The 461,373-nt window shown below is 45.5% G+C and carries 443 protein-coding genes, 6 tRNA genes, 9 pseudogenes, 5 riboswitches and 1 other annotated feature (2 of these 464 cut by a window edge); of the genes and pseudogenes, 92 read left to right on the plus strand and 366 right to left on the minus strand.

Annotated elements, in window-relative coordinates; genetic code table 11:
* The 8 genes and pseudogenes from DEHRE_RS10260 to DEHRE_RS10295 all read right to left on the minus strand — a co-directional run.
* Positions 1-907 carry the 5' portion of an ATP-binding protein gene (locus tag DEHRE_RS10260; RefSeq protein ID WP_025206005.1) on the minus strand. It extends 161 nt beyond the left edge of the window, so only the first 907 of its 1,068 coding nucleotides appear in the window; its start codon is at positions 905-907; its stop codon lies off the left edge, out of view.
* Positions 908-1,166: 259 nt separating this feature from the next.
* Positions 1,167-1,415 (minus strand): annotated as a pseudogene (locus DEHRE_RS10265) (hypothetical protein); the annotation flags it as partial.
* Between the two features lie 212 nt (positions 1,416-1,627).
* Positions 1,628-2,875, minus strand: coding sequence for a recombinase family protein (locus DEHRE_RS10270; RefSeq protein WP_025206007.1), 1,248 nt, complete (start codon positions 2,873-2,875; stop codon positions 1,628-1,630).
* Positions 2,876-3,247: 372 nt separating this feature from the next.
* Positions 3,248-3,643, minus strand: coding sequence for a hypothetical protein (locus DEHRE_RS10275; protein WP_025206008.1), 396 nt, complete (start codon positions 3,641-3,643; stop codon positions 3,248-3,250).
* A 301-nt stretch (positions 3,644-3,944) separates the two neighbouring features.
* Entirely contained in the window at positions 3,945-4,829 is an 885-nt protein-coding gene (locus tag DEHRE_RS14155; RefSeq protein WP_025206009.1) for a hypothetical protein, read from the minus strand.
* A gap of 235 nt (positions 4,830-5,064) precedes the next feature.
* Positions 5,065-5,526, minus strand: a complete 462-nt coding sequence (locus DEHRE_RS10285; protein WP_025206010.1) for a hypothetical protein — start codon at positions 5,524-5,526, stop codon at positions 5,065-5,067.
* Positions 5,527-5,542: 16 nt separating this feature from the next.
* On the minus strand, positions 5,543-5,980 hold the full coding sequence (locus DEHRE_RS10290; RefSeq protein ID WP_025206011.1) for a restriction endonuclease: 438 nt from the start codon (positions 5,978-5,980) through the stop codon (positions 5,543-5,545).
* A gap of 35 nt (positions 5,981-6,015) precedes the next feature.
* Positions 6,016-6,768: a DUF6710 family protein gene (locus DEHRE_RS10295; protein ID WP_158407250.1), complete on the minus strand. Its 753-nt coding sequence runs from the start codon at positions 6,766-6,768 to the stop codon at positions 6,016-6,018.
* Between the two features lie 111 nt (positions 6,769-6,879).
* Here DEHRE_RS10295 and istA point away from each other — a divergent pair, with 111 nt between their 5' ends.
* Positions 6,880-8,394, plus strand: coding sequence for an IS21 family transposase (istA, locus tag DEHRE_RS10300; protein WP_025206013.1), 1,515 nt, complete (start codon positions 6,880-6,882; stop codon positions 8,392-8,394).
* Positions 8,387-9,127: an IS21-like element helper ATPase IstB gene (gene istB, locus DEHRE_RS10305; protein WP_025206014.1), complete on the plus strand. Its 741-nt coding sequence runs from the start codon at positions 8,387-8,389 to the stop codon at positions 9,125-9,127. The genes istA and istB (DEHRE_RS10305) overlap by 8 nt, the downstream gene beginning before the upstream one ends.
* Positions 9,128-9,445: 318 nt before the next feature.
* Here istB (DEHRE_RS10305) and DEHRE_RS10310 read toward each other — a convergent pair whose 3' ends face one another.
* Positions 9,446-10,525 carry a radical SAM/SPASM domain-containing protein gene (locus DEHRE_RS10310; RefSeq protein ID WP_025206015.1) on the minus strand — a complete coding sequence of 360 codons (1,080 nt, stop codon included), beginning with the start codon at positions 10,523-10,525 and terminating at the stop codon, positions 9,446-9,448.
* 114 nt (positions 10,526-10,639) lie between these two features.
* On the opposite strand from DEHRE_RS10310, the gene DEHRE_RS10315 reads away from it, so the two are divergent.
* Positions 10,640-11,629: an IS5 family transposase gene (locus DEHRE_RS10315; RefSeq protein ID WP_019226936.1), complete on the plus strand. Its 990-nt coding sequence runs from the start codon at positions 10,640-10,642 to the stop codon at positions 11,627-11,629.
* Between the two features lie 127 nt (positions 11,630-11,756).
* On the opposite strand, the gene DEHRE_RS10320 is transcribed toward DEHRE_RS10315, so the two are convergent.
* The 11 genes from DEHRE_RS10320 to gatC all read right to left on the minus strand — a co-directional run bounded on the left by DEHRE_RS10320 (position 11,757) and on the right by gatC (position 26,709).
* Positions 11,757-12,122, minus strand: coding sequence for a PqqD family peptide modification chaperone (locus DEHRE_RS10320; protein WP_025206016.1), 366 nt, complete (start codon positions 12,120-12,122; stop codon positions 11,757-11,759).
* A 575-nt stretch (positions 12,123-12,697) separates the two neighbouring features.
* On the minus strand, positions 12,698-13,987 hold the full coding sequence (locus DEHRE_RS10325; protein ID WP_019226668.1) for an IS110 family RNA-guided transposase: 1,290 nt from the start codon (positions 13,985-13,987) through the stop codon (positions 12,698-12,700).
* Between the two features lie 282 nt (positions 13,988-14,269).
* Positions 14,270-15,283 (minus strand): virulence RhuM family protein, encoded by a 1,014-nt coding sequence (locus tag DEHRE_RS10330; RefSeq protein WP_019226667.1) that lies wholly within the window; start codon positions 15,281-15,283, stop codon positions 14,270-14,272.
* A 126-nt stretch (positions 15,284-15,409) separates the two neighbouring features.
* Positions 15,410-18,316 carry a TOTE conflict system archaeo-eukaryotic primase domain-containing protein gene (locus DEHRE_RS10335; RefSeq protein WP_019226666.1) on the minus strand — a complete coding sequence of 969 codons (2,907 nt, stop codon included), beginning with the start codon at positions 18,314-18,316 and terminating at the stop codon, positions 15,410-15,412.
* A 95-nt stretch (positions 18,317-18,411) separates the two neighbouring features.
* Positions 18,412-19,659 (minus strand): recombinase family protein, encoded by a 1,248-nt coding sequence (locus tag DEHRE_RS10340; protein WP_019226665.1) that lies wholly within the window; start codon positions 19,657-19,659, stop codon positions 18,412-18,414.
* Between the two features lie 124 nt (positions 19,660-19,783).
* The gene (gene rlmD / locus DEHRE_RS10345; RefSeq protein WP_019226664.1) at positions 19,784-21,133 is read right to left on the minus strand and encodes a 23S rRNA (uracil(1939)-C(5))-methyltransferase RlmD; all 1,350 of its coding nucleotides are present in this window, start codon (positions 21,131-21,133) and stop codon (positions 19,784-19,786) included.
* A gap of 175 nt (positions 21,134-21,308) precedes the next feature.
* Complete coding sequence (locus tag DEHRE_RS10350) at positions 21,309-21,995, minus strand: CPBP family intramembrane glutamic endopeptidase (RefSeq protein WP_019226663.1); 687 nt, start codon at positions 21,993-21,995, stop codon at positions 21,309-21,311.
* A gap of 82 nt (positions 21,996-22,077) precedes the next feature.
* Positions 22,078-23,217 (minus strand): homocitrate synthase, encoded by a 1,140-nt coding sequence (gene nifV, locus DEHRE_RS10355; protein WP_025206017.1) that lies wholly within the window; start codon positions 23,215-23,217, stop codon positions 22,078-22,080.
* A 141-nt stretch (positions 23,218-23,358) separates the two neighbouring features.
* On the minus strand, positions 23,359-24,810 hold the full coding sequence (gene gatB, locus DEHRE_RS10360; RefSeq protein ID WP_019226662.1) for an Asp-tRNA(Asn)/Glu-tRNA(Gln) amidotransferase subunit GatB: 1,452 nt from the start codon (positions 24,808-24,810) through the stop codon (positions 23,359-23,361).
* Positions 24,811-26,274 (minus strand): Asp-tRNA(Asn)/Glu-tRNA(Gln) amidotransferase subunit GatA, encoded by a 1,464-nt coding sequence (gatA, locus tag DEHRE_RS10365; RefSeq protein WP_019226661.1) that lies wholly within the window; start codon positions 26,272-26,274, stop codon positions 24,811-24,813.
* Between the two features lie 150 nt (positions 26,275-26,424).
* Positions 26,425-26,709, minus strand: coding sequence for an Asp-tRNA(Asn)/Glu-tRNA(Gln) amidotransferase subunit GatC (gatC, locus tag DEHRE_RS10370; protein ID WP_019226660.1), 285 nt, complete (start codon positions 26,707-26,709; stop codon positions 26,425-26,427).
* A gap of 417 nt (positions 26,710-27,126) precedes the next feature.
* Between gatC and DEHRE_RS10375 the strand changes: the two genes are divergently transcribed.
* A complete protein-coding gene (locus tag DEHRE_RS10375; RefSeq protein WP_019226659.1) occupies positions 27,127-27,852 on the plus strand; it encodes a hypothetical protein in 726 nt (241 codons plus the stop codon).
* Positions 27,853-27,955: 103 nt separating this feature from the next.
* Here the strand turns inward: DEHRE_RS10375 and ligA are convergent.
* From ligA to DEHRE_RS10435, 12 genes and pseudogenes are all read right to left on the minus strand, one after another.
* Positions 27,956-29,955: pseudogene (ligA, locus tag DEHRE_RS10380) on the minus strand (NAD-dependent DNA ligase LigA).
* 111 nt (positions 29,956-30,066) lie between these two features.
* On the minus strand, positions 30,067-32,340 hold the full coding sequence (pcrA, locus tag DEHRE_RS10385) for a DNA helicase PcrA (protein WP_025206018.1): 2,274 nt from the start codon (positions 32,338-32,340) through the stop codon (positions 30,067-30,069).
* Positions 32,341-32,490: 150 nt separating this feature from the next.
* Entirely contained in the window at positions 32,491-32,808 is a 318-nt protein-coding gene (locus DEHRE_RS10390; RefSeq protein ID WP_019226656.1) for a MazG-like family protein, read from the minus strand.
* A gap of 52 nt (positions 32,809-32,860) precedes the next feature.
* On the minus strand, positions 32,861-33,541 hold the full coding sequence (gene hisIE, locus DEHRE_RS10395) for a bifunctional phosphoribosyl-AMP cyclohydrolase/phosphoribosyl-ATP diphosphatase HisIE (protein ID WP_019226655.1): 681 nt from the start codon (positions 33,539-33,541) through the stop codon (positions 32,861-32,863).
* Positions 33,542-33,654: 113 nt separating this feature from the next.
* Complete coding sequence (gene hisF / locus DEHRE_RS10400; RefSeq protein ID WP_019226654.1) at positions 33,655-34,413, minus strand: imidazole glycerol phosphate synthase subunit HisF; 759 nt, start codon at positions 34,411-34,413, stop codon at positions 33,655-33,657.
* A 95-nt stretch (positions 34,414-34,508) separates the two neighbouring features.
* On the minus strand, positions 34,509-35,237 hold the full coding sequence (gene hisA, locus DEHRE_RS10405; RefSeq protein ID WP_019226653.1) for a 1-(5-phosphoribosyl)-5-[(5-phosphoribosylamino)methylideneamino]imidazole-4-carboxamide isomerase: 729 nt from the start codon (positions 35,235-35,237) through the stop codon (positions 34,509-34,511).
* The gene (gene hisH / locus DEHRE_RS10410) at positions 35,234-35,845 is read right to left on the minus strand and encodes an imidazole glycerol phosphate synthase subunit HisH (protein ID WP_025206019.1); all 612 of its coding nucleotides are present in this window, start codon (positions 35,843-35,845) and stop codon (positions 35,234-35,236) included. Before hisH ends, hisA begins: the two co-directional genes overlap by 4 nt.
* Before the next feature lie 70 nt (positions 35,846-35,915).
* On the minus strand, positions 35,916-36,500 hold the full coding sequence (gene hisB / locus DEHRE_RS10415; protein ID WP_019226651.1) for an imidazoleglycerol-phosphate dehydratase HisB: 585 nt from the start codon (positions 36,498-36,500) through the stop codon (positions 35,916-35,918).
* Positions 36,501-36,570: 70 nt separating this feature from the next.
* Positions 36,571-37,857: a histidinol dehydrogenase gene (hisD, locus tag DEHRE_RS10420; RefSeq protein WP_019226650.1), complete on the minus strand. Its 1,287-nt coding sequence runs from the start codon at positions 37,855-37,857 to the stop codon at positions 36,571-36,573.
* A gap of 33 nt (positions 37,858-37,890) precedes the next feature.
* Entirely contained in the window at positions 37,891-38,553 is a 663-nt protein-coding gene (hisG, locus tag DEHRE_RS10425; protein WP_026071891.1) for an ATP phosphoribosyltransferase, read from the minus strand.
* 122 nt (positions 38,554-38,675) lie between these two features.
* Positions 38,676-39,836 (minus strand): ATP phosphoribosyltransferase regulatory subunit, encoded by a 1,161-nt coding sequence (gene hisZ, locus DEHRE_RS10430; RefSeq protein WP_019226649.1) that lies wholly within the window; start codon positions 39,834-39,836, stop codon positions 38,676-38,678.
* Positions 39,837-39,865: 29 nt separating this feature from the next.
* Positions 39,866-40,171, minus strand: coding sequence for a YerC/YecD family TrpR-related protein (locus DEHRE_RS10435; RefSeq protein ID WP_019226648.1), 306 nt, complete (start codon positions 40,169-40,171; stop codon positions 39,866-39,868).
* A gap of 232 nt (positions 40,172-40,403) precedes the next feature.
* Between DEHRE_RS10435 and hisC the strand changes: the two genes are divergently transcribed.
* Positions 40,404-41,462: a histidinol-phosphate transaminase gene (gene hisC / locus DEHRE_RS10440; protein ID WP_025206020.1), complete on the plus strand. Its 1,059-nt coding sequence runs from the start codon at positions 40,404-40,406 to the stop codon at positions 41,460-41,462.
* Positions 41,463-41,481: 19 nt separating this feature from the next.
* On the opposite strand, the gene DEHRE_RS10445 is transcribed toward hisC, so the two are convergent.
* The 5 genes from DEHRE_RS10445 to DEHRE_RS10460 form a co-directional block, all read right to left on the minus strand.
* On the minus strand, positions 41,482-41,820 hold the full coding sequence (locus DEHRE_RS10445; RefSeq protein ID WP_019226646.1) for an arsenate reductase family protein: 339 nt from the start codon (positions 41,818-41,820) through the stop codon (positions 41,482-41,484).
* A 205-nt stretch (positions 41,821-42,025) separates the two neighbouring features.
* Complete coding sequence (locus tag DEHRE_RS15495) at positions 42,026-42,151, minus strand: hypothetical protein (protein ID WP_019226644.1); 126 nt, start codon at positions 42,149-42,151, stop codon at positions 42,026-42,028.
* A 355-nt stretch (positions 42,152-42,506) separates the two neighbouring features.
* Positions 42,507-43,133 (minus strand): hypothetical protein, encoded by a 627-nt coding sequence (locus DEHRE_RS10450; protein ID WP_019226642.1) that lies wholly within the window; start codon positions 43,131-43,133, stop codon positions 42,507-42,509.
* 10 nt (positions 43,134-43,143) lie between these two features.
* A complete protein-coding gene (gene floA, locus DEHRE_RS10455) occupies positions 43,144-44,145 on the minus strand; it encodes a flotillin-like protein FloA (protein WP_015043488.1) in 1,002 nt (333 codons plus the stop codon).
* Positions 44,146-44,159: 14 nt separating this feature from the next.
* Complete coding sequence (locus DEHRE_RS10460; protein WP_242836946.1) at positions 44,160-44,675, minus strand: NfeD family protein; 516 nt, start codon at positions 44,673-44,675, stop codon at positions 44,160-44,162.
* A gap of 246 nt (positions 44,676-44,921) precedes the next feature.
* Here DEHRE_RS10460 and DEHRE_RS10465 point away from each other — a divergent pair, with 246 nt between their 5' ends.
* Positions 44,922-45,203 carry a hypothetical protein gene (locus DEHRE_RS10465; RefSeq protein WP_019226640.1) on the plus strand — a complete coding sequence of 94 codons (282 nt, stop codon included), beginning with the start codon at positions 44,922-44,924 and terminating at the stop codon, positions 45,201-45,203.
* Positions 45,204-45,246: 43 nt separating this feature from the next.
* On the opposite strand, the gene DEHRE_RS10470 is transcribed toward DEHRE_RS10465, so the two are convergent.
* From DEHRE_RS10470 to DEHRE_RS10495, 6 genes are all read right to left on the minus strand, one after another.
* Positions 45,247-45,729: a DsrE/DsrF/DrsH-like family protein gene (locus DEHRE_RS10470; protein ID WP_019226639.1), complete on the minus strand. Its 483-nt coding sequence runs from the start codon at positions 45,727-45,729 to the stop codon at positions 45,247-45,249.
* Positions 45,730-45,805: 76 nt separating this feature from the next.
* Complete coding sequence (locus tag DEHRE_RS10475) at positions 45,806-47,140, minus strand: aminotransferase class V-fold PLP-dependent enzyme (RefSeq protein ID WP_019226638.1); 1,335 nt, start codon at positions 47,138-47,140, stop codon at positions 45,806-45,808.
* A 59-nt stretch (positions 47,141-47,199) separates the two neighbouring features.
* A complete protein-coding gene (locus tag DEHRE_RS10480; protein WP_019226637.1) occupies positions 47,200-47,754 on the minus strand; it encodes a manganese catalase family protein in 555 nt (184 codons plus the stop codon).
* A gap of 43 nt (positions 47,755-47,797) precedes the next feature.
* On the minus strand, positions 47,798-48,433 hold the full coding sequence (locus DEHRE_RS10485) for a DUF3793 family protein (protein ID WP_019226636.1): 636 nt from the start codon (positions 48,431-48,433) through the stop codon (positions 47,798-47,800).
* Between the two features lie 164 nt (positions 48,434-48,597).
* Entirely contained in the window at positions 48,598-48,993 is a 396-nt protein-coding gene (locus tag DEHRE_RS10490; RefSeq protein ID WP_019226635.1) for an ACT domain-containing protein, read from the minus strand.
* A 37-nt stretch (positions 48,994-49,030) separates the two neighbouring features.
* The gene (locus DEHRE_RS10495) at positions 49,031-50,296 is read right to left on the minus strand and encodes a phenylacetate--CoA ligase family protein (protein WP_019226634.1); all 1,266 of its coding nucleotides are present in this window, start codon (positions 50,294-50,296) and stop codon (positions 49,031-49,033) included.
* Positions 50,297-50,627: 331 nt separating this feature from the next.
* On the opposite strand from DEHRE_RS10495, the gene DEHRE_RS10500 reads away from it, so the two are divergent.
* Positions 50,628-51,923, plus strand: a complete 1,296-nt coding sequence (locus tag DEHRE_RS10500) for a helix-turn-helix domain-containing protein (protein ID WP_025205019.1) — start codon at positions 50,628-50,630, stop codon at positions 51,921-51,923.
* 409 nt (positions 51,924-52,332) lie between these two features.
* On the opposite strand, the gene metK is transcribed toward DEHRE_RS10500, so the two are convergent.
* The 9 genes from metK to DEHRE_RS10545 all read right to left on the minus strand — a co-directional run bounded on the left by metK (position 52,333) and on the right by DEHRE_RS10545 (position 62,193).
* Complete coding sequence (metK, locus tag DEHRE_RS10505; RefSeq protein ID WP_015043497.1) at positions 52,333-53,514, minus strand: methionine adenosyltransferase; 1,182 nt, start codon at positions 53,512-53,514, stop codon at positions 52,333-52,335.
* 6 nt (positions 53,515-53,520) lie between these two features.
* The gene (gene coaBC, locus DEHRE_RS10510) at positions 53,521-54,729 is read right to left on the minus strand and encodes a bifunctional phosphopantothenoylcysteine decarboxylase/phosphopantothenate--cysteine ligase CoaBC (RefSeq protein ID WP_019226777.1); all 1,209 of its coding nucleotides are present in this window, start codon (positions 54,727-54,729) and stop codon (positions 53,521-53,523) included.
* A complete protein-coding gene (gene rpoZ / locus DEHRE_RS10515) occupies positions 54,716-54,931 on the minus strand; it encodes a DNA-directed RNA polymerase subunit omega (protein ID WP_015043499.1) in 216 nt (71 codons plus the stop codon). The genes coaBC and rpoZ overlap by 14 nt, the downstream gene beginning before the upstream one ends.
* Positions 54,932-54,969: 38 nt before the next feature.
* Positions 54,970-55,551, minus strand: coding sequence for a guanylate kinase (gmk, locus tag DEHRE_RS10520; protein WP_025206021.1), 582 nt, complete (start codon positions 55,549-55,551; stop codon positions 54,970-54,972).
* A 1-nt stretch (position 55,552) separates the two neighbouring features.
* The gene (remA, locus tag DEHRE_RS10525) at positions 55,553-55,822 is read right to left on the minus strand and encodes an extracellular matrix/biofilm regulator RemA (protein ID WP_019226779.1); all 270 of its coding nucleotides are present in this window, start codon (positions 55,820-55,822) and stop codon (positions 55,553-55,555) included.
* A 59-nt stretch (positions 55,823-55,881) separates the two neighbouring features.
* Complete coding sequence (locus tag DEHRE_RS10530; protein ID WP_019226780.1) at positions 55,882-56,760, minus strand: YicC/YloC family endoribonuclease; 879 nt, start codon at positions 56,758-56,760, stop codon at positions 55,882-55,884.
* 186 nt (positions 56,761-56,946) lie between these two features.
* On the minus strand, positions 56,947-58,182 hold the full coding sequence (locus tag DEHRE_RS10535) for an LL-diaminopimelate aminotransferase (protein ID WP_019226781.1): 1,236 nt from the start codon (positions 58,180-58,182) through the stop codon (positions 56,947-56,949).
* A gap of 82 nt (positions 58,183-58,264) precedes the next feature.
* Positions 58,265-59,101, minus strand: a complete 837-nt coding sequence (gene dapF, locus DEHRE_RS10540; protein WP_019226782.1) for a diaminopimelate epimerase — start codon at positions 59,099-59,101, stop codon at positions 58,265-58,267.
* 335 nt (positions 59,102-59,436) lie between these two features.
* Positions 59,437-62,193, minus strand: a complete 2,757-nt coding sequence (locus DEHRE_RS10545; RefSeq protein WP_019226783.1) for a calcium-transporting P-type ATPase, PMR1-type — start codon at positions 62,191-62,193, stop codon at positions 59,437-59,439.
* 207 nt (positions 62,194-62,400) lie between these two features.
* Here DEHRE_RS10545 and DEHRE_RS10550 point away from each other — a divergent pair, with 207 nt between their 5' ends.
* Complete coding sequence (locus tag DEHRE_RS10550; RefSeq protein WP_025206022.1) at positions 62,401-64,221, plus strand: Rqc2 family fibronectin-binding protein; 1,821 nt, start codon at positions 62,401-62,403, stop codon at positions 64,219-64,221.
* Positions 64,222-64,455: 234 nt separating this feature from the next.
* On the opposite strand, the gene pyrE is transcribed toward DEHRE_RS10550, so the two are convergent.
* Positions 64,456-65,061 (minus strand): orotate phosphoribosyltransferase, encoded by a 606-nt coding sequence (pyrE, locus tag DEHRE_RS10555; RefSeq protein ID WP_167539428.1) that lies wholly within the window; start codon positions 65,059-65,061, stop codon positions 64,456-64,458.
* Positions 65,062-65,179: 118 nt separating this feature from the next.
* Positions 65,180-65,305 (minus strand): hypothetical protein, encoded by a 126-nt coding sequence (locus DEHRE_RS15500; RefSeq protein ID WP_282432027.1) that lies wholly within the window; start codon positions 65,303-65,305, stop codon positions 65,180-65,182.
* A gap of 202 nt (positions 65,306-65,507) precedes the next feature.
* Here DEHRE_RS15500 and DEHRE_RS10560 point away from each other — a divergent pair, with 202 nt between their 5' ends.
* Positions 65,508-67,001: a sensor domain-containing diguanylate cyclase gene (locus DEHRE_RS10560; RefSeq protein WP_019226786.1), complete on the plus strand. Its 1,494-nt coding sequence runs from the start codon at positions 65,508-65,510 to the stop codon at positions 66,999-67,001.
* Here DEHRE_RS10560 and DEHRE_RS10565 read toward each other — a convergent pair.
* From DEHRE_RS10565 to DEHRE_RS10785, 44 genes and pseudogenes are all read right to left on the minus strand, one after another.
* A complete protein-coding gene (locus tag DEHRE_RS10565; RefSeq protein ID WP_019226787.1) occupies positions 66,991-68,145 on the minus strand; it encodes a GGDEF domain-containing protein in 1,155 nt (384 codons plus the stop codon). The genes DEHRE_RS10560 and DEHRE_RS10565 overlap by 11 nt on opposite strands.
* Before the next feature lie 161 nt (positions 68,146-68,306).
* Positions 68,307-68,999 carry an orotidine-5'-phosphate decarboxylase gene (pyrF, locus tag DEHRE_RS10570; RefSeq protein ID WP_019226788.1) on the minus strand — a complete coding sequence of 231 codons (693 nt, stop codon included), beginning with the start codon at positions 68,997-68,999 and terminating at the stop codon, positions 68,307-68,309.
* A gap of 5 nt (positions 69,000-69,004) precedes the next feature.
* Positions 69,005-69,931: a dihydroorotate dehydrogenase gene (locus tag DEHRE_RS10575; RefSeq protein WP_019226789.1), complete on the minus strand. Its 927-nt coding sequence runs from the start codon at positions 69,929-69,931 to the stop codon at positions 69,005-69,007.
* Positions 69,918-70,745 (minus strand): dihydroorotate dehydrogenase electron transfer subunit, encoded by an 828-nt coding sequence (locus tag DEHRE_RS10580; RefSeq protein ID WP_019226790.1) that lies wholly within the window; start codon positions 70,743-70,745, stop codon positions 69,918-69,920. The genes DEHRE_RS10575 and DEHRE_RS10580 overlap by 14 nt, the downstream gene beginning before the upstream one ends.
* Before the next feature lie 314 nt (positions 70,746-71,059).
* Entirely contained in the window at positions 71,060-74,236 is a 3,177-nt protein-coding gene (gene carB / locus DEHRE_RS10585) for a carbamoyl-phosphate synthase large subunit (RefSeq protein WP_019226890.1), read from the minus strand.
* Complete coding sequence (locus DEHRE_RS14700; protein WP_019226891.1) at positions 74,237-75,331, minus strand: carbamoyl phosphate synthase small subunit; 1,095 nt, start codon at positions 75,329-75,331, stop codon at positions 74,237-74,239.
* Positions 75,331-76,668, minus strand: a complete 1,338-nt coding sequence (locus DEHRE_RS10595) for a dihydroorotase (RefSeq protein WP_019226892.1) — start codon at positions 76,666-76,668, stop codon at positions 75,331-75,333. The genes DEHRE_RS14700 and DEHRE_RS10595 overlap by 1 nt, the downstream gene beginning before the upstream one ends.
* Positions 76,655-77,590 (minus strand): aspartate carbamoyltransferase catalytic subunit, encoded by a 936-nt coding sequence (locus DEHRE_RS10600; protein ID WP_019226893.1) that lies wholly within the window; start codon positions 77,588-77,590, stop codon positions 76,655-76,657. Before DEHRE_RS10600 ends, DEHRE_RS10595 begins: the two co-directional genes overlap by 14 nt.
* 130 nt (positions 77,591-77,720) lie before the next feature.
* Positions 77,721-78,266: a bifunctional pyr operon transcriptional regulator/uracil phosphoribosyltransferase PyrR gene (gene pyrR, locus DEHRE_RS10605; RefSeq protein ID WP_019226894.1), complete on the minus strand. Its 546-nt coding sequence runs from the start codon at positions 78,264-78,266 to the stop codon at positions 77,721-77,723.
* A gap of 161 nt (positions 78,267-78,427) precedes the next feature.
* Positions 78,428-79,393 carry an RluA family pseudouridine synthase gene (locus tag DEHRE_RS10610; RefSeq protein ID WP_019226895.1) on the minus strand — a complete coding sequence of 322 codons (966 nt, stop codon included), beginning with the start codon at positions 79,391-79,393 and terminating at the stop codon, positions 78,428-78,430.
* Positions 79,374-79,844 carry a signal peptidase II gene (lspA, locus tag DEHRE_RS10615; protein WP_019226896.1) on the minus strand — a complete coding sequence of 157 codons (471 nt, stop codon included), beginning with the start codon at positions 79,842-79,844 and terminating at the stop codon, positions 79,374-79,376. Before lspA ends, DEHRE_RS10610 begins: the two co-directional genes overlap by 20 nt.
* Positions 79,845-79,870: 26 nt before the next feature.
* A complete protein-coding gene (gene pduL / locus DEHRE_RS10620) occupies positions 79,871-80,452 on the minus strand; it encodes a phosphate propanoyltransferase (RefSeq protein ID WP_019226897.1) in 582 nt (193 codons plus the stop codon).
* 358 nt (positions 80,453-80,810) lie between these two features.
* On the minus strand, positions 80,811-81,800 hold the full coding sequence (locus DEHRE_RS10625) for an IS5 family transposase (protein ID WP_019226936.1): 990 nt from the start codon (positions 81,798-81,800) through the stop codon (positions 80,811-80,813).
* A 374-nt stretch (positions 81,801-82,174) separates the two neighbouring features.
* Positions 82,175-82,312: pseudogene (locus DEHRE_RS15360) on the minus strand (YggT family protein); the annotation flags it as partial.
* Between the two features lie 97 nt (positions 82,313-82,409).
* Positions 82,410-82,937: a cell division protein SepF gene (locus DEHRE_RS10635; protein ID WP_019226197.1), complete on the minus strand. Its 528-nt coding sequence runs from the start codon at positions 82,935-82,937 to the stop codon at positions 82,410-82,412.
* 49 nt (positions 82,938-82,986) lie between these two features.
* Positions 82,987-83,676 carry a YggS family pyridoxal phosphate-dependent enzyme gene (locus DEHRE_RS10640; RefSeq protein WP_019226196.1) on the minus strand — a complete coding sequence of 230 codons (690 nt, stop codon included), beginning with the start codon at positions 83,674-83,676 and terminating at the stop codon, positions 82,987-82,989.
* Between the two features lie 120 nt (positions 83,677-83,796).
* Positions 83,797-84,717, minus strand: a complete 921-nt coding sequence (locus DEHRE_RS10645) for a biotin/lipoyl attachment domain-containing protein (protein ID WP_242836948.1) — start codon at positions 84,715-84,717, stop codon at positions 83,797-83,799.
* A gap of 75 nt (positions 84,718-84,792) precedes the next feature.
* Complete coding sequence (gene pgeF, locus DEHRE_RS10650; protein ID WP_019226194.1) at positions 84,793-85,593, minus strand: peptidoglycan editing factor PgeF; 801 nt, start codon at positions 85,591-85,593, stop codon at positions 84,793-84,795.
* An 87-nt stretch (positions 85,594-85,680) separates the two neighbouring features.
* Positions 85,681-85,938 (minus strand): YlmC/YmxH family sporulation protein, encoded by a 258-nt coding sequence (locus DEHRE_RS10655; protein ID WP_019226193.1) that lies wholly within the window; start codon positions 85,936-85,938, stop codon positions 85,681-85,683.
* 69 nt (positions 85,939-86,007) lie between these two features.
* Positions 86,008-86,781, minus strand: a complete 774-nt coding sequence (gene sigG, locus DEHRE_RS10660) for an RNA polymerase sporulation sigma factor SigG (protein WP_019226192.1) — start codon at positions 86,779-86,781, stop codon at positions 86,008-86,010.
* A gap of 80 nt (positions 86,782-86,861) precedes the next feature.
* Positions 86,862-87,566, minus strand: coding sequence for an RNA polymerase sporulation sigma factor SigE (gene sigE, locus DEHRE_RS10665; RefSeq protein WP_051008283.1), 705 nt, complete (start codon positions 87,564-87,566; stop codon positions 86,862-86,864).
* 32 nt (positions 87,567-87,598) lie between these two features.
* Positions 87,599-88,492: a sigma-E processing peptidase SpoIIGA gene (locus DEHRE_RS10670; RefSeq protein WP_019226190.1), complete on the minus strand. Its 894-nt coding sequence runs from the start codon at positions 88,490-88,492 to the stop codon at positions 87,599-87,601.
* A gap of 312 nt (positions 88,493-88,804) precedes the next feature.
* Positions 88,805-89,257 (minus strand): peptidoglycan-binding domain-containing protein, encoded by a 453-nt coding sequence (locus DEHRE_RS10675; protein ID WP_019226189.1) that lies wholly within the window; start codon positions 89,255-89,257, stop codon positions 88,805-88,807.
* A 340-nt stretch (positions 89,258-89,597) separates the two neighbouring features.
* Positions 89,598-90,662: a cell division protein FtsZ gene (ftsZ, locus tag DEHRE_RS10680; protein WP_019226188.1), complete on the minus strand. Its 1,065-nt coding sequence runs from the start codon at positions 90,660-90,662 to the stop codon at positions 89,598-89,600.
* 152 nt (positions 90,663-90,814) lie between these two features.
* Positions 90,815-91,159, minus strand: a complete 345-nt coding sequence (locus DEHRE_RS10685; RefSeq protein ID WP_019226187.1) for a small basic family protein — start codon at positions 91,157-91,159, stop codon at positions 90,815-90,817.
* Between the two features lie 13 nt (positions 91,160-91,172).
* Entirely contained in the window at positions 91,173-91,898 is a 726-nt protein-coding gene (locus DEHRE_RS10690; protein WP_019226186.1) for a cell division protein FtsQ/DivIB, read from the minus strand.
* Between the two features lie 61 nt (positions 91,899-91,959).
* A complete protein-coding gene (gene murA / locus DEHRE_RS10695) occupies positions 91,960-93,222 on the minus strand; it encodes a UDP-N-acetylglucosamine 1-carboxyvinyltransferase (RefSeq protein ID WP_019226185.1) in 1,263 nt (420 codons plus the stop codon).
* Positions 93,223-93,243: 21 nt separating this feature from the next.
* Positions 93,244-94,119 (minus strand): UDP-N-acetylmuramate dehydrogenase, encoded by an 876-nt coding sequence (murB, locus tag DEHRE_RS10700; RefSeq protein ID WP_025206026.1) that lies wholly within the window; start codon positions 94,117-94,119, stop codon positions 93,244-93,246.
* A 65-nt stretch (positions 94,120-94,184) separates the two neighbouring features.
* On the minus strand, positions 94,185-95,294 hold the full coding sequence (gene murG / locus DEHRE_RS10705; protein WP_019226183.1) for an undecaprenyldiphospho-muramoylpentapeptide beta-N-acetylglucosaminyltransferase: 1,110 nt from the start codon (positions 95,292-95,294) through the stop codon (positions 94,185-94,187).
* Positions 95,295-96,410, minus strand: a complete 1,116-nt coding sequence (ftsW, locus tag DEHRE_RS10710) for a putative lipid II flippase FtsW (RefSeq protein ID WP_019226182.1) — start codon at positions 96,408-96,410, stop codon at positions 95,295-95,297.
* Positions 96,411-96,429: 19 nt separating this feature from the next.
* Positions 96,430-97,797, minus strand: a complete 1,368-nt coding sequence (murD, locus tag DEHRE_RS10715) for a UDP-N-acetylmuramoyl-L-alanine--D-glutamate ligase (protein WP_019226181.1) — start codon at positions 97,795-97,797, stop codon at positions 96,430-96,432.
* Between the two features lie 18 nt (positions 97,798-97,815).
* Positions 97,816-98,823: a phospho-N-acetylmuramoyl-pentapeptide-transferase gene (gene mraY, locus DEHRE_RS10720; RefSeq protein ID WP_019226180.1), complete on the minus strand. Its 1,008-nt coding sequence runs from the start codon at positions 98,821-98,823 to the stop codon at positions 97,816-97,818.
* A gap of 125 nt (positions 98,824-98,948) precedes the next feature.
* The gene (locus tag DEHRE_RS10725) at positions 98,949-100,358 is read right to left on the minus strand and encodes a UDP-N-acetylmuramoyl-tripeptide--D-alanyl-D-alanine ligase (protein ID WP_019226179.1); all 1,410 of its coding nucleotides are present in this window, start codon (positions 100,356-100,358) and stop codon (positions 98,949-98,951) included.
* The gene (locus DEHRE_RS10730) at positions 100,348-101,826 is read right to left on the minus strand and encodes a UDP-N-acetylmuramoyl-L-alanyl-D-glutamate--2,6-diaminopimelate ligase (RefSeq protein ID WP_019226178.1); all 1,479 of its coding nucleotides are present in this window, start codon (positions 101,824-101,826) and stop codon (positions 100,348-100,350) included. The genes DEHRE_RS10725 and DEHRE_RS10730 overlap by 11 nt, the downstream gene beginning before the upstream one ends.
* Before the next feature lie 78 nt (positions 101,827-101,904).
* The gene (locus DEHRE_RS10735) at positions 101,905-103,962 is read right to left on the minus strand and encodes a penicillin-binding transpeptidase domain-containing protein (RefSeq protein WP_019226177.1); all 2,058 of its coding nucleotides are present in this window, start codon (positions 103,960-103,962) and stop codon (positions 101,905-101,907) included.
* A 47-nt stretch (positions 103,963-104,009) separates the two neighbouring features.
* Positions 104,010-104,534 (minus strand): septum formation initiator family protein, encoded by a 525-nt coding sequence (locus DEHRE_RS10740; RefSeq protein WP_019226176.1) that lies wholly within the window; start codon positions 104,532-104,534, stop codon positions 104,010-104,012.
* Between the two features lie 21 nt (positions 104,535-104,555).
* A complete protein-coding gene (rsmH, locus tag DEHRE_RS10745; RefSeq protein WP_019226175.1) occupies positions 104,556-105,494 on the minus strand; it encodes a 16S rRNA (cytosine(1402)-N(4))-methyltransferase RsmH in 939 nt (312 codons plus the stop codon).
* A 77-nt stretch (positions 105,495-105,571) separates the two neighbouring features.
* On the minus strand, positions 105,572-106,009 hold the full coding sequence (mraZ, locus tag DEHRE_RS10750) for a division/cell wall cluster transcriptional repressor MraZ (protein WP_019226174.1): 438 nt from the start codon (positions 106,007-106,009) through the stop codon (positions 105,572-105,574).
* Between the two features lie 175 nt (positions 106,010-106,184).
* On the minus strand, positions 106,185-107,444 hold the full coding sequence (locus DEHRE_RS10760) for a patatin-like phospholipase family protein (RefSeq protein WP_019226173.1): 1,260 nt from the start codon (positions 107,442-107,444) through the stop codon (positions 106,185-106,187).
* A 169-nt stretch (positions 107,445-107,613) separates the two neighbouring features.
* Complete coding sequence (locus DEHRE_RS10765; protein ID WP_015043552.1) at positions 107,614-107,808, minus strand: DUF1858 domain-containing protein; 195 nt, start codon at positions 107,806-107,808, stop codon at positions 107,614-107,616.
* 97 nt (positions 107,809-107,905) lie between these two features.
* Complete coding sequence (locus tag DEHRE_RS10770; protein WP_019226172.1) at positions 107,906-110,074, minus strand: glycoside hydrolase family 2 protein; 2,169 nt, start codon at positions 110,072-110,074, stop codon at positions 107,906-107,908.
* A 253-nt stretch (positions 110,075-110,327) separates the two neighbouring features.
* On the minus strand, positions 110,328-110,750 hold the full coding sequence (locus tag DEHRE_RS10775) for a Fur family transcriptional regulator (RefSeq protein ID WP_019226171.1): 423 nt from the start codon (positions 110,748-110,750) through the stop codon (positions 110,328-110,330).
* A gap of 167 nt (positions 110,751-110,917) precedes the next feature.
* Entirely contained in the window at positions 110,918-111,088 is a 171-nt protein-coding gene (locus tag DEHRE_RS10780) for a DUF362 domain-containing protein (protein WP_019226170.1), read from the minus strand.
* 352 nt (positions 111,089-111,440) lie between these two features.
* Positions 111,441-112,220 carry a histidinol-phosphatase HisJ family protein gene (locus tag DEHRE_RS10785; RefSeq protein ID WP_019226169.1) on the minus strand — a complete coding sequence of 260 codons (780 nt, stop codon included), beginning with the start codon at positions 112,218-112,220 and terminating at the stop codon, positions 111,441-111,443.
* 414 nt (positions 112,221-112,634) lie between these two features.
* Here DEHRE_RS10785 and DEHRE_RS10790 point away from each other — a divergent pair, with 414 nt between their 5' ends.
* Positions 112,635-113,552 (plus strand): Na/Pi cotransporter family protein, encoded by a 918-nt coding sequence (locus tag DEHRE_RS10790; protein WP_019226168.1) that lies wholly within the window; start codon positions 112,635-112,637, stop codon positions 113,550-113,552.
* Here the strand turns inward: DEHRE_RS10790 and DEHRE_RS10795 are convergent.
* The 4 genes from DEHRE_RS10795 to selA form a co-directional block, all read right to left on the minus strand.
* Positions 113,549-115,498, minus strand: coding sequence for a FapA family protein (locus DEHRE_RS10795; RefSeq protein WP_019226167.1), 1,950 nt, complete (start codon positions 115,496-115,498; stop codon positions 113,549-113,551). The genes DEHRE_RS10790 and DEHRE_RS10795 overlap by 4 nt on opposite strands.
* 246 nt (positions 115,499-115,744) lie before the next feature.
* A complete protein-coding gene (locus DEHRE_RS10800) occupies positions 115,745-117,001 on the minus strand; it encodes an LCP family protein (RefSeq protein ID WP_025206028.1) in 1,257 nt (418 codons plus the stop codon).
* Complete coding sequence (selD, locus tag DEHRE_RS10805) at positions 116,982-118,076, minus strand: selenide, water dikinase SelD (RefSeq protein WP_083221881.1); 1,095 nt, start codon at positions 118,074-118,076, stop codon at positions 116,982-116,984. Before selD ends, DEHRE_RS10800 begins: the two co-directional genes overlap by 20 nt.
* Before the next feature lie 151 nt (positions 118,077-118,227).
* On the minus strand, positions 118,228-119,673 hold the full coding sequence (gene selA / locus DEHRE_RS10810; protein WP_019226165.1) for an L-seryl-tRNA(Sec) selenium transferase: 1,446 nt from the start codon (positions 119,671-119,673) through the stop codon (positions 118,228-118,230).
* Positions 119,674-119,816: 143 nt separating this feature from the next.
* Between selA and DEHRE_RS15085 the strand changes: the two genes are divergently transcribed.
* On the plus strand, positions 119,817-119,999 hold the full coding sequence (locus DEHRE_RS15085; protein ID WP_019226164.1) for a hypothetical protein: 183 nt from the start codon (positions 119,817-119,819) through the stop codon (positions 119,997-119,999).
* 21 nt (positions 120,000-120,020) lie between these two features.
* On the opposite strand, the gene DEHRE_RS10820 is transcribed toward DEHRE_RS15085, so the two are convergent.
* From DEHRE_RS10820 to flhA, 18 genes are all read right to left on the minus strand, one after another.
* Positions 120,021-120,644, minus strand: a complete 624-nt coding sequence (locus tag DEHRE_RS10820; RefSeq protein ID WP_019226163.1) for an adaptor protein MecA — start codon at positions 120,642-120,644, stop codon at positions 120,021-120,023.
* Positions 120,645-120,759: 115 nt separating this feature from the next.
* Complete coding sequence (locus DEHRE_RS10825; RefSeq protein WP_242836949.1) at positions 120,760-121,098, minus strand: hypothetical protein; 339 nt, start codon at positions 121,096-121,098, stop codon at positions 120,760-120,762.
* Positions 121,099-121,214: 116 nt separating this feature from the next.
* Entirely contained in the window at positions 121,215-121,325 is a 111-nt protein-coding gene (locus tag DEHRE_RS15580) for an RCKP-type rubredoxin-like domain-containing protein (RefSeq protein WP_019226161.1), read from the minus strand.
* A 126-nt stretch (positions 121,326-121,451) separates the two neighbouring features.
* Positions 121,452-121,880 carry a chemotaxis protein CheW gene (locus tag DEHRE_RS10835; protein WP_019226160.1) on the minus strand — a complete coding sequence of 143 codons (429 nt, stop codon included), beginning with the start codon at positions 121,878-121,880 and terminating at the stop codon, positions 121,452-121,454.
* 40 nt (positions 121,881-121,920) lie between these two features.
* Positions 121,921-122,700, minus strand: a complete 780-nt coding sequence (locus tag DEHRE_RS10840; protein ID WP_019226159.1) for a flagellar hook-basal body protein — start codon at positions 122,698-122,700, stop codon at positions 121,921-121,923.
* Between the two features lie 31 nt (positions 122,701-122,731).
* On the minus strand, positions 122,732-123,139 hold the full coding sequence (gene flgB / locus DEHRE_RS10845) for a flagellar basal body rod protein FlgB (RefSeq protein ID WP_019226158.1): 408 nt from the start codon (positions 123,137-123,139) through the stop codon (positions 122,732-122,734).
* Positions 123,140-123,141: 2 nt separating this feature from the next.
* Entirely contained in the window at positions 123,142-123,975 is an 834-nt protein-coding gene (locus DEHRE_RS10850; RefSeq protein WP_019226157.1) for a flagellar hook-basal body protein, read from the minus strand.
* A 143-nt stretch (positions 123,976-124,118) separates the two neighbouring features.
* Positions 124,119-125,042, minus strand: coding sequence for a flagellar hook-basal body complex protein (locus DEHRE_RS10855; RefSeq protein ID WP_019226156.1), 924 nt, complete (start codon positions 125,040-125,042; stop codon positions 124,119-124,121).
* Positions 125,043-125,068: 26 nt separating this feature from the next.
* Positions 125,069-125,545, minus strand: coding sequence for a flagellar hook assembly protein FlgD (locus DEHRE_RS10860; RefSeq protein ID WP_019226155.1), 477 nt, complete (start codon positions 125,543-125,545; stop codon positions 125,069-125,071).
* Between the two features lie 15 nt (positions 125,546-125,560).
* Entirely contained in the window at positions 125,561-126,838 is a 1,278-nt protein-coding gene (locus DEHRE_RS10865) for a flagellar hook-length control protein FliK (protein WP_019226154.1), read from the minus strand.
* 99 nt (positions 126,839-126,937) lie between these two features.
* Positions 126,938-127,690 (minus strand): FliA/WhiG family RNA polymerase sigma factor, encoded by a 753-nt coding sequence (locus tag DEHRE_RS10870; protein WP_019226153.1) that lies wholly within the window; start codon positions 127,688-127,690, stop codon positions 126,938-126,940.
* 15 nt (positions 127,691-127,705) lie between these two features.
* Positions 127,706-128,122: a hypothetical protein gene (locus DEHRE_RS10875; RefSeq protein ID WP_019226152.1), complete on the minus strand. Its 417-nt coding sequence runs from the start codon at positions 128,120-128,122 to the stop codon at positions 127,706-127,708.
* Positions 128,122-128,604: a chemotaxis protein CheD gene (locus DEHRE_RS10880; RefSeq protein WP_019226151.1), complete on the minus strand. Its 483-nt coding sequence runs from the start codon at positions 128,602-128,604 to the stop codon at positions 128,122-128,124. The genes DEHRE_RS10875 and DEHRE_RS10880 overlap by 1 nt, the downstream gene beginning before the upstream one ends.
* A complete protein-coding gene (locus tag DEHRE_RS10885) occupies positions 128,601-129,197 on the minus strand; it encodes a chemotaxis protein CheC (protein ID WP_019226150.1) in 597 nt (198 codons plus the stop codon). Before DEHRE_RS10885 ends, DEHRE_RS10880 begins: the two co-directional genes overlap by 4 nt.
* 2 nt (positions 129,198-129,199) lie before the next feature.
* Entirely contained in the window at positions 129,200-129,850 is a 651-nt protein-coding gene (locus tag DEHRE_RS10890) for a flagellar brake protein (RefSeq protein ID WP_242837088.1), read from the minus strand.
* A 54-nt stretch (positions 129,851-129,904) separates the two neighbouring features.
* Entirely contained in the window at positions 129,905-130,771 is an 867-nt protein-coding gene (locus DEHRE_RS10895; RefSeq protein ID WP_019226148.1) for a MinD/ParA family protein, read from the minus strand.
* The gene (gene flhF / locus DEHRE_RS10900) at positions 130,764-131,954 is read right to left on the minus strand and encodes a flagellar biosynthesis GTPase FlhF (RefSeq protein ID WP_019226147.1); all 1,191 of its coding nucleotides are present in this window, start codon (positions 131,952-131,954) and stop codon (positions 130,764-130,766) included. The genes DEHRE_RS10895 and flhF overlap by 8 nt, the downstream gene beginning before the upstream one ends.
* Entirely contained in the window at positions 131,955-134,018 is a 2,064-nt protein-coding gene (flhA, locus tag DEHRE_RS10905; RefSeq protein WP_019226146.1) for a flagellar biosynthesis protein FlhA, read from the minus strand.
* 353 nt (positions 134,019-134,371) lie between these two features.
* On the opposite strand from flhA, the gene DEHRE_RS14850 reads away from it, so the two are divergent.
* Positions 134,372-134,548: a hypothetical protein gene (locus DEHRE_RS14850; protein WP_158407251.1), complete on the plus strand. Its 177-nt coding sequence runs from the start codon at positions 134,372-134,374 to the stop codon at positions 134,546-134,548.
* A gap of 15 nt (positions 134,549-134,563) precedes the next feature.
* On the opposite strand, the gene flhB is transcribed toward DEHRE_RS14850, so the two are convergent.
* The 28 genes from flhB to DEHRE_RS11040 form a co-directional block, all read right to left on the minus strand.
* Positions 134,564-135,631 (minus strand): flagellar biosynthesis protein FlhB, encoded by a 1,068-nt coding sequence (flhB, locus tag DEHRE_RS10910; protein ID WP_019226145.1) that lies wholly within the window; start codon positions 135,629-135,631, stop codon positions 134,564-134,566.
* Positions 135,619-136,398: a flagellar biosynthetic protein FliR gene (gene fliR / locus DEHRE_RS10915; protein ID WP_019226144.1), complete on the minus strand. Its 780-nt coding sequence runs from the start codon at positions 136,396-136,398 to the stop codon at positions 135,619-135,621. Before fliR ends, flhB begins: the two co-directional genes overlap by 13 nt.
* A gap of 23 nt (positions 136,399-136,421) precedes the next feature.
* Positions 136,422-136,670, minus strand: a complete 249-nt coding sequence (gene fliQ / locus DEHRE_RS10920; protein ID WP_423779586.1) for a flagellar biosynthesis protein FliQ — start codon at positions 136,668-136,670, stop codon at positions 136,422-136,424.
* A gap of 58 nt (positions 136,671-136,728) precedes the next feature.
* Positions 136,729-137,379, minus strand: a complete 651-nt coding sequence (gene fliP / locus DEHRE_RS10925) for a flagellar type III secretion system pore protein FliP (RefSeq protein WP_019226142.1) — start codon at positions 137,377-137,379, stop codon at positions 136,729-136,731.
* Complete coding sequence (locus DEHRE_RS10930) at positions 137,363-137,851, minus strand: FliO/MopB family protein (protein WP_019226141.1); 489 nt, start codon at positions 137,849-137,851, stop codon at positions 137,363-137,365. The genes fliP and DEHRE_RS10930 overlap by 17 nt, the downstream gene beginning before the upstream one ends.
* 2 nt (positions 137,852-137,853) lie before the next feature.
* Positions 137,854-138,216: a response regulator gene (locus DEHRE_RS10935; RefSeq protein ID WP_019226140.1), complete on the minus strand. Its 363-nt coding sequence runs from the start codon at positions 138,214-138,216 to the stop codon at positions 137,854-137,856.
* Between the two features lie 17 nt (positions 138,217-138,233).
* On the minus strand, positions 138,234-139,421 hold the full coding sequence (gene fliY, locus DEHRE_RS10940) for a flagellar motor switch phosphatase FliY (protein ID WP_019226139.1): 1,188 nt from the start codon (positions 139,419-139,421) through the stop codon (positions 138,234-138,236).
* The gene (gene fliM, locus DEHRE_RS10945) at positions 139,414-140,406 is read right to left on the minus strand and encodes a flagellar motor switch protein FliM (RefSeq protein WP_019226138.1); all 993 of its coding nucleotides are present in this window, start codon (positions 140,404-140,406) and stop codon (positions 139,414-139,416) included. The genes fliY and fliM overlap by 8 nt, the downstream gene beginning before the upstream one ends.
* Positions 140,407-140,433: 27 nt before the next feature.
* Positions 140,434-140,871 carry a flagellar basal body-associated FliL family protein gene (locus tag DEHRE_RS10950; protein WP_019226137.1) on the minus strand — a complete coding sequence of 146 codons (438 nt, stop codon included), beginning with the start codon at positions 140,869-140,871 and terminating at the stop codon, positions 140,434-140,436.
* The gene (locus DEHRE_RS10955) at positions 140,861-141,076 is read right to left on the minus strand and encodes a flagellar FlbD family protein (RefSeq protein ID WP_019226136.1); all 216 of its coding nucleotides are present in this window, start codon (positions 141,074-141,076) and stop codon (positions 140,861-140,863) included. Before DEHRE_RS10955 ends, DEHRE_RS10950 begins: the two co-directional genes overlap by 11 nt.
* A gap of 1 nt (position 141,077) precedes the next feature.
* Positions 141,078-141,521 (minus strand): flagellar export protein FliJ, encoded by a 444-nt coding sequence (locus DEHRE_RS10960; RefSeq protein WP_019226135.1) that lies wholly within the window; start codon positions 141,519-141,521, stop codon positions 141,078-141,080.
* Positions 141,521-142,834, minus strand: coding sequence for a flagellar protein export ATPase FliI (gene fliI / locus DEHRE_RS10965; RefSeq protein WP_019226134.1), 1,314 nt, complete (start codon positions 142,832-142,834; stop codon positions 141,521-141,523). Before fliI ends, DEHRE_RS10960 begins: the two co-directional genes overlap by 1 nt.
* Positions 142,800-143,666 carry a FliH/SctL family protein gene (locus DEHRE_RS10970; protein WP_019226133.1) on the minus strand — a complete coding sequence of 289 codons (867 nt, stop codon included), beginning with the start codon at positions 143,664-143,666 and terminating at the stop codon, positions 142,800-142,802. Before DEHRE_RS10970 ends, fliI begins: the two co-directional genes overlap by 35 nt.
* Positions 143,650-144,657 (minus strand): flagellar motor switch protein FliG, encoded by a 1,008-nt coding sequence (fliG, locus tag DEHRE_RS10975; RefSeq protein ID WP_019226132.1) that lies wholly within the window; start codon positions 144,655-144,657, stop codon positions 143,650-143,652. The genes DEHRE_RS10970 and fliG overlap by 17 nt, the downstream gene beginning before the upstream one ends.
* Before the next feature lie 2 nt (positions 144,658-144,659).
* Positions 144,660-146,255: a flagellar basal-body MS-ring/collar protein FliF gene (gene fliF / locus DEHRE_RS10980; protein ID WP_019226131.1), complete on the minus strand. Its 1,596-nt coding sequence runs from the start codon at positions 146,253-146,255 to the stop codon at positions 144,660-144,662.
* Between the two features lie 18 nt (positions 146,256-146,273).
* On the minus strand, positions 146,274-146,594 hold the full coding sequence (fliE, locus tag DEHRE_RS10985; protein WP_019226130.1) for a flagellar hook-basal body complex protein FliE: 321 nt from the start codon (positions 146,592-146,594) through the stop codon (positions 146,274-146,276).
* 3 nt (positions 146,595-146,597) lie between these two features.
* Positions 146,598-147,080, minus strand: coding sequence for a flagellar basal body rod protein FlgC (gene flgC, locus DEHRE_RS10990; protein WP_019226129.1), 483 nt, complete (start codon positions 147,078-147,080; stop codon positions 146,598-146,600).
* 6 nt (positions 147,081-147,086) lie between these two features.
* The gene (locus DEHRE_RS10995) at positions 147,087-148,202 is read right to left on the minus strand and encodes a protein-glutamate methylesterase/protein-glutamine glutaminase (RefSeq protein ID WP_019226128.1); all 1,116 of its coding nucleotides are present in this window, start codon (positions 148,200-148,202) and stop codon (positions 147,087-147,089) included.
* On the minus strand, positions 148,186-148,632 hold the full coding sequence (locus DEHRE_RS11000; protein ID WP_019226127.1) for a chemotaxis protein CheW: 447 nt from the start codon (positions 148,630-148,632) through the stop codon (positions 148,186-148,188). Before DEHRE_RS11000 ends, DEHRE_RS10995 begins: the two co-directional genes overlap by 17 nt.
* A gap of 19 nt (positions 148,633-148,651) precedes the next feature.
* Entirely contained in the window at positions 148,652-150,757 is a 2,106-nt protein-coding gene (locus tag DEHRE_RS11005; RefSeq protein WP_019226126.1) for a chemotaxis protein CheA, read from the minus strand.
* A gap of 226 nt (positions 150,758-150,983) precedes the next feature.
* Complete coding sequence (locus DEHRE_RS11010) at positions 150,984-151,493, minus strand: hypothetical protein (protein ID WP_019226125.1); 510 nt, start codon at positions 151,491-151,493, stop codon at positions 150,984-150,986.
* Positions 151,494-151,495: 2 nt separating this feature from the next.
* The gene (gene fliS / locus DEHRE_RS11015) at positions 151,496-151,900 is read right to left on the minus strand and encodes a flagellar export chaperone FliS (RefSeq protein ID WP_019226124.1); all 405 of its coding nucleotides are present in this window, start codon (positions 151,898-151,900) and stop codon (positions 151,496-151,498) included.
* A gap of 72 nt (positions 151,901-151,972) precedes the next feature.
* On the minus strand, positions 151,973-153,412 hold the full coding sequence (fliD, locus tag DEHRE_RS11020; RefSeq protein ID WP_019226123.1) for a flagellar filament capping protein FliD: 1,440 nt from the start codon (positions 153,410-153,412) through the stop codon (positions 151,973-151,975).
* Between the two features lie 48 nt (positions 153,413-153,460).
* Entirely contained in the window at positions 153,461-153,835 is a 375-nt protein-coding gene (locus DEHRE_RS11025) for a flagellar protein FlaG (RefSeq protein ID WP_019226122.1), read from the minus strand.
* A 174-nt stretch (positions 153,836-154,009) separates the two neighbouring features.
* Complete coding sequence (locus tag DEHRE_RS11030) at positions 154,010-155,467, minus strand: flagellin N-terminal helical domain-containing protein (protein WP_025206033.1); 1,458 nt, start codon at positions 155,465-155,467, stop codon at positions 154,010-154,012.
* Positions 155,468-155,832: 365 nt separating this feature from the next.
* Positions 155,833-156,075: a hypothetical protein gene (locus tag DEHRE_RS14455; RefSeq protein WP_034362554.1), complete on the minus strand. Its 243-nt coding sequence runs from the start codon at positions 156,073-156,075 to the stop codon at positions 155,833-155,835.
* A gap of 150 nt (positions 156,076-156,225) precedes the next feature.
* Positions 156,226-157,214 (minus strand): IS5 family transposase gene (locus DEHRE_RS11035; protein WP_427846243.1). Its coding sequence is split into 2 segments (ribosomal slippage): positions 156,226-156,875 and positions 156,875-157,214, totalling 990 coding nucleotides; the frame shifts between segments, so codons are not numbered across the junction.
* A gap of 60 nt (positions 157,215-157,274) precedes the next feature.
* Positions 157,275-158,411 carry an IS4 family transposase gene (locus DEHRE_RS11040; protein ID WP_025205356.1) on the minus strand — a complete coding sequence of 379 codons (1,137 nt, stop codon included), beginning with the start codon at positions 158,409-158,411 and terminating at the stop codon, positions 157,275-157,277.
* Between the two features lie 235 nt (positions 158,412-158,646).
* Between DEHRE_RS11040 and DEHRE_RS14160 the strand changes: the two genes are divergently transcribed.
* Positions 158,647-159,783 carry an SPRY domain-containing protein gene (locus tag DEHRE_RS14160; RefSeq protein ID WP_019226907.1) on the plus strand — a complete coding sequence of 379 codons (1,137 nt, stop codon included), beginning with the start codon at positions 158,647-158,649 and terminating at the stop codon, positions 159,781-159,783.
* Positions 159,784-160,166: 383 nt separating this feature from the next.
* Positions 160,167-160,505: a type II toxin-antitoxin system HicB family antitoxin gene (locus DEHRE_RS11050; RefSeq protein ID WP_019226908.1), complete on the plus strand. Its 339-nt coding sequence runs from the start codon at positions 160,167-160,169 to the stop codon at positions 160,503-160,505.
* Between the two features lie 748 nt (positions 160,506-161,253).
* On the opposite strand, the gene DEHRE_RS11055 is transcribed toward DEHRE_RS11050, so the two are convergent.
* The 12 genes from DEHRE_RS11055 to flgM form a co-directional block, all read right to left on the minus strand.
* Positions 161,254-162,141, minus strand: coding sequence for a DUF3102 domain-containing protein (locus tag DEHRE_RS11055; protein ID WP_025206034.1), 888 nt, complete (start codon positions 162,139-162,141; stop codon positions 161,254-161,256).
* Between the two features lie 157 nt (positions 162,142-162,298).
* Positions 162,299-163,531, minus strand: coding sequence for a flagellin lysine-N-methylase (gene fliB / locus DEHRE_RS11060; RefSeq protein ID WP_144284054.1), 1,233 nt, complete (start codon positions 163,529-163,531; stop codon positions 162,299-162,301).
* A gap of 98 nt (positions 163,532-163,629) precedes the next feature.
* Positions 163,630-164,175 carry a transposase gene (locus DEHRE_RS11065; protein WP_051408115.1) on the minus strand — a complete coding sequence of 182 codons (546 nt, stop codon included), beginning with the start codon at positions 164,173-164,175 and terminating at the stop codon, positions 163,630-163,632.
* Positions 164,129-164,449, minus strand: coding sequence for a hypothetical protein (locus DEHRE_RS14705; protein WP_158407252.1), 321 nt, complete (start codon positions 164,447-164,449; stop codon positions 164,129-164,131). Before DEHRE_RS14705 ends, DEHRE_RS11065 begins: the two co-directional genes overlap by 47 nt.
* The gene (locus tag DEHRE_RS11070; RefSeq protein ID WP_144284055.1) at positions 164,442-165,008 is read right to left on the minus strand and encodes a transposase; all 567 of its coding nucleotides are present in this window, start codon (positions 165,006-165,008) and stop codon (positions 164,442-164,444) included. Before DEHRE_RS11070 ends, DEHRE_RS14705 begins: the two co-directional genes overlap by 8 nt.
* Positions 165,009-165,155: 147 nt before the next feature.
* Positions 165,156-165,419, minus strand: coding sequence for a carbon storage regulator CsrA (gene csrA / locus DEHRE_RS11075; RefSeq protein ID WP_019225332.1), 264 nt, complete (start codon positions 165,417-165,419; stop codon positions 165,156-165,158).
* A complete protein-coding gene (locus DEHRE_RS11080) occupies positions 165,420-165,857 on the minus strand; it encodes a flagellar assembly protein FliW (RefSeq protein WP_019225331.1) in 438 nt (145 codons plus the stop codon).
* Positions 165,858-165,898: 41 nt separating this feature from the next.
* Entirely contained in the window at positions 165,899-166,462 is a 564-nt protein-coding gene (locus DEHRE_RS11085) for a DUF6470 family protein (protein ID WP_019225330.1), read from the minus strand.
* 21 nt (positions 166,463-166,483) lie between these two features.
* A complete protein-coding gene (gene flgL, locus DEHRE_RS11090; protein WP_019225329.1) occupies positions 166,484-167,404 on the minus strand; it encodes a flagellar hook-associated protein FlgL in 921 nt (306 codons plus the stop codon).
* 21 nt (positions 167,405-167,425) lie between these two features.
* The gene (gene flgK, locus DEHRE_RS14170) at positions 167,426-169,543 is read right to left on the minus strand and encodes a flagellar hook-associated protein FlgK (protein WP_019225328.1); all 2,118 of its coding nucleotides are present in this window, start codon (positions 169,541-169,543) and stop codon (positions 167,426-167,428) included.
* 116 nt (positions 169,544-169,659) lie between these two features.
* Positions 169,660-170,145, minus strand: a complete 486-nt coding sequence (locus DEHRE_RS11105; protein ID WP_019225327.1) for a flagellar protein FlgN — start codon at positions 170,143-170,145, stop codon at positions 169,660-169,662.
* Positions 170,146-170,430, minus strand: a complete 285-nt coding sequence (gene flgM / locus DEHRE_RS11110; protein WP_019225326.1) for a flagellar biosynthesis anti-sigma factor FlgM — start codon at positions 170,428-170,430, stop codon at positions 170,146-170,148.
* A 352-nt stretch (positions 170,431-170,782) separates the two neighbouring features.
* Between flgM and DEHRE_RS11115 the strand changes: the two genes are divergently transcribed.
* Both DEHRE_RS11115 and DEHRE_RS11120 read left to right on the plus strand, forming a co-directional pair.
* Complete coding sequence (locus DEHRE_RS11115; protein ID WP_015045321.1) at positions 170,783-171,583, plus strand: flagellar motor protein; 801 nt, start codon at positions 170,783-170,785, stop codon at positions 171,581-171,583.
* Positions 171,584-171,621: 38 nt separating this feature from the next.
* A complete protein-coding gene (locus DEHRE_RS11120) occupies positions 171,622-172,497 on the plus strand; it encodes a flagellar motor protein MotB (protein ID WP_019225325.1) in 876 nt (291 codons plus the stop codon).
* Positions 172,498-172,540: 43 nt separating this feature from the next.
* Here the strand turns inward: DEHRE_RS11120 and DEHRE_RS11125 are convergent, their stop codons facing one another.
* The gene (locus DEHRE_RS11125) at positions 172,541-173,584 is read right to left on the minus strand and encodes a M28 family metallopeptidase (protein WP_019225324.1); all 1,044 of its coding nucleotides are present in this window, start codon (positions 173,582-173,584) and stop codon (positions 172,541-172,543) included.
* Between the two features lie 30 nt (positions 173,585-173,614).
* Between DEHRE_RS11125 and DEHRE_RS11130 the strand changes: the two genes are divergently transcribed.
* Together DEHRE_RS11130 and DEHRE_RS11135 are read left to right on the plus strand one after the other, a co-directional pair.
* Complete coding sequence (locus tag DEHRE_RS11130; RefSeq protein ID WP_019225323.1) at positions 173,615-174,055, plus strand: YaaR family protein; 441 nt, start codon at positions 173,615-173,617, stop codon at positions 174,053-174,055.
* Between the two features lie 78 nt (positions 174,056-174,133).
* Positions 174,134-174,928, plus strand: a complete 795-nt coding sequence (locus DEHRE_RS11135; protein WP_015043640.1) for a CheR family methyltransferase — start codon at positions 174,134-174,136, stop codon at positions 174,926-174,928.
* 103 nt (positions 174,929-175,031) lie between these two features.
* On the opposite strand, the gene rfbB is transcribed toward DEHRE_RS11135, so the two are convergent.
* Both rfbB and DEHRE_RS11145 read right to left on the minus strand, forming a co-directional pair.
* Positions 175,032-176,039, minus strand: coding sequence for a dTDP-glucose 4,6-dehydratase (gene rfbB, locus DEHRE_RS11140; RefSeq protein WP_019225322.1), 1,008 nt, complete (start codon positions 176,037-176,039; stop codon positions 175,032-175,034).
* Positions 176,040-176,085: 46 nt separating this feature from the next.
* Entirely contained in the window at positions 176,086-177,111 is a 1,026-nt protein-coding gene (locus tag DEHRE_RS11145; protein ID WP_019225321.1) for a glucose-1-phosphate thymidylyltransferase, read from the minus strand.
* A 190-nt stretch (positions 177,112-177,301) separates the two neighbouring features.
* Here DEHRE_RS11145 and DEHRE_RS11150 point away from each other — a divergent pair, with 190 nt between their 5' ends.
* From DEHRE_RS11150 to DEHRE_RS11170, 5 genes and pseudogenes are all read left to right on the plus strand, one after another.
* A complete protein-coding gene (locus tag DEHRE_RS11150; protein ID WP_019225320.1) occupies positions 177,302-178,213 on the plus strand; it encodes a glycosyltransferase family A protein in 912 nt (303 codons plus the stop codon).
* A gap of 22 nt (positions 178,214-178,235) precedes the next feature.
* The gene (locus DEHRE_RS11155; RefSeq protein ID WP_019225319.1) at positions 178,236-179,402 is read left to right on the plus strand and encodes a DegT/DnrJ/EryC1/StrS family aminotransferase; all 1,167 of its coding nucleotides are present in this window, start codon (positions 178,236-178,238) and stop codon (positions 179,400-179,402) included.
* 16 nt (positions 179,403-179,418) lie between these two features.
* On the plus strand, positions 179,419-180,111 hold the full coding sequence (locus tag DEHRE_RS11160; RefSeq protein WP_019225318.1) for an acetyltransferase: 693 nt from the start codon (positions 179,419-179,421) through the stop codon (positions 180,109-180,111).
* Positions 180,108-181,283 (plus strand): glycosyltransferase family 2 protein, encoded by a 1,176-nt coding sequence (locus tag DEHRE_RS11165; RefSeq protein ID WP_019225317.1) that lies wholly within the window; start codon positions 180,108-180,110, stop codon positions 181,281-181,283. Before DEHRE_RS11160 ends, DEHRE_RS11165 begins: the two co-directional genes overlap by 4 nt.
* Positions 181,284-181,383: 100 nt before the next feature.
* A riboswitch (cyclic di-GMP riboswitch) is annotated at positions 181,384-181,469 on the plus strand.
* Between the two features lie 186 nt (positions 181,470-181,655).
* Positions 181,656-182,930: pseudogene (locus tag DEHRE_RS11170) on the plus strand (ArsB/NhaD family transporter).
* Here DEHRE_RS11170 and DEHRE_RS11175 read toward each other — a convergent pair.
* The 7 genes from DEHRE_RS11175 to DEHRE_RS11205 all read right to left on the minus strand — a co-directional run bounded on the left by DEHRE_RS11175 (position 182,927) and on the right by DEHRE_RS11205 (position 188,903).
* Entirely contained in the window at positions 182,927-184,711 is a 1,785-nt protein-coding gene (locus DEHRE_RS11175; protein ID WP_019225315.1) for an NADH-dependent [FeFe] hydrogenase, group A6, read from the minus strand. The pseudogene DEHRE_RS11170 and the gene DEHRE_RS11175 overlap by 4 nt on opposite strands.
* Positions 184,712-184,722: 11 nt before the next feature.
* Entirely contained in the window at positions 184,723-186,057 is a 1,335-nt protein-coding gene (locus DEHRE_RS11180; protein ID WP_282432028.1) for a complex I 51 kDa subunit family protein, read from the minus strand.
* Between the two features lie 43 nt (positions 186,058-186,100).
* Positions 186,101-186,493 carry a (2Fe-2S) ferredoxin domain-containing protein gene (locus DEHRE_RS11185; RefSeq protein ID WP_019225313.1) on the minus strand — a complete coding sequence of 131 codons (393 nt, stop codon included), beginning with the start codon at positions 186,491-186,493 and terminating at the stop codon, positions 186,101-186,103.
* Positions 186,490-187,017: an NADH-quinone oxidoreductase subunit NuoE family protein gene (locus DEHRE_RS11190; protein WP_025206039.1), complete on the minus strand. Its 528-nt coding sequence runs from the start codon at positions 187,015-187,017 to the stop codon at positions 186,490-186,492. Before DEHRE_RS11190 ends, DEHRE_RS11185 begins: the two co-directional genes overlap by 4 nt.
* Before the next feature lie 242 nt (positions 187,018-187,259).
* Positions 187,260-188,021, minus strand: coding sequence for a prepilin peptidase (locus tag DEHRE_RS11195; RefSeq protein WP_019225311.1), 762 nt, complete (start codon positions 188,019-188,021; stop codon positions 187,260-187,262).
* A 39-nt stretch (positions 188,022-188,060) separates the two neighbouring features.
* Entirely contained in the window at positions 188,061-188,327 is a 267-nt protein-coding gene (locus tag DEHRE_RS11200) for a hypothetical protein (RefSeq protein ID WP_019225310.1), read from the minus strand.
* Between the two features lie 255 nt (positions 188,328-188,582).
* Positions 188,583-188,903 (minus strand): hypothetical protein, encoded by a 321-nt coding sequence (locus DEHRE_RS11205; RefSeq protein WP_019225309.1) that lies wholly within the window; start codon positions 188,901-188,903, stop codon positions 188,583-188,585.
* Positions 188,904-189,205: 302 nt separating this feature from the next.
* Here DEHRE_RS11205 and DEHRE_RS15650 point away from each other — a divergent pair, with 302 nt between their 5' ends.
* On the plus strand, positions 189,206-189,295 hold the full coding sequence (locus DEHRE_RS15650) for a hypothetical protein (protein ID WP_353853190.1): 90 nt from the start codon (positions 189,206-189,208) through the stop codon (positions 189,293-189,295).
* Positions 189,296-189,458: 163 nt separating this feature from the next.
* Here the strand turns inward: DEHRE_RS15650 and DEHRE_RS11210 are convergent, their stop codons facing one another.
* From DEHRE_RS11210 to DEHRE_RS11225, 4 genes are all read right to left on the minus strand, one after another.
* Positions 189,459-189,848, minus strand: a complete 390-nt coding sequence (locus DEHRE_RS11210) for a hypothetical protein (protein WP_019225308.1) — start codon at positions 189,846-189,848, stop codon at positions 189,459-189,461.
* 103 nt (positions 189,849-189,951) lie between these two features.
* Positions 189,952-191,142: an MFS transporter gene (locus tag DEHRE_RS11215; protein ID WP_019225307.1), complete on the minus strand. Its 1,191-nt coding sequence runs from the start codon at positions 191,140-191,142 to the stop codon at positions 189,952-189,954.
* Between the two features lie 63 nt (positions 191,143-191,205).
* The gene (locus DEHRE_RS11220; protein WP_019225306.1) at positions 191,206-192,183 is read right to left on the minus strand and encodes a uroporphyrinogen decarboxylase family protein; all 978 of its coding nucleotides are present in this window, start codon (positions 192,181-192,183) and stop codon (positions 191,206-191,208) included.
* Positions 192,184-192,405: 222 nt separating this feature from the next.
* A complete protein-coding gene (locus DEHRE_RS11225) occupies positions 192,406-192,735 on the minus strand; it encodes a GTP-binding protein (protein WP_019225305.1) in 330 nt (109 codons plus the stop codon).
* Between the two features lie 140 nt (positions 192,736-192,875).
* Between DEHRE_RS11225 and DEHRE_RS11230 the strand changes: the two genes are divergently transcribed.
* Entirely contained in the window at positions 192,876-194,327 is a 1,452-nt protein-coding gene (locus DEHRE_RS11230; protein ID WP_019225304.1) for a helix-turn-helix domain-containing protein, read from the plus strand.
* A gap of 451 nt (positions 194,328-194,778) precedes the next feature.
* Here DEHRE_RS11230 and guaA read toward each other — a convergent pair whose 3' ends face one another.
* The 12 genes from guaA to DEHRE_RS11295 form a co-directional block, all read right to left on the minus strand.
* On the minus strand, positions 194,779-196,311 hold the full coding sequence (guaA, locus tag DEHRE_RS11240) for a glutamine-hydrolyzing GMP synthase (protein ID WP_019225302.1): 1,533 nt from the start codon (positions 196,309-196,311) through the stop codon (positions 194,779-194,781).
* A 95-nt stretch (positions 196,312-196,406) separates the two neighbouring features.
* On the minus strand, positions 196,407-196,946 hold the full coding sequence (hpt, locus tag DEHRE_RS11245; RefSeq protein WP_015043658.1) for a hypoxanthine phosphoribosyltransferase: 540 nt from the start codon (positions 196,944-196,946) through the stop codon (positions 196,407-196,409).
* Positions 196,947-197,073: 127 nt separating this feature from the next.
* A complete protein-coding gene (locus DEHRE_RS11250; protein WP_019225301.1) occupies positions 197,074-197,739 on the minus strand; it encodes a hypothetical protein in 666 nt (221 codons plus the stop codon).
* A gap of 128 nt (positions 197,740-197,867) precedes the next feature.
* On the minus strand, positions 197,868-198,182 hold the full coding sequence (locus tag DEHRE_RS11255) for a YmaF family protein (protein ID WP_019225300.1): 315 nt from the start codon (positions 198,180-198,182) through the stop codon (positions 197,868-197,870).
* Between the two features lie 829 nt (positions 198,183-199,011).
* On the minus strand, positions 199,012-200,646 hold the full coding sequence (gene groL, locus DEHRE_RS11260) for a chaperonin GroEL (RefSeq protein ID WP_019225298.1): 1,635 nt from the start codon (positions 200,644-200,646) through the stop codon (positions 199,012-199,014).
* 73 nt (positions 200,647-200,719) lie between these two features.
* Positions 200,720-201,004, minus strand: a complete 285-nt coding sequence (gene groES, locus DEHRE_RS11265) for a co-chaperone GroES (RefSeq protein ID WP_015043663.1) — start codon at positions 201,002-201,004, stop codon at positions 200,720-200,722.
* A gap of 262 nt (positions 201,005-201,266) precedes the next feature.
* Complete coding sequence (locus DEHRE_RS11270; protein WP_019225297.1) at positions 201,267-201,602, minus strand: P-II family nitrogen regulator; 336 nt, start codon at positions 201,600-201,602, stop codon at positions 201,267-201,269.
* An 18-nt stretch (positions 201,603-201,620) separates the two neighbouring features.
* The gene (gene mobA, locus DEHRE_RS11275; protein ID WP_019225296.1) at positions 201,621-202,238 is read right to left on the minus strand and encodes a molybdenum cofactor guanylyltransferase; all 618 of its coding nucleotides are present in this window, start codon (positions 202,236-202,238) and stop codon (positions 201,621-201,623) included.
* 201 nt (positions 202,239-202,439) lie between these two features.
* On the minus strand, positions 202,440-204,899 hold the full coding sequence (locus DEHRE_RS11280; protein ID WP_019225295.1) for a CoA-disulfide reductase: 2,460 nt from the start codon (positions 204,897-204,899) through the stop codon (positions 202,440-202,442).
* Between the two features lie 88 nt (positions 204,900-204,987).
* A complete protein-coding gene (locus DEHRE_RS11285) occupies positions 204,988-205,278 on the minus strand; it encodes an ArsR/SmtB family transcription factor (RefSeq protein ID WP_019225294.1) in 291 nt (96 codons plus the stop codon).
* A 181-nt stretch (positions 205,279-205,459) separates the two neighbouring features.
* Positions 205,460-206,299 carry a DegV family protein gene (locus tag DEHRE_RS11290; protein ID WP_019225293.1) on the minus strand — a complete coding sequence of 280 codons (840 nt, stop codon included), beginning with the start codon at positions 206,297-206,299 and terminating at the stop codon, positions 205,460-205,462.
* A 36-nt stretch (positions 206,300-206,335) separates the two neighbouring features.
* Entirely contained in the window at positions 206,336-206,794 is a 459-nt protein-coding gene (locus DEHRE_RS11295) for a MarR family winged helix-turn-helix transcriptional regulator (protein ID WP_025206042.1), read from the minus strand.
* Positions 206,795-207,014: 220 nt separating this feature from the next.
* On the opposite strand from DEHRE_RS11295, the gene DEHRE_RS11300 reads away from it, so the two are divergent.
* Positions 207,015-207,212, plus strand: a complete 198-nt coding sequence (locus DEHRE_RS11300; protein WP_015043670.1) for a hypothetical protein — start codon at positions 207,015-207,017, stop codon at positions 207,210-207,212.
* Between the two features lie 155 nt (positions 207,213-207,367).
* Here the strand turns inward: DEHRE_RS11300 and DEHRE_RS11305 are convergent, their stop codons facing one another.
* The 17 genes from DEHRE_RS11305 to DEHRE_RS11390 form a co-directional block, all read right to left on the minus strand.
* Positions 207,368-207,589, minus strand: a complete 222-nt coding sequence (locus DEHRE_RS11305) for a hypothetical protein (RefSeq protein ID WP_025206043.1) — start codon at positions 207,587-207,589, stop codon at positions 207,368-207,370.
* A 236-nt stretch (positions 207,590-207,825) separates the two neighbouring features.
* Positions 207,826-208,911, minus strand: coding sequence for a chymotrypsin family serine protease (locus tag DEHRE_RS11310; RefSeq protein WP_019225290.1), 1,086 nt, complete (start codon positions 208,909-208,911; stop codon positions 207,826-207,828).
* 62 nt (positions 208,912-208,973) lie between these two features.
* A complete protein-coding gene (locus DEHRE_RS11315; RefSeq protein ID WP_019225289.1) occupies positions 208,974-209,810 on the minus strand; it encodes an NYN domain-containing protein in 837 nt (278 codons plus the stop codon).
* Positions 209,811-210,054: 244 nt separating this feature from the next.
* Positions 210,055-212,730, minus strand: a complete 2,676-nt coding sequence (fdhF, locus tag DEHRE_RS14470; RefSeq protein ID WP_083221838.1) for a formate dehydrogenase subunit alpha — start codon at positions 212,728-212,730, stop codon at positions 210,055-210,057.
* A 115-nt stretch (positions 212,731-212,845) separates the two neighbouring features.
* The gene (gene nuoF, locus DEHRE_RS11330) at positions 212,846-214,792 is read right to left on the minus strand and encodes an NADH-quinone oxidoreductase subunit NuoF (protein WP_019225288.1); all 1,947 of its coding nucleotides are present in this window, start codon (positions 214,790-214,792) and stop codon (positions 212,846-212,848) included.
* 13 nt (positions 214,793-214,805) lie between these two features.
* Entirely contained in the window at positions 214,806-215,303 is a 498-nt protein-coding gene (gene nuoE / locus DEHRE_RS11335; protein WP_019225287.1) for an NADH-quinone oxidoreductase subunit NuoE, read from the minus strand.
* A gap of 40 nt (positions 215,304-215,343) precedes the next feature.
* On the minus strand, positions 215,344-215,919 hold the full coding sequence (locus tag DEHRE_RS11340; RefSeq protein ID WP_019225286.1) for a 5-formyltetrahydrofolate cyclo-ligase: 576 nt from the start codon (positions 215,917-215,919) through the stop codon (positions 215,344-215,346).
* Between the two features lie 345 nt (positions 215,920-216,264).
* On the minus strand, positions 216,265-217,284 hold the full coding sequence (tsaD, locus tag DEHRE_RS11345; RefSeq protein ID WP_019225285.1) for a tRNA (adenosine(37)-N6)-threonylcarbamoyltransferase complex transferase subunit TsaD: 1,020 nt from the start codon (positions 217,282-217,284) through the stop codon (positions 216,265-216,267).
* 213 nt (positions 217,285-217,497) lie between these two features.
* Entirely contained in the window at positions 217,498-217,983 is a 486-nt protein-coding gene (gene rimI, locus DEHRE_RS11350; RefSeq protein ID WP_019225284.1) for a ribosomal protein S18-alanine N-acetyltransferase, read from the minus strand.
* Positions 217,984-218,056: 73 nt separating this feature from the next.
* A complete protein-coding gene (gene tsaB / locus DEHRE_RS11355) occupies positions 218,057-218,767 on the minus strand; it encodes a tRNA (adenosine(37)-N6)-threonylcarbamoyltransferase complex dimerization subunit type 1 TsaB (protein ID WP_019225283.1) in 711 nt (236 codons plus the stop codon).
* Positions 218,768-218,839: 72 nt separating this feature from the next.
* Positions 218,840-219,265, minus strand: a complete 426-nt coding sequence (gene tsaE, locus DEHRE_RS11360) for a tRNA (adenosine(37)-N6)-threonylcarbamoyltransferase complex ATPase subunit type 1 TsaE (protein ID WP_025206046.1) — start codon at positions 219,263-219,265, stop codon at positions 218,840-218,842.
* A gap of 17 nt (positions 219,266-219,282) precedes the next feature.
* A complete protein-coding gene (locus DEHRE_RS11365; RefSeq protein WP_025206047.1) occupies positions 219,283-220,506 on the minus strand; it encodes an amidohydrolase in 1,224 nt (407 codons plus the stop codon).
* Positions 220,507-220,703: 197 nt separating this feature from the next.
* Positions 220,704-222,842, minus strand: coding sequence for a Tex family protein (locus DEHRE_RS11370; RefSeq protein ID WP_019225280.1), 2,139 nt, complete (start codon positions 222,840-222,842; stop codon positions 220,704-220,706).
* Between the two features lie 171 nt (positions 222,843-223,013).
* Positions 223,014-223,364, minus strand: coding sequence for a type II toxin-antitoxin system PemK/MazF family toxin (locus DEHRE_RS11375; RefSeq protein ID WP_015043684.1), 351 nt, complete (start codon positions 223,362-223,364; stop codon positions 223,014-223,016).
* The gene (locus tag DEHRE_RS11380; RefSeq protein ID WP_019225279.1) at positions 223,354-223,641 is read right to left on the minus strand and encodes a CopG family ribbon-helix-helix protein; all 288 of its coding nucleotides are present in this window, start codon (positions 223,639-223,641) and stop codon (positions 223,354-223,356) included. The genes DEHRE_RS11375 and DEHRE_RS11380 overlap by 11 nt, the downstream gene beginning before the upstream one ends.
* Before the next feature lie 159 nt (positions 223,642-223,800).
* Positions 223,801-224,601 carry a type 1 glutamine amidotransferase gene (locus tag DEHRE_RS11385; RefSeq protein WP_019225278.1) on the minus strand — a complete coding sequence of 267 codons (801 nt, stop codon included), beginning with the start codon at positions 224,599-224,601 and terminating at the stop codon, positions 223,801-223,803.
* The gene (locus tag DEHRE_RS11390) at positions 224,598-226,025 is read right to left on the minus strand and encodes a Mur ligase family protein (protein WP_025206048.1); all 1,428 of its coding nucleotides are present in this window, start codon (positions 226,023-226,025) and stop codon (positions 224,598-224,600) included. Before DEHRE_RS11390 ends, DEHRE_RS11385 begins: the two co-directional genes overlap by 4 nt.
* A gap of 244 nt (positions 226,026-226,269) precedes the next feature.
* Between DEHRE_RS11390 and DEHRE_RS11395 the strand changes: the two are divergent.
* A pseudogene (locus tag DEHRE_RS11395) lies at positions 226,270-226,819 on the plus strand (gamma carbonic anhydrase family protein).
* Between the two features lie 67 nt (positions 226,820-226,886).
* On the opposite strand, the gene DEHRE_RS11400 reads toward DEHRE_RS11395, so the two are convergent.
* From DEHRE_RS11400 to DEHRE_RS11435, 8 genes are all read right to left on the minus strand, one after another.
* Positions 226,887-227,327, minus strand: coding sequence for an MOSC domain-containing protein (locus DEHRE_RS11400; RefSeq protein ID WP_025206049.1), 441 nt, complete (start codon positions 227,325-227,327; stop codon positions 226,887-226,889).
* 16 nt (positions 227,328-227,343) lie between these two features.
* Positions 227,344-227,841 (minus strand): molybdopterin-guanine dinucleotide biosynthesis protein B, encoded by a 498-nt coding sequence (gene mobB / locus DEHRE_RS11405; protein WP_025206050.1) that lies wholly within the window; start codon positions 227,839-227,841, stop codon positions 227,344-227,346.
* Between the two features lie 42 nt (positions 227,842-227,883).
* Entirely contained in the window at positions 227,884-228,312 is a 429-nt protein-coding gene (locus DEHRE_RS11410) for an MOSC domain-containing protein (RefSeq protein ID WP_025206051.1), read from the minus strand.
* 29 nt (positions 228,313-228,341) lie between these two features.
* A complete protein-coding gene (locus DEHRE_RS11415; RefSeq protein ID WP_025206052.1) occupies positions 228,342-228,839 on the minus strand; it encodes a MogA/MoaB family molybdenum cofactor biosynthesis protein in 498 nt (165 codons plus the stop codon).
* Positions 228,840-228,951: 112 nt separating this feature from the next.
* Positions 228,952-229,440, minus strand: coding sequence for a cyclic pyranopterin monophosphate synthase MoaC (gene moaC / locus DEHRE_RS11420; RefSeq protein ID WP_025206053.1), 489 nt, complete (start codon positions 229,438-229,440; stop codon positions 228,952-228,954).
* A gap of 8 nt (positions 229,441-229,448) precedes the next feature.
* Complete coding sequence (gene moaA / locus DEHRE_RS11425; protein WP_025206054.1) at positions 229,449-230,411, minus strand: GTP 3',8-cyclase MoaA; 963 nt, start codon at positions 230,409-230,411, stop codon at positions 229,449-229,451.
* 51 nt (positions 230,412-230,462) lie between these two features.
* Positions 230,463-231,482 carry a molybdopterin-binding protein gene (locus tag DEHRE_RS11430; protein ID WP_025206055.1) on the minus strand — a complete coding sequence of 340 codons (1,020 nt, stop codon included), beginning with the start codon at positions 231,480-231,482 and terminating at the stop codon, positions 230,463-230,465.
* An 89-nt stretch (positions 231,483-231,571) separates the two neighbouring features.
* On the minus strand, positions 231,572-232,789 hold the full coding sequence (locus DEHRE_RS11435; protein WP_025206056.1) for a molybdopterin molybdotransferase MoeA: 1,218 nt from the start codon (positions 232,787-232,789) through the stop codon (positions 231,572-231,574).
* A gap of 73 nt (positions 232,790-232,862) precedes the next feature.
* A riboswitch (molybdenum cofactor riboswitch) is annotated at positions 232,863-232,997 on the minus strand.
* 491 nt (positions 232,998-233,488) lie between these two features.
* On the opposite strand from DEHRE_RS11435, the gene DEHRE_RS11440 reads away from it, so the two are divergent.
* The 4 genes from DEHRE_RS11440 to DEHRE_RS11455 all read left to right on the plus strand — a co-directional run bounded on the left by DEHRE_RS11440 (position 233,489) and on the right by DEHRE_RS11455 (position 237,953).
* Entirely contained in the window at positions 233,489-234,148 is a 660-nt protein-coding gene (locus tag DEHRE_RS11440; RefSeq protein WP_025206057.1) for a redox-sensing transcriptional repressor Rex, read from the plus strand.
* A gap of 337 nt (positions 234,149-234,485) precedes the next feature.
* Positions 234,486-234,965 (plus strand): NADH-quinone oxidoreductase subunit NuoE family protein, encoded by a 480-nt coding sequence (locus tag DEHRE_RS11445; protein WP_025206058.1) that lies wholly within the window; start codon positions 234,486-234,488, stop codon positions 234,963-234,965.
* Positions 234,949-236,235 (plus strand): complex I 51 kDa subunit family protein, encoded by a 1,287-nt coding sequence (locus DEHRE_RS11450; RefSeq protein WP_242836951.1) that lies wholly within the window; start codon positions 234,949-234,951, stop codon positions 236,233-236,235. The genes DEHRE_RS11445 and DEHRE_RS11450 overlap by 17 nt, the downstream gene beginning before the upstream one ends.
* The gene (locus DEHRE_RS11455; RefSeq protein WP_025206060.1) at positions 236,235-237,953 is read left to right on the plus strand and encodes an NADH-dependent [FeFe] hydrogenase, group A6; all 1,719 of its coding nucleotides are present in this window, start codon (positions 236,235-236,237) and stop codon (positions 237,951-237,953) included. The genes DEHRE_RS11450 and DEHRE_RS11455 overlap by 1 nt, the downstream gene beginning before the upstream one ends.
* 290 nt (positions 237,954-238,243) lie before the next feature.
* Here DEHRE_RS11455 and rpoN read toward each other — a convergent pair whose 3' ends face one another.
* From rpoN to DEHRE_RS11470, 3 genes are all read right to left on the minus strand, one after another.
* Positions 238,244-239,629 carry an RNA polymerase factor sigma-54 gene (rpoN, locus tag DEHRE_RS11460; protein WP_025206061.1) on the minus strand — a complete coding sequence of 462 codons (1,386 nt, stop codon included), beginning with the start codon at positions 239,627-239,629 and terminating at the stop codon, positions 238,244-238,246.
* Positions 239,630-239,909: 280 nt separating this feature from the next.
* The gene (locus DEHRE_RS11465) at positions 239,910-240,578 is read right to left on the minus strand and encodes an HD domain-containing protein (RefSeq protein ID WP_025206062.1); all 669 of its coding nucleotides are present in this window, start codon (positions 240,576-240,578) and stop codon (positions 239,910-239,912) included.
* Positions 240,579-240,678: 100 nt separating this feature from the next.
* The gene (locus DEHRE_RS11470) at positions 240,679-241,122 is read right to left on the minus strand and encodes a PPC domain-containing DNA-binding protein (RefSeq protein ID WP_025206063.1); all 444 of its coding nucleotides are present in this window, start codon (positions 241,120-241,122) and stop codon (positions 240,679-240,681) included.
* A 231-nt stretch (positions 241,123-241,353) separates the two neighbouring features.
* Here DEHRE_RS11470 and DEHRE_RS11475 point away from each other — a divergent pair, with 231 nt between their 5' ends.
* Positions 241,354-241,722: an ArsR/SmtB family transcription factor gene (locus tag DEHRE_RS11475; RefSeq protein ID WP_025206064.1), complete on the plus strand. Its 369-nt coding sequence runs from the start codon at positions 241,354-241,356 to the stop codon at positions 241,720-241,722.
* 21 nt (positions 241,723-241,743) lie between these two features.
* Positions 241,744-242,109, plus strand: coding sequence for a NifB/NifX family molybdenum-iron cluster-binding protein (locus tag DEHRE_RS11480; RefSeq protein ID WP_019225259.1), 366 nt, complete (start codon positions 241,744-241,746; stop codon positions 242,107-242,109).
* Positions 242,110-242,188: 79 nt separating this feature from the next.
* On the opposite strand, the gene DEHRE_RS11485 is transcribed toward DEHRE_RS11480, so the two are convergent.
* The 3 genes from DEHRE_RS11485 to gltB all read right to left on the minus strand — a co-directional run bounded on the left by DEHRE_RS11485 (position 242,189) and on the right by gltB (position 251,082).
* Complete coding sequence (locus DEHRE_RS11485; protein WP_025206065.1) at positions 242,189-244,795, minus strand: PEP/pyruvate-binding domain-containing protein; 2,607 nt, start codon at positions 244,793-244,795, stop codon at positions 242,189-242,191.
* A gap of 243 nt (positions 244,796-245,038) precedes the next feature.
* The gene (locus tag DEHRE_RS11490; RefSeq protein ID WP_019225257.1) at positions 245,039-246,523 is read right to left on the minus strand and encodes a glutamate synthase subunit beta; all 1,485 of its coding nucleotides are present in this window, start codon (positions 246,521-246,523) and stop codon (positions 245,039-245,041) included.
* A gap of 2 nt (positions 246,524-246,525) precedes the next feature.
* Positions 246,526-251,082 carry a glutamate synthase large subunit gene (gene gltB, locus DEHRE_RS11495; protein WP_025206066.1) on the minus strand — a complete coding sequence of 1,519 codons (4,557 nt, stop codon included), beginning with the start codon at positions 251,080-251,082 and terminating at the stop codon, positions 246,526-246,528.
* 314 nt (positions 251,083-251,396) lie between these two features.
* Between gltB and gdhA the strand changes: the two genes are divergently transcribed.
* Positions 251,397-252,731: an NADP-specific glutamate dehydrogenase gene (gene gdhA, locus DEHRE_RS11500; RefSeq protein ID WP_025206067.1), complete on the plus strand. Its 1,335-nt coding sequence runs from the start codon at positions 251,397-251,399 to the stop codon at positions 252,729-252,731.
* A gap of 222 nt (positions 252,732-252,953) precedes the next feature.
* Here the strand turns inward: gdhA and alr are convergent, their stop codons facing one another.
* The 5 genes from alr to DEHRE_RS11525 all read right to left on the minus strand — a co-directional run bounded on the left by alr (position 252,954) and on the right by DEHRE_RS11525 (position 258,148).
* A complete protein-coding gene (gene alr, locus DEHRE_RS11505; protein ID WP_025206068.1) occupies positions 252,954-254,072 on the minus strand; it encodes an alanine racemase in 1,119 nt (372 codons plus the stop codon).
* Between the two features lies 1 nt (position 254,073).
* Positions 254,074-255,651: a bifunctional ADP-dependent NAD(P)H-hydrate dehydratase/NAD(P)H-hydrate epimerase gene (locus tag DEHRE_RS11510; protein ID WP_025206069.1), complete on the minus strand. Its 1,578-nt coding sequence runs from the start codon at positions 255,649-255,651 to the stop codon at positions 254,074-254,076.
* A gap of 138 nt (positions 255,652-255,789) precedes the next feature.
* The gene (locus DEHRE_RS11515; RefSeq protein ID WP_019225252.1) at positions 255,790-256,146 is read right to left on the minus strand and encodes a holo-ACP synthase; all 357 of its coding nucleotides are present in this window, start codon (positions 256,144-256,146) and stop codon (positions 255,790-255,792) included.
* Positions 256,147-256,172: 26 nt separating this feature from the next.
* Entirely contained in the window at positions 256,173-257,525 is a 1,353-nt protein-coding gene (locus DEHRE_RS11520; protein ID WP_019225251.1) for a sensor histidine kinase, read from the minus strand.
* Positions 257,526-257,545: 20 nt separating this feature from the next.
* A complete protein-coding gene (locus DEHRE_RS11525) occupies positions 257,546-258,148 on the minus strand; it encodes a GntR family transcriptional regulator (RefSeq protein ID WP_015043712.1) in 603 nt (200 codons plus the stop codon).
* A gap of 342 nt (positions 258,149-258,490) precedes the next feature.
* Here DEHRE_RS11525 and eam point away from each other — a divergent pair, with 342 nt between their 5' ends.
* Positions 258,491-259,753: a glutamate 2,3-aminomutase gene (gene eam / locus DEHRE_RS11530; protein ID WP_019225250.1), complete on the plus strand. Its 1,263-nt coding sequence runs from the start codon at positions 258,491-258,493 to the stop codon at positions 259,751-259,753.
* A gap of 72 nt (positions 259,754-259,825) precedes the next feature.
* Here eam and mnmL read toward each other — a convergent pair whose 3' ends face one another.
* The 9 genes from mnmL to DEHRE_RS11575 all read right to left on the minus strand — a co-directional run bounded on the left by mnmL (position 259,826) and on the right by DEHRE_RS11575 (position 270,142).
* Positions 259,826-260,758: a tRNA modification radical SAM protein MnmL/YtqA gene (gene mnmL, locus DEHRE_RS11535; protein ID WP_015043714.1), complete on the minus strand. Its 933-nt coding sequence runs from the start codon at positions 260,756-260,758 to the stop codon at positions 259,826-259,828.
* Between the two features lie 320 nt (positions 260,759-261,078).
* Positions 261,079-262,341: an ammonium transporter gene (locus tag DEHRE_RS11540; RefSeq protein ID WP_015043715.1), complete on the minus strand. Its 1,263-nt coding sequence runs from the start codon at positions 262,339-262,341 to the stop codon at positions 261,079-261,081.
* 282 nt (positions 262,342-262,623) lie between these two features.
* Positions 262,624-263,568 (minus strand): AmmeMemoRadiSam system radical SAM enzyme, encoded by a 945-nt coding sequence (amrS, locus tag DEHRE_RS11545; protein WP_019225249.1) that lies wholly within the window; start codon positions 263,566-263,568, stop codon positions 262,624-262,626.
* A 21-nt stretch (positions 263,569-263,589) separates the two neighbouring features.
* Positions 263,590-264,852, minus strand: a complete 1,263-nt coding sequence (gene amrA, locus DEHRE_RS11550) for an AmmeMemoRadiSam system protein A (protein ID WP_025206071.1) — start codon at positions 264,850-264,852, stop codon at positions 263,590-263,592.
* 188 nt (positions 264,853-265,040) lie between these two features.
* Entirely contained in the window at positions 265,041-265,310 is a 270-nt protein-coding gene (locus DEHRE_RS14475) for a transposase (RefSeq protein ID WP_141690620.1), read from the minus strand.
* A gap of 324 nt (positions 265,311-265,634) precedes the next feature.
* A complete protein-coding gene (locus DEHRE_RS11560) occupies positions 265,635-266,585 on the minus strand; it encodes a trigger factor (protein ID WP_025206072.1) in 951 nt (316 codons plus the stop codon).
* A 127-nt stretch (positions 266,586-266,712) separates the two neighbouring features.
* Positions 266,713-267,999, minus strand: coding sequence for a 4Fe-4S binding protein (locus DEHRE_RS11565; RefSeq protein WP_015043728.1), 1,287 nt, complete (start codon positions 267,997-267,999; stop codon positions 266,713-266,715).
* 107 nt (positions 268,000-268,106) lie between these two features.
* Positions 268,107-268,424 (minus strand): hypothetical protein, encoded by a 318-nt coding sequence (locus DEHRE_RS11570; protein ID WP_025206073.1) that lies wholly within the window; start codon positions 268,422-268,424, stop codon positions 268,107-268,109.
* Between the two features lie 62 nt (positions 268,425-268,486).
* Positions 268,487-270,142 (minus strand): reductive dehalogenase, encoded by a 1,656-nt coding sequence (locus DEHRE_RS11575; RefSeq protein ID WP_025206074.1) that lies wholly within the window; start codon positions 270,140-270,142, stop codon positions 268,487-268,489.
* A gap of 358 nt (positions 270,143-270,500) precedes the next feature.
* Here DEHRE_RS11575 and DEHRE_RS15655 point away from each other — a divergent pair, with 358 nt between their 5' ends.
* A complete protein-coding gene (locus tag DEHRE_RS15655; RefSeq protein WP_427846249.1) occupies positions 270,501-270,926 on the plus strand; it encodes a DDE-type integrase/transposase/recombinase in 426 nt (141 codons plus the stop codon).
* Between the two features lie 782 nt (positions 270,927-271,708).
* Positions 271,709-271,914 (plus strand): annotated as a pseudogene (locus DEHRE_RS14490) (IS4 family transposase); the annotation flags it as partial.
* Between the two features lie 29 nt (positions 271,915-271,943).
* On the opposite strand, the gene DEHRE_RS11590 reads toward DEHRE_RS14490, so the two are convergent.
* Positions 271,944-272,648, minus strand: coding sequence for a Crp/Fnr family transcriptional regulator (locus DEHRE_RS11590; protein ID WP_242836952.1), 705 nt, complete (start codon positions 272,646-272,648; stop codon positions 271,944-271,946).
* A gap of 377 nt (positions 272,649-273,025) precedes the next feature.
* A pseudogene (locus tag DEHRE_RS14495) lies at positions 273,026-273,742 on the minus strand (transposase).
* A gap of 289 nt (positions 273,743-274,031) precedes the next feature.
* Here DEHRE_RS14495 and DEHRE_RS11600 point away from each other — a divergent pair.
* Positions 274,032-276,128: a glutamine synthetase III family protein gene (locus tag DEHRE_RS11600; protein WP_025206077.1), complete on the plus strand. Its 2,097-nt coding sequence runs from the start codon at positions 274,032-274,034 to the stop codon at positions 276,126-276,128.
* Positions 276,129-276,255: 127 nt separating this feature from the next.
* On the opposite strand, the gene DEHRE_RS11605 is transcribed toward DEHRE_RS11600, so the two are convergent.
* On the minus strand, positions 276,256-276,774 hold the full coding sequence (locus DEHRE_RS11605; protein ID WP_025206078.1) for a DUF2179 domain-containing protein: 519 nt from the start codon (positions 276,772-276,774) through the stop codon (positions 276,256-276,258).
* A 266-nt stretch (positions 276,775-277,040) separates the two neighbouring features.
* Here DEHRE_RS11605 and DEHRE_RS11610 point away from each other — a divergent pair, with 266 nt between their 5' ends.
* The 4 genes from DEHRE_RS11610 to splB all read left to right on the plus strand — a co-directional run bounded on the left by DEHRE_RS11610 (position 277,041) and on the right by splB (position 281,761).
* On the plus strand, positions 277,041-278,180 hold the full coding sequence (locus DEHRE_RS11610) for a hydrogenase small subunit (RefSeq protein WP_025206079.1): 1,140 nt from the start codon (positions 277,041-277,043) through the stop codon (positions 278,178-278,180).
* Between the two features lie 22 nt (positions 278,181-278,202).
* The gene (locus tag DEHRE_RS11615; protein ID WP_025206080.1) at positions 278,203-279,909 is read left to right on the plus strand and encodes a nickel-dependent hydrogenase large subunit; all 1,707 of its coding nucleotides are present in this window, start codon (positions 278,203-278,205) and stop codon (positions 279,907-279,909) included.
* 66 nt (positions 279,910-279,975) lie between these two features.
* The gene (cybH, locus tag DEHRE_RS11620) at positions 279,976-280,722 is read left to right on the plus strand and encodes a Ni/Fe-hydrogenase, b-type cytochrome subunit (RefSeq protein ID WP_015043739.1); all 747 of its coding nucleotides are present in this window, start codon (positions 279,976-279,978) and stop codon (positions 280,720-280,722) included.
* Complete coding sequence (gene splB / locus DEHRE_RS11625; RefSeq protein WP_207637303.1) at positions 280,697-281,761, plus strand: spore photoproduct lyase; 1,065 nt, start codon at positions 280,697-280,699, stop codon at positions 281,759-281,761. Before cybH ends, splB begins: the two co-directional genes overlap by 26 nt.
* Positions 281,762-281,769: 8 nt before the next feature.
* Here splB and DEHRE_RS11630 read toward each other — a convergent pair whose 3' ends face one another.
* The 8 genes from DEHRE_RS11630 to tnpA (DEHRE_RS14180) all read right to left on the minus strand — a co-directional run bounded on the left by DEHRE_RS11630 (position 281,770) and on the right by tnpA (DEHRE_RS14180) (position 288,399).
* Positions 281,770-282,909 carry a glycoside hydrolase family 113 gene (locus DEHRE_RS11630; protein WP_025206082.1) on the minus strand — a complete coding sequence of 380 codons (1,140 nt, stop codon included), beginning with the start codon at positions 282,907-282,909 and terminating at the stop codon, positions 281,770-281,772.
* Between the two features lie 89 nt (positions 282,910-282,998).
* Entirely contained in the window at positions 282,999-283,751 is a 753-nt protein-coding gene (locus DEHRE_RS11635) for an SGNH/GDSL hydrolase family protein (RefSeq protein ID WP_025206083.1), read from the minus strand.
* Between the two features lie 57 nt (positions 283,752-283,808).
* On the minus strand, positions 283,809-284,327 hold the full coding sequence (locus DEHRE_RS11640) for a DNA-deoxyinosine glycosylase (protein ID WP_025206084.1): 519 nt from the start codon (positions 284,325-284,327) through the stop codon (positions 283,809-283,811).
* A gap of 1 nt (position 284,328) precedes the next feature.
* Positions 284,329-285,198, minus strand: coding sequence for a pentapeptide repeat-containing protein (locus DEHRE_RS11645; protein ID WP_025206085.1), 870 nt, complete (start codon positions 285,196-285,198; stop codon positions 284,329-284,331).
* Between the two features lie 63 nt (positions 285,199-285,261).
* On the minus strand, positions 285,262-285,840 hold the full coding sequence (locus DEHRE_RS11650) for a DUF3795 domain-containing protein (protein WP_025206086.1): 579 nt from the start codon (positions 285,838-285,840) through the stop codon (positions 285,262-285,264).
* A 190-nt stretch (positions 285,841-286,030) separates the two neighbouring features.
* A complete protein-coding gene (tnpC, locus tag DEHRE_RS11655; protein WP_242836908.1) occupies positions 286,031-287,632 on the minus strand; it encodes an IS66 family transposase in 1,602 nt (533 codons plus the stop codon).
* An 84-nt stretch (positions 287,633-287,716) separates the two neighbouring features.
* Positions 287,717-288,073, minus strand: coding sequence for an IS66 family insertion sequence element accessory protein TnpB (gene tnpB, locus DEHRE_RS11660; RefSeq protein WP_019226927.1), 357 nt, complete (start codon positions 288,071-288,073; stop codon positions 287,717-287,719).
* On the minus strand, positions 288,067-288,399 hold the full coding sequence (gene tnpA, locus DEHRE_RS14180; RefSeq protein ID WP_019226926.1) for an IS66 family insertion sequence element accessory protein TnpA: 333 nt from the start codon (positions 288,397-288,399) through the stop codon (positions 288,067-288,069). Before tnpA (DEHRE_RS14180) ends, tnpB (DEHRE_RS11660) begins: the two co-directional genes overlap by 7 nt.
* A gap of 331 nt (positions 288,400-288,730) precedes the next feature.
* A riboswitch (cyclic di-GMP riboswitch) is annotated at positions 288,731-288,816 on the plus strand.
* A gap of 95 nt (positions 288,817-288,911) precedes the next feature.
* On the opposite strand from tnpA (DEHRE_RS14180), the gene DEHRE_RS11670 reads away from it, so the two are divergent.
* Complete coding sequence (locus tag DEHRE_RS11670; protein WP_019226046.1) at positions 288,912-289,973, plus strand: HD-GYP domain-containing protein; 1,062 nt, start codon at positions 288,912-288,914, stop codon at positions 289,971-289,973.
* Positions 289,974-290,033: 60 nt separating this feature from the next.
* On the opposite strand, the gene DEHRE_RS11675 is transcribed toward DEHRE_RS11670, so the two are convergent.
* The 4 genes from DEHRE_RS11675 to DEHRE_RS11690 form a co-directional block, all read right to left on the minus strand.
* A complete protein-coding gene (locus DEHRE_RS11675; protein ID WP_083221840.1) occupies positions 290,034-290,474 on the minus strand; it encodes a CoA-binding protein in 441 nt (146 codons plus the stop codon).
* 171 nt (positions 290,475-290,645) lie between these two features.
* Positions 290,646-291,437 (minus strand): lipid II flippase Amj family protein, encoded by a 792-nt coding sequence (locus DEHRE_RS11680; RefSeq protein WP_025206087.1) that lies wholly within the window; start codon positions 291,435-291,437, stop codon positions 290,646-290,648.
* Entirely contained in the window at positions 291,438-291,722 is a 285-nt protein-coding gene (locus DEHRE_RS11685; protein WP_019226043.1) for a hypothetical protein, read from the minus strand.
* 164 nt (positions 291,723-291,886) lie between these two features.
* Positions 291,887-292,930 carry a saccharopine dehydrogenase family protein gene (locus DEHRE_RS11690; RefSeq protein WP_242836953.1) on the minus strand — a complete coding sequence of 348 codons (1,044 nt, stop codon included), beginning with the start codon at positions 292,928-292,930 and terminating at the stop codon, positions 291,887-291,889.
* 396 nt (positions 292,931-293,326) lie between these two features.
* Here DEHRE_RS11690 and DEHRE_RS11695 point away from each other — a divergent pair, with 396 nt between their 5' ends.
* Together DEHRE_RS11695 and DEHRE_RS11700 are read left to right on the plus strand one after the other, a co-directional pair.
* Positions 293,327-294,214: an FRG domain-containing protein gene (locus DEHRE_RS11695; RefSeq protein ID WP_025206089.1), complete on the plus strand. Its 888-nt coding sequence runs from the start codon at positions 293,327-293,329 to the stop codon at positions 294,212-294,214.
* Positions 294,215-294,414: 200 nt separating this feature from the next.
* The gene (locus tag DEHRE_RS11700) at positions 294,415-294,888 is read left to right on the plus strand and encodes a hypothetical protein (RefSeq protein ID WP_025206090.1); all 474 of its coding nucleotides are present in this window, start codon (positions 294,415-294,417) and stop codon (positions 294,886-294,888) included.
* Positions 294,889-295,087: 199 nt separating this feature from the next.
* Here the strand turns inward: DEHRE_RS11700 and DEHRE_RS11705 are convergent, their stop codons facing one another.
* Positions 295,088-295,876 carry a DUF3102 domain-containing protein gene (locus DEHRE_RS11705; protein WP_019226037.1) on the minus strand — a complete coding sequence of 263 codons (789 nt, stop codon included), beginning with the start codon at positions 295,874-295,876 and terminating at the stop codon, positions 295,088-295,090.
* Positions 295,877-296,099: 223 nt separating this feature from the next.
* On the opposite strand from DEHRE_RS11705, the gene DEHRE_RS11710 reads away from it, so the two are divergent.
* Together DEHRE_RS11710 and DEHRE_RS11715 are read left to right on the plus strand one after the other, a co-directional pair.
* Positions 296,100-296,366 (plus strand): type II toxin-antitoxin system Phd/YefM family antitoxin, encoded by a 267-nt coding sequence (locus DEHRE_RS11710; RefSeq protein ID WP_019226036.1) that lies wholly within the window; start codon positions 296,100-296,102, stop codon positions 296,364-296,366.
* Positions 296,359-296,664, plus strand: a complete 306-nt coding sequence (locus DEHRE_RS11715; protein ID WP_019226035.1) for a type II toxin-antitoxin system RelE/ParE family toxin — start codon at positions 296,359-296,361, stop codon at positions 296,662-296,664. Before DEHRE_RS11710 ends, DEHRE_RS11715 begins: the two co-directional genes overlap by 8 nt.
* Positions 296,665-296,837: 173 nt before the next feature.
* Here the strand turns inward: DEHRE_RS11715 and DEHRE_RS11720 are convergent, their stop codons facing one another.
* Together DEHRE_RS11720 and DEHRE_RS11725 are read right to left on the minus strand one after the other, a co-directional pair.
* Complete coding sequence (locus tag DEHRE_RS11720) at positions 296,838-297,251, minus strand: pentapeptide repeat-containing protein (RefSeq protein ID WP_019226034.1); 414 nt, start codon at positions 297,249-297,251, stop codon at positions 296,838-296,840.
* 23 nt (positions 297,252-297,274) lie between these two features.
* Positions 297,275-297,955 carry a hypothetical protein gene (locus DEHRE_RS11725; RefSeq protein WP_019226033.1) on the minus strand — a complete coding sequence of 227 codons (681 nt, stop codon included), beginning with the start codon at positions 297,953-297,955 and terminating at the stop codon, positions 297,275-297,277.
* Between the two features lie 742 nt (positions 297,956-298,697).
* On the opposite strand from DEHRE_RS11725, the gene DEHRE_RS14855 reads away from it, so the two are divergent.
* The gene (locus tag DEHRE_RS14855; RefSeq protein WP_019226032.1) at positions 298,698-298,847 is read left to right on the plus strand and encodes a hypothetical protein; all 150 of its coding nucleotides are present in this window, start codon (positions 298,698-298,700) and stop codon (positions 298,845-298,847) included.
* Entirely contained in the window at positions 298,847-299,419 is a 573-nt protein-coding gene (locus DEHRE_RS11730) for a hypothetical protein (RefSeq protein ID WP_025206091.1), read from the plus strand. Before DEHRE_RS14855 ends, DEHRE_RS11730 begins: the two co-directional genes overlap by 1 nt.
* A 194-nt stretch (positions 299,420-299,613) precedes the next feature.
* On the opposite strand, the gene DEHRE_RS15370 is transcribed toward DEHRE_RS11730, so the two are convergent.
* The 5 genes from DEHRE_RS15370 to nrdR all read right to left on the minus strand — a co-directional run bounded on the left by DEHRE_RS15370 (position 299,614) and on the right by nrdR (position 304,377).
* Entirely contained in the window at positions 299,614-300,132 is a 519-nt protein-coding gene (locus tag DEHRE_RS15370) for a tyrosine-type recombinase/integrase (RefSeq protein ID WP_084544194.1), read from the minus strand.
* Between the two features lie 26 nt (positions 300,133-300,158).
* Positions 300,159-300,368 carry a phage integrase N-terminal SAM-like domain-containing protein gene (locus tag DEHRE_RS15375; RefSeq protein ID WP_084544195.1) on the minus strand — a complete coding sequence of 70 codons (210 nt, stop codon included), beginning with the start codon at positions 300,366-300,368 and terminating at the stop codon, positions 300,159-300,161.
* A gap of 608 nt (positions 300,369-300,976) precedes the next feature.
* Complete coding sequence (locus DEHRE_RS11740; RefSeq protein ID WP_019226028.1) at positions 300,977-301,651, minus strand: anaerobic ribonucleoside-triphosphate reductase activating protein; 675 nt, start codon at positions 301,649-301,651, stop codon at positions 300,977-300,979.
* 61 nt (positions 301,652-301,712) lie between these two features.
* Positions 301,713-303,836 carry a ribonucleoside triphosphate reductase gene (locus DEHRE_RS11745; protein WP_019226027.1) on the minus strand — a complete coding sequence of 708 codons (2,124 nt, stop codon included), beginning with the start codon at positions 303,834-303,836 and terminating at the stop codon, positions 301,713-301,715.
* A gap of 82 nt (positions 303,837-303,918) precedes the next feature.
* A complete protein-coding gene (nrdR, locus tag DEHRE_RS11750; protein WP_025206092.1) occupies positions 303,919-304,377 on the minus strand; it encodes a transcriptional regulator NrdR in 459 nt (152 codons plus the stop codon).
* A gap of 277 nt (positions 304,378-304,654) precedes the next feature.
* Here nrdR and DEHRE_RS11755 point away from each other — a divergent pair, with 277 nt between their 5' ends.
* A complete protein-coding gene (locus tag DEHRE_RS11755) occupies positions 304,655-305,398 on the plus strand; it encodes a hypothetical protein (protein WP_019226024.1) in 744 nt (247 codons plus the stop codon).
* Between the two features lie 110 nt (positions 305,399-305,508).
* On the opposite strand, the gene metH is transcribed toward DEHRE_RS11755, so the two are convergent.
* Complete coding sequence (gene metH, locus DEHRE_RS11760; protein ID WP_025206093.1) at positions 305,509-308,979, minus strand: methionine synthase; 3,471 nt, start codon at positions 308,977-308,979, stop codon at positions 305,509-305,511.
* 288 nt (positions 308,980-309,267) lie between these two features.
* Between metH and DEHRE_RS11765 the strand changes: the two genes are divergently transcribed.
* Together DEHRE_RS11765 and DEHRE_RS11770 are read left to right on the plus strand one after the other, a co-directional pair.
* Positions 309,268-309,951, plus strand: coding sequence for a response regulator transcription factor (locus DEHRE_RS11765; RefSeq protein ID WP_019226022.1), 684 nt, complete (start codon positions 309,268-309,270; stop codon positions 309,949-309,951).
* Positions 309,952-310,069: 118 nt separating this feature from the next.
* Positions 310,070-311,659, plus strand: coding sequence for a sensor histidine kinase (locus DEHRE_RS11770; protein ID WP_025206094.1), 1,590 nt, complete (start codon positions 310,070-310,072; stop codon positions 311,657-311,659).
* A gap of 14 nt (positions 311,660-311,673) precedes the next feature.
* Here the strand turns inward: DEHRE_RS11770 and DEHRE_RS11775 are convergent, their stop codons facing one another.
* Complete coding sequence (locus tag DEHRE_RS11775; protein ID WP_015043774.1) at positions 311,674-312,390, minus strand: ZIP family metal transporter; 717 nt, start codon at positions 312,388-312,390, stop codon at positions 311,674-311,676.
* 7 nt (positions 312,391-312,397) lie between these two features.
* On the minus strand, positions 312,398-314,275 hold the full coding sequence (gene htpG / locus DEHRE_RS11780) for a molecular chaperone HtpG (protein WP_019226020.1): 1,878 nt from the start codon (positions 314,273-314,275) through the stop codon (positions 312,398-312,400).
* A 379-nt stretch (positions 314,276-314,654) separates the two neighbouring features.
* On the opposite strand from htpG, the gene DEHRE_RS11785 reads away from it, so the two are divergent.
* Entirely contained in the window at positions 314,655-315,380 is a 726-nt protein-coding gene (locus tag DEHRE_RS11785; protein ID WP_019226019.1) for a LolA family protein, read from the plus strand.
* Positions 315,381-315,476: 96 nt separating this feature from the next.
* Here the strand turns inward: DEHRE_RS11785 and DEHRE_RS11790 are convergent, their stop codons facing one another.
* From DEHRE_RS11790 to DEHRE_RS11800, 3 genes are all read right to left on the minus strand, one after another.
* Positions 315,477-315,764: a FeoC-like transcriptional regulator gene (locus DEHRE_RS11790; RefSeq protein ID WP_025206096.1), complete on the minus strand. Its 288-nt coding sequence runs from the start codon at positions 315,762-315,764 to the stop codon at positions 315,477-315,479.
* Positions 315,765-315,786: 22 nt separating this feature from the next.
* A complete protein-coding gene (gene feoB / locus DEHRE_RS11795; protein ID WP_025206097.1) occupies positions 315,787-317,808 on the minus strand; it encodes a ferrous iron transport protein B in 2,022 nt (673 codons plus the stop codon).
* Positions 317,809-318,004: 196 nt separating this feature from the next.
* Positions 318,005-318,244 (minus strand): FeoA family protein, encoded by a 240-nt coding sequence (locus DEHRE_RS11800; protein ID WP_015043780.1) that lies wholly within the window; start codon positions 318,242-318,244, stop codon positions 318,005-318,007.
* A 233-nt stretch (positions 318,245-318,477) separates the two neighbouring features.
* Here DEHRE_RS11800 and crcB point away from each other — a divergent pair, with 233 nt between their 5' ends.
* On the plus strand, positions 318,478-318,885 hold the full coding sequence (gene crcB / locus DEHRE_RS11805) for a fluoride efflux transporter CrcB (RefSeq protein WP_019226016.1): 408 nt from the start codon (positions 318,478-318,480) through the stop codon (positions 318,883-318,885).
* 14 nt (positions 318,886-318,899) lie between these two features.
* Positions 318,900-319,238 carry a DUF190 domain-containing protein gene (locus tag DEHRE_RS11810; RefSeq protein WP_015043783.1) on the plus strand — a complete coding sequence of 113 codons (339 nt, stop codon included), beginning with the start codon at positions 318,900-318,902 and terminating at the stop codon, positions 319,236-319,238.
* 16 nt (positions 319,239-319,254) lie between these two features.
* Here the strand turns inward: DEHRE_RS11810 and murI are convergent, their stop codons facing one another.
* Positions 319,255-320,022, minus strand: a complete 768-nt coding sequence (murI, locus tag DEHRE_RS11815) for a glutamate racemase (protein WP_025206099.1) — start codon at positions 320,020-320,022, stop codon at positions 319,255-319,257.
* 293 nt (positions 320,023-320,315) lie between these two features.
* On the opposite strand from murI, the gene speD reads away from it, so the two are divergent.
* Complete coding sequence (speD, locus tag DEHRE_RS11820; protein ID WP_427846244.1) at positions 320,316-321,068, plus strand: adenosylmethionine decarboxylase; 753 nt, start codon at positions 320,316-320,318, stop codon at positions 321,066-321,068.
* A 79-nt stretch (positions 321,069-321,147) separates the two neighbouring features.
* Here the strand turns inward: speD and DEHRE_RS11825 are convergent, their stop codons facing one another.
* The 3 genes from DEHRE_RS11825 to DEHRE_RS11835 form a co-directional block, all read right to left on the minus strand.
* Complete coding sequence (locus DEHRE_RS11825) at positions 321,148-322,641, minus strand: 2-isopropylmalate synthase (protein ID WP_025206100.1); 1,494 nt, start codon at positions 322,639-322,641, stop codon at positions 321,148-321,150.
* Between the two features lie 94 nt (positions 322,642-322,735).
* Positions 322,736-322,997 (minus strand) — a binding site (T-box leader).
* A gap of 102 nt (positions 322,998-323,099) precedes the next feature.
* On the minus strand, positions 323,100-323,741 hold the full coding sequence (uppS, locus tag DEHRE_RS11830; protein WP_025206101.1) for a polyprenyl diphosphate synthase: 642 nt from the start codon (positions 323,739-323,741) through the stop codon (positions 323,100-323,102).
* A 296-nt stretch (positions 323,742-324,037) separates the two neighbouring features.
* Positions 324,038-324,742: a CHAP domain-containing protein gene (locus DEHRE_RS11835; RefSeq protein ID WP_025206102.1), complete on the minus strand. Its 705-nt coding sequence runs from the start codon at positions 324,740-324,742 to the stop codon at positions 324,038-324,040.
* 353 nt (positions 324,743-325,095) lie between these two features.
* Here DEHRE_RS11835 and typA point away from each other — a divergent pair, with 353 nt between their 5' ends.
* Both typA and DEHRE_RS11845 read left to right on the plus strand, forming a co-directional pair.
* A complete protein-coding gene (gene typA, locus DEHRE_RS11840; protein ID WP_019226011.1) occupies positions 325,096-326,925 on the plus strand; it encodes a translational GTPase TypA in 1,830 nt (609 codons plus the stop codon).
* A 200-nt stretch (positions 326,926-327,125) separates the two neighbouring features.
* Positions 327,126-327,440 (plus strand): hypothetical protein, encoded by a 315-nt coding sequence (locus tag DEHRE_RS11845; protein WP_019226010.1) that lies wholly within the window; start codon positions 327,126-327,128, stop codon positions 327,438-327,440.
* A gap of 95 nt (positions 327,441-327,535) precedes the next feature.
* Here DEHRE_RS11845 and DEHRE_RS14505 read toward each other — a convergent pair whose 3' ends face one another.
* The 18 genes from DEHRE_RS14505 to DEHRE_RS11930 form a co-directional block, all read right to left on the minus strand.
* Entirely contained in the window at positions 327,536-327,703 is a 168-nt protein-coding gene (locus tag DEHRE_RS14505) for a DUF1540 domain-containing protein (RefSeq protein ID WP_019226009.1), read from the minus strand.
* A gap of 121 nt (positions 327,704-327,824) precedes the next feature.
* Complete coding sequence (locus tag DEHRE_RS11850; protein ID WP_025206103.1) at positions 327,825-328,085, minus strand: GIY-YIG nuclease family protein; 261 nt, start codon at positions 328,083-328,085, stop codon at positions 327,825-327,827.
* A 115-nt stretch (positions 328,086-328,200) separates the two neighbouring features.
* Positions 328,201-329,133, minus strand: coding sequence for a homoserine O-acetyltransferase MetA (gene metA / locus DEHRE_RS11855; protein ID WP_019226007.1), 933 nt, complete (start codon positions 329,131-329,133; stop codon positions 328,201-328,203).
* A 135-nt stretch (positions 329,134-329,268) separates the two neighbouring features.
* Entirely contained in the window at positions 329,269-330,462 is a 1,194-nt protein-coding gene (nspC, locus tag DEHRE_RS11860) for a carboxynorspermidine decarboxylase (RefSeq protein ID WP_025206104.1), read from the minus strand.
* Positions 330,463-330,476: 14 nt separating this feature from the next.
* Positions 330,477-331,676 carry a saccharopine dehydrogenase family protein gene (locus DEHRE_RS11865; RefSeq protein ID WP_025206105.1) on the minus strand — a complete coding sequence of 400 codons (1,200 nt, stop codon included), beginning with the start codon at positions 331,674-331,676 and terminating at the stop codon, positions 330,477-330,479.
* Between the two features lie 608 nt (positions 331,677-332,284).
* A complete protein-coding gene (gene mnmA / locus DEHRE_RS11870) occupies positions 332,285-333,406 on the minus strand; it encodes a tRNA 2-thiouridine(34) synthase MnmA (protein ID WP_025206106.1) in 1,122 nt (373 codons plus the stop codon).
* A gap of 55 nt (positions 333,407-333,461) precedes the next feature.
* A complete protein-coding gene (locus DEHRE_RS11875; protein ID WP_025206107.1) occupies positions 333,462-334,745 on the minus strand; it encodes a homocysteine synthase in 1,284 nt (427 codons plus the stop codon).
* Positions 334,746-334,806: 61 nt separating this feature from the next.
* On the minus strand, positions 334,807-335,697 hold the full coding sequence (pdxS, locus tag DEHRE_RS11880) for a pyridoxal 5'-phosphate synthase lyase subunit PdxS (protein WP_019226003.1): 891 nt from the start codon (positions 335,695-335,697) through the stop codon (positions 334,807-334,809).
* Between the two features lie 43 nt (positions 335,698-335,740).
* A complete protein-coding gene (gene cysK / locus DEHRE_RS11885) occupies positions 335,741-336,670 on the minus strand; it encodes a cysteine synthase A (RefSeq protein WP_025206108.1) in 930 nt (309 codons plus the stop codon).
* A 233-nt stretch (positions 336,671-336,903) separates the two neighbouring features.
* Positions 336,904-337,353 carry an RrF2 family transcriptional regulator gene (locus DEHRE_RS11890; protein WP_019226001.1) on the minus strand — a complete coding sequence of 150 codons (450 nt, stop codon included), beginning with the start codon at positions 337,351-337,353 and terminating at the stop codon, positions 336,904-336,906.
* 129 nt (positions 337,354-337,482) lie between these two features.
* Positions 337,483-338,412: a serine O-acetyltransferase EpsC gene (gene epsC / locus DEHRE_RS11895; protein ID WP_083221842.1), complete on the minus strand. Its 930-nt coding sequence runs from the start codon at positions 338,410-338,412 to the stop codon at positions 337,483-337,485.
* A 66-nt stretch (positions 338,413-338,478) separates the two neighbouring features.
* Positions 338,479-339,294: an ATP-dependent sacrificial sulfur transferase LarE gene (gene larE / locus DEHRE_RS11900; protein WP_019225999.1), complete on the minus strand. Its 816-nt coding sequence runs from the start codon at positions 339,292-339,294 to the stop codon at positions 338,479-338,481.
* Positions 339,295-339,577: 283 nt separating this feature from the next.
* Positions 339,578-340,039, minus strand: coding sequence for a MarR family winged helix-turn-helix transcriptional regulator (locus DEHRE_RS11905; protein WP_019225998.1), 462 nt, complete (start codon positions 340,037-340,039; stop codon positions 339,578-339,580).
* A 119-nt stretch (positions 340,040-340,158) separates the two neighbouring features.
* Entirely contained in the window at positions 340,159-340,926 is a 768-nt protein-coding gene (locus tag DEHRE_RS11910; protein ID WP_019225997.1) for a tRNA threonylcarbamoyladenosine dehydratase, read from the minus strand.
* On the minus strand, positions 340,926-341,141 hold the full coding sequence (locus DEHRE_RS11915) for a heavy-metal-associated domain-containing protein (protein ID WP_019225996.1): 216 nt from the start codon (positions 341,139-341,141) through the stop codon (positions 340,926-340,928). The genes DEHRE_RS11910 and DEHRE_RS11915 overlap by 1 nt, the downstream gene beginning before the upstream one ends.
* Positions 341,142-341,169: 28 nt before the next feature.
* Positions 341,170-343,419 carry a heavy metal translocating P-type ATPase gene (locus DEHRE_RS11920; RefSeq protein WP_025206109.1) on the minus strand — a complete coding sequence of 750 codons (2,250 nt, stop codon included), beginning with the start codon at positions 343,417-343,419 and terminating at the stop codon, positions 341,170-341,172.
* 253 nt (positions 343,420-343,672) lie between these two features.
* A complete protein-coding gene (locus DEHRE_RS11925; protein ID WP_019225994.1) occupies positions 343,673-344,815 on the minus strand; it encodes a double-cubane-cluster-containing anaerobic reductase in 1,143 nt (380 codons plus the stop codon).
* 19 nt (positions 344,816-344,834) lie between these two features.
* On the minus strand, positions 344,835-345,599 hold the full coding sequence (locus tag DEHRE_RS11930) for an acyl-CoA dehydratase activase (RefSeq protein WP_019225993.1): 765 nt from the start codon (positions 345,597-345,599) through the stop codon (positions 344,835-344,837).
* Positions 345,600-345,829: 230 nt separating this feature from the next.
* Here DEHRE_RS11930 and DEHRE_RS11935 point away from each other — a divergent pair, with 230 nt between their 5' ends.
* Entirely contained in the window at positions 345,830-346,750 is a 921-nt protein-coding gene (locus tag DEHRE_RS11935; protein ID WP_019225992.1) for a selenium metabolism-associated LysR family transcriptional regulator, read from the plus strand.
* 197 nt (positions 346,751-346,947) lie between these two features.
* On the opposite strand, the gene DEHRE_RS11940 is transcribed toward DEHRE_RS11935, so the two are convergent.
* From DEHRE_RS11940 to DEHRE_RS11960, 5 genes are all read right to left on the minus strand, one after another.
* Positions 346,948-348,231 (minus strand): homocysteine synthase, encoded by a 1,284-nt coding sequence (locus DEHRE_RS11940; protein WP_019225991.1) that lies wholly within the window; start codon positions 348,229-348,231, stop codon positions 346,948-346,950.
* 67 nt (positions 348,232-348,298) lie between these two features.
* Positions 348,299-349,228 carry a cysteine synthase A gene (cysK, locus tag DEHRE_RS11945; RefSeq protein WP_019225990.1) on the minus strand — a complete coding sequence of 310 codons (930 nt, stop codon included), beginning with the start codon at positions 349,226-349,228 and terminating at the stop codon, positions 348,299-348,301.
* Between the two features lie 66 nt (positions 349,229-349,294).
* A complete protein-coding gene (locus DEHRE_RS11950) occupies positions 349,295-350,059 on the minus strand; it encodes a TPM domain-containing protein (RefSeq protein ID WP_019225989.1) in 765 nt (254 codons plus the stop codon).
* Between the two features lie 10 nt (positions 350,060-350,069).
* A complete protein-coding gene (locus DEHRE_RS11955) occupies positions 350,070-350,639 on the minus strand; it encodes a LemA family protein (protein ID WP_019225988.1) in 570 nt (189 codons plus the stop codon).
* A gap of 307 nt (positions 350,640-350,946) precedes the next feature.
* Positions 350,947-351,840: an RluA family pseudouridine synthase gene (locus tag DEHRE_RS11960; protein ID WP_025206110.1), complete on the minus strand. Its 894-nt coding sequence runs from the start codon at positions 351,838-351,840 to the stop codon at positions 350,947-350,949.
* Between the two features lie 282 nt (positions 351,841-352,122).
* Between DEHRE_RS11960 and DEHRE_RS11965 the strand changes: the two genes are divergently transcribed.
* From DEHRE_RS11965 to yedF, 3 genes are all read left to right on the plus strand, one after another.
* A complete protein-coding gene (locus DEHRE_RS11965; protein ID WP_242836954.1) occupies positions 352,123-353,217 on the plus strand; it encodes an aminotransferase class V-fold PLP-dependent enzyme in 1,095 nt (364 codons plus the stop codon).
* A 43-nt stretch (positions 353,218-353,260) separates the two neighbouring features.
* A complete protein-coding gene (locus DEHRE_RS11970) occupies positions 353,261-353,491 on the plus strand; it encodes a putative Se/S carrier protein (protein ID WP_019226806.1) in 231 nt (76 codons plus the stop codon).
* Between the two features lie 104 nt (positions 353,492-353,595).
* A complete protein-coding gene (gene yedF, locus DEHRE_RS11975; RefSeq protein ID WP_019226805.1) occupies positions 353,596-353,934 on the plus strand; it encodes a sulfurtransferase-like selenium metabolism protein YedF in 339 nt (112 codons plus the stop codon).
* 258 nt (positions 353,935-354,192) lie between these two features.
* Here the strand turns inward: yedF and DEHRE_RS11980 are convergent, their stop codons facing one another.
* On the minus strand, positions 354,193-354,546 hold the full coding sequence (locus DEHRE_RS11980) for a hypothetical protein (RefSeq protein WP_019226804.1): 354 nt from the start codon (positions 354,544-354,546) through the stop codon (positions 354,193-354,195).
* A 187-nt stretch (positions 354,547-354,733) separates the two neighbouring features.
* On the opposite strand from DEHRE_RS11980, the gene DEHRE_RS11985 reads away from it, so the two are divergent.
* The gene (locus tag DEHRE_RS11985) at positions 354,734-355,723 is read left to right on the plus strand and encodes a sigma-54 interaction domain-containing protein (protein ID WP_019226803.1); all 990 of its coding nucleotides are present in this window, start codon (positions 354,734-354,736) and stop codon (positions 355,721-355,723) included.
* A gap of 168 nt (positions 355,724-355,891) precedes the next feature.
* On the opposite strand, the gene glmS is transcribed toward DEHRE_RS11985, so the two are convergent.
* The 5 genes from glmS to cdaA all read right to left on the minus strand — a co-directional run bounded on the left by glmS (position 355,892) and on the right by cdaA (position 363,556).
* On the minus strand, positions 355,892-357,721 hold the full coding sequence (gene glmS, locus DEHRE_RS11990) for a glutamine--fructose-6-phosphate transaminase (isomerizing) (protein WP_019226802.1): 1,830 nt from the start codon (positions 357,719-357,721) through the stop codon (positions 355,892-355,894).
* A 720-nt stretch (positions 357,722-358,441) separates the two neighbouring features.
* A complete protein-coding gene (glmM, locus tag DEHRE_RS11995) occupies positions 358,442-359,788 on the minus strand; it encodes a phosphoglucosamine mutase (protein ID WP_019226801.1) in 1,347 nt (448 codons plus the stop codon).
* A gap of 87 nt (positions 359,789-359,875) precedes the next feature.
* Positions 359,876-361,483 carry an NAD(P)/FAD-dependent oxidoreductase gene (locus DEHRE_RS12000; RefSeq protein ID WP_019226800.1) on the minus strand — a complete coding sequence of 536 codons (1,608 nt, stop codon included), beginning with the start codon at positions 361,481-361,483 and terminating at the stop codon, positions 359,876-359,878.
* Positions 361,484-361,494: 11 nt separating this feature from the next.
* Positions 361,495-362,742 (minus strand): CdaR family protein, encoded by a 1,248-nt coding sequence (locus DEHRE_RS12005; protein WP_019226799.1) that lies wholly within the window; start codon positions 362,740-362,742, stop codon positions 361,495-361,497.
* Positions 362,729-363,556: a diadenylate cyclase CdaA gene (gene cdaA / locus DEHRE_RS12010; RefSeq protein WP_015043824.1), complete on the minus strand. Its 828-nt coding sequence runs from the start codon at positions 363,554-363,556 to the stop codon at positions 362,729-362,731. The genes DEHRE_RS12005 and cdaA overlap by 14 nt, the downstream gene beginning before the upstream one ends.
* 125 nt (positions 363,557-363,681) lie before the next feature.
* On the opposite strand from cdaA, the gene DEHRE_RS12015 reads away from it, so the two are divergent.
* From DEHRE_RS12015 to DEHRE_RS15050, 3 genes are all read left to right on the plus strand, one after another.
* Positions 363,682-364,005 (plus strand): nucleotide pyrophosphohydrolase, encoded by a 324-nt coding sequence (locus DEHRE_RS12015; protein ID WP_019226798.1) that lies wholly within the window; start codon positions 363,682-363,684, stop codon positions 364,003-364,005.
* A 312-nt stretch (positions 364,006-364,317) separates the two neighbouring features.
* Positions 364,318-364,512: a hypothetical protein gene (locus tag DEHRE_RS12020; protein WP_019226797.1), complete on the plus strand. Its 195-nt coding sequence runs from the start codon at positions 364,318-364,320 to the stop codon at positions 364,510-364,512.
* A gap of 19 nt (positions 364,513-364,531) precedes the next feature.
* On the plus strand, positions 364,532-364,675 hold the full coding sequence (locus DEHRE_RS15050) for a hypothetical protein (protein WP_019226796.1): 144 nt from the start codon (positions 364,532-364,534) through the stop codon (positions 364,673-364,675).
* 129 nt (positions 364,676-364,804) lie between these two features.
* Here the strand turns inward: DEHRE_RS15050 and DEHRE_RS12025 are convergent, their stop codons facing one another.
* A complete protein-coding gene (locus DEHRE_RS12025; RefSeq protein ID WP_019226795.1) occupies positions 364,805-365,323 on the minus strand; it encodes an HD-GYP domain-containing protein in 519 nt (172 codons plus the stop codon).
* A gap of 148 nt (positions 365,324-365,471) precedes the next feature.
* On the opposite strand from DEHRE_RS12025, the gene DEHRE_RS12030 reads away from it, so the two are divergent.
* The 3 genes from DEHRE_RS12030 to DEHRE_RS12040 all read left to right on the plus strand — a co-directional run bounded on the left by DEHRE_RS12030 (position 365,472) and on the right by DEHRE_RS12040 (position 368,457).
* Positions 365,472-366,398 carry an alpha/beta hydrolase gene (locus DEHRE_RS12030; RefSeq protein WP_019226794.1) on the plus strand — a complete coding sequence of 309 codons (927 nt, stop codon included), beginning with the start codon at positions 365,472-365,474 and terminating at the stop codon, positions 366,396-366,398.
* 80 nt (positions 366,399-366,478) lie between these two features.
* Positions 366,479-367,762: a hypothetical protein gene (locus DEHRE_RS12035; protein ID WP_019226793.1), complete on the plus strand. Its 1,284-nt coding sequence runs from the start codon at positions 366,479-366,481 to the stop codon at positions 367,760-367,762.
* A gap of 26 nt (positions 367,763-367,788) precedes the next feature.
* Positions 367,789-368,457, plus strand: a complete 669-nt coding sequence (locus tag DEHRE_RS12040; protein ID WP_019226792.1) for a DUF6320 domain-containing protein — start codon at positions 367,789-367,791, stop codon at positions 368,455-368,457.
* Positions 368,458-369,106: 649 nt separating this feature from the next.
* Here DEHRE_RS12040 and DEHRE_RS12050 read toward each other — a convergent pair.
* Positions 369,107-369,181: transfer RNA gene (locus DEHRE_RS12050), tRNA-Thr, on the minus strand.
* Between the two features lie 301 nt (positions 369,182-369,482).
* Between DEHRE_RS12050 and DEHRE_RS12055 the strand changes: the two genes are divergently transcribed.
* Positions 369,483-370,778 (plus strand): helix-turn-helix domain-containing protein, encoded by a 1,296-nt coding sequence (locus tag DEHRE_RS12055; RefSeq protein WP_025205019.1) that lies wholly within the window; start codon positions 369,483-369,485, stop codon positions 370,776-370,778.
* A 234-nt stretch (positions 370,779-371,012) separates the two neighbouring features.
* Here DEHRE_RS12055 and DEHRE_RS12060 read toward each other — a convergent pair whose 3' ends face one another.
* Both DEHRE_RS12060 and DEHRE_RS12065 read right to left on the minus strand, forming a co-directional pair.
* On the minus strand, positions 371,013-372,317 hold the full coding sequence (locus tag DEHRE_RS12060) for an Rne/Rng family ribonuclease (protein WP_025206111.1): 1,305 nt from the start codon (positions 372,315-372,317) through the stop codon (positions 371,013-371,015).
* Positions 372,318-372,368: 51 nt separating this feature from the next.
* Positions 372,369-373,166 (minus strand): TIGR03936 family radical SAM-associated protein, encoded by a 798-nt coding sequence (locus DEHRE_RS12065; RefSeq protein ID WP_242836955.1) that lies wholly within the window; start codon positions 373,164-373,166, stop codon positions 372,369-372,371.
* Between the two features lie 135 nt (positions 373,167-373,301).
* Here DEHRE_RS12065 and DEHRE_RS12070 point away from each other — a divergent pair, with 135 nt between their 5' ends.
* Positions 373,302-373,724, plus strand: coding sequence for a DUF2935 domain-containing protein (locus tag DEHRE_RS12070; protein ID WP_019224799.1), 423 nt, complete (start codon positions 373,302-373,304; stop codon positions 373,722-373,724).
* A gap of 13 nt (positions 373,725-373,737) precedes the next feature.
* Here the strand turns inward: DEHRE_RS12070 and DEHRE_RS12075 are convergent, their stop codons facing one another.
* The gene (locus DEHRE_RS12075; protein WP_019224798.1) at positions 373,738-375,612 is read right to left on the minus strand and encodes a TIGR03960 family B12-binding radical SAM protein; all 1,875 of its coding nucleotides are present in this window, start codon (positions 375,610-375,612) and stop codon (positions 373,738-373,740) included.
* Between the two features lie 188 nt (positions 375,613-375,800).
* Entirely contained in the window at positions 375,801-376,430 is a 630-nt protein-coding gene (locus DEHRE_RS12080; protein WP_019224797.1) for a methylated-DNA--[protein]-cysteine S-methyltransferase, read from the minus strand.
* A gap of 161 nt (positions 376,431-376,591) precedes the next feature.
* On the opposite strand from DEHRE_RS12080, the gene DEHRE_RS12085 reads away from it, so the two are divergent.
* Positions 376,592-377,140, plus strand: a complete 549-nt coding sequence (locus tag DEHRE_RS12085) for a manganese catalase family protein (protein ID WP_019224796.1) — start codon at positions 376,592-376,594, stop codon at positions 377,138-377,140.
* An 82-nt stretch (positions 377,141-377,222) separates the two neighbouring features.
* On the opposite strand, the gene DEHRE_RS12090 is transcribed toward DEHRE_RS12085, so the two are convergent.
* The 14 genes from DEHRE_RS12090 to DEHRE_RS12160 form a co-directional block, all read right to left on the minus strand.
* On the minus strand, positions 377,223-378,083 hold the full coding sequence (locus DEHRE_RS12090) for a M50 family metallopeptidase (protein WP_019224795.1): 861 nt from the start codon (positions 378,081-378,083) through the stop codon (positions 377,223-377,225).
* 78 nt (positions 378,084-378,161) lie between these two features.
* A complete protein-coding gene (locus tag DEHRE_RS12095; RefSeq protein ID WP_019224794.1) occupies positions 378,162-378,911 on the minus strand; it encodes a murein hydrolase activator EnvC family protein in 750 nt (249 codons plus the stop codon).
* A gap of 158 nt (positions 378,912-379,069) precedes the next feature.
* Positions 379,070-380,242, minus strand: a complete 1,173-nt coding sequence (rodA, locus tag DEHRE_RS12100) for a rod shape-determining protein RodA (protein WP_025206113.1) — start codon at positions 380,240-380,242, stop codon at positions 379,070-379,072.
* A gap of 308 nt (positions 380,243-380,550) precedes the next feature.
* Positions 380,551-380,844, minus strand: coding sequence for a cell division topological specificity factor MinE (gene minE, locus DEHRE_RS12110; RefSeq protein WP_019224791.1), 294 nt, complete (start codon positions 380,842-380,844; stop codon positions 380,551-380,553).
* 23 nt (positions 380,845-380,867) lie between these two features.
* Positions 380,868-381,662 (minus strand): septum site-determining protein MinD, encoded by a 795-nt coding sequence (minD, locus tag DEHRE_RS12115; RefSeq protein ID WP_019224790.1) that lies wholly within the window; start codon positions 381,660-381,662, stop codon positions 380,868-380,870.
* A gap of 235 nt (positions 381,663-381,897) precedes the next feature.
* Positions 381,898-383,976, minus strand: coding sequence for a penicillin-binding protein 2 (mrdA, locus tag DEHRE_RS12120; protein ID WP_025206116.1), 2,079 nt, complete (start codon positions 383,974-383,976; stop codon positions 381,898-381,900).
* Between the two features lie 38 nt (positions 383,977-384,014).
* Positions 384,015-384,530, minus strand: a complete 516-nt coding sequence (gene mreD, locus DEHRE_RS12125; RefSeq protein ID WP_025206117.1) for a rod shape-determining protein MreD — start codon at positions 384,528-384,530, stop codon at positions 384,015-384,017.
* Complete coding sequence (mreC, locus tag DEHRE_RS12130; RefSeq protein ID WP_025206118.1) at positions 384,527-385,393, minus strand: rod shape-determining protein MreC; 867 nt, start codon at positions 385,391-385,393, stop codon at positions 384,527-384,529. Before mreC ends, mreD begins: the two co-directional genes overlap by 4 nt.
* 18 nt (positions 385,394-385,411) lie before the next feature.
* On the minus strand, positions 385,412-386,428 hold the full coding sequence (locus tag DEHRE_RS12135) for a rod shape-determining protein (RefSeq protein ID WP_015044646.1): 1,017 nt from the start codon (positions 386,426-386,428) through the stop codon (positions 385,412-385,414).
* A gap of 231 nt (positions 386,429-386,659) precedes the next feature.
* Positions 386,660-387,343, minus strand: a complete 684-nt coding sequence (radC, locus tag DEHRE_RS12140; protein ID WP_025206119.1) for a RadC family protein — start codon at positions 387,341-387,343, stop codon at positions 386,660-386,662.
* 29 nt (positions 387,344-387,372) lie between these two features.
* On the minus strand, positions 387,373-387,978 hold the full coding sequence (locus tag DEHRE_RS12145) for a Maf family protein (RefSeq protein WP_051408119.1): 606 nt from the start codon (positions 387,976-387,978) through the stop codon (positions 387,373-387,375).
* Positions 387,979-388,147: 169 nt separating this feature from the next.
* On the minus strand, positions 388,148-389,749 hold the full coding sequence (gene cimA / locus DEHRE_RS12150; RefSeq protein ID WP_025206121.1) for a citramalate synthase: 1,602 nt from the start codon (positions 389,747-389,749) through the stop codon (positions 388,148-388,150).
* Between the two features lie 180 nt (positions 389,750-389,929).
* The gene (locus DEHRE_RS12155) at positions 389,930-390,562 is read right to left on the minus strand and encodes a redox-sensing transcriptional repressor Rex (protein WP_025206122.1); all 633 of its coding nucleotides are present in this window, start codon (positions 390,560-390,562) and stop codon (positions 389,930-389,932) included.
* Positions 390,563-390,692: 130 nt separating this feature from the next.
* Complete coding sequence (locus DEHRE_RS12160) at positions 390,693-391,400, minus strand: SPOR domain-containing protein (protein WP_025206123.1); 708 nt, start codon at positions 391,398-391,400, stop codon at positions 390,693-390,695.
* 175 nt (positions 391,401-391,575) lie between these two features.
* On the opposite strand from DEHRE_RS12160, the gene DEHRE_RS12165 reads away from it, so the two are divergent.
* Complete coding sequence (locus DEHRE_RS12165; protein WP_019224782.1) at positions 391,576-392,475, plus strand: diguanylate cyclase; 900 nt, start codon at positions 391,576-391,578, stop codon at positions 392,473-392,475.
* Here DEHRE_RS12165 and DEHRE_RS12170 read toward each other — a convergent pair.
* Positions 392,466-393,791 (minus strand): bifunctional folylpolyglutamate synthase/dihydrofolate synthase, encoded by a 1,326-nt coding sequence (locus DEHRE_RS12170; protein WP_025206124.1) that lies wholly within the window; start codon positions 393,789-393,791, stop codon positions 392,466-392,468. The genes DEHRE_RS12165 and DEHRE_RS12170 overlap by 10 nt on opposite strands.
* A gap of 21 nt (positions 393,792-393,812) precedes the next feature.
* Positions 393,813-396,488 carry a valine--tRNA ligase gene (locus DEHRE_RS12175; RefSeq protein WP_025206125.1) on the minus strand — a complete coding sequence of 892 codons (2,676 nt, stop codon included), beginning with the start codon at positions 396,486-396,488 and terminating at the stop codon, positions 393,813-393,815.
* Between the two features lie 227 nt (positions 396,489-396,715).
* Between DEHRE_RS12175 and DEHRE_RS14860 the strand changes: the two genes are divergently transcribed.
* A complete protein-coding gene (locus DEHRE_RS14860) occupies positions 396,716-396,862 on the plus strand; it encodes a hypothetical protein (protein WP_158407253.1) in 147 nt (48 codons plus the stop codon).
* A gap of 238 nt (positions 396,863-397,100) precedes the next feature.
* On the plus strand, positions 397,101-398,900 hold the full coding sequence (locus DEHRE_RS12180) for a ribonuclease J (RefSeq protein ID WP_025206126.1): 1,800 nt from the start codon (positions 397,101-397,103) through the stop codon (positions 398,898-398,900).
* A 128-nt stretch (positions 398,901-399,028) separates the two neighbouring features.
* Here DEHRE_RS12180 and DEHRE_RS12185 read toward each other — a convergent pair whose 3' ends face one another.
* The 8 genes from DEHRE_RS12185 to lonB all read right to left on the minus strand — a co-directional run bounded on the left by DEHRE_RS12185 (position 399,029) and on the right by lonB (position 408,865).
* Positions 399,029-399,376 (minus strand): EamA family transporter, encoded by a 348-nt coding sequence (locus tag DEHRE_RS12185; RefSeq protein WP_019224778.1) that lies wholly within the window; start codon positions 399,374-399,376, stop codon positions 399,029-399,031.
* A 4-nt stretch (positions 399,377-399,380) separates the two neighbouring features.
* Complete coding sequence (locus DEHRE_RS12190; RefSeq protein ID WP_019224777.1) at positions 399,381-400,112, minus strand: glycosyltransferase family 2 protein; 732 nt, start codon at positions 400,110-400,112, stop codon at positions 399,381-399,383.
* A gap of 67 nt (positions 400,113-400,179) precedes the next feature.
* Positions 400,180-401,721 (minus strand): ArnT family glycosyltransferase, encoded by a 1,542-nt coding sequence (locus DEHRE_RS12195; protein ID WP_025206127.1) that lies wholly within the window; start codon positions 401,719-401,721, stop codon positions 400,180-400,182.
* A gap of 219 nt (positions 401,722-401,940) precedes the next feature.
* A complete protein-coding gene (locus DEHRE_RS12200) occupies positions 401,941-402,537 on the minus strand; it encodes a hypothetical protein (RefSeq protein ID WP_025206128.1) in 597 nt (198 codons plus the stop codon).
* Between the two features lie 117 nt (positions 402,538-402,654).
* Positions 402,655-403,644, minus strand: a complete 990-nt coding sequence (locus tag DEHRE_RS12205; RefSeq protein WP_019224774.1) for a sodium:calcium antiporter — start codon at positions 403,642-403,644, stop codon at positions 402,655-402,657.
* A gap of 160 nt (positions 403,645-403,804) precedes the next feature.
* Positions 403,805-404,416 (minus strand): ribosome biogenesis GTP-binding protein YihA/YsxC, encoded by a 612-nt coding sequence (yihA, locus tag DEHRE_RS12210; protein WP_025206129.1) that lies wholly within the window; start codon positions 404,414-404,416, stop codon positions 403,805-403,807.
* Positions 404,417-404,696: 280 nt separating this feature from the next.
* Positions 404,697-407,081, minus strand: a complete 2,385-nt coding sequence (lon, locus tag DEHRE_RS12215; protein WP_038603376.1) for an endopeptidase La — start codon at positions 407,079-407,081, stop codon at positions 404,697-404,699.
* Between the two features lie 38 nt (positions 407,082-407,119).
* On the minus strand, positions 407,120-408,865 hold the full coding sequence (gene lonB, locus DEHRE_RS12220; protein ID WP_025206131.1) for an ATP-dependent protease LonB: 1,746 nt from the start codon (positions 408,863-408,865) through the stop codon (positions 407,120-407,122).
* 200 nt (positions 408,866-409,065) lie between these two features.
* Here lonB and DEHRE_RS12225 point away from each other — a divergent pair, with 200 nt between their 5' ends.
* The 6 genes from DEHRE_RS12225 (at position 409,066) to DEHRE_RS12250 (ending at position 414,907) form a co-directional block, all read left to right on the plus strand.
* Positions 409,066-409,929, plus strand: coding sequence for an SPFH domain-containing protein (locus tag DEHRE_RS12225; protein WP_019224770.1), 864 nt, complete (start codon positions 409,066-409,068; stop codon positions 409,927-409,929).
* Positions 409,930-409,952: 23 nt separating this feature from the next.
* Positions 409,953-410,117 (plus strand): type II toxin-antitoxin system antitoxin, encoded by a 165-nt coding sequence (locus DEHRE_RS14510; RefSeq protein WP_019224769.1) that lies wholly within the window; start codon positions 409,953-409,955, stop codon positions 410,115-410,117.
* Positions 410,118-410,162: 45 nt separating this feature from the next.
* A riboswitch (cobalamin riboswitch) is annotated at positions 410,163-410,338 on the plus strand.
* A gap of 120 nt (positions 410,339-410,458) precedes the next feature.
* Positions 410,459-411,376: an ABC transporter substrate-binding protein gene (locus tag DEHRE_RS12235; RefSeq protein ID WP_025206132.1), complete on the plus strand. Its 918-nt coding sequence runs from the start codon at positions 410,459-410,461 to the stop codon at positions 411,374-411,376.
* Positions 411,377-411,390: 14 nt separating this feature from the next.
* Complete coding sequence (locus DEHRE_RS12240) at positions 411,391-412,440, plus strand: FecCD family ABC transporter permease (RefSeq protein ID WP_019224767.1); 1,050 nt, start codon at positions 411,391-411,393, stop codon at positions 412,438-412,440.
* Positions 412,441-413,712, plus strand: a complete 1,272-nt coding sequence (locus tag DEHRE_RS12245; RefSeq protein WP_025206133.1) for a heme ABC transporter ATP-binding protein — start codon at positions 412,441-412,443, stop codon at positions 413,710-413,712.
* 1 nt (position 413,713) lies between these two features.
* Positions 413,714-414,907, plus strand: coding sequence for an adenosylcobinamide amidohydrolase (locus DEHRE_RS12250; RefSeq protein WP_025206134.1), 1,194 nt, complete (start codon positions 413,714-413,716; stop codon positions 414,905-414,907).
* Positions 414,908-415,128: 221 nt separating this feature from the next.
* On the opposite strand, the gene clpX is transcribed toward DEHRE_RS12250, so the two are convergent.
* The 11 genes from clpX to yedE all read right to left on the minus strand — a co-directional run bounded on the left by clpX (position 415,129) and on the right by yedE (position 424,131).
* Positions 415,129-416,382 (minus strand): ATP-dependent Clp protease ATP-binding subunit ClpX, encoded by a 1,254-nt coding sequence (clpX, locus tag DEHRE_RS12255; protein ID WP_019224764.1) that lies wholly within the window; start codon positions 416,380-416,382, stop codon positions 415,129-415,131.
* Between the two features lie 50 nt (positions 416,383-416,432).
* Positions 416,433-417,782: a trigger factor gene (tig, locus tag DEHRE_RS12260; protein ID WP_019224763.1), complete on the minus strand. Its 1,350-nt coding sequence runs from the start codon at positions 417,780-417,782 to the stop codon at positions 416,433-416,435.
* Positions 417,783-418,093: 311 nt separating this feature from the next.
* On the minus strand, positions 418,094-419,251 hold the full coding sequence (locus tag DEHRE_RS12265) for an MGDG synthase family glycosyltransferase (protein WP_025206135.1): 1,158 nt from the start codon (positions 419,249-419,251) through the stop codon (positions 418,094-418,096).
* A 337-nt stretch (positions 419,252-419,588) separates the two neighbouring features.
* Positions 419,589-419,673, minus strand: a tRNA-Leu gene (locus tag DEHRE_RS12270).
* Positions 419,674-419,683: 10 nt separating this feature from the next.
* Positions 419,684-419,757 (minus strand) — tRNA-Gln (locus DEHRE_RS12275).
* Between the two features lie 111 nt (positions 419,758-419,868).
* Positions 419,869-420,486, minus strand: coding sequence for a hypothetical protein (locus tag DEHRE_RS12280; protein ID WP_019224760.1), 618 nt, complete (start codon positions 420,484-420,486; stop codon positions 419,869-419,871).
* Positions 420,487-420,769: 283 nt separating this feature from the next.
* Positions 420,770-421,537 carry an IclR family transcriptional regulator gene (locus tag DEHRE_RS12285; RefSeq protein ID WP_025206136.1) on the minus strand — a complete coding sequence of 256 codons (768 nt, stop codon included), beginning with the start codon at positions 421,535-421,537 and terminating at the stop codon, positions 420,770-420,772.
* A gap of 485 nt (positions 421,538-422,022) precedes the next feature.
* On the minus strand, positions 422,023-422,154 hold the full coding sequence (locus DEHRE_RS15505; RefSeq protein WP_282432031.1) for a hypothetical protein: 132 nt from the start codon (positions 422,152-422,154) through the stop codon (positions 422,023-422,025).
* Positions 422,155-422,507: 353 nt separating this feature from the next.
* On the minus strand, positions 422,508-422,756 hold the full coding sequence (locus DEHRE_RS12295; RefSeq protein ID WP_019224758.1) for a putative Se/S carrier protein: 249 nt from the start codon (positions 422,754-422,756) through the stop codon (positions 422,508-422,510).
* Positions 422,757-422,790: 34 nt separating this feature from the next.
* Positions 422,791-422,994, minus strand: a complete 204-nt coding sequence (locus DEHRE_RS12300; protein ID WP_019224757.1) for a sulfurtransferase TusA family protein — start codon at positions 422,992-422,994, stop codon at positions 422,791-422,793.
* A gap of 60 nt (positions 422,995-423,054) precedes the next feature.
* The gene (yedE, locus tag DEHRE_RS12305; RefSeq protein ID WP_025206138.1) at positions 423,055-424,131 is read right to left on the minus strand and encodes a YedE family putative selenium transporter; all 1,077 of its coding nucleotides are present in this window, start codon (positions 424,129-424,131) and stop codon (positions 423,055-423,057) included.
* A 202-nt stretch (positions 424,132-424,333) separates the two neighbouring features.
* On the opposite strand from yedE, the gene DEHRE_RS12310 reads away from it, so the two are divergent.
* Positions 424,334-425,491 carry an aminotransferase class V-fold PLP-dependent enzyme gene (locus DEHRE_RS12310; RefSeq protein ID WP_019224755.1) on the plus strand — a complete coding sequence of 386 codons (1,158 nt, stop codon included), beginning with the start codon at positions 424,334-424,336 and terminating at the stop codon, positions 425,489-425,491.
* Between the two features lie 138 nt (positions 425,492-425,629).
* On the opposite strand, the gene DEHRE_RS12315 is transcribed toward DEHRE_RS12310, so the two are convergent.
* From DEHRE_RS12315 to DEHRE_RS12365, 11 genes are all read right to left on the minus strand, one after another.
* Positions 425,630-425,705 (minus strand) — tRNA-His (locus tag DEHRE_RS12315).
* A gap of 46 nt (positions 425,706-425,751) precedes the next feature.
* A tRNA-Arg gene (locus DEHRE_RS12320) sits at positions 425,752-425,828 on the minus strand.
* A 27-nt stretch (positions 425,829-425,855) separates the two neighbouring features.
* Positions 425,856-425,932 (minus strand) — tRNA-Pro (locus DEHRE_RS12325).
* A 141-nt stretch (positions 425,933-426,073) separates the two neighbouring features.
* Entirely contained in the window at positions 426,074-426,673 is a 600-nt protein-coding gene (locus DEHRE_RS12330; RefSeq protein ID WP_025206139.1) for an XTP/dITP diphosphatase, read from the minus strand.
* 20 nt (positions 426,674-426,693) lie between these two features.
* Positions 426,694-427,428: a ribonuclease PH gene (gene rph, locus DEHRE_RS12335; RefSeq protein ID WP_025206140.1), complete on the minus strand. Its 735-nt coding sequence runs from the start codon at positions 427,426-427,428 to the stop codon at positions 426,694-426,696.
* A 79-nt stretch (positions 427,429-427,507) separates the two neighbouring features.
* Positions 427,508-428,206 (minus strand): TIGR01906 family membrane protein, encoded by a 699-nt coding sequence (locus DEHRE_RS12340; protein WP_242836957.1) that lies wholly within the window; start codon positions 428,204-428,206, stop codon positions 427,508-427,510.
* Between the two features lie 102 nt (positions 428,207-428,308).
* On the minus strand, positions 428,309-428,953 hold the full coding sequence (locus DEHRE_RS12345; RefSeq protein ID WP_025206142.1) for an O-methyltransferase: 645 nt from the start codon (positions 428,951-428,953) through the stop codon (positions 428,309-428,311).
* A 4-nt stretch (positions 428,954-428,957) separates the two neighbouring features.
* The gene (locus tag DEHRE_RS12350) at positions 428,958-429,533 is read right to left on the minus strand and encodes a Fe-S-containing hydro-lyase (RefSeq protein ID WP_025206143.1); all 576 of its coding nucleotides are present in this window, start codon (positions 429,531-429,533) and stop codon (positions 428,958-428,960) included.
* Entirely contained in the window at positions 429,526-430,392 is an 867-nt protein-coding gene (locus DEHRE_RS12355) for a fumarate hydratase (RefSeq protein WP_025206144.1), read from the minus strand. The genes DEHRE_RS12350 and DEHRE_RS12355 overlap by 8 nt, the downstream gene beginning before the upstream one ends.
* Positions 430,393-430,554: 162 nt before the next feature.
* Positions 430,555-431,004, minus strand: coding sequence for a MarR family winged helix-turn-helix transcriptional regulator (locus DEHRE_RS12360; RefSeq protein ID WP_019224748.1), 450 nt, complete (start codon positions 431,002-431,004; stop codon positions 430,555-430,557).
* 213 nt (positions 431,005-431,217) lie between these two features.
* Positions 431,218-431,874: a GerMN domain-containing protein gene (locus tag DEHRE_RS12365; RefSeq protein ID WP_025206145.1), complete on the minus strand. Its 657-nt coding sequence runs from the start codon at positions 431,872-431,874 to the stop codon at positions 431,218-431,220.
* A 108-nt stretch (positions 431,875-431,982) separates the two neighbouring features.
* Here DEHRE_RS12365 and DEHRE_RS12370 point away from each other — a divergent pair, with 108 nt between their 5' ends.
* Together DEHRE_RS12370 and DEHRE_RS12375 are read left to right on the plus strand one after the other, a co-directional pair.
* Positions 431,983-432,741, plus strand: a complete 759-nt coding sequence (locus tag DEHRE_RS12370; RefSeq protein ID WP_025206146.1) for a LytR/AlgR family response regulator transcription factor — start codon at positions 431,983-431,985, stop codon at positions 432,739-432,741.
* Positions 432,742-432,910: 169 nt separating this feature from the next.
* The gene (locus DEHRE_RS12375; RefSeq protein ID WP_019226936.1) at positions 432,911-433,900 is read left to right on the plus strand and encodes an IS5 family transposase; all 990 of its coding nucleotides are present in this window, start codon (positions 432,911-432,913) and stop codon (positions 433,898-433,900) included.
* A gap of 138 nt (positions 433,901-434,038) precedes the next feature.
* On the opposite strand, the gene spoIIR is transcribed toward DEHRE_RS12375, so the two are convergent.
* The gene (spoIIR, locus tag DEHRE_RS12380) at positions 434,039-434,662 is read right to left on the minus strand and encodes a stage II sporulation protein R (protein WP_025206147.1); all 624 of its coding nucleotides are present in this window, start codon (positions 434,660-434,662) and stop codon (positions 434,039-434,041) included.
* Between the two features lie 212 nt (positions 434,663-434,874).
* Between spoIIR and DEHRE_RS12385 the strand changes: the two genes are divergently transcribed.
* A complete protein-coding gene (locus DEHRE_RS12385; protein WP_025206148.1) occupies positions 434,875-435,627 on the plus strand; it encodes a ZIP family metal transporter in 753 nt (250 codons plus the stop codon).
* 187 nt (positions 435,628-435,814) lie between these two features.
* Here the strand turns inward: DEHRE_RS12385 and DEHRE_RS12390 are convergent, their stop codons facing one another.
* Positions 435,815-436,570 (minus strand): GDSL-type esterase/lipase family protein, encoded by a 756-nt coding sequence (locus DEHRE_RS12390; protein WP_025206149.1) that lies wholly within the window; start codon positions 436,568-436,570, stop codon positions 435,815-435,817.
* Between the two features lie 169 nt (positions 436,571-436,739).
* On the opposite strand from DEHRE_RS12390, the gene DEHRE_RS12395 reads away from it, so the two are divergent.
* The 3 genes from DEHRE_RS12395 to DEHRE_RS12405 are packed head-to-tail and all read left to right on the plus strand — an operon-like array spanning position 436,740 to position 438,519.
* Positions 436,740-437,246, plus strand: a complete 507-nt coding sequence (locus DEHRE_RS12395; protein ID WP_019224742.1) for a YlbF/YmcA family competence regulator — start codon at positions 436,740-436,742, stop codon at positions 437,244-437,246.
* A gap of 58 nt (positions 437,247-437,304) precedes the next feature.
* On the plus strand, positions 437,305-437,919 hold the full coding sequence (locus tag DEHRE_RS12400; RefSeq protein ID WP_025206150.1) for a hypothetical protein: 615 nt from the start codon (positions 437,305-437,307) through the stop codon (positions 437,917-437,919).
* Between the two features lie 24 nt (positions 437,920-437,943).
* Positions 437,944-438,519, plus strand: a complete 576-nt coding sequence (locus tag DEHRE_RS12405; RefSeq protein WP_019224740.1) for a hypothetical protein — start codon at positions 437,944-437,946, stop codon at positions 438,517-438,519.
* A gap of 95 nt (positions 438,520-438,614) precedes the next feature.
* Here the strand turns inward: DEHRE_RS12405 and DEHRE_RS12410 are convergent, their stop codons facing one another.
* The 3 genes from DEHRE_RS12410 to DEHRE_RS12420 form a co-directional block, all read right to left on the minus strand.
* Positions 438,615-439,619: a hypothetical protein gene (locus DEHRE_RS12410; RefSeq protein ID WP_025206151.1), complete on the minus strand. Its 1,005-nt coding sequence runs from the start codon at positions 439,617-439,619 to the stop codon at positions 438,615-438,617.
* A gap of 268 nt (positions 439,620-439,887) precedes the next feature.
* Positions 439,888-440,688, minus strand: coding sequence for a cell wall hydrolase (locus DEHRE_RS12415; RefSeq protein WP_025206152.1), 801 nt, complete (start codon positions 440,686-440,688; stop codon positions 439,888-439,890).
* A gap of 92 nt (positions 440,689-440,780) precedes the next feature.
* Positions 440,781-442,406 (minus strand): S41 family peptidase, encoded by a 1,626-nt coding sequence (locus DEHRE_RS12420; RefSeq protein WP_025206153.1) that lies wholly within the window; start codon positions 442,404-442,406, stop codon positions 440,781-440,783.
* 265 nt (positions 442,407-442,671) lie between these two features.
* On the opposite strand from DEHRE_RS12420, the gene ytvI reads away from it, so the two are divergent.
* Positions 442,672-443,736, plus strand: coding sequence for a sporulation integral membrane protein YtvI (gene ytvI / locus DEHRE_RS12425; RefSeq protein ID WP_025206154.1), 1,065 nt, complete (start codon positions 442,672-442,674; stop codon positions 443,734-443,736).
* Positions 443,737-443,858: 122 nt separating this feature from the next.
* Here the strand turns inward: ytvI and DEHRE_RS12430 are convergent, their stop codons facing one another.
* From DEHRE_RS12430 to DEHRE_RS12440, 3 genes are all read right to left on the minus strand, one after another.
* A complete protein-coding gene (locus tag DEHRE_RS12430) occupies positions 443,859-444,443 on the minus strand; it encodes a TetR/AcrR family transcriptional regulator (protein WP_144284056.1) in 585 nt (194 codons plus the stop codon).
* 111 nt (positions 444,444-444,554) lie between these two features.
* Positions 444,555-447,842, minus strand: a complete 3,288-nt coding sequence (locus tag DEHRE_RS12435; protein ID WP_025206155.1) for an efflux RND transporter permease subunit — start codon at positions 447,840-447,842, stop codon at positions 444,555-444,557.
* The gene (locus DEHRE_RS12440; RefSeq protein WP_019224733.1) at positions 447,839-449,104 is read right to left on the minus strand and encodes an efflux RND transporter periplasmic adaptor subunit; all 1,266 of its coding nucleotides are present in this window, start codon (positions 449,102-449,104) and stop codon (positions 447,839-447,841) included. The genes DEHRE_RS12435 and DEHRE_RS12440 overlap by 4 nt, the downstream gene beginning before the upstream one ends.
* Before the next feature lie 288 nt (positions 449,105-449,392).
* Here DEHRE_RS12440 and DEHRE_RS12445 point away from each other — a divergent pair, with 288 nt between their 5' ends.
* The 3 genes and pseudogenes from DEHRE_RS12445 to DEHRE_RS12455 all read left to right on the plus strand — a co-directional run.
* Positions 449,393-449,704 carry a hypothetical protein gene (locus tag DEHRE_RS12445; protein ID WP_019224732.1) on the plus strand — a complete coding sequence of 104 codons (312 nt, stop codon included), beginning with the start codon at positions 449,393-449,395 and terminating at the stop codon, positions 449,702-449,704.
* A gap of 165 nt (positions 449,705-449,869) precedes the next feature.
* Positions 449,870-450,751, plus strand: a complete 882-nt coding sequence (locus tag DEHRE_RS12450; protein ID WP_025206156.1) for a DUF3102 domain-containing protein — start codon at positions 449,870-449,872, stop codon at positions 450,749-450,751.
* Positions 450,735-450,884, plus strand: a pseudogene (locus DEHRE_RS12455) (DUF2922 domain-containing protein); the annotation flags it as partial. The gene DEHRE_RS12450 and the pseudogene DEHRE_RS12455, both read left to right, overlap by 17 nt.
* Positions 450,885-451,029: 145 nt before the next feature.
* On the opposite strand, the gene DEHRE_RS12460 reads toward DEHRE_RS12455, so the two are convergent.
* The 13 genes and pseudogenes from DEHRE_RS12460 to DEHRE_RS12510 all read right to left on the minus strand — a co-directional run.
* Positions 451,030-452,364 carry a DUF5667 domain-containing protein gene (locus DEHRE_RS12460; RefSeq protein WP_025206157.1) on the minus strand — a complete coding sequence of 445 codons (1,335 nt, stop codon included), beginning with the start codon at positions 452,362-452,364 and terminating at the stop codon, positions 451,030-451,032.
* Positions 452,365-452,377: 13 nt separating this feature from the next.
* Positions 452,378-452,462: riboswitch (cyclic di-GMP riboswitch) on the minus strand.
* A 236-nt stretch (positions 452,463-452,698) separates the two neighbouring features.
* A complete protein-coding gene (locus tag DEHRE_RS12465; RefSeq protein ID WP_025206158.1) occupies positions 452,699-454,033 on the minus strand; it encodes an ABC transporter permease in 1,335 nt (444 codons plus the stop codon).
* Positions 454,030-454,743 carry an ABC transporter ATP-binding protein gene (locus DEHRE_RS12470; RefSeq protein WP_038603384.1) on the minus strand — a complete coding sequence of 238 codons (714 nt, stop codon included), beginning with the start codon at positions 454,741-454,743 and terminating at the stop codon, positions 454,030-454,032. Before DEHRE_RS12470 ends, DEHRE_RS12465 begins: the two co-directional genes overlap by 4 nt.
* Before the next feature lie 36 nt (positions 454,744-454,779).
* On the minus strand, positions 454,780-455,679 hold the full coding sequence (locus DEHRE_RS12475) for an efflux RND transporter periplasmic adaptor subunit (RefSeq protein ID WP_084544196.1): 900 nt from the start codon (positions 455,677-455,679) through the stop codon (positions 454,780-454,782).
* 163 nt (positions 455,680-455,842) lie between these two features.
* Positions 455,843-456,592 carry an IS21-like element helper ATPase IstB gene (gene istB / locus DEHRE_RS12480; RefSeq protein ID WP_025206161.1) on the minus strand — a complete coding sequence of 250 codons (750 nt, stop codon included), beginning with the start codon at positions 456,590-456,592 and terminating at the stop codon, positions 455,843-455,845.
* The gene (locus DEHRE_RS12485; protein ID WP_025206162.1) at positions 456,589-457,650 is read right to left on the minus strand and encodes a Mu transposase domain-containing protein; all 1,062 of its coding nucleotides are present in this window, start codon (positions 457,648-457,650) and stop codon (positions 456,589-456,591) included. Before DEHRE_RS12485 ends, istB (DEHRE_RS12480) begins: the two co-directional genes overlap by 4 nt.
* Positions 457,651-457,879: 229 nt before the next feature.
* A complete protein-coding gene (locus DEHRE_RS12490; protein WP_025206163.1) occupies positions 457,880-458,164 on the minus strand; it encodes a hypothetical protein in 285 nt (94 codons plus the stop codon).
* Complete coding sequence (locus DEHRE_RS15680; protein ID WP_486599221.1) at positions 458,164-458,499, minus strand: IS66 family transposase; 336 nt, start codon at positions 458,497-458,499, stop codon at positions 458,164-458,166. Before DEHRE_RS15680 ends, DEHRE_RS12490 begins: the two co-directional genes overlap by 1 nt.
* The gene (gene tnpC, locus DEHRE_RS12495) at positions 458,436-459,764 is read right to left on the minus strand and encodes an IS66 family transposase (protein ID WP_486599220.1); all 1,329 of its coding nucleotides are present in this window, start codon (positions 459,762-459,764) and stop codon (positions 458,436-458,438) included. The genes DEHRE_RS15680 and tnpC (DEHRE_RS12495) overlap by 64 nt, the downstream gene beginning before the upstream one ends.
* 75 nt (positions 459,765-459,839) lie before the next feature.
* Positions 459,840-460,190, minus strand: a complete 351-nt coding sequence (gene tnpB, locus DEHRE_RS12500) for an IS66 family insertion sequence element accessory protein TnpB (RefSeq protein ID WP_025206164.1) — start codon at positions 460,188-460,190, stop codon at positions 459,840-459,842.
* Positions 460,190-460,378: a hypothetical protein gene (locus tag DEHRE_RS15380; protein ID WP_242836958.1), complete on the minus strand. Its 189-nt coding sequence runs from the start codon at positions 460,376-460,378 to the stop codon at positions 460,190-460,192. The genes tnpB (DEHRE_RS12500) and DEHRE_RS15380 overlap by 1 nt, the downstream gene beginning before the upstream one ends.
* Before the next feature lie 18 nt (positions 460,379-460,396).
* Positions 460,397-460,543: pseudogene (gene tnpA, locus DEHRE_RS15665) on the minus strand (IS66 family insertion sequence element accessory protein TnpA); the annotation flags it as partial.
* Between the two features lie 259 nt (positions 460,544-460,802).
* Positions 460,803-461,373, minus strand: partial view of a TolC family protein gene (locus DEHRE_RS12510; RefSeq protein ID WP_025206166.1) — the 3' end only. The gene runs 713 nt beyond the window's last position; the window shows 571 of its 1,284 coding nt (coding positions 714-1,284); its start codon lies beyond the right edge, outside the window; it ends in the stop codon at positions 460,803-460,805.

Here is a 461,373-nt window from a genome sequence, read left to right on the forward strand (position 1 = left end):
AGTAGTCATGCTCAAAATTCACATCACTAAATGCTAAAGATGTTTTTATAATATTTTTTAGTTCTCCAGGATACGGTAGGTTATCTGTTGCTTTCAATATTTTTTTAAATAACCTTGTATCTTTTGAAATACCTTTAAAATTTTTAATAAAAGATGAGAAGTAATACTCAGCAACTTCAATCAAATCTTCCTTACTATATCGATTAAAATTAATGACTGCATCGAAACGCCTTGTTAATGCTTTGTCAAAATTTGAATATAAATTTGTTGTTGCAATAATTACTATTTCTTTATTTAAATCAGTCAACCTATCGAGTTCTCTCAAAATAGTTGAAGTAACTCTGCCCATTTCACGTACATCATTAGAATTAATCCTATCCAATGCAATTACATCTATTTCATCGAATAAAATAACAACTTTATTTGAATGTGGAATCATATTTATTTCATTAAATACGCTTGTAATATTTTTATTAGTTTGACCTAATTTACTGTCAATTAAGTTATCAAAATCAACATAAAACAATGTTCTATCCAGTAACCGAGCTACATGCTTAGCAGCCTCTGTTTTCCCACTACCAGGCAACCCTTCAAACAAAAACTTGTTAATTCCTACATTATGATTTACAGCATTAATAATACCTTTTATATCACCAGATATCTCCATAGGTAAATTAAGTGGTTCCATCCCTCTAGTATCTAATTGCTTTAAAAACTCACTTACAAAATCACTACTTTGAGGCGTATACAAATTTGATTCTGAAATTAAACTCATAATATATTCAGCTAACTGATAGTCACCAATACTATCAAAGTATCTTGCTATATTAATGGATTCATTTCTAAAAGCATTCTCGTTTCTTTCAACATGATATTTTATTAAATTTAAAACGTTTTGCTTTTTCATAATATCGGCCCTCCAATTTCTTTTCTTATTATATCATGTAGCGGGACAAATTGTACATATGTGGGACAAAAATTGTTTAAGTCATTATATTTTGCTTTGCAAATTATGATACTTATATTTTCTTCTAAGATTTTTCATAATAATCTTTTTTCCAAATATAAGAATATAAAGAAAGCCGTGAACTGATTTCAACTCACGGCTTTTGCTAATTTCTATTCTATTTCACCACGTTGCAACAGGCATACAACCTCACTGTGACTTGTCTCGTTGTTTTACCCACCCATGCCTGCGTTATCTCATCAGTTAAAATTGCAAAATCACGTTTATCTGTTATGTAGCGTTTTTCCCATTCATCGATCCGTTTCTTTCGAACTTCAATTGTATTCAAACGCTGGTTGATCCAATTACGAGAATATCCCTTTTTGAGATAAGTTTCCAAAGCTCGGTCAATAGCAAGCTCCGGATCTGCTGTTTTGTCAATCCGCTCGCTACCCACTCGAGCCCACCACAAATTTAAACGGTTATCCGCTAAATAGCCCACCGCTGTCTTTTTTTGTTCATATTCATTTCAAACGATACTAAACAAAAAGACCTTGCAAAGCATAAAACAAGCCTCTCAGCTTGTCTCTTCTGCGTTGGACTTTACCCCAATCAATTTTTGTCGAGGCTTTACCCTCCATTCTTATTAATAATTATTAGTATATCACAGATTCAGTCATTCTAGAATGAGCTTTCCTCCTGTGACCCATTCTTGCAGATAACCAGGATAGATGCATCAAAAACCTGGATTTTATCAACTTCATTCCTGATTATGCCTTCATCATAAACTCCGTTCGGGCAAACAGCCGTACTCAGAGTATCCTGTACCCGTCCTTCATCAAGAGTAGGGGAATGGGGACATGCCTCCTTGCCTTTCTCAATCCGGGTCGCGCAGCGCCAAACAACTTTGCCTCTTTCCGTTCTTCTTCGATAAGATGCGCCGCAATCGCCGCATACAAGCAAATTCCCCAGAAGGTATTTGCCGTTATATTTACTGCCGCTGATTTCCACGGTGCCATCCTCATTACTGATAACCCTTGAACGCTTGGCCATTTCCTCCTGAACCTTGTCGAATACTTCAGCAGAGACAATAGCTGGATGACTGTCTTTCACATAATACTTGTTTCGCTGCCCATCATTTCTTCTTTTCTTACCGGTCATAAAATCCTCGGTAAAGGTCTTTTGAAGCATGGTATCGCCTTTATATTTCTCGTTCTTTAGCATGTCACGAATCGTTTTCACATTCCAATCATCTTTGCCTGTTGCTGTTTTAATCCCCTGAGATTCCAGATAAGCCTTTATTTGTCCCAGTGACAGGCCATGCAAATATAAATCAAATATCTTTCTGACTACTTCTGCCTGGTCCGGAACTATGACAATCTCACCGTCAACGCAAGTGTATCCCATGAAATTCTTGTACTTCGTGTAGATCTCGCCCTTTTCAAACTTGCGCTGAATTCCCCATTGAATATTCTCGCTGATATTCCGGCTTTCGTCCTGTGCCAGCATGCCCCTCAGCGTAATCTCAAATTCTTTATCTGCCTCGATTGAGTCCAGTTTCTCATTTTCAAAATGCATATTGATCCCTCGCTCTCGTAAAAATCTTACAATCTTCAAAACCTCCAGCGTATCCCTCGATACCCTGCTGATTGACTTTGTGATAATGTAATCGATTTTACCTTTTTCTGCTCTCCTGAGCAGTTTATCCAAACTTTTTCTGCCGCTTCGTCGAAGTCCACTTTCGATATCATAGAACACACCGGCAAATAGCCAGTTGGGATGGCTTTTTATCATTTTCTTATATGCGCTTATCTGAATCTCAAGGCTGCGCATCTGCTCTGGCCCGGATGTGCTGACTCGGCAGTAGGCGGCAACCCTGAGCTTTTTATTTTCTTTGGGTTTAGGCGGTATGATTCGAACATTCTTCATCTCAACCTTTTATTTGTGTAAACATAAACTGGATAAGACACCCATACAATTACATTTTACAAAACAAAAGACGTGAAAGATAGCCTTCACGTCAAAAACACATTTCTGTGTTCGTCCTCCTAAACCCTTTATACATCAGCGTTTCAGCCTCTGCAACAGGATTATTACCTCCACATGCCTTGAGGATACAAAAAAGATGCCGTATTCCTCTGGTACCCCCTTGGCGGGGAGGCATCTTTCAGAAGCAGACGCCTGGTTAGGGCATTTTTTTGCAAATTTAGCGTCTGAATTTGCGTTACAGTTCAAATGAATTGTAAGCAATAAAACCTTCAAAAGCGTGTTCATCTCTTGAAGGTTTTATTGCTTACAATTTTAGTTCCAACCATTTATAATTTCCACTAAAGCATCAAGCGACTTTTCATCCATTGGCAAGTCGATATCTGTGATTATCCAATGTTCGTTGGAACACACTCCTATACGATCCATTAGAACATGATGGTTCCCACTACTCGGGTCTTTATCTGGAGGTTGCAAAGATACTAAAAATTCTATACCGTCTTTTGTTATTTCAATCCATTTCCAGTTAGATAGATCGAAGGGCTTATTTAAACGACCGCCGGATTTATATTCCTTCAGACCTTTTCCGGCGGAGCCACGCTTTTTAACCTTAAACCCTTGTTTTTCAAGGTAGTTAGCAATCTTTAGTCTTTCGGCTTCCCGACATTCTGTATATACCTGTTTGATTAGTTCAAAAAGTTTTTCATTCATATACCTATTGACTCCGTGATTTTATTTGCGAGTTTTTTTACGAAGTATTGATTGCTTGTACGTCCATTTTGCAAAATATGTTGTCCTATATCGGTCTTGATATATTTCATTTTTGAAACCTACCGCAATATTAATGCCTTCGTATTACTATCCGCATTTACCATTAAATAACATAACCGTACCAGAGCGGCGGCTGCATAGCTTTTAGCGTGAAGAAGTTCTATAAGTGCGACAATAGCATAATACAAGGTATCTGAATGTTTATCCTCGCCAACCGACAATATAAAGTTTATCGGTTCAACTAATCCTTGTCCAGTTCCCGGTCGCTAATCCAATCCTGAAATATTGGATAATTTTTAACTTGTCCTGCCTTCGCCTTCAGATTCTCGATGATTTTCTCCTTCTGCTTGTCGCTCATGGAATCGGAAGCTTCCTGCGCCGTTTTCAGTATGTTTGTAAATTCGTTTCCGACCACGCTTGTGATATGCTGATCTTTTGCCTCAATACGCCCGTTGCCATTTACAATCTGCGTTCGATCCCAATTTTCCCTGCTTCCTTTACTGTAAAGCGTGATTAGCATTATGCCCATCATATTTGTGATGGTTCCATATGTCCGATCGTCTTCATAGCAAAAGGTGTAGCTTTGGATTCCTCTGTGGAAAGTGGCATGTGGTCTCACCCAGGTCACTTCTGTGTTACCGGATATTTCTTTTATCTTTTCAAAAAAGAAAATATGATGCTCGATTGTTCCGATGTCGCTTCGCTTATTTAGGAGGTATTCCCGCATGTTCCATTCACAGGAAATCAGATGTTCAAAGGCATCAAGGCCGACTACATGGTTCCCCGTAAAATCCAGCAGATCCAAATAGAGGCTTCTCCAGCTTAAGGATGTCAGAAAGTAATGTAATCTGGAATCGTAATCAAACTGAATGCGTTCTTTCTTTTGGTACGGATGGAACAGGGTGTTTGCAAAGTAGGTCTCTTTTTCACTGAATAAGTCCTCGCAGCTGGCACATAGCATATGGTGCTTTTCGCTATCTTGTGCAGGGACATTCGGATTATCCATGTTCCTGATATTACCGACCGCAGTTTTCTTCAAAGCGCGCATCACCATCTTCGGAACGATGTGACTCAGCTCAAGCTCTGTTTCAGTGCCGCAAAGCGCACACTTTTTTAATTGATACATTCCATCACCCCCCCAAATATCGATTCTAATTATACTAGAAGAGAGAATATCTTCTCACATCTCTGGTATCCCCTTGACGGCTACGTGTATTTCAGAAACAGCCAGTTGCAGGTTGAATTTTGCCATATCAATGACTGCATTTTGCTTTACAACCTATGTAAAATTGCAAGCAATAAAACATTCAAAAGCGTGTTGTCCTCTTGAATGCTTTATTTGATACAATTACCTGAGATATCTATTTTTCTTTGAAAATTACTTGACCATCTTTATTAAAGGTCCACTTTTCAAGCTGTTGATCGAAAATAACTGTATCTATAGTTCCATCGAGCATTTTATAAAGAAGAGTCGCTACTTTGGCTCCCTCGTCGATTACTGTCGTACATACTGATTCGTGACTGTTAAATTCATAGTCGAAGCCGCGAACCGGAACTGTAACTCCACACAGATTAATATATCTTATCTCCTCAAACTCATATTTACCCTTTGTTGTTTGGCCCGTAACCCTTTTAAATGAATTAAATATTGGAGACAAAACTTGCTGGAATGTTTCAGTCTCATCACCATTCTCGTTATAAAAATATGTTTCAGTCGTATCCGTTTTTTGCTCGTTTCCAAAATTGCTTCCTAATGCTGCAGTTATCTCATCCCGCTGAGAAGGATCAGCTATAAGCCAAGCTGTAATGCGAGGTGTATCCATAAAGATCATCCTCATATTAATAAAACAGTCGCCTTAATCTTCCCTCCCAATCCTCTTCATTAAACTCTTTGAGAATAGCCAACTTTATATTTTCATCTTTGGCAAACTTTACTGCTCCCTTAGTAAACCCTTTTGTTGTAACGACTATTGCATCATCAGGTTTTATTTGAGCGACAGCTCCATAAAAATCGCGAATGATGCCAATTCCAACAATGTCGTTATAATCCTTACATTCAACTAAAATTCTTTTTTTATTACCTTGCTTTTCGATTGTAACGTCAATCTGATGCTCGGCGGTTTTTCCTTTGCCTCTTAAACGTAAGTCGTGGATTACTACATCATCTTCTTCAAAAATCTTATAAACCACAGCAGCCAGTCTTTCATATTTTGTGCCGACTTTCAATTTCTCGTTAGTGATATGCCTATCATAAATATTATCCAGGTAATCTGACATTTTCCCCTATCTCCTTGAAGCCTATTGGTAATTGCTTAACCCAAAAATGAGATATCATTTTTGATTAACAATCTACCAATTTCATATATAGCACCTAATTCAAAGTTCCTGACCTCTTGGATAACTTGGTTACTTTCATTATCCCTGTAGTGGATTCCATCAAATCTAGCCTTTTCGTATAACGGAGCTAAGTCAACCACCTCTGTTGGATGAATAATGCCTTCTCTTTTTATAATACCGCTTAAGATTGAATGATTACCATTATAAACAATAGTAATGCCAATAGGTAAAAATAATATTGACCTATGATTCAATTTATCAAATTCAAATGGATCCTCGCAATCAGCACCTATTCTTGTTATAGCACTTTCAAATCTATCGATATTCCAAGCGACTGGAATTACTAAGTTATCTTTTAAGCTTATTGACATTTCTCCATTATTTTCGATAGAAACGCTTTTGTATATATATTCATTATTGTTGTCTTTTACATCACGACCCAAATCAATAAACAATACTTCTACATCGTCAACTTCTTGTCCTGTAAAAAGTTGCATTAGAAGTCTCTGCAAAACCGATAAACCAATTCCATTAATATATCTGTAAATTGGGTGTAGAAAATTATCGGATGTTTCCGATTTATCAATAATTCTTTGAGCTATACCAAGAATACTTTTTAATTGTTTTTTTCTGTCTTCATTCTTTTTATTTATAAAAAACATCTTTTTATATCCCCATTGTGAATGGTAAACTAAACCATACCATTTTACGCCAATGAAAGCATACAAGTTTCTGCCACAAAGCATACAACATTTCGCCAACGACCATACAACTTAAATCAAAGACGGCTCTCGTACTTTGTTAGAATAGAACTAACAAAGAAGTCAGGAGCTGTTAGAATGAAAGGATTTAAGATGTATAAACAGATACAGCAACTTAAGGAGATAGGATTCACTCGGTCTCGAGCAGCCAAGCAGCTGAACATAAATCGGGAAACCGTAACACGGTATTGGAATCTGACGGCGGATGAATTTGCCATACAGTTGTATAGCATTAACCGGGAGCTGTTACTTTCAAAATATGAGGAAATTATCATCAGCTGGCTGAGACAATATCCAACAATGACAGCTGCGCAAGTATGCGATTGGCTCAAAGAGCATTATGGAGAAGAATATATCAAAGAACGTACTGTCAGCCGTTATGTCAAAGGATTACGAGATAAATACAATCTTAAAAAGTCCAACCATCCCAGGGATTATGAGGCTGTAGAAGAGCTCCCAATGGGTCAGCAGCTACAAGTGGACTTCGGTGAAAAGTGGATGCAATCCATTGATGGAGGACGTGTAAAGGTTCGCTTCGCAGCCTTCGTACTCGCTCATGCCCGTTACAAATGGGCCTTCTTTCAAACTCGCGCATTCACAACAAGCGATCTGGTTCGCAGCTGCCATGAGTGCTTCAGATACATGGGAGGAATGCCGCTGGAGCTGGTATTTGATCAGGATAGCATTGTCAGTGTTTCAGAAAACTATGGAGATATTATTCATACCTTTGAGTTTGAGAAGTTTCGGCAGGAATGCAATTTAAAAGTATACCTTTGCCGCGCAGCTGATCCGGAAAGCAAGGGTAAGATCGAAAATGTCGTTAAGTACATCAAATATAATTTCTTGGAAAACAGACTCTTTGCTGACGAAGACATTCTCAACAATTCGTTCCTGAATTGGCTGGATAGAACCGGCAACGCCAAGACTCACGGTACTACTAAAAAGATACCGGCTAAAGTGTTTGAGGATGAACGAGAACACCTTAGCCCCCTGCTGGACATACGATCAAACAGTGATGTAACCATCTACAGGAACGTTCGAAAAGATAACACCATCGTTTACGACAGTAACCGATACTCTTTACCTCTTGGTACATACAACAAGCAAAAAGAGGTCAGCATTGAGGCGAAGAGTGAAAGATTGATCATTATGACCGTTTTCGGTGAGTTTATCTGTGAACATCCAATCGCAACCGGCAGAGGTCAATTAATAAAAAGCACCAGTCACTCCAGAGATGTTACCGACTCGATGGATAAAGCTCAAAATACGGTTGATGCGTTGTTATTATTCAAGGCAACAGATTTTCTGCAGACAATCCGAACAGAAAAAGCGCGCTATGCCCGTGATCAGTTTCGTCTGCTGCAAACATTATGCGATAAATATGGGATTGATGACGTGCTAAATGCCATCAAATATTGTGAGGTGAGCAAACTCTACGGAATAACTTATGTAAAGGATTTTTTAGAGCACAGTGCCAAGCCAAAACAAGTAATCGTCCTCAATGCTATTCCGGTTAGCAACAGCAAGTACCATGTAACCACTGAGAAACGCTCTCTGGACGTTTATGCAAAGGCAGGTGGCAGCCATGAATGAACGGATTGAACGTGTCAATGCATTGGTGTCTGGACTGCATTTGGCCCCTGTCGATTTAGAAAACCTTTATGCTAAAAAGAACAATCTCACACCTCTGGAAAGCATTGAGGTTTTCCTTTCAGAGCAACAACGTCTTCGGACGGAAAAACAAAATCTAATTCGTAGAAGAAGAGCAAATCTACCCGCCGAAAAAACTTTGGAAACCTTTGACTTCGGATTCCAACGCAGCGTATCCAGAGAGCAGATGCTAAGGCTGTCCGACATGACTTGGGTCGAGCAAGCGTTCAACATTTGTTTCTTGGGGCCACCCGGTATCGGAAAAACACATTTGGCCTTATCTTTAGCGGTACAGGCTTTAAACTTGGGTTATGCCGTAGCTTTTACGACCTTGGATGAACTCATGATTACACTGAAAACCTCACAAATCTCAACAGCCAGTAAGAGACGCATTAAAATACTCAACTCGGCAGCCCTGGTTATTATTGATGAGGTTGGTTTTATGCCGTTATCTACTACAGAAGCAAATTTGTTCTTCGGCTTTGTGTCCTCCATGTCCGAGAAAACATCACTGATTATTACCTCAAACAAGGGTTTTGATGAATGGGCTGACTTCTTAGGTGATGCGACGATAACAACTGCAATTTTAGATCGGCTTATCCACCACTGCGAGATTTTAAACATGACAGGCAACAGCTACAGACTTCAACACAGGAAGACAATTACTCAATGCTAAAATGTTGTATGGTTTGTGGCGAAAAGTTGCTGGTTTTACTTGACTGCTTACACCCATATTATATTGATGGTTTATTGTTCTGCTCAGACCAGCGAAATTACTTTTGCTGGCACCAAGGCTAATCACACGTACAAGCTGATAAAACTGATAGATTTCTGATTATCGTTTTTTTGTTTAGCACAAGGCAGAGGTTTGTACCTCGATACAGATATCATCTGGTGTTCGCAAATCGCTGCTTTCCCAAGAGGAGCTTATTCCCTCCGCAGTATCAATAATTAAACGGCATACCCTCTCTAATTAATCTGTCTCGTCTTTCTTTTAATTGCCCATTTCTTTCCATTCAAGCATCATTTTTCTATTAAGTTTTGCGATATCACAAAAATACTCATTAACTGCTAAAGGATCCCCCAGAGGGTCTTCATTTGCGTTTCTAACCATACACATGGTACAAAAATCTTTATCAGGACATTGAATACATTTAGGAAAATCTTTTCTTCGCAAGCCTCTTAGATATTGTATTCTTTCAGAATTATTCCAAATATCTTCGAGAGAAGTTTCTTTTACATTACCAATATTATAATCCTGCCAGCCAGCACATGGATATACATTCCCGTTGTCAGCTATGAAAATGGATGAATGACAAACGCTACAAACAAAATCGTTTGATGTAATATTCTTTTTCTTCTCCGCTTCCCTTTCCATTTGCTCCATATAACTTGTATCAATCACAACAATATCGTTAATCACTTCTCTGATTTCATTAATGGACAGACGGTTACTAAGATTTTGTGTTGTATGATTATATCTTGCTATGATGACATAATCATCTCCGACATGAATCTTATGTTTTTTCGCCCAATTTTTAACATCATCATAACAGTTTTTGTTTTGCTTCATTATTGGACAGCTTATTTGTAAAGGTATATCGTTTTCAATAAGTTTCAAAATTGCATTTTTTGTTTTTTTAAAACTTCCTTTCATTTGGGTTATTTCATCGTGAATATTGGAATCCATTGAGTATAATGAGACTTGAACGCCTAAAAGAGGGTTTGTTCTCATTTCTTTGATAATTTCATCATTAAGTAAAGTTAAATTGCTAAGGACATTTACTGAAAAATCGTATTCTTTGCATTTTCTTAAAAAATCGCAAAAGCTTTTGTGCAACATTGGTTCCCCACCACTTAATGTTAAATGCAATAACCTCATATTTTTACATTGTTCTAAAACATCATAAAACAAATCAGCTTCGATATCGCTTACTTTATTCTCATGTGGAATATAGCAATGTACGCATCTTTCGTTGCACTTGCTTGTAATTTCTATGTGTAAATTTGTAAGTTGAGGTTTGTCTTTAAAGTATTCTTCTAAAAATTCCTGTGAGGATTTTTCAGGATGCATAATAGTCGGAGAATAATCTTTTTTTATTATCTCAGGTTCTAGGGAAACACTGATTAAATCGCCCCCCGGACAAAAAAATGGTAAAATTAAAGAAAACAGTAACAGGTGGTAAAAATGGGGCAACAAACCTTTTCGGATATAGAATACTCAAACCGACGGAAGAAAACGAAACGAGAAGAATTTCTTGAAATAATGAACGAGATCATCCCCTGGGACGAATGGGTGGCGCTTATACAGCCGCACTATTTTGACGGTAAGCGCGGTCGTCCACCGCTCGGGATTGAAAAAATGCTGAGAATGTATCTGCTGCAGATATGGTTTAGCCTTTCTGACGAAGGTGTAGAGGATGCCATTTACGACAGTTACGCCATGCGAAAATTTATGGGAATAGACTTCATACATGAGCAGGCGCCGGATGCGACCACCCTGCTCAAATTCCGTCATTTGATTGAGGAAAGCGGCTTAGGGAAGGCATTCTTTGAGGCGATCAACCGTTGTTTGGAACAGTGCGGACATATCATGAAAGGTGGAACCATTGTTGACGCCACACTGATCAGCGCGCCATCCTCAACGAAGAACGCAAGCGGTAGCCGCGATCCGGAGATGCACCAAACAAAGAAGGGTAATCAGTGGTATTTCGGCATGAAATGCCATATCGGTGTGGACGCAGGGACCGGTTATATTCATGGTATAGCGGCAACAGGCGCAAATGTGCATGACATAGCCGAAGCGTCAAAGCTAATGAGGCCGGAAGACGAGGTTTTCTACGGTGACGCCGGATATTTGGGACTAAATAAACGACCGGAAATCACAGAGGACCCTCACAAATCACAAATTGATTACCGTATCGCTGAGCGTCCCGGAAAGAAACGCAGCATGGACAATGGCCCTGCACGGGATTTTTATTGCCATATAGAGTTTCGGAAAGCGTCTGTCCGAGCCAAAGTGGAGCACGCCTTTCATATCATTAAGAACATATTTGGCTTCAAAAAGGTTTGTTATAGAGGAATTGCCAAGAATCTGAATAGACTGTATATGCTGGCCGCCAGCGCAAACCTGCTGATGTGCGCCCGAAGCGGCGGCTGGCGAAGCCAATGCGCGTAATCCGGGGATAAGTACGCCTTTTTTCGAGAATTACTCGGAAAAGGCAGCTGAAATCGGCGGCGATAGGGCCGCTAACTTGGGATTATCCCACTTTATTATTTATTGGGATGATAAAAAACGTTATTAATCAGTGGTTCCCTAGTATTTTGTACGAAAACTTTGTGTCTCTTTTTTCGCATTCCTGAATTGTTTCGCCAGATACAATAAATCCATCCTGTTCAAGCATAAAATAAAAGTCTCTGGCATCATTCTTAATTATTTCAATGTCAACATCTGTAAATTGCTTATTTATTTTTTTGGCGAGATCATCAAGGGTTTGAGGTTTTCTACCTAAAGCAGAAAAAAATACAGCCCCACTTTCCGATAGAATTTTATCTCCGATGTTGTTTTTGTTATCATCAGTTCGTTTATATCCGAAATTCCTATTGTCCGTTACATACCCGAAGGACTCATAGTTTCTGAATATAATATTAGATTTTTGTTTGAAAAACATTACAATTTCTCCTTAGTAATCAAGCGACGAGTTTTCATTTATAACATCGTCGCCTGATTAAACTGTCCATTATCGTCCACCTGGCTTTGGTGGATTACAAGGTCTTCCACTCGGTTTACTATTGGGTGTGCATTGTGCCATCTGTACAGTACTTTGTGCCAATATCACAGGCTTTGCGTAAACCATATTTTTCACCTCCTATCTCAATTTTTGAAATATATCAACAGATTGCTCCGCCAATCGCATTATCTCTTAAAATGCAATATTTTACATGACTTTCGCCGGTGTTATCCAAAACTCACCCTATCATAACTCGCTGGGTCTATGCCCTTACATTCCTTCGTTCTGTTTTATGGATAAAAACGGAGATAGCGTTTAAGCTTTGGTGCTGGGTCATGCCCTAATGGAGGTGATCTCCTTATCTCCGCTTTATCGGCGTGTTTCATGTTTCTTGCTTTGCTGCGCCATAGGCACTGCCTTATCGGATGTCAAGGGCGGCGCAGCCGTTTATTTACCCTTGACATCCAGTACGTAACCAAAACCCTTGTAATGGGTTGCTTAAGCCGCTTTTAGGCTTAAGCAGCTTGATTGCTGATTTGGTTCTTTCTGCATTCCCCAAGCACTAATTCTGCCTTGTATTCTGTTTGCTTTTTTACCAGATTGTATATTACTGTTATTATTTTTTCGGAAATAACAACAAGTGCTTGCTTTTTCTTAAGCGGATTGGTTTCGCGCGTTTTCAGGTAAAGGTACAGTTCTTTCATTTCTTTGTTTACTGCAACCATGGTCATGGCCATCCGGTATAAAATACTTCTCAAGTTTTTCCTTCCGCGCTTGGAGATTGCTGTTCCACTTTTACTCTTGCCGGAGCTGTCTTCAACAAGGTTGTATCCGGCCATTTTGCTTATCTGACGCGGATGGTCAAATCTCAGCGGATCGCCTATCTCGCCTAAAAAACTTGCTGCGGTGACCACTCCTATACCGGGGATGCCGAGAATGATTTCCCCGATTCCTGTCTCTGCCAGAGCCAGTTCCATTTTGCTTTCCACTTGTTCGAGCTGCTTTGTTAGTAATTCCAATTCCTCGATCATTAACTCTAATTTCAATTTTGACGACGCTGTTCCATAACTCACGCCTATGGAGTTTTGGGCTGTTTCTACAAGCTGCTGAGCTTTTTTCCTGCCTACTGTCTTTTTGACGGCTTTCTTTATCTCGGCAAGTACTCCCTCAACTCCCAATTCAAGTATCAGTGAAGGGAATGGGCAGGTCTTTAATATCTGCATGGACGCTTTCCCGTTTAATGCATTTTTGAATACGAGTTTCATTTCAGGAAAGTATTCATCCATTACTGCTGTGATGGTGTTTTTTAAAGCGTTATGCCGCTTCATGAGGCTGATCCTGGCGTTTGACAGCACTCTTAGTTCCGCGAATATATCTTGGGGCATATATACTTCGTAATACCTGCCGTCACGCACAAGTTTCGCTATGGTTAGAGCATCTTTCTTATCGCTCTTGGTCTGGCTGTTGTCATCCAGCTCTTTGGCTTTTTTGGTGTGGTAGGGATTAACCATGACTACTTTTACTTCTTGCATCAACAGATAGTTGTCCAGCGGTTTCCAGTAGTGCCCTGTGGGTTCCATTCCTACGATTACGTCGTCAAGTCTTTTGTTCTTGCAAATTGTTTCGATGCTTGCTAAGATAGTTTCGAAGCCGGTTTTATCGTTCTGGAATTTCAGGGCTTTCCCCAATTCTATGCCACGATAATCCACGAACCGGGCCCACTGCGTTTCTTTGGCGATGTCTACTCCCACTATTAGTGTTTTAGGTGTTATTGCTTCTAATTTAATATTGTTACGGTTCTTCATCTGCTTACATCCCCCTGATTTTCTGTGATTTTTGTGCGTTTGTCAGGCACACTTAAATCATAGCAGGGGGTTGTTTATTTCTCAAAGATCATTTTCATTCATTACAGGAATGCTTTTCGACAAGAATTAGCTTTTCATAGAGAAATTATACTACAAAAATGGAATTAAGAGGAAAAAATTCAGTTTCAAGACAAAGTAATGATCTGCACAATGCTATCAGGTCTACTTGTAGATTCATCAATTTGCATCACCATTACCTCGTATGGTTAATATTCGGGAATATTATTGTTTCGTATTTCCCTTTAAATACTTCTCCATAGTTTTATCAAATTCTGAAATATATCTTTCATCTTGCCTTACACGAAATTTTTCATATTCTTTTTTTGCCTTATCCATGGCATCCTCATGGCTTATCTTTCCCGAATCCTTTAAAACCTCGCGACGATTAAACTTTAAAAACTCGTCAGTGATATGTAGCCAGTCTTTCATTGTCATAATATTTTGATTTAACGCCTGAAACTCAGCATAATCAATGTACATTGTCACAATTCTATTCAGTCTATCCAACTCATTTTGGTTAAGATAATTCTTTGCTACCTTCACATCACTCTTTAAAATTTTGCCGTGAGGTGACGCTTTCCATGTAGTCAATCCCATGGTTGGATGTTCACTGTCCGCCCGTCCATGGATAATTTCGGCGGCAGTTTTTCCTGTTATGGCAAAGTGCATTTTATTTTGCACAAAGGCATAAAATATTTTCGTTTCCTCGGAATTGGAGTTGTAATCGCTACTGCACTGTTCAAAAACATCAGCAATCTTCTGATAAGCTCTGCGTTCAGAAGCTCTGATTTCCCTGATGCGTTCTAAAAGTTCATCAAAATAATCCTTACCGAATGGCCTGCCGTTTTTGAGCATATCATCATTTAATACAAATCCTTTGACGATATATTCTTTCAAAGTCTGAGTAGCCCAAATTCTGAATTGCGTAGCTTTTTTGGAGTTGACCCGATAGCCAACAGCGATAATAGCATCGAGATTATAATAGTTGGTATTATATGTTTTTCCGTCTTCGGCAGTATGTGCAAATTTTGCACATACTGCTTCTTCTTTCAATTCATTTTCGGTAAATATATTCTTCAAATGTTTGGTGATTACCGTTCTATCCACGTCAAAAAGCTCACCCAGGGCTTTTTGGGTCAGCCAAAAACTTTCCTCTGCATAATAGACATTGACTCTTATCTTTCCTTCGTCAGTCTGGTAAAGAATGATCTTACTTTGTTTTGATATGTCGCCCACGTGACATATCCCTCCTTTTTATACCAACCATAACTTTTCATAGACAATTATACCAAACATATGTTCTGTATGCAATGTAAAAATGCAGGCATATTTTTTCCATTTTGTAATCACACCCGTTAATATCTATAGCATTTCTTCAATCGTACCCACCAGTTCATTCGCTATATTAACGCTGTCCAGCCTCATTATGCTTTCCTCCGAACTGCCGAAGCTCAAAAGGTTAATACTTCCGTACCATACAATCTTCTGATCGATTACCGCAAACTTCTGATGTATATTTGATTTAAAAATAAGGTTTGCTCCTGTTAATCGTACGGCATTAATCATATCTGAAAATGCCAACCTGTCCTTTTCCTTATAATCGCCCTCCGGTCTGGTGATTATGGTCAGCTTGGCCCCATTGTTAATTCCGGAAGACAGGATATTCAACATCTGATTCAGACGTTTTTTTGTCATATAAGGGCTGACAATAACAATGTCTGATTTTGCAGAAGAAATATCATTACTGAATACCGTCATAAAACTATGGTTATCAAAAATAGCATTCGTAGCTTCAAACGGCTTACTGTCGCTTTTGGCCGAATATCCTATGGAAGAGTATCCTTTAAGTCTCTTATGGTACATCCTTTCAAGCACACCGACATGAACGTCCACATAATCATAAACTTGGACTTCACTCTTGTTTTGATATAAGCGGTGAAGCCGTCCGGCATACTGCTGCACTGTTCCTTTCCAAGCAACCGGCATTGCCAGAAAAAGTGTATCCAACCTTGGTTCATCAAAGCCTTCGCCGACAAACCGACCGGTGGCCACAATAACAATACTCTCATCCGTCGGAATGCTTGAAAGCTTTTCATGCTTGATTCTTCTTTCTTTAGCAGTCATTCCTCCGGTTAATTCAATAACGTTTGGCATTACTCTTGACAATTCCCTGGCGATTGCCTCGACATGAGCCGTTCTTTCTGTCAAGACAATAGGATTTCGCCCTTCTTTCACACATTGAGTGACATCATCAACAATTAACTGATTCCGTATTTGGCTGGTACTGATTTGAGAATAGATTTCGCCAATAGACCACTCTTTCTCGTCCTGGCTTACCGGTTTTCTGAATGGCGTAAAACGCGGAATAATATAATGCTCAAATGGTCTTTTTTCAGCTTGTTCTTTAGCATCAACCTTATGCCGCACCGGGCCGCAATGCATAAATATGATGGGATGATGACCGTCCTGCCTCACCGGGGTTGCTGTCAATCCATAGACATACTTAGCCGGAACGTTTTTAAGAATCTGCTCAAAGCTGAATGCCGGTACATGGTGGCACTCATCAATAATAACCATGCCATAATCCTGGACAACATCTTTTACGTCGTCGCTTTTCACCAATGACTGCATAATCGCAATATCAATAATCCCACTTAAATTTTTCTTGCCGCCGCCAAGCTGTCCAATAATACTACGGCTCTTTTTCCTGCCTCGTCTTTTAATGGGATCGATAGGCAGCTCTTCATTAATCGTCAAAAATTGGTTCAATCGCTCTTGCCACTGCTCCAATAACTGCTGTGTATGAACAAGTACAAGCGTGTTGACTTTTCTTTCAGCTATTAGTTTTGCCCCTATTACTGTCTTCCCAAATGCGGTGGTTGCGGCTAAAACCCCATTATCGTGCTGCAGCATTGAGTAAACGGCATCCCCCTGTTCATCACGAAGATGTCCCTTGAATTGAACCTTGATAAATTTACCGGAAACGGTTTCGTCCGTCCACTTAATTTCAGAATTCATCGGTTCAAACAGATTTATTAAATCAATCGCACATCCTCTTGGAAGGCAAAGATAATCCGGCGTTTCATCAGACAAAGAAATTATTCTGGGCTTATTAAATGTCGGCAATCTCATAGCCTGCGCCTTATAAAAGTCAGGGTTACGGAAGGCCGCCAGGCGTTTCATCATATTTAGGGCTTTATTAGAGAATCCATCTTTGCGAACATATAGCATGTCGGCTTTTGTAATGTTAATAGTATCCGGAATATCGTTTTTACATAACCGTTTGTCTATCCGCGTCTTTTCCCATGGCTTCGTTTCTTCGTCTTCAATTTGCCTTAAATCTCCCAATTCATTACCGGTGCCAAGCTGGGAAATGTACCCGTTTATTTCCTCTTCGCTTAACTTCCGAACAGAGCTTAAGAAATGCCACTGATCACTATAGGGTTGAAACTTCTCATCAATAAATACGCTGTTATCACTTTTTCGTGCGTTGACTTGCAGAGGCAATACGATCAGATTCCCAAATCCGCCTTTGGGGAGTGTGTCCTGATTGGGAAACAACCGGTCATATGAACTAAATTTAATCTCATGCCTTTTTGACATGGCATGGGTTAGAAGCAGTGTGCCAAATTTTCTGGCCGTTGCCGCACTGATTTGATCCTTGAAAAAGAACCACGCATGGCCACCGTTCCCGGATTGCGACCGTTCAACGACAAAGGGAATACTTTTTTCGGTACAAGTATTTCTTAATGCATTTATATCTTTCTGCCAACCATCGTCATCAAAATCCATCGCAAGGAAGCTGCAGGTCTCATCCGGCCGCATAGGATAAACACCGTATACTGCCTTACCTCTTAAATGATTATCAATTGCAGAGGAATCAAGAATCGCATATTTTTTATTCTCACAGTCGGAACACTTGATTTTCGGCTTGCCGCAAATCCCTTTAGCCCATTCATTCAGACAAACTGGAGAATATCCCGATTTACCTTCTTTATTCTGCCATCTTTTAGCATATACATCATCCCTGCCTCTGAACAACGACATGAATAGATTAATCTTTTCCTGTGGAGAACTATTATTGGTTACTCGTTCAGAGCTATTAAATTGGTCTGAAAGGTCTTTTTCCTCTTCCATTGCATGAACTTCATTGTCGAATAAGGGCAATACCAACCCAAGCTGAATCTTGAAATCTTCATTTTCAACCTTCAGCCTTTTATTTTCTTCCAACAGCTTTTGGTATTTTCTATAAAGTTCTTCATAATCCATTGTTTTACGGTATCCTATCGTTAGTATCCTTATATAAATTGGTAAAATATACAAATATTATTTTATTAGTTTGGATGTAACAATGCAAGGATATATCAAAAACAGATTTTAGTCTGCTCCCCATTTTTATAGCTAATCATAGTATACAAATTATAAATCTGAATTCTAGCAACTTTATTCCTGATTATACCTTCATCATAACCCCCATTCTCACAAACAGCTTCTGCCAGAACATCCTGTATCCATCCTTCATCCATGGTGGGGGAATGAGGGCAAGCATCTTTGCCTTTTTCAATCCTTGTCGCACAGCGCCAGACTACCTTGCCCCGCTCAGTTCTCCGACGATAAGATGCTCCGCAATCTCCGCACACGAGCAAATTTCCCAGAAAGTATTTGCCATTATATTTACTTCCGCTGATTTCTACTGTGCCATCCTCGCTGGTAACAAGCCGCGCACGTTTCGCCATTTCTTCCTGAACCTTGTCATAAATTTCGGCAGAAACTATGGCGGCATGGCTATCCTTTACATAATACTTGTTCCGCTGTCCGATATTTTTGCTTTTCTTTCCGGTCATAAAATCCTCAGTAAAGGTCTTTTGAAACATTGTATCGCCCTTATATTTCTCGTTGGTTAACATCCTCTGGATCGTTTTTGTATCCCAAATTTCCTTGCCCGTTACAGTCTTAATTCCTTGGGCCTCCAGATAATCCTTAATTTGTCCTAACGTCAGGCCTTGTAAATATAAGTCAAATATCTTTCTTACCACCTCTGCCTGTTCCGGCACAATGACTATCTCACCGTCAACGCAAGTGTAGCCCATGAAATTCTTATACTTCGTCAATATCTCGCCCTTTTCAAACTTGCGCTGAATTCCCCATTTGATGTTCTCGCTGATATTTCGGCTTTCGTCCTGTGCCAGCATACCCCTAAGCGTAATTTCGAATTCTTTATCCGCTTCAATTGAATCCAGCTTCTCATTTTCAAAATGCATATTGATCCCTCGCTCTCTTAAAAATCTTGTAATCTTCAATATCTCCAGCGTATCTCTTGATACCCTGCTGATTGACTTTGTGATGATGTAATCAATTTTGCCTTTAGCCGCTTTTTTGAGCAGCTTGTCCAGACTTTTTCTGCCGCTTCGGCGAAGCCCGCTTTCAATATCATAATAAACACCGACAAAAATCCAGTTGGGATGGCTTTTTATCATCTTCGTGTATGCACTTATTTGAATCTCGAGACTGCGCAGTTGCTCCGACCCGGAGGTACTGACCCTGCAGTAAGCGGCAACCTTGAGCTTTTTATTCTCTTTGGGTTTAGCAGGTATAATCCTTACATTTTTCATTGTCCTTCACATCTATATAAAATGAGACACCCATTAATATTCTACCAAAAAGAAAAGACGCAGCGAGGAAATTCACTCACGTCAAAGCATATCTCTTACGACAATCCCGCTAAGCCTTGCAGCGTCAGCGTTCCACACGTTGCAACAGGATTACGGCTTCCGTATGTTGTGTCCACGGGAACATATCCACTGGTTGTACACGCTTGATTCGATAAGTATTCCGGCAAAGCACCTTTAAATCCCTGGCCAGGGTGGCAGGATTGCAGGACACATAGATGATTCTTTCCGGCCCGATATCAAGCAGGCCTTCAAGAACTTCCGGCTCCATTCCGGCCCGGGGCGGGTCGCATACTATGAGGTCCGGGGTTTCGGAAAGTGCGGCCAGTTTCTCCTCGACTTTTCCTTCCACAAAACGGACATTGATGATGTTATTGTCCTCGGCATTTTCTTGTGCGTCGGCGATCGCATACGGATTTTCCTCGATGCCCAATACCCTTTTGGCTCTCTGGGCCAGCATCAGGGTCATCGTACCGATACCGCAGTAGAGGTCCCAAACCTCATCTTCTCCCGTGAGTCCGGCCCAATCCAGTACCAGTCCATACAGCACCGCCGTTTGTGCCGGATTGACCTGAAGGAAAGAACGTGGGGAGACTTTGAAGCGCAGATCGTTTAAATGTTCATTTAGATACTGGGCCCCGCTCCCCTCAAACACGTTATTCCCCCGGGGAATCGTAATCGAACAGCTTTGAGGAGAAAACTCAGCTTGTTCTTTCAATTTACTGATCAATTGATCCAGTTCTTTCGTGTTTTCCGTATTGCCGTCAAAGACCAGCAATCCCTTGCCGCGGTTGCTTTCCCGGAACGTAGCCGTCTTGATTCCCTCGCAGCATTCTCCGATCACCTGCTGCATTTTTTTTATTCTGTGATTGGTTTCCTGCCTCAGCAGCAGACAATCGTCAAAAACTGTTACATCCTTAGACTTTTCACGATAATAGCCAAACCGGCCTTTCAGGTCACGGTGCAAAACTGCTTTGTTACGGTAGCGCCAGGGATCGTCCATGCCTAGAACTGGTTCGACCCGAATATCGGTGAATCCGCCGATTCTCCGCAGGGCATCTTCAACCCACCTTTGCTTCCAAGCGAGCGTAGTCTGATACTCAACATGCTGAAGATTACAGCCGCCGCAGACCGGATAAACTGTACAGGGCGGCTCTACTCTTTCTTCAGACATTTGTTCAATTTCAACAATCTGTGCTCTCCGGTAAGATTTCTTCTGTTCCGTCAGCTGTATTTTGCCTTTTTCTCCCGGAAGCATCCTCGGGACGAAGGTGGTGATTCCGTCGGTATAGCCGACACCGGATCCATCGGAAGCCAAACGGACGATTTCTATATCCAGGTTTTTCGCGCCGATGCGCTCTTCTCTGGCGACGGTATGATCATAAGTACCTTCATGTCGATCATTTTTATTAACCATGGGTCCTTCTTCCCTCTGTTCGCAGTCTCGTCTGAACATGCTCTTATTTCAAACTCTGACTGATTTTAGCCTCATTCAGATTGTCTTGCCGCTATCTTGTCTTTATCCCGCTTGCAGAAATATGTTCTATCCGTGTCCTGTAGCACCGGGTCTTTGCTCTGAAGTAGGATACGCTCTATCCTCGCTGCCACCACATCAGGATGACCATTAATATATTCCAGACCCCGTGCGCAATGACTGAAGTCCAGAGGTTCTTGCTTCTTTCGTATAGAAAAGTCAGCACCAGGCCCCCGATCACCAGTGGCACGAACCTTATTAGATCGAAATGCATCAGTCCGAAAAACAGTCCTGCAAAAAGAATGCCCTTCGCTTTGCCGTACCCCTGGCGCAGCGGAGGATAGATCAGTCCCCTGAAAATCATTTCCTCTTTAAGCGGTACGATAAAACCGCCTAGCAGAACCAGCGGCATCAGCTGCCAGATAGAATCAACGCCCTCAACGACCAGCGCAAAACTCTGAGGTTCAGGCTGCCCGAAATATTCCACGAGGACATTTCCCAGAAGACCGACAGCAAAGAACAGCACAATACCGCCGCCCAGTCCGGCCAGAAGGCATTTCCAGTTAAAATTGGTCAGCCCCAAATCAGCGAACGATCCGTGCAAGATCTTGAAGAATAAAAAAAGGGCAACAAAAAAGAGTAGACCCTCGCCAAAACCGATGACAAGATAACTGATATACCCTTTCAGATAGCCAAGGTTCTCAAGAGGCTTTAGCCAGCCTAAAACAAATTCCAGAACATAGACAATAAGAATCAGGTAAAGAGCCTGCCAGAAGTTCCATCTGGGGTTTTCCAAAGCGTTCATTTATACCTATCTCCAGTTATTGTTATTTTTAACCATGGGTGTTCAGTCTCGGCATATTTCCATCTGAAAGTAATTCTGCCTCTTATTCATCTCCATAAAGGTCTTTGTAAATATAAATCAGTTCCTTATCGAAAAGTGAGCGTTTCATATCGACTGCAAGGGATCTTACATGCTTCAGGACCTTATCGGCTTGCTCAGAGGTAAGCTCTCTGCCATATTCCCTGAATTTCGCTTTAATCGAGGCTGTACCTGAATGCTTGCCGATCACAATCTGCCTTTCCAGCCCGACTTCTTCAGGACGGAATACCTCATAGGTTTTCGGATTCTTCAATGCGCCGTCGGCATGAATACCGGATTCATGCGCAAACATATTGCTGCCTACAATGGCTTTCCAGGGCGGGAGAACACGTCCTGAAGCCCTGGAGACGTATTCGGATAATTCCACAAATCGCTCCGTAACAAAGCCAAGGTCTGTTTCTTCCAGGTATTTCAGAGCCATGATGACTTCTTCCAGCGCTGCATTGCCGGCTCTTTCTCCAAGACCGTTCACGGTTACGCCGATAAATCTGGCTCCGGCCTTCACTCCGGCTAAAGCGTTGGCCGTCGCCATCCCAAAATCATTATGCGTATGCATTTCTATATCAATATTGGCGCGTTCTCTTAAGGTTTTGATTCTGTCAAAGATCAGAAAAGGATCGAGGATGCCAATCGTATCACAGTAGCGGAGGCGGTTTGCACCGGCCTTTTTGGCCTCCGTCGCAAATTCCACGAGATAGTTCATATCTGATCTCGAAGCGTCCTCAGCATTGACGGAGATATAATCGACATGCTTTTTCGCAAACTCCGTTGCTTTGATCATCATATCAAGAACTGCCCCGGGCGTGGTCTTTAATTTATGTTTGATGTGAATGTCCGAGGTCGATACGGAAATGGCCACGGCATCACAGCCGCAGGACAGTGATGCTTCAATATCCTTGATCACAGCGCGGTTCCAGCCTATGATGCTGGCTTTCAGTCCGAGGCCGCAGATACCTTTGATGGCATCAAGTTCTTTGCCGCCCATAATCGGTATTCCCGCTTCTATCTGGTTAACCCCGATCTCGTCAAGCATCCGGGCAATCCTTAATTTCTCTTGATTGGAAAAGACAACCCCGGCGGTCTGTTCCCCGTCGCGCAGGGTTGTATCCACAATCACCAATCCGGTATCCGGTACTTTTCCCATTTTATCCACCTCTAAACATGTTCATTTCTTGTATTCATTAAGTATGTCTTATTATTCTGGCACTATATCTTGATCTATTATGCTTTTTTGTGCTTTTTATTGTACTTTCAGTATGCTTTATTATGAGCTTAATATTGCGTTTTACTGTGCCAGTTTTTCTTTCAGCAGTTTGTTGACCAGACCGGGATTAGCCTGCCCTCTGGTCGCTTTCATAACCTGACCGACTAAAAATCCAAGTGCGCTCTCTTTGCCGGCTTGGTAATCAGTGACGGATTTTTCGTTAGCAGCAAGAATGCCGTCCACAATTATTCCAAGTTCACTTTCATCGCTGATCTGGACAAGTCCTTTCTCTTTTATGATCGTTTCCGGATCTTTACCTGTGTTATAGATTTCTTCGAGCACATTCTTGCCGATCTTGCCGCTGATATCACCTTTCTTGATCAGCGTCAGCATCCCTGCCAGCTGTTCCGGAGAGACGGGCGAATCTTCGAAGGAGCGTCCGTTGGTTTTCAGCAGGCCGCTTAAATCTCCCATGACCCAGTTGGCAAGAAGTTTCGCGTCATTGATCCTGGCGAGTGCCTGGTCAAAGAATGCTGCCATCGCTCTGGATGCGGTAATGACCCCTGCGTCGTATTCCGACAGGCCGTGGGACTGCAGTCTTGCTTTTTTGGCGGCAGGCAGCTCCGGCAAGGAAGCTCTGATTCTCTCGACCCAGTCTCGGTCGATCACGAGCGGCATCAGATCCGGCTCCGGAAAATAGCGGTAGTCGTGGGCCTCTTCCTTGGATCGGAGAGACAGCGTCATCCCTCTACCTTCGTCCCAGGTCCTCGTTTCCTGAATGATTTCTTGGCCGTCGTCGAGTGCTTCAGCCTGACGCTCGGTTTCGTATTCCAGACAGCGGCGGACTGAGCTGAAGGAGTTCAAATTCTTGGTTTCGGTCCGCGTGCCGAATTGTTCGGTTCCTTTGAGGCGAAGCGAGACATTGATATCAAAACGGACGGAACCCTGTTCGAGTTTGCAGTCGGAAATTCCGGCATAATCCATGATCTGGACCAGTTGTTCCAGGTAAGCCAGAACTTCATCTATAGAGCGCATATCCGGTTCCGAGACAATTTCCAGAAGCGGTACACCCGTCCGGTTATAATCAACCCCGGAACTGCTGGACGTCATAATAGTCTCCCCGCTGTGCACCAGTTTCCCGGCATCTTCTTCCATATGCGCTCTCGTGATGCCGATACGTTTATTCGTTCCGTTCACCGTAACATCGAGCCAGCCATTTTTGCAGATCGGCAGGTCATACTGAGACGTCTGGTAATTCTTCGTTAGGTCCGGATAGAAATAGTTCTTACGGTCAAATTTGGAGAATTGGGCGATCTCGCAGTTCAAAGCAAGACCCGCCTTGATCGCGAGATTGACGACTTCTTTATTCAGTACCGGCAGGACGCCCGGCAGCCCTAGACACACAGGACAAACGTGTGTGTTCTGCTCTCCGCCAAACTCCGTTGTACAGCCGCAGAAGATCTTCGTTTTCGTTGCCATCTCGACGTGGGTTTCTACGCCGCAAACCATTTCATATTTATCGTTAAAAGACATCTAGCGCACCTCCTTGAGCAGCGCAGGCACCTGATGATAATACTCGGTATTTTGTTCAAACGCATAAGCGGCTTTGTACAGCATGCCTTCTTCAAAGTGCTTGCTGATCAGCTGCATCCCGACCGGCATGCCATCGACAAATCCCGCCGGCACTGAGATGGCCGGCAGACCAGCCAGATTAACCGGGATCGTATAGACATCTCCCATATACATCGCCAAAGGATCTGATTTTTCGCCGATCTTATACGCGGTGGTCGGCGCTGTCGGCGACAGCAGCACATCATATTTGGCAAAAGCACGGTCAAAATCCTGCTTGATTAACGTCCGCACTTTCTGGGCCTTCAGGTAATAAGCATCATAATAGCCCGAGCTCAAAGCATACGTTCCGAGCATGATCCGGCGCTTGACTTCCTGACCAAAGCCCTTTTCCCTGGTCTTTTTAAACATCTCAATCATATCGTCGGCTTCCGCGCGGTAACCATAGCGCACTCCGTCGTAGCGGGCCAGGTTGGAACTGCATTCAGCCGGAGCAATGATATAGTAAGCCGGCATTGCAAACTCCGTATGCGGTAGTGAACAGCGCTCGATCTCCGCCCCCAGGCTTTCAAAAGTCCGGATCGCCTTTTGTATAACTTCAGCAACATCCGAGTTCAGACCGGAAGCAAAATATTCATCGGGAATCCCAATTTTTAGGCCTTTTACATCATTTTCTAAAAATCGGGTATAATCTGGCTTAACAAACGGTACTGAAGTCGAATCTTTCGGATCATGACCGGCAATCGCATTAAGAACTAGGGCATTATCCCTGACGTTCGTCGTAAGCGGTCCGATCTGGTCAAGCGAAGAAGCAAAGGCCACAAGTCCGTAACGTGACACAGCGCCGTAGGTAGGTTTTAGACCAACGACTCCGCAGAAGGCTGCCGGCTGGCGAATGGAACCACCGGTATCCGAACCGAGCGCAAACGGTACTTCCCTTGCTGCAACGCAGGCCGCCGACCCCCCGGAAGAACCGCCCGGAACGCTCTCCAGATCCCACGGATTCGCTGTCGGATGGTAACCGGAATTTTCGGTAGACGATCCCATCGCAAATTCATCCATATTTAGTTTGCCGAGCAGTACGGCTCCAGAAGCTTTCAACCGTTCGGTCACCGTGGCGTCATAAGGCGGATTAAAATTCTCTAGAATCCGCGAACCACAGGTCGTTGGGATTCCTTCTGTACACATATTATCTTTCATGGCCATTGGCAGCCCTTCGAGCGATCCGAGGCTTTCGCCGCCGGCAATCTTCTTATCGACTTTTGCTGCCTTCATCAGCGCCGAATCTGCGGTAACCGTCAGAAACGCTTTAACCCTGGAATCCGCACTGTCAATATAATCAAGATACGATCTGGTTAATTCCACGCAGCTAATTTCTTTGTTTACGAGCATATGATGTAATTCTTCTAATGACTTGAATATTGGCATGAACCTGGTACTCCTTTCCGAATCCGAGACACTCAGAGAGACGTTCAATTATCGTTTGTCAGAAGGCAACCTGCTTGTTGATCAGTTATTGATCGCGTATGTAAATTCTGTTAAAACAAAGCTTTTAATTGGATCAGTCTCTGTTTTATACTAGACGATTCTGGGAACCCGGAAGAACCCGTCCTCTTCGTCAGGTGCATTCATTAAGATTTTATCCTGGCTCATCGAAGGTTTTACTTCATCTTCCCGCAAAACATTAAAAAGCTGCACCGCATGCGCGGTCGGAGAAACCTGATCCGTGTTGAGCTTTTGGAGCATTTCAGCATATCCGAGGATCGAATTCAGCTGCTCCGTATATAATTCCACTTCCTCTTCTGAAAGCTGCAGCCTGGCCAGAAGAGCAACGTGTTCCACTTCTTCTCTGGATAGTTTCATAACTCAATAACGCCGCCTTTCTCAAATGGACATATAAATAAATATAACAAAAATGAGCCTGTGGGGCAAGGAAAAGCAAAAAAAGCCAGCAAATCCAAGTTATCTATAAGAATTTATGACTAATCGGTATAAACCACAATGAGTAAAAATCATAAAAAAAACAACAAACTGATAACGAGAAGATAGCGAGTAGATTAAATAAGATGATCAGAAAAAAGACAAAGAAAAAGTTTTGGCCGCCTGAAAAAAATTAAAAGGTGATCAGATACTTGACGTAGAACTATGTAATTCATTACATTGGCCAAAACGCCGAAACACTCTCATCTTTCTTTAAGTAAAAGTATCGATAATGATACTTAAGGAGAAAATAATCACTATTTTTAAATATACAACTGAATCAGAAAGGAAGTAATGCCAATGGAGCAGAACGTCAGACCCTTTGAAAAGTTTTTTCCGGGAAGCCACCTTATTCTCGGAGAAGCGGGTTCCGGAAAGACCCGCCTCATTTGGTCCATACTCCAGGGAAAAGACTTTGTTGAGGATCATTCCATCAACATCGTCCTGACAGATTCAGAAAAACGTATTTGGTACAATCCTCCCAATAATCCTGTCCGTACGATCAATCCTTATGAAACCGATATTTCTTGGGTCACTGAACCTACGAAGCCAGGTATATACTACTGTGCCTGCGACTACGCACCCCGAATCATCACTTTTCTGGAATGCCTTGCTACCTGGTCAATCCACGAAAAAAACATAACAAACCGAGTCCGGATTTTCATCGATCTTCCGTCCAAGTACTGGAATATTCCTGAGTTTGCAGAGCAGCTTGGCCGACTCGATTATATTACAGCCAACCGCAAGGAAGAAGACGGCTCACTCATTGAAATATGGGCTGCCATCGGATCTCTAAACAAAACATCCTCGGAAATCAAATCCCTGTTCCAGCACGTAAATCTGATTATGCTTAATCCCCTGCCCCACGGCTGGTCCAATAAGCTCCTGAACCTTTTAGATATCAAGTGCGATAATCTGTCGGAGCTTGTAGCCAGAATCAATAGTGACATCAAAGATGGCTTTTACTACATCCCAATTACGGAAGAGTACCTCGCTTTAGATCCTAAACCAATAGTGAAGCCGTAATAATTGCCAGCTTGACAGCTGCTGACTATGTGTTAGCAGCTATTTTGTTTTCTATGTTTATATTTGCATGTTTACGGAACGTAAGCAAACCGCTCTTCGGCACTTATGCTTCGGTATTAATCAGCGCCTTAAATTCATCTTCGGTATAGACCGGGATTCCGAGTTCCCTGGCTTTATTATACTTTGAACCGGGGTTCTCACCGACGAGAACCAGGGATGTTTTTTGCTTACACTTGACGAGGCCTTACCGCCGAGCTGTTCAATCAGGTCCTCGATTTCGCGCCTTTCCCACGATCGAAGTGCACCAGTCACCACAATGCTCTTCCCTGTAAGGACCTGGGAAACAGACGTATTCGCTGCGGTCATGGTGACACCGGCCACCTTCAGCCTGTTCAGAAATTCGCGGTTCGCAGGGGCACTGAAGAAACTCACAATACTTTTGGCCATGATGCCGCCAATATCGCCGATTTCCCGGAGTTCTTCCTCGGTCGCATTTTCCAGAGCTTCCATGCTTCGGTACCTTGCGGCCAGGATCTTGCCGACTTTGACCCCGACATGCCGGATGCCCATCGCAAAAATCAGTGAAGCCAGGCCGCGCTCTGTGCTTTTTCCGATCGAAGCAAGCAGGTTGCGGGCTGATTTATCAGCCATCCGGTCTAATTGAACAAGGTCTTCGTACTGAAGATAATATAAATCGGAGGCGTCTTTGACAAGCCCGGCATCCAGCAGCTGGCTGACCACAGCGGGCCCGAGACCTTCAATATTCATCGCATCCCTGGACACAAAATGGATCAGGGCTTCTCTCTGGCGTGACGGGCAGGAGATATTCTGGCAACGATGGGCGGCCTCTCCTTCCAGCCTGTAAACTGGACTGCCGCAGGACGGGCAATTGGCAGGCATTTCAAACACAATTTCCTGACCGGTGCGTTTCCCAGGTAGCGATTTGATGATTTCAGGAATCACATCTCCAGCCTTATGAATTAATACATAATCGCCGATCCGGATGTCCTTGTCCCGGATATTGTCCAGATTATGCAGCGTGGCCCTTCCTACGGTAGAACCGGCTACAAATACATCCTTAAGAACCGCAGTCGGGGTAAGCACTCCCGTCCGGCCCACATTGATCTCAACATCCTTCACCTGGGTCTCAACCTGTTCGGCCGGGAATTTATAAGCAGTCGCCCAGCGCGGGCTTTTGGCCGTATAGCCGAGCTCAAGCTGCTGAGAAAAGCTGTTCACCTTGATGACCAGGCCATCGATCTCATAAGGAAAACCGTGCCGTTCGTCCGTCATCCGACTGCAGTACGCAATCACTTGCTCCATGGTTGAAAACAGCTGATAGTTTGGATTGACATTAAATCCAAACCTGCTCAAGGCTTCCAGCACTCCGATCTGGGTACTGATCCCCATCTGTTCGGCCTGAATCAGCTGATACGCAAAATATCCTAGTTTCCGCTGCGCCGTAATCCTGGAATCCTGCTGACGCAGGGAACCGGCTGCCGCATTTCTCGGGTTCGCAAACAGGGAAAGTCCCTCTTCTTCCCGCTCCGTATTCAGCTGGAGGAAGGACTCCTTCGGCATATATCCTTCGCCACGGACATCCACAGAACTTTTGAATTTCCCGCCATCTGCGTTGTACAGCCGAAGTGGCACGGCTCTAATGGTCCGGACATTTGCTGTGATCTCTTCCCCGACTTCACCGTCACCGCGGGTTGCCCCCCGCTGCAAAATACCTTCCTGGTAAGTTAAGGCTACTGTCAGCCCGTCGATCTTCAATTCTACGACATATTCCGCATCGGGTGCCACACTGCGCACCCGACGGTCAAAGTCCATCAATTCCTCAGCATTGAAAGCATTATCGAGACTCAGCATCGGTTCCGGGTGCCGGACCTTTGGAAATTGGGATGCGATAAAACCCCCGACCCGTTGGGAAGGAGAATCAAGTGTGACCCAGTCCGGGTGTTGATATTCGATCTCGATGAGCTCCCTTAAGTAAAGGTCATATTCGGCATCTGTAAGAATGGGGTCATCCAAGCCGTAATAATGATAATTGGCCTTTTCGATCATATTCTTGAGTTCGACCAAACGGTTATTTTGATCCATACCGGAACCCCTTACCTTATCTCATATTTTTGCTGCGAAGGCTTGTTTGCCGTTTCGCCAAAAGATTAACTAAAATTACCCAAATTATCGATTTAGCATTAGAATAACCTGTTAGATCTTTGAAAGTCGGGCATACTCGGCAATCAGTTTCTTAACTTCACCGCTGAAAACAACCGTGATCTCGGCACTGTTCCCTTCACCTTTTACGGACATTACAATGCCGTGGCCGAATTTGGGATGCCCGACTTTGTCACCGACCAGAAAGCTCCCGGGATCGGAGCTGACAACAGACGCTCCACTGTCCTTCCAGCTTTTACGTCCGGCAAAGGAATTGCCTGAAGTGGAAGCAGCAGCATCACCGGCATATTTCCTGGCTTGGGAAGAAAGCCCGAATCCCCTGCCAAGAATTTCCCGACGGGAGGTCTCCTCTGTCAGAAGCTCCTCGGGTATTTCTTTTAGGAATAGCGAAGGCACACTACTCTGGATATGGCCAAAGACCATCCTTTGTTCCGTCGTGCTCAGGAAAAGCTTTTCTCTGGCCCGGGTGATCGTAACGTAGCATAGCCGGCGTTCTTCCTCGAGCAGAACCTGTTCCAAAAGGCTCCTGCCACTCGGGAAGATCCCGTCTTCCATTCCAACTGCAAACACAACTGGGAATTCCAATCCTTTGGCGCTGTGCATGGTCATTAGCTTTACGGCGTCTTCCGCTTCATCAAAACTGTCAATTTCTGCGACCAGAGAAACCTGTTCGAGGAATCCTCCCAGAATAAGCATATTCTGGTCAGTCTCCAGATCAGGATCCTCAAGGTAGTCCTGAATGTTGTTGTCGTACTCGGCTGTTACGGAAAGGAATTCATTAAGGTTTTCTATCCGGGATTCAGCCTCCACCGTATTTTCCGCTCGGAGAGATGCCATGTATCCCGTATCCCTTATGATCTTCTCCGTCAACTCGGTCAGCGGCACACCCTTTTGAGCTTCTTGACGGAATCCAAGCATCAGTTCATGGAAATTCGTCAGTGTGCCAACGCCTTTAGTCTGGAGACCTGGAATATATGCCACTTCAGCCAGCGCATCCAGAATCGGCATACCCTGTTCCTCAGCGTACTCCAGTATTTTATCCAGGCTGACTTTTCCAATACCTCTTTTGGGCACATTAATGACCCTGGCGAAGCTGACGCGATCGGCCGGATTGTTCAGCAGCCGCAAATAGGCCAGAATATCCTTGATTTCGAGGCGTTCGTAGAACTTAACCCCGGAATATATTTTGTAGGGTATGCTTTCTTTCATGAAGTGTTCTTCCAGCACCCGGGACTGGGCATTTGTGCGGTACAGGATCGCAAAATCGTTATACCGTCTGCCTTCTGTATCAGCCAGATCACGAATTTTCCCAGTCACAAAGCGGGCTTCGTCATGCTCATCTGTCGCTTTAAAGAGAACTATTTCCTCTCCTTCCGTATTTTCTGTCCAGAGAGATTTCCCTTTGCGATTATAATTATTGCTGACGACTTCGTTGGCCGCCCGCAGAATCTTTTGCGTCGAACGATAATTCTGCTCCAGCTTCAACACTTTGGCTTCCGGATAGTCTCTTTCAAAATCCAGGATATTCTGGATATCAGCACCTCTCCAGCCGTAAACGGACTGGTCGTCGTCCCCGACGACGCAAAGGTTGCAATAGCGTGCAGCAAGCTGCTTGATCAGGATATACTGAGCATGATTGGTATCCTGATACTCATCGACGAGGATGTAACGGAATTTTTCCTGATAGTAGCTTAAGACATCCGGGTTTTCCCTGAATATTTTCACTGTCAGCATGATGATATCATCGAAATCTAAGGCATTATTGCCGGAGAGCTTTCTCTGGTACAAACGGTAGGCCGCAGCCGCTTTTTCGGTAAAGAAATCTCTGGCCTCTGCAGCAAAAGCATCCGGCCCTAAAAGCTTATTCTTGGCATCGCTGATCGTTGCTAAAACAGCCCGCGGCGCAAATTTTTTATCATCGAGATTCAGTTCCTTCAGACACTCTTTAAGCACAGTCAGCTGATCCCCGGCATCATAGATCACAAAGCTCCGGGAATATCCCGGCAGGGCATTGATTTCCCGCCTTAAGATCCGCACGCAGGTAGAATGAAAGGTCGCTACCCAGAGCCCCTCACCCTCACTGCCTACCAGCGCAAGAACGCGGTCTCTCATCTCTTTGGCAGCCTTATTCGTAAACGTAATCGCCAGGATGTTCCAGGGATTAACGCCTTTAGCCACCAGATGCGCGATCCTATAAGTCAATACTCTTGTCTTGCCTGAACCGGCTCCGGCTAAAATAAGAAGAGGACCGTCTCCACTTTCAACTGCTTCCCGTTGGACAGGGTTCAGGTCCTTAAGATAATACATTGATAAGATCACCTTTCTTGTCATTTCCAAATTAAAATCTCCGAATATACTCGTTTATGACCGATACAAAACATTATCCTCATTTTACCACATAAAAAGCAAAAAGGGAACAGGTGTTCGAGAAGAAATAATTAGATCAATAGCAAGAGGTTAATCGCAATATCCTTTATCTTTCAGTTTGCTGAGATGTGATGTCAGAACCTCATTGAGATCAATACCGTAATGCTCTTCCAGAACGAACATCATGGTTACCGCAGTCTGGGCAACATCCATCAGCTCCTTGGCGACCATCTGCATCGCCTCTGCCTCTTCCACCCGCAGCGCTTCTCCGTTTAAGCCCCGGAATTTGCCGATCGCCTGGGCCAGCTCCCCAGATTCTTCCATGATTTTTAACGCGGTGCTTTCGAGGGAAGGATTCAATCTGTTCAACCGCGGCAATGTGATGGTCTTCGTTACTTTTTCGTTCATGCTCTTTCTCCCTTTACAGGCATTACGACATCTTCACTTTGAACAAATATATTTATTTTCTTCTTGCATTGAGTTCTTCGGCAATCTCCGTTAAAGGAACGTTCCTGTCTTCCAGCAGGACCAGCAGGTGATACAGCAGATCGGAAGCTTCATAGCGGATCTCACTCAGCGAATCGTTTTTGGCGGCAATAATGACTTCCGCACATTCCTCACCGACTTTTTTTAGGATCTTGTCGATCCCTTTGGTAAAGAGATAGGTCGTATAGGCACCTTCCGGCCTCTCGATATTTCTCTGCTTGATAACTTCGGCGAGCATTTCCAAAGTCCTGCCCAGAGAGACAGGAGGTTTGGTATCCGGTTCGCCGCTGCACGTTTCAGAGCCCGGCAGGTAGTGAAAACAGGAGTAATAGTTTTCATGGCAGGCCATTCCACTTTGTTTCACCTTCAGAAGAATCGTATCCCGGTCACAGTCAAACCGGATATCGACGACTTCCTGGTAATGACCTGATGTTTCTCCCTTGACCCACAGCTGGCTTCTGCTGCGGCTGAAATAACACGCCTTGCCTTCAGTCAGAGTTTTTTTCAATGCTTCCTGATTCATGTAGGCGAGCATCAGCACTTCTCCGCTTTCGGCATCCTGGGCAATGGCCGGAACAAGACCTTTTTCATCCCACTTCACAGCCTGTACGGCTTTAGAGATATCGATGCTCCCTGACTCAAATCTACTGTTCATCTCGGTTGACTCCTAACTTTTCTCAATCATTATTTTCCGGGGATCTAATTACTAAGATGTTTCTTCAATATCCAAATTTGCTTATCTTTTCTGTGATTATCAATTTCTGAAGATTATCTTCGAATCGGTATGCCTTTTCCGGCCAGATAATCTTTCGTCTCTTTGATGCTGTATTCCCTGTAATGGAAAATGGACGCAGCGAGTACTGCATCTGCTTCCCCCTCCGTCAGACCTTCAGCCATATGTTCGAGTGTTCCGACCCCGCCGCTCGCGATTAAAGGAATAGATACCGCTCTGCCCACGGTCCGGTTCAGTTCGTTGTCATAGCCCTCTTTGGTTCCGTCACGGTCCATCGAAGTCAGCAGAATTTCACCCGCCCCAAGTTCTTCAACTTTACCGGCCCATTCCAGAACATCGATCCCGGTCGGTTTACGGCCTCCGTGCGTATACACTTCCCAACGTCCCTCTCCAACTTTGCGGGCATCGATTGCGACAACAATGCACTGGCTGCCGAAGGCGAGGGCTCCTTGTTCGATTAACTCCGGATTTTGAACTGCAGCCGTATTTAAGGAGACTTTATCTGCTCCGGCCCGCAGCATTCTCCGGATATCCTCAATGGTTCTTAAGCCCCCACCAATGGTAAACGGAATAAACACTTCCTCAGCAGTTCTTCGGACGACATCGACCATCGTTTCCCGTCCTTCGGCAGAAGCCGAAATATCCAGGAAGACAAGCTCATCGGCACCTTCACGGTCATACAGTGAGGCAAGTTCCACAGGGTCGCCCGCATCCCGCAGATGAATAAAATTAGTCCCTTTAACTACCCGGCCATCGTGAACATCGAGGCAGGGTATGATTCGTTTGGCAAGCATTAAATTTGCTCCTTTTGCTTGGGTTAGTCACCGTAATGGATGGCCTGGTGACTTAATCAGCAGGTGTATAAGTAATGTAAATTAGGAATTATATTCTAACAGATAACCTGCAGGGCCTCTTCCAGGGTGAATGCGCCGGAATAGATCGCTTTGCCGACAATTGCGCCTTCAATCGCTATTCCATGGTCAGCCTCCGCTTTCAGTTTTTTCAGGTCATCCAGCGCGGAAATGCCGCCGGAAGCAATCACTTTCAGGCCAGTTGTCTCAGCCATACTGACGGTGCTGGCAATATTCGGGCCACCAAGCATCCCGTCCCGGGAGATGTCGGTAAAGACAATCCGGGACACGCCGACTTGCTTCATCGCTTTGCCGAGATCCTCCGCTTTGAGATCGGTGCTTTCCGCCCATCCCTGAACCGCCACCATGCCGTCTTTGGCATCGATGCCGACAATAATCTGATCGCCATACCTACGGACAGCCTCCATCACAAGCTCCGGGTCCCTTACCGCGGCCGTCCCGAGTATGATCCGAGCTACGCCTAATTCCAGCAGTTCTTCGACTCTGGCCAGCGTCCGGATACCGCCGCCCACCTGAATTTTTAACGAAACATTCTTGACAATATCCCGAATAGCTTCATCGTTCACGGGTTTTCCGGAAAACGCCCCGTTCAGGTCGACGATATGCAGAACCTTTGATCCTCTGTCCTTAAAATCAGCCGCCACCTCGGCAGGATTGTCGGAATATACGGTTGCATCCTCCATTCTTCCCTGCAGGAGACGGACAACTTTGCCGTCTTTTAAATCGATTGCCGGATATATGATCATTGATTTTTCACCCATTTCCCAAAATTATCGAGCATGACCAGACCCCAGGGGCTGGACTTCTCTGGGTGGAATTGCGCACCCCAGACATTGTCTTTACCGACCAGCGCAGGGAACTCCAGCCCATAATCGCTGGTCCCGGCAATACAATCCCGATCAGCTGGCTGAGCGAAATAAGAGTGGACAAAATAAAAATAAGAATGGTTCGGAATATTATCACAGATCCTGTTCGGTCTGACAACATTCAGCGTATTCCAGCCCATATGCGGTATCTTCAAACCCGGCGGGAATTTGACCACCCGGCCTTTGAGAAAACCAAGACCGGCATGTTCTCCATGTTCCTCGCCAATCTCAAAAAGCAGCTGCATACCGAGGCAGATGCCCAGAAAAGGTTTGCCGCTTTGTACATACTGTTTTAAAGGGTCAAGCCAGCCGCCTTTCGCCAGCGCATCCATAGCATCCGCGAAAGCGCCGACTCCAGGCAGAATAACTCCGGCCGTATCGGTTAGCTTTTCCGGAGACTCCATGATCTTCGCTGAAAACCCAAGTTTTTCAAACGCCTTTTCCACACTTCGCAGATTTCCGCGTCCATAGTCTACTATGCCTATCATTCTAATGATGTCCTCCAGTAATTACATGCTGTTTTGCCAGCTAGTACCTTGTCAACCTAAAAGCTCTATCCTATAAGCTCCCCTTGGTGGAGGGTACGCCGTCAACATGACTGTTTTTCCTCACAGCAAGTCCGAAGGCCCTGCCCGTGGCTTTAAATAAGGCTTCCAGAATGTGATGCCTGTTTTTCCCATCCAGCATGCAAATATGCAGCGTGATGCCGGCATTCGTCGCCAATGCCCGGAAAAATTCTTCCGCCATCTCTACCGGAAAATCACCGACCATCCCTTCCGGGCAATCAACTTTCCAGACCAAAAATCCCCGGTTGGAGATATCTGCGGCAACCTGAACCAGGGCTTCATCCATCGGAAACAGGCAATCCCCGACTCTCTCAATTCCGGACTTGTCCCCCAGCGCTTCTTTCAACGCCTGTCCAAGGACGATCCCACAGTCTTCCACCAAATGATGCTGGTCAACTTTCAGGTCTCCTCCGGCTTTAATTTCCAGATCAAAATGGGCAAACCGGCAAAAGGCATCAAGCATGTGGTCAAAAAAACCGATTCCGGTATCTACGTTTACTCTCCCGCTGCCGTCAATCGCCAGCGTCAGTGAAATCTCCGTCTCCAGGGTTGTTCTGTTTAGATTGGCACTCCTCACACTATAGGCCCCCTTACTAACCTTATCCTTCTATTATACATGAAGATACTGTTCTTCCGCCATCACGATTTCAACGCCACTTCTGTCTGACCTCTATGGCTCTGGCATGCGCCTCCAAGCCTTCTTTGCGGGCAAGATACGCAATCTGGGCGGCATCCCTTTGCAGTGCTTCTTCGGAATAATTAATCACACTGATCCTTTTGACAAAGGTGTCGACGCTAAGGACAGAATAAAAGCGTGCGGTCCCTCCTGTCGGCAAGATATGGTTCGGTCCCGCAAAATAGTCGCCGACCGGTTCCGGCGTATATCTTCCCAGGAATACCGCTCCGGCATTTTTTACCTTGCCCAGCCAAGCAAACGGATCCTGCACAACAAGCTCAAAGTGTTCAGGGGCAATGCGGTTCACAAGGTTGATCCCTTCTTCAAGATCTTCAACCAGGATTGCAGCCCCGTAAGTATCCCAGGAAGCCCTGGCAATTTCAGCCCGTGGAAGCGCTTCAAGCTGGCGTTCCACCTCAATCACGGTCTTTTCCAACAAATCGGAGTACGGCGAAATCAGAATTGCTGAGGCAAGCCTGTCGTGTTCCGCCTGCGAAAGCAGGTCTGCCGCCAGTTCCTCCGGGGCAGCGCTTTCATCCGCAAGAATAAGGATCTCGCTCGGTCCGGCCAACATATCAATGTCCACGGTTCCATAGACCATTTTCTTAGCAAGGGTCACAAAGATATTGCCCGGCCCTGTAATCTTATCCACCGGTGCAATCGTCGCTGTGCCAAAAGCAAGAGCAGCGACCGCCTGCGCACCTCCGACCTTATAGATCTCTTTGACACCGCACTCTGCGGCAGCGACCAGCACCTCCGGCAAAAGACTTCCGTCTTTCAGGGGCGGAGAAACCATGACGATCTCCTCGACTCCGGCTACAGCTGCCGGAAGCGCATTCATCAGAACAGAAGATGGATAAGCCGCTGTTCCTCCCGGAACATAGATCCCAACCCGCTGCAGAGGACGAATGATCTGACCGAGGATACTGCCGTCTTCAGCAATATCAAACCAGGAAACCCTTTTTTGCTTTTCGTGGTAGGTTCTGACGTTGTTCATCGCCTGGCTAATTGCTTCCAGATACACATCATCTACTTTTTTATAAGCTTCCCAGATCTCCTGATCGGTGACCCGCAATCCCGAGCCCTTCAGGTCAACCCCGTCAAACGCGGCAGTCAGGTCATATAGGGCTTCATCCCCCTGCTCACGAATCTTTTGCAGAATTCCTGCAACTTTTTCTTCGAGGTTGTGGTTATCGCCGTAGGATTTATTAATAAGCTTCTTCAGGTCAATATCCTGAATTTTTTGCACAGTCTTCATCGTCTTAAGCCTCCTTTGGCAATGTCAGTCGTACTACTGGACAAGGACTCTGATTTTTTCTGCAAGTCCCTGAATGCGTTCATATTTTACACGGTAGGACACACGGTTGGCAATCATTCTGCTCGTAGCTTCGAGGATCTGGGCAACCTCCGCCAGTTTATTCTCCCTTAAGGTCTTGCCGGTTGAGACAATATCCACAATCATTTCAGCCAGACCCACGCGGGGAGCAAGTTCAATATTGCCATGCAGCTTGATTGGTGTGACCTGCATGCCGTGCTCATTGAAAAACAGCTGGGCGACTCTCGGGAACTTGGTTGCCGCTCTCTTATGATTCAGCACGCTCAGGTCATATAGGCCATCCGGCAGCTTCTGCGGCAGGTTCTCCTCCGGCATCGCCACGACAAAGCGGCAGTACCCGAATTTTAAGTCGACCAGTTCGGCGACATCTTTGTTTTGTTCAATTACAGTATCCTTGCCAACAAAACCGATATCCGCAGCTCCCTGCTCCACATAGGTCGGGATATCCGTCGGGCGGCAAATGATGATTCTCGCCTCTGATCCCGGAAGATCAAACAACAGTTTACGGGAATCATTTTCTACTGATCTGCAGTCCAGCCCCGCTTCCGTCAGAAGCGCCACTGAATCCGTCAGTAATTTTCCTTTTGGCAGCGCTATGGTTAAATAATTCTTCGGCACAATGCAAAGCCCCTTCCAAAGATTCATGATTAGACCAATGGCCTGTAAATTAATTGCTAACGATGTTAAATGAAAATCGTGTAAGTTAGAAACTATTTGACCTGCCCCATTAGGCAGGACACTTATTTATTGCTTTCAATCTTCTCCAGCAGCGCAATTCCGCGGCTGGAAGCCATGTTTCTGGCATCGGTGTCCTCCAGGAATCCGAGGGCCATCTCAACTTTTTTGCCGCTCTTTCTGAGCTCCCGGCAGCGTTTGATCACAGCTCCGGGGGATTGTCCGTAAACCAGAACATCGGCCATATCCAATTCAAAATCTGCAGCCTTCTCAAGTATAAAGCCAAGATTAACCGCAAAGCCTGTTGCGCCGTGGTTCATTCCAAAATCTGCATAGAGACCATCGTAACGTCCTCCTTCAATCAGCGGAACGCCGATCCCCGGAAGATAGCCTTCAAAAATTGCGCCGGTATAATACGAGAACCCTCTTAAAATCCCAAGGTCCAGGGATACGTAGTCCTGAACTCCGAATTCCTTTAAATACAAATAGATGGTCCGTAAAGATTCAACAGCTTTTCTTATCGGTTTGATATGCGTCCAGTTCTGGAGCTTATCCAGGACTTCTTCTTTGCCGGTCAGATAAGGCAGGGAAAGAAGAAGTTCCTTTGCCGACTCAGGCAAATCGTTGGAAGAAATGATTTTTTCAAGTTTGACCATGTCCTTGCGGGCTATACCGTCTTCCAACTCCTCCCTGACTTTGGTTTCAAACTTCATTTCTTCGGCAAGCCCCGAGAAAATCCCGTTATGCCCGAGGTTCAGCTGAAAATTTTTGATTTCAAGCGTCTTCATGATTTCTATGGCCAGCGCAATGACTTCAGCGTCTGCAATGTCATTATCCGAGCCGATCAGTTCAACACCCACCTGTCTGAACTCCCGGTAACGGGCGGAATCATTCCTGTAAACATCACCGCTGTAACAGAACCGCAAAGGAAATTGTCCGCCTTTCTGCCTTGTGGCAACCATCCTGGCAATCGGAGTCGTAAATTCCGGTCTTAACGCGAGAATATGACCGTTCTTGTCAAAGAATTTATATAGATGGTCATCCTTGTCTGCGTCAGGCTCCACACAAGCCCGGTATTCGAGCCCGGGAGTCGCAACTTTTTGATAGGACCAATTTTTACACACACTGATTGCTTTTCCTTCCAGTTCCTCCAGCTGTGCTAATTCAGCCGGCAGAAGATCGATCATCCCCTCCGGAATTTTAAGCCCCAATGATGAACGTTCCATAATTATTGCACCTCTTTTTCTGAAAGTTCTTATTCTTTGTGGTCTTTCTCCATCCGCTCGAGAACCATCTTGTACCCGTCGGCACCATAGTTTAAACAACGTTTGACCCTGCTGATGGTGGCAGAGCTTGCTCCGGTCATTTCAGCAATCCTGGAATAGGTCACATCTTCCTCCAGCATGCGGGCGACTTCCAGCCGCTGCGCGAGGGCCTTGATCTCCGCTACCGTAGCCAGATCCTCAAAGAAGCTGTAACATTCCTCTTTCGTTTTGAGCTTAAGGATCGCTTCAAAAAGAGAATCGGTCAGGGTATCCCTGATCCTTTCGTCACTTAACATGATTACTTACCTCCGGGGTTATCTCTTTTACACTTTAGTTTATTAAAGTATTTGCCCGGTGTCAAGTACAATATGAATAAATATCTTTAAATCGTGATTCCGTTTAAAAAGATTAATTAGAATTGGCTTGCAGGCCCGATATACTCAGGATATAATCTACTCAACGTCTTATTTTTTACCCAGAAACGAAAAAAATCGGTGGTTTATTTTACTGAAAAGAGTGAGTGAGCAAATGAGCAAATACTGGAGCAAAATTGCGGCTGGTCAGAGACCGTACGTACCGGGAGAACAGCCGAAAGACAGAAAATATATCAAGCTGAATACGAACGAATGCCCCTATCCGCCTTCGCCCTTAGTCCTCGAAGCAATCAAAGAAGCTGCGAATGAAAAACTGAAGTTATACCCCGATCCGAGCGGAGAGGACTTGCGCCAGACCGTAGCCGAATATTACGGCCTGAAGAAGGAGTGGGTATTTGTCGGAAACGGCTCCGATGAAATCCTGGCCTTTGCGTTTATGGCTTTTTTTGACCCGGGCAGCACGATCCTTTTCCCGGATGTTACCTATAGTTTCTACCCGGTCTATGCCAACCTGTTTCAACTGGACTACCGGCTGGTTCCGCTGCGGGAAGAATTTTCTTTATACCCGCCTGATTTCTACGATTCCGAGGGCGGCGTCATTTTTCCAAACCCCAATGCCCCTACCGGCAACTATGTAACGATGGAAATGATAGAAAAAATCCTTATCCGCAATCCAGATAAGGTGGTCATCGTTGATGAAGCTTATATCGATTTTGGCGGTGAAACTGCCATTCCGCTTATTGCGAAGTATCCGAATCTGCTGGTGATCCAGACCCTGTCCAAGTCCCGGTCTCTGGCAGGCTTAAGGGTAGGCTTTGCTTTAGGTCAGGATGGGCTGATGGAAGGCTTGAACCGGATCAAAAATTCCTTTAATTCTTATACGTTGGACCGCCTATCCATGGCCGGAGCAATCGCAGCCATAAGAGATGAGTCCTACTTTCAGGCCACGAGACAGAAAGTGATGCAAACCAGGGAAAGAATTGTTCCGATACTCAGGCAAATGGGCTGGCAAGTGATTCCTTCACAGGCGAATTTCATTTTCATATCCCACCCCGTGTTCAAAGCCGAAGGGGTCTTTACCGAACTCCGACAGCAGGGCATTCTGGTTAGGTACTTCCGCCAGCCCAAGATTGACAATTACCTGCGTGTCAGTATCGGCAGTGACGAGGAGATGGACAGCCTGCTCCAAGCACTTACTGAGATTAACCCATAACATTTGTTATGGCTCGGTACTAATCCCATGATTCCCAAACTTCAGAAGCATACCCTACTGTGGCCTGTCTGCCATTGCGTACGATCGGCGTCCGGTAGAGACTTGGATTGTTCAGCAGCAGCTCTTCCCTGACATTGGAACTGCTGATTTTGTTGAGGTTTAACCGGGAATAGTCTTTGCTTCCGGTATTAAACAGGTTGTTCAGACCAATCGCTGCTTTGATGCTCTGCAGTTCCCCTTTGCTTAATCCCTTTTGCTCCAGATCAATCAGCTGATATTGAATGCGGCGTTCTTTAAACCAGCGCTCCGCTTTTTTTGTATCAAAACACTTTTTAATCCCAAATATCTGTATGTTCATGAACTCTCCTTAACCTCCAGATCAGGCTTCAACCCGGTCTCTTCCGTTCTTTTTGGCTAAATAAAGCTTGTTGTCCATTTTTTGTATCAAAAATAAAGAATAACACGTAAAAACGAAGATGTCCAAATTTCTTGGACATCCCCGACTAAGCAAGCAATTTGCATCTATTTTTGGTTTTACCATCCAGCAGATTCAGCCGTAAGAATTAGAATATTACGCCAAGGGCAATTAAAATCAAAATTGCAATCGCAATAATTGCTACCCCATAATTGGGTACAGCCACTGGTCTGGCAACCGGCATGCTGCAGCAACAACCACCTTGTCTATACATTCTTTGGGCCTCCTTTCCGGGACACTTGTATTATTTCGTTATCCTAGAATACGATTCCCATTGCAATCAACAATAAAATGATTACAACAACAATAGCGATCCCACAAAGACATCCGCCGCCCATGCCTCCGCCATAAGCGCCTACAGCACCTTCAACTGCCATTTTTTTGCACCTCCTGCTATTCTATATTCGCTCTATTCTATTCATATTCCCATAATATGGTACTCTATTTTGCTCAAGAGGCAAAAATAAACCCTCCCGAGCAGTTTACTGCCAATAGGAGGGTATATTTTTAATTTCTTCATTACATTATAAAAATTTAAATTGTTATTTATTTTAAAATTTTTATCTTGTTTATCTTCGCGGAAATGCTCTCCTGGCCCTCGGTTCCTTTAGAACCTCAGCCCAGATCACGCCACGCATCACTTCCGAGGATGACAAACCGAAACCGAAGGCTTGTCTTTTTTGAGAAATTTGATCTCTCGGTATGATCTGCCTGTTGGTATAATCACTGCCTTCGGCTCCCCATGTTCCTTCCTGGTCTGCGGTTCCTTCATCGCCGCCGAGGCCTTCAATGCCCTGGGTGCCCTCGTTGGAAATATACCGATCATAGTCCGATCGTCCTTCTTCTCTCCATTTGTTTTCTGTTTTTTGGACGGTTTCAGCTTTCCGCGGAACTGAAGAAGCAGAAGTCGGAGGGGCAGCAGCCTTTTTCTTGACGGTTGATCCGTACGGTCCAGCCTGCAGCTCTCTCTCAGCCTTTTCCACAGATTCCCTAAGCTGTCTTTCCAGATCTTCGAAGAAATTTCCTTTTTTCTTTCTTTCCATCCGGGAAATGTCCCTGTCCATCTCGGTTGTCAGAGGTTCGGACAACGGCCTGTTGTCCTCCGGCCTAACAGGCCTGCGTTGCGGAGGCTTGTCTTTATTGGCAAAGAAGCTGTAAATTACAACCGCAATAATGATAAATGTTATGATATCCACTGAACATCACCTACTTCTTGGGTATCGTCGTTTCCGGTTCATCTCCTTTGGCTGTGACAGCGATATTATCCCGCATGCGGGTATCTGCAATCACGTTTTGCAGATTGTAATAATCCATAACGCCAAGGCGTCCCTCTTTTAAAGCTGATGCCAGTGCCAGTGGCACCTCCGCTTCCGCATCCACGACTTTTGCTCTCATTTCCTGAACGGACGCTTTCATTTCCTGTTCCCTGGCTACCGCCATCGCTCTGCGTTCCTCCGCTTTGGCTTGGGCAATCCTCTTGTCCGCTTCAGCCTGATCTGTTTGCAGCTGCGCTCCAATGTTTTTGCCGACATCGACATCGGCAATATCAATGGAGAGGATTTCAAAAGCTGTTCCGGAGTCCAACCCTTTATTCAAAACAGCCTGGGATATCATGTCCGGATTTTCGAGAACATTGGCATGGGAAGAGGAACTGCCGATACTTGTTACTATGCCCTCTCCGACGCGTGCAATAATCGTTTCTTCACCAGCTCCGCCAACCAGACGGTCAATGTTTGCCCGAACTGTGACTCTTGCTATGACTCTTAATTCAATCCCATTTTGTGCAACAGCAGAGACAGTGGGTGTTTGGATAACTTTCGGATTAACGGACATTTGCACCGCTTGCATAATATCACGTCCTGCCAAATCAATGGCTGCGGCTCTTTCAAATTTAAGCGGTATGGCCGCTCTTTCCGCAGCAATTAATGCGTTAACAACCTTGTCAACATTTCCTCCGGCAAGGTAATGGGCCTCAAGCTGTGCCGGGGTAAGTCCCAGACCAGCTTTATGTGCTTTAATCAATGGGTTCACAATCCTGATCGGTGCAACTCGCCTAAGTCTCATTCCGATCAGTGTGAATATGCCGATATTAACACCAGCTGCCAAAGCCGAAATCCAGAGACCGACCGGAATAAACGTAAACAGAACCATTAGAATAATCAGAACCAGCATAATCAGTATCACCGTTGTAACAAGTGCCGTTGTCATATGTTTATAACCTCCTATTCATTTTCTTCCCTACTCACAATGATTCTTGTGCCCTCAACCGCGATGACCTTTATCGCAGAATCTTTTGGGATGAAACTTCCATCTGTGACGACATCGACCCGTTCTCCTTCAATCTGCGCTGTGCCTGCCGGACGGAGCAGGGTCAGGGCTTTTCCTGTTTTCCCGAGATAGTGTTTATAATCTGTTTTGGGTGCTACGAAGCCTTCTTCGGTTCTCTGCTTTTCCCCCAAAGTTACCTTACGCCAGAGTTTTTTCAGCCGACCCGTTTTATACCCAATATAGATCAGCAGCCCTGCCATAATAAGTATGATCAGAAGATACACGACGCCCTCGGCGAACGAATCAGCCACTAAAAATACTCCACCGATCATCATCAAAAGCCCGATGATCCCTGAGACGCCAAAGCCTGGAATAATGAATATTTCCAGAATAACCAGAATGATTCCTACAATAATCAGGGAAAGAGAAATCCCGACAAAAACATCCAAATTCACATCCCCTTTCTTCACTTATTTTAGCATAATTTTACTTTTTGGGCTATTCCTTCTTCGTACTGTCACGTTAGATTCATGACTTCATTTGTAAAGACAATCGTTCTTCTAAACCTTACAATATCCGGCAATGATTAAATTCACCTTAGAGCTTATCCGATAACCTAAGATTCATTCTGCATATTAATGATCTGCATTAATCATTTGTCTGCATTAATCATATCTTAAGCTTACTGCTTATAATAATAGTCAGAGGTGATATAAATGCCTGATTTATTAAAATATCTTCTATATTCCATTTTTGCTTTAGGAATGATTTTCCTGGCAGTAATAGTTTCTTGGGTCTTTTTGCTTCTCCTGGGCATCGGGATTTCCACCCGCGTCATCTATCAGAAATTTTTCAGCAAGAAGAAAAAGACCATACTCGGGGCGAATGCCTTTCGCCAAGGGACGCGGAATAAAACTGCCAATGGCAGTCAGCGGGAATATATGACTGTGATTGATGCGGATAATACAGAGAACGAATATCGGATACCGAAGATATAACAACTTTAAGGAAACAGTGTAAAGGAAGAAGCCGATTAGCAGTTTAGATAAAAAGCTCTATGTCCGCTTCCAGGGCATCCTGCAGATAATCTTTCGCTGTCATGATTTTGACATCCGGAATCATTTCTTCAAGTGTAAAACCCATGATCTCAAGGGAAAGCTTGCATATGTAAAAGCTTACCCCCTTTTTTTGCGCTCCTTTCAGAAAAGCGGAAAGATTTGGTGCGTCCTGGTCTTCCATCATTTGTTTCAGCATGGCTTTTCCAATGCCAGCCATATTCATCCGAGAAAGCGGCAGGTCTTCCGGACCTTTCGGTGCCGTCATTCCTAACATTTTTTCATAAACTGTTTTGTCTTCCAAAGACATCTTCTCCGGATCGCGTATCAGGCACAGACCCCAAAAAGCGAAAAAGATACTGACTTTCATGTTGAGCTCGCGGGCCGAATTAGCCAGAATCAAGGCAGCCATCGCCTTGTCATAATCCCCGCTGAACAAAATCAGGCTGAGTTTCTTCTCTTTTTCCATGATAAGCACCACCATTTCTTAGATGTATGTTTTTATTGTCGGTAATGGTTCTTATCTTTATGCAGGCTTGACTGTCTTAGCTGTACATTTTCAAATATCGTCTTCTGTCTTTGGCAATTTCCTGCAATGCTTCCAGCAGCCTGCCAACTTCGTGAGGTTCATTGTATAAACCAAAACTGACTCTGACCATCCCGGGTCTATTTTCCGGAAGATGATCTGCAACTGCGCTTAAGATGGCTGGTTCGACTTTCATCAGCTTTTGGACGTAAGGATGTGCGCAGAAACACCCGCTCCTGACAGAAATTCCGGCTTCTCCGGCTAGTATATCCGCCAGTTTCTCATGATAAATGCCCTTCATATTAAAGGGGACAATCCCGACCCGTTCCTGACTTTGATCTTCTGCACAATATATGTCGATACAGTCTATTTTCTTTAATCCCTGAATCAGTTGAGATGTCAGGGTTTTTTCATGCTTGTACACATTTCGCATCCCGATTGCGCTCAGGGTTTTTATACTTGCGGCCAAGGCCAGCACGCCCATTAAGTTGGGCGTTCCGGCCTCATCTTTGGAAGGAGGATCATTCCAGATTACAAAATCACGGGTTACAGCTTTGACTGTTCCTCCGCCCTGATAATCGGGGCTTCCCTTCAGGAAAAAGTCTTTGGGGCCAATCAGAACGCCGGTCCCAAAAGGCGCATACATCTTATGTGCGGAGAAAACAAGAAAATCGATATGTTTGCTGGAAGCGGAGGGCTTCGTATCAAACGGCTGATGAGGAAGCAGCTGTGATCCGTCAACCATGACCTTTGCACCATATTTATGAGCCCATTCAGCAATTCGATGTACGGGATTGACATAACCTGTTACATTTGAAGCTCCGGCTACAGTTACCAGCTTGACCCGGCCTTTATATTTTTCCAGCTTTTCAATAAAATCGTTAAAGATTAGCCTTCCACATTCATCCACCTCAATATAATCGACCTCATACTTTTCCCGCCAGGGCAGGTCATTGGAATGATGCTCCATGGAAGTTGAAAGGATAACACTTTTTATGTATGGATCCACGTCCTGTGACAGCCTGAAGGCCACTTTATTGATAGCCTCTGTGGCATTCTTAACAAAGATCACCACATCCCTTTTGTGGTCTGCACCCACAAAATCCATCACTGTTTTCCTGGCACTTTCATATTTTTCCGAAGACAATTTGGACTTGTAGCCGGACCCCCTGTGAATTGACGAATAATACGGTGCAAAACTGCTGATTTCCTGGAGCACTGAAACAAAAGGCGGCGTCGTTGCTGCATTATCAAAATTGATTCCCCTGCAGTTTTTACCGTTTTTGAGCTCAACCTCCGCATCAATTCCGACAACCAGTTTACCATAATTCATTTTGGTAATAGCAATACTCATTTTCCTCTCCCCTATAACATAATAATCCCCTCATAGTTTATTGACCAAGGGAAAATTTGTTACTTCATTACGCGCAAACTCATTTTATATTCATGAATCAGCGTCGAGAACTGCTCATTATTGGCTTCCTGAGCCACTAGAACACCGCTTTTTCTTAGTAATCTTTGATGAACTTCTTCCCGGTTGACTAAGAATTGGAGCACTTTCTTTAGCGAAGTGTCCTCAGTCAGTGTGAGATGCCGCAGGTACAGTCTCTTCGCCCTGATTTCCGCTTCTTCATCGATTTTGAGCATCTCATTAATATCCGTACTTTTCTCAACATATTCCATATTCCAGGACTCCTGCCCGGAATTGGCAAGCGGCAAATCAGCAAGGCCAAGCTTTCTGACTACAGCTGCAATGATCTCCATATGCGCAAGCTCTTCCGAAGCAATCATACCCAAAAGATCACGAATATATGGATTGATCACATGCAGGCGCTGATACATATGACGTGTAAAAGCAGTAAATTCCCCGTCTTTCCCGCCGATATGTTCCAATAAGGTCCAGGCCAGCTTCTCATTTTTCTGCTCAACATAAACCGGATATAGTAAACGTTTCTGGTAACTAAACATCCCAATTCCTCCTGACGGCCATGGCAAATCATTCTTTAGCTTATTATATTGAAGATCCTTTCAACCGGTTCCGACCCATGCATTTTAAAAAGCCCTCACTTTTGTTCCCGTCGAGCATGTATCGGATGTATGCATATCTGGCCTCGTTGTATTCCTGAAATATTCTCCTGGCTTTCTCAGGAGCATGGTAGACCTTCCAGTAACCGGTCAGCAGAGGTTTTTTATCGGGGAAATAGATAAAATCTGCCACATCGTCCAGTGGGAAGCCCAGAAATAGTCCGATTTCGTGAGGGAAAGGCCCAATGATCCATTTTTGTTTTAAAGTCCGGATTGCCGTATCCTGATCCGTCTCCCCACAATAATCCAGTGATCTTAAGAAATGCTGGTTCTCAGGGATTTGAAGTATTGAAGATAATCTGTCTGCTGCATAAAATAATACGCTGACAGAAGCTTTATTCCTGACAATTTCCTGAACCATCACATAGGGGTAAAGCCTATCTTTGATTTGATCCCAGGCCTCCAGCGCATCTTTTTTGATGGCAGTGGTAAATGTAAGCAGCTCAGCCGGCTTGGATGCGATAAGCAGCGGTGCAAGATGATAGGTGATATTATCGAGCAGATATTGCCGAGTCTCCTGTTTTTTTCTTTGGCTGGTGTAAGTCGCAATGAAGTCCTGCATATCATCCTCCAAAAACAAATTTTCAATGGTACTAAATTTATTTTCCTAAATGCCAGAACGGATTATACAAAAAACCTGTTTCCTTATTTTTGTAAGGAAACAGGTTTTTTTCATATTGTTATTATATTTTCATACTGTGTTTGATCGCTTACTTTCTTCTTTCTTCATTTGAGCGCGAGTTTGTCCATCGCGGCCTGCATGATTTCAGCATCTCTGACTCTTAGAACGACCTGGGCCTGCTCGTTTTCCTTTTCCACAAAACCATACATATATTCAACGTTCACACCCTCGGCAACAAGCTTGTTCAGTTGTCCAGCCAGACCTCCCGGACTGTCGGGAACTTTTAGCACCCAGACCCGGGTGATCTTGACGACACAATTGCGCTCCCGGAGTTTCTCCGCAACTTCTTCCGGGTTCTCCACGATAATCCTGAGTACACCGTAATCTTTGGTGTCAGCAAGGGACAGCGCGCGGATATTGACTTGAAGGTCAGCTAAAGTATTCAGTGCGTCTGCCAGACGGCCCTGGGCATTTTCCAGAAAAATTGACAGTTGTAACATATGTTTTTCCCCCTTTATTTTTTTCATTTAGGAGAATTTAGCTTAATTGTTTTTCCTTGCGTTTATCAATTACACGCTTCGCTTTTCCTTCGCTGCGCGGGATACTCTTCGGCTCGACAAGACGCACCCTGGCCGCAATATTAAGGATCTCATGTATTTTAGTTTGAAGCCTTTGCTGGAGCTCTTCGAGTTCCCGGATCTCATCGTTGAAGCTTGCCGCATTCACCTCAATCTGCACTTCGAGGGTATCGAGATTACCCTCACGGTCCACAACAATCAGATAATGCGGTTCGATTCCGCCTACCGACAGGATCGCTTCTTCAATCTGGCTTGGGAAGACGTTGACACCGCGAATAATCAGCATATCATCGACTCTGGCCGACACTCTCTTCATCGTCCAGCCGGTGTGGCCGCAGGTACAGCTTCCATAGGTGATGCTGGTAATATCTTTCGTTCTATAGCGAAGTCCGGGGAAACCCATTTTGTTAAAGCTGGTAAGAACAAGTTCTCCTGTTTCTCCTTCTGGCAGAACATTTCCGTCTTTATCGAGAATTTCAGGGTAGAAGTTCTCATCGATATGCAGCCCTTCGCCCTTCAGGCACTCCAAAGAAACGCCGGGTCCCATCGTTTCACTCAATCCATAGATATCGAGCGCCCGAATACCAAGTCTGGCTTCAATCTCTGTCCTCATCTGTTCTGTCCAGGGCTCAGCGCCAAATATCCCGACCCTCAGCTTCAGGTCTTCTTTGGTCATACCCTCTTCCCCCAGACTGTCTGCCAGATAAAGTGCGTACGACGGAGTACAGCAAAGAACCGTACTTCCAAAGTCACGCATCAGCATCAGCTGACGCTGGGTGTTGCCGCCGGAGATCGGAATGACTAAAGCCCCAAGTTCTTCACATCCGTAATGCAGTCCCATACCGCCGGTAAACAAGCCATAGCCATAAGCGACCTGTACAACGTCGTTGGACGTAATGCCAGCCCTTCTGAGACCGTTGGCCACAATTTTGGCCCATAACTGAATATCTTCACGGGTATACCCTACAACGGTCGGTTTTCCCGTTGTCCCTGAGGAAGCATGGATTCTGACCATCTTTTCCAATGGCTCGGCAAATAATCCGAAAGGATAATTCTGGCGTAACGCTTCTTTATCCGTCAATGGTATCTTCCGAAAATCCTCCAGGGATTTGACATCACCGGGATAATAGATACCCACCTCAGCCAGTTTTTTCTTGTAGTAGGGAGCTTTTAAGACCTGTTCAACGGTCTTTCTTAAATGAAGTAACAACTCATTCTGAGTCATCCTACCATCCTCCTGCCTCAAACTTATTTTGAACGCTAACTGTTAACAATAGGTATATTATATATCAAGATAATCCATATTTGAATCTGTATTTTGAAATAGCGCTTTAATAAAAAATTGTACCTCAATTGACTTTGTAAATGCAACCTATACATTACTGGGTGATTGCATTTAAATCTTCAAACAGGATAGTGGCATTAAGTCTTACAATCGAAAGTCTCCTTTTTCTTCACTCCCCCATGGGGGAGTGATTGCATTTAGTCTGGCAATATTCCGACAAGAACTTTAGGATGTGTTCTGCGGGAATCTTTGAGTCAAAGGAGAATTTACCATGGCAAAAAACAAGCATCTCACTGATTCGGAGCGTCTACAAATTGAGCAGCTACTGCGAGAGGGCGTATCTCTTAAGCGGATTGCCGTCACCCTTGAAAAAAGCGCATCCACCATTTCCCGTGAAATTCGCGCCCGCGCCATTGAAAGCAATAAATATGCGCCATACCGTATCCATAACCGCTGCGCCAATCTCAATGTCTGCCAAAAAATGCAGATCTGCTCCGACAAGCCTAATTGCACAAGAAAGTGTTCCCGCTGTAATTACTGCAATGCCGTATGCGAGGAATTCGAGGAGCGACGCTGCCACAGGCTTTATGATCCACCGTATGTCTGCAACGGTTGTCTTGAAGCTTACCAGTGTGTCCTACGGAAAAAGTATTACCTCCACAGAAATGCTCATGAGGCATACCGAGAGATGCTGGTGGAATCCCGCTCCGGTGCAAATATTACCGAGGATGAACTGCTCTACCTTGACGAATGGATCAGTCCCCTCATCCAGCGTGGGCAATCTGTTCATCACATCGCAGTCCACAATGCCGACAGGCTTATCGTCAGTGAGAAATCCATCTACCGCTATGTTTCCGGCGGACTCTTTAAGGCGAGAAACATTGACATGCCCCGGGTCTGCCGCCTTAAGCCCAGAAAAACCAAAACGGTGGAGCATAAAATCGACAGCACCTGCAGGCTTGGCCGCACCTACGCCGACTTCCTGGCCTTTACGGAAGCATCAGACGCTCCGGTCGTTGAGATAGATTCAGTTATCGGGCGTGTCGGTGGAAAGGTCCTGCTCACGATGATGTTCAAGTCCTGTGACTTGATGCTGGCCTTCATCAGGGAACGCAATACCTCCCAGTCCGTTATCGACGTCTTCAACTGCCTAGACGAAACTCTTAGCAGAGAGGTGTTCAGCCGCCTTCTTTCCGTTTGCCTCACTGACAACGGTTCAGAGTTTTCAAACCCGAAAGCTTTGGAGTATGATGCACAGGGCCGCCGCAGGACGCGGCTGTACTACTGCGACCCATTCGCATCATACCAGAAGCCCAACGTGGAGTTGAACCACGAGTTCATTAGGAAAATATTGCCCAAAGGCACATCGTTTGACGCCCTGTGCCAAGGGGATATTGACCTTATGATGTCGCATATCAACTCCTATTCCAGGGAGAAACTGGGCGACAAATCGCCGTTGGATGTGTTTAGTTTCATCTACGGGTACGATGATGTCCTTAAAAACCTGGGAATCAGCAGGATTCCTGCTAATAAAATCCTGCTGAAGCCGTCGCTTTTGAAAAAATAATTTCAGTATCATTTAACCCGCAGAACACATCCATACCGATCCTGATCAAGGGGACGCGGTTACTCTGTCCGAAAAACGATTTCCGGGTACCCCTTTTATTAGTATACTCTTTTTTAGAACTCGGCTGGCAGATTTTCACTCCATATAATCTGAATCGGCTATTTTTAACAGGTACTATACCTGTTATTCCCAGTATTTTGACAGACTCAATGAAACCCCACTATATTTACTCTGTCAAAGGTTGCATTTACTTTGACCGCTCACCATAAAAAATTGTAATTTTTCCTGTTATCAACATAAAAAGGATGCCCTGGATTCCCACGACACCCTCTGCAGTCTGTTATTCTTCTACTAATATCGATAATTTTTCTCTGCTATAGCTTATTTCTATTGGAAGCTTAACAACGTTTCAGCGTCCGGCCAGTTTCCTTAATTGTTCGACTTTATCAAGCTTCTCCCACGGGAGGTCAAGGTCATTGCGGCCAAAATGCCCGTAGGCCGCGGTCTGTCTGTAGATTGGTCTGCGGAGATCCAGAGTGTTGATGATTGCAGCCGGACGAAGATCAAACGTTTCATTAATCAGCGTGATGATCTTATCATCACTGACCTTACCCGTCCCAAATGTTTCAACTGAAATGGAGACAGGACGCGCAACCCCAATCGCATAGGCGATCTGAATCTCACAGCGGTCAGCTAGGCCCGCTCCGACAACATTTTTGGCCACATAGCGCGCGGCATAAGCCCCGGACCGGTCAACCTTCGTAGGATCTTTTCCGGAAAACGCCCCGCCACCATGTCTAGCCATACCGCCATAGGTGTCAACGATAATTTTTCTGCCGGTAAGTCCTGCATCACCCTGAGGCCCGCCAATCACAAATCTGCCCGTCGGGTTGATATAATAACGGGTATTCTCATCCAACATTTCAGATGGAACCACTGGTCTTACGACATGTTCCAGAAGGTCATTTTTGATCTGCTCCTGGGAAACCTCAGGATGATGCTGGGTCGAAATTACAATCGTATCGATCCTTTTGGGTTTTCCGTCCTCGTATTCAACGGTAACCTGCGTTTTACCGTCAGGTCTTAAATAGTTCAGCACTTCCGCCTTACGGATTTCAGCTAGCCTGCGGGCCAGCTTATGCGCAAGATCAATCGGCACCGGCATGAATGTTTCGGTTTCGTTTGTCGCATAGCCAAACATCATCCCCTGGTCTCCTGCACCGATCTCACTGATATCTTCTTCGGATATTTTTGCCTCCAGTGCTTTGTTAACGCCTAAGGCAATATCACTGGACTGCTCTCCAATCGAGGTCAGCACCGCACATGTATCTGCGTCAAAGCCATACTTGGCTCTCGTATATCCAATCTGTCTGATGGTTTCCCTTACGACTCTTGGAATATCCACATAACAATGGGTGGTAATCTCGCCGCTTACCAGAACCAGCCCGGTTGTCACAGATGTTTCACAGGCAACTCTTGCTTCTCTGTCCTGACACAGGACGGCATCAAGAATTGCATCCGAAATTTGATCGCATATTTTGTCGGGATGTCCTTCGGTAACAGATTCTGAGGTAAATAATTTGTAACCCATCCAAAATCACTCCTTTGATCCAATACCTTTGTTCAAGGCAATCTCTTGCACCAACCTTCTGGCGACATCCAGCTTGCTCATTTTGGGCAGATCTATTTTTCTGCCATCGGGATAAAGAAAACTAACAATATTGGTATCTGTGCCAAAACCTGCGCCAGGTGCTGTGACATCATTGACTACAAGCATATCGGCCTTTTTGCGTTTCAACTTTTCCAGACCGTTTTCAATTACATTTTGGGTCTCGGCAGCAAAGCCAACCAAGTACTGGTGTTTCTTCCGAGCTCCCAAAGCTGACAGAATATCTGGATTCGGAACTAATTCTAAGATAACAGACTCTCCGTCTTTTTTGATCTTTTGCTCATTGCGGACTGCAGGTCGAAAATCAGCAACAGCAGCTGCTTTGACGACGATATCCTGTTCCGCATATCGTGTCATAACTTCCAGATACATCTCTTCCGCTGAAATAATCCGGACCGTTTCCACGCCGAACGGGGGCAGGATATCCGAGGGGCCGCTGACCAGGGTCACCTGTGCGCCTGCCTCAGCAAACGCCTCAGCAATTGCATAGCCCATGCGGCCTGAGCTGTAATTTCCAAGATATCTGACCGGATCAAGTTCCTCGCGGGTGCCGCCGGCCGTAACTAGCACTTTCCGGCCTTTCATGATTTCCCGGTTTAACATAAAATTCTGAAGGAAATCAATGATCTCCGCAGGCTCACTCATCCTGCCGTCGCCTTCTGTCCCGCAGGCTTGGTATCCTTTGGCTGGCCCGATCATATGAATACCCCGTTGCTGAAGAATCCCCAGATTCTGCTGCGTTGCAGGGTGATGATACATGGCATGATTCATCGCCGGAGCTACAAAGATTGGATTATTGACAGCCAGCAAGACGGTAGAAAGAAAATCATCAGCAAGACCGACAGCCATCTTCGCAATGATATTGGCTGTCGCCGGAGCGATTAAGGTGATGTCTGCCTTCTGGGCCAGAGAAATATGTTCAATGTTCCACATTTTAGGTTCCGTGAACATTTCCGTATAAACCGGCTGTCCTGATATGCTTCTAAATGTCAAAGGCGCAACGAGCTCTGTCGCTGATTTTGTCATCACGACAAAGACCTCTGCACCGCTTTTCACCAGTCTGCTGGCAATGTCGACCGCTTTGTAGGCAGCAATACTGCCTGTTACGCCCAGAAGCACACGTTTACCGCAAAGCATCTGACGTTACCTTATCAAAAAAGTCAGGATAGACTTTTCCGTCTGCAATCTCAAGCAAAGCCCTGCTAACAGGTTTTGTATCTTTAAATTCACTTGCATCCAAATTGTTCATGAGTACCCTGGCCCTTTTGGCAGCTGCCACCACTAGGGTATATTTACTGTCTGCCTGGGACATCAGAACATCCAAAGAAGGCTGCTTCATCGTTATTCCTCCTTCAAATTAGAGCGACTTTAAAATTATTACGGCTTTGAACTCACCCGGCATTTTTCTGCAATCATAATACTCTTAAGCTTTTCTACCGCAGTGCCAATTTCGTCGTTCTCAACAGCATAATCATAATCCTTCATATTTTTCATTTCCAGAACGGCTTGTGCTAGTCTGCGCTGCATGACCTCAGGTGTTTCCGTTCCTCTTCCATAAAGCCTTTCAGCGAGCTCTTCCAGGGAAGGCGGAACAATGAAAATAAACACACCATCCGGAAAAGCCTTTTTGACAATTTTTGCTCCCTGCATATCGATTTCCAGTAAGATGGTCTTGTTTCTCTTCAGGACACTTTCCACATGAAATCTTGGGGTTCCATACAGGTTTCCGCAAAACTCTGCCCATTCCAGAAACTCATTATTCTCAACCATTTTAAGAAATTGATCCCTGGAACGAAAATAGTATTCTTTTCCCTCTGTTTCTCCCGGTCTTGGTGCCCTGGTCGTTACAGAAATAGAATATTCCAGATCACCGCACTCGGCAAAAAGCCGCTTACACAGCGTTCCTTTTCCAACTCCTGCAGGACCTGAGACCACAATCAGCAGCCCTTTGTCTTCCATATTAATCAACCGGATCCTCACTACTGGATTCTTTGGCGGTCAGACGATGGGCAACCGTTTCAGGCTGAACAGCCGACAAAATTACGTGGTGGCTGTCACACATAATGACGGCACGCGTCCTTCGCCCATAGGTGGCATCGATGAGCATTCCTGTATCGCGCGCTTCCTGAATAATTCGCTTAATGGGTGCTGATTCCGGACTTACAATCGAGATAATTCTGTTAGCCGATACAATATTGCCAAATCCTATATTAATCAATTTGATATCCAATTCCTATACCTCCCATATTCAATACGCTGCATACCGCGTTATTGCTCTTTTTCATCGTGTTACTCAATATTCTGAACCTGTTCCCGGATTTTCTCCAGTTCACTTTTCCCTTGGACAACAATATGTGAAATTTCCAGATCATTCGCCTTAGATCCAATGGTATTAATCTCTCTATTCATTTCCTGAACCAGAAAATCAAGTTTCCGTCCAATCGGCTCATTGGTTGAAAAGGCTTTGGTAAATTGTTCAAAATGACTCCCGAGCCTGACCAGCTCTTCCTCAATAGAAGACCTGTCGGCAAAAATGGCAATTTCGGTAATCAGTCTAGCTTCATCCAGCGAAGTGTCCGCCAGAAGCGCCGCAAGCCTTTCCCTTAATTTTTCCTGATATTCCGCCACAACCTGCGGCGCTCTTACAGTTACTTGATCAACCATTCCGGAAAGGTCATCTAATTTTTTCAGCAAATCCTTGGCCAGTCTCTCCCCTTCAGTCCTACGCATTTGAATTAACTGGTTCAGCGCCTCCTGTAAAGCCATATTGAGATATGGCCACAAGGCTTCTGCATCCGTCTCTTCGTTTTCAACACTGAGTACTTCAGGGAACGAAACCAGACTAAAAAGATCGCTCTTATACGTGGTATTGAGCAAATTTGCCAATTCCTTCAGAGAATTATCATACGACAGCACTAAATCTTTGTCAACCTTAACTAATCTCTTTTTTTCTTCCGTTTCCTTGATATTCACGTAAATATCAACGCGGCCCCGCTGGACTTTTTCCTGCACGGCTTTACGAAAACGTTCCTCAATGATATTCAAGTTTCTTGGTAGTTTCACTAGGACTTCCAGGAAGCGATTGTTCACTGACTTCATTTCTACTGAAATCTGGACTCCGAGTCCCTGAGCTTCCCCTCTGCCAAAACCAGTCATACTATTTGCCAATTCCCTCAACTCCTTAACGACAATCATACCATTCTTTTACTCTGAAGGGCAAGAATACTATGCTTTGCTCCTTTTACATGCGTTTTAGAGTTATACAAGGTACCAGAAAAAAAATTGAGGAGACAAACAGCCCCTCAATTAAATCACGTTCTCAAACAATGGATTGTTTCATCCTGCTTAATAGCTCTATACTATTCTGGTCCTTATCCTTTCAATGGCCCTCTCCGTATTCTCCCTAGTATTGAAAGCCGTCAGCCGGAAGAATCCTTCCCCACTCGCACCGAAGCCGGCTCCGGGTGTTCCGATAACATTGGCTTCTTTCATCAGCTTGTCAAAGAATTCCCAGGACCCCATCTGTCCCGGTGTTTTTAGCCAGATATACGGTGCATTCACACCGCCGAAGACGGTATATCCCGCTTTTTCGAGACCAGCCCGGATAATTGCGGCATTATCCATATAATAATCAATGGTTTCTTTGACCTGTTGTTTCCCTGCCTCAGAAAATACGGCAGCAGTGGCAGCCTGGATCGGATAAGATACTCCATTGAATTTTGTGGTCTGCCTTCTAAGCCATAATTTATTCAGACTGTGCGCTTCTCCTTTGGAATCATAGACCATGACTTCCTTTGGAACGATGGTATATGCGCAGCGAGTCCCGGTAAAACCAGCCGTCTTGGAAAAACTCCTGAATTCCACGGCCACTTCGCGCGCACCTTCGATTTCAAAAATACTATGGGGAACACCGTCTTCCCGTATGAAAGCTTCGTACGCAGCATCAAATAAGATGATGGCCTTATGATCGCGTGCATAATCGACCCATTTCTTCAGTTCTTCAGCCGAAAGTGTCGTTCCAGTCGGATTATTCGGATAGCACAGGTAGATCATATCTGCTTTCGTGCTGGGAAGCGCCGGTTTCAGTCCATTTTCCTGATTACAGGGAAGATAAACGATTCCTTCAAACTGCCCTTTGTCGTTGTTATAAATACCGGTACGTCCAGCCATGACATTGCTGTCCACATAAACCGGATAAACCGGGTCTGTAACAGCCAGGATATTGCCCATGCCAAATATCTCCTGGAAATTGGCGGTGTCCGTCTTGGCCCCGTCACTGATAAACACTTCGTTAACTGCCAGGTCCACACCGCGGGGCTTGAAATCGTGCTCAATGATTTTTTCAATCAGGAACTCATATCCCTGTTCTGGGCCATATCCTCTAAAGGTTTTCTGCTGGCCCATTTCCTCGACAGCCTGATGCATTGCTTCGATGACGGCTGGCGGAAGCGGGCGGGTCACATCACCAATACCCATTTTTATTAAGTCACAGTCCGGGTTTTCCTGTCTGAATTGCTTTTCCCGGCGGGCTATTTCCGAAAAGAGATAGCTTCCAGGCAGTTTAAGATAATTTTCATTGACAAAAGCCATTCTATTCACTCTCCTGTAAATATGTAGTTATAATTCCCTGATGTAGTCTTTACTATAGTAGTCATTCAAGTATGATGATGTCTTATGATTCAAGCGTACTTCCGCGAAAAACACAGACTGCTGGACCCGTCATATGGACTTGCTGACCTTCCTGCCATTCAATCTTCAGGTCCCCCCCGGGCAAATGAACAATCACAGTTCTACCGGTTCTACCAGCCAGTACTGCTGCAACCACAGATGCGCAGGCTCCCGTTCCGCAGGCCAGCGTTGGGCCGACTCCGCGTTCCCACACCTTAACGGTTATTTCACCTGAATTGTCTACCTTGACAAACTCCACATTTGTTTTTCTCGGAAACAGCGGGTGTTTCTCGATCGCAGGACCCAGCGTTTCAAATGGAAGCAATTCCAAATCCTCGGTAAAAATAATACAATGCGGATTTCCCATCGATACCGCCGAAAAAATAACTTCTTGCCCGGCAACCTCAAGTTTTTGGTTAAGTGCAGTGTCCGTTCCGGCCAAAACAGGTATCTTAATGGGATCAAGACACGGCTCGCCCATGTTAACCGTAACATGGTGTACAGCTCCCCGGCAGATCTCCAGTTTGACATTCAGAACTCCAGCCAACGTTTCTATCTTAAGCGAATCTCTCTGAACGTAACCGGCTTCATAAACATATTTGGCAAAACAGCGTATGCCATTGCCGCACATCTCCGGTTCAGAACCGTCTGAATTAAATATCCTCATCCTTGCATCGGCTACATCGGAAGACAGAATCACAATAAGACCGTCACCGCCGACGCCGAATTGTCTGTGGCAAAGCTGGACAGCGGTTTCGGCATAATCCATACCCGTCGGAAAAAGAAAATGATCCAGGCAGATAAAATCGTTTCCCAGACCATGCATTTTCACAAAATCCATAAAGGGTTCTCCTCTCGCTGCCTTTTACAGAGTCTGTTCGAAAAATGACCAAATCGCAAAAACCCGTGGGCCGCGCCAGCCAAGTTTCTTTAAGAATACTATGAGAACAGCAAAGGGTCAATATTTTTGTCTGAAGTATACATAATGTATGTTTTCATTATGGTAGATTAATTCGTAGGTCCCGTAAGCTGCAATAATACGCAGCTATGTTCGGGTCAGTCTCCATAATGGATGGCCGCTTTCGGTCATTGTGTCATCCCTGACACAAAATCCCGCACTGCGCAATCCATGCTCCGCTTAGCGCTGTCCATCCATTACGGAGACATATTTTAGAGTTAGTGAACGCTTTTCTTAAAGCTAAAATTTGGGCTGGATTTAGCTGGCTGATACCTGTTCCGAATAAGTCGTGTCAGGCCAATGATTAAGCTGGGTCCGCCGGCAGCCACCAGAATGACAAGCCATTGCCAGCCGACCAGCGCTGTGGTCTTGAAAATTACCTGCAAAGCCGGAAGATAGATTACCGATAGCTGCATGGTAACAGAGATTGCTACTGCCACGACCAGCAATGGATTGGAAAATATACCAACCTCAAAGATTCCGCGGCGTTCCGACTTGCAATCAAAGACATGAAAAAGCTGAGAAAAAACAAGCGTGGTAAACGCCATGGTCCGTGCCGCTAAAAGACCGACGCCGTACCATAAACCGATGACAAATACAAAGAGTGTCGCTAAACCAATAATCGTTCCCCTGATTAGAATCTTTTGCCCTAATCCCCGCGCAAATACACTTTCCTCCGGCTGACGCGGAACCCTCTTCATGATATCCGGCTCTGTTCCGTCCACCCCCAAAGCCATCGCCGGCAAACCGTCCGTAACCAGATTGACCCACAGAATCTGTATCGGCAGCAAAGGCAGCGGTAGCCCTGTAAGTGTTCCCAGAAACATGGTCAGCACTTCTCCGAGATTGCAGGAAAGAAGATACCGGATAAACTTTCGGATATTGTCATAAATTCCTCTTCCTTCTTCGACCGCTGCGACAATCGCCGCAAAATTGTCATCAGAGATTACCATGGCCGACGCCTCTTTGGTGACATCGGTTCCGGTCTGCCCCATGGCGACTCCAATATCCGCTTCTTTCACAGCGGGGGCATCATTGACGCCGTCTCCGGTCATCGCCACAATTTGGCCGTTCTTTTTTAAAGCCCTGACGATTCTAAGTTTATCCCTTGGTGCGACCCGGGCAAACACCGAAATATTCATGACCATGTGGCTTAGATCTTCATCTGTCATTTGATCAAGTTCTATTCCGGTAACGACCCGTTCATTAAATCCGCGAATGATTCCGAGTTCTTTCGCGACAGCCTGCGCCGTCAGCTTATGGTCCCCGGTAATCATGACTGGCTTTATCCCGGCAGCCTGGCATACTTTTATCGCTTTCACCGCACTCGTACGTGGTGGATCAATCATCCCGGTCAAACCCAGGAATATTAGATCATTTTCCACATCACCGTTTGGTTCGCCGCGCCGGACATCTTTCAGCCCAAGCGCCAGAACCCTGAGTGCATGCGATGCCATCTCGTCATTGTAAAACAGAATTTGCTTTCTTCTTTCGGAGGTCAGTTCCACCACGCCATCCTTCGTCATCTCCCGCGAGCATAGTCCCAGAACAACATCCGGCGCTCCTTTGACGTAGGCTTTATATTCCTCCTTATTCTTATAAATAACCGTCATCCTTTTCCGTTCCGATTCAAAAGGGATTTCCGCAACCCTTTGTTCCTTCCGTTCCAAAGCCTCCCGCCAGACTCCCGCTTTGGCGGCTGCAACCAGAAGGGCGCCTTCCGTCGGATCACCTTCGATTCCCCAGATGCTGTCCTGACCTTTGCCTCTGAAAAGTCCTGCCACCTGAATTCCTTTCTTGGTTAATACAGCATTATTGCACAGGGCTGCACACCTTAGCAGTTCTTTCAGAGGGCCTTTATCCTTATACGGGTCAGCGCCATGATAATCGCCTTTGGGGTCATACCCCTGACCCGTCAGCGTAATGACTTGGTTATCACAAAAAATCCGCCGAACCGTCATTTCATTTTGGGTCAGCGTTCCGGTCTTATCTGAGCAGATTACAGTCGCGCAGCCCAGGGTTTCCACAGCCGGAAGCTTTCGGATCACTGCATTGCGTTTGACCATCCGCTGCACACCGATTGCCAGCGCAACCGTAACAATTGCCGGGAGACCTTCAGGAATCGCGGCGACTGCCAGAGATACTCCGGCAAAAAACATTTTTTCGAAGCTTTCTCCTTGTAAAACTCCTGTCACCACGACAACAACACAGACGGCAAGACTGATCGTGACCAGCCATTTCCCAAGCTGAGCCAGCCTTTTTTGCAGAGGCGTCTCTTCCTCCTTCACCTCCTGAATCATTCCGGCAATCATACCCATCTCGGTATTCATGCCTGTGGCTATAACGATCCCAAGTCCCCTCCCGTTCACAACCACGGTTCCCATATATCCCATGTTTTTCCGGTCGGCAACCGAACTGTATTCGTCAGTCAAAGGCTGGTTCATTTTAGCGACCGGTTGGGATTCTCCGGTCAGCGCTGATTCTTCCACACGGATGTTTGAAGTGTTCAGCCATCGGATATCGGCAGGTATCCGGTCACCTGCTTCCAGCATGAGAATGTCCCCCGGAGCCAAGCCGGATGCATGTACCTTTTCCGTCCTACTATTACGCAGAACCATCGCCTCCGGTGCCGTCAGGGAACGCAGCGATTCCATGGACCTTTCCGCCTTGTATTCCTGAATAAAGCCGAGTACTGCATTCAGAAAAACAATAGCCAGAATGGTTACTGCGTCCGCAATTTCCCCCAGCAGACCTGAAATGAGCGTAGCAACCATCAGCACCAGAACCATGAAATCCTTAAACTGACCCAAAAATAAGAAAACCGGGTTAACCCCTTTTTTTACAACCAGAGAATTCGGACCAAATTCCGCCAGCCGCCGGCTGACTTCCCTATCACTAAGACCCTTTTCAGGATCTACTCTAAATCCTTTGCATATTTCTCCGCCGGTTAATATATGCCATACTTGCCGCTGCATTTCCTGCTCCTCCTTTTCATTTCCATTAGTACATGCTATTCGGCCTGTCCAGAAAAAATTCCCGGATTTGTGTTATACTGATATTGAATTTTTCTGCCTCTTCATTGTTCATTCTAGGATAAGGATCCATAATATATAGCCGCTTTCGACGTCTATGGGTTGACTAGCCCTGCCGAGAAAACATTTAAGTTTGAAGGAGTTAACGATATGGCCCTTGACAGTATTACACTCTATCATCTATTGAAAGAGCTTGAGCCGGTTCTGGTTGGAACGCGTATTGATAAAATTCAGCAGCCTGAAAAAGAGGAGGTCCATCTTTTACTGCGGAGTCCCGGAAAAAATTTGCGTCTGCTGTTAAATGCCGGCAGCACTTCCGCCAGACTGCATCTGACTGAGCAAAATAAAAAAAATCCTGTCTCACCTCCGATGTTCTGCATGATTCTACGCAAACATCTCGAAGGCGGCAAGATTATCGGGATCAGCCAGTCCGGACTGGAACGCATCATTACCCTGACCGTACAGAATTACAATGAAAGAGGCGATCTTCAAGATTATCAGCTTATCCTGGAAGTCATGGGCAAGCACAGCAATTTGATTTTAGTCGATCCTCAGACCAACATTGTTCTGGACGGAATCAGACGGTATTCCCATCTCCTGAGCAGACACCGGGAAGTGCTTCCCGGAAGATTGTATATCTCACCGCCTTCCCAGCATAAAGCCGAAGCTGTCAGCGATGAACAAAAATGGATGTCAGTCATCCTTGGGTACCCGCTTGACCGGAAAGTCTGTGATGTCCTGGTGAATCTGTTTGACGGTATCAGCCCTGAACTGGCCAAAGAGCTTGTTCTGAGGGCTTGTCTTGAGCTAGATGTGCTTCTTGACAACTGCGGACAAATTGACCTGAGCCGTCTTTTCCAAGCTTATTCCTTTTTCCTGCTGGCCAAACAGGATACAGCCGTTGATCCGTGCGTATATTATCAGTCCGGACGGGACAAGAACATGCCGGCTGCTTTTACCTTTATTCCGTATGTGCAGTACGAAGGTCTCAAACTTCAGAAAACGTCGTTCCTAAATGACGCGGTAGATTTGTATTACACCCAAAGAATGACCAGTCAGAAGAATGAGGCCAAAAAAGGCTCGCTCCGTAAGATTGTCCAGGATCATTTTGCGCACGTCAGCAAGAAAGACGGCATCTATCGCGAGACAATCTCCAAGGCTCAAAAAGGGCTGAAAGCTCAAAAACTAGGAGAACTTTTGACGGCCAATCTCTATCAGCTTTCACCGGGTATGGAGGAAGTTACCGTAGAAGACTATACCGATCCCGATTACAAACCTGTTACCATTGGGCTTGACCCAAACCTGACCGGCATTGATAATGCGCAGCGCTACTACAAGACCTACAATAAGGCCAAAGCAACAATCAGGAAAACTGAACCATTGCAAGAAACTGCCCAGGAAGAAATGAATTATCTTCAGACGCTCACTTTAAGCATTGATCAAGCTGAAAACGATATCGAACTTAATGAAATCTATCAGGAACTGATTGATCAAGGGTATATCTCCAAAAAACAGGATAAGCATGTGACGAAAAAGAAACCGTCTGCTGGAAAAGAACAGAATTCTTTCTCTCAGCCACATGTCTATCTGTCTAAGAGCGGCAAAACCATTTTGGTCGGACGCAACAATAAGCAAAATGACCGGATGACCTGGCGGGAAGCGAAGCCGGGCGATCTATGGCTCCACGTCAAGAATATTCCGGGTTCCCATGTCATTGTTCCTCTGTCTGAAGAGGAGGAGTTCCCGGACGATAATACCTTGCTCGATGCTGCGGCACTGGCCATTTATTTCAGCCAGGCCAGGGGGTCTTCCCATGTCCCTGTCGACTATACTCACGTCCGGCAAATCAAAAAACCCCGGGGGGCCAAACCCGGGATGGTTGTTTATGAGCAAAACTGGTCTCTTCTATTGACACCGGAGCAGGATGCTATCGAGCGGCTCCTAGCTACCGAACAACAGATAACTCGATAATCAGCGTTCAATAGCTAGAGAAAACTTCGCAAATACCATAAAATAGACTCCGTAATACATAGCCAGCGTCTGCGAAGTACGATGCAGAGCGCGGCTTTTTGACGGCCACGGATGGCCTAATGTCGCGATGCCAAGGATGGCAAGGAGCGACGTGCCAAGGAGAGCACAAGAAGCCGAAAGCGACTATGTATTACGGAGTCCTACCTAAATATCAAATTCTTTACTTGTTTAGGTTTATTTTATTCCCCGGCTCCCAGGTTTCTCCCACGGGATACCCTGCTTGCAAAGCGGGCAATCATCCGGCTCATAAGCTTCAATATTCATCTGGATCAAGCTGTGCAGCAAAAGTCCGTCAAAATCAGCTTTGCCACCACTACGGTCCACAAGCACGCCTACACCGACCGGAACTGCACCGGCTTCCTTGACGATATTGATGACTTCTTTAACCGATCCGCCGGTCGTGATAACATCTTCGACCACGAGGACTTTTTCGCCAGGTTCAAGCTTGAATCCTCTCCTGAGCGCCATTTCCCCATTCTGCCTTTCGGTAAAGATCGCTTTTACCCCTAAGTTCCGGCCAACCTCATGGGCGACGACAATCCCGCCCATCGCAGGACCAATAACGGTTTCGATCTCCATTCCTCCAAACTTTCCGGCCAGATCCTTTCCGAGTACTGCAGCTTTCCTCGGATACTGAAGTACCTGAGCGCACTGCATGTAACGCGCGCTGTGTTTCCCTGAAGTAAGAAGAAAATGACCTTGAAGCAGCGCTCCGGTCTCCTTGAAAATATCGAGAATGTCATTTTCATTTAATCTTTCAGTCGTTGAATGATCAGACACGTTTATTCCACCTTCCAAAATGTGATTTCTGAATTTATCCGTGAAATACCAGTACAATGAATTTTACATGTATTATGGCACTTAAAATATTCTACCACATTGATTCAGAAAAAAGGAACTATTTTGGTGTGGAATCTATCTCAAATTTTGTTCTGTTCATTTGCGAAAGGAGCATTTCCGTACTGCCTACCAAGCTGCTCTTGAAGAATAGGATATCTTCGATGGCTACAAACAATGTTTTCATACTTAAAACGTTTGCCGCATTATTTACAAAAATAGTTATTATATTTATTATTTTTTGTTATATAATAGATTACAGAAATATTTCTTACTTGATTTTACATTTCTTTTATTTACTAGTAATCACTATTTGATAATATCTAAAAACTAAAATAATCTATTATTTATGATTAGAAAATAATAGATCATTTACCAAGGTGGTTTAAATGCTATTTCAGGATTTTGATGTCTATTTCAAAAGTGAGCAGGATAAAGAAGAAAAACTTCTATATGCCTTCATGAGCCTTGAAAAAATACCCGATAGCGTGTTCTGGGCCGATGACGAAGGAAACCTCTCTTTCGTCAATGAAGCCGCCTGCCGGACATTGGGCTACACCAGAGAAGAGCTGCTCACCTTCAATATTAGGGACTTTGCCCCTATTGTTGCGGGCGGAATTGACCAAAACATTATTGAATATGTTGATTACGGAGGACTTTCTCTTTTCCGGACATTTCACAAACATAAGGACGGTCATCTCATCCCGGTCGAAGTACTAAGCACAGTCAGACAATTGGTCGGTAATAAATATCTCGCTACATCCATTGTCCGCGACATCACGGACCGGGTCCAGGTAGAGGAAGAATTAAAAGAGACGTACAACCGTCTTGAGGTCTTATATAATATTTATCAGGCGACGACAAGTGAAAAGAACATTAACAGACTCATCCGACAAGCTGCCGGTATTATGAAAAGCACGTTTGAATTTGATGCTTTTGTGTTTTACTTTTATGATGACTACCTGCAAAGCTCGGCGTTATATTATACGCTTGGACTGCCCAAAGAGATTATCCGCAAAATAGAAATTCTGCCGCAGTATGTCGGTTTTATCGGTCAAAGTCTTACATCAGACTTTGTGGCATACGCCAAGTATACGGAAAAAACTAAAATTGATGAAAGCATTAAACAGTTATTTTTTGATTATGGCTTTACTGATGAAATGGCTTTTCCGATCATATTTGAACAAAAAACGATCGGCGGCATTGGATTGATTAATAAGCATAATAAGCCTTTCAAAGCCAAAGATAAGGAATTGCTGCAGGCTGTTTGCGGGCAGCTCAGCACGGTTATCCAAAATCTCAAGCTGATCCACTCTCTGAGCAAAGAACTGAAAGAGCACAAACGCACAGCTGAAGCTTTAAAAAAAGTGAATGCTGAATTGGAGAAATCAGCATTCACCGACCAGCTCACAAATATTTGGAACCGAAGATGCTTTCTGAAGAATTCGGTAATTGAAATTGAACGTTCCAGACGTAACAAGTATCCGCTTTCCCTGCTGCTTCTGGATATTGACCACTTCAAATTGATCAACGACAATTACGGACATCAGGCTGGGGATCAGGCCTTAATTGAGTTTGTGAACCTTCTGCGGGATAATATCCGAAGCTTTGACTCTTTAGCACGTTGGGGAGGGGAGGAATTCCTGATCCTGGCGCCTCACCTTCGGGCCGGAAACGCCGTGCAGTACGCCGACAGGCTCAGGGAGCTGATTGCGGAACACCTGTTCCAGGAAGTCGGAGAAATCACGACAAGCATCGGGGTCGCCGAACTAGCCAATACCGATAACATAGATTCCTGGATCAAGAAGGTGGATAACGCTCTCTACCGAGCCAAGGAACAAGGACGCAACAGGGTAGAGTTCAATGGCGTTATCATCCTCTGAAATTAGCCCACAAGCTTCCCTGGACATCGTCTACCAGAGATCCTGCTTCAAACCGGTTCCTACCGTTGGCTTTCGCTTTATACAGCTGGAGGTCAGCTTTTTTGATCAGTTCCTCGGCCGATTCTTCTTTAAGCTCACTGATTCCTCCACTTACGGTTATATGTATGCCTTCCCGAAAATCAGCTAGCGCTATCTTATATCTCAGCCGTTCCGCCAGGAATAAAACCTCATCCGAGGCAGTATCAGGTAGGATAATGACGAATTCGTCCCCGCCATATCTGCCGATAATATCGGTACTCCGGCATGCCTGATTCAATATCCCGGCAACACGGATGATGACATCGTCTCCGCATTGATGACCGAACCGGTCGTTGATGTCTTTAAAATCATCGATATCCATCATAATGATAGACAGTGGATAATCAATCCGTTTGGCACGTTCAATCTCTTCCTTGAGTTTCAGAAAGAGATTTTCATGGTTATATAGGGATGTCATCGAATCGCGGACGGACAGGTCGGCCAATATTGTGTTCTTGGCTTCAACTTCTTTCTTATAAATCAAGGAAAATAATCTGATTCTGAATACCATCCTGGAAAAAATCCAGGCACACAAGTTCATAATGAAAGCATTGATACGCAAAATCTCAACAATATAATCATTCGGCTGATAGTAGGGAATGACCAGAAAAAAGAAAAGATAGACGAAAGAATACAAGACCAAACTTGTCAAAGGAGGTAAATAGATAAAAGCTGCTATACCAAATACTGCAATAATATATGGATTGATTGATACAAGCTCATTTTGAGGCAAAATACTAAGCGCGCAGCCAAAAACCAGTAAAATGATTAAATACCCGACTTCTGTGCAATAGATGATTTCCTTTCTGTAAACGTCGTATTTCCGGTATATTTGAATAAGAAGCGGAAGCATCAGCAAACTAATCGAAACAAAAATTAATATGCTAATTTTAACGTCTGCGACCGCACGCGGAAAAAAGATCAGCAGTGAACTTTCACAAATGCTAAAGAATCCCGCAATAACAATTAGCTTTAAGAAATTTTCTTTCCAAAGCTGACGCGAAAATTCATCCTTATTTTCTTTTGGAACAATCGTAAAGTATTTACGTAAACGCTCAAACCTCATGAATTGCCTAACCTCATGATTTTTTTCATGCCGTCAAGTTCATGCTGTCATTTTTATACTGCAAAATATAGGTTCAAACAATATATCAACATATGTCAACTTTTAACGTCACAACTATATAACGATAGCCAAATCCTGTCAATACAAATACTGTTCCTATTTTAATCCCATAGGTGCTCTATGGCTTCCCTGGGATTCTCATTCAAGGTAATCGGTCTGCCGACTACCAGATAAGAGCTTCCGGCTTCCAGGGCCATGCGCGGGGTAAGAACCCGCACCTGGTCATTTTTTTCGCTCCAGGCCGGCCGGATCCCCGGTGTTACGAGAAGAAAATCTTCTCCGCATTCCTCCCGGAGAATTTTTGCTTCCTGCGCGGAAGAAACGACCCCGTTCAAATTTGCTTTCCTGGCGAGCATTGCCAGTTTCAGTACCTGCTCCTGCGTACTGCCCTGCACCCCGATCGATGTCAAGTCTTCCTGTCCCATACTTGTAAGGACGGTTACGCCGATAATGGTTTTGCCGGCCTTATGGCCGACCTCGGCCGCTCTGGCCATCATTTCGTATCCGCCGCTGCAGTGAACATTGATCATATCCACGCCGGAGGCGGTTAGCACGCTTAGGGTTTTTTCGACGGTAGTCGGAATATCATGCAGCTTAAGATCGAGAAATATTTTAAATCCGAGCTCTTTGAACTGCTGAATCAGGCTTAACCCCGAAAGCGCATAAAGCTCAAGGCCAACCTTCAGCCAGCACCCGCAGCCGGCAAGTTCCCGGGCAATGTCCAGGGCTTTTTCTTTCGTATTGACATCCAAAGCCACGATGACCTTTTCATTTAAACTATGTGAAGTTTCCATTTTTTTCATCCTTTCTGCCCATGGGCAAGTCCGACGATTTCCTTGACCGACTGATAGCCTCTTTGATTGCAATAGGCCTTAATTCCTTCCAGAATTTCAACAGGCGCAAGCGGATTGCCAAAATTAGCTGTTCCGATGCTCACTGCCGAAGCACCTGCCAGCATGAACTCGATAGCATCCTGCCAAGTCAAAATTCCTCCCATGCCGATGACCGGCAGCTTTACAGCCTGATAGACCTGATAGACCATTCTGACGGCTACCGGCCGGACCGCGGGACCGGATAACCCCCCCATCGTGTTGGCCAACACCGGTTTCTGGGCATTGAGATCAATCTGCATGCCCAGAAGCGTATTAATCAAAGAAATGATATCCGCCCCGCCACTTTCCACAGCTTTAGCCATCGCTGTAATATCGGTCACATTCGGAGACAGCTTCGCAATCAACGGCAGATCCGTTTCCTTTCTAACGGCAGTGATGACTTCTTCCGCACTCTTGGGATCAGTTCCGAAAGCCATCCCGCCGTGTTTGATGTTCGGACAAGAGATGTTAACTTCCAGGGCTGCAATCCCGCAGCCGCGTTGGAAGGATGATGCCATCAGCGCATAATCTTCCAGTGAAAAACCCGAGATATTGACAATCACTGCTGTGTCCAGCAAGGCTAGCTCCGGTAGATAGTTTTTTAAGAAAGCCTCCAGTCCGGGATTTTCCAAGCCTACAGAATTCAGTAGGCCTGATGGAGTCTCCGCGAGCCTCGGTACAGGATTCCCAAGACGCGGAAGCGGTGTAATCCCTTTGACTGTGATCCCGCCGAGAACGGAGGGGTCATAAAACGGAGCATAGGCTTCACCGAAGCCATACGTGCCGGAGGCAGTGATGACAGGATTTTTAAGCTTTAATCCTGCCAGATCAGTCTCAAGATTAAATGTCTGCATCCCAGACCACCTCCTGCCCATTCATTACCGGTCCTTCTTTGCAGACGCGTTTTCGTTTCAGTCCGCCATTTGCATCTCTAACGGTACAGACACATCCCAAACATGCACCTACCCCGCAGGCCATCCGCTCTTCTAAAGAAACTTCGAGCGGAACATCGTTGTTCCGGCAAATCCCCGCGACAGCCTTCAGCATGCCGTTCGGACCACAAGCTGCAGCCCGCAGAAGGCCCTTGCTCAGTAATTGCTGCGTGTTTTTATCAGCTAAATACTTTTCGAGCAGTGCTGTAACTAAGCCTTCCTCTCCGCAGCTTCCGTCCAGTGTTGAAAGTTCAACATCCAAACCTTTTTGCAGCAGCAGATTTAAATCTGCACTGTCCAGAAAATCTTTGTTTTCTCCTCCCCAGAGGACTTTTATCTTTACTGGAACTTTCTGTGCGGCCTGGATCACAGAGAACAGCGGAAACATCCCTATTCCGCCTGCAATCAGCAGAAGCTCCCCTTTCTCCGGAATTGAAAAGCCTGTCCCCAGTGGTCCCAGAACACTTAGATATTGGTCTGTCGGTATCCTTGAAAGAAGTTCGGTTCCTTTCCCTTTGATTCTGTAGTAGATGGTCACTTCTCCACGTTCAGGGTCGATCCCGGCAATGCTAAGTGGTCTGCGCAGAAGCGGGTCACTCGTATCCGTGACCTGGATATGCAGAAACTGGCCCGGCCGAGCTGTTTTGGCAGCTTCTCCACTCAAAACAACTTTGTACAAACCCTGGACGGGATGTCCGATCCTTTCATTGAAGACGACTTTCTCCTTGAGGTCCATGATATGCTCACTCCTAGTAGATCGATTTTATTTGCAAAGGCCTTTCACCACGATGGATGACGCGCTGCCCATCCATTACGTTGATAAATCCTGCAGCTAGTGAAAGTGTTGCTCAAATAATTTCATTCAAGCCTGATTACCCCATATTAGGTCTGGGTGTCACAAGTTCCAGCGTCAAGCGGAGCATGGATGCGGAGCGCGGCTGTTAGCGCCATGGAGGGCGCTAGCTGCCGAAAGTGGAATTGTGACACCCAGACCAACCCCAGATACTTATGGGCTGTATATATTTGCTTATTTATTTTAAGAACATTATGCTAGCTGAGTGGTACGATGCTCGGTATGTTGGCCTCCAGAACATGCAGCCAGGCTTCGGCCGTATCCATACTGGTAAAGCACGGTACGCCGTGTTCAACTGCACTTCTTCGGATCGCAAAACCGTCGCTGGCAATGATTCTGCCGTGTGTGGTTGTATTTAAGACACACTGGACACGTCCTTTGCGGATTTTCTCAATGATATCGTCTGATCCGGAATGAAGTTTACCAACCGTGTCAACTTCAATACCGGACTGGCAAATCGCCTTAGCCGTCCCTTCCGTGGCGATGATTCTAAAGCCAAGTTTGGCAAAACGTTTGACCAGCCGTATCCCGTCTTCCTTATCGCGGTCGGCTAGGGTTGCAAGCAGCGTGCCGTAAACCGATATCTGCATGCCGGCGGCCATCAATGCTTTCTGGAGCGCTTTTTCATAATCATAATCAATCCCCATGACTTCTCCGGTTGATTTCATTTCAGGACCGAGAGAAGGTTCAACGAGCAGCAGCTTTGAGAAAGAGAATACCGGTGCTTTTACCGCAACCTTCTCTCCAACTGGCCACAAACCAGATTTAATACCCATGCTCCCCAGCTTCTCTCCAAGAATAACCCGGGTGGCCAATTCCACAATCGGCACGCCGGTAATCTTGCTTAAGAAAGGGACCGTACGGCTGGAGCGGGGATTGACTTCTAAAACATAGACCTGGTCTTTATAGATGACATACTGGATATTCAATAAGCCTTTGATCCGCAGGCTCCGGGCCAGCGAAATGGTTAAGTCCTCGATGATTTCTTTGATGTTGTCTGCAACCGTTTGCGGCGGATAGACCGCAATCGAATCGCCGGAATGAATGCCGGCCCGTTCCAGATGTTCCATGATTCCGGGAATGCAGACGGTTTCCCCGTCGGAAATCGCATCGACTTCGACCTCTTTGCCGAGAAGATACTGGTCGATCCAGATGCTTTGTCCCGGAAAATCCGCCAAAGCCCTTGCAAATACGCCCTGGAGTTCCTGAGGCTCATAAACAATTTGCATAGCCCTTCCTCCAAGCACATAGGAAGGACGTACAATCAGCGGATAACCGATATCCTCTGCAAGCTTTTCAGCTTCTTCCATGTTGGAAACGCATCCGCCGCGGGGCCGGCGAGCGCCCAGCTGCTGCAGAACTTCATCAAAGATTCCTCTCTCTTCTGCTCTGTCCGTGTCTTCGACCGTCGTACCAAGAATCCGGTAACCGCGTTCCGCCAGTCCTTTGCATAACCCAATCGCAGTCTGTCCGCCAAATTGGACGACGATACCCTCAGGTTTTTCTTTCTCGAGGACTGCCGTGACATCCTCAATCGTGAGCGGTTCAAAGTAAAGCCTATCGGCCGTATCAAAGTCAGTAGACACTGTCTCCGGATTATTGTTGATAATGATACTCTCAATACCTGCCTTGCGCAGCGCCTTCACAGCATGAACCGAGCAATAGTCAAACTCGATGCCCTGACCAATCCTGATCGGCCCCGATCCCAGAACGACAACTTTCCGTCGATCTGTCGGCTGGACCTCATCCTCGACATCATAGCTCGAGTAGAAGTATGGGGTCGTCGCTTCAAACTCCCCGGCGCAGGTATCGACCATTTTAAAAACAGGCTTCAGGCTGTTTTGGATCCTGAAATCATAGACCTGCTGCTCATTTGCATGCCAAAGACGGGCAATCTCGCGGTCGGAATAGCCCAGCCGCTTGGCCTTTGTTAAGGCTGTTAAATCCCAGACCTGCTGCTTTATTTCTGTGGATGTCCTGACAATCCCTTCTATTTTCTTCAAAAAGTAAGGATTCCACGCATTTAACTGATTAATTTCATCTACAGTCCATCCCCTGCGGAAAGCTTCCGCGATCACGAAGAGCAGATTATCTTCCGGCAGGCTGCATCTTTTCCGAAGAAGTTCATCGTCGATGTACGCCATCTCTTCGAGCAGGATGCCGTAGGCTTTCGTTTCAAGGGAGCGCACCGCCTTTAAGAGGGCCGTCTCCAAATTGCGGCCCAAACCCATAACCTCTCCGGTCGCCTTCATTTGTGTACCAATCCTACGGTCGGCATCAGAAAATTTATCGAAGGGCCAGCGCGGGATCTTCACGACCACATAGTCGAGGGCAGGCTCAAAACAGGCCGAAGTCTTCCCGGTTACCGCATTCGGCAGTTCGGCCAGCGTATAGCCAATCGCTATTTTGGCAGCCACTTTCGCAATCGGGTAGCCGGTCGCTTTGGAAGCCAGCGCGCTCGAACGGCTCAAACGCGGATTGACCTCAATGACACAGTATTCAAGTCTTTCCGGATGCAGCGCATATTGAACATTGCAACCTCCCTCAATACCGAGGGCCGCCACGATTTTCAGGGCCGAAGTCCGAAGTGTCTGAACTTCCTTATCCGTAAGCGTCTGACAAGGCGCCATGACGATGCTGTCACCGGTATGGACGCCGACAGGATCCATATTCTCCATATGGCAAACCGTAATACTGTTGCCGCAGCTGTCCCGCAGCACCTCATACTCAATTTCTTTCCAGCCGGCTACGCTTTTTTCGATCAGAATCTGCCCAATCATACTGGCTTTGATTCCGCTGGCGGCAATCGTTGTCAATTCATCCGCATCTTTGGCGATCCCGCCGCCGGTACCGCCCAGCGTGAATGCCGGCCGAACAATCACCGGATAGCCAATTTCTTCAGCAAATTTTAACGCTTCCTGTACATCCGAAACAATCGAGCTTGCCGGGATCGGTTCCCCGATTTCGTTCATCAAGTTCCGGAAAAGCTCCCTGTCCTCCGCCTTGCTGATGCTCTCCAGCGGCGTTCCCAAAAGCGTAACGCCACAGCGGTCCAGAATACCGGCTTTGGCCAGCTGAAAAGCCAGGTTCAGTCCGGTTTGGCCGCCCATAGTCGGAATGAGTCCGTCGGGTCTTTCCTTCTCAATAATTCTCTCCAAAAACTCCAGTGTCAGAGGCTCGATATATACTTTATCGGCAATTTCCTTATCCGTCATAATAGTAGCCGGATTGGAATTGACCAGAATAATTTCCACGCCTTCTTCCCTTAAAGCCCGGCAGGCCTGCGTTCCGGCATAGTCAAATTCAGCCGCCTGTCCAATCACGATGGGTCCTGAACCAATCACCATGACCTTCTGCCAATTTTGTTTTGGCATTTACATTTCCCCCCATTTAGCGTTCAGTATCTCTGCAAAGCGGTCAAATATTTCATCATTTTCCTCAGGGCCCGGTGCAGCTTCAGGATGATATTGCACAGTTAAAACCGGATATTTTTCGTGCTTCAGGCCTTCAACTGTGCCATCATTCAAATTCGCATACATGATGTTAAACCCAGTTCCTCGAAGCGATTCTTCACTGACAGCATAACCATGGTTCTGAGAAGTCATGGTTACTTTGCCCGTTTCTTTGTTCTGAACAGGATGGTTCCCTCCGCGATGCCCAAACGGCAGCTTGTAGGTTGAAGCGCCCGCGGCCATTGCCATAATCTGATGACCCATACAAATTCCCATAATCGGTAATTCTGCAATCAGTTTCCCCATATTCTCAGCGATCTCCGGCAAACGGGCTGGATCTCCAGGTCCATTGCTCAGCACAAGTCCCTGGGGCCTCAACTCCATTATTTTCTGAGAGGGAGTCCCTGCAGGGAAAACATGCAGCCGGTAACCTCTTTTTTGCAGGCAGCGCAAAATATTCTTTTTGGCGCCAAGATCAAGTACGGCCAACTCCGGACCGTTACCGGGAATGACATATTCTTCGTCGGATGTCGCCTGGTACACCCAATGTTTTTCAGGGTCAAAATCCTGCGGCGTGCTTTTCTGCCAGAACGCTGCGGCCTGTTCCAATTCCTCGACCATTATGCCGGGCATCGTCCCGTTGTTCCGGATATAGCGGGTTAATGCCCGGGTATCAACGCCTTTTAAGCCAGGGATATTCTGTTTCATACAGAAATCCTCCAGGCTTCCATCGGCATGCAGGCTGCCTTCGCCAGCCGAGAGCTCCCGCACGATGATACCCTTAAGCAGTACCTTGTCCGCTTCGCTCTCTTCATTATGCCAGCCGTAGTTCCCGATCTGCGGGTGAGTAAATGTCAGGATTTGTCCGGCATAGGACAAATCGGTGATCATCTCCTGATATCCGCACATTGAAGTATTGAATACGACTTCCCCTTTGATCACGTGGTCTCCACCAATCCAGGGGCCAAATTTTTCTCCTTCGAAAGCTTTTCCGTCACTTAAAACCAGCCAGGCCATTATGCTTCCTCCTTATTGTCTAAAAGCTTTCTTCCAGCCATTCGTATTTTTCCGCCGACAATGGTCATTACTGGAAATCCCTGCATCTCCTGTCCCAGGAAAGGGGTATTCTGCGACTTTGTCTCCATTGTCTCCGCAGAAATCATTTCCCGGTATTCCGGGTCAAACAGAACCAAGTCGGCCTGACTCCCGGGTCGAAGCGTTCCGCCCGGCAGGCCGAAACGGCGAGCCGGGTTCACCGACCATAAAGCGATGACCTGATCTGGGGTTATTTTCCCTTTTAACACCAGGTTCTGCCAGACTGCGGCTAGGACTGTTTCCAGCGCGTTGATCCCAAACGGTGCTTCGGCGAAAGGCCGGGTCTTCTCTTCCCAGGTATGCGGGGCGTGGTCTGTCGCCAGCATATCGATCGTCCCGTCCAGCAAGCCTTCCAACAGCGCAATCTGGTCTTCTGCAGAAGGAAGCGGTGGATTGACTTTATAAGAGGCATCGGTCAGGCTAACATCCTTATCCATAAAGATCAGATGGTGCGGATTCACTTCGGCCGTTACATCCACACCCATTTTTTTTGCTTCTCTGATAATCTGCACACTTTCTTTGGTCGATACATGCGCAATATGGAGTTTCCCCCCTGTTTCAGCTGCCAGCAGCACATCCCTGGCCACCATTACGCTCTCGGCGCTTGCTGGGATTCCTCTTAAGCCGAGTCTCGCACTCATTTCACCTTTGCGCATCACACCGTGTCCGGCCAGGCTGTCATCTTCACAATGACTGATGATCGGGCAGCCAGTTAGTTTGGCATATTCCAGTGCCAGACGCATCATCTCAGCGTTCTGGATTCCTTTACCGTCATCGGAAAACGCCACTGCTCCGCCGTCGAGGATATCCATCATCTCGACCAGCTCTTTGCCAAGAAAACCTTTCGTTACCGCCGCGATCGGATAGACTCTGGCCATAGCGGCGCGTTCTCCCTGCAGCCGCACAAATTCCGTTAGCGCACGGTTGTCAACAATCGGCGTTGTATTGGCCATGGCGAGTATCGAGGTAAATCCTCCTTTTATCGCAGCTCTGGAACCGCTACGGATATCTTCCTTCTCCTCTTGACCGGGTTCGCGGAGATGCACGTGCACATCAATTAGACCGGGGAACAAATATTTTCCTTCCCCCTCAACCTGTAGCACATCGTCAAGCCTCTGGGCTTCCAGCGCTTCCAGAACGTCTGCAGGCTGCAGGCTCCCGGCTGATTTCACAATAACGCCATCTTTAACCAAGACATCATTGATCCCGGACAATCTTTGGGCCGGGTCAATCACATACGCATTCTTAATCCACAACACTGCCTGTCCCTCCTATCAACAAGTAAATCAAAGCCATCCGAACGGCAACACCGTTGGTGACCTGCTCTTCAATCACAGACTGCACACTGTCAGCCAAATCACTCGTAATCTCGACACCTCTGTTCATCGGACCGGGGTGCATGATAATAGTATCTTTGCCGGTTTGTTTTAACCTTTCCAGGCTAAGACCGTATAACCTGCTGTATTCCCGGATTGACGGAAAGAGGCCGCTTTGCTGCCTTTCCAACTGAAGACGGAGAGCCATCACCGCATCGGCCCCGGGCAGTTCTTTATCCAAATCGTAAGAGGTCTTCACACCAAGGTAATTCATTTCCGATGGCAGCAGCGTCGGCGGGCCAACCAAAACGACTTCCGCACCAAGTTTTTTCAGTCCGAGGACATTGCTCCGCACAACTCTAGAGTGCAGCACATCGCCGACAATCACAATTTTCTTGCCTTGAAGTTCGCCCAGTCTTTCCTGCATCGTAAAAAAGTCCAGCAAGGCCTGAGTCGGATGGGCATGCTGGCCGTCACCACCATTGATCACGCCGGCTGAAAGCTCATCGGCGAGGAACCCTGCCACCCCTGAGCTGCCATGCCTGATGACTACCAAATCGACTTTCATGGCCTGAAGGGTCTTCGCTGTATCCAGAAGGGTTTCCCCCTTACTTACACTGCTTTGGGCAACTGCAATATTTGACGTATCTGCTCCAAGGATTTTGGCCGCAGTCTCGAAGGAAGTCCTGGTCCGGGTGCTGTTCTCATAAAAAAGCATGACCACAGATTTTCCTCTGAGTGTCGGTAATTTCTTATTGGGTCTTGCCAGAATCTCTTTCATCGGAGCCGCAGTCTTCAAGATATGTTTGATTTCTTCCGCTGTCAGTATGTCCAGATCAAGCAGGTCCTTGTGCTTCCAATTCATGCGTACGCCTCCCATCAATCATTAAAAATTCCTCCAGCCAAAGGGCAGGAGGAATTGAATAATCAACTTTCTCGCTTTCCCTTGGCTATCTCTCAGGATAACATTTAAAGGGTTGGACTCAAAATGTTCGTTACTTTTTTTCCTGTAGGAATACTTCTTCACTTCCATCCGTTTCTTCCAGGCACACAGAAACAATTTCCCTGCTGGAAGTCGGAACATTTTTGCCGACATAATCGGCCCTGATCGGCAGTTCCCGGTGCCCCCGGTCTACCAAAACGGCCAGTTGGATTTTCGATGGTCTTCCGAGATCCAGCAGCGCATCGAGCGCTGCTCTGACTGTACGGCCGGTAAATAAAACGTCATCGACCAAAATAACGATTTTCCCATCTAAGCTGAATGGCACTTTGGTCTCATGCAACACAGGTTGAATATCAATCGTACTCAGGTCGTCTCTATAAAGTGTGATATCAAGCAGCCCGAGAGGAATCGATACACCCTCAAATTCTGCAATCCTTTCCTTAATGCGTTCCGCTAAAGGGACTCCCCTCGTCCTTATCCCGATCAGGACAAGATCTTTCGTTCCCTGATTCTTCTCCAGGATTTCATGGGATATCCTGCTAATCGCTCTGCGGATCCCGTCCGCATCCATGATCCTGTTTTTTGGCGTACCTTCCATTTGAGTTCGCCTTCTTTCAAAAATAATAAAGCTGCCTGCAGGAGCAGACAGCCATACTTCACGTACAACATTTTATCTGCCTTACCTGCCTCACGGGACAATTTTAAAGGCAACTGATTCAATTTTATTATAATTTAGTTTAGTGTACTATGCACCAAATGTCAATCGCTATTCTTTAGCTTTTCCAGAACGTCCCGAAATGATTCGGGTGGATCTGCCGTAAATGTCATCTTTTCTCCGGTCCTCGGATGAATAAAACTCAGTGTCTCGGCATGAAGAACCTGCCCAGTCATGCCAAAAGGATTTTTTTTTGGCCCGTAAAGCGGGTCTCCCAGCACAGGATGTTTCAAATAGGCCATATGTACTCTGATCTGGTGGGTCCTTCCTGTATCCAACACCGCTTTGATCTCGGTAAATTGCATAAATCGTTCCAGTACATAATAGTGCGTCACCGCATTGCGGGAATTCTTAAAAACAACCGCCATTTTCTTACGATCCTTTGGATCTCTGCCAATGGGTGCATCCACAGTTCCCGACGGTTCAGACATCAGCCCGTGAACGACAGCCCTGTAGCTTCGTCCAACACTGTGCTCTTTAATCTGATGGGCAAGATGATGATGCGCGTCATCCGTTTTAGCAACGACCAACAGCCCGGAAGTATCTTTGTCGATCCGGTGAATAATTCCCGGGCGGATGACACCATTAATCCCGGAAAGGTTTTGGCAGTGATACAGCAGTGCGTTGACCAGCGTTCCGCTCCACGCACCAGGAGCAGGATGCACCACCATGCCCTGAGGTTTATTGACCACAAGAAGATCATCATCTTCATACACAATATCCAGCGGTAATTCTTCAGGCAGAACATCCAGCTTCTGCGCAGGAGGAATACTGATCTCAATACGGTCTTCTTCCTGAACCCGGTAATTGGCCTTCTTAGGCTGGCTATTGACAAGCACGCGTTCCTGCTGGATAAGGTTTTGTATATAGCTTCTGCTCAGTGAGGTGCATTCCGCCAGCGCCGTATCCAGCCGCTGGCCGGGAGCTACCTGAACAAACTGCCATTCCTCGCTGTCCGGCTCCTCAATAAAATGATCCTGCGTTTCATCTTCAAAATAATGATTCGTCATTTGTATCCTCTTTCATTCGCATCAAAAGTATAATCAACAAGATACCGCCGATGACAATCATGCTGTCGGCGATATTAAAAATATAGGACCAGACCTTGAAATCTAGAAAATCAATCACTTTTCCGGTAAGCAATCGGTCCCAGAGATTACCGAGCGCTCCGCCCCCGATCAGACCCATGCTTACCCGCATAAGCCTTTGTCCGTGCGGCACTTTTCTTTGAAAATAGAACAGGGCGGCAAGAACAATTACAGAAACAGTGACCAGCACCCACTTTTGGCCCTGCAGCATGCCAAAGGCCGCACCGGGATTCAATATATATGTCAGATGGAAAAAGCCCGGGATAACGACCCGGCTTTCTCCCAACGTCATATTGCTTTGAACGACCCATTTACTGAGACGGTCTAAGACTAAGACAACGATCAGTGTTACCCAGGTATATAAGAATGGCAAAAGGTTACCCTCCATCTAATGAATCATTAATCCTCAATGATCACCGTTCCGGTGTCTCCGTTTTTAAGCCCCAGCGCATTCGCTTCATCGGTATCGATGTGCAGATCAAGTGCATAAGTTGATTTTACTCTGACCAGAACGTTATGAAGAATGCCGCCACGAGGTCCTTCAAAAAGCACTTTTACCATATCCTTATCCTTGATACCATACTGCAGCGCATCGTCTTCACTGGCATGGATATGACGCATCGCAGCAATGACTCCGCGTTCCAGACTTACTTTTTTATCTCCGGCTGAAATATTAATACCGGGTGTCCCTTCGGTATTACCGGAATCTCTTGCCGAAATGTTTAATCCCAGTTTAATCGCGTCTGTCACAGCAAGTTCAATCTGGGTTTCATCACGGGCAGGCCCCAGGACACGGACTCCCTCAAGTTTCCCTTTGGGACCGATCAGTGTTACAGTCTCTTCAGCCGCAAACTGTCCGGGCTGACTTAAGTCTTTCTTTTTAGTAAGTGTACTGTTTTCACCAAAAAGCTGGTTGATATGTTCCTCCGAAAGATGAAGATGACGATTGGATATTCCAACCGGAACAGAAAATGTACGCATGATGTTCACTCCTCAATGTTTGTTTGAATGATCGCTCCATGGTCCATGATCGCAACAATTGCTTGTCAAGAAGCTTTCCGATATAAATGACCGCAATACTTTAATGTTTCTATTATAAACCAGATAGCTGCAGATATCCTGCATCGTACGTTTAAGATTCAAAAAACTTCTTTGTCTTCAAAGACTCCGATTCCGGCAGATCTGGTAATGGGAATACTAGGGAACCACTGATTAATAACGTTTTTTATCATCCCAATAAATAATAAAGTGGGATAATCCCAAGTTAGCGGCCCTATCGCCGCCGATTTCAGCTGCCTTTTCCGAGTAATTCTCGAAAAAAGGCGTACTTATCCCCGGATTACGCGCATTGGCTTCGCCAGCCGCCGCTTCGGGCGCACATCAGCAGGTTTGCGCTGGCGGCCAGCATATACAGTCTATTCAGATTCTTGGCAATTCCTCTATAACAAACCTTTTTGAAGCCAAATATGTTCTTAATGATATGAAAGGCGTGCTCCACTTTGGCTCGGACAGACGCTTTCCGAAACTCTATATGGCAATAAAAATCCCGTGCAGGGCCATTGTCCATGCTGCGTTTCTTTCCGGGACGCTCAGCGATACGGTAATCAATTTGTGATTTGTGAGGGTCCTCTGTGATTTCCGGTCGTTTATTTAGTCCCAAATATCCGGCGTCACCGTAGAAAACCTCGTCTTCCGGCCTCATTAGCTTTGACGCTTCGGCTATGTCATGCACATTTGCGCCTGTTGCCGCTATACCATGAATATAACCGGTCCCTGCGTCCACACCGATATGGCATTTCATGCCGAAATACCACTGATTACCCTTCTTTGTTTGGTGCATCTCCGGATCGCGGCTACCGCTTGCGTTCTTCGTTGAGGATGGCGCGCTGATCAGTGTGGCGTCAACAATGGTTCCACCTTTCATGATATGTCCGCACTGTTCCAAACAACGGTTGATCGCCTCAAAGAATGCCTTCCCTAAGCCGCTTTCCTCAATCAAATGACGGAATTTGAGCAGGGTGGTCGCATCCGGCGCCTGCTCATGTATGAAGTCTATTCCCATAAATTTTCGCATGGCGTAACTGTCGTAAATGGCATCCTCTACACCTTCGTCAGAAAGGCTAAACCATATCTGCAGCAGATACATTCTCAGCATTTTTTCAATCCCGAGCGGTGGACGACCGCGCTTACCGTCAAAATAGTGCGGCTGTATAAGCGCCACCCATTCGTCCCAGGGGATGATCTCGTTCATTATTTCAAGAAATTCTTCTCGTTTCGTTTTCTTCCGTCGGTTTGAGTATTCTATATCCGAAAAGGTTTGTTGCCCCATTTTTACCACCTGTTACTGTTTTCTTTAATTTTACCATTTTTTTGTCCGGGGGGCGATTTAATCAGTGTTTCCCTAGAATTATTTTACCATATGAAGTCAAACCCCGCGACGGTACAGGAAGTGTAAAGGCGTTTAAATGGCCTTCACGGTGTCGAATACGTCATGGATGACATGGCATTCGGTTGAGAATACGGAAAACTCGTCTCAGGACGAGTTTTCTATTTGTGATATTCAATATCTCACTTCATTTGCTGGACGCTTCTTCCGTTCTAAATAATGAGCCTGGCAATAAGCGCATAAAGCGGCGCAAGAATCACACTTTTGATCAGTACGATGGCCAGGACAGCAAAAAACGGGGCAAAATCCACCATCATTGCCTGGTTACCAAGCCGTATTTTTCGAAAAGGCCTCAAAAGTGGTTCAGTGATATCGTAAATGATCCGAATAAATTGATTACTTGGCGAATGAGGTATCCAGGATAAAATACAGCGTATGATTACAAGCCATTCCAAGATCAGAAGGACCTTGTCGATAATTGCGTAACTCCAATAAAGAATCGTAATTCTGATTACCCCCCCAAGATTAATGCCTGTGGATGAATGCCTTCGGTTAATTGTTGGTTTTAGGCCAGAGGATATCCCGCTCGGTCGTTTTGTAATTCAGCTCGCCGCTAATATCCACATTATTTGGGACAAACAGAAAAATACCATTGCCAACCTTCTGCATATTCCCACCTAAAGCATAGGTCGTACCGCTGATAAAATCAACGATTCGCTGGGACAAATGACCGTCGGTCCGTTCCAGGTTCAGAATAACTGATTTGCGGGCTTTAAGGTGTTCGGCAATTCCCTGGGCTTCCTCGAAAGAGACCGGCTCTACGACGATGACCCTTACCTGCTTTTGGGTGTGAATGCTGACCACAGAAGCCTGTTTTCTTTTCAGGGCATTGTCTTTGTATGTTTCCCTGCTGAAGGATTCGCTCGGAGCAGGTTCTCTGAGCGCATTATCTCTGAAACTGCTGTTTCTGGACTTTTCTGCTCTTCCGGAATACTCTTCTTCTAATTCTTCAGGTTCGAAATCGTCCTCATCGTCCCCAAAACCCATAATACCTATAAATTTGTCAAGTATCTTTGCCATTTTCATCCTCCATGATTTTAATTTTTCTATAAGTTTTATTTAAAATATATTAATTCCTGTGTCCAAAAATCGTGCTTCCGACCCGGACAATCGTAGTGCCCTCTTCGACCGCAGTTTCATAATCCTGGCTCATCCCCATCGACAAGTGGGGAAGACCATCAGGCCCTCCGGCACCTTTCGTCAGTAAATCATCTCTGATCTCCCTGAGTTTCCGGAAATACCCTCTTGTTTCTTCGGGTCCGGCATTAAGGGCCCCAATCGTCATTAGTCCGTGAACAGTCACATAGGGGAAATCGTGCACGCTATCCATAAAGTCCTGAATTTCTTCGATCTCGAGACCGGCTTTGGCCTCATCCCTCGCAACATTGACCTGGACAAGCGTCTTCCATCTGATCTGGCGTTTTTCCCCTTCCAGATTCAGCTTCTCCAACAGAGCAAAGCGATCCAGCGAATGAATGAGCGCGATGCTGTCGTCTAGGTATTTTACCTTATTCGTCTGCAGGTGGCCAATGATATGCCACTGGCAATCCTGCGGCAGCAAGAGATGCTTGGTCTGCCACTCCTGTACTTTATTTTCCCCGAAAGCCCTTAAGCCTGCCCTGTATGCTTCCATGATCCTGTCTTCAGGTACTGTCTTGGATACGGCCAGAAGTGCGATATCTTTCGGGCTGCGGCCTGCTCTCGCAGCAGCTGCCGCGATTTTTTGCTGTACTTCCGAAATGTTATTGACTATACTCATTGTACTCCTGCCGCCTTTGTTGGCGTATGATCATTTATATGTTCTACATTTTCCTTGATTTCCCTGCTTTTTATGCAAGAAATGGCTTGGATTTGTTGACTTTTTTAAAACTTTTTTAAATCAAGACTTTACATACATGCCTTCAATGCCCTCTACCGGGTTAACGACAACCCGAACGCCTTCTGGAAGACCTTCGACACAGACTAAATTCTCGTTGCTGTCCTTGACGATGACACTCTGGTAGCGGATCACGCCATCCTCCAGGACATAGACTCCTTTTTCCTCACCGGAGGTGCACAAGGCACTGGCAGGAACGACCGAACCCTTGGTCGGGGACCGAAATCTCCAGATAATTTCGCGTATCCTGTTCTCCGTTGTCCCTTGAACATATTGACTAAAACGGATCACTGCTCCTCCGGGCTGCGCCGAAAGTTTCATGACCGTACCATAGCATTCTTCGTCATCAATCACAAACTCAACAACATCTCCAATAGCCAGGGAATCCTGGATCCCCAGATACACAAATACCCAGCTCGGATAAAGGTTGTTCACCATCTTGCCGATCGGGGAATGCAGACTGACCGTGGTATTCTGACTGTTATCCGCAGATTGACCGTTCCCCTGGGCAGTCTCTGTCTGCTTCGTTTCTGTCCCGTCATTTTGCGTCTGGGCCAATAATCTGTCCAGATCCATATTCATCAGATTTTCCGATGTCATGATCTGTTCCAGCCCGTCCCGCTGCGAATAAAACAGGCCCGAAACCGGTGCGCTTATCCATATCCCTGAGTCAGATTGCTCATGTCCTACTCCGGCAGGGATCACGCGGGCTACTGATTCACCCTTTTTAAATCTTCTTCCTTCCGCGCCAACCAGTACAACGGTTCCTTCAGCCGGCGCCGTCAGTACGGTTTCCGTATTGGCAAATACGGCCTTCACTGTTTTTTCGTGTTGTACAAGGCCCTGATGAACAGTCTCAAACGAAAGTGAGCCGGCAATCCACGATGACCGGTAATCCCAAAGGAATAGGCCGATTATAGACAAAACCAATATCATAAAAAATACATTAAATCTTTTTCTGGTTTTTTTAGCCATCATCATTCCTCTTACAAACAGTACTTATGAGAATCCGATATAAGCGGCCATCCTGCCGGTTATCCCTTCTCTCCTGTAAGAAAAGAATTCCCCGGCATGACAAGATGTGCACATTTGAGCGGTCGATATATTCTCTGCACGAATTCCGGCGGAGATCAACAACTGACGGTTTGCTTCCTGTAAATCCAGACTGTACTCACCCGGTTCCGTTTCCGAAAGCACGGAAGGTTCGTTCCATTTTTCTCGAAATATTGAAGCGACGGAATCTCCAACGACATAACAGCACGGTCCGATGCAGGGGCCGATCGCGGCCAAACATTCTTCCGCATCAGCTCCAACTTGAATCATCCTGTTCACCATCTCTTGGACGATATTAGCTGCCGTTCCTCTCCAGCCGGCATGCGCAAGCCCGATGATTCTGCTGCGCGGATGAAAAAAGAAGACAGGCACACAATCCGCATAAAAAGTTAGCAACCCTACATCCTGCGCTGTAAGCATTCCATCGCAGGATGGCAGCGCCGATACCAAATCCTGCATACCCCTGCCCCGGTCTTTTTCTGTTACAAACCGTACAGCAGTGCCGTGAACCTGTTCAGCGGTGACACAGTCTTCTGGTGAACGCCCTATTCCGGCCAGAAATATCCGTCTATTATGTAAAACATCATCAATCGTATCACCGACATGCAAAGCCAGATTCAAAGAGGAATAAGGCGGGCTGCCGACGCCCCCGTCCCTGGTCGAGAACACGGCGGTTACTCCGTGAAGGGACCATTTAGGAATTTTCAGGTAAGCCAGCCCGCCGACCGTTTGTCTTTCCCATGCCATATGATTATACCTCATTGCAGTCAAACCTTAAATCATCTCTATCTATTATATCGAAAAAAACCTTTGAATACAGCTCTTTTACAATTTTTAATAGTTGATATTGATTAAATCCCTGCCGTCGACCAGGATTACATCAATACCGATCTTGATCACTTTTTCCCAAGGAACAAATACGTCGCCCGCCTTCCCACTGCCAAAGAAGCCTTTCGCCCGGGAGGAAGCCATGATAACGATGCCTTTCACAATTCCTTTTTCCAAATCCAGATCAAGGTCGATGACCGGCCCTAAGCGCCGCCCGTCCTCTATATTGATAATATCGAGTACCCTCAATTCAGAGACTCTCATGGCAAAGCCCCTCCTCTCACTTACTATCATATGAGGAGGGGTTGCAATCATGACATATTTGAATTGAATTTAGACATGCTTGCGCATATACTTCAGAGCTGCCTTTTCCAGGCGGGAAACCTGGGCCTGGGATATCCCAATTTCTTCGGCCACTTCCATCTGGGTTTTACCCTGGAAGAAGCGCAGTGAGATAATCTTCTTTTCCCTTTCTCCGAGTTTGCCCATACCTTCCTTGATCGAAAGTGATTCCAACCAAAGTTTGTCCGACTGTTTGTCATCACCGATCTGATCCATGACAAAAATCGGATCGCCACCGTCATGATAGATCGGTTCAAAAAGCGACACAGGTTCCTGGATCGCATCGAGCGCAAAAATAACATCTTCGTGAGAGATTTCCAGTTTCTCGGCAATCTCATTGATTGTCGGCTCCCGCGAGCACTCGGACGCCAGCTTATCCCGAACCTGTAGGGCTTTATAGGCGATATCCCGTAAAGATCTGCTGACTCTGATCGGATTGTTATCCCTTAAATAGCGCCGTATCTCCCCGATAATCATTGGGACAGCGTAGGTAGAAAACTTGACGTTCTGACCAAGATCAAAATTGTCGATCGCCTTCATCAAGCCGATACAGCCTACCTGAAAAAGGTCGTCCACATGCTCCCCTCTATTGCTGAACCGCTGAATCACGCTGAGCACCAGGCGAAGGTTTCCCCGGACTAGTTGTTCGCGAGCCGACTTGTCCCCGGCCTGAAATTTCAAAAACAGTTCTTTCATCTTGGCACCACTTAAGACGGGCAGTTTGGACGTATTCACTCCGCAGATCTCAACCTTGTTTAAGACCATTAAAATACCCTCCAGATGTGGTTTTTCATGGTTATTCTCTGGAGAGTATGCCCTGACAGCAGACAAGTTATTCCAAATCGTCATTCCAACCGGACAAATTCTTTCCGCAGCCTGCGTATGATGCGCTTTTCGAGTCTGGATATGTATGATTGCGAGATCCCGAGGCGGTCAGCCACCTCCTTTTGCGTCTTTTCTTCGCATCCGCCCATGCCGAATCTAAGCTCCATGATCAGTTTTTCCCGCTCACTTAGACTGCCCATTGCGAGGTCCAGCAGCTGCCTGTCGACTTCCTCTTCAATCGGGCGCGAGATGATATCGTTCTCGGTTCCCAGTACATCGGACAGAAGCAGCTCATTGCCGTCCCAGTCGATATTCAGAGGTTCATCGAAAGAAACCTCTGTCCTTATTTTATTATTTCTGCGCAGATACATCAGAATTTCATTTTCAATACAGCGGGAAGCGTAAGTGGCCAGCTTGATTTTCTTGGCGGGATCAAAGGTATTGACCGCTTTAATCAAACCGATCGTCCCGATCGAGACCAAATCCTCGATACCGATTCCCGTGTTCTCAAATTTGCGGGAGATATAAACAACCAGTCTTAGGTTGCGCTCGATCAACATATCTTTCACCGAAAGGTCCCCATGCTCGAGTCTCGTGATCAGATATTCCTCTTCTTCCAGTCGCAGCGGGGGCGGCAGGGCTTCGCTGCTGCCGACATAAAAGACCTCCCTTACCCGATGCAGTTTCAGGAACAAAAAAATTAATTTTCTCTTAAATGCTGACATAACTACCCTATAGTACTGTTTGATGCGGTTCATCAGGCGATCTCCTCCTTGCCAACTGGCTTTTGAATATGTTCCGGATGCAGCAGGGCCACAAATTTACCTTCCGAGTTCAGACCATGCGGGACCAAGGCGGCGGTAACGGCATGTTCCCATACCTTTTCCCCCTGACGGATCTTAACAGATCCGAGCCGGATTCCCGGCAGCCAGGTCTGGCCATTGATTCCCCTGGCGGAAATAAACACCATTTTTTGTATACAGGGGTCTTCACTATTCCAGATATAAGTCCAGGGGTTGGCACTTTCCCGCCAGGGCATAAGCAGAAACCTTTGAATTCCTTCCGGCAGGGCCTGGGCCACAGCTTTTTCTTCCACAACCATCACAGGTGTCCCGGTCAGCGGATCCCGCAGTTCGTTTCCGGTATCCAGCAGTGCCTTAATCTGTGCCTGCCGTCCATTTTCAAAAGACAGCTCAACCTCGTAGCATACATTATCGAGAAATAACGTCGTTTTTTGGATTCTCTCCCAGACCCGGCAGCCTGCGGTCAGAATCAGGGCAATCACAGGCAGGACCCATAAATCCTTTAAAGCCAGCCCTGTGCCTTCCAGCCCAAGCCAACCCGCCAGCGCATAATAGATTCCGGCGCTTAAGGATGCCAGAAGGCTGAAATACAGGAGTCCTTTAGCCAGGTCAAGGATTGTTCTGGTTTTCAAAGCTACTGCGACCATGCCGACAGGAATCAGGATTCTGGAAACAGCGATGACCCACGAGGGACCAAAGATGATGAATACAATTGGCAGCTCGCCAAGAAGAACTGCTCCCAGTAGATTTCGAACCTGAATCTTTTTTCGAAGCAGATGGGCCGTAAAAACCAACAAAAAAGCATCCATAGCCCCATTGATGAACAGAATAATATCCAGGTAGACCATACCCGAAATCCTTTCTGCGCGAAGTCATTTCATTAACAAATTATACCTCTGCACAGAGAGAAATCCTGTCGCTTTACGTGGGCTTGGGATGCGATTTTTTTGGCTAAGGGAATACAGATTATGGGGGATATTTGGTTATTTTTTCTTTTCCGGGGTATCAGCCTTGCCCAAAGCACCCCGCTTGCACGTTCTCGCAGCTGCTCGCTCTAATCCTCGCTGACGTGCCAAACCTCTGGGATTCAATGTATGTGGTCGCTAAATTAACCACCAGCATATTGGTGGTAGTTCGTTAAATATTAACGTTTGTGGAAATTACGTCGTCTTGCGGCGGATTACCTGATCTAAAGCTGTAAAAGTCTGAGGTCCCGCAATCCCATCTTGGGTAAGTCCATAATTTCTTTGGAAAGCAATCACAGCTTCCCTGGTCTTAGGCCCGAATACTCCATCATCCATTCCTGGGTCATAGCCGAGTTCTTTAAGGATTGACTGCAGTGTAGCAACTTCCGGACCTCGGGAACCGACTTTGAGAAAAGCAGGTTCAGTAAGGGTCCTGTTCAAAGCTGCTATAGTTGCCGGACCTACAATTCCGTCCCGTACCAGCCCGTTATTTTGCTGAAAGGCCATTACTGTTGATTGGGTACGGGGACCAAAGATACCATCCGGATTCCCCGGATTATAACCCAGTTCGATCAGTGCAATTTGCAGCTGTCTGACGTCATTGCCACGCATCTCTAGCTTGAGAGTTCTAGTTAACCGAAGGCTCATTGAAGCTACCCCCTCGTAATTATCCTTATATTTTCTAGTAAGTTCTGGGCATTATCGTTTTTATAAGCTTACCACCATCTTATGTTTTCTTAGGGTGACTATGTGAAAAAGGCCTGTCCCAGAATCTGAGGCGCCTCAGATTCTGGGACAGGCCTGGCGGTGGTGAGTGGGTATCTGTAATTTGCTATGTTGTGCCGGTATTCTTCCGGAGTCGTTTTCTTTTAAGAGCCTGATCAGTCTTTCGGCAGTTTTCTGAGTTAATGAGGATAGCAAAAAAGACGCCTTATTTGAGACGCCTTCAGCATTAAATAGACCAACTTTTATGATTAAAAGTCGGTGTTTATCTTTTATACTTCAGGAAATTCGGGATATCCACGTGATCCTTGAATGGATTGAAGTCATCCATCTTGGCTGTTTCCTGTGGGTTCTTTACTTTTTTGACAAAGCTGGACCGCTGGTCAAAGCCTGTGGCGATGACCGTTACCCGGACATCATCTTTTAGGTTTTCATCAATGACTGCACCGAAGATAATGTTGGCCTCCTGATCGGCTGCTTCACCGACAATCTCGGAAGCTTCGTTGACTTCAAGCAGGGTCAGGCTTGGACCGCCGGTGATATTCAGCAGAACACCCTTCGCGCCTTCAATCGAGGTTTCAAGCAGCGGACTCGAAATCGCCTTGCGGGCGGCATCGACCGCTCTGTTTTCTCCGGAAGCCTGTCCAATACCCATCAGTGCCGAACCGGTATCGGACATGATGGTCTTGACATCGGCAAAGTCAAGATTGATAAGTCCCGGAATAGTGATCAGGTTGGAAATTCCCTGTACGCCTTGCAGCAGTACGTCATCTGCAATGCTGAAGGCTTCCTGGACCGTCGTATGTTTATCGACAACCTGCAAGAGTCTGTCATTTGGAATGGTAATCAGCGTATCAACCTTTTCCTTCAGTTCAAGGATTCCTCTTTCAGCCTGCATGGCTCTTTTGCGTCCCTCGAACGAGAAAGGCCTTGTAACAACGCCGACTGTCAAGGCTCCAATTTCCCTGGCGATCTCGGCAACAACGGGTGCAGCTCCCGTTCCTGTGCCCCCGCCCATACCGGCGGCAACGAAAACCATATCGGCACCGAGCAGCGCTTTGGCAATCTCGTCGCGGCTCTCTTCGGCCGCACTGTGACCGATCTCCGGATTAGCTCCTGCACCGAGTCCTTTGGTGAGTTTAATGCCGATTTGTATTTTTTCAGCTGCTCTGGACATTTGAAGCGCCTGAGCATCTGTATTCAGCCCGATGAACTCTACTCCTTTAAGACCAACGGAAATCATTCTGTTTACGGCATTGTTTCCGCCGCCGCCGACTCCTATTACCTTGATCCGTGCAAACTGCATCTCATCACTAATGAATTCGAGCATCTTTTCCCCTGCCTCTCCTTATTCTAGTCCTCATCTATTGGTTATGTTTTTCCGATGCAAACGGTTAATCGTCAACCCAACTATATGAGTTCGAGATGAGAAACTATTACTCCTCTTTTTCCGTCATAATATTTAAATTTTTTTGATTCCAATCAGGTTTTATGATATCTATTAATGATATGTCGGCGAACAATACTGATGTTTTGGAATAATCTGGTGCCAAAGGCCACCACGGCAGCAAGATACAGGTCTACGCCTATTCTGTCCCCGATAAATGCCAGCAAGCTGGCCATAATGATATTGACAATAAAACCGCTGAGGAAGATCGTGCTGTCGAAATGATCTTCCTGATAGGATCTTATGCCGCCCATGACTGAGTCCAGTGCACCTAAAATCGCCACTGAAAAGTATTTGGTATAATCAACCGGAATACTAAACGGACTTACAAACCCAATGAACAGTCCAATAATTAATCCGAAAACCGGCAGCAGCCACATGATCTATCCCTCGCTATCTTCCTAAAACAGGTTTCCCTGCAGTTAAATCGATATATTTAATTGCTTTTTCAACTGTTTTGTATTCTTCACTGTTTAACAATTCCTGAAGCAGCTTCAGCTTTTCTGTAAACTCGGCGTCAAATCCTATTTTCACTTCAATGCCGGAGGTCATATAAAGGCTTATTTGCCCGTCCGTTGTACTGTGAACCTCTCCAATCAGCGGCAGAAGTTCCGCAGGGGCTTGTCCCAGCAAAAGAAGGGCTTTGTTCAGATTCACATTGTTAATCTTTTGCCCAGGCCCGATTGTTTCAGGGACTTCGATTCCGGTCAGCACTGGGTTGTCTTCCGCGGGCCAGGAATCATAAAACTTCAGAATGACGCCATGAAGATCCACGACGACAACCCCGTCACCAGTTAAGATCATTGCGACCGGAACACGTTCCTGTACTTTGACCACCAGCGTTGCCGGTAGTTCTTTTTTTACCTGCACCTGATCAATCAGCGGGTGCAGCTTGACCTTCATCGCCAGGGCTTCGCTATCGGTCAAAAAAATATTCTCACCCTTTACTGTTCCCAAAAGCTGTAATACTTCATTCGCGGTGACATTGCTTAATCCTTCTGTCCTGACTTCCTTCACGTTAAAAAAATCTGATTTGGAAAACATATAAAATCCTACAGCAATGAGACAGATCAAAGCCGCTGCGTAGATCCAAAATGTATTTGATCTGGTTTGAGCCAAAATCTTCCTCTCCTGCTCTCGTTTTATCTATTTTACATTATCCGCCTGGCAAGGTGCAACACTATTGTTTGACAACCCGCTGTATTTTTGCTCCCAAAGCCCTGTATTTTTCCTTAAGATCTTCATAACCCCGGTCAATATGATCGATTCTCTCCAGAACCGTACCCTCTTCAGCAGCCAAAGCTGCCAAAAAGAGAGCTGCTCCAGCGCGCAAATCAGTTGCTTCCACAAACGCACCTTCGAGGTTGGGCCGGCCGTTAATAATTGCGGTTCTTCCCTCGACGGTGATTCTGGCACCCATCCGTCTCAACTCAGCGACATGCTGGAAGCGGTTTTCGAAAATCGTCTCGGAAACAATACTTGTTCCGTCAGCAATCGTTAACAGTGCCAGGAACTGCGGCTGCATGTCGGTCGGGAATCCTGGGTAGACCAGCGTTTTAATTTCGAGCGCTTTAAACTGTCCTTTTTGGCGTACCCTGACGCTGTCTCCATAAGGAGTCACTTCAGCCCCCCCCTGGCGCAGTTTGGCAATAATGGGGCTGATATGTTCGGGAATCACGTTTTCCACCAGGATATCCCCGCCTGTCATGACAGCAGCGACCATATGCGTGCCGGCTTCTATCCTATCAGGGATAACGGTGTGTTCCGTACTCTTAAGTTTCGCAACGCCGTCGATGCGCAGGACGTGAGTCCCAGCCCCTCTGATCCTGGCTCCCATTTTATTCAGTAGATTTTGCAGGTCAACAATTTCCGGTTCTCTGGCCGCATTGCGGATGATGGTTGTGCCTTCGGTTAGAACCGCAGCCATCATGATATTTTCCGTAGCCCCGACACTCGGGATATCCAGATAGACATCTCCGCCCCTGAGTTTCCCCGCTGTGGCCTCTATGTATCCATGTCTCTCTTCAACACGTACGCCGAGCTCCTGCAATCCTTTAATATGTTGATCCATCGGACGTGTCCCAATCGCACAGCCGCCCGGTCTGGATATTTTTACCCTTCCGTTTCGTGCGAGCATCGGGCCTAAAATCAAGTTGGATGCCCGCATTTTCCGCATTAACGCTTCATCGACAATGCAGTCATTCAGTGAAGAGGAATCAATGGTCAGTTCATTTGAGCTGAATTGTGTTTTACAGCCAAGGCTTTTCAGAACTTCGCCCATACAAAGGATATCTGTGAGATGAGGAATTCCTTGCAGTCCTGTTTTTCCATCGGCCAGAATGGCGGCTGCCATGAGCGGCAGTGATGCGTTTTTTGCTCCGCTGGTCCGAATACTTCCCTCAAGTCTTTGTTTTCCCGTAATGACATAACGATCCATCGTCATGTCTCCTCCCCCTTTAGCCAATTAAATGACGCGTATTTCTGTTTCGAGCTGAATATCAAATTTTTCGGACACATCTGTTTGAATTACCTGAATAAGCGTTAAAATGTCAGTGGATGAGGCGTTCCCTCTGTTCACAATGAAATTGGTATGTTTCTCAGATACCTGAGCATCCCCAAGGCGGCGTCCTTTCCACCCTGCCTGCTCGATCAGCCTTCCCGCGGAGTCTCCGACAGGATTGCGGAATACACTTCCTGCATTGGGATACTCCAGCGGCTGATGTTCTTTCCTTTTAGCCATAAGACCCTGCATCTGAGCCTGGATCACGGCCTGATCCCCTGGATGGAGGGACAGCGTACATTCCAGGACAATGCATTCCTTTTCTAAAAGGGAACTGCTGCGATACCCAAAAGCAATCTGGTTCTTCGGTATAATTTCAATTTTTCCCTCGGCCGTCAATACACTAACTTTCTTAACCAAATCACCAATTTTTCCGCCATAAGCACCTGCATTAATGGCTGCTGCTGCGCCGAGTGTCCCTGGTATCCCGCAGGCAAACTCGAGCCCGCTAAGGCCGCTCTCTCCTGCCTCCCGGGCCAGACGCATCAGAGGATAACCTGCTTCGGCCGTGACTTCTTCACCATGCCAGCGAATGCTGTCCATGGCTGTAACAACAATCACCACGCCCTTGAATCCGTGATCCGGCAGCAATACATTTGAACCCCGGCCCAGAAGCAGAAACGGTATGTTATTCTTCCTGCACCCATCAATCACGGAGACCAGTTCCTCAGTGTCCCGGGGCCAGACAGCAAGTTCGGTCATACCGCCGATCCTCCAGGTATTCAGCTTTTTTAAAGGATAATCTTTTTCAATCCTACCCTTTATGTTCGGTAAGTACATGATATTCCTTTCCCTTTTCCTTACAGCATATCGTATGCTGATCCGGCTTGCAGTGTTAAAGAAGTTTATCTCCAGGCATTCTGCAGGCAGAGATTGATAATGCGGTCCAAAGCTCCAGGCGCAAATACCTCCCTGGCCCGCGCGGCCATTTCTTCCAGTTTAAACGAATTCAACAGCACTTTTTGAACATTGTCCCACAAAATCTCCGCATTCAGTTCCTTATCTAAAATAACACAGGCTGCTCCCTTATTTTCAAAAGCCCTGGCGTTATATTCCTGGTGATTTTCAGCTGCATACGGGTACGGGATCAGGATACCGGTCTTCCCTGCAGCCGAGATTTCTGCCAGCGTGGATGCCCCAGCCCGGCAGATGCACAAATCGGAGCAGGCCAGAGCTTCAGGCATATGCTCAACGTAGGCTAAGATTCTCCATTGCTCTCTTTGCCAGTTGATGTTACGCGTTTCAAGCTCATGTAAAACCGTATCATGCGTCGCTGTCCCGGTTGCCCAGATCAGCTGGACATCCGGGTATTCGGCCAGCTTTGGCAGGAGTCCGGTCAGCGCCTGATTGATGCTCAGTGCACCTCTGCTACCGCCGGTGACCAAGATTGTTCTCTTGCCGGGATCAAGACCAAAGGCCTTAGCTCCGGCTTTGCGGTCAATCTTGCCGATTTCTTCCCTGACCGGCAGGCCGACAACCTTAAGCTTGTCTTTAACCCTAAAATATTTTTCACTTTCCGAAAATGTCAACAAAATACATTTGACCATTCTGGCCAATATTTTATTGGTCTTGCCCGGAAAAGCGTTCTGTTCGTGTAAAACGGTCGGGATACCAAAAAAGGCTGCTGTAAGTACCACCGGGCCGGATACATAGCCGCCGGTCCCTACAACCAGATCCGGACTGAATTCTTTCAAGATCCTTTTCGTTTCCCATAAGGCCCGAACGTTCGTGCCGGCTGCTTTCAGTATTTCGGCGCTTAACTGCCGCGGCATCCCTTGACCGGATATCCCGCGGAATTCGAGACCGTTTTCCGGAATCAGCTTCGCTTCCATGCCGCTTCTTGTTCCAACGTACAGGACACGGATATCATTCAGTCGCTCCTGCAGCGCTTTGGCGATTGCCATTGCAGGATAGATATGCCCGCCTGTGCCGCCTCCGGTTACAATAACCCGCAATTAAAAGACCTCCTCAGATCTGCCCGCAGCCGCAGAAATATTCAAGAGCAGCCCGGCTCCGATCATTGTAAATAAAAGTGATGTACCCCCATAGCTTAGGAATGGCAGGGTGATTCCCGTTACCGGCAAAACGCCCGATACCACACCCATATTGACCATTGCCTGGATCCCGATCAGGGATGTCAAACCCACGGCCATCAAACCAAGAAATGGTTCCGGCGCCAGCATGGCTGTCCGGAAGCCGCGCCAGATGAAAAGGAAAAAGAGCAGAACAACGAGTGAGGCACCGACAAAACCAAGCTCTTCTCCAACCATGGCAAAAATAAAGTCTGTATGGTTCTCAGGCAGATAAAGAAATTTTTGTCTGCTTTGACCGAGTCCCAGTCCGAATAATCCGCCAGGCCCGAGAGCCAGGAGCGACTGAATAGTCTGATAGCCCTTACCTGAAGGATCAGCCCATGGATCAAGGAAAGCAAAGATCCTGCGCATTCTGTACGGAGCAGCTGCAATCGCGGCAACCACCATCGCCAGCCCGGCCAGACCAAGGCCTGCCATGTGCCACATTCTGGCCCCTGCGGCCAGAAGCATAAAGAAAACAGTAGCGGCAATTACCAGCGTTGTGCCGAGATCAGGCTGCAGCATAATCAGGGCACAGACCACACCCAGCAAAGCCAGGGAAGGGATGATGCCCTTACGGAATGACTTGATTTGATAAGGATTCACGGTAAGGAACCTCGCCATGGTCAGCACCATGGCCAGTTTCGCCACTTCGGAAGGCTGGATGGACATCGGACCAAGTCCAATCCAGCGGGTTGCACCATTCACTGTCCTGCCGATTCCCGGGATCTTAACCAGGATCAGCAGAACCAAAGCTGTGTATAAAATAGGTTTCGCCCACTTATGCAGAAACGCGATATCGATCATAACGGCGACACCCATGGCTGCAAGCCCCAGAGCCACCCACAGCAGATCCGCTTTGAAATAATGATAAGGATCCTCATAGTACAGGTAGCCTTTCACAGCACTGGAACTATAGGTCATGATGATCCCGATCAGCAGCAGGATAAGAATCACGCCTAGCAGAACCGGGTCGACCTTTAGAAATTTTCGGATCACATAGCTCCCCCCTCCAAAATCATTCGGGTTCGCTATAATGCTTACGCACCAAATCCTTAAACAATTCCCCTCTTTCTTCATAACTTTTAAACATATCCCAACTTGTACAGGCTGGCGACAGTAAGACGACGTCACCCGGCACTGCCTCGGTAATAGCAATACTGACAGCATCCTTAAAATCAAGCGTCCGGATAATTTTCGGGAACCCTAAACGGACAGCAATCTCCTCGAGCTCTGGAGCCGCCATCCCCACTAAAATCAGACTTTTTACCCTTATACGTGCTTCCTGCAAGAATTCTGTCATATCAAGGCCTTTGTTTTTACCTCCAGCAATCAGCACGATCGGTTCCTCATAGGACTGAAGGGCTTTGATTGATGAGTCCGGATTGGTTCCCTTGGAGTCATTAATATACAGAATATCTTCAAATCTGCCAACGATTTCCTGGCGGTGTTTCACCGGCCGAAAGTGACGCAGTACGTCAGCAATTTTGGAGATATCGAGTCCGAACTCGAGCGCAGCTGCCACTGCAGCCATCACGTTCTCAAGATTATGGCCACCCTTCAACAGCAGTTCCTTGCGTCCGATGATCGTCGCGGCAACGCTATGATCTTTTTTCAGGACAATATCCTCTCCATTTAAGCAGATTCCGTCTGGCAAATTTTCCTTCAAGCTGAAGAATACCACCCGGGCCTTGGCTATAGCGGCTAATTCTTTAACAGTCGGATCATCCCAGTTTAGGATGGCCAAATCCTGTTCCGTCTGGTTTTCAAGAATCCTGGCTTTAGCTGCAGCATATTTCTCCAGTGAACCGTGCCGGTCCAGATGATCCGGTGTCAAGTTCAAAAAGATCGCAATGTTCACCCTGGTCTTATTAATCAGTTCCAGCTGAAAGCTCGAAAGCTCTGCAACGACAATTCCGTTCTGATCAAGATGTTCAACTTGGCCGCATAAAGCAAGCCCTATATTCCCAGCGACGACCGTCTCACGTCCGGTTTCCTTAGCCAGCTCTCCGACAAGCGTCGTGGTCGTCGTTTTGCCATTGCTTCCGGTTATGCCGGTAATCACTGCCCTTGAATCCCTCAAAGCAAGCTCTACCTCGCTCCAGAGTGGAATACCCGTCGCTGAAGCCTGCCGTATAAACGGCAGGAACGGGGAAACCCCCGGTGATAAAACCAGTAAATCGGGCCTGATATCCTTCAGCTCCGGTTCCCTTTCCAAAATAAGATGAGCAGCGTCCAGTTTCAATTCATCTATACCTGTAAGCTTGGCCAAAGGCTGCATATCAGTAAGAAAGACCTCCGCCGCTTTGCCCTGAAGCTTCCGGGCCGCAGCCAGGCCGCTCCTGCCGCCGCCTACGACCAATACTCTTTTTCCGGCTAATTCCACAGTACGATCCCTCCAACCTTAATTGATCATCAACCAAAAGGCGCTAACCCCAATCAACGTAAAGATGGCTGCAGCCAGCCAAAAAACACGTACAACCTTTTTTTCGCTCCAGCCGCCCAATTCAAAATGATGGTGCACCGGACTCATCCGAAATATCCTCTTCCCCCGGGTCTGAAAAGAAACAACCTGAAAAACAACGGACAGACCTTCCAGGACAAAGACCCCGCCGAGAATCAGCAAAACAAATTCACTCTTGCTGAGGACCGAGACCGCAGCCAGCGCTCCGCCCAGAGCAAGTGATCCACAGTCGCCCATAAAGATCCTGGCTGGGTGAATGTTAAACCTTAAGAATCCCAGACAGCCTCCCGCAATGGCCGCGGCAAAAACCGCGAGGTCGCTGGAAGAAACATCGATGCCGTCAATAAATCCTGTCCGCGCAGCCAGATAAGCGATGCCAACATAGCCGACAGCTGAAATAACTGTACAGCCTGCGGCCAGTCCGTCCAGTCCGTCTGTCAGGTTAACCGCATTGGACATATACACCACAATAAGTATGACCAGCGGATAATAGAAAATCCCTAAATCTATTTCCAAAGCAGTGAACGGAAGTTCTACCGCTGTACCCCTACCAAGGTACAGGGTGGATACTCCGACTAATATCACCGCAAGCAGGATTTGCCCGGTCAGTTTCTGCCATGCTCGTAAGCCAAGGTTCTGCTTCCTAATTACTTTTAAAAAATCATCCAGAAAACCAAGCAAGCCAAAGCCCAAGGTCACAAGGAGCATGGTTATTATTCCGGGTGAATAAGGTTTTTCCGCAATAATCAGCACCCCGGCTGTTATTCCAATAAGAAATATAAGTCCGCCAATCGTCGGTGTCCCGGCCTTGGCAAGATGCCGTTTGGGACCATCTGCCCTAATACTTTGACCAAATTTTAACGTACGCAGAACCGGAATCAAAAAAGGTCCCGCCAGAAGACTTACCAGCAGGGCAATTCCTGCCGCCAAATAGATTTTTTCCGTCACTTCCCGAATGTTCCTTTCTTAGCTAAAATAACTTAGTCATTGGGGTAGGTCTGCAGGCCACAATACCGCTTTTCGGCGAATTGCGGTATTGTGGCTCGCAGACCAACCCGAAAAAATATCGTCGTCTACTCTTCCTGACAAAGCGCACCGCTCACGCGCTCCATCCTCATGCCGCGAGACCCCTTAATTAAAATCCACACGTCACTACCCATCTCCTTAATAAGTGACTTCGCAAGCGAAGCGGCCTCAGCGCATTCGCTGCAAACATGAAGGCCGGAGACAGGGAAGCCTGCCTCCGAGGCTCCTTGCGCAATATCTTCAGCCATTTTGCCGACCGTGATCAGCGTGTTGATTCCCAACTTCGCAGCAGTCCGACCGACATCCCGGTGACCGGGGACGGCAGAATCCCCCAATTCATACATTTCGCCAAGCACTGCGATCGTCTTTGCCCCTCCCCTTTCAGCCAGCACGTGCAGTGAAGCTTTCATGGAGGTAGGATTTGCATTATACACGTCATTAATGATCGTACTCCCGAAAACGCCCTGCTGAATCTCAAGCCTCATTTTGGACAGTTCCATTTCCTCGAGTGCTTTGGCTCCTTCAGCCAGGGATACCCCTTTAGCCAGCCCAACACTCAAAGCCGCCAGTGCATCGAGCACATTGTGCTCTCCTGGCAGCGGGAGGCGAACCTCAGCTCTGTCCTCGCCGGATACAACTTCAAAACACGTCGTTAGCGTCCCGGAGCTGTGGATATTGACAGCATAAACATCTGGAGACGCATATTTACCGGAAATCCCGTAGAAGACTTTTTTCACATCAGCAGCGGCTGCCTTGTTGACACTGAACGCATCCTCTGCATTCAGCACGGCTATGCCTCCTTCCGACAGAGCGGCAACCAGTTCCCATTTGGCCTTCGCAATATTCTCCTGTGATCCTAACAACTCCAAATGTGTTGTCCCGATATTCGTGATCACAGCAACCGAAGGGCTGCAAATATGGCAAAGGGCCCTAATCTGCCCGAGTCCGCGCATTCCCATCTCCAGAACCATGATCTCGGTTCCTGCCGGTGCATTCAGGATGGTCAGTGGCAGCCCGATCTCATTATTATGGTTTTCCAGATTTTTATGAACCTTAAAGCTTTTAGCAAGTACGGCAGCCGTCATATCCTTGGTCGTAGTTTTGCCGCAGCTGCCGGTAATCCCAATGACCACAGGATCCAGCGTTTTTCTCCACGCCCTGGCTAAATCCTGCAAAGCCCGTAGAGAATCCTCCACAGCAATGATTGCTTTGCCTGCGGGAATAACCGGAAGCCCCAATTCTCCCAGGCTGCGGGTTTCCGCCAACGCAATTGACGCCCCGGCTTCAAAAGCTTTGTTGATGAATAGATGCCCGTCGGTCTTTTCTCCCCGGATCGCAGTGAACAGCACTCCTTCGAAAGCTGCCCTGCTGTCAATGACGCATCCCTTAAAATAAGCCGACTCCGAACCGTAAAGTCTGCCGCCAAGAATTTCGGCAATTATACCGCTATTCCACATAACCCAATCTCCTAAGAACTTTATCTGCTTCTTCCCGGTCATCAAAATGTATTTTCTCCGTGCCAAGAATCTGATAGTCTTCATGTCCTTTGCCGGCGATAAGTACCGTGTCCCCGGAACCGGCTGCCATACAGGCCTCGTCGATCGCACTGCGGCGGTCTTTTATCACCTTGTAATTGGCTGATTTAAGCCCCGGAATAATATCTTCAATAATTTCATCAGGATCTTCAGTCCGGGGATTATCTGAGGTTACGACAATGTAGTCGCTAAAACGGCTGGCGGCTTCTCCCATGAGCGGCCTTTTTTTTCGGTCCCTGTCCCCGCCGCAGCCAAATACTGTGATCAGCTTTCCAGCAGTAATTTCTCTGGCCGTACGCAAAACATTTTCCAGGCCGTCCGGTGTATGTGCATAATCGACAATAACCAGAAAAGGCTGGCCTTTGCGAATACTCTCAAATCTGCCCGGAACCCCTTTGATACTGTGAAGCGCTTGCATCACAATCTCAGTCGGATATCCGCTTTCCAGTGCCCAGGCAATTGCGGCCAAGACATTGTAAACACTGAATTTACCAGGGGTACTGTAAAAAAGTTCGGCGCTTTTCCCGTGAAAAAGCACGTCAAATTCAACACCTCTGTCTGAAAGCCTGATATTCACAGCCCGGTAGTCCGCCTCGTTGTCAACGCCATACGTGACTACCCTGCAACCTGCCTGTTCTTTCAGAAAAACGCAGGAGCCGTCGTCAGCATTGAGCACAGCCAGCTGGCCGGCTTTTCCGCCGTTCAAGCCGGAGAAAAGTAGCGCCTTCGCTTTGAGGTATTCCTGCATATCCTTATGGTAATCCAAATGATCCTGTGTCAGATTGGTAAAAATCCCGGCATTGAATACGCAGCCGTTGACTCTTCCCAAATCGAGCGCATGCGAAGATACTTCCATCACAGCGAGATCCACATTTTCCGCAACCATTTCAGCTAATAAAAGTTGAATTTCCGTCGATTCAGGCGTGGTATGCTGGCCGGGATACGCATTGTTTCCTATTCTGCTGCCAAGTGTACCGATCAGACCAGTTTTCTTGCCGCTTTGCTGCACGATCCGCTCAATCAGATGCGTCACTGTGGTTTTGCCGTTCGTCCCGGTTACACCGACAAGTTCAAGTCGGTCGGATGGTTTCCCGAAGACCTCAGCAGCTAAAAAACCCATAGCCTTCCGGGTATCCGTAAATTTAAGCTGGGGTACGGCTAGCGGCAAGAACTCCTCCACGGCTAACGCTGTAGCACCAGCCCGGACCGCAGCCTCGGCAAACGCATGACCGTCCGCCTGATAACCTCTAATGCATACATATAGATTGCCCGGAGATACCGTTCTTGAGTCATGAGCGATCCCATTAATTACCGTCTGCGTATCTCCAAGCACTTCAACCTGTTTCATAGTGTCAATGATTTCCGCCAGTGTTTTTTCAAAACTAGACACGAGCTACACCTCTTCTCAGCTATCTTACCACAATCATGCTTTTTTTTCTAACTCCATCCCGATTGTGACCTATCGTCTTTATTCGGCCAGGTCCGGATTCAGGCTGATCGGGATCCGCTCTCCCAGGTTTTCAATCGCTTCCACATCCGGGTCACTCACTTCCAGCCAGGGAGCTAAGGTTTCTTTACCTGTTTCCGTTCCGAGATAAAGCAGCACTGTCGAACCCTTTTCGATCTCTGCGTCACCATGCGGGATCTGGTCAATTACAACTGCGCCGCTTCCTTCAACTTTCACGTTGAATCCCTGTTTTTTAAGGGCGTTTTGAGCCTCAGCTGGAGAATACCCCAAAACGGAAGGCACTGTAGCGGCCTCTTTAACAGCGGGAAACTCCACACCATAAAGCGGTTCTCCCGGAGTGAGCGGAGCATTCAGATCAGGCTGGATGCCAAGATATTTCAGGGAATCGAGCATAACGCTCGAGAATACCGGGGCTGCCACGACCCCGCCGTAGAAAGGGACACCATCAATGACGACCAGAATCGCTAGACGTGGATTATCTGCCGGCGCAAACCCGATAAAAGAAGCAACATATTCTCCCTGGATATAACCGCCGCTGCCGACTTTCTGGGCTGTGCCGGTTTTCCCGGCTACCCGGTAGCCGGGAAGAAAGGTTCTTCTTCCCGTGCCATTGGTGACGACAGACTCCAGGATTTCACGTTCGAGCTTAGCTGTATCCTCACTGATGACCCGACGTACCGTCTTATTTGCAAATGGGACAACCACTTGACCCGTTTGCAGCGTGATTTCCTGAACCAACTGGGGCTCAAGCAGCGTGCCCCCGTTGGCAACTGCCGAAACTGCTGTCAGGAGCTGAATAGGGGTAACATTATTGGTTTGGCCAATGGACATCGTAGCCAGATCCAAGGCCGTTGCTTTCTTCTTTTTGGCCAGGATACCTTTCGCCTCTCCGGACATTTCAATCCCTGTCTTCTGCCCGAAACCGAACGCCGTCAGATATTGATAAAACTTATCCATCCCGAGGCGCTGCCCCAGCATAATAAATCCCGGGTTGCAGGAGTTCTCGACAACTTCCACCATGGTTTGAGTTCCGTGCCCGCCAGCTTTCCAACAGCGGATTTTTTTGTTTAAAATTGTCGCATAACCGGGATCTGTAAAGCTTTCTTTCGGGTTATAGTCACCCTCTTCAATCGCTGCTGCGAGTGTAATGATCTTAAAGGTTGACCCTGGTTCATAGCCATTTTGAATTGCAATATTCCGTCGGGTTGACGCATTGGACGCTTGGTAGTTATTCGGATCATAAGTGGGTGCAGAAGCGATCGCCAGCATCCGTCCTGTTGAAGGCTCCATAACAAGAATAGAGGCATTCTTTGGGACTTTGCCTTCCATGTTGACACCCTGGCCGGCCATCAGTTTAGCCAGCTCTCTTTCGGCAAAAGCCTGGATGTTTTTGTCTATGGTAAGTTTGACTGTATTTCCCTGAACCGGCTGGATAAATTCATGCTGGCCTCCGGGAATTTTTATGCCGTTTGCCCCGTATTCGGTAAGGATGCTGCCGGATGTTCCTGTAAGCTCTTCATCCCTGGAGTATTCAATTCCTTCCAGCCCCTGACTGTCAATTCCGGTAAAACCTAAAATATGCGCCGCCAGTGAGCCATTCGGATAAAACCGTGTACTGTCTTCGATAATACCGATACCCGGGAAATTTTTCCCGGTGATCTCTGCCGCAGCTTCCGCAGATACTTTCTTTTTGACATACTCGACGGAAGTCCGTTTCGTAATTTTTTGCAGGACCTGTCCTTGCTCCATATCCAGAATAGCGGCAAGTCCGGCCGCTATTTCATCCTGCCTCTTGGATTTTCTGACTTCGGCCGGAATCGCATAGACTGTCTGGGCACTGACACTCATCGCTAGGATATTGCCGTTGCAGTCTTCAATATTGCCTCTTTTAGCTGCGACCGGAACGCCGCGGTAATGCTCGGCATCCGCCAGGTCTTTTAGAAAAGGGCCGTCCCGCAGCTGAACAAACGCGAGCCGGATAATCAGAATCAGCAGGAAAAGGCTGCATAGCCCAAATAATAAGAGAATTCTTTTACGCGTCTTGATGTATTGCACCATAGAAAATCTACCCCTTTTGAACAGAGGTAGATTAAACTCAGGCGACGCTATCTTTGGGTTGAAGCAAAAAAACTAGAAAATATGCTGAATACATTTCCAAGTATAGAATTGGCTTTGCCTTCATCCGGCACCGCCGCAGTCTTCTGAGTTTGGTCAACCTCTGCTGTACTCTCAGGCTGGATCAGGCTGCTGGCGATATAGATCGTTCCTTCCGGCTTCTCCATGCCCATCGCCAGAGCAACCTTTTCAATTCTGGAAACGGAGCTGAGCTTGTCGACTTCAACCTGCAACAGATCATTTTCTACGTTCAGGGTCTGAATTTCTTTTTGCAGGGCTTTGATTTCCGCAGCTTTGACCACGGTGATGTGTACTGTTTTGGCCCCAATCAGACCGAACATTCCAATGATCCCCAACATGACCAAGAGCGCTATGGCCCGGTACTTCAACATCTGAGAGGTCTTTTTGGACGGGGTGGCTTTTTTGGCCTTTGGCTTGCCTTTATCAACAATTTGATCATATTCCTGATAGGCAAAGGATTCATTGAATTGTAGTTTTCTCTGTGCTGTTAACATCGTATTCTTCTCCCCCCCTATTTAGACCTTAAGTTTCTCAGCAGTACGAAGCTTGGCGCTCCGCGATCTGGGATTATCATTTTCCTCTTCCCTGGATGGAACAATCGGTTTTTTATTGACCAGCCTCGCAAGGGGTTTTGCCCCGCAGCAACATACCGGAAGAGAAGGCGGACATGTACATTTGCCCATCCAGGACTGAAATTTGTTTTTAACAATTCTGTCTTCCAAAGAATGAAAGGTAATGACGGCTATTCTTCCGCCATCCTGCAGGCAACGCAGAGCCTGATCCAATGTTTCTTCCAGTACCTCAAGTTCTTTATTCACAGCAATCCTTAAAGCCTGAAAAGTGCGCTTGGCAGGATGAGGTCCCTCTCTGCGGGCTGCAGCAGGGACCGCATTCTTTATGATTTCAACAAGTTGCCCTGTTGTTCTGATTCTATCGTGAGTTCGGGCTTCGCCAATAAACTTTGCAATTCTCAGCGCCCATTTTTCTTCTCCGTAATCCCGGACGATTCCGGTCAGGTCTTCCACACTCCAGCTGTTGACGATTTCTTCGGCAGTAAGCGGTTTTCTGCGGTCCATGCGCATGTCGAGCGCTGCATCCTGCATATAGCTGAAGCCTCTTTCCGCTTCATCCAGTTGGGGCGACGAGACCCCTAAATCATACATGATCCCCGCTACCGGCAATAAGCTATTCGCTCGAATCGTATCCTCAAGTTCCACAAAGTTCTTTTGAAAAACAGTGACTCTTGAGTTATTGGTGAACTTCATACGGGCATTGGCAACAGCAGTTTCATCCTGATCAAAACATACCAGCCTGCCCGAAGCACTCAACCGCTGGAGCAACAGTGCCGAGTGTCCGGCTCCCCCCAGCGTACAGTCCACGTATAGTCCGTCAGGGTCTGTAAACAGCATTTCAATTGTCTCTTGCAGCAGGACGCTTTTGTGTTCAAAAACCACTTGAGAGCCATTCCTTCCTTTGCTTTATCGCAAGCGTACCCACTTTTCGTTTACCCTATGTACGATGGTGTATTTTTCTAGATCATTAAACCCATTGCAGCAAGGGACTCAGCATCATCTTCATAATTTTTGGCAGCGTTGGTGCTGTATTCTCTCCATTTCAAGGAATCCCAGACCTCGATTCTATCCATGACACCGACAACAACGACATCTTTTTCCAAAAAAGCACGCTCCCGCAAATTTGCAGGTACCAAGATCCTCCCCTGTTTATCAAATTCACACTCGGCAGCGCTGGAAAAGAACAAGCGGGTAAATTCACGGGCTCTGGTTTGCGATACCGGAAGCTGTTTCAGCTTCTCCACAAAATCAAACCATCCGTTTTCAGGATAAAGAAAAAGACAGTCCTCCATCCCCTTGGTAATAAACGACTTATTGCCAAGAAGCTCTCTGAACTTTGCCGGTATGATCAGACGGCCTTTATTGTCTATCGTATGGAGAAATTCCCCCATGAACATAATCTTCACCCCACCAGGCACCACTAACTTACCACTTCAACCCACTATACCCCACATATTCTCTATTTTTCTGAGAATTCCTGCTACAAAAAAAAGAAAACAAAAAAATAGGAATTTAGTCCCTATCTTTCATGTTTTCCTTAATCCGCTAATCAAAAAAATCCAAACATAATGGTTAGGTAATGTCCTGCGAATTTTTATTTGGCAGGATCGCAGCAGCAAAATTCTGTTCTTGGAAAAGTTCACGAATCAGTTCCCGCAGAATCAGATTTTTCACCATCTTGGGCAGAACGCCGCTTTGCTTCACGAAAGCAGGCAGGGCGAATGCTTCCCCGCTGCTTTTTGTTTTCACTTCCCGTAAATTCGTACTGACCAATTCCAGAAAATCCTGAAACGAATAGACTCGAAACCGATAAATATCCTGTTCCAGGGCAATAAATTCCAAAAGAGCAATTACCATTTCCTCATAACTTGTTTCTTTTTTCATATCGAGCAAAGCAGCAATCTTCGGTATAATATATTCATAAAGCATCCTCCTGTAAGGAATGCCTTTAAAGCCCAGCTTTTCTCCCAACGCCAAAATTTTTTTCTCACCGAGAGACAGCATCATGCGAATAAAAAAGTCCTCATCCCCTGTTGGTTCGATATAATACTTTTGGCCTTTCAGACGCCTGAACTGCCTTATAACATCGTAATAACCAAGTTCAAGATGGTATCTGGCCTGTTCATTGCTGAAATCCAGGATACTGCCAAGCGTCTCGGCGGGAGAAATATATTGAACATGAACCTCCCTGTCCGTAAGCTTTCTGCGACGGCCCAGCGCGTTGGTCCTGATAGCAATGATCTCTTTGAAACCTTTGCCCACCAGCATGTTTAAAGGCAGATTGTCATAGAAACCGCCGTCAAGATAGTGTTTTCCGTCAATTTTTTCTTGCTGAAAAGCAGGAAGGTTTGAGCTTGCCAGTAAATATTCTACAACTTTGCCCTTGGGGACATCCTCGAGAAAAAATTCCATGGGTTTCATATCCGACAGGGAAACCGTCGTAAATCCGAACAACATTTTGGATTCTCTAAGCTTGTCTTCATCCACGATTTCCTGAAGCAGTTTTTTGATAAATGTGATATCCAGGCCTTTGCTGGAGGCAATCTCCTTGGTCTTTTTCATGTAGTAAAGCAGTCCATCATGGGATATGTCCAACTTTTTAAGTTCTTCCAGCCGTACTTCTTCGATATCAAATACCTTCGAGGGAGACATCTCATACCACAGCTCATACGCTTTATCCAGTTCGTCCTGAACAATCATCGCTCCATTCAGCGCCCCGATAGACGTACCGGCCACTGCCCCGTAGCTTATGCCCAATTCCTGCATCGCCTTACAGGCTCCAATCTGATAGGCGCCCTTTGCCCCTCCGCCTTCCAAAACAAGACCGTACATCCTTCCACTCCTTCACTCAAACTCCTGAGGTTAATACCGATCTCACCTGCACTTAGTTCTATCAAAAATGCTTACACTTTTATGATACACTAAAAAAGCCCTGCGGAATATACCGCAGAGCCTTGTTGTTGTGAGAATGATCGGGGCACTTAGAGTGTATTTAGAGTCCTTACTGTCCGACGGCTTTGTTAAGCTCTGCCACCAGATCATCAGGGTTTTTGCCATGCGTGATCGCAGCGCCTTCAACACTCTCCCTTGTTGCAGACGGGCATCCCAGACAGTGCATACCAAGTGCCACAAAAATTTCTGCAGTTTGCGGGTATTGTCTGAGAACCTGGCCGATAACCATATCTTTCGTGATCATTCGAGTTCCTCCTGTACAAGTTAGTTCAATGCTATTATAAAATATTTCATTATAAGAAGCAAACAAATTCATCGCGATTAGAATTTAGTAATAAATATTAAAATAAATGAAAAGAAAAGTCGATGTTAGGCAAGACCATTTGAATCAGATAGAAAAAATCCTGATAATGCCATGAACACGTGATCAGAATGCCAAAAAAGACTGTGGCTGGAACGATCAGCAGGCGTGAGTGTTTCCCACCGGCTTTCCAGGAGCCTCTGATCCTGGCAGGCAGGAATATAACGGACAGAAGGATATACGTCGCAATCGGGAAATAGTAAGGCATGCCGTATATTGTCAGCACGAAAGCAACGCCAACAAGAACAATCCAGCCGTATTTTCTTTCCATCCAGCATGTCAGCCCCAACGTCCCCGGATTTTGAGGGAAGGCTGAAGCTGCAACACCAACCTGCAGCAATCTTAAGACGATCAAAAAGAAGGAGATAAGGATGCAGACAAGTGCGAACGGGAGATCCTGTACTTCCTTAAGCCAGGTGAAGTCATAAGAAATCCAGGGCGGTATGGTATCGACCGGCAAATTAAAAAGTGGAGAAGCAACAATCGCTCCGAGCGTTCCCATGCGGGCCACGAGCGACAGACAACACCAAAAAAAAGCTCTGCGCACGGCCCTTTTGGGCAAATCATTAAACAGCTCCTGGTATTTCCATTTAATCGAGAAGAAGTTTTGGGCGCTCAAAAACACGAGGCAGATCAGCCATAAAATTACGGCAACTTTTTCCGTTTTCCATTTGGAATCTGATGGTTGCACCATGTTGGCTGACCCATCGGAATAATAAGTCAGTTTTCCCCATTCACCCTGCAATCCTTCAGGCAGGATCAAAATATTCTCTGTTACGCTTGAATCAACCGGACCTTTTGGGAATGAAAGTTGATACTGTGAAAAGCCGGAAATCATATCTCCAGCCTTCCGAAAGTATTCTGAGGAAGCCGCGGAATCATCAATGCCTTTGGCAATCGTCCAGGCTAATACCGACGGATGCTTTGCCGCAACGGCAGCAAGATCTTCAAAAACCGCCGGATCCGGTATCTTAGACGACGCCGTAAAACCGACAGGCATTTCCAGCCATACGCCCACGCCAAGCTTGTCTGCGGCATACAGCCAGCTCTCATCAGGGAAGAAGCCCATAAAGCAGATCACATGATAGCCGCCGGATTTAAGGTTCTTCAGAAAGGTCTCCGTCTGGCGCTGATTTCGAATTGTGTAATCCTGTTCCTGGGAAATGATTTGGCCCCGGACGTCCAAGGCTGTACCGTTCATTATCCATTTTCCGTTTGCTGTTCCCAGCTGACGGATTCCGACCGGGAGCTGAAGACTGTCATAGCCTCCGCGGTTATTGGTTATATTCAGATTAAGCTCATACAGGAAAGGATCTTCCGGACTCCAGGAATGCGCAGTCGGCACCTGAAAAACCAGCTCCGCGTCTTGCTCAAATTTGCCGTTGGTACTCAGCGGAAGTACACATTCGGCGAGCTTCTGCTGATTAGCGGTTAAAGCTCCGTTTAAGACCCAAGGTCCTTGCTCCAGCATATCGTGATGCTTGATCTTCACGCGGGCCTTCACTTGCTTTTTCGCTGAATCATACGAAACAGCTATGCTCGATAAATCAATGGTCGTTTCTGATACTGCCTCCAAGCGTACCTGACCGGTAATTTTTCCTTGTTCCGGCCATAACCAGCCAAAAATTCTGTTCTGCTGAACGCTGTTCTTCTCAGCCTTCAGGTACAACGTGTTTTCCTTGCTGAAATCAAATCTGGAGGCAGGAAAGTTTAAAATATATACGCCGCCGTTTCCTTCAACTTCACCGATCAAATTCACATCATCAATGCCGTTTAAGAATACGCTTACCTTTCCGTTTACCCCTTCCAGAACCAACTGAGCCGTCTTGTAACTCCATTTGCCGGTAACAGAAAATTTTTTAGCGGCAACATCGAACCCTTGACTCGAAGGTATAATCAAATCTTTGGCCTGGTTGAGGTCCAAAACATCAATCATGTTATCCATTGCCTCATTTTCATAGGTCAAAGCCTGTCTTAAGCTTGAATAGCTATTCCATTTTCCGCCTAAGTCCTGGGCAATCCTGTACGGTTTAGTGACAGGGTTATCACTGTATAGTTCAACACCCGGAGTGTTTTCCCAGCATATGGATACTGCAAGAGCAGCAATAATAAACATCGAAACAAGTATGACTGTAAATCTTTTAAACATAAAACCTCGCAAAATCTTGCATTTTCATATTTATTTCGAGCAAAGCCCTAAAAAAACCTGCAAAAAATTAGAAAACTTGGCTGCCAAGCTTTGGCAGCCTTAGTTACACTTATATCCATCAGAAAGATGTTATGACCGCGGCATTTATCCATCCACGGACATCAAAAATGCTGATAACAGTCTGAAACTATTACCAGCATCATATTTAGCGTTCTCTTGTTTAGAAGTTCACCCCAACATTTGACGGAGAGCCTTATTCTTTGCTGTCTTGACAACCTGGACATACCCCATAAAACACCAGGTTATGGGTATGCACATCAAAGCCTGTTTTATCAGTGACCATTGCATCCATATCAATTAATGCGCTATGAAAATCGACAACCCTGCCACATCTCGAACACATCACATGATAATGGTTTACCGGATTACCATCGAAACGGCTGGACATATCCCCACAAGGAAGTTCCAGAAGAAACCCATGTTCCTTGAGCATATTCAGTGTGTTGTAAATCGTGCCCAGGCTCACACCGGGGAACTTCGTCTTCACCTGTTTGTAGATCTCTTCCGCAGTGGGATGGGAATCAGTAACTAATAAAAATTCCAAAATTGCCTGCCTTTGGGGAGTAAAGCGTATTCCCTTATCCTTTAATCCCTTTAGAATTTCGACAGCATTCACGGCTTTCAATTCCTTTCGTCAATTGTTGAGAAGCTTTGAGTTTGTATATAAATTTAGTCTATTTTTAGAATCATTATAATTATTTGTATTATATACCCACTGGACAAATGCCGTCAATAAAAAGAAAGAGCATCTTTCAGATACTCTTTCTTTATTGCAGTATTTAATTATCCTTCAATAATTGCACCAGAAGGACAAGCGTCTACACAAGCGCCACATTCTGCACAGGTATCAGCATCGATGACATATTTGCCGTCGCCTTCGCTAATAGCTCCTACTGCACATTCATCGACACAGGATCCGCATGTTGTGCAGTCGTCAGTAATAATGTATGCCATAGTCCCAACCCTCCTTTTCCTATTTCACCAGCAACTATATCAAAGTGCAGACAAAAAGACAAGTGTATTTTTGAGCTAAGCTATTTCCGGAAAGAAAAATGATTGCCATGCAAACCTTAAAATATTTGAAATACTAAGGCCTGTATGGCACCTTGTATAATCTCCTCAGGCAATAGGAACAGTATGGAAGCATCCGGTTGCTGACGTGGTTGCGGCGAAATGTGACCCTGGAAATATCATCGTGTTCGTGTCCGCAGGAACGGCATCTTTCAATCATTGAATTTCCATCTCCCATTTGTGTTATTGTGAACAAAGAAACGCAATTAACAATTAACGTCAATGTTTAGTTCTATTATTCTCCAATCAGCGTGTTTTTAAACATCAAAGCATGAGGTCTTTGCCCCGCAAACCCGGTTATTTCTTTTACGCCGAATAGCTTTAACTGCTGGACAACCTCTTCAAGATCACGTCCCACCGTACTTGGTTCATGCGCATCTGAGCCTAGGGTGATTGGGATGCCCATCTGGTAAATCAGTTCAAGCAGTTTCGGCTCCGGATAAAATTCCTGCACAGGCTTATACCGTCCGTTGGTATTGACTTCGATGGCCAGTCCTTGCTTCCTAATCGTTTCCAGGGTCCTGCCTGCAAGAATCCTTACGTCTGTCCGCGGCCTGATTTTGAACAGTTTGATCAAATCGAAATGCCCGATAATCTGAAACATTCCGCTGGCAGCTGCTTTTTCCACCAGCGCGAAGTACTCCAGGTACAAGCTGTCAGGGTCCCGCCTAAGATGTTCTTCTTCTTCCTCGGGATAATCGAAGAACCATCCGCTAATTTCATGGACAGAACCGATCGTATAGTCAAAGGGATATGAACTAATCCGTTTGCGGATCAGTTCTTCATTTTCTTCCCGATAGTCGACCTCAAGACCTATTCTCACCTGCAATTCAGGATACTCTTCGGCGACTTCCCTGATCAGATCCAGGTTTAGGTCATTCCAGTACATATCATGATCTGCAAAACCAATCTGAACTAAATTCTTCTTTTTAGCCTCGTCAAGAAAAAGACGGATATTTCCCCTTGTTACTTCCCGGTCAAGATGCCCGAGCAAATGAACATGTAAATCAAGCATAACCTACCTCGTAACCTTTAATACTTTTTTTAAATCTTAGATCGAATGATTCATTCTATCTAAAGATTATCCGGCGGAATATGAAACATCTGTATGCAATCTATTTTCCATAAAAAGCACCAAATTCCTGCAAAAAAACTTTTGCATAGTTTCTTAGAAAACAGGACACAATGATATTAGTCTCACGTTTTCCAATTTTATCCCCACTCCTCTCTTTTCTTAACTTGCGGCAGATGGTCGCAAGTTTTTTTGTTATTTAACAGAAATATATATATTAAAAATCATGTTGTTAGGGCTGCTTGTGTAATTATTTAACGAAAGTTGTACTAGCGTTTGATAATTCAGACATGCGGCTGGTTCAAGCGAATAGAATTAACCGAGTAATCTTATTCTGAAAAGCTGAAGGAGCTGCTGATGCTTGTCCCCATCTGTTTTACTTTTTTAGGCCTGATGATATTATTGACAGGAATAAAAATTCTTAGAGATGGCCTGGAAAAATTCACAGGGTCTTATTTCCAGCTCGTTCTGCAGAGATTCACCGCAACCACCGGGAGAGGATTCATCAGCGGCATTCTGGCGACAAGTATCCTGCAATCGAGCACAGCGCTGACCGTAATGGCAATTTCCTTTGTTGACGCCGGTTTGTTAAGCTTTCAAAATACGTTCGGACTGATCCTCGGAAGCAATATTGGCAGCACGGTAACGCCCCAGCTTTTGTCTTTGCCGCTCAAGGATTTCGCCATATGGCTGGTCCCGCCCGGATTTCTAGGGTTCTGGCTGCTGAAAGGCAAAATAAAATTCTTTTGCTATGCGTTGGCCGGCTTAGGCCTGATGTTTTTCTCTCTTTCCGTTTTGGAATCCGCGATGATCCCGCTTGCCTCGACCTCATATTTCCAGGAACGGCTACTCCATCTAAACAGCAGCTATCTTGAAAGCATTGTGGCAGGTACCGTTCTCTCGGCGGCCCTGCATTCTTCAAGTGCAACGGCAGGCCTTGTGATGGTTTTAACAGAAAGAGGCTGGCTTGATCTGCCAACCTCCCTTGCGTTTATTTTCGGAGCCAATATCGGGACCTGCTTCACCGCTTTGATTGTCTCAGCTTTTACCTCAAGATCAGCTCAATGGGTTGCGTTATTTCATGTGTTCGTTAACGTTTTTGGCGTTCTGATGTTTTACCCGCTTCTGGATCCGCTGACCGAGATGATCAGGTTCCTTGGAGGAAGCCTAAGCCGCCAGATTGCCAACGGTCATACAATTTTTAACATCCTGTCTTCGCTTATGGTTCTTCCTCTGCTGCCCTATATCAGCCGGTTACTGGCCAGATCCCGTTAGCGCGTACTACCGTCCCATCTTAGCTTTCCAACCTGAAGGTTCCCTTTGTCCCTGAAAATATCAACTTTTTGAGCCGGTTCATCAATCTTGATCAGCTCTTTGCCAATGAAAATTTTAATATTGGCGTGGCAAAACTCAATATTGATATGGCTGTCTTTGGATGCCTTGATTGTCGTGGCACTGATATTCGAGCCGCCAAGTTCCCAAATGTAAACATCACCCGAGCAACTGATCTCGCCGCCGCGGCAGACACCATGAATTTTCATACAGCCTTCAATTTTTAAAATGGAATTGTACACGCCTTTATGGCAGAAGAAATCGCCGGCGCAGCTGATTTCAGAGTTCTGGACATAACTGACGTCACAAAGAACACTGGCCGAGGCGGCCAGTCCTTTGGTGGCCATGAAGAAACCTACAATCTTCAGGGCATTTTTAAGATAAAGCGTATCTTTAAGTTGAAGCGGTCCTAATCCGATCATAAAATGCTTCACCGAACGTATCGCCTGATCAAGCTCCGGGGATACAAACCCGCGTTCCTGGCTGTTAAGCAGTCTCTCCAGCTCTTCAACCTTCTTTGGCAATTGTTGAAAATTCTTCTCCAGGATGACCTTGAACAGCTGGCCAACACTCGTATTGGCGGATACTCCCTGCAGCTGCTCAATCTGATGAACACAGAGCGCAAGCCCTTCACTGACTTCCTGCATGGTTTTGATAAACTCGGATCTAGAGACATGTTTCTCTCCGACAAGTATTTTACTGGCTATAATATTATTTCTTACTGCCAGTCCCGTTTCCGCTTTAATATCAGCGCCTGAGACAGAACCCTGTACTTTGACTGTGCCGGAGGAATGAATATACAGTCCGTCCGCAACATTGCCCCCGATAAACACATCGCCTGGAAAGTCGATGCTTCCGGTACTCAGATCAACATCTTTGTTTTGAATAAACGCGTTTTCAACTAAGTATGTATTTTTATTGACCCTTACCGGTGTACCGGAACAGGAGGCTTTAACTTCCATATTCTCAGTCAGATAGACATTCTTCTTCATTGTAATCATGAAGTCTTTGATTTTATCAACCTGAGTGGCTTTTCCGAAAATGTTCGTACCGGGGACCCCTTCTTTACCCGGGATCTTCCTGGCCAGAATATCATCCTTCTGGCAAAGGACAATCTTACAGGCGAAATAATCAATTTTTTCTTCATTGCTTTCTTCATTCTGAAATACGGGTTCACCAACATAGTCGATTAGCTGGGGCTGAACAGTTGGAATCGGCAGGGTTGCTTCAGCGATGACAATTTCCCTTTCACCATCGACTGCCATAAAATCCGCCCAAAGATTGCTCTTTATTCCATAAACAATTCCTTTGTCATTGATTTCTTTCAGCAGGTTTGCTTCCGTTGGCAGCTCATCAGGTTCAGGGGAAGCGTCAAAGGAAACATGTTGTTCCAGTACAAACTGCGAATAATTCGGGAGAGAATTGGCTAGGACGAATTTACCCGCACGGGCGTGTCTGACTCTCGCGACAGCTTTGCTGCCATCCGGCTCAACTGAGATTCCCCAGGAAAGTCCACCCTGCTGGACCAAAGGATAGAATTCAAAGGTATCACCTTTATTAACGGGCATTTCATATCCAATTTCGTTGCCCAGCATAAATAATTTCCCAGCATGTGGATAAGGAACGATGCTTTGCACCTGCGATCCGGGATAAATCGTATATTTGACTTGATCCCAGAGGACCCGGGTATCTTCCTCCTGAGTATCTTCCTGCGGAAAATTTTGTTTATCCGAATCCGGCAAAATTACTTTTACCTTATAGAGTCTGCTGAAGACTCCCGGTTTCTCTATGGTCTCTATCTGCAGCGCTTCAGGATCACAGCCCCATTCCCGAGACCATCTCTCTCTGATTTCTTCCAACGTTTTACCTGTTGCAATCATTTCTTTCATGGCCCGCACTCTCCTTAAACAACCTGGAAAAATAGTCTTATTTCAAAAACAAAGCACACAGGACTTTAGTCCTAAAAAAACATATATATTAAATAAATGTATTAGATTATTAACGAAAATTAGCCAAAGATTATCTGTTAATTTATAATTTTTTTAAAAAAAGAATACTGTAATAGCATGATTACAGTATTTTATGATTATTCTCTCTCATTTTACTGACTATTTCGATATTTGTCTACAAGAGAATTATTCAGGAATGATTAATAGCTTTATTTCCTTCGTCTTTTTATTTGAAGCATTGCCATTGTTCAAATTACTTTCATCCTGCCCCAAGCTGTTGCCCTGGTCCGGACTACCCGTACCCTGTCCAATGTCCGTACCGGTTCCGCCGCTTGTTCCCGTACTTCCGTCATTCAACGCTGCTCCGGATGATTCTTTACTGCTCCCGCTCGTACTGCCCGAGTCATCGTGACCTGGAGATGCGGTGCCGTTTGGATCTGAAGAGCCTCCGGGTACCGTGATATGGGATCGAAGTTCCGGGCTCAGCAGGTCGAGGACTGTCCCGTCGATGGTTATATCGGTGGTAATCCCGAGCAGAAGATTCTTAGTCACTTGTTTGGCATGATCGGGATTGACTTCCCAGTAACTGATATTGTCAAGATAAAGTCCATAGCCAGGCAGTGTTTGATTCACCATGTTTGAACTGTCGAAAGCCGCAGCTGCCTTGGATAGTCTTAGAATATCCGCGAGTTTCAGATCGCTTTCAACAACTTCATTGATTTGAGGAATAAGCTTGGGTAGTTTAATAATGGTTGAGGGCTGCAGGACTGCTTTGGCCACTGCTTTCAAAACCTTCTGCTGCCGTGCAGTTCTGCCGATGTCCGCGGTGCTGTCTCCCCGGAATCTAGCATACTGGAGCACCTGAGTCCCGGTCAGATGCTGCTCTCCGGCTTTCAGGTCAATCACGCCGTCAACTTCGTCTCCGGTCTCTTTGTACATATCCATTTCAACATCGAGTTCAATTCCGCCCACTGTGTCGATAATACTTTTAAAACCGTCAAAATTGGTTACGACATAGCCGTCAAGCAGTATGCCCGTCAGTTCGGTAACCTCATCCATCAGCTCAGGAATTCCTCGGTACATCACGACCGAATTAATTTTGATGTAAGAATTTGATCCGGGAAGGCTGACCCTGGTATCCCTGGGAATGGACAAGAGAGAAATTAATTTCGTATCAGGATCCACACTCGCAACAATAATAGTATCCGTATTATAGGAAGTCTGTCCGGGCCTTTTGTCTGCGCCGATTAACAGGAAGCTTATCCGTTTGTTAAGAGAGTCCGTACTTGCGTTTTCTGTACTCTCCCACATACCTGTACTTCCTTGATTTAAGAAAAAGTAGCCAAAGGCAGCCGAACCGGCAATAATCCCTGCGAGCAGAACTGCAATGATCGTAAAAGCTTTCCTTTTTTTATTTTTTTCCTCAAGTCTGTCCCACTCCATTTATCGTTGTCTTGGTAAAGGCATGGGTTCCCCCACGAATTAATACTTTTCCGGGTTCTCCCTTCGATATTCTGCCAATGATTTCGACAGAATGCACATTCCTGTTATGACATTCCGTGATTAGCGTTTCAATTTTTTCTTCAGGCACTGCCAGAAGCAGCCCACCTGAAGTCTGAGCATCACCGAGGATCAATTTCCAGTCCAGACTGCACTCTGCATCCAGATAATCCTCGAGATAAATCAGGTTGGACAATGTTCCTCCGGGGATTGTTCCTTTCTCTAGACAGTCCCAGGCACAGTCCAAAACCGGAACATTCCCTGCAAATATCTCAGCCTGCATACCGCTGGCTTTCATCATTTCGTGAAGATGTCCCAACAGACCAAAGCCGGTAATATCCGTACAGGCATTTACTCCGGTCTGGACTGCAATCTCCGACGTTTCCTTATTCAGCCGTGCCATGACCTCAATGGCGGCTTTCTCATCCGTTGCTGGGACAATCCCGTTTTTTATCCCAGTCGTGATAATCCCAAGTCCTAATGGTTTTGTCAGAACGAGCAAATCGTTTTCCCTGGCGCTGGAATTAGTCAGCACCCGATCAGGATGAATAATGCCTGTTACGGACAGACCATACTTCGGTTCAGGATCATCGATCGAATGCCCACCGATGATTAAGGCTCCGGCTTCTTCAACTTTGTCTTTTCCCCCTCTTAGTATCTCCATTAATATGCTTTTATCAAGCTTATCAATCGGAAAAGAAACAAGATTCAGCGCAGTCAGCGGACGCGCACCCATGGCATAGATATCACTGAGGGCGTTGGCTGCGGCAATTTGCCCGAAAGAATATGGATCATCAACGATCGGAGTAAAAAAGTCAACTGTCTGGACGATCGCCTGATTGTTATTAAGACGGTAGACACTCGCATCATCTGACGTATCAAAGCCGATCAGAAGATCCGGGTTGGACGTTTGTTTTGGAAAGTGACACAAAACTTGTGCCAGGTCACCAGGACCAATCTTGCACCCTCAGCCAGATTTGCTCGAGTACTGCGTCAGTCTTATTTTGTCACCGGACATTGCTTTCCCTCCTTTCGTTTTCTCCTTGTTGCTCACTTTGTTTTTTTCAAAAGCAATTATATCACAACATGATCTGCAGACCTAATATAAAATACAAAAGGATAAATCAACAATTTAGTAAGAAATTTTAGAATGCTGTACGAGTATTTTGTCACGGATTCCATTCCCGTAAACGGTCTGCAATCACCTGATAATCCTCCGGAAGCAGCGTCCGAGGGTCAAAAACAACTGCATCTTTCACAATGCGGGCAAGAATAGGTACGTCTCCCTGTCTTAAAAAACTTTCAAGATCAACTACGGAATTCTGCTTTGGCTTTACCGCACATACGTAAGTCGGAAGCACCGCCGTCGGAAAAGCCCCGCCTCCGACGCAGGATTCAGCGTCCATAACCTGTATTTCCAAACCGGGCAGGCCGGCAAGCATTTCACTAAGCTTCAGCGCGTCTTTCCGAAGATCATCTTTTGTATGGGAAAGCATATTCCAGACAGGTATTTTACCGATTTCCCCTCTCTGATAGAAACGGAGCGTTCCAATCAAGGCAGCCAGAACCAGCTTATCAACTCTCAAAGCCCGAGTAAGCTGATTTTTTTTCAAGCAATCAATCAGTTCCTTTTTGCCAATAATAATTCCGGCCTGAGGGCCTCCCAAAAGTTTATCTCCACTGAAAGAGACCAGTGAAGCTCCGCTTTTCAGCGTATCCTGCACCGTCGGTTCCTGCGGAAGACCATATTCCGATCCATCCAGGAAACTGCCGCTGCCAAGATCCACGACAACCGGAATCCCCGACTCTTTACCGAGCACCACAAGCTCATCAACCGGAACTTCATGCTGGAATCCCTGAATCCGATAATTACTGGTATGTACTTTCAGCAGCATCGCCGTCTCCGGGCCAATCGCCTCCTGGTAATCCTTCAGCCAGGTCTTATTCGTTGCTCCGACTTCCACCAGTTTTGCCCCTCCTGCTTTGAGCACTTCAGGAATGCGGAAAGATCCGCCGACTTCCACCAGTTCTCCGCGGGAAACAATGACTTCTTTATGGACGGCAAAAGTATTCATGATTAAAAGTACCGCTGCTGCATTGTTATTCACAACAAGGGATGCCTCGGCCCCGGTCAGCTCTGCCAGAATTTCTTCGATATGGCTGTACCTCGAACCGCGATTTCCGGTTTCAAGGTTAAGCTCAAGATTGCTGTAAACAACAGCCTGTTCCGCGACATAAGCGGCGGCTTCCGGAGCAAGCAGTGCTCGTCCGCAATTCGTATGCAGAATTACACCTGTAGCATTGATGACTCTCTTCATACTTCCGTAACCTCTCAATTCTGCCCGGATCTCCTTATACAACCACGCTCGAAAGACCGGTACAAATTCTTCAGGCTGACAGTGCAAAAAATTCTGAAGTTTTTTAGTTTTTCCACTATTCAATTCTTCACCATCTTGATTCAGATCATCCAAAAGAATCTTTCTGGCTTTTTCCAAAGCCTTCCTTACAGCCCAGGTAATTGCCGAAAGTTCATAACCGTTACAGGCATCGGTTTTTGCTAATTCGGCAATGACCTCGTTTACCGGAGGAAGAAGACGCAGTTTGCTGTTTCTCAAAAAAACACCCCGAATTCTGCAATCTAAGACAAAATGTTCATTCTTACCCGCTTGGTTTTTTTTAGGATTTCGACAAGCCGGATCGTTTAATATTATCATAATAACATTTCAGCCCACTGAAATAAATCCAAGGGGGAAAGGCAATGGAGCCGTCCGGAACAAAAATATACGACTTCTGCGTGTTTCAAGCAAAAAAAAAATCGAAATGCATTTTCTGCAATGGCAAGGATCAGCTTCTGTTGTTTAAAAAGCAACCCGTTTGCCCGGATTGCCTGATCAGTATCCGCAAGCTCTACAAGGCAGGCCATTTCAATCCTGCCGGCTAGTACCCAAAACAAAAGGAGCTGTTAGCTCCTTTTCTTTTTCTCGAGGCGTTTTAAGATTTTTACGGCATCTTCCTCGATAATCGTTTCACCGTGCTCTTTGAGAAAAGTATCCGTGGTCATGACAGATTCCCCAAATTCATCCAGTATCGCTTCAGCCAGTTTCTTTTTACGCGGGTTTCCAATATTGCTGATTGTCAGGTAATATTCACCCTCATATTGGAACAACGCGGATTGAAGCTGGAGAATCCCCGGCAAAAGACGGACTGCGGAAATAACATCTTCGAATTCTTCAAACAAATATACCCATTGCTTTTCAGACGCAAACTTCGGAGAAGGGCGTGGATTCTTTTTCTTTTCTCCAAAAGCGGTTTGAATAATATGGTTAATTTCCGCATCAATTTGTTCTTCCTGCTTAATTACCGTTATGACAAATTCATCTTCTGAAGCAACAGTAGCCTGGATCCAGAAAGGCTGATCTAAACTAAAGTCTACCTCATCTCTGGCTTTTGAAATCAATTCCCAAAAAAACTGTTCAGTTCTCGCGGAACGTTGAAACAAGTCAGCAAGAGATATATTGCGATCTGCGAGCTCGGTAAAGGAGATAAAAATGCGAACCGTATTGTCATTTACCTTAAGAATACGCATAAGTTCCACCTCTCCTTTCCATGGACGTGATTGATAAAAACACGATTGCTTAATTATATTATATCATGAGACGTCAATAATCAATTCCATTAAATGTCAAACATAAGCTATGCTATTATATGAAATTGTCAGCTTGTCGGGTTAATACGCTGCATTGAACTACCTGTTTTTTCTGGTGAAGATAAGTGACTTCCACTAAATCGTTCTTATGAAGCTTATGGAAAGCAGCCGCATTAATACTTAACGTGAGTATCTCTTCTCCGCTGCGTAAAATGAGCGTATACTGCTCAGCTTCCGCCGTGAGGCTTTCGATGACCCCTTTCGATACTGCAGGGTCGTTCAGCCAATCCTGATTGTAATCCATAAACATCAGGGAGTAAATAAAAACGATCAAGACCAGGAAAAGCGATTTGGCTGCAGCAAGAAATTTGCTGAAATAATTCTTTTCGGCCAACGCCTTTCTAAGTATAGAAAGACATTTTGTCCCTATAAAAATGCAGACAAGAAAAAGACCGCTCAAAGCCGGCCAACTAATTTTAAAAAGATATAAGTAATAGTCGATATGCACTGCTAATCCTTTTTCACTATCTTTTCTTTATCAGCGCCGCATTCGGGACATTGTTTTGGACGACATCTTCCTTCAGAGACCTTTTTGCATACACTGCATTCCCACAAAGCCATACTCAGATGCCCTCCTTTTCTAATTTAAAATGAATTCAATTTTAAATTAATATAAATCAATATCTGAAAAAAGTCAAGTTAGCCTACCAAGCCTCCAGCCACCAGTAAACAGGCAGGCGGAGCCAATCAGGCCAAAGCCTTTAAATCTTCCAGCTCATCGGTTCTAAAAATAAATGCCGGATCAAGCTGAACGATCAGTCTATCCGGGAGATTGACAATTCCTCCGATAAATGAGGCAGCAACCAAAGGAGGAGCCTGGACAACATTCTCGAGTGTCCTTACCTCAATGATCTCATCAACGGCAATGCCGACAACATTGTCATTAATTTTCATAATGATTGCAAAACCAGCCTCATTCCGGGACGGAATCGCAAATTTGGCATGCAGATCAATCAACGGAATTGCCTGACCTCTGATAATAATAAGGCCCTTGACATGTCTCGAGCACTGTGGTACAGGATGAACTTCTGTCAACTGAGTTATTTCCTGAACAGTCTCGATCGGGAGGCCGTATTCTTCGCTACCAAGTGAGAAAATGACGGATTGGGAGCCCATCGTAATCACCTCTTACACGTTTCTACTTTTTAGAAGCCGGTTAGACCTTTCCTATTTCATTGACGGCTTTCTGTAAAATTTCATCATTGGTTTGGACCACTTTTTGATTCGCTGAATACGAGCGCGTTACCTGAATCATTTTGACCATTTGCGCATTTAGGTCGACGTTTGATTCCTCAATAAAACCTTGTTCAACCCGGATGTTTTTCGGTGGTATCTCCGTAGGCTGATTCTGGCTGTTATAAAGACTCGTAAGTCCGTCACGATCCAGATCTTCCGCAGGGATGTTCACAATTGTAAGTCTGTCTATGACCTGGCTGCTCTCAGTACTGATAATTGTTCCATCCTGCAGAATGGTGAAATCGTCCGGCAAAGGGCCGATTGCTCCATTTTGACCAAGAACAAGATTACCGCCTGCTGTTCTGAGCATGCCGGAAGGATCAACCTGAAAATGTCCGTTTCTGGTATAACGTTCCCCGTCAAGCGTTTCAATGGCGAAAAAGCCGTCACCGTTAAGCGCCACATCAGTCATATTCCCGGTTTCCCGGATCAAACCGGGTTCTGTGCTGTATAAGACTTTCTCCGCGTAGACACCCGTTCCCATGATTCCCAGTGGAACATTTTCCGAAGGCTTATCACTGGTCGTAGAAGGGGTAAGCCTGCTGACCAGCAGACGCGGAAATGAAGTGACTCTTTCACTTTCCTCGAGATAACCGGGATTGTTCATGTTTTCAAGATTCCGGTCTATTGCCTCACTCTGTTGGTTATTCATAATCATACCTGAAGCTGCTGTATATAATCCTCTGAGCAAAAAACTCACGCCCCTCCAACGAACGTTTATTCTTGGATAGCTATTCTTGAATTGCCTGTTTCAGCATGGAAAGATGCATCGTCAGCATCCTGGATAATGAATTGTATTGAAGCGTATTTTCTGCAAGCCTGGTCATTTCGAGGTCAATATCCACGTTATTTCCGTCATTGCGGTAGGTGGTGTTCTCATCCTTAACTACAAAGCCGTCTGAAGTCAGCCCTGTCCCGATAATAGGGATATGGCCGGGCTCTGTACCGGATACTGCTGCTGTATTGTTCATGCTGTCCATCGTGGCCTGCAGGATTTTATCGAAACTAACATCTGATCTTTTAAAATCGGGCGTGTCATTATTAGCAATATTGTCGGCTAAGACACGCTGACGCAGTCCGAGTCCATCCAACCCGCCCTCGAGTAAATTAAAAATCGGACTATCCAGCCAACCTGCCATACTCATCTCCTCATCGCAATAGTTTGAACCGTCATCTCATCTTGATCCTGCCTTAGCCTTAATTCCACCTGATAGGCTCTTTGAATCTGGATCAGATCCGTCATCGAGCTTAACAAATTGGCATTGGATTTTTCCAGCATACCACTCTTAATAATTCCACAGCCGTCCTCACCTGGGACTTCTTCAACTGCTTTACCTGAAGCATCGGTAGACAGGAAAATATTATTGCCTGTGTGTTCCAAACCATTAGGGTTAGCAAATCGAAAAAGCAGCACTTTACCTAATTGAACTCTATTGTCCTGGCTTTCTTCATCATTAGAATTCTGATCATCAGAAGAGTACTCTGTATCCTCTTCTGATGTGGCTATTTTTACACCACTGATAATCCCTTTATCATCTATACTGATCTCTGAAACATCCCCGGGTATAGTAATCCGCGGCTCAAGCAGCATACCTTGGTTATTTACTAGGTTACCCGCACCGTCCTTGCTAAAAATTCCTGCGCGTGTATACCCTAGCTGTCCATTCGGCATTCTAACCTGAAAAAAACCATCCCCGACAATAGCCATGTCAAAATCATTACCTGAATTCGCAAGGTTACCCTGGCTAAAATCAAACCGGTTTCCGGTGTAGAGATTAATATTCAAAACCGGTTTTCCGCTTCCCGGCACACCACCATACAGAGCTATTGTATTGCTGTAATCCTGCGCATCATAGCCTTCTTCAACGGAGAGCAGCTGCGCTTTAAACCCTGAAGACAGATTATTGGCCATGTTATTACCGACCCGGTCTATTCTGCTTTGCAGGGTACGGAGATATTCTGTGGATACCTGCATATCCTTTACTCCTTTTACTCTTTCGTCGCAAAATAACATTCAAGCTCATAAATGTTTAAACATCTAATTCTCTGTAAAAGCCTAAATTCCTTTAATCTTTTGATTACATCTTTTTACTACATATACCATTCATAGCTGGATTATTAGTTCCGCTTCAAGTCGATCAGTTCCTGCAGAAGCGTATCGGATACCGTGATAACCCTGGAATTGGCCTGGAACCCGCGTTGGGTCACGATCATGTCCGTAAACTCCTGGGAAAGGTCAACGTTGGACATTTCCAGGTAATTCGGGATAATCATCCCGCGGCCCTTTGCTCCCGGCGAATCGATAGCGGCAGGTCCGGAGTTATTGCTCTCGGAGTAATAGTTATTTCCTTCTGCAGTTAAACCACCCGGATTCGGGAATGTCGCAATGGCGATTTTAAACATCGCCTTCGTTACCGAGTATATTCCGTCGGAATAAACGCCCGTAACGACACCATCCTGACCGATGCTATAGCTCGACAAGGTATAATCTGTATCTCCGGTAAGCGTTTCACCAAGCTTAAACTTGATGCCATTCGGAACAGGAGGATTTCCCCACGGATTAGCCGCATCAGGGGTAACCACAGCCGCTGTGGTCGCGTTTCCTGCAGTAACAGCACAGACACTGGTATACCCCTGAACCTTAGCGCCGGTTCCCACATTAATTAAAGTGCCGTCTTTATCAAAATCAAAATTACCAACGCGGGTGTACACATTGTTGGTCCCGGTATTCAAGACAAACATTCCTTCTCCCTGGATCATCATGTCGGTGGCTTTTCCCGTATATTGTGAACTGCCCTGGCCCATGACTTTATCCACAGAACCAAGGATGCTGCCTAAACCGATGCTGACGCCATTCGTCCCCCCCATCGTTGTTGTCGGCGCGGAAGCTCCGCGGATCTGCTGGCCGAGCATCGTTGCAAAACTGGCCCTCTGCCTTTTATAACCGGCAGTATTCACATTCGCAATATTATTACCGATGATGTCCATACTGGTTTGATGATTTTTCAGACCGGTAATGGCTGAATATAATGAACGCATCATAAGGCGCTACCTCCAATAATTATTTTTTATTCCGTAACGGGATCAGCGGTTCCGGCTTCTCTTATTTCCAGAATATCTTCCATACCCAGCGCTTGGTCGCCGATCATCAGTGTTAAAGAACCCTCCGACCATTTAACTGAGGAGATTGTTCCCGTGATTTTTTCTGTTTTCCCATCGGTCGTGATTTGCCCGACAACCTCTTTGCCGATCATCGCAGCACCTTGGGTAAGCAGCGATTGGCTGTTTAACGTAACCATACTTTCCTTCAATTCATCAATCGCCGTTGCCATATTGCCCATTTGTTCCAGAGAGCTGAACTGAGCAAGCTGGGCAACAAACTGGGAATTGTCCATCGGAGACATTGGATCCTGGTTTTTCAACTGAGCAATCAAAAGCTGAAGAAAAGCCTGTTTATCCAAAGCTGCATTGTCGGTACTGCTTTTGGTGTCTGTGGGTTTGGTTGTATCCGTCGTCGAACCGGCTACATGATAAACGCTTGCCATCGTTTCCTCCTCGTTTTAGACACTGACATTAATGCGATTGCCCTGTATATTTGAAGTCAGGTAAGAAGTAAACACCGGCAAAATACCGCCTGCCTCTTCTTGAAGGGTTAAGGCTGTCTCCTGCTGACTGCGGTAATTGCTCCTGTCCTGTGAAGACTGCTGGTCATTCTGACGGTAGCCCATTTCCAGCGTTCCGCACGAAACACCGATCTGGGCAAGACCGTTCCGAAGGTCCTGCAGATTGTTCTGGAGCAAAGATCCCGTAGCCTGCTCAGAAGCATTAAGGACCAGATGCAGCTGCCCATTCTCCAGCTTCATCGATACATTCAGCTTTCCAAGATCCTGCGGCTGCAACTGAATGGTGAGCTCCTTAATCTCTCGAGAATTCAGACCCTGTTTGTTCAGAATGTCCAAAACCTGGTTCCAGACCGAATTTGCACTAAGCGATCCTGCTTTCCCACTGCTTAAATCCGTCATTGAACCGGAAAGCGCCGCATCGGTCTTGTCTCCCGAACCAAAGATCTGGTTGGGGTCTATCATGCTGTCCATCGCGTGGTTTTGAGCGTCATCGGCCGCTGCCACACCGGTTAGGTTATCCTGGACTGCCGTGTCCAAATTGTCTGCTCCGTACTTATCTTGAATCAGAGATAATTTATCGGACAGCCAGTTAAGCAGCTTCGCATTCGTATTAAAAACGTTTGTTGCTTGATTATTCTGGTTTTTCTGTGAAATAATTTCCCCAGAAAGTTCTTTTAAATAACCTACTATATCATCCAACTCCGCTGGATCGAGAGAATTGGCTGTTGAACTAGAAATCCCTTTTAGTCCGAAAGCCTTCAGGTAATTCCCAAGGTGCAAACCTTCACCCTTAGCCATAATCTTATCGGGTTGCCCTGCTGATGAGGATAGAACCTCTTTCAAGGCTTGTTCAAGCATCATCCAGGCAGCATTGCTTTCTTTTAACGCTGAACCTGATACCCGGGAACTATTTTGGTCTCCGTTTGATCCGGAAGTGGCCTCCATGCCAGCCGGAAATAAATTTTGAAGAAATTGCAGATATGTGCCCAGTTCCGAAGCCATCCCGTCAGAAACGGTGTCTTCTCCGGAATTGGAATCCGAACGATCTCCCGCCACTTCTCCAAGCGTTTGTTCATCAGCCTTGCTGGAAGGATCCAAATTCTGCATAAAAAGCGCAAACAGAAGGTTGTTCTGGTCAATGCCCTTCCCTTCTTTTCCTGCTGCAGAATCCGTTTTTGCTCCTTCAACATTGACAGGCGTCAAAACTACATTCATCCTTTCACCTCCTTGTACTGCTATTCAATATATCGGCAAACTTTCGTCCGGACTTTAGTGTCTGTCAAATAAAAAAACCATTTTGTCCTCAAAAATGGTTTAAAAAATATTTTTTTTCTGTCTCCCGAGATAGCCCCGTAACCGTAAGATGGCTTGAGAATGAATTTGGGAGATCCGCGATTCCGATAAGTTCATCACCGCCGATATCTCTTTTAAAGTCAACTCTTCCCGGTAATATAAAGCGATCACCAGCTTCTCTTTCTCTGATAATTTCTCAATGGCTTCTGTCAAAATTTGTTTCTGCTCCTCTTTTTCGATCTGGCCGAACGAATCCTGCGAGCTCGGGTCGATGATCAAATCAAGAGGTGAACCGGTAATGTCCTCGTTATCATGGAAATTGGCATCTTCGATCGATACAAGTGTCATATACTGTCCCTGCAGCAAGGTCGCATTCAATTCATCAACGGAAATATCCAGATGCCGGGCTGCTTCTTCCAGTGTTGGGCTGCGTCCGAGCTGGTTTTCCAGCTGAGCATAACCCTGGGTAACCTGTTTAACCTTCTGACGGGCCGAATGCGGAACCCAATCCATCGATCTTAATCCGTCGATGATCGAACCCCTGATTCTTAACGTTGCGTACGTTTCAAATTTCACGCTGCGGGAAGGGTCAAATCTCTGAAGCGCATCCAGTAATCCAAATACGCCGTAACCGAATAAGTCTTCCTGATCAATATGTTCCGGCAGTGACATCGCCAGCCGACCTGCAATCCTCTTCACGAGCGGCAGGAATTTCTCTAAATGCTCTTCTGTCCATACAGCTTGTTTGGGTGTATTATATTGTCCTTGATACATGCGGCTTACACCTCCTTACTGATCATCACTCCAGCCCATTTTTCTGACAATCTCCGCTCTGGCCGCTGCATCCGGCAAATGATCCATCATCTGGTTGTTGATTTGGCCCGGAACCCGTTTTTTCAGTGACTGAAGGCTCTCTTTCGGCTGCCCCGTCTCGTAGGGAGCGTTATCGTCCTGACTTTCAGTATCCCCTAGGAAGATATCGATTCTGGAAGACGGTTTTTCTTCTTTAACCGGAGGAGCAACTCCGTTCCATAATAGAATAAGCCCTTTGCCTAAAAGATAAATAAATAAAAAAGCCAGTATGGTTCGGAGTATAATAGCAGGATAACGATAACCGTTGAAGATGGAAAACACCAGAACAATTCCGGCGCTGACAACTGACAGTCTGAATGCGTTTTCTTCAAGTTTTTTATCAGACTCCACCATTAGATCACCTTTTCCCCATGGTTAATCGTTCTCACATGCAAATCGCCAGATTGAATATCAAAAGTGATCGTCCGCCCGAAGCTGCCGCCAACGTCATAGACGAGCAGAGGAACCCCGACCTTCTTTAATTCCTGTTCCACTGCCTGCGCGTTGCGCTCTCCGATTTTCAAGAGCGGTGCCTTATTCCCAAACGAAAACATCTGAGACCCGCCGGCCATTTTGGCTTTGAGTCTCGATCTCATGACCCCTAACTTAAGCATTTCCTCAAGCATCATGGCCAGGCACGTATCAGCATACTTTGCCGGATTGCCCTGAAGGCTCTCCAAAGAGCTTGGAAGCATGATATGGGCCATTCCTCCGATCTGGGTTGACGGATCATAGACACATATCCCGATACACGAACCCAGGCCGGCCGTCATCAGCTTGTCAGGCGCTCTTCCTACTTTGTAATCAGCCATCCCTACAACGATCATCTTGCTCATATACCGAATACTCCTAATAATTTATCAAGTGAACCTTTATTCGGAATAAAGAAAAATTTTCCTTCCACCTCTTTAACTCCGGATAATTTCGTATCTATGATCAAAACGTCGTCATCGATCATCCCTTCTTCCAGCAGGACACCGTCAATCATCGCGCCGACCATGTCGATGGCCATGGCCGGAACGGACGGCTGAAGAAAAACTCCGGAAAACTTGGATAATGCAATCACGAAGGAACTAACCAGAATATTTCCGACTTCCTGCAGTGCCGACTGCGCCATTTCGTCCTCAAAAATATCCGGGCGTTCCGGAAGCGCAAGCAATTTCTGGGCAATAACCCTGGCGCTTTCAGTCGGCAGGACAAATATGGCCTTTCCGGGGGCATCACCTTCAACTTTAAGATAAAGGGCCACCTGGACCGTATCATACTCACCAAGCGCCTCGTTAAGCTTTTCGAGTGGCACAAGCCAAACTTTCGGAACGGACATATCTATTCTTGCCTGCAGCAGCTTAGAAAGTGATGTTGCCGCATGCCCGGAACCTATATTCCCAATTTCCTTAAAGGCTTCCAGCCTGATTGCAGATATCTCCATGTTCAAACCAATCCTTTCTTACGCATCTCTCGTTGCAGCTCAAAAACATAGGAAATGATTTTATCACGCATTCTTTCAGAAATCTCATAAAATTCCGCTGAAACCAGGAAAGCATTTTTTTCTTCTTCTTTCACGCAACGAACGACTATTGCCGGAATCTGCATCGCCGTATCCCCAATGACAGGTTCCACTACGACCAGCGTTTTTTCGGGTACACACCCTTTTGTCTGAAAAAGCAAACCGCCGCCGCTTAAATCATGCATAAATCCTTTCTGCTCAATCCCTAAACCTTCTTTTTCCACGGTCCTATATTGAAGAGGACTGACGACTTGGATCCTGACATATTTTCTTCTTTGAACTTTGAATATCTTTTCCGGAAATTCAATGATAAACGTTGGAATAGGCACAGAAAACCTTTTAATCAGAACGGTCGAAAAGGAATACGCCGACAGATCGTCGACAAATACAACTTCCAACGCGGTTCCCTCTCTGAGCGGAATAAACTGACCATCAACAACCGGTACCCCGATTGTTATGATTTTTTGCCCAACCTCTTCAACCCTGGTCTTATATCTGCCTTGATATTCTCCTTCAGGGACTACGATCTGGACACTTAAGCCCTCATAGATTTTGTCTTTATAGAGCACCTTCATCACTCCCCAAATAGCGCTCTGACCAGGCATATCATTTTCGTTTGACAAAAGACGTTATTTTAATTTCAACAGAGAAGAAATAAATCCTCTAATCCCGCTGTTTTGAGTCGGAGGCTGCATAAATACGCCCGCAACATTTCCTGCAATCCATTGGACGCATCGGTAAGCATAACTTTGAGGATCCAATAGCCCAACCGGCTTTTGTTCCATCACGGAGCGCCCGACTGACGGATCGTCGTAAACCCATCCCAATAAACTGATGGGCATACCCAAAAACTTCGTAACCGCATGCTCCAGTCTTTCATAGGCCTGCCTGGCTTCTTCCTCACTCTTGACCCGATTCACCACAATGTTGAGATTCACTTTTCCGGTCGGGCTTTTGATTGATTTGATCAGCCCATAAGCATCGGTCATGGAAGGCGGCTCCGGCGTCAGAACGAGAATGACATCGTCCGCAGCACTGATAAAGTTCAATACGGTATGTCCTAAACCAGCTCCGGTATCAATCAGCAGAATATCCGCCATTTTTTCGAGACGGCCAAGATTAACAAGAACATTTTTCAGCTGTCCCCTGTCCAAATTGGCGAGCTCTACCATCCCGGATGCTCCAGGCAATACTTTGATTCCTTTGCCAATCGGGTAAAGAATATCTTCAATTCTTTTTTCGCCGGTCAGCAGGTGCTTAATATTGTATTTCGGCGTGATCCCAAAAGCGACATCAACATTAGCCAGCCCGAGATCACCGTCCAGAATGATCACCTTGTAATTGTATTCAGCCAGAGCAAGGGCCAAGTTCACCACAAAACTGGTTTTGCCCACACCGCCTTTCCCGCTGCTGACTGCAATGACCCGCATATTTTTTGGTACCGTAACTTCTCTTTCACTCGCCATCTGCCGGAGTGTACTGGCCTGGTCATACATATGGATTTTCCTCCCCAAGAACGTACCGGGTAAGTTTCTCGGAAGTAGCTGCATCAATATCATCCGGGACATTCTGTCCGTTTGTTAAATAAGCAACAGGCAAATTGGTTTTTGCCAAGAGATCAAGTATGGAACCGAGAGAAAAGCTCTCATCCAGCTTCGTTAAGATCAGATGCGTGGATAATTTTTTAAATCTTTCATAGACTTTCATCTGGTCAGCCAGGTTGGTCGTAACACTCATGACAAGCATTGTCAGATCAGGTTTTGCCTTGTCCAGAAAAGCTTCCAATTCATCCATATGAAGATCGTGCTGTGGACTGCGTCCGGCTGTATCAATAAAAATAAGCTCTTTGTCGGCATGGATGTCAATCGCTTCTCTTAACCCTTCCGGCGTCATAACGACTTCAACCGGAACACCGATGATTTCTCCGAAAGTTCTGAGTTGTTCCACTGCCGCTACTCTGAATGTGTCGGCTGTTATCAGCGCGACCTTTCTTCTTTCAATGATGCTGAAACCTGCCGCAAGCTTCCCAATGGTTGTTGTTTTCCCGACTCCGGTAGGTCCTACCATCGCGACCACCAATGTCCTGGATTTGCTGGGCCTGATAACTTCGGTATTTGAACATAGCCGCTCTACTTGATTTTCCAACAGTTCAAATACTTTCACATTATTTTTCCATTGATCTTCGGCAAGATCGTTTTTAATAGGCTCGAGCAGTTCAGCGGCAGTTTCTCTGCTGGCCCCTCTATCCGTCATAAAATGGATCCAGTCAGAGTAAGGTTTGGATTCGGCACTGATGCTTACGTCCCCTTTGGTGATATGCCCTTTGATTTCTTTCAGAATCGTGTGCATTTGTTTGATTTCGGACTGGGCATCATAGGAAATACGCTGCTCTCTCGTGTTTTCATTTTCTTTTTCTCTGTAAGCTTCATAGGCCTTCTTTATCGCATCCGTATTAACGACCTTGACAGGTTCCTCCTCCGCTGGGTTCATCGCGGCATGGTTCGGCTGCCTATCTTCAATCGCTGCGGTAATTTCCACTTTTGTACGCGCAAAAAAACCCAGGAATCCGCCTTCTTTAATTTGGCGGGTCTGCAGAATCACTGCCTCCGACCCAAGATCCCGTTTGATCTTCCCCATTGTATCCGCCACATTGTCACCGATGAACCGTTTCACCCTCATTTAATCCAACACCACCATTCCAAGAGCCTGAACCTCTATTCCCTGTACAAGTTCATTATAAGACAAGATGACCAGGTGAGGAAGCTGACGCTCTGTCATTCTTTTTAAACTTATCCTGACCACAGGAGCACACAACATTACGGGATTGTGTCCCTGCAGCATGATTTTTTCCACTTGGGCACCTATTTTTTTTAAGAGCTTCTGCAAAACATTCGGATCAATATTTACGTAACTGCCATAGTCCGAAGGACGAAGGTTATCTAAAATCATCTGCTCAATCCTCGGTTCAAGCGTGAGTACCGGCAATTTTTTTTGAGGATTCAGGAAGGGCTGTACAATCTGGCGGGCCAAGCCTTGCCGGACATGTTCGGTAAGCCTGTCGATATCTTTTGTCAAAGGAGCACTATCCGCGAGCGTTTCCAGGATCGTCACCAGATCTCTGACCGATACCCTTTCCCGCAGCAGATTGCTGAGCACCTTCTGAACCTGCCCCAGGCTGAGCAGGTCAGGAATAAGCTCTTCAACGACTGCCGGCGACTGTTCCTTGGCATGGTCCATTAACTTCTTCACATCCTGCCGGCTGATAATCTCATGGGCATGCGTTTTAAGAATTTCCGTCAGATGGGTCGCGAGTACTGTCGGTGCATCGACGACGGTATATCCGGAAAGTTCTGCCTGCTCTCTGACCGACGCATTAATCCATTTGGCATCAAGGCCAAAGGCCGGTTCTTTGGTCGGAACGCCCTGGATGGAATCATCCTCGATCCCCCCGCTGAAAGCTAGGTAATGATCGGTCATCAATTCCCCGGAAGCAACCTCAGCGCCTTTCAGTTTGATCGTATACTGATTCGGCTGCAGGTTCATATTATCCCTGACCCTGATCACCGGAACGATAAATCCAAGTTCCCCAGCCAGCTGCTTGCGGATCAGAATAATCCTGTCCAAAAGATCCCCTCCCTGACCGGCGTCAACCAGCGAAATCAGCGCATAGCCGATCTCCAGCTCCATATGATCCATTCCAAGCATATTCATCACATTTTCAGGCTTCTTGGTCTCATCCATATCGTTTTTAACCGCCGCCGCCGATTCTATTTTGGCTGCCTGAGCAGTGCTGCGCTGAAGATAGTAACCCATGCCGGCAGTAGCTGCGGCAAACATCAGCATGGGTACCCGAGGCATACCAAAAATAGCAAGGGCTATCAATACCCCGGAAGTAATATAGAGCGCCTTTGGCGTCCTGAAGAGCTGTTTGGCTAGATCCTGGCCAAGATTACTGTCCGATGCGGCTCTTGTCACGATGAGACCTGTGGCTGTGGAAATAAGCAGTGCCGGGATCTGGGTTACCAGACCGTCTCCGATCGTCAGCAGCGTATAGGTGTATAGCGCGTCGGTGACCGCCATGCCCTTGGTTACCATCCCGATAATAAAGCCACCGATAATGTTAATCAGCAGGATAATAATTGCCGCAATGGCATCCCCTTTGACAAACTTGCTGGCCCCGTCCATCGCGCCGTAAAAATCCGCTTCCTGCTGGATATTGAGTCTTCGGGTCCTGGCTTCCTGATCCGTGATGATGCCGGCGTTCAGATCGGCATCGATGCTCATCTGTTTTCCGGGCATCGCATCCAGGGTAAAGCGTGCCCCGACTTCGGATACGCGCTCCGCACCTTTGGTAATGACCATAAACTGTACCACGACTAGGATGCAGAACACAATAAAACCGACAACCGGATTTCCCTGGATAACAAACTGTCCAAACTGCTGAATGACCTGCCCCGCGTGAGCCTCGAGCAAAATCAGTTTTGTGGTGGAAAGGTTCAGGGCCAGTCGAAACAGTGTCATGGTCAGCAGTAAAGAAGGCAGTACGGAAAACTCCAGCGGGTCCTTCGTGAAGACAGCCAGCAGAAGAATCAGGACTGACCCGGTAATGTTCAAGGTGATAAGAAAATCAAGCCAGCCTGCGGGCACGCCAAGGACCATGACGACAATAATGCCGACGATGCCGATGGCTACGATAATATCCGTATTTCTTGCTAATCTGCCCGCGCGAGTTGTCGTCGCCATTCTGCCGTATCCTCCTTTACTTAATTCTGTGTTTTCAAAAATGATCCTTGGATCCATTCAAAAAAACTTTTGGGGTAAGTCTCCGTGATATATAGCCGCTCTCGGCCGTTGCGTCTTCCTGACGCGTCGCTCCTTGCCATCCGTGGCACCGCGACATTAGGCCATCCGTGGCCGTCAAAAGGCCGCGCTGCGCACTCCATGCTCCGCTGACGCTGGCTATATATCACGGAGACCTATCTCTGAAGCTATCTTTGTTTGGGTATTCCTTCAAGAAGTTTACTGTTTGCATGTTCTCATAGTTTGGAATAGGTCTGCAAGTACATAATTCCACAATGGCATACAAACCTGCGTGAATGAGCTTACGTTCAATTCGGGGCAAAAAAGCTAGACCCTATAATAAGCATAAGATCAGTCTGCGTGCCACAGTTCCGCGGCGAGCGGAGCCTGGATGGCGCAACGCGGCCTTTTGTGCCATGGATGGCACAACGGCCGAAAGCGGAATTGTGGCACGCAGACTTGCCCCGACATAATGGTGCCAGCTCCCGCTACGCGGAATAGGATCGTCTCTTCTTGTTGAGACGGAAGACAAACGCGAGGACTTCGGCGACCGCCTTGTATAGCTCCCCCGGCACAACCTGTCCCAGCTCAACCTGGGAATAAAGCGATCTGGCCAAAGGCTTGTTTTCCATAATCACAATATTGTTTTCTTCCGCAACCGCCCTGATTCTTAAAGCTATTTCATTCTGCCCTTTGGCGACGACATAGGGAGCAGGATATTTGGCTGTATCATATTTTAAGGCGACTGCATAATGCGTCGGGTTTGTAATGACGACATCTGCCTGCTTCAGGTCCTCCATCATTCGGCGCATAGCCATCATGCGCTGGCGCTTCTTAATCTGACCCTTGATGAGCGGATCTCCCTCCGTTTGTTTGTATTCTTCTTTGATTTCTTCCTGGGACATCCTAAGGTTTTTCTCATAATCCCACCATTGATAAAGGAAATCTGCAAACGCAATCACCAGAAAGGCCAGCGCGATCTTCCAGGCCATTTCAAACAACAATCCGCTTAAAAAAATGACGGACTGCCCGACTTCAGCCCCTTGCAGCGCCGGAAATACATCCATGTTTTTGCGAATGATATCGATAAGAAAATAACCGATTACCAGTACTTTGAATAAAGACTTGACCAAATTGACCAGGGCCTTCAGCCCGAACATCCTCTTGGCCCCTTCAACAGGATTCATCCTCGAGAATTTCGGAATCATAGGTTCGGTAATGAATACCGGTCCCGTCTGCAGGATATTTACAGCAAATGCGACCACCAGCGCAGCCGCAAATACTGGAGCCAGAATCAGCAGGCACTGCCAGGAAATATCGATAACAACCTTCCAGAGGGACTGAAGATTCCAGTCCCCGGAAAAATTTGCTGTGTACGTAAAAATGTTGGCTAATCTTTGAAACACATTCGGCAGCCACATTTTCAGCAAACCGACGATAGCCAGAAGCATTACGGCCGAAGTCAGTTCCTGACTCTTCAGTATCTGGCCTTTTTTACGGGCTTCCTGCCTTTTTTTAGGAGTCGCCGGGAACCTTTTTTCTGCTATGTACGCCACCCCCTCAACAGTTCAAAAAACCACTGCATCGTAACATCAAAAACCCGCGATACCGTATCACCAAAGAAAGTAATCATCAAGTACAGCATGGCGAGGCCAAAGATGATCTTTACTGGGAATATCACAGAAAATATATTAAGCTGGGGTACGGTCTTCGCTAAAAGGCCGATACCGACATCGGCCAGTAAGATGGCACCAAAGATCGGCATCGCAATCTGCAGCGATAAACTTAAGACCTTCCCGGTAATGTCTATAAAGAATGCTGCGCCGTAGTTCACACCAGAAGGATTAATCGGCAGAAATTCATAACTTCTGGTCACCGCAGCAATGATATAGTAGTGGGAATTGGTAGCCAGAAGAAGCATGGTCGCCAGCAAAGCTAGGAAACTTCCTGTCATCGGGCTTTGCATACCATTGATCGGATCAACAATGTTTCCGGTCATAAACCCGAGCTGAAAATCAATCAGCTGCCCGGCTCCCTGCATAGCCATCGTAAGCAAGCTGATAATGAATCCCATCGTCAGGCCCAGGAGTATCTCCTTCACCAGTACTCCGATCAGCGGAATCCATTCATTCGGTATCATGGGGTTTTGGGCTTGAATCAGCGGATAGGCAACGACTGACAGCCCTGCGGCGAGACCAAGTCTTATCATCGCCGGAACGCCTTTGGCACCGAACACCGGCGCAAGCATGACCACTCCTGCCCAGCGGGAAAAGATAAGCATAAATAAAATAAGATTCCACTGTAAGTAATCAGACAGGTTCAAGTTACGTCCTCCATTGGACCGCTTTAATACCGGGCATATTTGGCAATCTCCGTAAAGAGCGTTGCCGTGTAAGTGGTCATCACATTGAGCATCCAAGGACCCAGGATAAGCAGAATCACGGCAACACCCAATAATTTTGGAATAAAGGACAGCGTTTGCTCCTGTATTTGCGTCATAGCCTGGAAGACACTAACAACAAGGCCGATAAGCAAGCTCACGGCCAGGATCGGTCCGCCAACAATGACTGCTACCGCTATGGCTTCTTTAGCCATCGCAAGAATTTGATTTTCAGACATTCCGTTTCACCTCTGGCAAATTTCTTGGGACCCTTTAACTGAAACTTGAAACCAGAGACTTCACCACCAATGACCATCCGTCAACCAAAACAAACAGCAATATCTTGAACGGCAGGGAAATCATCATCGGAGGTAGCATCATCATCCCCATCGACATCAGCGTGCTCGATACAACCATATCAATAATAATAAAAGGAATAAAAATCGCAAAACCCATCTGGAAAGCCGTCTTCAATTCACTGATGACAAAAGCCGGGATTAAAACATACGTGGGGATATCCCCATACGTTTTGGGCTGCTCTATTTTGGCCATATTCACAAACAACGCCAGATCTTTTTCTCTGGTTTGTTTGAACATAAACGTTCGCAGCGGCTGTTCGGCCTTGTCCAAGGCTTCCTCCTTGGTAATCTGGGTTTTCATGTAAGGCTGAAGCGCATGGGTATTAATCTCGTTGAACGTTGGCATCATGACAAAAAAAGTCAGAAACAAGGAAAGTCCGATAATGACTTGGGTAGGAGGCAGCGTTTGTGTTCCCAGCGCATTACGGACAAAAGATAAAACGACAACAATTCGGGTGAAAGAAGTCATTAATACCAGAATAGCCGGTGCAAAGGAAAGGACCGTAACAAGTAAAAGGATCTGAACGGCAGAGCCGGTCTGGCCTGCATCAAGTGTAATGTTCATTTTTTTCCTCCTTGAGAAATCTCTCAAGTTCAGCAGAAAACGGTTCATTCTTTTGTTTCTTTTTTAACTTCTTCCAGATCACGGACATCCATTCATCCATTTTTTCTTGCGGTTGTCGTGCAATTTCATCAAGAATTTCAGCCGCCACATCCAAATCATCGATCTCAGCCACCTTTGTAATATGATGGTCCGTCCCACCGAGAACCTGGATCTTCCCGGCTATTTCGACCAGGTACAGTGCCTGCTGGCCGTTTAAAACCTGCCGGTCAAGGACCCTTACCCACGGAGACTGGATACTCCGCATGGAGAAACGGTTCAGCCGTTTGATCAGCCATAAGGCCACGACAAGAATAATCAGAAAAACCACAATCATCCCGATCAGACCGGGCCAGGAAAAAGCTTCCGTTGGGGTTACCGCTGATCCCGCAGCTCCTGAAGCACCGGGATAAGGCAGTTTATCATAATCGTTCATGGCTATTTCAGCGCCTTGGCGATCGCTTCAAGCACTCTTTCCGCCTGGAAGGGCTTGACGATGAAATCCTTTGCTCCGGACTGGATGGCTTCAATAACCATGGCCTGCTGACCCATTGCACTGCACATGATGACTTTGGCCTGCGGATCCTTGGTTCTGATCTCTTTTACAGCCTGAAGCCCGTCCATTTCGGGCATGGTAATGTCCATAACCGTAATATCCGGTTTCAGCTCCATGTATTTATCGACTCCAACCCTCCCGTTTTCTGCCTCACCAACAACCTGATAACCATTATTGACCAGGATATCCTTGAGCATCATTCTCATAAAAGCAGCGTCATCAACAAGCAAAACTGTTCTACTCACGATTCTTCCTCCTCGATCTAGTTTAATGTGTCAATTCTTTCATTTGGATTCACAATTTCTGTGATACGGATACCAAAGGTCTCGTTGATCACGACAACCTCACATTTGGCAATTAGTTTTCCGTTGACAATCATATCAACCGGTTCACCTGCCAGGCGATCAAGTTCAACGACGGATCCGGGACCCAAGTCCAGGATCTCCTTAATGGTTTTTATTGCTTTACCAAGTTCAACATTGACCTGAAGCGGAACATCATAAATCAATCCTAAATTGTTCGGTAGACTTGCGAGCCCCCCTGAAGAAAGCGGTGCAAACTGCGCCGGCTGCACAAAGGTCGGCTGGACCTTCGGGGAGGGGAAATCCACGGGCGGCTGCCATTTGGTTTCCATTGGCAAAGGTGGCGGAGCCTGAGGTCTCGGAATATTCGGCTCAAGCTGTACCGGGTCGGACGGTGCAGTATACTGGGGCATCGGCTCCGGTACTGTTTCCTGAGCCGATGCCGTGTACATTTGTCCCAGAAGCTTATCGGCCATGCCTTTGGCGACGTCAAACGGAAGTACCTGAATCAGAACGCTGTCAATAATTCCTTCAATGATCATTCTAAAAGATACTCTGATCAATAATTCATCGGCATTCAGATTCTTGCTTAATTCATAGGCCTCCTCGTCCTTCTCCGCTACGATAACGCGGGGTGGTGTAATATCCACAACGGAATTAAACACCGTGGACATGGATGTGGCCGCTGACCCCATCATTTGATTCATCGCTTCTGAAATGCCGCTTAATTGGATATCGGACAGTTCATTTGTCGGATTCTTGCCGGTTCCTCCCATCATCAAATCCACAATAATGGAACCATCTTCTCGGGAAAGAACCAGCATATTGGATCCTTCAATCCCTTTTGTATATTTGACATCAATCAGTACATGCGGCACGGGATAATCTTCAAATACTTTCTTTGCTGTGGTCAAATCAACTTTTGGAGCAGTTATCTCAACGCGCTTTCCAACAAGCTGAGATAGCGTCGTTGCTGCTGTCCCCATCGATATATTCGCAATTTCTCCCATAGCGTCTTTTTCCATATCAGTAAGCTCAATATGCTGGCTGCTGCGGGAAACAGGCTCGTCGGCCTCATGGGAATCGATATCCATCGAACCGGACAGCAAGGCATCTATCTCCTCCTGCGAAAGCATTCCGTTACCCATCCTCATTCCCCCCTTTTTTTATGACCTCAGTAATCTGTACTGCCATTTTGTTTCCGAATAAACCAGGCATTCCCTTAAATTTAATGTATTCCCCGACGTAGACGGAGAGAGGATCCTTGATGCCCTGATTCAGAGGGATCACATCCCCCCGTTCCAGATTGATCAGATCCTGTATCGTAATCTGGGCTTTACCGATAATGGCTTTCATCGGCACTTTGGCCCATTCAATCTTTTGCCGGATCAGTTCTCTCTCTGCGGATGATATGACCTTTCCTCCGGACGAGAACAGCAGCAGATTATTCAGTTTTTCTAAAATCGGCTTCATAACAATATATGGAAGACAAACATTGATCATCCCCGATTGTTCTTCAATCTTCACCTCCATGGTTACAACAACCACCATTTCGTTTGAAGCAACAATCTGGGTGAATTGGGAATTTGTCTCCACATTAACCAGCTGAGGATTCCCTTCAAAAATTTCAGCCCAGGCTTCCCCCATTAATTGAACGATCTTGCCGAGCCGGCTGACAATGATTTTACGTTCGATTTCAGTCAGATCACGATTTTTGGCCGGTTCCGCACCATGACCGCCAAGCAGTCTGTCCACCAGAATGAAGGCCAGCGAAGGGCTAAGTTCAAGCAGTCCATTTCCTTCCAGCGGCGGCATGCTGAAAATTCCAAGGATCGTCGGATAGGGCAAAGAACGGATAAATTCATCATACGTCACCTGCTCGGTAGACAGCACTTTGGCATCCACGGCAGTATGCATGTTCCCAGCCAGAAAAGTCGCCAGTGAACGGCAAAAATTCTCATGAATATTCAGCAAGGAGTTCAGCTGCCCTTTGGAAAACTTGTTGGGCCTTTTAAAATCATAAACTTTTATTTTATGAGGGCTGGACATTTTGATGGTTTCTTCATCAACTGAGCCGTCCGATAACGCATTTAGTAAAGCATCGATTTCCGCCTGGGATAATACTTCACCCATCCAATCCCTCCTCCTTAAAATTATGTTTTAATCATAAATGAAATTTTTAAACAACACTTCTTTGATCTGGTCGCCGCAGACGTCATTCAACTCGGTCAGCAGCTCCTTTTTGAGTTTTTCACGTCCTTCATTTGTCCGAATATCGTCAATTCCTTTTGATCCAACCACAGAAATGATACGGTCTCTCAAGAATATTTCTTTTTCAGTGATCTTCTCTGCAGATTTTTTGTTTGCGCCTTCCAGCACAATATTCGTCTTGACCATTCCACCTCCGTCGAGGTTGATCATGAATTCCTCTTCCATTTCGATCAGCGGTCCGACTTCCTCCGTATCTTTTTTTTCGACCTGCGCGGTGCCTGAAGCGGAACCAGGAAAGATTTTATCTTTAACAATCATGCCGCCTACGCCAAGCCCGGCTCCAATGACCATAAAGATAAGGGGCACGACAATGCTTTTAATTTTCATTACTGCGGGTTCCTCCTCTGAATTCTGGATGACAGCGTCTTCGAAATGCTGCAATCTTTTCGATGAGCTCATCGATGGATTCTTTGACGACGTACTTCTTTTCAGTGGTCAGTGTAATGACCGTGTCGGGAGTAGCTTCCGCCGTCTCAATCAAGTCGGGATTTATGGTAAATTCTTTGTTGTTCAGTCTTGTCAAAAAAATCACATCAATCCTCCTGTGTTTTCCAGCCTCTGAGGTTCTGGGCGATTTCATCAATCTCAGTCTGTTCTTTCTTTAATTCCGCTATATGAAAAAGTCTTATTTTCTTTTCTTTAAGCCTTTTGTATTTTTCTGTTTTAATTCGGCATTCCAGCAGCTTTTCCCTTTGTTTTTCGACCCGAATATTTTGTTCTTCGACTTCTTTTTCCCGCTTCAGTAAAATATTCCTTTGATCATAACAGTATCTTTGCCAGAGACTCAGCATCTGCGGCTCTTCAAGACAAGCTATTTTCTGTTTCTCCAAGGCCGCGTTCAGAAGCTGCGCCTGGAGATCCTTTTGTTCAGCCGCCTCGCGCAGCGTTCTAAGCTCCTGCGCCAGTAAGCCCTGCTCGATATCCATTTCCTGCTCGGCCAGCCGGAGAGAAGCCTCCAGCCGAAATTTGAAAGGCATCACGTACCGTCCTCTTCAAAAACATTTTGCATGAAGCTCAGCATTTCGGCAAAGCTGCATTTTCCATTTGTATTCTGACAGACGAAAGCGCGTATCTTTTCATCATATTTGATAGCCTGGTCAATCCGGCTGCTGCTTCCCGCCACATAGGCACCGATGTCGATCAAGTCTTTGGCTTCACGGTAGACTGCAAGATGTTCCCGGATTTTCCCGGCGAGTTCCTGGACCCGGGGATCCGCAACATCGTTCATTAAGCGGCTGATGGATTGCAGGACGTCGATAGACGGATAATGATTTTTTGACGCCAGCTCCCTGGTCAAAACAATATGGCCGTCCAGTATTCCTCTTACAGCATCTGCAATGGGTTCATTATGATCATCACCATCAACAAGGACGGTATAGATCCCTGTGATACTTCCTTTCTCCGATAAACCAACTCTTTCCAAAAGTTTTGGCAGCATAGCAAATACGGAGGGAGGATATCCCCTGGTTGCCGGAGGTTCCCCGACGGTCAGGCCTATTTCCCGCTGGGCCATCGCGAAGCGGGTCACGGAATCCATCATGAACAGCACATTCTTCCCTTTGTCGCGGAAATACTCGGCGACCGCAGTTGCCGTAAAGGCGGCTTTCAGTCTGACGAGAGCAGGCTGGTCCGATGTCGCGACGATGATTACAGACCGGGATAAACCCTCTTCGCCGAGATCTTTCTCCATAAAATCCCGCAACTCTCGTCCGCGTTCCCCAACAAGCGCAATCACGTTTACATCAGCCTCCGAATTCCGGGCCATCATCCCTAAAAGGGTGCTTTTGCCGACACCTGACCCGGCAAATATACCCATTCTTTGACCCCTGCCCATGGTCAGCAGTCCGTCGATGACTCTGACGCCAACGTTCAGAGGCTCACGAATACGCGGTCTAAGCAGCGCGCTGGGAGGCCTATTATGAAGCGGATAAGCTTGATCCGTATTCAAAGATCTTCCATCAAGCGGCTGTCCAAGTCCGTCCAGGATCCTACCCAGCAATCCAGGCCCCACTTTGACATTCAGCGTTTCATCCTGGGGGACCACCTTATCACCGGGGGCTACGCCTTCCAATTCCCCGAGCGGCATAAACAGGGTCTTTGTTCCTCTGAAGCCGACAACCTCAGCAGGGATTGCTTTGGAGCCGGAAGCCATAATATGGCAGTATTTCCCGACGCTGACCCTCGGGCCGTCCGCCTCAACCAGAAGGCCGCTGATTTTAGAGACTAATCCCCAGGCTGAAATAGGCTCGTATTGTTCAATCTTCCGGGCCAGCGTCTTCCAGTCGGCCATACTTCAACCCCTCCCTGATGTATTTCTCTATCTTTTCCAACTGCATATCTATCCGGGCGTCAAATATCCCTTCTGAACATTCCAGAAAAATATCACCGCCCTTGAGCGTTTCATCGACAATGACCAAATAGCCCGGTTTGCTCTCCGCCGGAAGCTCTTTGTACCACTCCCAATCTCTGCCGGACAGGTGAATTTTAATACTCTGTTTATCACTGGGCAGCAGGGTAAGATTCTTGATGAGACCTAAAAGAATTTCCGGATTGATATCCAATGAGGTATGTATAATTCTGCTGCAAATCTTCAGACAAAGGTCTGCTAATTCCCTGTCTGCTTTGTTGAATTCATCCGCCAGAACCTTTTGGGCCATCTCCAGATAGTTTTTGGCCTGCCGGGTAATCACGTCCGCTTGAGACTGAGCTTCGTCGAGCCCTTTATTGTAACCTTCCGTGTAAGCGACGGTTGCAATCTCACTTTTGGCTTTTTCCTGGTACGCGGTAGTTAAGGCTTCGCTTTCCTTCCGAGCGTTTTCAATGATTTGAGCCGATGTTTTTTTTGCTTCGGCAATCAGCTCATCCGCTTCAGCCCTGGCTTTCGCCAGGATATCGGATACCTCCGGTCCCCAGTCTTCCTCTGGAAGCGCAGCCGTTTCAGTTACACACTGCTCCATGACCATACGTTCTTCCGATACGGACATTACGGCCAGGGACGACGTGGTATCATAAACATTCGTCCTATTTCTGTATTTCTCCGGGTCAGGTGACTCCAGAATCCGCGGAGAAGAAATTTCAATAACTTTGCTCTTCAGAACCGAGGTCTTAATAGATAATTTCATCTGCACCACCTCTGGAGATCACAATCGCTCCAGCTTCCTCCAGCTTACGAATTACTTTGACAATCTTCTGCTGAGCCTCTTCCACTTCACGCAGCCTAACGGGGCCCATAAACTGCATATCTTCCTTCAGCATACCGGCAGACCTACTGGACATATTCGCGAGAATCTTCTGCGTGACATCTTCATTGGAACCTTTTAGCGCCAAGGCAAGATCCTTGGTCTCCACTTCACGTAGCACCAGCTGAACAGAACGGTCGTCAAGTAGGATGACGTCATCAAACACAAACATCTGCCTCTTAATCTGTTCGGCAAGATCGGGATCATCCATCTCCAGAACGTCCATGACCGTTTTTAACGTACCGGGATCCGTCCGGTTAAGCATATCGACGACAGACTGCATCCCGCCTGAAGATGTATAATCGGTCGGGGCAAGATTGGAGATTTTATTTTCAAGGACCTTCTCTATTTCTTTCAGTACTTCCGGACTTGTTCTTCCCATCAGAGCAATCCTTTTCGTGACTTCAGCCTGGAGGTCCTGAGGCAGGCTCCCTAAAATCGTAGCCGCTTTGTCCGACGGAAGGTGCGTCATAATTAAAGAAATCGTCTGCGGGTGCTCGCCCTGAATAAAAGAAAACAACTGTTTGGCATCCGTACGGCGAACAATGTCAAACGGACGCATCTTCAGCGAAGAGGACAAACGTCCAATAATATCAAACGCTCTTTGCTGTCCCAAAGCCCGTTCTAAGACATCCCTGGCATATTCAATGCCGCCTTGCGCGATGTAATTGCTGGCCAGACACATTTTATGAAATTCATCAATCACCGAGTCCCTTTGTTCCTCAGACACCTTGCGCATATTGGACATTTCCAGCGTAAGCTGTTCGATCTCCGGCTCCGAAAGAAATTTTATGATTTCCGAAGATCTTTCCGGGCCCAAGGTAATCAGTAGTACTGCCGCTTTTTGTAATCCCGTAAAAATTCCGCTGCTCATCTTTATTGCTCCTCAGTCAGCCAGGTTTTGACTAATCTTGCCACATCATCCGGATTTTCCACCGTAAATTTTTCGACTTCTTGACGAATCTTCTCTTTTTCAATCTCTTCTGTCGTTTTGGCTTTCTTCCGAGCAAGTTTCAAATCGGCCTGCCGTTCAGCCTCAATCTGCGACGCCAGGATCTGTTCAGCTTCCTGCAGCGTGACAAATCTCGATCCATCCGCTATATCCATCGACTTGAGCGCCGATTGTTTCCTTCTAGACCTTAAGAATGCAAGCAAAAGAACAATTGCCAGCAACACACCTCCGCCAATTTCCGCATATTGCAGAATTTGGGCCTTGCGGACGGCATTTTCTATCGCTGCCTGTTCTTCAAGCGCCGTCGTCTTTTCAAAAGGCAGTCTGGCCGCCTCAATCACATCACCGCGATCCTGATTATAGCCGACCGCAGAAGAAACAATATTCTTAACATTATCAAGCTGTTCATCCGTCACGCTGTCCGAATCCGCCAGAACAGATACGGTCAGCCTTTTGATCTGCCCCGGAGTTACGACCGTTTCTTCCTGCGTCACGCTTGGTTGGAAATTTTCCGTCAGACTATTTTTCTCCGAAGTTGAGGTCGTGCCGTTTTGGCCGGTAACCGGATATCCGGGCACATTGGTTTCCGTGCCGGCAACACCCCCGTTGGCAGAAGTACTGCTGCTTTTCTCCGTGACTTCCTGACGGCTGGTAACAGCCCCGGTTTCATTTTTCTGACTGGTAATCTTTTTTTGATCAAAGTCAATGGTGGCGTTCGCTCTGACGATGGTGGTACCCGTCCCAAACACTTTATCCAGCATCGTTTGCACGGAATTCTGGATGTCGTTTTCATACGTTTGCTGAACCTGAAGCTGGGTCGCAGATAATTTTTGCGGGGAAGTACTGCTCCCGAGAGCATCGGACAAGACATTGCCGTTCGTATCGACAATCGTTACCTTATCTATGCTAAGACCTTCAACCGAATAGGATAAAAGATTTGCGATTGCCCTTACCTGATTTTCCGACATTTCCTTTCCGTATTTTCGTTTAATCGTTACAGCAGCGGTTGTCACTTCCTGCTGCTCGGTAAACAGCGAGTCTTTAGGCATAACAATATGAACCCTTGCATATTCCACACCGTCAAGCGTTCCGATCGTTTGTTCAAGTTCTGTCTGCAGCCCCAATACGTACCTCAGTTTACGGTCCTCGTCAGTTTCACCGATTCTCATTTGATTCAGGTAATCAAAACTAAAGGTACTTTCACTGGGAAGGCCTTCATTGGCCAGCTGCAGCCGGACTTCTGCAGCATCCTTTTGAGGAACCTCGATAGTTGAACCCCCATCCGCCAATTGATATTGGATCTTTAATCCTTTCAGCGCCTCCGTGATCGCTCCGGCTTCCTCGGTTTCCAAACCGGAAAACAGAACGGTATACTCGGGACGGCTTGCCCAAAAGATAAGTGTAATCAAAGCAGTCGCAACAATAACCGGTGCGGCCACAAGAATGATCCTTTGCGGGTTGGTCAGTTTTTCCCAAAAATTACGCACAGCATTCCGTATTTCAGTTAAGGAAAAATTCAACTACCTTTCCCCCTAGAATTAGATTTGCATCTGCATGATCTGATTATAAGCATCTATAACTTTATTACGTACGGTAACAGCTAGACCTAAAGTCAGGCTGGCTTTTTCCATGGCAATGACCGGCGTATGGAAATCATCGACTTGGCCCGTGGCCAGATCTGCCGCAGCCTGTTCAGCCTCCGCCTGCGTACGTTCAAGCTTATTGAGCGCGTCACTCAGAAAAGAAGAAAAACCAGTGGCACCATTGGCGTCGTTCGCTTTGGATGTTTGGGAAGTGCCTGTGTTATCCAAAGGAGAAAGCGGAACAATCGTCGTCAAAGGACCCAGCGCATTACTCATAGATTACCCCTTTCCAATTTCCAGAGCTGTGGAAGCCATCGATTTACTGGCGTTCAAGGCGGTTACATTCGCTTCATAAGACCTGTTAGCCGAAATCATGTCAACCATTTCCGCTACAAGCGTCACATTCGGATAGCGCACATAGCCGACCGGGATTCCATCTTCGGCTGTTTGGGCCGCATCCGGGTTATCCGGATCATATTCCAGCCTGAATTCATTGTCATCCTGAATAACAGCGGTGACCTGAACTCCTTCACCGCTTAAGCTGGTGCGGGCATCCTTAAATACACCTGCAAAATCCTTCTCCGATGGGCGAGAGGAAAAGACGGCGACTTCACGCTGATAAGGAATGGGGTTACCGGCCGCGGTTGTTTGTCCCGTATTGGTTGTATTGATATTGGCAATATTGTTAGAAATCAGGTCAAGCCTCAGCTTCTGAGCAGTGAGACCCGACGCGCTGATATTCATACCGGTAAACAGACCCATATTTTACTACCTCCTTTTCACACATTCGACGATTGTATTCCCGATATCGGGAAGCATTACAACTCTATCCGCGAGTTTCGCTTCAATAATGGCACGGGGCATGCCGTAAATAATACAGGTTTTCTCAGATTCGGCAATCGCATAAGCCCCTTCTGCCTTCAAGGACTTCATGCCGGCCAGACCATCGCTCCCCATCCCTGTCATCACGACTCCCATGACACCGGCTCCGGCTTCTTTGGCCAGGGACAGAAACATTACATCGACAGACGGCTTGTAAAGAGTGGCAATCGGTGATTCTACAGTGACATTCGCGATAAGCCCGCTGCTGTTTCTTGTCACCTGAAACTGTTTTCCGGCCTGTCCGATATAAACCGTACCTGCTTTCAGCAGCTCGCCGTGCTCAACTTCCTTCACTGCAACCTCACAGATGCTGTTCAGCCTGGAAGCCAGGGAGGCTGTAAATCCAGCCGGCATATGCTGGGCGACAATTACGGGAACCGGAAAATTTCGGGGCAGCTTGCTCAGAACATTCTGCAGAGCGCTTGGTCCGCCCGTCGAAGTACCGATCGCCACAATTTCTATTTTGCGGCCGGGAACGTTAACGACCGGCTTGCCTGCATCCTGTTTTCCCAATCCGGGAGTTGGCTGCATCTGCTGTCTAACAAGCGGTGGCGCAGACCCCATACTTTTTTTGTTCAAACGCGTAGGATCTACACCGGCAACACTTTTGATCTTCAAGATAATCTCTTCAGCCAGGACTGCGAGATCATCTCCCTCTCTGCCTGAAGGCTTCGCGACAACCTCAACAGCACCAAGGTCAAATGCTTTCATCGTCATCTTGGTGCCGTCAGTTGTTACGGAACTTAACACAATGACCGGTGTCGGCTGCCAGCGCATGATCTCTTCCAGCGCTTCCAATCCGTTCATCACCGGCATCTCTACATCCATGGTCACAACATCCGGTTTTAGGGCTTGAAGCTTCAATATCCCTTCTTTTCCATCCTGTGCAGTATCCACGACTTGAATAGCCGGATCACTGCTCAATATTTTTTTCAAAGACATCCTGATGAAAGGTGAATCATCGACAACCAGGACCTTGATCGGCTTAAGCAATTTGTTCATTCATACCATCTCCACTTATCAGTTGATCCAGCTTCAGGAGGATGAGCAGTCTTTCACCTATCTTGCCAACTCCGCGGATGTAATTTGAATCCATGCCAAGTGCTATCGGCGGGGGCGGTTCTATCGCTTCACTGTCCAGCCACAGCACTTCTGTCACGCTGTCAACCCGAATGCCAAACACCCTGCCGTCAATTTGCAGAACAACGATCCTGCTTAAATCGGTTTCTTCCGCGGCAAGCATACCAAACCGGGACCTGAGATTAACAATCGGAATGACGTTTCCGCGCAAATTGATGACACCCTCAATATAGCTGCGGGCCTTTGGTACTCTGGTAATAGGAGGGATCCGGATGATTTCCTGGACCTTCATAATATCCACTCCAAATTCTTCCGAACCTAACGAAAAAGTAACCATTTGTTCTTCCGCCATAATTAGAGTACCGCCTTTCTTAATGCTTGATTAAAATATCCTGTAGAAGAGATCCGATGTCCAAAATCAATGTTACTTTGCCGTCTCCGAGAATGGTTGCCCCTGCAATCCCCGGTAAACCGTTCAGATAATCTCCCAGAGACTTGATGACAACCTCCTGTTGGCCCTGTAGTTCATCGACGATAAGTCCTACGGTTTTATCGCCCAAACCAACCACAACGACATAGACTTCATCATGGATGGCTGCACTTTCGGGTAAATCAAATTTCTGTTTTAAAGAAATCAGCGGCAGGGTATTGCCCCTGAGCTGAACCATCGGCAAGCTTCCGACACTCTTAATATCACACTTGTTGACAAGAAGCGTCTCAACCACGGAAGACAAGGGTACTGCATAGGTCTCATTACCCACTTCAACGAGCAGCGCCTGAATAATAGCCAGCGTCAGCGGCAGCCGGATAATCATCGACGTTCCGGCACCCCTACTTGTCTTGATATCAACGATGCCGCCTAAATTCGTAATGGCTTTTTTCACAACGTCCATACCGACACCGCGTCCGGAGATATCCGTTATTTGATCGGCGGTGCTGAATCCGGGCAGAAAAATAAGATTGGCAATATCGTTTTCAGATAAGCCTTCCCTTTCACTGATCAGGCCTTTTTCTACAGCTTTTTTGTAGATTTTATCGAGGTTAAGTCCGGCGCCGTCATCCGAGACGATGATGGCAATATGGTTTCCTTCATGGTAGGCATCAAGGGTAATCGTTCCTGCTTCAGGCTTTCCGACTGTGAGCCTTTCTTCTGGCGGCTCTATGCCGTGGTCAACCGAGTTGCGGATAATATGTGTCAACGGGTCACCGATCATTTCGATGACGATCTTGTCCAGTTCTGTTTCTTCACCGTGAATAACAAGTTCGATCCTTTTACCGGTCTTCCGGCAAAAATCCCGGACAAGACGCGGATAACGGCTGAATATCGTGCCAATCGGCACCATACGCAGCCTCATGACACTTTCCTGAAGATCATTCATCAAACGCCCAAGGTAGACATTTGCTTCATTAAGGTTTGAAACAAGCGGATCGGACTGGTTTTCCGTCTGCAGGTCCTGACCGATTTTCACCAGTCTGGTTCTGGTAATCACCATTTCTCCGACAAGATTAATCAGGTTATCCATTCTGGCTGTGTCCACACGGATCGTATGCACCTGATTAACATCTTTCTGCGGCTGTTCATTGTTTTGTTCAACAGGCTGATTCGCTTGTTTTGAACGGCTCATGGAAGCGGGTTCTTCGACATTCTTCTCTGTCCTGATAGGATTTACATCTGATTCCGGCAATGTGTAATTCATGACCCGGACGTCGAAAATTTCGGATATTTCTAGAATGTCAGCCCGGATGTCTTCCTGCGATTCATTGGTCACAAACAGCATATTGAACTCCAGTGCATCACTAACTTCAAGCTCATCAATTGAAGGGATGATCTTCACAACATTGCCGAGCAGCTCCAGCCTTTGAATAGTCATGACCGCCCTTACCGCTTTCATCATGGTATTCGGTTCAAGTACCACGTTCAGCCGATAAACAGACTTGCTGGCAAATGCCGCTTCTCTGACCGTCCCGGTTTCCTCCGGTGACAGAGCGAAGGCAACCCCGGGCTTGTCTTCCTTTTCTTCTGCCTGATTTTTTCCGGCGAACGGCTTGCTTTCTTGCGCCAGGGCTCCGGTCTCGGTGATGGTCTTCATCTGAGAGGTCAGATCCCCATAATCGACTGAAATAGCTAAACGCTGCCCGACCTGCGCCAACATCATTTTTACTTTATCGGTTACCGCCAGCAGCACATCAATAATCTCATTGGTTACCAGCATTTTTCCCTGTCTCAGTTTATCGAGCAGATCTTCCGCGGCATGCGTTAATTCGACGATCGGGGTAAATCCCATCGTTCCCGAGGCGCCTTTTAAACTATGCGCACTTCGGAAAAGATCATTAACCAGCGAAATATTTTCGCCGTCTCTTTCTAATTCCAGCAGGCCGGAGCCAAGCTTTTCTATTTGCTCCTGAGAATCGAGTAAGTAGAACTCCAGAAAGTCATCAAGATCAATCCCCATATTTTTTTTATCAGCCTGACTCATAATTCACGCCTCCATTATTATTCCTTATAAACCAAAACGATAAAAAGCAGGCATCTGTTATAAAGTATGTCAAAAAACAAAATTCGCCATTTCTTATGGAAATCCTCTTAAATGACTGAATTATGCACAATTTTTCCTTAAATTTTTTGTTGAAAATTGTAATGAATCATTTGGGAAACGACAAATTAAAAAATTCCTTGGCAGGAATTTTTTTGGGGATTGGCATCTATTTTAATTTATTAATGAATCTTGCTTCTGCCGTTCCTTTTTGATGATACGCATTGCGTGTTGTCAGAACGTTTTGAAACCGGTGAAGTTCCAGTTTAACAGCTTCCAGCTCCATTTGTAATCTCGGTATAATGATCCTGTCCAGTTCCAAGACCTCCTGCCTATGCCTCTGCAAACTTTGCCCTGCCGCAAGCAGTGCTTCATAGCTTAGTTTACTTATACGAGGCTGTAAAGCCAATAGTCCAAAAGTACCATTTCCAGTCTCGGAGCAGATCTTTTCTTGAATCGTCTGGGACTTTACCGCTCTTTCCCGGAAACGAACGAAGGATTCATCCCGGTAAGCGGAAAAAGCGGATAACGCCTGTTCAAGGCGTTCATCTAACCTTTCTTTCATCTCCATATTATCCAGAAAGCTCCTGAAAGTATTCATTTTCCCCAGGAGCTCCTGGTAATCCAAAAAATCCTCCGTATATAATTCAGTCAGATCCTTGACCAGTTTTTCCAACATACTTATGCCCCCATACGGACGATCCTGGCAGTTTCTATCCACATATCCCTGAAAGCTTCGAAGAATTCAATCACCGGCCGCAAATAGTCAGGATCTTTTTTGATATTCGCTTTGACGACTTCACCATAATAGAAATCATACAACGATCTGAGGTTGACGGCAATCTCTCCGCCGGCCTCCATATCAAGGGTTGTATTAAGCTCATTAATGATATCGCCAACACGAACCAAGCTGTTGTTCGCTTCTTCGTATCTGTTCTCTTCAAGCGCCTTCTCCGCTAAACGCAGGAACTTGATCGCACCCGTATAGAGCATAATTAAAAGTTTATCCGGTGAAGCTGTTTCCACCGCTGCCTGCCTATAGGCCGTCTGAGGATTGCTGAAAACATTTGGTTGCATGTTGCTCATGATGCCACTCTCCCTTGTTAATGATGCAGTCATACGCTGTGCTACTGCCGTAAAAGCACAAAATCTGTAAGCTTATTTGTCACTGTTACTGCTTGTCGACATCGATTTCACCATTGACGTCAGCCAGTCGCTCTGACTGCTGATCCCAGCCAGCTGCGTTTCCAGCTTGGAGAATTTCAGCCGGGTTTTTTCCTGGTAGTCGGCGATTTTCGCTGTAAAATCTGTAATTTGTGTTTTGATATCTTTAATCTGATCATCATACGTGCTCTTCGTCTTATCCATCGTGCCGCCATACATGATCAACGGATGGAGATACTCCTCCATGATATTGGCAAGACCCTCGGCCTGCTGAGAGGCGGTTGACGCATCCACGGGCGTTACCGCTCCTGCCGGGGCCCCAAACAAGTTGGCGACACTGTTGGCATTTTCCTTCATGGCCGTGTTAAATTTTGCCGTGTCAAATGTCAAGGCGGCACTTTTACCATAATTGTCCGCCGAAGTCGAGATGCCAATATCAGACAGGACTTTATACGGGCCGGTCGGGTTGTTAACCCCATTGGAAACCATCTGCCTCAGCCTGCTTTGAATTGCCTGCAAGGCCGGATCCGCATACAGATCCCCTTTGCTCTTTGTTGTATCATTAAAAGATACCTTGGTATCAATAAAATTCATCACAGAGTTATACTGATCGACAAAAGACTTGACCGCTGCTTCGGCCTCTGAATAGCTTGCTGTTACCTTCACTGTCACTGTCGTATCGGGATCTTCACTGTTGATGTTCAGCGTGACCCCGGGAATAGCCGACGTAACGGTATTACTGGCACTCTTAATATTGGAAATTCCGTTAATCGTCAGCTGGGCATCTTTGGCTTCCTGACTGACATTCAGGCTATCGTCCGCCTTGAGAATTCCAAGCTGATGCAGCACCGTCCCACTGACTTCAGAGAAGGATGCCGCATTTTCCTCCCCGGTCTGCTTGGACATGACCGCCAAACGGTAACCGCCTTCGACCTGAATGACCGATGCGCTGACACCCACCTGGGCATTATTGATGGCATCCGCAAGATCTTTCAGGCTTTCCCCGGCGGCCACATTGATATCTGCCGTCTTTTCACCGACGGTGATCTTAAAACTCCCTGCACCCAAAGAAGTTGCAGAAGTGGTATCCATTACGGTCTGAACCTCACTGACGGCTGTTTGGGCTACTGCTGCCTGAATCACTTTGATGCTGTATGTCCCCTGAACCGCTCCGGAAGCCCCGGAAGCAGTCAGCAAAGAAGTATCACTGGAAGAAGCCGAAGTCGAACTCCAAGTAGCAGCCGACTGCAACTTGGTCAGCGTATTTTCGAGACTGGATAATCTTGTATTGACATCCTGCCAGGCACTCTGTTTCGTTTCCAGTGACGTCTTCCGTTCCTGCATCGTGGTTAACGGCTGGCTGTAGCTGGTTACCATCGTACTGACAATGGAAGAAAAATCATATCCGGATAAACCGGGCAAATTTACAGACATTTTCAATCCCCCCTACGGGCTGCACATGCCGAATACCATTCCGGTATGTTAGACCTTTTTATCAACCAATAATCCTACAAAATTATCCAAGGAACTCAGCATATCTAAAAGCTTTTTTGACGGAATTTCATTTAAAACCTCGCCGCTGTCTTCATCGATGATCTTAACCATCACCCGGTTGGACTGTTCATGAATTTCAAATTTCATTCTTTTATTGACCAGACCCAGGAGCCGGTTCATTTTTTCCGCAGCTTGTTCCACTTCTTCTCTCGGCGCATCTTCCTTAGCGGACGAAGCATTGTCTTTCTTGTCAACGACAAACTGGGGCAGCTCATCATTACCCCGCTGGAGCTTCTGTCCGGAAAAAGTGTCTGCAGGTATTACGGGCAGCTGGTTGGCAACAGGTTGGATCGGCGAAACCACCTCGATCGCCTCCCTTTCTTATTTTCGTTCTCTTTGAAATCTATTCGATTTGCCTTAAGCAAATATCTTTCCATTTGTCCCTTATACTGAAGAACCGGCCGGCAGAAGCCGACCGGTTTTTAAGTTCACACAAAGTTTAAAACCGGCAAACTTCGGGCGAAAAAGTCTAAAGTATCAACCCAAGAGTTTCAGAACAGCCTGCGGTACCTGGTTAGCCTGGGCCAGCATCGCAACACCGGCCTGACTCAGGATCTGGCTCTTGGTGAAGCTGGACATTTCCTGAGCCATATCGACGTCTTTAATAGTCGATCTGGAAGCAGTCAGGTTCTCAGAAGCAGCCTGCAGGTTGTTGATGGTGTGTTCCAGACGGTTCTGCATAGCACCAAGGGTGGAACGCTGTGCTGAAACACTTTCCAGAGCGTTGTTGATGGTTGTAATCGCCGTGTTGGCAGCTGCTTGGGTGGAGATATCCGCACCTGCTACAGTTACGGCCTGCGCCAGTATCGTTTTGTCAGTATTAAATGTAGCAGCGGAAGATGACAGCATCGTTACGACCTGCGTAGCAGTTCCATCAGTTAAACTACCTAAGCTTGCAGAATTAATTTTCATTGTTCTGCTGGATGCAGCATCCCCAACGGTAACAGAGCTCATATCGTTGTAGACGGTAACAGCAGCTCCAATATTAGTTCCAGCGGCATCTTGCAACTGGATTGAATCGTTGGCTGCGGTTAGGGTATATTGGGCGGTCTGACCTACAGCATTACCGGCATTGTTTCCAAATGTGAAAGTTGCACCTTTATAAGCAAATGCATTGGCAGCAACCGTTGCGCCCGTCCAAGTAGTCCCACCGTCGAGTGAATAACTTGCTGCTGTAACATCACCAGCTGCGACAGCGTCAACTTTGATCATCAAATTTTCATTTCTGTCTCCATTATATGTGCCAGCTGTAATACTCACGCCTCCTGTAATACCGTCGGCTATTTCAGCAGTTGAAGCAGCAGTATTGTTTACTACAATTTTATATGTCTGGGCACTTAGTCCTCTGCCTAAAGAGCTAGCTTCAATACTCCCAGCTGCTAATGTTGTTGCACCGGCACCATACAAGCCCAGTTGTGCTCTTGAGGTCGATACCCCTAATGAAAATGCATCCATCGCACCAATTGAGAGGCTTACACTCTGTCCGGCGTTAGCACCGACATGGAAGGTGTCACTCAGTCCACCGGCCAACAGGTTCTGGGTGTTGAATTCAGTAGTATTGGTAATACGGGTGAGTTCCCCGGCAAGCTGGTCAACTTCAGCCTGAAGTTTGACACGGTCACTTGCTGTGTTGGTATCAGACGCGGACTGAACAGCCAGTTCTCTCATTCTTTGCAGAATGCTGTGGGATTCGCTCAAGGCACCTTCAGCAGTCTGCACTAAGGAAATTGCACTGGAAGCGTTGCTGATGGCTTTGTTCAAACCGTTGATCTGTCCGGTCATTTTCTCAGTAATGGCCAGACCTGCTGCATCATCGGCAGCCTTGTTGATTCTGTAACCTGAGGAGAGTTTCTCCAGAGATTTCTGCATAGTATTCTGGGTACTATACAGACTGCGCTGAGCATTTAAGCTCAAAATGTTGGTATTAACGATCATGATTATCCCTCCATGAATTTTATTCGTTCCGCATCCTTGCAGAACGTTCCTGATTTTGTTTCCAGGCCGGTCCGGAAACCATTTCAGTTATCTTATCGGAATAAGTCTTTTGCTTCTTTACAAGCATATTCGATCAAAATATAGGACTTATTCACAATTATCTCTTGATTTCGCTTTATTGCTTTGTTTTTTAGCAAATTATCTTAGGTATGCATTTTGTTTAAGAATGCTCAAAAATTGATTTATATATTAAGAAAAGCCCAAATTCCTAGACTATAAATGATTTTACAATCCTAAATTATATAATTAATGACTCAACTTTCCCACCATTAAATAATGGTTAAAGCCATGATTTTTCTGACACATCAGGTTGCAAACAACAATCGTTCTTTGAAAGACCGTGGAATAGTGCTAAGAAAAGTATCCATAATCATATTGGCTAATTCCTGGCTTATGACAGGAAAATTGCTTAGAACACGCCTGAGAGTGTCGATTAACAATACTAATGCTTGAGAAAGTTTGAGATCTTCCATTTCATCACTGTAATAGTAAAATAGTTCTCCAATTGTCCTATCATCCTGAGTATTTCTGCTTTCAACTGCTAACATAATGTATCTTAGGGAACCACTGATTAATAACGTTTTTTATCATCCCAATAAATAATAAAGTGGGATAATCCCAAGTTAGCGGCCCTATCGCCGCCGATTTCAGCTGCCTTTTCCGAGTAATTCTCGAAAAAAGGCGTACTTATCCCCGGATTACGCGCATTGGCTTCGCCAGCCGCCGCTTCGGGCGCACATCAGCAGGTTTGCGCTGGCGGCCAGCATATACAGTCTATTCAGATTCTTGGCAATTCCTCTATAACAAACCTTTTTGAAGCCAAATATGTTCTTAATGATATGAAAGGCGTGCTCCACTTTGGCTCGGACAGACGCTTCCCGAAACTCTATATGGCAATAAAAATCCCGTGCAGGGCCATTGTCCATGCTGCGTTTCTTTCCGGGACGCTCAGCGATACGGTAATCAATTTGTGATTTGTGAGGGTCCTCTGTGATTTCCGGTCGTTTATTTAGTCCCAAATATCCGGCGTCACCGTAGAAAACCTCGTCTTCCGGCCTCATTAGCTTTGACGCTTCGGCTATGTCATGCACATTTGCGCCTGTTGCCGCTATACCATGAATATAACCGGTCCCTGCGTCCACACCGATATGGCATTTCATGCCGAAATACCACTGATTACCCTTCTTTGTTTGGTGCATCTCCGGATCGCGGCTACCGCTTGCGTTCTTCGTTGAGGATGGCGCGCTGATCAGTGTGGCGTCAACAATGGTTCCACCTTTCATGATATGTCCGCACTGTTCCAAACAACGGTTGATCGCCTCAAGAATGCCTTCCCTAAGCCGCTTTCCTCAATCAAATGACGGAATTTGAGCAGGGTGGTCGCATCCGGCGCCTGCTCATGTATGAAGTCTATTCCCATAAATTTTCGCATGGCGTAACTGTCGTAAATGGCATCCTCTACACCTTCGTCAGAAAGGCTAAACCATATCTGCAGCAGATACATTCTCAGCATTTTTCCAATCCCGAGCGGTGGACGACCGCGCTTACCGTCAAAATAGTGCGGCTGTATAAGCGCCACCCATTCGTCCCAGGGGATGATCTCGTTCATTATTTCAAGAAATTCTTCTCGTTTCGTTTTCTTCCGTCGGTTTGAGTATTCTATATCCGAAAAGGTTTGTTGCCCCATTTTTACCACCTGTTACTGTTTTCTTTAATTTTACCATTTTTTGTCCGGGGGGCGATTTAATCAGTGTTTCCTTAGAAATACGATGGATGTTGCGGCTACCTGAGCATCATAGTTTCGTCCTTGGTATTCTTTAGCCAGAGCCAAATACGACTTGCATACTTTGAAGAAAACTTCTATGTCCCAGCGTTTGCCGTAAATACGGACAATTTCTTCTTCAGATAGCTCCAAGTCCGTACTCAGGAGGGCCAGCCAGTTTTTCGATCGCCTGTCCTGAACAAAAACAATTTTCACATCGGTTAAGTCTTGAATATTTTTGGTCTCACGTATTTGAACTGTTATTGAACCGATGATCCCTGTTTTAGCATCAGCAATATCACCTGCCAATTTACGAAGTTCCTGAAGGGGCTGCCATTTTCCGTTATAGTGGTAATGAATTTTCTCTGTAATCTTCAACATGCAAATAACATCGCGCTTTTCTTGTTTGACCCTTAAGATCGTCTTAGGATGGGCAAACCAGCTGTCAAAAAGAACGTACTTAGCTGGAATATGAGCAGCACAGTGGAGAAGATTAATCAAAGCATCGGTTGTACTCCCCATCGCCTCGGTTCTTCTTTTGTAAGCAATCGTTCGCTTATCCAAAGGCTTGGCCGGATTCAAGATCTTCTCCGGTTTCTGGGAACTTAAGAGTGAAAAACCAATAGGCAGAAATGTGTTTCCATCGGACCAGCCCAAAGTCAGCATTCGAAAGCCTTTCACAAATTTATGGGTTGTGTGGTCAAAGACCCGAGTCATCAGTTCAACTTTCTTACTTCGACTTCTGCTGTAAAGAGAATCATCAACAATGAGTACCGATTTCCGATCATCACTGGTCAAACCATTAACAAAATCAATGACCTTAGATGCTAGTAACAACAGGAGTTTTGACCAATTATAATGACCGGAGTTTAAGAAGCGATAGGCTGTATTTTTACGGAAAGATAATTCTTCGGGTTTCATTTCAAGTGTTCTAAAGAGATTCTTTCCGGTAAAAACAAGGGTGAAAAGTTCTTTTAAAATAGTCACACACGGAATTCCTGATTCTTTATAAAAATTGCAACGTTTAAGGAGCTTGGAAAATGAATTCTGGATAAAATATTGATCGATTCGTGAGGAAACAGCATTTTCGTTACTCGTCAAATCTGGTATAATACTGGTCATAGGAAACCTCCAAAGTACTGGTATTATTGGGTTTGTGGTTATTCTCATTATACCAGATTTGGTGGTTTCCTTGTTGTATTTAACCATACTTTCAAAGACTTTCAAGGTTTCAACCTACCCGACAGGGTGGGAAAGTTGAGTTAATGAAAAATAATTATAAGACTTATAATGTAGGTATTATTTATGTTATATTTTGTATAAATAAACAATTATTTAAAGAGGAGGAAATAAAAGTATGATATCAGAAAAAAGTAAAAATGTTATCAATTCTGTTAATGGCGATCATGTTGCTGGTTACAGTTGTCCCTGCTGTTTTGCCACAACTGAAGTAACACTTAATCCTTCAGATAAAGGTGGTGGGGTAGCTTTAAGTAACGGTAATCTAACTGTTTATGAAGGGGATACTAATTACAATCAAGGCGTCAGAGCTACAAAAAGTGTTACTAATGGAAAATGGTATTGGGAAGTTACATCAGTTTCAGGTCCAACGAATACAGGGATTGGAATAGCTAATAGTTCAGCAAGTGTTTCTAGTTGGTCTTGGCAAGAACAAAATAGCCGAGTTTATTATGGAGATGATTCGGGATATCCAAGCATTAAAACAGAAGATTTAGGAGGTGGATATTTAGCTGTCGGCAATACAATTGGATTAGCTTTGGATATGGACGAAGGAACTTTAGAAATATATAAAAATGGAAACTTGCTTGGTACATTGTGTAGTGATATATCTTCACTCGGGGCTGTTTATCCGTTTTTTGTTTCAGCAACAAATGCTACCTCTGTAACATTTAATTTTGGAGCAACTCCATTTACGTTTACTCCCCCTAGTGGCTATCTAGCGTATAACCTATCTGTTTTGCCTAATGCACCAAGTAATTTAACAGCTACTTCTGGTAATTCCCAAATCTCTTTAAGTTGGACCGCTGATTCTGGTGCTACTAGTTACAATGTTAAAAGGGCAACTGTAATCGGAGGTCCATATACAACAGTAGGAACTTCGACAACAAACTCGTATATTGACACGTCAGTAATAAACGGAACAACCTACTATTATGTCGTCACAGCTGTAAATAGTGCCGAGGAAAGTTCAAATTCGGATGAAGCATCAGCAACGCCGTTAGAAGTTGTTACTGGAAGAGCTTTACTCGTAGTTACCATGATAAACGGAACAGAAAAGGAATATGACTTAACCATGACCCAGGTAAATGATTTCATTAACTGGTATGATGGACGAACTGAAGGGACCGGAAGAAATTATTATATCATGAATAAAAACTTTAACCTTGGTCCCTTCCAAAGCCGGAAAGACTACCTAGTATTTGACAAGATCATGAATTTTGAGGTCATGGAATATCAGGAGCAAGAACAATAAAATCAGCAAAGCCCGGGGAGATTGATCCTCGGGCTTAGTTATTTATTCAAAACGGGGAATAATTAACTGCGAGCATTAAAAACACCCCGCTTTTCGTACCTCAACGACAAACGCGTAGTTACATTGCGTGAATGGGGTGTGTTCGTTGCTTAACCATAAACGGCGCATCACACCCGAGTTGAGCGGGTAAAAATATTCCTTAATGTAACTAAAAATAGTTGCATTTTTTGAGGATTGAATATAATATAAACAGGCGGTTCAAGAGTCGCTTTCTCCAACGGAGAAAATGATTACATCCGACTGCACAAGCCGCATCCGCGAAACATCCTCAAGCCGTATCAAGTAGAGGATATTATTACAGCCTTACAAGAAAGGGGATTGTTATGAGCAACTACATTCATTATCGAGACTACACCGGGAGCATTGAGTTTTCCGAGGAAGATGCAGTATTTCATGGAAAGGTCATTGGCATAAAAAACATGATTTCTTTTGAAGGTGACAGCGCAAAAGCCCTCACCGAAGATTTTCATAATGCGGTTGATGAGTATTTGGAATTATGCGAGAAAAGCGGCAAACAGCCCGAGAAGCCGTTCAAAGGTTCTTTCAATGTCCGCATTCAGCCCGAATTGCACCGCCAAGCCGCCCTTGCTGCGTCCGCTCGCGGTCTGTCCCTCAATGCCTTTGTGGAGTATGCCATAAGACACAATGTGAATCAACCTTAACAGCCGCACATCTGAAAAGTTCAACATCAAAAGAAGTTGCGACCGCTCCGGGAGGGTTGCGACTTCTTTCTTTTTCCTATGATTAAACTTTACGGTGCCTGACACCAACTTATTCTTAACTGGTATGATGGACGAGCTGAAGGAACCGGAAGTAATTATTATATTGTGAACAAAAACTATAACCTCGGCCCCTTCCAAAGTAGAAAAGACTACCTTGTATTTGACAAGATCATGAATTTTGAGGTTATGGAATATCAGGAGCAAGAACAATAAAAAATAATCAAAGCCCGGGGAGATTAATCCTCGGGCTTAGTTATTATTCAATCGATAAAATCCGATTTCTCAGAATAAAGGAAAGGTGATGGCGTAAGAAGCAAAGCTCCGGGTCATATTTGTGAAAACATGTTCTGCGTATAGTCCTTAATATTTACGGGGGTGAGCATGCGATATTTCTCCTTTACAGATGAGAAATACTCACCGATAGCCTGTTTCGTAATGATTCTGTTGGACGATACTATACCCCTAAGCGATACAGAAAGCGAAAAACGAGGTGCTTCATAATGAAGTGCCTCGTTTTTCGCTTCTCTTGGTCAGCTAAGCTATGCCGACTGGCTTTCATGCACTAACCCAATTCCCGAGCCCAAGGCCCTCAACTCGCTCAAATTCACGGACATTATTCGTGACGATAATAAGTCCTTTAGCCTTCGCATGTGCTGCACAATATATCCATAGCTCCAATCGGAGAAAATCAGGAATTAACTCTGAGCGGCTTCTTCGGGGGCGGCCACACTTTAATTGTCTCTGCCATATAATCAATCAGCTGGTTGGCCGCTTTTCTTTTTTCTTCTTTCAGCTCCGGATCGATATGAGCCAGATTGGTGAGCGCTGTCGTCAGATCGAAGAAGGTATCGGCGATCGTTTTGGAGCAAGCGTCGCATTTCTCTACATACTTGATGTAAGCGTCGGGGTTGCGTTCGGTTTTAAGGTTATGGGTAAAAGGGGCTGTCGTTGCAGAGGGGACATCACCGGCAGAGGAGGTATCGTTGGCAGATAAGGCTTCTGCATTGACATGTTCCGGATTCGTTGGCCTTGGCAAAGCCTTAGCGTGCTCCTTTTTTAATTCGGAGATTGTACTATCGATCGTCTCCAGCCCTTTTTTGAGTAGCTGATTCTCCTGAAGGGCCTGGCCCTTTTCCTGAAGCGCCTGCTCCTTCGCTTGATTGGCCTGATCTCTGTCCTTCAGAGCCTGCTGCAGCTCCTGTTTCGTCATACTGCCGACGTCATTGTGCGTGATGAATTCCTCCCGCTCCTCTGCCGGTAAACCCAGTAAGAGGAGAGCCTGGATGTAAGTCAGATGGGACACTGGTGTCCCATTTGAGCTGTCGGATCCTTCAGGGAAGCTAGGCCCATACTCTTCGTAGAGCTTTATCAGCCTGGAGGCAGTTCGGCGAGAATAGTTCACAGACTCTTCCAGCCACTTAATCCATTCCCCGTGTTTGAGCATGGCCTTGGCTTCCTGCAAATGACGGCCGATTTCAATGGCGCTGGTAAGCAATATTTTTTTAGTTTGGCAGGTTATCATCTTTATTTCAGCCGCTATGACAAGCGGCGTGCGTTCGGTGGCCGGATTATCCATACCGCCCATCCGTCCTTTCATTATGAGTCTAATTACAGCATATGTAGATAGGCTTCGGACGGTGAGGGCTTGGCTTTTTAAAAAACAGAACCCGGCCATTTTCGAACCGGGTTTCTGCTTGATTTTTTTAAGGTATTCATTTATCATTTCCTAATTTTTAATTATGGCAGCGATATAAGGAAGCTGAAAAAAATACCTCCCGTTTAAAAAGAGTATAGATATCGTTAATATAGGAAGGAGTATGTTCTACCGTTCTTGAGAAAGACTGAAACAGCTTAATAATTATTTCATCAGTAATACCTTTATGATAAGCGGCTATACCTACAAGCAATAATGAAACATAAGCATAGTGAAGGATCATCATGCAAAAGGACTCAAAAAAAGTAGAATCATTGCGCAGAGGGACTAACTCTTTAAACACATAGTTAACCAAATAATTCTCAAATATATATTCATTTTTCTCCAGCCAGGGCTTAACAATATCCTGCAACGTTTTATCGAAATCGCACAAAATATCATCCCAATTCCTCCCATCTGAGAAATTTAGGCCCATAAGAAACTCATTGTAGCATTCCAGATATCTGCTTCCGTAAATTTGACCTTTATGAAGATATCTCAGATCGATGATACTTTTAATGAGCTTTACTTGGATATGATTTGCAGCGGGGATACCTGACAAGATGTTTTTTACGGTATTACAATCCGAAAGCAGCCTGTCGTATTCATCAATAAAATTTTCAATTTCTTTATAATTATTCGAAACTTGATGCGTTCGATTATAGAATATACTTAAAAACATTAGTCTTTCCCATAATGTATACGATCTATCCTGTAAAACTTTGATGGTGAAGATTCTTAACGGCCAAAAATACTTTGTTACTGGAGAACTTTTAGTATCTATAGACGAAAGGATGAGGTAATGAATATGCGGCCATTCGTCTATGTGATCAAATTCAATCGTCTGAGGGTTCAGAAGTATTAATCTGGCCATTTCCGGGCAGCCCAGCGTTCCTGAACCTTCTAAGACTCCATCAATTAGATTAGCATGTCTGGGAAATACTGAACATATTTCTGACAGGTAATCCTCCCCCAGCTTGCATTGGATATTGCACAATTTATTTTCATTGAGAAAAGGGCACCTGCCTCCTTCCAACGTTTTCAATATTTTATAATGGCTATTTGTCTGGCATTGGTCATCTTTAACAATGTATTCTTCCAATAATGGTTTAAGTTCAGGATCCGTAACCTTTAAATATTTATCACTCGTTTTCTGGTCAATTGACACTATCCACCCGAAACAACAGCAGCAATCCTCGCATTGAGAACCTTGACAAGAAAAATCATGCAAATATTTTGGGATTAACACAGACTGATATTCTTTACCGCTCACATTTACCCCCCATATCAACGTATTGCAAGTATGTATTTGTTATTGACTCAACTTTCCCACCATTAAATAATGGTTAAAGCCATGATTTTTCTGACACATCAGGTTGCAAACAACAATCGTTCTTTGAAAGACCGTGGAATAGTGCTAAGAAAAGTATCCATAATCATATTGGCTAATTCCTGGCTTATGACAGGAAAATTGCTTAGAACACGCCTGAGAGTGTCGATTAACAATACTAATGCTTGAGAAAGTTTGAGATCTTCCATTTCATCACTGTAATAGTAAAATAGTTCTCCAATTGTCCTATCATCCTGAGTATTTCTGCTTTCAACTGCTAACATAATGTATCTTAGAAATACGATGGATGTTGCGGCTACCTGAGCATCATAGTTTCGTCCTTGGTATTCTTTAGCCAGAGCCAAATACGACTTGCATACTTTGAAGAAAACTTCTATGTCCCAGCGTTTGCCGTAAATACGGACAATTTCTTCTTCAGATAGCTCCAAGTCCGTACTCAGGAGGGCCAGCCAGTTTTTCGATCGTCTGTCCTGAACAAAAACAATTTTCACATCGGTTAAGTCTTGAATATTTTTGGTCTCACGTATTTGAACTGTTATTGAACCGATGATCCCTGTTTTTAGCATCAGCAATATCACCTGCCAATTTACGAAGTTCCTGAAGGGGCTGCCATTTTCCGTTATAGTGGTAATGAATTTTCTCTGTAATCTTCAACATGCAAATAACATCGCGCTTTTCTTGTTTGACCCTTAAGATCGTCTTAGGATGGGCAAACCAGCTGTCAAAAAGAACGTACTTAGCTGGAATATGAGCAGCACAGTGGAGAAGATTAATCAAAGCATCGGTTGTACTCCCCATCGCCTCGGTTCTTCTTTTGTAAGCAATCGTTCGCTTATCCAAAGGCTTGGCCGGATTCAAGATCTTCTCCGGTTTCTGGGAACTTAAGAGTGAAAAACCAATAGGCAGAAATGTGTTTCCATCGGACCAGCCCAAAGTCAGCATTCGAAAGCCTTTTCACAAATTTATGGGTTGTGTGGTCAAAGACCCGAGTCATCAGTTCAACTTTCTTACTTCGACTTCTGCTGTAAAGAGAATCATCAACAATGAGTACCGATTTCCGATCATCACTGGTCAAACCATTAACAAAATCAATGACCTTAGATGCTAGTAACAACAGGAGTTTTGACCAATTATAATGACCGGAGTTTAAGAAGCGATAGGCTGTATTTTTACGGAAAGATAATTCTTCGGGTTTCATTTCAAGTGTTCTAAAGAGATTCTTTCCGGTAAAAACAAGGGTGAAAAGTTCTTTTAAAATAGTCACACACGGAATTCCTGATTCTTTATAAAAATTGCAACGTTTAAGGAGCTTGGAAAATGAATTCTGGATAAAATATTGATCGATTCGTGAGGAAACAGCATTTTCGTTACTCGTCAAATCTGGTATAATACTGGTCATAGGAAACCTCCAAAGTACTGGATTATTGGGTTTGTGGTTATTCTCATTATACCAGATTTGGTGGTTTCCTTGTTGTATTTAACCATACTTTCAAAGACTTTCAAGGTTTCAACCTACCCGACAGGGTGGGAAAGTTGAGTTATTGAATTATTTCTTTTCTTTCCCTATTCTCCTAGTTTGAAGCATTTCTTCTAAGACCGCTTTTGTATTTTGTTCATCTCCGGCAGTGGCAAGAGAAGCTTCCTGATTCTGTTTCTCGATTTCTTCCAGCACTTCACTGCGCAGAATCTTGACATCCTTCGGTGCGTTGATACCAATGCGTACCTGATCACCGGAGACAGACACAATCGTGATTTCAATGTTATCGTTAATGATGATCTTTTCATCGATTTTCCTGGACAATACGAGCATTCAGCCAACAACCCCTTCCATGGTACCTTCATTACAATCAGTCTCGAGTTCAGAAAATAAAGGTTGTCTGGATAATAAGCTGTCCTTACTCAGGATAAACTGCGCGCCTTTACCGGTTCGGCGATTAATAACGATTGGCGCGCGCAGATTGATGGTTGTCTTTTGCATATCCTGTTGACACAGCGTCAGGATCGCCCAGACTTCGAGCTTGTCGTCCGGAGTAACTTCCAGAAGCTCTGCCTCTTCTTGCCCCAAATCAACGGTCGAAAGATAATCCGGAAAGAAAATTTGCGGTCTGACAATGATGAAACGGGCATGGACATCCTCGGCTGACAGCAATTGTGTTAGCAGGGAATTCTCTTCTTCCATCAGGTGGTATTGGAAATATCCTTCAAATCCCGGAATTCCTTTGGGAAAACGGATCAGCGTCCGGCTCATATCGTTCACTCCTTCATGATTTATCTGGCGTTCTTCATTACTTATTTTTTCACATCAAACATTTGACCAACGGCCTTAATCTTCAAGTAAGGCTCTTGTTCCCAATAGACTTTCATCAGCGGCAGGGAAAAATCCTCTATCCTGACGCCGCCCCAATCCTCGAGCTGTGTATCCGTTCCTCCGAGCTGCGCCCGAAGTTCTAAAGTCCCAGGCTGGCCGATCATTTGGATGGAGGGAAGCGGAACCACAGCGAGTTGTTTCTCCGGCGGTTCCATGGAGCGGATGACAATCTCGGGGATGGTCGCTTGATTGGAGGTATCGGCGAAAGCATAGCCTGTCTGAACCGTTCTCTCAAGATTCGCCAGATAGCTGCTTTCTGCTTCATCGGCAAACGCAAAGGCCCGGAATTCCGGACCGCCATAACCCAAAGACTGCCGTACGGCAGAAGTATCCACCTGCACATCCGGATAGGTGCGCTGCAGATCGATTTCCGCTTCTTTTTGCTGAACGGAGACTTCTGCTTTTCTGATATTCAAGTCGTAACTCGCTTTTTTCAGATCCAGCCCGAGCTGGGCAGGCTGCCGGTGAATCTGCAAATCAATCATTTCGGCACATCCTTACGTCACTTACCGCATGAAATCAACCAGGGAAGGCTGAATGATCTGAGCGCCGACCGACAAAGCCGCCTTGTAGGTATTATTAACCGAGTTGAATTCCATGATCGTTTCAGCCATATCGGCATCTTGAAGGTCGGAAAGGTTCTGCTTCAGGTTAATCGTATTATTGACAAGCTGATCGCTGATCGTGCTCATACGGTTGGTTCTGGCCCCTAATTCGGACCGCAGAGCCAGGAAGTTATCCAAATGGCCGTCGATCTCATCCAAAGCTTCATTGATCTGGGTCTCATTGCCGCTGCTAAGCGAGGTACTTAATTTGTTCAAGGTATTGAAAAAGGAAGAATTTTCTGTATTGTCGGCATTGTAGGTAATCCCAAAAAGTTTCGTTCCTTCAATAGCGACCCCAATATTTACATTGGGTCCAACCTCAAATTCAATCACTTTATCGTTTCCGTCCCATTGCGTCAAAGTAAAAGGTACGGTTGCACTGCCGGGAATCGGCGGCGTATCAATCTTGCTGCCGGAAAAAATATATTTCGAGTTCACCTGGCTGTTCGCCATGACCTGGAACTGCATATTAAGCTGATCGACTTCTTTGGCAATCTGGGAGCGGTCCGTATTGGAAAGGGAACCATTGGCACCCTGTACCGTCAGCTCCCTGATCCGCTGTAGCATGGCCGTCATACCGCTCAGTACACTTTCACTGGATTCCAGGTAGGAAGTCGCTTCACTGGCGTTATTCTTCCATTGTTCCATCGAGGATATCGTGCTGTTGATGCGAATGACAGTTTCTGTCCCTACAGGATCATCCGATGGTTTCGTAATTGTATTACCGCTAGAAAGCTGATTCTGCAGCAATACCATTTTCTTATTCGATTGCTCCAAATTTCTTAATAGATTATGCGATAGAATATTATTGCTCACCCGCATCTTTACTCACCTGCTCCTGAATTATTTGGTGGTTCCCATGGCAATAAGATTATCAAACATGCTGTCCAGCATGGTTACAAATCGGGCTGCTGAACTGTAAGTTTTTTGGTATTTGATGATGTTGGTCATTTCTTCATCAAGGGAAACGCCGGAAAGGATTTCTCTCTGGGTATACATCTGTTCCACAAGGACCGATTGTCCTTCCGTCATTCTTTCGGCCTGCTGCGCATTGACTCCCAGATCCGTGATCATCGCACCGTAGAAATCCCCGAAAGAAGTAGCGTCGACAGGATTTGCTCCATTTTGACCAAAGACATTCTGTCCGATAGCGGTCTTCAAACCCGTCCAGCTGTTGGCAAGCGAAGAAATCGCCAAGGCAACACTGCTGTCTCCGATTTCCAAAGGATTGGTTTTTATCCCGGTGGCAATTCGATTGTAATTAGCTTGCAGCACTGCATTAATTTCAATGTTGGCAGCCGTAATATCCGAGCCGTCGCTTGACGTAAAAAAGTCAATTCCCGTGGTCTCCAGCTCAAGCCCTTGGCCGGTGCGATGGAGAACATTAACGGCATTGGCGATGCCTTTCGCCAGGGTATCTAAGCGCGAGCGGACGCTTTCTATGTAATGATCGCGCATGTCCAGGTTGGCAGCAAGCTGCCCCATATTCGTACCGAGGTCTACCCAGTTGCTGGCGACGTTGGTCGAAAAGCCTAAGCTCGTCATGCTGTCATTTACCGTTAGGTCAAGGGTAAATGTGTCGCCATCGGCAGGTGCTCCGGCAACCGTTAAGGTGATTCCGGCCATAGAAAGGCCGGTAGTGGCGCCTGCAGGAATCCCATTATCCGATAATTCCCAGGTACTGGTCGTTCCATTATACGTAGCCGTCAGCGTATTCCCTTTACCTGTATACGTTCCCAAGGCCGTCATACTCGTTACAGATCCAGTATTGGCGGGATCAGCCGTCAGAGCGGCCGGATCATGAAATGAGCGGCCCAGGCTGCCGGTGACATTCTCCAACGCGATAAGCGAAGTGCCGCCGGACGTGCCCGAGGTAATGGTCAAATGCCCCCCGGTGTAGGCGATTGAGACATCGGGCTGTCCCGAAACATTGTTAATAGCGGTTTGCAAATTAGCGGCCAAATCTGTCAAGGTATAACCGGCTGTTCCGTCATAGGTTCCGCGTATACTTGACAGATCGACTGTATAGCTGGTTCCGTCAATATTGATTGCAATCTGGTCGCCATCGCTGATCGTTAGCGGCGTACCAATCGCTGAACCGGTATCAACCACTGCAGAAGCTGAATCAGCCCAGACGACCCTGCTGAATCCATCCACGGTCGGAGGCGGATTCTGAAGATAGCGTATCGCCTGAAAGTCAACCAAGACATTATTAGGATCGTTTTCATTGCCGATGATCACTTTATAATTATTGACCTGGCGGTCTGTAAAAGCAGGATCCCTCGATTCGATGACCCGTACCGGCACAATTTTTGATAGGTTATCGACAAGACTGTCCCGTTGATCTTTCAAATCATTGGGATTATCCCCTGCAACCTCGGAATTTTTAATCTGGATATTCAGCGATCGGATCTGCTCGGCAAGGGTATTAATTTGCGTTACTGCCGCTTTGACACTGCTGTCCAGATCATTCTGAGTTTCAGAAATCTGTATCTCCATATGGTGGAACGTATCCACCAGCGTCTTGGTCTGTTCAATTAAAGATGTGCGTACTCCGGCATTTTGCGGATTATTGGCCAATACGCTCCATGAATTCCAGAATTTGTTCATGTCGTTGCTAAGACTGTAGCTTGACGGCTCGTTCACCATACTTTCCACTAAGCTTAACGTGCTCTGCCTCCCCGACCAATATTCATATTTGGATGTTTCAGACCTGAACTGAAGATCCAAATATGAATCCCGGGCGCGGGTCACCGTATCCATGGCTGATCCCGTCCCCAATGTCAGAAATTTCCCTCCGGCCATAACGGTCAACGGGATTGCTGTCTTGAGATCCGCGATCTGACGGGAGTAACCGCTGGTACTCGCATTGGAAATATTATGTCCGGCAACGCCAAGGGCGGCCTGCTGGGAACTGAGTGTCCTGTTCGCTAATTCTAAGCCAAAAAAGGTTGAATACATAACGATTTCTCCTCTGCACTGTATTCAATCGCGTTTCATTTTACGGATATCTTACGGATAGCTAATTATCGTTAAGACCGTTAAACAACTTTAGCCGGCCAATCAGTTATTTTAAGTTAAATACTTTTATCGATGATTTTTACACCGGTTTGATGGCTCTTATTGGCTTTGTCACCGGGATTGCTGTAAGTCGCCTGTCGATCGTTCGTCAGCAGCCGGACCGTGAAATTAACAAGTTTGACAGCGTTCTCCAACAGTTGGGTATTCACTTCATGCAAACTCTTTAATTCACCGATAACGGACTCCAGTTCCAGTCTTACCGATTGTAAGGCCGGAAAACTGGAGGATAAATCCGCTAGGGTAATATCTTCAATGTTTTTGTTGGTTTCTCTGCCAAAAAAATCTGCCCAGTAAAGTCTTTCCTCTTCCAACTGTCCGACTTCGAGCAGAATTTTTTCTTCCTGAGCGGTGATGCTTTCTATTTTCTCAATCACATTGTCTACGAGCGCTTTCTGCTTTTCTTGTTCTAATTCGGTCAACTGGCGATAGAAAGCAATTTGCTGCCGTAGGTTATTTTCCAGACCTGCCACATATTCCGCCACTTATTTCCCCTCCATCCCGTTTGGAGAAAGAATTCCTTCGGCAATAGAAGCCGCATCAAGATTAAATTCACAATTTGCAATTTGTTCCGAAATTGCCGTGACCTTGTCTTCCCTGATGTCCGGCATATCTTTTATTTTTTGCAACAGCTTTTGAAAAACCTGCGCATTTTCGGATACGGCCAACTGATCCTGTTGCGAAACCGTATTGACCTTACTTATCTGAGATACCCGGGTAGCAGCCTGGACACTGCCAACGGGGGAAATCGAAGCACTATCTATTTTCATTACATTCACCAACCTGACTGTTTTATCTTTTTTTAATGATATACAGTTTTCTTATCGTCCAGCAGCTCAGCAATCTGAATACCTTTTAGGGTTGATTATGGTCAATTATCTCCGAGTAACTCTTAATATATCTAAATATCAAGCTATTATACCCAATAATAAAAATTGGTATAATCTTTCTCGTGTCATTATCCGGCAGAATGCTGTATAATATTGGTTGGCTTGATAAATGACGATCAAAAACCCTAATGTTTTCGGTTAAGAATTACGTTATTAATAGTATATAAACGTATATGAAGAATTATCTGCAAAGCAGTTATTAATGAAGATTGCACAGGAGGAACATCGGTCAATGGATATAACTACCATCTTGGGGCTTGTCCTGGGATTTTTCGGTATCTTATTCGGTTTTGTCTTAGAAGGCGGGCATCTTGGTTCTTTGTTTGCTGTATCTCCCATATTTATTGTTGTTTTCGGCACACTGGGCGCTACGGTAATCGGTATCCCTTTAGACGAGCTTAAGAAATTGCCCAAATGGTTAAAAATTGCTTTTATGAATCAATCCTTCGGTGTGGAGAAAGCCTATTTCACCCTAGTGCATTTTTCCGAGAAAGCCCGTCAGGAAGGACTTTTAAGCCTTGAGCAGGAATTGGAAACCGTCGATGACAAATTCACCAAACAGGGCATGCAGCTGGTTATTGACGGTACAGACCCGGAGATCACCAGAAGCATCCTGGAATCAAATATTGCTGTTTTGGAAAACAGACATAAGGTTGGGATCACCTTTTTCGAGTCTGCAGGCGGCTACAGCCCGACTTTGGGGATTATCGGAACAGTCATGGGGCTAGTTCACGTTCTTGGTAATCTGACGGACCCCGACAGTCTTTCCGGTTCGATTGCCGCAGCCTTTATTGCTACCCTCTACGGTGTTTGTCTGGCTAACCTGGTCTATCTGCCGATCGCAGCCAAGCTGAAAATAAAAAACCAAATGGAAGTGCAGACCATGGAAATGATTCTTGACGGGATTATTTCGATTCAATCCGGGGAGAACCCCGCGATCCTGAAAGAAAAACTCAAAACTCACCTCGGTTATATGCCCGAAAAAGAAACCAAATTTGAAGGTGCATTTGAAGCCAGTGAAGTGAATTATTAATAAAGTACTAAAAGCATTAGAACAGAAGCGGTGATAAAATGAGAAGGCATAAAACACAAGATGGCCACCCCCCTGGTCAGGAACGGTGGCTTGTCACCTACTCGGACCTCATTACGCTATTAATGATTTTTTTTATTGTGATGTATTCAATGAGTCAGGTTGACGCCAACAAATTCAGGGCAATGGCCCAATCCCTGAGCATAACGCTTGGCGGTGCGGCACCTTCTGCGGTTAACCTGTCGGAAACACAGGCCGGGGATTCTTTCATTGAAAGCGGGAGTACTGAAAGTTCAACTTCGACAGGCCAGGACGACCAGCAAGGAGTAGAGCAGGAGACCACCCCTTCAGAAGGAACTGGTCAAGGAGATACGGATTATCAGGAAAGCCTTACAATAGAGGGGATCAAAGCCAAATTGGACCAGTTTGCGAAAGAAAATGGAATTGAAAATAAACTCGTATCATCCATTGAGGAACGAGGCCTGGTCATCAGTATTCAGGACACCTTGCTGTTTAACAGCGGCTCGGCAGAAATATCAACGAATTCGCGGGCCATCCTGAAAAAAATCAGCACGGTCCTGTCCGCCTCACCGAATTATATAAAAGTGGAAGGACACACCTGCAACCTGCCAATCCATACCGCAGAATTTCGAAGCAATTGGGAACTGTCCGTACTCAGGGCGACCAATGTCGTCCATATTCTTGTCGATGACGGTGAGATCGATCCCCTTCGGCTGTCAGCAGCAGGGTACGGTGAATACCGCCCGATTGCCGATAACAGCACAGAACAGGGAAGAATCACCAACCGCAGAGTCGACCTGATTATCCTGCGTTCCAAGTATGATCTGCTCGAACCGGGCAGCAGCAGTAGCAATACGACCACAGGTGCCGACAGCAACGGAAACAGCAGCAACTAGCTGTTACAGGACTCCGAATCGTTCTACTAGCACACTTACCGCTTTAGTAAGCCAGGCTTTTGATGGCTCTATAGATAATATTGCACGTCATTTCCAGTTTCTCTTCGTTGACTGCGGATATTTTGTCTTCCGTCGTATGATTGTTCACCAGCCACTCCTTGCCCAGAATGGTTACCGCAGGAATGCCGGTGCCTGTAAAGGATATTTCATCGCTGTGATGGCTACCGCCAGAAACGTGCTCAAGGACCGCCCCATTTACTCTACCGGCTTCTTTCATGGTCTCAATCAAAGTCTGAGAGCTTTCACTGGCTGACCAGAGAATATACTCGCCCACGGCCCCATTGGCAACTGTATCAGCGTTAATCACAGCTATGATTTCGGAGAGCGGGATCAAAGGGTTCTGTACAAAATATTTGGAGCCCAGAAAGCCCATTTCCTCAGCACTCCAAAAAGCCACTGCAATATTGATTTTAGGCGCAAAACCGTCCTGTGCTTCCTTCACCAGTTGACGCATGACTTGAAGAATGCAGCCTACACCAGAAGCATTGTCATTCGCACCCGGATAGACTTCCCCGTTATAAATACCGAGATGGTCAAAATGGGCAGAGAGGATAAGTGTCTGTTCCGGGTTATTCCCGGTAATACCAGCTAAGATATTAGCCGCTGGGACCCGAAGTGTGTCCGTTTCATCCGGTCGAAAGAGCGCTCTGCCGTCAATCATCTTTTCTTTCATCGAAGGAATTGAAAAGAGCTGCCAGTAGTTGTCCGCGCTAAAAGACTCCAGCAGCAAGGCCTTGAATTGTTCTTCCAGGTAAACAAGCGCTTTGGTCTCTCCCGCAGTTCCCGCCCGGCGGCCTTCGAGATTGGCATGAGACAAGTACTGGACATCTTCGATGGCTTTTCTGGAAATCGCTTTGGTTGAAGGCACCCAAACAGTACCTTCGCCTGAAGCAAATTCAATACTGGAAGACGGAATTCCCAGAAGGCTTCCGAGTTTCTGCCCCCAGGCCCCAGGCAGGACCGTCCAGGGGATAACAAATGCCGCCATTCCGGCTGCAATTTTTAGAAAAGTCCGGCGTGATTTCATATTTTATAATCCTTTCACGGAGGGAGTAACATGTCACTAAAAATCAACAGTTCCACCCAAAAAAATAACTTTGGGATTGACCTTCATCAAACTTCAGAAAAAAAGGAAAGCAGCTTCAGCAATATTTTATCACATTCCCGTCAACTTCAAAGCCAGGAAATGCAACTTTTTCTGGAACGCCTTGAAAAGCAGGGGCAAAAGCTCTCCGAGAACAGATCGTTGGAAAATCTGACGGAATTTAAAACCATGGTCAAAAGTTTTCTTCAGTCAACCTTTGGAAAAAGCAGAAATATGCAGGAGGAAACCTTTTGGGATTACCGAGGTCAGCCGAAAGTCATGGCCAGGGTAACGAAGATCAACAAGGCACTGGAAGAATTGGGTGAACAAGTACTCTCTTCTCAGTCTGAACCTTTAAAAATCCTGGAAAAAATCCATGAGATTAAAGGACTTATTATCGATCTATTCACCTGATATTAAAAACGAGTTGGTCTTTACAATATTTTGAAAAGTATTTAAAATGTTGTACCAGCGAAAGGAGTAATAAAAAGAATGATGAACAGCACTGGCATGATTACGGATTATCCTAGATTCGTTAAATCCTTCCAAAATGTCAGCGGTCTTGACTTGAACTATTATAAAGAAAACCAGATGAAAAGGCGAATCCTGAACTTCATGAGCACCAGGGGGTACCAGGAAGATTATACGGACTTCCTGAAAGATCTCAGTCTTAAACCTGACCTCTACGATGCGTTTTTTAAACATCTAACCATCAATGTCACGCAGTTTTTCCGCGATGTCAAGCAATGGGATGTCTTTAGGGAAAAAATTATCCCCGACCTGTTAAAGACCAGATCTTCCTTAAAAATATGGAGCGCGGGCTGCTCAGCAGGCCAGGAAGCGTGCACCATGGCGATCGTCATGGCAGAATATTTTCCTGGAATAAACTTCAGTATCCTAGGAACAGATATTGACATCAACGTCTTAAAACAGGCCCAGTCGGGTATTTATGACGAGCGTGATTTTGCCAGCACTCCCCCCCATCTTCTCGATAAGTACTTCAACAAGTCTGAAAAGAAGTTCCAAATCAAAAACACGCTGACCAGGAATCTGACTTTCAAGGCGCAGAACCTGCTTACCGACAAGTTTGACCGAGGCTTTGATCTGATTGCCTGCCGCAATGTCGTCATCTATTTTACCGATGAAGCGAAGGATGTGCTGTACAAAAAATTTGCAGACTCGTTGAACCCGAAAGGGATACTTTTCACAGGCTGTACAGAGCATTTATTCGGCCAAAGCCAGCACGGCCTTAAATCCGTTTCCTCGTTCTTTTATCAGAAATTATAAAAAAGCTGCTCCCCTCTAAAATCTTACTAAACCTTAAACGAGAGCACAAACCGAATAAGATGCTGCTAATAGTTTACAAACTCTTGGCAGCATCTTTTTGAATTCATCCCAGCGGGTTTTTGCTGTCAGATTTATCCCACCAGGCTCGGTTGTCCCGATACCATTGAATCGTATCCCCAATTCCCTCGTTAAGATGATACCTGCATTGCCAACCCAGCTTTGTTTTCAGCTTCGTGCTATCCAGCGCGTATCTCCAGTCGTGTCCGGCCCTGTCGGCAACCTGAACCAGTGCATCCACCGGTTTACCCAGCATGTTCAGTATGGTCCGGGCCATCTCTAGGTTCGATGTTTCCTCCCCGCTCCCAATATTATACACCTCTCCTGGTTCCCCGTCCGAAAGTATCTCCGCAAGCGCCGCACAATGGTCCAGTACGTGGATCCATTCACGTTTATGCGACCCATCCCCATAGACAGTCAGCGGCATATTCTGTAAAACCTGAATAATACTATGCGGAATAAATTTTTCTTTATCCTGATTGGGTCCGTAGTTATTGCAGCACCGGGTCACGATCACCGGAAAACCGTAAGTTCTGGCAAAAGACCTGGCCATTAAATCAGCAGCTGCTTTGGAAGCCGAATATGGGCTGTTTGGACGAATCATGGAATGCTCCGAAAACTGTTCTGCCTCATTATCAAGACTTCCGTATACTTCATCGGTGGAAACCTGAATAAAGCGTTTTCCCGTAAAGCCGTTCTTCTCCCAATGTTCCTTGAAACAATGAAGCAGCGTTAAAGTCCCCATCAAATTGCTTCGGCCGAAAACCAGAGGATCGGTAATACTTCTGTCCACATGCGATTCGGCAGCAAAATTAATCACATCATCGGGGTCACATTCCTGAAGAATGCGTTTAACTTCTTTCGCAGTACTGATATCCCCTTGCGTAAAATAATACCTTGGATGAGCTGCCAGGTCTTGAAGATTTTCCACCTTTCCTGCGTAAGTCAGTTTATCAAAATTAATGACGATAACATCCTGATTGCGCTGCAAAATATATTTAATAAAATTGCTTCCGATAAAGCCTGCGCCACCGGTAACCATAAGAACTCTCATATTCTACACCTCAAATTATATTCTTTCGGCCAGCTCAACTGGCAAACTAGAGATCGATCTGACAGTGGTCCCCAAGAAAAAAAGTACTGGCTGAAGAGCTGTTTTCGGGGCTGCCTTGAATGGAAACCTGGTTTCCGATTAAGCTTCCGCTGATTTTCTTGGAGACATTGGCAAGTTGCGTATCCTCTAGGATAATACAATTTTCGATCTCACATTCTGTAATCCGGGTTCTCCTGCCCACTGTCGTATACGGTCCGATAAAGCTGTCCGTAATGATAGCATCATCGTCCAGATGAACTGGCCCCTGAATAATACTGTTCCGAATGGTCACATTGTTTCCCATTTGGATTTTTTGGGCCAGCGCTGCATCAAACATCAAGCGATTTGCTTCAAGAATGTCGTCTAATTTTCCGGTATCCTTCCACCATCCCCGGACCAGATCGCAAGTGACCCTGGCCCCGTTTTCCAATTGATTTTGGATTGCATCGGTAATCTCAAGTTCTCCCCGACGGGACGGTTTGATTTTGTCAATCGCTGCAAAAATGCTGTGGTCAAAGGCATAGACCCCTGTGATGATCAAGTTGCTGATATACTTCTCAGGCTTTTCGTAAAGCGCTGTTACAAATCCGTCTTTCACCACCGCAACCCCGAATTGGGAAGGATTGCTGACCGTATGAAGCAATACGCTGGTGTTGGCCTTTTGCTGGTAGAAATTTTGAATGAAGCTATCCAGCTCCATATTGAAGATGTTGTCTCCAAGGATCATCACAAAATCATCGCGGCCAAGAAAGTCGGCCGCAGTCCGAACAGCATGGGCAAGCCCCAGGGATTTATGCTGATGAATATAGGTGATTGCCGTGCCCCACGTTTCTCCGCTGCCGACCGTTTTTTTTACTTGTTCCTGCGTATCCCCAACGATAATTCCAATATCATGGATACCTGCCCTGGCTATCTTTTCAATAAGATAGATCAGAACTGGTTTGTTGACCAAGGGAAGAAGCTGTTTCGCCTTGGAATAGGTCAGCGGTCTGAGCCTTGTTCCGGTTCCTCCGCTTAAAATCAGAGCTTTCAAATTATTCTCCTGCCTTTAGCCGGTAAGATTTTCTATAAAGAGAGGGTTGTCTTTCTAATATAATATTGCGCAAGAACCGCAATGGTGTAACCACGGACAACTCCTCCCATATAATAAAGTGATAGTTGCCCTAACAGAACCTGAAGGGATGATCAAGTAAAAAGACGATTAAGTGGAGGGAGATATAGAAATGGTAGCGCCACTCCTAAGTTATGTAACCTTTAACCGCCTGGGCCAGACAATCAGGAGCCTTTCAAGTGTCCTTGAAACGCCGGAAAACTTTGAATTAGCAATCGTTGATAATAATTCCACAGATGGTACCTGGAAATATATCCAAAGTCTGAAGGACAGGCGGATCAAATTCAAAACAAGGCTCCCTGTCAATCTAGGACAGGTCTACGCCTCAAATCTAAATCTGTCCAAGAGAAGAGATGATCAATATTTTATTGCTGTCGATCAGGATGTTGTGATTGAAAGCAAAAATTGGCTGACCTACATCCTAAGGGTGTTTAAAAATACTCCGAATATCGGTTTACTCAGTATTCATGCCGGGTTTCCGCCCCGAAATATGCCTCCGACTACCCCAGTCATCAAAAATGATTTGGTTTATCTGGAATTAACCAAGAACAGGTCTGATTATTCGCAGGATTATATGCCCGGTAGCATCCTGGCCTTGAGCCCTGATCTTATCTCTAAAATTGGCTTTTGGAGTGAAGAAAATAATTTTGGCAGCAGGGAGTTGTTTCTAAGGGCTAATCATTTTACAGCGTTTAAAACAGGAATTCTGATGAACGTGAACATTTCTATCCCGCAACAAATAGTTTGCGGCAAATGTCCCGGTCAATCCTTCTGCCGTCTGTCAAAAAACGGAGAGACCAAAACCGGAGAAACCTGTTTTACCATCTACGAGAAATTAAACCAGAATAAATTATTCCGAGAACAATACCACTGGAAATTTGACGAAACAGTTAAGGATCTGCAGAGCGGTGCCCGTTCCCCATACTGCACTTCATTATTCAGTTGTAACTCCACTGCGGAGGAAACCTACAATCTTGACTGGGCAACCGAAAACTTTCAATTCTATGCATCCAAAGCCAACTGAATATTTGCCAGGGGAGAAAAAAATGATAAACAATGATGGTTTTTCTGAACCGGTCTATGTTACCGAACCTTTGCTGCCAGACTTGGCGGAGACTTACAGCATGCTCGAAATAATATGGCAAAGCAGGCAGCTCAGCAATAACGGAAAGATGGTCCAAGAACTGGAAAGAAAACTGGCTGCTTTCCTGGGCACCCGATATTTATCGGTTTTTGCAAATGGCACGAATGCCTTGCAAATTGCATGCAAAACCCTGGATCTGTCCGGGGAAGTCATCACCACCCCGTTTACCTTTGCCGCTACGGCCAACGCGCTGGCCTGGAATCATCTTACGCCGGTCTTCTGCGACATTGAAGAAGCCACGTTCAATATTGATGCCGACCGTATCGAGTCCCTGATTACGAATAAAACCACTGCCATCCTGCCGGTACACGTTTTCGGCCATCCGTGCGAGGTCGAAAAGATTGACCGGATTGCAGCAAGGCATAACCTGAAAGTACTTTATGACGGGGCCCACGCTTTTGGTGTGAAAATAAAGGATAAACCGGTCGGCTCCTATGGAGATATCACCATGTTCAGCTTTCATGCCACCAAAATCTTTCACACCGTCGAAGGCGGTGCACTTATCTTTCGGGATCAGGACCTCCAGCAGAAAGCCAAGTGTTTGAGAAATTTTGGTCTAAAAGAAGACTACAGTGTGGACGAACCGGGTATAAACGGCAAACTGAACGAATTGCAGGCTGCTGTCGGCATTTTGCTCTTAAAAGAAGTGGAAGCTGAAATAGCCCAAAGGAAATATCTTACCAACCTGTACCGGCAAGTGCTGGCTGATGTCCCTGGGATAACCGTCTCCCAGGAGGCTGAAGAAATTACAGCCAATTATCCGTATTTTGTTATCCGGGTTGATCCGACCGCATACGGTATCTCCCGGGACGAGCTCTATAGCCGATTGTTAAGCTTCAATATTTTTTGCCGAAAATATTTTTACCCGCTCTGCAGCAATTTTAAGTGTTTTAAAGGTCTTCCTTCCTCCTCCGCAGACAATCTACCCACAGCCAACAAAGTCGCAGAAAGTGTTCTGGCTCTGCCGCTTCACGGCAGAATGTCAGCGTCCGACGTTCAAAAAATAGGCGGCATCATCAGGGAAATAAAAATTAAAAATAAAAAGCAAATCAACGAAATTTTCAATTGAATTGGGCGTGTGATCATTGGCTATAAAAGATCTCATCATTTTTGGAGCCGGCGGCTTTGGCCGGGAAGCTACCGAGCTCGTTGAAGATATCAATACAGAAAAAAAGCAGTGGAACCTGTTGGGCTATATCGACCAAACTCCGGCCAAACAAGGAAAGGTTATTAATGACTATCCTGTTCTGGGCAACCTGGACTGGCTCGAAAAAAACACAGGGCACCCTCTCTGGATTGTATGTGCGATCGCGAGACCGACGGATAAATACCGTCTGATCGCCAGCCTGTCCTGTTTTCAGCTATATTTTGCCAACCTGATTCATCCCGCTGCCCGAATAAGCCACTCCGTTCAATTGGGCTGCGGCAATATCATCTGCTGGAACAGTTTTCTGTCGACGGATGTCAGGATAGGTAGTCACGTAGCCTTAAATCCGGGCTGCAGGATTGGCCACGATACGGCTGTCCGGGATTACTCCTCTTTATACTGGGACGTCACCCTGGCCGGAAACGTGCAGGTCCATGAAGGTTGTGAAATCGGTTCCAAAACTGTGGTGATCCCCGAAAAAGAGATTGGCAGGTGGAGCATCATCGGGGCTGGTGCTGCCGTCACTCGCAACATCCCGGAATACTGCACGGCCGTCGGTGTCCCTGCCCGACCGGTTAAACATTTAAAAGAATTGGTTGAAACCCATTCCCCTAAAGGACTGATGATATGAAGGAACTTTCTTCTATTTTGATCAAAACTGCGATACAGCTTGTTCTTGAAGCCATTAATCAGGCTCAAGCCTCTGCCCTGCAAAAACGCGTCAGCCCCTTCCCTGTTCAGGAAGCCGCTGACACCCCTACTGCGGAAATTTCTCAACAAGCGGTTCCAAAAAACATTGACTGGGAAGAATTAGACGACGCCACCATCCTTCAACAGATTCTAGATCCTGGGATCCTGGAAGAAATCATTGAACCTTCTGTACAGAACCCGACAGACAGCACCTCCCCTCCTCCTTTTATCAGCTATGTTACCTTCAACCGTCTCGGGCTTACCATGCAGAACCTAAACAAGATTTTGGATTCAGACGAAGATTTTGAAATGCATATCATCGACTGCAACTCCAAAGATGATACCTGGAATTATATCAAAAGCCTTCAGGACAAAAGAATTAAATCCAAAACACGCTTGAAGGTTAACCGGGGGCCGATCTATGTCCTGAACTACAACCTCAGAAAGAGAAAGCCCAACCAGTATTTCTTCACGATTGACAGCGATGTCTATATCAAGACCAAAAACTGGCTGACCAGGTATATGGAAATATTTGAAGCTTTTCCGGAAGTGGGTCTCTTAGGAACCATGCGGGATAACCCTTATCCGAGATTTCTCCCTCCCGTCATTCCTCAGGTCAAGAATGATCTATCCTATCTTCAGCTGAGAAATGCCGGCATTGATGTAATCATGGATTTTATTCCGGGATGTCTTCAGGGGTTACGGCCTGAGCTCATTGACCGGATCGGTTATTGGAATGAGGAATGCGGGTATGGCGATGCTGAATTATCACCAAGGATTGTGCATTATACTCCTTTCAAAGTCGGCTTTGTCACGACCGTGGAAATTGATATGACCCAGTTCATCGGCTGTGACAAGTGTCAGGCCCAAAGCCTCTGCACGCTGAACAGAAGCATAAAAACCTGCTTTATGCTGGCCAAGCAAGCCAACAGTAACGAAAGCTTTGCCAAAAAGGCCAAATGGAAATACCTCGAAATATTTCAAGAGCTAGCCGATGGAAAAAGAACAGCCTATTGCACTTCACTTTTGGACCCTGCATCCCGGGAAGGGAATTTGTACCATGATGCCTGGGCACTCGAGAATTTTGAATATTATTTGAGAAGATCGAACTGATCTTTACAAAATATGAACGGAGATGCTATACTTCTTTTCTGGACACAATCCAGTTGATCAGGATTTTTCAGATTTGCAAATAAAATATAATATGATTTTTAATGTGTTGGGGCAAACTTCACGAAAGTGAAGGACGCTAAAGTTATGGGTCTAAATCAGGGAATTTGAAATGCATGCAATACAAAATGAATGGAATCCAAATGCATTTCCAGGATATTCTGACAGGATTGCCAGACTACAAGGATTTTGAACTTCTCAGGGAAGAGCAGTTCCTTTTATGGATCTGCTCTTTTTTATTTCAACTATTTTGGTATATTCTAACCGGTTAGGCCAATAAAAATTGACCACACTAATGATGGAGGTGCACGATTCATGACCTTGATTCTGACCCTTGTTATTTTTGTAGCTACGTATGCACTAATCGTAACGGAGAAAATCCCGCGGGCTGTCGCCGCGGCCCTCGGTGCCTGTCTCCTGATTCTTTTGGGTGTATTCCCGCAGGAAACTGCTGTGGAACACATCGACTGGAATACGCTGGGCTTACTTATCGGCATGATGATCATTGTCGATCTGACCAGACGTTCCGGTGTCTTCGGCTTTCTGGCTATTTGGGTCGCCAAGAAAGTCAAAGGCAATCCAATCAGACTGCTGATCTCTTTGGCTATACTGACTGCCGTTTTATCGGCTTTTCTGGATAACGTGACGACTGTTTTGCTGGTCGTTCCGGTTTCCATTGTGATTGCTGAAACCTTGAAATTAAACCCAATACCTTTTTTGATTACCCAGATTCTAGCCAGCAACATCGGGGGAACCGCGACCCTGATCGGTGATCCGCCGAATATCATGATTGCCGGACCGGCAGAGCTTACTTTTATGGATTTCATGGTGAACCTGGCACCTGTGACGATTGTGATCTTGGCTGTTACCCTATTGGGCTTTTATTTTCTTTATCGCCAAAAGCTAAAGACCGATAAGGAATCCATCGCCCTGCTGCTGTCGCAAAATGAATACGACTATATTAAAGACTGAGCCCAGCTCAAAAGAAGCCTGGCCGTGCTCGCTCTGACCATTGTCGGTTTTATGCTGCACGCCGTCATCCATGTTGAGACCGCTACGATTGCGCTGGCCGGAGGCATGCTGCTCATGGTGCTGAGCCATGAGGAACCGGAAGAGGTATTTCTGGCGATTGAATGGCCGACGATCTTCTTCTTTACCGGATTATTCGTTTTAGTTGGAGGATTGGTCGAAGTCGGCGTCCTGGATAAGATTGCTGAATGGAGCCTTGGGCTTACCGGCGGTGTACCGGTCGTCATGGCGATGCTGATTGTCTGGCTTTCCGCTATTTTTTCAGCTTTCGTCGATAATATTCCATTCGTGGCCACCATGATTCCGTTGATTCAAAAAATCAGGGTCCTCGGCGGGCTGACCCCAGAACAGCTCCAGCCGCTCTGGTGGTCTCTGGCTCTGGGCGCCTGCCTGGGCGGAAACGGCACAATTGTCGGTGCCTCGGCCAACGTCATTGTCTCAGGGATTGCCGAAAAAAACGGCTATACGATCAGCTACAAAAAATACTTCCTGATCGGATTTCCGTTCATGATTCTATCCATTGTGATCGCCTCGGCGTATATTTTGCTGCGGTACTATTAGATTCTTTCTCTCTCTTCAAAATGAGTATGAAGCAATCTATGGGCAGTGTCACTGAAAGGCTGGCCCAGATATTCCTGATAAAGTTTTTGGATTTCTGAATTCTCATGAGATTTTCTGATCTTTTTATTTTTATCTTCCTGATAGATGGCTTCCTGACGCTTGCGGACAATTTCAAAATTGCCGTGATGGTAGGGCTGCCCACCTCCGGCAACACAGCCTCCGGGACAAGCCATAATTTCAATGGCTTCGTATTGATTCTTACCGTCTCTGATTTCCTCAAGCAGGGTCCGGGCGTTTCCGAGCCCGCTGGCAATGCCTATCCGTAGCATCTTGTCGCCGATTTGAACTGTGGCCTTTCGCAAGCCTCCATCTCCCCGGAGCTGCTCGAACTCAACTTTCTGTAATTCATCACCGGTCAGCCACTCATAAGCTGTCCTGAGCGCAGCTTCGATAACCCCGCCGCTGGTCCCGAAGATCACTGAGGCTCCTGTGGTTTCACCCAATGGTTTGTCATATTCACTCGAAGGCAGATTGATAAAATCCAGACCGGCTTCCTTGATCATTAGGCCAAGTTCCCGGGTCGTGACGACAATATCGACGTTATTATGCTCATCCTTAGTTAGTTCCGGACGCTTGGCCTCGGCTTTCTTGGCAATACAGGGCATGACGGAGACCACCACGATATTGTCCGGATCAATGCCATTCTTCTCGGCATAATAGGTTTTGACGATTGTACCGAACATAATATGCGGTGACTTGCAGGTGGAAGGCACTTCCAACAATTCAGGGAACTGATGCTCAATAAATTTGACCCAGGCCGGACAGCAGCTCGTAAGTATCGGAAGTGTTTTATTGTTCTGCAGACGGTAGATCAGTTCTGAGGCTTCTTCCATAATTGTCAAGTCCGCTCCAAAATCCGTATCGAAAACTGCGTTAAATCCGATACGCTTTAAGGCGGTTACAAGCTGGCCGGTTGCAATCGTCCCTGGTTCCATATCAAATATTTCTCCGATGGCTACGCGGATAGCCGGAGCAGTTTGGACAATCACATATTTATCCGGATCATTTAAAGCTTCCCATACTTTATCGGTATGATTAATTTCCGTAAGCGCTGCTGTAGGGCATACCTGAACACATTGACCGCAGTAAGTACAAGAAGACTCTACCATCGGAATGTTAAAGGCAGGGCCAACAAAGGCTTCAAATCCGCGGCCGATCCCTGACAGGATACCGCAGGTTTGGACCTTATTGCACATCGTTTCACAACGCCGGCAGTAAATGCACTTGTTGGCGTCTTTGACGATCGCCTCACTGGATACGTCCTTCGGATAATTCATCCGTTCACCTTCCCAGCGGATATGCCGAACCCCTAATTCTGCAGCTAAGGCCTGAAGCTCACATTCTCCGTTTTTGGGACAGGTAAAGCATTCATTGGGATGATTCGATAACAGGAGTTCAACCGCCATTCTTCTGGCTGTAATCGCTGTAAGCGTATGCGTGAGTACTTCCATTCCATCCGTAATGGTGGTTACGCACGCCGGGACAAGTTTATTCCGGTTTGTCTTCTCATCGATTAGCTCAACCATGCAGACCCTGCAGGAAGCCGTCTGATTGACCATTTTGATATCATGCAAATCCAGATGACATAAAGTTGGAATCCGAACTCTTGCTTTATGGGCGGCTTCCAAAATGGTGATGCCTTCAGGGACCCGTAGATATTGATGATTAATTTTAAAATCAATCATTTTTTTAGCAGGATGCGTTTGTTGAACGTGGGTCATGGTTAGCCTCCTTATGATTCCAGACCAATTTTATTCTTTGCTTGATAATGGCCTTCCCCCTGAGGATGGTCGATGTCTTTGATCAGGGCCAGGTATTCGTCCCAAAAATATTTCATGGTACTGATGACCGGGCTGGGCGCAGTCTGCCCAAGCCCGCAGAGCGAACTACCTTTAACCATGTAAGCGAGCTGTTTGATGGCATCTAAATCCGCCATCGTTCCTTTGCGGCGGGTAATGAGATTCAGCTTTTCATATAACCGCTTGGTACCGATCCGGCAGGGCGTGCAGCGTCCACAGGATTCATCCATCGTAAACTCCAGGTAAAACTTGGCGATATTGACCATATTATCGGTTTCATCCATGATGATCATGCCCCCTGATCCCATCATGGACCCTATACTGAGCAGGTTATCATAGTCTAAAGGAATGTCCAGGTGTTTCTCCGGGATCACGCCTCCGGACGGCCCCCCTGTTTGAACGGCTTTAAATTTGTGGCCGTTGGGGATACCTCCGCCAATTTGAAAGATAATTTCTCGCAAGGTTGTTCCCATGGGGACTTCGACCAGGCCAACATTTTTGACTTTACCGACCAGCGCAAAAACCTTGGTCCCTTTACTTTTCTCAGTGCCAATGGAAGCGAACCAACTGCTCCCTTTGAGGATAATCGGAGAAATATTGGCAAACGTCTCCACATTGTTTACACAGGTCGGACAGCCCCAATATCCTTCTTCCGCAGGATAAGGCGGTTTAAAATTTGGCTCACCGCGTTTTCCTTCACAGGAGTTAATGAGCGCTGTTTCTTCCCCACAGACAAAAGCCCCGGCTCCATATTTCAACTGGATATCAAAGGAAAAAGACGTGTTGAAAATATTTTTGCCCAGGAAGCCCAATTCTCGGGCCTCCCGCAAAGCAATTTGCAGCCTAGAAATTGCCAACGGGTATTCGGCCCGAATGTAAATGAATCCGGTGGCGGCGCCAATCGCATAGCCACCGATCACCATGGCCTCTAAAACGGAATGAGGATCGCCCTCCAGAATGCTCCGATCCATGAAAGCCCCGGGGTCACCTTCGTCTGCATTGCAAATAATATATTTGTCCTTGTTTTCTTGATTCTTTGTAATTTCCCATTTGAGACCTGTGGGGAATCCTCCTCCGCCGCGGCCTCGCAGCCCAGATTTTTTTATTTCGTCTATGACCTGATCCTGGGACATTGTTGTCAGCACTCTTCCCAAGGCCTCATAGCCTCCGACCGCAATATAATCCAAGATATTTTCCGGGTTAATCAGACCGCAATTGCGCAGGGCAATCCGGTACTGTTTCAGATTCTTTGCTGTTTCTGACATCATAGCCTCCAAATAAATTTACGTACTTTGTAATCTGCGCCCGCTTTTACACCCGGTCAAAGTTTATTTCCAAAGAGAGACTTTCAACTGCTTTGCCGTTTTTAATATGCTGCTCAATAATTTCCCGGACCTTGTCTTTGGTTACATTGCCATAGAGAACCGGTTGTTCGTCCGATTTATTTATCTGAACAGTTGGTTCCGAGTGACAGCAGCCAATGCAGCCAACTGGAACAACTTTGGCATTGGTTATGTTCTGGGCAGTGATCTCATCCAAAAAAGTATTGTAGGTCTCCCTTGAACCTGATGAGATGCCGCAGGTGCCCATCCCCACAAGAATTTTGATTTGTCCTTCCGGCTTTTGGCCGCCTTGTTCTATATTTATATTTTTTTGGTATTCTTCTTTAATTCTTTTTAAGTCCTCCAACGAACCAACTTTCATACCAGTATCTCCTTCCGGCGGTATGATTCGAGGATGGTATCCAGGTCCTCTTCTCTCACCCGGCCAAATACTTTGTCATCGATCATCATAACGGGAGCCATGCCGCAAGTGCCGATGCAACGGACATCTTTCAGACCGAAAAGACCGTCAGGTGTAATTCCATTGGATTCAATGCCAAGCTTTTCTTTCAGTCTTTCCATAATTTTATCCGCCCCTTTGACAAAGCAAGCAGTCCCCATACAGACACTGATCGTATGTTTTCCCTTTGGCTTGGTTGTAAAGTAGGAATAAAAGCTAACGACTCCGAATACTTCCGCTCCCGGAATTCCTAATTTCCGGGCAATAAAAAGTTGTACATCCCTCGGTAAATAGCCGAAAATATTCTGGGCTTTATGTAAGATTTCAATCAGAGCGCTTTTCGTTGTTGGTAAACTGTTAATAAAAGCTTCCAGTTCCTCGAATTTTTCTCTGGGTAGATTTTCATTGGTTGGTTCCATAACATCGATTGCCTGTGGCTTAGTCATAGCAGGTACACGATCCTTTCCGATAACAGCAATGATTTTTTTTGATCGTTTCAAGACGCAATTATTTTTCATGGCAAAGAGCTATTCAGTAATAGTTTGGAAAAATAGCATAGATTTATTCAGACAAGAGCCCGGGCATAAAATAATGCAATGAACTTTTGCATATTCATTGCATTTCGGGTCAGCCATTATCTTGTTTTCTTCATTACTCATATCATCATTTTTAAATTACTTACGTTCCATTACACCGGCACAGCGAATAGAAAGATCTGCCCTCCAAAGATCATAGCAGTAAATATCCCGAGGGACAGAAACGGTCCGAAAGGAATCTCTGATTTCAGGGATCCTTTTTTGACTGTGATCAGTAACAGTGCAGTAAGACCTGCGTACAACGAACCAAGGAATAACGCCAACAGCACCGGTGGGCCCATAAAAAGCCCTGCTGCAGCCATCAGCTTGATATCTTCTCCGCCTAGGCCATCGGGAAAAAATAAGCTCAGAAAAAAAAGCGGTACGGAAGCCGCAAAAAAACCAATGACCCAAGTATACCACGCAGCTCCAAAATACACGCTCTGATAGACGCCGTGCAAAACACTTAAGCCCAACAGAAAAACGACCAGCTTATTCGAAATCACCCTTTTCTGCCAGTCAATAAACGACACGACAATCAGCACAGACAAAAGCATTGCCAGAAAAGCACTTTCCAGGCTCAGTCCATAGGTGAACCAGACAATCAGGTACAAGATCCCGTTCAGCAGCTCGACCGCGGGATAGACCGGGGAGATCAGCCCCCGGCAGTTTTTGCAGCGCCCCCGCAGAAAGAGATAGCTGAAAACAGGGATGTTCAGATACCACGGAATCAGCGTATCACAGTGCGGGCAGTAGGATCTCCCGCCAACAACGCTTTTCCCGATCGGAATCCGGTAAATGCACACATTCAGAAAACTGCCGATGACTAAACCATACAGTAGCACAATGAAAGAAATGATAATATTTTCGATCAAGACGGCACCACCTTTTTAATGCTGGAATTAATTAAAGGCCTAATGTGGATAAACAATCTCCGCCACAGTCCAGAAGATAATCAGTGATCCTACGAGTATTGGCAGAAACACCAGGATCGCCCTTTCCTTTTTCCCAACGATTGCAGCAATTCCGGCAATAAAGCCTGCTAATCCCAATGCAGCTACTGCAAACGTCGGCAAAGGCAATGCGCCCATCAATTTCAGCACGATCAATACAATAAAAGCAATGCTCAGTCCAGCCGACCATCGGCCGGAACGAGATTGGGGCCATAACTTTGTCTTCATATGATCATCCCTTCCTGTCACTTAACGCCTTCAACCTTATTATTGTATATATTCGAAAATTATTTTGATCGTTTCTAATCATTGATAAATAAGCTGTGCAGCAGAAGAAACAGAATCGTACAAAATCCCAGAATGATGGATATCCTGACGAGAATAGCGTTGTCTTTATGTTTACGTACCGCTTTTATTCCTGTAATAAAGGCTGCGATACTTGCTAAAAAAACGAGTACGGTTACATCCCATCAAAAGAGATGTTTAGCTAAAAAACACGTTCGCAGCGACGCCGCAAAAACTCAGGATATAATACACGCCGATCAGAATCACCAGAAAAACCAGAACCGACCGCTCTTTCTTCCTGATAACAGCTTTCAGTCCAATAATGGCCGCTGCAATGCCTGCGGCAAAGATCAGAACGGTAATGACAACCTGAAGGGGATTATGCGAGATCAGTTCTAAGCCGGAGTACCCTTCCTTGTATGGAAGTACGGAACCCACGACAAACAAAATCCAGCTGACAATCACCAGGATGAAGGATTTTCTGCCGGACTTGCTTTTGGGTAAAATCGTGATTCTCATGACATTCACCCCTTTTTATAAGAAAACTTGGCTGGTGCCAAGTCTTTGGCGGCTGCTTAGTTGCACTTAGATATACCAGAAAATAATTATACTTTCTGATATACAACAGCCTATGTACACTATATAGCATTATAACGTCCCTTTCTCATTCTGGCAAGACGGGCCTAGCACATGCCGACGAAGATTTTCTGCAAGCCGGCGATGTAAATAATCTGGTGTTCTAACGCTGATGTAATAAGAGCTGAAATTATGTTAAAACAGCAGGGGAACTTTTTATCCACCGTAACTATCTCTTATACAGAATTGAACGAATCAGCGAGTTAACAGGGCTGGATTTGGATTCTTCCGATATCAGGCTTCATATTCTAATGTCTATCGGATCGAACGGTTGAGTAAAATGAGCTAAAGTGTATTAAACCGCAAAAATCCGTAGAAACAAAACTCTTGGTGGTAACTGTATAACGCCCCGGAATTGATGATTCCGGGGCGTCATTCCCACGATAAGAACGATATCAGCTCCATAGAACCCTCATGCCGGTTCTATGATCACCATTATTACTGCTTTTTTAGCCAAGCAACAGCCTCTTCAAAGCTTTCACAATAATGAAAATCGATTAAAGACTTGGTATATGTTCCCAATTTGTTTAAAACTTGCTTCTGTATAATATTTTGAGGTAAAATTTGTGCTATCTTAGTAAACCCGGCTCTGGCTGCTTGGGGAATGTAAACTTCTTCCAGCCATTTTTGGTCGTCTGGTCTTATTGTTGTAAAATTTCTGTTATCTGTTAAACATTTTTTTGCTCGGTACTTTAAGCCACATTCTATGGTTTTTTCGAATGCTTCCCTGAGCTGCTCGCTGCTCATATAACCCTTAAATATTACTACAACAGCACGATTAACTTCATCCCAAGATATTTCAACATACTTTTCTGAAAAATAGATCATAACAAAACCTTCTTTCTTACCAATTCTGTTGCTTCAGACTTGCCAGGGGTATGGCATACCTCTGGCAAATCTATGAAGGTTATTTCCGCGTTTTAGTCAGTAACTATTCGTTTACTGTCGCATGCTTCGGTTTCGGCAAAGGATTGACAAAGATAAATACAATACTCGCTACTGCAAGTCCGATCATGCACCATACCATCGGCATTGCAAGCATATCTCCGGTAACAGCACCGACAAAAGAGATAAAGTAACCTGAAAAGAAAGCAAAGATATTGACGGCAGCCAACAAGACAGATGTGCTGAGCGCGACTTCCTGGGGACTGGCAATCATGCCGGCGATCATATAACAGGCCGGCAATACGATAGAGAATGAAGCGCCGGCTATCGCCATGCCTATCGCAACGAGAACGATATTTCCGGAATAGATGACCAGCGCATAACCAACCGCACCGAGCAGCAAGCCTAACGCCACGACATATTTTTTAATGGCTTTGAACAAAGGACCATAAACAAAGCCGCCACCCATACCGCCCAGGGTGAATACCGACAGCACCATACCGGCAACAGCAGGACCGCCTAAATTATTCTTTTGCAGAAATCCGGACATGAGGATGGCGGACGGGAATATTAAAATGATATAGATGCCGAGTAATAATGCTGTCAGCAAAACGCCTCCGCGAATTCTGACCTTTGGTTTCTCCGCTCCCGCAGGCTGTTCAACCTTGGGCGGTTCTGTCAGGAAGATCAGAACAAGGATCAAAGAAAGAATACCCAACGCGTGTGAATAGAAACTGTATTGCCAGCCGATTTCAGCCAGTGCGCCGCCCGCAAACTGCATGACGATTGCGCCCAAATTCATGACCATTGATCCCATTCCCAACATGGTTGCTCTTTTGTTACCCTCGTAGACACTGAGAACAAGCGCATTGCCCATAGGTGTAATGAAGCCAAAGCCTATACCGAATATAGCTCTTTCGATCAGAATGACGGTCATACTATTTGCAAATACAGGCGCAAGACCGCCTACAAGATAAAATAACATACCAATGATTATTATAGTTTTGTATTTAACTTTATTCCCTGCCAACGCACCAGCGATCAATGATGCCGGAATCATCAACAAAGACGGCAACGTTGATATTAAGGCTATTGTCGACATGGGCACGTTTGGAAACGCCGCCGAGATACTGGCCAGTGCTGCCGAAACGTTACCGGCCGACATGGTGATGACATATACCGACATAATTGCAAATGCGACGATAAACGGACTTTTCTTTTCTTTTTCTGATAGCATAATTTTCCCTCCATTTTATGTTACATATATTTCAATGTAATTCTTGCTAGCTGTCAGCAATCTTTAGAACATACGGTATTTAAGCCACTCATCCTTCAATGCGCCCAATCGATCATCCCCAACGAAGACGCTGTTGCCGCGTTCGTTAATAATTGAAGGCCATAAAAAAAATCCTGGTTTTTTGTACTCAGTCAAGCAACGCCTAACCTCAGCGCGGATCATCTCTTCGTCTGCGCCAATATAGGACGGGGGTCCCGACGAATCCCAACCGCCTTCAACTGCGAGCTGTCCCCGGTACTTATCAAGAATCCCGGCCAGATCATTCATTGGCTGCGCAGACTGCCAAAAACTCACACCTATTTCGACCATATCCGGAATAATGTCTTCGCATTTCCCGCAGTCATGAATATTGAAAAGCACGCCTCGCTTCGTCACAGCCTCCGCCATTCTTGCCCAATAAGGTTTTATAAGCTTTCTAAATGTCTCCGGGGACATGAACAATCCGCGCGCCGTAGCATTGTCATCTCCAAGACAATAAATATCCGGGTTGTAAGCATCGATTGATTTGTTAATATAGGCGATCTTATATTCGGTAACGGCTTCAAAAAAGTCCATGCACGCCTGCGGTTCCATCACAAGAGCGCAAAGTGCTTCTTCAAAGGTCATAAAAGACACCAACCGTTGAAATGGTCCTAAGCCATCCATAATCTCAACGAGTTTCTCTTCCCCGTCACTCGGCGGCCTCCTATTTATTTCCGCCTCAGCCATAGCCTTAAAGTCCATAGAGGCGACATCGGGGATTTTTACGTGTTTTTCCCATTCTGTAACGTCGTCAAACAACATAAATCCTGGCTTTGGTATACTGCCTTCCTTCGTTGCTACCCAAGGAACGCCAAAAATATCAGTACCATTTCTCATTAACGGCGCTTCCTGATCAAGAGAGGCCATGCCGGCTAATTGAACATCTTCGTGAGAAAGCGGCACATATTCCGGCTTTCCGCCGTAGATAGATTCCAGCGCATTCTGTTTTGGGGTCATCATAATTTTTCCTCCGTCATATTAATTTTATTGTCGATCAGAGTTTCGAGTACCTTTTCGTCTAAATCACACGGATAATAGATGAAGCGTTAACGGCGTCGACAATTCTCTGTTTCCCAAATTCGACGGCTAGAGCGATATCGCTGATTTCCGAAATATGTCATTCCTCCTTTGATTTTTCAGGCAATTTTTTACCTGCAAGTCTAATATGTTTGCTGCATGACGTTATGATTCGCCACCCAGCATTGCCTGTAAAATATTAGCACCAATTTCCGCTATACCACTTACGCGATAATAAATCGCATTTCCATTGATTTCACGCGCGTCTTTCTCCACCGCTTCCGCTTCTTCCGGACTCACAAGATCTGTTTTGTTTATAAGTACTGTATGTGCGCCGCTCAGCTGACCAATAATCAGATTCTCCAACGGAATGCGCAGCCACTGCCATCGGCCTGCATCAATGATTACAGTAATCTGAGCATTAACTCTAAGGTGTGTAGATAGGGCCTCCGAGACATTGCTCGGAAAAGCGACACCAGTTGTTTCCAATGCCAACTTGTGAAAAATGCGGATATTCAGTATAATTTAATAATAACTTGGTGTCGGCTTATATGCTATATATCGAAACGACAATTGTTGAGGTGTCTTTCATTTAAGAAACTGTATCGCGCGTACAGTGAATATCGGGAGGCTGTATGAAACTGAATATTTGGATGCTCGCACAATGGCTGAAGGAATATGACCCCATTCTGACCATGACTGGCGGCGCTGATGAAATCGAGGGAATGCAGTTTTTGTCCAGTTTTTCCCCGAAGGGCCGTCGGCATATCTATATCGGCAGGGCAAAGGATTTTTTGAGCGGGAATACGTCCGAAGAAGTTTTGCTGACACATGGCAACGACGTCATCAGTTTACGGTCCTTGGATATGGACGAGATATCCAGCAAAATCATCGATTGCTTTGAGTTTTATAACAATTGGGAAAGTATGGTTTTTGAGAGCGCGCAGCTGGAGCATCCCGAGCAGCGCATAGTGGACGCCTGCAACAACCTGATTGGCCCGATATTAATTGTAGACCTGAAGCTGAATCTCATTGCATATTCCAAAAACTATAAACCCGGTGAAATCAACCAGTTTTGGGACGAGTATATCAAATTGAACAAGTCCTCCCTAAAATCCATACACATGATGAATTCCAGCAATTCCATAAAGCTGATTCCCGTTCGGCATAATCGACTCGTATATGAGGAACCCGTGGCTGCGCCTTACTCCTACGGAATCATGGTCAGCTACTGCGATAAAGACGACAACCTGATTGGGCAATGCGTGTTATGCATGAATCACCCGATCACGCCGCGTGAACTATGCCTGGCCAAAACGATCGAAGCTGCGCTTGCCTCGATCGCTCAGAACACGACTGGCAGCACTTTCATTAATTTCGCACAGTCGATCGTATTCGAAGCCTTGTCCTCAGGGAGCCTGGCGGAATACAACCAAAAAAAGCTCATTGCACTGATGGATTGGGATGAGGATGTCTCTTATCAGGTGACCGTTTGCAAAATAAACGGAGCGCCAACGAACGGCAACCTTATGATGTATCTCAGTGGCCTGAGCGAGTGCTTTAAAAAGACGATCGGTCTTATTTTTCAGGAACAGCTCGTTTTCTGTCATCAGGCGGACGCATTTGCAGAGGACCAGCTGTTATCGACAATTCCGAGTGTGATCCCGTTATTTGTAGGTGTGAGTGCCCAATTTGTCAATCTTGGAGAGGTGGCGATTTACCATAGGCAGGCGTCAATCGCGGTAAAACGAGGAATTGAACAAAACAAAAGCTTGACACACTTTCGCGACTGCGCGATCGATGTGCTCGTTTTCGAACCGGACAGGGATTTCTGCCGCCATTGCGTCCATCCTGGAGTCCGGTACCTAAAGGATTACGACGACGAATATGGGACGTCGTATAGCCTGACGCTGCGCAACTACCTGCAGTCTGAGCGCAGTTATTTATTGACGGCTCAGCAGCTGTTTATCCACCGCAACACTGCTGTATACCGCCTTGAAAAAATCAATGAATTGTACCGTTTTAATCTGGATGACCCAGAGGAACGGGAGCATATTCTGTTCTCCTTTCGCTTGCTTGGATGCTAACGGATGATTTTGCTACGGTCGGAGACTGCGCACAGGCTCGCAATCCCGTGTTCGCAACTGGGAAGGTTTCCTCGTTGCGTTGCATCTGTAATCTTCTGACTTTTGCAAAGCGAGGACAGTCAGAGTGACCGTCCTGGCTTATTTGCATATTAAACACAATTGTGATGGAATCTCCGAAAACAGGAATTATCAGACGGCAAAATCACCGAAGAAGAATATGCCGAGTGGAAATTCAACTGGTCTGACACCGCTGATGATTGCTGCAAATTCCAGCCCAAGAAAAATTGGAGAAGAACATAAAAACGTCCTCTGAAAACTCGTCGTTTCCAGAGGACGTTTTATCCTTCTGTAATTTGTAGGTGGTTACGAAGTTAGTATCAAATCAGCATCAACACTGATTTCACCCCTTTAAAATAATCAGTATTCTCAAGGCTTCCTGGACTTCGCGCCATTATTCCCACTCAATCGTTCCGGGGGGTTTAGAGGTAATGTCATAAACCACGCGGTTCACACCGTGGACTTCATTGACGATCCTGTTCGAGATGACTTCGAGCAGTTCGTACGGCAGCTTTGCCCAGTCGGCCGTCATCGCATCGTCACTCGTGACCGCCCTTAAGACGATGGGATAACCGTACGTGCGTCCATCTCCCATCACGCCGACACTGCGGATAGAGGGCAACACCGCAAAGTATTGCCATACCTCCATGTGGAGTCCGGCTTTAATAATCTCTTCCCTGACAATTGCATCCGCTTCTCTTAAATGATCCAGCTTTTCCGGCGTGATTTCGCCGATGATACGGATTGCAAGCCCCGGGCCTGGGAATGGCTGGCGCCAGACAATCTCTTCCGGCAAGCCAAGTTCCAGTCCGACTTCCCGGACTTCATCCTTAAAAAGCATCCGTAAAGGTTCGATCAGTTCGAACTGCATATCTTCAGGCAGCCCGCCAACATTGTGGTGCGTTTTAATGGTTTCAGCCGTTTCGGTGCCGCTTTCTACAATATCCGGATAAAGCGTACCCTGTACCAGAAAATCAATCTGGCCTAACTTACGGGCTTCATCTTCGAACAGCCTGATAAATTCATTGCCAATCCGTTTGCGTTTTTCTTCCGGTTCGGAAATTCCTTTCACCTTAGCCATAAAACGTTCCGAAGCATCGACGAAATCCAGATTCAGGTGAAACTTTCCAATAAACGTATCCTTGACCTGCTCCGATTCATTCTTGCGCATAAATCCATGATCGACATAAATACAGGTTAGCTGATCCCCGATCGCTCTATGAACAAGCACTGCGGCAACAGAAGAATCGACCCCGCCGCTTAACGCGCATAAGACCTTTTTATCTCCGACTCTCTTCCTGATCTCCTGTACCTGGGATTCAATAAAGGATTCCATGGTCCAGTTGCCCTGGCAGCTGCATACCCTGTATAGAAAGTTCTCAAGCATTGCCTGTCCTTCCGGGGTATGTTTGACTTCGGGATGAAATTGGACGCCGTAAAAGTTCTTTTCCGGACAGTAGATTCCCGCAACCGGTGTATTGGCGGTAAAGGCAGCCCGGATGAAACCGGCAGGCAGTTCCAGCACTGAGTCCCCATGACTCATCCAACACTGACGAGCACCTTTGAGTCCGTGCCAGACCCCTTCATTATATTCAATCGTGATCTCTGTTTTCCCATATTCATGGGCTTGCGGTCTCTCCACACGTCCGCCTAGCTGTACGGTCATCAGCTGCATACCATAACAGATTCCGAGGATCGGTACCCCCAGTTCATAGATTGCCGGGTCAATGAAAGGCGCGCCCTCCTGATTGACACTAGCGGGACCTCCCGAGAAAATGATTCCTTTCGGGGCCATGGCTTTAATCTTCTCTACAGGGGTCTTATATGAAATCATCTCTGAATATACTTTTGCTTCTCTGACCCGGCGCGCAATCAGCTGATTATACTGTCCACCAAAGTCAAGAACCAACACCAGTTCACGTTCCACTTGCATCATCCTTTCAACATTTCAACATTTCAGTACTGAGACTTATGATATGATTTTTCTTAACTGGCAGTAAAATGGAGTAATCTCTTTTGATTTTATTTCTCATAAACCTCGGGCTTCAAAACGCCAATATACGTGAGGTTCCTGTACATTTCGTCATAATCAAGCCCATAGCCGACTGCAAACTCATTTGGTATCACAAAGCCATTGTAATCAGGCTGAATATCGACCTGTCTCCGCTCCGGCTTGTCCAGAAGCGTGACAATCTTCAGGCTTAAGGGTTGTCTCCTGAGAAGGTTTTCCTTCAAGTATTTCAGCGTAAGCCCTGTATCAACAATATCCTCAACAATCAGGACGTGTTTGTCTTCGACACTGGTTTCCAGATCCTTCAGTAGTCTGACGGCTCCTGAAGAACGGTTGGAGCTCCCATAGCTTGAAACGGCCATAAAATCATATCTCAACGGAATTCTTATTTGCCGGATCAAATCTGCAAAAAAAGGCACAGCCCCTTTAAAAATACCAATGGTCAGAAGATCCTTGCCAAAATATTCGTTGGTAATCTGTTCACCCAGTTCGGCCACCCTTTTTTTTAGCTGTTCCTCGGTTATCAGCACCTTCGCAATCTTTCTTTCCATTCCTACCACTCCATTAAGCTATTACCACTGAATTATATCACAAGTTGAACAGGATAAAAAAGAAGATACTGCAAAAACTGCATTCGAACAGCGTTTTTGCAGTACCTTCTTTTATGAAGCCAGACATTTACTCTGCCGTTTCAGGCGGCTGGATTGAAATCTTTCTTCCGATATCCTTAAATTCCAGGATCAGGGTCATCGGTTCTCCGGTTTCTTTGTTTTGCGCTCTCACTTCAACCTGCGTTACAGTTTTGGTGCTTCTGGTGATATAGAGCGTGTACTCAAAACCGGTCCATAGAGTTTCCATCATCTGATTCTGTACACTTGGTTTTAGCGTGCATACCCAGCATTTCTTGCTGTTTAGTTCTTTCTCTCCTTTAAGCATCACCTCACCGATCTCTTTCAACTGCAGACTGGCCAAAGGGTTAAGCTCCACCAGAAAGACTTTTTGGGCAACTGATACATCGCTGAATTTTACCCACGCTTTGCTGAAAGGGTCCTTGTTGTAGAGAACATCACCCACCTTAATCATCTCAACTTTGCTTCCCGCCAGCTGACCCTGAATCTGAATGTTTTCACCGCTCTTATAGCCGGTAATCCTCGTCAGTAACCGCGCTTTGCCATCCACTGTCTGCTGCTGCGTTAAAGCATAAGAAAATGAATTGGCTTTGTTCAGGTTTTCCAGGCCCAAGATAACCAGCTGCTGCGGATCGGGCTGACGCATTATGGTAATCATTCCTCCAATGACGAACAAAAAAATGATGATGGAACCGACAATGATTTTCTTTTTCATACCTTGCCCTCCTGGCGGAGTTCTTACTTAATATTATGACCGGCTAAATCAAGGTATTACTGGTAATTCCTGTTTGGGCTGAATTATCGATTATACGATTGCCTATTGGCAAATCCGAAATCAATGGATCAAAAGCCGGGAGTCGCCATATCCACACCGGAAATTCGATGTCGGTGGCCGTTGTCTACGGTCGTGTAGAAATCCCAATTATGCGCATGCCATCCATTCTTCAGCGGAATTGAAGGGCTCGAAACAGCTTTGTAGTAATGCGTATGTCCATGCTCATACAAAACGAAATTTTCTGAATGATGAACATGACTATCACCGGTTGAAATAGCTATTCCCGAAATATCCAAGCATTGATGAGAATGCCCGTAATCGCAGGATGTATGCGTTGAACTTCCATGATTATGGTTTGGCGGGCTTTTCGCAGTTTGCACCATAAAAGATAACCTCCTCTTTCTATAAAATATTTTCAGAGGAGATTTTTTGAGCATATTCTATTCTTCCATCTTTAACCAAATAAGTATTTAAGGTGCCATCCCGCTTTTTATATGACTAAATTAGTAGGCCAAGTTCCTCTGCAAAGTTTTTTTGCGAGGAAAGATATTTGGCCATTCCTAACCTGTCCCCGAAAACAACGGAGATACCCAAAGACGTTCACCGAACTCTCTAAAAAGACCATCCATCTCGGACAGTCTACTTAATTCTTAAGACAAACATTTTAAGTCTAAACTTGTATAACTAGCATATATACTACTACAAATATATTTAGAATAATAAATTTCCAAAGGTAAAGCAACCAATTCTTCTTGAGAGGAGGAATTGGACTATGACAAAACTCTATCAGACAATGATGATCATTTTTGGTTCCTGTTCCCTTCTTGTAAGCCTGATCGCTTTGATTATCCAAATAATTAAACTATGTATTTAATTAAAAACTTGCCTAGATCTAGCCTTATGTGTAAAAAGTAGCCGCCTACAAATTGAACTACTTTTTACACCAAGCAATATGGTTGCTTTGCCCATCTATAAGGGAAATTCCTTATAGATTTTTTGTTCACAATTTTATTTTATGAGATTGATTAACCATTTATGATAAGACAAAAAAAAGAAAGAGGCTTCCCAAAAGTTCAGCAAACTAATGAGAAACCTCTAACCGAAGGATTTATTATAACCCCTATACCAGGAGATTATTTTTATCACCTTCACGCTACCCCGTAGGGGATATTTTTTATCAGCGCATGATATATCAATGGGTTTGGTCTTTTCCTACATCATGCCGCCCATTCCGCCCATGCCACCCATGCCGCCCATGGCAGCTGCTGGATTTTCTTTCTCAGGCAGGTCGCAAACGAGGCACTCTGTGGTTAAGAGCATAGCGGAGATCGAAGCTGCGTGCTGCAGAGCCGAACGGGTTACTTTCGCCGGGTCAACGATACCGGCTGCAATCATATCCTCATAAACTTCAGTCATCGCGTTGAAGCCTACGCCTCTAGAGCTGTTGCGGACTTTTTCCACAACGACGGAACCTTCGAGACCAGCATTATTAGCAATCTGTCTGACAGGCTCTTCCAGTGCTTTACGGATAATAGCCACTCCGGTTTTCTGATCGCCGGATACGTCAACGTTATCAAGTGCAGCAATTGCATCAAGATAAGTTGTGCCGCCACCGGCAACAATGCCTTCTTCGACTGCGGCGCGAGTAGCTGCCAGAGCGTCCTCAATGCGCAGTTTCTTTTCTTTCATTTCAGTTTCGGTAGCTGCTCCAACCTGGATGACGGCAACGCCGCCGGCCAGTTTAGCCAGACGTTCCTGGAGTTTTTCTTTGTCATAGTCGGAGGTTGTTTCTTCAATCATTTTCTTGATGGATTCAACACGGGCACTGATAGCCTGTTGGTCGCCGTTGCCATCAACGATGGTCGTTTCTTCCTTGGTTATTTTGACCTGTCGGCAGCGTCCGAGCATATCCAGCGAAGTATTTTCCAGTTTGAGGCCGAGGTCTTCAGTGATGACCTGTCCGCCGGTCAGAACAGCAATGTCTTCGAGCATCGCTTTGCGGCGGTCTCCAAAACCGGGAGCCTTAACGCCTACGGCCGTAAAGGTTCCGCGGAGTTTATTGACAATCAGGGTAGCCATAGCTTCGCCTTCCAGATCTTCAGCGATGATCAGGAGCGGTCTGCCAGCCTGAACTACTTTTTCCAGAACAGGAAGGATATCTGCAATCGCACTGATCTTCTTGTCGGTGATCAGAATGAATGGATCGTTTAAGATAGCTTCCATTTTATCGGTATCGGTGATCATATAGGCGGAAACATACCCACGGTCAAACTGCATTCCTTCAACAACTTCCAGTTCAGTGGTCATGCCTTTGGCTTCTTCAACAGTGATAACACCGTCTTTGCCGACCTTTTCCATAGCCTCGGCAATCAGACTGCCGATCGTTGTATCAGAAGCGGAAATCGAAGCAACCTGAGCTATGGCTTCTTTGCTTTCTACAGTCTTGGCATTTGCTTTAACGTCAGCAACAATCGCTTCTACAGCTTTTTCAATACCGCGTTTGATTTCCATCGGATTAGCGCCGGCAGCAACGTTCTTCAGACCTTCACGAATAATGGCCTGAGCCAGAACGGTCGCTGTGGTCGTGCCGTCACCGGCTACATCGTTTGTCTTGGTAGCAACTTCTTTTACAAGCTGTGCTCCCATATTTTCAAACGGGTCTTCCAGATCAATATCTCTGGCGATCGTCACACCATCATTGGTGATTAGCGGGGAACCAAATTTTTTATCCAAAACAACATTGCGGCCTTTGGGTCCCAATGTAACGCGGACAGCTTCCGCAAGCTTATTGACACCACGCTCCATGGCATGGCGGGCATCTTCGTTAAAAATGATTTGTTTAGCCACCTAAATGTTCCTCCTTTAATTCTATCAAAAAATACTTTGGAATGTTATCTGATAAGTAATACTGGGCTGTTACTTAACCAATGACTGCCTGAATATCGGCTTCTCTTAAAATCAAATATTCGTTTCCGTCATATTTAACTTCTGTGCCGGCATATTTAGAATAAATCACGCGGTCGCCGACGTTAACTTCCATTGGGATTCTTTCCCCTTTTTCAACTTTTCCAGGACCTACGGCAATCACTTCGCCTTCCTGAGGCTTTTCTTTTGCGGTGTCGGGCATAATGATCCCGCTCTTAGTTCTTTCCTCAGACGGGACCGCTTTAATAATTACCCTGTCAGCCAACGGTTTGAGTTTCATAAAATAATTTCCCTCCTTGAAACCTTTATATTTTTATATTTCGCTTTATTGTTAGCACTCAATCAAGATGAGTGCTAATACCTAGGTATAATAATATGCAACGTCTGGTAGTATTGCAACCCCATCCACGCATAACTACGGACGATTAGAATTGATTATCACTTATTTTCTTCATCAATCTTTAAATTGCTATAACGCTTAATAAATACGTTATATAGAATAACCGTAATTTTCCTTATTTATTCATTACTGTTAGCAGATTTTAATCAAGAAAATTTTCTCCGGTACGGATCCGGCGAAAGTCCTCAACAGCGGTCACCCAGATGACGCCGTCGCCAAATTTACCGGTTAGGGCATTCTCCCTGATGGTTTCCTGAACGCTTTCACTTTCCGAATCATTGACAATGATTTCGAGTTTGACTTTGGGCAGCAGCCGGACGGATACTTCCGTTCCGCGGTAAACCTCGGTGATATTCCCTTTCTGCCTTCCCCAGCCAAGTACCTGAGATACGGTAATCCCGCTGATTCCCAAATTACTAAGCGCCTTTTCCACTTGGTCAAGTTTATTGCTGCGAATTACTGCCTCAATCTTTTTCATTCCAGCCTCCCCAAAGCATTATTGGATTTTTTGTAAAATGAGTTCCCACTCCTGAGGCGTATTGACATTCAGGAAACTTTCCTCGATCATTTCCTTCAGCATGCTGCCTTCCATCTCCTCAGAAATATTCACGATCTTATGCCTGCATTCATCAGCAATATCAAATAGACGCAGTTTGTCCTCTTTAATCCGTTTCTCGACAACTTTAAGCACTTTTTTGTGGTAAAAGGCGTGCAGCGGATGTAGTCTGTCCCGAACATACGGGAGAACCAACTTATAATCCTCAATCCGTTCATAAATATAGGCAATGGCTTCACTGTTTAAGAACGGCATATCACAGGCAGCCACGAAGACATAGTCATACTTAGCCACCGGAAGGACGGAATACAGCCCGCCCATCGGCCCTTTACCTTTGATTTGGTCGGCAACCGCCTGATAACCGTATCCAGAATATTGTTCAGGCTCCCTGCAGCTGATAAGGACTTCACTACAGATACTGTCCAGCACTTCCAGATTTCTTTCCAGAAGCGGTTTTCCGCCTATCTCAAGGAATGCCTTGTTCTGGCCCATTCTTTTGCTTTCTCCTCCGGCAAATAGCACTCCTGTGATCTCCAGCTTTTTCTTTTCCACGCCCATCTACCTTCAAACATATTCAGACGTTACTATTTAGACGTGCCCTGCGAAATACCTTCTAATACTTGTAAACCCTAAAATAATTATAATGGTATATCAGGTACTAAGTCTGTACTTAATAATCTACCATATTTTCAGTGGAAATTACATAAATTATTTTCCTCAATAAAGCTGGAAGATCTTAAAAATTAACTATTTTATGTCTTAGAAAAATAGATTCAAGTTTGATTCCTCAGACTTGGCAAGCATTGTGGCAACACCGCCGATTTCTACGCCATCGATCAGTTCTTCCTTCTTGATGCCCATCACATCCATCGACATGGAGCAGGCTACGATCTTAATACCCATTTTCATCGCATTGTGCAGCAGTTCTTCTAAACTATCAACATTTTTCTTTTTCATGACATACTTGATCATTCTCGCACCCATACCACCCATATTCATATTGGAGATAGGCAGTTTTCTTGGTCCGCGGGGCATCATGATGCCAAAGGCTTTCTCCAGGGAATCCTTGCTTACCTTAGGCGCGTCATGTTTCTTAAGAATATTCAGCCCCCAAAATGTGAAAAACATCGTCACTTCTTTACCCATGGATGCCGCACCGGTTGCAATGATAAATGAGGCCAAGGCTTTATCCATATTCTGCTCGAATACAATCAGCGTCGCGCTCTTGGGTTTTTCCTCCACCACAACGTTTACCTGCGGCTGGTCGGCGGGCTTCACGCTTCCTTTGCGCAGATAGGCTTTCAGATAATCCCCGTTTAATTCTGTTTTAAGCAGCGTATTGCCGGTCTTGCTGCACCAGGCCTCAATATCCCTCGCAAAGCCGGGATCCGTAACCAAGATTTCCAGGACCTGGCCTCCTTCTAGGAGTTTCATATTTTCAAATACCTGTTTGATCGGTCCAGGACACTGTAGACCACAACAGTCGATCACTTTATCCGCTGCGATTTTGGCCTCCGGGGATTCGGTAAAAGCTTTTCCGGTATCATCAACTTTTACCGCTCCTTTATCCTTCTTTTCAACCGCCCAGTAAACACTGGTATACGTCCGGAAACCTCCGTCAAGGTTGATCGGGTCATAACCATGCTGTTGAAGGATCCTAGCCGCAATATATCCCCTAAGGCCAATCTGGCACGTCAGGTAAACCGGCTTATCTTTCGGCAACTCCCCAAGCCTCTTTCTGAGCTCCGGAAGCGGGATATTGATTGACCCGTTGATCTTGCCCAGTTCTACTTCTTCAGGTTGCCTGACGTCAACCAAAATGTTTCCAGCAGCGACAATATCGTCGATTTCATGGTATTGAACAGTCTTGACCATATGATCCAGCAAATTGGCCGCGGCATACCCAATCATATTGACCGGGTCTTTCCCTGAGGAATAAGGCGGTGCATAGGCCAATTCCAGATCCTGAAGGTCATAAACCGTTAAATTGCCTTTGATAGCCGTTGCAATTACATCAATTCTCTTTTCTGCACCCTTGCGCCCGACGGCCTGCGCACCAAGTATTTTGCCGTCTTCAGTAAAGACCATCTTCATATCGAGCACTGTCGAACCTGGATAGTATCCGGCATGGGAATTGGGGTGAATATGAATGACCCTATACGGTATTCCCATTTTAGCTGCTGTTTTTTCATTGATGCCCGTGGAAGCGGCCGTCAAATCAAATACTTTGGCAACAGAAGTTCCTAGAGTCCCCCGGTAAGGCTTACGGTTGCCATACAAATTGTCGGCCAGAAGCCTGCCCTGTCTGTTTGCCGGCCAGGCCAGAGGTATGTTTGTCGGAAGTCCTGTGACATAGTTTTTTACTTCAATCGCATCACCGATTGCATAGATGTTTTCATCACTGGTCTGCAGATATCCATTGACCCGGATAGCTCCTCTTTCGCCGGTCTCCAGGCCGGCCTGAACAGCGAGCATGTTTTCCGGACGAACGCCGATAGCCATCACGATCATATCTGCTTCAATCTCCTGGCTGCTCTGAAGATAGACCTTTGATCCTTCAAGCTTCACGACACTGTCCTTAAGAATCATCCTGACACCTTTTTCGCGGAGATGGGTGTGCAGAAGACTCGCTATTTCATAATCCAGTGAGGGCTGTACCTGATCGGTAGCTTCAACCAGATAGACATCAAGGTTACGTTCTTTCAGGTTTTCGGCCATTTCCAGGCCGATAAATCCGCCGCCTACAACGACCGCTGTTTTGGCCTGATTTTGATCAATATAACTGTCAATGGCTTCGGCATCGGGAATTGTTCGAAGCGAGAATACCCTCGGGTTTCCGGTGCTGCCCTCAATCCCCGGAACGATAGGACTCGCTCCGGGCGAAAGAATTAGAATATCATAGCTTTCCTCATAGACGACACCCGTGTCGAGGTTTTTTACCTGGATCTTTTTATCCTGCCGATTAATCGCGATTACTTCTGATTTTGTCCGGATGTCCAGATTGAATCTGTTTGTCATTCCTTTAACGGTCTGGACAAGAAGTTTATCCCGTCCTTTAATCACGCCTCCAATAAAATAGGGCAGTCCGCAATTCGCAAAAGAAATATGTTCCCCTCTTTCGAATATAACAATTTCCGATTTTTCATCGAGTCTTCTTAATCTTGCAGCAGTGGTTGCTCCTCCAGCCACCCCACCGACAATCACAATTTTTTTACGCATTAGATAACGACCTCCTCGACCCTATATTATTTTCAATAATTTATTTTTTAGTTTAATTGGCTTAATATTCAAATTCAAATATTTAGCATCATTCGAAAAACATCAGATGGATCAGCTTTTTCACTAGCGGATTCTGAACCGAGTAAAAAACCTCGAGTCCTTCGCGTCTACCCCTTATGATCCCCTTATTTCTCAACGCAGATAGGTGCTGAGAAATTGTCGACTGCGGAATACTCAGACAATTCTGCATGCTCATTACATTGTTTTCCCCATTTTCCATCAGGCCTTTGACAATGCAAAGCCGGACAGGGTGGGAAAGTACTTTTAATATATCCGCCTTTTCTTCGAAATAAACCAGATTATCCTTATAAGTCAACAAGCAAATCCCCTCCATATTCTTATATTTGAATATTAAGATATATAAATATATTTGTCAATTCTATCATTACCGTTATTCATTCTTTTCTTTCCTCTATCCGTAAATTCTATTTTTGTGATGCTAAAAAACCGCACCTCCTACTGAAGATGCGGGGCGAATCATCATAAACGGGTCTGCTTCCCTATCCGAAACAGCTTATTCCTATGCAGCCTGCGCCAGCGTGAGTTCCAATCACAGGGCCCAGCGAAAATACCACAATTTCTTTTGGCACATATTCTTTGAGAATGATCTGTCTAAATTCCTCCAGACTCTCAGGTGCTGCAGCCTGCGCAATACAAATTCTCTTATTATTTAAATCCACATGGTTGTTTTTTAGGTTCTCCAGAATCCAAAAGAAGGCTTTCTTTCTTCCTCTGGCTTTTCCTACGACAATGACCGCTCCGTCTTTGATAGAAATAATTGGCTTTATACCCAGGATACTGCCGGCAAATGCACTGGTCGCTGATAGTCTTCCGCCTTTTTTCAGATTCTCTAGATTGTCAATAACGCCATAGAATTGAACCTGATCTTTCAGAATCTCAATTGTTTGAACAATATCCTCCGCACTTTTACCTGCAGCAGCCATCTCGGCTGCCTCAACGACCAATAGTCCAAGTCCGAAAGTAGCGCTATTAGAGTCGATTACATAGATTCTGCCCTTATTTATGATCTCCCTGGCCATTACAGCGGAATTATACGTTCCGCTCAGCTTGGAAGAAATAAAAATACCGATGATTTCATCGCCTTGGTCTACATGTTTGGTAAATTCCTCGACAAACTCACCCGGATTCACCTGGGCTGTCGTCGGTAGTTCTTTATGTCTTGCCATTTTGGCATAAAACTCTTCGTTGGTAATATCAACGCCGTCTCTATATTCCTCTTCCCCAAACAGGACTTTCAACGACACGACAATAATGTTATATTTCTCTATCAAATAGCCGGGGAGATCACTTGTACTGTCCGTAATAATTCTAACTGACATTCTTTCCAACCTCCCGTGTCTGTGCAGCTTGCTCTGTTATTTTTCTCTTTTTTTCAAATTGTACTTGACCTTAAAATACCCGTTAATATTTTCGAGAGCCGAGACAAGTACTTCCATTTCCTCATCCGAAAGTCGGGAAATGGTTGTTTGGATCATTTCATCATGAAACCCGGCGTGATGCTTATAAGCCTGTACACCTTTGTCGGTAAGAGAAACTAGCACAATCCGTCGGTCATCATCACTTCTGATCCGGTTCACATAGCCTTTCTGCACAAGGTTGTTAACCGAAAAGGTAAGAGTCCCGATCGTAATATCCAAGTCTCTGGCTACAGAAGACATGTTGCGCTTTGTGAGGCCAATTGCTTCAATTACATGTATTTCTGTAATAGAGAGGTCGCTAAATTCATTCTCCTTAAGGGACAGTTCTTCGATTTGGAGAATGTCGTTGAATAGTTTTACCAGGAGTTCATTTAAAGTCCCATAAAGATTATTCATAAAGCACCACTTACCATCATACTTCTTTGTTTTGACGCTCAAACTAAATTAGTTTTACTATATGTCAGGCCAATGTTTTTGTCAATTCGAAATATATTTTTTAGAAATAATTTTTAAAAAATACCATAAAACCCCTTGGATTATGAACATACCTCAGACAAGCCGAATAATATAAAAAGACAAGTCGATGCTGTGACACAAGAAGAAAGGGGACCATACAATGCTTCAACAGGTTATCCGTACGCAGGAAGTAGATTCGTCAGAGTCTTTCCCTGTCCTCAGATTGATTGGTGCAATTGCTGCCGCTGGTCTGGGGTTATTTTTAGTTGCCTGGCCTTCAATCGTTAACCCAATCGCGATTCTGGCCGGTCTGATCTTGCTGCTTCTCGGAGTCGTCATTTTCCGTTTGAGTTTCTAAAGGGATATGCAGTTTGCGGCTGTCCAAATATTTTTGGGGCAGCCCATGTTCCTCTTATCTTATTAAAGCCCTCTGGGCCCTATCTTCATCTTAAGAGGAGGAATTTCAATGTCATTGCTTTTTGATCAACGGTTGGGCGGCTGTTGCTGTAATCGTTACCCTTTCCCCCCTGGACCACCTTTGCCCCCTATTCCGCCTGTTCCGCCACATCCACCTGTTCCACCGATTCCGCCAGTCCCCCCACCGCCTGTTATTGGTTTTATCCCGGGATTGATAGCCGGAGTTGTTTTAGCAAGTTTATTCCTTATTATTAACTTTTTTATCTTTTCTCCGGTATTAATCATCGCCTTTGTCATCTTGCTTATTGCATTGATCATTTTAGCCCTCAGATAAGCGCAGTTTCGGAATAGGGAACACAAACAGCAACGTCTGGTCTTACGGAGGATTCCTTGCCAGGAACCCTCCTCTTTTAATATACACAAACCATGCCAAAGAAAGTCCATTTCAAAAAGCGCCGGATTTGCGAGCAATTCAATAAATGCCGGTTCATTCGCGGCAGTCAAAAAACTCTGGTATGTACGTCAGGTACAAAACCAGAGTTTGAATAACTGCGCTAGAACTTTACTTGAAGTGTTTCGAGAACCTGATTAATCGGATTAATAATTGTACTTTGATTTGAGCCGGCAAATAGCAGACCTACAGCCCTGTTTCTGTGATCCACAACCAAGGATCCACTGTCGCCCGGTTCAGACATTTTGGAAGCAATGATCTGTTTTTCAAATAACAGAATTCTACCTTCTCCATAATTGACTTTTACTGTTGAATTAATTGCTCTGATTTTGCCAATCGTTAGTCCTGTAGTTCTCCCTGATTTTTTTACCGTCATGCCGGATGCGGCCTCAGTCACACCCGTAACTTTACCGATCTCCAATATTTCCGGACTCACAGCGGCGGCACTTACCGGTTTGGCCACAGCGCAGTCCACGCAATTCGGATTAGGGTAAACATTTAATGCCGCATACCTTGCAAGATAACCGATAGCCTCATTTGAACCATCTATTCCTGCCGGTTGAGTAATTAGATCGTTGATTGAGGCCCGGGCATTGCTCATCATCGATGTGTTCGCCAAGACATGATTATTGGATAAGATCAGGGGCTGGCTGCTTTTTTGATCATAGACTAACGCTCCAAAGGTTCCGGCTCTTCCCTGATAATGACCAATACTGACACCCGGGACTGCAGGTCTGATCAAAGAAGTCCTGCTGACCGCCGAAGAACCTCCCCGTTCTTTAATTAGCCATCTCCAGAGGCTCAGGAAGTCACCAGCATTTATTCTTTCTTTGGTTGTAGCTCTTGCATTAAAATTGGAGGTCAGGTTTTTGTGCAGGGTTTTGGGGAAATTTTTCGCGGGATTCCCCACGAGGTTTCGAAGGAAAACAATGAACCCTTGTGCTGCTGCGCGCCTGCCACTGGCTTCATTGTGAGCAAAAATTTCCCCAATTTCGATGACATCGGTGAGTATATTGTTAATCAAATTTGGTACACATTCATTGTCCCTGAGTTCCGAGCGGGGAATCTTTTTCTCGACAAAAACAAGTAATGCTTCCGTTCCCGTCGGATGACCATTGGTTTCTTTAATCCCGTTACCAAAGCCTATGACTCCGGGCATTGCCAACATTTCTTGCAGCTGATCGTTCATTGGACACCTTTCCTTTTTTCCATATCCTATGAGAAAAAAGGACAATCGGTGACAGGCTTCCGTTACTTCTCAACAATCTCTGAACTCAATCTTGCATAACGGGCTGCAAGCTGTTCTGTCAGATTACTGCCCAGGATTTCTGTGATCAATGGGTTGACCAGGTTTAACAAATAGATCTTGGTCTTTTTGATGACAAGGTTTGGATCACGGAATTCTTTTTCTATCAGGCAGTTCTCCGTCAAAAGGTACTGGATAAAATCTTTGACTTCAGAGGCCGTTCTTCCTAGCTTGGTACTTAAATACGACCGAGCCCTGGTGGAAGCAACATAGGGCAGTCTCATCTGCATCTCAGCAATTAATTCGATTCCTATCGGAAAATCATCAACCGGCATATACTTGGCAGAATCCTTATTGAGAAGATTAAAGAAAACATCCAGACTTTCACAGTAAGGAATCAGCAAGTGATTGATTTTGTCTTTAACACCGATGATTCGGACTTCTTTCCCCCAGGCACGGATTCTTCGGATAATAGGCAGGAAATCGCCATCACTTGTAAATAAAAGAAATAGTTCTGCAGATTTCGGTCTGGTCACCAGAATTTCCTGAACCTCCAGCATCAGTTCCGTATCCGCCGCATTTGCACGGATTTCGGTGTTCACATAGTTATTTTTCCCATAGACATGACGCGTGAAGATGTTTTTCTTTTCAAAGGCAGTTTGGGTCCTCCAGAATTCTTCCTTGTCAAAATTCGCATACAAATAGACGGCTTTTAGATCCACTCCAATATGATCCGCATAGTCCTCCAGGAGCTGAATAAACTCCTCGGGCATCAGCCTGTAGCCGTATTCGTGAAGGCCTTCCCAGATATTTTCGTAATCAACAAATGCTATTGCCTTCAATGAAGATACCCCTTTTGCTCATTGTTCCTCTATCAATATATGTCTGCCTCGGACAAGGAGTGACAGGCTTATGTTTATCAAAAGTCTATGATTTTCTTTCTAGAAAAAATAAAGTCTTCCCTCAGATTTAAACTCTGAAGGAAGACTTTTTTAGTCGGTGACAAATTTTTGTATTTTTTGCCTTTCAAGCATATTCTTTAAATTTACCTTGATGATACAATAATTAGCAACTGCCCGTATTGTTTTACTTCGAAATTCTAACTGCACACACCTTGTATTCGTACGTACCCGAGACCTTATCGCAAGCTGCGTTCGTCAGAACGTTGACCGGGGAGTCCACATAGTGGAACGTCATGAAGATCATTCCGGGCGGAACTTTGTCCGTTACCCTGACCTTTGTATCCACTTCACCCCGGCGTGAGGAGACCCTGACCTTCTCACCGTCACAGACATTTAGGTTCCTGGCATCTTCAGGGTTGACCTCGGCGAATTCTTCTGCCGAATAAGCACTTAACACGTCTGAATAGCGCGTCGAGATGTTATAGTGGCTCAGTTTGCGTCCGGTACTGAGCAGGAAAGGATAATCCTTATCCGGCAGCTCATCCGAAACTCTGGCTTCAATTGGCATAAACAGCCCATTGCCCCGCGTGCAGCCATCCATATGCAGGATTGGAGTACCCGGATGAGTCTCACAGGTAACCGGCCACTGCAGGCCATGCGTTCCGAGACGTTCGTGCGAAATACCCGCGTACTGCGGTGCCAGTGAAGAAACCTCATTCATGATATCTGCCGTCGAATGATAGTTGAAATCAGAACCCATTCTATTGGCAATGGCACTGATAATCTGCCAGTCTGGTTTGGCGCCTTCAGCAGGCTCAACCGCTTTATTGACCATTTGCACGCGGCGTTCGGTATTCGTAAATGTTCCGGTTTTTTCCGCGTAGCTCACGCCGGGAAGCACGACATCGGCCAGTTTGGCTGTCTCGGTAAGGAAGATATCCTGGACAACCAGAAAGTCAAGTGCCTGTAGTCCCTTGCGTACATGGTGGGCATCCGCATCCGTTGAAACCGGGTCCTCACCCATGATATACATTGCTTTCAGCTTCCCTTTAAGAGAGGCTTCAAACATATCCGGGATCATGTACCCTTTGTTCGGGTTTAAAGGTACTCCCCAGACCTTTTCAAATTTGTCTCTTGCTTTTTCGTCTTCCACTTTCTGATATCCCGGGAAGAAGTTCGGCAGCGCGCCCATATCACAGGCTCCCTGGACATTGTTTTGTCCCCGCAGCGGATTGACGCCGGAATTTTCTTTGCCAAGATTGCCGGTCAGCATGGCAAGGTTGGCCAGGGACATCACATTGTCCGTACCGGTGATATGCTCGGTAATGCCCAGTGTATAGAAGATCTGGGCACTTTCGGCTGTAGCATAGATCTCCGCAGCCTGATAAAGAAGTTCCTCCTGAACCCCGGTAACCCTGCTGACATACTCGGGCGTATATTTGGGAAGGATCACCTTCAGTCCTTCATATCCTTCCGTTCTTTTTTCAATAAAGGAACGATCTTCCCATCCCTGATTCAGAATGATATGCATCAGCCCGTTGACCAGCGTGATGTCTGTTCCGGGCCGCAGCCGCATCCAGACTTCGGCGAACCCGGTCAGCTCGATTCCCCTCGGATCGGCCACAATCAGTCTGCAGCCGTTGCGTACTGCCTGCTTAATCTTGCCGCCGATGACGGGATGAGCTTCAGTCGTATTGGAACCGATCACAAAAATAACCTTAGAATGCGGTATTTCACCAATTGAGTTCGTCATAGCTCCCGAGCCAAATGAAGTGGCCAGACCGGCCACAGAGGGAGCGTGTCAGGTCCGGGCGCAATGATCGATGTTATTAGTTCCGATCACTGCGCGCATCAGTTTTTGCATCAGGTAATTGTCTTCATTGATACAGCGTGCTGAGCTTAAAGCACCCAGCGAATCAGGGCCATTTTCGGCCTTGATTGCCGTGAATTTCTCTGCGATAAGATCAAGGGCTTCATCCCAGTCCGCTTCGACCAGTTCACCGTCTTTTCTGATCAACGGAGCTTGCAGGCGGTTCGGACTGTGGATCGTATCATATCCAAACCGTCCTTTCACACACAGTGCCCTGCCATTAACCGGTGCATCGGAACTGGAGGTTACTCCGATCACTTTGCCGTCCTTGACGTTCAGGTCAAAATTGCAACCTGTTCCGCAGTAAGGACACGTGGTCCGAACTTTTTTGATTTCCCAGGGACGTCCTTTGCCGATCATTTGTTTTTCAGTCAGTGCGCCAACCGGACAAACGGCCAGACATGAGCCGCAGAATACACAATCCGAGTCACCGTACGGCAGGTTAAAAGCAGGTGAGACCTGAGTTTCAAAACCGCGTTTGGAATAGTCTAGAACATTATTGACCTGAATCTCGGCACAAGCCCTTACGCATTTGCCGCATAAAATGCATTTATTCATATCCCGAAAAATGAACGGATTGCTGTCGTCCGGGTCAGAGCAGCGTTTCTCTCCCTGAAAAGTATTTCCTTTAACCTGATATTCATAAGCATAACGGGAAAGATCGCAGTTGCCCATCTTTTCGCAGGTTAGGCAGTCAATATCATGGTTCGCTAAAATCAATTCCAGGATAGTTCTGCGGGCTTCCCTAATTTCCGGTGTTGAAGTCCTTACGACCATCCCCTGTTGTACTTCCATCGTACATGCTGTAGCCAGGTTTCGCATGCCTTCTACTTCGACCATGCACAACCTGCAAGCGCCCCAGTTGGTCAGTTCGGGAGCATGGCACAGTGTCGGAACAGAAATCCCGTTTTTCCGGCAAGCTTCCAAAATCGTAGATTTTGCTGAGGCCAATACAGTTTTTCCGTCAATTTGGAGTTGAACCTTTTCCACACTCTCACTCCTTTTTCACTTTTCATCCAAGCAAACAATACAAATCACTCGACATTCAAATAAACGAATACCAGATCAGCCATTCTTAGGCTTATCTGGATAGCCATTTGAAATACTAAGCTAAGCTAATTGCATTAAATTTGCATTTTTTCAGACAAGCCCCGCATTTAATGCATTTCTGCGTATCGATCACATAGGGTGTCTCTTTATCCCCGGTGATGCAGCCGACCGGACAAACTTTGGAACATTGCCCGCAGCGCTTGCATTTTTCATTGTCGACCGTATATTCCATCAGCGCGGTACAGGCATGTGCCGGACACCGTTTCTCAAAGATATGGGCTTCATATTCGTGACGGAAATAGCGCAGTGTCGCGAGCAGCGGATTCGGGGCTGTCTGACCAAGACCACACAGTGATGTCCGTTTGATAACTTTGGCCAGATTTTCCAGCGTATTCAGGTCCTCAGCTTGCCCCTCACCCTTGGTGATCCGAACCAAGATTTCCAGAAGCCGCTTCGTTCCTTCCCGGCAGGGTGTACACTTGCCGCAGGATTCCTTCTGGGTAAAGCTTAAGAAAAAACGGGCAATATCGACCATACATGTTGTATTATCAAGGATAACCAGTCCGCCTGAGCCAACCATTGCTCCTGCGGCGGTCAGATTATCATAGTCGACTTCAATATCCAGCATTTCCTCGGGCAGACAGCCTCCGGAGGGCCCCCCGATCTGAACAGCCTTAAATTGGTTCCCGTCCTTGATCCCGCCACCGATATCAAAGATGATGTCCCTCAGCGTGATCCCCATCGGCACTTCCACCAGGCCGGTGTTATTGACCTTGCCGGTCAGAGCAAATATCTTGGTGCCTTTGCTTTTTTCAGTGCCGAATTGCGTATACCAGTCTGTGCCATTCCGTAAAATATACGGTACATTGGCCCAAGTCTCGACGTTGTTGATATTGGTCGGTTTCCCCCAGAGACCTTTGACGGCAGGGTAAGGAGGCCTGACCGTCGGCATCCCGCGCTTGCCTTCGATGGAAACAATCAGGGCCGTCTCCTCGCCGCAGACAAAAGCGCCTGCACCGGCTTTGATCTTTAGTTTGAAGTTAAATCCGGAATTCAGGATGTTATTGCCCAGTAATCCGTTTTCCTCAGCCTGGGCAATCGCGGTTTTAAGCCTGTCGATCGCGAGCGGATACTCGGCCCGGCAGTAGATATAACCCTCGTCAGCGCCAATCGCGTAAGCTCCGATCAGCATTCCTTCAATCACCGCATGCGGGTCTCCTTCAAGAACGCCCCTGTCCATGAACGCACCGGGGTCTCCCTCATCGGCGTTGCAGATCACATATTTTTTGGTGCCCTCTGACTGGCGGCATAGACTCCATTTAAGCCCTGTCGGAAAACCTGCACCTCCGCGGCCTCTCAATCCTGATTTTTTGACTTCCTCCACAACCTCGTCCGGGCTCATGGTTTGAATCGCTTTGGCCAAACCCTTGTAGCCGTCTTTAGCGAGATAATGGCTGATTTCCTCCGGGTCGATCTTGCCGCAGTTATCAAGGATGATCCGTTTCTGTTTGGCAAATAAATTCACGGTCTCAAAATTTGCCGCGAGTTTCCCCGATACCGGATCCTCGTAAAGAAGTCTTTCAACTTTTTCATCACGTATAATATCTTTTTCGATGATTTCGGAAATGTCCTCCGCTTTAACCTTCGTATAAAAAGTCTTGTCCGGTTCAATGATCACGGTTGGCCCTTGTTCGCAAAAACCATGACAGCCCGTAGAGCGGACGTCAGCCGTATGAATGCCCCTTTCAGCCAATCCTTCCCTGAGTAGATCGATTAATGTCTGGGAACCCGAAGAAAAGCATCCTGTTCCATTGCAGACCAGAACCTGCTTATTTTTTCTGTCTGGTTCCAGGATCAAAGACATCAGTTTCTGCCTCTGCTGTTTGCAGGAAACATCGTCATGGCACAACGGCCCTTCCGCCCTGCATTGAACATAATCGGAACAGGGAGTGGATGCTGTATGATGACATTTTTCACAACACGGGTTCGCTAAAACCTTCATCGTTTCCCCTCCCTTATTTAAATCTTTTCAGAATATCCGACACCAGGCCGGAATTCATATTCCCAAAAACCTGACCGTTGATGGTCATGACAGGAGCCAGGCCACAGGCTCCAATACAAGCAACGGTTTCCAACGTGAATCTTTGATCAGCGGTAGTCTCTCCGGCAACAATTGCGAGTTCACGTTCAATCTCAGAAAGTACTTTCTGAGCGCCCCTGACGTGACAGGCCGTTCCCATACAAACCCGGATCAAATTACGGCCTGTTGGTTTCAGTCTGAACTGAGCATAGAAAGTAACGACGCCAAATACTTTTGCCTCAGGAATCTTCAGTCCTTTGGCAATGGCCCGCATGACGGCCTCAGGAAGATAACCATACACTTCCTGAGCTTCCTGGAGAACCGGAATAAGAGCACCATCATGACCCTGATAAGCAGAGAGGATCTCATTCAGCCTGTGTTGGTTGGAATCAGCAAATACTGCCTCTTGTTTGGAGTCACAACACTTACACATATTCACTCTCCTTAAATTGTCATAATCTTCGCAAATATGATTATGGAACATAGATTACACCATTTTCTGTAAGCAGTAAAGACATTTTAAAATCGTGATCGTCTGCTGCAATTTTTTCAACCAGCTGACAATCGTACGCCAAACCGACGATGCAGACGTCTTTCCTTAATTGAGGCAGAAAACGGTCATAAAAGCCTTTGCCAAAACCAATCCTTTCGCCTTGCCTGTCGAATACGACACCCGGAACTAGAATCAGATCAATTTCTTCTGGGGATACCGGATGCAAGCGGTCGGGACGCGGCTCTCTGATCCCAAAATTCCCTGACTGCACATCATTTTTAACATTTCTGATCTCACACGGAATGATGGTTTCCCCCTGACATAACGGAATGATCAGCTTTTTTCGTGCTTTGAGCGTTTCTTCGGCAACCTCGGTAGTTTCTGCTTCATCCCAATAATTTAAGTACATCATAATTATCTCAGCGTTCTGATAATCTGGCAAAGACATTATATTCCTCTGAATCCGATCATTTTTTTGCCTACGTTCATCAGCTGTCATGACCCTCCTGATTTGAAGAACTTTTTTTCGAAATAAATCTTTTTCTTTTTCGTTCACGTTCTGCTTCCTCCTGGTCATATGTCTGCATTATAGAGCAAAATTAATCAAATTTTCGACATTAATCACTTCTAAAATTGCAATTTCCTAACAATGATGTTCGTTTAGCATTTTTCTCCTAAGAAATTATCCCCATCCGCAGTAGCCAAAGAACAAGTTTTTTCATGGTTTATCCACATTATCCACAATCGTTGTGGATAAATATTGCATCCTATGTTTTTCTAATACCTATTCTTTTTTGTCGATTTTTTTACCATAATAAATAAAAAATATAAAGTTTTTGATAATTTTGATAATTATTAATGAATAATTGAATATAAACTGATGTAACTGCGTCCTCCAATTTTACAGATTTAAGCCAGGAACTGCATTTAACTTCCATGAAGCATAATCATCATTCATAAAGCGATAATAACCGGCCAGTGCAATCATCGCACCATTGTCGGTACAGTATATCGGCGAAGGATAAACAAAAGAGATCCCGCGGTGATCCAGTTCCTGCTGCAGCGCTTGCCGCAAATTGCTGTTTGCTGCAACCCCGCCGGCCAGGGCCAAGGTCTTAACCGGATATTTTTCCAAGGCCCGGAGGGTTTTCTGCACAAGCACCTCCACAACGGCAGCCTGGAAAGAAGCTGCCAGGTCGGCAGTATTCAAAACTTCGCCCTTCATCCGGGCACTGTTTAAGGTATTAAGAACTGAGGACTTTAACCCGCTGAAACTAAAATCAAAGCTCCCGGTCTCCAGCATCGCTCTGGGAAAATCAAAAGCTGCTGCGTTTCCTTCGAAAGCAGCTTTCTGGATATTCGGACCGCCCGGATATCCAAATCCGAGCGCCCGGGCTACTTTGTCAAAGGCTTCCCCGGCAGCATCATCCCTGGTTCTGCCGATCACTTCATAGTCTAGATGCCCCCTAAAAATAATCAGATTGGTATGTCCGCCGGATGCCAAAAGCGCCAGCAGCGGGAAACGTAAGTCCGGATGCTCCAAGAAATTGGCATAAACATGCCCCTCCAGATGGTTGACGCCGATTAAAGGAATGTCTGCTGCATAGGCCATGGCTTTGGCAGCAGATACTCCCACCAGGAGAGACCCTACCAGCCCCGGGCCGTACGTCACTGCAACCGCAGAAAGATCTTTGAATCCCATACCTGCTTGTCCGAGGGCCTCTGCAACTACCTGGCTGATATGCAGACAGTGTTCCCGTGATGCTATTTCCGGGACAACGCCGCCATACTTTTGATGGGTCCCAATCTGAGATGAGATGATGTGGCTTTTTAAATCCGTGCCGTTGGCTAGGACTGCCGCCGACGTCTCATCACAACTCGTTTCAATACCTAAGATTATTACATTCTTGTTATTGTCCACAATACTCCTCCAACGAGACCAGTTAAGTACCCGTAAATCCTTAATTTTTAATTCTAAGGTTAACAAATCTAGTACAGCAATTTCTAAATAACATTAGTAGCTTGCACTAGCTGCAGACTAAGTCTCCGGAATGGATGGCCAACGCCAAGCGGAGCACGATACGAAGTGCGGCTTTTTGACGGCAAAGGATAACGCAATTTACTAATCGATCTACTAGAGACTGGCCCACATAATCAGTGCATCCTCCTGGTTGTCGGAATAGTACCCTTTGCGTACTCCGGCGGCCTTAAAACCTAATTTCTCATACAGATTCCGCGCCGCCTGATTGGATACCCGGACTTCCAGTGTAAACCGCAGCACGCCTTTGGCAATCATCTGATAAATCACGTTTTTCATAAGGTATTCACCCCAGCCCTTACCGCGGCATCCTGGCCAGATTGCAACATTTGTAATATGGCCCTCTCCCATGACGATCCAAAGCCCTATATAGCCAATAACCTTGTGATCCAGCTCTAGGCAAAAATAATTGGCTAAAACATTATTTTTCAGTTCTGATGTAAAGGACTCCGTTGTCCATGGCGTGGCAAACGATACTTCCTCAATCGCCACAATGGATGGGATATCCTCAAGCTGCATAGGACGAACGATAACCTCCGCCTCAGGTTCCCTATTCTGTTCGGCCTGACCTCTTTTTAACATTTTTATCACCTGAATATCAGTATTCTTTTTAATGATGGTTCAGAATTATAGTATGTTGAGAATACCAATATGACTACTGCATTATACCTTGTTTCTTAAGATAATTGGTTTCAGCTTCTGAGAGACGAATATAAATGGGTTCCAGGGCCTGAAAATTCCCGTCAAAGCATCTTGCCTTCCACTGTTCCCAAACCTCACATGCTGCATAGGCTCCTCTGGGCAGGTACTGGTATTCGGACAGCAGAACGGCCTGGCTGCCGAGTTGTTCCTCCAGAAATTGTCTGGCTCCGGTAACCGCATCCCCAACAAAAAAACAAGGTTTTTGAAGTTCCTTCAACTTCACTGTGAGCGCCTCCGGCGTAACAGCCTTCGGCCCGTCCAGGCACTCTCTACCTTCCCGCCAAATATAGCGGGCATAATACCATTCATTTTTACGGGCGTCAAGGATCACAACGGTTTCTTCCGGCCTGCCCTTTCCGGCCCAGGCTAGCGTATCCAACGAAGTAATTCCGACCAAAGGGATATTAAGGACCTGTGCAAGTCCCTGGGCTGTGGCGATTCCGATCCTGATGCCGGTAAATGACCCCGGACCCCGAACTGCTCCGATAAAATCAAGATCCATGGGTTTCCAGTCGGCAGCATTCAGCAGCTGATCCAGCATCGGGATTAGTCTTTCAGAATGGGTTTTTCCAGTGTTCAGAAATCCCTCTCCGACCAGCCTGCCATCCTGACCCAGGGCCAGTGCAGTCATCTTTGTCGTTGTATCGATTGTCAGATATTTCATAAGCCTCACTGCTCTTAATTATTTTTTCTTAGGACCACAGATTTATTCTAAAGCTTTTTAGCAAGTATGATGTCAAAAATTGAGCATAATTAAACGGGTTTGGTCACCGCTTCCCTGAATTCTGATTTCGAGTCTGTCTTCCGGCAGTAAATCCACAATGATTTCCGGCCATTCCAGCAGACAGACACAGTCATCCCGGAAATAATCGGCGACACCAATGATTTCTGCTTCTTCCGGGTAGCGGAGCCTGTATAAATCCATATGAATCAGTTTCAGTCCATCAATTTTGGTACTGTATTCCTGAATCAGGGTAAATGTCGGACTTGTCATGGTGTCTGTAACCCCGAGTCCTTCACCGAGCCCTTTGGCCAGGACGGTTTTGCCCGAGCCCAAATCTCCATAAAGACAGATGACCGTGCCTTCCCGGATACTTTGTCCGAGCTGTTTCCCGAGAAGAAAAGTCTCCTCAGAACTTCTCGATTCAATCAGCCGTTCCATATTTTCACGCTCCCGTCTCACTCGGGCTTTACGATCAAACCGTTGATCAATACTGTATGGGGCGTGGCCTCAAAACTGAGCGGCTTGCCCTCCCATACGACAATATCAGCATCTTTTCCTACTTCCAAAGATCCGACTCTGTCAGCTACTCCGAGTATTTCAGCCGGCCAGATCGTGATTGCTTTCAGCGCGTCTTCTTCCTCAAGTCCGTTGCGGACAGCCATCGCTGCACACAGCGGCAGATGCTCGATAGGGGTAACGGAATGATCAGTGATGATCGCTATTTTAAGTCCTGCTTTGTTCAATACTCCCGGTGTGCTGAATGTTTTATCTTTAAGCTCTACTTTAGCCCTGTTTGTGAAAGAAGGACCTACAGCCGCTGGATAGCCATACTGCTGAAGAACATCGGCAATTTTATGTCCTTCAGTACAGTGATCCAGAACAAGATCCACGTCAAACTCGCGGGCTATGCGGATAGCAGTCATGATATCATCTGTCCTGTGGGCATGCGCTCTGAGCGGTATTTTTTTGTCCAGTACAAGATTGATGGTTTCGAGCCCGAGGTCCCGTTCAGGAAGTTTGTCCAAATCCTTTTGGCCTTGTTCCAGTTTCTCCCGATAATTTTGAGCATCTACCAACGCCTGCCGGAGCAAGGCTGCGGTTCCCATCCGCGTCATAGGCATTTTTTTCTGTTCTCCGTATACAGATTTTGGGTTTTCACCGAACGCAATTTTGAGTCCTGCAGGATCTCTCAGAATCATTTCTTCGACCACACGGCCCGCCGTTTTGACAACAACACCTGTACCCCCAATGACATTTGCGCTTCCGGGGCAGGTAAACGCAGCGGTGACTCCTCCGAGCCGTGCATCCCTGAAGCCTTCATCTTCAGGATGGATTCCGTCAATCGCGCGAAGTTCGGGGGTTAGTGGATCCGTCATTTCATTCAGGTCGTCACCTTCATGCTGATAGATTTCTTCTCCAATCCCGACGTGGCAGTGCGCATCAATGAAACCAGGCAAAACCCATTTTCCCCTGGCAGACACAATATGTACCGGCTCTTCTGTACTTAGGCCGAACATTTCTCTGAACGCACTTTCTTCGTCTTCATCTACCTCCGCAGCCGAATGCTTCATAATTTTTGCGATTTTACTGTCTTTGACCAAAATACTCCCTGTAAATTCGGGTTCTCCGGTCATCGGCTTGATATTTCCGCCGGCAATAATGATCTGTTGATTGCTCATATGAAATATTTCCTCACTTTAAGGTATTATCGTATCAAATACATTTATAATGGCTATTTAAACGCCTTCACGCTTCCTGTGCCGTCGTCCATGCTGCGCTCACAGTGTGGCCGCCAGACTGATTTATAGAGTTTTTTTCAGAAGATCTGCATGCCTGAATGTTACTCTTTGTATCAAGTTATTTCAAGAATGATTTATTAAATATCCTTCATCGAGAGGCTGACTCGACCTCTGGCGTGATCGATACTGAGGACTCTGACCTTCACGATATCGCCGACCGAGATAACTTCCATCGGATGTCTGACATAACTGTTGCTGAGTTCCGAGATATGAACCAATCCGTCATTCTTGACGCCAATATCGACGAATGCGCCAAAGTCAACAATGTTCCTGACCGTCCCTTCCAGACTTATTCCTACCTGCAGGTCCTCCAATTTGGTGATATCCCGACGCAGCAGTGGGCGCGGCAGGTCCTCACGCGGATCCCTCCCGGGTCTCAGCAAAGCCTCAAGAATATCTTTAACGGTCGGTACGCCTGCCTGAAGTTCTGCAGCCAACCCCTCAGCGCTGAAACCTCCCAGCGCAGCGCGCACCTGCTCCGGATTCGTTTTGAGGTCCATCGCTGTCAAATTGGCTTTCTTCAGGATTGCCGAGGCGACATCATAAGACTCTGGATGAACCGGTGTGTTCTCCAGACAATTATTTCCATCCGGCAGTCGGATAAAACCAGCACATTGAATATAGGTCTGCTCCCCGAGCCGGGATACCTTCTTCAGTTCTTCCCTGCAACGAAATTTGCCGTTCTTCTCCCTGTAGGAAACAATATTTTTGGCGACTGTATAATTCAATCCGGAGACAAATTTCAGAATAGACGGAGAAGCCGTATTTAAGTTGACTCCGACTGTATTGACGCAGGATTCGACGACACCACCCAGCGAGCTTTCCAAAACCTTAGGCTGGATATCGTGCTGGTACTGACCAACACCGATTGCTTTCGGTTCAATCTTGACAAGCTCAGCCAAAGGATCCTGCAGTCTGCGGGCGATGGATACCGCGCTTCTCAGCGAAAGATCAAAATCCGGGAATTCCTCTTTGGCCAGTGGCGAAGCCGAATAAACCGAAGCCCCTGCCTCGCTGACAATAATATATTCCAACGGACGTCCGCTTTCCCGGATGAATTCGGTGACGAGCTCCTCCGTTTCGCGGGAAGCTGTTCCATTGCCGATTGCAATAATCTGGACGCCATACTGCTCCACCACTTTGGCAATGAGCTGTTTGGCTTCTTGCTTTTTATTGTGTGGAGGGTTTGGATAGATCACCCCTACCTCTCCAAGTTTTCCTGTATCATCGATCAGCGCCCACTTGCAGCCTGTCCTGTAACCGGGATCGAGCCCCATGATCACTTTATCTCTTACCGGCGGCTGCAGCAGAAGCTGCCGCAAGTTGGCGGAAAACACCTTGACAGCTTGTTCTCCTGCCCTGCTGGTAATCTCGGCCCGGATCTCCCTTTCAATCGATGGGTAGATCAGCCGCTTATAGCTATCCTGCAAGGCCTCTTTCATCAACTCCTGGCAGGGGCCTCCCTGCAGGTATTTCTTTTCCAGTAATTGCAGAATCTTATCCGCTTCAATCTCAAGCCCTACGGAAAGGAATTCTTCCTTTTCTCCTCTGTTCAAAGCCAGAACCCGGTGCGGCGGAATTTTACGGACAGGTTCCTTATATTCATAGTACATCTCATACGGCGAACGCTCTTCTTTTTTCGCTTTAGCTGTAATTTCTGCCCATTCATAGATCCTGGCCCGAACTAGTTTTCTTGTTTCCGCATCATCGGAAACGTTCTCGGCAATTATATCCCGGGCTCCGCTCAAGGCCTCAGCAGCATCATGGACATTCAAATCGGGATTAAGATACTTAGCGGCCTCTTCCTGCAGGCTTCCTTTGGCAGGCTGGTTAAATAACCAATCCGCCAGAGGCTCCAGGCCCTTTTCTCTGGCTATCGAGGCTCTGGTTCTTTTTTTCTGCTTGTACGGCCGGTACAAGTCTTCGACTTCCTGCAGTTTGGCGGCAGCTTCTATTTTGGATCTTAAACCGTCATCTAGCTTGCCCTGTTCGTTAATCAAGCGGATGACTTCCTCTTTTCTGAGCTCCAGGTTCCGGATATATTCCAGCCGATCTGCCATGGTTCTGAGTACAGTTTCATCCAATTCTCCGGTTGCTTCTTTGCGGTAGCGTGCAATAAACGGAATGGTATTCCCCTGGTCCAGGAGCTTTACCGTTTCCCCGACCTGCCAGGTTTTCAATCCTAACTCCCTCGAAATGACGCTAATAAAGTCCATTATTTTTTTCCTCCAATCATGGGAACATGGGGACGTTTCTTTTGCCCCCTCGAGGGGATAAAAGAAACGTCCCCATGTCTCCCCTCCGTATAAAAAACAGCGTCAGGTGTTAGAAGCCTGTACGCTGCGTTATTCCGTACTATGTAATTTGGCCTCATCCATTGAAATCCTTCAGATCTCCGTCAGCCCAAGGCTTATTTCAATAGCTTCATCAACCCTGAGCATTACTTCCTCGTCGAGCACTGCGACTTTTTCCTTCAACCGGCTCTTATCGATCGTTCTGATTTGTTCAGTCAAAATAACAGAATCTCTTTCCAAACCGCTTCGTTTAGCTTTGACTTCCACATGGGTCGGCAGTTTGGCTTTTGAAATCTGGGATGTAATTGCTGCGATAATTGTTGTCGGGCTATACTGGTTTCCAATATCATTCTGAATAACCAAGACCGGCCTGGTGCCGCCTTGTTCAGAACCTACAACGGGGTTTAGTTCCGCATAAAAAATCTCCCCGCGTTTAATACTCATACCCGACACTCCAAGCTAGTTTCCCTTCATAACGCATGGTTGCCTCTTCTTCAGCCTGGCATAAATCTACTGCCATCGACAGGTTGATTTGAGCCATTTCAACATATCCCTGCCGCATCTGCTCTCGTATTCCTGCTTTTCGCCGTTCAATCAATACACTGTAAACAGCTTCTTTGATAAAATCACTCCGGTTTAACTTCTCTGACGATACGATTTCGTCTACTTCCTCAATAATGCTTTCCGGCAAACATACAACAATACGCCTAGTCTCTGCCAAGCAAGGCACCCCCTTCATGGCCACGGAAGGCCCCATTAAGCAATCCTATTTTATTATAGCGACTCACCCTCTAAAGTGTCAACGAAGACACGGCCGGGTACAAGTAATATTCAATAATTCTTCCTGGTTTTAATCATGTAATTTTTTCCTGTTTTGATCCTATTTGGGTCCTGCCCTGAATCCTGCTGTAAGAAAACGCTCAATAACCGCATGATGCGCTGCTTTTTCCAGAGAATCTCCCAGGATTTCCAGCTGATAAGCCGGATTCTTTCTTTTTGTCGCCAGTCCCAGCAACAGGTCGGTAATATGGGGATTTTTCGGCAGCAACGGTCCATGGAGATAAGTCCCGAAAACATTTTTATACCATACACCCTCCTGTAAATCCTCTCCGTTATTGCCATAACCCCTCAGCGCTCTTCCCAAGGAATTCAGCTCTGATCCAAGATAGGTCTTCCCAGAATGGTTCTCAAATCCGACCATGGTATTGAACACCTCAACGCCATCGGTCTGCCGGAGAATGTTTCCCGACACGGAACTCAGAAGTTCAGGTGCCATTTCAACAATGACATTGCCAATCAGTCGTTTGTTTCCGGCAATGGTATAGAAGTCCAGGATACCCAGGCCCGGAATTTTTTTTCCGTCTCCGGTCTGATAATACAGCCCCAAAAGCTGGTAACCGCCGCAAATGGTCAGCATGACAAGTCCATCGTCGATCGCTGCTTTAAGTTCTGAGGATCTGGTGCTCAAATCCTGAACCAAAAGGCTTTGCTCCCGGTCTGAACCGCCCCCCAGAAAAAGAATATCCGCCTCGGAGAAATCCATTTCTTCCCCCAAAGATATTCTGCGTATCTCGACATCAATGCCGCGCCACCTGCATCTGGCAGCCAGCGCCAGAACATTTCCCCTGTCGCCGTATAAATCAAGCAAATCCGGATAAAGATGAAAAATGGTGAGCTTCATATATTTACCACCTTACGCTGTTTTTCTCCGGTTTTTCTTCTCACCAGAATATCCCGCATCGGGAAAAGGGCAGTGTAGGTTGGCAAAATAAATACGGCTTCTCCATCTGCTATGCTTGCAGCCGCCTCAACCGCTGACACCGTGTTGGCGCTTGGCTGTTCCAGCATCTCCACCGCTTTTTCCAGAGAATGTTCCATTGTAATTCTGTCTTCCTTAATTCCGGCATACTTCAGCCGCAAAGCCATGTCCTCAGCTCTTAAACCGGAGCATATGATTTGTTTCACGTCATCCTGACGCGAAGTCAAAATTTCAAAGTCGACATCCCATAACCAAGATATATCCCGGCCATCGGCCGCTAGATCGTTAATCGCAATCAGCAAGCGGACAGACCGAGGCAGTTCTGCAATGGTATGGATGACCTGATTAAAACCTGTTGGATTTTTCACCAGGGTCAACGTTGCCTCACATCCGGGAAGCGAAAACTGTTCCATTCGCCCGGCATCGGAAACATACCGGTTCAGTCCGGCACCAATATCCTCTCTGGATATCTGCAGACGGTCCGCAGCACAGAAAGCTGCCAGCGCGTTATACAGATTATAATACCCTTGCAAAGGTACCTGATAGACGCGGTCGTCATGGTCATCATCTATCCTGAACGAGATCTCCCTGCTTTCCACTTTGACTTCTTTCGCTTCAATATAAGGATCAGGCCGGCTGAAACCGCAGCCAGGGCACCTATAGTACCCTAACTGACCGTAATGAAACAGCGTGTAAGACAATTCCTGACCACAGTGCGAACAGTATCGTCCTTCCCGCGTTTCCGTGCTGTCGGCAGAGCTTGTGGGCAGTGTGCTTACCCCAAAGTAAAATACACCTTTCCGGCCGGTTCCGATCTGAGCAACTAGCGGATCATCCGCATTCAGCACCAGTTCTGTTGCGGCAGGCAGCGACTTTTTTACCAGCTTGATCGTCGTATCCAATTCGCCATACCTATCCAACTGATCCCGAAAGAAATTCGTAATCACAGCAAGCCGTGGAGTCAGCTGCCTGCATAGCCCCGGCAGTGTAGCCTCATCCACTTCTAGTAGCAGGACAGAAGCTTGCGGCATGCCGGCAAATGTAGTATTCTGCAGCAATGCTCCTGTAATTCCCGTAAGCATATTGGCCCCTTCCCGGTTAAAAGCAATCTTTTTTCCGGCTGTCTTCAGGATGGAAGCGAGTAGGTTGTTCGTTGTCGTTTTGCCGTTGGTTCCCGTAATAATCACTGCGCCTTCCGGAAAGCTGGAAGCCAAGAGGCCAATAATATTGGGGCAAATCTTAAGCGCAATAAATCCAGGGAAGGTTGTGCCTTTCTTCCCCAAAAGCCGCATCAATATCAATACGATTTTTCCTGTCCAAAGCGCCAGGTAGAAACGGATTTTCATCAGGAGCTGCTCCTTATTTTTTAGTTGTTGTAACAACATACTTCTTTGTTATTTCCAAACATTCTTAAACATCCCTATTAATATAACCTAACTTACACCTAAAATAAACAGTAACTTAAGGGTTTGCTTGTTTTTCAAGAATATTTGACTGGTGCCAAGCTTTTAGCGGCAGGCCCTTCTCGACAAAAGCTGTCCTGGAATCTATAATATTTTTAAAGATAAAAAGCAGGGAGCAAGCAATCCTATGATCATTCCCTATCAGGGCGTTAGGCCGTCGGTGGCAGAAACTGTCTATGTGGCGGACGGCGCAAAAATCATTGGCAACGTAACCATCGGGGACCACGCAAGTATCTGGTTCAATTGTGTTCTGCGCGGAGATATTGCCCCGATTACCATCGGTCAAAGAACAAACATTCAGGACTTAAGTGTTATCCATGTGAATACCGATCTGCCGACACTTATTGAAGATGAGGTTTCTGTCTGGCCATGGTTGTATCCTCCACAGTTGTACGATTCGTAAAGGCTTTCTGATCGGGATGGGTGCAATCATCATGAACGAAGCTGTCATTGGTGAAAATTCGATTGTGGGCGCTGGCTCCCTGGTCCCGGATAGAAAGATATTCCCTTCAAACTCTCTGATCCTTGGCTCTCCCGCCAGGGTAATCAGAGAAATTACGCCGGAAGAATTGATATACATTCGCCAAATAGCAGAGAGGTACGTGGCCAAAGGCCAGGAATATCTTGTTCAAGGATACTCGATATCATCACTGTCTTTTCCCTCTGAATTTTGGTGATTTAAAAAAGATAGTTGAAATACTTTATCAACTATCTTTTTCATTTAGTTTGTTTGTAAAATATGGTTTACTGTTCCACGATCTCAATGCTGTCCCCTGGTTTAATCCATCCCGGCGACAAGACTTTGGTAAAAATTCCTTCACGCGGCATCACGCAGTCCCCGGCAAGCCGTTTGATGGCGCATCCGCTGTTATGGCATTGTTTGCCTATCTGGGTCACTTCCATCAGCGTCTCACCGATTTTAAGCTTTGTACCAATGGGAAGCTCATACAGAATAATGCCTTCGGTCGTGAGGTTTTCCGCAAATCTACCGTTATCCAGCCCGGTGAGTCCGGCCTGTCTTAATTTTTCAACACTTTCTGTCCCAAGCAAGCTGACCTGTCTGTGCCAGTTGGCAGCATGCGCATCCCCTACTAAACCATGATCCACTTTAAAATAGCCTTTTTCAATTTCTTGCTTCGGAACCCCTGTTGTTTCACTAATATTGACAGCAATTATTTTCGGCATTCGGGTACCCCTTCCTTTAAGACAAATATTTCTCAACGATAAGATCCGCTACAGCTTGATAATCGTTGATATCGATCACCGGAACCGGAACTGCAAGATCATTGATATCAGTGATAACGCCAATTAAATTCTCCAAAGGTGAAACAATATCGGTACCTACTTCTCTTCGTACAACTTCAAACCGTGGTCTTTGGGACATTTTGAACCCTTCGACCAGGATGATATCGACGCCTTCAATCATTGCAATCACATCTTCAATATCTTTCTTCATCTCGGTTTTCTGAATGACAGCATATTGGTCGGGCCCGATAATCGCCGTAGATCTTGCACCGGCCTCAGCAAATCGCCAGCTGTCTTTACCTGGTTTATCAATATCGAAACGGTGGGCGTCGCTCTTGATCACGCCGACCCTAAAACCGCATTCCGTCATTTCCCTGATTAGTTTTTCCAAGAAAGTTGTCTTTCCGGTGCCTGATTTCGCGGCAACGAAACATATGACTGGAACATCATTCACAGTGTTCTCCTCCTGGCTGTTTTGTTTGTCAAGATATTTCTGTTAAGATTCCTTTTTTATCACGGTGACTTCATCGCCGACTTTCACTTTTCCACCCTTGACTGCTTTGCCGAAGCGGCCTTCTCTGCTGACAATGTATGGACGTCCGTACTCTTTATGCTCCTTGCCGACCTTGACGATATAAATTTCAGATTCGCCAATTTTGACGGTCGTTCCAGCCATAAGGTCATCAAGTTCGATCCCGGAAATTGTAAAGTTCTCGGTATAACCTGCTGTCATGACTTCTTCTCTTTTATGCTCAGGAACCTTGATCAGTGCTTCTTCCGGGAATATGCTGACCTGGCGTTCCCAGTCCCCGGCGTGGGCATCTCCTTCCAGTCCCCAGTTTTCAAGTACATTGACTTCGGGTATGCTTGTTTTCACAATTCCACGTACATCACTGATATTGATGGACAATACTTTTCCAACCATTATTTCTCCACTTCCCGTTTAAAAAAGTCTTATTTTATTGGCTGTGCGCACTCTCCGGCAGTCCCCTTTAAAATTTCTATGCCGTGCTCCAGGGACTGCAGAACAACTGTCAGACATTCTTTAACACCTTTTGGGCTTCCCGGTAAATTGATAATCACAGTTTTGCCTCTGATTCCGGCGGCTGCTCTGGAAAGCATCGCTCTTGGCGTGACCTTCAGACTCTCTAGTCTCATCGCCTCGGGAATTCCCGGAGTAAGCCTTTCGACGACAGCCAACGTAGCTTCCGGGGTCACATCCCTCGGTGAGAACCCGGTTCCTCCGGTCGTGAATATCACATCAACTTTATGTTCATCGGCATATTCAATTAACTTGGCCTCAATGATCTTCTGTTCATCCGGAACAATTTCCAGAATTTTAACTTCCCAGCCGAGCTCTTCGACCATATTTTTAATGACCTGTCCGCTTAAGTCCTCGCGTTCTCCTCTGGACCCTTTGTCACTCGCTGTGATAACGCCTACAGTGATCATCGTTCTTCACCTCTCCGAAGAGTTTTTTTGAATAGTACGTCCGTCATTTTTGTTCTGGATATCTTGTTCATTTCTTGTTCGTAATTTGTTATTTATGAGTCTCTCGGATATTTTATTTTGTTTTATCCGCTCGGATATAATTGCCGCTTTTGCCGCCGGATTTACTGACCAGACAGATATCCCCGATCACCATATCCTTTTCTGCAGCCTTGCACATGTCATAGATGGTAAGCGCTGCGACAGAAACTCCCGTAAGTGCTTCCATTTCGACGCCGGTCTGGCCGGAGTTATTAACTGTTACCTGAATTTCAATCTTGCTTTCCTGGTCGTTGATTTTAAAAGAAACATCTATTCCCGACAACAGCAACGGGTGGCACATCGGAATAATATCAGAAGTTTTTTTGGCACCCATGATACCTGCAACCTGCGACACCGCCAGCACATCCCCTTTAGCCATGAGTCCCTCCTTGACTAGCGTCAGGGTTTCAGGCTTCATCCGGATCTCGCCGCGTGCTACCGCCACGCGAGTGGTTTCAGCCTTCGTGCTTACGTCAACCATTCTGGCCCGTCCCTCTTCATTGAAATGTGTCAGTTCATTCATGTTATTTTTCACCCGCCTATTTCATGCATATTTCTTATTACCGGCTCAAAGTCACTGTTCTGGATACAATGCCGGGTAGGTTTTGCCATGATTCCATCCATCAGAAACTTCTCAAGTCCGTTTTCACCATAATTTCGGATATCGATCTCGATATTGGAATGAAGACATGGTTTCAGTTTGCCGTCGGGCGTAATCCTGATCCGGTTACAGTAATTACAGAAATGACTGCTTAACGAGCTGATCAGACCAACCTTGCCTTTGCTATTCGGAAGTTTGTAGAGACGTGCTACGCTGCCATGTCCTTTAAATGGCATCGGGATCAACGTCGGTACTCTTTTTAGTATTTCTTCGTTGGACAAGAAATGCTCCCGGCCCCATGCTCCAGCTTCCCCAATCGGCATAAGCTCAATAAAACGAACTTCGATATCATCATCCATCGTCATCGCGACAAAATCTTCGATTTCATTGTCGTTGAATCCGCCAATAAGAACGACATTAATCTTTAATGGGAATAGTTTTGCTTCTTTTGCCGCCCTGACCCCTTCCAGAACATCCTGAACATTACCGCAGCGGGTAATTTCCTTATATTTGGCCGGATCCATGCTGTCAATACTAATATTTACCCGCGTCAGCCCAGCTTTTTTCAGGTCATCCGCATATTTTTCCAGAAGCAGCCCGTTGGTCGTGAGTCCCAGTTCCTTAAGTCCTTTGTTTTTCAGCAAGGCAATATTTTGGACCAGATCCAGGATCCCTCTCCTTACCAACGGCTCTCCGCCAGTGAGCCTGATCTTGGTGATCCCGAGTTTAACGGCTGTCTCAGCAATTTTCTCCATAGTTTCCAGGCTTAAGATATCGCAGCGTTCTTTTTTCTCAATACCTTTTTCCGGCATACAGTACGTACATTTTAAATTGCATAAATCCGTTACAGATATTCTTAAATAATTGATATCCCTGCCATATGCATCGATCATTATTCCAACTCCCCACTTACACTCGTATACCCGTACACTGAATGAAAATTTTTATCTGCAGAAATAGCAGCTTGGATATTGACACATCTGACAGTTCAAACATAAACCGCCTTCCCCCATGCGGATAAAATCATTTTTGTTCAGTGTCTCTCCAGCAAAGATCTTCGGGAGTACCGCATCCAGGACAGTGGTCTTGTAATAGGCGGCCGCTCCAGGTACGCCTAAGATAGGTATCCCATTCAAATAAGCCAGCATAAACATATTGCCGGGCTGAACAGGAACACCATATGTTACAACATCTGCACCGGTACTCCTGATCGCCCCAGGAGTAAGATCATCGGGATCTACGGACATCCCCCCGGTCATAATAATCATGTCGGCTTTTTGCTCCATATAACCTGTGATCTTCGCTTGAATCAATTCCAATTCATCAGGGCAATATTCCAGACCGATGATTTCCGCGCCAAAATACTCAAGTTTCTTCCTGATCACAGGCCCAAATTTATCTTTGATCCTTCCCTTATACACTTCACTTCCGGTAATTACAATCCCAACCCTGAGCTTTATATACGGCTCAACATGAAATACCGGACCATAAAGGGTGCATAATTCTTCTACTTTGCGAATATTTTCTTCTTTGGTAACAAGCGGTATAATCCTGGTTGCTGCAACTTTCTGATTAACTTCAACCTTGAAATTATTCGGTAAGGACGGTATCGTAACATGTTCGATCGAATTGATTTCGTGCAGCAATGAGCTTTTGATCCTCAGCAAACCTTTTTGAGTCGAAATCAACGTAGTTTTACCTTCCTGAGGTTCCGAAAAACTGATGTTCTGACCCATGACAGCTTGTGCCATTCTGATCGCCGCATCGTCTTCATGGATTTCATCGGCATTTTCTTCCCAGACGTAGATGTGCTCTTTACCAAGACTCAACAGTTCCTCGATATCTTCCTGCTTGATCACATAATTTCTTTTAAAAGCGGGGCCTTTAAATTCCCCAGGAATCACTTTCGTTATATCGTGGCAAATGGTCATGCCGACTGCATCCTGGACTGCTATTTTTTTCACTTTTATTCATCTCCTTAGGCCATAAAATCGTATAACAGCTTCTTATTTGATTCCCATTCTTATTAAATTCCAACTTTTTCATTTTGCTTCTATTCAATGATATAAGCGGTTAATTTTTCACCGGCTTTGACTGGTCCGCTCTTTTCCGGAATTTCCGCCAGGATATCACAGCCGAGCATGGAGCGCAGTACACCATTGCCTTGTTCTCCGGTCGATTCCATGATGACCATGCTATTCTCGTAAAGCATTCTGCCGCGTAAAAATCTTCGGCGAGGACTTGGTTTTCGGAAATCTTTCTTCAGGGTCACTTCGATCTTTCGATAACAATAATCCTTTCTGCCGGTCATTTTTTTAATGTAGGGGACAGTCATCAGCTGAAAAGTTACCATTGCTGCGGCCGGATTGCCTGACAGGCCGATCAGCATCTTCCCGTCCTTCACTGCGGCCAGACACGGTGAGCCCGGTTTAATCTCAATTTTCCAGAAAAGTGTTTCGGCACCAAGATAATCGGCTGCATGCCGGATCACGTCATAGTCTCCCACCGATACGCCTCCGGTCGTCAGTACCAAGTCGGCCTGCTTCCAAGCCTCTTCGACCAGGACCGCAACATCTTCTTTCTTGTCTTTGCATATCCCCATCACGACAGGCTCTACACCAAGTGAACGGAGATAGCCTTGGAGTGTATAGCTGTTGCTGTTTCGGATTTTACCAGGAGCTAGAGGCTCCGTTACATCACGCAGTTCGTCTCCGGTAGAGATAATCGCAATTTTTGGACGTTTATAAACCAGTACTTCCGCAATACCGAGGGAGGCCATCAGCCCCATCAGCGGTGCCGTAACAACGGTTCCCTCAGCCGCTATCAGATCACCTACGGCAATATCTTCACCCGCAGGCACGATATCTTCACCGTGCATGAAGGCCTTTGAAACAGATATCTTGCTACCCTGAACTTCTACCTCTTCAAATTTGACAACTGCATCCGCGCCTTCAGGGATCGGAGCTCCTGTCAAAATTTTAATTGCCTGACCCTTGCTGACAGCGTTTTGGGCCGTATAACCTGCCGGCACTTCTTCAATCACCTCAAAGGTGACCGGATTAGCTTCGCTGGCTCCCGCAGTATCTTCGGCCCTGAAAACAAAACCGTCATAAGGTGAACGCGAAAACGGCGGAATGTTTTCCCTGGCAACAATATCCTCTGCCAGTATCCTGTCGAGGGTATCCGCTAAATGATTATTCTCCTTTTCGGTCAAAGGACAATAATCAAATATCAAACTTTGGGCTTCTTCCAACGAAATATTTTTTTGCATGCATATCCTCCTTATTAATCACAAAAATCCTGCACGGACATGCAGGATAAAGATTTTTGGCTCGGCAAACAAACCAATTCTTTTCACATCTCCTTCGCAATACAGCAAGTAACAGAATTTCTTCTACTACTCCGTGGACTTTGTCCAGACCTTGCATCCATAGCCGCATTGCAACTTTAGGATCCAAGGCTCGGAGAAAAATATTCTAATGTTGTGATCCGCCGACTCCTTTGCTTATATTCGCTTCAGCAATTGAAGGGGGTACCCTACTAGGTGAACACTCCTAGTAGGGTTATATAAAGGGAAGGAACACACCCAAGGGTAATGGCATGGTAAGATAAGATTATACTTATCTTACTCGTTCCTTATTCAATAATCAATCCAAAATATGTGCCAGTTTCAAATTTACTTCGTTTAACAGCGTTAATAACCCTGCAAGCCTTGAGAAATGCCCATCATGTTATCACCAAAGCATTTTTTGTTTCGTTAAGCAATGATATCATTTGTTAAAAAATGAGTCATAAAAATTTTCAAAACAGGCATTTGTTGTTCATCTATTGCCTCCAGATTTAGAAATTAGCTGGAATAGACAGATTATCCAGCAATTCTCAGACTAAAAAATTATCAGTTCCCATCCCGAGACTTCGAAATTATGATATACTATACTGCGTATTATTCAATTTTGAGGTGAAACTGTCGATGGACGAAAAGAAACTATCCAGTCAGGTTGTAAAACGTTTGCCCAGATATTACCGGTATCTTTCAACACTGCTGCAATTGGGAATCAGCAGGATTTCCTCTAAAGATTTGGGCAACCGAATGGGTCTGACCTCTTCTCAGGTAAGACAGGACTTTTTCTGTTTTGGCGGCAACGGCTTACAGGGATATGGTTATGATGTCGGTTTTCTGCATCAGGAAATACACAAACTGCTTGGACTGCAGCATTCTCATACCATGATCATTATAGGGGCCGGAAGTTTGGGCCATGCTTTGGCCAAACACGCGAATTTTGAAAAAAGCGGGTTTAAACTTGCCGGGATCTTTGATGTCAAGCCTGAACTGATCGGCGAAAAAATTCGAAACGTTGAGGTCCAGCCCGTGGATGACCTGCCAGATTTTCTGAGCAAAAACCCTGTGGATATTGCGGTTTTGACCGTGCCGGAAAATTGCGCCGGTGAGGTCGCCAGGTTGGTTGCTGATTTAGGCGTTAAAGCTTTATGGAATTTCTCTCCGGTCGAACTGATGATGCCGGAAGATATCATTGTGGAAAATACCCATATGATTGACTGTCTGATGGTGCTCGGATACAACCTTCAGGAAAAGTCGCTGAGGGAAGAGTCTCTGAAAGAAAAACCATAAACAGCAATTATTGTTGAATAGATCATAAAGCAATCAACAATTAGGCAAACAAATAGGCATATAAAAATAGAATAATCAATTCAAGAAAAATAACAAATAGCCCTGATAATCTCCCTGTTAAAACTGAACCGGGAGATTTCTTATTTATTGTTAAATAATTAACAGCATTGTTAAATATATTTATAACTTTGCTAGCAATGTCTATTATTTTGCATTGTTATTCTGTTATTTTGTCAAATAAATAACTATTCTTGATTTACATTTTGCCCCATATTACACTGAAGCAAGCACAGGTAAACTTTCCTGCAGAAAGGTTACAGAAAGGCAGTGTGATCAAATGACGGCAATCAAAGAAGTTGTCAACCGGTTTGGGAAAAAAGAAGCCTTGTTGCTTCAAGTAATTTTAGCCGTTCAGGATGCCGACCCTCAGAATCATCTGAGTGAAGAAGCCGTAAATGAAATTTCCCGGGAAATGAATATCTCCCGAAGCAGAGTTTATTCTACGGCATCTTTCTATAGTGAGATCTCCCTGAAACCACGGGGCATACACATTATCCGGATATGTACGAACGCGCCCTGTGAAAATGCCAACAAAGCTTCCATCCTCGCTGCAATTAAACAGGAACTCGGTATTAAGATCGGACAGACAACAGCAGACGGGTTTTTTTCTCTGGAAAGCGTCAATTGCCTTGGTGCCTGCTATATGTCTCCGGCCATCAAAATTGATGATGCGGTCTATGGTGACCTGACTCCGGAAGCTGCGGTCGCCATTATCCGTAATTTAAGAAAGGAATATCAGGATGAACAAAATGCTTGATGACGATCAGATTTTTAATATTTCTCCGGGCAGGCATGTCGACTTGGACCATCATTGTCAAAACGGTGGATATTCCGCGTTAGCCAAAGCCCTGGCCCAGGGTCCTGAAACTTCCCTGAAAGAAATATCGAATGCCGGACTGCGCGGCAGGGGCGGAGCTGCTTTCCCTACTGCTGAAAAAATAAAAATGCTTCGAGCCAACACGGAAAAACTGCGTTATATCATTTGCAATGCCGACGAAGGTGAACCAGGCACCTTTAAGGACCGGTTCATTATGACCCATATCCCTTTCCAACTGTTGGAAGGCATCACCATCGCGGCGTTTATGGCCGGAGCTTCCGAAGGCTATATCTACGTGCGGCACGAGTATCCTGAAGCACAGAAAATCCTGCGCGAAAGCATCGAAGAAGCCGAGCGCCGCGGGTTCCTTGGAGACAATATTCTTGGCAGCGGTTTCAGCTTGTCTTTAAAACTATTTTCCGGTGCCGGAAGCTATCTTTGCGGTGAGGAAACCGCGTTAATTTCCTCCATCGAGGGCAAAAAAGGCCGTCCGCGTCTGAAACCCCCTTACCCGACCCAAGCCGGTCTCTGGCAAAAACCCACGTTGATCAACAATGTTGAAACGCTTGCCAATATCCCCAAAATCATTGAAAAAAGTGCATCTTGGTACCGTTCTTTTGGTACACCGGACAGTCCCGGAACCAAGTTGATTTCGCTTTCCGGCGATGTCCAAAACCGTGGTTTATTTGAAGTACCATTCGGAATGACCTTCGCTCAAATTATCAACGAATATGGCGGCGGAGCAAAGACCGGGAAAGCCATAAAAGCGGTAAACATTGGCGGCGCTTCCGGCGTTCTGATACCGCCGGAAATGCTTTTTACCCCGCTGGAATATCTGGCCTGTGCCAAAACCGGGATTACGATCGGATCAGGGGCTATCTTTGTTTTGGACGACACCCGTTCGATCTTGTCAAACGTTCAAAACCGTCTGCGCTTCTTTCTGCATGAAAGCTGCGGCAAATGCACGCCCTGCCGGGAAGGTCTGCGTCAGGCCAATCTGATCCTTGACAGGCTGCTCGCCGGAGAAGCCGTGCGTCAGGATGTTAGCACGCTGGAGCGTTATACCCGGGCGATTCAGGAAGCTTCCTTCTGCGGTCTCGGCCAAGCAGCCGGCAACAGCCTTCGTTCCTCCCTGGCCTATTACCGGGATGAATATCTTGCTTCCTGCCGTGATAACAAACCATCATTCATTGAGGAGGAGACCGCCTGATGCAAACTATCAATATTACGCTAAACGGTAAGGTAACGGCAGTTGCACCTGAAATCACTATTTTAGAGGCAGCCAGACAACAGGGCATTGATCTTCCAACCCTTTGCCATCATCCTGATCAGCGCGTCAAGGCAAATTGCCGGATTTGTGTGGTCGAGATAGAAGGCGTAAAAAACCTTGTGCCTTCCTGTTCCACTAGGGTAACAGCCGGAATGAACATCACGACGAATTCTCCGAGAGTCAGAGAGACCGTCCGCACGATTCTGGAATTAATTTTTGCTGACCATCCGCAGGAATGTCTGACCTGTATCCGCAACGGCAACTGTGAGCTCAGACAAATCGCCGCCAAATTCGGAGTCAGGGATATCCAAGGAGAAAAAAGAAAACACAGTTTCTCTCAGGATTTCTCAACTCCCTCGCTGGTCAGAAATCCGGATAAATGCATCAAATGTGGCCGATGTGCGGAAGCCTGCCACTATATTCAGAACGTTGGAATCCTCTATAGTCATAACCGCAGTACGGAAATCAGCATTTCACCGGAATACGGCAAACAGTTGGCTGATGTCGCCTGTGTGCTGTGCGGACAGTGTGCTTTGGTTTGTCCGGTAGGTGCAATTCATGAAAGAGATGATACAGACCGCGTCTGGGAAGCTCTCGCCGATCCCCAAAAACATGTCGTCGTTCAGGTCGCTCCGGCCGTCCGGGTATCCCTAGCCGAGGAATTTGGATTCCCATCAGGCGAAATCGCGACAGGAAAACTCGTTTCTGCTTTGCGCAGTCTGGGATTTGACCGGGTTTTTGATACAGACTTCTCAGCAGATCTGACCATCATGGAAGAAGGCCATGAATTACTGGACCGGATAGCAAACGGCGGTATCCTGCCGATGATTACTTCCTGCAGTCCCGGCTGGATCAAATATATGGAACATTACTATCCGGAATTAATTCCGCATCTGTCGACCTGCAAATCTCCCCAACAAATGTTTGGGGCCCTGGCCAAAACGTACTATGCTCAGACCAGCGGCCTTGAAGCCAAGGATATCATTGTCGTTTCCGTAATGCCCTGTACCGCTAAAAAATTTGAAGCCGAGCGCCCGGAAATGAATGCAAGCGGCAGCCAGGATGTAGATATCGTCCTCACGACCCGTGAACTTGGCAGAATGCTGCAGCACGAGGGAATTGATTTCCGGATGCTCCCTGAAGCTGAATTTGATTCGCCCCTCGGCATATCAACAGGTGCAGCCGCTATTTTCGGAGCAACCGGTGGGGTTATGGAAGCAGCCCTGCGTACCGTATATGAAGTTGTTACAGGTAGAACCCTGACTGACTTAAACTTTACAGCCGTGCGCGGAATGGTCGGCGTAAAAGAAGCTTCGGTTGATCTTGCCGGAACGGAAGTAAAAGCGGGGATTGCCCACGGACTTGCCAACGCCAAAAAAATCCTGGAAATGATCAAAGCCGGCCAGGCCGATTATACATTCATCGAGGTCATGTGCTGTCCCGGAGGGTGTATCGGCGGAGGAGGCCAGCCTTACGGCACGACCAATGAGATCAGAGCCAGACGGATCGAAGCCCTGTACCAGGTCGATGAAAATATGCCGCTACGCAAGTCACATGAAAATCCGGCAGTACAGGAACTCTATCATGACTTTCTGCTTGAGCCCCTCGGAGAATTATCCCACAAGCTTTTGCACACCCAATATTGTAACCGCAGTTAGCGCAGTGACGCCAAAGCAAAAGCAACTCGTCCATGAACACCCTTTTCTGGAATATACCTTCCCCTTGAACACTCCTTCCAATGGACACTCTTTATCTAAATATACCTTCTCTGAACACACCTCACCTGAATGACCTAGTCCAATATAACGCGAAGGAACCGTGGATGTTATTAAATACCCGCGGTTCCTTTGCATTATGTTGACTAATCTTCCACTCAAATATAGTTCAAAATCATCAATGCCACTTGAATCTCGTGCCCCGTAAGTTTAGGCGATAATGCTTTGGACAATTAATATCTTTTACGGTGTAAATTTGTAGGTATCCCCATACTCTGACGGTACTTGTTGACAGTTCTCCGGGAGATCCTCATCCCTTTGTTCACAAGCATCATCATAATATCCTGGTCGCTCAGTGGTTGGTTCGGGTCTTCTTTATTAATAATATCCTGGATCAAGTGTTTGACACTTTTGGAACTTATTTTGTCGCAGTCATAAGAACCCACACCGGAGTTAAAGAAATACTTCAAAGCAAACAGTCCGCGCGGCGTCTGGACGTATTTGTTGCAGGTGACCCGGCTTACCGTAGATTCATGGATGCCGACCAGGTCCGCAACCTGACTCATGGTCAAGGGCTTCAGATATTCAATGCCATTGTCAAAAAATTCTCTTTGAATATCAACAATGCTTTGCACAACTTTGTAAATGTTTAGTCTTCTTTGTTCAATTCCGCGGATGAGTCCTAAGGCGGAATCAAACTTTTCTTCAAGATATTTTTTTACATCATCGGATAACGCATTCGAATTACGGAGAATATCCACATACGTCTGATTGATTCTCAAATAGTTAAAATCAAAGTCGTTTACAATAACCATATAATCGTTCTGGTCTCTCATAATCGTAACATCAGGCCAGATAAAAGGATTTCTTTCAGCGCCAAACTGCAGTCCGGGTTTGGGATCAAGCATCCTGATAAGATCATAGACTTCTTGGACCTGCTTCGTAGACACGGAGAGGGTATTGGCTATTTTCATTATTTTTTTGTCGGCAAGCTCCTGGAAGTAGTTTTGAATAACCTGTTCCGCAAGCTCACTATCCTTGCCGTTTGCTCTCATTTGCAGAAGCATGCATTCCTGAAGATTTCGGGCACCTACGCCGGTAGGATAGAAAGTATGAATGACCTTTAGGACCTCTTCCACTCTCTCAACGGCAACATTCAATTTTTGGCTGACATATTCCAGTTCTGTTGTAAAATAGCCGTTCCGATCAATACTTCCTATCAGAAAGTTTCCAATGATAATATCCGCAGGATTTTTGATCTCTAAATTCAATTGTAATTCAAGCTGCTCATATAAACTTGGCCGATCAGACAGATATTGTTCGTATCCGGTGTCATTTTCATTCTTCTCATTCCAGATATGACCCATATTGCTGTCGCTGCTGAAATGTTCAATCAGGTCGTCCATATTAACCCGGGTTGCAGTTTTGCTGACAACCTCATTGTTTTCAGCAACGGGTTCATCTTCGTCCAGAAAAGGATTCTCTTCTATTTTTTTTGTGATATACTCGCTTAGTTCCAGAGTCGACATCTGCAATACAGAAATTGCCTGACGCAGTTCAGTGGTCATGAACAATCTCTGTTGCTGTTCAAGAAATATATCTTGGCGTATCTGCCTCATATTTTCCTTCCACCTTCTGAATCAAACTAAAATACTATACAGATTCCCGGACAGACGGCATTTTCATATTCTTTTCACATTAAAACCGGGATTTACTCGGGTATGATACATCCACTTGACCCTTACGGCAAGATTCATGCCAAACGATATCTACGTTCAAGTATACAACTTATTTAAAATACTTTCTATTATTGTTTTTAATTTTTTTATGTAAATTATTCTTCATTTTCCAACCAAATTCAACGCTTTGCACATTCGTTCCAAGGATTATTTATTTCAATTATTTATTTCCTGTTACTTCTTCCACTAAAGTCTTGAAAAATAACTCCATAAATCTGACCCTTTTTCTGGCGATTGCTTTCGCTTCTTCCGTATAGAGCCTATCCGGTATTTTTCTTAATTTAAGCTCAAATTCCAGGTTGGTCGTATGTTTGGAAGCATCTTTAATCCTGCCGTTCTCACCGATATTTTCCTTCAGATATTCTTCGACAGAAACCTCATGATATAGTCTTTCCCCGTGCTGGCCAGCAAGCATGAAAGAGCGGGCAATCCCAGTTGCTCCGATGATATCAAGTTTGTCGGCATCAAAGAGGATTTTGGCTTCGATGCTCTCCGGCTGATGTCCTGTTCTGAACCGATGCGCTAAAATACAGTGTGTGATCTCCTGTCTCAAATCCGGATCATAATTTAGGTCTTGAAGGATCTTCTCGGCCATTTCCGCACCCAATACGGCATGGTCGATCTCTCCGGAATTATCTTCATCCTCTTTGGCTCTGGCAATATCATGAAGCAGGACAGCCGGAATCAATACTTCCGTATCGACATCCTCCCGCTGCCCGGCCAGAATCAAACAAAGATGATAGACCCGCATAACATGATCCAGATCGTGGGCCGCATAAGACAGCTCTTTCTCTACAATATCCTGCAGAACCCGATACCGTTTTTCCATCGATATATTCTATGCCTCCCTGTCCCAATAAATCATTGTATTCGTCTGCGGCGCATTCAAAATCGAAAAAAATATTGCCAAGAATCAGTTGGCATATCTACTATATTTCGAGCAGCTCAAAACCTGTCGTAGGATCAATTTTTCTAGAGCCCTCACTTGTATTCAGTTCAATCATGACAACCTCGCCGATTTGCCAGATATCGACCCCTTCACGTACACAGCCTGCTACTGTTTTTCCCTCTCTGCCAAAAGCGGCGTGCATGTGCAAGACCGGTTTCCCTTGTTCGTTTCGGAACAAAGTTCCTACTCCCAGTGTTTCGCTGGTGCCTTGAAGCTCTGTCATCATCTTGCGGGGTTTAAGGGCCTGTCCGTCTTCAGGTCCTACGACGACCTTACTGCCCTTGTCCGCCCCTCCCAAAAAATGAACCAGTGCGGAATTGATCTGATGTTTTTCGGCAAAATCCTGAATAATGGCTGGGATTTTTTCTCCTTGTTCCAATCTCAGAATGAATATTCTCCCCAGTGTCGCTTCTAAATATTTCAATGCTGTCCCCTTCTTTCTATGGCCTGTAATCATTCCGGGTTGCCAGTGACTTGCAATAAACGCTTTTAAATGAAGGCGTGAAAATCTTCATATCATTATAACATAGAGAAATGCCAGTCTTCAGAAGCGTTTCTTTTATAACCACTTAGAAAACAATTTGTTTGACTTAATCACTTAAGTGTCTTATAATTTAGTTAAGTATTTAGTTAATTAAAAATACCCGGAGGATATATGGAGCAAATTGTGCAGGTATTCAAAGCGCTTTCTGACGAAACAAGACTGCAGATCTTGCTTATCTTATCCAGAAGAAGCATCTGTGCTAAAGGAATTGCAAGACATCTTCAAATTTCCGAAGCAGCCGTGTCCCAACATATTAAAATTTTAAAGGAAGCCGGCCTTCTGATTGGCGAGAAAACAGGCTACTTCGTAAAATACAATTTGCAGCAATCTGTTTTTGAAGATCTGATCGGATTCATTGAGCAGATATCAGGCACCCACACCTCGGGTCACTATAAAGATGTTTTCAGCGTCCCATTCAATTGTCAATATGCTTGCAAGGCCCAGCGTGAAAAGTGCTGTGAGCGTTCAAGCAATGAATAAACCGAGAAAAGGAGCTTAAACATGAAAATTTGTATCCCTGTAAAAGAAGACAAAGGACTTGAGAGTATCCCCTATGATCATTTTGGCTCAGCCCCATTTTTTCTGATCTACGACCTGGATAAAGAAGAGATGAAAGTCATCGACAACGGAGACTCTCATCATGAGCACGGGATGTGCCAGCCTTTGAAGGCATTGGGTGGAGAACAGGTGGACGCGATTCTGGTTGGCGGAATCGGTGCAGGCGCCCTAATGAAACTCAATGCGCAAGGGGTGCGTGCTTTTCGGGTTGATAATGCCACCGTTTCGGGTAACATCCAGCTCTTCCTGGATAACCAGCTTCCGGAATTCTCTGCCATGAACAGCTGCAGCCATCACGGATGCCACTAACCTTGATAGATATTTTCTAGCCCTAAGGGGGAAAAACAACCCTGAAGGGCTACTTTTTTATCTTGTCAGCCATCAAATTCTATTTAAAGAAACATACCGCTTTTTGTTTCCCGACATCAGCAATAATCTCCAGGGCTTTATGCATTCCTTTATTGACATCATATACTTTAATGATTTCTCCAAGGGAGGCGCTCAGTGGTAGCAGTTCAGGAAGCAAATTTTGAAAGTGGTTTAATAGTTTTGTCTGAAGGACTCCTCCCCTGCCTTCCGGAAAAAGCGCCACATAAAAGATATCACTTTCTATGAGATCCTGAAAGAAATGGGTTCCGTAAGATATCTCCGGGGTGAACCCGCCCTCTTTAACTGCAATTTCACCAAGGACAGTGATATTATTAATTTCGGAAAAATAAACAGGCACGCCGAGCGAAGGCGTACTGGTACCCCATCGTCCGGGGCCGAGCAGCAGCACGGTCATGTTTTCTTTCTCAATCTGGCTGTTCAATTTGCCGATACATCTGGCTACCCTGTATTTTTCGAGGTCACTTAGCCTGCTGTAGGTTTCAGGCTCGACATAAATGATTCGCTGAATACCATAATGGATATTCCCGCCCATGAAAGTATTATGGCTTTGAAAGAATGTTTTTTGAAAATCAATATGTTTCGGGAACACCACCTTACTTTTGAGACCTTTTGCGGGCAGCGGCCTGCACTGCAGGAGATTGATCTGATAATGATCCAAATCTTTAAAATTAACGGTAAATTCAATGTCCACCGGATATGCGTAGAATTTTTCCAGGCATTTAAGCATTTTTTGAATGACCCCGACAAAAGTGGAATTGGACAGAAATTGATCAAAATTAATAATCCAGGCCTGCCGGTCTTGCTGGCCTATTTCTTTCATCATTTTTTCTGCAGTATAGTCTCTCTGCGCGAAATAATGCAGTTTGGGATCGTCAATTTCGTTTAAAAGATCGTTAAACGCGATACCAATCATGCTGTTTTTGGTCACCATCAGCGCGTCAATATTTCTTTGGGCATATTGCCTGTAATCATCAAAATCCGTTAAAGGTGATGACAAAGGTTCATCAATCGCTATAATTCTGGCATAGTCACCCGCCGTACGGTTTACAGCCCGGGTGCCTAGACCAACAACTACCCGCAGCATGCCCGCTTTCGGAGACATTTTCTCATCCCAGACATAGATATTGTTTGAGTAGCCGACCCCAGCAAGATCCGGGAAAAAATATTCCTTACGATACGAACCCGATACGCGTTGAACAAGCAAAGCCATCTGCTCATCCTGGTCGGCTATTCCTCGTTTCAAACGATACATCAGCGCGTCGTCGCTCATCGTGCTGGCAAAGACTTGTTTCACAGCGTTTTCAAATTCAAGATAGCGATGTTCGAGCGTACCTTGGTTCGTACAAAAAACACTTTCATATTTTCCAGCAAAAGAATTACCAAATCCATCTTCCAAAAGGCTGCTGGAGCGGACAATGATCGGTGATTGTCCAAAGTACTCCAGGACGCGCAAAAAATGGTTTTTGACATTCTCCGGAAAAACACCGCTGAGTATTTTGCTTTTAATGACTCTGGCCAGAGAAAAATATTTTTCAGGTTTTCTCTGCTCCATTCTAAGTTTCCAGAGACCATTTTTAACAAGATAAGTGTAAAAGACATCAGACCCAATGTAGAACGAATCATGGGGTTCCAGAATTTTTTTATAATCAAAATTTTCATCTTCAAGCAAAATTTTTCTGGCCAGAAGCATTCCGACCGCTTTGCCGCCGATAAATCCCGATCCAATTAAACTTGACTTGATCTGAAGCAAATCTTCCAGAGTAAAGACCTTCGTCAGCAACTCAAGGAATCTTTCATCGCGACTTAAAACCATCCGGCAGAGCTTTTCTACCAGGTTTTTTCCCTCAGCAGACGGTATACGACTGAATTTTACCTTTTCATAGGTGTCTGACGCTTTCAAAAACATCCGGTCCCAATAATCCAAATGCCTTCGCGGAGCATCAAACACATTCAGGGACATATCTGCAAACAGCTTTGAAGCATCGCTGCTGCTTGTTAACGGAATAAAATCCTGCGCCTGTTTGATATGCGGCAGAAACATCGTCGGTGAATACCTGTCGATCACTTTGACCGGATGGATATAGGTCTGTCCCCTGACATTATAGATATTCATCAATACCTGGGTCGTTTCCCGAATTGCGGAAATCGTCTCATACGAATTCATATTTTTATAAATTGCAAAGAAAGCCACCGTTTTCAGTTCATATAAATACGGACAGGTGATCTGAAAAAAGTTGCCGATCATAAGATCCGTTGCCCAGGTGTACAAAAGATCGGACAGACAATCAAAAACGTAAAAAACCTCTTCTCCCTCAGCTGCAATAATCTGGTGGACCTGCGTGGAAAAAGCTTCAAAACCGTGTTCGGCGTCAATATGATACACTTTAACATTTTCATTGTCGTCAATAATTGGAGAATGACGCGCAAACCGCATATAAATCACTTTTCTGCCCTCGTCCAGACTCGTTCTAACAAAAGGCAGCACAAAGGATTCATAATCTGCGATATTGTCAACCTGCAGAACAACATTATCGCCAATCCTGAGATGGTCGATGATCTCATCGAGCCCCGGCAGGCCGGATCTTATTTTCTTACGCTGATCCATTACACATCATTCCTTACGCCAATTTAGCTATCATTTTATCCTTAAAATTAATAATTGCTGACACTCAAATCTATATGTGCAAGCAGCCAATAACCGATACGCAAAAACCAAGCAATGAATCCTAGCATCTATCCATTACTTGGCTTTACTATGCGGTATGATAAAGCATAACGGTGGATGCCGTGTAATATCATGTTATCACATCCGGCATGAACATTGCACTCTGTTTATCATAACAATTGGCTAGATAATTATACTTTTTCCCATCAAATATTTGTCCACTTCTCTAGCTGCCAGCTTTCCTTCCTGGAAAGCCCAAACAACCAGACTCTGGCCTCTGCGCATGTCGCCAGCGGCAAAAACTCTGTCAACATTCGTCTCAAAAAACGCATATTCCGCTTTGACATTGCTGCGAGCATCCCGCTCCAGCTTAAGCTCTGTGGGGATATTGTCTTCAGGCCCTAAAAAGCCCATGGCCAGCAGAATCAGGTCCGCTTCCCATACCTTTTCACTTCCGGGAGTCACCTGTGGAACCATTCTGCCGGCAGCATCTTTGACCCAGGTAAGGTTGACTGTATGAACTTCCTTGACCTCACCGTTCTCATTGCCCACAATCTTTGTGGTGGAAATGCAATAATTCCTCGGATCCTTGCCATAAAGACAGATTGCTTCTTCCTGTCCGTAATCCACTTTCAGTTTTTTCGGCCATTCCGGCCAGGGGTTCTCAGCCTCAATACGATGGGCAGGTGGCTCAGGCAGAATTTCAAACTGAAAAACACTTTTGCAGCCATGCCGGATTGCCGTGGCCACACAGTCCGTCCCGGTATCCCCGCCGCCAATGATGATGACATTCTTACCCTTGGCACTAATAAAACTCTCATCCTTTAAGTTGGAATTCAATAAACTTTTGGTGGTCGCTTTTAGGAAGTCTACGGCATAATAAACCCCTTTCAGATCTTTGCCTTCCACATCCAGCCCCCGGGGCTTGGTAGCTCCTGTGCACAGCACAACGGCATCATAGTTGTCTACGAGCTCTTGGGCCTTCATATATTTGCCGACTTCGGTATTCAGAACAAATTCTATCCCGGATGCCTTCAGTACATCAAGCCGTCTTTCAATAAATCGTTTATCAAGCTTCATGTTGGGGATCCCGTACATCAAAAGTCCCCCAGCCCGGTCATCCCGCTCATACACCGTGACCTCATGGCCGACGGCATTCAGATAATAGGCCGCAGACAGTCCGGACGGGCCCGAACCGACAACAGCGACTTTCTTGCCGGTGGCTTTGGCCTTCTTAGGATTTACCCATCCTTCGGCAAACGCTTTCTCGATAATCTCATATTCAATGCTGTTAATAGTCACAGCGTCCATGATATAGCCTTCGGTACAAGCCCCTTCACAAGGTGCAGGGCAAACCCTTGAGGTGAATTCCGGGAACGGCGTCGTTCTGGTCAGCCGCTTGTATGCTTCCCGCCACTGTCCCTTATAGACGAGCTCATTCCATTCTGGAATCAAATTGTGCAGCGGGCAACCTGAAGCGGCGCCGTTCAAGAGCACACCGCCGTGGCAGAAAGGTACACCGCAGTCCATACAGCGTGCGCCCTGCGTTCGGACAATCTCAGGATCCTGGGGAATCTTGACTTCATTGTAGTCTTTGATCCGCTCTTCAGGCTTTCTTTTCTTCGGATCGATTCTGTTATACTCTAAAAATCCTGTTGCTTTTCCCATGATCAGACCTTCCCTTCAAAGGCAGCCGTCAGGGCTTCTTCACCGCTTAAGCCAGCCTTGTGAGCTCTCTCGATATTTTCCATCATCTTTTTATAATCTTTGGGTATGATCTTCGTAAATCTTGGCGCGTAATCCGCCCAAACATCCAGTACTTTCCGGCCTAGGGGGCTTCCCGTGTGCGCTACATGTTTACGGATCATTTCCCTGATTTCTTTCAGTTCCTTTTCCGAAGCAATTTTTTCCATAAGAATCAGGGACTTGTTGCAGTATATTTCCTCAAAATCAAGGATATAGGCAACACCGCCGGACATACCCGCAGCAAAGTTCCGTCCTGTCTTACCCAGGATCACAACTTTTCCTCCGGTCATATATTCACAGCCATGGTCGCCGACACCTTCAACAACCGCATTGACGCCGCTGTTTCGGACACAGAATCTTTCGCCGGCGATTCCGTTGATATAGGCTTCACCCGAAGTTGCGCCGTAGAAGGCGACATTGCCGATCAGGATATTTTTCGCTGGTTCAAAATCCGAAGTTTTTGGCGGATAGACCATAATTTTACCACCCGAAAGGCCTTTGCCGATATAGTCATTAGCATCACCCTCAAGTTCCAAGGACATGCCCTTGGGTGCAAATGCACCAAAGCTTTGACCGGCAGAACCTACAAAGGTCAGCTTAATGGTATCCTCAGGAAGCCCCTCTTCCCCGAAACGCTTGGTTATTTCACTGCCGACAATGGTTCCAACCACACGGTCCACATTGTTGATCTTCAGTTTGGCCCGGATTGATTTTTTGTGTTCCAGGGCCGGCTTGCACATTCTTAAAAGCTTGCGCATATCCAAGGATTCTTCCAGTCCATGGTTTTGCTGCTGTGACTTAAATCTGCCGACATCTGCACCGGCGTAGGGTTGATACAGAACCTGGGAAAGATCAACCTGGGCTGCTTTCCAATTCTTAATATTTTCTTTGTGTTTGAGCCTGTCTGTACGTCCAACCATTTCATTAATGGTCCTGAAGCCAAGTTTCGCCATGATCTCCCGCATTTCCTGTGCAATAAACAACATGAAATTCTCAACATGCTCAGGTTTGCCGGCAAAATTCTTGCGAAGTTCTTCATTCTGGGTTGCAATACCTACCGGACAGGTGTTCAGGTTGCAGACGCGCATCATCACACAGCCCATGGAAATGAGTGGGGTGGTGGCAAATCCATATTCCTCAGCGCCTAGGAGCGCAGCGATGACAACATCTCTGCCTGACAGAAGCTTACCGTCTGTTTCCAGGACGACCCTGTCCCTCAAGCGGTTAAGCACAAGGGTCTGATGGGTTTCGGCAAGGCCCAATTCCCACGGCAATCCTGTATTCTTAATGCTTGTTCGCGGTGAAGCACCTGTACCGCCATCATAGCCACTGATCAGAATAACATCGGCCTTGCCCTTGGCCACACCGGCCGCAATCGTACCGACACCCACTTCAGAAACAAGCTTAACATTGATTCGAGCATCACGGTTGGCATTTTTAAGGTCATGGATCAGTTCCGCTAAATCTTCGATCGAATAGATATCATGGTGCGGTGGGGGTGAGATTAGTTCGACTCCTGGTGTCGAGTGTCTGACTTTGGCAATCGCCGGAAAAACCTTCCGGCCTGGAAGTTGCCCACCTTCTCCAGGCTTGGCTCCTTGTGCCATTTTGATCTGTATTTCTGAGGCATTTACCAAGAAGCTGCTGGTAACACCGAAGCGACCTGAAGCAACCTGCTTGATGGCACTGATCAGACTGTCGCCATTAGGCAACTTTTTGAATCTTTCAGGATCCTCGCCGCCTTCACCACTGTTACTTTTGCCGCCCAAACGGTTCATGGCAATCGCCATACATTCGTGGGCTTCCTTACTAATCGAGCCATAGGACATCGCCCCGGTCTTAAATCTTTTGACGATGGACTCGACCGGTTCAACTTCTTCGATTGGAATCGTATCTCCGGCGCTTATTTTGAAATCCAGCAGCTGCCTGAGTGTGTAAATCTCCTCGTCATTAATTTTTCTGGAGTAATCTTTAAAAAGATTGTAATTGCCTTCCCGGCAGGCGCGCTGAAGCAGGTAGATTGTTTCCGGGTTGTAGAGATGAATCTCCCCGCTATCTTTACACTGGTAGAAACCGCCGATTTCCAGTGTGTCTGTGTAAAGTGCATTCTCATCAAAAGCGCTTTCATGCCGCATTTGATTTTCCGTTGTAATTTCTTCCAGCCCGATTCCTTCCAAGCGGGATGGCGTCTGCGTAAAGTAGCGGTCAATCAGATCTCTTTTCAGTCCGACAGCTTCAAATATCTGGGCACCATGGTAGCTGCGCATCGTCGAAATACCCATTTTCGTAAGCACCTTTAAGATGCCTTTGATCGAGGCTTTAATATAGTTCTTTTTGGCCTCCTGATAACTTAGGCCATTCGTCATTCCTTTGGCCGCTAGGTCTCTGATCGTTTCGTAAGCAATATAGGGGTTGATCGCGGTAACACCGTACCCGATCAAGGCACAGAAATGGTGTACCTCCCTGGCTTCTCCGGTCTCCAGAACAATACCCACACTGGTCCGGATTTCACGGCGTATCAAATGGTGATGCAGCCCCGAAGATGCCAGAAGAGCGGGGATAGCAGCAAATTCTTTATTAACGCCCCTATCCGAAAGAACAAGAATATTTGTGCCATCAGCAATTGCTTTATCTGCTTCCCGGGATATTTTGTCTAAAGCTCTTTCCATTGCTCTAAGCCCGCCAGTCGCCTTGTAAAGAATGGAAATCCTGGCTGTCTTGAACTTCCCGTTATTTAATTTCATAATGGTATCCAACTGGGTATTGGTGAGGATCGGTGATTCCAGATACACTGCGGAACTATGCGTCCGGTCAGGATCCAGAAGGTTTCCCGCATTCCCCAGGAGCATTGTGCCGGAGGTAATAATTTCCTCACGGATGCCATCAATTGGGGGATTCGTCACTTGGGCAAAAAGCTGCTTGAAATAATGGTACAGCATTTGAGGTTTGTCTGAAAGTACCGCCAGCGGTGAGTCCATGCCCATCGATCCGACGGGGTCGATGCCATCGGTTGCCATCGGCAGAATCATTTTATGAATATCCTCATGGGTATAGCCAAATGCTTTCTGCTGGGAGATAATATCCTCCAGTATCGGTGCTTCCAACTCGTCGTCAGCAGGGAGATCACTTAAATAGACAATATGCTTCTTATTCCACTCTTCATACGGATGCATCATGGAAACACTCTTTTTGATTTCCTCATCAGAGATGATCCTTTGTGCTTCCGTATCGATCAGGAGCATTTTACCCGGTTCTAGACGGCCTTTATACTTAACATTTTCAGGTTTGATGTCGAGAACCCCCACCTCAGAGGCCAGGATGACTTTATCATCTTTCGTGACATAATAACGCGATGGTCTGAGTCCGTTCCTGTCCAGTACGCCACCGATAACTGTTCCGTCCGTAAAGCCCATGGCAGCCGGTCCGTCCCAGGGCTCCATAATAAAATTGTTAAACTCATAAAAGTCCTTTTTTTCTTTGGACATCAGATCATTCTTTTCCCATGGCTCAGGAATCATCATCATGACAGCATGAGGAAGCGATCTGCCGGTAAGATGGATAAACTCAAGACTGTTGTCAAACATGGCCGAATCGCTGCCTGACTCGTCAACAATCGGATATACCTTGGAAATATCATCAAACAACGGTGAATCAATGCATTTCTGTCTGGCCTTCATCCAGTTCACGTTACCTCTGATGGTATTGATTTCCCCGTTATGGACAATATACCGGTTCGGGTGCGCTCGCTCCCAGCTCGGAAAGGTATTGGTGCTAAACCTGGAATGAACCATAGCCAGTGCTGAAACAAAGTCAAGGTCGGAAAGATCCAGATAAAAGTTTCTGAGCTGTTCGGCTGTAAGCATACCTTTATAGACAATGGTTTTGCTGGAAAGGCTGGCAACATAGAAGGAGCCGCCCTTGTCTTCACACATTGGGATGATCAGTTTTTCTGCTCTTTTTCGAATGACATAGAGCTTTCTTTCAAAATCCATATCATCGGTCAGATCAGGGCTTCTTCCGATAAAAACCTGTATAAACCGAGGCATAACAGCTTTGGCACTATGGCCGACCGTCGATTTGTCGATCGGGACTTCCCGCCACCCAAGAATCTTCTGTCCTTCCTCACGAACAATCTTTTCAAAAGAGTCCATCTGGGTAATCCGAAAATCTTCATATTTGTGCGCAAAAATCATTCCTACACCATATTTGCCCTTTTCCGGCAAATTAAAGCCGAGAACATCACATTCCCGTTTAAAGAAGTCATGGGGTATTTGCACCAGAATACCAGCGCCGTCACCCGTATTCTCATCCGCACCACTGGCGCCTCTGTGGTTTAAGTTTTCCAGAACGGTTAAAGCTTCCTCGACAATGTCGTGCGATTTTTCACCTTTGATATTCACGACAAATCCCATACCGCAGGCATCATGCTCAAAGGCCGGATCGTAAAGACCCTGTTTTTTTGGCAATTGATTGTATTTCATATTACACACCCTTTGTTGGAGTTTACATCGATAGTTTCTTTACGATTTTACCAAAAATTCATCAACAACATAACTGTTTTAACTAAAAAATATTGTATTCATTTTAACTTTCTTTGTATTTTTTAGTTTTCTGTATAATTTTAATGCCAATGTTTAAATATTTAAATTTAATATTATAAATTCATTATTTTGCATCACTAATATCTTATAATGAATACAGTATATTGTTTGTTTTGTTATGTTCAAACGCAAATTAATATTGTAGAATACGGTTATTGATAAAAAAACATTATTTTTTCTGGAGGGTAAAAAATATGTCTTATGTCCAACAAGTCATGGAACAGGCTATCAAAAGAAGCCCGAACGAGCCCGAGTTCCACCAGGCACTCAAGGAAGTGCTGGAATCTTTGGAACCGGTAATTGCCAAACATCCCGAATATGAAAAAGCCGGTATCCTCGAGCGGCTCGTCGAGCCCGAACGCGTGATCATGTTCAGAGTTCCCTGGGTCGATGACAAAGGAAATGTTCAGGTTAACCGTGGTTTCCGTGTTCAATTCAACAGCGCTATCGGTCCTTACAAAGGCGGCCTGCGTTTACACCCGTCTGTTAACCTTGGCATCATCAAATTTCTAGGTTTTGAGCAGATCTTCAAAAACTCCCTGACCGGACTTCCGATCGGCGGCGGCAAGGGCGGCAGCGACTTCGATCCCAAAGGCAAATCCGATAACGAAATCATGAAATTCTGCCAGAGCTTCATGACCGAACTTTGCAAACATATTGGTGCAGACACTGATGTTCCTGCCGGTGATATCGGTGTTGGCGGCAGAGAAATCGGTTACATGTTCGGCCAGTATAAGAGAGTCAGAAATCTCTTTGAAGGCGTACTTACTGGAAAAGGCCTGACTTATGGCGGAAGCTTAGTTCGTACCGAAGCAACCGGCTATGGTCTGGTTTATCTGATGGACGAAGCAATTAAAGACATCGGCAAATCCTTTAAAGGTGCTACCGTTGTTATCTCCGGTTCAGGCAACGTTTCGATTTATGCAGCCGAAAAAGCCATGCAGCTGGGTGCCAATGTTGTTGCCCTGAGCGATTCCAACGGCTACATCTACGACAAAAACGGTATTGACCTGAAGACCGTTAAGCAGCTCAAAGAAATTGAAAGAAGAAGAATCAAAGATTATCTGGAATTCCACCCGAAAGCCGAATACAAAGAAGGCTTCGAAGGCATCTGGACCATTCCTTGTGATATCGCTCTTCCCTGCGCTACGCAGAACGAATTGAACGAAGAATCCGCCAAGGCTCTGGTTGCCAATAAATGCTTTGCTGTCGGTGAAGGTGCGAATATGCCTTCTACTCCGGAAGCAGTCAAAGTATTCCATGCCAATAAAATCATCTTTGCTCCTGGTAAAGCTGCCAATGCCGGCGGTGTTGCAACCTCCGCTCTGGAAATGTCCCAGAATAGCATGCGTTATTCCTGGACTTTCGAAGAAGTTGACGCCAAACTTAAAGACATCATGGTCAACATCTATCGCAATGCCAGCTCAGCTGCCAAAGAATACGGCTGTGAAGGCAACCTGGTCGTCGGTGCTAACATTGCCGGCTTCCTGAAAGTCGCTAACACCATGCTGGCTCACGGCGTAATCTAAGCTGGAGCTGCCTAACGATTTGTGATACCCATAATATAGTCTTGATACTATTGAAATTAAAAAGACCTCTTGGGGACTGAGATGTTCAAAACAACTCGCACCCAAGAGGCTTTTTAATTAATATAAATTCTTTTTAAAACAGTCTATAAGTCTATAATTTAGTCCACAAATGTAAGTTTTCTATCTCCCAGAATAAAAAAACATACAGACTTGCTCAAATAACTATTTGCTCTCAACCATCACCCTCGGCACTCTCTTGGAAATACCGCACAGGATCTCATAGCTAATCGTTCCGCATTGTTCAGCAATCCGATCTGCGGAAATAAACAGGTCACCGTTTCTGCCGAGCAGAACGGCTTCATCCCCTTCTTGGATCTCTTCAATTTCTGTTACATCAACCATGATCTGATCCATGCATATTTTGCCGATGATCCTGGCTTTCTTTCCCTTCAGCAAGACCTCACCGCCGTTGGACAGAGAACGGCGCAGACCATCGCCGTAACCGATCGGCAGCGTTGCGACTTTTATGGGCCTGTCGGCAATAAACGTCCTTCCATAGCCAACACTCTCGCCCTTTTCGATGGTCTTCAGCTGGGAAATGCGGGTCTTTAAAGACATGACCGGTTCAAAGCCGGCTTCCTGTCCGGCGTGGTCCATCGGTAAAAGTCCGTACAATATGATTCCTGGACGGCAAAGTTCGTAATGACTTTCGGGAATTTGCATGATTGCAGCAGAGTTTGCGGCATGACGGATCGAAATTTTTATTCCTGCCGCGCATAACTTTTCATATAAGTCATCAAAGATCTTCAGCTGCTGCTTCGCATAAGACAAATCAGTGCTGTCGGCCGTGGCCAGATGGGTATAAATCCCCTCCAGATAAAGGCCAGGAAGCTTTGCAATTTTTTGAATATTTTCGAGTGCATTTTCGCGGAACCCTGTCCTACCCATTCCCGTATCCACTTTGATATGGAGTCTCGCTGTTTTATTCAGCTTCAACGCTGCCGCTGAAAGCGCTTCAGCCTGTTCGATCTGAAATATTTCGGGTATGATCTCTTCTTTGACCAGTATTTCTGAATACTTCGACAATGTAGGCCCAATAACCATAAGGGCAATATCCGGGAATTCCCTTCTGAGCTCCAAAGCTTCTTCCAGGATAGCAACCCCGAATCTGGTAATCCCTTCTTCCTTTAGAGTCCGAACAACCTCCACTGCACCGTGTCCGTAGGCATCTGCCTTGACTATGGGCATTATTTCACTGCCGGCGTACTGCTGTATCCTTTTTAAATTGCGTCTTAAAGCCCCCAAATCAACTTCTGCCCAAACCGGACGAAAAATATTCATTCTAAAAATCTCCTAACTGCTCTATCTCTTTTCTGACCCTTGGGAGGCAATCAGCTACCTCCGAAGCTGTGAAACCTGATAAACCAAACTGATCTTTTAAAACATCTCCGGCCTTGCCGTGAAGATAAACCCCCATGCAAGCTGCACCTAACGGAGGGACACCCTGGGCAATCCAGGACATAATACTTCCGGTCAGCACATCCCCTGTGCCGCCTGTGCCAAGTCCTGCATTACCCGTCGGATTCAAAAAAACTCTGCCGTCCGGCGAAGCAACGACCGAACCTGCGCCTTTCAAAACAACAATGGCACCCCATTCCAGGGCTTTGGCCAGCGCTATCTTCAAGCGGTTTTCCTGAACCTCGTCAATTGAACAGCCGCATATGCGAGCCATTTCCCCAGGATGAGGCGTCAGAATAAGATTGCCTCTTCCTTTCCTTAAGCTGAGTACATCCGGTTCCCGGGAAATCAGATTCAACGCGTCTGCATCCAGAACTACCGGTACATCGGTCTCTATCAGTATATTTTTTATGACATTAAGAAATGACTCCGTCTGCCTGAGTCCGGGACCTACTGCACAAGCGTCAGCTCCTTGTAACCGCTCCTGAATGACCGACCAGGCATTGACGCTTAACATTTCATAATCCTTTGCTGGCCAGACCGTAGCTTCAATGACTCCCAAATCTACCGTCTCAGCAATCGCTTCAGGGGTAACGATCTGAAGAAGCCCTGCCCCGCAGCGCAGAGCTGACTTTCCTGCCAGGATGACAGCCCCGCTCATTCCAAGCGATCCCCCAATCAGAACCGCCCGGCCATGCGTACCTTTATGGCCCAGTATGTGTCTTGCTGGAATCAAAGGCCGGATGACTTCATCCGTCAATAGATAGGCAAAGATTTTTTCTTCGCCTATCACTTTTTCGGGAATTGAAATTTGGTCAATGACCAGCCTTCCTGTATAGATTAATCCTTCTCCGAGAAAATGTCCAAGCTTTGGCAAGCCAAAGGTAACTGTCACATCTCCCTGGACTGCAATCGTATGTACTTTCCCCGTATCTGCTTCCAGACCGCTGGGAATATCGACACAAACCACCGGCAGATCGGCTTTGTTTAAGTCTTCAATGAAACCTGCCAGGGATTCCGGAATTTCTCCTTTAAAGCCTATTCCATACAACGCATCAACAGCAACCTGAGACTGCATCAGGGCAAGCTTGAATAGACGAAGCTGTTTTTCGTCTTCGACAGGAATGATCTTTTCTCCCATCTTCTGAAACAACTCATAATTCAGTTTGGCATCCCCTTGAAGCTCAGCAGGATTTCCGAAAAGAAAAACGGTCACTTCCATCCCTAATACACAGAGATGCCTGGCCACTGCCAGACCGTCACCGCCATTATTGCCTTTTCCGGCAAGAATAACTGCTCTCAAACCGCGAAGCGACTTTTTTTCATCCTTCAGCAGAATAATCTTTATTTCCCTTACTACTGCCAACGCTGCATTCTCCATAAGAATTGACCCGGGGATTCCAAAATAATTGATTGCGTTGGAATCAATGCTGCGCATTTGTCCGGCACTTACAATACGCATTTTTTTCTATCCTCCTCGGAAAAAACTTTTCCTACTTAATTTTATAATGAACACTGCCAAGTACCATGTCAACCCTAAAATGCCCGCCCGTTACTGTCACCGTTCGTTGCTGTCTAATATTTTGGATACCAACGATATCTATTCCAGAATAACAGATGCTATAGCCGTATCTTTACTGTGAGAGAGGCTTATTCGGACTCTCTCTGCTCCTCTCGACCGCGCTGCAGCCTGTGCCCTTTCACTCAAATATACGATTGGTTCTCCCGCTTCATTCCGCAGGATCTCAATATCATGCCAGCTTAGACCGCTGAGCCCCGTCCCCAGTGCTTTAAGTACCGCTTCTTTGCCTGCAAACCTGGCAGCCAGAGAAGATATATGTTTTTTTGATAGTTCAGCCAGCTCCCTGTCGGTAAACAGTCTGGCAACCAGTTTTGAATGTCTCCGGCAGGCCTGTTCAAATCTGGCTATTTCAACAATATCTATACCTGGATACAAATGAAGTTCCCCGTTTCTTCGTAAAATCAAATACCATTTCTGGCCCTGGTACTAGACATAGGGTCCTGAATCCAGGGTTCGGCAGAAGGCTGCTGCGGACTGGTCTGTTTGTATGGAAGCCTCATTTCTACAGTCGTCCCCTCACCTATTTTGCTTTCAATGTTTAATCCGTATTCTGAACCATATAAACCCTTCAGGCGGGCATGGACATTGGCGAGCCCTACACCGTTGCCTGAGCCTACACCGGGCAGCAGGACATCTTTCAGCCGATCCTCTTCAATCCCCATTCCGTTATCAATGACTTCTACAAAAAGTTCGCTTTTACCATCTTCCAGCCCGAGTTCCCTGACCCGAATCGTTACAACACCATTCAGCATGATCATGGGGGTAATCCCATGTTTGACCGCATTTTCAACTAGAGGCTGAATACTCAGTCTTGGCACCTCGGCAGCCATCAGTTCCTTGGGAATTTCCAGCTTAATCTTCAGCTTTTTCCCAAAACGAGCTTTTTCCAGCACAAAATAATTATTAACGAATTCCATCTCTTCCCGAAGAGAAATGAGTGCACCTTTAGATTTTAAAGACTTACGGAAAAATTCGGCCAGATGGATCAGAAGTCTTCTGGCCCGGTTCGGGTTGGTTCGGCTGGTGGCAATAATTGTATTCAGAACATTAAAAAAGAAATGCGGATTGATCTGAGCCTGAAGAGCATCGAGTCTGGCTTCCATCGTCAGATTGGTCTGATGGTCCAGTTCAGCTACTTCCACCTGAAGGCTTAAAATCTGGCCCATGCCAAGTGCAAGCCTGATCAGGTCAGGAGAAATCTTTCCGCCCTTCGTTTCATAGAGCTTAAATGTTCCGACAACATTTCCTTTGCAGGAAAGCGGAACAATGACTGCCGCAGCCAAAGGACAGTCACACGTGTCCGACATCGGGCAGTTTAACTCTTCCTGCGTCTGAACAACTTTATATTTTGCAGTCTGTATGACTTCTCTAGTCGCTGCCGTCAGAATCTTATCACCGGGATGGTGCCTGTCGCAGCCTGCCCCAAGATAGGCGAGCTGTTTCTCACAATCGGTGATCGAGACTGCGGCCACCTGAGCAATCCCCTGAATGATTTTGGCAATGGCTTCGGCGTTTTGTTTATTCAGACCGCCGCGCAGGTAAGGAAGTGTTTCGTTAGCGATCTTTACACTCAGGTCTGCCCTGCTTAACGTATGCAGCGGTACGGCCTTTTTCTCTAAATTTTTTATATACCAGAATAAATATCCGGCATCAATCACCATAAAAGCGGCCAACAGAAAAGTATTCTGCAAATAAAGACCCAGAGCGATTTCAAGGGCGATGACCGGAACAAGGATTACATTCATATTTTTCATCGTCACACCTCCCTAAGAAATTATTTCAATAAGCTCCGGACTTTTTTATTGCCATTCTCCGAGCTGACTACGAGAAGAATATCTCCTTCTTCGAGCAGGAAGTCGGCTTCAGGAGAAAAATTCTCATTGCCGTTTCTGACAACCCCTACGACTGTTGCTCCAGTTTCTTCTCTGACTTTAAGCTCTCTCAGGGAACAGCCGATTGCGGATGATTCCGGCTGGATTTTAAGTTCTTCAACGTCATTCCAGCGAGAGATATATCGGTCGGCATAGGTCGAAACTTTCTGAAGCAGCACATCGATTTGCCCGTCAATTTCCTTTCTCTGCTCCATCAGGCTTTTCAACTCGTCAATAAAGGCTTGAACCTCATTTTTTTGGTCAAAAGACTTTAAAAATTTTTCGGCCTCTATCCTGGAGTTCACAATGATGCCAATACCCGGTTTTACTCTGACGACTCCTTCATTTTGCAGAATAGCAATTGCCCGACGGATCGTCTCCGGAGAAACATTGAATCTTCCTGCCAGGGTCGACCTTCCGTGGATTTTATCCCCTTCACGGAACTCGCCGAGAACGACGGCATGCGCGATCTCATTCGCGATTTCCTGATATTTGGCCTGCTCCAAGATATGATCCCTTTCTTTCTTTGCTGATTTCAGATACCTAGTACCATGTCAATCAATCCGTATCTTCTCATGCACGTATCAAATTTTTGCCTTTTACGTAATTCTACCCTAGGGAGTTGGGGAAGACAATCTTTTCTATAAAAAAAGACCATTTCCAGGCAATATTGGAGCAGCGCCATACCCTCAAATCTTTTCATTATTTGACGTGATCGGACATTTTAACCCTCTTGACTCCCGACAACTTACAATGCTATGATTGGTTGGCAGTATAATTTTTAGCGTTGCTATTTTGTATGATATGGAGGTTTTTTCTGTAATTAGCATTTGAAAGGGGGGCTAAATATGGCAATCGAGCTATATAGACCGCATCGTGATTATCACTATTTTTCTATTAAACGTGCCGAAGAATTAAAGCAGCGGATCGAACCCTATCTGCAAAAAGCTAATCAGATACCTGCCGGACTGAATCTGACAGATTTATATTCTGCCCAGAAGGAAAGGATCCTCCAATACTTCGGGGCAACCCAGGAAATTTGGGATGACTGGCGTTGGCAAATGAGCCACAGGATCACGGATGTCAACACGCTGGATTCTCTTTTTCCGTTAACTGATGCTCAAAAAAATGAGATCTCAACAGTCGGCCGGATATACCGCTGGGCTGTATCACCGTATTACCTCAGTTTAATGGATTTTAGCAACCCTGAAGACCCCATCCTTCTGCAGGGAATACCCAAAATAGAAGAGCTGTTTGATAAAAGCGGAGAAGAAGATCCAATGGGAGAAGCCTTAACCTCTCCCGCTCCTTGTATCACCAGACGCTATCCGGACCGCTTGATCATTAATGTTACCAACATGTGCGGCATGTACTGCCGTCACTGCCAACGCCGGCGCAATATCGGCGAAACAGACGGACACAAGGAAAAAGAAGACCTGAAAGTCGCGCTGGATTATATCCGTGAGAACCCAGAAATCCGGGATGTGCTGATCACAGGCGGGGATGCGTTTCTTTTAAGTGACCAGACCATCGAATGGCTGCTTGCTGAACTTCATAGTATTCCGCATGTTGAAATCAAACGCCTTGGAACCAGGGTCCCTGTAACCCTGCCAATGCGGATTACCGATGAACTTCTAGCCATACTTGCCAAATATCCGCCAATCTATATCAATACTCAATTTAATCATCCGAAAGAAGTAACCCTGGAAGCCAAAAAGGCTGCAGATAGGCTTGTTTCAGCCGGTGTTGTGCTTGGGAATCAGGCCGTACTGCTCAAAGGCATCAATACAGACCCCGATGTCATGAAGAAAATGAATCAGGAATTACTGAAAATCCGTGTCCGTCCCTACTATATCTTTCACGCCAAAAACGTCAAAGGCACCCGGCATTTTATTCCGTCCATTCAGGAAGGTCTAGCCGTGATGGAAGCGCTCAGAGGCTTCACCTCCGGTCTGGCCGTTCCAACCTATATTATCAATGCACCAAAAGGAGGCGGCAAAACCCCGCTTCTCCCCCAATATCTTCTTTCCCTCGATGAACACCGGGCTGTTTTGAAGACGTGGGAAGGGAAAATTGTTTATTATGAGAATCATTACGCTGATGAAGGCTAAGTTTGATTGCATGCCTTAGTCATATAGAAGTCAGTAAAATCACTCTCTCAAGTAAAATCCCGTTAACCGCATTTACCAGGTTAACGGGATTTTGGCGTTATAATGAATTCCTTGAAAGCTTCCTCTTCGTTCCATCTCTTGGTCGATGCCGTTTAAGACCTCCCATTTACGTCGGGTCCACATTGGGGCAATGACATCATTGAGAGGTCCGTCGCCCATAAGTCTGTGGATGATCATATTGGGAGGAAGAATCTCCAGGATATTGGCTACGAGATCTATATATTGTTCCATTGAAAGCAGTTGAAGACTCCCCTGGCTGTAGAGATCCGCAAGCGGAGTCCCTCTTAAAATATGAAGCGAATGAATCTTTATACCCTGTATCGGGATTTGACTGATCACCTGTGCTGTCCTGAACATTTCCTCCCGGGTTTCACAGGGAAGCCCCATGATGATATGGGTACAGACCTGGATATTCCTTTGTCTGAGCTTATTCACACCCTCCAGGAAACAGTCAAAATCATGTCCCCTGTTCAGCCAGTCCAGTGTTTTGTTATGAACAGACTGCACACCCAGTTCTACCCATAGATAGGTCTGTTTATTCAGGTCTTCCAGAACATCAAGGATCGCTTCGTTCAGACAGTCCGGTCTGGTCGAAACGGATATGCCGACGACATCTTCCAGCGCTAACGCTTCCTGGTACAAATTTTCCAGATAATCTTCAGGACCATACGTCGCAGAAAACGATTGAAAATAAGCAATATATTTCGCTTTTGGCCATTTTTTCAAAGTCCTCTCCCGAACCTGGTTAAACTGTTCGCGAATGGACAGCCCTCTTTGCCCTGCAAAATCTCCGGAACCTTTTTCACTGCAAAATATACAGCCTCCATCACTTATCGTCCCATCCCGGTTCGGGCAGCTGAGACCTGCATCCAAAGATACTTTGATGACTTTTTCACCAAAAAATCCGCGGAAATGTTCATTTAATGTATAATAGCGTTTGTTCATGTTCAACCCCGGTTTCAACGTGCAATATCGTATCTCTTTTGCTAGGTCATGTGTTAAATAAGTCTCTGCATCATAGACTTGTCTTGTGTCATAGATACTTCTTTGTCTTTTCCTGTATCCTATTATAGCTTTAGTTGGTCTGAAACAAAACAACAATGGCGAAGAAACCTGTAATTTCTCCATATAAAGCCAGAAACCGGAATCAAATGTATTTCCAGCCTAGCGGTGGCATACATCTGGATTCCGGTCTCATTATCTTCATAAGATTACATCTGCATATCATACTTTAGGTCTGCACTTATACCGCAATCTTGTTGCTTCTATAAATTATAGATCGAATTTGCTGTTAATCCTTCAAAATCGGGATAAGCACTTTCTCCGTGTTGGGTTGTATCAAGACCGCTGACCTGTTCAGCGTCTGTAGCTGTGAGCGGAGTGATTGCTCCGATGACTTTCAGTAGGATAAACGTTACCAGACCTGCGTATATATACGTTGCCAGTACTGCGATGAGCTGTATGCCGACTTGATGGAACTCACCAGAGTAGAACAGGCCGTCTTTACCGAGAGGGTTAACTGCGGTTGTGCAGAAGATGCCTGTCGCCAGAGCTCCCCAGGTTCCGCCGATTCCGTGGATGCCAAAGGCATCCAGCGCGTCGTCATAACCAAGCTTATCTTTAAGGATTGCAACTGCAAAGTAGCATAATCCGCCGGCTACAAGGCCAATTACCATTGCGGAGGCATTTGTTACATAGGCACAAGCAGGTGTTATGGCTACCAGTCCGGCAACAGCTCCGGAAATTGCACCCAGGACAGTGGGCTTTCCACGGTGCAGTTTTTCTGCAACGACCCAGCCCAAAAGCCCTAAGGCAGCTGCAATAAATGTGGTCACAAAAGCGATTACTGCAATTCCGTCAGCCGCCAGTTCACTGCCTGCATTAAAGCCAAACCAGCCAAACCATAGCAGGGTTCCGCCCAGAATCACGTAAGGAATATTATGCGGAATAGTCGGATCTGTAGACTTATTGATGCGTTTTCCGATCACAAGTGCTGCGATCAGACCGGAGAAACCTGAACTGATATGAACGACAGTACCGCCGGCAAAATCAAGTGCACCTAAATTTCCAAGCCAGCCGCCCCCCCATACCCAGTGCGCGATCGGAACGTACACCAGTAAACTCCAGAAACTCATCAACAAAACAAATGCGGGAAAACGCAAGCGTTCGGCTGTTGCCCCAGTCATCAAGGCCGGTGTCAGGATCGCGAACATCATCTGAAAAACCATAAAAAGCAGATGCGGAATCGTAGCGCCTTCAGTTCGCGGCTCCAGCCCTACGCCATTCAACATCAGATGGTCGAGCCCGCCAATGACTGAACCGATATCCGGTCCAAAAGCAAGCGAATAACCTAAAACTACCCAGATAAGTGTTACAACACCCATTGCTATAATACTTTGCATCATCATGGATAAAACATGACGTTTTTTAACCAGTCCTCCGTAAAAAAAGGCCAGACCGGGTGTCATTAACATAACAAGTGCGGTGGAAATAATCATAAACCCAATATCCCCAGTTGTGTAATTCATTTTCTTCTCCTCCTTAGTTTCTTGATGTTTCTTAGGTTTTATAGATAGTCTGATACAAGTCTTTAGCCACGCGCCGATTGACTAATAAAAAAAGCCTCAAAAAAGTATTGCACTTTTTTGAGGCCCCGTTGCCTGATTGACTTGCGTATAACAAACGATCTATCTGTACTATATTACCCGGTAAACAATCTGTAAAGAGGTTTTTCGTTTAAATAATGTATACATTCCTGTATACATTATTTAATATTACGCATATCCGGTTAATCCTAAACCTGTCATTGGTCATAAGAGTCCAACTCCCCAAATTTCTTGACCGCATCGGCATTTCCCTTCTGTGGTTTTAACGGTGACCTGCATGTCTCTGGTAATAACCTCCTGACCGCATTGCGGACAATAGGTTGTGTTGCCTCCTGCCATATTTCCAAGGTACACATACGGTAGGCAATCTTTGGCCAACCCCCATAGTTTCTTCAGCTTCTTTTCATCTGTTGCCGGTATTTTGCTTTTATGCATTGGATGATATTTGCTCAAATGCCACGCCAGCGGAACATTTAAGCCGGACAGCCATTTGGCCAGCGCCTTAATTTCCTGCGGATTGTCATTCAAGCTGGGGATAATAAGCGTTGTGATCTCGGTATGAACATTTGATACCAGCGTTTCAACTGTTTTTAGCACCCACTCCAGTTTCCCACCGGTGTATTTCTCGTAGAATTCAGGGGTAAACCCTTTGATATCAATATTGACCGCATCGATGTAAGGGATTAGATATTCGAGGTATTTCTGTTCGATAATCCCATTGGATACCAGAACGACCTTTCCTCCCCGTTCTTTGACCAGCGGAGCTGTCTCCATGATCATTTCGTACCAGACCAGAGGCTCCGTATACGTAAAGCAAATTCCGACGGACTGGTCTTCCCCGGCCATTTCTGTCAGCCGCTTCGGGGAAATCCGGCGTCCCTGCTCATATTTCTGAGAGATCTCATGGTTCTGGCAGAAGAAGCAGTGCAGGTTGCAGCCATAGCTGCCGACTGAGAATATCCAGCTTCCCGGATAGAAATGATAAAGCGGTTTCTTCTCCACAGGATCAAGATGGAACGCAGCGACTTCAGCGAAAGTCAGCGGTATGATTTCACCGTTCCGACACCCTCTGACCTTACAGAATCCTGACTGGCCTTCTTTGAGTTTGCAGTGATGCGGACATAGGGGACATTCAGAAAATCCTGCCATATGCTTCATCCCTCTTTCCTGTTATTCAAAAAAACGTTCGACTTCAAAACGCCAGAGCTCGACTTCCTCCCCCGGATCAATACCAGCTTTCTGTTTGGCTATTCCGACCTGTTCTTCAACCGTATCAATCCCTTCGAGATGCGGCAGCAACAGCCCGACCTTTCCACCCCGGCGTACGACTACCCCGTAACGCTGAGGATCCAGTTCTTCAGGCCCAGTAATCTTCTCCGTGTCTCCAAGAACATCGACAGATACAGATATTAAGGGCAGTTCTTCCGGTTGGACCGGCCAAAAGCGCGGATCCTGGGTACCTGCTGCTATGGCGTTATGTCTAATCTCTGAAGCTAGGTCTTCTCTTACCGGTTGGATCGTGCCAATGCAACCCCGCAAAGTCCCATCCTTTTTAAGGGAAACAAAGCAGCCTTTCTTTTCTTTCAGTAGAGTGTCTCCAGGAATATTTAACCTGTCAAAAGGCTGGGATGTAAGATAGTAAGTCAGGCATTCCCTGGCATAACCCGCAATCGGTGAAGAACGAAATATCTCAGCAATGAGATAACCTACACCAAACGGTCCTTCATAGGAGAGAACCTTAATCGCGCCTTCTCTCGCCCCGAGTGCAAACAGCAGGGAATGATAGCCGCACTGACCTGCTTCATCCAAAAGACTAGCGGGAATCCCCCTGAGCAGTGTTGTATCTCTTTTCAATCCTTTGACTATAAGCTGGTCCAGTTTGGGGCCTGAAGGGTGGAATCCATAAGGTCCGTCTTCTTTGAGCCGGTGGGAAAGGTCACCGCTTGCAATCAAGGCGCAGCGTTCAGCTGCATCATTTAAAATTTGGCCAACTTTTTTTCCGTAATGTTCCGGACGGCTCATCGGCATGCTTAAGATAACAATCTTCCCGGACCATCCGGCTTGATGGAGGAAGTAAAGCGGAATGAGTGAACCATGATCAAGCTCTGCCCGGACAGGAATAGCATCAGGAATCTTTTCCCTGATGGTCTCCGCGAGTTGCTGATCTGTTTCAAAGCTTAAGCTAACCTGTCCTGCCCCAAAACGGCTGAAACTCCCGGAGAGAGAGTCACCGTCTAAGATTACCAAACCCTGCTCGGCCAGCTGCGCATGAGGAGATACAATCAGAACCGTCTGCGTATTCATCCTGATGACTTGCTGAACAAGCGTCCTATAAGCCTCTGCTGTTTGCTGACAACCCTTTTCTTCACCATGCCCGACCTCAGGCACAAGAATCGGAGGATGAGGAACAAATCCTACATAGACAAGACTCATAGCAATACCTCCTTAGTTTCTGGTATATTGAGAATTAAAAATTCATTTTATCCTATGATTAATTTTTTTATATATTTTCTTTTTATATGCACATTTATCCTGCCAGTGCATCTGTTTGGATTAGATTAATCTGCTTTCTACTGCTATTTCTACCAGCTTAATAATTATGACGCGATTCGCAGTGCTGGTTAGACTTCCTCGTCCTTTGGTCCCCAAATCGCATTGATGTTTTTTCTTAGAACCAGCAGGGCTGCCGTTTCAGCCAGTGCTGACTCTTTCCTCTGGAGTTCCTTCTTAACCTGCTTTAACTCTTTTTCTATTTCTTTTTCCCGACGTTGTGAAGTGGCTAGTTCCTGAGCCACACCGCCATTAGCCTGCATACAGTTGCCCTGCCAAGACTTGACCTGCTCAACAGGCAAACCTTTCTTACGACAGGTATTCTGCTTTTTCGATCTCACTAGAGTGGATGTCTCAACCACGATGAGAAATTTGTCGCGTGTGCTCTATTGCTCAATTCGCCGTTCACCAGAAGGCGCTGCAAATCCCTTCCCTCGTATTTCCCTCCGCCACAACTTCAAAGTCCCCTCTGGAACGCCTATCTTCTGCTGAATCAGACTAAGAGACTGGTCGTTTGGCGGTAACATCTTCGCAATAATAGAACTTTTTAACTCTTTTGGATATCTCATGTCGTTTTCCCTCCTGTGTTCCTTCAGGGATACTTTTCATAAGTCTCTACGTCAACTATCGTAACACAGGAGGATAATCTTAAAAGATAGGATAGATTAACTTGCCAAATTGATTTTTAGCAAATAGTCTATTGTTTTTTTTCGTAAATACGATGCCAGTAAAAAATTGATGTCCATAAACTCTTCGGGGAGTTGACCGTTTTGTCGGCTTTCGTTAATTCGCTTTTCAAGATATTTGATTTCATCCGGAGTAAGATTTATCTCTTCTTTCTCAATAACAGAATTTATCATAAGTTCCCAGAGAATCCTTCTGGATGCCTCTTCCTTACATTCGGCCAGCAATTGGTCTGCGGTTATTTTTCTATGGATCAAATATTCCATAAGTTCCATATCATCAACTATTTTGAGTTCTTCAGTAAATTTCTTATATAAATCTTCAGCAGCTGAATCCAATTCTTCTTCATCAAATTCATACTTACATTGTTTAACTAAAGCTTGAAAAATCAAGAGAATATTTGCCTCCCGTTCCTTCCCCTCTTTTTCGTGAGTGATTTTTAGGGCAAGCATATTTTTTAAGTCTTTCAGGTTTTTTAGATCAGGTTCAACTTTCCTAATTAATTCTTCAGTCAATTCTGGTTTCTTCACCACAAAAACGCTCTTAATCTTAACGGTAAATGTAAACTCGCTTCCCCACCAACGCTGAAATTCTAAGGCATCGGGCTGAATAACACTCTCAAAGGTCACTGTGTCGCCCATTTTCTTCCCTAGGAGATTTGCACTAACTTCTCGAAATACACCTTCACTGCCGACTATTAATTTTGTATCGATGTTTCTTATAACCGGTACTGTTGCATCCTTTTCATAACCGTCAATATCCACGATTACATAATCGTTTGTTTTAATAGGCTCATTTCTTTTTTCTTCTTCAATTTCATCAAAAGAGCCTATGATATAATCTAAGGCTTGCTGAATCTCCTCTTCTTGGACTGTTGTATCAAAACGCTTGACATTTAGACCCTTATATTGTCCAAGTTCGAACTGTTTCATTATCACGATTCCTCCCTCGTTATGTCTATTTGATACGCTACTTTCTCAGGAAAATTTCAACGGTCAGCCCTCAGGATTCCTACTGACTGAAGCATTACAACAAAATGGGCGACTGCGAAAATAAGGATCAAGAGTGTGAAGACCAGGTCTCTTGTTCTTCCTTTTTTTTGCGTTTCAATCGATCTACTCTCTGTTTCCATATTCTTACCTCCTCATTTCGCCAACGGTTAAGCAAATTGTAAATAAATCCTACCGGACAGAAGAATTTACAATAAAAACGGCTAATAAATAAGCTCATAAACAAGAAGATCGGTAACATCAACCACATTAACCATACCGATTTGAACAGGAAGAGCGCGCCAAAAGGCTGGTAATCCAATGTCCCATAGTCACCCAGTAATGTGCCCAGCAGAAGTGCAACCCATAAAATGGTCGGAGCTACCAGCCTGAGTATTTTAATAGTCTTCTGGGAAATATTCAGAGATTTGAACCCTGCAGCCTTGTTAAGAATCTCCTGTACTGCTCCAAAAGGACAAATCCAAGCGCAATACAGATTTTTTCCCAAAAGGATAATAAATCCGAGAGACCCGGCCATAAGCACATACCATTTCAGGTTAGTTATCCTGGGAATCTGCAACGTAATTGCTGAAAGAAGCAAGCTGCCTGTCACAAACTGATTAACGAGAAAACCAAGCACCACGACACTAACCAGCAGGAATGCCAGACGTATTTTTACGAGCTTCTTGATAAAGGCTGAGGCAAACGCAATTAAAAACATCGCAATCATGGCCATATCCTTCCAGCTAAGCTGGAATAAATCGTAAGGGTTGGCCCATTGGGTGTTAAAAAATTGCCCTGATAAATAAGAATTCCCTTTGTTCACAGCCTCAGCCACAGCATGTGACGACACTGTTGAACCTGTTACCCGGTCAATATAATTATTTGTTTTTATACTACCCAGATATCCCGAATATCCATATGCTCCTCCCAAATAAATAGGCTCCTTGATTGCAAGACCTTGAAAGCCGTCAAAATACTTTTGGTCTGTGAGCCTTTCAAAAAAAACCGGAGTCTCTCCCTGTTTAGTAATAATAACTTTCTCTATAAGGCCCTTTTCGTTGACGATAGTCATAGCCTCAACTTTGGATTGATATCCTATAGCCGAATCACATACTGCATAGAAACGTCCCTGTGCCGTATCGATTTTATAGGCATGCTGATTCCCCATCATTTTTTCTATGGATATAACGCCGAGAACATTTTTTTGGATGATTCCCTTGTAATCAACCGATTGAGGAGCCCAGAACACACCATATAAAATAGCTATTATGGCAGTGAGAAGTAAAGAAAATTGATAATAGTATTCCCATCCTCTTCTATTTTCCAACTCTGCTTTATTTTTCTTTGTTTTCACAGCTTATGAACCTCTTAAAAAATTATGAAGATTATAGAGCTGAGCCAGTAAGTATCTGAAGAGACACTTACTGGCCTCATTAATCCTATGGCTTGATGCTCTAATTGCTAAGCAGAAATAGTATCCGAACTTTCTCTGATTTTTTTTGCCGGATGGTTAGCCAGCCTGTAAGTAATAATCGCAGGAATAAGTGCCGTGCCTCCGAAGAAGATAAATCCCATGCCAATAGCTTGGTATTCACGCTCCGAAAAGCTGGAATATCCCCAGGCCAAAGCAAATATAAAGAAAAAGTTGGCGAGGAACCCGCAGATTTGAAGAGGTATGGTATCTTTGCCCTTCCCTTTCAGATACCGCCAGATCCCGTATTGGATAAGCAATGCAGTCATACCCAGTGCCATCCAAATCAGCACATCATATATATTCATAATACCTTTCACTCCTTATAATAATTTTCTCCTTTTGATTAATATATTTGACATTGAAATCACTATTGTTTTATAGACTCAGGATTATTCCAGAAGTCTTTGACCATGTTCTGAACATAACCCGATTCAAGTCTTTCATCAGGGTTTACAGGCCCGTTATAGCCGAACCATTCATCAAACTTGCGGGCTGCATCCTGAAGCAATGGAATTTGGGTGGCTATTCTGGCCACATCGTGGTTCCAGGTCTCGACTTTGTTCCACGAACATACAGCCACACAATTTGCGCAGGGACTACCGTTATAGGCCCAGAAAGAGCCGCAACGGTTGGAATCAAGATGCCATTTTTCAGTATATGGATTTTCGGCTACCTCACAATCCTCTGGCTGCAGAACCTTAGGGTCTTTCTCATGGGAGATGGCCTGGGCGGGGCAGGCATCCGCACATTTTTTGCACAGGCGGCAGAACTCGCGTACCCCGAATTTTCTCGGCTTGTCCGGAGCAAGTTCCAGGTCGGTGTAGACTTTGGCGATGCGATGTCTCGGACCGAATTTCTGGGTAATTAAAAGTCCGTTTCTGCCTGCTTCTCCAAGCCCGGCCTGAACGGCCATAGGAACACTTATTCCGGTATCGTTTCCGCACGGCGCTGCATAATAGCCAAGCTTCCTCAGAAAAACCGCGATTTTGTAAGCTACTTCTGCCATATTGGAGTAACTTTTCCCCACCGTGGCACTGGAAATGACTGACGGTGAGGTGCGTATAGCTTCGTAATCCTCTTCAAGAACGAAGACAATCACACTTTTTGGTTTGAAACCTGCATACTTCTCCCAATCAGGTTCAAATTTTGCATGTCCGAAAACTTCTACTCCCCCGCCTGACAGCATCTTTGGCAAATCCCATGGCAGATATTTGGTTCTGCCGTTGGGCATTTTACAAGGTTTTAGAATCTTCCTGCCCCAGGTAGAATAGGTCCAACGCTCGTCATAGGGTGCGATGCCGACTAGATCGGCTCCCAGGAGACGGGTTGCTTTTTTAAGGATTTTACTGGCTTCTTCCTTTGATTCGAATTTCCACTGTTGGCCTTGTTGTCGCACACTTTCAACATCGATATTGTCCCAGTTGTACAAACCGGGTACCATGACAGGCTCATTAGCTATTTCATTGGTCATAGGATTTATGGGATAAAGCGGGATTACACTTCCCGGACCACCACCTGCTGCGTTAAATCCGGAATAATCAAATTCTACAGCCCAGGCGCCGGCGTTCAAGGCCTCATCCAACCCGGTCCAGCCTGTTTCATTATGGCGCTGGGTTAACATGGCACCCAAATGTTGAGTATGGAAAAGAATGCTTGTTTCTGTATGTGTCGCTGGACGCCCTTTGATCCCAAGTCTTTCCGCATTCAGCGTGGGCAGGTCTTTCCCCGTATCTTTCTTGCCTGTGATTTTGGAAACATCGTCGTAATGAAACTTAATAGGAGTCTTGTTTGCTTCCGGGTCGAAAGTCTTTTCAAAGAAGTTCTTCAGACTATTGTAACGTTGGTACTTTGCATCCACCTTGTATGGAAATTCTGAGGTTTCCGTGATCGGAGCCACGATGTCCGCAGCATCAGCCACCAAGGGGCTAACCATCCCCTTCACCGCAGATGCCGAGGCTACAGCAGCTGCAGCTGCTCCAAGCATCGAGGCTTTTAAAAAATTCCTCCTGTTGATTTCTCCCATTCGAATCTTCCTCCTTAATAATAATTGCACGTGCCTAATAATTATTATAAAACTACTCTATTAATTTTGATGTGCAGGGATATACAATATATGAGCACACCAACAGATGGCTTGTAAAGAAATTGGCATATCGGTACGAACATTGCAACGTTAGTGTAAGAATGGGGCACCTGAAGCAGATCGGAGACCCTTGGCAAAGCGCTCTGAACCAGCGAATAAACTTACGGAAGCAGAATGCAAGGAGATTCTAGAATTAGTCAACTAACCTGAATTTCAAAGTTTACCACCCAGTCAGATTGTCCCGATGCTTGCGGACCAAGGTATCTACATCGCCTCCGAATCAACCTTCTATCGAGTCATGCATGAAGCAGGTGAACAGAATCATCGTGGACGTTGTAAGGCACCCTCCAGCAGACCTAAATCCACGCATTGTGCGACCGAACCTAATCGTGTACGGTCTTGGGATATTACATATTTGCCAGGCCCTGTTAGAGGAATCTACTTCTATTTATATCTCATCCTGGACATCTTTAGCCGAGACATTGTCGGATGGGAAGTCTGGATCGAAGAAAGTGCGGAACATGCCAGTCAACTCATTCGGTGGGCAGTCATGGCTCAGAATATAACCCGACAAGAAGAACCTTTGGTCTTGCATTCTGATAATGGTAGCCCGATGAAAGGCGAATCCATGCTGGAAATGCTCTATCAATTGGGTATTACATCGTCTAGGAGTCGCCCGAGGGTTAGTAGATTCATCAAAAGAATGCCTCAGCTGCCAGAATAATGGAAGCCATTCATGAGCCATTAGGGTTGGTTCAGGGAGAATACCCTAACAATGTCGTAACTCCTACACAAGTCTCCCAGGCTTACCTTGATCTAGCTAAGATTCTGAAGCTCCTTAAAACCAATATTACTTTGACAAAGTTCCGCTCATGTACCAAGCTGGATCTGACGATAAACCTGAAATAATAGGACATTTTAAAATCGCCGAAACGCTTGTATTTCAAACGTTCCGGCGATTTTCGACCTCCTTTCTCCTAAAGTCAGGAGGATAAAGATGAATCTAAAATAGATGCATCTTAAAGTTTGATTTGATCAAAGTAATGAGTTAAGTGTCAGGGTGCCACGCGGGATACCGCAGGCTTAAGGCCGAGGATATGCGCGCTGGCATCCCAGTGACACGAGCAAATAAGTAAGCTGGAGGACCGAAGGGACTTTTTGATCCGCAGATAACAAAAGTTCCTTCGGGCAAGCGCCGAGCGTCCGGTCTTATTTCGTTGGTTCCTTGTAGTAGTCACCATCGCCAGTGTCGGTAGCAAGTGGAAGTTCATGAGGTAACGTCGTGATTAACTCATTTAGTACTAAAGTAATTTTGTTCAAATGCGTAAACTACCGTTATCTATTCCAGAGGGAGCAGTATTTATATTTTACTGCTCCCCTCCCCATAAAATCCTATTAATAAAAAAATTAGTATTTATACTATTTTTGATTAGCAATTATCTCAACTTTCGGTCGCGGTCGAGCGTAGGTCGTGTAATTTAGCGGGTGGAAATCCCGTTCTAGAAACTGGGAGGATTGTTTTACCTTTTCGCAGATGAGGTGACAAACTCAGATTTGAAAACAGCATTACGCCAATTAATGGCGTTTGTTCTTAATCTATTACCGAATAAGCCGAAGAATTACGAATCGCTTTGTCAATTACAGTACTGGATCAATGATTCACCCAGTCATATCAAGGCTTTATATTCGCACAACTAGGGTTCGAAAGTTGAGTCATTATAATTTACTAAAGATATTAATATTATTCAGAATATAATTCAGGACGAATTAAGGTTTTGAAATCTTTGCAAAAGTATATATAGTGTTCCATCACTTTAATTAATCCTTTCTTTTTTAAATCAGTTAAATGTAATGTAACATATTCTCTGGTGGTACCAATAATATCTGCAATATCTTGATGTGTGAATTTATATTTAGAACGATACCATCCGTTTTCTTCAACTTGAAATGGGTCATTAAGATTGCGAAGAAATAATATTAGTCTCTGTTTTGGACAGTAAGAAGACGAACTTTCCAAGCGTTCTAGTAATGTAAAAACAATGTCACCTAAGGATTCCATGAAAGCTAAGGATAACGTAGGATCGCCTATTATCCCTTCCAGTGCTTGTTCTTTAGTTATATAAATTATTGTTGTATCTTCATATGCATAAGCCTCGTAAGGTGAACTAGTAATTCTCTTAACAACATCAATAACGCTAGTTGCTGCTCCAGGTCCTATAATTACTTGAGTTCTTTGCTTGCCGTTCAGAGTTAAGAAACGAATTCCAAGCAGCCCTTCTTCTACACCATAGACAGCAGTTAATTCTTGTCCATATTTTATGAATAGTTCCCCTTTTTTAATGGTTATACGTTGATTGAATTTTTGCATAAAGTCGATAATTTTCTTATTTGTATTTAGCCAAGGATAATTTAAAAATTTAGTCAAAGTATAAATATCTTCCCCCATAGATAATATCCCCCTTACAAAATAATAGCTTCAAATATTATCTAAATATAGTATAATATGTTAAATATATTTCAAGAATATGCTGTATTTTCCAAGTCGGAAAAGAAAAAATGTAACAAAAAATGACTTAAATAAATAATATCATATTTGTAAGATTGTGCAATATTGACCTTTTCTCGATAAAACAGACACTCTAGAGTTAGTTTTTCTAATGAATTCTTAGAATTCCTCAATATTTCAATTTGGTAGCAGGAGACCGCCCTCGCCGGGTGGCATAAGGCCAAGAGGGTCTTAGTGTATCCTGGCTATCAAGGATCTTCGGCTTCGCCTCCGATGAACAAGCGTTGCTCGCCCTTGGCAACGGCCAAACGACTTCGCTAAGCGGCTCTTCGTTGATATTCATAGTATCTCTTTAAGAATTCAACTGGCGTTATGTTGCCCAATGCTGGTGTCTTCGCTTTCGATTGTAGAAGCCTTCTATATACCAGAATATATCATTTCTTGCTTCTTTCAGGTCCTTGTACTTCCTGTGATGCAGCCTTTCTGATTTGATGGTACTGAAAAAGGTTTAATTCCATTTTGCTCCAGTTCTTTGATATAGGCTACACTACAATATTGGCTTCCTTGGTCAGAGTGATGGATTAATCCTTCGTCCGGCCTGTGCCGCTTTAAAGCATTCCTTAGTGCTCCTAAGCATAGTTCTGTTCTCATATGGTCGGAAACCACTCCGGGATACTTCTAATGTTTCGCACATCTTCTCAACCGGAAAGCCGGAGTTGCTCTCTTTCTTGATGATTTCATAAACTATTTCCGGTTGTTTTTGCCGAAGATGGCGGTAGCCTTTTTTAAGATATCTATGGTCATTTCCTGATCGGTTATCTTTTTATCTTTTGCCTTTAATTGGTCTTTTAATTCGGCTATCTCTGATTATCTGGATCCTGACCTTCTTTACTTGCTTTAAGCCAGTTATGAACGCTTTGTTGATTAACACCAAAATCCTTGACAACGCCTAATATTGACCGATTCTCTTCTTGTATCAGCCGTACGATATCTTTCTTAAATTGTTCGTCATAACGTTTCCCATTTTTGCTCATTTTTTCATCCTCCACAGGTTTATTTTACTCTAACTCACCTGTGTCCGACAAATCGGGTATAGGTCAATTATTATCCGAATATATTTTGTATACATCGGAATAAACACTTGTTATTTCTAAAAAAGTGTGTTAACTTTTTGATATATTTTATAGGTAATTTAAGCAAAGATGCTTATTCCTCATCCAAATGATTTGAGGGCTAAGTTTGGTTTTGCTTTTTTTGCTTTTTGTGGTTATTTATCTATGGACCATTATTTAATATCTAAATCTGAAGGGAGATTTCGAAACAATGGATATCTTTGCAATGAACGTTTTTAACGACGCCGTCATGAGGGAACGGCTGCCCAAAGCAACTTATAAAGCTTTGAAGAAAACAATTGAGGACGGGAAAGCACTGGATCCCGATGTCGCAGAAGTCGTTGCGAATGCAATGAAAGACTGGGCGATTGAAAAAGGAGCTACCCACTATACCCACTGGTTCCAGCCGATGACAGGACTCACTGCGGAGAAGCATGACTCGTTTATTTCTCCGACTGCCGACGGCAAAGTCATTATGGAATTTTCCGGCAAAGAACTTATCAAAGGCGAACCTGATGCATCTTCTTTCCCAAGCGGCGGCATTAGAGCCACATTTGAGGCCAGAGGCTATACTGCCTGGGACTGCACCTCTCCGGCTTTTGCCAGAGAAGAGAAAAACGGCAACGTCACGCTGACGATTCCCACAGTATTCTATTCGTATACCGGTGAAGTTCTCGACAAAAAAATTCCGCTTTTACGTTCTATGGAAGCACTCTCCAAACAAGCAGTAAGACTGTTAAAATTATTCGGCAATACGACCGCAACCCGTGTCATTTCTACGGTCGGACCCGAGCAGGAATACTTTCTGATTGATAAAAGTTTTTTTGATGCCAGAATGGATTTAGTCCTTACCGGCAGAACACTCTTTGGCGCTCCTCCGGCTAAAGGCCAGGAAATGGAAGACCACTACTTCGGCAGTATTAAAGAGCGCATTGCTGCCTTTATGAAAGAATTGAATGAAGAACTCTGGAAGTTAGGCGTTTTGGCTAAAACGCAGCACAACGAAGTTGCTCCTGGCCAGTTTGAGATTGCCCCGATTTTCTCGACAACCAATGTTTCTACCGACCATAACCAACTGGTCATGGATACTTTGAAAAAGGTTGCCTTGCATCATGATCTGGTCTGCCTGCTTCATGAGAAACCGTTTGCAGGCGTCAATGGTTCCGGAAAACACAATAACTGGTCCATGAGCACCAATGATGGACAGAATCTGCTTGATCCGGGAAACACCCCGCACGATAACGCTCAGTTCTTAACTTTCCTTTGTGCTGTCATTAAAGCTGTGGACGAATACTCCGAACTGCTCAGGGTGTCCGCCGCCAACCCTGGAAACGACCACCGTCTCGGTGCGAATGAGGCTCCCCCGGCGATCATTTCCATGTTCCTCGGCGACATGCTTTCGGATATTGTCGAACAAATCCAAAACAATGGCGGTGCTGTATCATCCAAACCAAACGGCACTTTGACAGTCGGCGTGTCCACGCTTCCGGAAATCCCGAAGGATAACTCAGACCGCAACCGGACTTCACCGTTTGCCTTTACCGGAAATAAATTTGAGTTCCGTATGGTTCCTTCCAGTGCATCCATCGCCGGCCCGAACATGGTCCTGAATACGATTGTCGCTGAAAGTATTTGCCAGATTGCCGATAAGCTTGAAAAGGCTGCCGATTTTAACAGCGAACTGCAGGCCCTCTTGAAAGAAATTCTGGTCAAACACAATCGTATCATCTTCAATGGCAACAACTATTCCGAAGACTGGGTCACTGAAGCAGAAAAACGTGGTCTGCCAAACATCAAATCCATGGTGGAAGCTTTGGAGCACTTCATTGATGAGAAGAATGTCAATGCGTTTGAAAAACACGGTGTATTGAGCAAACAGGAAGTTCATTCCCGTTACGAGATTTTGCTGGAGCAATACAGCAAAACGATCAATATCGAAGCCAAAACGATGATTGATATGGCTAACAGACTTATTCTTCCCGCAGCTGCAAAATATGCAACTGACCTGGCCGGTTCCGTGCAAAGCGTTAAAGCTGCTGTAGCTGCTGCGGATACCTCGGCTCAGGAAGAAGTCATTAAAGAAGTATCTTCGGCTTTAGGTTCCTTTAAAGCCAAAACTGTGGCTTTGGAAAAAGCTGTCTTGGGTGCGGCTGATGTTGAAGATGCCCATGCCAACGCGGTTTACTACCGTGATATCGTCTTTGTCGCAATGAATGAATTGAGGATCTATGGGGATAAGCTTGAAACACTTGTTGACGCGGAGCTTTGGCCGCTGCCAACTTATGTGGAAATGCTATTCATCATTTAATCCATACCCTTCAGAATAAAATAGCAGAGGAGAGGGCACCAGCCCTCTCCTCTGCTATTTTATTACATTCTCATCGTCATTTCTCTATCCCTCATCAGCTTTGCAGGCCATTTACTGTTTTGAGTTCTTATCGCCTGCCGGCCCAAAATCCTCCGCGGAAATTCTTAGGCTCCTGGAAAAATATAAACGCACTTGGGCAGGAATCATTAACAATATTCAAAAGTTCTTTTTGCCGATTTCTTTTGGCCAGAACCAACATCAGGAGGCGTTTCCCGTCGCGGCCTTCCCCGGTCCAGGTCGTAACGCCAAATCCTTTCTTACGCAATAATTTGGGAAGCGTCTCATCGAGCGAATCAACAATGACCTCGGCAGTCATGTACCCGAGAGCAAGTCTTTCCTCGATCCTGCTTCCCAGATACACTCCGATACCATAGCCGATGCAATATGCTGCGATGTTCCAGTAGCTGTCCAGGTTTTTCAGAATAATAGACAATCCGGCAATGTACACGAGCACTTCGACCATGGACAGTATGGAAGCATACTCCTTTAAGCCCTTGATCACAAGGATAAACCGTACCGTTGTCAGTGATACGTACGTAATATTAATAGCCATGATCATCAGAGCAAACAGGACTACTTGGCTCATTCTTATCACCAATCTTCTTTTTTCGGCTGGATCATTCTTTGATATTATTATGATCCATTTTAGCGTAATTCTACTATGCTGTTCCAAATCTTTCTGAATTGCTGTCTCACTCACATTGCCGATTATCTCCTGCGTATTACAAAAATACCTGTATATGTAAAGAAATGAATAAAATATGCTAAGGAACGCACAATAATGACGAACTGGCAAAAGACTGGCTTTTTTTCATTCAGCAAGCCAATATTCTATATCGGGAGGGGAAAATATTGAAAAAGGGCAGCTATTATGACTGGGCCCGCCAGAAAGGAATATCCCGGCGGGACTTTTTAAGGTTCTGTGCCATGACTGCAGCAATGCTGGGACTCGATGCAACCGCTGTCCCCAGAATTGTGGAAGCTTTGGAAAACAAGTCACGCCCACCTGTCATTTATCTAAATCTGCAGGAATGCACCTGCTGCGGCGAGTCTTTCATCCGGTCCGCCCACCCTTTGTTTTCGGACCTGATCTTTAATATGATTTCCCTTGATTATATGGAGACGCTGCAGGCCGCAGCCGGAACACAGGCAGAGTCTGTCCGTCTAAAAACAATGCAGGAACATTACGGGGAATATATTCTGGTAGTCGAAGGCAGTGCCACACTGGCAGAGGGCGGCATTTACTGTACCATCGGCGGAATGACTGCCAACCAGCTCCTGAAGGAATGTGCAGACGGAGCAGCTGCCGTGATAGCGTATGGCTCCTGTGCGACCAACGCCTGTGTCCAGGGGGCACACCCCAATCCAACACAGGCTGTACCGATTCGGAGAATTGTCAAGAACAAGCCTGTCATTGACGTTCCCGGATGTCCGCCCATTGCTGAAGTTATCACCGGTACGATTGTTCACTACCTGACATTTGGGAAAATCCCGGAATTAACGAGCCTGGGCCGTCCTAAAGCCTTTTACTCCAAACGTGTCCATGACGGCTGCACCCGCCGGGCCTTTTTTGATGCCGGCCAGTTTGTGGAGCGCTTCGATGACAAAGGTGCCAGAAAAGGCTGGTGCTTGTATAAAGTTGGCTGCAAAGGCCCAGTTGCTTATAATGCCTGCGCCGTAACGGAATGGAATGACGGAGTCAGCTTTCCTGTGAAATCAGGACACCCTTGTATGGCCTGTTCCGAGAATAATTGGTATGATTCCAGCACGCCTTTTTATACTCACCTGGCTGAGATCCCCAATGAGGCCATCGGCGGCAACCCTGACCATATCGGTCTTGCCGCTTTAGGTGTAGCCGGTCTGGGTGTTGTTGCCCATGGGGGAATTACGGCCGCTGCCAGAGGACACGTAAAGACGAACCACCCGGCCGGAAGTACGGATACTGAACAAAAAAGACAAGTAACTAAGAAGACAAATCATAAAGAAGACTAATGCAGAAAGGTTTTGAATCTCAATGACAACAAGAATTGTTGTGGATCCTGTCACCCGGATCGAAGGTCATTTACGCATTGAAGCCATTGTTGACGGTACAAAGATCAGTGATGCCGTCAGCTCAGGAACAACATTTAGAGGAATTGAGAAGATTGTCGAAAACAGGGATCCACGTGATGTCTGGGCGTTTGTCCAACGAATTTGCGGTGTTTGCACGCACATTCATGCGATTGCTTCTGTGCGGGCAGTAGAAGATGCCTTGGATTATCCGATCCCCAAGAATGCCAATTACATACGCAATATCATGACGCTGACTCAATTTACCCAGGATCATGTGATCCACTTTTATCATTTGCATGGTTTTGATTGGATTGATGTCTTAAGCGCGTTAAAGGCTGATCCTAAAGCAACAAGCAGTCTGGCCATGTCCATCTCCTCCTGGCCTAATTCTTCCGAAGGCTACTTCAGGGATGTGCAAAACAAAGTTAAGAATATTGTCCAAAGCGGTCAGCTTGGCATTTTTGCCAATGCTTACTGGGGCCATCCCGCTTATCGCTTACCGCCGGAAGCCAATCTAATGGGAGTCGCGCATTACCTGGAAGCATTAAGTTGGCAAAAAGAAATCGCTAAAGTCCATACCGTGTTCGGAGGGAAAAACCCGCACCCGAACTATCTGGTCGGCGGGCATGCTTCGAGCATCAACCTTGATGATGTCCATGTTCTGAATATGGAACGCCTGAATCTTGTGAAAACGAAGATTGATGAGGCCCAGATATTTGTCAACCAGGTTCTTATTCCGGATATTCTGGCCATTGCTAGTTTTTATAAAAAAGACCTTTGGGGAGGCGGGATCGGCAACTTCCTGGCCTACGGCGGTGTACCACTCGTCGATATCCACGAACCGGACAGCTACCTGTTCCCGCGCGGGATTGTCCTGAACAGAGATTTGAGCAAAGTCTATGATCTTGATCTAAAGGATCCAAGCCATATTCAGGAATTTGTATCTCACTCGTGGTATCAATATGCGGATAAGGATGCCGGGCTTCACCCGTGGCAGGGGCGGACGGATCCAGCGTATGACGGGCCCAAACCACCTTATCACAATTTGGATGAATCAAAAAAATACAGCTGGATCAAAACACCGCGCTGGCAGGGCCATGCGATGGAAGTCGGCCCACTGTCCCGCTTCGTGGTTGCTTATGCCAAGGGCAATAAGGAAATCAAGGAAATGGTCGACAGCTCCCTGCGGAAACTGGACCTTCCGCTCAACGCTTTGTTTTCAACGCTCGGACGAACGCTGGCCAGAGCACTGGAAGCAAAATTTTGCGTCGATCAACTTGCCGGTTTTTATGCGGACCTAATCGCTAATATTAAAGCCGGTGACACACAAACCTTCAATCCTGAAAAATGGGAACCGAGCCGCTGGCCGGCAGAAGCGCAGGGTGTCGGCTGGGCTGAGGCCCCGCGAGGAGCCCTGGCTCACTGGATTAAAATCCGCGGCGGCAAGGTGGAAAGCTATCAGGCGGTTGTGCCGACAACCTGGAATGCCTCACCGCGGGATGCTACAGGACAAAAAGGTCCTTATGAGGCGTCGCTGCTCGACACACCGGTCGCTGCTACCGACCAGCCCCTGGAACTGCTCCGGACCATTCACTCATTTGACCCCTGCATCGCCTGCGCGGCACACCTGATAACACCACAAGGAAAACTATTGCTAGAGAAAATCTAGGGGCCACAATATCTGCGTGCCATGGTGACGCTAGCATATATTCTAAGTGATATGGAGGGATTACGATTGGCCTTATCCAAAGAAAAGAAAAGTTCCGCTCCGATGCCGCAGCGCAGACCGGTATACGTCTGGCAATTTCCTGTCCGGATGTTTCACTGGATAAATGCAGCCGCTGTCACCGTACTCTTTCTTACAGGTCTGTATATTGGAAATCCTGTCTTTATAACCGCCGGAGAAGCTTTCCAGCAGTTTTTAATGGGATCAGTTCGCTACTGGCATGGAATAGCCGCTTTTATCTTTACGGCCAATCTGTTATTCCGCCTCTATTGGTTCTGGGCAGGCAATGCGTATGCCAAGATACGTTTCTGGCAGAAGGCTTTTTGGCAGGACCTCAAGTCAACAGTCCGCTACTATTTATTTATGAGAGGAGAACATCAGGGACATCTCGGGCATAATGCCCTGGCCCAGCTATCTTATCTTCTTTTCATCTGGATCGGAAGTTTTTTCATGATTATAACCGGTTTTGCTATGCGGATAGGCACCAATCCGGACGGTATATCCGGAAAGTTGTTTTCCTGGGTTATTCCGGCTTTTCACAACGAGAATCTGGTTAGAATGAGTCATCATCTTGTCGCTTGGGGCTATGTGGTTTTTTTGTTGATTCACCTCTACCTTGTATTCAGACAGGATCTTCTGGATGATGATGCTACTACCTCATCCATGATCAATGGGTATAAATATGAATTGCCCTCTACTATCGGCGCTGAAGAAGTCCATACCCCTGAATATGTTGTACTCCAGAAGGGGGATTAACTTGAATTTCGAGCCCAAACAGGTCTTTTATGAACCCGAAGCCCTGAATTATCCACTTGGGAAGAAGCTTGTTGATTATTTTCGGCAAATCAAGATTCCGGTCAAAGCAACAAGTTCTCACAACAGAATAACCGGTCTGAGCGGAGATACTGCTGCCAAAACCTATTTTGAAGCCAAAAAAACATTGGTGATCGGTGTTAAACGCGGAAAAACGTTTCAAACCTGCAAACCCTCAGCTCATTATCAGCTGCCGCTGACCACAAGCTGTCCCGGGATGTGCGAATATTGTTATTTAGCCACGACGCTGGGTGCAAGACCGTACATCCGCATCTATGTTAATATAAATGAACTGCTTGAAAAAGCCCAAACTTTAATCCAGGAACGTTTACCCGAGATCACTTATTTCGAAGGAGCCGCAGTGTCCGACCCAATCCCGATGGAACATTATACAGGCAGTCTGAGAAAAAGCATTGAATTTTTTGGAAGGCAGCCTCAGGGCAGGTTCCGCTTTGTCACAAAATTCACTGACGTCGATAGCCTTTTGAATCTGGAACATCACGGTCATACCAGGTTTCGTTTCAGCCTTAATTGCGAGGAAATCATCAGAAATTATGAGCATGGGACACCATCCGCTGAAAATAGAATAAAGGCAGCCGGAAAAGTACTTCGCGCCGGCTACCCTTTGGGTTTTATTATTGCCCCGATTATCAGATTTGAGAACTGGATGGATCAATACGAAAAGCTCTTTGCTGACCTGGCAGAGCAGTTAAAAGCCGCTTCTCCGGCAAACTTTTCTCCTGCAGCGCTTACTTTTGAATTTATCACACATCGTTTTTCTTCCCGAGCCAAGTCCAATATTTTAAATATCTATCCGCAGACAAGCCTACCGATGGATGAAGCTTCGCGCAAATTTAAATTCGGGCAGTTCGGCTACGGAAAATATGTCTACCCACCCGTTGAAATGGAGGAAATAAAGACTTCCTTTCTGGCGTTTATGAACCGTCATTTCCCGGGAGCAAAAGCCAAATACTTTATTTAGCTTTTCGGCTATTGTATGCCAGTATGCTGGTATTCGGCATACCATCTTTTAATGGCCTGCTTGCTTTGCTCGCTCGGGTAATAATTCTTGTTTTCATCATCTTTGCCCACAGCAAAAACAGAAAAACCAAGATGCCAGGTTTCTTTTTCAAACACTTGCTGATAAGCCAGAAAGCAATTTGCCTGCTCCTGGTTATTAATTATTTCTGACGGCAAAGGATTCCAGGGATGAACTGCAGCACCGTCTCTTTTTGGGAAACCCAGTTCACCAAAGAATACAGGTTTGTTCCATTTCGCAGACAACTGCTTTAATTCATCATAGATATTCTGGTTTCGGTCAAAAATCCGGGTCTTATAGATCGAGCTTACAAGGTTATCTACCGTATTGGTCTCCTGGTCGGTCAATTCAAAATAAGCTGCCACAGAGATAAAATCCACTTTTCCAAGAAGCGGATTATTTAATTTGGTAATGTAGGTATCGTACGCCAAATTCTGCCCGGCATTCCATTCAGCTGTATACCACCAGTTTGTCCGGTAAGTCACTTTGCCCTGGTATCCCGCCCTGACAAAATCCGCGACATCGGTCCAATAACCGCATTGATCCTCGAATTGATCAAAGTTGGAACCGATACACAGGGCGTAGACTTTATTCGGCTTAGCCACATCACGGATGAGTTCGGCAAGGACGACCTGTTTCCAGTTCCAGAACCATTGATTGATATTATCCGGCTTGAGATCCGTCTCATATTTCTCACCGTTTTGAATATACGGATAAGGTTCCAGAATGACGTTAATTCCTTTATATTTTAAGCGTTTAATCAGCCGGACCGCTTTCTTTTCACTTTCGGCATTGATACTCATCGTACTGGCCGTCAACGACGGAATATCAATTTGAACAGGGACATTCAGGGTATTCAGCCCGAGACTGTCTATATCGCTTAGAGCCTGTTCAATTGTATAATCTACAGAAAGGTTTGCAGATTTTATCTTTTCCCCCCATGGGGTAATAATCCTGTTCTTTTCGTATTGGTGGCCAATATAGACAATATCCACCAGAACCAGTTTAATGATGAGCAACACCATAATAATGACACCTAACACAATCAGCGGGGTCTTATTTCTTTTGAGCATATTCAGCAAATTCTTCAATATTCTGATCCTTCCTAGGAATAGTACCATGTTAAATAAATAGATGATGAAAAGCGTAAAGGATGAAAAACTTATACTTTCTAATTGTACTAAGAAAGGGTGTCCGCGGAAGAATCTTTGAGCAGAAAATTGTAATTCTGTCTGAGGTATTCCGTCACCTTTTGGGCAATGACCTTATGCCCGTCTTCATTCGGATGGATCCCATCAATACAAAGCAATTGAGTAAAATCCGGTGTCTTCAAAAAAGCACCTCTTACATCGATCCATCTCGTCCTGGTTTCCTCTGCAATGTTCACAATCATAGAATTGTAGCGTTCCTGCCACCAGTATATCTTTGTAACGCTTCCCAGCCAAATTAATATACTTTTTCCTATCTCATTACTGTTTTTGCTAATCCACTTGAAATACCGATCGGCGTCAAGCGGGGGAAGCGTCATCAACACCGGGATAATATTATTGTTTTTAAGCGAAATAATGGTATCTGTAAGCATTTTCCCGAAAACGTTGAAATCCGTTTTGGGTTCATGCTCTGCCATTGGATCACTCGCAATCTGCATCCAGTCAAAATCACAGTCATTGCCTCCAAATTCGATCAGTACAATATCCGGACACGTTTTGGAGACATCCCGGTTAAGGCGTTCAATACCTTTTTTTATGGTATTACCAAATTTCGCAGCATTATAAACCATACCTTTCAGGCTGTTCTGGACCAGAGAAACATAGTTTCTGTCCAATAACGAATATTTCCCCTGATCCTCGTTATAGATCACACCTTTGGAAATGGAATCTCCTACAATCAGAAATGTATAATTATCTTTCAGTTCAGGCTGATTGTTATCCATCAATTCACACCTTTCACAACGACTTGCTTAAAACTTCATGGGTATTACTTCAAGATTTCATAAGTATTTCAAAATTGCTTTCCAATGTGTCAGCTTTTCCTCAAATTTCATCGTATTGGCCGGACTGGTCGAGGGCAATAGCAGATAGGCAATGGAAGCAGACTCCAGACGGATTTTCCTCTTATATATATTAAAGCCCTTTGCTCCATTAAATGCAAGTAATTCCAGATGTGGATACCGAATAAATAAATTTTTAAAATCATTGGTTTGTTCATTGACGATATTGGTATCGAGGCTGCCTTCTCTGGAGCAGCTACGAATGACATCCCAAAGGGCAATTTTTCTGTCCAAAAGAAATTGTTTCCTACTATCATAATCATCCATGGCATCCGTGGCATTAGACCATCCACGGGCATTGTCAAAAAGCGCATACATAATCCGCCAAAAGTGATTGTAAGGATGGGCATAATATTTCTGCTCCCTCAACGATTGCACTCCCGGCATCGAGCCGAGGATCAATACCCGGGACTCCTGATTAATGATCGGTTCAAATGAATAGATGATTTCCATTTCCATATCAGTCCAAACTCCATTGTCTTGGATAAAAGAGTGATGGCGGCAGCTTGGTACGCTTATCCCCCTTCGCCGTATTCAGCTGGGCTTGGGTCAGAAAAATGCTTTGGCTTAAATCAGTACCGCTGAGATCGGCATCGCGCAAATCCGCCCCGATCAAATCAGCTCCGCCCAGATCGGTCCCGCTGAGGTCTGCGGCAATCAGACAGGCTCCTCTAAGGTTAGCCCCTCTGAGGTCCGTTTCCCGGAGATCTGCAGCGACCAGACTGCTCCTGCGCTTAAAGGCCTTCCGAATCCCAGCCTGAATATTCCACTCCTGACAAACAGAAACACGGACCAGTTCACTTGTTTGAAGCAGCAGGGTATTTACTTCGGTACGATATAAAGGTACATCCATTTTCAGAACCTCGCACGGGCTGAGCAGTGTCAGCCGTTCCGTCTCTTCCCGCAGGGTACGAAGCGCCTCATGAATTGAACGAGCCGGGCGTAATGTCTCTGCTTCTGTCAAATACCAGAGCATCTCCTGAAGCTGCCGAATGACAAGGAAAACCTCAAACATTTGCTCCCGGAATTCCGGTGATCGCCGCCAGTCTCTGCCACCGTAACTGAGCCTGGATACTTTTGGCCCTGCGCCAAAACAGTCAAATGCCATGCAGCCTTTCAGACCCAATCCCTGAAGATCTTGATAGATACAGCAGCGAAAGTCTTCCTGCAGGTTCCGACAGGGCTGGCCCGGCTCTTTATCGTTTGGAAAGCCTTCCGAAGCTGAAAAATACAACGCGGTGCAGCACAATCCGAAGCAGTTCTCGCAGTCAGCTCTCAGACTGCATCTTTGCTCAGCAAAAACGTCTATTGGTTCACGAATTCCAGACAATATTTGATCCTCCAAAACTAAGAACTTTTGATTTACCCCAGAAATGATGCTTGAATAGCTTGTCTAATCCTTTTTCACCTTTCTAAGAACCAGTTGAATATTCAGGCGATCGGCTTCCGCTTTCAGCAAGCGGACGGCTTCTTCAGCACTGCCCTTGCAGTTGGTCTGATCCATATGATGGTTCTTATCCATCATATTGTTCAAGACGGAAAGCGGCAGCAGGTTGACCGCCAGACAATAAAATCCCTTTGATTTGCCGTCGTTGTAATTCGTGATTAGTTCGCCTAAAATTTTGTGTTTTTCCGTCAGTTCTTCAAGATAATTTTGAAGGTCTATTTTAGCCTTGGCCTGATCCTGCAATACATTTTGATAGGATATAAAGGAATCGGCCTCGCTTGGAGCCTGATACCTCTCACATGGATAGACACTGCATTCAAAACAGTATTCAACATTTTGATGCTTTTTATTACAGGTAATTACGGCACAGGAAGGATGCTTCAAAAAAAAGTCCGGACCCCCGCAGCCGGGGCACTTTGAAGAACCGTCCGTATGAAAACGCGGACAAAGACAGCAATTCAATCCGCATAATGAAAAGTCGGCGCATTTCCGCCTGTATTCTTTACTTACCATTGATTTGACCATTGCATACATCTCCTGATAGCAATGTTTGATAAAAATCAGAGTTCAACCCGTGCAGAACAGTTCTCCGCAACTCTGTACTTCACGATCTTGCTTATTAACGCATACGGAATAGGCTTATTTAACGTAAGCGTAAACTCTAGCGGCGTAAAAAAGAGCCCGCCGTAACCAGCAGGCTCGCGTCATATAAAAATCATTCGTCGCATTTGCTCTTAGCATACGGTACTCGGCAATGCTCAGGAGCATTTGCCGGGAGTAATGGAATCACCCAGTCTGGATGTGTTTGATCAATGTTAGGAGCAGTGTTCAGGACATATACCAGATACCTGTACGGATCAAGGTCATTCTCCTTGGCGGTTTCAATTAGGCTATAAATTATTGCACTGCCCTGGGCACCATTCGGCGTATTTGCGAATAGAAAGTTTTTTCGGCTCATGACAAAAGGTTTTATACTCCGTTCTGCTCGGTTGTTAGAGAGCTCCAGCCGGCCGTCCTTCAGATACTCTATCAAGTGAGGCCACTGCTGTTGCAGATAATATAAGGCTTTTCCAAGGGCAGACTTCGGAGCTGCGTTTCTTGTTTGTGCCCAAGTCAGGAAGGCATCCAGAACCGGTTTTTCCAACTCCAGCCGCTGGGTATATCGTTCTTCAGGGGTAAGACATTTAAGCTTATCCTCAATCGAGAATAGCTTGTTGCAATACTCTTGCCCAATTACTGCCGAAGATCCTTTTTGCTCGGATTTTGGCAAGGAATTGACCGCCTCATCAAATTTACGCCGAGCATGGGCCCAGCAACCGACTACCGTGATGTTTTCCGGCAACGTGTAATAAGCCTGATAACCATCCGCATGCAGGTATCCGGAGAATCCTTCCAAAAATTTCTTCGGGTTTTCAGCTTTTCGATCCGGCTTGTATTCATAAAGTATGAGCGGGTGCTCTGTATCCCCGCCGGTTCTGTACATCCACATGTAGCTTTTGGCTTGCGCCTTCTTGCCTGGTTCTTTGAGTACTTGCAAGGTGGTCTCATCCGCGAAGAGAACACTGTGCTGCAAGAGCCGTCGGTGCATCTCCTCATACACTGGTTTCAACCAGTCCTCGGCTACTCTTAAGATCCAGCTGGACATCGTCTGACGGGATAGCATCACACCGCTTCGATTCAGCTCCTGTTCCTGTCGGTAAAGGGGAGAACACATGACGAATTTCTGGGTCATGATGTGAGCTATCGCTTCCGGGGAGGCAAAGCTTCCGGAGATGACGGGTTTATCTTTCCGTGTTTTCAACACGGGGGTTTCCAAGGCCTCTGCTTTGCAGGTCAGGCAGGCATAGCTGAAATACCGGTCTTCACGGATTTTTACCTGTGGCGGAACAATTACAAGGCTGCGGCGGACTTCCTTGCCGATTTCCTGCATGACAGTATCGCAGGCTGCACAAAGCCGTTCTTCCTCAGAAAGACGATGCTCAACGACTTCAACGGGGACATTATCCGGCAGGATTTCCTCAAGGCTGCCGGAACGCTTTTGGCGGGTATGGGCAGCAACTTTTGTTTTCTCTGGTGACTCGATTTTAATATACGCTTCTGCCTCGTTAAACAAAAGGCTCAGTTGCTCCATGACCGCTTCCTGCGTTTTTTCGGAGGAAGATCCGAAGCGTTTCTTTTGGCCCAGGCGTATCTGTTGCAGAAGCAACTCAATCTGTTTGTTTAACTCTGTGTTGTGTGCCTTAAGTGCTTCATATTCCGCACGTGAAATGGTGACCATTTCGGCGTTATTTATCTCATTTTTTTGTAGCTCTTTCATAACAAAATTATACCATGAAAAAGCCAGTTTTTCCAGTGTTTTCAAGGGTTTCCAGTATTCTTTTCGAACCCTTTCTGAGCCTTCTTAAACCATGCAGAGGCCTGACGCCGGACGGTGTGCTTTGGGTTGTTCTACGCTTAAACCTTCCATTAGCCACCGGTACTGCTGTGGGGTAAGCGCCTGCGCTTCGGCGGGGCTACGCGGCCACTGAAACCTTCCGTTTTCAAGCCGTTTGTACAGGAGAACAAACCCATTGCCTTCCCAATACAGAGCTTTTATCCGGTCACATCGGCGTCCGCAAAATAGAAACAGGGTGCTCGAAAACGGATCCAGCCGAAACTTCTGCTGGACGATTCCAGATAGACCGTCAATCCCGCATCGAAGATCGGTGTATCCGCAGGCAATATAGATGCAGTCGGCTCCGGTGAAATCATTCAGCATGACTTCAGCGCGCGGCAGATTGCTTCAATGGCTGATGCATCTGCGCTGGGGTAAATGTCGGCTTCGGCATTTCCGATGCGCACTGTTGCCGCTATTTCCAGACAGTCATTCCGGCGTTCAACGGGAACTCTGGCAAAGTACGGCTCTTGATGCGTGGTCAATGCTTTAAACACTCGGCGTTGCCAATAGTAATATGTTTTCTCGACAATCCCGTTTTCCAGGCACCATTGCCTGATGCTTATTCCACTGTTCCGGCAGGATGAGATCCGCTCGCTCCACTCGGCCAGCCGTTGGTTTACGCTTAAGGTTTGCAGGCTTTGCTCCATTTGAGTCACTCCCATTCTATCTAAATGTCTACCTTAGACTCTTTTGGTGACACTTAGACTCTTTGGGATATTCTCTCATTCTGCTGATTCTATGACAATCCGCCTACATGGTTTACGCTTACTATTTAACGGGAATTGTACCGATCCACACGCGTATAAACATCATTAATTAGTTATACGAATTTAAGCGGATTCCTCTGCTAAACCAAGAAACATTGATCATTTGGCGCCAAAATAAAGAATATTTTTTCGAATAACCCCTGTAGAACCTGAAAGGGATGTGCTACAATAGTTCTGTGACCGAAATATCAATCGAATAGGGATACAGGAGCAACGACAATGGCAAACTTGGTGAAAGCCAGGGACGCAAAGCTATGGGTCTTCCAGAATAATTCTGATGACTGCCAGGCTACCGAATCCGCTCAGGTTTGTTTTGAATGTCGCCATGCAATCTGCTGGTGATTTTTTTGTTGCTTCAGCCAGCACTGATTTATCGGAAAGGAAGATTACAATTGCGTCAGGTAAGTGTAAACCGGCTTCAAAAGGGAGACGTGTTGGGACGAACCATTTTCTCGCATAACGGCCGTTCATTGCTTGGGAAAGGAATCACGCTGACCCAGCCATATATCGACCGGTTAAAAGAACTGGGCATTAGTATTGTCTATGTGGACGATGACGAAACGAAGGATATCGTTATTGAGGATGTTATTTCCGAGGAAAACAGGCGGGAGGCAATGAACTCCATTGAACATTCAGCGGAAGCGGTACGAATCGGTAAAGATCTCAATGGTTTTCAGGTAAAAAAGACAGTAAACAACATCATCGGGGACGTCCTGTTTCAAGAAAAGATATTTCTGAGCCTGACAGATATGCGGAGCTATGACAATCAAGTTTATGCGCATTCAGTCAGTGTTTGTGTCCTTGCGACCATTTTGGGCAAAGCTTTGGGACTGGATAAAGATACCCTGGAGGCACTGGCGGTAGGGGCTTTGCTTCACGATATCGGGACTGTCAAGCTGCCAAAAGAGCTTGTCGCCAAACGTGAGGCCTTTACTCCGAAGGAAAATGACCTATATAAGACGCACACTGTACATGGATTTGAAATACTTCGGAACAAACCGGAATTGAACTTATTGAGTGCGCATATTGCTTTGCAGCATCACGAATGGTTGAACGGAAACGGCTATCCCCGGAAGCTGTCCGGCCGGCACCTCCATATCCTGGCTCAAATCGTCGGGCTGGCCGACTTCTATGATAATCTGGTCAATGATGGCCCGGGCCACTCCCGGATCGTCCCGCATGAAGCCTGTGAAATTGTAATGGGATGTGCAAACAAACTATTCTCCCAGCAGTTGGTTGTAACGTTCTTAAAGCATGTTGCAGCCTATCCGACCGGCTGTACCGTTAAGCTCAATACAGGTGAAGTTGGGATTGTGGTTGACCAGAATAAAAGTTTGCCGATGCGCCCAATTATCAGGATATTAATCGCTGACAAAGGGTTGGCCCATGTCCGGGCTAAGGAATATAACCTTGTCGAAGATCTTACAACCTTTATTGTTTCCATTGTCGAGTGAAGCTGATCCATTTCTTGAAAAAAAACGCCGGCTCAAATGTTTTTTGAGCCGGCTAATCTATTATTTCGGAAGTTTTCCAAACACCTTCAATACGGACCGGTGGAATGAATGAGGAAACGATGGTTCTGCAAACATTAGGACGCATTGGTCATGGATGACGTTTATCTGATTTTCCGTACAATAGTCTATAGCCTCTTTAGATTCAGCCCCCTGCTGAATCCAGATATGCTTGACTCCAGCTTCTACCGCGTCCCTAACGACCTTATTGGTTTGGTCAGGAGGGACGACGATCACTGCGCCGTCGGCTTTCTGCGGTAAAGACTGAAGGTTCTCATAGCAGATCTCGCCGTCAATACTGTCCATATTGGGATTTACGGCAAAAACATTATACCCTCTCTTCTTTAACGTTCTATACAGCCTACGCGAGAACTTCTTTTCGGATCTGGATACCCCGACCACCGCTAAAGTACGCAGGTCTAGAAAATCATTGACTGAGCTCATTGTCGTCAAAAAAATGACCCCCTTTATTAAATTATTGTTTACTTTCTTGGTGATGTGGCTAATTCCTTCTTCCAATATTTATTTTCTGTGAAAACTATTTTCAGTTCCCTATCGCATTAATAAACAGGCTCTTATTTCCTTGCTAATATTCATGATGAACAGGCGTCATCACTACATGTAAAAGCTTGCAATAATCTGGGCGGCCGGCAAAAACAGCACTTGCCCCAATAATGTGCCAATTAGTTTTGTAGCAATAAGCATAATGACCAATGCTTTCACATCAGCATACGGCCTTATTCCTTTCAATGCCTGGTCTGTAATAATTGCCGATTTTGGGTCGATAAAAAAAGTGAGTAGAATACTTGCCATGCCATTAATGATTCCTGATGAAGCTGCTGCTGCTAGTGCTGCTTGCTCCGGAACCAGAAGAGCTGAGTAATTAGCGGCAAGGACCCCAATGGTATATATACCTGTAACCAAAACATTGGTAACAAGTAACCTTTTGGGTATCTCTCTATACCTTAGTCTTTCCAGCATTGTCTTCGAAGGCCGTACAGCACTTTTTACAATTCGCTTGATATTATTTGCCTGCAGGGCCTCGACAACTAAGGAAGGTACAGAACCGGCTAATTCTAAACGTTTGACAGCAACTTCAAATATCTTTAAAAATGTAGGTATGAGCAGGATTCCAAATAGGGTCCCCGCTGTCGCAGCAAAAATAACCGACCGCAAATCACTGATCGGGTTCAGTCCTTGCGCTATACTTAAACCAACAATGCTTGCAATTAACGGTCCCTGAAACATGTTGGCTGTCCGTGAAACAAGAACAAACATGTTGAAAAGTGAAAAAGATAAAGCAACCTGTCCGCTCTTTACGGAATTCAAGCGTACAGAGTAGGCCAGGGTATCGACAATATGAATGACAACTGTAAGAATCATTAATTCTATTAGCATCTTTTCCATTTACTGCAATCCATACGTTTTCAAAAGAATTAATATTGTATGATTGGTCATTTTATTCGTCAGCAGTTGCTTGAATTTTACTGAATTCGTTTTGCCTTCAAATCTTAGCTTTTCTAATCCCATAGAGATTTCACTTTGTTTGAATATCAAATCATCATAAAAATTTTCGAACTTTGCCAGTTTATTAATGGCTTCCCCAGAATAACCATTTGCATCATGCTGTATTTGAAAATCGTCCACAATAAAAAGACCATTGCTTTCTAATGCTTTTGTTAATCTTTCCATGTGATTACTCCTTGTATAAATATTTACATGGCTATGATTGTTATTTCTGGGTATTTTGACAAATTCCTTCTTGACTCAATCTTGACTCAATTTTTTGTAAAGTCCAATGCAGATTGTACATCTGTTAAGTAACCCTCCACCTCATTCAAATAAGCAGCTGCCGTTTAGGAAAAGCTTGATATGCACTTCACACCCATTTTTTCCATATCCTTTAGAAGACGATTCGGTTCAGCCAAGTGCCCCATCATCCAAAGTCCAGGCTTACGGGCAGAGCCATCCAAGTATTGCAATAAAGTTGCAACAACAGGGATAGCTGTTAATTCGTAACCATCGGGATGAGAAACGCTGACGTGGGGTTGAATCATCTGTCCATCCTTAGATCCAGATGCCCTAACCAGAAGTTCAACCCGATATGGCGGTTTGTGAAAAGTGCCCATGCTCCACCATAAAAGCTTACCAATGGATCTGACAGCGTTTGGCATGATCTTTAGCCACATCCAGACGATTGACATCGTTACCCAGTCTGTCACCCAGTGTGACTCCGATATATAAAAGCCAAGATTCTTGAGCGAGGGGTACAACTCCGGCAGCGGCTGCAATTCCTCAAAGAACATCGAATAGCACCGTTTCAATCCGATGTCGCTCCCAAAATCTATTTTACGTATTTCATACGAGCTTTTTTTCGTCCATTGTCCATTCTTATAGACCTGAGCCTGATATTCCTTGAAACACTCAACCAATTCGTCAACTGCTTCGGTATAAGGAAGATCTTTCCCCATATTAAGATAGCCAGCTGTTATGGCGCTTTCAATCGAGTCCATATGGGTGGCCACGTAACGAACCAGTGCGGAAGGGAGCCCAGGATGAAACCCGGCCTCCGTGATAAAAGTTCTTCCAGCGCTTTTGATTTCTGTAGCAAGGGACTGCAAATAAGCAAATTTCTTAGAGCCAAGCTGCACATCGAGATAATCAATTCCAGCCTGAAGCGCAGCCTGGGCCACGATTTCGGTATAGGCAGTCGTGGGGGCTGCGACCACAACGATAGACTGGTCTTTAAACGCTGTTCGTAAGGATTCCGCTTCTGATGCGTTTGCATAAACAGCCGATGCACGTAAACCGGGGTACTGTTGATTCAGCTCATCAACAAATACCTGCGCCTTGTCGGGGTATCGTGTCCCAATTGTAACGGTAGCTTCGGAATACTCCAATAAATGACGCGATATCAATCTACCAGTTTGACCTGTCCCACCTAGGATAAGAATTTTAGACATCATTTTCTCTTCCTTTCTTTTGGCCAGTACTTTCACTTTTAAGTGAAAACTCCAAAAACTAGTCCCTTACAAATCTCGCATGGTCTGTCACCTAACTCATCCTTACGTCGCTTTCAGCGGCATCTATGATAATGAAAAGGGATGATACCCCTATTGTATCCTAAGCTTACACTATCTTCCATTATTTTCTTCTTTGCTGTATTAATATCATCCTCCAAGTAGCGGGAACCGGCTGTCATCGGAAGTCGGTAGATTTACACATTCACTCAAATGACAACTCCATACACGCACTTCCCTGTCCTACTTTTCATAACTTATAAAGGAGGTGGGGAAATGTCTACTGAAATACAACAATCAAGTCCAGTTACTCGTTGTGTGACTCGGATTGGAAGTGTTGAAGATTATTTAAGAGCTGTAGATTATGCATTCCAAAAGATCTGCCCTGCGGGGGGTAGATGTGAATTATGGTACCGTGGTCAAAACCAACCGGCAAACCAAAACGCATTCAATTTAGAACCCAGCATCACACGAAGAGGGCGCAATCCCCAAATGGAAATTATCTATCTATCTAAGTTCAAATCTTATGCTATTCCTTTCGTACAGGAGCTGCCCTCTTTTCCCATTCCGAATGGTCCGGCAGCTTATTGGCACTGGCTCTTTATGATGCAACATTACGGAGTACCAACCCGACTATTGGATTGGAGCCGAGATGCGCTTACTGCCCTTTTCTTTGCATTGGATGGTCGGGGTGCTAACGATGTTGGCAAAGATGCTGCAGTTTGGATTCTAAATCCCGTTCTGCTCAATGAAGCATTCTCATTTCATAGCTTTGTTAAAGCTGGCTATATTCCCAATGTAGATGAAAAGATCGTTGATCTCTACTTTGGGCCGAATGCTGAAATCCTTGCCAGTAAGAAGCCTGCCGCTGTCATCGGCCCCTTGAACAATCCACACATTGTCGCTCAAAAAGGGGTTTTTACTGTATTCCCCCATGATAAAGAGATTATCCCATTGAATCTCTTCTCAGACGCTTCGGACTATCTCCTTGAGATCTGTGTCGCTGCCAACAAAATTCCATTGATCACTTCTCAACTTGAGCATTATGGTGTGACACGCTTTACCCTCTATCCGGATATCACTGAGGTTACCCGCCAAATTAACCTTGAAGTCCAAGAGGAAGGTCAGTTGCCTTCTATCACCAATTCCATTATTCCGATGTAAGATATTAAAAGTTTTAAAAATGACCCAGATTGTTCGCCCCCAGATTGAGAAGTCGCTAATGGAGGGCGACTCTTCTTATACTAAAAACATTTTATTCATACGTAAAGTCTATAGGGCTTAACTTAATTAGTTAATTGATAAAATTCTCTTTTTCTGAACAGACTATATTTGTATCATTCTGTTAGAAGAGAGGTACTACTTTGAAAAAATATAATGATACTATCACTATCGGAACAATCAGTGGAATAATTGCAGCAATTGTCATGACTTTAATGGACTGGATACTTCTTTTATCTGGTATTCAATTTACGCCGCCTTGGGTAGTAGCTGGAAACATTTTACTAAACACTGACGTTCTCTATACCCCAGCTGGAATTCTAATAGGTTACATCGTTCAGTTTCTTCTTGGGTCTGGATTAGGTGTTATTGTTACTATTGTTATCAGATTAACTGGCAAAGACTATTATTTAATTAAAGGTTTAGGCGTATCCTCACTTTTTTATATTGGTAATACTGGAATAATGCAAACACTGGTAAACATAGCACCTTGGATGCGGAGTGAGATTAGTTCGACATTAATGGCACTTATTAACTTCATTGTTCTTGGTGTATTAAGTTCGTTAATCATAGCTAAATACTATGAATTTAATAATAAACCAAATTCTCAAAGATAAACTTCTTAGCTCATATTGGCAAAGTGTCGCTAAAACACAGTGTTAGGCAATGGCTTTGTCCCAAAAGAAAACCTCAGGAAATTATGTATTCTCCCAAGGTTACAGCCATTTGTTGATCAGCCGCAAGAATGCTGTGTCTTTGACTGCCGGGATTCCCAGCGGTCTGGTGCCTTCTCCTTTTGGTAAGGAGTTGGCGATTCTACCACCTTTCATGGATAGCGTAGGTCTCAACCTTCATATTCGTCTTGACAACAGGCGGCCACTCTTTGAGCCTTTCGACCATATTTTCTGCAAGCCGGCTCGCGTCTTTATTGCATTTTTCCTTCACCGCCGGATCAAGTCTGGCCAGTTGTCCGAGCGCTGTCAGCAGTTCGTAGAACGTATCGGCGATCGTTTTGCAGCAAGTGGCGCATTTTTCTTCATACTCCGTGGTAAAGGTTGAGGGGGCTGCAGTTTTTGGCGCACTTTTTGGTTTGTCGGTTTTTTTGACGGTTATATATTCTATTTTGATATCCTGAGGATTATTTGGTATTGGCGTGACTTGAGCCTGCACTTTCTCCGGAGCGGTTTGGTTCAGTTCTTTGAGAGTCTGATCAAGCTCCCGGGAAGTCATATCTTTAACATTATGCTGCAGGATAAATTTCTCCCGCTCATCTTCCGGAATCCCCAGAAGGAGGAGAGCCTGGTAGTAGGTTAAATTCGTCAGCGCTGACGAATTTGAGCTGCCACCGTCACCGATGGAAGCGAACAGTTTATCTCCATATTCTTCAAAGAGCTGCATTAGTCTGTTGGCTGTGCGCTGGGAATAGCTCACCGATTCGATCAACCATTTTCCCCATTCTCCATACGGAAGCAGGGCTTTGGCCTCCTTCAGGTGCTTGCCAACCTCAATGGCATTGGTAAGCATAATTTTACAAGTCTGTTGTTTGATTCTATTAATCTCAGCCGCAATAACAACCGGCGTACGTTCAGTGATTTGTTCATTCATTTTTATTCCCGCCTTTTTGGTAGCTTTAATTACAGCATACGCAGACGGGCTTCAGATGGTGAATGCTTGTCTATGAACCTATCAAATCACCTTTCAAAGTTGAGATGCTTTAGGATGAGGCTTATTACACAATATAAGGAAAATACGTCTTATCTGGCTCTTGCATATGCCTATCACAATTATGATATAATGTTAATATATATAATGATAAAGGAGAATGCTTATGCCTACTATAAAACCTATTTCTGATCTAAGAAATAATTTCAACCAAATATCTGAAATCTGCCACAAAGATGGTGAACCAGTTTTCATAACTAAGAATGGTCAAGGAGATCTTGTTGTTATGAGTATGGCCCTATATGAAAAACAACAAACTCTATTAGAGCTCTATCAAAAACTAGGTGAAGCCGAAGCGCAAAGTAATTCAGGAATAGAGAGAATCTCACACAAAGACTTTATGAAAACTTTGAGGGATAAGATCAATGGATAAGGAATATCATGTTGAATATCTTCCAATTGCCCAAGAAGATTTGACCAGCATTATTGAGTATATCCAGATGGATGATCCCTCCGCTGCACTATCCTTCCTAGACGAAGTCGATCAAACAATTTCTAAGCTTGAAGCTTTTCCATATATTGGGTCTGTGCCCAAAGACATGCGCCTTATGCATCTAAACTACCGCATTTTAGTAATAGGAAATTACCTTGTTTTCTATGTTGTACTTGATGAAATAATTGAAATCCGGAGAATCCTTCACGGGAAAAGACAGTATAGCTTCTTGATATAGCCCCGAAAGCCAGATTTTAGAGTCACGTCCCGCGAATTGCCGATGTGTCATGACCGCATGCATCTATGTAAAGTTGCGAGAACTGCGTGTTATGTAAAGTTGGACGACCTAAAATTCGGAGCCGACCACGGACAGACCGTGTAAAAACTCATCCTTAATTTACAGTTATAAAATTAATTTACCAATAATTGCTCTTGTTGTACTACAAATATAAAAATACAAAGGTCTTCTGTCCCATTTAAATTTGCTCGTCGAAGATTACTATTGCAAAAATTTACATGTCTTAGGTCACATCCTCCAAGGTCAACGTTTTCAAGGTTGGAATCACAAATCGAAGCCCTTTTCAAAATGGTTTCATAAAATCTTGTAGTCCCTAGATGTGTATTACAAAGGTTTGCTTTTGTTAAATCTGCCTCAGATAAATCTGTCATAAAAAGATCCGTATTACTGAAATTAACATTCTTCAAATCTCGCATACGCAAATTAGCGCTACTTAAATCAGGTATAATACTGGGATTCTGATTTCTCCAATTATTCCATGCATTTATTCCTTGTTCTAAGATATCTAACTGCATTGGATTAGCCATATAAAAATCCTCACTTGTATAATTTATGATTCTATTCTTTCTACCAACTCGTTCATCGTATAATGTACAAATTGTTTTCCGAGATCGGTCAGCACGTATTGTTTTGTCCCTTCGAAAGCAGATTCCATCGTTTGTGCATTTTTTTGTCTTTGGTTCTTTGCTGCTCTCTTCTTAAGAAACCGTCCATCTCCTGTGGTTGAACGAGCCTGTCTAACGACGCCGCCAGTACTAAGCTCTCGAATAACATATTTAAACAGATCAGCTTCTGCTGAATCATCTCTAGGTAATTCTTCACCGTACATTTCCGCCCATATGTCATATCTTGTAAATCCAGGATTAACAAAAATTATACGTATAACCATAAAATGCAACTCATTATATAACCTAATCCATTCTATAAATAATCTGACAACATCGTCGGAACACAAACGAGTTCCAGCAGCATTTGAAAGTAAATTTGCGACATACTTACGTTTTTCATGAGTATCTGCGTCATCCCACACTTTAAAGGATTTACGAACAAGTTTTAAATAATCTTCACTTGTGACTCTCTCTTCAATTTCATCTCCAATGGAATTAAATCGGGTATCAATCTCTGACAATGTTATTAGTAATCCACGAATCTTATTTTCGTGTTCTTCAAGCCATTTCGTTTGTAAATAATTAGTTTTCATTGATCCTTCATCAGTTTTTAATGTTGCCATTGTGCTAAAAAAAGCTCCAACCCACGGAATACTCCCAAGAGCTGCAAGAATAACTTTTTCAATAATTCTTCTTTGCGTTGTGGGTGAATATTTAATCTAACTCTTCGTTAATGCTGGAAGCTATACTCTCTTCTACATCAGACATTTTCTTGCCTCCTTACGTATTTAATTAACTTCAAAGTAATGCTTGATTTATCCGCGCCAGGACGGCGCGGCGTTCCTGCGACCAATTTCATTTAACGTCCCGTGAATTCCCGAAGCGTCTTACATCATTCATATATTCTAAGTTTTGGGAATTCGCTGTTAGCCGAAGTTTCCCATGCTCCATAGAACAACATAAGCTATATTTCCATATATTTATTAAAAATTCCTTTATTCGTTATGCGTATAACTTATACACATACATCTGGAGTTTATTTTAAGAAAAAATACTGACATAAAGAAGGAGTATCAGTACGCTGTGCCGAATATGTTTCTTAGAAACATATTCGGCACAGCGTACTGAAGCAAAAATAATTTGCAATAAATACAAATCCCCAAAAACAAAATGAAGGAAATTTAATGGTTCATAGCGAATAGGTTATATAACCTATTCGCTATGAAGTGAAAATGATAATAATATTAAATAAATACAGTATTATCCTTTCTATATTGGAAAAACTATGCATATAGTATTGAAACAATATTTGGAAGGTGATATTATATGAAGACAGATAGGCGTTTTATGCGAAGGAGTGATAGTATGGCGCAAGCATTTGAAGCAACACCATCCATTAAAGGATTTGAAGCAACAAAGTTGATCAGATCAGTGATGAATAGTAAGACAGATGTACGCAAAGTTGAAAAATTAGATAGATTGTATACTAGAATCAATTCTTATAAGAAAAAGTAATGGATATATTAAATGAAATTAAAGTAGAACGCCTATCCCCTTATCATAATATAGGGGATTTTTATTGCGAAGAACCAAGTTTAAATAATTTCTTACAAAAAGAAGCTTTAGAGCATCAGAAACAGAGAATTTCTTTTACCACCGTATACTTACATAATGATATTATCGCAGGATATATTACTTTAGCGACAGATTCAATTGTATTAGAATTAGATAATGCTGCTGAAATCAAAGATTTAGACACACGATTTCCTCAATTACCTGCTTTAAAACTTTGCAGGATCGCACGTGATTTAAGATACAAAGGTAAAGCACTTGGTGTATATATGCTAGAAGATACCATTGCATATGGACACTCATTAAATAGTCCTGACAATGTAATGGGCGCTGGATGTAGGTTTATTACTGCTGATATTAGGAATCCTTCATTGATATATAACTTCTATGTACCAAATGGGTTCGAACCTCATTCTGATGGTAGCGGAGGTACCTTTCATTATAGATATGATTTAGGTTCTTTACCGTCAGAATCACATGACTCCATAGAATCAGATGTGGCTATTAACGAATAAACAGTCTTATAATTAAAAGACCTCTCTCGCAGAGGTCTTTTCTCATTTCTCCAACCAACCTCCCAACCAACAAAACAAAGCTACAAAGGAATACAGAGGAATGGGAAATTTCGGCTAACGTCTTTTTCCCGAACTAGGTTCGTATTATATCTGAATATGGAGGTATTTACGAACCTAGTTCGGGAATATTTCCTTTAGCTGTTATTCCAGCTTTCTCCAATGCTGTCAAGAGGACTTTTGATTTTACCAAGATCTTTTATGCTAACATGAGTATATATTTCCGTTGTTTTTGAACTGCTGTGTCCAAGTAATTCCTGGATATACCTTAAATCTATGCCCGCCTCAAGTAGATGGGTGGCAAAGGAGTGTCTTAAGGAGTGTACGGATACCCTTTTATCTATAGATGCATACTTACAGGCATTGACAAATATTTTTTGAATAGTCCTTTCTGAGATATGTGCACCTTTTTCTTCCCCGGGAAACAACCAATCATCCAATTTATACTGTGCTGCGTAGTATTTTCTTAAGATTTCTAAGGCCCCACTTGATAATATGGTATACCGATCTTTCCTGCCTTTCCCTTGCCTGAGATGGATAAGCATTCTGTTGCTGTCAATGTCGTTTACCTTTAGGGAAGATACTTCACTTACTCTTAGTCCAGCAGAATAAACAAGTGTAAGAATAGCCTTATGTTTAAGATTCCTCGAGGCCATAAGAATACGTTCAATTTCTAGCTGGCTTAAAATATCTGGTAGTTTTTTTCTTTTTTTGGTCTGGGTAATTTACTGTTTGTTTCTTTGTTCAAAATACAACGAAATAGAAATTTAATAGAGCTAACTGCTTGATTTGCATAGGCATGGGAACATTTCTGTTTTTCCAAAAGATACAGCAAATAATCTTTGATATCTTGATCCGTAATGTTCTCCGGATCTTTATAAATAAAAAACAAAAAACGTTGTCAACATAAACACTCGTAGTATTATGACTATAGCCCTGGATTTTCAGTTCTTTTTGCATACGATCAAAAATATGGTTTTCAATAATAGTATCTATTCCTAATCTCTTAGGGATTTTGGAATTGATAATAATTTCATTCGGAAATAGCTTAAATAAATTAATAATGGTTTCTTTGGAATAAGGCACAATCCAGTGCTTCTTTTCAGAATCCCATATTCGGCCTTGAATCGTTCTAATCTTTTCAACCCGTTCAGCCGAATATTCAAAAGAAACATACAGCTCTCGTGAATTTTCCTTCATATGTTTACTAATATCTGTATTAATAGCTGGATATATGTTTGCGATTATGTCTGTGTTTAATTCTGGGTTCACATCCAGATTTGCATTTGCAGTTACATAGACAGCCATTTTTCTCCTCACTCTTACAAGAAGGTAAATATTTTTCAAAAAAATACCATTCTTTACTATTTTAGTATTCCATGGAGATATGGTCAACATTTTTTGCAGCAGCAAGACAAATATTCAAAAGCATTTCTGACAAGAATGAAAATTAAGGATGATCTCTGTTCAATACAGGAATCATCCTTAATCTTTAATTCTTTATTTCAAGCCGCGGACTGGGCAGTTTAGCTTCTCTCCCATTTCTTTAAGCCAGGAATCCGGGTATGCTTCATAGGTTTTTCCATCGAGGACTCCCTGGGGGGGCTGGCGAAATTGCTGGAGCACCCAGCTGGTCTCCTGGCCAAGAAGCTTACGGATCACGGTTAAATCCTCAAAAGGATGCCAGACCGGCAGCACTGTTGTCCTGAATTCATATGGGATTCCGCTGTTTTTGATCCATTCGACCGTTTCGGATATCTTGTCGCCACTGTTCCTGCATCCGGTCAGCTCCGGATATTTTTCCGGAGTGCATTTGATATCCATCGCAATATAGTCTAAGCAAGGCGCAACTTCCTGCAGTTTTTCAAGGCTGCTGCCGTTCGTATCCAGCTTCACTTTAAAGCCTAGTTCCCAGATTTCCCTAGCCAAAGGCACAAGGTCCGTAGATAAAAGCGGCTCCCCGCCCGTTAGACATACTCCGTCCAATAGCCCTTTTCTGGTCTTCATAAATTCTATGACAGCGGAAGGAGAAGTCTGCGACGGCTTCTCCTTCACATCGACCAGGGCAGGGTTCTGGCAGTAACCGCACTGGAAATTGCATCCCCCAAAAAAGACGGTTGCGACAATATGACCGGGATAATCTACCAGAGAAAAAGGTTCAATATCCATCAGCATAATCTTTTATCCATCCCTTTTTATGCCATTCCTGCAAAGTTCGCATTATTGACTTGGGTTGTTATTTCGCTACGCCGTCAAACAGACTTGGCGTGACGCCCGTAACACGATATTTAACAGTTTCTTGTTTCTCTTCCTGTTTGCCGGGGTTCATGGCGGAGATCGGTCTATAGAAGCCGGTGACCCTCGTCATGACTAAGGTTTCCCTGCCGCACTCGGGGCAGTTAAAATGTTCACCTTTGATATATTTGTGGTCTTCGCAGATGCTGAAGGTCGGAGTCAGCGTGAAATACGGCAGCTGGAAGTTCTCAAATACCCTGCGTACGACAGCCTTGGCGACGGCAAGATCATCGAGACTTTCAGCCAGATAACCGTGAAGCACGGTCCCTCCGGTATAAAGCGTCTGCAGGTCATCCTGAAGCTCCACGGCGCGGAACAGGTCGCTGGTATAGCCCACAGGCAGGTGAGTGGAGTTCGTGTAATAGGGTTCATTGTCACCGGCCGTAATCATATCGGGATAATGCTTTTTGTTGATTTTGGCTAGACGGTAGCTCGTACCTTCCGCGGGCGTTGCCTCAAGGTTATAGAGGTCTCCGTCTTGCTCCTGGAATTCCTGGATGCGGTCTCTCATATAGTTCAATGTTTCCTTGGCAAAATTCTGTCCGAAAACAGTGGTGATGTCATCGGCGTCCGAAGTAAAATTACGGATCGCTTCATTCATGCCGACCAGACCGATCGTCGAGAAGTGGTTCGTCCAGTACTTGCCGAAACGTTTTTTAATATCTCTCAGATAAAATTTGGTATAGGGGTACAAGCCATTGTCCGTCAGGATCTCCAGCGTTTTGCGTTTGGTCTGCAGCGAGGACCGGGCGATGTTCATGTGGTTATCAATCAGTGTGATGAACTGATCCCAGTTGCCTTTAGCCAGATAGCCGTACAACGGCAGGTTCAGGGTTACAACTCCAATGCTTCCTGTGAGCGGATTGGCTCCGAACAGGCCACCTCCGCGTTTTCTGAGTTCCCTGTTGTCCAGACGCAGACGGCAGCACATGCTTCTGGCGTCCTCCGGATTCATATCGGAGTTGATAAAGTTCGCAAAATACGGGATTCCGTATTTATCGGTCATTTTGAAGATCGCTCTCGATACTTCACTGTTCCAGTCAAAGCCCTTCGTGATGTTATACGTCGGGATCGGGAAGCTAAAAATATTGCCGTCAGCATCACCTTCGAGCATGACCTCGCAGAACGCCATATTGATGATATCCATCTCAGCTTGATATTCCCGGTACGGCGTATCCAGGAATTTGCCGTCAACGACAGCGGGTTCATCTTTGATGGCTGATTCGGCCGCCCGCACATCGAGCGTAATATTAAAGAATGGAGACTGGAAACCTACCCTGGTCGGGACATTGACATTGAAAATAAATTCCTGAATCCCCTGTTTGACTTGTTTATAATCAAGGTTATCCACTCTGACGAACGGAGCAAGATAGGTATCAAAGCTGGAGAGTGCCTGAGCACCGGCAGCTTCTCCCTGTAAGGTATAAACAAAATTAACGATCTGTCCGAGTGCGGAACGAAAGTGTTTGGCCGGTCTGGAGGTCGTTTTGCCTTCCGCGCCCCTAAAACCTACCAGAAGCAGGTCTTTGAGATCCCAGCCGACGCAATATGGAGCAAGATCTCCCATGTCATGATTATGCAAAGCACCGGAATCGTGCGCTTTGCCGACTTCAGACGGAAGCAGGGACTGCCAGAAAGCATTGGTCGCTTTGCTGGTTACAAACCGGTTAAGCCCCTGAACCGAAAATCCCATATTGGAATTCTCTTTGATTTCCCAGGTTCCCAGCCCCAGGTAATCAGAGAATAATTGATTGTTATCGTTTTTGGCGCTTTCCTGATTTCGAATGATTTCATGCTGGAAGCGGTATCTTATATATGCTCTGGCGACATTGGTATTTCCTGTCTGCATCAGGACATCTTCGACTTTGTCCTGAATCTGCTCGATTTGGAAGCCTTCATTCTTACTGTAAGCAGCTTCTAATTCCGAGAATACCCTGTCGGTAACGATCTTCGCCCAGTTGGTGACATTGGGGGTTTCGGTAGCGATAAAAGCCTTTTCTACCGCCTTGCGAATCTTCTCCTGATTAAAAATTTCTCTTCTTCCATCCCTTTTCACAACGTACATGGCTTAGTCCTCCTGCTCCCATATATATTTATTTGCATGGATATCCTGTCTTTATCGCAAGGATCTCAATTGGGGGACTGTTTTATTTGCGACGCTTTACCAGTCCGTTCAACTCTTCCATAAACTTCTGAATATCCTTGAACTGCCTGTAAACAGAAGCAAAGCGAATATACGCAATTTCATCTGCTGCAAACAGTTTTTTCATGACGGCCTCACCGATCAATTCGCTCGGCACTTCGCGGTCGTTGATATCACGCATTTCTCTTTCGATATCAGTGACCATTGTTTCCAGCTGCTCAGTGGACACGGGACGCTTTTCACAGGCCTTGTTCAATCCGGACAATAGTTTGTGACGGGAAAAGGGCTCTCTTCTGCCATCCTTTTTCACGACAATCAGCTGAAAATCCTCGTAGCGCTCATACGTCGTAAAACGCTTTGTGCAGACATCGCATTCCCGCCTGCGTCGGATAGCAGTACCTTCCTCAATTTGTCTGGAATCCAGCACCTTCGTGTCGTCACTCTGGCAAAAAGGACAGCGCAATACCCTCATCCTTCCTATATCTTGTATATTCCTTATTTTATCAATACTATATATAGTAAGCAATAGCCTTTTATTGGCGTTTTTATGCATCTAAGGCCTTCTATATGGATTATTTTACGTTTTGCTTGCGATTTTAGTTCTTGAAGATTTCATGCAAAACATTACTTAAGTCCCAAATCATTGCAAAATAAATAAATCAAGACAAACACACTTCCGTCAAAAAAACATATCCTTTTATTGTAAATATATTCCATTATAACCATAAGGAGGAATCCCCATGAGTATTGGTCAACCCTCCTATCTTCTGCAAAAAGTTGCACCGATTGTACTGAGGGAACTTCAGCCATACATCGCCGGTAAAGTTGGTCCCCTCGTTGCTGAAAAAATTGGCATGCCCATTGCCAGGAAAGTCGGACTTCCACTTGCTAAAAGAATAGGTATTCCTATGGCCCGTAAAACCGGTACCTTTTTATTGAACCGGGTCGGCTATCCGCTTATTAATAAAGTCATTTTTAAAGGAAATCCCCCTTCATTCCTCTTGCCCGGAAATCCCCAGGCAAACAGTGGCACAGGAATAAAGACAATGGTGACAGAAGCAGGATCAGGAAATGGTACCGGTACTGGAATAAGCACCGGTCCAGGTACAGTTATTAATACAAGTAAAGGTATAAAAAGGACAAAAAGAACAGAAACAGGAATAGAATCTGAAGCAGGTGTACGCGGGAGAAAACAAACCAAAGCAGAAAAAAAAATTGAAAAGCAAAACAGAAAGCGTCAAAAAACACGGAGAGGCTTGTTTAGCTTTGGTAAAAATCTTCAGTCCTTCCCGACTGGAATCCGTCCGCAGAACCAAATAGTCCCCGGGCCGATAGTTCCTTCTCCTAACCAGGAAGCACCGAGTACCTTCGTCCAGCCTGTTGTTCAAAATCCAACTGTCCAAAATTCTTATGAACTATTTGATCAAAATCAGAATTATGCTTCAAGTCTATTTAGCAGAAGAAGGCAAAACTATGGTTTTTGAAAAATTCGAATACAAACAATAAGATTCTATAAAAATTGGTTAACGATACAAAAACGCATAAAATCCCGCCTCAGTCTCGAGACGGGATTTCATGGCGTTTATTGCAGAGATCAACGGTTAATATTAAATATTTTAGCCTCGGGATGAGAAAAAACAACAGCGCTAACAGACGCTTCGGGGTCCATCATGAAATTCTCTGTCAGCGTTATTCCAATCTCCTCCGGTTTCAGCAGTCTGAATAGCTTAGCCTGTTCTTCCAGTGCAGGGTAGATCGGGTAGCCCGGAGAAACCCGGATGCCATTGTCAATCCCCCAGATTTTACGCACTTTCTCATGCATGATGTCAGCAAATGCTTCAGCCAGCTCCAGGGCCAGAACCTGAAGAAGAAAAGACTTCAGGTATTCACCCTTGTCCCGGTAATTCTCGGCCTTTTCTTTAATCCCCAGGCCCGTGGTCAGCGCGAACATTCCAAGATAATCATACGCCTGCTCCTGTCCAACATGCTTGTTCCGGGGGCGGACATAGTCAGCCAGACAAAGGCCATTATCTTTTTGCTGACGCGGAAAACTGAGTTCTTCAAGGACAATATTTGAATCCATAATAGCGACCGTATTTCCGTTCGCACAGGCCGGATAAAACGCAAATACCCCATTGACCGTAATCAGCTTGTGTTCTTGGATCTCTTCCAGGAAATCCTGAACAAATATCTGGATTTTGGCTGATTTATCTTGAGAAACATCTGCGGAATCCAGCAGGAGACTTTCCGCTGCCTTGATTTCTTCCTGGGAAGAGTGGCGCAGTTTGTTTTTGACACCGAGATAACGCCTCAGGATAAAAGGCAGATCCAAGTTCGGGATAATCTCCGCCAGCGGATAATCCAGAAGGACCTCCCGTGCTGTATGCTGCGGGCGGCAGGTAGGTCCGTCAAAGCTGACCGGCGAAAATTTATTTTCGATGTGGTTGTCAGAAATACTGCCGGAGATACTGTCTGGGATGTTACCGGAAATCGTACCAGCATTACCGGCCTGATCATTATTTTTAGCTGCGTTATAGCTTCCGGAATCATTGGCTGACTTTCTTTTCAGACCATTCAGGAGATTCAGGCCATCCATAGCGTCGCGCGCATACAGGACCGGTCCGCCGTATTGCGGAGCGATCTTTTCTTCGGTATATTTTCGGGATAGAGCCGCGCCTCCGAGAATCAGCGGGGTATTGATTCCGGCTGCCTGCAGGTCCTGGGCCGTCAGCAGCATTTGCTGAACTGATTTGACCAGAAGTCCGGATAACCCGATCGCATCAGGGGCCTCTTTCCTAGCCGCTTCAATCAGCTGTTCAGAACTGACTTTGACGCCAAGGTTAATCACCTTATAACCGTTATTGGACAGGATGATTTCCACAAGATTCTTACCGATATCATGGACATCGCCCTTGACCGTCGCGAGCAGGATCTTCCCTTTGACCGCCTCTTCGGCTTTTTCCATATAGGCCTCTAGGATGGTCACCGCTGCCTTCATGACTTCGGCACTCTGCAGAACTTCAGCCACGATCAGTTGGTTCCTGTTAAAGAGGCTGCCGACTTCCTCCATCCCCTTCATCAACGGGCCGTTAATAATTTCGAGCGGCCGGTATTTCGTCAGGGCCTCGTACAGATCGTTTTCCAGGCCCTCCTTGGAGCCTTCAACAATCGTTCCTGCCAGCCGTTCCTCAACGGAAAGCCTGGACGTCTGTTTTTGTTCCGTGACCTTTTTCTCTCTGTAAAAATCGGTAAAGGCTTTTAAGGTCTGGTCATTCGTATTTAAGAGTAGGTCTTCGGCCAGTTTTTTCTCTTCATGCGGAATCGTCGCATAACGTTCTAGTTTTTCGGAATTAACAATCGCGTAGTCCAGCCCGGCTACGGTATTCAGATAGACGAATACGGCATTCAGCACTTCCCGGCCTGCCGCAGGCAGACCGAAGGAGACATTGCTGATCCCAAGAATCGTCTTGCATTCCGGATATTTGGCCTTAATCAGGCGCAGGCCTTCAATGGTCTCAACTGCGGAACCGAGATACTTAGCATCCCCGGTCCCTACCGGGAATGTCAGCGGATCAAAGATAATATCGGCAGCCGAAAGACCATATTCATACACCAGCAGATCGTAAGAGCGTCCGGCCACTTCGAGCTTGCGCTCCCGGGTCAGGGCCATACCCTGTTCATCGATTAATCCGACCACGACTGCAGCCCCGAACTTTCGGATCAGCGGAACAACATCATCGAAGCGTTCCCGTCCATTTTCAAGGTTGATCGAATTGATAATTGCTTTGCCCTGGATCAGCCGGAGTCCAGCTTCCAAAACCGCAGGATCGGTCGTATCCAGCATCAGCGGCACTTTGACTTTATTAACAACATGGGGTAGAAAACTGACCATATCCTCCAGTTCGTCCCGGTCGGGATTAGCCACACAGACATCTATGATCTGAGCACCCTTCTTGACCTGGTTTCGGGCAATCTCGGAACCTTCTTCATAATATTCACCGGCGATCAGTTCCTTAAATTTGCGGGAACCGATCACATTGGTCCGCTCGCCGACCAGAAGCGGGCGGTTGTCTTCTTCGGGCCAGACCGGTTCAAGCCCGGTGATGCTGCTCCGTTCCGCTGCCATTGTCCGTCTTGGAGCATACTTGGCCAGGGCTGCGGCCAGCGCTTCGATATGGCGGTCCGTCGTCCCGCAGCAGCCGCCGGCGATGTTCAGCCAGCCTTTGGCTGCGTAAGCGGCCATCTTTCCGGCAAACTCTTCCGGAGTTTCCCGATAACCGCCTTCTTCATCCGGTAGCCCAGCGTTCGGGTAACAGCTCACGGCACAAGCGGCAATTCCCTCCAATGTTCTAAGGTGATCGTTCATCAGTTCTGCGCCGGTACCGCAGTTCATGCCGACGGCAACCGGCTTCAGGTGCTGTATCGAAATATATAAGGCTTCAATATTCTGCCCTGCGAGCATCGTACCCGAGGGTTCAATCGTCACGGAAACGACCAGCGGCACTTTCCACCCAAGTTCAGCAAAGGCACGCTGGATTCCGAGTCCTGCCGCCTTGATATTCAGCGTATCCTGACAAGTTTCGACGATCAACAGATCGACGCCTCCCTTAATAAGGCCAAGAGTTTGGCGGTAATAAGCCTCTTCGAGGTCAGTAAAAGCAATACCGCCTCCAAAGGCCAGCATCTTGGTCGTCGGACCCATGGATCCAGCTACAAACCGCGGTTTTTCCGCTGTGGCCCATTTGTCGGCCGCTTCGCGGGCCAGCCGTGCCGCAGCCTCGTTGATTTCCATATCCCTGTCCCTGAGATGATATTCCCCAAGGACAATATTTGTACCTCCGAAGGTATTGGTTTCAATGATATCCGCACCGGCTTTCAGATAGGCCTCATGAATATCACGCACGATATGAGGACGGGTGAGCGTCAGGATTTCGTTGCAGCCTTCCTGCTCAGGCCCTCCAAAATCTTCAGCAGACAGATTCTTCTGCTGAAGCATGGTCCCCATTGCTCCGTCCAGAATCAGAATTTTTCTCGCAAGCAATTCATTAAAAATCTGTTGTTTCATGGTCTCACCACTTCTTTGCAAACTTTTCCTCCAAGCTTTCCTTGGGTTTATCATATTATTTTACCATGATTATACGATTCATCCAATCTATACATTTCGTATTTCCTGCGTAATCATTTTTGTATATTCTAAGCAGCATATCCGGATATTCTGAGCTGCAGAAAATTCTTGTTAAAATTGCTCAAACCGTTAAAATAGTAATATATGGCGATATTCAGACAAATATGACTGTATTCAGTTTCCTTTCAGAATAATCGTGTATTTTAAAGACACAGGAGGAATAAACGAATGGCCAATAAATTCAGAATACTTGTCGTGGATGACGACGCTTCAATCCGCCAGATGCTCAGCCTGGGGCTGAAGCAGGAGGGTTACGATATCGGAACAGCGGACAATGGAAAAAAGGCACTGGAAATAATCCCTGTCTTTGAACCTCATGTCATCATCCTTGACATTATGATGCCGGTCATGGACGGATATGAACTATGTGAATCCATCCCGGAAATATCCGGTGCTTCCATGATTATGCTGACTGCCAAGGATACATCCAAAGACATTGTCAAAGGACTGCGCCTCGGAGCCCATGACTATCTGGTCAAACCTTTTCACTTTGACGAGCTGCTGGCCCGGATCGAGGTTCAGCTGCGTAACCGTTTCCCGGATCTATCCGGCAAAAGAACCATTGGCCGGTTTACGATCGATGAACTGAAAAAGTCAATCCTGCTCGATGATCAGCCTCTGCAGCTTTCTCCTACTGAATATAAACTGCTGTCCTATCTATTATGGAACAGCAACCAAACGTTGAGTAAAGAACAAATCCTGATTCACATCTGGGGTTACGATTTTGAAGGAGAGGACAATATCGTCGAGGTATATATCCGCTATCTTCGAGAGAAACTTGGGGATCTGGACCATACAATTATTAAAACCGTCAGGGGCCTCGGTTACCACCTGCAGACGGAGCAGCAGTAACCGGCAGTCTGCACGAGATATCAAATATCAAGCATTTTACACAGGAATATCATGACGCATTGAATGTTTAACATTTCAATTGTTGTGCTTTAAGTATGATCACATTAGGGAGATCATCATGAAAATTCATCCTCTGGAAAAATTGAATATTTGGCGGCAATCCCTTGTAGGGCAGCTCCTGCTGCGTTTCTGGGTGTGCCATATCATTTTTTTTACGTTAATTGGGGCTATTCGGTATACTTCCTTGAAAAATTCCCTGTATCAGAGCGTGGAGCAGAACCTGCTTTCAGACTATTACGCCATACGGAACAGTATGGGGAGCTGGCTTTCGAGCAGTGAGTTTCCTCCGGGAAGATTCTCCGAACTCCGCCCGGGAAATTTTGTGGCGTTTTATACCAGCGACCATCAACTTAAATCGATTGTTTACAGCTACGGCAAAGCGAACAGCACGGTCCCTAATCTCAGCCGCAGCCAACTGCAGTTTGATCTTGCTGAGAAGGCGAGATCCGGCGGATGTTTTATTTTTGAGGATACCGACGAACAGCAGTATATGCTGATGGTGGCCCCGGTCGTAACGAACCAGCTTTCGGTAAACAGTCTCCCCCTGGAACAAAACAACGATATTCAGCCCTATGCGGGCTATGCTTTGATCGGTCAGCCGCTGGCTGAGCAGGACCTGATCTTGAGCCGAAATCTCAGAGGGTATACTTTTAACGCGATCATCATTATTCTGCTCAGTACATTTTTTACGGCGCTGGTTTTGCAGAAACCATTGGAACCGCTTCTGAACATTTCCTATACGGCCCGCAAGATTGCCGCCGGCCGCTATGACCTGCGCCTTCCGTATATGAATAAAACCGCTTCGGAAATTCAGCAGCTTCGGGAAGCTTTAAACCATATGCTCGGACAGATGGAAAATGCTCTAAATACGGAAAGATCGGCTAAAAACCGAATGGCCCGGTTTATTGCCGATGCTTCTCATGAACTCAGGACTCCGCTGACCTCGATCAGAGGCTTCCTGGAAATACTTCAGCGGACGGGTATGACAGATAAAGAAACTTTAGATGCTGCCCATCAGACTATGCTGATCGAGACAGAAAGACTGATCAGGCTTACCGAAGGTCTTCTGACCTTAAATCGGATTGCCCAAGAAGAAATAAACAGCGATCATTCCGAAGAGCTCAATTCCGGACTGCACGATGTGCTTCCTGAACTTATGCCGCTTTTGGCCCCGCTGCTTAAAGACCGTACTTTCAGATTCAACGGCCAGGATTTCCGGACAATTGACGATTTCGTCTCGGAAGTCCTGGATACGTCGCAAGTGCTTCCATTAAAACCTGATGAACTGAAACAGATTCTGTACAATCTTGTTAATAACGCTATTCAACATACACTTTCCGGCGGAACGATTGATATCCTCGCCAAATCAGAGAATTCCCGTTTTATTCTATCCGTCAAGGATAACGGTGAAGGAATCCCGGCTGAAGACGTTCCTCATATTTTTGAAAGATTTTTCCAGGGAGACCGTTCCCGTTCCCATGGAAAAGGCCAAGGATCGGGACTCGGCCTGGCAATCGTATCGGAACTGGTGTACCTTCGCGGAGGAGAAATACGGGTCGAAAGCACCCCTGGAGAAGGAACGTCCTTTACGATTTTTTTCCCGCTGGTTCTCGTGAAAAACGATAGCTTGATGACACAAAGTAATTGATGCCACAGATAATTCTATGACAGGATTAATGCCAGAATGAAGCCGAGCATGATGCCGACATTGGCATATTCACTGTGGGAATGGTGGCTTTTCGGAATCAGTTCGTCACTGCTGATATAGATCATTGCTCCGGCCGCAAACGCCAGAAAGAAAGCGATGATAAGCGGAGAGATCAGGCCAAGAATCATTCCCAGCCCGGTACCGAGCAGCGTTGACATACCGGTCATGGTCGTGATCAGGACGACCCTCGATTTACGGACGTTGGCGAGACACAGCGGCATCGCCACACAAAGACCTTCAGCAATATTATGAAGACCGATTGTTAAGGCTGTCATGATACCCATGTGATACGATACTTCGCTGGTCGCGCCGATCGCGATCCCTTCGGGAAGATTATGCAGTGTAATTCCGAGCGCGATAAAATACCCCATCTTGGCATAGTTACTCAAATCCGCTTCAACCTTGTGAATGTGCGGCATTGAAATATCCACCAGAAACAAGAACAGAGCCCCGGCTGCAAAACCGGCAATACAAATGATACTGTTGCTCATGTCCAAGCTGGTCGGAATCAGACTTAAGGCAGATATCCCGATCATGATTCCTGACGCAAATCCGAGCGATATTGAAAGTATCTTGTTCGTGATATTTTTTATCGAGATAGAGATGACAGCGCCAAGCCCGGTAACCAGACCTGCTATCAACCCGTAGAGTAGAATGGTAATAATAATCACTCCGGTATTATTTCTTCACAACCGCTCTTTCCAGGATGTTGTAGAGTCTGCTGACCATACTCCTGGGATCGACGATCAGCCCGGCGGCAATCTGGGAGTTTTCCAGAATCTGTTCTGCCGCTGCCGCAGCAAATGTGTCGCCCGACTTGCGCAGCTCATTGATTCCTTGAATGACCGGATGCTGGCTGTTAATCTCCAAAATCCCCGCTGGGATACCTTCCATATCCTTATTCATGATTTGCATCATTTTCTGCATGCTATGCGTTCCGTATGAGCTGAGCACAACAGCGGGACTGTCCACGAGACGTTTGGAAGCACGCACCTCGGTTACCCTGTCCCCAAGAGTTTCTTTGAACCAATCCAATAAGGCCTTCACTTCATCCTCGGGAATATCACTTTCGGCATTACTGGGCTGCTCAGCATCTAAATCCGGCAGATCCTGACTGTCCTGTTCGGCCGCAACAATCTTCTTCTCTTTGAACTCTGGAAGCCCGCTTAAGATGTAGTCATCAATCGGTTCATACGTATAAAGCACTTCAATGCCCTTGTCCTTAAAGATCTCAAGATACGGCCCGGATTCAATCACTTTACGGTTGGAGCCGCTGACATAATAGATCGCTTTTTGTTCCTCTCTCATTCTTCCGACGTAGCCTTCCAGTGAAATCAGCTCACCTTCAGCCGTCATGTTGGATTCAAAGCGCAGGAGCCTGACCAGTGCGTCCTTGTGGGCATAGTCCGAAGCTGCTCCTTCTTTGATAAACCTGCTGAATTTTTCCCAAAATTGATTATATTTGGCCGGATCATCTTTGGCTTGTTCTTCGAGATACTTTAAAAATCTGCCAGTGACTACCTTGTTCAGTTTGGCGACAAGCGCATTGTCCTGAAGGGTCTCCCTGGAAATGTTCAGGGGAAGGTCATCACTGTCAATGACGCCGCGTACAAACCGCATCCACTCCGGCACGATGGCTTCGGATTTTTCCTGAATCAGGACTTTTTTGCAGAATAGGTTAACGCCTCTCTCCATTTTACTGAAGCCGAACCGCTCATAATTTTCTCCGGGCACAAACAGCAGTGCTTTAATGGAAAGCGGTGCATCGGAGGAAAAGTGCATTCTGTAGAATGGCTCGTCAAAAGCATTGTCAATATATTTATAGAATTCCGTATATTCCTGCTCACTGATTTCAGATGCGTTTTTCGTCCATATTGCTTCGACGGTATTGACCTTTTCACCGTTGACTTTCACTGGATAAGGGACAAAACTCGAATACTGTTTGATAATCCTGTTGATTTCGTCAGCTTTGCTGAAATTATAGGCATTTTCTTTTAACTGGAGAACGATCCTGGTCCCATAATTGCTTTGGTCACCCGGTTCTATTAAATAGCTTCCTGCTCCGTTTGAAGACCAGATCCAGCTTTCAGAGTCCGGTCTGAAAGAGCGGGTATAAAGTGTTACTTTCTCCGCAACCATAAACGCCGAATAAAATCCGACGCCGAACTGTCCAATCAGGCTTAAATCGGTATTGCTTCCGGATCCGGCCTTCCTGACCTCTGTCAGCTGTCTGATAAATTCCTTGGATCCTGAATGGGCGATCGTACCCAGATTTTCAATTAGTTCTTCTTTGGTCATTCCGATCCCATTATCGGTAATGGTAAGCGTGTGCTTTTCTTCATCCGTTTCGATGGAAATTTCCAGCGGCTGTTCGGATTCGCTTATCTCATTTTCGGTGAGCCTGCAGTAGCGCAGTTTCTCCGTAGCGTCAGCTGCATTGGATATTAATTCTCTTAAGAAGATCTCTCGCTCCGTATAGAGAGAATTAATAACAATATCCAGCAGCTGGGTGATTTCTGTCTGAAACTCCCTAGTTTCAACATTGTTATTCATCATTACCAACCCTCCCAATCATTTCATATGGCTGTGCTTTGGTCGAATCAAAAATCGACCATCATATTATACCATGGAATGGAAAAAAATCTAACATTCAAATACTTGTTCCTTCAAATACTTGTTCCTCTGACTTTTTATCACTGAAACCAAAAAAAATATTCCAGTATTCAGGATGGTGTTCTAATTTTTGGAATAAAATGATACGTATATAAAGGACTTTTTACGAGTCATCACGAAAAATAATATAACGAAATATCGTTTAACAAAATATCATTTTTGAAGATTTATTCGCTAATAGAGTTGCCATCATTCTTATGGAATGATTAAATCTTTAAATTCCATTATCCGAATACAAAAGAAGGTATAGGAGGAAAATATCATGAGATTGACGCGACGGTATCTTGCGCTTTTGCTCGTTTTGCTGCTTCTTTGCGTTGGGGCTTTATCCGGCTGCGGCGGGAAAGAAGAATCAGCTGCCCAAAATGAAGCAACCTCGGCTCCGACAGAAACAGAAACGCAAACTTTACCTGATGATAATGAAATTGTATCCGGTCTGATCGGAAAAGGACAGCTGGTCAAAGAGATGACCTATGATTATGTGATTGTTGGCGGCGGAGCATCTTCGGAAAGCAAAGTCTGGCTCAAGGATCAGAAAATGAAAATGGAGGGCACCTTTAACGGCCCAAAGATGACTTTTATTTTTGATAAGTCCAAGAAGGAGTTTACTACTTATATCTCGGGTCAGAACAGCGCCATGAGAATGACGTTAAGTGAATATAACGGTCCGGACATCACCACCCCTGTTGATTATGTCAGTGGTCTCGTTGAATCTAAGTATACAATAGGCGGGACTGAAACGGTCAATGGCATGGAGTGCAAAGTCCTTACTTTCACCAGCGAAGGATCAACTGTCAAGGAATGGATCAGCACCGAGTACGGCATTGTTGTGAAGGCCCAATATGAGGCAGGGGGCGAGATGACCACTATGGAATTCAAAAACCTGCAAATTGGAACAGGTGCCGTACCCGCTGGGACTTTCGACCTGCCGTCAGGAATGGAAGTGGTCGACATTAACGGCATGATGAATCTCGACAGCAATAAATAACAGATAATAGGATGAATGGTTTTTTCATATTTCCAACTGCTAGGGTGAACTCCTAAACAAGCGTAACTTTAAATCTAGAAGATACTGTTAATTGTTTTATACTGTTGGCAGTATTTTTTTTAAACTTTCCAAAAGTACCCTCCCCTTTGCCGTGAGCGTCCACAAGATTGCTCCCGCTTCTCCGTTTCCTTTGCTGCAGCAGCCCCCGCACCCCTTACATGGTTCATTGACGCAGGCTACATTATCCGCAGTCAGGTATCCAAGTCGTTGCAGGTCATTCAGCATTTGTTTGATCATCTCTGGATCGAGGTCTAATTTTTTTGCCAGCGAAGAAAAGGAGTTTGCTTGTTTATCGGCAATTTCTGTTAACAAATTGATCAGCATCGCAATACCTCCTGCCTATTCTTCAGATGAACAACGAACCGAGCTGAAAGATCAGCACCGCCGCGATCCAGCCAATGATCAGTGAGTAGAGAACAGAAAACAGTGTCCATTTAACAGAATTAGTCTCCTTTTTAATTATTCCGATTGTCGCTGCACAGGGTGAATAAAGTAGGGTCATTACCATAAAGGCATAGGCGGAGAGCGGCGTAAAATGCTGTGCTAAGACTGTTCCGAGCATTCCTTCGCCTGCCCCGTAAACCAACCCGAACGTCGCAATGATTGCTTCCTTGGCACCGATCCCGACAAGAAGTGCTACAGAAGCCTGCCAGCTGCCAAAACCAGCCGGGGATAATACAGGTGCGATGACTGCGCCTAATTTTCCAAGGAGACTTTCGGTACTGCCTGGTTCAACGCCGACTGGGAAAACAGAAAGTATCCAGATCAGAACGACGATCCCGAGGATCACAGTCCCTGCTTTTCTGACAAACGACTCCGTTTTTTCCCACATGTGCTGTATCAGGCTCTTCAGCGTTGGCAGACGATAAGGCGGAAGTTCCATAACAAAGTAGGATTTTTCCTGTTTGAACAGTGTTTCACTCAGGATTTTCCCCGCGGCAACAGCAACCATGATCCCTAAAAGGTACAGTGAAAAAATGACCAATCCTGCCAACGGTATGATGCCGATCGTTTTGCCCCTGAAGAATGCCCCGGCAAACAGCGCATAGACTGGAAGCCTAGCACTGCAGGAAATAAACGGACTGATTAAAATGCCGATCATGCGGTCTTTCCGGCTGTCCAAGGTTCGGGTGGACATGATTCCGGCCACATTGCAGCCGCTGCCGACAATCATTGCAACGGCCGTTTTTCCGTGCAGCCCGACAGCATTCATCAGCCGGTCCATAACATAGGCTGCCCTGGCCATATAACCGCTGTCTTCGAGAAAAGAAATCAAGAAATACATGGTAAACATCATCGGGACAAATACGAGTACAGAACCCACCCCGCCGATCAGGGCATCGCTGACAAAGGACTTGGCCAGGACCGGAGCGTTTACCAGCAAGCCGGAAACATACCGCCCCAGGATCCCGAAGGCGCTGTCCACATAGCCCCCAAGAACATTATTGCCGAGACCCATTGTGATTTGATACAGCAAAAACATGATTACAAAGAACAAAGGAATCCCGATCCATTTATTTGTCACGACCCTGTCAATCATTTCTGTCAGATCTCTTTGCGGAGGCGTTTCCCTACGGACACAATCCTTAATGATTTGGCCGATAAAGATATAACGCTGGTCTGCCAGATAGATTCCGGGTTCAAGACCAAAACGGCTGGTTATTCTGTCTTTTTCCTTGTCAGCCAGTTTTTCCAGGGTAGGACAACCTGCTATTTGCGTTTGAGCAAAAGCCTCATCCTCCAGCAGCCTGACAGCCACCAAGTTCGCCGATTCTTTACCAGCAATACCTTCTTCGACCAGGGCCTCAGCCAAAGCTCCAGATTCCCGGTTCATCGTTTGCCAATAGTCTGGCTGGACGGGCCGGCCTGGTTTTACTTTCATTGCCGCTGAAGTCTCTAGCAGCTCCCAAATCCCTTTGTTCTTCGTTGCCACTGTAGTGACAACCGATACGCCAAGAGCATCTCTAAGTTTCGCTGTATTGATGAAAATATTCTTTTTCACTGCTTCATCTGTCATATTTAAAGCAATGATTACATTTGTATCCATCTCAATCAGCTGTAACGTGAAATAAAGATTCCTCTCCAGATTTGCTGAGTCAATCACGTTCACAACAACATCGGGTTTTTCCTGCAAAATATAGTTTACCGCAACCATTTCATCTTCCGAACTGGCGGAAAGACTATACGCCCCGGGTAAGTCAATTACGCTGATCTCATTCCCGTTGAAACTGACCGTACCTTCTTTTTTCTCAACGGTTACTCCCGGCCAATTGCCAACATGCTGCCTCGCGCCTGTCAACGCATTAAAAATGCTTGTTTTCCCGCAGTTTGGGTTTCCAACGAGAGCTATCGTAAAATTCTTTTCCATCTGTTATCCTTCCCCTGAAACTCTTGCGATTAAGCATTTCGTACAATATTTGTTTCAATATTTATTGCTGTCTATTCCTGTTTTAACAAGGTATCATTTGCGGTGCTTATCATTCATAATCAAAGACTATATATGATAGTGATTATGGTTATCATTTAATGGCCAAAAGTAGGGAGGCAGATTGCTATTATCTGTTTCAAATCTTCTCAACCTGAATTTTCCTGGCGTCGCTTTTACGGATAGCCAGATGATATCCTCTCAGATTAATCTTCATAGGGTCCCCCAACGGAGCTTGGCCGTCAACTTTAAATTCTGTCCCTTTGACCAGGCCCATATCTGTCAGTTTTTTTCTTAATACAGCATCCATGTGTATATTGACAATTCTGGCATTCGAGTTTACGGGTATCTTGTCCATTGTAAGGAAGGTAGCGTCCATTGCAGTCTCCTTATGAATTTTAACAATTTTATATTTTGTTCAAATTGTTATGACAATTTTGATAATGATTATCGAATTCATATTATTAATATAATGTTTATTGCTCAAAATGTCAATTCGTATCTTCCTATTCAAGTATTCAAGTATTGAGCTTTTTATCCTGAGCTTTTATTGAAATATGCCGGAATGAAATGCTATACTTAAATAACTCTTTTTTCAGGGAGTATTTAACTTTGCAGGAGGCTGATCTTCCTTTGAGTTATTCCGTCTATCTGGTGATTGGTTTAGGCGGTGCACTTGGAGCTATTGCCCGCTATGTGCTCTCCACCTGGATTTATCAAAAATATTTTTATACTTTTCCCTGGGGGACCTTCGTCGTCAATATGCTGGGGTGTTTTGTGCTGGGTATTGTCTATGTACTAGGAGTCGAAAATCTGGTGACCAGCCCGAATACCCGTTTATTTATATCTGTGGGTTTTCTGGGTGCGTTTACAACCTTTTCTACGCTGAGCCTTGAAACCCTGAATCTTATTAAGAGCGGAGAGATTATTGTAGCTGTGCTGAACGGTCTGGGAAGCATGCTCGTCGGACTGATTGCCGTCTGGCTTGGAATGAGCCTAACTCAGCTATTAATAAAATAAAGGAAGGGATCTCGATGGTAAAAATATCTGGTCAGGCTAGAAGAATCCGTATCTATATTGGAGAAGCCAGTAAATATAAAGGAGTATCCCTTTATCACACAATTGTCTTAAAGGCCAAAGAGCTGGGCCTGGCTGGTGCGACTGTCTTCAGGGGAATTGAAGGATTCGGCGCCAATACGAGAATAAAAACGTCAAGAATACTGGACCTTTCCAATGACCTTCCGATTGTTATTGAAGTGATAGACAGCGCCGAATATCTGCAGGACTTTCTGCTTTTTTTGGACGAGGTCGTGAACGAAGGATTAATAACCATAGAAGATTTGGAAGTAATGAAATATTTGCCAAAAAAATAAAGCCGTCTTAGCGGCTTTATTGATTTTGATCCAGCAGCAGGAGATACCGGGCATAACGGGATTCCGGCAGCTCTTTTCGGCCTGAAGAATAGAAAGTGACCTGACCATGACCGTCCTCAGCAAAAAGTTTTCTTTCAGTCAGGATTTTTTTCAGATAATTGACGGTTCCGGTACTTCCATCAACAATGTGCGTATCAGCAGGAAACAGTTCCTGCAGAATCCGCTTAAAATATGGAAAGTGTGTGCATCCTAAAACGACAGTACCATACTCGGTCAAATTATGAATGCCAAGTTTGCGATTCAGGTATTTCAGGATTTCATCTTTGTCAAAATAAAAATTCTCAGCATATTCAACAAGCTCCGGAAATGCTTTGCCATCTACAAGATGGTCCTGATCCAGTCTGGTGACCAGATTTTGATACTTTTCTTCGCGAAGTGTGAGCGGGGTGGCCATGACCAGTATTCTCTTGCAACCATTATTTTCGACAGCTGGTTTTACTGCCGGTTCCATGCCAAGGATTGGAAAATCATATCTTTGGCGAAGCTCATTGATGGCAATACTCGTCGCCGTATTGCAGGCGACTACCAGAACTTTTATCCCTTCAGCAGCCATGAAATCAACAGCATCCAAAACCAGTTTCAGAACTTCTTCCTTGCTTTTGGTCCCATAAGGCACATGATCAATATCCGCGTAATAAATAAAATCCTCCCGGGGCAGCTGCTTTATCGCTTCATGCAGTACGGTGATTCCACCGACCCCGGAGTCAAAGAAGCCTATGCGCATTTTTTTCAACTCACAAACTTTGTTTTTTCTTAATAAATTATAACCTATATCTTGTTAATCTTACAAAGAATATTATCACCATTTTCATCTTGTTTTTAAAAGGATTTGTTTAAAAATTTTTGTACAAAAAATATTCCAACTGTCTATAGAAAAAGCTAAAAAATATGTATAATAAACTAGTAACTTGAGAGAAAAAGGCTTAAAAATAATATTTGGTATAGGTGCAAGAAAATGAATATAAAACCTATCAATAAAAATTAAAATTATATGGTTTTAACAACCTGACGAAAACGTTGAGTTTTAATTTCTATGATATCTGCTATGCTTTATCGCAGGATCAACATAAGAAATACATTGAGTACATTGATGAAGAATACAATGCCGACAGGCTGGTTAAAATTCTGACTTCTGTCGCTGAGATCATTGAAGCCAATATTCTGAATATCGCCAATCAGGATTACGATCCTCAGGGTGCCAGTGTCACCATGCTGGTCGCTGAAAATCAGATTATGGTCCGTGAACCGATGGAAATTCTTGAAAACGAAGCCCCGGGTCCTGATTCGCAGTCATTGGTCGGTCATCTGGATAAAAGTCATATTACGGTGCATACGTATCCGGAAAACCACCCTGACAAGGGGATTAGTACGTTCCGGGCCGATATTGACGTCTCCACCTGCGGCCAGATTTCGCCGCTAAAGGCTTTAAACTACTTGATTACAAGTTTTGAACCGGATATTGCGATTATCGATTACCGTGTCCGGGGCTTTACACGGGATGTTAACGGCAGAAAATATTTTATTGATCATAAGATTAATTCCATTCAGAATTTTATTTCGGAAGAAACCAGAAACCGATATCAGCTGATCGATGTTAATGTCTATCAGGATAATATTTTTCACACCAAGATGCTTTTAAGAGAGTTTGATCTTGATCATTATCTGTTCGGAGCTGAAAAAGAAGAGATATCCTCCAGCAAAAGAAGAAGGGTCAAACAAAGAATCAAACATGAGATGCAGGAGATTTTTTCCGGGAGAAATGTTTTCTAAATGCTTTATGAATCTTAGAAAAGGCGGTGTCGCAAACTACGAAAAAAGTAGTTAGTCGACACCGTCTTTTCCTTGTCTGTTAGTTTAGTTTGGAGATGGCATCAGCATACGCATGGGCGCTGGCATCGATGACGTCGGTACTTACTCCCTTGCCGACATAATAATTTCCGTCTGCAAAAATTTTAACAGTTGCATTCCCCAACGCCTCTTTACCGCGGCTTACAGATTTGATACTGTAATCTTCGAGCCGGACTTCCTTACCGGTAATCCTATCAATTGCTTTAAACACCGCATCGACAGGACCGTTTCCGATCGCGGCATCGGTTATCTCCGTGCCCTGTATTTCCAGGGTAACAGCAGCGGTGGCCGACTGCTTCCCTGATGTAGCTACGGATATATTCTTGACCTTGATCCCGTTTTGCTCGGGTATGCCCGTTCCCATCAGAACATGAAGATCTTCATCATAGATCTCCTGTTTCTTATCAGCCAACAATAAAAATTCTTCGTAAAGGGTATTCATCTGGCTATCTTCTGGCTTATATCCGAGTTCTTCCAGCCTGTGTTTCAGCGCATGCCTTCCTGATCTGGCACTCAGGACAATCTGGTTCCTCGGTACGCCGATGATCTCCGGATCAATAATCTCATAGGTCTGTTTCTCTTTCAGGATACCATCTTGATGAATGCCGGAAGCATGCATGAACGCATTTGTCCCGACTATCGCCTTATGGCTCGGTACAGGAACCCCTGTGATTGAGGAAACCAGTCTGCTGGTCGCGGCAATTTCCCGGGGGTTTACAGCCAAATCGATGCCGTAGCGATTTTTCTGGGTATACATCGCCATAATGACTTCTTCCAAAGCAGTATTGCCGGCTCTTTCACCTATCCCGTTGATAGTGCCTTCCACTTGATCGGCCCCGGCCATAACCCCGGCTAGGGTGTTTGCTGTGGCCATTCCAAGATCATTATGACAATGGACACTTATTTTCACCCGGTCAATATTAGGGACATTCGTTTTGATATAGGAGACCAGTTCGCCGAATTCCCAAGGAGTCGCGTATCCCACAGTGTCCGGGATATTTACGACTGTTGCTCCGGCTGCGATTACGCGCTCAAATATCTTAGCCAGAAAATCATAATCACTCCGAAAAGCGTCTTCAGCATAAAACTCGACATCGTTCAGATATTTTTTGGCATGTCTGACAGCTTCTTCAGCCTTTTGGATCACCTGTTCCGGTTTTAGCCTGAGTTTTTTCTCCATATGAATCGGAGAAACGGCGATTCCGGTATGAATTCTAGGGTCCTCAGCTTCTTTGAGGGCCTCGGCACAAAGGTCAATATCTTTCTTCACACAACGGGTCAGTCCACACACTGTGATCCCCTTAACCTCCCTGCCAATGATTTTCACAGATTCGAAGTCCCCGGGAGATGAAGCTGGAAAGCCCGCCTCCAGAATGTCTACGCCGAGTGTAGCCAGCTGCTTGGCAATCTCCAACTTTTCCCGGACATTTAACGTGATCCCGAGAGATTGTTCACCATCCCTTAACGTGGTGTCAAACAAATATAATCTGCGCATTCTAATACCTCCTCATTATAGTTTGCCGCTCCCTGCCATTTGTTGAATCGCGTCATTCGTCCATTCTTGGACGTCAAAAAGCCCTCGTCTCAATTAATGAGACGAAGGCCAATTCGCGGTACCACTCATGTTAACGGCACATGCCGTTCACTCTACAGGATGCGGGAAAACAGTGAAACCATCTTCCGATATCCCCTTCCTTTTAACGGTGGAAGACTCCGTCCGGTCCTACTGCCTGAATGGTTTCAGCCGGCAACTCAAGGGGGAGTTCAGTCTTTCGTCTTGACCGCTTTTCACCAGCCTGCGGCTCTCTGCACAAATACTCCGGACTTATTATTCCCTGTCATCATCTTTTCATATATTTCTATTCACTATATCAGTCCAATTACTTCTTTGTCAATACCTTTTGTTAATACCTTTATTCACCGAGACTGTGCATTCTCCACTCACATTTTTTTCTAACCGCCTAAAGTAATATCCTGCGTATTATACCACTTCAGAGCATCATAGAAATGCTCCTCCTTAAAATCAGGCCAGTAATCATCGAGTACATAGAAATCCGCATAAACACTTTGTGCAGGCAGGAAACCGCTGAGTCGGCGTCTTCCTCCCCAGCGGATCAGCAAATCAACTCTGGAAATATCATTTGATTTTAACTCTTTAATAACCTTTCTCTTATTCTTTTCGGCAGTACGAAGATTTCCCAGATCCCATTCCCAGCCGTAATTGACGAGAAAATTCACTCTAATGCCGCCTTTGCCGACTTTTGTCCGACGTGTATATGGCAGCAACGCCTTGGGGAACATCTTAGATTCTGTATCGCCAATCACTAACAAGGACACGTCCTCGCTCGCAATCATATCAATTGCATCGATGCAGGCCTGCACAAAAGCTTTCTTTTGAGTAGTTGGTCTTTTGGTATTATCCACTGTGAAGCCATAATAGGTCAGTTCTTTGACGCCGGCTTCCCTGCATAATTTCAAAAGTTTAAGTCCTGGATTCAGACCTTCCCGGTAGCCCATCTCCTTTGGTAACCCATTGTTATCTGCCCATCGCCGGTTGCCATCTGGAATAACCCCAATATGATTGGGAATTCTCATTTTGGATACTCCTTTACACCTATGCTGATAATGTTTGGTATTTTCTATGAATTTACCATTATTATTTCCGATTATCGTAAATTATTCCGGATTATTTTCAGCTAATAAAAAGAAAATTTTGCTGACGCCACGCCTTAACGTCAACCATAGCTACATTTAGATATATCAGAAAGTAGTATTTCTACTTTTTGGTATACTAAAATGACTGAGCCACAAATTTCCATTATCGGCTCAGCCCTCATATTTTCCTGGCTTGTATGGTTTGAAAGTTCTCAAATCTTTGCTGATAGACAGGTTTACCTGCTGCTAACTCTGAGCCATCCGGCCGGTTCTCTGTCTCCGGATATCGTATAGGTACCATCTTTGTAAACAAGACTGTATTTTTCCCTGGGAACCTCTGAGTTCTGCTGAATGACTTCAATCCATTCGTCAGCCACTCCGCAGATAATTGCAACGTGACCGTAAGACCCCTCATTGAAGACCAGCAGGTCTCCTTCCCGGGGTTTTTCATTCCCTCCGTTAACGTACTGAACAAGACCTCTCTGTTCATTCAGTTTTCCCTGTGCCAGCATCGGATTAAAGAAATATTTGGCGTTTCCAGCGCCGTCAGGCATCTCATGATGATAGATTTCATAATAGAATCGTTTTACAAATTCTACGCACTGCCACTTGTAGCCGTAATAATAACCATCTTTACTATAACTTAAGCCGTGACTGGACATATAATCCGCGCCATTGGAATAGACTGCCACACCTTTGTATTCATCGATTTTCATACCGGCTGCAACGTCAGCCTGCCGGATGAGACGCGCAGTGTCCGCTGCTTCACTGGAATGATCAGCCGTTTGGGCACCGTAGCTTGAGTCTGTCTGAGAATGATCGAGTGCATTGCCGGAAACTATTTTGGATCCCGTTACGACTGCTAAGGCAAATACGATGATTAAGATGGCGAGCAACGGTGTCTTGTTTCGTCTGCGATAGTATCGTCTGGATTTCCTCATCGGGTCTGCTCCTTCATGATGTGTTTTATACTCGTCCACATGAAATTATATATTTCTCTGCCTATTTAAGCAAGTCTAGCCCATAAAATGCTGATTGCAGAATGCTGTTGAAACAGCTCCAATAAAATATGGACAAAATCTGATTACAGAATAAATAAAATAAAAATCAGGAAAAATAAATTAATTTGAAAAAAAGTTTAAACGTATTATAATGTTAAAGGTTAAGTCCTCTTCACATGCAGGACGATTGGCAAGTATTACTTCTTTAAGATTTCGATATGCAAATACCAATATTCTTATTTATGTTCTTACTTGTTAAGGAGAAAGAATTAGATTACGACAGGAGAAATTGAATGTACGCTGACCATTTAAGAAATTTGGCAATTATTGCCCACGTCGATCATGGCAAGACAAGTCTCGTCGATGTCATGCTCAGACAAAGCGGAGCGTTTCGCTCCAATGAACAAGTCGAAGAAAGAGTCATGGACTCCAATGATCTGGAGAAGGAACGCGGAATTACCATTCTGGCTAAGAATACTTCCGTAAACTGGCAGGGTGTCAAGATCAATATTGTCGATACCCCTGGACATGCCGATTTTGGTGGAGAAGTCGAACGCGTCCTGAAAATGGTCGACGGTGTGCTTCTGGTTGTTGATGCGTTTGAAGGCCCGATGCCTCAGACCAAATTTGTGCTTCGTAAGGCTTTGGAATTGGATTTGAAACCCATCGTCGTCATTAACAAAGTCGACCGGCCTGAAGCGCGTCCCTACGAAGTTGTCGATGAAGTTCTGGAGCTGTTTATGCAGCTGGGTGCGAGTGATGAACAACTTGATTTCCCAATTGTGTATACTTCGGCCCGTCAGGGAAATGCCGGTTATGAGCCTGGAGAAATGACTGAAGACTTGATCCCGTTATTTGAAACGATCTTAAAAGAAATTCCGCCCCCGGAATGCGATCCTGAAAGTCCGCTGCAAATGCTGGCAACAACACTCGACTATAACGATTACCTTGGCAAGATTGCTATCGGGCGTGTCTTTCGGGGCAAGCTGACTGCTAATACTCAAGTCGCTGTGATTAAAAGAGACGGATCGATCGAGAAAGTCAAAGTCGGTAAAGTATTTACCTTCCAGAACTTAGGCCGGGTTGATGTACTTGAAGCAAATGCCGGAGACATCGTAGCTATCAGCGGCATTCCCAATATCAATATCGGAGAAACCATAGCTGATCCGTTGAATCCGGAACCTCTTCCGATGATTGAAATTGACGAACCTACCCTGACCATGCTTTTCATGGTCAATACAGGTCCTTTTGCCGGAACAGAAGGAAAACATATCACGTCCCGCAAGCTCAGGGAAAGACTGTTCAAAGAGATTGAAACAAATGTTAGTCTCCGCGTGGAAGAAACTGAAAACATGGACTGTTTTCAGGTATCAGGACGCGGAGAACTGCACCTGTCCATCCTGATTGAAAATATGCGAAGAGAAGGCTTCGAACTGATGGTCTCGAAACCGGAAGTCATTCTGAAGGAGATTGACGGTGTCAAATGCGAGCCATTTGAGCATCTGACTTGTGATATTCCTGATTCGTGCACCGGCACCGTGATTGAAATGCTTGGCACCCGTAAAGCTGAGATGCAGAACATGGTCAACATGTCCGGTGGAGTTACACGCCTGGAGTTTTTGATTCCGGCACGCGGATTGATCGGCTTCAGGGGGGACTATCTTACCGAAACCCGCGGGGAAGGAATCATGGCTCATGTCTTCCATTCCTATCAACCGTATAAGGGAGATATTCAAGGCCGCAACCGGGGAGTCCTGGTCGCTTCAGATCCGGGAGAATCCACCGCTTATGCGTTGTTTCAGCTGCAGGACCGCGGCAGAATGTTTATTGATCCCGGAACCAAAGTCTATGAAGGTATGATTGTCGGTCAAAGCAACCGCGAACAGGATATTGATATTAACATTGCCCGCAAAAAGCAGTTGACCAACATGCGCTCCAGCGGAGCCGATGAAAGCCTGAGACTGGAACCGGCCAAATTGCTCGGTCTGGAAGAAGCCCTGGAATATATCAATGATGATGAATATGTAGAAATTACACCCATCAACGTTCGCCTGCGCAAAAGATTTTTAGACAAAAACACCCGCACCCGTTATGAAAAACAAAAAAATATGAGCGGAATCTAATCCTCAAATCAGAAATCAGAACATCTAATAACGAAAAAGCCTGAGCGAGAATCCTAAATCCCCTTTCCGGATGATTCTTGCATCAGGCTTTTTTGTTTTTTAATTTTTAACCTGGTCATCATTAACCAGGCACATATTATTTCATTTTACCATAATATGGAATGTAAAAGGACAAATTTTAAAAAATCAGGTGATCTATAATGGTTTTTGAGCTTCTGCTAGCTTTAAGCCTTCGTTTTTTTCTATTTGACTTTGTCTTATTTAAAAAGATCAGAGATGCCCTTAGGCAGAAAGGCTATTTTTTTCGCAAGCTGTTTGGCTGCCCGTTCTGCCAGGGCTTCTGGTGCGGTTTAGCTATTTTCTTATATTACCATTCACTTCAGCCTGACTTGCAGCAGTTCATTGCATTCTTGGGCTTCGGTTTTGTCTCTGCTTACCTGGGTCTTATCTCTGCCGTCCTCATTGACCCTCTTATTCAAAGGTATGAGCGGAATACCGGTATACCGCTTCAGTAGAGCAGAAAATCAATAATAAGAGAGAATAATTATCATTGAAACGAAGGTAACAAGAAGAGAAAAAGAGGGGATAAATCCCCCCTACGTTTTCCCTGTTATTCTTTGCTAAAGGTCGCACAGTCGGTCTGTTCGGAGTTGCCTGCATTCCGAGGCTGCACTTCGATTTTTTCAGCTGTGCAGTGATCCCCATTCATATAATAATAACAGGTATTGACCATACATCTAATTCCGGTGTTAGGTCCTTGCATCTTCTTGGCTTTCATCGCAAAAATACCTCCGTTTTAATATTTTCGTTTTATTATGGACCGCTGAAAAGAAAATATTCTGTGGCCGGAAAGGTAAATTCTGTGCTTAATTTTTATGTAAAAAAAACCTGACATTTCATCAGGTTATTTGATCCGACTTGCTTTGGGCAATCAGCTGATATTTTTGTTCCCGGGTTAATTGTTTGATACTGTATTCCTTTTGAAATGCTTCCGGTTTGGATGCCACCTGTTCCAGATATTTGAGGACAACAGGAAACCGTGACCGGGTATATTTTGCACCCTTACCCCTGTTATGGGCTGTCAGCCTCTTCTCTATGTCCACAGTCCAACCCGTATACAGTGTCCCATCTTTGCATTCTACAATATAAACATAAAACAATCCGGAAGCCCCCAAAAAGAAAAAGATACGCATGCTATCTAAAGCTTCAAAATTTAAGCTTAACAAAACAGTTAAGTTGATTTAATCTGGCTCAGTTGGCTCAGCAACTTAGAACTCAGTCCGACTCAGCCAATTGTCCAAGGTCGAAAGGCGTCTGCTGGTATACATAGTAGTTCAGCCAATTTAAAAGCAGTAAATTGGCATGTCCTCTCCAGGTGACCTGAGGCATTCCCTTCGGATCATCATTAGGAAAGTAATTATTGGGGACCGCGATATCCAGGCCTTTATTCACATCCCGATCATACTCGGTTTTCAGCGTAAGCGCATCATACTCGGGATGGCCGGTAACAAAAAGATGTCGGCCATGCTTCCCGGCGACCATATAGACACCAGCGTCATCCGATGTTGCCAGGACTTCCAGTTCCGGATGCTTTTCAATGTCTTCGATCCGGACTTCCGTATGTCGGGAGTGCGGTGCATTGAATACTTCGTCAAACCCCCGCAGAAAATTATTGTTGTTGTTATGATTGATAATCTTATGGTTGAATATCCCAAACATTTTACTGTCAAGCGGATATTTCGGAATCCCATAATGATAGTATAATCCCGCCTGGGCTCCCCAGCAGACATGTATGGTTGAATAAACGTTGGTAAGGCTCCACTTCATGATCTGTTTGAGTTCATCCCAGTAGTCTACATCTTCAAATTCCAGATTTTCGACCGGTGCACCGGTGATAATCAGACCATCAAATTTCTGGTCTTTCACTTCATCAAAAGAGCTGTAGAACCTGCTTAAATGCTCTTCCGAAGTATTTGCAGGCTTATGCGTCCAAGTGTAGAGCAGTGTTATCTCTATTTGCAGAGGTGAGTTGCTCATCAAGCGTAAATACTGCGTTTCGGTAACGATTTTGGTAGGCATTAAATTAAGCAGTGCTATTCTTAAAGGACGAATATCCTGGTGCTGTGCCCGGTCTTCACCCATAATAAATATATTTTCATTCTCCAGGATTTCTTTTGCCGGTAAATCGTCCGGAATTTTGATCGGCATTAGCTTTCCTCCTCAAGTTCAGTGTCAACAGTATTTGCTCAATTGCATGCTCCAATAGAACAGTATAACCTATTTTTACTGAGAATGCCATATCTTCAAAAGGCCTTGTCTTATAATGAAAAACTGGCATTTCATTTAAGACAGACGGTTTTTAAAATCCTCATAGCCGAAGCTACGGACAGTCTCAATGGTACCGTCAGCCTTGTTCAGGACAATATCCGGCAGCCGTATCCCATTGAATGTATTGTTTTTGACCATGGAGTAAATCGCCATATCACAGAAGACAAGACGGTCTCCGGGATTTAAGGCCCGATCAAATGAATAATCCCCAATGATATCACCGGCCAGGCAGGTTGGCCCCCCAAGACGGTACGTAGTTTTCTTTTCTCCGGGCTGCCCTGAGCCAACTATCCGGGGACGGTACGGAACTTCCAGTACATCCGGCATATGGCAGGCAGCTGAAGCATCCAGGATAGCAATGTTCATACCGTTATGCAGCGTATCCAGCACGGATGAGACCAAAAAACCGGCATTCAGCGCGACCGCTTCGCCAGGTTCCAGGTACACGGTAATGCCATAGGTTTCCCGCAGACGCTTGATGGTCCGAATCAGAAGCTCCCGATCGTAATCTTCACGTGTAATGTGGTGCCCCCCACCAAGATTCAGCCATTTCATCCCAGGCAAGAACTGACCGAACGACTTCTCAAAGGCTTCAACCGTTGTCACCAGCGCATCGGCATTTTGTTCGCACAGTGTATGCAGATGCAGTCCGGAAAGGCCTTTGAGCCGATCCTGCTTAAAGTTTGCCCTGGTCACACCGAGTCTGGAATAGGGTCCGCAGGGATCATACATGCCATGACCTTCCTGGGTGGAACATTCCGGGTTGATCCGCAGGCCGCATTCTGCCCCTGCGGCAAGCGCTCGCTTACCAAACTTATCCCACTGAGAAAAGCTATTGAATATGATATGATCGGATACAGTCAAGATTTCATCAAATTCATCCTCCCGGTAAGCCGGGCTGAAAATATGCACTTCTTTGCCAAATTCTTCACGGCCAAGCTTCGCCTCGTACAAGCCGCTGGCTGTTGTTCCGCATAAATATTGAGCAATCAAAGGGTATACCCGGAACATTGAAAACGCCTTCTGGGCGAGCAGAATTTTTGCTCCGCTCTGTTCCTGAACGTCTTGTAAAATCTTTAAATTTGATATTAACAGATTCTCATCAACCACATAGCTCGGAGTCGGAACACGGTCAAACCAGTTCTCCGCATTTTCTGCTTCTACAGCCTTCTGCTCCTCAATATTCTGTTTTCTTGTGTATGGATCCATTATTGCGTCTCCCATCAGGGTACCAGCACCGGATTGAAGTCCTCTTCCCAGGGCAGACCCCACTTATTGAGTGCTTCCATAAAAGGATCGGGATCAAACTCTTCCATATTATAAACACCAGGTTTCGCCCAGGTACCATTCATAACCAACATCGCCCCGATCATCGCCGGCACGCCGGTGGTATAGCTGATGGCTTGGCTTCCTACTTCTCGATAGCACTCCTCATGATCGCAGATGTTATACAGATAGTAGGTTTTTTCCTTGCCGTCTTTAATTCCCTTGAAAATGCAGCCAATATTGGTTTTGCCCTTGGTACGCGGACCAAGGGAAGCCGGATCCGGCAGGACAGCTTTTAAGAACTGCAAAGGGATGATTTCCATTCCATTATAATTAATAGGCTCAATGCTCGTCATACCAACGTTCTCGAGACATTTCAGATGTGTCAGGTAGCTTTGTCCGAAAGTCATAAAGAAACGGATGCGTTTGATGCCTTTAATATTCAGCGCCAGACTTTCCAATTCCTCGTGGTGCAGCAGGTACATATCCTTGACGCCGACACCCTTGAAATTGTACTCCCTTTTGATTTCCATCGGCTCGGTTTCCACCCAGTGGCCGTTTTCCCAGTAGCTTCCTTTGGCCGTGACTTCGCGGATATTAATCTCAGGGTTAAAGTTCGTCGCAAACGGATAACCGTGGTCACCGCCATTGCAGTCCAAAATATCAATTTCATGTATCTCATCAAAGTGGTGCTTTAATGCGTAGGCACTGAATACACTGGTGACCCCCGGGTCAAAACCTGAACCGAGCAGTGCGGTAATTCTGGCTTCTTTAAATTTCTCCCGGTATTCCCACTGCCACTTGTATTCAAAATGAGCAGTATCTTCAGGCTCATAATTGGCGGTATCAACATAACTGGTCTTGGTGGCCAGACAGGCATCCATAATATGCAGGTCCTGATACGGCAAAGCCAGATTCAGTACAACGTCAGGCTTCTCTTTGTTGATTAGTGCGATCAGTTCTTCCACGTTGTCAGCATCTACCTGGGCCGTTGTAATTTTGGTTTTACCTCCGCCCAGTTTTTCCGCTAAAGCATCACATTTCGATTTCGTACGGCTGGCAATACACAATTCTCCGAATACCTCTGAATTCTGACAGATCTTGTGAATTGCCACACCGGCGACGCCGCCGCAGCCGATAACGAGTACTTTTCCCATAACATTTTCCTCCAATCGCTGAAATAATTTTTGCTGTAAGTTCCTGACTTTCATCCCTCTACTGATCATGAAACATAAAACTTCGCAGACATTTTGACAAATAAAAAACACTTAAGGAGGCGGTACTGCAAAACAGGGCAGTACACCACACCTAAGCGCGACGATCATGAAAAACTTGTTTATTTGGCTCTATTTACGTCAAGGGCGAAGGCCCTTTCCATTTAGAGTTATTTATTCAGCTTTCGAGGTTTCAGAGTCTATATAGCAAGGAATTACTTTTACTACTCTTATTGATCGTTTCACAAGTGTGATGTGCAGCGGATTTGCACACGGCTATGAATTAGCCAACTCATAACGTTTCGAGCCGCCCCGGCTCAATCAATAAGGCAACAAAGTTGCCAACTTCGGCTTTTGACCCGGCTGTCCGTATGGCCTTGGTCCTCTATAGCTTCTACAGAGAACGGTCAAAAAATTCTTTGCTGAAAAGGCTCTACTGCCTCTTTTCGCAACTGAAATTATATCTAATATTTCGAGATATTTCAATAGTTTTTATAAATTAGTTTTAATAAGCTTCATTTTCATTTTTTTCATTGTTTTCTTTTAAGATCTTACTTTTGAATTTCACGTACTTCTCTCATAGCGGTAAAACCTTTGGATTGTAAAGCTGATCGGATCGCACCGCCGCCCAGGACATGATCTCCGTCATAAAACACGACCGCCTGCCCGGGAGTTACCGCTCGCTGTTTTTCTGTGAAGGCCACCTCGGCTGTTCCATCGTGCAACAAATTGACCGCTGCAGAGACTTTTGGTGCATTGTATCTGATCTTAACCGATATGTTTTGTAGGAGTTCAGGAGACACAGAGGAAATCAAATGCACATTTTCTGCAAGCAGACCTGAGCTGAATAGTTCTTCTTTTCTTCCGACCCGGACTGTATTGGTTTCAGCATCGATCGCTGTCACGTAAACAGGGAAACCGAGGGCGAGTCCGAGTCCCTTATGCTGTCCAACCGTATAGTGGTAAATCCCTTTATGCTGCCCAATCAAATTCCCCTCAGCATCAATAATATTGCCTTGTCCAATATCCTGAAGTTGACGGTACATCTCAATAAAATCCCCCGCTGTCCCTTCAACAAAACAGATATCCTGGCTTTCCGCTTTTTGCGCGACAGCAAGCCCTTCCCTGCTGGCAATTTGCCTGACATCCGCTTTGCAGTATTTTCCCAGCGGAAAAAGTGTATAGGTAAGCTGATCCTGGGTCAGATGGTAGAGTGCATAGCTCTGGTCTTTCGTTTCGTCGATCCCGGTTTTTAACACCCACTGCTGTGTTTTGTCGTCGTATTCTTTCCTTACATAGTGACCGGTTGCAATGAAATCTGCACCCAGACCACGGGCTTTCTGCAGCAAAGCATCAAATTTCAAATGCCTGTTGCATTCGATGCATGGGTTGGGCGTTCTGCCCCGGAGGTATTCATTGCAGAAATGGTCAATCACCTTGTCTTCAAACTCCTGCCTGAAATTCATCACGTAATACGGAATTTCAAGCTTCCAGGCTACCCTGCGGGCATCGTTAACTGCCTCCAGACTGCAGCATGCCTTGGCCTTGTCCTCGGATTGCGGCCAGATCTGCATGGTAACACCGATAACACGGTAGCCCTCCCGTTTTAACAACAAAGCGGCGACGGAGCTGTCCACTCCGCCGCTCATGGCAACAACCACAGTTTTCTTCATAACATTCTCCTGCCGTTGTTATTCTTCTCAAAACTTAATATTTTAAATTCACTGATTAGTCTATTTTGGAAAAAGCCTGTTCTAAATCAGCAATGATGTCATCAGCATCTTCGATCCCAATCGATAACCGAATCATGTCGGGTGATACCCCTGCAGCCAGCTGTTCTTCCTCGGAGAGTTGGGCATGCGTTGTGCTGGCAGGATGAATCACGAGGGACTTGGCATCCGCCACATTGGCGAGCAGAGAAAATAATCCAAGATTGTTGATCAGTTTAACTCCCGCTTCCGCACCACCTTTAATGCCGAACGTAAATATCGATCCAGGGCCTTGCGGAAAATATTTTAACGATAAATCAAAGTATTTATTTCCTTTTAAACCTGGATAATTCACCCACGAAACCTTGGAATGGTTTTTTAAATAATCAACAACCTTCCAGGTATTTGCCACGTGCTGTTTGACACGTAAAGACAGTGTTTCAAGGCCCTGAATAAACAGGAAAGAATTAAACGGGCTCAGGGCCGCACCGGTATCTCTTAAGAGCTGCACTCTGGCTTTCAGAATATAGGCTGGTGCACCCAATGTTGCATAGACCAGTCCGTGATAACTCTGATCCGGCTCTGTAAATCCAGGGAACTTGCCGCTTGCAGCCCAGTCAAATTTTCCGCCGTCAATGATCAGCCCGCCGATGGTGGTACCATGACCGCCAATAAACTTGGTTGCCGAATGAACCACAATATCTGCTCCGTATTCAATAGGTTTCAGAAGATAAGGCGTTGCAAACGTATTGTCAATAATAAGCGGTATCCCGTTATCGTGTGCCACTTTGGCAACGGCTTCAATATCGACGATATTGATCCCCGGATTACCGATTGATTCTACATAGATGGCTTTGGTCTTCTCTGTGATTGCTTTCTTAAAATTTGCGGGATCATCGGGGTTCACAAAATGGGTCTTGATCCCCAGCTTCGGAAGCGTAATTGCGAAAAGATTATGTGTTCCGCCATACAGCGTGCTGGCAGCGACAATCTCATCTCCGGCCCCGGCAATGTTTAGAATGGAATAGGTGATGGCAGCCGAACCTGACCCTACGGCAAGCGCCCCAACGCCGCCTTCAAGCGCAGCGATTCTCTGTTCCAGAACATCGGATGTCGGGTTCATAATCCGGGTATAAATGTTGCCGGGTTCTGCCAGAGAAAACAAATCAGCGGCATGCTTGGCATCGTTAAATACATATGATGTGGTCTGATAAATCGGGACGGCTCTGGATCCGGTAGTCGGATCAGGGACCTGTCCGGCATGGATCTGCAATGTATCAAATTTCCAATTTTCTTTGTTCATATCAACATCTCCTCATTATGTTTTTATAATTATTTTCTTAATTTATGTTTTAAACTTAATATCACCAGCCGCGTTCCTGCATTCGTTCACTGGCATTGATTGAAGAAATCTCCAATCCCGGCATCGCTTCACCTAAATTCCGGGATACTTCGGTTAAGACCTCAGGCTCGTTATAGTGGGTTGTTGCCAGAACAATGGCCTTAGCCCGTGCCCTCGGATTCGATGACTTGAAGATTCCGGAGCCTACGAAGACCCCATCTACACCCAACTGCATCATCAAAGCGGCATCCGCTGGGGTTGCAATTCCGCCTGCGGCAAAATTCACTACTGGCAGCTTCCCGTTTTTGGCGACGGACAACACTAGGTCATAAGGTGCTCCCATCTCTTTGGCCGCAGTTATTACCTCTTCTTTCGGCATTGTTTTCAGTCTTCTGATTTCACTCAGTACCGTCCGCATATGCCTTACTGCTTCAACGATATTCCCCGTTCCTGGCTCTCCTTTAGTCCTGATCATCGCTGCGCCTTCTCCGATCCGGCGCAAAGCCTCTCCAAGATTGCGGGCTCCGCATACGAAAGGTACTGCAAAGGCCTGCTTATCAATGTGATAAAGATCATCCGCCGGGGTAAGGACTTCACTCTCGTCGATATAGTCTACGCCCAGACTTTCCAACACCTGTGCCTCGACAAAATGCCCAATCCTCACTTTGGCCATAACCGGAATCGTAACCGCTTCCATAATCTTTAGAATGATTGTTGGATCAGCCATTCGGGCCACCCCTCCGGCTGCCCGGATATCTGCCGGAACGCGTTCCAAGGCCATAACTGCGCATGCGCCTGCTTCTTCAGCAATCTTGGCCTGATCCGGAGTTGTCACATCCATGATCACTCCGCCTTTCAGCATCTCCGCTAATCCTGTTTTCAGTTTCCATGTTCCTTTTTCTGTCTTGCTCATCATGGCCTCCGTATTGATTAAATATTTCTTATTTCGACTGCACTTAACTCTCCTGAAACATTAGCGTACTCAGGTAACGTTCACCGGTGTCAGGAAGGACAACAACAATCCTTTTTCCTTCATTTTCCGGACGTTTAGCAACCTCCAGGGCTGCATAGACTGCGGCACCGGATGAGATCCCCACCAGGAGCCCTTCCTCCCTGGCCAGTCTGCGCCCTGTTTCAAAAGCCTGATCATTTGTTACTTTATAAATTTCATCGACAAGCTTTAGATTAAGGACTTGTGGAATAAACCCTGCCCCAATTCCCTGAATCTTGTGCGGTCCAGGCTTCCCACCGGATAAAACAGGAGAATCATTCGGTTCCACCGCAATGATTTTAACATCAGGTTTCCGTGATTTAAGAATTTCACCAACCCCTGTAATCGTCCCGCCTGTTCCTACGCCGCCTACAAAAATATCGACCTTCCCGTCTGTATCACTCCAAATCTCTTCAGCGGTTGTGTTACGGTGAATTTCCGGATTGGCGAGATTTTCGAACTGTTGGGGGATAAAAGAATTTGGCACCTCCTCCGCCAGCTCCAGCGCTTTTTTTATAGCCCCGTTCATTCCATCAGCCCCAGGGGTCAATACAAGTTCAGCACCATAAGCTTTAAGCAAGCTACGTCTTTCAACACTCATTGTATCCGGCATCGTCAGAATTAATCGGTATCCTCTGGCTGCTGTAACAAAGGCCAGTCCAATTCCAGTGTTTCCACTCGTTGGTTCAATGATCACCGAATCTTTATTAATCAGCCCTTTTCCCTCAGCCGTTTTGATCATATTCAGGGCAATTCTGTCTTTGACGCTTCCACCTGGGTTGAAGGATTCCAGTTTAGCCACAATCTCCGATTTTATCCCCACCGTTATTTTATTTAATTTTACCAATGGAGTACCACCAATTAAGTCTGTTAACTCTTCATAGATTTTACTCATCTAAACACGCCCCTTCTAAATATCACAATGTCTATAGTCTTTGTAGTGTTTAAAGATATAGTAGTAGGGTTTTAAGCATTTGTCAATACTATTCTGACTAATTTATCTGTTATTCCTATGGACTTTATAGTTTTCCATAGAGAAAAATTGACCTTATGCTGCCAGGTAACGGGCATATAAAAAACCCCATGGTTTTTCCAAACAACCATGGGGCAAGATTAAAATACACAGTATTAAATGCAATAATTGTCAAAGGAATTATTGTTCATTTTTTTATATTCCTCCATCAGGTCCGCCAAAGTATAAGAATCCAGTACCTTTACCATTGCATTTTTCAGATCGTCCCATACCATTTTGGTTACGCACAATTCAGCTCTGGAACAGGCACCCGGATTATTGTCATTGACGCAGTCGACGGGAGATATCGGGCCTTCCAGTGCTCTGATCGTATCACCGACCGTAATACTTTCAGGCTCTCTGCCTAAAATATATCCTCCCTGGAATCCGCGGATGCTTTTGATGAGCGCGTTCTGTTTCAGTGTAATGAGCAGCTGTTCCAAATAGCGTTCAGATAAATCCTGGCGCTCGGAAATACTATGAATGGTTACCGGTCCTGCGTGCTCATTCAGGGCCACGTCAAGAATCGCACGTAAACCATATCTTCCTTTTGTTGATATTTTCAAGTCGACCCTCTTTCCTTTCTTCAGATTTTATCGCTTCGTTAATAATCTAACTCATAATCGCTAATATCTATAGTTTTGTATGCCTTACAATCGTATAAATTGCACTCAGCCAGTGCCCTTTAGCTATTTTTAAGTCTCCAGGTCCAGTTCGTTTGTCAGTTCCATCTTATCTTTTTGCGTTTCCTGCCCCTTAAAGATCAGATCCGGATTTTTGATGATTACCCTGGTTCCAGGCGGGACAGATTGGGTAATAAACACGTTACTGCCAATAACTGAACCTTTTCCGATGATCGTTTCCCCGCCAAATATTGAGGCTCCGGAATAGACAGTCACATCATCTTCAATTGTCGGATGGCGCTTTTGGCTGCGAAGGCTTTGCCCGCCTCTGGTGGATAAGGCTCCCAGCGTTACACCCTGATAGATCTTAACATTATCGCCAATAATAGTAGTTTCGCCAATAACGACGCCCGTACCATGGTCAATAAAAAAATATTTACCGATTTTGGCCCCTGCATGAATATCAATTCCTGTCTCGTTATGAGCAAATTCAGTCATTATCCTCGGGATCAACGGAACAGAGAGAAGGTAAAGCTCGTGCGCCAGCCGGTAAATACTGACTGCCAAAAGACCTGGATATGCAAAGATTACAAGTGCTTTATCATCAGCAGCCGGGTCTCCGTCAAAAGCAGCCTGTACATCCAGGGCTAGGTATTCCCTTATTTCGGGGATTTTGCTCAAGAAATGTGAACATATTTCTTCTGTCCTTTCACTGATTTCCATCTCATCGCAAGATGCCGTATTGTCATGTTGATGTCTGAGCGCATGGGTCACCTGTTGATTTAGTTTTTCGTTGATCTCAATTAGCAAGTTCCCAATATGATATTCCAAGGTGCTTTCAGTCAGGTTTTGCTTGCCAAAATACCCCGGGAATAAAAGCTGCCGCAAGAGATAAATAATCTCGATGATAACATCCCTGTTCGGAAGCTGACAGGACAACTGGTTGTAGGGATTGGGTTGTTCCTGATAGCTGGAGACAATACTCGAAACAAGTTGATTCATTCGTGTGTTACCATTTTCCCTCATAATGATTCCCCCGAATATTTAAATTTACATAAGCAGATGGTCTTAGCCGTTTGTGTTAATCTTTTCATTCATGCTGCCGCTACGGTAACCCTTCAGGTCAAGTGTTGTATAAGTAAATCCAATATCAGCAAATGTCTTATAGATCTTCTGTGCTAAATTCGGTTGGACTATCTTTGTATTCTCCTGCGGGGATACCTCGATCCGGGCAATATCACCATGGTGGCGCACTCTGACTTGACGGAACCCCAAATCGTGCAAATACTGTTCTGCCAAATCAATCATCTTTAGTTTCTTTTCGTTGATTTCTTCACCATAGGGAATTCTGGAAGACAAACAGGCAAATGAGGGTTTATCCCAGGTTGCCAAGCCATATTCTTTGGAGAGAAGGCGTATTTCCTCTTTCGTCAGCCCCGCCTGGAGCAGCGGGCTCTGTATACCCAGCTCTTCTAAAGCCTGCCTTCCCGGACGATAATCGCTTAAATCATCCGCATTGGATCCTTCCACGATATATTTTGCGCCGTATTCAGCCGCGATCCCCAATATTTTGCTGAACAATTGTTTTTTACAGAGATAACAGCGGTTAAAAGGATTTTTGCCGAATTCAGGATCATCCAGCTCTTCGGATTCAATCAGCAAATGACTAATCCCTTCCTGCCGGCAAAACTGCACAGCTTCCCGAAGCTCTCTCTCCGGGAAAGCAAAAGACTTGGCCGTGACGGCAATCGCATTTTTGCCAAGAACGTCTCCGGAAACTTTCACTAAGAAAGTACTGTCCACCCCTCCGGAAAATGCAATCATTACCCTATCCATATTCTTGAGTTCTTGTTTCAGCAGAACAAGTTTATCTTTGTAATCCATTGATCAGCCTCTTTTTGTATATCTGAATGTTTATTAAGCTGTATGATATTCTTTTCAGCTTAATATACCATAATTTCTATGGTTTTAATAGGATCAGATGATAGATTCAAAAAACACTGCCAAACGCAGCAAGCTGAAAAAAGAGCCCGATTAACGGGCTCTTCCAGGGAGTTTACCGTCTTCCCCAAGACTAAATTATGCAGCCTTCTTTGCAATGAGCGGTTTCACGCAACATCCAATGTTTTGTAAACATTTGTGTACACCTCCTCTCACCGGAAAATTCCTAAGGCATCATATTCATCTCAAAACAATTTTGATTAAGAACTCTTTTCACCGCTTTGAGAAATATCCACGCGTTCTCGTAAACCTCTTCTTGCTTTTCTTCCGGGATTTCCGCCGATAGTTTTCTTAAAAAGAAATCCACGCGTTTCCATAAATCGGCCTTCGTTTTCTGACCTTCGCCTGTCAGGATCAGGTTTATGGCCCTGCAGTCAATTTCAGACCTTTGCTTGATAATCAGCCCCTGCTGGACAAGGGGTTCAATCAGTCTCGTCGAGGTACTTTTTTCGACGCCAAGTAATGGGTGCAAATCCGAAAGCTGCATTGTGCCATAGCTTCCTACAAGGTCCAAAATATAAAACTGGGTAAACGTGACACCCCCGCCAAGGATCGCATCCTGCTGGCAGCATCTGGACGTTTTAGTCATTTCAGCAAGCAGACAAAGCAATTGACGGTTGTTTTTCATCGGTACCTCTCCTTAGTTGTATAATACAACTACTTATTCTTGTTCGTCAAGTCATTTTTGACTCCATATTCACCGTGAAACCAACAATTTTCAATCATCATTCCCAAAATAGGGTTATTTTAATCCCGATTAAAATTTTTCTTAATAATATCCTTAACGACTTCCCCTGCCATCAGCAGACCAGCCATCGACGGAACGTAAGATATACTGCCAGGGATCTGACGTTTCAGGGAACAGTGGGCATCACCACTGGGGCAAATACAATTGGACTCGCAGCTCGTTTCCTGTTCCAAAGGCTTCAAAGTAGGTTCCGGAGAAAAGACGACTTTGAACCCCTGCGTAATACCTTCCCGTTTCAGGAGTTTGCGTACTGCTTTGGCTAAAGGGCAGCCGCTTGTTTTGGATATATCGGCGACGCGAAAACTGAGTGCATCCAGACGGTTGCCGGCTCCCATACACGAGATGAGCGGAATCCCTCTCCGGTGACATTCTTTGGCCAGACTTACTTTGCTTTTTACCGTATCGATTGCATCAACCACATAATCCGGTTTCTCGGCAAAGAAAACTTCAGCTCCTTCCTCTTGATAAAAGAACTGGAAGGTTTCTATTTTTGCGTTGGGGTTGATATCCAGTATCCTTTGTTTCATTACCTCAACCTTGGCTTTGCCAATCGTCGAGTGCAGGGCATGAAGCTGCCGGTTAATGTTTGTCAGGCAAATCTCATCAAAATCGACAAGTTTAAAGAAACCTATACCAGCTCTGGCCAGGGCTTCGGCCGTATAGGAGCCGACCCCGCCCAAACCGAAAATAGTCACTTTGCTGCTCTGAAGTTTTGACAGGCCTTCCTGACCAATCAACAATGCCGTACGGGAAAACTGATTTTGCATTATAAAACCTCGATTCCTACGACTCCGTAACCGGCATCCTCAATCGCGAATTGAATTGCTTCATCTTTGATGTCACTTAATGATTCCAGTATGGCCGTCTTGGACTCCAAATTAACATTGACCTCTGTTACACCTTCAAATTCACTTAAGGCCTCTTTTACATGACTGACACAGTGGCTGCAGCTCATACCTTCGATTGCAATTTTCTTTTTCATATTTTACACTCCTCATAGATTAATTGAGTTATCTTACCGGCCTGAACCGTTTTAGCCTCAGTGCATTCAGCAATACCGATACCGAACTGAAGCTCATGACAGCGGCGGCAATGGCCGGATTCAGCAGGGGGCCTCCAAAGATATACAGGATTCCCATCGCAATAGGGATACCAAGGATATTGTAACCAAATGCCCAAAATAGATTTTGCTTAATATTTCTGATTGTATTTTTGCTTAACTGGATCGCAGCCGGAACATCGAGCAGGTCGCTTCGCATCAGAATAATATCCGCGGATTCCATCGCAACGTCCGTGCCTGAACCGATAGCTATCCCGATATCTGCCTGGGCGAGGGCCGGAGCGTCGTTGATGCCGTCACCAACCATGGCGACCTTCCTGCCTTCCTGTTGGAGCTTCTTCACTTCGTTTGCCTTATCCTGAGGCAGGACTTCAGCCAGCGTTCTGTCGATCCCAACAAGTTTCGCGATGGCCTCGGCCGTTCTTCTGTTGTCACCGGTAATCATGGCAACTTCGATACCCATGTTATGGAGGACCTCAATCGCCCTGCTGCTGTTTTCCTTTATCGTATCGGCTACGGCGATAATCCCCGCAATGGTGTTGTCAATCGCAATATACATTGGGGTCTTGCCTTCTCCGGCCAATTGATGCGAGACTTCTTCGAAGTGGCTAAGGACTATTTCTCTTTCATCTGTCAATTTTTTGTTGCCAAGCAGCACATTCCGGCCTTCGATCTGAACTTCAATCCCCTGACCGGGAATTGCTCTAAATGTATCAGGTTTCTTAAAAGTCAGACCTTTGTCCTCAGCTTCCTTAACAATTGCTTCTCCAAGCGGGTGCTCCGATCCTTTTTCGGCTGAGGCGGCAAGCTGCAGAAGATCGTTTTGACTGATCCCATCAGCAGTAATAACGTCTGTGACTTTGGGTTTCCCTTCCGTGATCGTACCGGTCTTATCAAAAACGATGGTATTAATTTTATGTGTAGTTTCTAACGCCACCCCGCTCTTGATCAAAACCCCGTATTCGGCGCCTTTACCTGTTCCGACCATGATCGCGGTAGGTGTGGCCAGCCCCAGGGCACAGGGGCAAGCAATAACAAGTACAGAGATAAAGATGGTCAGCACGAAAACTGTAGACTGCCCTCCGATAAAATACCAGCCTAAAGCTGAAAGAAGAGCAATCCCCATCACCGCCGGCACAAAGTAACCGGAAACCACATCGGCCAGCTTGGCAATCGGCGCTTTGGAACCCTGTGCTTCCTCAACTAATTTGATGATCTGCGCAAGGACCGTGTCCTTCCCGACTTTGGTCGCTACATATTTGATGATCCCGTTTTTATTAATACTGGCCCCGATGATTGCATCACCTGGATTCTTTTCCACCGGTATGCTTTCACCGGTAAGCATTGATTCATCCACGGAAGTAGTCCCTTCAACGACATTACCGTCAACAGACATTTTTTCTCCCGGTTTCACAAAGATAATATCACCGGCCTCAACCTCTTCGATCGGGATCTCAATTTCTTTTCCATCCCGGATAATGATGGCCGTCTTTGGTGTAAGCCCCATCAACTTTTTAATCGCTTCCGAGGTTTTGCCCTTCGTCACGGATTCCAGGTATTTCCCCAACGTAATCAGCGTCAGAATTACCCCCGCCGCTTCAAAGTACAGATGATTGGCGTATTCCGCATTTCCTGTGATAATCCGGGAAACTGCAAACACCCCATAAAGGAATCCTGCCGAAGTGCCGATCGCAATCAGGGAGTCCATATTCGGGTTTCCCTTGAACAACGTTTTAAAGCCAACTGTAAAAAATTTATAGCCTGCGACGATCACAGGCAGGATAAGAATCAGCTGAACCAGCGCGAAATTCAAAGGATTCATCATCGGATCAATGATCTTCGGCAAATGAAAGCCAATCGCGCTGCCAAACATATGCCCCATCGTGACGATCAGCAGCGGAACAGTAAAGATTGCGGACAGGACAAACTTCTGCCAGAGAACCATTCTTTCTCTTTCTTTTCTCACCTTATCTTCATCAATCTTTGTGTCTTCTTCCAAAGCCCTGTATCCGGCTTTTTCAACCGCCTTTTTGAAATCTGAAACGCGTAGTGTGGAAGGATCATAACGGATGCTTAGTCTCTCTGTAGCCAGGTTGACACTGGCCTCTTCAACTCCGTGCAGTTTCCGTACTGCCCTTTCAACAGCCTTTGCACAGGCTGCGCAGGTCATGCCTTCTATTTTCAGCGATTTTTTCGCCATCGTGTTCCCTCCTTTCAGCTTGGCTTTCTTTCATTCGCTCCAAATAATTTTGTTAAACACAGTCTATTTATTTGTTACCTTAGCTAATATCGGATAATCTTGTCAATTTTTCCCCCTGCCATTGCCTTGTTTTTAATTGTATCAGATTTCAATTGACGGTTCAAAAACAAACCCACTTTCCCCTGCGATGATTCATGTTCGCAGGAGAAAGTGGGTTTCATTAATTAGCAGCACTCGAAGAGGATTTGCTATTCTACAACATTTCCAAAAAGGCATCGACTCTGAGTTTGATTTGCTGGCGGTCAGCATCACTGTAGTCTGTTTCAATCTGCAGAAGCGGGATATTATGATTTTTTTTCAGATGTTCCTTGATCGAGTAAGACTCAATATTGTACGTATGACAGGCTTGCAATGTGATATCCACAACCCCGTCCACGTTGTATTCCTGAACCAGTCTGCTCAGCAGTTTAAAGCGGCCGGTATTCGGGGAACTGCAGGAGCACGGGATCTTGCTGTATTTTTCAGCCAGGGCTTCAAACGGATCCATTTCCTCGGAAACAAGATCAACCAGACCTTTAATGCCGCTGCAGGATTCCTGCAGCACAATTGCTCCGCCTGCTTCTTCAATAACCTGCATGACTTTTTCCTGTCCGGTACCCGTCGGACAGCCTGTGATGAGTATCCGTTTGCTGGAAGGCTGGGAAGCACCTTCACCTTTTGCTGTCATTTCTTTAAGTTCAGCAATCAGTTCCTTGACCTTGGCGGTGTATTCATCGCGTTTGAACTGGAAGCTTCTTCCCCACAGCACTTTCAGCAGGTCTGTACCTGAAATCGGAGTCGGATGCAATTTATTGAGACTAACCAGTTCCATTAAAAGCTTTCTTTCCTCGTTGTAGGTCCTGATGACCTCAGCGAGCTTCTCGTTGCTGATCTTGACATCTAAATTCTTTTCAAAATAATCCTTGGCTCGGTAAATTTGTTTGACCCAATGGGCCTGTCTGTCTTCCAGATTGGAGCTGTTCGGAATATCCAGCACGATCATCGGCTTATGCTCCGCCAGCAGCTCGTACATCTTTTTCTTGCCGTCACAGGTCGTTTCGGCCAGGACAATGTCTGCAAAATGAAAAAAGGGACATTTACCGCTTACAGCAAAGCCATAACTGGATTTGACCAGCGGACAGAGATTACGCGGCAGTACTTTTTCCGCCTCGGCTATTGGTTCCTGTTTGGTCGCACAAAGCCCTACGGGCACTGCCCCTGCAGCCTCGATGAGTTCTATCGGGGAAAACACACAATAATACCCTACTACATTTCTGCCTTGTTCCTTGGCCTCCTTGGCCATGACCATCCCGCTAGGGATCAGCTGGTCGAAGTAAGCCATTGTTTGAGCTCTCATTTTTCTTGTTCCTCCTCTTTTATAATTCATACCCCAGGATTGCAGCTCCCAGAGCCCCTACAGCCTGAGGACACGGCGGCACAGCCAGCCTGCATCCTATTTCCTGACTAAGCAGGTCTTTAAGCACCTGGTTCTGAGCTACCCCGCCGCAAAAAGCAACGGTATCCTGAAAATGGATCTTCCCAGCCATCACGCTGATGCGTTTCGCGATGGACTTTAACAAACCGGCGACAATACTTTCGACAGTAATGCCCTGCGCCAGCAAGCCGATGATTTCTGATTCGGCAAATACTGCGCACATACTGTTGATGTCAGCCGGGTCGGCATCTTCGGCGAGGGCGGATAACTGCGAAACCTCCAGGCCCAGTGTTTGGGCGGTTACTTGCAGGAACCTTCCAGTTCCGGCCGCGCATTTGTCGTTCAGCACAAAGTCTTCAACTTTGCCCTTTTCGCCAAAACCGATCACCTTGCTGTCCTGACCGCCAATATCAATCAACCCGCAGGCTTCCGGCAGCAGATAATGTACACCGCGGGCATGGCAGGTAATTTCACTGAACGTTTTATCAAACATTCCCTGTTGAATACGGCCATAGCCTGTACCGACAAGCAAACTAATATCATCACGGGTCAGTCCCTGCGGCTTCAGCAGGCGCTCCAGAACCTCCTGCCCTGCCTGGGAAGGGCTCCAGCCAGTCGGAATAATTTTTGAATCAACCTGTTCTCCATTAAAAAGAACTGCTTTGGTTGATACGGATCCGATGTCGATACCCACTGTCCATTTCATCTCGGGCCTCCAGCATACCTTTTCAATAATTGATTAAGCATTAATTCCCTCTGCTTCAAGCTTTCAAATTACTTTATTATAGCAAGCGTCAGATCTTTCTTGAAATACTTTTTATCTTCAAATAGGATTGCTATCTATCGATAATAACGATAATATAAAATCATTAACGTTAACGGACTAACGGATAAAGCAAAGACTAACAGCCTATCCTATCTGAGGGAGTGAATATCATGTTGTTGCATCAATTGGAGATTTTTACACAAGTAGCGGAAAAAAACAGCTTTTCTAAGGCTGCCCAAAGTCTTTTTTTAAGCCAGTCGACGGTCAGTACGCATATAAGCAATCTGGAGCACTACTTTGGTCAAAAACTGTTTGACCGGCTTGGAAAGGAAATTGTCTTAACACCTTTTGGGGAGAAATTATATCCATGGGCGAGGGAAATACTCAATGTAAAAGACAGGGCACTATGGGAAATGAAAGGCTGGACTGCAAAAATTGACGGTCATCTGCATATTGCTGCCAGCAGCGTTCCGGCTAAATATGCAATTCCGACTTTATTGGCCAAATTCTTAGGGGAGTATAAAGGAATTCAATTTGTCCTTAACCAGAGCGGTTCGGAAATTGTTGCAGCCAAGCTGTTGAACGGGGATGCCGAAATTGGTGTGCTGGGTAAACAATACCACGAGGATCAGTTGACTTTTATTCCTTTTCTGCAAGAAAAGCTGGTCTTAATCACACCCAGCAGCATTCATTTAAACAATCATATTTCCATTACTGAACTGGTGGATTACCCTTTTGTTTTTCGTAAGTCAGATTCGGGCACCCAGGCAAATGTCGTTCAAATGCTGCATACATCAGGTATTACGCTTTCCGACTTGCAGGTTGTCGGCTACTGCGACAACCTCGAAGCTCTTAAAGAGAGTGTCAGGGAAGGGATTGGCATCTCAATCATTTCAGGCATAGCCGCTCTGGATTATGTCAAAAGCAGACAGATCAATGCCTATGAACTTGCCGAACTGCCCGAAAAAAGAATGTTCTATTTTGCCCACCATAAAAAAAGAACCCTGTCTCCCTGGGCAGAAACTTTTATTCACTTCTGCCTGGAATCAGCCGGTCTTGTTTCGAATCAATATGCATCTTTGCCTGACTAACTTGACATTTTAGACTGCATAAAAATTTATGACCCTAGAAACCATCTATCACTTCTAAAAAATATAAACGGGATGTAATCTAACCCATCCAAGCGTAACATGGATGTAAAGCACGTCTATTAGCGCCAGGAGGGCGCTAATAGACGAAGAGCGGTTAGATTACGTCCCGTATATATACATAATACTTTATGGCTCACTCAGATTTTATCGAGTGCCTGCTTCAGATCGGCAATAATGTCTTCGGCATCCTCAATACCGATGGACAGTCTGATCATATCCGGCGTCACGCCGGAAGCAAGCTGTTCTTGCTCAGATAGCTGGGCATGAGTCGTGCTGGCCGGATGAATGACAAGAGATTTAGCATCGGCGACATTCGCGAGCAAAGAGAACAGCTCCAGGTTATTGATAAACCTTTTGCCTTCTTTGATGCCGCCCTTAATCCCAAAAGTAAAAATCGAACCGCTTCCTTTCGGAAAGTATTTTTTGGCTAGCGCATGGTATTTGTTTTCTTCAAGTTCCGGGTAATTGACCCAGGAGACACGCGGATGACCCTGGAGGAAATCAACGACTTTCCTGGTGTTCTCCACATGCTGTCTGACCCGGAGAGACAGAGTCTCAAGTCCCTGAAGCAAAAGGAACGAATTAAACGGGCTGATCGTTGCTCCCGTGTCCCGGATCAGCTGCAGCCGGATTTTGGAAATATAGGCCAACGGTCCAAGTGCTTCAAAGTATTTTAGACCATGATAGCTCGGATCAGGTTCGGTCATCCCCGGAAATTCGCCGCTTGCCGACCAGTCAAATTTTCCGGAATCAATGATCAGTCCTCCGATTGTCGTGCCATGTCCGCCGATAAACTTCGTTGCGGAATGCACAACAATATCCGCGCCGAATTCAATCGGCTTGAGAAGGTAAGGTGATGCAAATGTGCTATCAATAATCAGCGGGATACCATTTTCATGCGCGATTTGGGCCACAGCCTCAATATCGATAATGTTGATGCCCGGATTACCAAGGGCTTCTATATAGATAGCTTTTGTTTTTTTCGTGATGGCAGCCCGGAAGTTTTCCGGCTCATCGGGATTCACAAACGTGGTTTTTAAACCAAGTCTGGCCAACGTCGTCGAAAACAAATTATACGTTCCGCCATACAACGTATTCGCAGATACAATCTCATCGCCAGCACCGGCAATATTTAAGATGGCATACGTGACAGCGGCCGATCCGGATGCTGTTGCAATCGCGGCAGCTCCGCCCTCCAACGCTGCAATCCTCTTTTCCAGGACATCCGTCGTCGGATTCATCATCCGGGTATAGATATTGCCGGATTCCTCCAGGCTGAATAATTTAGCCGCATGATCCGTATCCTTAAATTCATACGAAGTCGTCTGATAAATTGGTACTGCTCTGGAACCTGTTGTCGGATCAGGCACCTGACCGGCATGTACTTGCAAAGTATCAAATTTCCAGTTATTTTTGCTCATATTGTTTCCCCTCTTAAATATTTTTAAATGTTCATATGTTCATATGTTTCTGGGTTCGCAATTATATTTATTTATCCTGAAACATTTCAGTACTTATATACCTTTCACCGGTATCCGGAAGAATGACCACAATCATTTTTCCTTCATTTTCTGGACGTTTGGCAACTTCCAGGGCGGCAAAAGCGGCTGCACCGGCGGAAATCCCGACCAGCATTCCCTCTTTTTTCACCAGTTCTCTTCCCGTCTGATACGCTTCCTGATCCGTCACCTGGAATATTTCATCAATGAGGTCAATGTTTAAAACTCCGGGAACAAACCCTGCTCCGATTCCCTGAAGGTTGTGGGAACCCGGCCTGCCCCCTGAGAGGACCGGAGAGCCTTGAGGTTCCACTGCGATCACCTTTAGTTCAGGTTTACGCACCTTCAGAACTTCTCCTATACCTGTAAGCGTGCCTCCTGTTCCAACTCCGGCAACCAGAATGTCTATTTCGCCATCTGTATCGGCCCAGATTTCCTCAGCCGTCGTCTCCCGATGGATTTGAGGGTTGGCCTGATTTTCAAACTGCTGGGGAATAAAGGATCCTGGGATTTCCCGGGCCAACTCCGCTGCTTTTTTAATTGAACCTGTCATCCCTTCCGAACCTGGCGTCAGGATGACTTCAGCACCGTAAGCCTGAAGCAGCTTCCGCCTCTCTACACTCATTGTTTCCGGCATGGTCAGGATCAGCCGGTACCCTTTGGCCGCTGCAACAAAAGCCAGGCCAATGCCGGTATTACCGCTGGTCGGTTCAATGATCACCGAATCCTTTGTCATGAGGCCTTTTTTCTCGGCATCCAGAATCATATTCAAAGCGATCCTGTCCTTGATGCTACCACCAGGATTGAACGATTCAATCTTCGCAATTACCTCCGCATTGATTCCGGCAGAGATATGATGAAGTCTTACCAGCGGTGTACCGCCAATAAGCTCCGTCAAACCGTCATATATTTTTCCCATTTTATGCACCATCCTTACCCAGCTGACAATATTTCATATGTCTGCGAACACTTTCGGTATGCTTCTCTACCACCCTCGAGATGATCCGCCGCCCCCGGAAGAACCGCCTCCGAACCCGCCACCACCAAAACCACCGCCGGAAGATCCGCCTCCAAATCCGCCTCCGAATCCCCCCCCGAAAGGACCACGGAAATTGCCGCTCCGCTTGCCTTTGTTACGGCTGTTAAAGTAAATAATGATAACGAGCACAACAATGATGATGATCCAGTCATAATCAAATCCTGATGATTCTTCAGCTGCTAATTCCTCCGATGCCCCCAGATCATCAATACCATATTCCTGGCAGACCTCAGCGACCAGGAGATTAAATACCAGATAGACGCCGCCGTCGTAATCCCCATCCTGGAAATACGGTGTAGACTGGTCCAGAAAACGACCGGCCTTGGCATCATTAATCCTACCTTCCAGACCATAGCCCACTTCTATTCTGCGCTCCCGGTCATCTTTGCTGATCAGGAACAATACACCGTTGTTTTTTTCCTGATCTCCAATGCCCCAGACCCGAAACAGTTTATTGGCATACTCCTCAACCGTGCTGCCTTCCAGGGAATCAACCGTCACAACGGCGATCTGGGCCGAGGTTTTTTCATCCAGAGCAGCGGCAATTCTAAGAATTTCCTGTTTTGTTGTATCTGACAGCATACCGGCATAATCCTGTACATAGATATCCGTTGCCGGCTTGACCGGCAGCGTCACTGCCAGCAGAGAAGGGCAAACCCCTGCCGTCAGCAAAAATACAGCCAGGAATACGAAAAGCAGTTTCTTTGCCATTCCTGTCCTCCTACTCGCCAAATTTTACTACCGGAGCCTTTTCTGCTCCTTCCTCGGCTTCGTAGTAAGTGTAGCTTTCAAAATTAAACATCCCTGCAATAATATTTCTCGGGAAACGCTTAATAGAAGTATTAAACGTTTGAACAGCCTCATTATAATCCTGACGGGCAATTGCCAAGCGGTTCTCAGTCCCGGCCAGTTCATCCTGCAGGGCAATGAAGTTCTGGTTTGCTTTCAGATCCGGATAATTCTCAACGATCACCAGTAATCTGGACAAAGCACTGCTCAGCTCATCGTCCGCTGCTACTTTTTCATTGATTGTCTGGGCTCCGGCCAGTTTCGAACGCGCATCCGCGATAGCGGTAAATACTTCATTTTCATGCGCAGCATATCCCTTGACTGTTGCAACAAGATTTGGAATCAGGTCCATTCTGCGCTGCAGCTGGTTCTCGACCTGGCTCCACTTACTTTTTACATTTTCATCAGCAGTCACCAGACTGTTATAGCTGCCGATCAAAGAACCTCCAATTATCATAATCAGAATCAGGATAATTCCCAATACAATAGCTGTCTTTTTCATTTTTCTCCCCCATTCAGTAATTTTCTTTTTGATCTTAGGAACATCTTAACATAATTTTAGAAACATCTTAAATCCTTTTTTGTCCTTTTTACCTTTTGGATAAAGAAACAAGACGACCGGTATCATAGACAAGATAATTTTTAAGCATAATGAACATATATTGGATCTGGATATATCTACCAATATATAAAGAGGTGAACAGCATGTTCTTCTTCGGTTTTCCTTTGGGACTTCCCCTTTTCATTGGCGCATACAGGCCGAGATACCGTTACAGAACCTGGTGGTGGTAAAAGTCACTCCCCAAAAACTATAAAGAAAGATGGCTGATTAGGTTTTCCAAATCAGGCGGAACAGGGGCCTGTATTTCAATTAACTTTCCGTCCACAGGATGGCAAAACGAGACGGATCTGGCATGCAAGGCCTGTCTGTGTATCAGGGAGGAGCGCTTCCCGTACATTCTGTCTCCGAGCACAGGATGGCCAAGTGAGGAGAGATGAACGCGAATCTGGTGTGTTCTTCCGGTTTCAAGGGTAAGCTCCAACAGAGAATAATTTTCAAAAGTCTTGATCGTATTGTAATGGGTAAGCGCACGCTCCCCCTGATCATGAACAGCCCGCCGGTTCGGCAGTGTTGGATGCGGTCCGATCGGTGCGTCAACAGAACCGGATGGCGGCTCAATTCTTCCCCGGACCACTGCGTAATATTTTCTTTTCAGCCTCCCATCCTGTAACTGTTTTTCCAGTTCAGACTGGGTTCGTGCATCTTTGGCAAATACCACACAGCCTGTAGTATCCCGATCTAGACGATGTAAAGGACGAATGGTAATTGTCTCTCCATTTTCCCGAAAGTACTCCGCCAGATAGTTAGCCAGCGTTCCGCCGGTTGTTTGCCCTGCTGGATGCACCAACATGCCGGCTGGTTTATATAAAATAATAAGTGCCGGATCTTCAAACAAAATGTCAATCGATCCCGGCTCAGGCTTAACCCCAAAGAACTGATCTTCCAAAACGAGAACATCCAAGATGTCCCCACTTTTTATCTTTTTCTGAAGATAAGCATTTCTTTTATTGAGACGCACTCCGCCTGCTCTGGTCAGCTTTTGAATCTTTCTGCCGGGACATTGTAAAATACTTTTCAGATACTGCTCGACAGTCAAGCCCTGATGTTCTTCCGTAATCCGAAATGTTTGGAATTTCTTCATAAGATCCCTCTCTCATGTCTTTTGACCATGCTTTTCCTTCACCATTTTTGACCGCGATCTGGTTAATAATAATTTAATTAGATTCAAAACATTGATTAAATTCCGGAGCATCAATTGAATTATAAATAATAATTGTATTTGGGTATCGATTGATGTCTTGAATACTTGACAGTAGGACCGATCGGAATTAGAGATAGCAGATTCTGTCGGGAGAAGATGCAAATCCAATGTCCCTATGCTAAAATAAGTCATATTAAATCCATGTGATAAGGGGAGACGGAATTGCTTTATTTTGATAATGCCGCAACTTCCTGGCCGAAACCCGAGGTGGTCTACGAAACCCATGACCGGGTCCTGCGTCAGGGAGGGAGTGCCGGACGCGGTGTCAATCAATCTTCTCTGCGCGCCGGGCGGGAGCTTCTTCATACCAGAAAGGCTTTAAGCCGCTTGTTTGGCATCGCAAATACTGAGAGAATTGTTTTTACGCAGAATATCACCGAATCGCTCAATGTGGGACTTCATGGACTTCTTCAGACTGGGGATCATGTTCTGATCAGCTCCCTTGAACATAATGCCGTTGTCCGTCCGCTGGAATATCTCAAAAAGAGCGGAATTTCCTATACAATTGTTCCGTGCAGCCGGGAGGGTTTTTTGGATCCTGCTATCGTGGAATCTAATTTCCAGCCCAATACCCGCCTGCTTTGTTTTACGCATGCCTCGAATGTGCTGGGCACGATTCTTCCAATCAAGCAGCTCGGACAAATCGCTAAAGCGCACCATTGCCTGTTTATGGTGGATGCGGCCCAGACTGCCGGCGTGATACCAATTGACGTGGAAGACCAGCACATCGATTTTTTAGCCTTTACCGGGCATAAGAGCCTGTCGGGACCTCAAGGGGTTGGCGGATACTATGCCAGGCCAGATCTTGTTTTGAATCCCCTGATTTATGGAGGGACAGGCCTTCATTCCCTGACCCTTGAACAACCGGATATCTGGCCGGAAGGGATGGAGAGCGGCACACGGAATATCCCGGGAATCGCGGCCCTTGGGGCTGCGGTAGAATTCATATTGCATGAGGGTCTCCCCAAGATCCGCAGCCATGAACTTCAACTGATGTCTATCCTGCTTGAAGGATTGGAATATATCCCGGAAATCCAAATTCTGGGGCCCTGTGACATCAATGCGAGAGTCGGCCTGGTGTCCTGTGTTTTCCGGAATCATACCCCTGACAGCGTGGCTCTGGAGCTGGACCGCCGCTTTGATATTGTTACCCGCTCCGGACTGCATTGTGCCCCCTTAGCCCATCAAACAGCTGGAACCATTGATCGCGGAGCATTGCGCATCAGTATCAATTATTTCAAACAGAGTCGGATATAGCGGCGTTATTGGCTGCTTTAAACACCATATTGGGAGGTTCAATGTGACAAGTTCGGAAAATGTCGCCCTTGTTTTCAGGTCCGTTCATCAGACGCTTGAAGCAGAAGATCTTTTGAATTCAGGCAGCTGGCCTTTTGTCCTGATACCGGTCCCTCCCTCAATTAACCAGGGCTGCGGGCTCGCGATCCAGATCGCCTGCTCCGACCAGCAGGGTGTTGAAGCGTATTTGGAGCAGCATGACATTCTCCCACTCAAAGCTGTCCGTATGGATTGATGATTATTTTTTGCTTCAGGGATCATATTAAATTTTGGATTTAAGATGTATGATTCTTGTCTTTTTGTATAAATGAATATTGGATATTGAAAGGAGCATTTTTTATGGGTTACGTATTGTTGGTTACAAGTAAAGGTTTCGGTAAAGGTGAAGAAATCCTAGGAGAAAAATTAATGTATTCCTATCTCTACAGTCTGAGCGAGGGAGACCATTTGCCCTCTCATATTTTATTCCTGCACGAGGGCGTCAAGCTGGTCACGGCAGATGCCCCAGTTCTGAACATTTTAAAGACTTTAGTCGATAAAGGGGTTACCATTTATGCCTGTGGCATCTGCCTGGACTTCTACAACCTGAAGGATCAGGTCAAGGTAGGTGAAATCGGCAACATGTATCTGAATATGGATATTATGGCCGAGGCTGAGAAAGTAATTACCCTTGGGTAACATCCGTTCAGTTATGCCGCAGGAATATACTGTTTAAGCAAAAATGACTTACGATATTACTTGCTTCACCCAGTTGGCAGCACGTTCCAACTCACCATGTTTCAGTGGTCCTTCAGAGTTTTTAACATAAAATCCTTCAGGAGGGAAAATTCATATTTCCTCCTTTTTCTTTAGCCGCTCAGCAATTGATTTCGCAGTATAGCCAACGATCTTGACCTTGTTCAATAAATATCTGTATCTTGTTACTCTTAAACGATTTTAATGATGATGACTGTGCGGTTCCGGATCTACTCCGCTAACCATTACTGTACGGTAGTCACAGCCGATATAGGTCTGCTTTCCGCCCGGCAGGTCTAATGTGCAGTCGGAAGAATCCTCCGTCCAGTCTTCGACAAGCGGTTCCAGCAGATCGATGATCGTCTCCAGCCCGTTTTCCTCTTCGTCAATAACCTCAATGGTCGCAAAACCGTAAGCCGAGGAGTTATTACCATGAATCTCAAACGGGACCAGTTCGCAGTCCTCCGGCAAAAGTGCGAGCACCTTCTGGACATGTTTCTTTTTTAGGCCGCTTTCTGCAGGCACCATCCATGCCGCTGCATGATAGGTTGACAATGGGATAACCTCCTTACCCAGTAACAGGTTTTTTCAGATAATTATATTACTTAAGTGTCTGACAAGGCAAATTTTATTGATAGATGATTATAACACTTGGGTAAAATTTGAATTGACATAATTTTCAGATAATGATAATATTGACCCTAAGCATCTAATCGACAAAACAAAAGGAGCCGAAATTTTCATGCTATCTCAAGAAAGAATTGAAAAGCAATCTCAACTTAATCATGACACCATTCATACTTTTGAAGCAATTGTCGGGAAAAGCCGGCCTATCGTACAGGCCATTGATTTTGCCAGGAATATCAGCAAGTCTACATATAATGTTCTGCTAAATGGTGAAAGTGGGACAGGAAAAGAGATATTTGCTCAGGCAATTCATCATGATTATTGTCCTGAAGGGCCTTTTGTCGCCCTTAATTGTGCTTCTATACCCAGAAATTTAATTGAAAGTGAATTATTCGGCTATGAAGGAGGGGCTTTTACCGGAGCCAACAAAAACGGTCAGCCCGGTAAAATAGAGGCTGCCAATGGCGGAACTTTGTTTTTGGATGAAATCGGGGATATGCCTTTGGAAGTCCAGCCTGTATTATTACGTGTCCTCGAGGACAAAAGAGTCGTCAGGATCAACAGCAGCAAGTACACCACGGTAAACTTCAGACTTATCGCCGCAACTAACCAGAACCTGTTTCAAATGGTACAGGAAAAAACATTTCGAAGCGATCTATATTTCCGTTTATCCGTTTTAGCGATCGACATACCCCCGTTGCGGGACAGAGGAAAGGATATTCTCCTGCTCGCGCATTATTTTTTGGATCAGATCAGTAAAGAACTACAATGTGAACCACCCAAATTAAGTTTTGAGGTCTATAAAGCGCTTGTGGAATATACCTGGCCCGGAAACATCAGGCAGTTAAAAAATGCGATGGTGTATGCGGTCTTTAAAGCCAAAAACGGCATACTGAATATCGGAGACCTTCCGAATGAAATCAAACACAGGCAAACCACCGTAAGTGTAACACAAAGCAATGATCCGCTGCCTTTAAGGGATATACAAAAAGAAGCCATTATGCATGCTTTGTGTAAAAATAAAAACAAAGACGAAGCGGCCAGAGAGCTGGGCTTATCAAAATCAACATTGTACAGAAAAATCAAGGAGTATGGTCTTAAGTAAAATATACCAGGGCGCGCAAACGCCCTAGTTATAGAGCTTCCGTTGGAAAACGGCAATAAGTTGAGAGCAAAAAAGCAGCCCACATTCAGGGGGCTACTTTTTTTGTTAAAAACTTTATTTGGCCGGCTTTTTCAGTATCTTCCGTAGGATTACCAAATACGCTTCATATTACTCAACCGTCACTGATTTAGCCAGGTTCCTGGGCTTATCGACATCGTTCCCTCTGGCGACAGAAACATAGTAGGACAGAAGCTGCAGTGGAATCACCGTTAAGAGCGGAGCAAGCTCATTGACGGTCTCCGGGATATAGAATATTTCATTAACCGACTTGTGGAAATCGGTATTTCCTTCAAACGTAAACCCGATGACCTTGGCGTCCCTGGCCTTAACCTCGATCACATTCGAGACCGTTTTCTCGTACAGGTCCCTCTGGGTTGCGAGCGCGATAATCGGTGTATCCTCTGTAATCAGCGCGAGCGTGCCATGCTTTAACTCACCTGAAGCATAGGCTTCAGCGTGAATATACGAGATTTCTTTAAGCTTCAGAGAACCTTCCTGCGCAACTGCCCAGTCCAGGCCGCGCCCGATAAAGAATGCGCTGCCCACTTCTTCAAAGTACCTGGCTAGGGTCTTAATGCGTTCAGCTCCTTCTTTGAGGATAATCTCCGCTTTATCAGGAATTTTGCCAAGTTCGGAAATAATTTCGGTGATCCATTCCTTCGGCATGGTTCCTTTGGCCTGCGTAAGATAAAGTGCAAGCAGGATCATTCCTTCGATCTGGGTCGTATAAGCTTTCGTCGAGGCCACGGCAATTTCCGGTCCCGCCCAGGTGTGGATCACATCGTGTGCTTCCCTAGCCACGGAGCTGCCGACGACATTGGTGATCGCGATAACTCTGGCTCCCTTCTTTTTTGATTCGCGCAAAGCTGCCAGGGTGTCGGCCGTTTCTCCTGACTGGCTGATTACAACGACCAGAGTTTTATCATCAATCAAAGGCGCTCTGTACCGGAACTCTGAAGCGATATCGACTTCGACCGGTATTTTGGCCCAGTGTTCAATTAGCCCTTTGCCGATCAGTCCGGCATGATACGCAGTTCCGCAGGCAACAATTGCTACTTTATTGAATAAAGCAACCTCTTTCGGGGTAAGATCCACTTCCTGCAGCACAACATGGTCGTGGTTCAGTCTTCCGGCCAGCGTGTCCCGCAGGGCCTTCGGCTGTTCAAAAATCTCTTTTAGCATAAAGTGCTCGTAACCGCCTTTTTCGGCTGCCACAGCATCCCAAGTGACTTCAAAGACGCTCTTTTCAACACATTCGCCTGTCGTAAAATCGGAGAACTTCAAACCTTCGGCCGAGACGGTCACCATTTCCCCGTCTTCCATGATGTACGTCTTTCTCGTATATTTAAGTACAGCCGGGATATCGCTCGCGACAAAATATTCTCCGTCTCCAATACCGACGATCAACGGACTGTCTTTGCGGGCTGCAACCATAACATCGGGATTCTTATAGCTCAAAACGACGACTGCATAGGACCCTTCTACCTTGGCCAGCATTTTTTTGACTGCGTCCTGGAGATCCCCTTTATAAAAATGTTCGACCAGATGAGCCAGCACTTCCGTATCCGTTTCGGAACGGAAAAGATGTCCCTCCGCAGTCAGCCATTCTCTAAGCTCGAGATAATTCTCAATAATTCCGTTATGTACAACGGCAAAATCTCCATGGCAGTCCATATGAGGGTGAGCATTCACATCAGACGGTCTGCCGTGCGTTGCCCACCGGGTATGGCCGATTCCGATTCTTGCATTGTAAGTGCGGTTGCCCAGCTTTTCCTCTAAGTTGACAAGTTTCCCAACACTCTTGGTGATCCGGATCCCGCCTTCTTCCATGACCGCTATGCCCGAGGAATCATATCCCCTATATTCAAGCTTTCTTAAACCTTCAACCAAAATTGGAACAGCCGATTTTTCTCCAAAATATCCTACAATACCACACATGTTTTTTGTTCTCCTCGTTTCAATTTTAATAATTTTTTAGTTGTTGTCTCATTCATGACGTGTTCCTATAACATTATATTTCCGTCAGCCATAAAAAATAGCCGTCAAGGACGGCTACAGATCTCTAACATACAAACATAAAGTGAGAGAAGATATAACAAGGCAAGACAAATCAAAACAAGTCAAGACCTGTTAACCCTGTTCGTGACTTCTTTCCCAACTGCTTCGCAATCGGGCGTAGAAAAGCACGGACAACTGAAGGGATTCCGCAAAGAAAACCTTCTTCCTGTTTGATCCGCTCTTGTCCCGGAAATTGCTTTCCGGATTTGCAACGAATCTAACGATGACAAGCCACCGAGAGGCACCCGCCGAAAACTTCGATTAACCTCTTCCTCGTCAACCCAAAATGGGTTCTGGCGCTACATTTCTGTGCGGAAAGATCCGCAGTGTAAACTGTATACTGTAAACCGTCAAAATTATCCACTATTCATTTTTTAGTCCCTGAACCTATTCCCAACCACCTCCTCATAAGCAGTCTATTATCTATCAATGTAACAGACCAGCAATGCTTCCGACTTTCCTATTATAATCCATATGAGAAAATAGGTACAGACTTATTTTCTCAAGATTATCTGAAGATTATCCGAAAAAAACTTGGTTGGTGCCGGTCTATTACATTTTTATTCTATTACATTTTCCGTCAAAGGGTTCTAACCCTTTTCAGCCAAGGTCATTCTGATCGACAATACTGACCACCTTGATGACTTCTTCAGCCAGCCTGGTTAGCTCCTGCTGGTCCGGTCCTTCCAGCATGACCCGGATCAGAGACTCCGTACCGGACGGACGAACAAGGATCCTGCCATCCTCGCCCAGGCTTTCCTGAACCTCTCTGACCTTCAGGTTCACTTGCTCATTCTGCATAATCTTGTCTTTACTACCGACGCTGGTATTCACCAGGACCTGCGGGAATCGTTTCATTTGTTTGGCCAGCTCGGACAGCTTGGCTTTTTTCTCTTTTATTACGGACAACAGCTGCAGACCAGAGAGCAGCCCGTCACCCGTCGTATTGTGTTCCAGAAAAATAAGGTGGCCGGACTGTTCCCCACCGAGGATTGCGCCAGATTCCAGCAGTTTCTCCATGACGTAGCGGTCCCCAACCTTGGTCTCAAGGATCCGGATGCCAGCTTTGCGGAGAGCTTTATGCAGTCCCATGTTACTCATCACGGTTACAACCAGCGAATCATGGGCCAACTTCCCTTTATCTTTCAGGGCTCGCGCACAGATCACCATGATCGCATCGCCATCAAGAATATTGCCGTTCTCATCAACAGCAATGATCCGATCCGCGTCTCCGTCACAGGCCAGCCCGAGATCCGCACCATGCTGCAGGACTTCTTTAGCGAGCGCTTCCGGATGCGTCGAACCGCAGTGAACATTAATATTGATCCCGTCAGGCTGGTTATAGAGTGGTATGACCTCAGCACCGAGATCGGCCAGTACTTTTGGGCCCACTTCATAAGCCGCGCCGTTGGCGCAATCCAGGATGATTTTAAGCCCTTTCAGGGATACGGAGGTTTTTTTCAGGAATGCGGCATATTTCTCCGACGCATTCTCGACTTCCACAATGCTGCCAATGTCGCCGCCTGAAGGTAATTCCAGCTCATCAATCCTCTTCAGTGTATCTTCAATCTCATCTTCCAGCTCGTCCGAAAGTTTGAATCCGCTTCCGGCAAAAAATTTAATACCGTTGTCCTCATAAGGGTTATGCGACGCCGAAATGACAACACCGGCACTTGCTTCCAACGTCCGGGTCAAAAATGCGATGCCTGGCGTTGGAAGGACCCCAGCCTTCAGTACATCGACTCCCATCGAACAAATACCTGCTGCCAGCGCTGCCTCCAACATATCTCCTGATATCCGGGTATCCTTGCCAATGACAATTTTGGCTTTTTCCTGCCCTTTTCCCAAAACGTAGGCTCCTGCTTTTCCAAGTTTGAAAGCAAGCTCCGGCGTAAGCTCCGTATTTGCTTTTCCTCTGACTCCATCCGTTCCAAAAAGTCTGGCCAAATTCAAGCTCCCCTTTCATTTCCAGTCAACTTAAGGTTATATATATACTGTTAATTGGTTTATTTTTTTTGGATTTTCCAACTTTTTTTACTCTTTGGGCGTATATTGCGCCATCAATTTTTCGGCAGCCCTGAGTCCATCGACCGCCGAACTGGTGATCCCGCCGGCGTACCCAGCTCCTTCTCCTGCCGGAAACAGACCTTTCAGGTTTACGGACTGGCCTGATTCATTGCGCAGGATCCTGACAGGCGCACTCGTTCTGGATTCAATTCCAGAAAGTGTGGCTTCGGCACCGGCAAAACCTTTCATTTTCTGATCAAAGGCCAGCAGGGCTCTCTCGATCACGCTGCCGATTTCATCCGGCAAAATCGTATGCAGATCCACCGATGTATATCCCGGCCGATACGTCGGTACAAGCGAAAATTTCTTAGTCAGCCGATTCCGCAAGAAATCCTGTACCGACTGAGCGGGTACCCAGTAATTCCTTCCTCCGGCCAGAAAAGCCTTCTGCTCCCATTCTCTCTGAAAATCAATCCCTGCTAATGGGTCGCTAGAAGCAAAGTCCTTGGGACTGACTGTCACAACAACCGCACTGTTCGCAATGGCAGTGTCCCTGGAAAAGTTACTCATCCCATTGGTGACGATCCCTCCGTCTTCGGAAGAAGAGGCAATCACCTGTCCGCCAGGGCACATGCAAAACGTATAAGCGCCTCGGCCGCTGCTTATATCTTTATAGGTCAGCTGATAGTCTGCTGGACCTAGCCGAGCGTGGAAAGGGACCCCATATTGAGTCAGGTTGACATATTCCTGCCGGTGCTCGATTCGCAGCCCGACCGCCAAAGGCTTCGCTTCTAGCTGCACGCCAAGAACCTTCAGGAACTGATAAACGTCCCGCGCACTGTGTCCGACTGCTAGAATCACCGTTTCCGCCGGGATCATCTCCGCACCATCGATCTCCACAGCCTCCAGTTGATTGTTGGCGGTTTTCAAGCCGGTCACTTTGGTCCGGAAGAGCACCTCACCGCCCAAAGCTTCAATTTTAGCCCGCATTGCCGCGACGACCTTCTTCAGTATATCGGTTCCGATATGTGGTTTGGCTGCATACAGAATTTCGGGGCTGGCTCCGAATTCCACAAAACTTTCTAATACTTCCCGTACTCTTCGGTCATCAATCCGAGTGGTCAGCTTGCCGTCGGAAAATGTCCCGGCACCGCCTTCCCCAAATTGGACATTACTCTCCGGATCGAGGATTCCTGTATTCCAAAAGTGTTCAACTGTTCCACTTCTGTCTTCAACTTTGTCTCCACGTTCCAGCACCAGCGGCCTGTAGCCTTTCCGGGCCAGGGTCAACGCAGCAAAATATCCCGCAGGTCCTGTCCCCACCACAATCGGCCGGAAAGCAAGTTTGGACGCCGGGTAGCCATTTAGCGGGTGCTCCGGGACAAACACTTTTTCTTTCAGCCGCGGATAATGGGCCATTGCTTTTCTTAATTCCGGACCGGAAATCTGAGCACAAAACTCAACGGTATAAACAAAAAAAAGCTCCGGCTTTTGGCGTGCGTCAACAGAACGCCGTAGTATCCGCAGGTTATTGATCTTTTCGCGTGTCACTCTTAATCTGCGGGCCAGAATATCCGGCAATTCCCCCTCATCCTGGTCCACAGGCAGCTTTAGATCCGACCAAATCAGATTCAATCTATCCAACTCTATTCTTTATTATCTCCGGAAGTTGCTGTGCTTGCCTTCAGAACAAGCTGCACTTTGGGTATGCTAACCATCGTCACCCCGGATGGGACTTCCCACAGTACCGATACGTCGGAGTATGTCCCTTCCTTCAGTCCTTTAGCATCTATCCAACAGGAAATATCCTCTTGTTTCAGCGCTTTAAGAATATCCGGATATCCGCTGACCGTGACATCAATCGGCTGAATGTTATCAGCAGTCAGTCCGTCGGGAATATTTTTAATCCCGACCGGTATCCCTTTCAGGATCTCATTCTCCGCTTTGGCACCGACATAAACCATGACGCTGATTTTTGTTCCCTTACTGAAAGACACTCCTTTGGGCAAAGCAATTGAATTCAGGGAAACATTAATGGTTTTGGTGCTGGTAATTCTGCTGATATCAATGGTCCCAAGATTTAAATATTCGACCGCTTCAAGTTCTTCCTCTTTACCAACGAGCTGAACCTGTGACGGAAGCGGAGTCACGAGCCGTACTTCCATTCCATCCGCAGGTGTCCCTTTAGTTACCACCCGGAGCGGCACAGTTTTACTCGCCGTCCCTTTTGCATATACCGGCATGATTACCTCAACAGTATCAGGAAAAGCCTGCAGTGTGGGGTACGGATTCGCGTCAAAAATCCCCGCATTTTGGTTATCAGTAAAGTAGACCGGCCTAACCACACTTTTGCTCTCTGTGAGATCTGTAAATTCTACATCGACGGTGACGCTTGTAAGGTTGGCCAGGACCGACGCAGGTCCCCGTACATTGACCACGGAAGGAGTGAATAACAGTTCGCCTGCCACATAGCCGGAAGCCGGTTCACCCTTAACGTTGGCCTGAACCTTGACAATCTTGTCTTCAAGCCGATCCAGCTTTAATGTCACTGTTTTCGGACTGATTTCTTCAACTTTTATACCTTCCGGTGCATTAATTTGAACATCATAGGTGGATTCCCCGGCTACAGCGTCTTTGAGGTCGACATAAGCAACCAGGTCTTTGACACTGCTTTCTTGGGAGGAACTGTCAATCCTGATCGTAATCGTCGGAACCGGCGATATGATCCCAATATTGGAGGGCTGGTTGTAAAACACCAGCTGCCGGGTATCAATATTCTTTGAAAAAATTGAGGAATTATTCTGGCTGGTCAGCCATATCCAGAAAACAATCGCCAGGACCAGAGAGATCACTTTATATCCAAGGTTTCGCCGTAAAATATCACGTATTGGCATTGTTGTCACCTCTTCGGAACAGATTGTGCCCGGAAGCTTTTTCGACCAGTATCTCATTCTTTAAAAGATCGCGGAGGCTCTTTTCATCGAGGAAGCGAGTGAGCCTGCTGTTTTTGGCCGTAGAAACGACACCAGTTTCTTCAGATACGATAATAACCAGCGCATCTGATACTTCTGAAAGCCCTAAAGCAGCTCTGTGTCTGGTCCCCAAATCCTTCTGCAGCCCGTTATCCTGGGTCAAAGGCAAAAAACAGCCTGCAGCCGCAACTCTGTCCCCACGGATAATCACCGCGCCGTCATGGAGCGGCGACTTTGGAATAAATAGGTTGACCAGGAACTCTGAAGAGACAACCCCATCAATTTTAACACCGGTCTCAACATATTCCTGAATCCCGGTTGTTTTTTCAAGGACGATCAAAGCGCCAATGCGGCTTTGCGATAAAACCTGACTGCACCTGACAATTTCCTCGATCAGCTTCTTATACTCCTCAGGTCCGGTTGTCGCCGGGTGCATGGTAATAAACTTACCTCTACCAATCTGTTCCAGGGTCCTTCTTAACTCAGGCTGAAAAACGACAGGCAGCGCAACCACCAGCATGGTCCAGACTTTTTCCACCATCCAGTTCAGCGTTGTAAGTCCAAGCTGCCTTGCAATCAAAGAAATGACCATAAACACAAAAAGACCCTTGATTAATTGGACGGCCCTTGTTCCTTTAATCAGCATAAGCAATTGATAGATAATGATCGCGACAACGACAATATCTACGAAATCTTTCCATTGAACCATTTGTGCAAACGTCTGCAGATATGCCACTGTCTCACTCCTTAAAAATAGATCAATGGATCATGATTCTACATTAATCCCTAAATTCCTTGCCTGACAGAAAAAATTCCCTTAAAATTGAACTTACAATAAACTGCAAGGGAGTATTGTTCGCGATGGATATCAAAGATTGGCAAAAAGAAGTCGATAATTGGATTTCCCAATTTGAAGAGGGTTACTGGCAGCCCTCTTCGATGATGCTCCGGCTGATCGAAGAAGTTGGCGAGCTGGCCAGAGAGGTTAATCATCGTTACGGAGAAAAACCCAAGAAACCGTCCGAGCAGGAGGGTGATCTTGCGCTGGAAATGGCCGACATTCTGTTTATCATCATATGTATGGCCAATTCGCTTCAGATAGACCTTGAAAAATCCTTTGAAGGAATGATGGAAAAATACCGTCTCCGGGATAGCGACCGCTGGACCAGAAAACAGCCGGAATGACTAGCCGGGCGCATTTACAACAAGTACCATTTTATACCTTTTTCTGTAATTAGTAAAATATTTTTTATTCACCCTACCCAGTACTTGGCAAAATCTATTGACCATCAATATTTCATTATGCTAAAGTAGGCTGAGATACATATTTTATTAGACTTGGCGCAAACTTATCTAATACCCCTGGACGCAGGGGTATTTTTCTATCTAAGTTAGAGATTTTATCAATTGTCAAAAAATTTCATTTAAAGACAGCTAATAAAATTTGCTAAATTGGTTAAAGCTAAAGACAGAATTTTAATTTAGGAGGGAATGACGATGCGGGAAGGCTTGATACCCAGCGCATTAGGAACTGCAGTCACAGCAGCCGGTGTTGCCTTAAGGGTCAAAGATATGAAAAAAAACGGTATGAACAAAAGGGAAGTATATCCCCTAATCAGTGCCGGAATCATCGGGTTTGGTCTAGCCCATATGATATTGGGCGGGATTGACTTATATGAACACCGCTTTTAATTTAAGGAGGTCTTAAGCCGTGGACAGTGTCATGCATATGGATTTTGCCCAACTTGATCAGACCCAGCTAAATCAGGTCAAACAAGCTGAATCAACCCTGAATTCTCAATACAAAGCTAACAATGAAGAACTGGTCTTATTGGCTTTTAAAAAAAGCAAGTAAGAACCAGCTGCCCGGCAAAAGATTCGCCCAAAGAAAAAACCAGATAATTCATGCTGTCTGGTATTTCTTTGGGCTTATTTTCTCTTCATTTTAATTATTATTATTTATTTGGATTTTTTTGTTCTTCGATTATGATTCGGCTGTCAGATAGGCTATCGCAGCTTCGCAGATCTCCTTGCAATAAATGAGTCCTTTTCCGCGGTTTAACTCCGAAATGATTTCCTGTTTCGACTGGGCTGCCCTGTATGCTCTATCACTTGCCATCGCATCGATAGTATCCGCGACTCTGATAATTTTGGCTTCAAATCGTATTTCCTGCCCCTTTAAACCGCGGGGATACCCCGAGCCATCCATATTTTCATGGTGCTCAAGAATGATTTCAGCGATCGGCCATGGGAAATTGACCCTAGATATTGCCGCCCAACCAATTTCGGGATGCATCCGGATGACCGCAAATTCTGAATCAGTTAATTTTCCGGGTTTCAGGAGAATGTCTGAGGGGATGCTTATTTTCCCAATATCGTGAAGTCGTGAAGCAATACTAATTGGCTTTAATTGTTCCTCCTTGACAATACCTAAATTCCTCGCTATTTGGAGGGCCAGACGCTGTGTCCTTATCTGATGGTTCAAATCCCAGGGATCATTCATTCCAATCCCCCCTTCATCAGTATATGGACAAGCATCAAATAAGGGAACAAATTGCCGCTAGCAAATGTGGAATTATAATCGATAAACTTGCGTTTTTCGATTATAATGGAATCAGGATAGGATAGCACAGCGAAAGAGAGGTCGTTCAATGAAACGCTTCAGAAAAAGGCTTTTAAAAGCACTGTCCTATCCGGATGTAAATATTAAGAAGACCTATAAGATCTACCGGAAAGTCCAGAAGGTTGTACATCCATATTTTAAGCCGCTGTACAATTTATTGGACCATAAGATCATTGTTGCTTCAAGAGAAATCCCGGTGCGCATTTTTCGTCCTGAAAACCAAGAAATCCCCAGAGTTCTAATCTTCTTTCACGGCGGAGGCTGGGTTACTGGAGACATTGATTCCTACACCAATGTCTGTGCCAAAATGGCGGATCAGACCAATCATACGGTTATTTCCGTAGATTATCTTTTAGCGCCGGAAAACCCCTTCCCAGCTGGCATTGAGGAATGTTATCATGTTGCCAGGGAGTTATCCTTACGCTATGATCTGCTGCAATGCAGTCCCAAGGATATTACCTTGATTGGGGACAGTGCGGGCGGCAATCTGGCAGCAGCCGTGTCTTTAATGGCCAGAGACAGGGGTGAATTTCTGCCCCCCCGTCAAATACTCATCTATCCCGCAACCTATATTGATCATAGCCCAAGCTCTCCATTTCCGTCTATACGGGAAAATGGTACAGATTATATATTAACTGCCAAACGCATTCAGGATTATATGGATCTATATGTCCAAAGAGAAGAAGACCGCAACAACCCTTACGCGGCACCACTCTTAGCTAAAGATTTATCGAATCAGCCCCAGACACTGATTATCACGGCTGAATTTGACCCACTCCGCGATGAGGGGGAGGCTTATGGAATACGTCTGAGGGAATCCGGCAACGATGTCAGGATATATCGAATGAAAGACGCTGTTCATGGTTTCTTCTCGCTGGCATGGAACACGGAGCACCTCATCACATGCTATAAGGTGATTAATTCTTTTTTAGATGGCAGTACATTGTCAACCTAAAAATTATAATATGATGGCAAGCAGATTCTCAATATTCTAATTTTTGGGTTAACATAGTACGATATCAGAAAGGTGATCGAATGAGACAGCGAAAGAGCGTTGAGTGGACTAGACTGGATAATGCCTCTAAGATCTTTCCGGCAACATGCAGCAATAAAGACACGAAAGTATTCCGGCTCGCCTGTGAACTCTATAACGCTGTAGATCCTGAAATGTTGCAGGAAGCCCTGAATATCACGATGGATTATTTTCCGTTTTACAAATCCGTCTTAAGGAAAGGCGTATTCTGGTATTATTTTCAGACCAGCGACCTACATCCTGTAGTTGAAAGGGAGTCTGATCCGGTCTGTGCGCCGATCTATCTTGATGACAGAAAGAATTTGCTTTTCCGTGTGTCCTATTACCATAACAGAATCAATCTGGAAATTTTTCATGCTTTATCTGACGGTACTGGGGCGCTCTGGTTCATGAAAACCCTGGTCTATCATTATATCCGTCTGCGGCATAAGGAAGCCTTTGCGGACCAAATCCCTGAATTCAAGCCAAACGCCTCGATCAGCGAAAAAATGGATGACAGTTTCGGCAGGTATTTTGAAGGCCGGGATCTGGATATTCTGAAGCTGATGGATAACCCGAACAAAGCGAAAACAGCCCGGACTTATCGCATCCGTGGAACCAGGCTGGATGAAAACAAAGTGAAAGTAATCGAAGGTTCGATGTCTGCCAAGGAAGCTTTGGGATTAGCACATAAATATAATGCTACTTTGACTGTTTTTATTGCCGCCTTGTTTATTTATGCCCTACATAAAGAAAGGCCTGTACGCACGAAGAATGATCCCGTGGTTTTGTCCGTCCCGATTAATTTGCGGAATTTTTTCCAATCTGAGACAACCAGAAATTTTTTCAGCACGATGAATATTGGTTATCCCTTTGGCCAAGAAAGCCCCGATTTTCAAGACGTGATTCGAGGTGTAAGTGAGGACTTCCGAAAAGAGCTTACTGCAGAAAGCTTAAATCAACGCTTAAATCAATTAATGTCAATTGAAAAGAATCTTCTGACCCGGATTATTCCTTTGCCTTTCAAGGATTATTCACTGCGCCTGGCCAGTAAAATTGCTGACAGGGGGATCACTGCGGCAATAACGAATATTGGTCAAATCTTGCTTCCAGAAGAATTCAAACGCTATATTCGGCAGTTTAGCCTTTGCAGCAGCGCCAGAATGCCTCATATCAGCATATGCTCCTACAATGACAGGCTGGCTGTAAGTTTTAGTTCACCCTTCCGGGAAACTGAAATTCAACGTACTTTTTTTGAGTTCCTTTCGGAAAACGGCATCGACATTGAAATTACATGCAATCTTTAATCGAGTTAACAGAGAGGATCATCTTTATGCAATATTGCAGTCATTGCCAGGTCCGCATACGCGGCAATAAAAGAAATTGTCCCCTATGCGGAAATATTCTGCCGGGACACGATGGTGCCTACGATCAGCAGGAAATCTATCCGGTGGTTCCTCCTTTCTATGAACGGCATCTGGCCTTGCGGATTATGATCTTTGCCTCTGTCGTTGCTCTGGTCGTCAGTTTTATGGTCTATGCGTTATTCCCCTCGAGTATAAACTGGCCTGTTTTTGCTTTATTCGGCCTCATCAGCATGTGGCTGAGTTTAATTATCGTCATCAAGAAAAGGCATCACATTACCAAGAATATCATGTGGCAGGTAACCATTTTATCTTTTCTCAGTGTTATCTGGGACTGGGGAACCGGCTGGCGGGGCTGGTCCCTAGACTTTGTTGTTCCTATTTTGTTTGTCTCCGCCATGTTTGTGCTGTATGTAACGGCGAAAATTATGAAGCTCAGGGCCAGAGATTACATTACTTATTTTCTGTTAGATGGTCTTCTCGGCATCATTCCGGTAATATTCCTCTTGTTTGACTGGATTCATGTGCTATACCCTTCCGTAATCTCTGTTGCCGTCAGCATCATATTCCTCTCTGCGATCCTGATCTTTCAAGGGGAAAATATCAAGGCAGAACTAGCCAAACGCATGCATATTTAACATGGTTGCAACCCAAATATTACCAATGTATATTATGCCTATCCACATAGACGATTACCACTTTCACAGGAAACTCTGTCTATAAATATATTAGTAAAGGGCTGCAAAATGATAATCAGAAAAAATGGATTTACAAAAGACGATCTATGTCTTATGTTGAGCGAAACTACTACAAAAATCGTACAGAATATTGAAGATCGATGCGGAAAACTAAAGTCCTTCGATCTGAACTTCAATTTTGAGAAGTCACAATACCGGCTCACTGATCGGGACATAGGAGCATTCCGAAGCAGGAGCCAAAAGGATGACATTTAGAATAAATTCGGATATTAAAAAAGCATCCAGATTCGTTCTACCTGCTGCTTATTTTAGCAATTAGCAAAATAGGGGCTGCTGAAAACTATCAAAACCTGCATGGACCTTGGTAATCAATGGTATTTTGCGCTAAAATAGTACATGCATAAACTTTATTAAAAAGTCTTGCGTTTTGGTGCAGGTTTTGATGCACAAGTAAAAAAGGTCAACTTCAAAGGTCAATTTGTAAAACTGAGTAAAAACTATTAATAAATTGTAAATTTTTCTGACACACAATACGCATACAAACACAAAAACAACCTCCAAGGAAAAACCCTAGAGGTCTTGTTTCTAGTGGAGCCGATGGTCGGAATCGAACCGACGACCTGCTCATTACGAGTGAGCTGCTCTACCCCTGAGCCACATCGGCATGTTTGGTAACCCATAAGCTTTAACAGTATAACATAAGAAAAATAATTTGTTAAGGGTAAATTAATCAAAAATGTGGGAAAATGAAAAAATCCTCAATTGACTTTGTAAATGCAACCTATACATTACTGGGTGATTGCATTTAAATCTTCAAACAGAATAGTGGCATTAAGTCTTACAATCGAAAGTCTCCTTTTTCTTCACTCCCCCATGGGGGAGTGATTGCATTTAGTCTGGCAATATTCCGACAAGAACTTTAGGATGTGTTCTGCGGGAATCTTTGAGTCAAAGGAGAATTTACCATGGCAAAAAACAAGCATCTCACTGATTCGGAGCGTCTACAAATTGAGCAGCTACTGCGAGAGGGCGTATCTCTTAAGCGGATTGCCGTCACCCTTGAAAAAAGCGCATCCACCATTTCCCGTGAAATTCGCGCCCGCGCCATTGAAAGCAATAAATATGCGCCATACCGTATCCATAACCGCTGCGCCAATCTCAATGTCTGCCAAAAAATGCAGATCTGCTCCGACAAGCCTAATTGCACAAGAAAGTGTTCCCGCTGTAATTACTGCAATGCCGTATGCGAGGAATTCGAGGAGCGACGCTGCCACAGGCTTTATGATCCACCGTATGTCTGCAACGGTTGTCTTGAAGCTTACCAGTGTGTCCTACGGAAAAAGTATTACCTCCACAGAAATGCTCATGAGGCATACCGAGAGATGCTGGTGGAATCCCGCTCCGGTGCAAATATTACCGAGGATGAACTGCTCTACCTTGACGAATGGATCAGTCCCCTCATCCAGCGTGGGCAATCTGTTCATCACATCGCAGTCCACAATGCCGACAGGCTTATCGTCAGTGAGAAATCCATCTACCGCTATGTTTCCGGCGGACTCTTTAAGGCGAGAAACATTGACATGCCCCGGGTCTGCCGCCTTAAGCCCAGAAAAACCAAAACGGTGGAGCATAAAATCGACAGCACCTGCAGGCTTGGCCGCACCTACGCCGACTTCCTGGCCTTTACGGAAGCATCAGACGCTCCGGTCGTTGAGATAGATTCAGTTATCGGGCGTGTCGGTGGAAAGGTCCTGCTCACGATGATGTTCAAGTCCTGTGACTTGATGCTTGCCTTCATCAGGGAACGCAATACCTCCCAGTCCGTTATCGACGTCTTCAACTGCCTAGACGAAACTCTTAGCAGAGAGGTGTTCAGCCGCCTTCTTTCCGTTTGCCTCACTGACAACGGTTCAGAGTTTTCAAACCCGAAAGCTTTGGAGTATGATGCACAGGGCCGCCGCAGGACGCGGCTGTACTACTGCGACCCATTCGCATCATACCAGAAGCCCAACGTGGAGTTGAACCACGAGTTCATTAGGAAAATACTGCCCAAAGGCACATCGTTTGACGCCCTGTGCCAAGGGGATATTGACCTTATGATGTCGCATATCAACTCCTATTCCAGGGAGAAACTGGGCGACAAATCGCCGTTGGATGTGTTTAGTTTCATCTACGGGTACGATGATGTCCTTAAAAACCTGGGAATCAGCAGGATTCCTGCTAATAAAATCCTGCTGAAGCCGTCGCTTTTGAAAAAATAATTTCAGTATCATTTAACCCGCAGAACACATCCATACCGATCCTGATCAAGGGGACGCGGTTACTCTGTCCGAAAAACGATTTCCGGGTACCCCTTTTATTAGTATACTCTTTTTTAGAACTCGGCTGGCAGATTTTCACTCCATATAATCTGAATCGGCTATTTTTAACAGGTACTATACCTGTTATTCCCAGTATTTTGACAGACTCAATGAAACCCCACTATATTTACTCTGTCAAAGGTTGCATTTACTTTGACCGCTCACCAAATGAAAAAATCCTTCGTCTCTCGTCTCTCGTCTCTCGTGCCAGCCTTTTCCGCCGCACTCCCGGCATTTTTCAGTGTTCCTGGCAGCTAAGGTCTGACCTTCTTTTTTGCGTGTTACCTCAACGAGCCCCAGCCTGGTGCGCCCCACTACTTTACATTTGACCTTATCCTGTTTAAAAGACTTTTCCAGCATTTCCAGCAGCTGATTCCAATCCTCATTTTGTTCCATGTCAATAAAATCGACGATAATAATCCCGCTAAGGTTTCTAAGTCTTATCTGCCTGGATATTTCTGTAGCAGCCTCCATATTCAGACTCTGCAGGGTATGCTGCAGGGAGCTTTCTCCAGTGTATTTTCCGGAGTTGACGTCAATGGCGGTCAGGGCTTCAGTCTGTTCAATCACCAGATAGCCTCCGCTTTCAAGCGGGACCTTGGGTTTTAATGCTTTCAGGATTTCATCACCGATATGATAGCGTTCAAACAAATTCCCTTTAAAGTCAGTCCATATTTTCCCGGAAACTGAGCATCTGACTTCCCGGAGCTTTGTCCGTAGCAGCTCGGCCATTTCCCCGTCATCGGTAATAATCCTGGTTACCTCTTCGTCGATCGTTTCTCTTAACAGACGGGACAATGGGTCGCTGCTGCTGTAAATCAGTCCCTTGCCAGACTTGCTTTTGATTCTTTCCGTTAAGGTCTGATTGATTTCTAAAATCTTTTCAATATCATCAGCCAGTTCTTTTTCCGCAACGCCTTCCGCCATCGTCCGGACAATCAGACCAGCATTCTCAATGCTGAGATTCTGGGCAAGTTGATTAAGACGTTCTCTTTCTGTTTCATCCGTTATTTTACGTGAAATCCCCAAATATCCGCGATTCCCGGGCAAGAGTACCACAAAACGCCCGGGCAGTGAAAGATTGGTCGTAACTCTTGCTCCTTTATTACCGACAGCTTCCCGGGTGACCTGAACAATCACCTCCTGGCCTTCTTTTAAGAGGCTCTCGATCGGTGGCACCGGCGATCCGGGTACATTTTGCACCTGGACATATTCTGGATTGACAATATCCCCTGCATAGAGGAAGGCATTCTTCTCGAGCCCAATATCGATGAAAGCAGCCTGTATGCCTGTAACAATATTACTGACCTTCCCCTTGTAGATATTGCCGGCCAAACGGGATTCTCTTCCGGAATCATCCAGGACTTCTGCCAGTCTGCCTTCTTCCAGTACCGCAGCCCTCATCCGATGATCCTCAGTGGTAATGACAATCTCTTTCAATCTTATCCCTGCTTTCAGGCTTAGTATCAAATCCAAATTTCTAAGATGACACTATATCGTTGCGATCACTTCGAGTGGGTTTCTGAGCATCCCGTCGGACTGTTCGATAAACAGGCCTTCCCTTGTTGTCGTTACGCCTGAAATATCTACCGGAAGTCCTTCCATGTTTTTTAGACTTTCCAGGATTTCAACCGGCCGGACTGAACCAGCGTTTCCGGTAATAATATCCAGGCGCAGTTGTACATGATAATTCTGAGCATCCGCAGAAATAACCCCTTCTTCAGAAATCAGTGTTATGGTTTTAACAAACGGACGAATATTCCGCTCTATTTTTTTGCCCTGCTGATAGCGAATCCCTGTTGCTTCGTCCCTGTTCAGCCAGTTCCGGCAAGCTTTACGGAGTTCTTCTGCCTCGACCGGACGAAGGAGAGGCGCTTCGGTCCGGTATCTGGCAAGATTAATCACAGCCATCAGTGCCTTGCTTCCCTTTACTGCGATCCCAGCGCCTATGATTTTTATGCCCTCGGGCAACTGGCTCTGAAGCCGCTCAACGATATTCCCAATATCACATGCTCCGGCTTCTGTTGCTTCTCCAGCTTCTTCCCGAATAGCGTCCTTTTCTTGTTCTTTATTCTCTTTGACTTCAATATCGACATATTCCTGTTCTCCTTCCACACCGACTGGCAAAGGGGGACCAAAAGCAATCTTCGGATGAGGATTGAATCCTTCGGAAAAAGCCACTTCAATTTGGGCTCTGCGCAGGGCCCTGTCCAACATTCTGGTTAAATCCAGATGCGCAATATACCGGGCTTCACCTTTCTTGGTGTAGGCCAGCCTTATCTTCATCATAACCGCCTCTTTTCCAATCTTTCCAAGATATAAATATCAGAGCTATCTTCCAAAGCTTTGTTGTAAAGCCTTTCTTTATTCCGGCATGTTTGTAAAAAAGCCGAATACATTACTTGTAAACGAGGAGGGATTTCAATGCAATTTTCTTCTGGCGAACAGACGCCGCTAAGATTGCTGGATGAGGCCAACTTCTGGAAACACCAGGAATATGAGCATACGAACGTCATCCGGGAAATCGTGCCGGATCTGGAAAGAAAATTTGTCGAAGAACTTAAAGAATGGGAACAGGCTCTGACAAGGACGCATAGCCAGGTTGTCCAGCTCACTGAAACATTGGTCAGATATGGAAATACGCAACCGGTTGTCGCCGATCAGGCACTTCGTCTGATCAGCTTTTCTCTTGAACAAAGCGGCCGGTTTGTAAAATTCCTTTTTGAAATTCTAGATTTGAGTCAGGCAGTCAAGAAGAATCCGACTGCTGCAGCTGTAATCAAACACATCATCCGTGAATCTGAATATTTCATCGGGATCACCCAGACCATCTGCAGTCAAGGCTAGGTTCTGTATAAAGTTAAAGCGCACTGAATTTTACGGGTCTGGCCAGATCCGGACAGACTCCGCAGTGGCTGCATTTTTCCCGGCAATCAGGTGTGACAGCTTCAGTCAGGGCCTTTTTATATTCTCCAAGCAAGTAGGATTTCTTGACACCTGAGTTCAGATGGTCCCAGGGAAGGATCTCATCCTCTGATATCCGCCTGTTGGCATAGAAATGCGGGTCAATGCCGATTTCCTCCATTCCCTGCTTCCACAGATCATACCGAAAATGCTCACTCCACCCGTCAAATTTGCAACCTGCGTTAACCGCCCATTCCAGTAGCTCCGCAACTTTGCGGTCACCCTTGGCAAATATGGCTTCCAGAAAGCTTGCTTCTACATCGTGGTAGATAAACTTGATCCGGTAATCCCGCAGTTTCTTGCGGAGGTATTCCTGTTTTTCTCTAAGAGTCACCATGGAATCCTGTGCTGCCCATTGAAAAGGCGTATGCGGTTTGGGAACAAACGAACTTGCCGAAACTGTGATCCTGCAGCCGCGTTTCCCAAGTTTTCTGGACAACTCTAGGACTTTTCTGGCCTGTTCGACGATTCCGTCCAAGTCCTCATAGGTTTCGGTCGGTAGTCCAATCATATAATACAGCTTGATACTGCTCCATCCTCCTTTAAAGGATGCTTCTGCCGTCCTTAAAAGATCCTCTTCCGTTACGCCTTTATTGATAACATCCCTTAAGCGCTGGGTTCCGGCTTCCGGTGCAAAGGTCAGTCCGGATTTGCGTACTTTTTGGACCTGTTCGGCAATCTCAACATCAAATGAATCCAGGCGGAGTGAGGGAAGGGATACACTGACCCCTTTGGGTTCCATTTTAGCCATCAGACCTTTAAGGACACCGTTGATGCAAGTATAATCACTGGTCGACAGCGAAACAAGTGAGATTTCTTCATAACCGGTGGCCTTGATGGATTTCTCCGCCTGTTCCAGCAATGCTTCAGGAGACCGTTCCCGAAGCGGCCTGTAGATCATTCCGGCCTGACAAAAGCGGCATCCCCTGGTGCAACCCCTCATGACCTCAAGCATTACCCTGTCATGAATAGCCTCCGTATACGGGACAATCACTTTTTCCGGGAAGTAGGCCGAGCTGAAGTCCCGCAACACCGCCTTTCTGACCGTCTCAGAAATTCCTTCCCTGACTGTGATTTGCTGGATTGAACCATCAGGTTTGTATTCGGCCTCATAAAAACCCGGCACATAGATTCCCTGAATCTGGGCCAGTTCGACCAGAATAGCTTCCTTCAGTTTTCCGTTTTTCCTGGCTTGCTGAATCACGTGAAGAACTGCGGGAAATTGTTCTTCCCCTTCCCCCAGGAAAAAGAAATCTACAAAAGGCGCCAGAGGTTCAGGATTGTAGGCACATGGACCACCGGCAAATATAAAGGGATACGCACCCCCACTTTCCGTCCCGTTTTTTCTGTCTTCGGATTTTAACGGTATCCCGCTGAGCTTTAGGACATTTAATAAATTGGTATAGCTGAGCTCATATTGCAGCGTGAAAGCGACCACATCAAAATCCAGCAGAGGACGAAAAGATTCCAGTGTGTAAAGCGGGATTCCTCCCTGCTTTAACTTTTCTTCCATATCCGGCCATGGAGCAAAGGCCCTTTCACAGAGAAACTCTTCATAAGAATTGATGCGGCCGTACAGGATACGTAACGCAAGATTGGACATGCCGACTTCATATACATCAGGAAAGACAAATGCCACCCGTACATCTGTCTTTTCCCAGTCTTTTTTTACCATATTCCATTCACCACCGACATAACGACCGGGCTTAATCACCTGCGGTAAAATCCGGTCGAGTTTCTGGCGAATCCATTCACGATCCTTCTGATTCATATGTATTTCCCCCTTGAGCCTATTTATCCAGGCAGGTCTTCATAATATATACGCTTTCGGCAGCATAAAGGCTTTGACCTGCCTTTATGCCATCCATGGCATCGTAACACTAGGCCATCCATAGCCCTCGTGTGCCGCGCTCAGCATCCCTGTTCCGCTTGACGTTGTCTATATATTACGGAGACGGATTACTTAATTGTGGATAAATTATTATAGCACAGCACCTTATTCTTAAGCAAAAACCTACCTTCCAGGCGCAGAAGGGCTTTCTTTTTGTCCAGGCCGCCGGCATAACCGGTAAGTTTTCCATTGCCGCCAATCACACGGTGACACGGAATTAAAATGGAGATCGGATTATGCCCGACTGCACTGCCTACCGCCTGAGCGGACATCGTTGTTAACCCCCGGGCCAGAGCAATACGTTGGGCAATTTCCCCGTAAGTTATGACTTTCCCATACGGTATCTGCAGCAGTATCTCCCAGACAGCCTTCTGGAAGTCGGTCCCCACAGGAGCCAGATACAAATCCATTTTGGGAACTGAAATACCTGCCATGATACCTTTCGCATTTCTTTCCGTGCTTGCCGCCTGTTCCTCTTCCCAAGCTTGTCCTTCTTGTCCCGAAAAATAAAAATCCAGCCGCCGACGCAGCGTCTCAAAAACAGGATATTCCCGATTCTCTGTCCATTCGGAAGTAACGGCAGGATAATGCTTCTGGCCAATGAACCATAAACCGCTTAGCTTATCTTGGACTGCCGCAGCTGTCATTTTTCCAAGAGGTGTATTCACAGTGCAGGTATAGGTCATGTTCGTTTTCATGTTGACAGGGTACCAGCTCCCTTCACCTATTTGAATAGCCGGTCTGCCAGTCCAACCCTCTTCGAGCTGAAAAGACAGAGTGACGAATTCTCAGATAGGATAATATAATACAGTAATTGCTCGTATGAAAGCAAGCGAAAAGAAGTATTGGAGGGGAAATTATGTTCAAATACGCCGATGCGCTGTTATTTCCAGTAGAAGTCAATTATCCAGACCCGCAGTTCGGCCGGATCATGCTGGAACATTACGGCGGGAAAGATAGCGAGTTCTCCGCAGCCACCCAGTATATGAATCACCGTGCTAATATGCCCAACCACTTTGTAAGGGAGTTATTGGGTCTTATCGCAGCAGAAGAACATAGCCATATGGAGATGATTGCTGAGGCGATTAACAGACTTGGAGGACCACCACTTTGCTACGTCAATTCCGAGGGTATACCCTGGGACCTGACCTATGTCGATCAAAGCCTTGATCCTGTTGCGATGCTGCAGGCCGATGCTGAAGCTGAGATCCGCGCAAAAATGCTTTATGACACACATTTGACAATGACCAGCGATCCTGGTCTGAAAAAGATGATTCGCTTTCTGGGTGACAGAGAAGATGTCCACAAACACCTTTTTGAAAAGTCCCAAGCTATGATCCTTCAGGGTGCTGCCCCAGGAAGTTTTAGCACATTAATCAGGGAATATCGAATGAGCTTCCCAGTCTGAATGCTTCTCTATATTTACCGGTGCATGATATTTACATGCTTTTGGATCATTACCACAGTATTCCATTCTATATGATCTTTTTTTATTCTTCTTTTAATTTTCCGACCATGCAATTGAGTCCAAAATCCATCATGCCCTGGATAACTTCAGTCTCACTTAGCATTCTTTCGATCTTATCGTCTTTACCCATTACACTGACGAGACTGAAATGATCAGCAGAAAACTTATCAATAATCTGTTTAAGCGCAGTGTCCCTACTTACCGCGAGACTCCTTCCAGGCATCAGCCCCTGCGCCAAAAGACGCTCTTTCTTGCGGCAGAGCTGCTTTAAAAAAACAATTCTGGCATTGTCCAGCTCTTTGCCGCTGCCAATCCAGAAAAAGATGCCAAGAACAATAAAAAGAATCGGTTCATAAATATAGAAGCCCATTCCCTGCATCAGGAAACCAGCAAAAACAAAAGCACCCCCAAGGCATTTACCGGCTGCCGCCAGGAACCGGGTGGTCGGGACAAAACCAAAAGACCCCGCCAGCAGGCCACGGACAATTCTACCACCGTCAAGCGGCAGAACAGGAAGCAGGTTAAAGGCTGCCAGCCAGAAATTTGTTTTGGCAAATTCCAACGCCCATGCTCCGCTTAAGATTCCGTTTTCACGAAGAATCTGAATAAAAAAGAACAACACGACATTGACGGCCGGACCAGCAAAAGCAATAATTGTCTCCTCCTTCTTTTTCCCTTCAAAACTGTCGTCAAGAACGGCCGTCCCCCCATAGGGATAGAGCTCGATACTCCTACACCTGATCCCGTAACCTCTTGCAGCAAGTATATGACAGGCTTCATGAACAATAACCAGACTAAAGACTAGAAGCGCCCTGACAACCTGACCAGCAAGCATACATAGGATTAACAGGATGATAAAGGTCGGGTGAACTTTAACTTTCATCTTGATCCCCCTCTGTCCCCATCCCTAGCAGATCGATTAAAAAGTATTAAGTACAATCGGGATTTTTGAATTTATATACTAGTTCTGAATTAGGTATGTCAAGGGGTCGACCGGCTGACCGTCTTTTTGCAGTTCTAGGTAGAGCCAGGGTTTTTCCTGTGCTGAACTGACTCCGACTGTCCCCAATTTTTTCCCCATCGAAACAGGTTCACCCCGTTCAACATTAATATCGCCAAAATTCCCCAAAAGGCCTTCCCAGCCATTGCCAAAGTTGATCCGTATCACTTTTCCGAGTTTTTTATTTTCACTGACTTCGAGTACAACTCCTTCCTGGGGGCAGAGCACAGCAGTCCCCAGCGCACTTTCAATTTCAATTCCGCTGCTGATCGTCCCATCCTCATCTGTACTCTCAAACGCTACCTTGACAGCTCCGGCTACAGGTGGATAAAAAATCTCTTCTTTTACAGAATTCACCGGCAGGCTTTCAGAGTTCTGAAGGCCTATTGCTTCTTTTGCCATCGTGTTTAATGCCACATAGATATTTCCACTGCTCATACCGCCTTGATAAACAGCATAGACACCTTTGGAAACAAAGTCCTCTCCGCTGGCACTGAAAACAATCGTTAAAAACAAAAAAGCCGAAAGAAGTACTCTTTTCTGACTGCCGTTCCAATCGGCCAAAAGACCTCCGGAAGGTTTTTTATTGAAATAAGTCCGATGATCTTTCCAGTCGCTCCTGACATATTCCTGATCATCCCTGTAACCACGTCCGATCTCCCGGGCAGCCTTTTCAAATTCCCAGTCATCCCAGCGCTCAAACGGATCCATTCATCCACCGCCTTATAAAGGTTTTCCTTCAGGGAGACAACCCTAATAAAGAATATGAACAAATACGCAAAAAAGAACATCTTCCTGACGAAAATGTTCTTTTAGAAATTTCTTTACAGATTTGAATAATGGCTTGTAAACTTTTATCGTTGAAGATGTCAGAACATTCGTCGTTCTCCTCTGCGACTTACGCTTAAGACAAGCCCGACCGCTAGCATATTTGCCCACATCGAGCTGCCGCCGGAAGTAATAAACGGCAGAGGAATTCCGGTGACAGGCATGATTCCTGAAGCCATCCCAACATTGATGAAAACATGGAAAACAATCATTGCTACGACTCCGGAGACAATCAGGACCCCATACCTGTCTCTCGATTTGGTGGCTACGGTAACCATCCGCAAAAGCAGGATGCAGAATATAAACAACAGTATCGATGTTCCGATAAAGCCAAATTCCTCGCCCACAACTGAAAAAATAAAGTCTGTATGATGCTCAGGTAAAAAATTATATTGGGCCTGGGTGCCTTGCTGGTACCCTTTGCCCCAAATGCCTCCGGAACCTATGGCCCAAACCGACTGAATAACATGATATCCATCCCCTGAAGTATCCTTGGCGGGATCCAGAAAAGCAATAAACCGGTTAATCTGATAATCTTTCAAAGGCAACGGCAATCCTTCCAGAAATTTCAGCGGTCCGGGAAGGTTCGTGGCTAAGTGCAATGCAACAGCACCAATGGCCGCCCCAATGCAGCCGACAATCACCGCCCCAAATTTAATCGGATTCGCTCCGGCAACAAACATCATTCCAATAAAAATCGCCCCGAACACCATCGCAGTCCCCAAATCAGGCTGAAGAAATATTAATAAAGTAGGCGGCAGTACAAACAGCAGGGGTAGAATAAAATCCTTTACATTATTCAGCTTTCCTTCCCTCTCATTGAGAAAGCTGGCAAACGTAACAATCAGCAGCACTTTGGCAAATTCCGAGGGCTGAATGCTTTGCGTAGAGGTGATAGGTATCCAGCGCTGCGCACCCTTCGCTTCAGAACCAAAAGCAAAAACGAGAAGAAGCAGGAATATATTGAAAGCGTAGATCCAGATACCGATCTTTTTATAGTTTTCATAATCAGTAAACGCAACAATGACTGCAAGAACAATTCCTGTAGCGATCCAGACCACCTGAGTTTTCACATAATGATACGGGTCTGACGCCATAACATTGATGGAAGCCGTGCTTAAGATCAGCAGGCTCGCCCCTAAAAGCAGTACAACTGCCAGGACCATTCCAAGATCGAGACCTCTGATAAAATTCCAATTTCTTTCTTTTATCATACAATACTCCATATATCGGCTGCTACCAAAGATTATATCACAGATCTCTCCGTTCACAATGATAACTTGACAAGTATGGGTTTTTTCTTACTAAAATACGTTGAACATCTTCATCCCGGCCCGACTCCAGCCGTCCAGGCTTACGAGACAAACCTCATATAGACAGCCTGTCCTAAATTCGAATGCGCATTCAAAATCGCCTCCGGGGGCGAATTTGGGACAGGCCTGATCCCCATACATCGATGTAAAGTCTTGTTCACAAAAAAAGAAGCTTAATGCTTCCTTTTTGTTTGACTTGAGCGATTTACTCACGAAATCGACTGTGTTCTCTCCATATAGTCCCTTCTAATTTTCTTTACAGGAACACTGGCCATCAGCGCGACTTCCCTCTCATCTTGATTCAGGTATACCTCCAACCCCTCTTCGTTGATCACCATATAATTCGATATCACCTTGACCAGATCTTCTTTTAAGCGATTCATCAGGTAGGGCGATATCGTGGCACGGTCATGAACCAGAACCAGCCGCAGCCGATCTTTGGCCTGACTACGGCTTCCGGAATTGTCCTTGCCCAGCACACGATATAATAATTCCCACAACATAATTACCTCCCCCCAGTGCAGGGCTAGCGTATGCCAACTAAATTTTTCAGTTTATCCATCAGGGAATTCGATACATCCAGATTCATTAATGGGACTTCTTCGCCTCTTACCCTCTGTGCAATCCTCCGGTAAGCTTCGCCCGCTTTGGAAACGCCGTCCATGACTGCGGGTTCTCCTCTGTTGGTCGATACAATAATCTTCTCGTCCTCCGGTACCACACCGAGAAGATCAATAGCCAAGATATCAACGATATCCTCAATGTCCATCATGTCCCCTTGTTTAACCATCCGTGGTCTGATTCTGTTAATAATTAGTTTTGGATTACGCAGATCCGCACTTTCCAATAGTCCGATAATTCTGTCGGCATCGCGGACCGCACTGACCTCCGGCGTCGTAACGACAATTGCTTTGTCCGCACCGGCGATTGCATTGTAAAAGCCTTGCTCAATCCCAGCCGGACAATCGATCAGCGTATAATCAAATTCTTCACGCAGCTCTTCGCAGAGAACCTCCATCTCATCGGGGCTTACTGCTGTTTTGTCTTTCGTCTGAGCAGCCGGAAGCAAATGCAGGCTGTTGAACCGCTTGTCCTTAATAAGTGCTTGTTTGATCCTGCAGCTGCCGCTTGTAACATCGACAATATCATAGACGATCCTATTCTCGAGGCCCATAACAACATCAAGATTGCGAAGGCCGATATCCGTGTCGACCAATGCAACTTTAAATCCGGCAAAAGCCAGGGCTGTCCCCAAATTTGCTGTTGTAGTAGTTTTCCCTACGCCACCTTTCCCTGAAGTTACTACAATTGTTTCACCCATAACCAAGCCTGCCTTTCATCATAAATGATTAATGCATTGTCTTACATTTCAGTTATAATTTTCCATTGCCAAGTAAAAAATAAATCCCCTCTTCAGAATTTCAACCAGTACCTTATTAGCCCAGCGTGAGCTTTGATCTGTTTCTGTGTAAGAAGATTCTACAATCCCTTTTGCTTTTCCTTTCGCAAAGAAAAAAACCGAGGATCAAATTCCCCGGTATTTCTTATTTATATGACTATTTCCAGCCAAAATGATATTTAAATGCTGCTTTCGCGACATAACCCGATGTTTCACTGCCGTGTCCGCCATATTCCACCACGCCGGCAAATGCGATCTGAGGATTGTCATACGGTGCAAACGCGACAAACATCCCGTTATAAGCTTCTTCTTTGGATGTTCCCTTCGAACCGATCTGGGCCGTACCGGTCTTGCCGCCGCCGGTGAACTCTGGTATATCTCTGAAAAGGCAGGCCGCTGTCCCCTCACCGCTCGTTACTTCCGACATTGCTTTTTTGATCGTTTCAATATTTTGTTGGGAAACAGAAACTTCGTTTAGAACTTCCGGCTGGTTCTGCTGAACGACTTTCCCGGTCACAGGGTCAAGAATTTTGTCCACAACATAAGGCTTGTAATGTTTTCCGCCATTGACAATGGTCGCGACATAGTTAGCCATCTGAAGAATTGAATAGTGGTTTGCGCCTTGACCAATCGAACTGTTGAAACTATCGTACAACCGCCAGTTTACATACTCATTAATGTTATTTTTATACTCCTGTTCGGCCTGAGCAATTTCATCTTCTTTATCATGCTGAAGTGTATTTTTTTCATCCTGATCTTTTGCACTGGCCAGAAGCTGCGCATATTTATCCCCAATTTCCTGAAGCTTTTCTTCTCTTTTTTTATCGTAGTAGGGTTTATAATAAGATTCCTTCCAGGCCGGGGAAGGCACATTTCCTTCCGCTTCATACGGTAAATCTACACCGCTAGTAACCCCCAGGCCAAATTCATTGGCAATTTTCTTGATCAGCTCCGGATTTTTCTCATAAACCCGGCGGCCAACAATCTGGAAATAGATGTTGGAAGAATGCGCAAGCCCGCTATAAAGGTTCACCCTGCCAAAGTTATTTCCACCCCACTCGGCGACCCCTGCACTTTGTACATCCGGGGACCCCAGCGAAGACATGGTATCCATAAAAGTATCGTCCGGTGTAATGACGCCTGCTTCCAGAGCAGCCATTCCCGTAATCATCTTAAAAGTCGAACCGGGAGGATACGTACCGGTCAGCGCCCGGTTGAATGATGCGGCATCTTCACTGCTGAAATACTTTTGAGCAGTTTCCTCCGAAATTGTCCCGATCAGGTCATTCGGATCCATGAAAGGACGGGAAGCCATGGCCAGTATTTTGCCTGTATTCACATCGATGACCACCGCCGCGCCGGCCTGGGCATCGGGATGGGTCTTCTGAATATCCTTGATCACTCTGTCCAGTTCGTTCTCCACGACACGCTGCATCTTGCTGTCGATGGTCAGCTGCAGGGTACAACCTGCCTGGGCTTCCTGGAGCGTTTCTTTGTCGATCGGTCTCGCGTTGCCGTCGACGCTGACAATTTCTACGCCATGACTGCCGCGCAGCCAGGTATCGTAACTTTTTTCCACGCCCATTTTCCCTACAAGGTCACCCTGCGTGTAGCGATATTCGTCATCATTGGACTCTGCCTGCTCATTGAATTGTTCAATTTCACTCTCGCTTATTTCCCTAACATAACCCAAGATCTGACCAAGCAGTGTCTTTTGCGGATAAACCCTTTCCGCTATTGGTTCAATGCTGACGCCGGGCAGCTCATTGCTGTGCTCGGCGATAATCGCCTGTAGTTCTTTTGGTATATCTTCCAGAATGACAACCGTCTTGTAGCTCTTCCACTGCTGGTTACGAATCATCACCAAAAGATCCTCGGTAATCAATTCTACCGATTGGTTTGGATAAGGCCAGTACGGTTTAATATATTCTGCGAGGTTAGCAACAACATCTTTCCAGTTGGTGTTCACTTTCTGCAGGTCAGTCCAGTCCAGGGTCAGCGCAAAACTCGGCACGCTTTGGGCCAAAACGATATTGTTGCTGTCCACAATCTCTCCGCGGACCGCGGACGTCGTGACCGTTTTCATCACATTACCGGCCGCCAGGTTCGAATAATAGGACGCTTTGGCAATCTGCAGCCACCATAGATTAAATCCTAAAATCAAAAAAAGAAGAATGACAACCACACTGAGCCAGGTCAATCTCCTCTGATAGGGTTGTCTCTCCCTTTCTTCCATCGTGTTCATCTCCTATTAAGCATCATGTTTAACCAACACTATAATTGTTGTTCGATCTTCTTTTTAGGTTGCAAAATTCCTTCTGTAAAAGACTTGTGGATGAAGGGATAGGTAAGCGGAACCAATAGGCAGTTGTAGAAAGAAATGCCCAGAATGACCTTTACGGCATCCCCGAGGTACCAGTTAAGTCCAGCGGTGGTTGCAATCAAGGCCATCAGGGTCTGCCCAAGAACCGTTACGATAAAGACGAGCACCATGGTAAGCGGAATGTTTTCTCTGTACCAGCGCTGCTGAAGCATACTGATCAGCAGTGCAACGACAGCTAAAATGATCGCATAGAGTCCGATATACCTTCCGAGATAGAAATCCACAATCAGGCCGATCACAAACCCATACACAATTCCCTGAGCCGGCCGGTGATGCAGAGCGATATAAATAACCCAGAGCATGGCCAAATCAGGTTTTATGCCGGCCCATGACCAATAATGGAAGATCGTCCCCGGGAGGATGAGACAGACAATAAGAATCAGTAACATTACGATAAAACGTTTCATCGACTGTCCTCCGGAATGCTCACTACATAGACTTCCTCCAGAGAATCAAAATCAACAATGGGTTCGATCGCGGCTACTTTCAGCAAGCCTTTCGCATCAATTTTAATCTCGGTAACAACACCAATCGGAATGTCCTTGGGATAGACCTCTCCTAAACCCGAAGTATATACCAAATCTCCTGCATTGACTTCATCGTCCTGCCGGAAATTCATTTCGAGTTCTCCTGAGGAATTCAGCCTGGTGTTTTTCTTATACGTACCTTTGACAATCCCAAAAATTGCCTCACCTTTATTACCCCTGGCAAAGGCGCCAACCTGTCCCTCTCCGTCGAGTAGCAGTAAAACATCCGAGGTCTTCGGGGTGACAGAAATGACCTTCCCGACCAGACCCAGATTGGCAACAACAGGATCATCCACTTTTACGCCGTGATCACTGCCTTTATTGACGGTGACTGTCTGATACCAGGCTGAAGGATTACGATTTATAATGGTGGCACCAATTTTCTCATAGCTCTCCAGCGAGGGACTTTGAAAAACAGCATCAAGTTCCTGATAGCGCAGGGCAGCCAGTACCTGTTGTTTGAGCTGAAGATTGTCTCCCGTGAGCGTTTCTACCTGTTTACGAAGTTCCTCATTTTCTGCTTTGACAGTCCGAAAACTGAAAATCGCCCGAAAATTATCTTTAATCCCATCTCCCAGATTCCAAATCGCACTTTCTATCGGTGAAAGTACTCTTTGCATGGCGTTCCCGACAGGGTTCGGAGACTGACTGCCGAGTCCGGTCAAATGGATCGTCGTCAAAGTGATCAGCAGAACAGCAAAAACGAGAACGGCTATACCCATGGGATTTATTTTTTTCCCCACCGATTTCTCCTCCCGCTTTTAATTCTTCTGCATAGCGGCAATCCTTCTTAGAATTTCCTCATTCTCAAGCACTTTACCGGTACCCAGTGCAACACAGGAAAGCGGGTCCTCAGCAAGGTGGACGGGTATCCCTGTCTGATCGGCAATTAGCCTGTCCAGATTTCTTAACAGTGATCCGCCTCCCGCCATAATAATGCCTCTGTCCATGATATCTGCCGCCAGTTCCGGAGGCGTTTTCTCAAGGCAGTTCTTTACCGCATCAACGATAGCATTTACCGGCTCATTTAAGGCTTCAACAATTTCTTCGGAAGTAATCTCAACGTTCTTGGGGAGACCTGTCAGGAGATCGCGTCCTTTGATGGCATACGTCAAACCTTTTTCCGGCATATAGGCCGCTCCGATCTCCATTTTGATATTCTCAGCCGACTGATAACCGACGGAGAGGTTATAAGTTTTCTTGATATACGCAATAATGGCATCATCCATCTCATCTCCGGCTACCCGGATCGAGCCGGCTGTAACGATGCCTCCCATCGAGATCACGGCGACTTCAGTTGTGCCTCCGCCGATATCGACAATCATATTCCCGGTAGGATCGCTCACGGGCAGACCTGCTCCGATGGCGGCAGCCATCGGCTCTTCCATAATAATCGGATCTTTTGCTCCGGCTGCAAGAGCTGCTTCCTTGACAGCTCTTTTTTCAACTGCGGTAACTCCGGACGGCACACAAATGACGACCCGGGGCCGCGCAAATAAGAATTTTGATCCTAAAGCCCTGTTGATAAAATATTTAAGCATTTTTTGAGTAACATTGAAATCCGAGATTACGCCGTCTTTCAACGGTCTGATTGCAACAATATTTCCCGGAGTTCTTCCGATCATCTCCTTGGCTCTGTCTCCAACCGCCAGAGGCTCGTTCTTCTCTATATCCATAGCAACCACTGAAGGCTCCCGTACTATGATTCCTTTGCCTTTCATATGTACAAGGGTATTGGCGGTTCCCAGATCGATTCCGAGGTCCTTGGAAAAAACCATGTTTTGTAAATCTCCCTTCAAGATAAATCATTTCAAATTTCAAGTGATGCCTGGCAGTCTTTTCTCAGTCTCCCACAAAGTGGAATTTTTCATACCATATTTCGTATTGCTATGGCATCGTTTTATTATATCATTTTTTTGCATCAAATTAATGAATATTTCCTATTTTTCAATATTTTTTTATATTTGTGGTCATCTTTCGACAGTGGTACTGTTAGGCTAAAGATCGGGCTAGATGATCCCCTGTTCTTTCAGGCTGACATACTTTTTATCCCCAATGATGATATGATCCAATACCTCAATCCCTAATATTTTTCCGCCTTCCACAAGCCTTTTGGTAATATCAAGGTCTTCCCTGCTGGGCGAAGGATCGCCGCTCGGATGATTATGCAGCAAAATAATAGTATTCGTGTTACGCCGAATGGCATCCTTAAAACACTCCCTGGGATGCACAATGGATGAATTGAGAGACCCGACCGATACAGGACTTATACCCAGTACATTGTTTCGAGTGCTTAAGTGTATGATCCTGAAGTGTTCCCGGTCGAGCTTCCGCATCTCCTCCATGACCAGATCAGCCGCGTCTGATGGCGTGTTGATCACCGGGCGTGACATAGGATCAGTGCAGACACTCCGTTTGCCGATTTCCAAGGCTGCCTTGACTTGAGCCGCTTTGGCCGGTCCTATGCCGTGAACCTGTTTTAATTCATCAACGGATAATCTGGCCAGGCCAGTCAGTCCGCCCGTTTCCGTCAAGATTCGTTCGGATAGTTCCAGGACATTTTCCCCTCTTGAACCGGTCCTCAGCAGTATCGCCAGTATTTCTTTGGTGGACAGGTTTTCCGGACCATGCTGATGAAGACGTTCCCTTGGTTTTAAATCTTCAGGCAAGTCCTTTAGCCGGCGGTAATTCATCCCTTTTCCCTCATGCTTCAAGGTATCTTTTATTTTTTAGGGGAAATCCCCTTATCCCCAAGCTTTCGCACCAGAAGCTCCATCGGCAGTCCGACCACATTCGACCAGGAACCGCTAACTGCTGTCACAAACCCGGCAGCTCCGCCCTGAATCCCGTAAGCGGCTGCTTTATCCATCGGTTCCCCTGTCGTAATATAATCCTTGATTTCCTGAACCTTCAGCTCCCGAAAAGACACAGTTGTAATCTCAACAGCAGTCTCCACGCTGATCTGCTGACGAACCTTGTCCATTGCGGCTAACGCAATCGCGGTCATTACCCGGTGGGTTTTTCCGCTTAAGTTAAGAAGCATTCGTTCCGCTTCCTCCTCGTCAGCAGGCTTTCCGAGCACAATATGGTCCAGCACCACAATGGTATCGGCGCCTAAAACCAAATCATCAGCCGAACCACTTAAATCAAGCCACGCTTCAAATCCGGAAAGCGCCTTGCGTCTGGCAAGATCCTGTACGCCTGTCTCAGGCCAAACATCTGGCGGAAGATATTCGTCGACCGGAGCGCTGACAAGTCTGAAGTCATATCCCCATTCCTCCAGAAGCTCACGCCTTCGCGGCGAAGCCGAAGCCAAAATCAACATCATTCTGTCACATCCTAAGCATCTTACTATTCTTCAAATCATCAACGTAAGCTACGATAAACAAGCCGGGTTATCGTCCCCCGGCTGTTAAGTCTTCTATCAGTCTAGCACTATTCCCTTTTTTTGACAAGTCCAGCGTGTATTGACACTTTTACGACAAAAATGGAAAAGTCTATGCCTTGCCCTGAGAGCTCAAGATAACCAGATAGAGCGCATCAAGCAATGCTTTGGCGCTGGCCTTAATAATATTGCTGGATACCCCGATCGTTCCCCAGGTATTGACGCCATGCTTTGTTTCAACCACAACCCGGACAACTGAACCTGTGCCCCGGGAACCGTCAAGAACCCTAACTTTATAGTCTGTCAGCTCACTCTCTTCAATAGCCGGGAAAAAGGCACCCAAAGTGCTTCTGAGAGCTTGGTCAAGCGCATGAACCGGCCCGTCTCCCTCGGCTGCAATATGAACCTGCTTGTCTCCGACCTGCACTTTCACAACCGCGACAGAGTCAAGCTCACCGCGCAGCGGATCACTCCAAACGTGATAATCTTCGAGTGTAAACGGCTGTTCGTATTTGCCGAGGATCTCCAATAATAGCAGATCCAGGCTTCCCTCTGCCGTCTCATACTGGAATCCCTCGTTTTCGGCATTCTTAATTCTTTCCATCGCCAGTTCCACGAGCGGATCATCTTTTTCAATCTCAGGTTTGAACCGGCGCATTTTCAAGCACAAATTTGCTTTTCCGGATTGATCGGAGATCAGAACCCGGCGTTCATTCCCGACCGAAGCAGGGTCAATGTGCTCAAAGGTTCTGTTATTCTTCATGACCGCATCGACATGCATACCCGCTTTATGGGCAAAAGCGCTTCTGCCCACAAACGGCTGTTTCTCATCAAACGGATAATTGGCGAGTTCCGCCACATACCTGCTTAAATAAGAAATATTGTGCAGAACCTCAGGTTCAAGCAGTTGATAACCTAATTTCAGCTGCAGCCAGGGTATCAGTGTGCTTAAATTCGCATTGCCGCAGCGTTCCCCAAAACCGTTCCAGGTTCCCTGGATCTGATCCACTCCTGCCTCAACAGCCGCCAGCGTATTTACGACAGCCAGCCCTCCATCATTGTGAGTATGAATACCAAGTATGGCAGGGGAAAGCTCCTGCCTGACGATCTGCACCCCGTTCGTGATCTCCCTGGTATAGGTACCGCCATTCGTGTCGCAGAGAACAAGTCCTTTCGCTCCACCAAGCATGGCGGCTTCCAGACAGCTTAACGCAAACGCAGGGTCGTCCTGCCAACCGTCAAAATAGTGTTCTGCATCAAAGAAGACTTCCTTACCGGCTTTCACAAGATATTCAACAGATTCTCTGATGATTCTTAAGTTTTCCTGTGGGCTTGTTCTTAAGACCGTTTCAACATGAAGTTTCCATGTCTTCCCAAAAATCGTCAAGGTATTCGCTCCTGAAGCAATCAGTCCGTTCAATGAATCACTTTTTTCCGGAGATTCGCCGACTCTGCAGGTACTGCCGAATGCAACGACCCTCGTCCGCAAACGCCAGTCCTGATTTTCGGCAGAATCCGCCCAGGAGGACATCGTACGGTAAAACTCATCATCTTTGGGATTCGCACCCGGCCAGCCGGCTTCCACATAGTCGATGCCGGCTTCAATCATTTTCTGCATATAGAAAAGCTTATCTTTGGCTGAGAAGTGGACGCCTTCTCCCTGAGCTCCGTCCCTCAGCGTCGTGTCGTAAATTGAAATACGCTTGTCTGCCATTCTCTTCCCTCCCAAAAACTCTCTGTGCATCTAAAGAATTCTTAAAAATGTTTAATAACTCATTTTACCTGTAAATACAAAATTAATAAAGCCTTAATCCATTTTAGAACAAAAAAAAGGCATCCAGCGCTAGCGTATCTGGAATACCTTCCTTCATGTACAAATGATCAATTCTAGGTTCTAAGCCATTTTTCCGCCCAGATTGAATGTCAGCACTTCAAGGTTTACAGACAAATCCACATTTCTGAGTTCTACAGTGGGAGGAACATTTAAAACGACAGGTGCAAAATTCAAAATGGCCTGGACTCCGCCTTTAATAAGTTTATCGGCAATTTCCTGGGCTGCAGATGCCGGGACAGTTATTGCTCCGATCTGGATCTGGTTTTGGGCGACGACTTCTTCCATCGTTTCAATCGGCAATACTTCGATATCGTTAATCTTCATCCCAGTTTTTTGGGGATCGTTGTCAAAAATATTGATGATTGAAAATCCGCGTTCTTTAAAACCCTTATACGTACTCAGGGCCAGTCCGAGGTTGCCCAGTCCTACGAGGCAGACGCTCCACTCATTGCTGAGACCCATGATCCGAAGAATATTTTTATGCAAGTCTTTGACATTGTAACCTACTCCGCGAATCCCAAACTCCCCAAAATAAGCAAGGTCTTTACGAACCTGAGCAGGACTTACGCCTACTCCTTCAGCAATATCACCTGAAGAAATCGTTATGATTCCTTTGCGGTCTATCTCTGTCAAATAACGAGAATATACGGAAAGCCGTATAATCGTTGCTTCAGGAATTTTCAAGGTTTTCAAATCCAAATCCCCCATTTCGTCTACTTCAAAGATAAGTTAATTATATCACTACCTAAAGAAAATGCAATTAAACCGAAGGAAATACAAGATATCACTGTTTAATTATGTTTTTTGACCCTACCCAAAATAATCAGGGATTTTGTTCAAAATACTTGTAAGTAACCCATTTATACTCAGCAAAGACTTGAAGAAGCTGCTGATTATACTTATATTGAAAATCCCCCTGACCATCCAGGGAGGCATTAAGGGCGCTCAAATTATCCTGCAAATGCCTGAAATCTTCCGGATAATCGCTGTCTTTAATATCCTGAATTCTCTCTGTGGCATCGGTTTGATCAATGCCTTGTCCAAGACCTGCACATAATGAATTCGCCAGCTCGAGGATTTCCAGAACCGTTTCCGTTTCGCTGCCGCTGACCTTATAGTGCAAAGCAGGATACGTCACTTCCCTGACCCATGAATCAATACCGTTTTCCAATAAGCCCTGGTAACAAAAAAGCGCCTCTTCATTGGAGCCAAAGGCACCCACCGCAACCTGATAAGGCTCCTTACTGATGATCACGGCCTGCCAGCCCTTGTTATGCAAATTCTGCAGCAATACTTCGGCATTTTCTTTATCCTTATAAACACCGATTTGACAGGTCCAAATTTTGATTTCCGTCAAATTGAGAATCTCGCTGTTTGTTTCTGGCAGGTTTTCTGAGGTAACGACGGTCTGTGAGGAAACCAGCCCGACAAACATTTTTCCAGTATACCATACAAACCAGCCGACAGCGGATAATCCTAGTATTACCATTATAATTGAAATCAAAACACCTGATCTAAATTTTTTTCCCATCAGGCAACTCCTTCAAATCATTCTATTTCGATCATATGAAGGAGCGGCAATAATTAGTACATGGTAATATGATCAGCGCTTAAATATTTTGCAAAAAAAAATAAATTTTAGTTCCATAATATGTTATAATATTTCCTGGAAAAATAAGTATCCCAATAAGGAAGGATATACCGGTATGGAAGAATATTTGATTCTTGCAGTGGATGATCAGGACTTTAATCTTATTTTTCTTAAAAAAACTTTAGCCGAATATCAGTTTCTTTCTGCCAGAAACGGCAGACAAGCCCTGGAATTGCTAAGAAAGTACTCTCCTGACCTGATCCTGCTGGATATCGTGATGCCGGAAATGGATGGTTATGAAGTTCTCAGACAGCTAAAATACGATGAACGGACCAGGAACATCCCCGTTATTTTCCTGACAAGCCTTGACTCCATTGAAGATGAAGAAAAAGGGTTTAATTTGGGTGCTGTAGATTATATCACCAAACCTTTTAAGCCAACAATCATTCAGGCCCGGGTCAAGAACACTTTACGGTTCATCCATCAGCAAAAACTCTTGGAAAGAATGTCTCACCTGGACGGTCTTACTGAGATCCCAAACCGGCGATTTTTTGAAGAAAAACTTGCTGCCGAATTTGGCTTTGCAGCCACCAACAAGCGTCCGCTTTCGCTGATCATGATTGATGTTGATTTCTTTAAGAAATTCAACGACCAGCATGGGCACTCCAAAGGCGATGAAGCGCTTGTTAAAGTTGCCCAGATCATCCGCTCATGCTTGAATGAACCTCACGAATTTCTGGCCAGGTATGGCGGAGAGGAATTTGTCGTGATTCTTCCGGATACGGATGCGGCTGCCGGAAGTGAAATTGCCGAAAAAATACGTTACCATGTCAGTATATCCCAACTGTTCAACAATCCCGCCGGCAGCCACGCTGCTCTGACCGTCAGTGTGGGCGGATACAGTATGATACCGGCCAATTACGAATACTGTCACAGCATATTGGAAAAAGCCGATGCCTGCTTGTACCAAGCCAAAAAACACGGCAGAAATTGCGTGAAGTGGGATTATTCCTGATGCGTATAATGATCCAGTAAAAATTTTCTTACCCCGGAGATCATGTACAAGGAGCCGGTGACACAAAGCAAATCACCCGGCTTCATTCTTTCAAGCCCTTTTCTTACTGCTCCCGCAGGATCTTCAACCGTCGATACGTTTTCCTGCACTAGATACTTCTCCGCGATTCTGGCCACATACTCCCAGTCACCAGCCCTTGGGGAATCCGGCTTGGTCACGATGATTTCATCGGCCAGCGGTGCGATAATCTCAACGGCTTTTTCTATTTCTTTGTCCCTGAGCATGCCAAGACAAAGCAACAGCCTGTTTCTTTTCAAAGGTCCGTCGGCGTACTGCTGCAGCGCCTTAGCCAGAGACATCATCCCATCGGCATTATGTGCCCCGTCCAGAAGAACTCTCGGATTCCGCAGCAAAAGTTCCAACCTGCCCGGCCAGCGGACTGCTTTGAGACCTTCCCTGACGGCACTTTCAGATATATTCAGCGAATACGTTCCAACCAATACTTCACAGACAGCTAGTGCAGCCGCTGCATTGGTAAACTGGTGTTCCCCAAGAAGCGCGAGCTCCAGATCCGGATAAGACCAGTACAAGCCTTCATAGCCAAAACGCTGCGAACCATCACCCGGGTGCCGCCAATGTACATCGCGGCCTACCTCAATCATCCTGGATCCTTTTTGGGCAGCTCGTTCCTCGATAACCTTCAAAACTTCCGGCTTGTCCGAGGAAGTGACCACTGGAACGCCATCCTTAATAATACCGGCCTTTACCCCAGTAATTGCTTGAAGCGTATCTCCAAGATAATCCATGTGATCCATGCCAATACTGGTCAGCACAGATATTAAAGGGGTAACGACGTTGGTGGAATCAATTTCACCGCCGAGACCAACCTCCAGAAGGACCAGATCGGGTTGTTTTTCGGCAAAATAACACAGGGCCAGCGCCGTACAGACTTCAAATTCGGTCGGATGTTCAATCCCGAGACGCTCCATTTCCTCCAGATGGGGTTTTAGCTTATTGATCCCTGAAACCACAGCTTCCGGTGAGATCATCTCTCCGTTTATCGTGATTCTTTCCCGGAAATCATGAAGGTGGGGGGATGTAAACATTCCCGCGCAATAACCGGCCTGCTTCATAATTGACTGAAGCATTGCCGTCGTCGATCCTTTCCCGTTGGTGCCGCCGATATGAATCACTTTCAATTTCTTTTCCGGGTGATCCAGACGATCCAGCAAAGCCTTGATCCGTTCCAGTCCGAGGTTAATGCCGAACTTCGTTAGGTTCTTAATATATTCCAGTGTCTCTTCGTATTCCGTCATTATCCTCAATCCTTTACAGATTTATTCAAGCTCTTCGCTTAGATCGGATAATCTCAGTTTCAGAGAACGCATCCTGGCCATGATATCATCCAGTTTCTCTTTTTCCTTTTGAACGACCACTTCCGGCGCTTTCGAGGTAAACCCTGGGTTGCCGAGCTTGTCTTCCAGCCTTTTCTGTTCCTTGATCATATTTTCGATTTCCTTGCGGACCTTGGCCACTTCTTTGTCCAAATCAAGCAGCCCTTTCAGTGGTATATAAACGGTAACACCAGTAAGAACCGTACTGGCGGACTGCGGCGGCTTATTCTCCATCTGCTGTAAAATTGTGATGTTTTCCGCAACTGCAAGCTGCCGGATATCCGCAAGACCGCTTTGTAGAACCGAGAGCATATCTTTTTCGGGAGCTACGAGCAGGATATCTGCCCTGCGGCCCGGAGCGACACCCATCTCCGCCCGGATATTGCGCACTGCCCGGATAATATCCATCAGAACATTCATATCTTTTTCAACCTGCTCGTTGCGATATCCTTCAACCTGCGGCCAGGAGCTGAGCATAATCGTCTTTCCTTTGATGGGCAGATGCTGCCATATCTCCTCAGTTAAGAACGGCATAAACGGGTGAATCAGTCTCATTGTACCTTCCAGCACTTCAAAGAGAATGCGCTGGGCGGTCTGGCGTTCAGACTGGTTTTCTTTCATATAAAGTCGTTTTTTAGTCAGCTCGATGTACCAGTCACAATATTCATTCCAGATAAATTCATAGAGCAGTCTGCCGGCTTCCCCAAGGTCAAAACGCTCTAAAGCAGCCGTGACATTCTGAACCGTATCTTCATAGCGTGACAGGATCCATTTGTCTGCCAGGGTAAGCTCAGCAACGTACGGTCCGGCAGGCTGTTCCTTAGCTTCCGATTGATAGTCCTCCAGATTCATCAGCACAAAGCGGGAGGCATTCCAGATTTTATTCAAAAAGTTTCTGGTGGACTCTAATTTTTCAAAATGGAATCTCAGATCATTACCCGGGGTGTTGCCGGTGATCAGCATAAACCTCAGGGTGTCCGCGCCATATTGATTAATGACTTCGATCGGGTCGACACCGTTGCCAAGTGATTTACTCATCTTGCGCCCCTGCGGGTCAAGAATCAACCCGTGAATCATCACCTTGTGAAACGGAACATCTTCCCGGAATTCCAGTCCCATAAAAATCATCCGGGCTACCCAGAAGAAAATAATATCCCTGCCGGTAACCAGAACACTCGTCGGATAAAACTGTTTCAGTTCAGCGGTATTTTCGGGCCATCCCATGGTTGAGAATGGCCAGAGTGCTGAAGAAAACCACGTATCCAGAACATCGGGATCCTGCTGCAGGTGATGGCTTCCGCATTTCGGACATGCCGTCGGATCCTCTTTCACGCAAACTTCAGCTCCGCAATCCTGACAATACCAAACCGGAATACGATGACCCCACCAGAGCTGCCGCGATATACACCAATCCCGGATATTTTCCAGCCAGCCTGTATAGATCCTGGCAAAACGGTCGGGCACAAACTGTAGATCGCCATCCTGCACGACTTTAATCGCCGGTTCTGCCAAAGGTTGCATCTTCACAAACCACTGCCTGCTGACCCGGGGTTCAACCACTGTGGAACAGCGGTAACACTCCCCCACTGCATGGGTATGCGGTTCTATCTTAACCAAAAGGCCAAGCTCTTCCAGATCTTTGACAATTCGGCGGCGTGCTTCGTAACGATCCAGTCCCTGGTATTTGCCGCCATTTTCGTTGATGGTGGCATCGCTGTTCATGATATTAATCTGCTCCAGATTATGGCGGAGCCCCATCTCAAAGTCATTTGGGTCATGCGCAGGCGTAATTTTGACCGCGCCGGTGCCAAATTCCTTCTCGACATATTCATCGGTAATCACCGGAATCTCTCTTTTCACTAAAGGAAGGATCACATTCTTTCCTGCAAGATGCCGGTACCGTTCATCCTCAGGGTGAACGGCAACCGCCACGTCTCCGAGCATCGTTTCCGGACGGGTCGTCGCCACAACAACGCCTTCCCCGCCATCCGCTGCCGGATAACGGATATGCCACAGGTTTCCTTCCCGTTCATTATGCTCGACTTCAATATCCGAAATGGTCGTATGGCACTTGGAGCACCAGTTAACAATATAGTTCCCTCTATAAATCAGTCCTTTGTTGTAAAGGTTGACAAAGACTTCTCTTACAGCCTTGGAACATCCTTCGTCCATGGTAAACCGTTCCCGTGACCAATCACAGGAAGCACCTAGTTTGCGCAGCTGACGGGTAATTGTACCGCCATACTGTTCCTTCCAGGCCCAGACTCTTTCCAGGAATTTCTCTCTTCCAAGTTCGTGTCTGTTCGTTCCTTCTTTGGCCAGCTGTTCCTCAACTTTGGCCTGGGTGGCAATGCCCGCGTGGTCTGTCCCGGGAAGCCATAACGTATTATATCCCTGCATTCTTTTATAACGGGCCAGAATATCCTGCAGCGTGTTATCCATCGCGTGTCCGAGATGCAAAGACCCGGTTACGTTCGGCGGCGGCATCACAATGCTGAAAGGTTTCTGCTCCGGTTCAACTTTTGGCGTAAAAAATCCGTTCTGTTCCCAATACTGATACCATTTTTCCTCTACCTGGCCAGGATCATATATTTTGGCCATCTGTTGATCCTCACTCATAAAAAGGCTCCTTTCGAACCAAAAAAATCTTCCGGCCCAAAGGACGAAAGACTCACATAACATACTTCATACCGGAATAGTATACGATTGTACAGTTCCAGCCGGCAATGAATCGGGAAATCTTTCAGCCCCTCTGCCAATTCCACTCTAAATTCTATACTGCAATTCTATGCCGCCGCCAACAACAAAAGGTTTGGTGACAGCCAAGTTTCCTTTAGTATGTCAGAATGAATACTTACTTTCTGTTACATCTAAGTGCAGCTAATGCTGCCGACAACCACGGATGGCTTAGTGTCGTGATGCCGAGGATGGCAAGAAGCGACCGCCAAAGACTTGGCGCCGGCGAAGTTTTCTTTATTATACTGAGGCAGTAAAAAAAAGTCAAAAGGTTTTAAGTAAAGGATCCCATTCAAATTCGTATTAGCTGAAAGGTTTCCCAGGCAATGTTTGTTTAAAAACACAAATACGTGATATAATAATAATTAATGTGCCTCAGAACGGCTAATAAAAAATTGCTGAAATATGCTTAAACACCGGGGCGTTTGGGTTTAACCGTATTTTGGCTTGTTTTCTGCTTGTTTGACACAACACAAAATATGGAGGTAAAAGTTTTTGACAAAAGAGAACAAACTGCAAATTATTCCCCTCGGAGGTCTCGGGGAAATCGGCAAGAACATGACCGTCATCCGGTATAATAATAAAATTGTCCTGGTTGATGCGGGTCTGACATTTCCAAATGAAGACCTCTTAGGTATTGACATCGTGATTCCGGACTATACATATTTGGTTGAGAACCAGGCAATGGTTGCAGGGATACTCATTACCCATGGCCATGAAGATCATATTGGGGCTCTCCCTTATCTATTGAAGGATCTTAATGTCCCTGTTTATGGGACACGCCTTACAATTGGCCTGATTCAGTCCAAGCTGAAGGAAGCAAATATTACGAAAGCGACACTCAACGTCATTCATCCGAATGACACGGTCCGGCTCGGCGCTTTCCGGGTTGAATTCATCAACATCAGCCACAGTATTCCGGGCTCTGTCGGCCTGGCAATCCATACACCGATTGGCACCATTGTCCATACTGGAGACTTTAAGCTCGACCATACGCCTGTCAGCGGCGATGTCCTGGATATACACAAATTTACCGAATTAGGGGAACACGGCGTTCTGTGCCTGATGTCCGACAGCACGAATGTCGACCGTCCTGGCTTTACCATGTCCGAGCGGTCTGTCGGCCAAAATATTGATGAAGCCTTTTTCCACGCCGAAGGACGGATTATCTTTGCTAGTTTTGCTTCAAATATCAACAGGCTGCAGCAGGCGATTTCCGCTGCCGTCAAATGCCAACGCAAAGTTGCTGCGATCGGACGAAGCATGGTCAATGTCATTAATATTGCGATGGATCTGGGTTATCTTGATATACCGGAGGGAACCCTGATTGAGGTAGACAAGGCAATGGATTATCCCGGCAACCAGCTCTGCATCCTGACCACAGGCAGCCAGGGGGAACCGATGTCAGCCTTAAGCAGAATAGCCAGCGGCGACCACCGCCAGATCTCAATCAGTGAGAACGACACGGTCATTATTTCGGCCAGCGCGATTCCCGGTAATGAGAAAGCCATTTCCCGCAATATCGACCAACTGCTCAAACTCGGTGCGCATGTCATCTATGAGCAGATTTCAGGAATGCACGTTTCGGGGCATGCCAGCGAAGAAGAACTTAAACTAATGTTCAGCATGGTGAAACCGAAATACTTCCTTCCTGTGCATGGTGAGTACCGCATGCTTGTCAAGCACGCAGAACTCGCGCAGCAGGTCGGCATCCCTAAAGAAAATATCTTTATTGCCGAAAACGGCAGTGTTCTGGAATTTACGGACGAGGGCGCTAAAATGGCCGAAAGTATTCCAGCAGGCAGAGTTCTGATCGATGGTTTCGGGATTGGTGATGTCGGCAATATTGTACTGCGTGACCGTAAACAGTTATCGCAGGATGGAATATTGATTGCTGTTCTGACTGTCAGCCGTCCGACCGGTGCATTGGTTGCAGGACCTGATGTCGTGACCCGCGGGTTTATTTATGTGCGGGAGTCGGAAGAAATTATCAGCGAAGTCAGGTACCTGATCCGAGAGGCTATGCAGGAATGCCAGCAAAAGGGTATTAACCAATGGGCACCAATTAAAAACAAGGTAAAAGATATCGTTGGAAAACACCTCTATCAGAGAACCGGCAGACGTCCAATGATTCTGGTCATCATTCAAGAAGTAAACAGCGAAGCAATCAAGGACGCAAACAAGAAAGACACTGCCGCCAGAGAAGCAACCAACAAACCGCCCAACTACAAGGAAATGGCCGTAAAAGCGCGTCCGAAAAGAACAATGAAGCCTAAGATTCAAGCCCCGACATGATATTCCTTTTAAAATATTAAAAAATTTAGAAAACGAATAGATTTAACACATCAGACAATAAAAAGATTACCTGAGTCCGTTCAACGGACTCAGGTAATCTTTTTATCAGAAATTCTTTAAGCGGGACATTACTTCATGTTTAGTACGATGACCCCTGCCACAATCAATAAAGTCCCGCCGACCTTGGCGGCTGAAACCTGTTCCTGAAGAAAGAAAAAGGAAAGCAGCATCACCAGGATATAGCCCAGACTGACCATTGGATAAGCAATACTGAGTTCCAGTTTTCTCAGGACAAATATCCACATCAGCATGCTGAAAACAAAACAGCTTACAGCAAAGACCATCTTCAGGCTGATCATCGAATAAATAAGGTTCCAGATTCCGCTGGCCGGCCGAAGTTCCCCTGCCGCCAGCTTAAGAACAAACTGCCCGGTCGATCCCAAAGCAATGGAAATCAAGGCCAGCAAATAAATCATCCGTTTATCTCACCTTAGCCAGCAGCGCAAAGTAACCTCTGACTGTCTTTGACACCTGCATTTTGCTGGCCCCTTCTTTCTGTTGATAATGAAGAATAAGTGGTACCTCCCCGGCTTTAACCCCCATCCTGCTGAATTTAGCAGCGATCTCAGCCATGCAGTCAAATCCGTTGGTCGTAATCAGCTCTTTCCAGCGTTCCTGTGCCTTTCTGATTATTCTCACCCGGTATGCCCTGTAGCCAGATGAGTAGTCATTAAGGTTTCTGATGCGGAAAAACAATTTAAAGAAACACCTGGCACCCCGGCTGAATAACTTTCGCAAGGTTTTCAGCCCAATTTCATATCCTCCCGAAGTAAATCTGGAGGCCACAACCAAGTCAAGATCCCGACTGTTCAGCGTTTCAATCATGCTCTCGATCAGCAGGGGGCTGTGGGTATTGTCGGCATCCATGGTAACCAGGACATCGTCATCCTTCAGGTTTTCCAGCGCATAACGCAAAATTGTTTTGACGGCTTCTCCGAGGCCCTTGTTTCCGTGGTGCCTGACCAGCGTTACATAACCATGATCCTGGGCGTAAGTGCTTACAATTTTTGCAGTATTATCGCTGCTGCCGTCATCCACCAGCAGGACCTGAATATTATACCGGCTGACCTCTCGGTAGGATGCAATGCTGTTAAATAAATGAGTAATCCCGGCTGCTTCATTATAGGCGGGTAGGCCAATCAGAACCTTCATATCATTTGCCCCCTCCAGGCAGTATTGCCAAAAGATAAATGTACGTTTGCGGATAAGCAGTCACCGCTCACTTTAGTACATAAATCGGGTAACCCTGTACGACCTCGAGCTTCGGATATTCTCCTTCAATATAGCTCAATAGCTTCTCATCCTGATCCCCATATATTTTCCCCTGAATTGGCACAAAATATTTGGCTCCTCTTGCAATATAATCATCCAGTTCCTGAATAGGATCTTTGGGTGTTGCAGCATACAGCCTAAGATTGTACCGCCAGCCTCTTCTGTCCGTTAAGTCCAGCAGACACGGATCCAGAGAACCGACCACAAGGAGATCGTCCTGAACCGTCAGCTGCTTTACTACGTTTACTTGTTGCGCCATCACCGTGTTGATGGTGAACATCGGTTTAACCAGGTCATAACTTTCCTTCATTAAGAGCAGTACCAACACCACTCCTGCAATTTTTCCAACTGGACCCGAAGCCGCCCTGGCCAAAAGATTACCGGCCAGCAAACAGCACGGCACCATCAAAAATATCAGGTAATAAAATGCCCGGATCCCGCTTACAATCAAGATTGCCTCGAAAATCATCGTGATAAACCAGACCAAAAATACTTTTTGCTTTCCCCTCAAAAAAAATATTCCTGCAAGGCAAAGAAGCAGCCCGCTTATGCCAAGGGCCCTTGGCAAATTTACCGTGAAAAAGTCAAGTGCTTCCGGACTGTAAAAGGCGGTAACCGCCTGCTTAAAAATAATATTACGGGTAATGCCCAGCGTAAATTTATACTCCGCAGCGGTAGTACTGAAATAGTAATAGCAGGCTGGAAGCGCTGCCGTAATGAAGCTGTATATCCAAAAAACACGCATTTTCAGCCATTTCCGCCCATAATACTTAAAACAGAGATATATCATGGGGATTCCAATAAAAATCACAGGTGGTTTGGTCATGATTGCCAGAGCTAAAAAAAATGAGCTCAAAATAAGTAAACCGTATTTGCTTATCAGATCGCTATACCCGTGATCATTTACATCACCATTCCTATTATTTCCGTGATTTCCGTAATTTCCGTGATTCTGATGATCGCTTCTTTGATGCTCCCTGCAATTATTTTGCTTGATAATCCATCGGTTAAAATAGTAAAATCCTCCGATCCAGAACATCAGGGCTGCGGACTCCGGCATAATCGCCCGGGAATAATACAGATTAATCGGCAGGATCCCATAAATCAGAAGACTGTAAGCTGCTCCATTCCACCCCAGATACAGGCGTGCCAGCAGATACAGATACAGGGCTGAGATCAAAAAAAAAGCAATCGGAACAGCCCTTGCCAGAAAATAATGATAGCCGAATACTTTGTACAGGATCGCGATCAGATAGGTCGTAACTTGAATTTCCAACGCCGGAATATTTGGAAATGGCCCGTCGTAGTTCAAATTGGGATGAAACGGATGAAAGTCATAACCTGCGAAATTCCTGGCGATTGATGCTGTGTCAGCCTGCCGCCAGCTCTCCTCAATTTCAACAGGACCGACATTTATGTGATAGAGCCTGAGCAGAAGAATAAAAGTCAATAAGAAAAATAGGAGGATTTTTTCTCTTTTCGTCATCATTGTCACTGGCACCCCTGTTTTCAGCTATCCAATTGCTTTCATTTTTTACTCTGTCCGCCGCGGCATGCATCATTCGGCTTAGCTTTTCCTGTATATGGATTCCCTATACTAAAACTCCTTTCAATGAAGAAAAAGCCTCTTCCCTCTTGCTTGTTTGCCCTGAAACAATGCAAGTGGAAAAGAAGCTTGAATTGAAATCAACACTTTTGGATTGTATAGTTACCGTCGCCGAAGCTGCCTCTTGGTTTCGACTTCCCACCAGTTGAAAGCTTCTTCTTCCTCCGTGAGTTCCGGTTTTTTGCTGCACAGTTCGTAGATCCGAGCCCTTTCCGCATTTGGGTCTTCACCGTACCAACTGGCATTTCTTCGAATCTCAGTTGTGGATTTCCGGTCTTCCTCTAACGGCCATTTGGATCGCAGCAGACTGTTTGGATGCGATATACTGTTTAGCCGTTCATAAGAGACAGGCTCGGAACCAAGAAAACCTGTACCGAGTACCCCTGCCAGCAATCCAAGACCTATTCCCTCGGAAATGATTTTGACGGCGCCAAGGCTTTCAATCGGAAAATAAAGAGCCAAAAGCAGTATGCCAACCACAGCATATCCTCCGGCAGCCAGTCCTGCAGGAAGCAGCCGGCCGGAGTCTCTGCTGGCTCGAAAACCGGCTACCAGGCAACTCAGCAAAAGACCAAAATCCACAAGATAGGCGATGATCTTTTCATCAATTCCGGCCAGCGTTGTGACCAGTACAGCCAGGAGGGTCAGAACCGTGACGAGCAGACCTATGGTAATGCCTTTTAGAATGCTTGTTCCCATAAAAAATCACCCGGTTTCATATATTATCCTATTATAATATATTAAAACCGGGATAACCTTTATTCATAGTTTTGGGAACATTTGTCTATTTTTTTCTGTGATATCTTCCGCTCGGGATTAAATCGCTCTTAGGGAAAGGAATAAGAAGATCGCATAGAATACCCCGCCAATCATCAGGATTGCAGGATAGAGTGTTTTCGTTTTGACGATGATGAAATACTGAAGGGATGCGGAGGCTAGGGCAAGCAGCGCACTGACCAGGGCCAGCGGTTCCAGAACCCAGGAGGTCAGGGAAATGCCAATTGCCGGAATGACCGAGCTCTGGAAGACCATTGCTCCGGTGATATTTCCCATGGCCAATGTATCTTTACCACGACGCACCCAGAGAACACTGTTGAATTTCTCCGGCAGTTCAGTTGCAATTGGCGTAATGATAATTGCCAGGATGAACACTGAGATTCCGGCAGCCGTCGATACGGCCTGAACAGAATTAATGAATAGTTCCGCACCCACAATGATAATTGCAAGCGCAGCTATAATCTGAACGAATACGACAATCAGCTTAGGCTCCCCCCTGCGGGAAAAGTAGCACACAGGAAGTTCCTCTTCTAAATTCGCTTCACCATGGCTTGATTTGATTGTCCGGTAAACATAGGCACAATAAGCCCCCACAAGAACAATCACAATCAGCATTTTCAAAGAGTGTGTTGGTAAAAAGGAAGCAACGATTGCGAGTAAATAGACAATCAGAAAAAACTTCAGATCCCGCTCAATGACTTCCGGATGAATATACATCGGTCTGTTTGTTCTTCGGAAAATCAGTACAGCAATCCCTGTGACGAAAAAAGCAAGTGTTCCAAGCATAAACGGCGCTCCTAAAATTGCCCCTATGCCAATGTCGTGCCCGCTTGACCCACTGGCGGTCAGAATCGCGAGGATCGGAATCAATGTTTCCGGCAAAGCGGTTCCTACCGCAGCGAAGATACTGCCGACAGCCCCTTCACCCAAATTGAGTTTCCTGCCAAGCCACTCAATTCCGTTTGTAAACACTTCCGCCCCAAGCAGAATGACGCCTAAACTGACAACCAGCAAAATTATATCGATCATTTTTTTCTCTCCTGTTTAGCTCAATAAACTATTTTTCTTAAACTATTAATTCAAAGCTATTAATGTTATTATTTTCCATATAATTCTTAAATTATTCTATGTTTTATTTTCCATTACTCTTCAAAATCTATTGCTCTTCTCCATTGATTATTCTTCCGGATCACTCTCCGGACTTGTCTTCCGCATCAGGAAAGATAATATCATCCATGGCCTGATTTAGCTCCTGAAGGCCGGTAGCGTCCTCTGAAGAAAAAGGAATAATCGTCTTCCAGTCCGACATTTTGAAAGATTCCGCAATGATTTTGAGATATTTGGGTCGTTGTCCCCTCGCAATCTTATCTGCTTTTGTCGCTACCACCAGAACAGGTATGTTGTTGACCTTAAGCATTTCCATCATCAGCCTGTCTTCATCGGTCGGCTGATGGCGGATATCAACCAGCTGAATGACCCCTTTCAAATTCTCACGCAGACGAAAGTACGTCTGCATCATCTTCCCCCACTGCATTCGGGTCTCCTGAGGCACTTTTGCATAGCCATAACCCGGTAAATCAACAAGATACCATTCATCATTAATATTAAAAAAATTGATCATCTGCGTTTTGCCGGGCGTTTTGCCGACCTTGGCCAGTGCCTTTCGATTGACAAGCTTATTGATCAAAGAAGACTTTCCTACATTGGAACGGCCTGAGACAGCCAGCTCCGGCCTTATTCCCTCAGGATACTGCTGCGGCTTCACTGCCGAAATCATAAATTCAGCTTTACGAAAAATCACACTATCACCTCAACGGAACATCGTGAGTACAATATGCCAACTATGTTATGTCCCAACTATGTTCCTTAAACATCAACAGCTAATATTGTACTCCAAAATCGGGATTAATCCAAGGGAGACAAATACATCGGGAGACCAACTAAGGAGTTAGAAAACGAAGGAAAACACAGAGGGACGTTTTCTTTGTTTCCTCTGAAACAAGATACTAAAACGCCCCTCTGTCTCCCGTCTGCCAGTATATAAGACTGAAACCTGTTTAGCAGCAGATTATTTGAGCTGCTTACAGCGGCCTGCTTTCAGGCTGCGTAAAATCCGTGTTGTAGACCGGCAGCTGCGGCAGGAATTCTTGTGATTTAGATACCGGAAGAAGGGCTATATCCAGAACTTCCTCCATTCGTTTGACAAAACGGAATTCCAGTTCTTTCCTGATTTCTTCCGGAATTTCTTCCAGGTCCTTCAGGTTCTTTTCAGGAAGAATAATCGTTTTGATCCCCGCCCTGTGTGCGGCCAGCACCTTTTCCTTCAGTCCGCCAATCGGCAGCACATTGCCGCGTAGAGTGATCTCTCCGGTCATCGCGACATCCTGCCGGACAGCTCTGGAAGAAAGCGCCGAAGCCATTGCCGTCGCCATCGTGATGCCGGCGGACGGTCCGTCCTTCGGTACAGCTCCCTCCGGCACATGAATGTGCAAATCAAGCTGATCGTAAAAATCCTTGCTAATCCCCAAGCTTTCAGCCTGGGAACGGACAAATGTCAATCCTGCCTGCGCCGATTCTTTCATCACATCGCCGAGTTTTCCAGTCAGCGTCAGTCTTCCTTTGCCTGCCAGAGGCGTAGCTTCAATGGTCAGTACATCTCCTCCGACTTCAGTATAAGCCAGACCGACAGCAGCGCCGATCTCCGGTTCGAAGCCCACTGTTCGGTAAAAATAGCGGGGAGCTCCGAGTAGGGTTTCAATATCTTCCGGTGTCAGTGTCCGCGGCTTCCATTCCTTTTTCACAACACGGACCGCTACTTTACGCAACACATTAGCAATTTCGCGTTCCAAATTCCTGACTCCGGATTCCCTGGTATAGCCCCGGACAATCTTCAGGACGCAGGCGCTATCCAGCCGGACAACAATCTCTTTCAACCCGTGCACTTTCATCTGTTTCGGTATGAGGTGCCGAACCGCAATATTGACTTTTTCATCTTCGGTATAGCCGCTTAAATGAATGACTTCCATCCTGTCCAGAAGCGGACGCGGAATATTTTCGATATAGTTGGCTGTCATGATAAACAGCACTTTGGAAAGATCAAATGGAACCTCCAGATAGTGATCCGCATAGGAATGATTCTGCTCCGGATCAAGCACTTCAAGCATGGCAGAAGCAGGATCCCCGCGAAAGTCTGAAGACATTTTATCAATTTCATCAAATAGGAAGACCGGATTTTTCGTTTCCGCCTTGCGTATCCCCTGAATCACCCTGCCGGGTAATGCGCCGATATACGTCCGACGGTGACCCCTGATCTCCGCCTCATCGCGAACGCCGCCCAGGGACATTCTGACGAACTTGCGGTCCAGAGACCTCGCAATGGATTTTGCGAGTGAGGTTTTACCTACTCCGGGCGGTCCGATAAAGCAAAGTATCGGGCTGCGCATATTTGGCGTGAGTTTACGGATAGAAAGATACTCCAGGATCCGCTCCTTGACTTTCTCCAGACCATAGTGGTCTTCTTCCAATATTTTTTCAGCCTTATGCATATCCCCTTTGTCCCTGCTCGCCTTATTCCAGGGAAGCGCGATGATCCAGTCAATATACGTCCGGACAACGGTTCCTTCAGCGGAAGATGCAGCCATTTTTTCGAGGCGGTCCAGTTCTTTCAAGGCCTTTTCCCTGGCCTCATCCGTCAGATTCGCCTTTTCGATCTTCTCTTTATATTCTTCAATTTCAGCCTGTTTTTCATCCTTGTCGCCCAGTTCTTTCTGGATCGCTTTAATCTGCTCCCGCAGGTAATATTCTTTCTGGGCCTTTTCCATCTGCTTTCGTACCCTGAGCCCAATGCGTCTTTCCAGCTCAAGAATCTCGATTTCACGCATGATCAGTTCGGTGAGCTTTTCCAGGCGTTCGCTTACATCAATCGCGCCAAGAACCGCCTGTTTATCTTCTATCTTTAAATTCAAGTGGGAAGCCACCAAATCAGCCATCCGACCGGGCTCTTTTACAGCAAGCACCGATCCAATCGCTTCGGGGGATACTTTTTTGCCGAGACGCGCATATTCTTCAAACTGGTGGGTCAGACTTCTGGTCATATTCTCCAGTTCTGGGCTCATACGCTCATTACCGGGGAATCTTTCTACCTGCGCTTTAAAGAAAGGATCTTCCGCCAAAAATTCCTTGACCTCGGCACGGCAGATCCCCTCGACAAGAACGCGCATTGTCCCGCCGGGAAGTCTCAAAAGCTGTTTTATATCGACAATTGTGCCTACTGTATACAGATCATCAATCGTCGGGCTGTCTATTTCCATTTCCTTTTGCGATAGTAGAAGAATCTGGCGATCCAAGAGCATTGCTTCCTCAATGGCTGCCATGGATCTTTCCCTGCCAACATCAAGATGAATCACCATATAGGGAAAGACAAGGATTCCTCTAAGCGGAAGGATCGGTATCTCTCTTTCTTGCATAATTTATCTCCCCTCAAAAGACTTGTCAGTGCTATATTTTAACACGGCTTACCTTGTTCATGCAAATTGCCTGATGGAATTTTTATCCTTTTCAGCACTTTATTCAGCGATACCTCCTTTTCCGACAAATCCACTTCGACCATGTCGGTGGTCGGCAGAACAGGTTGCAGTACTGCATTCAATATCTCATCGAGCGTTTCCACCGGAATGATCTGGATGTCCTTTTCCCAGTGAGCAAACCTGGCCTGCCAGTTTTCCTGCGGAATAAATACTTTTTTACACCCTGACTGGACGGCTGCCTCAATTTTGGCACTGATCCCGCCAACCGGTTTTACTCTGCCCCGAATCGATAACTCCCCGGTCATAGCTGCGGTATTGTCTACCTTGCATTTCTTAATTGCTGAATACACTGCGGTCGCCATTGCCGTCCCTGCCGACGGACCATCCATTGGAACTCCCCCGGGGAAATTGACATGGATATCGTAATGACGCGGTTCAATCCTATGCTCCCGGCAAAGCACCGTCAGAACATTTTCCAGCGAGGAGCGCGCCATACTTTTCCGGCGCGTTTTTTTACCCTCATAACCTGATTCTTCCTCTTCAACAATTCCGGTTACATAGAGCTCTCCCTTACGGTTCCTGACCGGGTAGGCTGTGACCTCGATTTCCAGGAGCATGCCAAGGTTTGCTCCGTAGATTGCTAGGCCGTTGACCAATCCTATCTGGGGGAAAGGCGGAATTTTTTTCTCCGGCCTTGGCGTGTATTGTCCGGTCGTAACCACCCACTCAATGTTCTCCTCATCGATACAGCAATGGCCTTCATTTTGAACGACTCCGGCTGCCAGCTGCACGATATTGACAGCTTCTCTGCCGTTCGTGGCGTATTTTTTAAGAACTTCCAATGCTCTGTCTGTGATCTCTATATCAATTTTTTCGGCGGCATTTTTGGCGATGACTGCAATTTCCTCCGGCTGAAGCGCCCTGAAGAAGATTTCCATACAGCGTGAGCGTACTGCCGCTGGTATTTCCTCCGGTCTTCTGGTCGTCGCACCAATCATTCTAAAATCTGCCGGCAAGCCGTTTTGGAAAATATCGTGGATGTGCTCAGGGACATTGCTGTCCTCAGAGCTGTAGTACGAGCTTTCCAGAATAACCTTGCGGTCCTCCATCACTTTAAGCAGTTTATTAATTTGGATAGTGTGAAGTTCACCAATTTCATCAATAAAAAGAATCCCACCGTGGGCTTTGGTGACTGCACCCATCTTCGGCTGCGGTATTCCCGCCATCCCCATGGCGCCAGCTCCCTGATAAATCGGATCATGGACAGAACCAATCAGCGGGTCAGCGATCCCTCTCTCATCGAATCTGGCCGTCGTACCGTCAATTTCAATAAATTTTGCCTCACTTTTAAACGGTGAGAGCGAATTTTTCATAGCTTCTTGAAGGACAAGCCTGGCTGCGGCTGTTTTGCCGACGCCCGGAGGCCCGTACAGCAGGACATGCTGGGGATTCGGCCCGCACAAAGCAGCCCGAAGTGCTTTCACGCCTTCTTTTTGTCCAATGATCTCCGCAAAGACTTCCGGTCTGGTCTTTTCCGACAGCGGGATCGTCAAAGATATTTTACGCATTCTTTGCAGCTTTTCTTTTTGTTTTACGGACTCCTTCTCCACAGCAGATCTCGTCGAGTACTGCTGCCTTAACATCGTCCAGAAATAAATCCCGACAACCAATACAAAAGCCAGCTGAATCATCGCCAGTAGTGACCCGAACCCTAAACCTTCCATTCCTGTACCTCCTGCTCAAGACTCTCTATGTAGTATTTACCAGATCAGAAGATTCAAAACATATTGCCAAAATCACCCGCAGAACCAGTTGCATTAATTATATTAAAGTGATATCATAATCATATCAATTAAATGTATGATCCAGTTGTTTGATCCAGTTCGATCAGACTGGATTTTTCTCCAAGAAAGGATGATAAACTATGATCGAAAAAAAAGTATGGAAAATTAACGGGTTCTTAGGCATTCTCATTTTTTTAGCCCTTTTAGCTGCAACAGTATTTAATGTTATCGCCTCAGTCAAAGAAACAGGATTCACGAATATCGTACTGGCAGCCATTCTGCTTCTTCTGGCACTGATTGTGTCAACCGGCATCCAGGTTGTCCAGCCAAATCAAGCCAAAGTACTGACATTCTTCGGCAGCTATATTGGCAGCATTCGCGAACCTGGCATCTGGATGACGGTTCCGTTCGTTGCAGCAAAAAAGATTTCTCTAAAAGTCCGCAACTTCAACAGTGAGCGTTTGAAAGTCAATGATGTCGACGGCAATCCGATTGAAATTGCTGCGGTTGTCGTAATCAAAGTGGTTGACTCTGCTAAAGCTGTATTTGATGTGGACAATTATGAGCAGTTTGTAGAAATCCAAAGTGAGACAGCATTGCGCCATGTTGCAACCAAATATCCTTATGACAATTATGAAGAAGGTGACGTTTCCTTAAGGGGCAACACCGAGGAAGTAGCCGAAGAAATTGCGAAGGAACTTCAGGAGCGCCTTACACTTGCCGGCGTGGAAGTAATTGAAGCCCGCCTGACCCACCTGGCCTATGCCACCGAGATTGCGAGCGCCATGCTTCAGAGGCAACAGGCCAACGCAATCCTGGCCGCCCGTCAGAAAATTGTGGAAGGTGCTGTCGGAATGGCCCAGATGGCCATTCAGCAGTTGGAAAACAGCGGGACAATCGAACTTGACGACGAACGCAAGATGGCAATGATCAACAACCTACTTGTCGCAATTGTCTCCGACCGTTCAGCCCAGCCAGTACTCAATACCGGCACCCTGTATTAAAAAGCATTGGCAGGAGCAGGATAATGGCAGACAAGAAGAACTTTCCGCTGCGTATCGATCCAAAGCTATTCAGCATTATTGAAGAATGGGCGTCCGACGAATTTCGGAGCGTCAACGCTCACATTGAATATCTCCTGCGGGAAAGCGTCCGAAAAGCCGGAAGGATTCCTAAAAAAAATTCAGATTGACAAAAAGGGCCTTCTATGCAATATTGTTAGCGTAGGGAAATGAGAAATGAATGATTAATCCCAGGTGCCTCAGGATGAGGATAATAGGGAAGACCGGGAAACCGGCGCGGACCCACCACTGTATGCGGAGACGAATTCCGAATGCCACTGGATATGATCTGGGAAGGCCGGGAGGAGAATGACCCGTAAGCCAGGAGACCTGCCTAGGATTGGGAAGATGATGTAATGGTAAGAACACTTCCTTCAATGATTAAATGACTTAGAATGGGAAAGTCTCTTAGAATATAAGAGACTTTTGTTTTGTTTTATTTAAAAAGAATCGAAACAAAGGAGAAATGATTATGAAGAAGAAACCAATTGCACTGCTGTTGATTCTGCCCCTGGTGCTTACCCTGGCCCTTGGACTGGCCACAGGCTGTTCAACGCAAAATGAGCAGGCCTTGAAGGGAAAAACGTTTACAGACACGATGGGCAGACAGATCACCCTTGACGCGTACCCCCAGAAAATTATTTCTTTGGCCCCTGCTATTACTGAAATACTTTTTGCCATTGGCCTTGATCAGGAAATTATCGGTGTAACCGATTACTGTGATTATCCCGAGCAAGCGTTGACTAAAGAAAAAATGGGCGGATTTAAGAACCCGAATCTGGAAACGATTGTCGCTGCCGAGCCTGATATGGTCTTTATTGCAGCCGGCGTGCAGGAAGATGTCATCAAGAAGCTTGAAGAGCTGAAGGTGACGGTTGTTGTACTCGATGCCGATACGATCGATCAGGTTATCAGCAATATCGAATTGGCTGGTTCTTTGACTGGTAAGGAAGCAGAAGCCAAGAAAGTCACTGCAGATATGAGAACCAGAATGACAAATATAACCTCCAAACTCAAAGACATCGCCAAACCAACTGTATTTGTGGAAATTTGGGACGATCCTCTGATGTCGGCCGGTTCAACCAGTTTTGTCAATAACCTTATCGAAGTTGCCGGAGGCGTCAATATTGCTGCCGGCAATACTGAAAAATTTTATAATTACAGCATGGAAAGTCTGCTCCAAGCCGATCCGGATTATTACATCATCAATACTCATGCCCATACCCCAGCTGATATCCAAAACAGAACCGGCTATGAAGTCTTAAGTGCGGTGAAAGACAACAAGGTATATGCTGTCGACGACAACCTGATCAGCCGCTCAGGCCCAAGAGTCATTGACGGTCTGGAGCAAATCGCAAAAATTATTCATCCTGAAATTTTTGGAAATTAATGGTGCTATTGATCATGGATGTTTTAAAAAACCGGAAAAGTTGGAAGTACCTGCTGATCTGCTTCACCTTGTTTTTGATTGCTGTGGGCATTTTTTGCACAACGGTTGGCTCAGCAGATATTTCGTTTAAAGAGAGCGCCGGAATTATCATGAGCAAAGTACCTTTATTGAATCACTGGTTTCATGCTGAAGACTATCCCCATGTCCATCAAACGATTATCTGGTCTCTGCGTGTTCCGAGAATCATTCTGGCAGCTTTGGTTGGCGGAGCTCTGGGCGTCATCGGAGGTACCCTGCAGGGTTTTTTCAAAAACCCGATGGCCGATCCTTACGTAATGGGTGTATCCTCCGGAGCAGGTTTGGGTGCGACGATCGCCATCATTACCGGAGCAGGCGGTTTCCTGGGCATGATCGAAATTCCTGTTTTCAGTTTTATCGGTGCTTTTCTGACAACCTGGATCGTCTACTCCCTAGCCAAAGTCGGGAAAAAAGTCGTTGTCACGACACTTCTGCTGGCAGGGGTCGCACTCAGTGCGTTTCTGTCAGCAGTCATGTCTTTTCTGATGGTTTTGAATACGGATGATATCGATAAAATTTATCTATGGCTCATGGGCAGTTTTGCCAACAAGAGCTGGGAGCATATCCAACTTGCCGCGCCGTTTATCATTATTGGCGTGATTGTCTTATTCACTTTAGCGAAGGAAATGAATGCAATGGTATTCGGCGACAGTGCCGCCCAGCATCTTGGCATCAATCTTGGGAAACTGCAAATCATTCTGCTGATGGCCACCTCCCTGACAACAGCGGGAGCCGTGGCATCCTGCGGCTCCATTGGTTTTGTCGGACTAATCGTTCCACATATTGTCAGGATTATGGTCGGTCCGGATCACCGGGTCCTGCTTCCACTCTCCTTTCTTGTGGGCGGGACCTTTTTGGTGATTACCGATACGATTGCCAGGACATGCCTGGGCTCACAGGAAATCCCTGTTGGTGTCATCACTGCGCTTTTTGGTGGACCCTTCTTCATCTATCTGCTGAAGAAAAAGAAAGAGAGAGTAATATAAGTGGATTCTTTAATCATTGCCAGCAACCTTACATTCGCCTATGGCAGTAAAAATATTCTGGAAGACTTAAGCCTGGAAATCAGCAAGGGCAGCTTTGTATCCATCATCGGCCCCAACGGGTCCGGCAAGTCTACCCTGCTGAAAAATATTACCGCAGAAATTACTCCCCAGAAGGGGGCCGTCCTGCTCGATGATCAGGATATTTTTAAGATTAAGAAAAAAGATCTTGCCAAAACGATTGCAGTCGTCCCCCAGGATACCGGAGGGGATTTTGCTTTTTCTGTCATGGAGACGGTACTGATGGGCAGAATGCCTCATCAAAAGCGATTTGAGGGCGATTCTGAAAAGGATGTGGAGATTGCTCAATGGGCGATGGAGCTGACAAACGTCTGGCACCTGAAGGACCGCTCTGTGAACGAACTAAGCGGAGGCGAGCGGCAAAGAGTCATTGTGGCCAGAGCCTTAACTCAGGAACCCAAAGTCCTGCTGCTCGATGAACCCACCTCTCATTTAGATATCCAGCACCAATATGAATTGCTGGAACTTCTGGATCGTTTGAATAAAACCAAAAGCCTGACCGTAATCGCTGTTTTGCACGATCTTAACCTTGCTGCCCAGTTCAGCCATAAAATCATTCTTCTCGATAAAGGCAGAATTGTGGCTTATGGCAGTCCTGTTGAAGTGCTGACAGCCCAGAAGATCCGGGACAGCTACCATATCGAAGTTGCGATTACGACGAATGAAATCACCGGACGCTTTAATATTATTCCGTTAAGTAAAAAGAAGGACCGGAGTGAGGCTGCCAGGGATGTACGTATCCATTTACTCTGCGGCGGCGGAAGCGGTGTCTATCTGATGGAACAATTGGTTCAGGCCGGTTATCAGGTGAGCTGCGGCGTCCTGAACATTGGAGATTCGGACTGGAAAAAAGCCAAAGAGCTCGGCATTGCCGTTTCCGAAGAAGCTCCTTTTTCCCCCATCTCCGCCGAAGCCTTTAACATGAACGAAGAGCTTCTAAATGAAGCAGACCTGATCATTGTTTTGTCTGTCCCTTTCGGGTACGGGAACATCGTCAATTTAGAACAGGTTTCCGTGGCCTTACACCTTAAAAACAAAAAAGTAATGATTGTGGAAACTGAATCAGAACAGTGGGATTACACAGGAGATTTTACCGGTGGCAAAGCTGACAGCCTTCTTGCCGGCATGATGCAGCACGGCGCAGAGAAGTTCGGCAGTATCCGGGAACTATTAGGTAGGATCGGAGGAAAATGATTTGCTTCTGTGGACTTACGAAACAGGTGATACTGTTGAGCGCTATAAAGACAGTATCATTATTTCTTTCAAGGATGACCGCAAGGTCCTGAGTACCGCCCATTTAAACGGTGGTTACCGCGAAAACCTGAAATTTGTTTTTAACCACGATATTAATTCCGGGATGGGTTTGACGTGTGACATCACTCCAGCCGTCTATGAGGAACATATGAAGCTGATTGCCACGAAATTGGATCTTGATCCTGAAGCCTCCGCAGGCCTTCTGACGGCTGCTGCCATGAATAATGTGGCTATTCGGACAGCAAGCTACGAAGATCTAACTGTCACCGCAGTGGTAACCGGCGGCATCGAAATGAACGGCGGCCGGATCGGTGATCCCGCTTTTTTTCATGAACGGCAGGGGGAAACGGTAACCATTCCAGCTGGAACGATTAATATTCTGCTGTATATCAATGCCGATCTTCCGGAAGAGACCCTGACCCGAGCACTTGTGACCTGTACAGAAGCCAAAACGGCTGCCCTGCAGGAGCTTATGGCCGGCAGCTGTTATTCCAGAGGCATCGCCACAGGATCAGGCACAGACGGGACGGTCATCATCTGCAACAGCAAGTCTGGCTCCCGGCTTTTCTATGCCGGCAAACACAGCAAATTGGGAGAGCTGATTGGAATTACCGTCAAACAGGCTTTGAAGGAGGCTCTTTTCCTGCAGACCGGTCTTTGTCCGGAATACCAATTCAGTCTGCTGAACCGCCTGAAAAGATTCGGTATCAATGAAGAAACCCTCTGGCAGGAATATCAGAAGGGCATCGGTGTCCTGTGTCAGGAATCTACGTCTCGAGCGGGAGTTCCGAATCAAGCGGAATCGAGAAAACCAGGATCACTAGATAAGCAAAAGTTCCTGAACAGGTTAAAAAAGATAGAATGCGAAGAGGAACTTGTGATCCCGGCTACGCTCTATGTCCATCTGATGGATCAATTGGACTGGCAGTTATTATCACCTGCTCAGGCTGCCTCCGAAGGGAAAATCATCATTGAACGTCTCAGGAGAAATTATGATTTACCGGATGATTTTTTACATGATTTTCTGAATGATTTCTTAATTTCCTACAGCTCCGTTTACGATGCCATAACGGCAATGTCCCATTGCTTTGCAGTGCTGACAGTAAGGATCATTGCTGCAGCGAAGTTCGGCTAGAACAGTATCCTCAAATTGTTGTTTTTTCATTTTGTATATTACATTACCATTATGTGAGGGTAAGTCTGTGAGCCACAATACCGCTTTTCGGCTATTGCGCCAAGGATGGCGCAATAGCCGAAGAGCGGTTAGGGTACATGACGTAAACCCTAAGTTTACAAAAAATACTGCCAATAGCATAAAACTATTAACAGTATCTCATAGGTTTAGATTTATTCTGTTTAAGCTGATTCTTCCTTCTTGCTATCCACTGTGATAAGCTCAGGCTCAATTCGTTGAAGAATTGTATCCTTGGTAACGATGCACTTGGTGACATCCGAGCGGGTTGGAATATCATACATTACATTCAGCATGATTTCTTCCATAATCGCCCTGAGGCCCCTCGCTCCCGTATTACGGCGAATCGCTTCTTCAGCAATGGCTTTAAGCGCATCTTCTTTGAATTCCAGCCCTACGCCGTCCATTTCCAGCAGTTTTTCATACTGTTTGACCAAGGCGTTTTTGGGCTGGGTCAAAATGCTGACCAGCGCATCCTGATCCAGAGCATCCAAGGTGACAATGACAGGAAGTCTTCCGACAAACTCGGGGATTAATCCGTATTTTAAGAGGTCTACCGGCAGTATCTGCCTTAAGAATTCCCCGACGTTCTTTTCATTTTTCTTTTGAATTTCCGCCCCAAAACCCATCACTTTCTTGCCGATACGGTTTTGAATCAGTTTGTCAATGCCATCAAAAGCCCCGCCAACAATGAACAGGATATTCGTGGTATCGAGCTGGATAAATTCCTGGTGGGGATGCTTGCGTCCTCCCTGTGGAGGAACACTGGCTACTGTACCTTCCAGAATTTTGAGCAGTGCCTGCTGGACACCTTCACCTGATACATCCCTGGTAATGGATGGATTCTCAGATTTCCGGGCAATCTTATCGATCTCATCAATATAGATGATCCCTCGCTCTGCCCTCTCAATATCATAATCAGCAGCCTGAATCAGTTTGAGGAGAATATTCTCGACATCTTCTCCGACATAGCCGGCTTCCGTCAGTGAGGTTGCATCCGCTATAGCAAATGGAACATTAAGAACTTTAGCCAGTGTAGAAGCAAGCAGCGTCTTACCGGAACCTGTTGGACCGAGCATAATGATATTGGATTTCTGAAGTTCGACATCATCGACCTTCATGCCAATGCTGATACGCTTGTAATGGTTATAAACTGCAACAGATAATGCTTTTTTTGCTTCGTCCTGACCGACAACGTATTGATCAAGAATACTTCTGATTTCTTTTGGTTTAGGTATCTCTCCAATTTCTGAACCTACATCATCCTGGAGCTCCTCTTCTATGATTTCATTACAGAGCTCGATGCATTCATCACAAATGTATACCCCGGGACCTGCTACCAGTTTCTTGACCTGTTCCTGTGTTTTACCGCAAAAGGAACACTTCAGTTGATTCTTTTCATCGTTAAACTTTGCCATATGCTCACCCCTTTACTGAGAATTCCCTTATCATTGTCGCAATAACTATCTTATTCATTTTCCTCCGTTACATTACTCTCTGAATCCGTGTTCTGTGCTGCGGCACTTTCCTGCCCTGCTCCATTGTTCTTGACCAGGAAATCAACGGTATGCTCTGATGTTAAACTCATTTTGAACATCTGCATCTCGCCGCGAGCTTCAAGAGCTGACTTCAGTTCTTCAGCTGTCCTGCCATACTGCATAGCCATTCTATTAATCTCGGATTCAATTTCTTCATCGGTAACCGTAATTCCTTCTTTTTCCGCAATTGCTTCGAGGACAAGTTCAGTTTTTAGTCCATCAGTTGCCTGTTGGCTGAAGGATTCGCGAAGCGCTTCTCTGCTGGTATTGACATACTGGCAATACTGCTCCATGGAAATTCCTTGATAGGACATGTTCTGCTGCAGGTCTTCCATTAACGCATCAATGCGCTCCTGTTTCATTCCTTCAGGAATTTCACAGACTGCGTTTTCAGCGACCTTCTTAATAACTTCGGTCTTATATTCGTTGTCACGTCTGGCTTCTGCAGCTGAAATCATCTTTTCTCTGATATCCTGCTTCAATTCTTCCAACGTGTCAAATTCGCTGACGTCTTTGGCAAACTCGTCGTCCAGAGCCGCCAGTTCTTTTCTCTTAATACCGTTGATCTTGACTTTAAACATGGCATCTTTTTCGGAAAGCTCTTCGCTGTGATAGCCTTCCGGGAACTTGACACTGATTTCGAGTTCCTGACCACTCTTAGCACCCTTTAATTGTTCCTCAAATCCAGGGATAAAAGTGCCGGAACCGATGGTTAACTCGTGATTCTCGCCTTTTCCTCCTTCAAACGGCACATCACCCAGGAATCCTTCAAAGTCAATCGTGACGATATCCTGGTCAATGATTTCTCCGTCTTCAACCGGAATAAGTTTAGCATGTCTGTTTTGACGGCGTTCCAGTTCTTCGGCCACCTGCTCGTCTGTAACCTCAACAGCCTGTCTTTCGATGCCAAGACTCTTATATTGTCCCAGCTCTACATCAGGTTTGGTCTCTACCGTAACTTTAAAAATGAGATCTTTATCTGCCTCAAATTGGACGACCTGCATAGCCGGCCTGGAAACTGGCGTAATAGAATGCTCTTTATAGGCTTCAAATAAAGCCGGGTAAGAGACCTGCTCCATCACTTCATTTTTCACAGCGTCTTTATCAACATACCTTTCTATTATATGCTTGGGGGCTTTTCCTTTGCGAAAACCTGGTATGCTGAGTCCCTGGCCAGCTCTTTTCATCACCCGGTCAAAAGCTGCAGAAACCTCTTCAACCCCAACCGTAATTTCCATTTCGTAGATGTTATTGTTCTTCTTTTCGATCTTGACAGACATGTCCGCTCCTCCTTGGAATTTAACCTTACATTATTTTTTATATTTAAATAGTATCAACATTTCACACCAGGATATTCTGCCCTTTTTCAAAAAAATGCAAACCTAGCTTAAGCGTAAATCCCTGGAAAAAAGCAACAAGTTCAGAAAGAGGAAACATCCGTTTCCCCTTTCCAGTAAACCTGATATTGACCAGTTAATATTATCAGAAGTTTTTCAAAGAATCAAGGAAAACGCTTGATATTCTGTTTAAATCTAGTGCCTTGTTAACCCTTGTTTTGAAATACAATGACGGGCAGATTTTCTGCCGGGTATTATATCGCTTCTGTTTTGAACGGATTGGTTTTGATGTTTTTCCCGAGTGTCAAAATATAGGCAGCTGCATTTTGTGAAGGATTGACCGGCAGTATCATCCGTGCCGCTAAACTCATTGTTTCCAGTCTGGCAGGATGCTTAAACAGTTCTACTGTGTAGCGGATCAGTTCATCTGGGGTACCGAAAGCCTTCCCCGCTCCCGCTTGTTCAACGAAATAAGCATTTCCTTTTTCATGCCCCGGGATGGGTCTGTACATCAGCAAGGGAAGTCCCATGGTCAGTGCTTCGGAAATTGTCAATGCTCCTCCTTTAGTGATCATAAGATCAGAAGCTGCCATCAATTCCTGAACATTGTCGACATGACCGTAGAGTCTGATGCAAAGATTCGTTTCCCTAATTTCACTGTTAAGCGCATGGTACAGCTCTTTATTGTAGCCGCAAACCACCAATAATTGTGCCGAAATATCCTGAGCCAAGTTCCGGACAATATCCTTCAGTTCTGAAACATTGCTTACGGGCTTACCGTTAAGACCCATGATAAGTACCGTCTTCCGGTCCAGGTCAAGCCGCAGTTTTTGTTTAGCAGCGCTTTTTTGCATGGGTTCTTCAAATCTTAACCGGAGAGGGATCCCGGACTGAATCACGTTCTGGGGCGCTATTCCTGCCTCCACGAGCCTGGTACAGGCATCCTTGCAACCTACAATATACTTATCCGTTCCGGAGTGGATCCATACGCCGTGAACAAGGTAGTCCGTCACCACCGTGACCAGCGGAACAGAAAGGAGCCCTTTCAGCTTCAGTTCACCCAATATGGCAGCCGGTATAAAATGGGTACTTACAATCACATCAGGATTAAACTTCCAGATGCAGTCCAACAGCTTCTTCGTTTCCAATCCCCGCACAAACTTCCGGCAATCTTCGGCAGTCAATCCTGCCGTCTTTTCAAAGAGTATTCTCCAGAGTTTTGGCGTCTTCTTGATCATTGTTGCGTAGGCTTTCCTCATAAAATAATCCGTGTTAAAGTAAAAAAAAGAACCAAAATCTAAGTGCTTTACCTCTATTGGCGAAAGTTGATGACGAAAAGCTTCGGCGAGTGCTTCACCTGCCTGGAAATGTCCTTCACCATAGTTTGATGAAAAAATCAGAACTCCCGACACTTCTTTTTTCCCCTTCCAAACACTCTCTTCATTTGGTGTCATTACTATTTATATTATGAACCGGATCAGATAATTATATATGAAAGATATTCTAGTCCAAGAATCCGGGATTATTCCTGCTACATCCATATTATAATAATTGCCGGTCGACATTTAAATACTTTTTCTCGATTTTTTCACATTTGGTGTTACTCTTCTGCGACTTCTTTGTTGCGGCACCTCCATTTTGCCGATTTATTATCTAGTGCGTAAGAAACGAAATCTAAGGCTGGAAATGCAGAAACAAAAAAGACAGTCAACCTTCTTTATAGGTCAACTGCCTCGAAATCATCAATTTTGGTGCGGGAGACAGGACTTGAACCTGCACGGAGTTACCCGCTGGAACCTAAATCCAGTGCGTCTGCCAGTTCCGCCACTCCCGCATGTAAAAGTTGGCTGGGGTAGATGGATTTGAACCACCGGTGTCGGAGTCAGAGTCCGATGCCTTACCGCTTGGCGATACCCCATTGGAATGAAAACCGGTTATGCAATATTCTGACGGTTCTAACACGCAAACAGTATTATACTTAAAAAATTTTGCCCTGTCAAACAAAAGTTAATACAAAAAAATAGTGTCCTTATTTAATCGGACACTGAAAGTTTTTGCAGAAAGAGTTAAAACCAAAGACATAAAGCGCTGCTTTTTCAATCCTGAGACTCTGCCATTGTTTTATATCGATTTTTTCACCAAACCGGTTTTCGGCAATTCCATCTTTTCCGATCCAGCCGGAAGCTTCCCCCTCGCCTAAACGGATTTCCCATTCGCCTTCATTTTTACCAGGTAAGATCTGAACATTGCATCGGGCATGGAAAATTTCCACAAGTTTGACGAACAATCTAAAAAAATATTCTTCATATTCAATGGGCTCACTTTGCGGGATCGCAAGGTCGGAACAAATATCCTCAACCAGCACTGTCAGCCCCTTAGCAGGGTTATAGCGATGATAAAATGCTGTCGTAAGGGATCCGTAATTAATGATCCCGGAATCATAATCAATCGTCAGCGGATGGTCTAGATCCGTAAAAAGAAGTGTAATCCCGTTGCCGGAAATACCCCATTTTCCTTGATAACGCGACAGCAACTGGTCTGCAATCTGAAAAGACAGAATATAGGTGGATATTTGCTTTTCATCTCTGATAGCGCATCCTATACAATCTCTATCCTGATTATAAGCTATTGATGAAATTCTCATCATAATCAATTACCCCCCCACTTTCGTCTCACTATATGATACACCGTTTCATTTTATACGCATAAAAATAAGTTTGTTTTATTCTTTGAAACACCGTTTCATATCTGATCTAAACCCATTTCCGTGTCCACCTTTTGGTTTTTTTGCTGAAGCTTGATTCTGATCTTTTGGTTATTTTATGCAAACTAACACAGAAAGATTCTGAAATATTTGAAAATGTAGTATTAATATTATGTACTAGTTTTCTACTTCCGTCAAGCGTTTCTTTTGGCAGATTACTGTAATATCAGCGGCCAGAATATCCTAATCTGAAGGATATATCCTGACCAACACGCTTGATTTCCTGACCAACCTTTTCAATCCCTTTCTCCATCAGCCTGTTAATTGGTCCGGAAATGCTGATCGCGCCAATAGTTCCGCCCGAATAATCATAAATGGGCGTTCCTATGTTAATGACCCCGACTTCAGTTTCTTCAGCGGCAACTGCAATGCCTGTTTTTCTTATTTCCTTCAGCTGTTCGATCAGTTTTTCCGGATCTGTAATCGTCTGCTGAGTAAAACGGGGCATACCCTTTTTCTGCAGAATAAGCCTTACTTCCTCTTCCGGCAAAGTGGAAAGGATTGCTTTACCAACCGCCGTACAATGCATGTAGCCTCTGCTGCCTACCTTGGAGTGCATGCCGATCAACTGGGAACTTTCCTTATGATCGATAAACACCACTTCGCCGTTGTCGGGCAGAACCAGATGAACTACTTCATCAAAGGTTTTAGCCAGGCTTTCCAGATAGCGCTCGGCAACCTTCCGGACTTCAAGCTGATTGAAAAATGCGTTGCCAACTTCGGCTATTTTTATCCCGAGACGGTACCGTTCCCTGTCTTTCTCTTTTTCGACATATCCCCGATAGCATAAAGTCTGAATAATCCGATGTACCGTGCTTTTATGCAGCCCTATCTTGCTACCAATTTCAGTCACGCCGAATGATTCCCTAGAACTGGCCAGCACTTCCAATATATCCAGCGCTCTTTCCACAGTCTGAACATATCTTTCTGTCACAAACAGGCCTCCCATCTTCTTGCTGATTTCTATTATGGCTGATTTTAATAAGAATAACAATAAAAAATTAAATTGAATACTCCAAAGGATTTACAAATAATTTACAGATAATAAACCAAAAAATGGTATACTTGTTTCATGGTCACTTTCTTCCTATGCCGGCGCCACGACCCTTGCATCTTTCTCAAGCCTTTCAGCGAAATCCTCCGGACCAGGGCAAATCTATCTTTCCTGGAATTTAATCAGTGGAATGACCTCTTACGCGGTCTACCGCTCGGCTTCGTATTCAGGGACCTATACAGAGATTGCCTCGACGGTATATACCAATTATACAGATGGCAGCCTGACATCAGGCAATACTTATTATTACAAGATCAAGCTGTTTACAGGGCGTCCTCTCCCGAGGGCACCTACAGTACGATAGCGGAAAATGTGGCAGCGCTCCCTTACACGGATACAGGCCTAGATTCGGAGATAACCTATTATTATAAAATCATTGCATTAAACAGCAGCGGCCAGAGCGGTCTATCCGCGGAAGCATCCGCCACGACGCAGGCAGCATCACCATAAAAAAAATTGCACCACCCTAAAGGGGTCAGGTTACTGACGAACCCCATGATGAAAAAAAAGGATGGGACTTGCTCCAATGCCTCGCGGCAATCACGCCGGGGCGGGTAATCAAAAAGCTTTATCTTGCGATAAAGCTTAATCTTTTTATATGGGGTGAATGATGGGACTTGAACCCACGAGTGCCGGAGCCACAATCACTCTGTGACTGCCGCGATACCACAAGCCATAATCCATGCGTGTTTGCGGGCTTTTACCTTTGAAAAAACACCGTTTCTCATGCTGTATTTGATTTCTTAACCTACCTGGATTTTAACCAATTATTTTACAGAATACAAGTAATTAATTTTTATAATTAGTATTTATTATAACTATACTTGGGTTAGAAACAAACTATAAGCAATCATGCTCCTTTAGCCTTATATACCTGCCGGTACCCGGTTGTTTCAATGCAGACTATTTGTTCAATCTCTTCATCCGGATTTTCCGGTGCAACAAAGTCCCGGTGATCTTCATACTTGACGCAGCTGCCGCAAGAAGAGCTGAGACTTCTGGGAACAGGCATTACGACCGCATGAAGGTTATTGGCTATACACTTTTTTTTAAAGCGCATCGCGCCATAATGCGAATAAAAGGTTGCGATGTATTCCATAAGTGGATTCCCCTTCGATGTTTGTGCTGCATTATTATTTTTTTGTTATTTTCAATGTAAAGATCCTATTTTCTTCAGTATAATCACTATGATATCCTGCAACTCTCGCAAAACGTGAGACATTTTCCAAAGAGGTACGGTTGTCAAGCAGTATGGTATATTCATCCTCGTTGGAAGCCATTGCTTTCTTGATCATGATAACAGGCTCTGGACATGAACGGCCTCTTGCATCGAGCATGTCAATTCTCCTCTCAATGTAATGTAATTTTTTACATTTGAATAAATATCAAAGCGTATGTCAATTATTCACAGTTGCAGCGGCCTTCCGGGTGTTGACCACAGCGATTATCAGCATGACAACCAAACCAATAGCGACCGCGATCATGCCGTTGGTCGTAGGTCCTTTAGCTGAAGAAGCTAAAGAAAAATTGTGCGCAAAGGCTGCGCCGGCAAATAGCCCAATCACTGTAATAACGGAGTCCGTATTGCCTTCGCCGGCAAGAATCATTTGCCGAAGCGGACAGCCTCCAAGGAGTGTCGAGCCAAAACCAACCGTAAGCATACCGAGAAAATTCCATAAACCGTCCGTATGGGCAATGGGTTGATTGGCAAATCCCACGGATAAGTTACCGGTAGCGGTATTCATAACAAAAGCAGATGCCAGGATAGCCAGAAAACCAAGCAACAATTTCCATTCTCTAAATAATACTAGATCCCGAATGCCGCCAACCATGCAAAGTCGGGTTCTTTGCGCTAAGATACCGACAAGGATACCCGCAGCTAGAGAAATTGCGATCGCGGCATGTTTGGCTCCGGGACCGGCTCCTGCTTCCGTAAAATAAATAAAGGCAGGCGCTGCCAAGAGTAAAGAAAGAAACACAATTTGTATCACCGGGAATATGACTCCCTCAATTTTCGGAAGACTATAGGTTCTTTTTAATGTATAGCCCCTGTTAAGGAAGAATATCCCTGCTAAAATGCCACAGATGAATCCAACCAAGCCAACGAGAGCATTTAAGTCTCCGCCGGCAAGTCGTAGAATCATCCGGAAGGGGCATCCCAGGAACATCAGCGCTCCGATCATAACAAAAAATCCAAGAATAAACCGCGTTAAAGGGGAAGAACCACCTCGCGGTGAGAATTCTTTTTTACTTAAAGCCATCAGACAGGATCCCAAAACCAAACCAATAATTTCCGGTCGTATGTATTGGACGGCAGTGGCCCGATGCAAACCCAGCGCACCTGCTGTGTCACGGACAAAGCAGGCAATACAAAAGCCCATATTGGCTGGATTGCCTAGAAGCACCAGTGTGACAGAAATAATACCAATGATAATTCCAGCGATAACAATTACAATCTTTTCGTTTTTGATCACTCTTCAATGACCTCCTTCTGTAATATCATTATTTAGACATTATGTGTCTAACATATGGAGATAATATTACCATAATAGGTTTATAAAAAAAAATTGAAATTTTCAATAATAAAAGTCTTTATGAATAGATTATTCCAATATATTAACGCAACAAAATTGAGCTATAATATAAGCTGAATAACATCAGTTAGAAAGGGAAAAAATGAATCTCACCAAAATATATTTTGATAATGCTTGTACAACTTTTCCTAAACCAGCTTCAGTTTCTGCTGCAGTAGTGCACTACATGCAGAGTATCGGTGCAAATATCAGTCGGGGTGGCTACGAAAGTGCCTATACAGCGGATGAAATTGTGATTGAAACCAGAGAACTCATTTGTGAGTTATTCAATTACCCCAACTGTAAAAACGTTATTTTCACTCCAAATATCACAACTAGTTTAAATATGATCTTAAAAGGCTTCTTGCATAATGGCGATCATGTGCTTGTTTCAGCAATGGAACATAACGCGGTCATGCGACCTTTGATCCAGCTTCAAACTTCCGGAGTAGAATTTGATAGGATTCCCTGTACTGAGGATGGAGAGTTATTGTTCGAAGAAGTACCCAGGCTGCTCAGGCCGAACACTAAAGCGATCGTCATGACCCACGCTTCCAACGTTTGCGGGACACTTCTTCCTATTCAGAAAGTAGGCAGTTTTTGCAAAGAACAGGGGTTGGCTTTTATTATTGATAGCGCCCAGACGGCTGGAGTTATTCCAATCGATATGCAAGCAATGGGTATTGATGTCCTCGCTTTTACCGGACACAAGGGTTTACTGGGACCGCAGGGGATCGGCGGCTTTATCACGACAGAAGCTATGTTTCCGTTAATAAACCCCCTTATCAGCGGCGGAACGGGGAGTTTATCCCATACAGAGGAAGTACCAGGCTTCATGCCGGACCGATTTGAAGCAGGCACGATGAATCTTCCGGGAATTTTCGGACTTCATGCAGCTTTGCGGTATCTATTGGAAACAGGCATTGATAAGATTCGAGAAAAAGAACTCGAATTGACCGCCCGTTTTTTGAAAAAGCTGAAATCATTACCGGATATTCGGATTATTGGGAGGCCGGATATAACCAATCGCACAGCGGTTGTATCCATTCAGACCACCAAACGCGATCTTGCCGAGATTTCGTTTGAGCTTGACAATCGCTATGGCGTGATGACAAGGGTAGGTTTGCATTGCGCTCCAAATGCCCATAAAACATTGAAAACTTATCCAACCGGAACTCTACGCTTCTCATTTGGGCACTATAATACCAACAAGGAAGTGGATTATTCAATTGAAGCCATTAGGAGAATTACTGATGGGTGAATGATGGGACTTGCTCCGTCGCTTCGCGGCTATCACGCCGGGGCGGGTAAATGCTTCCATAGGTCGCGTTTTCTGTTCAAGTTCCATCATTCCTAATAATAAAAGCTTTATCTTGCGATAAAGCCCAATCTTTTTATATGGGGTGAATGATGGGACTTGAACCCACGAGTGCCGGAGCCACAATCCGGTGCGTTAACCACTTCGCCACATCCACCATGAATATTTTTTTGTTTTTGAGAAATACACTTTTAAATGAAAAATGGTGCGCCTGGAGAGATTCGAACCCCCGACAACCTGCTTAGAAGGCAGATGCTCTATCCGGCTGAGCTACAGGCGCATGTTTTAATCACTGCAGCATTGATTATGGTCGGGGCAGAGGGATTTGAACCCCCGGCCTCCTGCTCCCAAGGCAGGCGCGCTACCAAACTGCGCTATACCCCGCCGCTTTTTGTGACAATGAATAGTATATCCCAAGAGAAAAAACTAGTCAAGAAACATTTTAATTTTATGCATTTCAAATTTCTTCAAATTTCTATTGATCTTTTTATACCTCAGATTGTCATTTTACTATCAAAATAACGATCAAAATGATTTCATTAATGCTGTCAGCAATGGAACTGCTTTTGCAAAAGCCCGGGCTCTGTGGCTGAGACAATTTTTTTCATCCAGACTAAGCTCCGCCATCGTTTTCTGGAGGTCAGGCAGGTAAAACACAGGGTCATAACCGAACCCACCGGTTCCAATTCTCTCGGTCAGTATTCTTCCTTCAACCGATCCCTCCGTCAAATATTCCTGGCCGTCAGGACAGATGATCGCCAGTGCACAGCGGAAGCGGGCAGTCCTGTTTTCCTCAGGTACGCCTTCCAGGTCTGTCAGAAGTTTTTCTATATTATGCTCATCATTTTTCGGTTCCCCGGCATAGCGTGCCGAAAAAATGCCGGGTGCTCCCGCCAGAGCATCCACTTCAAGCCCTGAATCGTCTGCCAGCGTAATCATTTTTCCCGCGGCGCAGGCAGCCCGCGCCTTAATAAAAGCATTTTCGGCAAATGTACTGCCAGACTCTTCAACCTCCTGATAATTCGGAAGATCGCTTAACGACAGAATTTCGATTTTTTCGTCGTTAAGCAATTCCTCCAGTTCCATTACTTTGCCCTTATTCATTGTCGCAAGCAAGACCTGCATCCTTACAAACCTCCTTCGGACTATGCTACCGGAAGCTCTTTGGCCAGCGCTTCCTTCTGCAAAGCGCTGAGTTTTTGAATACCCGATTCCCCGAGGTTTAAGAATGCATTCAGATCCTCTTGGTCAAACGGCTGACCTTCTGCAGTACCCTGAATCTCTACAAAACGCCCCGAACCGGTCATCACAATATTCATATCGACTTCGGCTTTGGAATCCTCCTCATAGGCAAGATCGGCTACAGGTATCCCATCTACTTTGCCTACAGAAATGGCCGCAATACTGTCTATTAAAGGGTCCTGCTTAATCAATTGATTTTTGAGCAGGTAGTTTACAGCATCAGCCAGGGCAACATAAGCACCCGTAATCGAAGCTGTCCTGGTCCCGCCGTCTGCCTGAAGGACATCACAATCCAGCCAGATGGTCCTTTCTCCAAGTCTACTCAGATCCACAATGGAACGCAGCGCCCTGCCGATCAGCCGCTGGATCTCCATTGTCCTTCCGCCCAATTTTCCCTTGGAAGCCTCACGCTGATTGCGCACGGCCGTCGCCCTCGGAAGCATAGAGTATTCCGCTGTGACCCAGCCGCTGCCGGTCCCCTTTTTAAATGGCGGTACTTTATCTTCAACAGTAGCCGTGCAAATCACCCTGGTTTTCCCGACCTCAATCAGGACGGAGCCTTCGGGAAGGTCCGTAAACTTCCTGGTAATCTTCACAGGCCGGATTTCATCGGGCTGTCTTCCGTCAAATCTTAGCATATTATCAAGCTTCCTTTCTGTTCTCAAAAAATTATTAATATTTATCAATTGTATAACCGGTTATCAAGCTCAACCGTACTTATACTTTCTGATAGACGAACCGGATTCTTGCAGCGACAAGAGCGAGGATCAGTACAGCAGAGCCAAAAAGAGCCAGAATTCTGATAACCAGATCAAAGAAGAACTGCTCCGGCACCATTTGGATCAGGATATCGGTCTCCGGATCAAGCAGCCAAAGGTCATTCGTAAAAATCAGATAGTGAAAGCTGTCCCAGAACACTTGAAAATCCCGCCAGACCGCAATCCCTACTGCCCCGAATATACAGAGAAATATGACTGCCGCGGTCAGAAAGCCGCTGGCCCAGGAACGGAAGTATTTCTTCCCGTTGCTTATCCTTAGTAAGATCAGAAACAGAAACAGGACAATCAAACCTGCGTTGCGAACCATGCGGCTGCTCAGGTACAACCTTTGAACATCTGCCATATGGACGATTTCCCGCTGATTAAACACCTGTCTTTCCTGACCGTTAATCTCTGCACGGATTTCAAGGTCATCCTTGTCCCCCTGGATATAAGCCAGCAGTTCCGTGGTCGTCACCATCAGATCTTTTTCCGGCATCCCGGTCACAGATACCGTGTCCAGTTTGTTATATTCCGACCGGAAGAAATTGAGATCAAAGACGCATTGTTCAATCACCGTCAGCAACATGACAGCGATTAGAATCAATCCGCTGACAATTGCAAGAAACCCGTTCGCAGCCTTCCTACCTGACATCATTTCTCCTCATATATCCTAATATCCTAATATCCTCACCAAATACATTAACCAAATATCCTATTTAAATACGTTAATCCTCACTTCGTATCTTGCCTGAATTTCCTACTTGTTTTTTCTGGCCAGCGCAATGCCGTCGCCAAATGGAAGTACGCTTACCTCAAATTCCGGCAGACAGGCCAAGTTCTGCAGGAAATCCCTCATACAACCGACCATTCGATCATACTTTTGGTCAAAAACCGAACCAGGCACAACCCAGCCTCTGAATAGAACATTATCCGCCACCAGAACCCCGCCAGGGGAAATGAGCGGTGTGATAAGATCAAGGTAATCCAGGTACTCCCCTTTGGCTGCATCTACAAATATCAAATCATATGTTTCCGTCAGTTTCGGCAGGCAGTGCAGCGCATTCTCACAGCTGAAATCAACCAAATGGGCAAGCCCGGCCTTTTTCAGATATTCTTCTGCTCTGTTGAGCCTCCCTCTGTTCATATCCAGCGTATAAACCCTGCCTCCGGTTTCGGCTGCACCTCTGGCAAGATAAACGGTGGAATAACCGATCGCCGTACCGATCTCCAGAATACGCTTGGCATCCGTCATCTTGACCATTAGCTCAAGGAAGTGACCGACTGCCGGTGTAACCACAGGGATTGTTTCCTCCAAGGCAACGCCTTCCATCTCTTGAAGCAGCCCTTCCCTGGCAGGAAGCAATTCTTCGAGGTACCTTTCTAGTTCAAAAGGATAGAACAAACCATCACCCCAATATTTGATATTCTTTCCTTCCTGTCTCGTAAAGATTCTGCCCGAGACTGTCAATCAGGACAATGGCAGGAAAATCTTCGATAACAAGTCTCCGGACTGCCTCCGTTCCGAGTTCCGGATAGGCAATGACCTCAGCTTCCTTGATGCAGGAAGCCAGGAGTGCTCCCGCACCGCCGATCGCCCCAAAGTAGACTGCGCTGTTTTCCCTGATGGCCTGTATGACCTCAGGAGAACGAAGCCCTTTGCCGATCATCCCTTTTAAACCTTTGGCCAGCAGACTAGGAGAATAGGCATCCATTCTGCCACTGGTTGTCGGTCCGGCAGATCCGATAACTTTACCTGGAGAAGCCGGGGCGGGTCCCACAAAATAGATCACCTGTCCCTTAATATCAAAGGGCAGCCCCTCTCCCCGGCCCAAGGCCTCAACCATTTTCTTATGAGCCGCATCTCTTCCGGTATAGACGACTCCGCTGATCAGCACCTTTTCACCGCATCTGAGAGAAGCAGCAGTCGTATCATCCATCGGTGCCGAAATTTTCCGGGTTTCAACCGTTTTATCATTACTCACAGGAAGAAACCCTCCCTTCCAAAACTACCTGACGATGTCGGGTAACATGACAATTAATATTTACAGCTGCGGGCAGCCCTGCAATATGCGTCGGAAATACCTCAATATTTACGGCCAGTGCTGTCGTCCGGCCGCCAAAACCCTGGGGGCCTATCCCTAAATGATTAATTTTGGTCAGAAGCTCCTGTTCCAGCCGGGCATATTCCTCAACCGGATTCGATTCCCCGATCGGACGAAGCAGGGCCTTTTTAGCCAAATAGGCAGCCTTTTCCATCGTGCCTCCGAGTCCAACTCCGACCACGATGGGTGGACAGGGATTAGGCCCGGCTTTATCCACCGTTTCCACAATAAAATTCTTTACTGCAGGCAAACCATCCGAAGGCTTAAACATTTTCAAGGCACCCATGTTTTCGCTGCCAAACCCTTTCGGTGCAATCGCAATCCCAATCTTGTCCCCTGATACAATTTCATAATGAATAACCGCAGGTGTATTATCTCCGGTATTGATCCTGTTAAAAGGATCTTTGACGATAGATTTACGCAAAAAACCCTTTTCATAGCCCCTGCGTACGCCCTCATTCAAGGCTCCCGTCAAATCTCCGCCGATAATATGCAGGTCCTGGCCGACTTCTACAAACAATACCGCCATCCCGGTATCCTGACATATCGGTATATTCTCTTTGGCTGCAATCTCCGCATTTTCCAAAAGCTGCTGAAGCACTTCTCTGCCCTGTGAGGATTCCTCAATGCCAAGAGCCTTGTTCAAAGCATCAATAACATCCTGATTCAGAATACAGTTCGCCTCAATACACAGTCTCTCCACTGCGGAAATCACCTCGTTGACATGAATCTCTTTCACAATTTACCTCCGCTTTTTGTCCGGAACACTTTTATTCAGTATAGCGCAAATACGGGATTCAAGAAATATAACTTTTAAAAAAGGTTTGCCGTCAAAAAAAAAACATCTTTGCCAGGAAGATCTTACTTCGACAAAAATGTTCGATACCGTTGTATTCGACTTTTATTCTTTTCTGGAAAGCCTCTCATATTTATCGGATAAGGTTTCCAGAATGCCGATAATACGCATCCGGTCTTCCTGTTCAAAAGATTCCAGAATACTTTCAAGCCTTTCGGTCCTTGTCTCAATTACCGATTTGACCAGTTTTTCTCCCTTGGGTAAAATATTAAGCCTTACGATCCTGCGATCCCGTTTTTCCCTGATTCGCTCCACATAGCCGGCTCTTTCCAGCTTGTCAGCCAGATCCGTTGCCGTACTGCAGGCTGAAGAAATTTCCTTGCAAAGCTCACCCATCGTAATCTGGCCCTTTTCAAAAATAATCGTTAAAACTTCAAACTGCTGACGGGAAATACCAAACTTTTCTGCAAAATCACTCTTTTGCCTTTGGGTAGAAACGGTGAGCCTCTGAAGCAAATGGTCAAGATGACCTGCTAACTCTCTGTTCTCTAACATGCGAACACCCCACCTCAAAAAATCAAATAGATAACCCCTATATATAAGTATATATTAGCACATATCATTTTTACAGTATTTTACCATATTCCGGAAATTAACACTAGTAAAATTTTCATAATTCAAATATTATTGATGATTTTAACGATAGGTGTTATATAATTAATATCATAACGTATCTTGATCCTTTCAACAAATGGTAAAATATTGAAGTTATTGTCCAAAAAGATTGATTCCGCTTGGGGATACTTCAGCAGTTACTTCATCATCCTGCACGGTCCCTGAGGCGTAGCCGATCAAATCATTACGGTACCTTAAGTTCTCCAGACCGATTCCGCGATAGGTTTGAATGTCCTGCCCCTCGACCCGGATCTTCACGATTTGGGCAGTTTGAAACTGAGTCAAGGTGTTGACTAAACCATAAAGAGCAGTTTCGGCCGAGACATTGCTGTAAGGCTCAAGGAATTCCTTGCTAAGATCTACTGTGGCAATGCCGTTTTTGATTCCAATGTCCAATAACACCGTCTGAGGGTTCACCATCGGATAAGCGCTTGATTTTCCGGCCGGCCCCAGCAGCCATTGGCTTACTGTTTCGCGAGCCAGGCTCAGTGTCTTGGGAATTGTTCGGTTCTCTTCGATTAAGACTTTTCCGTCAGCATCTGCGAAATAAAGTTTTACAGTTTGTTCCGTCTGCTGAGATTCTGTAGTCACTTCAACCGTGTCTTCCTGAGCAGTCTTATCCAGAAGTTTGCTTAAAGGAGCATTACCTCCGCCTTCCTTGATCAGATCATTCAGGATATTGCAGCCGACCAGAAGTGTAATGACTGCGATCAACAGAATGAAAGTCAGCAGCAGCCGTATTTTTCTCATAGGAAGTTCTCCTTTCTAAATAATAATAAAAATGTCCGCTAAAAAGAAATTTCTAAAAAGATAATATGCTTTGTCCCAAAGAAATAGAATTCAGGGAGGTCAGAAAATATGAAAATAAGAGCCTTGTTGGTTGATGATGAATCCCCCGCCCGTAAAGAACTGCGTTATCTCTTGAAATCATTTGAAGACGTGCTAATTGTTGGGGAAGCAGAAAACGCGCTTGAAGCCATGGAACTAATTGACAGTGTCGACTATTCCGTTATTTTTCTTGATATCAATATGCCCGGCTTAAACGGCATTGAACTTGCCAGAAAGCTTTCCCAGAGCCCGAAACAACCGGCGGTGATTTTTACGACCGCCCATGAAGAATTTGCTTTTGATGCGTTCAGTGTTCATGCTTACGATTATCTTCTTAAGCCGATTCATCCGAAGCGGCTTGAAGAAGCCTTAAATACGGTAAGAAAGCGTAAAACGCCTGCTCCAGGTCAACCTAAAGCTGAACCGGTCAAGGAGGATATCCCTGAATTCAAACCCCTGGAAGTGATTGCTGCTGAATATAACGGGAAAACCATCCTGATTCGGCCGGAAGAAATTATATATATTTCCACAGATAAGGACAATGTTTACGTCAAAACAGAAGCTGACTTCTACCTGACTCGTTATACGCTGCGGGATTTGGAATCCAGACTCGATCCAAAAACTTTTTTCAGAACCCACCGCTGCTATCTGGTCAATATAAAAAAAATGAGGGAGCTTGTCCCTTACTTTAATGGTACGTATACTGTGATCGTGCAGGACAAGGACAAAAGCGAAGTCCCAGTCAGCCGCACTCAGGCCCGCCGACTCAAAGAGATCCTTGGGATATAGTACCATGTTAACCCTAATCTTCATATATTGACAGCAACGCTTTATTGCGGAAAATTGCTGCCACTATATGATCATTATACGGTTAATAAAGTACTAGGGAAACACTGATTAAATCGCCCCCCGGACAAAAAAATGGTAAAATTAAAGAAAACAGTAACAGGTGGTAAAAATGGGGCAACAAACCTTTTCGGATATAGAATACTCAAACCGACGGAAGAAAACGAAACGAGAAGAATTTCTTGAAATAATGAACGAGATCATCCCCTGGGACGAATGGGTGGCGCTTATACAGCCGCACTATTTTGACGGTAAGCGCGGTCGTCCACCGCTCGGGATTGAAAAAATGCTGAGAATGTATCTGCTGCAGATATGGTTTAGCCTTTCTGACGAAGGTGTAGAGGATGCCATTTACGACAGTTACGCCATGCGAAAATTTATGGGAATAGACTTCATACATGAGCAGGCGCCGGATGCGACCACCCTGCTCAAATTCCGTCATTTGATTGAGGAAAGCGGCTTAGGGAAGGCATTCTTTGAGGCGATCAACCGTTGTTTGGAACAGTGCGGACATATCATGAAAGGTGGAACCATTGTTGACGCCACACTGATCAGCGCGCCATCCTCAACGAAGAACGCAAGCGGTAGCCGCGATCCGGAGATGCACCAAACAAAGAAGGGTAATCAGTGGTATTTCGGCATGAAATGCCATATCGGTGTGGACGCAGGGACCGGTTATATTCATGGTATAGCGGCAACAGGCGCAAATGTGCATGACATAGCCGAAGCGTCAAAGCTAATGAGGCCGGAAGACGAGGTTTTCTACGGTGACGCCGGATATTTGGGACTAAATAAACGACCGGAAATCACAGAGGACCCTCACAAATCACAAATTGATTACCGTATCGCTGAGCGTCCCGGAAAGAAACGCAGCATGGACAATGGCCCTGCACGGGATTTTTATTGCCATATAGAGTTTCGGAAAGCGTCTGTCCGAGCCAAAGTGGAGCACGCCTTTCATATCATTAAGAACATATTTGGCTTCAAAAAGGTTTGTTATAGAGGAATTGCCAAGAATCTGAATAGACTGTATATGCTGGCCGCCAGCGCAAACCTGCTGATGTGCGCCCGAAGCGGCGGCTGGCGAAGCCAATGCGCGTAATCCGGGGATAAGTACGCCTTTTTTCGAGAATTACTCGGAAAAGGCAGCTGAAATCGGCGGCGATAGGGCCGCTAACTTGGGATTATCCCACTTTATTATTTATTGGGATGATAAAAAACGTTATTAATCAGTGGTTCCCTAGAAAAAACGCTCCAGATAAAAGCCGATTTCTTTCCCCTGATAGGTCGGCTTTTTTTGTTTGGCCGCTGTATTCAGTGGCACAGCAGGCTTGCCGTCAACAGGAAGTGATGTGGATTCCTCGACATTAATAAAGCATAAAGGCGGAAACAAAACACACCACCAATTAGCCCCTTCAGCATTTCCTATCTTGATCTCTACCGCTTCGTAGTCTCCCGCCGGGAGTACAATATTACCATAAGATTTTGTTGGGAAAGCAAATACACCATAATCAAGGGTCACCGGATAGGTTTTTCCCCACTCTTTGACTACGCTCCTGGAAATCTCCAGTAACTGGCCTTCCATGCTCAGAAGGATTTCTCTGGATTCGGCCAGAGATTGTGATTCAGCCAGGTTCGGGGAAGCAGCCTTCAAAACTTCATCCCTTACCGCATATTTCAGCAGCTGATCCTGTTCACTGTCCGAATTCGCGATAACATGAAAGCGAATGAGACTTGTACTGTCATACGCTTCGGTTTCCGCACTGTTTGCTGACTGGCCGCCGGGATTGATCACCAAGAAACTAAAACACAAGACCAGGCAGACAATTAACTTTATTATGCTTTTATTCACAAATATCAACATTTAATTTCCCTCTCCCAATACCTTGTAAATCCTAAAATTATCATATATACAAAAAACTTCTTTCTATGTAAATTATTTCCAATAAAGAAGTTTTCTATTCAGTGCGTCTCAGAAGTTTTTAGGCAGTGCGAATATTTATTGAAGTCTGAAAATAAGATTCATAAGGCCCTGTCAAATTTGCTGACAATCTGCCGAAAGAATCGGGTGAAAAAATGCTCCTGGACTTTCAATCTCCGCTGTATCTGCTGTATATCAGTACAATTGCCGGGCTGGCCACAACAGCCGGCTGTCTGATTGTGCTTTTCCTGGGAGACCCTCCGGATTGGCTTCTGGCCGTTCTACTGTCCGCGGCAGGGGGCGTCATGTTTGCTGTAGTCGCCTTTGATCTTTTGCCGCTGGCTGCATCCTTCAAACAGCCGGGACTGCTCCTGGGCGGGATTTTGGCCGGCATGATACTGATGTCGTCTGCCGACAGACTGCTCAAAGCAAGAAATCGTCAACTTCCCAATAACAGATACAGCCGTCTGAAACGGATGGGCATCCTGATTGCCTCAGGCATAGCGCTTCATGATATACCTGAAGGAATGGCCATTGCTGCGGGGCACGAATCCGCCGGTCAATTGGGTACATTCATCGCCCTTGGTATTGCTCTGCATAACCTGCCTGAAGGAATGGCCACTGCTACACCTCTGGTAATGGCCGGGATCAGGAAACCGAAGATTCTAGCCCTGACTCTCCTGATTGCAATATTTACTCCGCTGGGTGCCTTGCTCGGCAGGATGGCCATGGAACTTGTCCATACCTCGCTCTGTTTTTTTGTGGCCCTGGCCGCTGGGGCAATGGTGTTTCTGGTTCTGGCCGAATTATGGCCGCTGTCCCGCGAAAACCACCCGGTCTGGGCCTTTCTTGGAGGAATAGGCGGATTTATTTTCTTCGGATTTATCTCCGTCTTCTTACCGCATTAATACCGCCGCTCCTTGCCATCCATGGTATGAGTGGAGCGCCAACTCTATCCTACGCATGCACGGTATGTATGAAGGTATAGACATAGCAATTTGCTATTCACAGGATCTTTATTCGGCATTGGTCCATCCGCGACGTCAAAAAGACAGCCCGAAGGCTGTCTCTGACTCTTTGTTAATACGTTAAATATTACTGCAGGACTGTGGCGGCATAATCGCCCATGGCCTGATAGCCGTCCTTATTCGGATATCTCCCGTCATCGGAATATTTTCTGAGGATCTCGTCCCCGTCGCCAAACAGCACCCCTTTAAAATCAAGTGCTGTAATCTTTTGTTCCTGTGCATAAGCCGTTTCCCATTCCCTGTATTGTTTATAGAGCTCATCCGTGTCAGGGAAAGGAATCGGCAGCACCAGGACAGGCTTGATTTGATTGGCCGTGGCTTTTTCGACCATGGCTTTGATATTGTTTTGGTATTCTTCCAATGGAGTTCCGCGGATCGCATCTCCAACGCCGGCAAAAATAATGACTGTGCCCGGTTTCTCAGCAATTACATCCTCTTCAAAGCGATCCAGCAGGCTGGATGCATTCTGATAAGTCTGACCAGCATTTACCACTTCTACTTTCAGGACATCCGCAAGATGCTGCGGCCAGGAACTACTTGGCTCACCCGGGTAACCGTATGTAAATGAATCACCCAGACACACCATTTTGGTATTGACAGTCGTACCGCTGCCATTCAAAACAGCATCACCGTCGGTATTGCCGGCTTTATTTTCTACACCGCCCTCATTACTTGCTCCGCTGTTCTGGACTGTTGAGCTGCCGCTGGCAGACTGTTCCGGTGTTCCTCCGTTCCAAACATTTACATACCCAAAGACCAATACAATAACAGCCATCAATACGGAAAGCTGAATAACCCTAATTTCCAAACGGTAAGTGCGCAATGTTCATTCCTCCTCATGGCAATATTTTTCTACATATTTCCCTTAAATCCTTCCCGAATAAAACTTTTTTCGTTTTTCGTTTCCTGTTGATTACAGTTTGTTTAGCATTTTAAGGCACTCCGGCATTTTGAACTGCATAACCTGATACATAAGGAGGTGCTTGATTCTTATGGAATACATTGTTAAAGCACGTGAACTCGGCGAAGCTCTTCTGCAAACGCCGGAAGTACAAAGGCTGAAAGAAGCAGAAGCCGAAATCCAAAACGACCCTGAAGCTGCCAAAGCTTTTGCGGCATATCAGGATAAAGAACGCCAAATCCTGACCGCTCAAATGTTCAGCAAAGTGGTATCTGAAAAGGATACCTTAGCGCTCATCGACTTAAAAATGCGCCTGATCAAACTATATCCTTCTATCCGAAGCTTCTTCTCCATTCAGCAGGATCTGGAGAAAATAATGGCAACTGTGAACCTGACGATCACAACCACAATTTACGGTATGCCCAGTGCCGAACAGCTGCCTTTCCCCAAAGAAATCCAAAATCTTGCCCAGCAACTTCTGGATACGATCGGTGGAGACAAAAACGGCCCTGCCATGACGATCCCGGAAGGCTTTCAAATCCCTGAAGGGCTCAATGTCTCCGAACTGCTAAGCCGGTTAAACCCCAAGAGCAAATAAATCACGTCTTATTCTGCCGTTTGTCTTTTCTTATTATAAGGGATAGGAGATTTTTCAAATGACGTTCTTGAACAGCTATCCATATCCGAATAATCAATTCTTTGGAAGTCCTTCCTCTGCAGAAATGTTCCTGCCCTTAACACCTATCCCTTTAACGTTCGCCCTTTTTCTGACTGACAGTTTGTTTCCGCAAAATAGATACAGCCCCACCGGAGCATTGCTGATACCGCTGAAAATATTAAATATTCCCCTCAGTTACCTGATTATTATTGCACTTGGACTCGCAACTTCTCTACTGGCAAAGTGGTCTTCTGCTTTCTCAGGAGTTTCTGCTCTCAGTCAATATCAGCAGGCTTATCCGGATATCAGGCTATTTCTTGATGGCCTGCCATCATCTTCCCAAACAAATGCTGCCGGAGCAGGTGGTAATAACACAGGAAATCAGCAGGAACCTGATACTCCGTTGGAACCGAGAGGTTTGGCGTTTAATTTGGCTTTGATTGCACCTTACTCCAGAGTGCCTCAAAGTATCGGCACCAAATTTGTATTGATTTATGGCATTGAAATGTTTGAAATTAAGAAGCTCCCAAAGACATTTATCCCCTTGCTTATCTTATTTATTTACTTCCTTCTCTACCCGAAATACAAAAATAATCCGAGTAATACGGAATAATTAAAAGGGGGTCAATGCAAAGAAATGTCTGCCGTATTCCATCACCGTAGTCAAATTTATCGAAACACCACTCCTGCCAAATCTTTGATTGGGGAAAAAATAATAGAGGCAGCGGTCCCTTTTTATATCTCCCTCCTGATCTCCAACGCACTCCATCCAAGTAACAACAGTCCAGTCGGCACCCTGATCATCCCGCTGACCAAAATCATGATTCCGCATGGGTATTTTATTATTATCGGTCTGGAACTTGCAACGGCCCTATTTTATAAATGGTCCGCTGTTCCGGTTTCAGCCCGAATATTCTTTCCGGGAGGATACGGTCAGTCCTTACCGGACATCAGTGCTATAAGGGAGGACCGAATACTTAGGCTCAAGATGACACAAACTCCGTTGATTCCGAAGGAAGGAATGACAATCAATGTTTCTTTTAGTGTCCCTTTTACGCCTGTGCAAAGCCGTGCTTCTACCTTATATGCTTTTAAGCTCAAATCCATCGACAATGTTTCGGGATACGTTGTACCGCTGGCTTCCCTTATTCTCTATGGCCTGCTGACCATTTTTGGCAGGACGGACACGGCCAATACGGCAAACGGCAGTTAATCATTAAAACGCACCTGACCTTTACGGCCACGTGCGTCTTATCTGGTACCATTAATATTTATTCGGACCCCAGCAAAGATGAACTTTGCTGCCCGTTATGAATCATTCGGCTCGTCGGCCGATACTTGCTGTATCGTCTGGCTCTTGGGTTGTTCTGTGACTTGAGCGGCCGGCTGAAATTCCAGTGGCTGTACCGGCGCCGGAGACGGTGGAGTTTGCATCATCGGACTTTGCATAGCTGAAACTTGTGAAGCAGGATTCTCCCCATAAACCGGTCCCTGCTGATATCCGCCCTGAGGCATATACGGTCGGTCATATCTTTGCCTGTTTGGCTGCATCTGCGTTCCCCACCGTGGATAAGCCTGCTGCGGATAAGTACGTTGCTGGGCGGCATACTGAGGATACTGCTGCTGTGAGTTCCGAAGATACTGAGGGTTCTGCGGATAATTGGGATACTGCTGATTTTGAGGCTGCTGTGAATATTGCGGAATCTGGGACTGTTGGGGCTGCTGGGGATACTGCTGAACTGGCGGCTGGGCAGGGATCTGCCCGGAATTTTGCCCGGGATCAGGCTGATTCTGGCTGATTTCATCTTTGCTGCCAAACCTGCTGCCGACAAATCCCCTCACCTTTCCCCACATATTGCTGCCGGCTTTTTTGACCGGTCCCAGCCCAGGGAAAAAGCCTTCTTTGACTTTCATGACAATAGGACCCTGCGGGGATTGCATGATGGACTGCGGACTCTCCAGTGAAATGACAACTTTGTCATAATGTACGAGCGGCACGGGACTTCTGAAATTAGCCTGATACATTCCATTACCGGCTGGTCTTAGCGTTCCGGCATAAAATCCGTTTTTTCCCTTGCCGTCAACCAGATAAGCCGCATAAACTGCCGGAGCGTGAGGACTGAATGTATGGGCGGGCGGTAGGTGCGCAATGACCGAAAAATTGTTATCCATTCCGATCGTCGCCATTCCGTTTCCGCTAAAGCCTTCCGAAGCGACCAAATTGAGCTGTCTCGGCGTCATACCCATCGATTCTCCGGGCATACCCCCAATACCCTGGGGAAAGATTCCTAACCCTTTGTTATGTCCGAACATCTTTTAACCTCCTCGTATGTTTACAAATTGCGCTGTGTTGTGCTATGTCATAATATGAAAAGCAGGCTGCAGCTGTGACACCGTGAAGCTTACTTAACTTTTTATATATAAGACCATTTTGTTAGAGCAAGTCTTCACGACAGAAGGCAGCTGCAGACAAATCTTTTGATTCGCTTCAGCTGCCTTCCTTTGAGGAAAGGACCCTAAGTCTTATAATTTTATAGCCATATACCCTTATTTGATCTTATTAACCATATATCTTCCTGTGTTAGACGCAGAAATTATGGTTTCCGATGTTTTTTACAACATCTAGGGTTTTGATCCAATTGTCGGTCGCTGTCCGCGGATTGTAATAGAAGAGAGCGCCCTCGCTTGGATCCTGCCCCTCAAGCGCTTCCAGCGCAGCCTGATAGGCCTCATCTCCCGGTGTCAGATCAATCTGCCTGTCAAGGACTGCAGAAAACTGTCCCGGCTGGTAAATGACCTCCCGGATCGTATCCGGGAACTTCGGGCTTTCCACCCTGTTCAGAACCACTGCCCCTACGGCAACCTGACCTTCAAAGCTTTCTCCACGGGCTTCCGCATAAATGATTTTTGCTAAAAGTATCACATCTTCCTGGTCATAAACAATTTGACTGCTGCGGGAAATATCCGAAGTAACCCTTTCAGGCTCCCGGGCTGAATCCACTGAATTAATCAAATCTGCTGAATCAGCCGATTCGGCCAGTTTAGGCGTCTCAATCACCGTATCTGATTCTATGTTTGCGGTAATAACTTTATTTTCCAAAGGCAGCTGTTCGATCACAAAGGAAATCTGATTTTCCGGCTGTCCGGAAAACTTGTCCAAAAGAATCCGGAATATACGATTCTCATTTGCTTTCGTCAGAATAATGTCTCTGGCATCTGACATGACATTCTCAAGGACAGTCTGTTGGATTTCCAATACCCGGGAATAGAGCAATTCTCTTGATTTTTCAGGTACAGCATATACTGTCTGGGCAGTAGCAGTCAGGATAATCGCCGTGGTCAGCATCACTGCCAAACCTTTCCGGCATCGTCGGTCTTCCAAAAAAAATCACCTCTTGGGATTAATCTATTTCTATTCTTTCCCATAAAAGGTGATTTTTATACGTTATTTGTTATAAGAATCACAAAGAAAAGTTATTTCGCCGTTGTGGCTGACGCTACACCCCCGGTAATTGCCTGGCCCTTAGCCTCCTTGATTGTAGGATGAATCACCAGCCAATATCCGGTATCGGCCTGAAGTTTCGTTGCCGGTTTCACAATCATACGCTGCTGGTCGACAAACGTGTATGTGCACTTGACTCTTTCTCCTGTCGCAGCATTGATCAGCTCAATGCCGTCTGCTGTTACGGAATTCCAGTCTATATCCCGGTTGAAGCTCACGTTGAATACCTTGTCAAGTGGGATATTCTTGAGATCTCCGGCCTTTTCATATCCCGGGTAGTAGATCTGCCAGCGGTCCTGGAGAACCTCTTCGGGGAATGGCTCCCAACCGTTCGGGCCTCCGAGTTTGAGTGTTGTGGTTACATAGGCTGAATCCAAGATTTTCTTGCCAATTGCCCAGTTTTCGGTTTGACGAAGCTCTTTTACCGAAAGCGGATAAACATAAGGGCCCGCCTCCAGCTGAATATACCCCGATTTATCTTGTGATTTATCTTCAGACTTATAGTTTTTAAGCATCAAAACAGCCGTATTCAGCTCATTGACGCCGGTCAAATCCAGATGAGGCTTGATTCCTATCTCATCAATCGGGTTATAGTACGGAGAGAAAAACCTGTAAACAGACATTTTCAAATAGTCTCCGTTGCTTAATGGGATCAAAGCCTTAACCCGGCCTGAACCGTAGGTCGTTTCCCCGATGACGGTCGCCTTGCCATAGTCCTTCAGTGCAGCCGATGTAATCTCGGAAGCGCTTGCCGTGTACCCATTGATCAGCAAGACAATCGGCCCTTCTAACGTGAAAGCCTGCTTGACGGCTGTATCAACAATACCCAGGTTTCCCCTTGCTTTCATGATATACGCGCTTTTATCCCCAATAAAATAACCCAACAGCTCCATTGCCGCTTTTGTATACCCTCCGGAGTTATTACGCAGGTCAATAATCCAGCAGTCTACGCCTTTTTCCTGCAGGGCCAGGGCCTGCTTGCCGAACTGCGTTGCAACATCCTCGCCGAAGGAATTAACTGCGATATAGCCAATATGCCCTTCCAGCACCCGGCCTTCAGCCAGCGGCATCGCGATCTTCATCCGTACGACAGTGAAGCTCAGGATTTGAGCGTTTCTTTTGACTTTTACCCGGACCTTGGTTCCCTCCGGCCCCCGAAGTTTGCCGGCGCAATATTCCGAGGTCTTTCCCGCCAGCGAATAGCCATCTGCTTCGAGGATAATATCCCCTTGTTTGATTCCTGCCTTATCAGCCCCATAACCAGTAATGACCCGGGTAACCTTGACCCCCTGCTGTACCATTTCCAGTTCTATCCCAATTCCGGAAAAGGACATATTCAGTGAACTGATCATGTTATCATATTCGGCCGCGGTCATATACTCGGTGTATTTATCACCCAACCTTTGAAGCATTTTTTCGACCGTCGGCGCGTTCAGTACCTCATCCGGAACAACATCAACATATTGCTCCTGCAAGATTGTTCTGACTTCATCCAGGGCATCGTTTTCCGCGCCATAAGCCTGCAGCGGAAGTCCCAAACCCAGACAGAACACCAGAAGCACTGTCATTAAAAACCTTAGACTTTTGCCAAATTTCACGTTCTTTTTTCCCTCCTGTATGATTTGCAGGTCCGGCCTAAATTCAATGATCTTGCATGCTCAGGCTTCATTTAAGCTTGTTCAGTTTTTCTATCTTAGCAGTAATTCGACGAAAACGGGCATTCACCTTTCCGTTTCAGGATTATTTGTCATGTGCTTCCCAGACTTTGATTGCATATTCAAGGCTTTTCCGATAATATTATCTAAACAGGACTATTTTAAAAACATATTTTTCTGATCATCGCTGATAAGAAAGGTTCGGACAATGTCAAATCTTCTTGATTACTCCAAAAAAGTATTTATCGCCGTATTAATCATTGTTGCAACCCTCGTCATTCCCTATGGCCTTTATAAAATTCTTCCGCATTTTATGCCATTTGTCCTTGCTTACTTCACGGCTCTTTTTCTGGAACCTGCCGCAGCATGGCTGGGCAGAGTCTCCAGGTTTAAAAGCAAGACACTCTCGGTGTCTGTGACCTACCTGTTTTTTCTTGCCAGTATTGTTATTTTCCTCTATCTGATCATCAGTAAGCTCTATGTTCAGCTTTTGGACCTGCTTGACTTTATTCAATCGAACGGCCCGGCAATTCAGGTTTGGTTTTTGAACCTTACGGGGCGTATCCAGGAAACGATCGGATTGCTGCCTCCCGAAATAAACGATATGATCATGAAATGGATCAATGACCTGGCTAACATCAACCTGGTATCCGCGATCGGTTCCTCAACACTTAGTATCTCCACGGCGATACCGAACATGTTCTTCCTATCGATTATCTACCTGGTATCCGTTTTCCTGTTCACATTCCAGTTAAGCAATATCCACCGTTTCTTTTACTCCTTCTTCAAAGATTCCTCCAAGCTGAAAGTCGTTTACGTCTTAAGTGATTTGCGCAATGCTACATTAGGATTTTTAAAAGCGCAGGTCATTTTAAGCACAATCACTTACCTTATTGCTTTTACCGGTCTCGCTATCCTCCATGTAAAATACGTGGCAGTCATTTCATTGTTGATTGTAATCGTAGATATCCTGCCGATCCTCGGTACCGGATCCGTGCTGATGCCCTGGGCTGTTGTCGCACTTTTCCAGAATCAGCTTTTCTTGGCCGCAGGTCTGGTCGTTCTGTATATCATTATCATTGTCGTACGGAGAGTGATTGAACCCAAAATACTGGGCGAGCGCATCGGTCTAAGCGCTCTGACGACCCTGATCAGTATCTGGATTGGTTTCAAAGTGATGGGGGTCCTCGGCGTATTCCTGTTTCCGCTGGCCTGTATTTTCTATAGGGCCCTTGTTAAGGTCGGCGTCATCAAGCTGAATTTCAAGATATAACGAAGCTATATTCGAGTCAACATTTTACCTAATAAAAAAACAGGTACGTCCCGAAGCCTTGAGCCCATCGGGAACGCACCTGTTTTTTTGATTTTTTATGATCTGCTCACTATCTTCTGTTATTATCCGGCTTCATTTCCGATCCCCAATATCAGGACCTGAACGATTTTATCGTAGTCCGCTTCCTCAGGCATGGCCTCAGCAAATATCACTTTTTTACCGCAATGCTGCATAATTGTGCCCATGATTGCCACTGAAGCAAATTCCGGATCAATATCAGCCCTGACTTCCCCTTGGTCTATGGCCTGCACGACTTGCTTTTTGATAATCTCTCCGACCCGGATATTCTGTTCAATAAAGATCGCTCCCATTTCCCTGGCCATAATCTTAGAACAGGACATCATCCTGGCAATCGGCATATGCTCCCTGACCAGCTCTGCCTGATATTTTGCCAGAGCTCTGATTTTTTCTTTGAAAGAGCCGTCTTTTTCCAGAATGTCCTGAATATTGCGTCCATGCTCTTCGCAGTTATAAACGGCCATTTCCTCAAAGAGCTGTTTCTTGCTGTCAAAATATTCATAGACGGTCCCTTTGCCGATCCCGGCTTCTTTGGCGACATCGTCCATTTTTGTTCCTTCAAAGCCTTTGATATAAAATACTTTGCTGGCTGCCTGGAGGATTTCAGCTTTTTTCCGTTCCTTGGTCACCGTTGTTCCCCCCTTTATTTAATCCGATGCCTGTAAAATCAAATTCTTCGTCTTTTAATTACAGTTTTTTCTTTTGAGGAAAGCTTTCTCTCCTCATTACAGGTTAAAGGGTTAAAGGGTATGCTGATCCGTGTTTACCGCGATCACCGGTTTAGTCTTTTTGTCTTTTCTGAATTTGCGTTTGAATTTGTTAGACAGATCATCCGTGAAAGAATACATGACCGGAATCAGCACCAGGGTAACCAGGGTTGAAAACAGAAGACCTGTGATAACGACAATGGCCATCGGCGCCTGAAACTCCGAGCCTTCCCCGATCCCGAGTGAAAGCGGCAGCATGGCCAGAACAGTCGTTAGTGTCGTCATGATGATTGGCCGCAAGCGGATCGGTCCTGCATTGATGATTGCCTCATGCACGTCCTCATTGTACGTCTTGCGTCGCGTATTGATATAGTCAACCAGAACGATGGCATTGGAAACAACGATACCGGCCAGCATGATCACCCCGATAATCGCCATAACGCTTAACGGTTTGCCGGTGATGAACAGTCCCAGAAACGCCCCGGCAAATCCAAGCGGGATGGAAAACATGATGACAAACGGATAAACCAGCGACTCAAATTGGGAAGCCATGACCATATAGACCAGAATCACGGCAAGTCCGAGCGCAAGGAACAGGTCACTGAACGCATCGACCATTTCCTGCTGCTGTCCGCCCATTTCATAGGTATAATTATTCGGCATCCGGTAATCTGCCAGCGCCGTCTGAATATCTTTGGAGACACTGCCGACGTCCCTGCCACTGATCTGACCGGAGACCGTCAGGGTCCTCGCCTGGTTGTCCCTGCTGATGCTGACAGGACCGCGGCTGACGGAAACATCCGCCACTTCGCCCAGCGTAACGGTATAGCCGAGGCTCGTGGTAATGGGAATTTGCTCAAGGGCTTGGAGATTCCGGTTAAACGTTTCGTCCCCTTTGATCTTTACATCGATTTCGGTCCCATTGTATTTGAACTGTGTCGCGGTTACCCCGCTGATCGATGCTTTTACCGCAGAGGCGATTGCTCCGGCACTCAGACCATACTGGCTGGCCGCCTTACGGTCCACGTTGATTTCAACTTCCGGTATTCCGTCTTCATAGCTGGATTTAACTTCGCGGGTTCCCGGGACTTTTTTAATCACGGTGACAAAATCGTCTCCGATCTTCTTCAGCTGATCCAGATTTTCACCTTTGATGGTGATGCTGATCGGATCACCGGCACTCATCACGGACTGGGTTGCTGCGACACTGGTTTTGGCCCCGGGTACGTCCTTAATCCGGTCCCGGATTTCATCGGAGATCTCCACGACGCCGCGTTTCCGATCCGTTAAAGGAAGCAGCTTCACAGTAAAGGTACCAACGTTGCCTTGTGCGCCTGTAAGGCTCATGGTTCCGGATGATCCGGCATCCAGGAAGATGGTATCGATCTCGGGAATATCTTCTATCTTCGTTTCAATTTCACGCATGACCGCCGAGGTATCGCCGACCTTTGCCCCGTCAGGAAGCGTAACGCTGATCGAGAGCATGCCTTCATCCGTCGTCGGGAAGAATTCTGTCCCAACAGCGGCAACAGAGGCAATGGAAACGACAAAGACAATGGTTGTAACGATAAAAACGCGTTTCCGGTGGCCCAGGGCCCATCTGAGCAGTTTCTTATACCCCTGGAGCAGTGCTTCATAGCCCTGGTCAAATTTATCGTGGGCTTTCGCCAGGAACGCAGGAGTACGGAAGAATCCCCTGCCACTTTCTTCATCTTCCGCTGCATCTGTTATGTCTACTTTCACTGTCTCGGATGCTTCAGCTGCTTCAGCTGTTTCGGTCTGTGTATATGCTTTATCCGTTTCCCCCGTCTTCCCTGCATCAATAGAACCAGTAGACTGATTCTTCCGCTCTACTTTCAGCAGCTTGGAAGCGAGCATCGGGACAACCGTCATCGAAACAACCAGCGATGCACCGAGTGAAAATGCGATTGTCAAGGCAAACTGCCGGAACAATGTGGAGGTTAATCCCTGAACAAAGACGATCGGCAAAAAGACTGCGACCGTCGTCAGCGTGGAAGCCATGACAGCGATGATTACTTCCGAAGATCCTTTCACTGCCGCTTCGACCCTGGAATAGCCGTTCTGCCGGAAGCGGTAGATATTTTCGAGCACCACGACCGAATCGTCAACCAGACGGCCAATACCAAGCATTAATCCGCCCAGCGTCATCAGATTCAGCGTAATGCCGGTAAAATATAACAGACAAAACGTCGCAATAATGGAAATCGGGATAGCCGAAGCAATAATCAGGGTAGAACGGATATTTCGCAGGAAAATGTACAGGACCAGTACCGCCAGGAGAGCGCCGATAACCCCATGCTCCGCGACCGAATACAATGAAGCCTTGATATAGGCTGCATTATCCATGACGACCGTAATCTTGACGTCTTTTAGTTCATCCTGGATTTTGTCGATCTCTACATAGGCTCCTTCCGCAACTTGGACTGTATTGGCGTCGGAACGTTTTTGGATCGAAATATTGACACCGGGATTGCCGTTCGCTTTGGAAATGGTTGTCTGCTGATCCGGCTTTAATTCGATATCGGCTAAATCTTTCAGCTGGACATTTCCGCCGGTAGGCAGCGGAATAAGCAGCTGCTCGATCTCAGCTACCGACATGAATTCCCCGGTCGTTTTGACAGTCAGCTCCTGGGTCCCTTTCTTTACCGTACCTCCGGGCAGGTTGACATTCTCCGAAGCCAGGATTCCCTGAAGGTAAGCGAGGCTAATGCCATAACCGGCTAATTTCTCACTTTTTGTCCGGATTTCAATAATATCCTTGGTTCCGCCGGTCACGGACACGGAAGCAACGCCTTCCGCCCTTTCCAGCCTCGGTTGGATTGTATCTTCGGCCAAGGTCTGCAGTTCGGAGAGACTCATCGTCGGTGACGAAATAGAAAGCGTCAGGACCGGGGTTGAATTCATATTGAGTTTCAAGACCATGGGGCTGCTGACGCCATCAGGAAAGTAATCTTTAATCAGGTCAATTTTTTCTCTGAGGTCGAGGGCAACCTGATCCATATCGACTCCATAATTAAACTCCAGAATAACGAGCGAACTGCCTTCCGAAGTGATGGAGCTGATATTTTTGACATTCTGGGCTGTGGAAACAGCCTTTTCGATTGGCTGCGTGACCAGGTTTTCAATTTCCTGAGGGCCTGCTCCGTTATACGATGTACTAACGATTGCATAAGGCAATTCCATTTCGGGCATCAAGTCCAGCGGAATACGCGTAAAGGACACAAATCCGAGAATGATGACAATAAAAACAAGCATCAGAACTGTAACCGGGCGTTTCACCGAGGTTTCAGATATTTTCACTTCTGAACGCCTCCCCCTGTTTGCGCCGAAGCTGCCGTATCCGTCGTTTCCTGAGCAACCTGCTTGCCGTCAACAGTTACGACTTTGATTTCCGTACCATCCTGTACAAAGTTCTGCCCTTTGATAATGACGATGTCCCCTTCCGTCAGTCCGCTGACGATCTCCGTCTCGGTGCCGCTCTCAAGTCCTGTCGTTACTTCCATCTCGGCTGCAGCATTATCTTTGGCAACATACACGACGTCTTTTCCGCCGTGAAAAATCACCGCATCGGTCGGCACAGCCAGGACATTATCTTTGCCGGCAATGTTTAAGGTCACATTGGCAAACATGCCGGGTTTGATCATGCTGTCTTTATTGTCAATGTAGGTTTTTAGCGTATATTTCCCCTGGGCATTGGCTGCGATACTTACACTATCAATAACCCCTTTGACTTTCACTAAAGCTGCAGGCACTTCAATCTGGACAGACTGGCCGCTGTGTACACGGTTGATCTCCTGCTCGCTAATGCTGACCGTTACAAATACTTTGCTCAGGTCCACCACCCTGGCCGGAGAAACGGCACTCGTCACCATTGACCCTATTTTCACATCAAGAGCCGTAAGAATACCGTCGATCGGCGCCTTTACATCCATATCACTCAGGGCTTTCTGCGCTGCGTCATAAGCAGCCTTGGCCTGAGCCAGCTGGCCTTTATACGTTTCCAGAACCGCATCCGAAGCCGCCACAGCAGCCTGATCGAGCTCAGACTTGCTGACCGCACCGATTTCATACAGCTGTTTCATATTCTCATAATTCTTTTTACTGTTTTCATAATTGGCCATATTGGTTTCATAGCCGGCCTGCGCCAGTTGATAGGCCGCTGAAGCCTGGTTATAGCTGGACATCAGATCAGTTTTATCAAGACTGAAGAGTACCTGGCCTTTGCTGACCCGGTCCCCGACCTTGGCATAGACCGCGGTCACTTTGGCCGGGGTGCCGATGACCACAGAAGCTTCTTTATCCGCTTCAACTTTGCCGCTTAAGGTAATCGCAGAGGAGATGCTCTGTTTATGTAAGGTCAACGCTTCCACCGGGACATAATTCTGTCTGTTTTGTTCTGCCGCCTTCTTTTCCGCTGCGGATTGCGCTGCCCCGTAGATTCTTACCCCGATCAGAAGGACAAGCAGGATTACGATCACGGTAATGATCATTTTCTTCTTCCCGGTCGGTTTTTTCAAGTCCGGGCTGCCACCCTGCTCAGACCGTTTCATTTTGAATTTCATTTTTCTACTCCCCCGTAAATCAATATCTTTCTAAGTGTATTCTTTTTAGGACATATTCATGAATGTGATAGCCGTTAAAAACCGACTGGTCAGTCGGCACGTCACCTCTCTTATCTTATCTTCCTTTGTGCCTTGGGTCAATGGGTCCAAGTTAGATATTACCAAATATTTTCTTCCCATAAATGGCAACATTATTTTGTAAATTTTTGGTATTTTATGGTTGTTTTTTCTTTTTTGTATTGCATAATATCTGTTAAAGGATCCATTTTGTTTTGGAGGGAAGCCGCTATGTCCAATGATGAGTTTCAGACTATCGTGCTTCGTGAAATCAGAGAAATGAAGAAAGACATTTCTCAACGATTTGATGGTATTAATCAACGATTCGATGGTATCGACCAACGACTGGATTCCATGGATCAACGACTCTGTAAGGTTGAACATAAACTGGATGTTGTTGTTGAGCAAACAGCCGGACTGATGGAATTTCGGACAGAGACCAATCATAAATTAGACAAGATCTCAGATGACCAAAAATCGATTATCCAGGTACTTGGCGAACATGAAATTTCCATCAGATCCCTGCAGAGAAGGCCCGTATAAAACAAAGTCTCGACAATAAATCATTTTGATATTAAAAATCCTACGGATTCAAAACCCGTGGGATTTATTTATTGTTGCGTCTGTTACGTCACAAAACCAAGCCCTCACCATCCGAAGCCCATCTGCATATGCTGTAATTAGACTCATAATGAAAGGGCGGGCGGCATGGATAATCCGATCACCGAACGCACACCGCTTGTCATAGCGGCTGAAATAAAGATGATAACCTACCAAACTAAAAAAATATTGCTTACCAGCGCCATTGAAATCGGCCGTCATTTGCAGGAAGCCAAGGCCATGCTCAAACACGGGGAATGGATTAAGTGGCTGGAAGAGTCTGTGAACTATTCTCGCCGAACTGCCTCCAGGCTGATAAAGCTCTACGAAGAGTATGGGCCTAGCTTCCCTGAAGGATCCGACAGCTCAAATGGGACACCAGTGTCCCATTTGACTTACATCCAGGCTCTCCTCTTACTGGGTTTACCGGCAGAGGAGCGGGAGGAATTCATCACGCACAATGACGTCGGCAGTATGACGAAACAGGAGCTGCAGCAGGCTCTTAAGGACAGAGATCAGGCCAATCAAGCGAAGGAGCAGGCGCTTCAGGAGAATCAGCTACTTAAAAAAGGGCTGGAGACGATCGACAGCACAATTTCCGAATTAAAAAAGGAGCACGCTAAGGCTGCATCAAGGCCAACGAATCCAGAAAATGTCAATGCAGAAGCGCAATCTGCCAACAATGCCTCCTCTGCCGGTAACGACCCCTCTGCAACGACAGCCCCTTTTACCCATAACCTTAAAACCGAACGCAACTCCGACGCTTATATCAAGTATGTAGAGAAATGCGATGCTTGCTGCAAAACGATCGCCGATACCTTCTTCGATCTGACGACAGCGCTCACCAATCTGGCCCATATCGATCCGAACCTGAAAGAAGAAAAAAGAAAAGGGGCCAACCAGCTGATTGAATACATGGCAGAGACAATTAAAATGTGGCCGCCCCCGAAGAAGCCGCTCAGAGTTAATTCTGGATATTCAGCTGGCTGAAGCCATGAACGTTATGAACTCGCTTATAGCAGGCGGGATATTCCTCACGGCAAACGGTGCCCTTACAGGGGTAAGGGATATAAAGGTCATCGAAACAACAACGGATGACCTTTATGATCCTCCACAAGCATAAGCGGGCAGTACCGGCCTAAAAGATGAAGACCACAAAAACAGACAGCTCAGGCACTTTATTCGCCTGGTGGCTGTCTGTTTTCTTTTTGGGAGGCATTGCATTTTATGCTATTTGAATGATTCTCAGTTATCGAAAATATAAAGTCCTATCTTTTTCCTTGCCCTTTACCGTTATGTCCGTTATTTGAAGAGGTATTCGTGACTGTGTTCTGAATACTTTGAGCATTGACGGTTCCACCACTTTCATCACTTGTGCCATCCACTGTTGTTTCATCCGAAGCAGGCTGGTCATCGGCTATGGCAGTCTGATCGCCAGTAACCGTTACATCCTGATTATCTACAGTCGTTGCATCCTGTTCGTCCCCTGCTTCCAGGCTATCTTCCTGGTCGCTCACGGCTTGGCCCTTATTGGCCTTCTTATATTCTTTTATGTTTTGGGTTTGCTCTTTTAGGACTTCTTTCGTTTCCTTATTCGTCTCTACTTTGATCTTCTGAACATCTTTCCTGAGCTCCTGCATGTCGTTTTTGTACTGTTCAGCCTGTTCGACTTTTTCCAGGGCAACGGCAATGGCAGCCTCGTCACCTGAAGCACGGGCTTCACCCAACTCTGCTTTGGCCGCTGCAAATTGCTGCACCGCATCCCCATAGGCTTTTTTGGCAGCCACATAAGCTTTGATCGCAATGGTGTTTTGAACTTCGGCTTTGATGATATTCTGCATGATCTCAGCCTGATCTTCTGTCAGATTGCCGCTGATTTTTAAGACGACTTTATCTGCATCGCGTTGAACAAGCTCAATGCTGGCAAGCAGATTGCTGATCACCGTATTCTCTTCTATGTCAGTTGCTGCCGTGTCCTCTGCGACTGTTTCATCTGTGGAAGTCGTGACGGTCCCATCATCCGCAGCAGCGTCTGTAGCCGTCGTATCCGTACCTTCAGCTACTTCGTTGTCTTCGATCATCTGCTGTACCTGGAAGTTGGCTTTCTTTATCGTATCCGAGTACGCTTTCAGAGCCTGTTCCATCAAATCCAACTGGTTTTGTTCGGACATGATTTCCGCTTCGGCGAGCCTTTCATTGGCAAACTCAACGAGCAGTTCCGCTTTTCCTTCATCAGAAAAAGTTACAGCAACCTGGACACTTTCAATCATCTGTTCAAGTGAATAGAGCCAGCTGTCCGGCGTTACGCCGGCTTCATCTGCTGTCGAGGCCTGGACGGTGGAATCCGTTATTGTGGAGTCGGTTGTTACTGCATCTGTTGTTGTAGTATCAGTCGTCGTTAAATCGGTTGTTGCCGTGTATGTTGTCGGGTCAGCAGCTGTTGAATCTGTAGCGGGCTCTGTGGGCGTACCAGGAGTACTCGTTGAAACATCCTCGATAACTGTGGTTCCATCCGTGGTTGTTTCAGCAAATACACAGGTTGGAGCGACCGCAATGATTAGAAAAACACAAAGAATTGAAACGAGAATCTTCTTACGGATCATTCTATCTACCCCTTTCGGTAGCCCGGCTGTCATAACCTTTCGGTGTTAGACCCGTGGCTTTGCGTCTCCGTCTTTCGACGGATTTGCCATTATCGTTTTGGCTGAGGCCATTATAGTACAGAATTACTTTGAAAATCAATGTTTTTGGACTTATTCCAGACCAATGGGGTATAAAAAATGAGACTTTCGTCTCATGGTCGGGTAATTATAGAGCAATGCAACTTCATATTCAATAACAGATCGTTTCAAAATGCTGACCAATTTATTATTTATCATGTCAGTTCTTTTCTTAATGAGCTTAGAACAAATCTAAACAGGTTTATTAACGGAACTATTATTCATATCTCAACGCTTCAATGGGATCAAGTTTAGCTGCCTTATTGGCCGGATAGAAACCAAAAAATACGCCGATCGCCATAGAAAATAAAACACTAATAATTGTTACCGGTATGGATATTGTCACAGGAGCCTTTAATACAACAGAGACAATCGTGCCGACCAGGGTGCCAATAATAATGCCGATGCCCCCCCCGATGCCGGAAATGATGACTGCTTCCGTGACAAATTGAAATTGGATGTGAAAGTTTTTGGCACCTAAAGCTTTCCTGGTACCAATCTCTCTTGTTCTCTCGGTGACAGATACCAGCATGATGTTCATTACCCCAATTCCTCCGACGAGTAAAGAAATTCCGGCAATAAACGCAATAGCTAAGGAAATCGTACTAATAACACTTAAAATTGAATTTAACTGCGTCTCCATACTATTTACCCTTGCACCCCATACTGAATTATTTTTATAAAGGTTATCAAAATAAGTCGTCAGCTGGGTTGTAAAAGCCAGTACGTCCGTATCCCCGCTTGCCACTACCGTAATTCGGGAATAGTTCTTCTGGGACGCATCCAGATTTGCTGTGGATATCGGGATATAAAGATTAGTGGACAGATCTTCCTCTGAAGCCGTGCTTACCTGACCCATACTTGATTGTTCATATTTATATACCCCTATAATCGTATACAATTCAATAGAATTGGTCTTATATATTTTTACGTCTTGGGAGAGCGGATCAGTGCCATCCGGAAACATATTTTCCACAAATTTATCGGATACGATTGCAACATTTCGATAATTTCTTACGTCTTTCTCTGATAGGTACCGTCCTTTTAGGATCTCCAAATTATTCGCCAATAAATAATCTGCGTTGGTTCCGGTCATGGTAATATTGGCATAGAGATCTCCATCTTTGGCAGTTGCACTACCAACAGAAGATTCCAACGATACACCTTTTATGTCAGCGGGAAAAGCTTCCTTTATTTGTTCAATCATTTTATCTGAAATCAAATCCGAGTCTTCAGGTTCCGAGGTATTTCCGCTTCCTCTCATTCCCGGAGGTCCTCCAGCTCCAGACGGTGCTCCGCCTGCCGCACCACTAACGGGTCCCAATAAAGACATCGTCCGTTGTTTTTCAGATTTCTCCCTAATTGAAATGGTAATGTTATTTGTCCCAAAAGAAGATAAATTTGAATTGACAGATGCCGTAACGGCATTGCCGATCGTTACAATTGCAATTACAGAAGTGATACCAATAATGATCCCAAGCATTGTTAATAAGGCTCTCATTTTATTTGCTTTTAAAGAGGCAATGGCCAATATGATGTTTTCCAAGATCATAGGTTTGCCTCCTTAACCAATTGTCTATTGCTGCGAGAATTGTCACTGATGATCATTCCATCACTGATTGTTATCAGTCTATCCGTACGCTCCGCTAATTCATGATTGTGTGTGATCAGGACAATCGTCTTATGCTCTTCGCGATGGACTTTTAAAAAAATATCCATGACCAATAATCCTGTTTGCGAGTCCAGCGCACCAGTAGGCTCATCTGCCAAAATAATTGACGGATCATTGGCTAAAGCCCTGGCGATTGCAACCCTTTGTTTTTGTCCTCCGGAAAGCTCATTAGGCATATGCATCATTCTATCCTTCATCCCAACCAGTTCTAATAAAGCCATAGCTCTTTGTTTTCTTTGTTCTTTGCGAATTCCCATATAGAACAAAGGCAATTCTACGTTGTTTAAAGCGTTAATTCTAGGAATTAGGTTAAATGTCTGGAAGACAAATCCAATTTTTTTATTCCGTATTTCAGATAATTGGTTTTGGTTCATATCCTGAATCGGAATTCCCCCAAGCTTGTAAACCCCGGACGTCGGCCGATCTAAAGCACCGATTATATTCATCAACGTGCTCTTGCCGGAACCAGAGGCCCCAACAACTGCTACAAATTCGCCTTTTTTAATATTCAAATTGATGCTTTTTAAAATTGTAAGTTCATTTGGCTTACCAATGTAGTACTTTTTGGTCAGGTCATTTATTTTTATCATGAACACACACCACCCCTATTTCTTCAATTCCCTGCTTCAGTTCGTTTCTGGCCTAGTCGGAGGTGTTCCTGTTCCTGCTGGTGGTGTCTGTTTTCCTGAAGATTGTGATTGATTGTTATTTGCCCGCTGAGCCTTAATTTCCCCAGCTGCAGCTTGATCAGTTCCTATATCAGCTTTTTGCCCTAGTATGACACTTCCTGGATTGGTAACGATCTTCATCCCATCTTGCAAACCTTCTCCGACAATTTCGATATTTGTGTCATTTTCAATTCCGGTTTTAACTGAAACTTGGATAACCGTATTGTCTTTTAGGGTATAAACTGTACTTTGACCATTTTTACCAGTTATCACTGTATCATAAGGAACAGTATATACATTGTCCTTGGAAGTCACGATGATACTTAGAAAGGCATTCATTCCTATTTTCATCAAAGGATCCGGATTTGAAATTTTGACTTTGATTTCAAACTCAACATTAGTTGAACTGGAATCGCTGACCGCTTTCGGCGATATATAAGACAGTGTCCCTTTAAAACTATTATTTCCTGTAACATTGGTCTTGACCTGGACTTCTTGCCCCACCTTAAGCTTGCTGATGTTAAACTCTTTTACTTTTGCTGCAACAAATAAATCTCCTGCATCTTCAATCACAAAGAGTATTCCACTAGGTGCTAAGCCAACTTCAGCATTTGATTCCGTTACAGTACCGCTGGTCGGCGCAACGATATTACAATCCGTCAGCTTCTTCTTTAAATCATTCTGATTTGTTTCAGCCTCATGATAAGTATCCTTAGCATTTTCCAGCGCATTTAAAGAATTGTTCAAATCTAGCAAAGACACAGCACCTTCTTCATAAAGTACTTTATTGTTCTCATAATCAGTTGATTTCGTAGTAATATCCCTCTCTGCTGCCTTTTGTAAACGGTCAATAAAAATACATCATTTTTGGCCATTTAAAATGCAGCACTTGGCCACTATTTTTACATAAATAGATTTATCCTGGTATTAAGTTAGGACCTGCTCCTGTAAAACCGGAAAGAGGGCGTAGCCCGAATGGAGGTTTTACAGGAGCGTCGGCCTTTACCTACCCTTACTGAGATTATTTTTTTAATATTCTTTCCCTGTGGTTAAGCCTGTAACTATCACCGTCCATATCAAATATTTCACATTTGTGCATCAGCCTGTCCAGCATGGCTGCGGTTATTACCGGATCACCCATAAATTCTCCCCATTCTACAAGTCCTTTGTTTGATGTAAGAATGATGGATGTCTGCTGGTACAGCTGGTTTACTACCCCAAACAGCAAGTTTGCCTCATTTCTGTTTACCGGCTGAAATCCAACCTCATCAATGATGACCAATTCGGCGGCATAGAGTCTCTTTAGTTTGTACTTGCCCTTTACGGATATCTCCTGAGTTTTTAAGGCATGGATCAATTGATCCATATGGATGAATATTACTTTGTAGCCAGCATTTACTGCCGCAATTCCCAGCGATACTGCCAAGTGGGTTTTCCCAACGCTGGGCGGGCCTAAAAACATAATGTTAAATGCACTTTCCAGCCAGGTTAGTTCCTGTAACTGTACCATTTGCTTTTTGGTTACACTGGTCTGAAAAGCGAAGTCGAACTCTTCTATGGTTGCCATATAGGGGAATCCTGCGATTTTCAGTCTTTTTTCTCTGGCTTTATCCCATCTGGCCTGGCGTTCTTCAGCAAGCAGCATGTTTAGTGTCTTGAGCGTTGACCAATCTTCCATTTGAGCTTTTTCCATGATTTTTTCCAGGCCCTGGGAGGCTTTCTTTAGCGATAAGACGGACAATTGTTCTTGTACTTCCTGCAGGAGGGTCATTGTGAGTCACCCCCCTTCGTGAACCGGGCATACTCGGATAACGGCCTTTTCTTGGTATTCATGTAGGTTTTTAGTAAAGTGACTTTAGGATTCTGGCTTACTTTCTCTTGTTCTATCTGAAGGTTGGCTTCAAAATATTGAGCAGCATTGCGGAATTCTACTGCAGAAAAAAGACTATGCATCAGGCAATATTCCAGAGCTTTTTTGACTGTTGATTCCGTATGGGTCGAAATTGTTTGTTCCATCAGGTTGAATTGGTCCCTGGCATACCTGGATTTTAAATAACGGATCTGGGTTAGGAAAATACAGGCATCCTCGCTTGAACCCAGCTTTTCAAGAAGATTATCTTGTAAATCGTCAAGTTTCTTAGTGTTATCCCGTTTATGGTTATTGTTTTGTACTAATTGCCCCTTGCTCTTTGAAATCTTATGTTCGGCGATAAGATATCCGTCAAAATCATCCCGGATTTTAAGGCTGTCGCCTTCTATGTCCAGGGTTACTTTCCGGCCTGGTTGGTAGGTTCCAAGAGGCAGCGTATACCGGTTCCCTTTGTAAAATATGGTATTGTTCTTATGCACATCTCTTGTTAGAATGGACTCATAAGATTTTATTGTTTGGGGTACCGGTTTTAGGAATAGTCTTTCTTGCTCAAAGACTTCTGCCGGTACTTTTTTTATTATGGAGTGAATTTTGGCGTTGCCGGTTCTTTCCAGCCATTCGCTAAAACTCTCATTCCACATATCTATCTCTACAAATTGACGGTTCTTGGCAAAACCGTTTTTAAAGTATTTGACGGTTGCTTCAATTCTACCCTTGCTTTCAGGGTCGGCCCCGCGACAGAGATAGACTTCAAATCCGCTGGCTAACCTAAACTGTTCAAATTCTCGGGTGAAGATAATGTCACCATAGTTTTCATCGACTGCCAGTAACCGGTCCTGATCAAAAACAAGTTCTTTTGGCATTCCACTCAGGGCTTCAAAACATTCCTGTAACACGTCCCATTTTCTATTTAGAGTGCTGTATTCGGTGGCCGCTTTTGCTGCATTTCTATTGGCCATTTTTGCTGTATTTTATTATACCGCTAACACCTTTAAAGTCAGCTGGGCTTTATCTAAGTCCGTAGATAGTGATTCCGTATCCAATACTGCCATAATCTGACCTGCTTTCACCTTATCACCAACGTTGACACGAATTTCTTCAACAGGATATGTAACACTGGAACAAACGTTCATTGTTTTGGCACTATAAATTGTCCCTGAGTAAGCGTCAAACCCATTCAGACGTGAGCTACATGAAGTCAGGCTCATCTACTCCAAGAAGATCGCACAGAGCATTGTTAGCCATTATCCTAAAATCATCATCAGATATGGTGTTAGCTTGAGCATATTCGAATACATTATCGACAGTGGTAACGAATTTTCGCGCTAAACGAGAATCCTCCTTTTTCATCTTTGGAAAATGCTCAATAACATAGCCCGAATAATCTATTTCGAAGAGATATCGTGATATCTTTCCATCTGCAAAATCGGAGATAAAGTCTATCATAAACGCCGTATGTTTTCCAACCTTCATCAGTCTTCCTCCCACACATATTTTTCCGGACTTGCGTTACCAAGCTGCGGGGTGAATACTTTCTTCGGCAAGGCTGCACTACCAGGTAAAAAGTCTGTAATTTCAGATATGTAACCTGCTCTTCCTAAGTTAGGGGCATTTGTAAAAATCCACGTTAAATATTCAAATGGATTCAAGCCATTTTCTCTTGCACTCACAATCAGGCTGTAATAAATGGCACTGGCCCTGGCACCGTTTGGTGTGTTAGTAAAGATCCAGTTCTTTCGACCGATTACAAAAGGTTTAATACTCCGTTCCGCACGGTTGTTTGAAATTTCAAGACGTCCGTCCAGCAGGTATCTCTCAAGATATTTTTGTTGGGACTTAGCATAATGTAGCGCTTTACAAGAAGGGTGTTAGGCAAAACAGCAAGCCCATTGATCCAATTGTAAAATTCATCAAACACAGGCCCTGATAGGCGTTTACGCTCTTGAAGGCGTTTATCCGGGGCAAGGGAAGCAAACTGTTTTTCAAGGTGGAACAGTCTGTCTAAGTAAGCAACACCCTTTGCCGCATTGGACTGTGGTTGTTTTTCCTTGGGCAGGGTTTTAAAGGCATCGAAAAACTTCCGCCTAAGATGTGCCAGGCAGCCCACAACAATGATGTTTTTAGGAAGCTTATGATACCCTTCGTATCCATCTGTGTGAAGGTATCCTTTAAAATCTTTCAGAAATTTTTCAGGATGGGTATGTTTTCTGTCGGGCTTATAGTCATAAATTACAATCGGGTGTAATGTATCTCCGCTGGTACGATACAACCACATGTAACTCTTTGACTGCGCCGTCTTTCCCGGTTCTTTCAACACTTGTAAGGTAGATTCGTCTGCATGCAACACTTCATGCTCACATAATCGTTGTTTCATCTCTTCATATATCGGTTCCAGCCAGTTTTCACTGGCCTTGATTAACCAGTTTGACATCGTCTGCCGGGAAAGCAGGATGCCTTTTTGTTTCCACTCTTGCTCCTGTCGGTATAGTGGGGACGCCATCATGAATTTCTGTATCGCGATATGGGCTATTGTCTCGGGGGATGCAAATCCGCCTTTAATGACAGGTTCCGGCATATCTGCTTTTATGATAGGAACATGTTCGGCAGTTCCTTCACAATGACGGCAGGAATAAATATGCCGTACGTGCCGTGTAATGATTGCTTTGGCAGGAATGACCTTTAATTCTTCGCGAGTTTCCCTCCCCATCGTATGTAACTGACTGCTGCAATTCGGGCAGATACAATCTTCTGCCGGAAGCGTGTGTTCAATTACCTCAACAGGTAAATCCTTTGGCAATTTATCCGTTGTGAGGCGTGTCCGTTTGCGATAATGCGCCTTTACCTCAGCAAGCTTCGGTTCCGGCACGGTCATATCGGCATTTGATTCGGCCTCGTTGAATATGAGCAGCTGAATACCGTCAGTCTGTTCACTTGATGCGCCAAATTGTTTATGCTTTGCAAGGCGGATCTGTGACATAAACCACGCGACTTGCTGTTCTAATTCAGCAATTTTGCGGTCCTTTTCTTCAATTATTTCAAGCAGTTTTCCTGCTGAAGTTTCTTGCGTTTTCATAAGTAAATCATACCAGAAAAACCGCGAAAAAGCTAGATTTCATGCGGTTTAAAGCACTCTTCCAAGATAAATATTTTAAGAGATTTGCCGCTCGAAAACTTCTTCCCGTTTGAGTTTTTTCTCCAGTTTCGCACCTTCGATAAGATAAGATAATTCTTTGGTTTCAAGAACCATGGTGGCACTGTCTCCCTTTGCTGGCCAGCGAAAATGTCCGCGCTCCAGACGCTTGAAATACAACCAGAATCCGTCGCCGTCCCATTCCAGAATTTTTATTCTGTTCCGATGACGGTTGCAGAACACGAACAATGCTTCAGAAAACGGATCGAGGGAAAAGTCGTCTTTAACCAGCGCCATGAGCCCATTGATAGATTTTCTCATATCGGTATGCCCGCAGCAGATGTACACGGGTTTGTCATTGAATCTCATTACAGCATCCTCAATATGCGGCAGACTTTTTTCAGAAGTTCAGGATCTGTATGTGCATCCACGGTAACGTGACAGCCACCGACTTCAATATCCAGCGTTGATTTCACTTCTTGACCTTGGGAAAGTTGCATCCATCCTTCCGGGACACAGCTTACGACGGTTTCTTCCTTCCGTTCTGAAAGTTCCATACATGCAGCCTTTCGTAACTGTCGTTGCCAATAAAAGTATGCATGCCTACTTATTCCTTTCTCCTGGCAGAAATCGTTAATGCTCTTGCCGCTGCATTGTCGTTCCTGTATCACCTGCATCCACTGTGATCGTCGGTACGCTGCTGTGACTTTTTGTATATCCATACAACCACTCCGTTATTAGTTGAAAAAGTGTGCAAACTTTTTCAACTTTTTCAACCCTATTTAATGTGATTGTACTACCTTCAAGGCTGCTATTCTATGTGACGGTGTCTTTGACGCTTACACAACTTAAGGGATGTTTCCATACACTAAGTTATTAAGCGTTTACGTTTTTCTTTTAGTATATAACAGAACCTCTACACGATGCTCTTATCCACATCAGCATAGAGGTTTGCATGATCTGAAACTTTCAAAAATTAAACTATATACCTTTTTTTAGCCACTCATACTGGTTATACAATTGATATAACTCGATTTCCGCTTTTTGAACCTTATTTTTCTGGGATTCATAAGCTAACTTGCTATCTCCAAGCGATGTAGCAGAGCTGATCCCAATTTTAGAAATTAAGCCTAATTCATATTTCTTTTGGTATTCAACATAGTCGGAACTTTTTTTATCTAAATCCCTTATGGCTAGTTTTAGTTCTTCGTCTTTCGTGACTATTGAATCATAAAGTTTCTTAAAATCACTTTTAAATTGATCCTTAAGAACTTGTAATTTTCTGTTCTCTGTTGCCAAGTTTGCCTCCGCTTGTAACCGACTTGTGTCATCCTTATCTTTAGATGATAATCTATCCGCTGCATCATATTTTTGATCACAGCTGATTTGTTGTATTTTTATCCCATAGTTATTAGCTAATGCTTCTTCATAGTCTTTCGAATAATTAAGAGCACTTACAGAGTATTCCTTTAAGTTCGGTAGATCACCAAAAGTTAGAGAAGTATTACTATCTTGCCCCAGCATCAAATTTGCTAAACGAATGATTCCTTCT

Source organism: Dehalobacter restrictus DSM 9455 (assembly GCF_000512895.1).
Taxonomy (GTDB): Bacteria; Bacillota; Desulfitobacteriia; order Desulfitobacteriales; family Syntrophobotulaceae; genus Dehalobacter; species Dehalobacter restrictus.

Bases quoted from the DNA above. Each gene is read 5' to 3' on its own strand.
- DEHRE_RS12280 (WP_019224760.1), bottom strand. From the start codon at position 420,486: ATGATGAGAATTTCATCAATAGCTTATAATCAGGATAGAGATTGTATA.
- DEHRE_RS11215 (WP_019225307.1), bottom strand. From the start codon at position 191,142: ATGCTATCAGAAAAAGAAAAGAAAAGTCCGTTTATCGTCGCATTTGCA.
- DEHRE_RS12490 (WP_025206163.1), bottom strand. From the start codon at position 458,164: ATGAAGGTTGGAAAACATACGGCGTTTATGATAGACTTTATCTCCGAT.
- DEHRE_RS11450 (WP_242836951.1), top strand. From the start codon at position 234,949: ATGAACAAAATGCTTGATGACGATCAGATTTTTAATATTTCTCCGGGC.
- yedF (WP_019226805.1), top strand. From the start codon at position 353,596: ATGGGTTACGTATTGTTGGTTACAAGTAAAGGTTTCGGTAAAGGTGAA.
- DEHRE_RS11210 (WP_019225308.1), bottom strand. From the start codon at position 189,848: ATGATCTATTTTTCAGAAAAGTATGTTGAAATATCTTGGGATGAAGTT.
- DEHRE_RS11125 (WP_019225324.1), bottom strand. From the start codon at position 173,584: ATGAAATCACGCCGGACTTTTCTAAAAATTGCAGCCGGAATGGCGGCA.
- DEHRE_RS11415 (WP_025206052.1), bottom strand. From the start codon at position 228,839: ATGATCACTGTAGGCGTTATCACAGCGAGTGACAAAGGGTCCAGAGGA.
- DEHRE_RS11010 (WP_019226125.1), bottom strand. From the start codon at position 151,493: ATGTTGGAAAAACTGGTCAAGGATCTGACTGAATTATATACGGAGGAT.
- DEHRE_RS10735 (WP_019226177.1), bottom strand. From the start codon at position 103,962: ATGGTGCAATACATCAAGACGCGTAAAAGAATTCTCTTATTATTTGGG.
- ytvI (WP_025206154.1), top strand. From the start codon at position 442,672: ATGTCAAATCTTCTTGATTACTCCAAAAAAGTATTTATCGCCGTATTA.
- eam (WP_019225250.1), top strand. From the start codon at position 258,491: ATGGCAATCGAGCTATATAGACCGCATCGTGATTATCACTATTTTTCT.
- DEHRE_RS10290 (WP_025206011.1), bottom strand. From the start codon at position 5,980: ATGTCAGATTACCTGGATAATATTTATGATAGGCATATCACTAACGAG.
- DEHRE_RS10500 (WP_025205019.1), top strand. From the start codon at position 50,628: ATGGCAAAAAACAAGCATCTCACTGATTCGGAGCGTCTACAAATTGAG.
- DEHRE_RS11165 (WP_019225317.1), top strand. From the start codon at position 180,108: ATGAAGGAACTTTCTTCTATTTTGATCAAAACTGCGATACAGCTTGTT.
- DEHRE_RS11710 (WP_019226036.1), top strand. From the start codon at position 296,100: ATGCCTACTATAAAACCTATTTCTGATCTAAGAAATAATTTCAACCAA.
- DEHRE_RS12385 (WP_025206148.1), top strand. From the start codon at position 434,875: ATGCTCCTGGACTTTCAATCTCCGCTGTATCTGCTGTATATCAGTACA.
- DEHRE_RS10820 (WP_019226163.1), bottom strand. From the start codon at position 120,644: ATGCGTATTCTTAAGGTAAATGACAATACGGTTCGCATTTTTATCTCC.
- DEHRE_RS15380 (WP_242836958.1), bottom strand. From the start codon at position 460,378: ATGGAACTTTCAGAACGGAAGGAAGAAACCGTCGTAAGCTGTGTCCCG.
- DEHRE_RS10875 (WP_019226152.1), bottom strand. From the start codon at position 128,122: ATGGTGGAGTCTGATAAAAAACTTGAAGAAAACGCATTCAGACTGTCA.
- DEHRE_RS11055 (WP_025206034.1), bottom strand. From the start codon at position 162,141: ATGGATAATCCGGCCACCGAACGCACGCCGCTTGTCATAGCGGCTGAA.
- DEHRE_RS11955 (WP_019225988.1), bottom strand. From the start codon at position 350,639: ATGAAAAAGACAGCTATTGTATTGGGAATTATCCTGATTCTGATTATG.
- moaA (WP_025206054.1), bottom strand. From the start codon at position 230,411: ATGATCGATGCATATGGCAGGGATATCAATTATTTAAGAATATCTGTA.
- DEHRE_RS10600 (WP_019226893.1), bottom strand. From the start codon at position 77,590: ATGAATTGGAAGCACAAGGACCTGCTTGATCTGGACATACTGACAGCG.
- DEHRE_RS10780 (WP_019226170.1), bottom strand. From the start codon at position 111,088: ATGGCATACATTATTACTGACGACTGCACAACATGCGGATCCTGTGTC.
- DEHRE_RS11310 (WP_019225290.1), bottom strand. From the start codon at position 208,911: ATGAACGATCAGCTGCAAGAAATGTTGGCAATGCCCGGAGTCATAGGC.
- moaC (WP_025206053.1), bottom strand. From the start codon at position 229,440: ATGAATGAACTGACACATTTCAATGAAGAGGGACGGGCCAGAATGGTT.
- mraZ (WP_019226174.1), bottom strand. From the start codon at position 106,009: ATGTTCATGGGGGAATTTCTCCATACGATAGACAATAAAGGCCGTCTG.
- DEHRE_RS10470 (WP_019226639.1), bottom strand. From the start codon at position 45,729: ATGGAAAAAGAGAAGAAACTCAGCCTGATTTTGTTCAGCGGGGATTAT.
- gatB (WP_019226662.1), bottom strand. From the start codon at position 24,810: ATGTCTTTTAACGATAAATATGAAATGGTTTGCGGCGTAGAAACCCAC.
- murA (WP_019226185.1), bottom strand. From the start codon at position 93,222: ATGACGATGGATCGTTATGTCATTACGGGAAAACAAAGACTTGAGGGA.
- DEHRE_RS11305 (WP_025206043.1), bottom strand. From the start codon at position 207,589: ATGATCAATGCAATAAGCAAGATGACAAAGGCGATGATTAATACCGGA.
- mnmL (WP_015043714.1), bottom strand. From the start codon at position 260,758: ATGAACAAACGCTATTATACATTAAATGAACATTTCCGCGGATTTTTT.
- DEHRE_RS11725 (WP_019226033.1), bottom strand. From the start codon at position 297,955: ATGGCAACATTAAAAACTGATGAAGGATCAATGAAAACTAATTATTTA.
- sigG (WP_019226192.1), bottom strand. From the start codon at position 86,781: ATGGTCTTAAACAAGGTTGAGATCTGCGGAGTGAATACGTCCAAACTG.
- flgK (WP_019225328.1), bottom strand. From the start codon at position 169,543: ATGTATTCAACCTTTTTTGGCTTAGAATTAGCGAACAGGACACTCAGT.
- DEHRE_RS11740 (WP_019226028.1), bottom strand. From the start codon at position 301,651: ATGCTGATGGATATTGAACCTTTTTCTCTGGTAGATTATCCCGGTCAT.
- DEHRE_RS14155 (WP_025206009.1), bottom strand. From the start codon at position 4,829: ATGTATCAATTAAAAAAGTGTGCGCTTTGCGGCACTGAAACAGAGCTT.
- spoIIR (WP_025206147.1), bottom strand. From the start codon at position 434,662: ATGTTGATATTTGTGAATAAAAGCATAATAAAGTTAATTGTCTGCCTG.
- gatC (WP_019226660.1), bottom strand. From the start codon at position 26,709: ATGAAACTATCCAGAGAAGAAGTGGAACACGTTGCTCTTCTGGCCAGG.
- DEHRE_RS11960 (WP_025206110.1), bottom strand. From the start codon at position 351,840: ATGAAGAAATTCCAAACATTTCGGATTACGGAAGAACATCAGGGCTTG.
- metA (WP_019226007.1), bottom strand. From the start codon at position 329,133: ATGCCGATCAAAATTCCGGACGATTTACCGGCAAAAGAAATCCTGGAG.
- DEHRE_RS11560 (WP_025206072.1), bottom strand. From the start codon at position 266,585: ATGAAACAGTTCGAACTTGGACAATATAAGGGTCTAAATGTCAAGCGT.
- DEHRE_RS10575 (WP_019226789.1), bottom strand. From the start codon at position 69,931: ATGCAGACATTTAATCTTGAGACTGATCTGGCAGGATTAAAGCTTAAA.
- DEHRE_RS10545 (WP_019226783.1), bottom strand. From the start codon at position 62,193: ATGCAGCGGCAAGTATGGCATATATTAACCGGCGGAGAAATATGCAAA.
- DEHRE_RS11575 (WP_025206074.1), bottom strand. From the start codon at position 270,142: ATGGGAGAAATCAACAGGAGGAATTTTTTAAAAGCCTCGATGCTTGGA.
- DEHRE_RS10655 (WP_019226193.1), bottom strand. From the start codon at position 85,938: ATGAGAGTCTCTGAATTGAGGGTACTCGATATTATCAATATAGAGGAC.
- rimI (WP_019225284.1), bottom strand. From the start codon at position 217,983: ATGTTAAAAAGAGGTCAGGCCGAACAGAATAGGGAACCTGAGGCGGAG.
- htpG (WP_019226020.1), bottom strand. From the start codon at position 314,275: ATGATGAATAACAATGTTGAAACTAGGGAGTTTCAGACAGAAATCACC.
- nuoE (WP_019225287.1), bottom strand. From the start codon at position 215,303: ATGTGTAAGTGTTGTGACTCCAAACAAGAGGCAGTATTTGCTGATTCC.
- DEHRE_RS11810 (WP_015043783.1), top strand. From the start codon at position 318,900: ATGGTAAAAATATCTGGTCAGGCTAGAAGAATCCGTATCTATATTGGA.
- rodA (WP_025206113.1), bottom strand. From the start codon at position 380,242: ATGATAAAAGAAAGAAATTGGAATTTTATCAGAGGTCTCGATCTTGGA.
- nifV (WP_025206017.1), bottom strand. From the start codon at position 23,217: ATGGGAAAAGTACCGGATACCGGATTGGTGATTGTGGATACAACCCTG.
- DEHRE_RS11130 (WP_019225323.1), top strand. From the start codon at position 173,615: ATGTCACTAAAAATCAACAGTTCCACCCAAAAAAATAACTTTGGGATT.
- DEHRE_RS11370 (WP_019225280.1), bottom strand. From the start codon at position 222,842: ATGGACTTTATTAGCGTCATTTCGAGGGAGTTAGGATTGAAAACCTGG.
- DEHRE_RS11925 (WP_019225994.1), bottom strand. From the start codon at position 344,815: ATGAGAGCTCAAACAATGGCTTACTTCGACCAGCTGATCCCTAGCGGG.
- mnmA (WP_025206106.1), bottom strand. From the start codon at position 333,406: ATGAAGAAAACTGTGGTTGTTGCCATGAGCGGCGGAGTGGACAGCTCC.
- fliG (WP_019226132.1), bottom strand. From the start codon at position 144,657: ATGAGCAGCGGAATTTTTACGGGATTACAAAAAGCGGCAGTACTACTG.
- pcrA (WP_025206018.1), bottom strand. From the start codon at position 32,340: ATGTATTATCTTAAGGACCTGAACCCTGTCCAACGGGAAGCAGTTGAA.
- larE (WP_019225999.1), bottom strand. From the start codon at position 339,294: ATGGATTACAAAGATAAACTTGTTCTGCTGAAACAAGAACTCAAGAAT.
- DEHRE_RS10800 (WP_025206028.1), bottom strand. From the start codon at position 117,001: ATGGAGTGGGACAGACTTGAGGAAAAAAATAAAAAAAGGAAAGCTTTT.
- clpX (WP_019224764.1), bottom strand. From the start codon at position 416,382: ATGGCAAAGTTTAACGATGAAAAGAATCAACTGAAGTGTTCCTTTTGC.
- DEHRE_RS11475 (WP_025206064.1), top strand. From the start codon at position 241,354: ATGGAGCAAATTGTGCAGGTATTCAAAGCGCTTTCTGACGAAACAAGA.
- typA (WP_019226011.1), top strand. From the start codon at position 325,096: ATGTACGCTGACCATTTAAGAAATTTGGCAATTATTGCCCACGTCGAT.
- flgB (WP_019226158.1), bottom strand. From the start codon at position 123,139: ATGGCAGGTTGGCTGGATAGTCCGATTTTTAATTTACTCGAGGGCGGG.
- DEHRE_RS10435 (WP_019226648.1), bottom strand. From the start codon at position 40,171: ATGTTAAGTGACGAAAGGATCAGGGATACCCTGACCGATTCTCTTTTT.
- murI (WP_025206099.1), bottom strand. From the start codon at position 320,022: ATGCGCATAGGCTTCTTTGACTCCGGGGTCGGTGGAATCACCGTACTG.
- DEHRE_RS10445 (WP_019226646.1), bottom strand. From the start codon at position 41,820: ATGAACATACAGATATTTGGGATTAAAAAGTGTTTTGATACAAAAAAA.
- tnpC (WP_486599220.1), bottom strand. From the start codon at position 459,764: ATGAAAACGCAAGAAACTTCAGCAGGAAAACTGCTTGAAATAATTGAA.
- DEHRE_RS11390 (WP_025206048.1), bottom strand. From the start codon at position 226,025: ATGAAAATCCGTTTCTACCTGGCGCTTTGGACAGGAAAAATCGTATTG.
- hpt (WP_015043658.1), bottom strand. From the start codon at position 196,946: ATGGAAAGAAAGATTGCGAAGGTGCTGATAACCGAGGAACAGCTAAAA.
- fliS (WP_019226124.1), bottom strand. From the start codon at position 151,900: ATGAGCAACATGCAACCAAATGTTTTCAGCAATCCTCAGACGGCCTAT.
- DEHRE_RS12035 (WP_019226793.1), top strand. From the start codon at position 366,479: ATGAGACAGCGAAAGAGCGTTGAGTGGACTAGACTGGATAATGCCTCT.
- DEHRE_RS11445 (WP_025206058.1), top strand. From the start codon at position 234,486: ATGACGGCAATCAAAGAAGTTGTCAACCGGTTTGGGAAAAAAGAAGCC.
- DEHRE_RS12405 (WP_019224740.1), top strand. From the start codon at position 437,944: ATGTCTGCCGTATTCCATCACCGTAGTCAAATTTATCGAAACACCACT.
- DEHRE_RS11615 (WP_025206080.1), top strand. From the start codon at position 278,203: ATGACAACAAGAATTGTTGTGGATCCTGTCACCCGGATCGAAGGTCAT.
- rpoZ (WP_015043499.1), bottom strand. From the start codon at position 54,931: ATGAAGCAGCCTTCTTTGGATGTTCTGATGTCCCAGGCAGACAGTAAA.
- DEHRE_RS10350 (WP_019226663.1), bottom strand. From the start codon at position 21,995: ATGAACGCTTTGGAAAACCCCAGATGGAACTTCTGGCAGGCTCTTTAC.
- DEHRE_RS11205 (WP_019225309.1), bottom strand. From the start codon at position 188,903: ATGAGAATCACGATTTTACCCAAAAGCAAGTCCGGCAGAAAATCCTTC.
- DEHRE_RS12055 (WP_025205019.1), top strand. From the start codon at position 369,483: ATGGCAAAAAACAAGCATCTCACTGATTCGGAGCGTCTACAAATTGAG.
- DEHRE_RS15370 (WP_084544194.1), bottom strand. From the start codon at position 300,132: ATGGCCTCGAGGAATCTTAAACATAAGGCTATTCTTACACTTGTTTAT.
- DEHRE_RS12005 (WP_019226799.1), bottom strand. From the start codon at position 362,742: ATGCCAATACGTGATATTTTACGGCGAAACCTTGGATATAAAGTGATC.
- DEHRE_RS11680 (WP_025206087.1), bottom strand. From the start codon at position 291,437: ATGGAAAAGATGCTAATAGAATTAATGATTCTTACAGTTGTCATTCAT.
- DEHRE_RS10490 (WP_019226635.1), bottom strand. From the start codon at position 48,993: ATGTTACAACTGTCAATTTTTCTGGAAAATGCCCAGGGCCGTCTGGCA.
- DEHRE_RS14505 (WP_019226009.1), bottom strand. From the start codon at position 327,703: ATGAAAGCCAAGAAGATGCAAGGACCTAACACCGGAATTAGATGTATG.
- DEHRE_RS11485 (WP_025206065.1), bottom strand. From the start codon at position 244,795: ATGGATCAGCGTAAGAAAATAAGATCCGGCCTGCCGGGGCTCGATGAG.
- DEHRE_RS11635 (WP_025206083.1), bottom strand. From the start codon at position 283,751: ATGGATAACAATCAGCCTGAACTGAAAGATAATTATACATTTCTGATT.
- DEHRE_RS11770 (WP_025206094.1), top strand. From the start codon at position 310,070: ATGAAAATTCATCCTCTGGAAAAATTGAATATTTGGCGGCAATCCCTT.
- flgC (WP_019226129.1), bottom strand. From the start codon at position 147,080: ATGGGTCTGTTTACCGGTATGAATATCAGCGCGTCGGGTCTCACTGCT.
- tsaE (WP_025206046.1), bottom strand. From the start codon at position 219,265: ATGGAACGGCTGATTGAATCGAGAAGTTCTGAGGAGACTTTTCTTCTC.
- DEHRE_RS12375 (WP_019226936.1), top strand. From the start codon at position 432,911: ATGGGGCAACAAACCTTTTCGGATATAGAATACTCAAACCGACGGAAG.
- cysK (WP_019225990.1), bottom strand. From the start codon at position 349,228: ATGGGAAAAATATATGACGGTTTGACGGAGCTTATTGGCGGTACACCG.
- DEHRE_RS10770 (WP_019226172.1), bottom strand. From the start codon at position 110,074: ATGTTTAAAAGATTTACAGTCATACTTGTTTCGATGTTTATTATTGCT.
- DEHRE_RS10320 (WP_025206016.1), bottom strand. From the start codon at position 12,122: ATGTTTTTCAAACAAAAATCTAATATTATATTCAGAAACTATGAGTCC.
- DEHRE_RS11190 (WP_025206039.1), bottom strand. From the start codon at position 187,017: ATGACTAAGCCACAGGCAATCGATGTTATGGAACCAACCAATGAAAAT.
- DEHRE_RS11745 (WP_019226027.1), bottom strand. From the start codon at position 303,836: ATGTACGTTGTGAAAAGGGATGGAAGAAGAGAAATTTTTAATCAGGAG.
- ftsZ (WP_019226188.1), bottom strand. From the start codon at position 90,662: ATGCTCGAATTCATTAGTGATGAGATGCAGTTTGCACGGATCAAGGTA.
- DEHRE_RS10285 (WP_025206010.1), bottom strand. From the start codon at position 5,526: ATGGATACACCTCGCATTACAGCTTGGCTTATAGCTGATCCTTCTCAG.
- glmS (WP_019226802.1), bottom strand. From the start codon at position 357,721: ATGTGTGGTATTGTAGGATATTTTGGAGAAAAATCGGCTGTTCCAATT.
- DEHRE_RS11030 (WP_025206033.1), bottom strand. From the start codon at position 155,467: ATGATCGTTAATACCAACATTTTGAGCTTAAATGCTCAGCGCAGTCTG.
- gatA (WP_019226661.1), bottom strand. From the start codon at position 26,274: ATGCCAATATTCAAGTCATTAGAAGAATTACATCATATGCTCGTAAAC.
- DEHRE_RS10495 (WP_019226634.1), bottom strand. From the start codon at position 50,296: ATGACTCAGAATGAGTTGTTACTTCATTTAAGAAAGACCGTTGAACAG.
- DEHRE_RS12410 (WP_025206151.1), bottom strand. From the start codon at position 439,619: ATGTTCGGACATAACAAAGGGTTAGGAATCTTTCCCCAGGGTATTGGG.
- DEHRE_RS11410 (WP_025206051.1), bottom strand. From the start codon at position 228,312: ATGGTTGGAAAAGTATTGTCCATCAATATCAGTGATGTACGTGGAATT.
- nuoF (WP_019225288.1), bottom strand. From the start codon at position 214,792: ATGAAGGTTTTAGCGAACCCGTGTTGTGAAAAATGTCATCATACAGCA.
- metK (WP_015043497.1), bottom strand. From the start codon at position 53,514: ATGGGTTACAAATTATTTACCTCAGAATCTGTTACCGAAGGACATCCC.
- cysK (WP_025206108.1), bottom strand. From the start codon at position 336,670: ATGAGTAAAATCTATGAAGAGTTAACAGACTTAATTGGTGGTACTCCA.
- DEHRE_RS10465 (WP_019226640.1), top strand. From the start codon at position 44,922: ATGCCTGATTTATTAAAATATCTTCTATATTCCATTTTTGCTTTAGGA.
- DEHRE_RS11365 (WP_025206047.1), bottom strand. From the start codon at position 220,506: ATGAGCAATCAACAGATCATTATTGCCGGCGGAAATATCAAGCCGATG.
- DEHRE_RS11290 (WP_019225293.1), bottom strand. From the start codon at position 206,299: ATGTCAGTTAGAATTATTACGGACAGTACAAGTGATCTCCCCGGCTAT.
- DEHRE_RS12200 (WP_025206128.1), bottom strand. From the start codon at position 402,537: ATGGGAACAAGCATTCTAAAAGGCATTACCATAGGTCTGCTCGTCACG.
- DEHRE_RS14700 (WP_019226891.1), bottom strand. From the start codon at position 75,331: ATGGCCTGGCTGGTTTTAAGTGACGGAAAAGCTTTCGAAGGAGAAAAA.
- DEHRE_RS11220 (WP_019225306.1), bottom strand. From the start codon at position 192,183: ATGATGACCCCAAAACAGAATGCGCTGGAATCTATCTACGGCGGAAAG.
- DEHRE_RS10315 (WP_019226936.1), top strand. From the start codon at position 10,640: ATGGGGCAACAAACCTTTTCGGATATAGAATACTCAAACCGACGGAAG.
- DEHRE_RS12240 (WP_019224767.1), top strand. From the start codon at position 411,391: ATGGATGTTTTAAAAAACCGGAAAAGTTGGAAGTACCTGCTGATCTGC.
- DEHRE_RS10950 (WP_019226137.1), bottom strand. From the start codon at position 140,871: ATGAAAATTAAAAGCATTGTCGTGCCCCTTATCTTTATGGTCATTGGA.
- DEHRE_RS10375 (WP_019226659.1), top strand. From the start codon at position 27,127: ATGGAGCAGAACGTCAGACCCTTTGAAAAGTTTTTTCCGGGAAGCCAC.
- sigE (WP_051008283.1), bottom strand. From the start codon at position 87,566: ATGTCAGCATTTAAGAGAAAATTAATTTTTTTGTTCCTGAAACTGCAT.
- DEHRE_RS11875 (WP_025206107.1), bottom strand. From the start codon at position 334,745: ATGAACAAAGAAAATTGGAAATTTGATACATTGCAGATCCATGCCGGA.
- DEHRE_RS11085 (WP_019225330.1), bottom strand. From the start codon at position 166,462: ATGATTGATTTGCAGATTCACCGGCAGCCTGCCCAGCTCGGGCTGGAT.
- gltB (WP_025206066.1), bottom strand. From the start codon at position 251,082: ATGAAATACAATCAATTGCCAAAAAAACAGGGTCTTTACGATCCGGCC.
- DEHRE_RS10310 (WP_025206015.1), bottom strand. From the start codon at position 10,525: ATGCATCCTGAAAAATCCTCACAGGAATTTTTAGAAGAATACTTTAAA.
- DEHRE_RS14510 (WP_019224769.1), top strand. From the start codon at position 409,953: ATGGCAGACAAGAAGAACTTTCCGCTGCGTATCGATCCAAAGCTATTC.
- DEHRE_RS10610 (WP_019226895.1), bottom strand. From the start codon at position 79,393: ATGACGAATCATTATTTTGAAGATGAAACGCAGGATCATTTTATTGAG.
- radC (WP_025206119.1), bottom strand. From the start codon at position 387,343: ATGAATTACCGCCGGCTAAAGGACTTGCCTGAAGATTTAAAACCAAGG.
- DEHRE_RS10725 (WP_019226179.1), bottom strand. From the start codon at position 100,358: ATGTGGAATAGCGGTATAATTGCCGAAATTCTTGGCGGCAGACTTTAC.
- DEHRE_RS10795 (WP_019226167.1), bottom strand. From the start codon at position 115,498: ATGAAAGAAATGATTGCAACAGGTAAAACGTTGGAAGAAATCAGAGAG.
- DEHRE_RS14455 (WP_034362554.1), bottom strand. From the start codon at position 156,075: ATGTTAGCAGTTGAAAGCAGAAATACTCAGGATGATAGGACAATTGGA.
- hisA (WP_019226653.1), bottom strand. From the start codon at position 35,237: ATGATCATATATCCGGCAATCGATTTAAAAGACGGCAAAGTTGTCCGT.
- DEHRE_RS11570 (WP_025206073.1), bottom strand. From the start codon at position 268,424: ATGAATATATATGATGTGCTGATTTGGATGGCACTGGGTATGACTGCA.
- DEHRE_RS12065 (WP_242836955.1), bottom strand. From the start codon at position 373,166: ATGATGAAGATAAGGCTGGCCTACACCAAGAAAGGTGAAGCCCGGTAT.
- DEHRE_RS11510 (WP_025206069.1), bottom strand. From the start codon at position 255,651: ATGCGTATTGTAAGTGCCGGACAAATGCGCAGCATTGATTCCAACGCA.
- DEHRE_RS10760 (WP_019226173.1), bottom strand. From the start codon at position 107,444: ATGTACGGTCTTGTTTTGGAAGGCGGAGGGGCAAAGGGCGCCTATCAG.
- nspC (WP_025206104.1), bottom strand. From the start codon at position 330,462: ATGGATCCATACACAAGAAAACAGAATATTGAGGAGCAGAAGGCTGTA.
- groES (WP_015043663.1), bottom strand. From the start codon at position 201,004: ATGAAACTCAAACCGTTGGCTGACAGGGTAATTATTAAAGCGGTCCCG.
- DEHRE_RS11605 (WP_025206078.1), bottom strand. From the start codon at position 276,774: ATGAGCCAAGTAGTCCTGTTTGCTCTGATGATCATGGCTATTAATATT.
- DEHRE_RS10740 (WP_019226176.1), bottom strand. From the start codon at position 104,534: ATGTTAACAGCACAGAGAAAACTACAATTCAATGAATCCTTTGCCTAT.
- DEHRE_RS10475 (WP_019226638.1), bottom strand. From the start codon at position 47,140: ATGAGTATTGCTATTACCAAAATGAATTATGGTAAACTGGTTGTCGGA.
- DEHRE_RS10865 (WP_019226154.1), bottom strand. From the start codon at position 126,838: ATGAATGTAGTTTTGACGCCTGTCAATGTTGAAGGAGCAAAAACGGAT.
- DEHRE_RS11080 (WP_019225331.1), bottom strand. From the start codon at position 165,857: ATGAGCCGGACGCTGATCCGTTTTCCCAAAGGAATTCCGGGATTTGAA.
- DEHRE_RS11915 (WP_019225996.1), bottom strand. From the start codon at position 341,141: ATGAAAAAGAAAATTGCAATCGAAGGTATGAGCTGCAGCCACTGTGTC.
- istA (WP_025206013.1), top strand. From the start codon at position 6,880: ATGAAAGGATTTAAGATGTATAAACAGATACAGCAACTTAAGGAGATA.
- DEHRE_RS10640 (WP_019226196.1), bottom strand. From the start codon at position 83,676: ATGAGTATAGTCAATAACATTTCGGAAGTACAGCAAAAAATCGCGGCA.
- DEHRE_RS11520 (WP_019225251.1), bottom strand. From the start codon at position 257,525: ATGAAAAATATGAATGTAATCCTTGTTCCGGTCATCGCCCTTGAAATC.
- DEHRE_RS14850 (WP_158407251.1), top strand. From the start codon at position 134,372: ATGAGCTTACGTTCAATTCGGGGCAAAAAAGCTAGACCCTATAATAAG.
- DEHRE_RS10325 (WP_019226668.1), bottom strand. From the start codon at position 13,987: ATGAAGAACCGTAACAATATTAAATTAGAAGCAATAACACCTAAAACA.
- DEHRE_RS12080 (WP_019224797.1), bottom strand. From the start codon at position 376,430: ATGAAAACGAACATGACCTATACCTGCACTGTGAATACACCTCTTGGA.
- DEHRE_RS11465 (WP_025206062.1), bottom strand. From the start codon at position 240,578: ATGGAAAAACGGTATCGGGTTCTGCAGGATATTGTAGAGAAAGAGCTG.
- DEHRE_RS12295 (WP_019224758.1), bottom strand. From the start codon at position 422,756: ATGGAATACATCGCAACCTTTTATTCGCATTATGGCGCGATGCGCTTT.
- DEHRE_RS12450 (WP_025206156.1), top strand. From the start codon at position 449,870: ATGGATAATCCGATCACCGAACGCACACCGCTTGTCATAGCGGCTGAA.
- DEHRE_RS10870 (WP_019226153.1), bottom strand. From the start codon at position 127,690: ATGTATCAAGGACAATATAATACACCCAAACAAGCTGTATGGACAGAA.
- DEHRE_RS10880 (WP_019226151.1), bottom strand. From the start codon at position 128,604: ATGAGCAAGATGATCGTTGTAGGGATGGCTGATTACAAAGTAGGAAGA.
- DEHRE_RS11675 (WP_083221840.1), bottom strand. From the start codon at position 290,474: ATGAGCTCAGTCAATGATTTTCTAGACCTGCGTACTTTAGCGGTGGTC.
- DEHRE_RS12465 (WP_025206158.1), bottom strand. From the start codon at position 454,033: ATGATCTTGGAAAACATCATATTGGCCATTGCCTCTTTAAAAGCAAAT.
- DEHRE_RS11715 (WP_019226035.1), top strand. From the start codon at position 296,359: ATGGATAAGGAATATCATGTTGAATATCTTCCAATTGCCCAAGAAGAT.
- DEHRE_RS11120 (WP_019225325.1), top strand. From the start codon at position 171,622: ATGAGAAGGCATAAAACACAAGATGGCCACCCCCCTGGTCAGGAACGG.
- DEHRE_RS12145 (WP_051408119.1), bottom strand. From the start codon at position 387,978: ATGATGTTGATTTTGGCTTCGGCTTCGCCGCGAAGGCGTGAGCTTCTG.
- DEHRE_RS11385 (WP_019225278.1), bottom strand. From the start codon at position 224,601: ATGAAGCTCACCATTTTTCATCTTTATCCGGATTTGCTTGATTTATAC.
- DEHRE_RS10785 (WP_019226169.1), bottom strand. From the start codon at position 112,220: ATGCTTGATTTACATGTTCATTTGCTCGGGCATCTTGACCGGGAAGTA.
- DEHRE_RS12485 (WP_025206162.1), bottom strand. From the start codon at position 457,650: ATGGCCAATAGAAATGCAGCAAAAGCGGCCACCGAATACAGCACTCTA.
- fliQ (WP_423779586.1), bottom strand. From the start codon at position 136,670: ATGGCTAAAGAAGCCATAGCGGTAGCAGTCATTGTTGGCGGACCGATC.
- DEHRE_RS12365 (WP_025206145.1), bottom strand. From the start codon at position 431,874: ATGAGAAAAATACGGCTGCTGCTGACTTTCATTCTGTTGATCGCAGTC.
- DEHRE_RS10970 (WP_019226133.1), bottom strand. From the start codon at position 143,666: ATGAAATTATCTATTAAGACCTCGGTTCTGAAGAGCAAAGTTATTGAA.
- DEHRE_RS10685 (WP_019226187.1), bottom strand. From the start codon at position 91,159: ATGTGGCTGCTGCCGGTTTTCGGATTAATTATTGGACTGTTCATTGGG.
- tnpA (WP_019226926.1), bottom strand. From the start codon at position 288,399: ATGGAGCAAAGCCTGCAAACCTTAAGCGTAAACCAACGGCTGGCCGAG.
- DEHRE_RS15505 (WP_282432031.1), bottom strand. From the start codon at position 422,154: ATGGGGTTCGTCAGTAACCTGACCCCTTTAGGGTGGTGCAATTTTTTT.
- istB (WP_025206161.1), bottom strand. From the start codon at position 456,592: ATGACCCTCCTGCAGGAAGTACAAGAACAATTGTCCGTCTTATCGCTA.
- gdhA (WP_025206067.1), top strand. From the start codon at position 251,397: ATGTCTTATGTCCAACAAGTCATGGAACAGGCTATCAAAAGAAGCCCG.
- DEHRE_RS10860 (WP_019226155.1), bottom strand. From the start codon at position 125,545: ATGGCAAGCGTTTATCATGTAGCCGGTTCGACGACGGATACAACCAAA.
- splB (WP_207637303.1), top strand. From the start codon at position 280,697: ATGTTGTACTCCAGAAGGGGGATTAACTTGAATTTCGAGCCCAAACAG.
- istB (WP_025206014.1), top strand. From the start codon at position 8,387: ATGAATGAACGGATTGAACGTGTCAATGCATTGGTGTCTGGACTGCAT.
- rfbB (WP_019225322.1), bottom strand. From the start codon at position 176,039: ATGAGAGTTCTTATGGTTACCGGTGGCGCAGGCTTTATCGGAAGCAAT.
- DEHRE_RS11005 (WP_019226126.1), bottom strand. From the start codon at position 150,757: ATGAGTCAGGCTGATAAAAAAAATATGGGGATTGATCTTGATGACTTT.
- DEHRE_RS12185 (WP_019224778.1), bottom strand. From the start codon at position 399,376: ATGATTTATTTGCTGGCCTTGATTTCCATTGCTTTGGGATCGACCGGG.
- DEHRE_RS11650 (WP_025206086.1), bottom strand. From the start codon at position 285,840: ATGGTCAAATCAATGGTAAGTAAAGAATACAGGCGGAAATGCGCCGAC.
- DEHRE_RS12160 (WP_025206123.1), bottom strand. From the start codon at position 391,400: ATGGGAAAAAAATTTAGATCAGGTGTTTTGATTTCAATTATAATGGTA.
- cimA (WP_025206121.1), bottom strand. From the start codon at position 389,749: ATGGCAGACAAGCGTATTTCAATTTACGACACGACGCTGAGGGACGGA.
- DEHRE_RS11115 (WP_015045321.1), top strand. From the start codon at position 170,783: ATGGATATAACTACCATCTTGGGGCTTGTCCTGGGATTTTTCGGTATC.
- DEHRE_RS12095 (WP_019224794.1), bottom strand. From the start codon at position 378,911: ATGGATCCGTTTGAGCGCTGGGATGACTGGGAATTTGAAAAGGCTGCC.
- DEHRE_RS11800 (WP_015043780.1), bottom strand. From the start codon at position 318,244: ATGGACGCTACCTTCCTTACAATGGACAAGATACCCGTAAACTCGAAT.
- gmk (WP_025206021.1), bottom strand. From the start codon at position 55,551: ATGGAAGACAAAGGGCTGCTGATTGTGGTCTCAGGTCCTGCAGGAGTT.
- DEHRE_RS11640 (WP_025206084.1), bottom strand. From the start codon at position 284,327: ATGGAAATGGAAATCATCTATTCATTTGAACCGATCATTAATCAGGAG.
- DEHRE_RS12330 (WP_025206139.1), bottom strand. From the start codon at position 426,673: ATGCAGGTCTTGCTTGCGACAATGAATAAGGGCAAAGTAATGGAACTG.
- DEHRE_RS10675 (WP_019226189.1), bottom strand. From the start codon at position 89,257: ATGAGCCTTCGGTTAACTAGAACTCTCAAGCTAGAGATGCGTGGCAAT.
- hisIE (WP_019226655.1), bottom strand. From the start codon at position 33,541: ATGAACAGTAGATTTGAGTCAGGGAGCATCGATATCTCTAAAGCCGTA.
- DEHRE_RS11000 (WP_019226127.1), bottom strand. From the start codon at position 148,632: ATGGCGGAAGAACAAATGGTTACTTTTTCGTTAGGTTCGGAAGAATTT.
- DEHRE_RS10485 (WP_019226636.1), bottom strand. From the start codon at position 48,433: ATGCAGGACTTCATTGCGACTTACACCAGCCAAAGAAAAAAACAGGAG.
- DEHRE_RS11765 (WP_019226022.1), top strand. From the start codon at position 309,268: ATGGCCAATAAATTCAGAATACTTGTCGTGGATGACGACGCTTCAATC.
- DEHRE_RS12070 (WP_019224799.1), top strand. From the start codon at position 373,302: ATGCAATTTTCTTCTGGCGAACAGACGCCGCTAAGATTGCTGGATGAG.
- DEHRE_RS14855 (WP_019226032.1), top strand. From the start codon at position 298,698: ATGGCGCAAGCATTTGAAGCAACACCATCCATTAAAGGATTTGAAGCA.
- DEHRE_RS10270 (WP_025206007.1), bottom strand. From the start codon at position 2,875: ATGAAGAATGTTCGAATCATACCGCCTAAACCCAAAGAAAATAAAAAG.
- DEHRE_RS12020 (WP_019226797.1), top strand. From the start codon at position 364,318: ATGCGGGAAGGCTTGATACCCAGCGCATTAGGAACTGCAGTCACAGCA.
- hisD (WP_019226650.1), bottom strand. From the start codon at position 37,857: ATGAAGACTGTGCAAAAAATTCAGGATATTGACCTGAAGAAGCTTATT.
- DEHRE_RS10790 (WP_019226168.1), top strand. From the start codon at position 112,635: ATGCTTGTCCCCATCTGTTTTACTTTTTTAGGCCTGATGATATTATTG.
- DEHRE_RS11280 (WP_019225295.1), bottom strand. From the start codon at position 204,899: ATGCGTAAAAAAATTGTGATTGTCGGTGGGGTGGCTGGAGGAGCAACC.
- DEHRE_RS12015 (WP_019226798.1), top strand. From the start codon at position 363,682: ATGGATATCAAAGATTGGCAAAAAGAAGTCGATAATTGGATTTCCCAA.
- DEHRE_RS12075 (WP_019224798.1), bottom strand. From the start codon at position 375,612: ATGAATCAGAAGGATCGTGAATGGATTCGCCAGAAACTCGACCGGATT.
- pdxS (WP_019226003.1), bottom strand. From the start codon at position 335,697: ATGAGCAAGACAGAAAAAGGAACATGGAAACTGAAAACAGGATTAGCG.
- DEHRE_RS11175 (WP_019225315.1), bottom strand. From the start codon at position 184,711: ATGACCCACGTTCAACAAACGCATCCTGCTAAAAAAATGATTGATTTT.
- DEHRE_RS10390 (WP_019226656.1), bottom strand. From the start codon at position 32,808: ATGAACGAAAAAGTAACGAAGACCATCACATTGCCGCGGTTGAACAGA.
- fliM (WP_019226138.1), bottom strand. From the start codon at position 140,406: ATGGGTGAAGTATTATCCCAGGCGGAAATCGATGCTTTACTAAATGCG.
- DEHRE_RS11730 (WP_025206091.1), top strand. From the start codon at position 298,847: ATGGATATATTAAATGAAATTAAAGTAGAACGCCTATCCCCTTATCAT.
- dapF (WP_019226782.1), bottom strand. From the start codon at position 59,101: ATGGATTTTGTGAAAATGCATGGTCTGGGAAACGATTTTATCTGCCTG.
- DEHRE_RS11230 (WP_019225304.1), top strand. From the start codon at position 192,876: ATGAAACTGAATATTTGGATGCTCGCACAATGGCTGAAGGAATATGAC.
- feoB (WP_025206097.1), bottom strand. From the start codon at position 317,808: ATGGAAAAGAATTTTACGATAGCTCTCGTTGGAAACCCAAACTGCGGG.
- DEHRE_RS11940 (WP_019225991.1), bottom strand. From the start codon at position 348,231: ATGAGCAAAAATAACTGGAAATTTGATACTTTGCAAGTACATGCCGGT.
- DEHRE_RS12135 (WP_015044646.1), bottom strand. From the start codon at position 386,428: ATGGTTTTTTCCAAGGACCTCGGAATCGATCTGGGAACCGCCAATACC.
- DEHRE_RS10625 (WP_019226936.1), bottom strand. From the start codon at position 81,800: ATGGGGCAACAAACCTTTTCGGATATAGAATACTCAAACCGACGGAAG.
- fliE (WP_019226130.1), bottom strand. From the start codon at position 146,594: ATGAGTAATGCGCTGGGTCCTTTGACGACGATTGTTCCGCTTTCTCCT.
- rph (WP_025206140.1), bottom strand. From the start codon at position 427,428: ATGCTAAGATTTGACGGAAGACAGCCCGATGAAATCCGGCCTGTGAAG.
- DEHRE_RS11920 (WP_025206109.1), bottom strand. From the start codon at position 343,419: ATGGCGAAAAAATCGCTGAAAATAGAAGGCATGACCTGCGCAGCCTGT.
- DEHRE_RS11755 (WP_019226024.1), top strand. From the start codon at position 304,655: ATGAGTATTGGTCAACCCTCCTATCTTCTGCAAAAAGTTGCACCGATT.
- DEHRE_RS12040 (WP_019226792.1), top strand. From the start codon at position 367,789: ATGCAATATTGCAGTCATTGCCAGGTCCGCATACGCGGCAATAAAAGA.
- pyrF (WP_019226788.1), bottom strand. From the start codon at position 68,999: ATGGAAACTTCACATAGTTTAAATGAAAAGGTCATCGTGGCTTTGGAT.
- DEHRE_RS10565 (WP_019226787.1), bottom strand. From the start codon at position 68,145: ATGAGGTTTGAGCGTTTACGTAAATACTTTACGATTGTTCCAAAAGAA.
- floA (WP_015043488.1), bottom strand. From the start codon at position 44,145: ATGACAACGGCACTTGTTACAACGGTGATACTGATTATGCTGGTTCTG.
- DEHRE_RS11985 (WP_019226803.1), top strand. From the start codon at position 354,734: ATGCTATCTCAAGAAAGAATTGAAAAGCAATCTCAACTTAATCATGAC.
- carB (WP_019226890.1), bottom strand. From the start codon at position 74,236: ATGCCAAAACAAAATTGGCAGAAGGTCATGGTGATTGGTTCAGGACCC.
- DEHRE_RS11865 (WP_025206105.1), bottom strand. From the start codon at position 331,676: ATGGGAAAAGTACTCGTTATCGGCTGCGGCGGCGTCGCCGGTGTGGCA.
- DEHRE_RS11950 (WP_019225989.1), bottom strand. From the start codon at position 350,059: ATGGCAAAGAAACTGCTTTTCGTATTCCTGGCTGTATTTTTGCTGACG.
- mobA (WP_019225296.1), bottom strand. From the start codon at position 202,238: ATGGGCGTGGAAAAGAAAAAGCTGGAGATCACAGGAGTGCTATTTGCC.
- tnpB (WP_019226927.1), bottom strand. From the start codon at position 288,073: ATGCTGAATGATTTCACCGGAGCCGACTGCATCTATATTGCCTGCGGA.
- DEHRE_RS11590 (WP_242836952.1), bottom strand. From the start codon at position 272,648: ATGGGGGAAGATATTTATACTTTGACTAAATTTTTAAATTATCCTTGG.
- mrdA (WP_025206116.1), bottom strand. From the start codon at position 383,976: ATGGAAGAAAGGGAGAGACAACCCTATCAGAGGAGATTGACCTGGCTC.
- hisC (WP_025206020.1), top strand. From the start codon at position 40,404: ATGAGCAAATACTGGAGCAAAATTGCGGCTGGTCAGAGACCGTACGTA.
- alr (WP_025206068.1), bottom strand. From the start codon at position 254,072: ATGAATATTTTTCGTCCGGTTTGGGCAGAAGTTGATTTGGGGGCTTTA.
- amrA (WP_025206071.1), bottom strand. From the start codon at position 264,852: ATGAGTCTTGTCTATGTAGGATTTGTTCCTCATCCTCCGATTCTTGTG.
- DEHRE_RS12205 (WP_019224774.1), bottom strand. From the start codon at position 403,644: ATGATCGATATAATTTTGCTGGTTGTCAGTTTAGGCGTCATTCTGCTT.
- DEHRE_RS14860 (WP_158407253.1), top strand. From the start codon at position 396,716: ATGAATACTTACTTTCTGTTACATCTAAGTGCAGCTAATGCTGCCGAC.
- DEHRE_RS12170 (WP_025206124.1), bottom strand. From the start codon at position 393,791: ATGACGGAATACGAAGAGACACTGGAATATATTAAGAACCTAACGAAG.
- DEHRE_RS10480 (WP_019226637.1), bottom strand. From the start codon at position 47,754: ATGTTTAGTTACCAGAAACGTTTACTATATCCGGTTTATGTTGAGCAG.
- DEHRE_RS10850 (WP_019226157.1), bottom strand. From the start codon at position 123,975: ATGCAGGTATCCACAGAATATCTCCGTACCCTGCAAAGCAGAATAGAC.
- hisF (WP_019226654.1), bottom strand. From the start codon at position 34,413: ATGCTTGCCAAACGAATCATACCCTGCCTCGATGTTCACGATGGCCGG.
- pyrR (WP_019226894.1), bottom strand. From the start codon at position 78,266: ATGGAAGGTACGCCAAAAAACAGGATCATGGATGCGGACGGGATCCGC.
- DEHRE_RS11910 (WP_019225997.1), bottom strand. From the start codon at position 340,926: ATGCAAAATCAGTTTTCCCGTACGGCATTGTTGATTGGTCAGGAAGGC.
- DEHRE_RS11490 (WP_019225257.1), bottom strand. From the start codon at position 246,523: ATGGGAAAAGCAACAGGATTTTTAGAGTATAACAGAATCGATCCGAAG.
- DEHRE_RS10535 (WP_019226781.1), bottom strand. From the start codon at position 58,182: ATGGCTTTTGTCAATGAAAATTATCTTAAACTGCCTGGAAGCTATCTC.
- DEHRE_RS12440 (WP_019224733.1), bottom strand. From the start codon at position 449,104: ATGAAATTCAAAATGAAACGGTCTGAGCAGGGTGGCAGCCCGGACTTG.
- DEHRE_RS15495 (WP_019226644.1), bottom strand. From the start codon at position 42,151: ATGTATAGACAAGGTGGTTGTTGCTGCAGCATGCCGGTTGCCAGACCA.
- tnpC (WP_242836908.1), bottom strand. From the start codon at position 287,632: ATGAAAGAGCTACAAAAAAATGAGATAAATAACGCCGAAATGGTCACC.
- DEHRE_RS15085 (WP_019226164.1), top strand. From the start codon at position 119,817: ATGGAGCCGTCCGGAACAAAAATATACGACTTCTGCGTGTTTCAAGCA.
- DEHRE_RS12400 (WP_025206150.1), top strand. From the start codon at position 437,305: ATGACGTTCTTGAACAGCTATCCATATCCGAATAATCAATTCTTTGGA.
- DEHRE_RS12340 (WP_242836957.1), bottom strand. From the start codon at position 428,206: ATGATGTCAGGTAGGAAGGCTGCGAACGGGTTTCTTGCAATTGTCAGC.
- fliD (WP_019226123.1), bottom strand. From the start codon at position 153,412: ATGTCTGTAAATTTGCCCGGTTTATCCGGATATGATTTTTCTTCCATT.
- hisZ (WP_019226649.1), bottom strand. From the start codon at position 39,836: ATGGAACGTTCATCATTGGGGCTTAAAATTCCGGAGGGGATGATCGAT.
- DEHRE_RS10635 (WP_019226197.1), bottom strand. From the start codon at position 82,937: ATGGCAAAGATACTTGACAAATTTATAGGTATTATGGGTTTTGGGGAC.
- DEHRE_RS10340 (WP_019226665.1), bottom strand. From the start codon at position 19,659: ATGAAAAATGTAAGGATTATACCTGCTAAACCCAAAGAGAATAAAAAG.
- DEHRE_RS11295 (WP_025206042.1), bottom strand. From the start codon at position 206,794: ATGAATAATCTTTATGGGACTTTAAATGAACTCCTGGTAAAACTATTC.
- DEHRE_RS12445 (WP_019224732.1), top strand. From the start codon at position 449,393: ATGTCCAATGATGAGTTTCAGACTATCGTGCTTCGTGAAATCAGAGAA.
- DEHRE_RS12470 (WP_038603384.1), bottom strand. From the start codon at position 454,743: ATGATAAAAATAAATGACCTGACCAAAAAGTACTACATTGGTAAGCCA.
- DEHRE_RS11135 (WP_015043640.1), top strand. From the start codon at position 174,134: ATGATGAACAGCACTGGCATGATTACGGATTATCCTAGATTCGTTAAA.
- DEHRE_RS11785 (WP_019226019.1), top strand. From the start codon at position 314,655: ATGAGATTGACGCGACGGTATCTTGCGCTTTTGCTCGTTTTGCTGCTT.
- DEHRE_RS11065 (WP_051408115.1), bottom strand. From the start codon at position 164,175: ATGCTAAAAACAGGGATCATCGGTTCAATAACAGTTCAAATACGTGAG.
- fliY (WP_019226139.1), bottom strand. From the start codon at position 139,421: ATGGGTAACGGAATGCTTTCGCAGGAGGAGATAGATGCCTTGCTGTCC.
- DEHRE_RS12460 (WP_025206157.1), bottom strand. From the start codon at position 452,364: ATGATCCGTAAGAAGATTCTCGTTTCAATTCTTTGTGTTTTTCTAATC.
- DEHRE_RS11480 (WP_019225259.1), top strand. From the start codon at position 241,744: ATGAAAATTTGTATCCCTGTAAAAGAAGACAAAGGACTTGAGAGTATC.
- hisH (WP_025206019.1), bottom strand. From the start codon at position 35,845: ATGATAGGCATAGTAGACTATGGACGCGGAAATCTGCGAAGTGTGGAA.
- tig (WP_019224763.1), bottom strand. From the start codon at position 417,782: ATGTCTGTCAAGATCGAAAAGAAGAACAATAACATCTACGAAATGGAA.
- DEHRE_RS10765 (WP_015043552.1), bottom strand. From the start codon at position 107,808: ATGATCACGAAAGATATGGTTATCGGCCAGGTTCTCAGACAATACCCG.
- uppS (WP_025206101.1), bottom strand. From the start codon at position 323,741: ATGAGAATTCCCAATCATATTGGGGTTATTCCAGATGGCAACCGGCGA.
- DEHRE_RS12195 (WP_025206127.1), bottom strand. From the start codon at position 401,721: ATGATGACGAAAAGAGAAAAAATCCTCCTATTTTTCTTATTGACTTTT.
- DEHRE_RS11400 (WP_025206049.1), bottom strand. From the start codon at position 227,327: ATGCCGAAAATAATTGCTGTCAATATTAGTGAAACAACAGGGGTTCCG.
- csrA (WP_019225332.1), bottom strand. From the start codon at position 165,419: ATGCTCGTATTGTCCAGGAAAATCGATGAAAAGATCATCATTAACGAT.
- DEHRE_RS12090 (WP_019224795.1), bottom strand. From the start codon at position 378,083: ATGAAAGTTAAAGTTCACCCGACCTTTATCATCCTGTTAATCCTATGT.
- lonB (WP_025206131.1), bottom strand. From the start codon at position 408,865: ATGGAAGGTTTAGGGTTCGGGTCACTACTGGCGATGATTCAGCTGGCT.
- DEHRE_RS11825 (WP_025206100.1), bottom strand. From the start codon at position 322,641: ATGCGCAGATTATATTTGTTTGACACCACGTTAAGGGATGGTGAACAA.
- DEHRE_RS12030 (WP_019226794.1), top strand. From the start codon at position 365,472: ATGAAACGCTTCAGAAAAAGGCTTTTAAAAGCACTGTCCTATCCGGAT.
- DEHRE_RS10835 (WP_019226160.1), bottom strand. From the start codon at position 121,880: ATGGGCTCCCAATCCGTCATTTTCTCACTTGGTAGCGAAGAATACGGC.
- DEHRE_RS12360 (WP_019224748.1), bottom strand. From the start codon at position 431,004: ATGTTAGAGAACAGAGAGTTAGCAGGTCATCTTGACCATTTGCTTCAG.
- tnpB (WP_025206164.1), bottom strand. From the start codon at position 460,190: ATGAGATTCAATGACAAACCCGTGTACATCTGCTGCGGGCATACCGAT.
- DEHRE_RS12395 (WP_019224742.1), top strand. From the start codon at position 436,740: ATGGAATACATTGTTAAAGCACGTGAACTCGGCGAAGCTCTTCTGCAA.
- DEHRE_RS11935 (WP_019225992.1), top strand. From the start codon at position 345,830: ATGTTGTTGCATCAATTGGAGATTTTTACACAAGTAGCGGAAAAAAAC.
- DEHRE_RS11070 (WP_144284055.1), bottom strand. From the start codon at position 165,008: ATGACCAGTATTATACCAGATTTGACGAGTAACGAAAATGCTGTTTCC.
- pgeF (WP_019226194.1), bottom strand. From the start codon at position 85,593: ATGGCATGGGAAAGACAAACGGTCGGCGGGCTGGCTTACCTGAAAATT.
- DEHRE_RS10960 (WP_019226135.1), bottom strand. From the start codon at position 141,521: ATGCCTTTCAAATTTCGGCTGGAGGCTTCTCTCCGGCTGGCCGAGCAG.
- DEHRE_RS12165 (WP_019224782.1), top strand. From the start codon at position 391,576: ATGGAAGAATATTTGATTCTTGCAGTGGATGATCAGGACTTTAATCTT.
- epsC (WP_083221842.1), bottom strand. From the start codon at position 338,412: ATGAATCAACTTGTTTCGAGTATTGTCTCCAGCTATCAGGAACAACCC.
- DEHRE_RS11455 (WP_025206060.1), top strand. From the start codon at position 236,235: ATGCAAACTATCAATATTACGCTAAACGGTAAGGTAACGGCAGTTGCA.
- DEHRE_RS15655 (WP_427846249.1), top strand. From the start codon at position 270,501: ATGCATGAAGCAGGTGAACAGAATCATCGTGGACGTTGTAAGGCACCC.
- DEHRE_RS12300 (WP_019224757.1), bottom strand. From the start codon at position 422,994: ATGCTCGATGCAAGAGGCCGTTCATGTCCAGAGCCTGTTATCATGATC.
- flgM (WP_019225326.1), bottom strand. From the start codon at position 170,430: ATGAAAATAGATAGTGCTTCGATTTCCCCCGTTGGCAGTGTCCAGGCT.
- minD (WP_019224790.1), bottom strand. From the start codon at position 381,662: ATGGGTGAAACAATTGTAGTAACTTCAGGGAAAGGTGGCGTAGGGAAA.
- lon (WP_038603376.1), bottom strand. From the start codon at position 407,081: ATGCAAGAAAGAGAGATACCGATCCTTCCGCTTAGAGGAATCCTTGTC.
- DEHRE_RS11905 (WP_019225998.1), bottom strand. From the start codon at position 340,039: ATGAAAAACAACCGTCAATTGCTTTGTCTGCTTGCTGAAATGACTAAA.
- DEHRE_RS11835 (WP_025206102.1), bottom strand. From the start codon at position 324,742: ATGAGGAAATCCAGACGATACTATCGCAGACGAAACAAGACACCGTTG.
- DEHRE_RS11375 (WP_015043684.1), bottom strand. From the start codon at position 223,364: ATGAGTATTAAACGCGGGGAGATTTTTTATGCGGAACTAAACCCCGTT.
- DEHRE_RS11705 (WP_019226037.1), bottom strand. From the start codon at position 295,876: ATGAATGAACAAATCACTGAACGTACGCCGGTTGTTATTGCGGCTGAG.
- DEHRE_RS11695 (WP_025206089.1), top strand. From the start codon at position 293,327: ATGTCTACTGAAATACAACAATCAAGTCCAGTTACTCGTTGTGTGACT.
- DEHRE_RS11685 (WP_019226043.1), bottom strand. From the start codon at position 291,722: ATGGAAAGATTAACAAAAGCATTAGAAAGCAATGGTCTTTTTATTGTG.
- DEHRE_RS11600 (WP_025206077.1), top strand. From the start codon at position 274,032: ATGGATATCTTTGCAATGAACGTTTTTAACGACGCCGTCATGAGGGAA.
- DEHRE_RS12310 (WP_019224755.1), top strand. From the start codon at position 424,334: ATGAATCTCACCAAAATATATTTTGATAATGCTTGTACAACTTTTCCT.
- metH (WP_025206093.1), bottom strand. From the start codon at position 308,979: ATGAAACAACAGATTTTTAATGAATTGCTTGCGAGAAAAATTCTGATT.
- DEHRE_RS11300 (WP_015043670.1), top strand. From the start codon at position 207,015: ATGCTTCAACAGGTTATCCGTACGCAGGAAGTAGATTCGTCAGAGTCT.
- minE (WP_019224791.1), bottom strand. From the start codon at position 380,844: ATGTTGTGGGAATTATTATATCGTGTGCTGGGCAAGGACAATTCCGGA.
- rpoN (WP_025206061.1), bottom strand. From the start codon at position 239,629: ATGAGGCAGATACGCCAAGATATATTTCTTGAACAGCAACAGAGATTG.
- DEHRE_RS10550 (WP_025206022.1), top strand. From the start codon at position 62,401: ATGGCCCTTGACAGTATTACACTCTATCATCTATTGAAAGAGCTTGAG.
- flhA (WP_019226146.1), bottom strand. From the start codon at position 134,018: ATGGCGACGACAACTCGCGCGGGCAGATTAGCAAGAAATACGGATATT.
- murB (WP_025206026.1), bottom strand. From the start codon at position 94,119: ATGTACTTACCGAACATAAAGGGTAGGATTGAAAAAGATTATCCTTTA.
- DEHRE_RS10890 (WP_242837088.1), bottom strand. From the start codon at position 129,850: ATGAAGGTGCTCTATAAAGACAAAATCTATGAGGGCTTAAGTGTCCAG.
- DEHRE_RS12085 (WP_019224796.1), top strand. From the start codon at position 376,592: ATGTTCAAATACGCCGATGCGCTGTTATTTCCAGTAGAAGTCAATTAT.
- DEHRE_RS11845 (WP_019226010.1), top strand. From the start codon at position 327,126: ATGGTTTTTGAGCTTCTGCTAGCTTTAAGCCTTCGTTTTTTTCTATTT.
- DEHRE_RS11150 (WP_019225320.1), top strand. From the start codon at position 177,302: ATGGTAGCGCCACTCCTAAGTTATGTAACCTTTAACCGCCTGGGCCAG.
- DEHRE_RS11790 (WP_025206096.1), bottom strand. From the start codon at position 315,764: ATGCTGATCAATTTGTTAACAGAAATTGCCGATAAACAAGCAAACTCC.
- DEHRE_RS12225 (WP_019224770.1), top strand. From the start codon at position 409,066: ATGATCGAAAAAAAAGTATGGAAAATTAACGGGTTCTTAGGCATTCTC.
- DEHRE_RS15500 (WP_282432027.1), bottom strand. From the start codon at position 65,305: ATGAAAACATTGTTTGTAGCCATCGAAGATATCCTATTCTTCAAGAGC.
- DEHRE_RS11155 (WP_019225319.1), top strand. From the start codon at position 178,236: ATGATAAACAATGATGGTTTTTCTGAACCGGTCTATGTTACCGAACCT.
- DEHRE_RS11050 (WP_019226908.1), top strand. From the start codon at position 160,167: ATGAGCAACTACATTCATTATCGAGACTACACCGGGAGCATTGAGTTT.
- DEHRE_RS12175 (WP_025206125.1), bottom strand. From the start codon at position 396,488: ATGAGTGAGGATCAACAGATGGCCAAAATATATGATCCTGGCCAGGTA.
- flgL (WP_019225329.1), bottom strand. From the start codon at position 167,404: ATGCGGGTGAGCAATAATATTCTATCGCATAATCTATTAAGAAATTTG.
- DEHRE_RS14160 (WP_019226907.1), top strand. From the start codon at position 158,647: ATGATATCAGAAAAAAGTAAAAATGTTATCAATTCTGTTAATGGCGAT.
- DEHRE_RS12235 (WP_025206132.1), top strand. From the start codon at position 410,459: ATGAAGAAGAAACCAATTGCACTGCTGTTGATTCTGCCCCTGGTGCTT.
- DEHRE_RS10275 (WP_025206008.1), bottom strand. From the start codon at position 3,643: ATGAATGAAAAACTTTTTGAACTAATCAAACAGGTATATACAGAATGT.
- tsaB (WP_019225283.1), bottom strand. From the start codon at position 218,767: ATGAAATATCTGACAATCGATACAACGACAAAGATGACTGCACTGGCC.
- fliP (WP_019226142.1), bottom strand. From the start codon at position 137,379: ATGAACATTACACTTGATGCAGGCCAGACCGGCTCTGCCGTTCAGATC.
- fliI (WP_019226134.1), bottom strand. From the start codon at position 142,834: ATGGCCGACTGGAAGACGCTGGCCCGGAAGATTGAACAATACGAGCCT.
- DEHRE_RS11200 (WP_019225310.1), bottom strand. From the start codon at position 188,327: ATGAAGACAAAGTTATGGCCCCAATCTCGTTCCGGCCGATGGTCGGCT.
- rlmD (WP_019226664.1), bottom strand. From the start codon at position 21,133: ATGGTTAATAAAAATGATCGACATGAAGGTACTTATGATCATACCGTC.
- DEHRE_RS10560 (WP_019226786.1), top strand. From the start codon at position 65,508: ATGCTATTTCAGGATTTTGATGTCTATTTCAAAAGTGAGCAGGATAAA.
- flhF (WP_019226147.1), bottom strand. From the start codon at position 131,954: ATGAGGGTGAAACGGTTCATCGGTGACAATGTGGCGGATACAATGGGG.
- DEHRE_RS12025 (WP_019226795.1), bottom strand. From the start codon at position 365,323: ATGAATGATCCCTGGGATTTGAACCATCAGATAAGGACACAGCGTCTG.
- DEHRE_RS11720 (WP_019226034.1), bottom strand. From the start codon at position 297,251: ATGGCTAATCCAATGCAGTTAGATATCTTAGAACAAGGAATAAATGCA.
- DEHRE_RS15580 (WP_019226161.1), bottom strand. From the start codon at position 121,325: ATGGCTTTGTGGGAATGCAGTGTATGCAAAAAGGTCTCTGAAGGAAGA.
- DEHRE_RS12370 (WP_025206146.1), top strand. From the start codon at position 431,983: ATGAAAATAAGAGCCTTGTTGGTTGATGATGAATCCCCCGCCCGTAAA.
- DEHRE_RS11270 (WP_019225297.1), bottom strand. From the start codon at position 201,602: ATGAAAAAGATTGAGGCAGTAATTCGCAGCAATAAACTTGACCAAGTG.
- DEHRE_RS10335 (WP_019226666.1), bottom strand. From the start codon at position 18,316: ATGGATTATGAAGAACTTTATAGAAAATACCAAAAGCTGTTGGAAGAA.
- DEHRE_RS10580 (WP_019226790.1), bottom strand. From the start codon at position 70,745: ATGGACCTCAAGGAGAAAGTCGTCTTCAATGAAAGGATCGGACATCCC.
- DEHRE_RS11440 (WP_025206057.1), top strand. From the start codon at position 233,489: ATGGACGAAAAGAAACTATCCAGTCAGGTTGTAAAACGTTTGCCCAGA.
- DEHRE_RS10930 (WP_019226141.1), bottom strand. From the start codon at position 137,851: ATGAACGATTATGATAAACTGCCTTATCCCGGTGCTTCAGGAGCTGCG.
- DEHRE_RS11930 (WP_019225993.1), bottom strand. From the start codon at position 345,599: ATGAAATGGACAGTGGGTATCGACATCGGATCCGTATCAACCAAAGCA.
- coaBC (WP_019226777.1), bottom strand. From the start codon at position 54,729: ATGCTTTGCGGTAAACGTGTGCTTCTGGGCGTAACAGGCAGTATTGCT.
- DEHRE_RS10995 (WP_019226128.1), bottom strand. From the start codon at position 148,202: ATGAACAAATTGCTTAAGCCGATCAAGGTCCTGGTTGTCGATGATTCA.
- DEHRE_RS10885 (WP_019226150.1), bottom strand. From the start codon at position 129,197: ATGGAGATATCTGCAATCAGGCTGGAAGCCTTTAAGGAAATTGGGAAT.
- DEHRE_RS11040 (WP_025205356.1), bottom strand. From the start codon at position 158,411: ATGACCAGTATTATACCAGATTTGACGAGTAACGAAAATGCTGTTTCC.
- DEHRE_RS11180 (WP_282432028.1), bottom strand. From the start codon at position 186,057: ATGATGTCAGAAACAGCAAAGAATCTGAAACAGTACCGGATTGCCCTG.
- amrS (WP_019225249.1), bottom strand. From the start codon at position 263,568: ATGGCAGGATTTTCTGAATGTCCCCTATGTCCGCATCACTGCAAACTC.
- DEHRE_RS11250 (WP_019225301.1), bottom strand. From the start codon at position 197,739: ATGAAAAAGAAAATCATTGTCGGTTCCATCATCATTTTTTTGTTCGTC.
- DEHRE_RS11255 (WP_019225300.1), bottom strand. From the start codon at position 198,182: ATGGTGCAAACTGCGAAAAGCCCGCCAAACCATAATCATGGAAGTTCA.
- DEHRE_RS11435 (WP_025206056.1), bottom strand. From the start codon at position 232,789: ATGCAAAAAAATATTTCGTTGGAAGAAGCCCAAAGTTTGATATTTGAT.
- DEHRE_RS11185 (WP_019225313.1), bottom strand. From the start codon at position 186,493: ATGAAAGTTGGTTCGTTGGAGGACTTAAAAAGAATTAAAGAAGAATAC.
- mreD (WP_025206117.1), bottom strand. From the start codon at position 384,530: ATGAAACGTTTTATCGTAATGTTACTGATTCTTATTGTCTGTCTCATC.
- DEHRE_RS10670 (WP_019226190.1), bottom strand. From the start codon at position 88,492: ATGGTCTACCTGGATATTATTCTGTTCATCAATGGGGCTATGGATGCT.
- DEHRE_RS10895 (WP_019226148.1), bottom strand. From the start codon at position 130,771: ATGTATGACCAGGCCAGTACACTCCGGCAGATGGCGAGTGAAAGAGAA.
- DEHRE_RS12190 (WP_019224777.1), bottom strand. From the start codon at position 400,112: ATGAAGGTTCTGATTGGCCTACCCGCCTATAATGAAGCAGCCGGGATT.
- DEHRE_RS10855 (WP_019226156.1), bottom strand. From the start codon at position 125,042: ATGATGCGTTCATTATATTCAGCCATTACCGGTCTGAAAAATCATCAA.
- DEHRE_RS11540 (WP_015043715.1), bottom strand. From the start codon at position 262,341: ATGAATTACACAACTGGGGATATTGGGTTTATGATTATTTCCACCGCA.
- pduL (WP_019226897.1), bottom strand. From the start codon at position 80,452: ATGCGTACATTTTCTGTTCCGGTTGGAATATCCAATCGTCATCTTCAT.